The sequence below is a fragment of the Catellatospora sp. TT07R-123 genome, from assembly GCF_018327705.1.
GTDB lineage: Bacteria > Actinomycetota > Actinomycetes > Mycobacteriales > Micromonosporaceae > Catellatospora.
This window is the reverse complement of sequence record NZ_BNEM01000002.1, coordinates 1,089,777-1,551,149: the sequence shown is the minus strand read 5'-3', so window position 1 is coordinate 1,551,149 and position 461,373 is coordinate 1,089,777. Positions and strand designations below refer to the sequence as shown.

The 461,373-nt window shown below is 73.1% G+C and carries 383 protein-coding genes, 2 tRNA genes and 2 pseudogenes (2 of these 387 running past the window's edge); 222 read left to right on the top strand and 165 right to left on the bottom strand.

The genetic code is table 11. The features are described from left to right. A protein-coding gene (gene nhaA / locus Cs7R123_RS26910) for a Na+/H+ antiporter NhaA (RefSeq protein WP_212830491.1) crosses the window boundary here: on the top strand, positions 1-507 show its 3' end. 891 nt of this gene lie to the left of the window's left edge; only the last 507 of its 1,398 coding nucleotides appear in the window; its start codon lies off the left edge, out of view; its stop codon occupies positions 505-507. 136 nt (positions 508-643) lie between these two features. Here nhaA and Cs7R123_RS26905 read toward each other — a convergent pair whose 3' ends face one another. The 4 genes from Cs7R123_RS26905 to Cs7R123_RS26890 form a co-directional block, all read right to left on the bottom strand. Continuing rightward, a complete protein-coding gene (locus tag Cs7R123_RS26905) occupies positions 644-1,135 on the bottom strand; it encodes a thioredoxin domain-containing protein (RefSeq protein WP_212830490.1) in 492 nt (163 codons plus the stop codon). Positions 1,136-1,226: 91 nt separating this feature from the next. Further along, positions 1,227-2,447 carry a PP2C family protein-serine/threonine phosphatase gene (locus tag Cs7R123_RS26900; RefSeq protein WP_212830489.1) on the bottom strand — a complete coding sequence of 407 codons (1,221 nt, stop codon included), beginning with the start codon at positions 2,445-2,447 and terminating at the stop codon, positions 1,227-1,229. Positions 2,448-2,496: 49 nt separating this feature from the next. Further along, positions 2,497-3,372, bottom strand: coding sequence for a hypothetical protein (locus Cs7R123_RS26895; protein WP_212830488.1), 876 nt, complete (start codon positions 3,370-3,372; stop codon positions 2,497-2,499). Positions 3,373-3,608: 236 nt separating this feature from the next. Then, positions 3,609-4,601 carry a PHB depolymerase family esterase gene (locus Cs7R123_RS26890; protein WP_244872169.1) on the bottom strand — a complete coding sequence of 331 codons (993 nt, stop codon included), beginning with the start codon at positions 4,599-4,601 and terminating at the stop codon, positions 3,609-3,611. A gap of 293 nt (positions 4,602-4,894) precedes the next feature. On the opposite strand from Cs7R123_RS26890, the gene Cs7R123_RS26885 reads away from it, so the two are divergent. The 5 genes from Cs7R123_RS26885 to Cs7R123_RS26865 all read left to right on the top strand — a co-directional run bounded on the left by Cs7R123_RS26885 (position 4,895) and on the right by Cs7R123_RS26865 (position 7,680). Continuing rightward, positions 4,895-5,209 (top strand): hypothetical protein, encoded by a 315-nt coding sequence (locus Cs7R123_RS26885; protein WP_212830486.1) that lies wholly within the window; start codon positions 4,895-4,897, stop codon positions 5,207-5,209. After that, positions 5,203-5,487 (top strand): hypothetical protein, encoded by a 285-nt coding sequence (locus Cs7R123_RS26880; protein ID WP_212830485.1) that lies wholly within the window; start codon positions 5,203-5,205, stop codon positions 5,485-5,487. Before Cs7R123_RS26885 ends, Cs7R123_RS26880 begins: the two co-directional genes overlap by 7 nt. Before the next feature lie 219 nt (positions 5,488-5,706). After that, on the top strand, positions 5,707-6,117 hold the full coding sequence (locus Cs7R123_RS26875) for a hypothetical protein (protein WP_212830484.1): 411 nt from the start codon (positions 5,707-5,709) through the stop codon (positions 6,115-6,117). A gap of 14 nt (positions 6,118-6,131) precedes the next feature. Continuing rightward, a complete protein-coding gene (locus Cs7R123_RS26870) occupies positions 6,132-6,743 on the top strand; it encodes a cell wall protein (RefSeq protein WP_212830483.1) in 612 nt (203 codons plus the stop codon). 55 nt (positions 6,744-6,798) lie between these two features. Continuing rightward, positions 6,799-7,680, top strand: a complete 882-nt coding sequence (locus tag Cs7R123_RS26865) for a MauE/DoxX family redox-associated membrane protein (protein ID WP_212830482.1) — start codon at positions 6,799-6,801, stop codon at positions 7,678-7,680. A gap of 110 nt (positions 7,681-7,790) precedes the next feature. Here the strand turns inward: Cs7R123_RS26865 and Cs7R123_RS26860 are convergent, their stop codons facing one another. From Cs7R123_RS26860 to Cs7R123_RS26850, 3 genes are all read right to left on the bottom strand, one after another. Beyond that, positions 7,791-8,558 carry a metallophosphoesterase gene (locus tag Cs7R123_RS26860; protein ID WP_244872168.1) on the bottom strand — a complete coding sequence of 256 codons (768 nt, stop codon included), beginning with the start codon at positions 8,556-8,558 and terminating at the stop codon, positions 7,791-7,793. A gap of 254 nt (positions 8,559-8,812) precedes the next feature. Beyond that, positions 8,813-9,346: a hypothetical protein gene (locus tag Cs7R123_RS26855; RefSeq protein ID WP_212830481.1), complete on the bottom strand. Its 534-nt coding sequence runs from the start codon at positions 9,344-9,346 to the stop codon at positions 8,813-8,815. Positions 9,347-9,390: 44 nt separating this feature from the next. Next, the gene (locus Cs7R123_RS26850; RefSeq protein WP_212830480.1) at positions 9,391-9,816 is read right to left on the bottom strand and encodes a hypothetical protein; all 426 of its coding nucleotides are present in this window, start codon (positions 9,814-9,816) and stop codon (positions 9,391-9,393) included. Between the two features lie 129 nt (positions 9,817-9,945). Between Cs7R123_RS26850 and Cs7R123_RS26845 the strand changes: the two genes are divergently transcribed. Beyond that, positions 9,946-10,419: a molybdenum cofactor biosysynthesis protein gene (locus tag Cs7R123_RS26845; protein WP_212830479.1), complete on the top strand. Its 474-nt coding sequence runs from the start codon at positions 9,946-9,948 to the stop codon at positions 10,417-10,419. Positions 10,420-10,500: 81 nt separating this feature from the next. On the opposite strand, the pseudogene Cs7R123_RS26840 reads toward Cs7R123_RS26845, so the two are convergent. After that, positions 10,501-12,294 (bottom strand): annotated as a pseudogene (locus Cs7R123_RS26840) (family 43 glycosylhydrolase); the annotation flags it as partial. 346 nt (positions 12,295-12,640) lie between these two features. Between Cs7R123_RS26840 and Cs7R123_RS26835 the strand changes: the two are divergent. Continuing rightward, on the top strand, positions 12,641-15,889 hold the full coding sequence (locus tag Cs7R123_RS26835; protein WP_212830478.1) for a GH92 family glycosyl hydrolase: 3,249 nt from the start codon (positions 12,641-12,643) through the stop codon (positions 15,887-15,889). A gap of 114 nt (positions 15,890-16,003) precedes the next feature. Here Cs7R123_RS26835 and Cs7R123_RS26830 read toward each other — a convergent pair whose 3' ends face one another. Further along, complete coding sequence (locus tag Cs7R123_RS26830) at positions 16,004-17,188, bottom strand: ABC transporter substrate-binding protein (RefSeq protein WP_212830477.1); 1,185 nt, start codon at positions 17,186-17,188, stop codon at positions 16,004-16,006. Between the two features lie 158 nt (positions 17,189-17,346). On the opposite strand from Cs7R123_RS26830, the gene Cs7R123_RS26825 reads away from it, so the two are divergent. Next, entirely contained in the window at positions 17,347-17,952 is a 606-nt protein-coding gene (locus Cs7R123_RS26825) for a hypothetical protein (RefSeq protein WP_212830476.1), read from the top strand. A gap of 59 nt (positions 17,953-18,011) precedes the next feature. Further along, positions 18,012-18,467 carry a hypothetical protein gene (locus Cs7R123_RS26820; protein WP_212830475.1) on the top strand — a complete coding sequence of 152 codons (456 nt, stop codon included), beginning with the start codon at positions 18,012-18,014 and terminating at the stop codon, positions 18,465-18,467. 35 nt (positions 18,468-18,502) lie between these two features. Here the strand turns inward: Cs7R123_RS26820 and Cs7R123_RS26815 are convergent, their stop codons facing one another. The 4 genes from Cs7R123_RS26815 to Cs7R123_RS26800 form a co-directional block, all read right to left on the bottom strand. Continuing rightward, entirely contained in the window at positions 18,503-19,165 is a 663-nt protein-coding gene (locus Cs7R123_RS26815; protein WP_212830474.1) for a hypothetical protein, read from the bottom strand. A gap of 43 nt (positions 19,166-19,208) precedes the next feature. Then, positions 19,209-20,579, bottom strand: a complete 1,371-nt coding sequence (locus Cs7R123_RS26810; protein ID WP_212830473.1) for an FAD-binding oxidoreductase — start codon at positions 20,577-20,579, stop codon at positions 19,209-19,211. Positions 20,580-20,622: 43 nt separating this feature from the next. Beyond that, positions 20,623-20,991, bottom strand: a complete 369-nt coding sequence (locus Cs7R123_RS26805) for an iron chaperone (RefSeq protein WP_212830472.1) — start codon at positions 20,989-20,991, stop codon at positions 20,623-20,625. Positions 20,992-21,286: 295 nt separating this feature from the next. After that, the gene (locus tag Cs7R123_RS26800) at positions 21,287-21,637 is read right to left on the bottom strand and encodes a hypothetical protein (RefSeq protein WP_212830471.1); all 351 of its coding nucleotides are present in this window, start codon (positions 21,635-21,637) and stop codon (positions 21,287-21,289) included. 145 nt (positions 21,638-21,782) lie between these two features. Here Cs7R123_RS26800 and Cs7R123_RS26795 point away from each other — a divergent pair, with 145 nt between their 5' ends. After that, on the top strand, positions 21,783-23,576 hold the full coding sequence (locus tag Cs7R123_RS26795) for a hypothetical protein (protein ID WP_212830470.1): 1,794 nt from the start codon (positions 21,783-21,785) through the stop codon (positions 23,574-23,576). 18 nt (positions 23,577-23,594) lie between these two features. Next, complete coding sequence (locus Cs7R123_RS26790) at positions 23,595-24,092, top strand: hypothetical protein (protein WP_212830469.1); 498 nt, start codon at positions 23,595-23,597, stop codon at positions 24,090-24,092. 52 nt (positions 24,093-24,144) lie between these two features. Here the strand turns inward: Cs7R123_RS26790 and Cs7R123_RS26785 are convergent, their stop codons facing one another. After that, on the bottom strand, positions 24,145-25,104 hold the full coding sequence (locus Cs7R123_RS26785; protein WP_212830468.1) for a helix-turn-helix transcriptional regulator: 960 nt from the start codon (positions 25,102-25,104) through the stop codon (positions 24,145-24,147). A 63-nt stretch (positions 25,105-25,167) separates the two neighbouring features. Between Cs7R123_RS26785 and Cs7R123_RS26780 the strand changes: the two genes are divergently transcribed. Continuing rightward, positions 25,168-26,148 carry an aldo/keto reductase gene (locus Cs7R123_RS26780; RefSeq protein WP_212830467.1) on the top strand — a complete coding sequence of 327 codons (981 nt, stop codon included), beginning with the start codon at positions 25,168-25,170 and terminating at the stop codon, positions 26,146-26,148. 75 nt (positions 26,149-26,223) lie between these two features. After that, a complete protein-coding gene (locus tag Cs7R123_RS26775) occupies positions 26,224-27,147 on the top strand; it encodes a hypothetical protein (protein ID WP_212830466.1) in 924 nt (307 codons plus the stop codon). Positions 27,148-27,150: 3 nt separating this feature from the next. Here Cs7R123_RS26775 and thpR read toward each other — a convergent pair whose 3' ends face one another. Both thpR and Cs7R123_RS26765 read right to left on the bottom strand, forming a co-directional pair. Then, positions 27,151-27,726 carry an RNA 2',3'-cyclic phosphodiesterase gene (gene thpR, locus Cs7R123_RS26770; protein WP_212830465.1) on the bottom strand — a complete coding sequence of 192 codons (576 nt, stop codon included), beginning with the start codon at positions 27,724-27,726 and terminating at the stop codon, positions 27,151-27,153. Positions 27,727-27,737: 11 nt separating this feature from the next. Next, a complete protein-coding gene (locus Cs7R123_RS26765; protein WP_212830464.1) occupies positions 27,738-28,337 on the bottom strand; it encodes a TetR/AcrR family transcriptional regulator in 600 nt (199 codons plus the stop codon). 57 nt (positions 28,338-28,394) lie between these two features. On the opposite strand from Cs7R123_RS26765, the gene Cs7R123_RS26760 reads away from it, so the two are divergent. Then, on the top strand, positions 28,395-28,919 hold the full coding sequence (locus tag Cs7R123_RS26760; RefSeq protein WP_212830463.1) for a GNAT family N-acetyltransferase: 525 nt from the start codon (positions 28,395-28,397) through the stop codon (positions 28,917-28,919). A 25-nt stretch (positions 28,920-28,944) separates the two neighbouring features. Here Cs7R123_RS26760 and Cs7R123_RS26755 read toward each other — a convergent pair whose 3' ends face one another. Next, positions 28,945-30,432, bottom strand: a complete 1,488-nt coding sequence (locus tag Cs7R123_RS26755) for a hypothetical protein (RefSeq protein WP_212830462.1) — start codon at positions 30,430-30,432, stop codon at positions 28,945-28,947. Positions 30,433-30,541: 109 nt separating this feature from the next. On the opposite strand from Cs7R123_RS26755, the gene Cs7R123_RS26750 reads away from it, so the two are divergent. Beyond that, complete coding sequence (locus Cs7R123_RS26750) at positions 30,542-31,702, top strand: HAMP domain-containing sensor histidine kinase (protein WP_212830461.1); 1,161 nt, start codon at positions 30,542-30,544, stop codon at positions 31,700-31,702. After that, a complete protein-coding gene (locus Cs7R123_RS26745; protein WP_212830460.1) occupies positions 31,699-32,367 on the top strand; it encodes a response regulator transcription factor in 669 nt (222 codons plus the stop codon). Before Cs7R123_RS26750 ends, Cs7R123_RS26745 begins: the two co-directional genes overlap by 4 nt. Before the next feature lie 239 nt (positions 32,368-32,606). Here Cs7R123_RS26745 and Cs7R123_RS26740 read toward each other — a convergent pair whose 3' ends face one another. Further along, on the bottom strand, positions 32,607-33,263 hold the full coding sequence (locus Cs7R123_RS26740; RefSeq protein ID WP_212830459.1) for a response regulator transcription factor: 657 nt from the start codon (positions 33,261-33,263) through the stop codon (positions 32,607-32,609). Continuing rightward, entirely contained in the window at positions 33,254-34,516 is a 1,263-nt protein-coding gene (locus Cs7R123_RS26735) for a sensor histidine kinase (RefSeq protein ID WP_244872166.1), read from the bottom strand. The genes Cs7R123_RS26740 and Cs7R123_RS26735 overlap by 10 nt, the downstream gene beginning before the upstream one ends. A 241-nt stretch (positions 34,517-34,757) precedes the next feature. Between Cs7R123_RS26735 and Cs7R123_RS26730 the strand changes: the two genes are divergently transcribed. From Cs7R123_RS26730 to Cs7R123_RS26700, 7 genes are all read left to right on the top strand, one after another. Then, entirely contained in the window at positions 34,758-35,504 is a 747-nt protein-coding gene (locus tag Cs7R123_RS26730; protein ID WP_212830457.1) for a lytic polysaccharide monooxygenase, read from the top strand. 74 nt (positions 35,505-35,578) lie between these two features. Next, positions 35,579-36,190, top strand: coding sequence for a DUF305 domain-containing protein (locus Cs7R123_RS26725; RefSeq protein WP_212830456.1), 612 nt, complete (start codon positions 35,579-35,581; stop codon positions 36,188-36,190). Between the two features lie 277 nt (positions 36,191-36,467). Beyond that, positions 36,468-37,205 carry an SGNH/GDSL hydrolase family protein gene (locus tag Cs7R123_RS26720; RefSeq protein ID WP_212830455.1) on the top strand — a complete coding sequence of 246 codons (738 nt, stop codon included), beginning with the start codon at positions 36,468-36,470 and terminating at the stop codon, positions 37,203-37,205. A 146-nt stretch (positions 37,206-37,351) separates the two neighbouring features. Further along, positions 37,352-38,338: a DNA polymerase domain-containing protein gene (locus Cs7R123_RS26715; RefSeq protein WP_212830454.1), complete on the top strand. Its 987-nt coding sequence runs from the start codon at positions 37,352-37,354 to the stop codon at positions 38,336-38,338. A 40-nt stretch (positions 38,339-38,378) separates the two neighbouring features. Further along, the gene (locus Cs7R123_RS26710; protein WP_374707032.1) at positions 38,379-38,609 is read left to right on the top strand and encodes a hypothetical protein; all 231 of its coding nucleotides are present in this window, start codon (positions 38,379-38,381) and stop codon (positions 38,607-38,609) included. 53 nt (positions 38,610-38,662) lie between these two features. Continuing rightward, the gene (locus Cs7R123_RS26705) at positions 38,663-39,565 is read left to right on the top strand and encodes an ABC transporter ATP-binding protein (protein ID WP_212830452.1); all 903 of its coding nucleotides are present in this window, start codon (positions 38,663-38,665) and stop codon (positions 39,563-39,565) included. Beyond that, positions 39,562-40,629 carry an ABC transporter permease gene (locus tag Cs7R123_RS26700; RefSeq protein WP_212830451.1) on the top strand — a complete coding sequence of 356 codons (1,068 nt, stop codon included), beginning with the start codon at positions 39,562-39,564 and terminating at the stop codon, positions 40,627-40,629. Before Cs7R123_RS26705 ends, Cs7R123_RS26700 begins: the two co-directional genes overlap by 4 nt. Before the next feature lie 4 nt (positions 40,630-40,633). Here the strand turns inward: Cs7R123_RS26700 and Cs7R123_RS26695 are convergent, their stop codons facing one another. Further along, positions 40,634-40,966, bottom strand: coding sequence for a YkvA family protein (locus Cs7R123_RS26695; protein ID WP_212830450.1), 333 nt, complete (start codon positions 40,964-40,966; stop codon positions 40,634-40,636). 262 nt (positions 40,967-41,228) lie between these two features. Continuing rightward, positions 41,229-43,424 (bottom strand): MMPL family transporter, encoded by a 2,196-nt coding sequence (locus Cs7R123_RS26690; protein ID WP_212830449.1) that lies wholly within the window; start codon positions 43,422-43,424, stop codon positions 41,229-41,231. Positions 43,425-43,702: 278 nt separating this feature from the next. On the opposite strand from Cs7R123_RS26690, the gene Cs7R123_RS26685 reads away from it, so the two are divergent. Further along, the gene (locus Cs7R123_RS26685) at positions 43,703-44,284 is read left to right on the top strand and encodes a TetR/AcrR family transcriptional regulator (protein ID WP_212830448.1); all 582 of its coding nucleotides are present in this window, start codon (positions 43,703-43,705) and stop codon (positions 44,282-44,284) included. Positions 44,285-44,622: 338 nt separating this feature from the next. On the opposite strand, the gene Cs7R123_RS26680 is transcribed toward Cs7R123_RS26685, so the two are convergent. Both Cs7R123_RS26680 and Cs7R123_RS26675 read right to left on the bottom strand, forming a co-directional pair. Further along, entirely contained in the window at positions 44,623-45,873 is a 1,251-nt protein-coding gene (locus Cs7R123_RS26680) for a glycoside hydrolase family 16 protein (RefSeq protein ID WP_212830447.1), read from the bottom strand. A 420-nt stretch (positions 45,874-46,293) separates the two neighbouring features. Continuing rightward, positions 46,294-50,472 carry a S8 family serine peptidase gene (locus Cs7R123_RS26675; RefSeq protein ID WP_212830446.1) on the bottom strand — a complete coding sequence of 1,393 codons (4,179 nt, stop codon included), beginning with the start codon at positions 50,470-50,472 and terminating at the stop codon, positions 46,294-46,296. Between the two features lie 92 nt (positions 50,473-50,564). Here Cs7R123_RS26675 and Cs7R123_RS26670 point away from each other — a divergent pair, with 92 nt between their 5' ends. Together Cs7R123_RS26670 and Cs7R123_RS26665 are read left to right on the top strand one after the other, a co-directional pair. Next, positions 50,565-51,512 (top strand): helix-turn-helix domain-containing protein, encoded by a 948-nt coding sequence (locus Cs7R123_RS26670; RefSeq protein WP_212830445.1) that lies wholly within the window; start codon positions 50,565-50,567, stop codon positions 51,510-51,512. Between the two features lie 63 nt (positions 51,513-51,575). Then, positions 51,576-52,409, top strand: coding sequence for a PhzF family phenazine biosynthesis protein (locus tag Cs7R123_RS26665; protein WP_212830444.1), 834 nt, complete (start codon positions 51,576-51,578; stop codon positions 52,407-52,409). 66 nt (positions 52,410-52,475) lie between these two features. Here the strand turns inward: Cs7R123_RS26665 and Cs7R123_RS26660 are convergent, their stop codons facing one another. Then, complete coding sequence (locus tag Cs7R123_RS26660) at positions 52,476-53,900, bottom strand: glycerophosphodiester phosphodiesterase family protein (RefSeq protein ID WP_212830443.1); 1,425 nt, start codon at positions 53,898-53,900, stop codon at positions 52,476-52,478. 129 nt (positions 53,901-54,029) lie between these two features. Then, positions 54,030-54,905, bottom strand: a complete 876-nt coding sequence (locus Cs7R123_RS26655) for a hypothetical protein (protein WP_212835140.1) — start codon at positions 54,903-54,905, stop codon at positions 54,030-54,032. Positions 54,906-54,971: 66 nt separating this feature from the next. Here Cs7R123_RS26655 and Cs7R123_RS26650 point away from each other — a divergent pair, with 66 nt between their 5' ends. Then, a complete protein-coding gene (locus Cs7R123_RS26650) occupies positions 54,972-55,910 on the top strand; it encodes a MerR family transcriptional regulator (RefSeq protein WP_212830442.1) in 939 nt (312 codons plus the stop codon). Here the strand turns inward: Cs7R123_RS26650 and Cs7R123_RS26645 are convergent. Continuing rightward, positions 55,897-56,496: a hypothetical protein gene (locus Cs7R123_RS26645; RefSeq protein WP_212830441.1), complete on the bottom strand. Its 600-nt coding sequence runs from the start codon at positions 56,494-56,496 to the stop codon at positions 55,897-55,899. The two genes, Cs7R123_RS26650 and Cs7R123_RS26645, sit on opposite strands and share 14 nt — an antisense overlap. 72 nt (positions 56,497-56,568) lie before the next feature. On the opposite strand from Cs7R123_RS26645, the gene Cs7R123_RS26640 reads away from it, so the two are divergent. From Cs7R123_RS26640 to Cs7R123_RS26595, 10 genes are all read left to right on the top strand, one after another. After that, positions 56,569-57,660: a hypothetical protein gene (locus tag Cs7R123_RS26640; protein WP_212830440.1), complete on the top strand. Its 1,092-nt coding sequence runs from the start codon at positions 56,569-56,571 to the stop codon at positions 57,658-57,660. A gap of 219 nt (positions 57,661-57,879) precedes the next feature. Continuing rightward, on the top strand, positions 57,880-58,707 hold the full coding sequence (locus Cs7R123_RS26635) for an alpha/beta fold hydrolase (RefSeq protein ID WP_244872165.1): 828 nt from the start codon (positions 57,880-57,882) through the stop codon (positions 58,705-58,707). Between the two features lie 225 nt (positions 58,708-58,932). After that, positions 58,933-60,588 carry a hypothetical protein gene (locus Cs7R123_RS26630; protein WP_212830438.1) on the top strand — a complete coding sequence of 552 codons (1,656 nt, stop codon included), beginning with the start codon at positions 58,933-58,935 and terminating at the stop codon, positions 60,586-60,588. A 121-nt stretch (positions 60,589-60,709) separates the two neighbouring features. Further along, entirely contained in the window at positions 60,710-61,660 is a 951-nt protein-coding gene (locus tag Cs7R123_RS26625) for a WxL protein peptidoglycan domain-containing protein (RefSeq protein WP_212830437.1), read from the top strand. Continuing rightward, positions 61,657-62,730, top strand: a complete 1,074-nt coding sequence (locus tag Cs7R123_RS26620; RefSeq protein ID WP_212830436.1) for a neocarzinostatin apoprotein domain-containing protein — start codon at positions 61,657-61,659, stop codon at positions 62,728-62,730. The genes Cs7R123_RS26625 and Cs7R123_RS26620 overlap by 4 nt, the downstream gene beginning before the upstream one ends. Positions 62,731-62,733: 3 nt before the next feature. Next, positions 62,734-64,065: a hypothetical protein gene (locus Cs7R123_RS26615; protein ID WP_212830435.1), complete on the top strand. Its 1,332-nt coding sequence runs from the start codon at positions 62,734-62,736 to the stop codon at positions 64,063-64,065. Next, positions 64,058-64,774, top strand: a complete 717-nt coding sequence (locus Cs7R123_RS26610; RefSeq protein ID WP_212830434.1) for an ABC transporter ATP-binding protein — start codon at positions 64,058-64,060, stop codon at positions 64,772-64,774. Before Cs7R123_RS26615 ends, Cs7R123_RS26610 begins: the two co-directional genes overlap by 8 nt. Next, the gene (locus Cs7R123_RS26605; protein WP_212830433.1) at positions 64,771-67,545 is read left to right on the top strand and encodes a branched-chain amino acid ABC transporter permease/ATP-binding protein; all 2,775 of its coding nucleotides are present in this window, start codon (positions 64,771-64,773) and stop codon (positions 67,543-67,545) included. Before Cs7R123_RS26610 ends, Cs7R123_RS26605 begins: the two co-directional genes overlap by 4 nt. A gap of 9 nt (positions 67,546-67,554) precedes the next feature. Beyond that, positions 67,555-68,136 carry a neocarzinostatin apoprotein domain-containing protein gene (locus Cs7R123_RS26600; protein WP_212830432.1) on the top strand — a complete coding sequence of 194 codons (582 nt, stop codon included), beginning with the start codon at positions 67,555-67,557 and terminating at the stop codon, positions 68,134-68,136. 162 nt (positions 68,137-68,298) lie between these two features. Further along, a complete protein-coding gene (locus Cs7R123_RS26595) occupies positions 68,299-68,910 on the top strand; it encodes a tyrosine-protein phosphatase (protein WP_212830431.1) in 612 nt (203 codons plus the stop codon). A 7-nt stretch (positions 68,911-68,917) separates the two neighbouring features. Here the strand turns inward: Cs7R123_RS26595 and Cs7R123_RS26590 are convergent, their stop codons facing one another. After that, positions 68,918-69,106 (bottom strand): hypothetical protein, encoded by a 189-nt coding sequence (locus Cs7R123_RS26590; protein ID WP_212830430.1) that lies wholly within the window; start codon positions 69,104-69,106, stop codon positions 68,918-68,920. Between the two features lie 205 nt (positions 69,107-69,311). Between Cs7R123_RS26590 and Cs7R123_RS26585 the strand changes: the two genes are divergently transcribed. Both Cs7R123_RS26585 and Cs7R123_RS26580 read left to right on the top strand, forming a co-directional pair. Beyond that, a complete protein-coding gene (locus Cs7R123_RS26585; protein ID WP_212830429.1) occupies positions 69,312-70,244 on the top strand; it encodes an acetyltransferase in 933 nt (310 codons plus the stop codon). 353 nt (positions 70,245-70,597) lie between these two features. Continuing rightward, complete coding sequence (locus tag Cs7R123_RS26580) at positions 70,598-71,308, top strand: M23 family metallopeptidase (RefSeq protein WP_244872164.1); 711 nt, start codon at positions 70,598-70,600, stop codon at positions 71,306-71,308. A gap of 39 nt (positions 71,309-71,347) precedes the next feature. Here Cs7R123_RS26580 and Cs7R123_RS26575 read toward each other — a convergent pair whose 3' ends face one another. The 3 genes from Cs7R123_RS26575 to Cs7R123_RS26565 form a co-directional block, all read right to left on the bottom strand. Further along, positions 71,348-72,469: a CaiB/BaiF CoA-transferase family protein gene (locus tag Cs7R123_RS26575; RefSeq protein ID WP_212830428.1), complete on the bottom strand. Its 1,122-nt coding sequence runs from the start codon at positions 72,467-72,469 to the stop codon at positions 71,348-71,350. Further along, positions 72,466-74,166, bottom strand: coding sequence for a long-chain fatty acid--CoA ligase (locus Cs7R123_RS26570; RefSeq protein WP_212830427.1), 1,701 nt, complete (start codon positions 74,164-74,166; stop codon positions 72,466-72,468). Before Cs7R123_RS26570 ends, Cs7R123_RS26575 begins: the two co-directional genes overlap by 4 nt. Positions 74,167-74,227: 61 nt before the next feature. Then, positions 74,228-75,202: an alpha/beta hydrolase gene (locus Cs7R123_RS26565; RefSeq protein WP_212830426.1), complete on the bottom strand. Its 975-nt coding sequence runs from the start codon at positions 75,200-75,202 to the stop codon at positions 74,228-74,230. A 132-nt stretch (positions 75,203-75,334) separates the two neighbouring features. Here Cs7R123_RS26565 and Cs7R123_RS26560 point away from each other — a divergent pair, with 132 nt between their 5' ends. Next, positions 75,335-75,958, top strand: coding sequence for an acetoacetate decarboxylase family protein (locus Cs7R123_RS26560; protein ID WP_212830425.1), 624 nt, complete (start codon positions 75,335-75,337; stop codon positions 75,956-75,958). A gap of 736 nt (positions 75,959-76,694) precedes the next feature. On the opposite strand, the gene Cs7R123_RS26555 is transcribed toward Cs7R123_RS26560, so the two are convergent. From Cs7R123_RS26555 to Cs7R123_RS26545, 3 genes are read right to left on the bottom strand one after another with little or no spacing between them, the layout of a single operon-like run. Beyond that, positions 76,695-78,128 (bottom strand): NAD(P)/FAD-dependent oxidoreductase, encoded by a 1,434-nt coding sequence (locus tag Cs7R123_RS26555; RefSeq protein ID WP_212830424.1) that lies wholly within the window; start codon positions 78,126-78,128, stop codon positions 76,695-76,697. Between the two features lie 53 nt (positions 78,129-78,181). Beyond that, positions 78,182-78,802 (bottom strand): TetR/AcrR family transcriptional regulator, encoded by a 621-nt coding sequence (locus tag Cs7R123_RS26550; RefSeq protein ID WP_212830423.1) that lies wholly within the window; start codon positions 78,800-78,802, stop codon positions 78,182-78,184. 33 nt (positions 78,803-78,835) lie between these two features. Next, the gene (locus tag Cs7R123_RS26545) at positions 78,836-80,554 is read right to left on the bottom strand and encodes a GMC oxidoreductase (RefSeq protein WP_212830422.1); all 1,719 of its coding nucleotides are present in this window, start codon (positions 80,552-80,554) and stop codon (positions 78,836-78,838) included. 51 nt (positions 80,555-80,605) lie between these two features. Here Cs7R123_RS26545 and Cs7R123_RS26540 point away from each other — a divergent pair, with 51 nt between their 5' ends. Genes Cs7R123_RS26540 through Cs7R123_RS26525 form a run of 4 tightly spaced genes read left to right on the top strand, consistent with a single transcriptional unit; the run spans position 80,606 to position 85,874 of the window. After that, positions 80,606-81,394 (top strand): alpha/beta fold hydrolase, encoded by a 789-nt coding sequence (locus Cs7R123_RS26540; RefSeq protein ID WP_212830421.1) that lies wholly within the window; start codon positions 80,606-80,608, stop codon positions 81,392-81,394. 16 nt (positions 81,395-81,410) lie between these two features. After that, positions 81,411-82,580, top strand: a complete 1,170-nt coding sequence (locus Cs7R123_RS26535) for an acyl-CoA dehydrogenase family protein (RefSeq protein ID WP_212830420.1) — start codon at positions 81,411-81,413, stop codon at positions 82,578-82,580. Further along, entirely contained in the window at positions 82,570-83,784 is a 1,215-nt protein-coding gene (locus Cs7R123_RS26530) for an acetyl-CoA C-acetyltransferase (RefSeq protein ID WP_212830419.1), read from the top strand. The genes Cs7R123_RS26535 and Cs7R123_RS26530 overlap by 11 nt, the downstream gene beginning before the upstream one ends. Positions 83,785-83,795: 11 nt before the next feature. Beyond that, complete coding sequence (locus Cs7R123_RS26525) at positions 83,796-85,874, top strand: 3-hydroxyacyl-CoA dehydrogenase NAD-binding domain-containing protein (protein ID WP_212830418.1); 2,079 nt, start codon at positions 83,796-83,798, stop codon at positions 85,872-85,874. Between the two features lie 291 nt (positions 85,875-86,165). Here Cs7R123_RS26525 and Cs7R123_RS26520 read toward each other — a convergent pair whose 3' ends face one another. After that, positions 86,166-86,759, bottom strand: a complete 594-nt coding sequence (locus Cs7R123_RS26520; protein ID WP_212830417.1) for a TetR/AcrR family transcriptional regulator — start codon at positions 86,757-86,759, stop codon at positions 86,166-86,168. A 53-nt stretch (positions 86,760-86,812) separates the two neighbouring features. On the opposite strand from Cs7R123_RS26520, the gene Cs7R123_RS26515 reads away from it, so the two are divergent. Next, the gene (locus Cs7R123_RS26515) at positions 86,813-87,157 is read left to right on the top strand and encodes a cytoplasmic protein (protein ID WP_212830416.1); all 345 of its coding nucleotides are present in this window, start codon (positions 86,813-86,815) and stop codon (positions 87,155-87,157) included. A 295-nt stretch (positions 87,158-87,452) separates the two neighbouring features. Here Cs7R123_RS26515 and Cs7R123_RS26510 read toward each other — a convergent pair whose 3' ends face one another. Continuing rightward, complete coding sequence (locus tag Cs7R123_RS26510) at positions 87,453-88,505, bottom strand: hypothetical protein (RefSeq protein WP_212830415.1); 1,053 nt, start codon at positions 88,503-88,505, stop codon at positions 87,453-87,455. A gap of 122 nt (positions 88,506-88,627) precedes the next feature. On the opposite strand from Cs7R123_RS26510, the gene Cs7R123_RS26505 reads away from it, so the two are divergent. Together Cs7R123_RS26505 and Cs7R123_RS26500 are read left to right on the top strand one after the other, a co-directional pair. Then, the gene (locus Cs7R123_RS26505; RefSeq protein WP_212830414.1) at positions 88,628-88,975 is read left to right on the top strand and encodes a PadR family transcriptional regulator; all 348 of its coding nucleotides are present in this window, start codon (positions 88,628-88,630) and stop codon (positions 88,973-88,975) included. Then, complete coding sequence (locus tag Cs7R123_RS26500) at positions 88,972-90,078, top strand: hypothetical protein (RefSeq protein ID WP_212830413.1); 1,107 nt, start codon at positions 88,972-88,974, stop codon at positions 90,076-90,078. The genes Cs7R123_RS26505 and Cs7R123_RS26500 overlap by 4 nt, the downstream gene beginning before the upstream one ends. 9 nt (positions 90,079-90,087) lie before the next feature. On the opposite strand, the gene Cs7R123_RS26495 is transcribed toward Cs7R123_RS26500, so the two are convergent. Beyond that, positions 90,088-90,669, bottom strand: coding sequence for a sugar O-acetyltransferase (locus tag Cs7R123_RS26495; protein WP_308442899.1), 582 nt, complete (start codon positions 90,667-90,669; stop codon positions 90,088-90,090). Between the two features lie 138 nt (positions 90,670-90,807). On the opposite strand from Cs7R123_RS26495, the pseudogene Cs7R123_RS40370 reads away from it, so the two are divergent. Beyond that, positions 90,808-91,266 (top strand): annotated as a pseudogene (locus Cs7R123_RS40370) (SigE family RNA polymerase sigma factor); the annotation flags it as partial. Between the two features lie 1,180 nt (positions 91,267-92,446). Here Cs7R123_RS40370 and Cs7R123_RS26485 read toward each other — a convergent pair. After that, on the bottom strand, positions 92,447-94,093 hold the full coding sequence (locus Cs7R123_RS26485) for an ATP-dependent DNA helicase RecQ (RefSeq protein WP_212830411.1): 1,647 nt from the start codon (positions 94,091-94,093) through the stop codon (positions 92,447-92,449). 80 nt (positions 94,094-94,173) lie between these two features. Here Cs7R123_RS26485 and Cs7R123_RS26480 point away from each other — a divergent pair, with 80 nt between their 5' ends. The 5 genes from Cs7R123_RS26480 (at position 94,174) to Cs7R123_RS26460 (ending at position 98,748) form a co-directional block, all read left to right on the top strand. Continuing rightward, positions 94,174-94,608: an SRPBCC family protein gene (locus Cs7R123_RS26480; protein ID WP_212830410.1), complete on the top strand. Its 435-nt coding sequence runs from the start codon at positions 94,174-94,176 to the stop codon at positions 94,606-94,608. After that, positions 94,605-95,069 (top strand): MarR family winged helix-turn-helix transcriptional regulator, encoded by a 465-nt coding sequence (locus Cs7R123_RS26475; RefSeq protein WP_244872163.1) that lies wholly within the window; start codon positions 94,605-94,607, stop codon positions 95,067-95,069. Before Cs7R123_RS26480 ends, Cs7R123_RS26475 begins: the two co-directional genes overlap by 4 nt. A gap of 118 nt (positions 95,070-95,187) precedes the next feature. Continuing rightward, positions 95,188-96,018 carry a metallophosphoesterase gene (locus Cs7R123_RS26470; RefSeq protein WP_212834537.1) on the top strand — a complete coding sequence of 277 codons (831 nt, stop codon included), beginning with the start codon at positions 95,188-95,190 and terminating at the stop codon, positions 96,016-96,018. Further along, positions 96,015-96,677: a 4'-phosphopantetheinyl transferase gene (locus tag Cs7R123_RS26465; RefSeq protein WP_212830409.1), complete on the top strand. Its 663-nt coding sequence runs from the start codon at positions 96,015-96,017 to the stop codon at positions 96,675-96,677. The genes Cs7R123_RS26470 and Cs7R123_RS26465 overlap by 4 nt, the downstream gene beginning before the upstream one ends. An 85-nt stretch (positions 96,678-96,762) precedes the next feature. Then, positions 96,763-98,748, top strand: coding sequence for an amino acid transporter (locus Cs7R123_RS26460; protein ID WP_244872162.1), 1,986 nt, complete (start codon positions 96,763-96,765; stop codon positions 98,746-98,748). Positions 98,749-98,812: 64 nt separating this feature from the next. Here Cs7R123_RS26460 and Cs7R123_RS26455 read toward each other — a convergent pair whose 3' ends face one another. Continuing rightward, entirely contained in the window at positions 98,813-99,487 is a 675-nt protein-coding gene (locus Cs7R123_RS26455) for a triacylglycerol lipase (protein ID WP_244872161.1), read from the bottom strand. Between the two features lie 119 nt (positions 99,488-99,606). Next, the gene (locus Cs7R123_RS26450) at positions 99,607-100,587 is read right to left on the bottom strand and encodes a winged helix-turn-helix domain-containing protein (protein ID WP_212830408.1); all 981 of its coding nucleotides are present in this window, start codon (positions 100,585-100,587) and stop codon (positions 99,607-99,609) included. Positions 100,588-100,684: 97 nt separating this feature from the next. Between Cs7R123_RS26450 and Cs7R123_RS26445 the strand changes: the two genes are divergently transcribed. Next, entirely contained in the window at positions 100,685-101,182 is a 498-nt protein-coding gene (locus tag Cs7R123_RS26445) for a hypothetical protein (protein WP_212830407.1), read from the top strand. Positions 101,183-101,209: 27 nt separating this feature from the next. Here Cs7R123_RS26445 and Cs7R123_RS26440 read toward each other — a convergent pair whose 3' ends face one another. From Cs7R123_RS26440 to Cs7R123_RS26395, 10 genes are all read right to left on the bottom strand, one after another. Next, positions 101,210-101,875: a hypothetical protein gene (locus Cs7R123_RS26440; protein ID WP_212830406.1), complete on the bottom strand. Its 666-nt coding sequence runs from the start codon at positions 101,873-101,875 to the stop codon at positions 101,210-101,212. 137 nt (positions 101,876-102,012) lie between these two features. Beyond that, on the bottom strand, positions 102,013-102,756 hold the full coding sequence (locus tag Cs7R123_RS26435; protein ID WP_212830405.1) for an arylmalonate decarboxylase: 744 nt from the start codon (positions 102,754-102,756) through the stop codon (positions 102,013-102,015). Next, entirely contained in the window at positions 102,753-103,412 is a 660-nt protein-coding gene (locus Cs7R123_RS26430) for a hypothetical protein (RefSeq protein WP_212830404.1), read from the bottom strand. The genes Cs7R123_RS26435 and Cs7R123_RS26430 overlap by 4 nt, the downstream gene beginning before the upstream one ends. Beyond that, complete coding sequence (locus Cs7R123_RS26425) at positions 103,409-104,182, bottom strand: SDR family oxidoreductase (protein ID WP_212830403.1); 774 nt, start codon at positions 104,180-104,182, stop codon at positions 103,409-103,411. Before Cs7R123_RS26425 ends, Cs7R123_RS26430 begins: the two co-directional genes overlap by 4 nt. Then, the gene (locus Cs7R123_RS26420; protein ID WP_212830402.1) at positions 104,179-105,123 is read right to left on the bottom strand and encodes a hypothetical protein; all 945 of its coding nucleotides are present in this window, start codon (positions 105,121-105,123) and stop codon (positions 104,179-104,181) included. The genes Cs7R123_RS26425 and Cs7R123_RS26420 overlap by 4 nt, the downstream gene beginning before the upstream one ends. Continuing rightward, complete coding sequence (locus Cs7R123_RS26415; RefSeq protein ID WP_212830401.1) at positions 105,116-105,838, bottom strand: hypothetical protein; 723 nt, start codon at positions 105,836-105,838, stop codon at positions 105,116-105,118. The genes Cs7R123_RS26420 and Cs7R123_RS26415 overlap by 8 nt, the downstream gene beginning before the upstream one ends. After that, complete coding sequence (locus Cs7R123_RS26410) at positions 105,835-107,037, bottom strand: aromatic ring-hydroxylating dioxygenase subunit alpha (protein WP_212830400.1); 1,203 nt, start codon at positions 107,035-107,037, stop codon at positions 105,835-105,837. Before Cs7R123_RS26410 ends, Cs7R123_RS26415 begins: the two co-directional genes overlap by 4 nt. A 2-nt stretch (positions 107,038-107,039) precedes the next feature. Further along, complete coding sequence (locus tag Cs7R123_RS40855; RefSeq protein WP_212830399.1) at positions 107,040-108,002, bottom strand: dienelactone hydrolase family protein; 963 nt, start codon at positions 108,000-108,002, stop codon at positions 107,040-107,042. Continuing rightward, the gene (locus Cs7R123_RS26400) at positions 107,999-108,802 is read right to left on the bottom strand and encodes an oxidoreductase (RefSeq protein WP_212830398.1); all 804 of its coding nucleotides are present in this window, start codon (positions 108,800-108,802) and stop codon (positions 107,999-108,001) included. Before Cs7R123_RS26400 ends, Cs7R123_RS40855 begins: the two co-directional genes overlap by 4 nt. A 6-nt stretch (positions 108,803-108,808) precedes the next feature. Then, positions 108,809-110,389: a nitrilase-related carbon-nitrogen hydrolase gene (locus Cs7R123_RS26395; RefSeq protein WP_212830397.1), complete on the bottom strand. Its 1,581-nt coding sequence runs from the start codon at positions 110,387-110,389 to the stop codon at positions 108,809-108,811. Positions 110,390-110,477: 88 nt separating this feature from the next. On the opposite strand from Cs7R123_RS26395, the gene Cs7R123_RS26390 reads away from it, so the two are divergent. Further along, the gene (locus tag Cs7R123_RS26390; RefSeq protein ID WP_212830396.1) at positions 110,478-110,759 is read left to right on the top strand and encodes a Dabb family protein; all 282 of its coding nucleotides are present in this window, start codon (positions 110,478-110,480) and stop codon (positions 110,757-110,759) included. A 54-nt stretch (positions 110,760-110,813) separates the two neighbouring features. Here the strand turns inward: Cs7R123_RS26390 and Cs7R123_RS26385 are convergent, their stop codons facing one another. From Cs7R123_RS26385 to Cs7R123_RS26355, 7 genes are all read right to left on the bottom strand, one after another. Beyond that, complete coding sequence (locus tag Cs7R123_RS26385; protein WP_212830395.1) at positions 110,814-112,085, bottom strand: choice-of-anchor A family protein; 1,272 nt, start codon at positions 112,083-112,085, stop codon at positions 110,814-110,816. Positions 112,086-112,218: 133 nt separating this feature from the next. Continuing rightward, positions 112,219-113,661, bottom strand: a complete 1,443-nt coding sequence (locus Cs7R123_RS26380; protein WP_212830394.1) for an aldehyde dehydrogenase family protein — start codon at positions 113,659-113,661, stop codon at positions 112,219-112,221. A 150-nt stretch (positions 113,662-113,811) separates the two neighbouring features. Then, positions 113,812-114,966, bottom strand: coding sequence for an NAD(P)/FAD-dependent oxidoreductase (locus tag Cs7R123_RS26375; protein ID WP_212830393.1), 1,155 nt, complete (start codon positions 114,964-114,966; stop codon positions 113,812-113,814). Next, complete coding sequence (locus Cs7R123_RS26370) at positions 114,963-115,817, bottom strand: oxaloacetate decarboxylase (RefSeq protein WP_212830392.1); 855 nt, start codon at positions 115,815-115,817, stop codon at positions 114,963-114,965. The genes Cs7R123_RS26375 and Cs7R123_RS26370 overlap by 4 nt, the downstream gene beginning before the upstream one ends. After that, entirely contained in the window at positions 115,814-117,292 is a 1,479-nt protein-coding gene (locus tag Cs7R123_RS26365; protein ID WP_244872160.1) for an aldehyde dehydrogenase, read from the bottom strand. The genes Cs7R123_RS26370 and Cs7R123_RS26365 overlap by 4 nt, the downstream gene beginning before the upstream one ends. Further along, positions 117,289-118,575 (bottom strand): acyl-CoA dehydrogenase family protein, encoded by a 1,287-nt coding sequence (locus Cs7R123_RS26360; protein WP_212830391.1) that lies wholly within the window; start codon positions 118,573-118,575, stop codon positions 117,289-117,291. The genes Cs7R123_RS26365 and Cs7R123_RS26360 overlap by 4 nt, the downstream gene beginning before the upstream one ends. Positions 118,576-118,595: 20 nt before the next feature. After that, positions 118,596-119,558 carry a flavin reductase gene (locus tag Cs7R123_RS26355; RefSeq protein ID WP_212830390.1) on the bottom strand — a complete coding sequence of 321 codons (963 nt, stop codon included), beginning with the start codon at positions 119,556-119,558 and terminating at the stop codon, positions 118,596-118,598. A gap of 150 nt (positions 119,559-119,708) precedes the next feature. Between Cs7R123_RS26355 and Cs7R123_RS26350 the strand changes: the two genes are divergently transcribed. Then, complete coding sequence (locus tag Cs7R123_RS26350; protein ID WP_244872159.1) at positions 119,709-120,521, top strand: IclR family transcriptional regulator; 813 nt, start codon at positions 119,709-119,711, stop codon at positions 120,519-120,521. 15 nt (positions 120,522-120,536) lie between these two features. Here the strand turns inward: Cs7R123_RS26350 and Cs7R123_RS26345 are convergent, their stop codons facing one another. From Cs7R123_RS26345 to Cs7R123_RS26335, 3 genes are all read right to left on the bottom strand, one after another. Then, positions 120,537-121,256, bottom strand: coding sequence for a hypothetical protein (locus tag Cs7R123_RS26345; protein ID WP_212830389.1), 720 nt, complete (start codon positions 121,254-121,256; stop codon positions 120,537-120,539). A 143-nt stretch (positions 121,257-121,399) separates the two neighbouring features. After that, a complete protein-coding gene (locus Cs7R123_RS26340; protein WP_212830388.1) occupies positions 121,400-122,335 on the bottom strand; it encodes a hypothetical protein in 936 nt (311 codons plus the stop codon). A gap of 88 nt (positions 122,336-122,423) precedes the next feature. Beyond that, positions 122,424-123,131 carry a hypothetical protein gene (locus tag Cs7R123_RS26335; RefSeq protein ID WP_212830387.1) on the bottom strand — a complete coding sequence of 236 codons (708 nt, stop codon included), beginning with the start codon at positions 123,129-123,131 and terminating at the stop codon, positions 122,424-122,426. A 153-nt stretch (positions 123,132-123,284) separates the two neighbouring features. Between Cs7R123_RS26335 and Cs7R123_RS26330 the strand changes: the two genes are divergently transcribed. From Cs7R123_RS26330 to Cs7R123_RS26315, 4 genes are all read left to right on the top strand, one after another. Continuing rightward, a complete protein-coding gene (locus tag Cs7R123_RS26330; protein WP_212830386.1) occupies positions 123,285-124,391 on the top strand; it encodes a thiolase in 1,107 nt (368 codons plus the stop codon). Further along, positions 124,388-124,777: a Zn-ribbon domain-containing OB-fold protein gene (locus tag Cs7R123_RS26325; RefSeq protein ID WP_212830385.1), complete on the top strand. Its 390-nt coding sequence runs from the start codon at positions 124,388-124,390 to the stop codon at positions 124,775-124,777. The genes Cs7R123_RS26330 and Cs7R123_RS26325 overlap by 4 nt, the downstream gene beginning before the upstream one ends. 50 nt (positions 124,778-124,827) lie before the next feature. Beyond that, positions 124,828-125,676 carry a CoA ester lyase gene (locus tag Cs7R123_RS26320; RefSeq protein ID WP_212830384.1) on the top strand — a complete coding sequence of 283 codons (849 nt, stop codon included), beginning with the start codon at positions 124,828-124,830 and terminating at the stop codon, positions 125,674-125,676. Positions 125,677-125,772: 96 nt separating this feature from the next. Further along, positions 125,773-127,242 (top strand): RICIN domain-containing protein, encoded by a 1,470-nt coding sequence (locus Cs7R123_RS26315; RefSeq protein WP_212830383.1) that lies wholly within the window; start codon positions 125,773-125,775, stop codon positions 127,240-127,242. Between the two features lie 45 nt (positions 127,243-127,287). Here the strand turns inward: Cs7R123_RS26315 and Cs7R123_RS26310 are convergent, their stop codons facing one another. Then, the gene (locus tag Cs7R123_RS26310; RefSeq protein WP_212830382.1) at positions 127,288-128,181 is read right to left on the bottom strand and encodes a hypothetical protein; all 894 of its coding nucleotides are present in this window, start codon (positions 128,179-128,181) and stop codon (positions 127,288-127,290) included. 506 nt (positions 128,182-128,687) lie between these two features. On the opposite strand from Cs7R123_RS26310, the gene Cs7R123_RS26305 reads away from it, so the two are divergent. Then, entirely contained in the window at positions 128,688-128,999 is a 312-nt protein-coding gene (locus Cs7R123_RS26305; RefSeq protein WP_212834527.1) for a hypothetical protein, read from the top strand. Between the two features lie 603 nt (positions 129,000-129,602). On the opposite strand, the gene Cs7R123_RS26300 is transcribed toward Cs7R123_RS26305, so the two are convergent. Further along, entirely contained in the window at positions 129,603-130,826 is a 1,224-nt protein-coding gene (locus Cs7R123_RS26300; RefSeq protein ID WP_244872158.1) for an SLC13 family permease, read from the bottom strand. A 195-nt stretch (positions 130,827-131,021) separates the two neighbouring features. Between Cs7R123_RS26300 and Cs7R123_RS26295 the strand changes: the two genes are divergently transcribed. The 4 genes from Cs7R123_RS26295 (at position 131,022) to Cs7R123_RS26280 (ending at position 136,654) form a co-directional block, all read left to right on the top strand. Beyond that, positions 131,022-134,810 carry a P-loop NTPase fold protein gene (locus Cs7R123_RS26295; RefSeq protein ID WP_212830381.1) on the top strand — a complete coding sequence of 1,263 codons (3,789 nt, stop codon included), beginning with the start codon at positions 131,022-131,024 and terminating at the stop codon, positions 134,808-134,810. 94 nt (positions 134,811-134,904) lie between these two features. Then, complete coding sequence (locus Cs7R123_RS26290; RefSeq protein ID WP_212830380.1) at positions 134,905-135,249, top strand: antibiotic biosynthesis monooxygenase; 345 nt, start codon at positions 134,905-134,907, stop codon at positions 135,247-135,249. A gap of 59 nt (positions 135,250-135,308) precedes the next feature. Next, positions 135,309-135,695: an SgcJ/EcaC family oxidoreductase gene (locus Cs7R123_RS26285; RefSeq protein WP_212830379.1), complete on the top strand. Its 387-nt coding sequence runs from the start codon at positions 135,309-135,311 to the stop codon at positions 135,693-135,695. Between the two features lie 20 nt (positions 135,696-135,715). After that, positions 135,716-136,654, top strand: a complete 939-nt coding sequence (locus Cs7R123_RS26280; RefSeq protein WP_212830378.1) for a sigma-70 family RNA polymerase sigma factor — start codon at positions 135,716-135,718, stop codon at positions 136,652-136,654. Positions 136,655-136,682: 28 nt separating this feature from the next. On the opposite strand, the gene Cs7R123_RS26275 is transcribed toward Cs7R123_RS26280, so the two are convergent. Further along, entirely contained in the window at positions 136,683-136,943 is a 261-nt protein-coding gene (locus tag Cs7R123_RS26275; protein WP_212830377.1) for a hypothetical protein, read from the bottom strand. 78 nt (positions 136,944-137,021) lie between these two features. Between Cs7R123_RS26275 and Cs7R123_RS26270 the strand changes: the two genes are divergently transcribed. Beyond that, positions 137,022-137,642: a hypothetical protein gene (locus Cs7R123_RS26270; RefSeq protein WP_212830376.1), complete on the top strand. Its 621-nt coding sequence runs from the start codon at positions 137,022-137,024 to the stop codon at positions 137,640-137,642. A 1-nt stretch (position 137,643) separates the two neighbouring features. Here Cs7R123_RS26270 and Cs7R123_RS26265 read toward each other — a convergent pair whose 3' ends face one another. The 3 genes from Cs7R123_RS26265 to Cs7R123_RS26255 are packed head-to-tail and all read right to left on the bottom strand — an operon-like array spanning position 137,644 to position 141,070. Then, positions 137,644-139,026 (bottom strand): MmgE/PrpD family protein, encoded by a 1,383-nt coding sequence (locus tag Cs7R123_RS26265; RefSeq protein ID WP_212830375.1) that lies wholly within the window; start codon positions 139,024-139,026, stop codon positions 137,644-137,646. Beyond that, positions 139,023-139,871 (bottom strand): cyclase family protein, encoded by an 849-nt coding sequence (locus Cs7R123_RS26260; RefSeq protein WP_212830374.1) that lies wholly within the window; start codon positions 139,869-139,871, stop codon positions 139,023-139,025. Before Cs7R123_RS26260 ends, Cs7R123_RS26265 begins: the two co-directional genes overlap by 4 nt. Next, positions 139,871-141,070 carry a CaiB/BaiF CoA-transferase family protein gene (locus tag Cs7R123_RS26255; protein ID WP_212830373.1) on the bottom strand — a complete coding sequence of 400 codons (1,200 nt, stop codon included), beginning with the start codon at positions 141,068-141,070 and terminating at the stop codon, positions 139,871-139,873. The genes Cs7R123_RS26260 and Cs7R123_RS26255 overlap by 1 nt, the downstream gene beginning before the upstream one ends. An 81-nt stretch (positions 141,071-141,151) precedes the next feature. Here Cs7R123_RS26255 and Cs7R123_RS26250 point away from each other — a divergent pair, with 81 nt between their 5' ends. The 3 genes from Cs7R123_RS26250 to Cs7R123_RS26240 are packed head-to-tail and all read left to right on the top strand — an operon-like array spanning position 141,152 to position 144,004. Further along, complete coding sequence (locus tag Cs7R123_RS26250; RefSeq protein ID WP_212830372.1) at positions 141,152-142,579, top strand: dihydroorotase family protein; 1,428 nt, start codon at positions 141,152-141,154, stop codon at positions 142,577-142,579. A 37-nt stretch (positions 142,580-142,616) separates the two neighbouring features. Beyond that, entirely contained in the window at positions 142,617-143,228 is a 612-nt protein-coding gene (locus Cs7R123_RS26245; protein WP_212830371.1) for a hypothetical protein, read from the top strand. A gap of 47 nt (positions 143,229-143,275) precedes the next feature. Continuing rightward, complete coding sequence (locus tag Cs7R123_RS26240) at positions 143,276-144,004, top strand: DUF6193 family natural product biosynthesis protein (RefSeq protein WP_212830370.1); 729 nt, start codon at positions 143,276-143,278, stop codon at positions 144,002-144,004. Positions 144,005-144,011: 7 nt separating this feature from the next. On the opposite strand, the gene Cs7R123_RS26235 is transcribed toward Cs7R123_RS26240, so the two are convergent. Then, a complete protein-coding gene (locus Cs7R123_RS26235; RefSeq protein ID WP_212830369.1) occupies positions 144,012-144,746 on the bottom strand; it encodes a hypothetical protein in 735 nt (244 codons plus the stop codon). 288 nt (positions 144,747-145,034) lie between these two features. Further along, on the bottom strand, positions 145,035-145,772 hold the full coding sequence (locus Cs7R123_RS26230) for a peptidylprolyl isomerase (protein ID WP_212830368.1): 738 nt from the start codon (positions 145,770-145,772) through the stop codon (positions 145,035-145,037). A 69-nt stretch (positions 145,773-145,841) separates the two neighbouring features. Between Cs7R123_RS26230 and Cs7R123_RS26225 the strand changes: the two genes are divergently transcribed. Then, on the top strand, positions 145,842-146,087 hold the full coding sequence (locus tag Cs7R123_RS26225; protein ID WP_212830367.1) for a hypothetical protein: 246 nt from the start codon (positions 145,842-145,844) through the stop codon (positions 146,085-146,087). Positions 146,088-146,112: 25 nt separating this feature from the next. After that, entirely contained in the window at positions 146,113-146,475 is a 363-nt protein-coding gene (locus Cs7R123_RS26220; RefSeq protein WP_212830366.1) for a hypothetical protein, read from the top strand. 86 nt (positions 146,476-146,561) lie between these two features. Here the strand turns inward: Cs7R123_RS26220 and Cs7R123_RS26215 are convergent, their stop codons facing one another. The 3 genes from Cs7R123_RS26215 to Cs7R123_RS26205 form a co-directional block, all read right to left on the bottom strand. Then, positions 146,562-147,035, bottom strand: a complete 474-nt coding sequence (locus tag Cs7R123_RS26215) for an NUDIX hydrolase (RefSeq protein ID WP_212830365.1) — start codon at positions 147,033-147,035, stop codon at positions 146,562-146,564. Positions 147,036-147,065: 30 nt separating this feature from the next. Then, a complete protein-coding gene (locus Cs7R123_RS26210; protein WP_212830364.1) occupies positions 147,066-147,899 on the bottom strand; it encodes a DUF4253 domain-containing protein in 834 nt (277 codons plus the stop codon). Positions 147,900-148,149: 250 nt separating this feature from the next. After that, entirely contained in the window at positions 148,150-149,043 is an 894-nt protein-coding gene (locus Cs7R123_RS26205) for a hydroxymethylglutaryl-CoA lyase (RefSeq protein WP_244872157.1), read from the bottom strand. A 61-nt stretch (positions 149,044-149,104) separates the two neighbouring features. Between Cs7R123_RS26205 and Cs7R123_RS26200 the strand changes: the two genes are divergently transcribed. The 9 genes from Cs7R123_RS26200 (at position 149,105) to Cs7R123_RS26160 (ending at position 159,398) form a co-directional block, all read left to right on the top strand. Continuing rightward, entirely contained in the window at positions 149,105-150,298 is a 1,194-nt protein-coding gene (locus Cs7R123_RS26200; RefSeq protein ID WP_212830362.1) for a CaiB/BaiF CoA-transferase family protein, read from the top strand. Then, a complete protein-coding gene (locus Cs7R123_RS26195; protein ID WP_212830361.1) occupies positions 150,298-150,936 on the top strand; it encodes an isochorismatase family protein in 639 nt (212 codons plus the stop codon). Before Cs7R123_RS26200 ends, Cs7R123_RS26195 begins: the two co-directional genes overlap by 1 nt. An 81-nt stretch (positions 150,937-151,017) precedes the next feature. Then, positions 151,018-151,917 carry a dienelactone hydrolase family protein gene (locus Cs7R123_RS26190; protein WP_212830360.1) on the top strand — a complete coding sequence of 300 codons (900 nt, stop codon included), beginning with the start codon at positions 151,018-151,020 and terminating at the stop codon, positions 151,915-151,917. A gap of 311 nt (positions 151,918-152,228) precedes the next feature. After that, positions 152,229-153,503, top strand: coding sequence for a peptidase C39 family protein (locus Cs7R123_RS26185; RefSeq protein WP_212830359.1), 1,275 nt, complete (start codon positions 152,229-152,231; stop codon positions 153,501-153,503). Continuing rightward, on the top strand, positions 153,500-154,525 hold the full coding sequence (locus tag Cs7R123_RS26180) for an ABC transporter ATP-binding protein (protein WP_244872156.1): 1,026 nt from the start codon (positions 153,500-153,502) through the stop codon (positions 154,523-154,525). The genes Cs7R123_RS26185 and Cs7R123_RS26180 overlap by 4 nt, the downstream gene beginning before the upstream one ends. A 76-nt stretch (positions 154,526-154,601) precedes the next feature. Beyond that, positions 154,602-155,618, top strand: coding sequence for an ABC transporter ATP-binding protein (locus tag Cs7R123_RS26175; protein ID WP_212830358.1), 1,017 nt, complete (start codon positions 154,602-154,604; stop codon positions 155,616-155,618). After that, a complete protein-coding gene (locus Cs7R123_RS26170) occupies positions 155,602-156,603 on the top strand; it encodes an ABC transporter permease (RefSeq protein WP_212830357.1) in 1,002 nt (333 codons plus the stop codon). Before Cs7R123_RS26175 ends, Cs7R123_RS26170 begins: the two co-directional genes overlap by 17 nt. A gap of 5 nt (positions 156,604-156,608) precedes the next feature. Continuing rightward, positions 156,609-157,595 carry an ABC transporter permease gene (locus Cs7R123_RS26165; RefSeq protein ID WP_212830356.1) on the top strand — a complete coding sequence of 329 codons (987 nt, stop codon included), beginning with the start codon at positions 156,609-156,611 and terminating at the stop codon, positions 157,593-157,595. A gap of 69 nt (positions 157,596-157,664) precedes the next feature. Continuing rightward, positions 157,665-159,398 carry an ABC transporter substrate-binding protein gene (locus Cs7R123_RS26160; protein ID WP_212830355.1) on the top strand — a complete coding sequence of 578 codons (1,734 nt, stop codon included), beginning with the start codon at positions 157,665-157,667 and terminating at the stop codon, positions 159,396-159,398. A gap of 136 nt (positions 159,399-159,534) precedes the next feature. Here the strand turns inward: Cs7R123_RS26160 and murQ are convergent, their stop codons facing one another. After that, positions 159,535-160,446: an N-acetylmuramic acid 6-phosphate etherase gene (murQ, locus tag Cs7R123_RS26155; protein WP_212830354.1), complete on the bottom strand. Its 912-nt coding sequence runs from the start codon at positions 160,444-160,446 to the stop codon at positions 159,535-159,537. A 173-nt stretch (positions 160,447-160,619) separates the two neighbouring features. Continuing rightward, positions 160,620-161,507, bottom strand: a complete 888-nt coding sequence (locus tag Cs7R123_RS26150; protein ID WP_212830353.1) for a MurR/RpiR family transcriptional regulator — start codon at positions 161,505-161,507, stop codon at positions 160,620-160,622. 201 nt (positions 161,508-161,708) lie between these two features. Between Cs7R123_RS26150 and Cs7R123_RS26145 the strand changes: the two genes are divergently transcribed. The 6 genes from Cs7R123_RS26145 to Cs7R123_RS26120 all read left to right on the top strand — a co-directional run bounded on the left by Cs7R123_RS26145 (position 161,709) and on the right by Cs7R123_RS26120 (position 167,312). Beyond that, a complete protein-coding gene (locus tag Cs7R123_RS26145; RefSeq protein WP_212830352.1) occupies positions 161,709-162,992 on the top strand; it encodes an extracellular solute-binding protein in 1,284 nt (427 codons plus the stop codon). 60 nt (positions 162,993-163,052) lie between these two features. After that, entirely contained in the window at positions 163,053-164,000 is a 948-nt protein-coding gene (locus Cs7R123_RS26140) for a carbohydrate ABC transporter permease (protein ID WP_212830351.1), read from the top strand. Next, positions 163,997-164,821 (top strand): carbohydrate ABC transporter permease, encoded by an 825-nt coding sequence (locus tag Cs7R123_RS26135; RefSeq protein ID WP_244872155.1) that lies wholly within the window; start codon positions 163,997-163,999, stop codon positions 164,819-164,821. Before Cs7R123_RS26140 ends, Cs7R123_RS26135 begins: the two co-directional genes overlap by 4 nt. Before the next feature lie 262 nt (positions 164,822-165,083). After that, positions 165,084-165,674: a hypothetical protein gene (locus Cs7R123_RS26130; protein WP_244872154.1), complete on the top strand. Its 591-nt coding sequence runs from the start codon at positions 165,084-165,086 to the stop codon at positions 165,672-165,674. Between the two features lie 70 nt (positions 165,675-165,744). Then, positions 165,745-166,005: a hypothetical protein gene (locus Cs7R123_RS26125; RefSeq protein ID WP_212830349.1), complete on the top strand. Its 261-nt coding sequence runs from the start codon at positions 165,745-165,747 to the stop codon at positions 166,003-166,005. Positions 166,006-166,064: 59 nt separating this feature from the next. Continuing rightward, complete coding sequence (locus tag Cs7R123_RS26120; RefSeq protein WP_212830348.1) at positions 166,065-167,312, top strand: mannosyltransferase family protein; 1,248 nt, start codon at positions 166,065-166,067, stop codon at positions 167,310-167,312. Between the two features lie 15 nt (positions 167,313-167,327). Here the strand turns inward: Cs7R123_RS26120 and Cs7R123_RS26115 are convergent, their stop codons facing one another. Continuing rightward, the gene (locus tag Cs7R123_RS26115) at positions 167,328-168,200 is read right to left on the bottom strand and encodes an alpha/beta fold hydrolase (protein ID WP_244872465.1); all 873 of its coding nucleotides are present in this window, start codon (positions 168,198-168,200) and stop codon (positions 167,328-167,330) included. A gap of 50 nt (positions 168,201-168,250) precedes the next feature. Between Cs7R123_RS26115 and Cs7R123_RS26110 the strand changes: the two genes are divergently transcribed. Further along, complete coding sequence (locus Cs7R123_RS26110; RefSeq protein ID WP_212830346.1) at positions 168,251-168,811, top strand: TetR/AcrR family transcriptional regulator; 561 nt, start codon at positions 168,251-168,253, stop codon at positions 168,809-168,811. Positions 168,812-168,822: 11 nt separating this feature from the next. Here Cs7R123_RS26110 and fabI read toward each other — a convergent pair whose 3' ends face one another. From fabI to Cs7R123_RS26095, 3 genes are all read right to left on the bottom strand, one after another. After that, complete coding sequence (gene fabI / locus Cs7R123_RS26105) at positions 168,823-169,590, bottom strand: enoyl-ACP reductase FabI (RefSeq protein ID WP_212830345.1); 768 nt, start codon at positions 169,588-169,590, stop codon at positions 168,823-168,825. Between the two features lie 315 nt (positions 169,591-169,905). Further along, on the bottom strand, positions 169,906-170,649 hold the full coding sequence (locus Cs7R123_RS26100) for an arylmalonate decarboxylase (protein ID WP_212830344.1): 744 nt from the start codon (positions 170,647-170,649) through the stop codon (positions 169,906-169,908). After that, positions 170,646-171,206: a TetR/AcrR family transcriptional regulator gene (locus Cs7R123_RS26095; RefSeq protein ID WP_244872153.1), complete on the bottom strand. Its 561-nt coding sequence runs from the start codon at positions 171,204-171,206 to the stop codon at positions 170,646-170,648. The genes Cs7R123_RS26100 and Cs7R123_RS26095 overlap by 4 nt, the downstream gene beginning before the upstream one ends. Positions 171,207-171,289: 83 nt before the next feature. Here Cs7R123_RS26095 and Cs7R123_RS26090 point away from each other — a divergent pair, with 83 nt between their 5' ends. After that, a complete protein-coding gene (locus Cs7R123_RS26090; protein ID WP_212830342.1) occupies positions 171,290-172,183 on the top strand; it encodes a DUF4437 domain-containing protein in 894 nt (297 codons plus the stop codon). 149 nt (positions 172,184-172,332) lie between these two features. Here Cs7R123_RS26090 and Cs7R123_RS26085 read toward each other — a convergent pair whose 3' ends face one another. The 5 genes from Cs7R123_RS26085 to Cs7R123_RS26065 form a co-directional block, all read right to left on the bottom strand. Further along, positions 172,333-173,340: an N-acetylglucosamine kinase gene (locus Cs7R123_RS26085; RefSeq protein WP_212830341.1), complete on the bottom strand. Its 1,008-nt coding sequence runs from the start codon at positions 173,338-173,340 to the stop codon at positions 172,333-172,335. A 237-nt stretch (positions 173,341-173,577) separates the two neighbouring features. Then, positions 173,578-175,644: a DUF4185 domain-containing protein gene (locus Cs7R123_RS26080; RefSeq protein WP_212830340.1), complete on the bottom strand. Its 2,067-nt coding sequence runs from the start codon at positions 175,642-175,644 to the stop codon at positions 173,578-173,580. Then, positions 175,641-177,758 carry an N-acetylmuramoyl-L-alanine amidase gene (locus tag Cs7R123_RS26075; protein ID WP_212830339.1) on the bottom strand — a complete coding sequence of 706 codons (2,118 nt, stop codon included), beginning with the start codon at positions 177,756-177,758 and terminating at the stop codon, positions 175,641-175,643. Before Cs7R123_RS26075 ends, Cs7R123_RS26080 begins: the two co-directional genes overlap by 4 nt. Before the next feature lie 47 nt (positions 177,759-177,805). Continuing rightward, positions 177,806-179,245 carry a VCBS repeat-containing protein gene (locus tag Cs7R123_RS26070; RefSeq protein WP_212830338.1) on the bottom strand — a complete coding sequence of 480 codons (1,440 nt, stop codon included), beginning with the start codon at positions 179,243-179,245 and terminating at the stop codon, positions 177,806-177,808. A 266-nt stretch (positions 179,246-179,511) separates the two neighbouring features. Continuing rightward, positions 179,512-180,516 (bottom strand): LacI family DNA-binding transcriptional regulator, encoded by a 1,005-nt coding sequence (locus Cs7R123_RS26065; RefSeq protein WP_212830337.1) that lies wholly within the window; start codon positions 180,514-180,516, stop codon positions 179,512-179,514. A gap of 272 nt (positions 180,517-180,788) precedes the next feature. On the opposite strand from Cs7R123_RS26065, the gene Cs7R123_RS26060 reads away from it, so the two are divergent. The 8 genes from Cs7R123_RS26060 to Cs7R123_RS26025 all read left to right on the top strand — a co-directional run bounded on the left by Cs7R123_RS26060 (position 180,789) and on the right by Cs7R123_RS26025 (position 190,590). Further along, positions 180,789-183,380, top strand: a complete 2,592-nt coding sequence (locus Cs7R123_RS26060) for an FG-GAP-like repeat-containing protein (protein ID WP_244872152.1) — start codon at positions 180,789-180,791, stop codon at positions 183,378-183,380. Positions 183,381-183,669: 289 nt separating this feature from the next. Then, positions 183,670-184,350, top strand: coding sequence for an SIS domain-containing protein (locus tag Cs7R123_RS26055; protein ID WP_244872151.1), 681 nt, complete (start codon positions 183,670-183,672; stop codon positions 184,348-184,350). Continuing rightward, positions 184,347-185,378 (top strand): ribokinase, encoded by a 1,032-nt coding sequence (locus tag Cs7R123_RS26050; RefSeq protein ID WP_212830336.1) that lies wholly within the window; start codon positions 184,347-184,349, stop codon positions 185,376-185,378. Before Cs7R123_RS26055 ends, Cs7R123_RS26050 begins: the two co-directional genes overlap by 4 nt. A gap of 108 nt (positions 185,379-185,486) precedes the next feature. Further along, positions 185,487-186,851 (top strand): ABC transporter substrate-binding protein, encoded by a 1,365-nt coding sequence (locus Cs7R123_RS26045; protein WP_212830335.1) that lies wholly within the window; start codon positions 185,487-185,489, stop codon positions 186,849-186,851. A gap of 39 nt (positions 186,852-186,890) precedes the next feature. After that, entirely contained in the window at positions 186,891-187,880 is a 990-nt protein-coding gene (locus Cs7R123_RS26040) for a carbohydrate ABC transporter permease (protein ID WP_212830334.1), read from the top strand. Then, positions 187,870-188,703, top strand: coding sequence for a carbohydrate ABC transporter permease (locus Cs7R123_RS26035; protein ID WP_212830333.1), 834 nt, complete (start codon positions 187,870-187,872; stop codon positions 188,701-188,703). The genes Cs7R123_RS26040 and Cs7R123_RS26035 overlap by 11 nt, the downstream gene beginning before the upstream one ends. Before the next feature lie 22 nt (positions 188,704-188,725). After that, positions 188,726-189,817 carry a glycoside hydrolase family 172 protein gene (locus tag Cs7R123_RS26030; RefSeq protein ID WP_212830332.1) on the top strand — a complete coding sequence of 364 codons (1,092 nt, stop codon included), beginning with the start codon at positions 188,726-188,728 and terminating at the stop codon, positions 189,815-189,817. A 131-nt stretch (positions 189,818-189,948) separates the two neighbouring features. After that, positions 189,949-190,590: an HAD family phosphatase gene (locus Cs7R123_RS26025; protein ID WP_212830331.1), complete on the top strand. Its 642-nt coding sequence runs from the start codon at positions 189,949-189,951 to the stop codon at positions 190,588-190,590. A gap of 439 nt (positions 190,591-191,029) precedes the next feature. On the opposite strand, the gene Cs7R123_RS26020 is transcribed toward Cs7R123_RS26025, so the two are convergent. Further along, entirely contained in the window at positions 191,030-191,434 is a 405-nt protein-coding gene (locus Cs7R123_RS26020; RefSeq protein ID WP_212830330.1) for a nuclear transport factor 2 family protein, read from the bottom strand. A gap of 194 nt (positions 191,435-191,628) precedes the next feature. On the opposite strand from Cs7R123_RS26020, the gene Cs7R123_RS26015 reads away from it, so the two are divergent. After that, entirely contained in the window at positions 191,629-192,090 is a 462-nt protein-coding gene (locus Cs7R123_RS26015) for a hypothetical protein (protein ID WP_212830329.1), read from the top strand. Between the two features lie 410 nt (positions 192,091-192,500). Then, entirely contained in the window at positions 192,501-193,616 is a 1,116-nt protein-coding gene (locus tag Cs7R123_RS26010; protein ID WP_212825420.1) for an IS30 family transposase, read from the top strand. A 169-nt stretch (positions 193,617-193,785) separates the two neighbouring features. Here Cs7R123_RS26010 and Cs7R123_RS40360 read toward each other — a convergent pair whose 3' ends face one another. Beyond that, on the bottom strand, positions 193,786-197,046 hold the full coding sequence (locus Cs7R123_RS40360) for a DUF2961 domain-containing protein (protein ID WP_244872150.1): 3,261 nt from the start codon (positions 197,044-197,046) through the stop codon (positions 193,786-193,788). A 278-nt stretch (positions 197,047-197,324) separates the two neighbouring features. Here Cs7R123_RS40360 and Cs7R123_RS26000 point away from each other — a divergent pair, with 278 nt between their 5' ends. The 4 genes from Cs7R123_RS26000 (at position 197,325) to Cs7R123_RS25985 (ending at position 215,947) form a co-directional block, all read left to right on the top strand. After that, complete coding sequence (locus tag Cs7R123_RS26000) at positions 197,325-205,325, top strand: SpvB/TcaC N-terminal domain-containing protein (protein WP_212830328.1); 8,001 nt, start codon at positions 197,325-197,327, stop codon at positions 205,323-205,325. 24 nt (positions 205,326-205,349) lie between these two features. After that, a complete protein-coding gene (locus Cs7R123_RS25995) occupies positions 205,350-212,153 on the top strand; it encodes a neuraminidase-like domain-containing protein (RefSeq protein WP_212830327.1) in 6,804 nt (2,267 codons plus the stop codon). A 10-nt stretch (positions 212,154-212,163) separates the two neighbouring features. Continuing rightward, the gene (locus Cs7R123_RS25990; protein WP_212830326.1) at positions 212,164-215,439 is read left to right on the top strand and encodes a hypothetical protein; all 3,276 of its coding nucleotides are present in this window, start codon (positions 212,164-212,166) and stop codon (positions 215,437-215,439) included. Between the two features lie 148 nt (positions 215,440-215,587). After that, a complete protein-coding gene (locus tag Cs7R123_RS25985) occupies positions 215,588-215,947 on the top strand; it encodes a hypothetical protein (protein ID WP_212830325.1) in 360 nt (119 codons plus the stop codon). A gap of 2 nt (positions 215,948-215,949) precedes the next feature. Here Cs7R123_RS25985 and Cs7R123_RS25980 read toward each other — a convergent pair whose 3' ends face one another. From Cs7R123_RS25980 to Cs7R123_RS25970, 3 genes are all read right to left on the bottom strand, one after another. Further along, positions 215,950-217,482: an alkaline phosphatase gene (locus Cs7R123_RS25980; RefSeq protein WP_212830324.1), complete on the bottom strand. Its 1,533-nt coding sequence runs from the start codon at positions 217,480-217,482 to the stop codon at positions 215,950-215,952. Then, the gene (locus Cs7R123_RS25975; protein ID WP_244872149.1) at positions 217,482-218,597 is read right to left on the bottom strand and encodes a hypothetical protein; all 1,116 of its coding nucleotides are present in this window, start codon (positions 218,595-218,597) and stop codon (positions 217,482-217,484) included. The genes Cs7R123_RS25980 and Cs7R123_RS25975 overlap by 1 nt, the downstream gene beginning before the upstream one ends. A gap of 174 nt (positions 218,598-218,771) precedes the next feature. Next, positions 218,772-222,305 carry an ABC transporter ATP-binding protein/permease gene (locus Cs7R123_RS25970; RefSeq protein WP_212830323.1) on the bottom strand — a complete coding sequence of 1,178 codons (3,534 nt, stop codon included), beginning with the start codon at positions 222,303-222,305 and terminating at the stop codon, positions 218,772-218,774. 184 nt (positions 222,306-222,489) lie between these two features. On the opposite strand from Cs7R123_RS25970, the gene Cs7R123_RS25965 reads away from it, so the two are divergent. Together Cs7R123_RS25965 and Cs7R123_RS25960 are read left to right on the top strand one after the other, a co-directional pair. After that, positions 222,490-223,344 carry a hypothetical protein gene (locus Cs7R123_RS25965; RefSeq protein WP_212830322.1) on the top strand — a complete coding sequence of 285 codons (855 nt, stop codon included), beginning with the start codon at positions 222,490-222,492 and terminating at the stop codon, positions 223,342-223,344. A gap of 278 nt (positions 223,345-223,622) precedes the next feature. Next, on the top strand, positions 223,623-223,988 hold the full coding sequence (locus tag Cs7R123_RS25960) for a DUF6401 family natural product biosynthesis protein (protein WP_212830321.1): 366 nt from the start codon (positions 223,623-223,625) through the stop codon (positions 223,986-223,988). On the opposite strand, the gene Cs7R123_RS25955 is transcribed toward Cs7R123_RS25960, so the two are convergent. Both Cs7R123_RS25955 and Cs7R123_RS25950 read right to left on the bottom strand, forming a co-directional pair. Then, complete coding sequence (locus Cs7R123_RS25955) at positions 223,985-224,695, bottom strand: VOC family protein (RefSeq protein WP_212830320.1); 711 nt, start codon at positions 224,693-224,695, stop codon at positions 223,985-223,987. The two genes, Cs7R123_RS25960 and Cs7R123_RS25955, sit on opposite strands and share 4 nt — an antisense overlap. Positions 224,696-224,781: 86 nt before the next feature. Further along, positions 224,782-226,761, bottom strand: a complete 1,980-nt coding sequence (locus Cs7R123_RS25950; protein ID WP_212830319.1) for a hypothetical protein — start codon at positions 226,759-226,761, stop codon at positions 224,782-224,784. 163 nt (positions 226,762-226,924) lie between these two features. Between Cs7R123_RS25950 and Cs7R123_RS25945 the strand changes: the two genes are divergently transcribed. Further along, on the top strand, positions 226,925-227,716 hold the full coding sequence (locus Cs7R123_RS25945; protein WP_212830318.1) for a maleylpyruvate isomerase family mycothiol-dependent enzyme: 792 nt from the start codon (positions 226,925-226,927) through the stop codon (positions 227,714-227,716). A 167-nt stretch (positions 227,717-227,883) separates the two neighbouring features. Here the strand turns inward: Cs7R123_RS25945 and Cs7R123_RS25940 are convergent, their stop codons facing one another. The 4 genes from Cs7R123_RS25940 to Cs7R123_RS25925 all read right to left on the bottom strand — a co-directional run bounded on the left by Cs7R123_RS25940 (position 227,884) and on the right by Cs7R123_RS25925 (position 232,599). Then, positions 227,884-229,443 (bottom strand): hypothetical protein, encoded by a 1,560-nt coding sequence (locus Cs7R123_RS25940; protein WP_212830317.1) that lies wholly within the window; start codon positions 229,441-229,443, stop codon positions 227,884-227,886. A gap of 165 nt (positions 229,444-229,608) precedes the next feature. Beyond that, complete coding sequence (locus Cs7R123_RS25935; RefSeq protein ID WP_212830316.1) at positions 229,609-231,282, bottom strand: NAD-binding protein; 1,674 nt, start codon at positions 231,280-231,282, stop codon at positions 229,609-229,611. A 44-nt stretch (positions 231,283-231,326) separates the two neighbouring features. Further along, a complete protein-coding gene (locus Cs7R123_RS25930; RefSeq protein ID WP_212830315.1) occupies positions 231,327-231,857 on the bottom strand; it encodes a DUF4142 domain-containing protein in 531 nt (176 codons plus the stop codon). A gap of 79 nt (positions 231,858-231,936) precedes the next feature. Then, complete coding sequence (locus Cs7R123_RS25925) at positions 231,937-232,599, bottom strand: NAD(P)-dependent oxidoreductase (RefSeq protein WP_212830314.1); 663 nt, start codon at positions 232,597-232,599, stop codon at positions 231,937-231,939. A 93-nt stretch (positions 232,600-232,692) separates the two neighbouring features. Here Cs7R123_RS25925 and Cs7R123_RS25920 point away from each other — a divergent pair, with 93 nt between their 5' ends. From Cs7R123_RS25920 to Cs7R123_RS25910, 3 genes are all read left to right on the top strand, one after another. Then, positions 232,693-233,181, top strand: a complete 489-nt coding sequence (locus tag Cs7R123_RS25920) for a MarR family transcriptional regulator (protein ID WP_212830313.1) — start codon at positions 232,693-232,695, stop codon at positions 233,179-233,181. Between the two features lie 110 nt (positions 233,182-233,291). After that, on the top strand, positions 233,292-235,310 hold the full coding sequence (locus Cs7R123_RS25915) for a cellulose binding domain-containing protein (RefSeq protein WP_244872148.1): 2,019 nt from the start codon (positions 233,292-233,294) through the stop codon (positions 235,308-235,310). A gap of 162 nt (positions 235,311-235,472) precedes the next feature. Continuing rightward, positions 235,473-236,726, top strand: a complete 1,254-nt coding sequence (locus Cs7R123_RS25910) for a Gfo/Idh/MocA family protein (RefSeq protein ID WP_212830311.1) — start codon at positions 235,473-235,475, stop codon at positions 236,724-236,726. Positions 236,727-236,797: 71 nt separating this feature from the next. Here the strand turns inward: Cs7R123_RS25910 and Cs7R123_RS25905 are convergent, their stop codons facing one another. Further along, positions 236,798-237,982: a cation diffusion facilitator family transporter gene (locus tag Cs7R123_RS25905; RefSeq protein WP_244872147.1), complete on the bottom strand. Its 1,185-nt coding sequence runs from the start codon at positions 237,980-237,982 to the stop codon at positions 236,798-236,800. A gap of 213 nt (positions 237,983-238,195) precedes the next feature. Between Cs7R123_RS25905 and Cs7R123_RS25900 the strand changes: the two genes are divergently transcribed. Beyond that, entirely contained in the window at positions 238,196-239,578 is a 1,383-nt protein-coding gene (locus tag Cs7R123_RS25900) for a hypothetical protein (protein WP_212830310.1), read from the top strand. 75 nt (positions 239,579-239,653) lie between these two features. On the opposite strand, the gene Cs7R123_RS25895 is transcribed toward Cs7R123_RS25900, so the two are convergent. The 4 genes from Cs7R123_RS25895 to Cs7R123_RS25880 all read right to left on the bottom strand — a co-directional run bounded on the left by Cs7R123_RS25895 (position 239,654) and on the right by Cs7R123_RS25880 (position 245,908). Then, a complete protein-coding gene (locus Cs7R123_RS25895) occupies positions 239,654-241,135 on the bottom strand; it encodes a S1 family peptidase (RefSeq protein ID WP_212830309.1) in 1,482 nt (493 codons plus the stop codon). A gap of 57 nt (positions 241,136-241,192) precedes the next feature. Further along, the gene (locus Cs7R123_RS25890; RefSeq protein WP_212830308.1) at positions 241,193-242,164 is read right to left on the bottom strand and encodes a LysR family transcriptional regulator; all 972 of its coding nucleotides are present in this window, start codon (positions 242,162-242,164) and stop codon (positions 241,193-241,195) included. Positions 242,165-242,333: 169 nt separating this feature from the next. After that, positions 242,334-244,121: an ABC transporter ATP-binding protein gene (locus Cs7R123_RS25885; RefSeq protein WP_212830307.1), complete on the bottom strand. Its 1,788-nt coding sequence runs from the start codon at positions 244,119-244,121 to the stop codon at positions 242,334-242,336. Next, positions 244,118-245,908 (bottom strand): ABC transporter ATP-binding protein, encoded by a 1,791-nt coding sequence (locus tag Cs7R123_RS25880; protein WP_212830306.1) that lies wholly within the window; start codon positions 245,906-245,908, stop codon positions 244,118-244,120. The genes Cs7R123_RS25885 and Cs7R123_RS25880 overlap by 4 nt, the downstream gene beginning before the upstream one ends. Before the next feature lie 76 nt (positions 245,909-245,984). On the opposite strand from Cs7R123_RS25880, the gene Cs7R123_RS25875 reads away from it, so the two are divergent. From Cs7R123_RS25875 to fes, 8 genes are all read left to right on the top strand, one after another. After that, complete coding sequence (locus Cs7R123_RS25875; RefSeq protein WP_212830305.1) at positions 245,985-247,091, top strand: hypothetical protein; 1,107 nt, start codon at positions 245,985-245,987, stop codon at positions 247,089-247,091. Between the two features lie 156 nt (positions 247,092-247,247). After that, on the top strand, positions 247,248-248,378 hold the full coding sequence (locus Cs7R123_RS25870; protein WP_244872146.1) for a cytochrome P450: 1,131 nt from the start codon (positions 247,248-247,250) through the stop codon (positions 248,376-248,378). Beyond that, positions 248,378-249,685 (top strand): condensation domain-containing protein, encoded by a 1,308-nt coding sequence (locus Cs7R123_RS25865; RefSeq protein ID WP_212830303.1) that lies wholly within the window; start codon positions 248,378-248,380, stop codon positions 249,683-249,685. The genes Cs7R123_RS25870 and Cs7R123_RS25865 overlap by 1 nt, the downstream gene beginning before the upstream one ends. Continuing rightward, positions 249,682-250,893 carry a macrolide family glycosyltransferase gene (locus Cs7R123_RS25860; protein ID WP_212830302.1) on the top strand — a complete coding sequence of 404 codons (1,212 nt, stop codon included), beginning with the start codon at positions 249,682-249,684 and terminating at the stop codon, positions 250,891-250,893. The genes Cs7R123_RS25865 and Cs7R123_RS25860 overlap by 4 nt, the downstream gene beginning before the upstream one ends. Before the next feature lie 190 nt (positions 250,894-251,083). Next, positions 251,084-252,334, top strand: coding sequence for an SGNH/GDSL hydrolase family protein (locus tag Cs7R123_RS25855; protein ID WP_212830301.1), 1,251 nt, complete (start codon positions 251,084-251,086; stop codon positions 252,332-252,334). A gap of 6 nt (positions 252,335-252,340) precedes the next feature. Then, positions 252,341-255,319 carry an AMP-binding protein gene (locus Cs7R123_RS25850; protein WP_244872464.1) on the top strand — a complete coding sequence of 993 codons (2,979 nt, stop codon included), beginning with the start codon at positions 252,341-252,343 and terminating at the stop codon, positions 255,317-255,319. After that, the gene (locus tag Cs7R123_RS25845; protein ID WP_212830299.1) at positions 255,316-258,270 is read left to right on the top strand and encodes an amino acid adenylation domain-containing protein; all 2,955 of its coding nucleotides are present in this window, start codon (positions 255,316-255,318) and stop codon (positions 258,268-258,270) included. The genes Cs7R123_RS25850 and Cs7R123_RS25845 overlap by 4 nt, the downstream gene beginning before the upstream one ends. A gap of 49 nt (positions 258,271-258,319) precedes the next feature. Further along, positions 258,320-259,459 (top strand): enterochelin esterase, encoded by a 1,140-nt coding sequence (gene fes / locus Cs7R123_RS25840; RefSeq protein ID WP_212830298.1) that lies wholly within the window; start codon positions 258,320-258,322, stop codon positions 259,457-259,459. On the opposite strand, the gene Cs7R123_RS25835 is transcribed toward fes, so the two are convergent. The 4 genes from Cs7R123_RS25835 to Cs7R123_RS25820 all read right to left on the bottom strand — a co-directional run bounded on the left by Cs7R123_RS25835 (position 259,449) and on the right by Cs7R123_RS25820 (position 263,026). After that, complete coding sequence (locus tag Cs7R123_RS25835; protein WP_212830297.1) at positions 259,449-260,132, bottom strand: DUF2306 domain-containing protein; 684 nt, start codon at positions 260,130-260,132, stop codon at positions 259,449-259,451. The genes fes and Cs7R123_RS25835 overlap by 11 nt on opposite strands. Positions 260,133-260,228: 96 nt before the next feature. Continuing rightward, positions 260,229-260,906, bottom strand: coding sequence for a response regulator transcription factor (locus Cs7R123_RS25830; RefSeq protein ID WP_212830296.1), 678 nt, complete (start codon positions 260,904-260,906; stop codon positions 260,229-260,231). Beyond that, a complete protein-coding gene (locus tag Cs7R123_RS25825; RefSeq protein ID WP_244872145.1) occupies positions 260,903-262,036 on the bottom strand; it encodes a sensor histidine kinase in 1,134 nt (377 codons plus the stop codon). The genes Cs7R123_RS25830 and Cs7R123_RS25825 overlap by 4 nt, the downstream gene beginning before the upstream one ends. Positions 262,037-262,108: 72 nt before the next feature. Beyond that, positions 262,109-263,026, bottom strand: coding sequence for an aminoglycoside phosphotransferase family protein (locus tag Cs7R123_RS25820; protein ID WP_212830295.1), 918 nt, complete (start codon positions 263,024-263,026; stop codon positions 262,109-262,111). Positions 263,027-263,092: 66 nt separating this feature from the next. Here Cs7R123_RS25820 and Cs7R123_RS25815 point away from each other — a divergent pair, with 66 nt between their 5' ends. From Cs7R123_RS25815 to Cs7R123_RS25785, 7 genes are all read left to right on the top strand, one after another. Then, positions 263,093-264,052: a TIGR03557 family F420-dependent LLM class oxidoreductase gene (locus Cs7R123_RS25815; RefSeq protein WP_212830294.1), complete on the top strand. Its 960-nt coding sequence runs from the start codon at positions 263,093-263,095 to the stop codon at positions 264,050-264,052. 27 nt (positions 264,053-264,079) lie between these two features. Continuing rightward, the gene (locus Cs7R123_RS25810) at positions 264,080-264,487 is read left to right on the top strand and encodes an ASCH domain-containing protein (RefSeq protein WP_212830293.1); all 408 of its coding nucleotides are present in this window, start codon (positions 264,080-264,082) and stop codon (positions 264,485-264,487) included. A 317-nt stretch (positions 264,488-264,804) separates the two neighbouring features. Continuing rightward, positions 264,805-267,195: a discoidin domain-containing protein gene (locus Cs7R123_RS25805; RefSeq protein WP_212830292.1), complete on the top strand. Its 2,391-nt coding sequence runs from the start codon at positions 264,805-264,807 to the stop codon at positions 267,193-267,195. Positions 267,196-267,365: 170 nt separating this feature from the next. After that, a complete protein-coding gene (locus Cs7R123_RS25800; RefSeq protein ID WP_212830291.1) occupies positions 267,366-268,568 on the top strand; it encodes a hypothetical protein in 1,203 nt (400 codons plus the stop codon). Continuing rightward, positions 268,565-269,215, top strand: coding sequence for a hypothetical protein (locus tag Cs7R123_RS25795; RefSeq protein ID WP_212830290.1), 651 nt, complete (start codon positions 268,565-268,567; stop codon positions 269,213-269,215). The genes Cs7R123_RS25800 and Cs7R123_RS25795 overlap by 4 nt, the downstream gene beginning before the upstream one ends. Before the next feature lie 76 nt (positions 269,216-269,291). Beyond that, a complete protein-coding gene (locus tag Cs7R123_RS25790; RefSeq protein ID WP_244872144.1) occupies positions 269,292-270,161 on the top strand; it encodes an LLM class flavin-dependent oxidoreductase in 870 nt (289 codons plus the stop codon). 120 nt (positions 270,162-270,281) lie between these two features. Beyond that, positions 270,282-272,441, top strand: coding sequence for an FUSC family protein (locus Cs7R123_RS25785; RefSeq protein ID WP_212830288.1), 2,160 nt, complete (start codon positions 270,282-270,284; stop codon positions 272,439-272,441). Between the two features lie 19 nt (positions 272,442-272,460). Here the strand turns inward: Cs7R123_RS25785 and Cs7R123_RS25780 are convergent, their stop codons facing one another. Next, a complete protein-coding gene (locus Cs7R123_RS25780; RefSeq protein WP_212830287.1) occupies positions 272,461-273,474 on the bottom strand; it encodes a PD40 domain-containing protein in 1,014 nt (337 codons plus the stop codon). Next, complete coding sequence (locus tag Cs7R123_RS25775) at positions 273,471-274,775, bottom strand: MFS transporter (protein ID WP_244872143.1); 1,305 nt, start codon at positions 274,773-274,775, stop codon at positions 273,471-273,473. Before Cs7R123_RS25775 ends, Cs7R123_RS25780 begins: the two co-directional genes overlap by 4 nt. A 258-nt stretch (positions 274,776-275,033) precedes the next feature. Here Cs7R123_RS25775 and Cs7R123_RS25770 point away from each other — a divergent pair, with 258 nt between their 5' ends. Further along, positions 275,034-276,440: a DNRLRE domain-containing protein gene (locus Cs7R123_RS25770; RefSeq protein WP_212830285.1), complete on the top strand. Its 1,407-nt coding sequence runs from the start codon at positions 275,034-275,036 to the stop codon at positions 276,438-276,440. 109 nt (positions 276,441-276,549) lie between these two features. After that, a complete protein-coding gene (locus tag Cs7R123_RS25765) occupies positions 276,550-277,026 on the top strand; it encodes a hypothetical protein (RefSeq protein WP_212830284.1) in 477 nt (158 codons plus the stop codon). Positions 277,027-277,232: 206 nt separating this feature from the next. Here the strand turns inward: Cs7R123_RS25765 and Cs7R123_RS25760 are convergent, their stop codons facing one another. Beyond that, positions 277,233-277,985 carry a S9 family peptidase gene (locus Cs7R123_RS25760; protein ID WP_212830283.1) on the bottom strand — a complete coding sequence of 251 codons (753 nt, stop codon included), beginning with the start codon at positions 277,983-277,985 and terminating at the stop codon, positions 277,233-277,235. A gap of 281 nt (positions 277,986-278,266) precedes the next feature. On the opposite strand from Cs7R123_RS25760, the gene Cs7R123_RS25755 reads away from it, so the two are divergent. Together Cs7R123_RS25755 and Cs7R123_RS25750 are read left to right on the top strand one after the other, a co-directional pair. Beyond that, positions 278,267-279,064, top strand: a complete 798-nt coding sequence (locus Cs7R123_RS25755) for a TIGR02452 family protein (protein ID WP_212830282.1) — start codon at positions 278,267-278,269, stop codon at positions 279,062-279,064. Between the two features lie 60 nt (positions 279,065-279,124). Then, complete coding sequence (locus Cs7R123_RS25750) at positions 279,125-279,649, top strand: GNAT family N-acetyltransferase (protein ID WP_212830281.1); 525 nt, start codon at positions 279,125-279,127, stop codon at positions 279,647-279,649. A 213-nt stretch (positions 279,650-279,862) separates the two neighbouring features. On the opposite strand, the gene Cs7R123_RS25745 is transcribed toward Cs7R123_RS25750, so the two are convergent. The 4 genes from Cs7R123_RS25745 to Cs7R123_RS25730 all read right to left on the bottom strand — a co-directional run bounded on the left by Cs7R123_RS25745 (position 279,863) and on the right by Cs7R123_RS25730 (position 282,344). Beyond that, positions 279,863-280,519 carry a hypothetical protein gene (locus Cs7R123_RS25745; RefSeq protein WP_212830280.1) on the bottom strand — a complete coding sequence of 219 codons (657 nt, stop codon included), beginning with the start codon at positions 280,517-280,519 and terminating at the stop codon, positions 279,863-279,865. Between the two features lie 134 nt (positions 280,520-280,653). Beyond that, complete coding sequence (locus Cs7R123_RS25740; RefSeq protein WP_212830279.1) at positions 280,654-281,556, bottom strand: DUF6000 family protein; 903 nt, start codon at positions 281,554-281,556, stop codon at positions 280,654-280,656. Continuing rightward, a complete protein-coding gene (locus Cs7R123_RS25735) occupies positions 281,553-281,894 on the bottom strand; it encodes a DUF952 domain-containing protein (RefSeq protein WP_244872142.1) in 342 nt (113 codons plus the stop codon). The genes Cs7R123_RS25740 and Cs7R123_RS25735 overlap by 4 nt, the downstream gene beginning before the upstream one ends. Before the next feature lie 60 nt (positions 281,895-281,954). Next, positions 281,955-282,344: a DUF3224 domain-containing protein gene (locus Cs7R123_RS25730; RefSeq protein WP_212830278.1), complete on the bottom strand. Its 390-nt coding sequence runs from the start codon at positions 282,342-282,344 to the stop codon at positions 281,955-281,957. Between the two features lie 186 nt (positions 282,345-282,530). Here Cs7R123_RS25730 and Cs7R123_RS25725 point away from each other — a divergent pair, with 186 nt between their 5' ends. Beyond that, positions 282,531-284,444 carry a M4 family metallopeptidase gene (locus Cs7R123_RS25725; protein ID WP_212830277.1) on the top strand — a complete coding sequence of 638 codons (1,914 nt, stop codon included), beginning with the start codon at positions 282,531-282,533 and terminating at the stop codon, positions 284,442-284,444. Positions 284,445-284,578: 134 nt separating this feature from the next. After that, complete coding sequence (locus Cs7R123_RS25720; RefSeq protein WP_212830276.1) at positions 284,579-285,013, top strand: Calx-beta domain-containing protein; 435 nt, start codon at positions 284,579-284,581, stop codon at positions 285,011-285,013. 51 nt (positions 285,014-285,064) lie between these two features. Here Cs7R123_RS25720 and Cs7R123_RS25715 read toward each other — a convergent pair whose 3' ends face one another. Both Cs7R123_RS25715 and Cs7R123_RS25710 read right to left on the bottom strand, forming a co-directional pair. Further along, complete coding sequence (locus tag Cs7R123_RS25715) at positions 285,065-288,073, bottom strand: BTAD domain-containing putative transcriptional regulator (protein WP_212830275.1); 3,009 nt, start codon at positions 288,071-288,073, stop codon at positions 285,065-285,067. 88 nt (positions 288,074-288,161) lie between these two features. Next, a complete protein-coding gene (locus Cs7R123_RS25710; RefSeq protein ID WP_212830274.1) occupies positions 288,162-288,473 on the bottom strand; it encodes a hypothetical protein in 312 nt (103 codons plus the stop codon). Positions 288,474-288,576: 103 nt separating this feature from the next. On the opposite strand from Cs7R123_RS25710, the gene Cs7R123_RS25705 reads away from it, so the two are divergent. Then, complete coding sequence (locus tag Cs7R123_RS25705) at positions 288,577-291,387, top strand: LuxR family transcriptional regulator (RefSeq protein WP_244872463.1); 2,811 nt, start codon at positions 288,577-288,579, stop codon at positions 291,385-291,387. Positions 291,388-291,524: 137 nt separating this feature from the next. Here the strand turns inward: Cs7R123_RS25705 and Cs7R123_RS25700 are convergent, their stop codons facing one another. Together Cs7R123_RS25700 and Cs7R123_RS25695 are read right to left on the bottom strand one after the other, a co-directional pair. Continuing rightward, positions 291,525-291,839 (bottom strand): immunity 53 family protein, encoded by a 315-nt coding sequence (locus Cs7R123_RS25700; RefSeq protein ID WP_212830272.1) that lies wholly within the window; start codon positions 291,837-291,839, stop codon positions 291,525-291,527. Between the two features lie 38 nt (positions 291,840-291,877). Beyond that, positions 291,878-292,114: a flavin reductase gene (locus tag Cs7R123_RS25695; RefSeq protein ID WP_374707094.1), complete on the bottom strand. Its 237-nt coding sequence runs from the start codon at positions 292,112-292,114 to the stop codon at positions 291,878-291,880. A gap of 173 nt (positions 292,115-292,287) precedes the next feature. On the opposite strand from Cs7R123_RS25695, the gene Cs7R123_RS25690 reads away from it, so the two are divergent. From Cs7R123_RS25690 to Cs7R123_RS25680, 3 genes are all read left to right on the top strand, one after another. Then, entirely contained in the window at positions 292,288-293,436 is a 1,149-nt protein-coding gene (locus Cs7R123_RS25690; protein ID WP_212830270.1) for a helix-turn-helix transcriptional regulator, read from the top strand. 104 nt (positions 293,437-293,540) lie between these two features. Next, on the top strand, positions 293,541-294,179 hold the full coding sequence (locus Cs7R123_RS25685; protein WP_244872140.1) for a hypothetical protein: 639 nt from the start codon (positions 293,541-293,543) through the stop codon (positions 294,177-294,179). A 71-nt stretch (positions 294,180-294,250) separates the two neighbouring features. Continuing rightward, positions 294,251-295,000 carry a cellulose binding domain-containing protein gene (locus tag Cs7R123_RS25680; RefSeq protein WP_212830268.1) on the top strand — a complete coding sequence of 250 codons (750 nt, stop codon included), beginning with the start codon at positions 294,251-294,253 and terminating at the stop codon, positions 294,998-295,000. 64 nt (positions 295,001-295,064) lie between these two features. Here the strand turns inward: Cs7R123_RS25680 and Cs7R123_RS25675 are convergent, their stop codons facing one another. After that, positions 295,065-299,045, bottom strand: a complete 3,981-nt coding sequence (locus tag Cs7R123_RS25675) for a putative Ig domain-containing protein (protein ID WP_212830267.1) — start codon at positions 299,043-299,045, stop codon at positions 295,065-295,067. Between the two features lie 187 nt (positions 299,046-299,232). Between Cs7R123_RS25675 and Cs7R123_RS25670 the strand changes: the two genes are divergently transcribed. After that, positions 299,233-301,800 (top strand): tetratricopeptide repeat protein, encoded by a 2,568-nt coding sequence (locus Cs7R123_RS25670; RefSeq protein ID WP_212830266.1) that lies wholly within the window; start codon positions 299,233-299,235, stop codon positions 301,798-301,800. A 25-nt stretch (positions 301,801-301,825) separates the two neighbouring features. On the opposite strand, the gene Cs7R123_RS25665 is transcribed toward Cs7R123_RS25670, so the two are convergent. Further along, positions 301,826-302,200, bottom strand: a complete 375-nt coding sequence (locus tag Cs7R123_RS25665) for a cellulose binding domain-containing protein (protein ID WP_212830265.1) — start codon at positions 302,198-302,200, stop codon at positions 301,826-301,828. A gap of 201 nt (positions 302,201-302,401) precedes the next feature. On the opposite strand from Cs7R123_RS25665, the gene Cs7R123_RS25660 reads away from it, so the two are divergent. From Cs7R123_RS25660 to Cs7R123_RS25645, 4 genes are all read left to right on the top strand, one after another. After that, positions 302,402-303,394, top strand: a complete 993-nt coding sequence (locus tag Cs7R123_RS25660) for a phosphotransferase family protein (protein ID WP_212830264.1) — start codon at positions 302,402-302,404, stop codon at positions 303,392-303,394. An 84-nt stretch (positions 303,395-303,478) separates the two neighbouring features. Next, positions 303,479-304,291, top strand: a complete 813-nt coding sequence (locus tag Cs7R123_RS25655; RefSeq protein ID WP_212830263.1) for an endonuclease/exonuclease/phosphatase family protein — start codon at positions 303,479-303,481, stop codon at positions 304,289-304,291. Further along, positions 304,288-304,932, top strand: coding sequence for an HAD family phosphatase (locus tag Cs7R123_RS25650; protein ID WP_212830262.1), 645 nt, complete (start codon positions 304,288-304,290; stop codon positions 304,930-304,932). The genes Cs7R123_RS25655 and Cs7R123_RS25650 overlap by 4 nt, the downstream gene beginning before the upstream one ends. A 286-nt stretch (positions 304,933-305,218) precedes the next feature. Further along, entirely contained in the window at positions 305,219-306,265 is a 1,047-nt protein-coding gene (locus tag Cs7R123_RS25645) for a LacI family DNA-binding transcriptional regulator (protein WP_212830261.1), read from the top strand. 407 nt (positions 306,266-306,672) lie between these two features. Here the strand turns inward: Cs7R123_RS25645 and Cs7R123_RS25640 are convergent, their stop codons facing one another. Next, on the bottom strand, positions 306,673-308,847 hold the full coding sequence (locus tag Cs7R123_RS25640; RefSeq protein ID WP_212830260.1) for a discoidin domain-containing protein: 2,175 nt from the start codon (positions 308,845-308,847) through the stop codon (positions 306,673-306,675). 720 nt (positions 308,848-309,567) lie between these two features. Here Cs7R123_RS25640 and Cs7R123_RS25635 point away from each other — a divergent pair. The 4 genes from Cs7R123_RS25635 to Cs7R123_RS25620 all read left to right on the top strand — a co-directional run bounded on the left by Cs7R123_RS25635 (position 309,568) and on the right by Cs7R123_RS25620 (position 314,164). Continuing rightward, a complete protein-coding gene (locus Cs7R123_RS25635) occupies positions 309,568-310,854 on the top strand; it encodes an extracellular solute-binding protein (RefSeq protein ID WP_212830259.1) in 1,287 nt (428 codons plus the stop codon). 111 nt (positions 310,855-310,965) lie between these two features. After that, complete coding sequence (locus tag Cs7R123_RS25630) at positions 310,966-311,865, top strand: carbohydrate ABC transporter permease (RefSeq protein ID WP_212830258.1); 900 nt, start codon at positions 310,966-310,968, stop codon at positions 311,863-311,865. Continuing rightward, entirely contained in the window at positions 311,862-312,776 is a 915-nt protein-coding gene (locus Cs7R123_RS25625) for a carbohydrate ABC transporter permease (protein WP_212830257.1), read from the top strand. The genes Cs7R123_RS25630 and Cs7R123_RS25625 overlap by 4 nt, the downstream gene beginning before the upstream one ends. Then, positions 312,773-314,164: a GH1 family beta-glucosidase gene (locus Cs7R123_RS25620; RefSeq protein ID WP_244872139.1), complete on the top strand. Its 1,392-nt coding sequence runs from the start codon at positions 312,773-312,775 to the stop codon at positions 314,162-314,164. Before Cs7R123_RS25625 ends, Cs7R123_RS25620 begins: the two co-directional genes overlap by 4 nt. 119 nt (positions 314,165-314,283) lie before the next feature. Here Cs7R123_RS25620 and Cs7R123_RS25615 read toward each other — a convergent pair whose 3' ends face one another. From Cs7R123_RS25615 to Cs7R123_RS25605, 3 genes are read right to left on the bottom strand one after another with little or no spacing between them, the layout of a single operon-like run. Beyond that, a complete protein-coding gene (locus tag Cs7R123_RS25615; protein ID WP_212830256.1) occupies positions 314,284-315,120 on the bottom strand; it encodes an ABC transporter ATP-binding protein in 837 nt (278 codons plus the stop codon). Continuing rightward, positions 315,117-316,154 carry an iron chelate uptake ABC transporter family permease subunit gene (locus Cs7R123_RS25610; RefSeq protein ID WP_244872138.1) on the bottom strand — a complete coding sequence of 346 codons (1,038 nt, stop codon included), beginning with the start codon at positions 316,152-316,154 and terminating at the stop codon, positions 315,117-315,119. The genes Cs7R123_RS25615 and Cs7R123_RS25610 overlap by 4 nt, the downstream gene beginning before the upstream one ends. Beyond that, positions 316,151-317,188, bottom strand: a complete 1,038-nt coding sequence (locus Cs7R123_RS25605) for an iron ABC transporter permease (protein WP_212830255.1) — start codon at positions 317,186-317,188, stop codon at positions 316,151-316,153. Before Cs7R123_RS25605 ends, Cs7R123_RS25610 begins: the two co-directional genes overlap by 4 nt. 80 nt (positions 317,189-317,268) lie before the next feature. Between Cs7R123_RS25605 and Cs7R123_RS25600 the strand changes: the two genes are divergently transcribed. Next, positions 317,269-318,282 carry an ABC transporter substrate-binding protein gene (locus Cs7R123_RS25600; RefSeq protein WP_212830254.1) on the top strand — a complete coding sequence of 338 codons (1,014 nt, stop codon included), beginning with the start codon at positions 317,269-317,271 and terminating at the stop codon, positions 318,280-318,282. A gap of 29 nt (positions 318,283-318,311) precedes the next feature. On the opposite strand, the gene Cs7R123_RS25595 is transcribed toward Cs7R123_RS25600, so the two are convergent. The 5 genes from Cs7R123_RS25595 to uppS form a co-directional block, all read right to left on the bottom strand. Then, positions 318,312-319,145 (bottom strand): alpha/beta hydrolase, encoded by an 834-nt coding sequence (locus Cs7R123_RS25595; RefSeq protein ID WP_212830253.1) that lies wholly within the window; start codon positions 319,143-319,145, stop codon positions 318,312-318,314. Positions 319,146-319,241: 96 nt separating this feature from the next. Next, positions 319,242-321,593, bottom strand: coding sequence for an ATP-binding domain-containing protein (locus Cs7R123_RS25590; RefSeq protein WP_212830252.1), 2,352 nt, complete (start codon positions 321,591-321,593; stop codon positions 319,242-319,244). 178 nt (positions 321,594-321,771) lie between these two features. Beyond that, the gene (locus Cs7R123_RS25585) at positions 321,772-324,066 is read right to left on the bottom strand and encodes a choice-of-anchor P family protein (RefSeq protein WP_212830251.1); all 2,295 of its coding nucleotides are present in this window, start codon (positions 324,064-324,066) and stop codon (positions 321,772-321,774) included. A gap of 245 nt (positions 324,067-324,311) precedes the next feature. Continuing rightward, positions 324,312-325,106, bottom strand: coding sequence for a nucleotidyltransferase domain-containing protein (locus tag Cs7R123_RS25580; RefSeq protein WP_212830250.1), 795 nt, complete (start codon positions 325,104-325,106; stop codon positions 324,312-324,314). After that, positions 325,103-325,882, bottom strand: coding sequence for a polyprenyl diphosphate synthase (uppS, locus tag Cs7R123_RS25575; RefSeq protein ID WP_212830249.1), 780 nt, complete (start codon positions 325,880-325,882; stop codon positions 325,103-325,105). The genes Cs7R123_RS25580 and uppS overlap by 4 nt, the downstream gene beginning before the upstream one ends. 85 nt (positions 325,883-325,967) lie before the next feature. On the opposite strand from uppS, the gene Cs7R123_RS25570 reads away from it, so the two are divergent. Then, positions 325,968-326,948: an aldo/keto reductase gene (locus Cs7R123_RS25570; RefSeq protein WP_212830248.1), complete on the top strand. Its 981-nt coding sequence runs from the start codon at positions 325,968-325,970 to the stop codon at positions 326,946-326,948. A 216-nt stretch (positions 326,949-327,164) separates the two neighbouring features. Here the strand turns inward: Cs7R123_RS25570 and Cs7R123_RS25565 are convergent, their stop codons facing one another. Together Cs7R123_RS25565 and Cs7R123_RS25560 are read right to left on the bottom strand one after the other, a co-directional pair. After that, positions 327,165-328,037 carry a transporter substrate-binding domain-containing protein gene (locus tag Cs7R123_RS25565; protein ID WP_212830247.1) on the bottom strand — a complete coding sequence of 291 codons (873 nt, stop codon included), beginning with the start codon at positions 328,035-328,037 and terminating at the stop codon, positions 327,165-327,167. Positions 328,038-328,102: 65 nt separating this feature from the next. Next, a complete protein-coding gene (locus tag Cs7R123_RS25560) occupies positions 328,103-328,528 on the bottom strand; it encodes a hypothetical protein (RefSeq protein ID WP_212830246.1) in 426 nt (141 codons plus the stop codon). An 81-nt stretch (positions 328,529-328,609) separates the two neighbouring features. On the opposite strand from Cs7R123_RS25560, the gene Cs7R123_RS25555 reads away from it, so the two are divergent. After that, positions 328,610-328,885: a hypothetical protein gene (locus Cs7R123_RS25555; RefSeq protein WP_212830245.1), complete on the top strand. Its 276-nt coding sequence runs from the start codon at positions 328,610-328,612 to the stop codon at positions 328,883-328,885. Here the strand turns inward: Cs7R123_RS25555 and Cs7R123_RS25550 are convergent. From Cs7R123_RS25550 to Cs7R123_RS25530, 5 genes are all read right to left on the bottom strand, one after another. Beyond that, positions 328,872-329,774 carry a DMT family transporter gene (locus tag Cs7R123_RS25550; protein WP_212830244.1) on the bottom strand — a complete coding sequence of 301 codons (903 nt, stop codon included), beginning with the start codon at positions 329,772-329,774 and terminating at the stop codon, positions 328,872-328,874. The genes Cs7R123_RS25555 and Cs7R123_RS25550 overlap by 14 nt on opposite strands. A 91-nt stretch (positions 329,775-329,865) precedes the next feature. Further along, positions 329,866-330,843 (bottom strand): hypothetical protein, encoded by a 978-nt coding sequence (locus tag Cs7R123_RS25545; protein ID WP_244872137.1) that lies wholly within the window; start codon positions 330,841-330,843, stop codon positions 329,866-329,868. A gap of 106 nt (positions 330,844-330,949) precedes the next feature. After that, positions 330,950-334,522, bottom strand: coding sequence for a methionine synthase (gene metH / locus Cs7R123_RS25540; RefSeq protein WP_244872462.1), 3,573 nt, complete (start codon positions 334,520-334,522; stop codon positions 330,950-330,952). A gap of 178 nt (positions 334,523-334,700) precedes the next feature. Then, positions 334,701-335,972, bottom strand: a complete 1,272-nt coding sequence (locus tag Cs7R123_RS25535) for an NAD(P)/FAD-dependent oxidoreductase (RefSeq protein WP_212830243.1) — start codon at positions 335,970-335,972, stop codon at positions 334,701-334,703. 49 nt (positions 335,973-336,021) lie between these two features. Next, positions 336,022-337,485: a cryptochrome/photolyase family protein gene (locus Cs7R123_RS25530; RefSeq protein WP_212830242.1), complete on the bottom strand. Its 1,464-nt coding sequence runs from the start codon at positions 337,483-337,485 to the stop codon at positions 336,022-336,024. Positions 337,486-337,503: 18 nt separating this feature from the next. On the opposite strand from Cs7R123_RS25530, the gene Cs7R123_RS25525 reads away from it, so the two are divergent. The 3 genes from Cs7R123_RS25525 (at position 337,504) to Cs7R123_RS25515 (ending at position 341,611) form a co-directional block, all read left to right on the top strand. After that, positions 337,504-338,691 (top strand): geranylgeranyl reductase family protein, encoded by a 1,188-nt coding sequence (locus Cs7R123_RS25525; protein ID WP_374707028.1) that lies wholly within the window; start codon positions 337,504-337,506, stop codon positions 338,689-338,691. Positions 338,692-338,941: 250 nt separating this feature from the next. Beyond that, positions 338,942-340,126, top strand: coding sequence for an FIST signal transduction protein (locus Cs7R123_RS25520; RefSeq protein ID WP_212830240.1), 1,185 nt, complete (start codon positions 338,942-338,944; stop codon positions 340,124-340,126). An 18-nt stretch (positions 340,127-340,144) separates the two neighbouring features. Further along, positions 340,145-341,611 carry a sensor domain-containing diguanylate cyclase gene (locus tag Cs7R123_RS25515; RefSeq protein ID WP_212830239.1) on the top strand — a complete coding sequence of 489 codons (1,467 nt, stop codon included), beginning with the start codon at positions 340,145-340,147 and terminating at the stop codon, positions 341,609-341,611. Positions 341,612-341,663: 52 nt separating this feature from the next. On the opposite strand, the gene Cs7R123_RS25510 is transcribed toward Cs7R123_RS25515, so the two are convergent. Beyond that, positions 341,664-343,343: a DHA2 family efflux MFS transporter permease subunit gene (locus tag Cs7R123_RS25510; RefSeq protein ID WP_212830238.1), complete on the bottom strand. Its 1,680-nt coding sequence runs from the start codon at positions 343,341-343,343 to the stop codon at positions 341,664-341,666. 244 nt (positions 343,344-343,587) lie between these two features. On the opposite strand from Cs7R123_RS25510, the gene Cs7R123_RS25505 reads away from it, so the two are divergent. The 4 genes from Cs7R123_RS25505 (at position 343,588) to Cs7R123_RS25490 (ending at position 347,051) form a co-directional block, all read left to right on the top strand. Beyond that, positions 343,588-343,893: a putative quinol monooxygenase gene (locus tag Cs7R123_RS25505; protein WP_212830237.1), complete on the top strand. Its 306-nt coding sequence runs from the start codon at positions 343,588-343,590 to the stop codon at positions 343,891-343,893. A 184-nt stretch (positions 343,894-344,077) separates the two neighbouring features. After that, a complete protein-coding gene (locus tag Cs7R123_RS25500) occupies positions 344,078-344,500 on the top strand; it encodes a MarR family winged helix-turn-helix transcriptional regulator (protein WP_244872135.1) in 423 nt (140 codons plus the stop codon). Positions 344,501-344,561: 61 nt separating this feature from the next. Next, positions 344,562-346,340 (top strand): MFS transporter, encoded by a 1,779-nt coding sequence (locus Cs7R123_RS25495; protein WP_212830236.1) that lies wholly within the window; start codon positions 344,562-344,564, stop codon positions 346,338-346,340. Positions 346,341-346,430: 90 nt separating this feature from the next. Next, positions 346,431-347,051 (top strand): L-threonylcarbamoyladenylate synthase, encoded by a 621-nt coding sequence (locus Cs7R123_RS25490; RefSeq protein ID WP_212830235.1) that lies wholly within the window; start codon positions 346,431-346,433, stop codon positions 347,049-347,051. Positions 347,052-347,058: 7 nt separating this feature from the next. Here the strand turns inward: Cs7R123_RS25490 and Cs7R123_RS25485 are convergent, their stop codons facing one another. Next, positions 347,059-347,670 carry a TetR/AcrR family transcriptional regulator gene (locus Cs7R123_RS25485; protein ID WP_212830234.1) on the bottom strand — a complete coding sequence of 204 codons (612 nt, stop codon included), beginning with the start codon at positions 347,668-347,670 and terminating at the stop codon, positions 347,059-347,061. Between the two features lie 67 nt (positions 347,671-347,737). On the opposite strand from Cs7R123_RS25485, the gene Cs7R123_RS25480 reads away from it, so the two are divergent. The 5 genes from Cs7R123_RS25480 (at position 347,738) to Cs7R123_RS25460 (ending at position 351,702) form a co-directional block, all read left to right on the top strand. Continuing rightward, the gene (locus Cs7R123_RS25480; RefSeq protein WP_244872134.1) at positions 347,738-348,616 is read left to right on the top strand and encodes an alpha/beta fold hydrolase; all 879 of its coding nucleotides are present in this window, start codon (positions 347,738-347,740) and stop codon (positions 348,614-348,616) included. Then, a complete protein-coding gene (locus tag Cs7R123_RS25475; protein ID WP_212830233.1) occupies positions 348,613-349,206 on the top strand; it encodes an NAD(P)-dependent oxidoreductase in 594 nt (197 codons plus the stop codon). The genes Cs7R123_RS25480 and Cs7R123_RS25475 overlap by 4 nt, the downstream gene beginning before the upstream one ends. 133 nt (positions 349,207-349,339) lie before the next feature. After that, a complete protein-coding gene (locus tag Cs7R123_RS25470) occupies positions 349,340-350,182 on the top strand; it encodes a transglutaminase-like domain-containing protein (protein ID WP_212830232.1) in 843 nt (280 codons plus the stop codon). Positions 350,183-350,212: 30 nt separating this feature from the next. After that, on the top strand, positions 350,213-350,857 hold the full coding sequence (locus tag Cs7R123_RS25465; RefSeq protein ID WP_212830231.1) for a hypothetical protein: 645 nt from the start codon (positions 350,213-350,215) through the stop codon (positions 350,855-350,857). 77 nt (positions 350,858-350,934) lie between these two features. Continuing rightward, the gene (locus tag Cs7R123_RS25460; protein WP_212830230.1) at positions 350,935-351,702 is read left to right on the top strand and encodes a hypothetical protein; all 768 of its coding nucleotides are present in this window, start codon (positions 350,935-350,937) and stop codon (positions 351,700-351,702) included. 21 nt (positions 351,703-351,723) lie between these two features. Here Cs7R123_RS25460 and Cs7R123_RS25455 read toward each other — a convergent pair whose 3' ends face one another. Then, the gene (locus tag Cs7R123_RS25455; protein WP_212830229.1) at positions 351,724-352,173 is read right to left on the bottom strand and encodes a hypothetical protein; all 450 of its coding nucleotides are present in this window, start codon (positions 352,171-352,173) and stop codon (positions 351,724-351,726) included. Continuing rightward, positions 352,170-352,694, bottom strand: a complete 525-nt coding sequence (locus tag Cs7R123_RS25450; RefSeq protein ID WP_212830228.1) for an RNA polymerase sigma factor — start codon at positions 352,692-352,694, stop codon at positions 352,170-352,172. Before Cs7R123_RS25450 ends, Cs7R123_RS25455 begins: the two co-directional genes overlap by 4 nt. 134 nt (positions 352,695-352,828) lie before the next feature. On the opposite strand from Cs7R123_RS25450, the gene Cs7R123_RS25445 reads away from it, so the two are divergent. Further along, the gene (locus Cs7R123_RS25445; protein ID WP_212830227.1) at positions 352,829-353,908 is read left to right on the top strand and encodes an acyltransferase; all 1,080 of its coding nucleotides are present in this window, start codon (positions 352,829-352,831) and stop codon (positions 353,906-353,908) included. Between the two features lie 28 nt (positions 353,909-353,936). Here the strand turns inward: Cs7R123_RS25445 and Cs7R123_RS25440 are convergent, their stop codons facing one another. The 4 genes from Cs7R123_RS25440 to Cs7R123_RS25425 all read right to left on the bottom strand — a co-directional run bounded on the left by Cs7R123_RS25440 (position 353,937) and on the right by Cs7R123_RS25425 (position 358,023). Then, positions 353,937-354,665, bottom strand: a complete 729-nt coding sequence (locus tag Cs7R123_RS25440; protein WP_212830226.1) for a sulfite exporter TauE/SafE family protein — start codon at positions 354,663-354,665, stop codon at positions 353,937-353,939. 45 nt (positions 354,666-354,710) lie between these two features. Beyond that, positions 354,711-355,919: a pyridoxal phosphate-dependent aminotransferase gene (locus Cs7R123_RS25435; protein WP_212830225.1), complete on the bottom strand. Its 1,209-nt coding sequence runs from the start codon at positions 355,917-355,919 to the stop codon at positions 354,711-354,713. Between the two features lie 127 nt (positions 355,920-356,046). Continuing rightward, complete coding sequence (locus Cs7R123_RS25430; protein ID WP_212830224.1) at positions 356,047-356,496, bottom strand: hypothetical protein; 450 nt, start codon at positions 356,494-356,496, stop codon at positions 356,047-356,049. Between the two features lie 159 nt (positions 356,497-356,655). After that, a complete protein-coding gene (locus Cs7R123_RS25425; protein WP_212830223.1) occupies positions 356,656-358,023 on the bottom strand; it encodes an MFS transporter in 1,368 nt (455 codons plus the stop codon). Positions 358,024-358,052: 29 nt separating this feature from the next. On the opposite strand from Cs7R123_RS25425, the gene Cs7R123_RS25420 reads away from it, so the two are divergent. The 6 genes from Cs7R123_RS25420 to Cs7R123_RS25395 all read left to right on the top strand — a co-directional run bounded on the left by Cs7R123_RS25420 (position 358,053) and on the right by Cs7R123_RS25395 (position 362,959). Beyond that, positions 358,053-358,697 (top strand): TetR/AcrR family transcriptional regulator, encoded by a 645-nt coding sequence (locus Cs7R123_RS25420; RefSeq protein ID WP_212830222.1) that lies wholly within the window; start codon positions 358,053-358,055, stop codon positions 358,695-358,697. Positions 358,698-358,755: 58 nt separating this feature from the next. Further along, positions 358,756-360,090: an NAD(P)/FAD-dependent oxidoreductase gene (locus Cs7R123_RS25415; RefSeq protein ID WP_212830221.1), complete on the top strand. Its 1,335-nt coding sequence runs from the start codon at positions 358,756-358,758 to the stop codon at positions 360,088-360,090. Beyond that, complete coding sequence (locus tag Cs7R123_RS25410) at positions 360,087-360,929, top strand: SDR family oxidoreductase (protein ID WP_212830220.1); 843 nt, start codon at positions 360,087-360,089, stop codon at positions 360,927-360,929. Before Cs7R123_RS25415 ends, Cs7R123_RS25410 begins: the two co-directional genes overlap by 4 nt. An 18-nt stretch (positions 360,930-360,947) precedes the next feature. Next, positions 360,948-361,595 (top strand): LysE family translocator, encoded by a 648-nt coding sequence (locus tag Cs7R123_RS25405; RefSeq protein WP_212830219.1) that lies wholly within the window; start codon positions 360,948-360,950, stop codon positions 361,593-361,595. A 54-nt stretch (positions 361,596-361,649) separates the two neighbouring features. Next, the gene (locus tag Cs7R123_RS25400) at positions 361,650-362,336 is read left to right on the top strand and encodes a phosphotransferase (protein ID WP_244872133.1); all 687 of its coding nucleotides are present in this window, start codon (positions 361,650-361,652) and stop codon (positions 362,334-362,336) included. A gap of 95 nt (positions 362,337-362,431) precedes the next feature. Further along, positions 362,432-362,959 (top strand): hemerythrin domain-containing protein, encoded by a 528-nt coding sequence (locus tag Cs7R123_RS25395; RefSeq protein WP_212830218.1) that lies wholly within the window; start codon positions 362,432-362,434, stop codon positions 362,957-362,959. On the opposite strand, the gene Cs7R123_RS25390 is transcribed toward Cs7R123_RS25395, so the two are convergent. Further along, positions 362,862-364,190: an MFS transporter gene (locus tag Cs7R123_RS25390; RefSeq protein WP_212830217.1), complete on the bottom strand. Its 1,329-nt coding sequence runs from the start codon at positions 364,188-364,190 to the stop codon at positions 362,862-362,864. The two genes, Cs7R123_RS25395 and Cs7R123_RS25390, sit on opposite strands and share 98 nt — an antisense overlap. Before the next feature lie 47 nt (positions 364,191-364,237). Then, positions 364,238-364,666, bottom strand: a complete 429-nt coding sequence (locus Cs7R123_RS25385; protein WP_212830216.1) for a hypothetical protein — start codon at positions 364,664-364,666, stop codon at positions 364,238-364,240. A 161-nt stretch (positions 364,667-364,827) separates the two neighbouring features. Here Cs7R123_RS25385 and Cs7R123_RS25380 point away from each other — a divergent pair, with 161 nt between their 5' ends. Further along, a complete protein-coding gene (locus Cs7R123_RS25380; RefSeq protein ID WP_212830215.1) occupies positions 364,828-365,337 on the top strand; it encodes a hypothetical protein in 510 nt (169 codons plus the stop codon). 45 nt (positions 365,338-365,382) lie between these two features. Further along, a complete protein-coding gene (locus Cs7R123_RS25375) occupies positions 365,383-366,714 on the top strand; it encodes a hypothetical protein (protein ID WP_212830214.1) in 1,332 nt (443 codons plus the stop codon). Positions 366,715-366,789: 75 nt separating this feature from the next. On the opposite strand, the gene Cs7R123_RS25370 is transcribed toward Cs7R123_RS25375, so the two are convergent. From Cs7R123_RS25370 to Cs7R123_RS25360, 3 genes are all read right to left on the bottom strand, one after another. After that, complete coding sequence (locus Cs7R123_RS25370; protein ID WP_212830213.1) at positions 366,790-367,407, bottom strand: hypothetical protein; 618 nt, start codon at positions 367,405-367,407, stop codon at positions 366,790-366,792. A 221-nt stretch (positions 367,408-367,628) separates the two neighbouring features. Next, a complete protein-coding gene (locus Cs7R123_RS25365) occupies positions 367,629-368,513 on the bottom strand; it encodes an EAL domain-containing protein (RefSeq protein WP_212830212.1) in 885 nt (294 codons plus the stop codon). A gap of 93 nt (positions 368,514-368,606) precedes the next feature. Then, positions 368,607-370,412, bottom strand: coding sequence for a glycoside hydrolase family 15 protein (locus tag Cs7R123_RS25360; protein WP_212830211.1), 1,806 nt, complete (start codon positions 370,410-370,412; stop codon positions 368,607-368,609). Between the two features lie 157 nt (positions 370,413-370,569). On the opposite strand from Cs7R123_RS25360, the gene Cs7R123_RS25355 reads away from it, so the two are divergent. The 8 genes from Cs7R123_RS25355 to Cs7R123_RS25320 all read left to right on the top strand — a co-directional run bounded on the left by Cs7R123_RS25355 (position 370,570) and on the right by Cs7R123_RS25320 (position 382,045). Then, positions 370,570-372,411 (top strand): glycoside hydrolase family 3 N-terminal domain-containing protein, encoded by a 1,842-nt coding sequence (locus Cs7R123_RS25355; RefSeq protein WP_244872132.1) that lies wholly within the window; start codon positions 370,570-370,572, stop codon positions 372,409-372,411. A 207-nt stretch (positions 372,412-372,618) separates the two neighbouring features. Continuing rightward, the gene (locus Cs7R123_RS25350; protein ID WP_244872131.1) at positions 372,619-374,010 is read left to right on the top strand and encodes an alkaline phosphatase PhoX; all 1,392 of its coding nucleotides are present in this window, start codon (positions 372,619-372,621) and stop codon (positions 374,008-374,010) included. Positions 374,011-374,155: 145 nt separating this feature from the next. After that, positions 374,156-374,962 carry a TIGR03084 family metal-binding protein gene (locus Cs7R123_RS25345; RefSeq protein ID WP_212830209.1) on the top strand — a complete coding sequence of 269 codons (807 nt, stop codon included), beginning with the start codon at positions 374,156-374,158 and terminating at the stop codon, positions 374,960-374,962. Continuing rightward, positions 374,959-376,695 carry an acyclic terpene utilization AtuA family protein gene (locus Cs7R123_RS25340; protein WP_212830208.1) on the top strand — a complete coding sequence of 579 codons (1,737 nt, stop codon included), beginning with the start codon at positions 374,959-374,961 and terminating at the stop codon, positions 376,693-376,695. The genes Cs7R123_RS25345 and Cs7R123_RS25340 overlap by 4 nt, the downstream gene beginning before the upstream one ends. Then, on the top strand, positions 376,692-378,290 hold the full coding sequence (locus tag Cs7R123_RS25335) for an acyl-CoA carboxylase subunit beta (RefSeq protein ID WP_212830207.1): 1,599 nt from the start codon (positions 376,692-376,694) through the stop codon (positions 378,288-378,290). The genes Cs7R123_RS25340 and Cs7R123_RS25335 overlap by 4 nt, the downstream gene beginning before the upstream one ends. A gap of 5 nt (positions 378,291-378,295) precedes the next feature. Beyond that, positions 378,296-380,263, top strand: coding sequence for a biotin carboxylase N-terminal domain-containing protein (locus Cs7R123_RS25330; RefSeq protein WP_212830206.1), 1,968 nt, complete (start codon positions 378,296-378,298; stop codon positions 380,261-380,263). Next, the gene (locus tag Cs7R123_RS25325) at positions 380,260-381,417 is read left to right on the top strand and encodes an acyl-CoA dehydrogenase family protein (protein WP_212830205.1); all 1,158 of its coding nucleotides are present in this window, start codon (positions 380,260-380,262) and stop codon (positions 381,415-381,417) included. The genes Cs7R123_RS25330 and Cs7R123_RS25325 overlap by 4 nt, the downstream gene beginning before the upstream one ends. A 10-nt stretch (positions 381,418-381,427) precedes the next feature. Beyond that, complete coding sequence (locus tag Cs7R123_RS25320; protein ID WP_212834489.1) at positions 381,428-382,045, top strand: TetR/AcrR family transcriptional regulator; 618 nt, start codon at positions 381,428-381,430, stop codon at positions 382,043-382,045. A gap of 65 nt (positions 382,046-382,110) precedes the next feature. Here the strand turns inward: Cs7R123_RS25320 and Cs7R123_RS25315 are convergent, their stop codons facing one another. Further along, the gene (locus Cs7R123_RS25315) at positions 382,111-383,598 is read right to left on the bottom strand and encodes a GGDEF domain-containing protein (RefSeq protein ID WP_212830204.1); all 1,488 of its coding nucleotides are present in this window, start codon (positions 383,596-383,598) and stop codon (positions 382,111-382,113) included. A 160-nt stretch (positions 383,599-383,758) separates the two neighbouring features. Between Cs7R123_RS25315 and Cs7R123_RS25310 the strand changes: the two genes are divergently transcribed. Beyond that, positions 383,759-385,024, top strand: coding sequence for a hypothetical protein (locus tag Cs7R123_RS25310; protein WP_212830203.1), 1,266 nt, complete (start codon positions 383,759-383,761; stop codon positions 385,022-385,024). 79 nt (positions 385,025-385,103) lie between these two features. Here the strand turns inward: Cs7R123_RS25310 and Cs7R123_RS25305 are convergent, their stop codons facing one another. Further along, positions 385,104-386,114, bottom strand: a complete 1,011-nt coding sequence (locus Cs7R123_RS25305) for a hypothetical protein (protein WP_212830202.1) — start codon at positions 386,112-386,114, stop codon at positions 385,104-385,106. A gap of 82 nt (positions 386,115-386,196) precedes the next feature. Between Cs7R123_RS25305 and Cs7R123_RS25300 the strand changes: the two genes are divergently transcribed. The 4 genes from Cs7R123_RS25300 to htpG all read left to right on the top strand — a co-directional run bounded on the left by Cs7R123_RS25300 (position 386,197) and on the right by htpG (position 390,031). After that, a complete protein-coding gene (locus Cs7R123_RS25300) occupies positions 386,197-386,850 on the top strand; it encodes a copper resistance CopC family protein (protein WP_212830201.1) in 654 nt (217 codons plus the stop codon). 71 nt (positions 386,851-386,921) lie between these two features. Then, entirely contained in the window at positions 386,922-387,254 is a 333-nt protein-coding gene (locus Cs7R123_RS25295) for an STAS domain-containing protein (RefSeq protein WP_212830200.1), read from the top strand. A gap of 33 nt (positions 387,255-387,287) precedes the next feature. Beyond that, positions 387,288-388,052, top strand: coding sequence for an alpha/beta fold hydrolase (locus tag Cs7R123_RS25290; protein WP_212830199.1), 765 nt, complete (start codon positions 387,288-387,290; stop codon positions 388,050-388,052). Between the two features lie 53 nt (positions 388,053-388,105). Beyond that, on the top strand, positions 388,106-390,031 hold the full coding sequence (htpG, locus tag Cs7R123_RS25285) for a molecular chaperone HtpG (RefSeq protein ID WP_212830198.1): 1,926 nt from the start codon (positions 388,106-388,108) through the stop codon (positions 390,029-390,031). A gap of 27 nt (positions 390,032-390,058) precedes the next feature. Here htpG and Cs7R123_RS25280 read toward each other — a convergent pair whose 3' ends face one another. Then, positions 390,059-392,977, bottom strand: a complete 2,919-nt coding sequence (locus Cs7R123_RS25280) for a BTAD domain-containing putative transcriptional regulator (RefSeq protein ID WP_212830197.1) — start codon at positions 392,975-392,977, stop codon at positions 390,059-390,061. 161 nt (positions 392,978-393,138) lie between these two features. On the opposite strand from Cs7R123_RS25280, the gene Cs7R123_RS25275 reads away from it, so the two are divergent. Next, positions 393,139-394,170 (top strand): glycoside hydrolase family protein, encoded by a 1,032-nt coding sequence (locus Cs7R123_RS25275; protein WP_212830196.1) that lies wholly within the window; start codon positions 393,139-393,141, stop codon positions 394,168-394,170. Positions 394,171-394,201: 31 nt separating this feature from the next. Here Cs7R123_RS25275 and Cs7R123_RS25270 read toward each other — a convergent pair whose 3' ends face one another. Then, positions 394,202-395,143, bottom strand: coding sequence for an SDR family NAD(P)-dependent oxidoreductase (locus Cs7R123_RS25270; RefSeq protein WP_212830195.1), 942 nt, complete (start codon positions 395,141-395,143; stop codon positions 394,202-394,204). A gap of 170 nt (positions 395,144-395,313) precedes the next feature. On the opposite strand from Cs7R123_RS25270, the gene Cs7R123_RS25265 reads away from it, so the two are divergent. The 3 genes from Cs7R123_RS25265 (at position 395,314) to Cs7R123_RS25255 (ending at position 397,481) form a co-directional block, all read left to right on the top strand. Continuing rightward, positions 395,314-395,907: a TetR/AcrR family transcriptional regulator gene (locus tag Cs7R123_RS25265; protein ID WP_244872130.1), complete on the top strand. Its 594-nt coding sequence runs from the start codon at positions 395,314-395,316 to the stop codon at positions 395,905-395,907. Between the two features lie 63 nt (positions 395,908-395,970). Next, a complete protein-coding gene (locus tag Cs7R123_RS25260) occupies positions 395,971-396,513 on the top strand; it encodes an RNA polymerase sigma factor (protein ID WP_212830193.1) in 543 nt (180 codons plus the stop codon). Continuing rightward, positions 396,510-397,481 (top strand): CU044_5270 family protein, encoded by a 972-nt coding sequence (locus tag Cs7R123_RS25255; protein WP_212830192.1) that lies wholly within the window; start codon positions 396,510-396,512, stop codon positions 397,479-397,481. Before Cs7R123_RS25260 ends, Cs7R123_RS25255 begins: the two co-directional genes overlap by 4 nt. A gap of 46 nt (positions 397,482-397,527) precedes the next feature. Here Cs7R123_RS25255 and Cs7R123_RS25250 read toward each other — a convergent pair whose 3' ends face one another. Both Cs7R123_RS25250 and Cs7R123_RS25245 read right to left on the bottom strand, forming a co-directional pair. After that, on the bottom strand, positions 397,528-398,349 hold the full coding sequence (locus Cs7R123_RS25250) for an alpha/beta fold hydrolase (protein WP_212830191.1): 822 nt from the start codon (positions 398,347-398,349) through the stop codon (positions 397,528-397,530). A gap of 45 nt (positions 398,350-398,394) precedes the next feature. Beyond that, positions 398,395-398,784, bottom strand: coding sequence for a hypothetical protein (locus Cs7R123_RS25245; RefSeq protein WP_212830190.1), 390 nt, complete (start codon positions 398,782-398,784; stop codon positions 398,395-398,397). Between the two features lie 150 nt (positions 398,785-398,934). Here Cs7R123_RS25245 and Cs7R123_RS25240 point away from each other — a divergent pair, with 150 nt between their 5' ends. Then, on the top strand, positions 398,935-399,684 hold the full coding sequence (locus Cs7R123_RS25240; RefSeq protein WP_212830189.1) for an SDR family NAD(P)-dependent oxidoreductase: 750 nt from the start codon (positions 398,935-398,937) through the stop codon (positions 399,682-399,684). Positions 399,685-399,728: 44 nt separating this feature from the next. On the opposite strand, the gene Cs7R123_RS25235 is transcribed toward Cs7R123_RS25240, so the two are convergent. Both Cs7R123_RS25235 and Cs7R123_RS25230 read right to left on the bottom strand, forming a co-directional pair. Continuing rightward, positions 399,729-401,024, bottom strand: coding sequence for a hypothetical protein (locus tag Cs7R123_RS25235; protein WP_244872129.1), 1,296 nt, complete (start codon positions 401,022-401,024; stop codon positions 399,729-399,731). 13 nt (positions 401,025-401,037) lie between these two features. Beyond that, entirely contained in the window at positions 401,038-401,349 is a 312-nt protein-coding gene (locus Cs7R123_RS25230; RefSeq protein WP_212830188.1) for a hypothetical protein, read from the bottom strand. A gap of 114 nt (positions 401,350-401,463) precedes the next feature. Between Cs7R123_RS25230 and Cs7R123_RS25225 the strand changes: the two genes are divergently transcribed. From Cs7R123_RS25225 to Cs7R123_RS25215, 3 genes are all read left to right on the top strand, one after another. Next, complete coding sequence (locus Cs7R123_RS25225) at positions 401,464-402,222, top strand: SAVMC3_10250 family protein (protein WP_212830187.1); 759 nt, start codon at positions 401,464-401,466, stop codon at positions 402,220-402,222. Between the two features lie 216 nt (positions 402,223-402,438). After that, positions 402,439-403,614, top strand: a complete 1,176-nt coding sequence (locus tag Cs7R123_RS25220; RefSeq protein ID WP_212830186.1) for a metallophosphoesterase — start codon at positions 402,439-402,441, stop codon at positions 403,612-403,614. 41 nt (positions 403,615-403,655) lie between these two features. Then, positions 403,656-404,297 carry a hypothetical protein gene (locus Cs7R123_RS25215; RefSeq protein ID WP_212830185.1) on the top strand — a complete coding sequence of 214 codons (642 nt, stop codon included), beginning with the start codon at positions 403,656-403,658 and terminating at the stop codon, positions 404,295-404,297. 116 nt (positions 404,298-404,413) lie between these two features. Here the strand turns inward: Cs7R123_RS25215 and Cs7R123_RS25210 are convergent, their stop codons facing one another. Next, positions 404,414-405,823, bottom strand: a complete 1,410-nt coding sequence (locus Cs7R123_RS25210; protein ID WP_212830184.1) for a glycosyl hydrolase family 18 protein — start codon at positions 405,821-405,823, stop codon at positions 404,414-404,416. A 207-nt stretch (positions 405,824-406,030) separates the two neighbouring features. Here Cs7R123_RS25210 and Cs7R123_RS25205 point away from each other — a divergent pair, with 207 nt between their 5' ends. Both Cs7R123_RS25205 and Cs7R123_RS25200 read left to right on the top strand, forming a co-directional pair. Then, positions 406,031-407,401, top strand: a complete 1,371-nt coding sequence (locus tag Cs7R123_RS25205) for a hypothetical protein (RefSeq protein ID WP_244872128.1) — start codon at positions 406,031-406,033, stop codon at positions 407,399-407,401. A gap of 69 nt (positions 407,402-407,470) precedes the next feature. After that, positions 407,471-408,136, top strand: a complete 666-nt coding sequence (locus Cs7R123_RS25200; protein WP_212830183.1) for an NADPH-dependent F420 reductase — start codon at positions 407,471-407,473, stop codon at positions 408,134-408,136. 47 nt (positions 408,137-408,183) lie between these two features. Here the strand turns inward: Cs7R123_RS25200 and Cs7R123_RS25195 are convergent, their stop codons facing one another. After that, a complete protein-coding gene (locus tag Cs7R123_RS25195) occupies positions 408,184-410,778 on the bottom strand; it encodes a CBM35 domain-containing protein (RefSeq protein WP_212830182.1) in 2,595 nt (864 codons plus the stop codon). A 262-nt stretch (positions 410,779-411,040) separates the two neighbouring features. Here Cs7R123_RS25195 and Cs7R123_RS25190 point away from each other — a divergent pair, with 262 nt between their 5' ends. After that, positions 411,041-411,832, top strand: coding sequence for a methyltransferase domain-containing protein (locus Cs7R123_RS25190; RefSeq protein WP_212830181.1), 792 nt, complete (start codon positions 411,041-411,043; stop codon positions 411,830-411,832). 3 nt (positions 411,833-411,835) lie between these two features. Here the strand turns inward: Cs7R123_RS25190 and Cs7R123_RS25185 are convergent, their stop codons facing one another. Next, positions 411,836-412,954, bottom strand: coding sequence for a substrate-binding domain-containing protein (locus tag Cs7R123_RS25185; RefSeq protein WP_244872127.1), 1,119 nt, complete (start codon positions 412,952-412,954; stop codon positions 411,836-411,838). A gap of 150 nt (positions 412,955-413,104) precedes the next feature. Here Cs7R123_RS25185 and Cs7R123_RS25180 point away from each other — a divergent pair. The 8 genes from Cs7R123_RS25180 (at position 413,105) to Cs7R123_RS25145 (ending at position 421,058) form a co-directional block, all read left to right on the top strand. Further along, positions 413,105-413,178, top strand: a tRNA-Met gene (locus tag Cs7R123_RS25180). Positions 413,179-413,420: 242 nt separating this feature from the next. Further along, positions 413,421-414,659 (top strand): chitosanase, encoded by a 1,239-nt coding sequence (locus Cs7R123_RS25175; RefSeq protein WP_244872126.1) that lies wholly within the window; start codon positions 413,421-413,423, stop codon positions 414,657-414,659. A 113-nt stretch (positions 414,660-414,772) separates the two neighbouring features. Then, positions 414,773-415,513 (top strand): SAM-dependent methyltransferase, encoded by a 741-nt coding sequence (locus tag Cs7R123_RS25170; RefSeq protein WP_212830180.1) that lies wholly within the window; start codon positions 414,773-414,775, stop codon positions 415,511-415,513. Between the two features lie 231 nt (positions 415,514-415,744). Further along, positions 415,745-417,094, top strand: coding sequence for a condensation domain-containing protein (locus Cs7R123_RS25165; RefSeq protein ID WP_212830179.1), 1,350 nt, complete (start codon positions 415,745-415,747; stop codon positions 417,092-417,094). A 13-nt stretch (positions 417,095-417,107) separates the two neighbouring features. Further along, positions 417,108-418,016 (top strand): 4'-phosphopantetheinyl transferase superfamily protein, encoded by a 909-nt coding sequence (locus tag Cs7R123_RS25160; protein WP_212830178.1) that lies wholly within the window; start codon positions 417,108-417,110, stop codon positions 418,014-418,016. A 65-nt stretch (positions 418,017-418,081) separates the two neighbouring features. Beyond that, a complete protein-coding gene (locus tag Cs7R123_RS25155) occupies positions 418,082-419,053 on the top strand; it encodes a thiamine pyrophosphate-dependent dehydrogenase E1 component subunit alpha (protein WP_212830177.1) in 972 nt (323 codons plus the stop codon). After that, entirely contained in the window at positions 419,053-420,021 is a 969-nt protein-coding gene (locus Cs7R123_RS25150) for an alpha-ketoacid dehydrogenase subunit beta (protein WP_212830176.1), read from the top strand. The genes Cs7R123_RS25155 and Cs7R123_RS25150 overlap by 1 nt, the downstream gene beginning before the upstream one ends. Positions 420,022-420,677: 656 nt before the next feature. Then, positions 420,678-421,058 (top strand): hypothetical protein, encoded by a 381-nt coding sequence (locus tag Cs7R123_RS25145; protein ID WP_212830175.1) that lies wholly within the window; start codon positions 420,678-420,680, stop codon positions 421,056-421,058. Between the two features lie 53 nt (positions 421,059-421,111). Here Cs7R123_RS25145 and Cs7R123_RS25140 read toward each other — a convergent pair whose 3' ends face one another. Beyond that, on the bottom strand, positions 421,112-421,876 hold the full coding sequence (locus Cs7R123_RS25140) for a methyltransferase domain-containing protein (RefSeq protein ID WP_244872124.1): 765 nt from the start codon (positions 421,874-421,876) through the stop codon (positions 421,112-421,114). Next, positions 421,873-423,510 (bottom strand): class I adenylate-forming enzyme family protein, encoded by a 1,638-nt coding sequence (locus Cs7R123_RS25135; RefSeq protein ID WP_212830174.1) that lies wholly within the window; start codon positions 423,508-423,510, stop codon positions 421,873-421,875. Before Cs7R123_RS25135 ends, Cs7R123_RS25140 begins: the two co-directional genes overlap by 4 nt. Positions 423,511-423,730: 220 nt before the next feature. On the opposite strand from Cs7R123_RS25135, the gene Cs7R123_RS25130 reads away from it, so the two are divergent. The 7 genes from Cs7R123_RS25130 to Cs7R123_RS25100 are packed head-to-tail and all read left to right on the top strand — an operon-like array spanning position 423,731 to position 430,565. Then, entirely contained in the window at positions 423,731-424,594 is an 864-nt protein-coding gene (locus Cs7R123_RS25130; RefSeq protein ID WP_244872123.1) for a methyltransferase domain-containing protein, read from the top strand. Beyond that, positions 424,591-425,760 (top strand): glycosyltransferase, encoded by a 1,170-nt coding sequence (locus Cs7R123_RS25125; protein WP_212830173.1) that lies wholly within the window; start codon positions 424,591-424,593, stop codon positions 425,758-425,760. The genes Cs7R123_RS25130 and Cs7R123_RS25125 overlap by 4 nt, the downstream gene beginning before the upstream one ends. A 1-nt stretch (position 425,761) precedes the next feature. Then, positions 425,762-427,108 (top strand): condensation domain-containing protein, encoded by a 1,347-nt coding sequence (locus Cs7R123_RS25120; protein WP_212830172.1) that lies wholly within the window; start codon positions 425,762-425,764, stop codon positions 427,106-427,108. Between the two features lie 22 nt (positions 427,109-427,130). Next, positions 427,131-428,480, top strand: coding sequence for a condensation domain-containing protein (locus Cs7R123_RS25115; RefSeq protein WP_212830171.1), 1,350 nt, complete (start codon positions 427,131-427,133; stop codon positions 428,478-428,480). Continuing rightward, on the top strand, positions 428,477-429,397 hold the full coding sequence (locus Cs7R123_RS25110) for a 3-oxoacyl-[acyl-carrier-protein] synthase III C-terminal domain-containing protein (protein WP_212830170.1): 921 nt from the start codon (positions 428,477-428,479) through the stop codon (positions 429,395-429,397). Before Cs7R123_RS25115 ends, Cs7R123_RS25110 begins: the two co-directional genes overlap by 4 nt. 11 nt (positions 429,398-429,408) lie before the next feature. Then, a complete protein-coding gene (locus tag Cs7R123_RS25105) occupies positions 429,409-429,678 on the top strand; it encodes a phosphopantetheine-binding protein (RefSeq protein ID WP_212830169.1) in 270 nt (89 codons plus the stop codon). Further along, a complete protein-coding gene (locus tag Cs7R123_RS25100) occupies positions 429,678-430,565 on the top strand; it encodes a 2-hydroxy-acid oxidase (RefSeq protein ID WP_212830168.1) in 888 nt (295 codons plus the stop codon). The genes Cs7R123_RS25105 and Cs7R123_RS25100 overlap by 1 nt, the downstream gene beginning before the upstream one ends. On the opposite strand, the gene Cs7R123_RS25095 is transcribed toward Cs7R123_RS25100, so the two are convergent. Both Cs7R123_RS25095 and Cs7R123_RS25090 read right to left on the bottom strand, forming a co-directional pair. Continuing rightward, positions 430,503-431,267, bottom strand: coding sequence for an ABC transporter permease (locus Cs7R123_RS25095; protein WP_212830167.1), 765 nt, complete (start codon positions 431,265-431,267; stop codon positions 430,503-430,505). The two genes, Cs7R123_RS25100 and Cs7R123_RS25095, sit on opposite strands and share 63 nt — an antisense overlap. A 10-nt stretch (positions 431,268-431,277) precedes the next feature. Beyond that, on the bottom strand, positions 431,278-432,234 hold the full coding sequence (locus Cs7R123_RS25090; RefSeq protein WP_212830166.1) for an ATP-binding cassette domain-containing protein: 957 nt from the start codon (positions 432,232-432,234) through the stop codon (positions 431,278-431,280). 301 nt (positions 432,235-432,535) lie between these two features. On the opposite strand from Cs7R123_RS25090, the gene Cs7R123_RS25085 reads away from it, so the two are divergent. Then, positions 432,536-432,802 (top strand): acyl carrier protein, encoded by a 267-nt coding sequence (locus Cs7R123_RS25085; protein ID WP_212830165.1) that lies wholly within the window; start codon positions 432,536-432,538, stop codon positions 432,800-432,802. Positions 432,803-432,908: 106 nt separating this feature from the next. Here Cs7R123_RS25085 and Cs7R123_RS25080 read toward each other — a convergent pair whose 3' ends face one another. Further along, entirely contained in the window at positions 432,909-433,619 is a 711-nt protein-coding gene (locus tag Cs7R123_RS25080) for an NUDIX domain-containing protein (RefSeq protein WP_212830164.1), read from the bottom strand. 229 nt (positions 433,620-433,848) lie between these two features. Between Cs7R123_RS25080 and Cs7R123_RS25075 the strand changes: the two genes are divergently transcribed. The 4 genes from Cs7R123_RS25075 to Cs7R123_RS25060 all read left to right on the top strand — a co-directional run bounded on the left by Cs7R123_RS25075 (position 433,849) and on the right by Cs7R123_RS25060 (position 435,769). Beyond that, positions 433,849-434,478, top strand: coding sequence for a class I SAM-dependent methyltransferase (locus tag Cs7R123_RS25075; protein ID WP_244872122.1), 630 nt, complete (start codon positions 433,849-433,851; stop codon positions 434,476-434,478). A 21-nt stretch (positions 434,479-434,499) separates the two neighbouring features. After that, on the top strand, positions 434,500-434,865 hold the full coding sequence (locus Cs7R123_RS25070) for a hypothetical protein (RefSeq protein ID WP_212830163.1): 366 nt from the start codon (positions 434,500-434,502) through the stop codon (positions 434,863-434,865). A gap of 42 nt (positions 434,866-434,907) precedes the next feature. Next, a tRNA-Met gene (locus tag Cs7R123_RS25065) sits at positions 434,908-434,981 on the top strand. A gap of 116 nt (positions 434,982-435,097) precedes the next feature. Beyond that, on the top strand, positions 435,098-435,769 hold the full coding sequence (locus Cs7R123_RS25060; protein WP_212830162.1) for a pentapeptide repeat-containing protein: 672 nt from the start codon (positions 435,098-435,100) through the stop codon (positions 435,767-435,769). Positions 435,770-435,826: 57 nt separating this feature from the next. On the opposite strand, the gene Cs7R123_RS25055 is transcribed toward Cs7R123_RS25060, so the two are convergent. Both Cs7R123_RS25055 and Cs7R123_RS25050 read right to left on the bottom strand, forming a co-directional pair. Beyond that, positions 435,827-438,100: a DPP IV N-terminal domain-containing protein gene (locus tag Cs7R123_RS25055; protein WP_212830161.1), complete on the bottom strand. Its 2,274-nt coding sequence runs from the start codon at positions 438,098-438,100 to the stop codon at positions 435,827-435,829. A 34-nt stretch (positions 438,101-438,134) separates the two neighbouring features. Then, positions 438,135-438,803 carry a DUF4097 family beta strand repeat-containing protein gene (locus tag Cs7R123_RS25050; RefSeq protein WP_212830160.1) on the bottom strand — a complete coding sequence of 223 codons (669 nt, stop codon included), beginning with the start codon at positions 438,801-438,803 and terminating at the stop codon, positions 438,135-438,137. A 489-nt stretch (positions 438,804-439,292) separates the two neighbouring features. Here Cs7R123_RS25050 and Cs7R123_RS25045 point away from each other — a divergent pair, with 489 nt between their 5' ends. The 8 genes from Cs7R123_RS25045 to Cs7R123_RS25010 all read left to right on the top strand — a co-directional run bounded on the left by Cs7R123_RS25045 (position 439,293) and on the right by Cs7R123_RS25010 (position 457,606). Beyond that, positions 439,293-440,768, top strand: coding sequence for a glycoside hydrolase family 3 protein (locus tag Cs7R123_RS25045; protein ID WP_212830159.1), 1,476 nt, complete (start codon positions 439,293-439,295; stop codon positions 440,766-440,768). A 203-nt stretch (positions 440,769-440,971) separates the two neighbouring features. Next, on the top strand, positions 440,972-444,037 hold the full coding sequence (locus tag Cs7R123_RS25040; protein WP_212830158.1) for a non-ribosomal peptide synthetase: 3,066 nt from the start codon (positions 440,972-440,974) through the stop codon (positions 444,035-444,037). Continuing rightward, the gene (locus Cs7R123_RS25035; protein WP_244872121.1) at positions 444,034-449,580 is read left to right on the top strand and encodes a non-ribosomal peptide synthetase/MFS transporter; all 5,547 of its coding nucleotides are present in this window, start codon (positions 444,034-444,036) and stop codon (positions 449,578-449,580) included. Before Cs7R123_RS25040 ends, Cs7R123_RS25035 begins: the two co-directional genes overlap by 4 nt. Beyond that, complete coding sequence (locus Cs7R123_RS25030) at positions 449,577-451,109, top strand: class I adenylate-forming enzyme family protein (protein ID WP_244872120.1); 1,533 nt, start codon at positions 449,577-449,579, stop codon at positions 451,107-451,109. Before Cs7R123_RS25035 ends, Cs7R123_RS25030 begins: the two co-directional genes overlap by 4 nt. Next, on the top strand, positions 451,106-454,114 hold the full coding sequence (locus tag Cs7R123_RS25025; RefSeq protein ID WP_212830157.1) for a non-ribosomal peptide synthetase: 3,009 nt from the start codon (positions 451,106-451,108) through the stop codon (positions 454,112-454,114). Before Cs7R123_RS25030 ends, Cs7R123_RS25025 begins: the two co-directional genes overlap by 4 nt. Further along, positions 454,111-454,362 (top strand): phosphopantetheine-binding protein, encoded by a 252-nt coding sequence (locus tag Cs7R123_RS25020; RefSeq protein WP_212830156.1) that lies wholly within the window; start codon positions 454,111-454,113, stop codon positions 454,360-454,362. Before Cs7R123_RS25025 ends, Cs7R123_RS25020 begins: the two co-directional genes overlap by 4 nt. Further along, complete coding sequence (locus Cs7R123_RS25015; protein ID WP_212830155.1) at positions 454,362-455,762, top strand: condensation domain-containing protein; 1,401 nt, start codon at positions 454,362-454,364, stop codon at positions 455,760-455,762. Before Cs7R123_RS25020 ends, Cs7R123_RS25015 begins: the two co-directional genes overlap by 1 nt. Then, positions 455,759-457,606, top strand: a complete 1,848-nt coding sequence (locus Cs7R123_RS25010; RefSeq protein WP_212830154.1) for a N,N-dimethylformamidase beta subunit family domain-containing protein — start codon at positions 455,759-455,761, stop codon at positions 457,604-457,606. Before Cs7R123_RS25015 ends, Cs7R123_RS25010 begins: the two co-directional genes overlap by 4 nt. 15 nt (positions 457,607-457,621) lie before the next feature. On the opposite strand, the gene Cs7R123_RS25005 is transcribed toward Cs7R123_RS25010, so the two are convergent. Both Cs7R123_RS25005 and Cs7R123_RS25000 read right to left on the bottom strand, forming a co-directional pair. Continuing rightward, the gene (locus tag Cs7R123_RS25005) at positions 457,622-458,065 is read right to left on the bottom strand and encodes a VOC family protein (protein WP_212830153.1); all 444 of its coding nucleotides are present in this window, start codon (positions 458,063-458,065) and stop codon (positions 457,622-457,624) included. Positions 458,066-458,127: 62 nt separating this feature from the next. Next, positions 458,128-458,994 (bottom strand): alpha/beta fold hydrolase, encoded by an 867-nt coding sequence (locus tag Cs7R123_RS25000; RefSeq protein ID WP_212830152.1) that lies wholly within the window; start codon positions 458,992-458,994, stop codon positions 458,128-458,130. A 22-nt stretch (positions 458,995-459,016) separates the two neighbouring features. On the opposite strand from Cs7R123_RS25000, the gene Cs7R123_RS24995 reads away from it, so the two are divergent. Both Cs7R123_RS24995 and Cs7R123_RS24990 read left to right on the top strand, forming a co-directional pair. Then, entirely contained in the window at positions 459,017-459,625 is a 609-nt protein-coding gene (locus tag Cs7R123_RS24995) for a TetR/AcrR family transcriptional regulator (protein WP_212830151.1), read from the top strand. A gap of 29 nt (positions 459,626-459,654) precedes the next feature. Next, positions 459,655-460,119 carry a hypothetical protein gene (locus tag Cs7R123_RS24990; RefSeq protein WP_212830150.1) on the top strand — a complete coding sequence of 155 codons (465 nt, stop codon included), beginning with the start codon at positions 459,655-459,657 and terminating at the stop codon, positions 460,117-460,119. Between the two features lie 26 nt (positions 460,120-460,145). Here the strand turns inward: Cs7R123_RS24990 and Cs7R123_RS24985 are convergent, their stop codons facing one another. Together Cs7R123_RS24985 and Cs7R123_RS24980 are read right to left on the bottom strand one after the other, a co-directional pair. Continuing rightward, positions 460,146-460,868 carry a hypothetical protein gene (locus Cs7R123_RS24985; protein WP_212830149.1) on the bottom strand — a complete coding sequence of 241 codons (723 nt, stop codon included), beginning with the start codon at positions 460,866-460,868 and terminating at the stop codon, positions 460,146-460,148. Between the two features lie 127 nt (positions 460,869-460,995). Beyond that, positions 460,996-461,373, bottom strand: the 3' portion of a protein-coding gene (locus Cs7R123_RS24980; RefSeq protein WP_212830148.1) for a 5-formyltetrahydrofolate cyclo-ligase. 360 nt of this gene lie beyond the right edge of the window; 378 of the gene's 738 nt are visible here — the last part of the coding sequence; its start codon lies beyond the right edge, outside the window; the stop codon is at positions 460,996-460,998.

Sequence of the window (461,373 nt, the reverse complement as noted above, 5' to 3'; positions counted from 1 at the left end):
ACGGTGCCGCCCAACGACCGGCTCCAGGACGCGCTGCACCCGGTCAGCGCGTACCTGGTGATCCCGGTGTTCGGCCTGGCCAACGCCGGGGTGCGGCTGGACGGCGAGACGCTGCGCCGGGCGGCGACCTCGCCGGTGACCATCGGTATCGTGGCGGCTCTGGTGATCGGCAAGACCGTCGGCATCAGCGCCGGAGCGGCCGTGGCGCTGCGGACCGGGCTGGGCGAGCTGCCGGGCCGGGTCCGGTACGGGCACCTGATCGGCGGGGCGCTGCTGGCCGGGATCGGGTTCACCATCGCGCTGTTCATCACCGATCTGGCCTTCACCGACCCCGAGCTGCGCGAGCAGGCCAAGATCGGGGTGCTGGCCGGGTCGCTGCTGGCCGCGGTGCTGGGTTCGCTGGCGCTGCGCTGCCTCGGCGAGCGCCTGCCCCTGTGCACCTCGGACGACTCCGGCGCCATGCCCGCCCTCCCTACCGGCCCCTGGCGCGACCCCACCCTCCCCTGACCCGCGCCGCCGCGCCGTCCCGCTGGCGGTGGCAGCGTGCACTTTCGGGGAAAGCGCACGAATTCGAGCCAAGATTCCAGCACTTTCCCCGAAACTGCACCCGCGCCGCGCGGGCGGGCGGGTCGGTGGGCGGGTGTCAGGGGAGGCCGAGTGCGCGGTGCAGGGCGTTGAGCTCGACTTTTCCGCTGTACAGGCGTCCGTCGGCGAACAGTGTCGGGGTGCCGCGTACCCCCGCGTCGACGCCGCTGGTGTAGTCGGCCTCCACCTCGGGCCGGTGGGCCTGCGCGGCCGCACCGGTGACCTCGCCGGCACCGATCTGCCGCGCGTAGCCGGCCAGGTCGGCGTCGGTGAGCCGGTGTTGGTGGGCGAAGAGCAGGTCGTGCATCTGCCAGAACTTGTCCCCCGACGCCTCGGCGGCCAGGGCGGCGGTCAGCGCGAACGCGTGCGTGGTGAACAGCGGGAAGTGCCGGAACACCAGCCGCACCGCCCCGCCGGAGGTGTCGACGAGCCGCCGCAGCACCGGCGCGGCCGCCCCGCAGTACGGGCACTCGAAGTCGCCGTACTCCACCAGCGTGACCGGCGCGTCGTCGGCTCCGTACCAGTGCCGGTCGAGATCGACCTCAGCCACGCCCCCACTGTAGGCGTCCGGTCCCGCCGCGGGCTGTCGATCAGGAGGTTGTGCCCATGACACGCCGTCGAACCGTGCCACAAGTTCATGATCAACTGGGGAGGGAGCCGGCGGTGGGGGATGGGGGGACGGCGCGGCGGGGCGGGGTGGGGGTCCAGTCGAGGAGCAGGAGGGTGGCGTCGTCGCGGGTGGGGGCGGACTGGAAGGCCAGGAGGTGGCGGGACAGGACGCGGAGGGTCTCCGGGGCGGGGAGCTGGGCCTGGGCGGCCTGCTCGGCGTGGTCGATGAGGCGGGCGGTGCCGAACAGGTCGCCGTCGGGGTCGCGGGCCTCCACGACGCCGTCGGTGTACAGCAGCAGCCGGTCGCCGGGTTCGAGCTGCTCCCGGCCGAGCGCCGGGATGCCCTCGTCGAGCCCGAGCGGCAGCCGCCGCCCGTCGCCGAGTTCGCGGACCGCCTTGCCCGCGCGCAGCAGCAGCGGCGGCGGATGCCCCGCGTTGAGGTAGCGCAGCTGCCCCGTGTCGACGTCCAGGTCGGCCAGCACGGCGGTGGCGAACCCGGCCCGGCCGAACTGCTCGCGCAGCGCCTCGTCGGCGGCGCGGGCCATCGCGACCAGCCCGTGCCCGTCGCGGCGGGCCGACCGGATCGCGGCCAGCGCGGTCACCGCCATCACGGCGGCGCTCAGCCCCCGGCCCATCGCGTCGAGCACGTGGAATCGGGCGTACGGCCCGTCCAGCGCGTAGTCGAACCCGTCGCCGCCGACGTCGTAGCTGGGTTGCAGCAGGCAGCTGAGCACCAACCGGTCGTCGGTGAAGGTCAGCGGCGGCAGCATCCCCAGCAGCAGCTCCGCCGCGACGGTCATGGGCCGGGTGCGCCGGGTCTGGTGCAGCGTGTCGCCGTACGGCAGCTTGACCGCGACCAGGTGGCCGACCAGGTTGGTGAACGTCTGCGCCCAGTCGTCGAGGCCGTCGAGGTCGGCGGCGGGGCCGGGCACCAGCTCGACCACGCCGAGCCGCTCGGTGCCGTCCACCAGTGGCAGCCACCGGCGGTGCCCCTCGCCGGGCTGCGCCCGGACCAGCGCGTAGGCCCGTCCGGCGACCGTGCCGTCGACCGCCAGCGGCCGGGCGGCCACGGTGGTGCCGGGCACCGGCAGCGGGTGCAGCTGCTGCTGCTCCTGGTCGACCAGGTAGCAGGTGGCGGCCAGGTCCAGCGGTGCGAGCGCGGTGCTGACACACCCGGCCACGTCGTCGCCGCGGGCCAGGTGGGTCAGCTCCAGCAGCCGCAGCAGCGCGCGGTGGCGCGGGTCGTGCTCCACCTGCTCTGTCTACCGCCGCGCCGCCCCGGCCGTGCCCCGAATCGGCAGGTCAGCGCCGTGATGCTCCCCTGCGGACCTGTTTGATCACCTCGCGGGCCAGGTGGTCGGTGGGCAGGCTGTGGTAGTCGACGCGTACGCACAGTGCCCCGTCGCCGCGGCCGTTGACCAGCCACGGCTCCACGACCAGGTACTTCACCAGGTGGCCGAGGCGGTCGGCGGCGACGGCGTCGGGTGCCTCGTAGACCAGGACGGCGTGGGGATGCCGGTCGCCGGAGGCGGTGGTGCCCAGTGGCACGTACCCGTAGGCGCGCACCCCGGCCATGCGGCCGCCGGTGTGCTCGACCGCGAACGCGAACGGCTCGACCGGGCAGTCCAGCACGGCGGCGGCGTGCTCGGGCGAGACGGCCAGGTCGGCCAGGCCGTGCGGGAACTGCGCCGCGTGCCCGCCGGGGAAGGCGTTGACCGGCTCGGGCAGCCGCAGCGGCCGCACCTTGGCGACGTACCGGACGACCGGCGCGACCTTGAGCCGCACCTGCGCGCCCTCCATCACGGACCGGAACTGGCCGCGGTCGACCCGGTAACCGGAGATCTTCGTGGACCGGCCGTCGTGGTCGACGGCGATCCAGTACCGGTCGGGCCCGCCGTCGTCGCCGTTCCAGATCCGCCGGTGGACGACCTGCCCGACGACGGTGCGCTGCGCCGCGTACAGCGCCGCCACCCCGGCCGCCGCGCCGAGCCCTAGCAGCGCCACCAGGGCCAGCAGCACCGTGCCGGTGCTCTGGAGCGCGCCGGGCTCGGTCAGGTTGACCACCAGCAGCGCCAGGGCCGCCCCGCCCGCCCCGAGGTAGGCCGCGAGCGGGCCCGCCCGCCAGGGTGCCCGGCCGCTGCCGCCGCGGCGGTAGTGGATGCGGACCGTGCGGGGCACCCCGTACCCGGAGCGGACCTCGGCCCGGGCTGAGGGCGCGCTGCTCGCGGATGCTCAGGACCAGTCCTGCCGCGACGACCGCCACGAGGGCCGCGAGGCCGGCGGTCTCGACCAGAGTCATGGTTCGAAATGTGTCACGAGCTGCGGCCCGACCGCATCGGACGGTCGGCGTAGGGGGCGCCGAACATCTCGTGAACATCAGCGGTGCGCCCCGGTGCGCGCCGCCCAACGGCGGGTCATCCGTCGAGGCGGCGCACCATGTTCATGATCGTTTCCAGTTGCGGGCCGCCGTGGATCGGGTAGCTGGTGTAGCCGAGGTAGCCCCACCAGTCCCAGCAGCCGTACGGGTTCACCCCGGAGGCGGTGGCCTGCGGGTAGAGCACCACGAGGCGGTTGGTGTCGGCGTACTGGTTCAGGTTGGCGCGGTCGACGAAGGCGGTGCCGACGGCGTCGTACCCCTGGGCGCAGCCGTGCAGGGCGACCAGCAGCTTGCACGCCTGCCCGGCCGCGCACGCGCTCGGCACGTACGCGAAGCCGCTGTTGCCCATGCTCAGGCCCGGCGCCCACCCGTTGGTCGCGAACGTGCTCTGGTCGAACTTGATCAGGCTGCCGGTGAGCGGGCCGGTGTTGCGGGCGCCGACCGAGCCGAGCAGCTTGCCCAGCATCGCCTGCTGCGGGTCGATGCCGCAGTCGTTCAGGAACGGGCTCGCCGTGACCGTGCACGCGCCCGTGCCGTACGGCGTGACCCAGGCGTGCCCGGCCGAGGTGGCCGAGTCGTACTGCACGCTGGCGCCGAAGTGCTGGTAGAACTTGACCAGGTCGTCGTTGACCGACTTCTTCACGGTCGTGTCGCTGTTGCCGTGGAACACGTAGACCGGATCGCCGGACAGGTTGCCGATCGGGTCGACCCAGCCGTAGCCCGACCACAGTGACGCGTCGGCCTCCAGGGTGGGCAGCTGGTCGGACCAGATGTCGTCGCCGCAGGCGTTGAGGGCCTGGCTGGCGTTGTTCTGCGCGCAGTAGTAGGGCCCGGCGGCGAAGATCCCCGCACCCTTGATCCGTCCGGAGTAGGCGACGTGCAGCTGGGTGGCCAGGTAGCCGCCGGAGGAGACCCCGGCCACGTAGACGGCCGAGATGTTGTACGCCTTCAGCGTCCCGTTGACCGGCGTCACCGTGTACGGCGTTGCCGCGCTTGCAGCGCTCGGCAGTCCGAAAACGACGAAAAGCATGCTGATGAGGCAGATCGTCGCACGGGCACGTTGTAACATGACCGACTCCTTTCCGTAATGGGTGCGGTCACCGTACGCGTCCGGCTGTTCAGGTCACAGGCTGGCGCGACACACCGTGGGTGCCGCGAAAATGGGGCCCGCCACCATGGCATTTCATCGACATGTGCGAAACAACTGTTGAAAGAAACCGACCCATGGTGATGGAATGTCGGCAAGAATTTTCACCAACGCCCCCGTCGTTCCGCCTGCGGCCCGGACCCCCCGCCGGGCCGCCGCCCCCCGAAAGGCAACCCATGCGCAGACTGCTCAAGGCCGGGGCAGCGTGCCTGCTCGCGGTCGGGCTGGTCACCGCCTCCAGTGCCGCCGCACAGGCGGTCGTGGTGCCCACCCACGCGATCAACATCTGCCAGAGCGCCAGCTTCTACGACAACTACGACTCCGCCCACGGGCCGTACGGCCTCAAGCGGGTCCTCGGTTACGGCGACAAGATCGGGCACACGCCCGGTGCGCACCCGGTCTACAACGGCTGGGCCGCCACGTTCGACTTCGGCCCCAACGACTGGGGATACATGCGCATCGAGTGCATCGGAGGCTACAACTCATGGTGAGTCTGCGTCGCGCGGCCGTGGCCGCCGCACTCGCCGCGGCCGTGCTGACCTCGGTGCCCGCCCCCGCCCTGGCCGCCAACGGCCGCGTCGGCGTGCGCGAGACCGTCTGCGCCCAGTCGCTGTTCGTGCGCACCGAACCGCTCGGCGCCTGGATGGGCACCCTCTACCAGGGGGAGACCTTCACGGTGCAGGGGCCGCGCAGCGGCGGCTTCATCTACGGCTTCGCCTACGGCCACGTCAACCGCCACGGCTGGGTGCAGGACGGCTGGTTCTGCTGAGCCGCGTCCGCTGATCACCGGTCAGCACGCCCGGCGCCCGCAGGGCGCCGGGCCATTCGGCGTTTCCCAAATAAGACAGCAGGTCACGGTTCATATTTAATCGAGAAATTTCTTGGTATGGATTGACGACGTTCTCGCGCAGCCCGCAGGATGTCACCCATCGTCGATGGGCCCATCGCCGACCCGAAGAGGTAACCCACACCTTGAAGGAGGCGTTCAATGGCAGCTCTCACTGGGGAGATGTCCTGGTTCTGCTGCGGCAGTTCATGGGGGCCGTGCGGCACCGCCGGACACGGCGCCTGCGGCACCTGCAACTCCGGCAACCGCCAGCACGCGTGGCCGAACACCTCGGACGCGTGCTACGCCATCACCCGCCCCGACAGCTGCGGCATCAGCGGCATGGCCCGGCGCGGCTGCGGCTTCCAGCACACCACCACCAACCGGTGCAACGGCAAGTCCGTCACCACCTCGATCGCCGACTGCGGCCCGCAGACCGACCTGTTCTGCGGCGAGCGCGCCTGCTGCGGCGGCGTCTGCGGCACCAACCGGGTCATCGACCTGACCCCGGCCGCGTACAGCCTCATCGCGAGCCTCTCGGCCGGCCTGCAGCCCTGCACGATCACGGCCTGACGGGAGCCACTGACATGACCGACAACACCCTGGCCCGCCGCCGCCTGCTCACCTCCGCGGTCGTCGGCGGAGCCAGCCTCGTCGCCGCGACCGCGCTCGGCTCGCTCGCCCCCGAAGCGGCGTTCGCCGCCCCGCAGACCATCGACGCGGGCGCCCCCGACCCGAACTTCGCCGAGGGCCGCATCACCGGCATCGCCGCCGGGATGCTGTACGTCACCGGCTCCGACACGGCGCTGTACCGCATCCGGATCACCAACGCCACCAGCGTCTGGAAGCTGCACCCCACCGGCATCGACGCCGCCGCCGTCGGCGACGGCCTCTACGCCCGGGGCCTGCGCCTGGAGGACGGCACCCTGGCCGCCGACGCGGTCTGGATCAACATCGTCAACCTCCAGGCCCACATCGCGGCCATCGGCAAGAACCAGGTCCACCTGGACCACAAGGGCAAGCGCATCGTCGGGCACGTGGTGCCCGGCCGCTCCGCCGTCAGCTACAACGCCACCCCCGCCGTGGCCGACATGTCGATGCTCAAGGTGGGCCGGCACGTCCAGGTCATCGGCGCCTGGATCCCCGACACCAACGAGATCCACATCGCCACCGTGTACGCGAGCACGCACGGCCACTGACCGCCCGGGGCGGGTGCCCGTACGGCGCCCGCCCCCACCCCCCCGAGGAGGAGTCATGCTCTCGTGGATCTCCGCGGTGCAGCCGCTGCTGCTCGCGGCCGTGCTGCTGTGGTCGGCCCGGCTCAAGCTGGCCCACCCGCAGGCCGAGGCCACCGCCCGCCGCACCGCCCTGGCCAAGCTGCTCGGCGAGACCCGGGTCGTGCCCGCGTTCCGGGCCCTGGGCGCCGTCGAGGCCGCCGTCGCGGTGGCGCTGCTGGTCCCGGCCGCCCGCCCGCTGTCCGGGTACGCCGCCGTCGCCCTGACCGCCGGGTTCGCCGGCTACCTCGGCTACGCCAAGGTGGCCGCGCCGGAGTCGTCGTGCGGGTGCCTGTCGGCGGCCCGTACGCCCGTCAGGTGGCGCGCCTTCGCCCGCGCCGGGCTGCTCATCGCGGCCGGCGTGCTGGCGGCGACCGCCACCACCGGCTGGATCGGGGCACTCGCGGACAACCCGGGCCCGGCCGCCGCCGTCCTGGTCGCCGAGGCCGCCGCGGTGCTCGCGCTGTCGGCCGAACTCGACCGGCACTGGCTCGACCACCTGCGCCAGCTGCGGGTACGCCTCACCCACCCGCTGCCCACCGGCGGCTTCGACATCCCGCTCGCCTCGACCGTCGAGCAGCTGCACCGCAGCCCGGTATGGCGCGACACCGCCGCGCTGCTCACCTCGGACCTGCGCGAGCACTGGGACGAGGGGGACTGGCGGTTGCTGCTGTTCACCGGCCGGCACGGTGAGCGCGGCGTCTCGGCGGTGTTCGCGGTGCCCCGCCTGCGCTACGAACCCGCGTCGGTGCGCCTGGCCCTGGTCGACGAGGCCACCGGCGAGACCGTCGCCACCCACACCGCCGCCCCCGACACCCCGCTACCCGACTGGGTACACGGCCGCGAACCCGTCCCCGCCTGACCGGCGAAGGGGGCTTGTGATCGACGCTGGCCTATCTAGAGGACGGTTTTTCCCGATTCGTCCTCTAGATAGGCCAGCGTCGATGAAAAACGGGTGCTCCCGGGCCGCTGTCAGTCGGCGAAGACGCGGCTCTCGGCGTCGGCGATGATCTCGTCCGGGGTCGGGGGAGTGAGCAGGTGGGCGACGATCGTGTCGCCGCTCGGGTCGCCGGTCATCCGGCACCGGTCGACCGCCTCCTGCACGTCGTAGCGGGTCTCGCGCAGCTGCACGTCCGGCCCGAGCAGCGCCCAGTAGGCCGTGCCCGGCATGCCCAGGTGGTACGGCAGGCCGACGCTGCCGGGGTTCACGCTGCGGCGCCCGGCCACCTGCCGGTCGAACTGGAGGTGGGTGTGGCCGGTGACGATGACCTGCTCGTCCACGCCCGCCGACAGCTCGGTGAACCGCTCCTCGCTGGTCTGCGGGGTGACGCACTCGGTGTCGTCGCGCGGCGAGCCGTGGCAGAAGCGGACCGCGCCCAGGCCCTCGATCTCCACCACCACGTTCAGCGGCAGCGCGGCCAGGAACTCGACCGCCTCGGCGGAGTGCTGGGCGGGCATCCACGGGTCGCGCGGCTTCGTGTGCTCACGCTCGCCCCGGGCCAGCTCCACCACGGCGCGGTCGGCGTTGCCGCGTACGCACACCGCCCGGCGCCCCAGGTCCTGGATCAGGTCGAACGTGGTCTGCGGCTCCGGACCCCAGGTGAGGTCGCCGGGGAACACGATCAGGTCGGCGCCGGTGGCCCGCACGTCGTCGAGCACCGCCATCAGCGCGGGGACGTTTCCGTGTACGTCGGCCAGTACGGCGACGCGGCGGACCGGACCGAGGCGCGGTGTCGTCACGCGCTCGATGCTCTCACACCCGGCGGCCCTGCCGAGCCGGGTCCCGCGGGCTGACACCGAGCGGCGCGACACGCGTAGCCGCAGGTGGGAGTGGGTTGGGACGGTAGGTGGTGCGGGTGAAGATCGCTGTTTGCGGTCATCTTGCGCACTATCTGGCGACTATCTGACCGAAGACAGCGATCTTCACGAGAGATCGCGCCCTGCGGTCCGAAAGCGTGGGCCGGGGCGGCCCGGAAGGCGCGGGGAGGGTGGGGTCAGGGGAGGAGGCCCTGGGTGCGGGCGGTGGCGAGGACGGCGTCGAGGTGGGCGCGGGACTGGGTGCTGGACTCGTCGGCGATGCGCAGCGTCTCGGTGAGCGTCTGCTCGGGGACGCGGACGGCGTCGGCGTACTGGCGGAAGGTCTGGTAGCTGAGCAGCGCGTGGGCGGACTGGGCGGCGTCGGCGGCGCCCGCGATCGTGGACACCACCTGTCCCCCCGCCGTCGACGGCCGGCGCAGCTGGTCGGAGGCGACGCCCAGCCGCTGGGCGATGAGCTGGACCGCCGAGACCGGATGCCCGGCGGTCTGACGGTCGTAGGCCGCGGTGAACTGCTCAAGGTCGCGCACCTCGTTGAGGTGGTCGTGCACGGCGGCCTCCACCACGGCGGTCAGCACGCCGAGCAGGGCCGGGACGTCGCCGTCCGAGGGCTGTCCGGCCACCGGCACGCCGAGCGCCGCCAGGGCCTGTGCCAGCGTGTCGGCGGTGCGGGTGGTGCGGGCGGTGCCGTCCCCGGCGTCCGAGCTGTCCATGGAGATCACCATAGTCGCGCGCCACGGCCGGGCGTCTGGCGAGCTCAGGGCTGAGGCGGCGGGTCGGTCCGGATCACGGCGTACGCCAGGCCGCACAGCCCGAACCCGCCGAGCATCGCGAACAGGCCCATGACCCAGCTGATGGGCGCGTGGCCCGCCACGCAGTCCACGTCGCCGAGCAGCTGCGCCGCGGCGACCGCCTCGACCGCCACGGCCAGCAGCGCCAGCGGCGCGAACAGCCAGCGTGCGTGGCGTTGGGCCACCATCAGCACGATGCCGACCGGCAACGCCGCCACCGCGGCGGCGAATCCGGCGAACATCACCGCCATGGCCCAGGTGGGGCCGATCGCGGCGCACACGGCGTCGGGCGAGTCCAGCCACAGGAACGCCGGACAGGCCAGCAGCACCCCGGCGACCGTGCCGGAGTAGATCGGCAGATCGCGCCGCGCCGCCTCAGCGGATCTCGCCACCGCTCCTCCATGCCGCCGAAGTCCAGCAGGGACAGGAAGTCCAGCGACAATCTACTGACGTTGGTCACTTCGCACCACGGGCCGTCCGGGCGGGACGGGCCGGTCCACGTCCGGAATTAGAATCAAGGGGTGCCGGAGATCGTCGAACTGCTGGCCTCGCCGGTACGCCGCTACCAGGGCCGCCCGGCCGACGGGCCCGAACCGGCCCCGCCGGGCGAGCTGGTCCGCCAGATCCGGATCCGGGCGGGCCTCGGCATCGTCGGCGACCGCTATTTCGGCAGGCAGGCGCACCGCGACGCGAGCATCACCGTGATCGCGCAGGAGTCGTTGCCGCCCGGTGCAGGGCTGGCGCAGGTGCGCCGCAACATCCTGGTCGCGGGCATCGACGTGGACAGCCTGGTCGGTTCGGTGCTGTCGCTGGACTCCGGCGACGGCCCGGTGCGGCTGCGGGTGAACCGCGCCGCCAAGCCGTGCGCCTGGATGGACGCGGTCATCGGCCCCGGCGCCTGGCGGGCACTGCGCGGCCGCGGCGGCGTCCGCTGCACCCCCCTCGACGACGGCGTACTCCGCCTGGGCCCGGTCGTCGCCACGACCACCTCCTGACCCCTGCGGTCATCGTGCAGTTTCGGGGAAAGTGCACGAAAGCGCGTCAAGATTCCAGCACTTTCCCCGAAACTGCTGCGCTCACCCGAAAGCGCGGAACTCGTAGATGCGGGTGGCGGTGTCGGTGGTCTGGGTGGCGGTGCCGACGGTCAGGCGGAGGTAGCGGGCTGCGACGCCGGTGACGGGGTGGACCGTGGTCGCGGCGGTGTTGGCGGTGACGTTCACGACCTGGGTCCAGGTGGTGCCGTCGGTGGAGACCGAGATGGTGTACGCCTTCGTGTTCAGTGACGCCGACTCCCCGCCCGCCTGCGCGTGCGCGACCTCGAACCGGCTGATCGTCTGGTTGCTGCCCAGGTCGACGCGCAGCCACGCCCCGGCCGCGCTCGAGCAGAACTTGTCGGAGTTGCCGCCGTTCACGGTGCCGTTGACGGCCTTCTCCGGCCCCTCCGACGCCGCGCACGCGGCGGTGCCGGTGGCGGGGCGGTTGAGCGCGAGGTTGACCCCGGCGCCGACGGCCGGGCCGACCGAGACGTTGTCGAACGCGGCGGCGGCGTTGAAGACGCGTACGCCGTCACCGCCGGAGGCGTAGGTCGCGTCGGTGGTGCTGATCTTCGGGGTGGCCATGTCGTCGACGTACACCTTGATGGAGGTGCCCACGGCCGTGACCCGCAGGTGGTAGCTGGTGCCGACGGCGACGGTCAGCGCGGTGGTCGCGAGCTGGGTCCAGTTGTTGGCGGCGCGTCCGAGCACGACCCGGCCCGCCGGGCTGATGCCCGCGTAGTAGCCGTTGTAGCTGTCGGTGCCGACCGCCGCCCCGCTGGTCCGGAACAGCAGGCCCGCGTCGCCGCTGCCCGAGGTCACCGTCACGTCGGCGTCGTAGGTGAAATCGCCGAAGTTGGTGTCCAGCAGCGCCTTTCCGCCCAGCGAGCTGCCCGCGGCGTAGCGGCCGCCGCTGACCGACCAGGTGCCGCCGTAGGTCTTCCAGCCCAGGGCGTTGCCGTCGGCGAAGTTGTCCTTCACGCCCATCCTGATGCGCGGGATGGTGCCGTCGGCGTTGAAGTACATGCGGTCGTAGGCGAGCTGCCGGTGGTTGCCGTCGGTCTCGGCCAGCGGGCGGCGGTGGTAGAAGATGTACCAGATGTCGGTGCCGGGCACGTTGGCCACGGAGTTGTGCCCGGAGCCCTTGGCCACGGCCGCGTCCTGCGCCAGCACCTTGTCCAGTTTGGTGAACGGGCCGGTCGGCGAGGTCGACATGGCGTACGACACGGAGTAGTCCGGGCCGGTCCAGCCGCCCTCGGACCACATCAGGTAGTACTTGCCGTTGCGCTTGAACATCTGGGAGCCCTCGACGTAGCCCGACGGCGTGATCTCCTTGAACGTGCTGCCGTCGCTGAACGTGCCGAGGCTGGTCATGTCGGCGTTGAGCTTGGCCACGTTGGCGTGGCCCCAGCCGCCGTAGTAGATGTAGGCCTGGCCGTCGTCGTCGATGAAGACGTCCTGGTCGATGGGCTGCGCGCCGTTGTAGAACTGCCCGATCAGCGGCCGGCCGAGCGCGTCGCTGTACGGGCCCTGCGGCTGGCTGGCCACGGCCACGCCGATGCCGCCGAGGCTGGAGTTGTTCTGGATGTCGTTGGCGGCGAAGTACAGGTAGTACTTGCCGTTGCGGGCGACGGGCGCGGGCGCCCACATCGCGTACGACGCCCAGGACACGTTCGCCTTGGTCAGCACGTTCGGGTACTTCGTCCACGTGACCAGGTCGGTGGAGGCGAACGCGTCGAGGTAGGTCTGCTCGCTGTAGCCCTTCGACGTGGTCGGGAAGACCCAGTAGGTGTTGTTGTAGACGGCGATGTCCGGGTCGGCGTACCAGCCGTCGGCGAAGGGATTGCCGGCCTCGTTGGTGCTGAAGTCCGGCGCGGCCTGGGCCGCGGTGGCGGGGATCAGTGCGGTGGCGAGCAGGCAGGCGGCCAGGGCGGCGACGGCTCTGGCGGCGAGTGCTCTCGGGCGGGCGGTCATGTGGACTCCGGGTTCGGGGGACGGGCACGTAACACGCTGGTCATCGGCCCGTCACCCGATCTGATCGAGATCGGATCGAACGCCGGTCCGTTTTGGAGTTATTTCAGATGTTGACATCGATGTCAATAACGTTCAATCTCGATGCAGCATCACGCGGGTGCAAGATCACTCGCGTTCACGGACTTCTTCATGATCGGGCAGGTGAACCATGTCCGGATTCCGGCGCAAACAGGTGTGGCTCGGGATCGTCGCGCTGGCAGTGGGATTCGCGGTCGGCGTCCCCACCTCGGCCTCGGCCGCGGCGAGCGACTTCAGCTCCGGCTTCGAGGCCGGTGACGTCCAGCCGACCTGGACGAACACCAGCGAGGCCAGCGCGAACGTCGGCGGCTACTGCTGCGCGCTCACCGCGATGGAGAGCGGCACCCGCAGCGAACGGGGGCACACGGGCACGGCGTCGCTCATGTACTCGGGCAACGACCTGAGCACCACGTCGTCGTACTCGTACCAGCGGATCTTCGACGTCGACGTCGCGGTCTCGCCGACCACCACGCTGTCGTACTGGGTGTTCCCGCAGTCCGGCGGGCATCTGGACGTCGCGGTCGACCTGCTGTTCACCGACGGCACCCACCTGCGCGACTCCGGCGCCGTCGACCAGCACGGCGTGCGGGTGCACCCGACGTTCCAGGGCAGCGGCTCGGTGCTGAGCTTCGACGTCTGGAACTTCGTCACGTCCAACATCGGCGCCAACGTCGCGGGCAAGACCGTCGACCAGATCCTGATCGGCTACGACCAGCCGCTCAACACCGGCACCTTCCGGGGCTACTTCGACGACATCCAGATCGCGGCCAACGCCGCCGGCCGGCTGTCGGACTACGTCGAGACCCGGCGCGGCACCAACAACCAGGGCGCCTCGTACTCGCGCGGCAACACCTTCCCCGGCGCGACCGTGCCGCACGGGTTCAACTTCTGGACCCCGTTCACCAAGGGCAACAGCGACAACTGGCTGTACGAGTGGGCCGACAACACGGTGCAGGGCTTCGGCGTCAGCCACGAGCCCAGCCCCTGGATCGGCGACTACGCGCAGCTCCAGGTCATGCCGATGACCGGTGCGGTCAAGTCGACGCCCGCCGCGCGCCAGTCGACCTACAGCCACGCCAACGAGGTCGCGAAGGCGCACTACTACAAGACGCAGCTGGACACGTACGGCATCACCGCCGAGCTGGCGCCCACCGACCACGCGGGCGTCATGCGGTTCACGTTCCCGTCGGCCGCCGAGTCGATGATCCTGTTCGACACCATCGACAGCGGCACCGGCGCCCTGAACGTCGACACCGCCAACCGCGTGATCTCCGGTGACATCACCCACCGCGGCCAGAAGATGTACGTCTACGCCACGGTCGACAAGGCGATCGCGTCCTCCGGCGTCATCACCGGCCAGGGGGTGACGAGCTGGATCCGGTTCGCCACCGGCGCGGGCGAGAAGGTCACGCTGCGCATGGCGACCTCGTTCATGAGCGTCGCGCAGGCGCAGAGCAACCTGTCGCAGGAGGTCGGGACCAAGAGCTTCGACACGGTACGCGACGAGGCCGCCGCCCTGTGGGACAGCGCCCTCGGTGCCGTGAAGCTGGAGGGCGCCACCAACGACCAGCTGATCACGTTCTACTCGAACCTGTACCGGTCGTACATGTACCCGAACAACCGCTCGGAGCTGGTCGGCGGCGTACGGCGGCACTTCAGCCCGTACGACAACGTCGTCCACGACGGGCAGATGTACGTCAACAACGGCTTCTGGGACACCTCCCGGGCCGCGTGGCCGCTGTACACGCTGCTCACCCCGACGAAGTCGGGCGAGATGCTGGACGGGTTCGTCAACGCGTACAAGCAGAGCGGCTGGACGCCGCGCTGGTCCGGGCCGTGGAACGTCGGCGCGATGGTCGGCAGCAACCAGGACCTGGCCTTCGCCGACGCCTACATCAAGGGCATCCGCAACTTCGACTACAACGCCGCGTACGCCTCGGCGGTGAAGAACGCGACCGTCTACACCGACTACAACCCCAACGGCCGCAACGGCATCGAGGTCAGCACCTTCAAGGGGTACGTCCCGACCGACGTGCGCAGCGAAGCGGCCTCGTGGACCCTTGAGGACGCCGTCAACGACTTCGGCATCTCGCAGCTCGGCCAGGCCCTGGGCAAGACCGAGGACGCGGCCTACTTCCGCAACCGGGCGCTGGACTACGCCAACCTGTGGTCCCCGTCGGTCGGCTTCTTCCGGGGCAGGCAGACCAGTGGCGCGTGGCGCACCACCGACGCCAACTTCAAGCCCAACGAGTGGGGCTGCGACTTCACCGAGGGCGCACCCTGGCACTACGCCACCCCGGCCCCGCAGGACCCGCAGGGCATGGCCAACCTGTACGGCGGCCGCGCCCAGCTCTCCGCCAAGATCGACGCGGTCTTCGCGGCACCCCGCGACTACCTGGTCGGCTGCTACGGCGGCGTCATCCACGAGATGCGCGAGGCCTACGACGCCAACCTCGGCCAGTACGCCCACGCCAACGAGCCGATCCATCACATGATCTACATGTACAACTACGCCGGTACGCCGTCGAAGACCCAGAACCGGGTGCGCCAGGTGCTCACCCAGCTCTACGGCCCCGGCACCGCCACCGGCAACGGCTACCTCGGCGACGAGGACAACGGCCAGATGTCGGCCTGGTACGTCTTCAGCGCGCTGGGCTTCTACCCGGCCCGCATGGCCAGCACCGACTACACCATCGGCGCGCCGCTGCACCCCAAGGCCACCATCACGCTGGAGAACGGCAGCACCTTCACCGTGAACGCCCCCGGCGTCAGCGACACCAACCGCTACATCCAGAGCGCCACGCTCAACGGCGTCGCGTACACCAAGAACTACATCACCCACGCCGACCTGCTCGCGGGCGGCACGCTGTCCTTCGTGATGGGCCCGAACCCGTCGAGCTGGGGCACCGGCGCCGGCGACATCCCGGCCTCCATCACCACCGGTACCGGCGCGCCGGTCCGGATGCCCGACCGGGCCACCGGCGGCACCATCACCGTCAGCGGCGAGAACGGCACCGGCGAGGGCCGCAACCAGCTGGTCGACGACACGTCGCTGACCAAGTGGCTCACCTTCGCCAACACGGCCACCCTGACCTACCAGTTCTCCGGCTCGTCGTCGGTGGCCGTCAAGCAGTACACGCTGACCTCGGCCAACGACCTCCCCGGCCGGGACCCGAAGAACTGGACGCTGCAGGGCTCCAACGACGGCGTCACCTGGACCACCGTGGACACCCGCACGAACATCGACTTCGCGGACCGGCGCCAGACCCGGGCCTTCGTCGTCGCTAGCCCCACGGCGTACCAGCGCTACCGCATCCAGATCACCGCCAACCACGGCGCCGCCGAGACCCAGCTCGCCGAATGGGAGCTCATCGGCTGACAGACCGGGGCCGGTGGGAGAACGCCGACCTCCCACCGGCCCCTCTTCCCTCACCCAAGTTGCCGGGCAATCGGGCACTCGCGCACCTGCCGAGTGCCCGATTGCCCGGCAACTTCAGTGGTCTTGCGTGGGTTCAGCGGTCTGGGTCGGGGCGGGTGGGGTGGCCGCCGGTGGCGCCGCGGCCGTGGTCCAGCCGCCGTCGTGGGCGGTGACCGGGATCAGTGCCTCCGGGGCCAGGCCGACGTGGTCGTCGGCCATCATGTTGTAGATCCCCGTCACGCCGATGCAGCAGGTGGATTCGAGCTGCTCGCGAGCGGTCCGGCGGTCGCGGTGGCCGAGGAACGCCTGGTTGAGCAGCGTGACGGCGTCGGCGGCGTACCCGGCGAGCGGGTCGGCCGGACCCCCTGCTCCCGCCAGCCGCTCGGCGAACCGGCGTACCGCCGTCAGCTGGGGCAGCGCCTCGGGCGCCTCGGCGGCGACGGGCAGCCACGGGCTGACCGCGCGTACCCCCTCGGCTGCCGGGCCCGCGAGCTGCCCGAACGCGGGCTGCACCGCGTCGGGGGTGGTGAAGACCGGCCCGGTCCACGACGCCGCGCGGGCCGCGGTGACGGCCTGGGCCGCCAGCGCGGCGGGCAGGTCCAGCAGCAGCGCGTCGGGGGTCGCGGCCAGCAGCGCCGCGATCCGGTCGGCCAGCCCGGCCGCGTCGGCGGGCAGCAGCTCGGTGGCGGCCACCCAGGCTCCGCGCGCGGCGGCCTCGGCGGCGACGGTGTCGCGCAGCGCCGGGGTGTCGCGCGGGGCCAGGCGCAGCACGCCTGCCGCCCGCTGGCCCGCGCCGGTCATCGCGGTGAACAGGGCGCGGTGGATCTGCGCGTCGGTGGGCGCGCTGCGGAAGGCGTACGCCAGTTCGGGGGCCGCACCCGGCGCGGGCAGCACGATCGGGGTGCACGCGCGGTCGGCCTCGGCCGCCGCCGCCTCGCCGAGCCAGCCCGCCGCCGGGCCGACGATGCCGTGCACCCCCCGGTCGAGCAGCAGGGACACCGCCTCACGGGCCGAGGTCGCGGTCTGGCCGACGTCCTGGGTCAGCAACTCGATCGGGGTGGCCATGCCGTGCGCGCCGCCGCCGCCCAGTGCGGCGGCGCGCTGCTGCACCCCGAACAGCAGCTGGTTGTCGGCCGGGCTGGTGAGCAGGCCCAGGCGCAGCGGTGCGAGCGCGGCGGCGGCCCGGCCGGGCAGCAGCGGTGCGGCGGCCAGGCCCAGGGCGCTGATCAGGGCGGTCCGGCGGGTGAGTCGACGGGACATGGTGTACCTCCGCGCAACTCGGTCGTTGCCGCAGATGATCGACCTATGCAGACCCCCGGTACACCCCATTTGTCCGTATTGCGACATATGGCTATCGTCCGAGCTGGTCCTCGCAAGCGGGGCGGTGCCCGTGCTCGGTGCTGACTAGTGTTCGGCCCATGGCTTTGCGACCTGACGAGTTCCACGCGCACGCGCTCGCCGCCGCCGACGGCGACCGGCGGCTTCCCCTGGCCCGGATGACCGGATGGGACATCAGCCCGTTCGAGCAGGAGGGGCTGCGGGTCACGCCGCTGCGGCCGCCGGTCCTGCCCGAGCAGCCCCGCCACGGCGAGGACCCCGCCGACTGCAACTCGTGCCGCCGCCAGGACCAGGGGATCTGGTTCGACGACCACTGGCGGCTGACCCGGATTCCGGGCGTGGCCGTGCCGCTGGTCCTCATGCTGCACCCGCGGGCGCACCACGACCTGGAGGACCTGCCCGACGACCTGGCGGCCGAGCTGGGCCGGCTGAGCGCCCACGTCGCCCGCCACATGGGCGCCCTGCCCGGCGTGACGCGGGCCCACGTCCACCGCTTCGGCGACGGCGCCGCGCACCTGCACACCTGGTTCTTCGCCCGCCCGGAGGGGCAGGCCCAGTTCTTCGGGTCGTGGCTGATCGTCTGGGACGACCTGCTGCCCGAGTATCCGGCCGACGTCGCCGAAGCCGACGCGGAGACCGTCGTCGACGCCCTGATCGCCTCGTACGGGGGACGCCGCACGCCGTGATCCGCTCCATCGGCCGTGGCGGTGATGCGGATGTCGCAGCCGTATGGTGAAGTGAGGCAATGCTGTTCGACTATTTTCGCGCGGCCGACGACGCCGCCGCCGTCCGGCTCGTCGAGGATCTGGACGGCGGCCCCGTCGTCGTTCCGGACTCGCCCGCTGACGCCGTCGACTTGCAGATGATCGACCCGGTGCTGATCCTCGGCTACCTGGTGGGCTTCGCGCGGGGCGACAACGGCACCGTCGATTTCGAGCTCCTGTGGCGCGGCTCCGGCAGCCGCGGCCTGTCGGTGGTCGCGCTCGACGACGCCACCCGGGACACCCTCGCCGGGATCGCCCCGGACCAGATGACCGCGCTGTCGGCGCGGTGGGGGCAGGTCGAGGAACTGAACTGGGACGAGCCGCCCCGCGACGACGAGATGGTGACGACGATCGAGGCGCTGTCCGGGCTGGCCCGGCGCGCCCGCGCCGCCGACGAGCACCTCTACTGCTGGTCCAGCGCCGGTTCCGGCTGCTAGAGCCGGTTCCGGCCGGCACCCGACCCGGAGCGGACCTAGTCTGAGCCGACCGGGTCGGGGGCGCCGGTGCACCGGTCGACCGGGTTCACCGGCCGCAGCGTGCCGGGGTCGAACCGGACGTCCCAGACCGCGCCGTCCTGCGCCACGACCCGTACGGTGTCGGGCCCGGTCAGGCTCGCGTCCTGGAACAGCCACTCCGGATCGGCCCCGGACGACGGGGAGATGAAGCACGCGAGTTCGTAGCCGCTCTCGTAGCTGAGCAGGCCGTCGCGGCTGCGCAACCTGAAGACCAGGTCGTCGGAGTAGATGAACTTCGCCCGGTTGTACCGGACCAGTGCGAAATCGTCGGACTTGGCGACCGTCGTCGCGCCGGACTCGCCCGTCATGCCGCGCGCCGCCGCGAACATCATGCACAGGCTCAGGCTGGCCAGCAGCGCGAGGGCGGCGATGATGGACACGGTGACCCGCACCCAGTGGGTCCGGATGCCGACGGCGGCGGCCGCCGTCAGCAGCACCAGCACCAGGAACAGCATCCACTCCGGATACTCGCTGAACAGCAGCAGGTACACGTGACGGCCGTGGTTCACCACGGCACCGCCCAGCACGCCCGTGTCGGCGACGCCGAGGACGCCCAACGCGAACAGCGTCGTGGCGAGCGCGAGCGGGATGGCGACCGGTCTGCGGTGGGATTGCGGCACGCGGCGGATTCTCGCAGCCGATTCCGCCGCGCGCTGCCCCGTACTACGGCCGGATGTTCTGGTTGAGGTGGAACAGGTTGGCGGGGTCGTAGGCGCGCTTCACCTCCACCAGCCGCGCGTAGTTGCCCCCGTAGTTCGCCTTCACCCGGTCCTGGTCGTCGCCGGCCATGAAGTTGACGTAGCCGCCCTCCTCCGACAGCGGCGCCGTGGCGGCGTAGTAGTCGCGTACCCAGGCGGTGTTGGCGTCGTTGTCGGCCGGGTCGGGCCACATGCCCGCGATGACCGTGGCGAAGTTGGCCTGCCGGTAGGCGAACGCGGTCGCGTCCGGGGAGATCCGGTGGCAGGCCCCGTTGATCGGGTAGATGTGCACGGTCGAGTTGACCACCGGCACCTTCGGGCCGAAGCGCAGGTGCGCGTCGATGATGTCGTCGGTCAGCTCGTCGACGAAGTTGGCCTTCCAGTAGTGCTGGAGGCCGGGCGGCACCAGCGCGTCGAACGCGGAGTTCAGCGCCGCGTACGGCATCGGGCCGACCATTTGCGCCACCGGTTGCGCCACCGCCCGGATCCGGTCGACGACCCGCTCACCCTCGGCGTGGTCGCCGGTCCAGCAGCTGACCACGGCCAGGAACGGCTCCCCGTGCCGGTCCTCGGGGATGAACGGCAGCGGCGGCGCGATCTGGAACGCGGGGAAGCCGCCGTACTGCTCGGGTGCGTCGGCGATGAAGTCGCGGAAGAAGCGCAGCAGCTCGCGCGCGTCCGCCAGCTCGAAGAACATCGGCCCGCCGTAGATCTCGGCGACCGGGCCGAGCCGGAACTCGAACGCGGTCACCGCGCCGAAGTTGCCGCCGCCGCCGCGCAGCGCCCAGAACAGGTCCTCGTGCTGCTTCTCGTCGGCGGTGACGATCCTGCCGTCGGCCAGCACCACCTCGGCCGACACCAGGTTGTCGCAGGACAGGCCCATGCCCCGGGCCAGGTAGCCGATGCCGCCGCCCAGCGTCAGCCCGCCCACGCCCGTGGTCGAGATGATGCCGCCGGTCGTGGCCAGCCCGTGGGCGCCGGTTGCGGCGTTGAAGTCGCCCCAGGTGGCGCCGCCTTCGGCCCGCGCGGTGCCGCGGCCGGGATCGACGGTGACGGCCCGCATGCCGGACAGGTCGGCCACCACGCCGCCGTCCACCGTGCCGAACCCGGGCACGCTGTGGCTGCCGCCGCGTACGGCCAGGTCGAGCCCGTTCTCGCGGGCGTAGTCCACGGCTGCCCGCACGTCGTCCACCCCGGTGCAGCGCACCACGACGGCGGGGCGCCGGTCGATCATCGCGTTGTACACGGCGCGCGCCTGGTCGTACCCAGCGTCGTCTGGCGTGACGACCTGGCCCTTGACCTGGTCGCGCAGCGTCTGCACACTCGGCCCGCCCATGATCGGTCCCCCGTCCGTCGCAGAGTTAGGGCACCAGTCCACGCTAGCCGCGCGGATGCTCCCTGCGGCGCCGTTCGGCCAGGGCGGCGGCCACCCGCGCGATCAGCTCGTACGGGACCGGTCCGGCGAGCGGGAACTTCAGCGTCCCCTTGCCCGCCCGGTATGCCGCGACGTCCCGATCGAGGGCCTCGTCCCCGTTCGGGACCGGGTAGACGCTGACGTGGTTCTTCCAGCCCGAGTAGTGCAGGACGTTCCCGCCGTCCAGGGTGACGGTCGGGATGTTGTAACTGATCCGCTCCGCGCTGCCGGGTATCGCCGACAGGGCGGTCTGGCGGATGCGGAGCAGGACGTCGCGGACGTCGTCCGGCTGTGCGGCCAGGTAGTCGTCGACTGTCGCGTACTGGGTCGCCATGGGTTCATTGTCGGTCGTGGCGTGGCGTGGCGTGGCGTGGCGTGGCGTGGCGTGGCGTGGCGTGGCGTGGCGTGGCGTGGCGTGGCGTGGCGTGGCGTGGCGTGGCGTGGCAGGGCTGTCGGGCGGTCGGGCCGGGTGCGGTCGGGGTCGCCCGCTCCGCCCAGCATTGACGCTGGCCTATCTAGAGCACGGATCTTGGAAGATTGTCCTCTGGATAGGCCAGCGTCGATAAAAAACGGGGTGTGGCGCGGCGCCCCTTCGCGGCCGGCGCCCCCTGGTGGGGAGCGTTGCGGGGTCAGCCGCAGGCGGCGGTGACGCTGCGGTCCTTGACGGTGCCGCCGGTGCGGTAGGTCTTGGTCGCGGTGCCGACGCAGGAGTACGACGCCGAGCCGGTGCCGCTGGCCAGCGTGACCCAGTTGCCGGCGGCGTCCTGCCGCTGGATGGCGACCGGCCACGGGGTGCTCTGGCCGGTGGAGTAGCAGAACCAGTCGGCCTCGGCCAGGATCTGGCCGCTGTAGTACGAGATGTCCTTGATCACGATGCAGTCGGGGGCGGCGGCGGCCGGGGCGGCGGCCACCCCGACGATCGTGCCCGCGATGAGTGCGGCCAGGCCCAGGCCGCGGGCGACAGCGTGGCGTACGTGCATGGAATACCTCCGGGAAAGGTTGATCGGTGGTCGTGCCGCCACATCGGACCATCGGTGTCCATCGCGAGTCGACAGTCTCAGCCCAGTCTCAAACCGCAGGTCGGCGCCGGTTGACACCATCGATTGGCGTGGCGATAAAAGCGCGATGGAATTGAGGGACGGCCAGGTGGCCGCACGCGCGGCGGTGCTCGCCGCCCTGCGCGGGACCGACCGCCCATTGATCAACGTTTTCGGCCCGCTCGGCGTCGGCAAGACCCTGATGCTGACCGGCCTCGACACCGGCGACGCCGTGGTCGTCGACGGCGTGGACGACGCCGACGCCGTCATGCGCCTGGCGCGGACCGTGTCGGCCGCCCCGGCCGCGGACCGCTGGATCGCGTTGAGCCGCCGCCCGCTGCCGGCCTGGCCGGACTGGCCCGACGGCGAGCCGCCGGTCACCGTCCGGCTGGACCCGTGGCGCTCGGCGTCGATCGAGTCGCTGGCCCGGGAGGCCGGGCTGCGGCAGCCGGCCGAACTGCGGGCGGTGGCGTCCCTGTCCGGCGGGCTGCCGCTGGTCGCCGGGCAGCTGTCCCGGGCGCTGCTCAGCGGGGTCCCCGCCGACGCCCGGGGCGCGCTGGCCGCACCCGCGGCCCGCGAGGTGCTGCGCCGGCTGGCGACCGAGGGACCGGCCGCGGCGGACGAGGCGCTGACCGCTCTGGCCACGCTGGGCTGCGCCGACGAGGAGATGCTGGCCCGGCTCGTCGGCGCCACGGCCGCCGAGTTCGACCGGCTGGCCGAGCTCAGCGTCGTACGCCGCGACGAGATCGGGCTGGCGTTGCGGGAGCCGTACCGGACGCTGCTGGACCTCGGGGCGCGCTGGCGGCGCCCGCTGGCCCGGCAGTCGCTGCTGGCCGGTGGCGTGCAGCACCGGATGCGGCAGGCCGCCACCCGCCGCGACCGCCGCGAGCAGGTCGGCATCGTCGGCCCGTCGCTCGCGCTGGTCGACGACCCGGTGATCCGCGAGACGCTCTTCCCTGCCGCCGAACCCAGGGTCCGGATCCGGCCCGCCGAACCCGGCGACGAGGCCGACATCGTCCGGCTGACCCGGCACTGGGCGCGGCGCGGCCACCTGGACGCCAAGGCATGCGGCCGGATGCTGGAGACCTGGTGGGCCTGCCAGCCGACCGGGTTCTACCTCGCGGTCGGGCCCGAGGGCGAGGCACTGGGGCTGTCCAACGTGCTTCCCCTGCGGGAGTCCGCCACGCCCGCGCTGGAACTGCTGCTCCAGCAGCACACCGGCGCCCTGCGCGCCGACCCGGACGGCACCGGCGGGGTGCTGGTGGGGCTCGCGGTGAGCGGGGACGACGACCCGGCCGTGCACGCGGCGATCCTGCGGCACACCCTGGCCGTCGGGATGGCGGCCGAGCGGGTGCTGGTGTCCACGCCGTGGCTGCCGTACCAGCGGCTGTGCGAGCAGCTGGGCATGGTCCACCAGGGAGACACCCGGCACGACGTCTACCGGTGCGGCCGGATGAACCGGATCTACCTGCAGGACTTCGCGGTCGAGGCGCTGCCGTCGTGGCTGGGCCGGCTCGGCGCGGGCGGCCCGGGGACCAGCTTCGACTGGGAGCGGTACGTCCGCCAGGCGCTGGCCGACCTGCACCGGCCCGGCCGGCTGGCGACCAGCCCGCTGTCGGCGCTGCCGGTGACCGGGTCCGGCACGGCGCTGGCCGGGCTGCTGCGCGCGGCCGTGGAGCTGCTCGGCGGCTCCGGCGCGGCCCAGGACGTCGAGGCAGCACAGGCGCTGACCTGGCGGTACCTGCACAGCGGAGTCGGTGAGCCGGTACGGCTGGGGCGCAGCCGGGCCACATACTTCCGGCGGCTGCGGCACGGCGTGCGGCGGGTCACCGAGATCGTCCAGGCGCTGGCGGGCGAGGGCGTCGGCCCGCAGCCCAGGTGACGGCTATCCTCCCTGGTCATGAAGGTGCTTCGCGGGCTCGGCCACCTCGGGCGGTACACGGCGGGGGCGCTCGCGAGCTGGGCGGTCTTCGTCGCCGAGGGCCTGCTCGGCTACGCGGCCCTGCTGCTCGTGGCGCTGGTGCGCGGCGGCGACCTCGGCGGACCGCTCGCCGGGCCGCTGCTGGTGCTGCTGGCGGCCGTGCTGGGCGGCGTGGTGACGGCCATGGTGGCGCTGCCCGCGGTGCTCGTCGGCGAGTTCGTGGCGCGCCGGACCGGCTGGCTGGCGGCCCCGGTGCTCGCGGCGGCCGCCGCGTTCGCGCTGCTCGGCGCCGGAACGTGGACGGTCGGCCTGGCGGCGGACGTGCCCGCGCCGACGGTGGCCACGGCGTGGCTGATCGTCGGCCTGTTCACGGCGGCGCCGTTCGCGCTGCTCGTCGCAGTCGTGCACGGCTCGGGCGCGCTGCTGTCCAGGCTCACGCGGCGTCCGGCCCGGACGGCTGGGGTCGTCCGGGCGTGAGCGGTTGTACGCACAACCCCACACGTGTACCCCGCAGGAGCAAGCAGGCCGCTCAGGTGAGCTGTTCGCCGACGGGGGTGCGGCGGTAGGACAGCCGGCGGCCGGTGCGTTCGGCGGTGACCAGGCCCGCGTCGCGCAGCGTGGTCAGGTGGTGCGAGGCGGTCGCCGGGGCCAGGCCCAGCGTGGTGGCGATCTCGCCGGTGCTCGCGGGCACGGCCAGCGCGGACAGCACGGCGGCCCGGGTCGGCCCGAGCAGCGCGGCCAGTGCCTGCGACGGACCGGGCACCTCGGCGTCCCAGATGCTGCCGTAGCCGCGCGGGGCGTACCAGAGGGCGCGGCCGTGCACCGCCTCGGTCATGGTGTGCAGCGTCGGCCCGGCGAACCCGGTGGGCAGCAGTGCCAGCCGGTGCCCGTCCAGGGTCCACTGGCGTGACTTGGCGCTGGCCAGCAGCAGCGCCGAGCCGTCCCAGTCCAGCTGCGGGTGCAGCCCGGCGACCAGCGCGCGGGGGCCGTGGTCGGCGGCGAGCCGGGCCCGGTGGGCGAGCTCGGCCTCGACGGCGGCGCGCAGCCTCGGCCATACCGGTGCGATGGCCCGGTCGAAGTAGTGCCGCACCTGCGCGACGAGCGTGACCAGCGCGGCGGCCGGGTCGGTCAGGAACCGCGCGGCCTCCGGCGGCGGGGCGTGTCCCGCCCAGGCCGCCGCGACCTCGGCCGCGACCCGGTCCGGCGGGGTGGCGGCGACGGCGGCCAGCTCGTCGTCGAGGCCCGGCCGGGCGGCCGGCAGCACCGGGGTGAGGAAGTCGGGGATGTAGCAGGGCCCGGACACGACCGCGCGCAGGACGGCCAGCTCGGGACCGGTGAACAGCGGCAGCGTCCGCTCCCGCCAGGCCGCGTGCAGCCAGTGGCCGGTGCGCCGGGTCAGCGCCATCGTGCTGGTGACCACCTCGGCCATCGGCGAGTGCGCGAACCGCACGTCGACCAGGTCGGCGGCCCCGAACTCGATCTCGATCACGCTGGTATTCGAGCACAGTCGAACGGCTGCGGGCCAGCCGCGACCGGCTCCTACGGTCGCGGCATGGAATACACCCACCTGGGCCGCACCGGCCTGCGCGTCAGCCGCCTGTGCCTGGGCACCATGAACTTCGCCTGGCAGATCGACGAGGCGGCCAGCCACGCGATCCTCGACCGGGCGCTGGCCGACGGCGTGAACTTCGTCGACACCGCCAACATGTACGGCAGCGAGCGCGGCGACGGCATGAGCGAGCGCTTCATCGGCAATTGGTTCGCCCGCACCGGCCAGCGGGACAGGGTCGTGCTGGCCACGAAGGTGTACGCGCCGATGAGCGACTGGCCCAACGACGGCGGCCTGTCGGCCCGGCACATCATCGCCTCCTGCGAGGCGTCGCTGCGGCGGCTGCGCACCGACTGGATCGACCTGTTCCAGCTGCACCACGTGCAGCGCGACACGCCCTGGGAGGAGATCTGGCAGGCGATGCAGACCCTGGTCACCCAGGGCAAGGTCCGCTACGCCGGATCGTCGAACTTCGCCGGGTGGCACCTGGCGGCGGCACAGGCCGCGGCCGCGAAGTGGCACCTGCTCGGGCTGGTGTCGGAGCAGGCCAAGTACAACCTGCTCACGCGCCACGTGGAGCTGGAGGTGCTGCCGTCGGCGATCGCGCACGGCATCGGGGTGCTGCCGTACTCGCCGCTGCACTTCGGGGCGCTGTCGGGGGCGCTGCGCAAGCAGCGCGACGGCGAGAGCGGGCGCAGCGTCCTGCACGCGCCCGAACGGGTCGAGCCGCACCGGGCCGCGATCGAGCGGTACGAGCGCCTGTGCGCCGACCTCGGCCTGGCCCCGACCACGGTGGCGCTGGCCTGGCTGCTGTCCCGCCCCGGGGTGACCGCGCCCGTGGTCGGCCCGCGTACGCCCGAGCAGCTGGACCTGCCGCTGGCCGCGTTGACGACCGAGCTGGGCGCCGACGTGCTGGCCCGCCTGGACGAGATCTTCCCGCCGGTCGGCAACGGCGGCCCCGGACCGGAGGCCTGGGCCTGGTGACAGTCGGCTAGCGGACAGTCCGGCGGGACGATCAGCCGACCGTCCCGGCCGGACGGGGCCATTACCCTTCGGCGGGTGACGACACCCTCGCTGCCGGTCGACCCCTCCGAGGTCCCGCCGCCGCCCCGGCCGGTGCCGCCCCAGCCCGCGCCGGTCGCCGCACCGCGTCCGGCTCCGCCGGTGCCGGTGCCCCCGGTGCCGCCGCAGGCCCCGCCGCCGACCGGGCCGCGCAAATGGGTGCTGCGCGGGCTCGCGGTGCTCACCGCGTTCGGGGTGTTCGGCGCCGTCGGCTCGTACTACGTGCCGAAGCTGCTGGACCAGCTCGGCGAGGCGATCGACCCGCCGCCCGCCCCGGTCGCGGCGACCGTGGTGCACCAGTACGCGGAGTCGCCGAACTTCGTCCTTCCCGCGACCGCCGACCAGGGGTCGGTGCCCGACCGGGCGCTGGCCGCGATCGACAAGTCGGCGTTCGCCGACTGGGCCATCGCCCAGGGCGGCGTCATCGCCGACGAGGACCAGGTGCGCTTCGTGCTGCGCGGCCGCGACGCGACGCTGGTGCACCTGGAGTCGATCCGGGTCAAGGTGCTCAAGCGCTCGCGGCCGCAGCCCGGTTGGTTCAACGCCTGGGACGGCTGCGGCGCCGCGGTCGTGCCGGAGCACCTGCGGGTCAGCGCCGACGGCGGGGCGGTGCACGGCCAGTGGGTCAACGACGCAGGCCCGGCCGAGGCGCCCGCGTTCACGGTCAGCGCCTCCGACGAGGAGGTCATCGACGTGACGGTGGTCTCCACCGAGGACGCGATCGAATGGGTGCTGGAGGTGGACTACTCCTCGGCGGCGGGCGACGGGGTGCTCACCGTCGACGACGGCGGCAAACCGTTCGTGCTGACCACGGTCGGGTCGGCGCAGGCGTGGCTGTATCCCGAACCCGACGGCGGCAGCCTGGTGCGGCAGCCCGACCGCGATCCGGGCGCGGCCACCGCCGCGCGGCCGCCCTGCTGACCGTCAACCGGGCAGCGGCGCGGCGAACACTTCGGTGTAGTCGTTGCTGACCGGGTGGTCGCTGCGCATGAGCACGATGCGGTCGGCTGGCCAGGACGGTCCGGCGTACGCGTCGAGCCGGTCGAGCACCTCGCGCAGCTCGTCGGGTTCGAGCCGCTCGCCGGGCCGGGCCAGCGTCAGGTGCGGCTGGTAGGGCCGGGGGTCGAACGGGACGGCGGCGGCCGACAGCTCCCGGCGCAGCCGCTCGGTGAGCTCGTGCAGCGCGGCCAGGTCGCCGCGCACCCCGGCCCAGACCGCGCTGGCGCGGCCGTTGTCGAAGCGGCCCCCGCCGCCGAGCCGGAGCACCGGCGCGGGGCGGTCGGCGACCGCCGTCATCGCGGTGCACGCCGATCCAGCCTGCTCAGGCGTGATCTCGCCGAGGAAGGCCAGGGTGATGTGCCACTGCCAGGGCGGCACCGGGCGCAGGGACAGCCCGTCGGCGTGCGGCCGGTTGAACGCCAGTCGGGACGCCACGGCGGCCAGGTCGGCGACGGCGTCCGGCGGCGGGTATACCGCGATGAACAGGCGCTGCTTGAGCATGGGTGTGCACGCTACCGAGCGGCCGCGGCGCCCGGCGCCGGGGTGGGCCGGTGGGCGTCGAGCGTCGCCCGCAGGTGGGCCAGGACCTGGGCGGCGACGTCGTCGAGCGGCTTGGTGTCGCGCTGGGCGCGGGCCAGCAGCAGCCCGCCCTCGGCCCCGGCGACCACGAGGCTGGCCAGGGCGCGGGCCGTCGGCGCCGGGCAGCCCTCGGCGGTGAAGGCGTGCTCCAGCACCCGGCACCAGTCGGCGAAGGTCTCGGCGACCAGGGTGTACAGCGGCTCGCCGGGGGAGACGTCGAGGGCCACCCCGGCGAACGGACAGCCGCCCCGGAACTCGGTCTTGCGCAGCCAGGCGGCGGTGGCGGCGAAGTAGCCGGCGACGGCGGTCAGGGCCGGGTCGGCGCCGTCGGGGATCTGGAAGCGGGTGCGTTCGGCGTACCAGCGCAGGGCCTCGGCGGCCAGCTGCTCCTTGCCGCCGGGGAAGTGGTGGTAGATCGAGCCGCGCGGGGCGCCGGAGCGGGCGATCACGTCCTGGAACGACGTGGCGGCATAGCCGCGCTCGGACAGCAGGCGGGCCGCGGTCTTGACCATCTTCTCGCGGCTGCTGTCCATGTCCACTCCACGGGTACGCGCTTGACTATGACGGCCATCATAGCGCAGGATCCGATTATGATGCTCGACATAGGAGGCTGGGCGCCGCCCGCGGCACCGCTGCTGCGCACCGCCACCGAGCACGACCTCGACGGGATCGTCGACATGCACGGGCGCTGCTCGCCCGACAGCCTCTACCGCCGCTACCTCAGCGGTGCCGGGGCGCCGCCCCGCGCCCAGCTCGCCAAGCTGCTGGCCGCAGGCCACACCTCCGTCGCGATCGCCAGCGGCGGCGCCGCCGACGGGCAGCTCGTCGCCGCGGCCCAGCTCGTCGCGTACGGAGCGGACACCGCCGAGGTGGCGATCCTGGTCGAGGACGCCTGGCAGCGCCGCGGCCTGGGCACCGCGCTGGCCCGTCGCCTGGTCACCCGGGCGATCGGCGCGGGCCTGCCGACCGTCCTGCTGCACGTGCTGGCCGCCAACCAGCCCGCCCTGCGCACCTTCCGCCGCCTGCTCGCCGACGGCCTGCTCGCCGAGGCGAGGCTCGTCGACCGCGACGGCCCCCTGCTCACCTTCGCGCTGAGCGGCAGGGCACCTGCGTGACCAGGTGCCCTGCCTCTCGGCGCGGTCAGTGGGCGGTGCGCCGGGCGGCGAGCGCGTACGCGGCGCCCGCGAACGCGCCCAGCACCGCCAGGCCCGCCCAGCCCGGCAGCGGGAAGTAGCCCGCGTACGGCGCGTAGTGGGCGGTCACCTGCGGGAACTCGTCCACGGTCTGGAGCACCGCGAACCCGGCCGCGGGCGTGACCCGCAGCAGCCACGCCGACACCCCGTCCGGCAGGTACGGCACCACCCCGAACAGGTACGGCAGCACCACGATCCCCAGCCCGGCGGTGACCGCCTGCCACCGCCGCCGCAGCAGCACGCCCAGCGCGAGCGCGAACACCGCCACCAGCGCCGCGACCGCGGCCGCCCCGACGACCACCCGCGCCTGGGTGAACAGCCCCACCGGCAGCACGTTCACCCCGGCCCGGCGCAGCAGCCACACCCCCAGCGGCAGTGCGACCGCCGCGGTGGCCAGGCTGCCCGCGAACACGGCGCCGCCGAGCACCGCCGACCGGGCGGCCAGCTCGCGCCGCGTCCCCGCCGCGCCGAACCGCACCGCCACCACGATGACCACGATCAGCCCCGCGAACAGGCCGATCAGGGTGCCCTCGACGCGCTGGCCGCCCTCGGCGCCGACCGGCCCGATGTCGCCGGTGCCGCTGACCGTCAGCGTGCCGCCTGCCTCCACCAGCCCGGACGCCCGGTGGTACTTCTCCCAGTCGGTGTGGTTCATCTCGCCGACGCTGTCGCTGCCCCACGGGCCCGGCGCGGCGCGGCCGTCCACGGCGACGCTGTCGAACACGCCCACGGCCTGCGTGAAGCGGCTCTCGCCGACGTGCCCGCCGAGGCCGATCTCGCGCAGGGTCAGGTCGCCGGGCGAGGCGGCGAACAGGCCCACCTGGACCGTGGCGGGCAGGCCGGGCAGCCGCGCCGTGCCGACCTGCGTCCAGCGCTGCCCGTCGGCCGACTCGTACCCGGTGATGACGTCGCCCGACCGGGTCAGGCGCAGCCAGCGCGGCTGCGCCGCCGACACCCCGCCGGGCTGCCCGGCGACGTCCTCGACATAGCTGTGCTGCATCCGCACGCCGTGGGCGCCGGTCATCATGATCGCCGCGTACGCCGAGCCCCGCCGCAGCCCGTCCTTGATGATGAGCCCGGTCTTGGCCCACGGCACCAGGCCGGACACGATCTGGTCGTGGTGGGGCGGCGGGTACGTGATGGTGCCGGTCAGCTCGGTCAGCCGGGCGGTGATGGTGCCGTCGCCGTCCAGGCCGCGGTGCGCGAACCAGAACTCGTCGGCCACCGCCCGCCCGGCTTCGTCGCGCGGATCGACCGGGCACGGCACCTCCACCGGCCCCTGGCTGCACGAGGAGTGGACGGCCAGGCCGGGCAGCAGCGCGAACGCCAGCACCAGCAGCGCGGCGCCGGCCAGCGCCAGCACGCGGCCGCGCCGGGCCAGCTCGGCCCAGGCAGCACGCAGCGAGGCAGGAAAGGACTCTTCGGGGGTATGCATGACGACGGTTCTACGGACCGGCCCCTAACACGGCCCGAACCGCCGCTGTCATGCCCCTGTTATGCCGCACCGGGCATGCTGGAGGCGGCACCGACCGGGAAGAGGGCGCATGGGCAGGTCAAGGCTGGCACGCGGCACCGTCGGCCGGCGGTTCACGCTGCTGTACGCGGCGATCTTCCTGGCCAGCGGCGCTGCGCTGCTGCTGCTGGTCAACGTCTTCGCCGCCGTCAAGAACACCGAACCCGTCCCCGGGCAGGTGCCGTCCGCGCAGACCGACCTGGCCGCGGCCCAGCAGCAGATCCACCGGCTCCAGGAGCAGCTGGCCCAGGCAGAGTCCGCCCAGGCCCGGCGCCTGCTGGTGGGCTCGCTCGTCGCGCTGGCGGTGCTGGCGGCGGCGTCGCTGCTGGCCGGACGCCTGCTCGCGGTACGGGTGCTGCGCCCGCTGCGCACCATCACCGCCGCGACCAGGAACATCACCGCCGACGACCTCGACCGGCGGCTGGCCGTGACCGGCCCCGAGGACGAGGTGAAAGACCTCGCCGACACCATCGACGACCTGCTGGCCCGGCTGGAGGCGTCGTTCGCGGCGCAGCGGCGGTTCGCCGCCGACGCCTCGCACGAGCTGCGTACGCCCCTGGCGACCATGCGCGCCCGGCTCGACGTGGCACTGGCCAAGCCGCAGCCGCCGCCCCCGCAGACCGTCGCGCTGGCGCAGCGCCTGCGCACCGACCTCGACACCGTCGACCACCTGCTCGACGGGCTGCTGATCCTCGCCCGCGTGCAGCACGGCGCGTTCGGCGACGGCGCCACCGTCCGCCTCGACCAGGTCGCCGAGCAGGCCCTGGCGGCGCGGGGCCCGGACATCGCCGCCCGGGAGCTGGCCGTCGACACCACCGGCCTGCGCCCGGCCCCGGTCGAGGGCAGCCAGGCGCTGCTGTCGCGCCTGGTCGGCAACCTCGTCGACAACGCCGTGGCGCACAACCGCGACGGCGGCCGCATCCGCGTCGCCACGAGCGGCGGCGACCCGGCCGGACTGGTCGTCGAGTCCGACGGGCCGGTGCTGGAACAGGCGCAGGTGGAGCAGCTCGGCCGCCCCTTCCGGCGGCTCGGGGCCGCCCGGACCGGCTCGGGCGGCGGCTCCGGGCTGGGCCTGGCCATCGTCGCGGCCGTCGCGCAGGCGCACGGCGGCAGCCTGGAGCTGCGCGCCCGGCCCGAGGGCGGCCTGCTCGCCACCGTCACCTTCGCCGCCGACCGGGGCGGGGCGGCATGAGGGTGCTGGTGGTCGAGGACGCGCGGGAACTGGCCGAGGTCGTCGCCGAAGGGCTGCGCGACCAGGGCATGGCCGTCGACGTGGCGTACGACGGACTGGCGGCCGCAGCAAAACTCGACGTCAACACGTACGACGTGGTCGTGCTCGACCGCGACCTGCCCGGTCTGCACGGCGACACGCTCTGCCAGATGGTAGTCGACCGGCAGCCGCGCCCCATGGTGCTGATGCTGACCGCCGCCGGGGCGCCCGGCGACCGGGTCGGCGGCCTCACCCTCGGCGCCGACGACTACCTGGCCAAGCCGTTCCACTTCCCCGAACTGGTGCTGCGGGTGCGCTCGCTGGCCCGGCGCCGCCCGACCGCCCATCCGCGCACCCTGCGCGCCGCCGGGATCGAGCTGGACCCGATCCGGCGCACCGCCACCCGCGACGGCCGCCGCCTCGACCTGTCGGTCAAGGAGTTCTCGCTGCTGGAGGCGCTGCTGCGGGCGAGTCCGGCGTACCTGAGCACCGAGGCGCTGCTGGAGCAGGTGTGGGACGAGCACGCCGACCCGTTCACCAACACGGTCACCGTCACGGTGGGGCGGCTGCGCCGCAAGCTCGGCGATCCGCCGGTCATCCGCACCACCCCCGGCGTCGGCTACCGCATCGCCGATCCCGACGAATGATCACCGTTCACTGCGCCGATCGACGTCGGGATGCTCAGCCCGCGGTCTCCGCCTCACGTCGAGCCTGGTCGCGGAGCACGGCGGCGACGTCCGGCGGCCCGCCGGGGTTGCACTGGCGCCATGATCGGTGTCCGCGGTCGGAAACGCCGCTCCTACATCAGGTTTCGACCGCGGACAGCGATCACCCACCCCCGCGAGCGGGCCGCGAGCGGGCCGGGAGGTGGGGGAGCGGGCCGGGGTCAGGAGCGGAGGAAGGCCAGGACGGCCAGGACGCGGCGGTGGTCGTTGTCGTCGGGTGGCAGGCCCAGCTTGGTGAAGATGCTGGTCACGTGCTTCTCGACGGCGCCCTCGGTGACGACCAGGCGCCGGGCCACCGAGGTGTTGGAGCGACCCTCGGCCATCAGGCCCAGCACCTCCCGCTCGCGCGGGCTGAGCGAACCGAGCGGGTCGGCCGGGCGGCGGCGTACCAGCAGCTGCGCCACCACCTGCGGGTCGAGCACGGTGCCGCCCGCCGCGACCCGGCGCACCGCGTCGACGAAGTCGGCCACGTCGGCGACCCTGTCCTTGAGCAGGTAGCCGACGCCGCCCGGCCGCGGCCCGCTCATCAGCGCCAGCAGGTCGTCGGCGTAGGACACCTCGACATACTGTGACAGCACCAGGATCGGCGCCTGCGGGTACGTCCGCCGCACCGCCACCGCCGCGCGCAGCCCCTCGTCGGTGTGCGACGGCGGCATCCGTACGTCGACGACGCTGACGTCGGGCCGCAGCCGGTTCACCGCCTCGACGAGGGCCGGACCGTCGCCGACGGCGGCCGCGACGGTGCAGCCGTTCTCCTCCAGCAGCCGGATCAGGCCCTCGCGCAGCAGCACCGCGTCCTCGGCGAGGACTACGCGCACGGCAGCTCCCAGCGCAGCGCGGTCGGCCCGCCCGCCGGGCTCTCGACGGTCATGTGCCCGCCCAGCGCCTCGATGCGGTCGGCCAGCCCGGCCAGCCCGTGTCCCTTCGCCATGTGCGCGCCTCCCCGTCCGTCGTCGGTCACCGACGCGATCACGGTAGCGCCGTCGACGGCGACGGTGACGCTCGCGATGCCCGCGCCGCTGTGCTTGGCCACGTTGGTCAGCGCTTCGGCGACGGCGAAGTACACGCCCGCCTCGACGGCGTCGGGCAGCCGCCCGCCCGCGGCCAGGTCCTCGTCCAGGCGCAGCGCGACCGGGACCGGGCAGCGGCTGGCCACGGCGGTGAGCGCGCTGGCCAGGCCGCGGTCGGCCAGGATCGGCGGGGCGATGCCGCGCGAGAGCGTACGCAGCTCGTCGAGGGTCTCGCGGGTGAAGTCGATCGCCTCGTCGAGGGTCTCGCGGACCCGCTCCGGGTCGGTCTCCAGCTGCTGGCGGGCCCGGCCGAGGTCGAGCGCGAGCCGGACCAGGCGCTGCTGCGGCCCGTCGTGGATGTCGCGTTCGAGCCGCCGCAGCGCGGTCGCCTCGGCGGAGACCGCGGCCCGGGTCTGGGCGCGGGAGCGCAGCAGCTGGGCGCGGGTGTCGCCCAGGTCGCTGAGCAGGGTCGCGGCGGGGCGGGCGGTGAGCAGGGCGCAGCCGCGTACGACCCAGGGCAGGCTCAGCGCGAACACGGCCCCGATGGCGAACTGGAGCCAGCGCTCGGTGGCCGGGCTGTCGCTCAGCCCGATCAGCTCGGCCAGCCCGTGCTGGTCGGGGCTGTCGGGCAGCCAGCGGGACCAGAACCAGTAGGTCAGCCCACCCAGGGAGACGGCCCACCAGGTGACGGTCAGCACGAACCCGACGATCGCCAGCGGGTACTGCAGGACGGCCCAGAGCAGGTCCAGCCACGACTGGCCGTCGCGCAGGGGCGTCAGCAGCCGCCGGACGACCGAACCGCCGGGCTCGGCGGTGCGGTAGAGCGGGCGGGGCAGCGGCCGGTCCAGCACCCTGGCCGCGCGCAGCCGCTCCAGGTCGGCCAGCCCTCGGGCGATCATCAGGGTGGCGGACAGGATGAACAGGCCCGCGCCGAGCAGGATCGCGGTCCCGACGCCGGCGGCGAACCCGGCGATGGCCAGGACCAGGGTCGGCACGGCCAGCAGCATGCTGACGACGACGTACACGGTGTCGGCGCCCAGGCGGCGCACGGTGGGGGTCATGCCGTCACCGTATTGGCCGCGCTGCTCGCAGCCCATGCGGCCAGCAGGCGAACCGGGGTGGGGTTAACCCGAACCCGGACCCCCGGACTCGGACCCGCGTCACGGAACGTGCCAAATTGAATCGGCATGGTAAGGAGTATTTACTGTTAGGAATCTTGTCTTTACATTTCTATGAACCAGCGTCGATGGCTTCCCACCCCGGCGACCGGCGCGTCCCTCTCCAACCAAGCGAGGAGGAGCCATGCGGAAACGAATCGCCGTACCGGTGCTCTCGATCATCGCGGTAGCGGCGTCCCTGCTGGTCGGCGTACCGGCCAGTGCCCACGGGTACATCTCGTCGCCGGCCAGCCGGCAGGCGAACTGCGCCCAGCACAAGACGTCGTTCGACTGCGGCGACATCGTCTGGGAGCCGCAGAGCGTCGAGGCCCCCAAGGGCTCGATGCAGTGCAACGGCGGCGGCAGCCGGTTCGCGATCCTGAACGACAACTCCCGGCCGTGGCCGACCACGTCGGTGGGCAACAACGTCACCTTCAACTGGGTGCTCACCGCCCGCCACCGCACCAGCACGTGGGAGTACTTCGTCGGCAGCACCCGGATCGCCGTCGTCAACGACAACGGCGCCACCCCGGGCGCGACCGTCAGCCACGCCGTCAGCCTCGGCGGGCGCACCGGCCGGATCACCGTGCTGGCGCGCTGGAACGTCTACGACACCGCCAACGCCTTCTACTCCTGCGTGGACCTGCAGGTAGGCGGCGGTGGCGGCAACCCGACGCCCAGCCCGACCCCGTCCACCAACCCGCCGTCGCCGTCCCCGCAGCCGACGTCCAGCCCGACCCCGCCCGCGGGGACGACCTGGACCGCCGGCACGTACTACCCGGCCGGCTCGACGGTCACCTACGCCGGTGTGAGCTACCGGTGCCTGCAGTCGCACACGGCGCTCGCCGGCTGGGAGCCGCCGAACACCCCCGCGCTCTGGCAGCGCATCTAGCCACATCCGACAGACCGGGTCCGCCACCCCGCCCCCCGAGGTGGCGGACCCGCCCCGTACCCCCGAGGAGAACGATGAAGCGCATCGTGGCGCTGGCCGCCGCCGTACTCGTGCTGGCCGGATGCGGCAGCCCCGAAGGGGCGGCGCCCGCGCCGCAGCCGCTCGGGACGCAGGCCGGTGCGTCCCCGCTCGGCTCGCCGCCGCCGCCGGTCTCGCCCTCGGGGGCGTTCAACGACACCGACGTGATGTTCCTGCAGATGATGGCCGCCCAGTACGGCCCCGCCGCCGAGCTGCTCGAACTGGCCAGGAATCGCGGCACCACCCAGCAGGTGCGCGAGCTCGCCGCCGCGATCGCCGTGACCCAGGCCGACGAGGCCAGGACCATGCGGGACTGGCTCGCGGCCTGGAAGCAGCCGGCGTCGCCCGCCGCCGACCCGAACCTGCACGCCGGGCACGGCGGCATGAACGCCACCGGCCCGAAGGAGATCGCGGCCCTGCGCGACACGCCGGCGGCCGACTTCGACAAGACGTTCCTCAACCTGCTCATCGGCCACCAGCACCAGGCCGTCGAGTACGCCCGGATGGAACTGGGCGGCGGCATCCACTCCGGTGCCCTGGAACTGGCCACCCGGGTCGACCAGACCCGCACCTCCGAGATCACCATGATGCTCGGCATGGTCGCCTGAGCAGCTGTGAAGATCTGCGAATTTCTCGATTCCTTCAGCGCCACCATCCGGTTTCCAGCGCGTTGACCAGGGTGGTCCACTCGCGACCTCGATCAAATACGAGCGGTCACACCAAGGTCGCTGAAAGTTCTTGCACGCCTTGCGTTACAAGGTATTCACACGCGGCATAGAAGCTGGTATCTATACGTGATCGATCGACCCCCTAGCCCGGAGGACGACTTTGCGCCGATCGCGTCTCACGACCATCGCGGTGGGATTCGCCACCGCATTCGCTGCGATGGTCACCCTGGCAGCCACACCCGCACAGGCTGCCTCATCCGTCCGCTACGTCGCCCTCGGCGACTCCTACTCCTCGGGAGTGGGAGCCGGTTCCGAGAGCGGCACCTGCCAGCGCAGCCCCAACGCGTACTCCGCGCTGTGGGCCGCCGCCAACGCCCCCGCCTCGTACGTGTCGGTCGCCTGTTCCGGGGCGACGACCACGACCGTCATCAGCTCCCAGCTGTCGGCGCTCAGCAGCACCACGACGCTGGTCAGCGTCAGCGCCGGCGGCAACGACATGGGGTTCAGCAACATCATGTCGACCTGCGCGCTCAAGGGCACCACCGAGTGCGTCGCCGCGGTCCAGGCGGCCGAGGACAAGGCCCGCTCCAGCCTCACCGGTCTGCTGAACACGCTGTACAGCAACATCCGGTCCAAGGCCCCGAACGCCCGCGTCGTCGTCCTCGACTACCCGGTCTTCTACCAGCTCGGCACCACCTGCATCGGGCTGAGCGCCACCTCCCACGCGAAGATCGATGAGGGCATCAACCTCATCGACGACATGACCCGCTCCGCCGCCCAGGCGCACGGGTTCGTGTTCGCCGACGTCCGCTCGATCTTCGTCGGGCACCAGCTGTGCAGCGGCGACAAGTGGCTGCACGCGCTGAACTTCGCCAGCCTCAGCATCTCGTACCACCCGACCAGCAACGGCCAGTCCAAGGGCTACCTCCCGGTGTTCCGGGCCAACGCGGGCTGATCGCGGTTCCGGCGGCGGCGGGCATCCTCCCAGCCCGCCGCCCAGGCCATCGAAGGTCGCACATTGCCGCCCGGCCGGGGCTCTGGTGGTGGTATGGGATAAGTGCGGCATTGACGGCGGCGGCATCGACGGGAGAAGGTGATCAGGTGGCGACTGCGGGTGAGACACGCGACGGGGTGTCGCTGACCAACCTCGACCAGCTCCTGTTCGACGGTGCTGAGGCGACCAAGCGGGACCTGGTCGACTACCTGGACGCCGTACACCCGATGATGCTGGCGGCGGTGCGCGACCGGCCGCTGTCGGTGGTGCGGATGCTGCGCGACCAGCCGCCGTTCATGCAGAAGAACCTGCCCAAGTACACCCCGGACTGGGTGGAGTCGGTGTCGCTGTGGGCCGAGACGTCGCACCGCGAGGTGACGTACGCCCTCTGCAACGACCGCCGCACCCTGCTGTGGTTCGCCAACCAGCGGGCGATCGAGTATCACCCGACCCTGGTGCTCGCCGCGGACTTCGCCCACCCGACGCACCTGGTGCTGGACCTCGACCCGCCGGAGGCGCAGGACGCCGGACCCGGCGGATTCGCCGCCGCCGCGCAGGCGGCGCTGCTGGTGCGGCAGGTGCTGGTCGACATGGGCCTGGACGGGGCGGTCAAGACCAGCGGTGCCAAGGGCGTGCACGTGTTCGTGCCGCTCGACGGCGCGCTCGGCACCGAGGACGTCGCCGCCGCGACCCGGGCCGTGGCGGCCCGTGCCGAACGCCTCGACCCGCAGCTGGCCACGACCGCGTTCATCAAGGCCGACCGCGGCGACCGGGTCTTCCTCGACTCCACCCGCGCGGGCGGCGGCACGGTCGTGGCGGCGTACAGCCCCCGCCTGCGTCCGGGCGCCCCGGTGTCGTACCCGGTGGGCTGGGCCGACCTGACCTCGGTCGTGCCCGCCGACTTCACGATCCGCAACGTGCCGGGGCTGCTCGGCGGCGTCGACCGGTGGGCCGAGGCCATGCCCGCGCCGCAGGCGCTGCCCGCGGACCTGGTCGCGGAGGGCCACACCATCCCGATCGCCCGGGTGCAGGCGATGCACGAGGGCAAGCGCCGCGCCAAGGCCCGCCGGGAGCAGAGCGGCCAGCAGGATTGAGCATCTCCGCACCGGGTATGTGATCTTCATGGTGACGAACATGACGGCCCCGCCCGGCGGGGTCATGACCGACGAGGTCGGGACCATCACCGGGGACCTGTCCATGGAGCCGCGGGTAGGCCCGGACGGGCAGGTCACGCTGCGGGTGCAGTATCGCGGCGCCGACGAGTGGTACACGGTGACCGGGGCCGGGGTGAAGGTGCCCGACCCCGCCGACGACGAGGCGGTGGAGCGGGCGGAAAGGCAGCTTCTCGACCGTTTCGCCGGATAGGCACCGTCTAATCGGGATGATCGCGATGGCGTGAAGTCGGTATGGTGCAACGCATGTCACCGACGATCCAGGTCACCGACCTGCGCAAGGCCTACGGGGAACTCGTGGCCGTGGACGGGGTGTCGTTCGAGGTGCAGGCGGGGGAGTTCTTCGGCATCCTCGGCCCGAACGGCGCCGGCAAGACCACCACCCTGGAGATGATCGAAGGGCTGCGCCAGCCCGACGGCGGCCAGGTAACCCTGTTCGGCGAGAAGCCCTGGCCGCGCAACCCCAGGCTGCTGCCCCGCATCGGCGTGCAGTTGCAGGCCAGCGCGTTCTTCGAGCGGCTGACCGCCCGCGAGCAGATCCGCACCTTCGCCTCGCTGTACGGCGTCTCCGCCAAGAAGGCCGACGAGTGGCTCGACCGCGTCGGGCTGGCCGACATGGCCGGCAAGCGCAACGAGCAGCTGTCCGGCGGCCAGCAGCAGCGCCTGTCCATCGCGTGCGCGCTGGCGCACGAGCCCGACCTGGTCTTCCTCGACGAGCCGACCTCGGGCCTGGACCCGCAGGCGCGCCGCAACCTGTGGGACGTGCTGCGCGACATCAACTCCCAGGGCCGCACCGTGGTGCTGACCACGCACTACCTGGACGAGGCCGAGTCACTCTGCGACCGGGTCGCCATCATGGACCACGGCAAGATCCTGGAGTCGGGTCCGCCCGCCACGCTCGTACGCGACCTCGACGCGCCGACGCGCATCTCGGTGGAGAGCGGCGTACTGACGCTCGACGCGGCCCGGTCGCTGGTCGACGGCGTGGAGGTGGACGACGACGGGGTGTCGCTGACATTCGCCACGCGTACGCCCGCGCCCGTGCTGTCGGCCCTGGCCGAGCGGGACGCGCTGCGCGGCCTGTCGGTGCGCGGCGCCACGCTCGAGGACGTCTTCCTGCACCTGACCGGACGGGAGTACCGCGCATGAAAAGCCTGATCAGCCTCTCCGCGGCCATGGCGCGCGGCTTCTTCCGCGACCGCACCGCGCTGTTCTTCACCGTCCTGTTCCCGCTGATGTTCCTGATCATCTTCGGGGCGCTGTTCAAGTCGCCGGGCGCCTCCCGCACCGACGTCGTGCAGATCGGGTCGATCACGGCCCTGGACAACCTGCCCGCCGACGCCAAGCAGCAGCTGGCCGACGTGCTCTCGGTGACCCGCGAGGACGACCGCGCCGCGGCGCTGGAGAAGGTGCGCAAGGGCGACGTCGCCGCGGCGCTGGAGCAGCAGGGTGACCAGATCATCGTGCACTTCTCCGCCGCCGACCAGGTCAAGGCGGCCACGGTGCAGGGCATCATGCAGGCGTTCGTGCAGCAGTCCAATCTGGCGGCCGCGGGTGTGACCAAACCCGCGCTGACCCTCACCAGCAAGCCGGTCGAGGACGAGTCGCTCAAGGCGATCCAGTACATGACCCCGGGCCTGCTGGGCTGGGCGATCGCCAGCGGCGCGACGTTCGGCGCCGCGCTGACCCTGGTGTCGTGGCGGCAGAAGAAGATCCTGCGGCGGCTGCGGCTGTCCCCGGTGCCGCTGGCCTCGGTGATCGGCGCCCGGGTGTCGGTCAGCGTCCTGCTCGCGCTGGTGCAGTCGGCCGTGTTCATCGGGGTCGCGCTCTTGCCCACGTTCGGCCTGCAACTGTCGGATCAGTGGTACGCCTTCATCCCGCTCATGGTCGTCGGGACGCTGGCGTTCCTGTCGATCGGCCTGCTCGCCGGGGCGGCGGCCAAGACGTCCGAGGCCGCCAGCGCGATCGCGAACCTGATCGTGCTGCCGATGGCGTTCCTGTCGGGCGCGTTCTTCCCGCTCGACGGGGCGCCCGAGTGGCTGCAGCAGGTCTCCAACCTGCTGCCGCTCAAGCACCTGGTCAGCTCGATGCAGGACGTGATGGTGCGCGGCGAGGGCTTCTCCGCCACGCTGCCCACCGTCGGCATCCTGGCCGCGTTCTCGGTGGTGGTGTCGGCCATCGCCGCGCTGCTGTTCAAGTGGGACGACGCCTGATCGGCTAGCGCCGTACGCTGCCGCGCTCGCCGTCTGACTGGTGCGAGCGCGGCAGCGGCAGTTTCACCCCGCGCTTGCGCAGCAGGCTGGTGAGGTAGACCAGGGCGGCGGCGAGCACGCCCATGTCGTCGAGGTAGATGGGGTCGGGCAGCAGGTCGATCGGCAGGAACGTGTAGATCAGCGCGCCGTAGAAGGCCCACTTGCCGCCGGCGCCGACCTGGTCCAGCAGCCGCTTGGTCAGGAAGAGCCGCTTGCCCAGCTTGATCGCACCCCAGAGGGTGAGCAGGCAGAGGATACCGCCGATGACGGCGATGATGATCCAGGTCTGTCGGGACACGAACGCTTTCTACCCCACTCGGTGGCACTTAACCGCCACTGTGTCGCACGTCCGTCCCCACGCGACGCGACCGACCCGCGCGTGCCCCGCGCCCCGCGCCCCGCGTGGGTTCGGGCAGTTTCGGGGAAACTGCACGAATCTTGGCGCGTTTTCCAGCACTTTCCCCGAAACTGCACGAACCCGCCGGGCGCCCCGGAACGCGCGCACCGGACAGGCGCGTGCCCCGGACGCCTTCGGCGTCCGGGGCACGCGGGGTGGTCCGTCAGGCGACCGTGACCGGCTCGGCCGGGGCGGGTTCCGGCTTGTTCAGGCGCTGGCCCTCGACGTCCATGTCGGGCAGGATCCGGCCCAGCCAGCGCGGCAGCCACCAGGCGGCCTTGCCCAGCAGCGACATCACCGCGGGCACGATCGTCATGCGTACGACGAACGCGTCCACCAGCACGCCGAACGCCAGCGCGAAGCCGATCGACTGGATCAGCGTCTCGCCCGAGAACACGAACCCGCCGAACACGCTGATCATGATGATCGCCGCGGCCGTGACGACCCGTGCGCCGTGGCGGAACCCGGTGACGACCGCCTCGCGGGCCGGGGCGCCGTGCACGAAGTCCTCGCGCATCCGGGTCACCAGGAACACCTGGTAGTCCATGGCCAGGCCGAACAGGATGCCGATGAGCAGCACCGGCAGCATGCTCATGATCGGCCCGGTCACCTCGACGCCGAACACGTCGCCCAGCCAGCCCCACTGGAACACGGCCACCACCGCGCCGAACGTGGCGGCGACGCTGAGCAGGAACCCGAGCGTGGCCTTGAGCGGCACCAGCAGCGACCGGAACACGAGCAGCAGCAGCAGGAACGCCAGCCCGACCACGACGGCCAGGTACGGCACGAGCGCGTCGTCCAGGCGGGTGGAGACGTCGATGGCCAGCGCGGTGACGCCGGTGACCGCGAGCGTGGCGCCGGTTCCGGCGGCGATCTCGGCGCGGTGGTCGCGGATGCGGTGCACCAGCTCGGCGGTGGCCGGGTCGTTGGGGCCGGTCTTCGGGATGACGGCCACCAGCGCGGTGCGGGCGTCGGGGCTCAGGCCCTGCGGCGCGGCGTACGCCACGTTGGGCAGGGTCATCAGCTTTCCGGCGAGCGTCATGGTCGCCGCCTGCGGGTCTGTGCCCGCGGGCAGCTCGGCGACGATCACCAGCGAGCCGTTGAAGCCCGGCCCGAAACCGTTGCTGAGCAGGTCGTACGCCTTGCGCTGGGTGGTGGTCGAGGGCTGCATGCCGTCGTCGGGCAGGCCGAGGCGCAGGTCCTTGGCCGGGATCGCGATCACGGCGAGCGCGGCGATGGCCAGGATCAGCACCGGGATCCGGAAGCGGACCACGAACCGGGCCCAGCGCTCGCCCATCGGCACCGGCCCGCCGTCGGCCTCGGGATCGGGGGTGGCGTGGCCGAACAGGCGGCCCTTGACCAGGCGCTCGCCGGTGAAGCCGAGCAGCGCGGGCAGCAGGGTGATGGCGACCAGCACCGCGATGGCGACGACGCCGGCGGCGGTCAGGCCCATACCGCGCAGCAGGGGGATGCCGACCACCGACAGCGCCGCCAGCGCGATGATCACGGTGAGGCCGGCGAAGACGACCGCCGAACCGGCCGTGCCCACCGCGCGCCCGGCCGCCTCCGCGCCGTCCTTGCGCACCAGCAGTTCGTGCCGGAACCGGGACACGATGAACAGGGCGTAGTCGATGCCGACGGCCAGGCCCAGCATCAGCGCCAGGATCAGGCTGTTGGAGTTGATGTCGGCGACGCGGGTGGCGATGAGGATGCCCGCCATGCCGACGGCCACGCCCGCGAACGCGGTCAGCAGCGGCAGCCCGGCCGCGACCAGCGAGCCGAGCGTGATGATCAGCACGAGCGCGGCGATGGCCAGGCCGATGACCTCGACGATGCCGGTCTCCGGGTTGGCCCGCAGCGCGTCACCGCCGACCTCCACGGTCAGCCCGGCGTCGCGGCCGGTCTGCGCCGCGTCCATCAGCGCCTCGCGGTCGCCGTCGGTCAGCGCCATCCCCTGCACCGCGTAGGAGACCTGGGCGAAGGCGTAGCGGCCGTCCATGGAGATGGACTTCGCCGTGTACGGGTCGACGACCCGCGCCACCTGCGGCGCGTGCTGCAACTGCGCCACGACCTGGCCGATCGCGGCCTGCACGGCGGGGTCGGCGACGGTCTTGCCCTCGGGCATGGCGAACACGACGCGGGCGCTGGCACCGCCGGCGTGCGCCTCGGGGAAGCGCTCGCTCAGCTGGTCGATCGCCCGCTGCGCCTCGGTGCCCGGAATCTTGAAGTCGTTGGACATCGTGCCCGAAAGGGTGGCGGCACCGGCACCCGCGAGGGCGAGCAGCAGCACCCAGACGCCGAGCACCAGCCAGCGGCGACGGTACGAGAACCGGCCGAGACGGTAGAGGAACGTTGCCACGGTGGAGGACTCCGAACGGTGGAAGGGTGGCGGTAATCACGGCGAAACACGCTGTTCACACTGCGTGGAGGGGTACGCCGCATCCGGCCCGACACTAGCCGTTCGGCAAGGTGGGAGCAAGCCGATCGGCAAGGCGTGAACTTGACGTTCGGCAAGTTTTCAGCTTGCCGTTCGGTAAGTTCCCAGCTAGCCGAACGGCTGGGCGAGGGATTGCCGAACGGCTAGCCTTTACGAGCAGGGACTTTCCCTGAAGTGAGTGATCTGGTAAGGAGTACGCCGTGACAGCTGTGGCCCAGGCCGACTCGCGCGGCCCGGAACGCACCCGGCAGCGCCTGATCCACGAGGCCTGCCGGCTGTTCGCCATGCACAGCTTCGCGGGCACCTCGCTTCAGATGATCGCCGACAACCTCGGTGTGACGAAGGCCGCGATCTACCACCACTTCAAGACCCGCGACGACATCCTCACCGCGGTGATCGCCCCCGCCATCGAGGAGCTGCGCGGCATCATCACCACCGCCCAGGCCCAGCGCACCCCGGCCGCGCGGGCCGACGCGATGCTGTCGGGCCTGGTCGACCTGACCGTCAAGCACCGGGCTCTGATCGCCATGATCGGCACCGACCCGGGCGTGACCAGCGCGCTGGAGAGCCACCCGGACATCGTCGAGATGTTCCGGCGCCCGGCCGAGCTGATGACCCTCGACGACACCCCGGCCGCGGAGATCAACGCCGTCGCGGCGCTGGCGGGCATCGCGACCACCGCCTCCTCGCCGATCCTGGCGCACCACCCGGCCGACGTGCTGCGCGAGCAGCTGATCACCGTCGGCCGCCGCATCCTCGGCATCCGCGGCCGCCGCGCCTGAAGGCCGCCCACCACCACCCCCGCCCTCGCCCCGCCCCGCGCCGCGCGGTGCCCCTTCCCGTTGATCATGAACTTATGGCAGTGCTCGACGGCGTGTCGCGGGCACAGCTTCCTGATCGCCTGTCGCGCCGGGCGGTGGGGGCGATGATCGCAGTTTCCGGTCGAGAAATCGCCTGGTAGCTGACGTCGTGACCGGAGACAGCGATCATCGCGGGCTGCCGGGCTGCCGGGCTGCCGGGCTGCCGGGCTGCCGGGCTGCCGGGCTGCCGGGCTGTCGGGCCGCTGGTGGGTGGGGTGGGCCCGCCGTGCGGAGCGCGGCGGGCCCGGTCGGCGTGCGGGTTACCCCTTGCGCCACTTCTGGTTGCTGCCGCCGCCGCAGGTCCACAGCTGGAGCTTGGCGCCGTTGCCGGTGGCCGCGCCGGTGACGTCGACGCACTTGTTGGCCTGCGGGTTCACCAGGTCGCCCGCGGCGTTGAGGGTGAACTTCTGTGCTCCGGTGCCGTTGCAGGTGTAGAGCTGGACCGCCGCGCCGTCGGCCGTGGAGCCCGCCGCGACGTCCATGCACTTGCCCAGCGCCTGCACGCTGCCGTCGGCCGCGAAGGTCCACTTCTGGGCGTCCGTGCCGTTGCAGTCCCAGATCTGCAGACGCGCTCCGTCGACCGCGTTCGAGCTGGGGATGTCGATGCAGCGGTTGCTGCCGGTGCCGATGATCGACGACGCGCCGGGGGTGGTGCCGCCGTCGTTGGCGTACACGCGGACGTAGTCGACGACCATCGTCTGCGGGAACGACGTGCCGGCGTTGGGGGAGCCGGGCCAGTTGCCGCCCACGGCCACGTTCATGATCATGAAGAACGGGTGGTCGAAGACCCAGCGGTTGCCGCCCGCGTCGGCGCTGGTCTTGCGGGAGTACTGGACGCCGTCGAGGTACCAGGTCACCGACCCCGGCGCCCAGTCGACGGCGTACGTGTGGAAATCGTTGGACAGCGCGGCGCCGCCCGGCAGGGTGTACTGCCCGGTGAGCGGGTTGCCGCCGGAGTAGCCCGGACCGTGCAGGCTGCCGTGGACGGTGCCCGGCTCGGAGCCGATGTTCTCCATGATGTCGATCTCGCCGTTGTTGGGCCACGGGTTGGTGGCGATGTCGTTGCCCAGCATCCAGAACGCGGGCCACATGCCCTGCCCGCGCGGGATCTTGATGCGCGCCTCGAACCGCCCGTACGTCTGGGTGAACTTGCCCTGGGTGAGCAGGCGCGCGGAGGTGTACTGGCAGCTGCCGTACCAGCAGCTGTAGCCCGCCGGGTTCTCCTTGCGCGCGGTGATGACCAGGTGGCCCTGGCCGTCGTGCGCGACGTTGCTGGTGCTGTTGGTGTAGTACTGCAGCTCGTTGTTGCCGTAGCCGCCGCCGCCGATGTCGAACTTCCACTTGCTGCCGTCGACCGGCGTGCCCGCGGCGGCGTTGAACTCGTCGGCCCAGGTCTGCGGGCCGACCGCGGCGGCGGGTGCGGCGGTGACGAGGTTGACCGGCACGGCCAGGCCCATCGCGGCGAGCGCGGCGATCGACAGCCGCGCGACCAGCTGTGTTGCTCTGCGCATGTGACTACCTCCCCTGTTCGGGATCGGATGCCACCAAGCGGTGCCGAGCGGGACACATTGGAAGCAAACTTTATAGATGTGTGTCGCTGACGTTACAAATCCGACTCATTCCCGTCAAGAGAGCGCTCCCCGCCCGGCGTCTCCGGCCTTCCGAGTGCGGCCGCCGCGCCCCTGCGCCGTTTTCGCGCCCGGTGATCGCGACCTGCGGTCAAAAAGTGCCGCTACACGGCACGAACCGACCGCAAACTCCGATCAGGACCCGGCCCCAGCCCGCCCTCAGCCCAGCGCAAGTCGATCAGGAAGCTGTGCCCGCGACACGCCGTCGAGCACTGCCATAAGTTCATGATCAACGGGCCAGAGGGGGCCGCCCGCCGGGCGGTGGGGCGCGGCGGGCGGCGGTGGGAGGGGGTGGGGCAGGGGTTAGGGGGATAGGGGGAGGCGGTGGACGCCGCCGGTGCCGGTGCCGGCGAACAGCCAGCGGCCGTCGGGGCTGACGGCAAGGGTGGTGACGTCGGTGTTCTGGAGGCCCGTCGAGATGTTGTGCCAGGTCAGGCCGCCGTCGGTGCTGCGTAGGACGCCGCGCCCGCCCTTGGCCAGGCCGTCGGCGTTGAACGCCTGGGTGCCCGCGTACAGGGTGGCGCCGCCGGCGGCGAAGTCGGAGACCCACAGCAGCAGCGGCCCGGTGTCACCGGGGCGGAACGTGCGCCCGCCGTCGGTGCTGACCCGGATGGCCTGCCCGCCGACGACCAGGCGCCGGCCCGTCAGCAGGATCGCGGTGACCCGGCCGTCGTCGACCTTGACCGTGGTCACGCCGCCGTCGTCGGAGCGGTACAGCCCGCTGTCGGTGCCGATCCACAGCCGCTTCGGGTCGGCCGGGTCCCCGGCCAGGGCCCGCACCGGCTCGTCGAGGTACAGGTTCTTCCAGGTCTGGCCGCCGTCGGTGGTGGCGGTCAGACCGTGGCCGCCGAGGGAGTCGAAACCCGCGTACACCCGGCGCGGATCGGCGGGGTGGACCGCCAGCACGGTCGGGATCTCGCTGGAGGTGCCCTTGGCGGTCCAGGTGCGGCCGCTGTCGGTGCTGGTCGAGATCTCGAACCCGCCGAAGGCGAACTTGCGGGTCTTCCACAGGACGGCCGGGTCCGCCGGGGACGCGGCGATGTACTCCGCGCCCTCGCCGATCCAGCCCTCACCCGCGGCCGCGCCCCACTCGGGGCCGCTGCCGGGCGCCGCCGTGCGGTAGATGCCGTTCGGGGTGCCCGCCAGCAGGTCGCCTCCGGTCACGGTCAGGTCGGTGACCTTCACGCCCGGCACGCCGAGTCGTTGGAAGCCGCTGCCGGTCGCCGCGTACACGCCCGCGGTGGTCGTGGTGGTGGCGGTGCCGTCGGCCCAGCGGTCGTAGTCGTACACCGCCGCGTCCTGCGAGGGCAGGGCCGTGGCGGTCCAGGTGCGGCCGTGGTCGGCGCCGATCAGCGCCTCCCCGCCGAACGAGGCCGTGAACAGCTCGCCGCCGGAGGCGCGCAGGCCGGTCAGGCCGAACGAGCGGCTGTACAGGGTGGACCAGGACGTGCCGCCGTCGTACGAGCCGACGACGCCGACACCCCAGACCAGCGCCGCGACCACGTCGCCGTCGGCGGCCAGGCCGCCGACGAAGTTGCCGCTGTCGTAGACGCGCACCCCGGCGGCGGGCGACGCCGAGGTGATCCCGGCGACCTTCCACACCCCGTCATACGTGGCCAGGTACAGGTCGTCGCCGCCGATCGCCGCGTACGCCGGGGCGTCGGTGACACCCGTGGCCAGCGCGGTCCAGGTGTTCCCGCCGTCGGAGCTGGCGTAGGCGCCGTCGTTGACGACCGCGACCAGCACCCGGGTACGGGCGTCGGCGACCAGCGCCGACACGTAGCCGGGCGGGGTGGGCAGGGTGGTGAAGGTGCGGCCGCCGTCGGTGGTGCGCAGCACGTGCCCGCCGGTGCCGGGATCGTTGACGGCGTACCACCAGCGGTCGGCGTTCGCGACGTCGATCACGACCTTGCCCAGCCCGATGGCGCCAGCCACCGGCAGGCGGTTGAGCTGGGTCCAGCTCTTGCCGTGGTCCTTGGTCAGCCAGGGACCGGCGGTGTAGTCGGTGGTCATCACGCCGCGGCCGCCGTCGGCCGGGGTCAGCGCCAGGTCGCCGCCCGCGCCGTTGGGGCCGATCGGCTCCCAGCGGCTGCGGCGCGCGTCCTCGGGCGTCACCTCGAACCCGGAGTCGCCGACCAGGCGCTGCCCGGTGGCGGCGGTGGCGCCCACGGCCACCCGGTAGCCGCCCGCGCGGTCACCGGTCACCTCGGCGGTGTACACGTCGCCCCACTGGTGCACGGCCGTGACCTCGTACGGCCTGCCGCGCTGCGGCTCCACCCGGACGACCGGCGCGCCCGCCAGTGCAGTCGGCGCGCCGACCCAGACGGTGCTGTGCCCGTCGCTGGGGTCCGGGCTGGCCTGCACCAGCAGCGGCCGCACCACCAGCAGGTACGGCACCCGCACGGCCCGGCCGCGCCCCGCGTCGGCGGTGATCGCGCCGGACAGCTCGGTGTCGCCCTGCGGGCGCCTGGCCTTCAGCGTGACCGTCACGGTCGCCGTGGCTCCGGCCCGGACGGTCACCCGGTCCGGCTTGAGCCGCACCGTGTTCGAGCCGGCGCGCAGGTTCACGGTCAGCGTCGAGGTGCCGGAGTTGCGCAGCGTCACCGTGGCACGGCCGCCGACCGTCGGGCCGGACAGGTCGGCCAGTCCGAACGAGACGGTGGCCGGGCTCGCGGTCAGCACCGCGCTCGCGGCGGCCGCCACGTCCAGGCGGCCCGAACCGGCCGAGGTGGCCCCGTCCGGCAGCGGCTTGGCGGTGCCGACCAGCGCCGACATGACCTCGGCGGGGGACTGGCCGGGGTGCAGCTGGCGCAGCAGCGCCGCCGCGCCCGCCACGTGCGGGGCCGCCATCGACGTGCCGGACATGCGGTACTGGCCCGGCCCGAACAGGGCGGTCGGCACCGTCGAGCGGATCTCGACACCCGGCGCGACCAGGTCCGGCTTGAGGGTGAAGCGCGGCGACGGGCCGCGCGAGGAGAACGAGGCGATCTGGTCGGTGACGTCGGCGCCCTTGAGGGTCACCTGCACCGGCCCGGCCTCCATCGCCCGCGACAGCTCGTCGTACTGGGTGCTGTCCATGCCGAACACGACCAGGTGGTCCATCCGGAACAGGTCGCCGGAGGCGTGCAGCTTCGTCCGGGACAGGCCTGACGGCACGGCCGGGACGGTGCCGTCCTGCGCGGCCACGACCGGGCCGCCCGCGGCGGGTGAACCGGCGATCATCGCCAGGGCGCCGCGCCGCTCGACCTCCTTGGCCAGGTCCAGTTCGGACTGGAACAGGTAGTCCAGCGTCGGCGCGGTGAACCCGTTCACGCGGACGACCTTGCCGTGCAGGTCACCAGCCTGGTCGAGCTCCTCGGCGCTGCCGTAGCCGACGTCGGCCAGCGGCGCGGTCACCGGTGCCGCCGCCGGGTTGGCCGACAGCACGCCGCGGTACGTCTGGAGCTTCTCGCCCTTGACGTACGCGGTGGGCTCGACGCGGCCGCTGGTCGAGGCGCCGACCGCGATCACGCCGTCGGCGGCGGCGGGGCTGCCCACCGTGTCGCGCCCGGGGCCGCTGTTGCCCGCTGAGGCGACGACGACGACCCCGGCGCGAGTGGCGGCGGTGGCGGCCAGGCCCAGCGGGTCCAGGCCGTCACCGGGGCCGCCGAGGCTCATGTTGATGACGTCGGCGCGGTGCGGGTTGGCCGGGTCGATCGCGGCCTCGATCCCGGCGATGATGTCGGAGGTCTCACCCTCGCCCCACTCGTTCATCACCTTGTACGCCAGCAGGTCCGCCGCGGGCGCCACGCCCGTGATCCCGCCCGGCGCGGCCGCCCGGCCCGCGATGATGCCCGCGACGTGGGTGCCGTGGCCGTTGTCGTCCATCGGGTCGGCGTCGTCGTTGACGAAGTCGTACCCGCCGACGACCTTGAAGCCTTCGCCGAAGCCGCCGCCCAGGTCGGGGTGGGTGTAGTCGACGCCGCTGTCGATGACGGCGACAGTCACGCCGCTGCCCTCGGCGGCGGTGCCGGTGGCGTCCTGGCGCTGCCACACCTGGGGCGCGCCGATCAGCGGCACGCTGACCTCGGTGTGGGCCCGCACGGTGCGGTCCGGCACGACCGCGGTGACGCCCGGCAGCGCCGCCAGCGCGGCGACCTCGCTGTCCGGGAGCGTGGCGGCGACGGCGTTGACGAGCAGGTTCAGCGGGCGCTCCTGCGACAGGTGCAGGCCCCGGTGGCGCGCCCCGTCGACGAAGCCCTGCTGGCGGCCCCGCAGCGCCTTGCGCGCGTCGGTGACCTTGGCGGCGTCGGCGCCACGGGCGTCGCGCAGCCGGCCGCCCGGCGCGGACGTCGCGGCGGCGTCGCCGTCGAGCAGCACGATGACCCGGCGCTGCGCGGCCGGTTGCTGGGCCACACCGGCCGGGGACCAGGCCGAGAGCAGACCGGCGGCTACCGCCAGTGACAGCCCGGCTGTGAGGAACCGTGGAGGGGGGATCTTCATGTCTATGGGTGTCTAGTGGCACGAAAGCGTCACGGCAATGAGTCGCGCTGGCCCCTTGCTGCCGTTGGCACTCTTGGGCCAAGATCTCCCGCATGCCCTCGGAGCTCACCGCGGCCGGCGTCGACCCCTTCGACGAGGCCGTATACCGCGCCGTGCTGAGCCGCCGCTCGGCCGCACCCGCCGAACTCGTCGACGAGTTCGGCTGCTCGGTGGAGCGCATCGCCCGCGCGCTCGATCGGCTGCGCGAACACGGCCTGGTAGGACGGTTGGCGGGCAGCCGGCGCCGCTACGCCGCGATCGAGCCGCAGGCCGCCGTCGCCAACCTGGTGCGCTCGCGCGCGGCCGAGCTGGACCGGGTGCAGGCCGCCGCCGGGCAGCTCGCGCTGCTGTTCGCGGCCACCCACTCCGGCAGCAGCGAGGAGATCGAGATCGTCAGCGGCAGCGAGGCGCTGGGCCGCTGGTTCGTACGCCTCCAGCAGGAGGCCCAGTCCGAGGTCATCACCCTGGACCGGCCGCCGTACGCGCTGACCACGTCCAATCCGGTCGAGCAGACCGGCATCGCCCGGGGCGTGCGCTACCGCGCCGTCTACGCCCCCGAGGCCCTGGAGTGGCCCGGCGTCTTCGACGACATCCGCGAGCTGATCCGCCACGGTGAGCAGGCGCGGGTGCTGCCCGGCCTGCGCATCAAGCTCGCGATAGCCGACCGCCGCCTGGCCCTGATGCCGCTGTCACTGGACCTCACCGACGTGCGCGCCGCCGTCATCCGGCCGTCCACCCTGCTCGACGGCCTGATCGACTACTGGGAGATGTGCTGGCGGGCGGCGGTGCCCCTGGAGGCCCCGGCCGAGGACCCGCTCGGCGAGGAGGACCGGGCCCTGCTCGCGCTGCTGGTCAGCGGGCTGAAGGACGAGGCGGTGGCGCGCCAGCTCGACTGGTCGGTGCGCACCATGCGCCGCCGCATCAGCCGCCTCTACGAGCTGCTCGGCGCGGCCAACCGGTTCCAGGCCGGGGCGATCGCGGTGCGCAAGGGCTGGATCTGAGTCACATCCAGGAATACTGAATTGGCCGTCGTGCCGCATCCGCCCCACGGCTACGGTCGGGGCGTGGAGATCTTGCGATACACGGCGTTCAGTGCGGACCCGAGCGGCGGCAACCCGGCCGGGGTGGTGCTCGACGCGACCGGCGCCGACGACGCCTCGATGCAGCGCGTCGCGGCCGAGGTCGGCTACTCGGAGACCGCGTTCCTGCTGCCGCGCGGCGGCGGCGACTTCGACGTGCGGTACTTCAGCCCGCAGGCGGAGGTGGCGTTCTGCGGCCACGCCACCATCGCCACGGCGGTGGCGTACGCGCGGCGCCACGGCGCCGGACGGCTGCGCCTGCACACGAAGGCGGGCCTGGTGGAAGTCGGCACCGCCGTGGACGGGGACACGGTCACCGCGACCCTGACCAGCGTCGCGCCCCGGACCGCGCCGCTGGCCGACGCCGACCTAGCCGAGCTGCTGGCCGTGCTGGGCTGGTCGGCCGCCGACCTGGACCCGGCGCTGCCGCCCCGGGTCGCCTACGCCGGGGTGTGGCACCCGGTCGTCGCCGCCGCGAGCCGCGAGCGGCTGGCCGACCTGTCGTACGACCTGGACGCCCTGGCCGCGCTGATGGCCCGGCACGGCTGGACCACCGTCGACCTGGTGTGGCGCGAGTCGGCGACCGTTTTCCACGCCCGCAACCCGTTCCCGCCCGGCGGCGTCTACGACGATCCGGCCACCGGTGCGGCCGCCGCCGCGTTCGGCGGCTACCTGCGCGAGCTCGGCCTGGTCGCGGCACCGGCGACGGTCACCGTGCACCAGGGCCACGACATGGGCCGCCCCAGCCTGCTCACCGTCGCCATCCCGGCCGGGACCGGCGGCATCGACGTCACCGGCACCGGGGTGTCGCTGGCGTGACGAGTTGAGCGCGGGTCCGCTGGCACACGGACCCGCGCTCGGTACCGGCGGGAGGACTGCCGGCGGTCAGCGGGTGTAGGAGTTCCAGCCGGCCAGCTCGGCCGGGCGGTTGGTGATGATGCCGTCGACGCCGAGGGTGTCCAGCTGGTTCCACGTCGCGGCCGCGTCGACCGTCCACGCCATCACCGCGACCCCGGCCGCGTGCAGCGCCGCCACCACCGCCGGGCGGCCCAGCAGCGCAGAGGCGTCCGGGTTGTACGCGGTCAGGTGCAGCTGCGCCGCGATCGCGACCGGGTCGGCGTCCAGCGTGCTGCGCAGCAGCCCGAGCGGGATCTCGGGGGCCAGCTCGTAGGCGTACTGAAGGGCGGTGGTCTCGAAGCTCTGGATGAACACGCGGCCGGTCATCTGCTGGTCGCGGATGACCTGGACGATCGTGGCGACCTCGGCCCGGGTGTGCGATCCCTTGATCTCCAGCAGCAGGTTCCCGCCCCGGGTGCGCAGGTCCGCCAGCTGCTCGGCCAGCGTCGGCAGCCGCACGCCGGTGTAGACGGGGGCGAACCACGAGCCCGCGTCCAGCGCCTTGAGCTGCGCCGCCGTCAGGCTCCGGATCGCGCCGACGCCGTTGGTGGTCCGGTCCACGGTGCTGTCGTGCAGGATGAACGGCACCCCGTCGGACGAGGGCTGCACGTCGTCCTCGATCCAGTCCGCGCCCGCGCGGCGCGCGATCTCCTGCGACACCAGCGTGTTCTCCGGCGCCGCCGCCGAGGCGCCGCGGTGCGCGATCACGGCCACCCGGCTGCCCGGCGCCCGCAGGTACGGGTTGACCGGCGCCAGCTCCGTGACGCGTACGTCGTCGAAGGAGACCGTGGCACCGTTGACCAGCAGCGCCTGCCCGCTCGTGGTCGAGCGCTGGAGGCTCGTTGTGCGCAGCACCTCGGTGCCGTCGAACAGCCAGCGGGCCTGCGTCCCGTGCACCTCGACGGCGATCCGGACGTCGCGGCCGGTGCCCGCCGCGTACGGCGCGGCCGCCGTGCCGGTGACGTTCCACGCGTTGGCGGTGGTGCGCTGGGCGAACTCGACGCCGTTGCTCGCGGTGGTGCCGCTGCGCATGGTCGCGATCCACCACGGGACGGCGCCGTCGGCGGGGACGTCCAGGCCGAGCGCGGTCCAGCGGGTCGACGCGGTCACCGACTCGAACCGGGCCGTCGCCTCGAACCTGAAGTCGCGCAGGTTCCGCCCGAACGTGATCTTGTTGTTCGCCGCCGAGCCGGCCGAGGTGCCGTAGAGGCGTCCGTTCTGGACGGTCCAGGTGCCGTCGACCGCGCGCCAGCCCGACGGCAGCGTGCCTGCGGTGAAGTCCTCGGACACGACGACCGAGCCGGGCGCCGCGGCGGCGGGCGCGGCGGCGAGGCTGCCGCCGCACAGGGCGAGCGAGAGCAGGGCGGCTGCGGTGCGGGCCGGTCGGGACCGCCACCAGCTGAGGGTACGCATGCCGCGAACGGTAGGAACCGGACGGGAACACCCGCCCAATCCCGGGTAGCGGGCCCGCCTACACCGCCCCAACTCCGCGCCGGGGCGGCAGGCGTTCGTGCAGTTTCGGGGAAAGTGCACGAACGCGGGTCAAGATTCCTGCACCTTCCCCGAAACCGCACCCACAGGCCGCGCGGGCGCGGGCGCGGGTGCGGGGGCGGGGGCGGGGGCGGGGGCGGGGGTGGTCATCGCGTCCAGGTCGGTGAAGAGGGCGGTGGGGATCGGGCGGCCGGTGCGGGCGGCGAGCTGCTGCCAGCACCGGCGGCCGAGGGTCCAGGCGGCGGCGACGGCGCGGTCGATCGACTCGGGTGCGGCCGTGGCCGTCGCGGCGTGCAGGGCGGCGACCATACCGGCGTCGAGGTCGGACTCGGCCCGGCGCGACGGCGTCAGCCAGTGGGCGGTGCGGTCGTCGGCGAGCCGGGCCAGCCACAGCAGGTGCCGCTGGGCGTGCGCCAGCGCGTCGACGGCGCGCAGCAGCTCGCCGCGCTGCCGGACGTGGTGCGCCAGCACGAGCCAGTTGGCGAACCGGCCGCACAGCTGCTCGATTTCGTCGGCACCGTACGGGATGCGGGGCTCGGCGGGCAGCGCGGCCAGGGCGCGACGCAGCGCGCCGGTGCGGTCCACGACGACCATCCGGTCGACCGGGGCGCTGCGGGCGGGCCAGGTCGCCACGGCCTCGATCTCATCGGCGGCGGCGAAGTGGAACTCGCCCCGGATCAGGCCGGGCAGGAACGCCACGTGCGAGCCGAACTCGTTGCACACCACGTGGCGTACGCCGCCGACCTGCTCGATCCAGGTGCGGGGGTCGACGGCCGCCGGGTCGGGGAAGAACAGCCAGTATTCGATGTCGCTGTAGGCGTCCCCGGTGCCCTGGGCGAACGACCCGTACGTCAGGGCGGCCACGAGGCGGTCGTCGGACTGGCACAGCTCCCGTACCCGGGCCATCATGTGATCTTGCGGTAGCACCAGGCGACTGTAGCGCGGCGCTTTCGGGCTTGAGTCTCCAGCAGGGGGAGACGGCAGGGTGGTGGCATGAACGACGACACGCTCCTCACGATCGGGGCGCTGGCCCGGCGGACCGGGCTGACGGTCAAGACCATCCGGTTCTACTCCGACACCGGGATCGTGCCGTCGACCGACCGCAGCCCTGCGGGCTACCGGCTCTACGACATCGGCGCCCTCGCGCGGCTGGACCTGGTGCGGACACTGCGCGAACTGGGTCTGGACCTGGCCGCCATCCGGCAGGTCATGGCGCGCGAGGTCACGGTGGCGCAGCTCGCGGCAGCGCACGCCGACGCCCTGGAGGTGCAGATCCGCACCCTGCGGCTGCGGCGCGCGGTGCTGCGGGCGGTGGCGAAGCGGGGCTCCACCACCGAGGAGACGACCCTCATGCACAGACTCGCGAAACTCTCCGACGAGCAGCGCCGCCGGCTCATCGCGGACTTCATCGACGACACCTTCGGCGGCGTGGACGCCAACCCGGAGTTCGTGGAGCTGCTGCGTTCGGCGATGCCGGAGCTGCCCGACGACCCCGAGCCCGAGCAGGTGGAAGCCTGGGTGGAGTTGGCCGAACTCGTCCAGGACCCGGACTTCCGCGCCGCGGTGCGCCGGATGGCCCGCCACCAGGCCGACGACCGGGCGCAGGGCGACACCACCGGGCTGCACCACGAGCTGACCCAGCAGGTCTGCGACACGGTCGGACGGGCCGCCGAAGCCGGGATCGCCCCGGACTCCGCGACGGCGGTGCCGATCGTCGATGAGCTGGCCGCCCGCTACGCGCGGGCGTTCGGGCGGGCCGACGACGCGGCGCTGCGCGACTGGATGCTCGACCGGGTGGAGGCCGGGGCCGATCCCCGGGCCGAGCGCTACTGGCGGCTGCTGGCGGTCGTCAACGGATGGCCCGTGCAGCCGAGCATGGCGCCGGTGTTCGCCTGGTTCGTCGCGGCGCTGCGCGCGGTCACCCGGCGGTAGGCACCGCGTCCTGCGGCCAGGTGCCGGTCAGGTGCGCGGCGATCAGCGCGGCGTGCGACAGCGGCACCGACAGGTCGGTGACGTCGCCGTTGACGGTGTAGTCGAGCAGGACCACCGGGCCGGCCAGGGCGAGGTCGCGCAACCGCGCGACCTCGTCGGCGGCCCGGTGTTCGAGCTGGAACAGGTAGGTCGGCAGGTAGATCTCCCGGCGGGCCTGCTCGTACGCCAGCAGCTCGGTGCCGTGCAGGCCGCGCCGGTGCCCGCGGACCGTGCCGCCCCGGTGCGGGGCTCGCTTGATGCCCCGCATCGCGGCCACGGCGAGCTTCGCCGGGTCGACGTCGGCGTCGTCGAGGACCTTGAGCGCCTGCCAGACCCCCTCCACGGACATGCTGGTCACGCCCGGCGTGAACGGGACCGGGATGCCGCCGTGCGGGTAGAACGGGCTCAGCCGAACCCACGGCTGCTCCCCGCGCGAGGTGACGTTCACGATGGTCGCGTCGGGAAACCGGCGGGCCAGCGTCGCCGCCGCCAGGCGCGCGCTCGCGACGTGCACATTGCCCGGTGGTACGGCCTGCGATGCGGTCACGGGCCGATCCTGCCGTCCGGGTGTGACAACCGGGCTGGACAGTGCGCGGGGTGATCGTTACGTTCTCCGACTGTGCTGTCGCCGCTGAAATCCCGGATCGACGAGATCGAACGGGTCATGCGCGCCCACGACCTGGATGCTTTCGCCGACGGGTTGAGCGAGCTCGTTCGGCAGGCCCGTGAGCTGTCTCCGGGCGAGCTCACCCGCGTGATCGGCGAGCTCGCGGTGCTGCTGCCGGACATCGGCGGCGCCTACGCCAGGCTGGCGGTGCTGGCCGGGGCGTGCGTGGAGTGGGGTGGCTCGCCCCTGCCGCTGGTGGAGGCGCTGCCGCGCCGGGCGGCCGAGGCGCTGGAGACGGCCGAGGTGTTCCGCGGGGCGTGGGAGTCGGCCACGCGCGGCCGGGCGCTGCCCGATCGCGACAAAGACGATCAGGACAAGGTGCTGCGCCGTCTGGTACGCAAGTCGCGGCGGACGAACCTGTCCGACGAGGACGCCGTGATGGCGGTGTCGGCCTGGTTCGACGTGGTCGACTGGCTCAAATGCGCGATCACGGTGCTGGGCCGGGCCGACTTCCGCCGGGGGATGGCCGCGTCGGACCGGCGGCGGCTGAGCGCGGCCGCCGAGCCGCTGGCCGAGCACCTGTCGCGGGCGCACTGGGTGCACGGGCTCTGCCGGGTGCTCGACGACGAGCCGCTGATCGTGCTCGACCGGCTCACCGGGCGCGGGTTCCGGTTGACCATGAGCGGGGTCGGCGACAACTTCCAGCTGCACACGCTGCTGGCCGACCGGCTCGGCGGCCCGGACGGGCCCGCGCTGCCGCACGTCGGGCCGGTCGAGCCCGCCTGGCTGGCCGCGGCCACCACCGGCGAGCAGAAGGTGCCGTCCGCCGACGCCGTCGTGCGGCGCTTCCGCCTGTTCGACGGGACCGGGGAGTACGTCTACCCGGAGGGCGTTCCCGCCGACATCGAGCCGACCGAGGGCGTGCGGGTGCTCGTGCTGCATCCGCCCCGCGGGCGGTACCTCTGGCTGGCGGGCCGGGTGTACCGGCACATGGTCCCGGTGCTGACGCTCGACGGGGAGCTGTCGCCGGAGCAGGCGGCCGCCTGGTTCGGCCGCATCGGCGTGGCCCGCGAGACCGACCTGATGGCGGCGCAGCCGGCCTGACGGGAGCGGACGTGGCCCGCGCGCGAGCGTGACAGCAGGGTGTGATAACCCGAAAACAGGCGAAAGTGGCTGATTGAGGCGGTAAGCTGCCGACTCCGCAGAACCGGTAAGTGCGATATGCCCCTGATGCTAGCTTCGGGAAGGCGGCCCGATGCCGTGCCGCGACACCCCCGACGCCACCCCGCCCGCGCGCGGGCGTCGACAGCATGGGAGTCGCACATGAGCACCGGCATGGTCAGCACCAAGGACGGGACCCAGATCTTCTACAAGGACTGGGGCACCGGGCAGCCCGTCGTGTTCAGCCACGGCTGGCCGCTCACCGCCGACGCCTGGGACGACCAGATGTGGTACGTCGTCTCCAACGGCTTCCGCGCCATCGCCCACGACCGGCGCGGCCACGGCCGCTCCAGCCAGCCGTGGGAGGGCAACGACCTGAACACGTACGCCGACGACCTGGCCGCCGTCATCGAGAAGCTGGACCTGCGCGACATCGTCCTGGTCGGACATTCCACCGGCGGCGGCGAGATCACCCGCTACATGGGCCGCCACGGCACCGACCGGGTGGCCAAGGCCGTGCTGGTGGGCGCGATCCCGCCGCTGATGCTCCAGACCGACGCCAACCCCGAGGGCCTGCCCCGCAGCGTCTTCGACGGCCTGCGCGAGAGCGTCGAGCGGGACCGGTCGCAGTTCTGGCAGGACCTCAGCGCCCCGTTCTACGGTGCGAACCGCGACGGCGCGAAGGTCAGCAAGGGGGTACGGGACGCGTTCTGGCTGATGGGCATGACGGTCGGGTTCAAGGGCGCCTACGACTGCATCAAGGCGTTCTCCGAGACCGACCTCACCGAGGACTGCAAGAAGATCGACGTGCCGACGTTGATCATCCACGGCGACGACGACCAGATCGTCCCGATCGTGGCCTCGGCGAACAAGTCGTCGAAGCTCATCAAGGACTGCACCCTGCACGTGTACAAGGGCGCCCCGCACGGTCTGACGGCCACGCACCAGGACGAGTTCAACGCCGACCTGCTCGCCTTCCTGAAGGGCTGACCGAGGCCGCCCGAGGGCGATCCCGGTGTTCCGTTCAAGGGAACACTGTTTCTCGTAAGGAAATTTTGGCGGGCCGACCCCTGGTCACGGGGTCGGCCCGCCGCTTGCTGTTTGACAACCCCCGGTTCGACCGGTTGACAACCCCGGCTCCGCCCTGCCTTCATTGTCGTATCGCAGATGAGAACGACGTTTCATCTAGCGAAACACTCGAAGGAGGGAGGTTCCATGCGAAGGAAACCGGCGATCCTCACCAGCACTCTCGTGGTCGTCGCCGCGCTCGGCCTGGGCAGCACACCCGCACAGGCGTACGGCCCGACGGCGGCCTCGCTGGGCTGCCGCCTGTACTTCGGCGACACGGGCACGGGCAGCTCGCCCAGCACGTGGAGTGACACGTACGGGCTGACCCTGTCGCCGGCCACGCCGGCCCCGGGCCAGACCGTCACGGTCACCTTCACCGCTGCGGCAGGTGTCACCAACGGGCCCGCCCCGCTGAACCCGGGCGACGTGCCGGTGATCGTGAAGATCACGCTCGGCGGGTCGCAGTCGGGTTCGGTGAACCTGAACCTGGCCGGCTACCCGGCGGCGGCGAAGGACCCCTACGTCCCGCTCGGTCCGATCACGGCGACGGGCACCTTCGTCGCCGGAGCGGCCGGCGCCGCCACCGCCACGGTCAGCCAGATCAAGTTCGCCAACAGCACCGCGGCCACGTACTGCTCGGCCGCGGGCGACCGCGACCAGAAGGCCGCGCCGCTGGCGACCAGCATCGCCGAGCCGTTCACCGTCTTCGACGGGGCGGTGCACACCACGGCGGTGTCCGGGCAGACGGTCACCACCCACGCCCGGGCCGGCAACACCGTCAGCTACACGGTCTCGGGCCTCGCGCCCGGTGCCACGCTGTCCGCGTCGCTCAAGGACGCGGCCGGGGCGGGCACCGGCGAGGGCTCGGGCACGGGCAGCACGGACGCGACGGGAGCCGGCACCGGCACCCTGACCGTCCCGGCCGGTGCCACCACCGGTGCCCGCACCCTCGCGGTCACCGACGGTGTCAACACCGTGGTCACGCCGATCACCGTCCTGGGCACCCCGACCATCGCCATCACTCCCGGTGGCGGCGGCGCGGGCACCTCGGTCGCGGTGACCGGCACGAACTGGAACCCCGGCAGCGCCGTCGCGATCCGCGGCTACCAGGCGCTGACCGGACCGCCGCCGCCCAACCCGACCGCTGACGCCCCCGTGGGCGTGACCGCGTCGGCGACCGGCGGCATCAGCGCCACGTACACCGTCAACGCCGCCGCCACCGCGTACCTCGGGGCGTCGTCGGGGGTCGGTCCGGGCACCCTGTTCGCGGTCGCGTCGTGGGCGGCCTCGGCCGACTCCTGCGTCGCCAAGACCGGGAACGCGGCGACCGGGTCGTGCGCGCTGACCTACAACCTGTCGCAGACCGTCACCGCGGGCAACCTCGCGATGGCCCGCGCGGCGGGCAGCGGCAACATCGCGCTGTCGGGCGTCACGCTCGACGGCACCGTCCACACCGGCACCGGCGCCCTGGCGCCGATCACGGTGACGGACTACCGCGGCAGCACCTTCGGCTGGAGCCTGGTCGGTACGGTCACCGACTTCACCGGCACCCCCGGCGGCACCATCCCGAAGGCGAACCTGACCTGGACGCCTGCCTGCACCGGCACCGCCGGCGCGACCAACGCCGTGACCGCGGTCGCGGGTTCGGCAGGCCCCGTCGACGGCGCCACGCTGTGCTCGGCCCCGGCCGACGCGGCAGGCACCGGCGGCAGTTTCACCGCCTCCGCGGCGCTCGCTCTGACCGTGCCCGCCAACCAGCTGGCCGGTTCGTACTCCGCGACGCTCACGCTCACGCTGAGCTGACCGGGACCGGTGGGGGCGGGCGCTATCCGTCCCCACCGGCCGATCGCGGACGCGGGCGGGCCGCATCGGCCCCGGACCGCGTGTTGATTCCTGATCCATTCAAACATCGGGGAGCCGCTCGATGACCACGCTGGCCCGTACCACCGCCGTGCTGGCGGCTCTGCTGCTGGCCGCGGCCCTGACGGCCGTCGCCGCTGCGCCCGCCGCCGCCGCGGGCAACGGCCGCTGGGCGGTGGTGCCCACCCCGCCGAAGAATCCGGGGCCGGTCGCGCGGCAGTACTTCTTCCTGGAGTCGCCGCCCGGCCAGACCGTGCTGGACTCGGTGCGGGTCACCAACCTCACCGACGCCGCGCTCACCCTGCGCGTGTACGGCGCCGACGCGTACAACACCGCCGCCGACGGCGGCTTCGGCCTGCGCGAGCCCACCCAGCCGCAGCACGGCATCGGCGCCTGGACCAGCACCGGCGTCACCGACCTCGTCGTGCCCGCCCGGCGCCAGGCCGACATCCCGTTCACCGTCGCGGTGCCCGCCAACGCGGGCCCCGGCGACCACGTGGGCGGCATCGTCGTGGCCGAGGCCGCCCCGAGCGGGCAGCTCGGCAGCGGCGGAACGGCCGTCGCCGTACGGCAGGCCGTCGCCGCGCGCCTCTACCTGCGCGTCAGCGGCCCCGCCACCCCGGGGCTGACCGTCGGCGCCGCCGCCGCCGACCGGCACGAGATCTCCTACACCGTCACCAACAGCGGCAACCTGCACCTGGCCCCGACGATCACCGTCACCTCGTCCGGCCTGTTCGGACACGCCGTCACCGCAGGTGCCGTGCCCCGGCTGGACCTGGTCCCCGGCGCGCAGACCTCGCTGCGCACGGCGCTGCGCGGCGCCTGGCTCGTGGACGTGGTGTCCACCACCGTCACGGTCACCGCCGACGGCGGCGTACGCGCCACCACCGCCACCACCACCGTCACCGGCGTATGGCAGCTGCTCGCCGCCGCCGCGCTGCTCATCGCGGCCGCGACCGTCCTGGTCCGCCGCCGACGCCGGGCCCGCCAGCACCGCCCGCGGAGCCTGTCGTGACCCGCCCGCACCGCCGTGCCGCCGCCGCGACCGCCGCGCTGTGCTGCGTGTTCGCCGTCGCGGCCCCCGCCGCCGCCGAACCGGGCCGGGACGTGAGCCTGGCCGCCGCGCGAGCGCAGGCGGGCGACCGCGTCCGCGTCACCGGGACCGGCTGGCCGCAGGGCGCGCTCCTCCAGCTGGTGACCTGCGGCGAGCTGGCCCTGCCCGGCTCGTCGTCATGCGACATGCGCGCCGCGCTGGCGACCGTGGCCCGCGCCGACGGCACGTTCACGGTCGAGCTGACCATCGGCGACCCGCCCCGGCCGTGCCCGTGCGTCGTGCACGTGGCCGAGGTCGGGCCCGGCAGCGGCGGCGGCCACGTCGACGCGCCGATCGAGCTCACCGGGCACGCCAGCGGCCCGGCGCCGGTGCCCGGCCGGGTCCAGGCCCGGCTGGAGGTGGTCGAGGCGCGGCTGACCGGCGGCGGCACCGCCGCCGCGTGGTTCGGCGGCCCGCAGCGCCGCACGCTCGTCTACACCGTGCGCAACGCGGGCAGCCAGCCGCTGGACGGGGCGCCGCTGGTCGTCCGGGTCGGCCGCAGCGCCGAGGGGGTGCCCACCCCGCCGACCGGGCAGCTGCGCCCGGGGGAGACCCGTACCTTCGAGATCCCGGTGACCATCCCGTTCGCCGCGTTCGGGGCATACCCGGTCACCGCCGAGCTGGGGGGCCTCGGCCAGGCGCGCGCGGTGCACCAGGCGTACCCGTGGGGGCTGGTCGCGCTGAACGTCGCCGGCCTGGCGATGATCGCGTACGGCGTGCTCCGGCTGGTGCGCCGCCGCCGCTCCCGCGTGCTGCCCGCCCTGGCCGCCACCGGCGAGGTGCTGCTGCCCGCCGTGGTCCGGCTGCCCGCGCTGCGGGCGTACCTCGTCTTCGACGACGCTCCCGGCGCCGGGCGCCTGCGCCGCCTGGCCGCCGGGCAGCTCGACCCCGCCGACCTCGACCGCCTGCTGCACGCCGCCCCGGCGCAGCCGGACGCCGTCGTCGACCTCGCCGCGCTCGACGCGCACCTGGCCCGACCACGAAACGGGTGATCCGTGGACCGACCCCTGCTCCTGCGGCTCGGCGCGCTCGCCGCGGCCGCCGTCCTGGCCTTCACCGGCTGCTCGGCGGTCATGCCGGGCGCGCTCGACCAACCCGGCACCGCCACCGCCGACGGCACCGGCCCCGGCGTCACCGACGACACCGTCAAGGTCGTCTTCGTCGGCGTGGACCTGGGCAAGACCAGCGCCTTCACCGGCTTCCGCACCGCCGACGCCGGGAACCTGCCCGAGCAGGTCAAGGCGTTGCAGACCTGGATCAACGCCCACGGCGGCATCGCCGGGCGGCGGCTGGAGGCCGTCTACCGCAGCTACGAGGCCAGCGACGACTCCCCGGCGGCCGAGGAGAAGCTGTGCAACCAGATCACCCAGGACGACCGGGCGTTCGCCGTCGTCCTGACCGGACAGTTCCAGGCCAACGCCCGCCCCTGCTACGCCCAGCGGCGCACCCTGGTGCTCGACGCGACCCTGGTCGCCACCGACGACGCCACCTACGCCCGGCTCGCGCCGTACCTGTGGTCGGCCAGCTACCCCGGCTATGACGCGTTCGTGCGGGCGCTGCTGAAGACCCTGTCCGAACAGGGGTTCCTCACCGGCGGGAGCGCGGTCGGGGTGGTCGCCGCCGACACCCCCGCCAACCGGGCCGTCTACACCGCGCTGGCCGCCCCGGAACTGGCCCGGCTGGGCACCACGGCCACCGTGGCCTGGATCGACACCACCGACCTCGGCACCCTCAACGCCGGGCTCAACCAGGCCGCCGTCGACTTCCGCAGCAAGGGCGTGACCCGGGTGGTGTTCCTCGGCGGCGCCCGGCTGGCCTCGTTCTTCCTGACCACGGCCGCGGCGCAGGACTTCACCGCCCGCTACGCCGTGTCCAGCTTCGACAATCCGGCGTTCCTGGTGAACAACCCGGCGACGATCCCGCCCGCCGCGCTGCGGGACATGGTCGGCATCGGCTTCAACCCCAGCCAGGACGTGCCCGACAGCCAGGCCGCGTTCCCCGGCGGCGACGCCGAGAAGCAGTGCCTGGACCTGTTCGCCGCGGCCGGGCAGACCTTCAAGACCAGGGAGAACGCGCGCATCGCGCTGACCTACTGCGACGCAGCGCTGCTGCTGCACGCCGCCGCGAAGGACCTCGGGCCGAACCTGAACGCGACCGCGTTCGCCCAGGCGGCCGCGGCGCTGGGCGACGGGTTCACCCCGGCCGCCGGGATCAGCGGCGGACTGGGTGAGAGCCGCCGCGCCGCCGGGGGCGCCTACCGGGTGCTGGCCTACGACACCGGCTGCGGCTGCTTCACCTACCGGGGCGGGGAGGTGCGCTTTGACTGACGCGCTCACCGCCACCGGCATCTGCTGCGCGTACGGCCCGGTGCAGGCGCTGTTCGGCGTCGACCTGCGGGTCGGCCCCGGCGAACTGGTCGGCCTGTGCGGGCCCAACGGGGTCGGCAAGTCCACTCTGCTGCGGGTCCTGTCCGGCCTGCACCGGCCCAGCTCGGGCACGGTCGGGCTGCTCGGCGCCGACGTCACCGCCGTGCCCGCCGCGCGCCGGGTGCGGCTGGGGCTGAGCACGGTCGTCGGGCAGGCCGCGTACGGCTCGCTCACGGTGCTGGAGAACCTGCGCCTACAGGGATACGGCATGCCGGGGCGCGACGCCCGCGCCGGACTCGACGCGGCCCTGGCGGTCTTCCCGCGCCTGGCCCGCCGCGCCCACCAGCCCGCCGCGACCCTGTCCGGCGGCGAACGCCAGATGCTGGTGCTGGCCAAGGCCCTGGTGCAGCGGCCCCGGGTGCTGCTGGTCGACGAGCTCTCCCTCGGCCTGGCCCCGATCGTCGTCGGCGGCCTGCTGGAGATGCTGCGCCGCATCAACGCCACCGGCGTGGCGATGCTGATCGTCGAGCAGTCGGTCAACGTCGCCCTGTCGCTGGCCGACCGGCTGTACTTCCTGGAGAAGGGCGCGGTCGCCGCCGAGCACGGCGCCGCCGCGCTGGCCGGGCGGCCGGACCTGGTCCGCTCCCTGATGCTGGGCGGCCACTCGTGATCGACGCGGTGGTGCTGGGACTGTTCACCGGGCTGACCTACGGGCTGCTCGCGATCGGACTGGTGCTGGTGTACCGGTCGAGCCGGTTCGTCAACTTCGCGCACGGCTCGGTCGGCGTGTTCGGCGCGGCGGTGCTCGCCAAGGCGGTCAGCGCCGGGGCGGTGCCGTACTGGGTGGCGTTCGGGCTGGCCATGGCGGCCGCCGGGGCGGTCTCGGCCGCGATCGAGCTCGTCGTCGTACGCCGCCTGCGCGGCCGCCCCGCCGTCACCGGCATGATCGCGACGCTGGGCCTGTCGCAGTTCGTGCTGATCGCCGCGCTGCTGCTGGACAGCCAGGGGCTGAGCGGCCTGACCTTCCCGCGCCCGCCGGGCCTGCCGACGTTCACCGTCGGCCGCACCCCGGTCGGCCCGGCCTTCACCGCGATGGCGCTGCTGGCGCCGGTGCTGCTCGGGATGCTGGCGCTGCTGCTGCGGCGCAGCCGGGTCGGGCTGGCCCTGCGCGGCGCCGCCGACGACCCCGACGCCGCCCGGCTCGACGGCGTCCCGGCGGCCAGGATGACGACGCTGGCGTGGGCGGTGGCCGGGGCGGTGGCGGCGTTCTCGGCCGTGCTCGTGACACCGACGCAGGGGGCGCAGTCGATCGACACGCTCGGCCCGGAACTGCTGCTTCGGGGCCTGGCCGGTGCGGTGGCGGCGCGGATGTCCTCGCTGCCCCGGGCGTTCGCCGCCTGCCTGGGCATCGGCGTCGGCGAGCAGCTGCTGCTGTCGTGGGGCGCGGGCCGGGGCGGGGTCAGCCTGGCACTGGCGCTGCTGATCCTGGTGCTGCTGCTGGCGCAGCCCCGGCTGGGCCGCCGCGACGGCGTCGGGGCGGGCTGGCCCCGGGCCGTGCCGCTGCCGGGCACCCTCGCCGGGCGGGTCGCGGCCGGGCTCGGGCTGCTGGCGGCGGCCGCGCTGGCCTACCTGGTGAGCAACGAGACCGCCTCGGTGCTGACCACGGTGGCCGGGTTCGCGCTGGTCGGTCTGTCGGTGCTGGTGGTCACCGGCCTGGCGGGGGAGCTGTCGCTGGGCCAGTTCGCCTTCGCCGGTATCGGCGCGGCCGTGTCGCTGCACGTCGCCGCAGCCAGCGGCAACTTCTTCACCGCGGCGCTGGCCGGGTGCGCGGCCGCGGCCGCCGCGGCGGCCCTGGTCGGGCTGCCCGCGCTGCGGCTGCGCGGGCTGGCGCTGGCGGCGGTGAGCCTGGCGTTCGCGCTGGCCGCCGAGGGCTGGCTGCTGCGGCTGCCGGTGCTGCTCGGCGACGGGGTCGAGGCGGCCAAGCCGACCTGGCACGGGTATCCGCTGCTGCTGGCCAAGGACTACTACCTGTTCGCGCTGCTGATGCTCGGGCTCGGGCTGTGGCTGGCGCACCGGCTGCGCACCGGCGGGTTCGGGCTGGTGACGCTGGCCCTGCGCGACAACGAGGACGCGGCCAAGGCCCTGGCGGTGCCCGCCACGCTGCGCAGGCTCCAGGTGTACGCCGCCGCCGGTGTGCTGGCCGGCCTCGGTGGCGTCGTCATCGCCCACGGCCAGACCCAGGTCACCGTCAACAGCTTCCCCGCCTCGGCCGGGATCGACGCCGTGGCGCTGGCCGTCGTCGGCGGCCTCGGCGTGCTCGGCGGCCCGGTCCTGGGCGCGCTGCTGCTGGTCGGCCTGCCCGCCCTGGTCGGCCTCGGTATCGGCGGCCAGGCCGCGCTCACCGTCGGCTGGCTGCTCGTGGTCGTGCTGCTGCCCGGCGGCCTCGGCGAACCGCTGTCCCGGCTGCTGGGGCGCCTGCCGTCGTGGCGGCTGCTCCGGGCCCGTCCCGGGGCCGACGGCGTCCGCGCCCCGGCCGACGGTTCCGCCGGTCGTGATCCGGTGGCGGGCCCGCAGGCCGGGGCGCCCGACGGCGCGGTCGCCGCTGCCGGCGGGGTGCGGTTGCCGAGCTTCGCGGTGCCGGTGCCCGAGCAGGGGGCCGCGCTGCTGAGTGCGCGGGCCGTGGCGCGGGCCTTCGGCGGGGTGCGGGCGGTCGCCGGGGTGGACCTCGACGTCGCGGCCGGGGAGGTCGTCGGGATCATCGGCCCGAACGGCGCGGGCAAGACCACGCTGTTCGAGATCCTGGCCGGGTTCACCCGCCCCGACTCCGGCCGGGTGCTGCTGGCCGGGCAGGACGTGACCGACCTGGCCCCGCAGCGGCGGGCGCGGCGCGGCCTGGGGCGCTCGTTCCAGGACGCGCGGCTGTTCCCGACGCTGACCGTACGCGAATCGCTGCTGGTCGCGACCGAGCGCCGCCACCCGACCGGCCTGGCCGCGGCGGTGCTCGGCGGCACCGGGGCGCAGCGGCACCGCGCCGCGCGCACCGCCGAGCTGCTGGACCTGTTCGGGCTGGCCGAGGTCGCCGACCGGCCGGTCACCGCGCTGTCCACCGGCACCCGGCGGCTGGTGGAGCTGGCCTGCCTGCTCGCGCTGGAACCGGCGGTGCTGCTGCTGGACGAGCCGTCGTCGGGGGTCTCGCAGGCCGACGGGGTGGCGCTCGGCGAGTTGCTGCTGCGCGTCAACCGCGAACTGGGCGTGGCCCTGGTCGTGATCGAGCACGACCTGCCGTTGCTGGCCAGGCTGGCACCCCGCCTGGTCGCGATGGAGTCCGGCCGGGTGATCGCCGACGGGCCGACCGCGTACGTGCGGGCGCATCCGGCGGTGGTCGCGTCGTACCTCGGCACCGATCCGGTGGCCGAGAACCGCTCCGGGATACCTGTCTAGGAGGAACCTATGTGGAGAGCGCGAGTGCTGGCCGTGCTGGCCGCGGTCGCGGTGGCGGTCCCGCTGTACGCCGAGCCGGCCGCGGCCGCGCCCCGGCTGACGCTCAGCAAGTCCAGCGGGCTGTCCAACGGCAGCCAGATCACCGTCAACGGATCGGGGTTCACCGCGAACCTGAAGCAGATCGCGATCGGGCAGTGCATCGCCGATCCGGTCGGGCCGACCGACTGCAACCTGGCCGGGGGTGCCCAGTTCGTCAACGCCGACGGCAGCGGGAAGATCCCGGCGGTCACGCTGAAGCTGGCGGTGAAGTTCGGCTCGTACGACTGCACCAAGCGGCAGTGCGTGATCGCCGCGCAGATCCTGCCGTCGTCGGCCTCCGACGACGTCGTCAAGGCGAACAGGGCCAGCGTGAAGATCTCCTTCGGGGCGGCGGGCTCGCCCCGGCCGGGCACCAGCACCAGCCCGGACAGCCTGGCCAAGACCGGCCCCGGTGACGAGCACTGGGTGCTGGTGCTGGGCGGGTCCGCGCTGCTGCTGCCCGGGATCGGCCTGCTGCTGCTCCTGCCGCGCCGCCGCCGCGCCGCGGCCTGAGCCCGGTACACGCCGGACCGGTCCGCGCGGGTGAGCCCCCGCGCGGGCCGGTCCGGTGCCGTTTCGACGTGCCGGTGGCGGCGCCGCGCCCGGCACCGGACCCGGGCAGGCGGTGGCGCGCGGGCACTACGCTGCGGCCATGGCGGCCGGAGCAGGTGGCGCGTGATCCTCGACTGGCCCGACTGCGTCAACGCCCGCGACGTCGGCGGGCTGCCCACTGTGGACGGCGGCCGGGTGCGGGACGGGGCGCTGCTGCGCTCGGACCGGCACGACCGGATGACCGAGGCGACGGTCCGGGCCGTACGCGCGGCCGGGGTCAACCGGATCCTGGACCTGCGCTGGTCCTGGGAGTGCGCCGAGTTCCCGAGCCCGTTCGCGGGCGACGACCGCTACCGGCACACCCCGCTGCTCAACGACGTGCTGGACTACGTGCCCCCGCCGGACGGCTACGTGCCGATGCTCGACCACAACCAGGCCCGCATCGGGGCGGCGTTCCGCGCCGTAGCCGAGGCGCCGCCGGGCGCGGTCCTGATCCACTGCCACTCCGGGCGTGACCGCACCGGAGTGCTGGTGGCGTTGCTGCTGCGGGTCGCGGGGGTGGGCGAGGAGGACGTCGCCGCCGACTACGCGCTCACCGACCGGTGCGCGCCCGCGCCGATGCTGAAGACCCTGGCCCACCTCGAACAGCGCCATGGCGGCGCCGAGGCGTACCTGGCGGGGGCCGGGGTCACCGCGGCCGAGCTGGACGCGGTGCGCGCCCGCCTGCTCGCCTGACCGGCCGTCAGCTGTCGCGCTTGCGCAGCCCGACCCCGACCAGGACCAGCCCGACGACGGCGGTGATCGGCCCGATGACCGCCCACGTCCTGTCGCCGCTCATCACGCTGCCGCCCAGGACGTCCAGCCCTTGCAGGGTCCAGACCAGGCCGGACAGCACCAACAGGATCCCGATTCCCGCCCATACCCAACGCATGCCGTCACGGTACGCCGCCGCGCCCCGTCGGGGCCTCAGCCGATCGGTGCCGAGTTGATCGTGCCCGGGACCGTGGCATACGGTATGGCCACGCCACGCGAGCCGAAGGGAGGTCAGAACACCATGTCCACTGTTCTGCGCCCCTTCCGCGCTCCGGCGTATCCGCGGATCTGACCGGGGCGAGTGCCACCCGGAAGGACCACCCATGACTGATCTGGTCATCCGCCCGCTGGTCGCGGGCGAGGAACACGTCTTCGACGCGATGCCCGACCCGCTGCCCGGCCTGCCGCAGGTCGGCTACGCCGACGGCCTGGCCGGCGGCGGCTACCGCCCCGAGCACACCTGGGTCGCGCTGCGCGGCGGACGTACCGTCGCCCGCGCGGCCTGGCTGCTGCCGCCCGGCGCGGTCGGCCGGCCCTGGCTGGAGCGCTTCGACCTCGTCGCCGAGCCGCAGGTCGGCGCCGAACTGCTGCACGCCGCGCACGCGGCCCTCGGCGGCCCGGGGCAGTACTACGCCACCGGCCCGGCCCACTGGCGCGACGACCCGCAGGCGTACGCGGCGGTCGCGGCGGCCATGGCCGCAGCGCGCCTGGCGGGCCTGGCCGAACGCGGCGAGCGCCTGCGCTACGCCTGGACCGCCGACCCGGCCCAGGTGTCCGCAGGGGGGCTCCGCCCGGCCGGCACCGATGAGCCGGTGCCGGAACCCACGGGCCGCTTCCGGTTCCGCCCGGCCGCCGACGCGGCCGAGATCGGTGCCCTGGTCGCCCGGATCTCCGATCCCGACGTGCTGACCGGCGCCGAGGTCGCCCGACTGGTCTGCGGCGTGGACCTGGCGCGGGACCCGTTGGCCTGGCTGTCCGGGCCGCCGGAGAGCTGGCGCGTCGCCGAGGCCGACGGGGAACCGGTCGGCCTGGCCGGACCGGCGGGCGACGCCTGCTACCCGATGATCGCCTACCTGGGCGTGCTGGACGGGGCGGTGCGCGCGGAGCTGCTGGCCGACGCGGTCGCGGTGCTGGCCGCCGGGGGTGCGCTGTCGGTGGTCGCCGACGTCGACGCCGACCGGTCGGCCGCCCGCGCGGACCTCCTCCGGACCGCCTTCACCCCAGTCCGCTCCCGCACCCTGTTCACTCCCGCCTGACGTACCCCCTGAATTCCTGCATTTTGGGGGAAAGTGCACGAATCGTGCCCAAGATTCCAGCACTTTCCCCGAAAGTGCACCCGCCCCGCCGGGCGCACGGACGGCGGGGCGGGGCGTTATGTCCTTTTTGTGGGGTAGGACGGTCGTCTGGAGGTGTCGAAACGATCACATTCGTGCGTGCTGATTTTCGGCGCTCGCGGGCGCCGCACCAGGCTTGATGGTGCTCAGCCGGGAAGTCTGCGCAATCGCCGGGGTTGTCCCCTCGGTGACGGGCCGTTACGTTGGTGCAGGTCTTGAAAGAGCACGCAAAGGTGAACCTGCACATAGGATCACCGCGACGCTACGGAGAGTGTGTGTTGCAGTACCGGCCTGCGCTGTCGAAAGAGAGCGACCGATACCGGGGGCGCCGACGTGTCGACACCCCGCCCCGGACCCGGTACGTCGCCGTGCTGGCCACCGCCGTAGCCGGAGCGGGCGTCGTCGCCCTCGGCGCCGGAGCGACCGTCGACGACGGCAAGACCGACCCCTACGGCATCGAGGTCTCGGCGTACTCGACCGGGGCCGCGTCCGACCGTGCCGCCGTCGCCGACCGGGCCAGCCGGTCCGACACCCGCGAGGCGGTCACCACCGACGACCGCGACCCCGACGCGTGGGTGCTGCCGCTGCACGACTTCAAGCTGACCTCGCGGTTCAAGTCCGACTGGAACAAGTCCCACCAGGGCCTCGACCTGGTCGGCCCCGCCGAGGGCAGCGCGATCGGCGCGGTGCACCGCGGCACCGTCGTGCAGGCGGGCTGGAACGGCGCCTACGGCTACTCGGTCATCGTCGACCACGGCGAGGGCATCCGCGTCCTGTACGCCCACGCCAGCCACGTGCTCGTGCACGTCGGCCAGCGGGTGGAGGCGGGCCAGACCGTGGCGCTGGTCGGCAACACCGGCCTGTCCTACGGCACTCACCTGCGCCTGGAGGTCTACTCCAACGGCGTCGTGCAGAAGCCGCTGGAGTGGTTCAAGGAGCACCGCGTCGACTTCGAGCTGGAGATCGAAGCGGTCCTCGGCAACTGAGGACCGCCCCGCACAGCTCCGCCCGGCTCGGCGGTCGCGTCAGTCGCCGAGCCAGTCGGCCAGCACCTGCGCCGAGTGCTCACCCGGCTCCGCCGGGGGCAGGCCCAGCGCCGCCGGCGTACGCGAGAACCGCGGCGCGGGCGCGGGCTGCACCACCCCGTCGTGCTCCACGTACGTCGCCCGCGCGTGCAGCTGCGGATCGGCGGGCGCCTCGGTCCACGACAGCACCGGCGCCACGCACCCGTCGCCGTCGTCGAAGATCTCGGCCCACTCCGCGCGGGTGCGCCGGGCGAACCGCTCGGCGATCGCGGCCCGCAGCCGCGGCCACTCCCTCGGGTCGAACCGGGCCGCCGCCTCCGCCTCGTCCAAGCCCAGGCGCTGCGCGAACACCGCGAAGAACTGCGGCTCCAGCGCGGCCACGGCCATGTGGCCGCCGTCGGCGGTGGCGTACACGTCGTAGAACGGGGCGCCCGAGTCGAGCAGGTTGCCGCCGCGCCGGTCGCGCCAGGCACCGCCCGCGCGCAGCCCCGCCACGAGGGTGGCCAGGTGCGCCGTACCGTCGACGATGGCCGCGTCCACGACCTGGCCCCGACCGCCGGCCTGGACCTCCCACAGCGCCGCGAGAATGCCCGTCACCAGGTAGAGCGCGCCGCCGCCGAAGTCGCCGAGCAGGTTCAGCGGGATCTGCGGCGGCCCGTCCGCCCGGCCGATGGCGTCGAGCACCCCGGTCACGGCCAGGTAGGTGAGGTCGTGCCCGGCGGTGTGGGCGCGCGGGCCGTCCTGGCCCCAGCCGGTCATCCGGCCGTACACCAGGCGGGGCTGGCGGGCCAGGCACGCGTCCGGGCCGAGGCCGAGCCGCTCGGCGACCCCGGGCCGGTAGCCCTCGACGAGCACGTCGGCCCGCTCCACCAGCCGCAGCGCCGTCTCCAGCCCGGCCGGGTCCTTCAGGTCCAGCGCGATCGACCGCTTGCCCCGGTTGAGCAGGTCGAACCGGGGCGCCACGGGCACGATGCTGCCCTCGGGCCGGTCGACGCGCACCACGTCGGCGCCCAGGTCGGCCAGGTGCATGGCGCTGAACGGGGCGGGCCCGAGCCCGGCCAGTTCCAGCACCCGCAGCCCGCGCAGCGGTCCGGTCGGCTGGTGGGCGGTGCCGTCGGTCATGATGCTCCTGAGCTCGGGTACAGCTGCTCGATCTCGGCGGTGTACTTGGCGGACACGGCCGAGCGGCGCAGTTTCAGGGTCGGGGTGAGCTCGTCGCCGCCGGGCTCCCACGGTCCGGGCAGGATCACGAACTTCTTGATCTGCTCGACGCGGGACAGCGTACTGTTGGCCGCCGCCACGCCGTCGGCGACGAGCGCCCGCGGGTCGGCGGCCGGATCGCGGCGGCGCAGCGCGGCCAGGGCGTCGGCGTCGAGCACGACCAGCGCCACGTTGTACGGCCGCCCGTCGCCGACCACCGCCACCGTCCCGACCAGCGGGCACGCCGACAGCAGCGCGCTCTCGATCGCAACCGGCGACATGTTCTTGCCCGCCGCGTTGATGATCAGTTCCTTCTTGCGCCCGACGATGCTGACGTACCCGTCCGCGTCGACGGTGGCGACGTCACCGGTGCGCAGCCAGCCGTCCTCGAACAGCTCCGCCGTGCGCGCCGGGTCGCCCCGGTAGCCCCGGGTCGTGATCGCACCCCGCACCAGCAGCTCGCCGTCCTCGGCCAGCCGCAGCTCGACCCCTGGCAGGGCGCGCCCGACGGTCCGGGGCCGGATCGCCGACGGCGGGTTCAGCGTCGCCACCCCGCAGGTCTCGGTCATGCCCCACACGTCGCAGACCAGCACTCCCAGCTCCAGGAAGTACGCCAGCACCGCCGGGGGCAGCGGCGCCGCCCCGGACATCACCCAGCGGGCGCGGTCCAGACCGAGCTGCGCCCGCACCTTGGCCAGCACGGCCCGGTCCGCCAGCCGGTGCGCGAACCCGCGCCGCGGGCTCCTGGCCAGGCGCATCGCGGCGCGCAGCGCCCACCGGCGTGGCGCCGGGGCGGTGGCCAGCGCGTCCTCGACCCGGGCGCGCATCTTCTCCAGCACCCGGGGCACCGCGGCCCAGAACGTGGGCCGCACCTGCTGCAACGCCTCGCCGAGGCGGGCCAGGTCGGACAGGCACACGATCTGGAGGCCGTACACGATGGGGATGTAATGGCTGGCCAGCCGGTCGGCGATGTGCGCGGCGGGCAGGTAGGACAGGCCGACGTCGTCGGCGCGCAGGTCCACCACCCGCGTCAGCCCGTCGATCTCGGCCAGCAGGTTCGCGTGCGTCAGCTCGACGCCCTTGGGCAGCCCGGTCGTGCCCGAGGTGTAGATGACGGTCAGCAGGTCGTCGGGCCCGACGGCGGCCCACGCGGCGGCGAAGTCGAAACCGGCCGGGGCCATGGCCTTCAGCTCCGGCAGCCCGACCGCGCCCGGCGCGGCGCCGTCCACGCAGACCACCAGGTCCAGGGGCACGCCGCAGGCCAGGACGCGGGGCAGGTACTGCTGCTCGGTGACGGCCACGCGGGCGCCGCTGTCGCGCAGCACGTGGGCGAGCTGCTCGGGCGAGGAGGTGTTGTACACCGACACCGGTGTCGCGCCCAGGTGCACGGCGGCCAGGTCGGCCAGGTGGAACTCGGGGCGGTTGCCGAGCATCAGCGCGATCGTGCCGCCCCGGCGCAGCCCGGCCCCGGCCAGGCCCGCGGCCAGGGCGGCGACCTCGGCGGCATACTGCGACCAGGTCAGGACGGTGCCGCGGACGTGGTCGCGCAGGGCGACGGCGTCGGGCGTACGGGCCGCGGTCTGCTGGAACACGGCGCACAGGCTCGCCGGGTTGGTCATGGGTGTCTCCAGGGGACGGCCCGGCCGGGGGAGCCGGTGCGGCACCCCCGGCCGGGGCGGGTCACGAACCGCTGAGCGTCTGGGTGACGCCCGCGGCGACGAGCGAGTCGTAGTAGGCGCCGCCGGGGTAGTAGCCGCCGGTCACCGTGCCGGTGGCCGCGTCGGTGGCCCAGGCCACGGCCAGGGTCTGCAACGCCGCGATGTTCTGCTGCTGCGGCGTGCCGGCGGTCAGCGTGCACGCCCCGTCCGTGCTGGCGCCCTCGGCGTCGCAGTGGCAGCCCGTGCTCAGCCGTACGCCGAGGAACGGCCGGTGCAGGTCGCCGGTGAGCTCGACGGTGCCGTTGGCGTTGCTGTTCGCGGTGTACGGCGGGGACGAGATCGCGTAGACCGGGACGCCGGTCGGGGCGATCCCCTTGAGGCCGGTGGGCATGTTGGACCCGATGAACGACTTCACCGGGTCGAGCAGCTGCACGAGCGCGACCCGGGCGTACTGGCTCGGATACGTGCTGCGCAGCCGGTTGGCGACGTACGCGGCGACCTCGCCGCCGGCCGAGTGGCCCGCGATGACGTACGTGGTCGGCAGGCTGGTGCCCGACCGCCCGGCCTTCGCGGCGGCGTTGGCATAGCTGCGCGCCAGCGCGCCCGAGGCGTTGTTCGCGGTGCCCAGCAGCGCGGCGACGTTGTTCAGGAACGGCGCGTTGTTGCCGAGGTTGCTGACCGTGCAGCCGAAGATGTCGGCCGACGGCAGCGTCGGGGCGAACACGACGAACCCGGCCGCCGCGTAGTGCTCGGCGAGGTCGGCCATGTTGCCGTTGGACCGCGAGAAGCCGTGCTGGAGGTAGACCAGGCCCTTCGGGCTGGTCGTGGCGGGGAGGAACCAGTCCGCCGCCGGGTGGTAGGTGAACGCCGCGCAGGAGACGTCGACGGTGTTACTGACTTGCGTCCAGGTCGCCGCCGCGCCCGCCGACTGGGCGGGGACGGTGATGGCGACCGCTGCGAGCAGGGCGGACAGGCTGATCAGGCGTCGTAGGGACATCGTGCACGTACCGCCTTTCGTGTATCGCTGGATGGAACGCTGTTTCCTGTGCAGCCATTTACCGCTTCTTGTTGGCAGCCTGTCAAGAGGCGTAGAGTGCCGACGTCGGGTAGGTGCGAGCGGGGAGGTGCGATGGCGTATCCGCCGCAACCGTGGTCGCTGCACGGGCAGCTGCACGTGTCGGTGTGGCTGCTTCCCGCCGACCGGCTGCCGCCGATACCGGCCGAGGTCGCCGCCGCCGTCCGTCCCGTCCGCATCGGACGGTATGCCGTGGTCGGCACCGCGTGGGTCGACTACCAGCAGGGTGGGGACATGTCCTACCGCGAGCTGCTGAGCGCGGTCCTGATGCGGGCCGGGCTGCGGTCCCGCGTCACGATCACCCACATCTGGGTCGACAGCGCCGACTCGCGCGACGGAGGCCGGGAGCTGTGGGGGATTCCCAAGGACCTGGCCGAGTTCGAGCTGACCGGTACGGACGCCGCCGCGGTCACGGGCGGGCAGCCGATCGCGACGGCGGTGATCCGCCGGTCCCGGCTGGGCCTGCGGCTGCCCATCGGATTCCGGGTGGTCCAGGCGCTGCGCGGGCGCGCGCTGACGACGCCGGTACGCGCTGTCGCCCGCTGCGGCCCGAGCCGCCTGACCTGGCAGATCGCCCCCGACGGCCCGCTCGGCTTCCTCGCCGGCCGCCGCCCGCTGCTCTCCCTCACCGCCGCCGACTTCCGCATGCGCTTCGGCACCACCCCACCACCCCAGTAACCACAACCCATCACCCTCACTCGCGGCCCATCACCTGCGGCCCCTCACCCGTCACCCGCAGCCCCTCACCCGTGGCCCATTTACCCGCGGTTCAGGCCCTCACCCGTGGCTCAGGTCCTCACCCGCGGCCCCGTCACGCCCCGACCCGCTTTTCATAGACGATGGCCTATTACGTTGAAGATGATCAAGTTTCAGTCGATGTAATAGGCCGGCGTCTATGAAAAACGGGTCGGGGGCGCCCGATCTGTCGATCGGCATGCGCGTTCCTCTGCCGCAAACAGCGATCAAGGGCTCTGCTCGGTGCCGGTATCGCGATCGCGGCCGCTCGCGTCTCATCTGTTGGACCCCAGCGTGCGCATTCTGTCCAAAATCGGCGATCAAGGTCGCCCACATCCATCATGATCGCTGTTGGCGGTCTAAATGTGCTCTGAACAAGCACCTTCTGACCGACGACAGCGATCATGGAGCCGGAGCCGGAGCCGGAGCCGGAGCCGGAGCCGGAGCCGGAGCCGGAGCCGGGCTGGGCCGGGCCGGGAGAAGGGGCCGGGCTCGAGCAGGGAATGGGGCCAGGCCAGGACCGGGGCCAAGCCGGGACCAGGGCCGGGACCAGGACCGGGACCAGGACCAGGGCCGGGGTCGGGGTCGGGGTCGGGGTCGGGACCAGGGCTAGGACCAGGGCTGGGGCTGGGGTCAGGGCTGGGACCAGGACCGTGGGCGGGAGTGGGAGTGGGTGGGGTCAGGTGGGGGTGGGGGTGGTGTAGTCGGTGGGGTGGAAGTGGCGGGTGCGGGCGGCGTACTCGCTCGCCATGCCGGGCCAGTTGGTGACGATCCGGCCGGTGCCGCTGCGGTACCAGCTGTCGCAGCCGGTCCACACGCTGTCCGTCAGCCGCCGCTGCATCTCGGCGTCGAATTCCGCCGCTACCTCCCCCCGCACCTCCAGCGGCCCGTTCGCCGCCACTGCCGCCACCGCCTGGACGATGTACCGCGCCTGCGCCTCGTGGAAGTACACGACCGACGTGTTGCCCGTGTTCGTGTTGGGCCCGTACATCAGGAACATGTTGGGGAAGCCCGGCACGGCGATGCCCAGGTGCGCGTACGCCCCGTCGCGCCACTGCTCGGCCAGCACCCGCCCGTCGCGCCCCAGCACCCGCAGCGACGCCAGGAACTCCGCCGCGGCGAACCCGGTCCCGTAGACCAGCAGGTCGAGCGGGTGCTCGACGCCGTCGTCGGTGCGTACGCCGGCCGGGGTGAGCCGCTCGACGCCGGCGGTGACCAGGTGCACGTCGGGGCGGCGCAGCGTACGGAACCAGTCGCCGGTGAACAGCACCCGCTTGCAGCCCATCGCGTAGTCCGGGGTGACCCGCGCCCGCAGCCCGCGCGCCTGCACCAGCCGCTGCGCCCGTGACAGCGTGCCGACGGCGAACCGCGCGAGCGGGTTGCCGGTGACGGCCTTGCCGGTGACCACGGTCAGCAGCCAGGTGCCCGCCCGCGAGGCGCGCATCAGCACCGGCAGGCGCCGGTTCAGCGCCCGGCGGACGCGGCCGTAGCGGCGGTTGGGTTTGGGCAGCGTCCAGGGCGCCGTGCGCTGGAAGACGGTCACGCTCGCGGCGGCGTCGGCGATCGCCGGCACGAGCTGGATCGCGCTGGCGCCCGTGCCGACCACGCCGACCCGCCGCCCGGCGACGGTCACGGTCTCGTCCCAGCGGGCCGTGTGCACGGCCCGGCCGGTGAAGTCGGCCGCCCCGTCGAGTCTGGGCACGACCGGTTGCGACAGCTGGCCCAGGGCGGGGACGAGGACGTCGTACTCCTCGGTGGTGCCGTCGGCGGCGGTGAGGCGCCAGCGGGTGCCGGTCCAGCCTGCCTCGGCGATGCCGTGGCCGAGCCGCAGGTGCGGGGTCAGGCCGAGGTCGGCGACGCAGCGGCGCAGGTAGGCGAGGATCTCGGTGTGCGGCGGGAAGCGCTGCGTCCAGTCCGGATTGAGCGCGAACGAGTACGAGTACAGCGGCGCCGGGATGTCGCAGGCGCAGCCGGGGTAGGTGTTGTCGCGCCACACTCCGCCGACGTCGCCGGCCTGCTCGAAGACGGTCAGGTCGGTGAATCCGGCCTGGCGCAGCAGGTGCGCCGCGGCGATGCCGCCGAACCCGGCGCCGATGATGGCAACGCGTGTCACGGCCGGAACGTAGCAGCTTGTTGGCCGACTGCCAATAGGCCCGGAGGTCGGCGCTACCGCGGACCCAGGGTCGGGAACACCTGCTCCACCATCGTGATCAGGGTCGTGGCCAGCAGCCGGTGCGCCTGCTCGCGGTCGAGCGCGTCGCGTTCCAGCCACTCGCGCGCGGTCGCCTTGGCCAGCCCGCAGTACGCCCGGATCATCGCCCGCAGCTCGCCGCGGTGCTCCGGAGCCTGCGCCAGCCCGACCGCGACCAGGATGCTGTCGACGGCGATCTCGTCGGCCTCGGCGAGCACCCGCTCGACGTCGGGGTCGCGCCCCACGCCGCCCCCGTCGACCGCGGCCAGCCACGACCGGCTGTGCCGCGACACCACGTCCAGGAACCAGGAGACGCTGGCGTCGACCCGGGTGGCCAGGTCGCCCTGCGGGAGCTGCTCGACGGCGACCGCCGGGATCGTCACCAGCACCCGCACCGACTCCAGGAACAGGCCCTTCTTGGTGCCGAAGTAGTGGTTGATCAGCCCTCGGGCCACGCCCGCGGCGTTGGCGATGTCGGTGGTGCTGACCTCGGCGTACGGTCGCTCGCCGAACAGGCGCACCGCGCAGGCCAGGATCTGCTCGCGCCGCTCGTCGGGCTCCAGCCGCCGGCCGCGCGGCATCGCGTCACTGGTCATCGGGGGCGTTCCGGCGGGCACAGTGAGCCATTATCACCTGTCGGCGGCGTCGCCGGGCAGCCGCAGCCGACCGGGGGCGCCCTCGGGCACCACGGGCGCGACCGGCGCCACCGCCCGCACCGGCCGGTACGCCGTACCGAGTCCGGGCCGGGGGTCGGGTTCGCCCTGGTTGGGCCACATGGCCAGGGCCCGTTCGGCCAGGGCGCAGATGGTCAGCGACGGGTTCACCCCGAGGTTGGCCGCGACCACGGCGCCGTCGACGACGTGCAGGCCCGGGTGGCCGAAGACGCGGTGGTACGCGTCGACGACGCCCTGCCCGGCGTCCGCGCCGATCGGCGCCCCGCCGAGGAAGTGGCCGGTGACCGGCCGTCCCGCCAGCTCGGTGACGGAGCCGATCGGCACGCCGTCGATCTTCTCGGCGACGCGCCTGGTCACCTCGTGCGCGACGGGGATGTACAGCGGCGCGGGCTCGCCGATCCCCGGGCGGCTGGTCAGGCGCTGGCCACCGAGGGGACCGCGCCGCGCGCGTACCGTGATGGAATTGTCCTTGGGCTGCATCGCCAGCAGCACGATCGTCTGCTGCGACCAGCGTCGCGGCCACAGCAGCCGCGGCCAGTCCCGCCAGCTCGCCAAGGTCTTGCCCAGCCCGGCCAGCCAGCGCGGCACCCGGCCGGTGTCGTCGACCAGGACGGCGGCCATCAGGCCGAGCAGGTTGCTGCCGGGGCCGTAGCGGACCGGTTCGATGTGGGTGTCGGCGTCCGGGTGGAACGATGACGTGATCGCCACGCCCTGGCTGAAGTCGGCGTCGTCGCGGCGGGTGCGCGGGCCGAGGATCGACTCGGAGTTGGTGCGGCTCAGCTCGCCGAGCCGGTCGGACAGGTGCGGCAGCGTGCCGTCGCGCTTCATGTGGTGCAGCAGCCGCTGCGTGCCCAGCGCCCCGGCCGCCATGACGACCTGGTGGGCGGTGAACGTCCGCGACCGTCTGCGCAGCTTGCCGCCGGTCCGTGCGGTCCGCACCGTGTAGCCGCCGCCGGGCCGGGGCGCGACCGACACCGCCGTGGTCAGCGGGTGGACCACGGCTCCGGCGCGTTCGGCCAGGTACAGGTAGTTCTTGACGGTGGTGTTCTTGGCGCCGACCCGGCACCCGGTCATGCACGAGCCGCAGAACGTGCAGGTGGTCCGCTGCGGCCCGGCCCCGCCGAAGTACGGGTCGGGCACCGGCTGCCCCGGCTGCGCTCCGAACAGGACCCCGACCGGGGTCGGCCGGAACGTGTGCCCCACGCCCATGTCCTGCGCGACCGAGCGCAGCACCTCGTCCGACGGGGTGGTCCGCGGGTTGACCGCGACGCCGAGCATGCGGGTGGCCTGGTCGTAGTACGGCGCGAGTTCGCTCTTCCAGTCGGTGATGCCCGCCCACTGCGGGTCGGCGAAGAAGACGTCCGGCGGCTGGTAGAGCGTGTTGGCGTAGCCGAGCGAGCCGCCGCCCACGCCCGCGCCGGTCATCACCAGCACGTCGGGCAGCACCGTCATGCGCAGGATGCCGTAGCAGCCCAGGGCCGGGGCGAACAGGTAGTCGCGCAGCCGCCACGACGTCCTGGCGAAGTCGGCGTCGGCGAACCGGCGCCCGGTCTCCAGCACGCCGACGCGGTAGCCCTTCTCGGTCAGCCGCAGCGCGCTGACGCTGCCGCCGAAACCGGAGCCGATGACGAGCACGTCGTAGTCGAGGTCGGCGGCGTCGCCGTGAGGGGACATGCCGAAACCGTGCCCTGTCGTTGACGGCCTGTCAACAACTACGGTGGGCTGATGCTCTCGCATCATCGCGGCGGCTCGGGCGAGCTGCTGGTCCTGGTACACGGCCTCGGTGGCACCTGGCGCCTGTGGCGGCCCGTCCTGCCCGCACTGGAGTCGCGGTACGAGGTGCTCGCCGTCGACCTGCCCGGCTTCGGGGACTCGCCGGTCGCGCCGCGCGCCGACGTGGCCGCGTTCGCCGACGCGGTCGCCGCGCTGGCCGGGCGGCCGTTCCATGCGGTCGGCAGCTCGCTGGGCGGCGGGGTCGCCCTGGAGCTGGGACGGCGCGGCCTCGCCCGGTCGGTGACCGCGTTCGCCCCCATCGGATTCTGGGGGCCGCTGGGCCGCCGCTGGTGCCAGGCCTCGGTCACCGCCGGCCGGGTCGCGGCCCGCGGGCTCGGGCCGTCGCTGCCGCGCCTGGCGGCCACGGGTCTGGGCCGGTCCGTCCTGTTCGGCCTGTTCTACGGCCGTCCCGGGCAGGTCGATCCCGGCGAGGGGCTGGCCGACGCCCGCGCGCTGGCGGCCGCGCCCGGCTTCGCCGCCGCGCGGGCGGCGTTCGCCGGGCACCGGTTCGGCGATCCCGGTGCGCTGGACCGGATCCCGGTGACGGTGGCGTGGGGCGGCCGCGACCTGGTCCTGCCGGTACGCCAGGCCCGCCGCGCCGCCGCGGCGCTGCCGTCGGCACGCCACGTGCGCCTGCCCGGCTGCGGTCACCTGCCGTTCGGCGACGATCCCGGCACGTGCGCGCGGCTGATCGCGGAGACCGCTATTGACAGCCTGCCAACAACTCGTGAAGCTAGCTGAGACGTCAGGAGGTCCCATGCCCGCAATCCCTGGGCTCGACGGTTACCGGTCCGGCTGGCGTGGCGCCGACCACGACGCGCTCGCCGAGACGGTCGCCACGTTCTTCAGCCGGGAGGTGACGCCCCGGGCGGAGGAGTTCGCCGCGCAGGGGCACACCGACCGCGAGCTCTACCGCCGCGCCGGTGCCCTCGGCCTGCTCGGCCTGTCCGTGCCCGAGCAGTACGGCGGGGGCGGCGGCGACTTCAGCCACGAGACCGTCCTGTTCGAACAGCAGACGTACTCCGGGGACGTCAGCCTCGGGCTGGCCGTGCACAGCGGCATCGTCACCGGCTACCTGGCCGCGTACGGCACCGAGGAGCAGAAACGCGCCTACCTGCCCGGCCTGTGCGGCGGCGAGCTGGTCGGCGCGATCGCGATGACCGAGCCGTCCGGCGGGTCGGACCTCCAGTCGATGCGCACCTGGGCGCAGGCCGACGGCGACGACCTGGTCATCCACGGCGCCAAGACGTTCATCACCAACGGAGAGCTCGCCGACCTGCTGCTGCTGGCCGTCAAGACCGACCGCGAGCAGGGCGCCTCCGGCATCTCGCTGCTCGTCTGCGACCTGCGCGACGATCCGCCCGGCTTCCGGCGCGGCCGCACCCTGCACAAGATCGGGTTGCAGGCCAACGACACCGCTGAGCTGTTCTTCGACGGCATGCGCGTGCCGGGCAGCGCCGTCCTGGGCGGGCAGCCGGGGCTGGGCTTCGTCCAGATGATGCAGCAGCTCCCGCAGGAGCGGCTGGTCATCGCGGTGGGCGCGGTCGCGGCGATGGAGCGGGCGCTGGAGCTGACCGTGGCGTACACCAAGGAGCGCACCGCGTTCGGCAAGCCGCTGCTCGCCCAGCAGAACACCCGGTTCACGCTGGCCGAGTGCGCCGCCCTGGTCCGCACCGGGCGGACGTTCCTGGACGACTGCGTGCGGCGCCACCTCGACGGCAGCCTCGACCTGCCCACCGCGGCGATGGCCAAGTTCCACCTGACCGAGTCGCAGTGCACCGTCATCGACCGCTGCCTCCAGCTGTTCGGCGGATACGGCTACATGACCGAGTACCCGATCGCCCGCATGTACGCCGACGCCCGCGCGCAGAAGATCTACGGCGGCACGAACGAGATCATGAAGGAGCTGCTGGCCCGTGCCCTCTGAAGCTTTCGTCTACGACGCCGTACGCACCCCGCGCGGCCGCGGCCGCGCCACCGGCTCGCTGCACGGCGTCAAGCCGATCACCCTGGTCACCGGCCTGATCGACGCCCTGCGCGAGCGCAACCCCGCCCTCGACCCCGAGCGCATCGAGGACCTGCTGCTCGGCATCGTCACCCCGGTCGGCGAGCAGGGCGGGGTGCTGCCCAAGGCCGCCGCGCTCGCCGCCGGGCTGCCCGACCACGTCGGCGGCGTGCAGCTCGACCGGTTCTGCGCCTCGGGGCTGGAGGCGGTCAACATCGCCGCGCAGCGCGTCCGCTCCGGCTGGGAGCACCTGATCATCGCGGGCGGCGTCGAGTCGATGTCGCGGGTGCCGATGGGCTCCGACGGCGGCGCCTGGGCGATGGACCCCGAGACCGCGCTGACCACCTCGTTCATCCCGCAGGGCATCAGCGCCGACCTGATCGCGACCATCGAGGGCTTCAGCCGCGACGACGTCGACTCGTACGCCCTGAGCTCCCAGCAGCGGGCCGCGCACGCCCAGGCGGCAGGCTGGTTCGACCGGTCGGTCGTGCCGGTGCGCGACCGCAACGGCGTCCTGATCCTCGACCACGACGAGCACCTGCGCCCCGGCAGCACCATGGCGGGGCTGGGCGCCCTCCCGGCCTCGTTCGCGGCGGTCGGCGACGCGGGCGGCTTCGACGCCGTCGCGCTGCGGCAGTACCACTGGCTGGAGTCGATCGAGCACGTGCACACCGCCGGGAACTCCTCCGGCATCGTCGACGGCGCCGCGCTGGTGCTCGTCGGCTCCGAGCAGGTCGGCCGCGAACTGGGCCTGACCCCGCGCGCCCGGATCGCCTCGGTCGGCGTCAGCGGCGCCGACCCGACGCTGATGCTCACCGGCCCCGCCCCGGCCAGCCGCAAGGCCCTGGCCACCGCGGGCCTGACCGCCGACGACATCGACCTGTGGGAGATGAACGAGGCGTTCGCCGCCGCCGTGCTGCGCTACCGCAAGGACCTCGACCTCGACCCCGAGCGGGTCAACGTCAACGGCGGCGCCATCGCGCTGGGCCATCCACTGGGTGCCACCGGGGCCATGCTGGTCGGCACGGTGCTGGACGAGCTGGAGCGGCGCGACGCGCGCCGCGGACTGATCACCCTGTGCATCGGCGACGGCATGGGCGTCGCCACCATCATCGAGCGCTGCTGAGAGGCGGACCCGTGATCTCGTACGACCTGGACGCCGACGGCGTCGTCACGCTGACGATGGACGACCCGGCACAGTCCGCCAACACCATGAACGACCGGTACGTCACCGCGATGGGCGCCGCCGTCGACCGCCTCGAAGCCGAGCGCGACCGCATCACCGGCGTGATCGTGACCAGCGCCAAGTCCACCTTCTTCGCGGGCGGCGACCTGGACCTGATGGTCCGGGCCCGACCCGAGGACGCGCCCGCGCTGACCGAGATGGTCAACCGGATCAAGCACGACCTGCGCCGCCTGGAGAAGCTGGGCCGACCCGTCGTCGCCGCCGTCAACGGGTCGGCGCTCGGCGGCGGCCTGGAGATCGCCCTGGCCTGCCACCACCGCGTCGTCCTCGACGCCAAAGGCTGCCGCCTGGGCCTGCCCGAGGTCACCCTCGGGCTGCTGCCCAGCGCGGGCGGCGTCACCCGCACCGTACGCATGCTCGGCCTGGCCCCGGCCCTGCTGAACGTGCTGCTCAGCGGCCGCCAGTTCCGCCCCGCCGACGCCAAGGACGCCGGGCTCGCCGACGAGGTCGTGGCCACCGCCGACGAGATGCTCGCCGCGGCCCGCGCCTGGATCGCGGCCAACCCCGACGCCGTCCAGCCCTGGGACCGCAAGGGGTTCCGCATCCCCGGCGGCGGCCCGGCCGACCCCAAGGTCGCCGCGCAGCTCCCGGCGTACGCGGCGAACCTGCGCAAGCAGCTCAAGGGGGCGAGCCTGCCCGCGCCCGAGGCCATCCTCGCCGCCGCGGTGGAGGGCGCGCTCGTCGACGTCGACACCGCCACCGCCGTCGAGACCCGGTACCTGGTGAGCCTGCTGACCGGGCAGATCGCCAAGAACATGATCGGCGCGCTGTTCTTCGACCTGAAAACGGTCAACTCCGGTGCCAACCGGCCGCCGCTGCCGCCGACCGCCGCCGCGCGGGTGGCGGTGCTCGGCGCGGGCATGATGGGCGCCGCCATCGCGTACGTCTGCGCCAAGGCCGGGCTCGACGTGCTGCTCAAGGACATGACCCCGGAGGCGGCGGCCAAGGGGCGCGGCTACAGCGAGAAGCTCGTCGCCGGGCAGGTCGCGAAGGGACGGCTGAGCCCGGACCGGGCCGCCGCGCTGCTGGACCGGATCACGCCCACCGCCGATGTCGCCGACCTGGCCGGCTGCGACGTCGTCATCGAGGCCGTCTTCGAGGACCTAGCCCTCAAGCACCGGGTGCTGGCCGAGGTGAGCGCGGTCGTGGGGGAGGGGGCGCTGCTCGCCTCGAACACGTCCACCCTGCCCATCACCCAGATCGCGGCGCCGCTGGACCGGCCGGGCGACGTCGTCGGCATGCACTTCTTCTCGCCCGTCGACAAGATGCCGCTGCTGGAGATCGTGGTCGGGCAGCAGACGAGCGACGCGGCGATCGCGCGCGCGTTCGACCTCGGCCGCCTGATCGGCAAGACGCCGATCGTGGTCAACGACAGCCGCGGCTTCTTCACCAGCCGGGTCATCGGCACGTTCATCGAGGAGGCGATCACCATGGTCGCCGAGGGCGTGCCGCCCGCCTCGATCGAGCACGCGGCGCTCCAGGCGGGCTACCCGACCGGGCCGCTGGCTCTGGCCGACGAGGTGACCCTGACCCTGATGCAGCGCATCCGCCGCCAGGCCCAGGCGGCGGGGCAGGCGCGCACCGACGTGCCCGCGCACGCGCTGATCGACGCCCTCGTCGACGAGCACCAGCGCCCCGGCCGCGTCGGCGGCGCGGGCTTCTACGAGTACGCCGACGGGCGCCGGGCGCGGCTGTGGCCGGGGCTGGCCGCGTATGCGACCGACGCCGGGCGGGCCGCGCCGCTGGCCGACATCAAGGACCGGATGCTGTTCGTGGAGGCGATCGAGTCGCGCCGCTGCCTCGACGAGGGGGTGCTGCGGTCCGAGGCGGACGGCAACATCGGCTCCATCCTCGGTATCGGCTATCCGGCCTGGACCGGCGGCGTACTGCGCTTCGCCGCCCAGCACGCCGACTTCGCCGCCCGCGCGGCCGAACTGGCCGACCGCTACGGCACCCGCTTCCGCCCCTGACAAACCCCGCGTCGCCCTCGGGCCGCCTCGCGTCGCCCCAGGTCGCTCGGGTCGCCCCGGGTCGTGATTGCTGCACTTTCCCGGAAAGTGCAGCAATCACGACCCGGATTCGTGCAGTTTCCCCGAAAGTGCACGATGAGCCCCGCCCTGACCCGAGGGCGGGAGGAAAGTGCAGGGTGTGCCGCGCCCTGACCCGAGGGCGGGAGGAAAGTGCAGGGTGTGCCGCGCCCTGACCCGAGGACGGGAGAAAAATGGGGGTGCGCCCCGCTCTGCCCCGTGGGCGGGACCGGGTCAGCGGGGCTGGGACATCGCGGCGGACAGCAGGGCGCGGGCGGTCTGGTGGACGGTCCGGGTGGCCTGCGCGCGGTCGTATCCGGCGATGTCGGTCAGCCAGATCAGCGTCTCGATGCCGGTCGCGGACCGGATCGCCACCGCCAGCTCGTGGATGTCCACCTGCGGGTGGGTCCTGGCCAGCGGTTGCAGGGCGTCCTCGACCCAGGCGACGGCGCGGCCCTGGCGCAGGGTCGGCCGGGCCGCGCCGGGTTCCAGCGCCAGCCGCAGCGCCGCGCGCAGCTGGTGCTGCCAGGTGAAGTTGTAGTCGCAGAACGCCTCGACGAACGCGTCCAGCCGGGCGGGCAGCGCGGCCGGTGCGTCCGGGCCGAGCAGGGTCATCGGCGAGATGTCGGGGTGGGCGGCCTGCAACAGCGTGCGCTGGTTGGCGAAGTAGCGGTAGGCGGTGGTGCGGGAGATCCCCGCCGCCTCGGCCGCGTCCTCCACCTGCGGCGTATGCCCTTCGGCGAGCAGCCGCCGGGCCGCCTCCACCAGCGCCTGCCGGGTGCGGGCCTTCTGGTTGGCCCGCCCGGTCGCCTCATATGGAATCGACATCATCATCATGGTACCTTAGTTCCATCTACAGGCTTCGCAGAGCGGAAGCGCCCATGAGCGAGCACGACCCGGCCGTCACCGACCCGGAGTTCTACACCGTCATCTTCGAGAACGACCGGGTACGGGTGCTGGAGTACCGCGACCGACCCGGCGACCGGACCCATCCGCACCGTCACCCCGACAGCGTGATGTACACGCTCAGCGCGTTCCGACGCAGGGTCGCCTCCGGCGGCCGCGAGGTCGAGGTGGACCTGCCCGCGGGGCAGGCGCGCTGGGTGTCCGCCCAGGAGCACGTGGGCGAGAACATCGGCGCCACCGACACCCACACGATCTTCGTCGAGCTCAAGGAACCCGCCCCCGCCCCGGCCCTCACCGGCGCCCTCGGCCCCACCGCGTAACCCGCCCCCGCACCCACCCACCCACACCACCGCGCTCCACCCACCACCGCGCTCCACCCACCGCCGCGTCCCGCGCTCCGGCCGCGCGGCATGATCGCCGCCTGCGGTCATCCCGCGCGGTTCAGCGCAACCTGGTGACCGCAGGCGGCGATCATTTGCCCGCATGCCGGAGGGTGTGGTCGCGGCGCCTTCGCGCCTTCTGGCCGGGGGATGTGTTGCGTGGCTACACCTTCCACGATGTGGCCACACCGTATGTGGTGTGACGCCCGGCGCGAGGTCGTCGCGTGCGCCGGGATCAGGTCGGGGTACAGGCGAAGGACTGCTCGCCTGACGGCCTCGGGGTGGGGAGTGAGCCTTCGACGGTGCGGCGGGTGTTCTGGGAGGTCGAGTTCGCGAGGGCGCTGTCGGCGTCGAGCTGGATGGCGACGCTGATGAAGTCGCCTGTGTCCGGGGGCGGCAGGGAGACGTGTACCGAGCCGCGCCACTCGGGCGGCTGGACCGTCGCGGTCGCGGTGTCGCGGTAGGAGGAGCCGTTGAGCTCGGCGCGGATCGCCAGGCTCACGTCCGAGGTCAGCCGGGTGGCCCACAGCGGGATCCGGACGTCGACGCCGGGCCGGGCGTGCCCGGACAGGTCCACGAACAACCGCGGCACCCAGGTGCACCGTACGACGTCGAACGGGTCGAACACCAGGCCGCCGTCCGCCCTGCCGGACCGGTGCGTCGGCGACGCGCTGGTCCGGGCCTTCGGCGACGGCTTGGGGTGAGCGGCCGGCGAGGCCGGAGCGGACGGCGAACCTGCGGACGGCGGGGTCGAGCCGAAGGCTCCGGTCGTCGCGGCGATCTTCGCGAGCAGGACCAGGACGGCGCCCTGGGCCGCGCTCGGGTCGGACAGGCCCATGCCGTCGATGGTGACCCCGATGAGCCGGTCGCCCACCACCGTGGCGGCGGCCGTGCGCTGGGCGGACTCGTACGCCAGCCCGTGTCCGACCGGGACGGCGGTCGCGGTGGTGCCGGCTCGCCCGGCCTCGGCGGTGAGGTCGGCCAGCGCCCGCTCGGCGAACCGGGCGGGGGCGACCAGGAGGCTGACGTTGGCGCCCGGCCTGGCTCCCTGATCGTCGGCGAGGAACGTGCAGTTCACGGCGTCGGCGGTCTGTTTGACCGTGGCGGGTTCGACATGCACCGCGAACCCGACCGCGTCCCCGACGGTCCGCGCGTCCAGGCAGGACGCCGGCAGCCCGGTGGCGGGCGTGCCGGTGGCGGGCGGCTGAGGTGAGCCCGCTGCGGAGCACCCGCCCGCCAGCAGCAGCGCGGTCGCCACCAGGGGCAGCAGACGATGACGAGGCTTCATGGCACCACGGTACCATGAAGGAATTTCCATGCCATATAGAGACCCGTAATGGTCCAAGCGCGACGGTGCGGCCGCAGATTCCTTGCGGTTGAATATGTTTGGAAGACGTATATGCTTCGCGCATGGCTGACCTACCTCTGGGCGAGCCCGCGTTTCTGATCCTCACGGCCCTGGCGGCCGAGCCGAAACACGGGTACGCGGTGATCGAAGACGTACGCGAAATCTCCGGCGGGCAGGTGCGCCTGCACGCCGGCACGCTCTACTCGGTGCTGGACCGGCTGCGCTCCGGCGGCCTCATCGAGGTCGACCGGGAGGAGATCGTGCAGTCCCGGCTGCGCCGCTACTACCGGCTCACGGGGGCCGGGCAGCAGCGGCTCACCGGGGAGGCGCAGCGCCTGCGCCGCAACGCCGACGCGGCGGCCGGACGGCTGGCCGCGCTCTCGCTGCGCCCGCAGGCGGGTGCGGCATGAGCACCTCGCTGGAACGGCAGTACGAACGGCTGCTGGCCCTGTTCCCGGCCGCCCACCGGCACGAATACCAGGACGAGATGCTGGGCGTGCTGCTGGCCGGGGCCCGGCCGGGGCAGCGCCTCCCGCGGCTGAGCGAGGCGGCGAATCTCGTGCTGTGCGCCCTCTGGCTGCGGCTGGGCGGTCGCGGTGGCCCGGCCCCCGACCAGCGCTGGCACGCGGCCGCCGCGGCGTACGGTCTGCTGGCGTCGATGGTGCTGCTGACCGTGCAGCTGCGCGCCCTGGGCGACGGCCCGTTCCTCTGGTGGCACATCATCGACCAGCCGCTGAGGCTCACCCTGGGTCAGTGGGTGCTGACGGCGGGCTGGGCGCTGGTGGTCGCCGCCGCGTTCACCCGCGTCCGCCTGCTGGCACCCGTGCTCGCGCTCGGGGTCGCGGGCTGCCAGGCGGCCGCGGTGTTCGGGCGGTACCTCAGCGAGCCGGAGACGCTCGTCGAGCGGTGGCCGTCGCTGGTGTTCGCGGGCAGCGCGGCCCTGGCACTGGTGCTGGCCGCCCGGGGCGGCGTCCGCGGGCAGGACGTGCTCGGCCGGTCGCGCACCACGGCGGCCGTGCTGGCGCTGCTGGTGCTGGCTGTCCTGCCCGCCGTCGAGGTGCTCCTCGCCGAGGTGCACCGGCTGCCCGAGGGGGTCGTCGGCTACGGCGCCTGGGGCGGCCGCAACGTGTCCGGCATGTACGGCGACTTCGGCGTACGCGGCGTGATCTCGATGGTGTTCGAGCCGCTCGGCGGGCTCGCGCTGCTGCTGGTGACCCTGGTGGGCATCCCCGCGCCGCTGCGCCGCCGCCTGCTGGTGCTGGCGGCTCCGCTGCTGCTCATCCTGATCGCGGTGCCGCCCGTGTTCAACGGGTTCCTGGTCTCCACGGTGCGCTTCCACCCGCCCGTGCTGCTTGAGGCGGGCCAGTGGGTGTTCCTGCTCGGCGCCCCGCTGCTGGTGTTCATCGCCGGAGTGCTGCTGGTGGAGCGGGGCGAGCGGCGGGCATACCTGGTCGGGCTCGGCCTGGCCGCCGAGCGGGCGGCCCGCGTCGCCCACCCGGCGACAGCGGCCTGAGCGGCGGCGCTACGGCCGCAGCTCGCGTACGACCCGGGCCGGGTTGCCGACCGCGACCACGTTCGGCGGCACGTCCCGGGTCACCACCGCACCGGCGCCCACCACGCTGTTCTCGCCCACGGTCACGCCGGGCAGGATGATCGCGCCCCCGCCGAGCCAGACGTTGTCGCCGATGGTGATCGGCAGTGCCGCCTCCCACTTGTCGCGGCGCGGCCCCGGCTCCAGCGGGTGGGTCGGCGTCAGCAGCTGCACGTTCGGTCCGATCTGGACGTCGTCGCCGATGGTGATGGCGGCGACGTCCAGCGCGACCAGCCCGAAGTTGGCGAAGCAGCGGGCCCCGATCCGGATCTGCCAGCCGTAGTCGCAGTAGAACGGCGCCCGGATCTCCGACCCGTCGCCGTACGCGCCCAGCAGCTCGGACATGATCTCGTTGCGGTGCGGGTCGGCCGGGTCGCAGGCGTTGAACGCGGCGCACAGCCGCCGCGCCCGCTCGCTCTCGGCGGCCAGCACGGGATCGCTGCCCTGGTACAGCTCGCCGGCGAGCATGCGTTCGCGCTGGCTGCGGGCGTCGGCCGGGTCGTCGTGGCTCACTCCCGGCACCCTGCCACATCGGCGCCGCCGGGTGCGGCAACGCGGCGGCAGCGGCGTGGCCGGACGCAGGATTCGATCTTCTGTCCAGACCCCCAACCTGGTGGGCGGTGGCCGCGTGTCAGCTGGTGGAGGTGGCGGGTGGACAGGTTCGACGGGTTCCAGGAATTCGTGGTGGCCCGGGGCGGGGCGCTGTCGCGGACGGCGTTCCTGCTCACGGGGGAGCATCACGCGGCCGAGGATCTGGTGCAGGCGGCGCTGGCGAAGGCGGCGGCGCGGTGGCGGCGGATCTGCGAGGGCGGCGAGCCGGAGGCGTACGTACGCCGGATCATGGTCAACGAGCGGATCTCGTGGTGGCGCCGCCGCCCCGCGACCCCGGTCGCGCAGGTGCCCGACGCCGCGACCTCGGGCCACGAGCAGCGGATCGTCGACCGGATCGCGCTCGGGCACGCCCTCGGCCGGTTGTCGCCGCGCCAGCGGGCCGCCGTGGTGCTGCGGTTCTACGAGGACCTGTCCGAGGCCGAGACCGCGGCGGCGATCGGCTGCTCGGTCGGCGCGGTCAAACGCAACACCCACGACGCCCTGGTACGCCTGCGCGAGGCGCTGCCGCTCTACGCCGAGCAGGCCGGCCAGTACGCCGACGCGCCCACGGCCGTCGCCGCGGCCCGTCGCCGCAGGGTGGGCCGGATCGCGGGTGTGGCCGCGCTCATCCTGATCCCGCTGCTGGTCGCGGTGACCCTGCTATGGCCGGGGCTGGCCGGCAGGCACCCGCTGCCACCGGCGGAGTCGCCGTCGCCGTCACCCGCGCCCATCCTGCCGCCGCTACCCGCCGACGTCGGCGACCACCGGGCGGGTGCGCCGCTGCTGCCCCGCGATCGCGGCATCGGCCTGGTGACCATGCGGGTCCGGGATATGCCGGGCGCCGACTACCTCGTGGCGGTCGACGGCACGTGGTGGCGGCTGCCGGACCCGGCCTGGTCGCTGGCGCCGAACGGGCGCTGGCTGGCTGAAGCACAGTGGTCGCTCGGTCAGCTCGTGATCCGTGACCTGACCGGGACCCAGGAGCATGCCCTGTCGCTGCCGACGGGTGAGATCGAATGGTCGCCGTCCGGGGAGTGGCTGTTCCTGCGTACGGCACCGGAGCTGCACGGTCCCAGCTACCTGGTGTCGACCCGCGACTGGACCGTCGACGAGGTCGACCAGGAGCTGGCCGGGTCGGTCATGACCGTGCTGGACAGCGGCGAGCTGGTGCTCCCGCGTGACCATCCGCAGGTCCGGGCCACCCGAACCCAGGTGGGGCTGCGGATCGTCGACCATGTGACCCGCGCGTCGCGCGAACTGCTGATCGACGCCTCGGCGTACCTCGGGCCGACCGAGGATCTGATCCTCGTCCAGGCCGACGACGACACGCCGTTCATGAACATGCTGACCTGGCCGAGCCGAGGTGTGCTCCTCGGCGCGGGCGGCGTCGGCGCGGTGGCCTTCTTCCGGCGTGTCCCCGGGCAGTACCCGGAGACGTACAACGGCACCGTGCAGAGCGGGTTGCTGGAGTTCTCGCTGGCCGACGGGCACATCCTGCGCCGCGTCGACCTGGCCGGCACCAAGGGCCTGGTCGCCGACCCCGTGTGCTATCGCGGCGACGAGCTGTTCTGGAACGACGGCACCGTGCTGCGGCGGACCCCGGCCGGTGCGACCTACAGCACGGTGGCCGCACCGGCCGGATCGGATCTCGTCTACTACCCGGCGGGCTGCACCACCAGGTTGCGCGTCATCGGTTCGGTCAATCCCGCACGGCACTGAGCAGGTTGCGGGCGCGGACCGCCTTCAGGGCCAGGGTGCGGTAGCCGACCTCGTCGAACAGCACCGTGATCCGGTCGGACTCGGTGCGCATGACGAGGCCGGGGCCCCACTGGGCGTGCCGCACCCGCGACTGCACCGCGAACTCGCCGTCGCCGACCGCGTCCTGCTGGGCGGTCCCGGCGGCGCAGGTGTCGCAGTTGCCGCAGACACCGGGCAGCTGCTCGCCGAAGTAGCCGAGCAGGAACTGGCGGCGGCAGTCGCCGGTCTCGGCGTACCCCCGCATCATCTCGACGCGGGTCAGCTCGATGGTCCGCTGCTGCTCGGCCTCCCCGGCGGCGGCCGCGACCGCCTGGGCGGGCGTGCCGCCCGACCAGCGCAGGCCCTCGGGGCCGGAGGTGAGCGCCTCGGCCTGCTGGAGCAGGTTGGCGGCGCGGGTGATCCGGGCCCGGGTGACGTCCAGGTCGGCGACGAGGTCGTCGATGTCCACCGGGCCGTCCGCCGCCGACAGCGCGGTGGCGACCGAGGTGAGCAGCTGCTCGTCGACGGTGCCGGAGGAGAAGAAGCGGGGCAGGCGCAGGTCCTCGGGCCGGAAGTAGAGCACGGCCACGGCCGGGTCGCCGTCGCGGCCCGCGCGGCCGATCTGCTGGTAGTACGAGTCCAGCGACTCGGCGGGCGCGGCGTGGATGACGAACCGCACCCCGGGCTTGTCGATGCCCATGCCGAACGCGGAGGTCGCGACCACCACGACGCGGTCGGAGGCCAGGAAGGCGTCGTGCACCCGCGCGCGCTCGGCGGCCGACAGCCCGGCGTGGTACGCGTACGCCTCCTCGCCCGCCTCGACCAGCGCCTGCGCGTACTCCTCGGTCTCGGCACGGGTCTGCACGTACAGCAGGCCGGGCGGGTCGAGCGCGATCACCCGGTCGGTGATCTCGCGGCGCTTCTCCCGCTCGGTGATCTCGCGGGACACCTCCAGCCGGATGTTGGGCCGGTCGAACCCCTTCACCACCTCCGTCGCGTAGCGCATGCCGAGCCGCTCGACGATGTCGGCGCGCACCGGCGGCGACGCGGTGGCGGTCAGCGCCAGCACGACCGGGTGCCCCAGCCGGGCCACGACCTCGCCCAGCCGCAGGTAGTCGGGCCGGAAGTCGTGGCCCCACGACGAGACGCAGTGCGCCTCGTCCACCACGAACAGCGACGGCTTGGCCTCGGCCAGCTCGGCCACCACCTCGTCCTTGGCCAGCTGCTCCGGCGCCAGGAACAGGAACTCGGCCGTGCCGGCGCGCAGCGCCTCGAAGGCGGCCGCGTTGGCGCTGTCCGACCGGGCCGAGTTGACCACGTGGGCGTCGGCGGCGCCGCGCTCCAGCAGGCTCTGCACCTGGTCGCGCTGGAGGGCGATCAGCGGCGACACCACGATGGTCGGGCCGCCGACCAGCATCGCGGGCACCTGGTAGATCGCGGACTTGCCCGAGCCGGTGGGGGAGACCACGAGCGTGTCGCGACCGGCCATGACCTGCGCCATCGCCTCCTCCTGCGCGGGCCGCAGCGACGGCCAGCCGAACACGCGCCGGGCGGTCTCCCGCAGCCGGTCGAGGTCGTGAGTGGACGCGGTGCCGGTGTCGCTGCGCATGGCCAGCAGTCTCGCACGGGTCCGGGCGCGGGCCGGGCGGCGGGCTTGACGGCAAGATAATAAGCGCGCATACTAAATTTATGATCGCACTTGCTGATGCCGCCGTGACCTCGACCGCGACCCCCGCCGCCTTCTTCGCCCGCTGGGCCGACATGGCCACCTGGCCGCAGTGGAACGCCGACACCGAGTGGGTCCGGCTCGACGGCCCGTTCGTCCAGGGCGCGACCGGGGTGCTCAAGCCCAAGGGCGGCCCCAAGACCCCGTTCACCGTCACGGTCCTGATCCCGGGCCGCGAGTTCACCGACGTGTCGAAGCTGCTCGGCGCCCGGCTCACCTTCCGCCACCTGGTCACCGCCCAGGCCGGCGGCGCCCGGGTCGAGGTCGCGGTGACCCTGGCCGGCCCGCTGGCCCGGTTCTGGAACCTGATGCTGGGCAGGGGCATCGCCGCCACCCTGCAGCGCGACCTCGACCTGCTCGCCGCCACCGCCGAGGCCGACGAGAAGATTGCGGTGTGAGCGGAGACGACCGGCTGGCGACCGGGTTCGACAGTGGTGACGACAGTCCCGGCCTGCTGCTGTGGCAGGTCACCAACCGGTGGCAGGCCGCGCAGCGGGCCGCGCTCAAGCCGTACGGGCTGACGCATGTGCAGTTCGTGCTGCTGGCCTCGCTGACCTGGCTGGGCGCCGACGGGCCGGTCACCCAGCGGGCGCTGGCCGACCACGCCGAGACCGATCCGATGATGACCTCGCAGGTGCTGCGGGTGCTGGAGGGGCTCGGCCTGGTCGAGCGGCTGCCGCACCCGACCGACGGCCGCGCCCGCGCGCTGTCGGTCACGGCGGCCGGGCGCGAGCTGGCCAACCGGGCCGTCGTCGCGGTCGAGGCGTGCGACGCGGTGTTCTTCGCCGCGCTGGGCGACCAGGCCGCCGGGTTCTCGGCCGGGCTGCGGCTGCTGCGTACGGCCGGCCGCCCGGCCTGACGGCGCCGCCCCGGCCGCGGCCGCGCTGCGCACCGGTGCGGGCGGGAAACCGGGCCCGGACATGGCAGCATGGTCGTGACAGACCGATGCCGATGTGGACGGACGGGTGAGGCGGCCGATGGCGGGGCTCTACGCGATCAGCGACCTGCACGTGGGATACGCGCAGAACCGGGAGCACGCCCTCTCGCTGCGCCCGCGCGACGAGGGCGACTGGCTCATCGTCGCCGGGGACGTGGCCGAGAACGTCGCCGACATCGTCACCGTGCTGGAGACGCTGGCAACCCGCTTCGCCAAGGTGATCTGGTCACCGGGCAACCACGAGCTGTGGACCTCCCCGCACGACCCGGTGCAGGTACGCGGGGTGGACCGCTACGACCTGCTGGTCAAGGTCTGCCGCGAGCTCGACGTGGTCACGCCGGAGGACCCGTTCCCGGTGTGGTCCGGGCCCGGCGGCCCGGTCACGGTCGCCCCCCTGTTCCTGCTGTACGACTACACGTTCCGCCCCGCCGGTGCCACCACCAAGGAGGAGAGCCTGGCGATGGCGTACGCGGAGGGCATCGTGTGCACCGATGAGCACATGCTGCACCCGGACCCGTACCCGAGCCGGGAGGCGTGGTGCCGGGCCCGGGTCGAGCACACCGAGCGGCTGCTGGCCGAACGGGACGAGAGCCTGCCCACGGTGCTGATCAACCACTGGCCGCTGACCCGCACGCCCACGCTGGTGCTGCGCTACCCCGTGTTCGCGCAGTGGTGCGGCACCGAGCTGACCGCGGACTGGCACGTGCGCTACCGGGCCGCCGCCGTCGTCTACGGCCACCTGCACATCCCGCGCACCCATACCGAGGACGGGGTGCGGTTCGAGGAGGTGTCGGTCGGCTACCCGCGCGAGTGGGGGCACCGCTCGGCCACCCCGCCCCAGCCGCGGCTGATCCTGCCGGCGGCGCCGTGATCGAGCGGGTGCTGCCGCCCGGCGTGCGGATCGCCGAGGCGTTCGCCGACCCCGAGCACGGCCCGGACGCGCTGTTCGCGCAGGAGGCGGCGCACGTGGCCAAGGCGGTCGACAAGCGCCGCCGCGAGTTCACCACCGTGCGCGTGTGCGCCCGTACGGCCCTGGGGCAGCTCGGGGTGGACCCGGCGCCGCTGCTGCCCGGCGTACGCGGTGCCCCGGTCTGGCCCGCCGGGGTCGTCGGCAGCATGACCCACTGCGACGGCTACCGGGCAGCCGCCGTCTCCCGCATCACCGACCACGCCTCGGTCGGCATCGACGCCGAACCGCACGCGGTCCTGCCCGACGGCGTCCTCGGCCTGATCGCCTCGGAGTCCGAGCGGCGCCACCTCGACGAGCTGGCCCGCGCCGCGCCGCACGTGCACTGGGACCGGCTGATGTTCTGCGCCAAGGAGGCCGTCTACAAGGCGTGGTCGCCGCTGACCGGCCGCTGGCTGGACTTCCTCGAAGCCGACGTGGCCGTCGACCCCGGCGCGGGCACGTTCCGGGCCCGGCTGCTGGTGCCCGGCGACTGCGCCGGCGGCCGGGTGCTGACCGGCTTCGACGGCCGCTGGCACGTCGCGGACGGACTCGTGGTGGCGGGTATCACCGTGACCGCCTGACCACCGGGCGCGCGGCGCGTGACTGGCACGCCTATGGTGTTCCAGCACTGTCACGAGTCCGGTTCAGGTTGGGTAGCGGAAGGTCATGAGCGGCGAAACCAAGGAATACGCCATCCCTGCGGTGGTGGACAGCCCCGATCGGGCCACGGGTCCGGTCGGGAAGGTGAGCCGCTGGCTCCTCCAGCACCGGGTGCAGCCGGTCGGCCCCGAGGCCGACGAGAGCCACGCCCCGCCGCAGGCCTGGTGGAAGGTGATGTGCCTCACCGGCGTGGACTACTTCTCCACCCTGGCCTACCTGCCTGCCATCGCCGCCACCGCCGCCGGCGCCCTGTCACCGCTGGCCACCCTGCTGATCATCGCGTTGACGCTGCTCGGCATGCTGCCGATGTACCGCCGCGTGGCCAAGGAGAGCCCGCACGGGCAGGGCTCGGTGGCGATGCTGGAGGACCTGCTGCCGTTCTGGCGCGGCAAGCTGTTCGTGCTGGTGTTGCTGGGCTTCGTCGCCACCTCGTGGATCATCACGATCACGCTGTCGGCCGCCGACGCCTCGGTCCACCTGCTGGAGAACCCGCTCGCGCCGCACTTCCTGGAGGGCCACGCGGTCCTCATCACGGTGCTGCTGCTGGTCATCCTGGGCGGGGTGTTCATGCTCGGCTTCAGTGAGGCCGTCGGCGTGGCGATCCCGCTGGTCGCGGTGTTCCTCGGCCTCAACGCGGTGATCGTCGTCGCGGGCCTGGCCGAGGTGTTCACCACCCCCGGCGCCTGGTCGTCCTGGACCAGCCAGCTCACCTCCGGTGGCGGCGGCTGGACCGGGGTGGTCGGCCCGGCCGTGCTCGCGTTCCCGCTGCTGGTGCTGGGCCTGTCCGGGTTCGAGACCGGCGTCAGCATGATGCCGCTGATCGCCGCCGACGGCGAGAACGCGAAGCAGCGGATGGCCTCGCGCGTGCGCAACACCCGCAAGCTGCTCACCGTCGCGGCGCTGATCATGTCGGTGTACCTGCTGGCGACGAGCTTCGTCACCACCGTGCTGATCCCCGCCAAGGAGTTCCGGCAGGGCGGCGCCGCCCAGGGCCGCGCGCTGGCGTTCCTGGCACACGAGCACCTGGGTGGGGCGTTCGGCACGGTCTACGACGTCAGCACGATCCTGATCCTGTGGTTCGCCGGGGCCTCGGCCATGGCCGGCCTGATCAACATCGTGCCGCGCTACCTGCCGTCCTACGGCATGGCGCCGGAGTGGGGGCGCGCGGTGCGCCCGGTGGTGCTGGTCTACACCGCGGTCTGCATCGGCGTGACGCTGGCGTTCGGCGCCGACGTCGAGGCGCAGGCCGGGGCGTACGCCACCGGCATCCTGGCCATGATGGTCTCCGGCAGCGTCGCGGTCACCATCTCCGCCTGGCGCTACCGCCGCAAGGCCGCCGCGACCGGCTTCGGCGTGCTCACCCTCATCCTGGTGTACGCCCTGATCGAGAACATCCGGGAGAAGCCCGACGGCATCGCCATCTCGGCGGCGTTCATCGGCGCCATCGTGATCATCTCGCTGATCTCGCGGGCCAGCCGCACCACCGAGCTGCGCGTCGACCGGATCGAGTTCGACACCGCCGCCCGGGTCTTCGTCACCGACTCGCTGGCCCACGACGGCGCGCTCAACCTGATCGCCAACCGGCGCCAGGAGGGCGACCCCGCCGAGTACGCCGCCAAGGAGCGCGAGCAGCGCGGCATGAACCCGGTCCCGGGGCGCGCCGACGTGATCTTCCTGGAGATCGACGTGGTCGACCCGTCGGCGTTCAGCGACGTGCTGCGCGTCGAGGGCGTCCAGGTCGGCGGGCACCGGATCCTGCGCGCCAGCGCGCCCGCCGCGCCGAACGCGATCGCCGCGATCCTGCTCGCCCTGCGCGACACCACCGGCGTACGCCCGCACTGCTACTTCGAGTGGTCCGAGGGCGCCCCGGTGACGCACCTGCTGCGCTACCTGATCCTCGGCCGCGGCGACACCCCGCCGGTCGTCCGCGAGATCCTCCGCCAGGCCGAGCCCGACCCCACCCGCCGCCCCGGCATCCACGTCGGCGGCTGACCCGGCCGTACCCGCAGGGGCCGCACCGGTGATCCGGTGCGGCCCCTCCGTGCGTACGGCGCGGTCAGGCCGCGATGAAGGAGCGGATCTGCGTCAGCACGCTGGTGTCGGTGAGGAACCCGATGTGCGTCTGGCAGGCCACGTTGTGGTTCGACGCACCCGACAGCGGGGTGCTGGTGTACGGGATGATGATGCCGTCGCAGGCCGAGTACCAGGTGGCGTACTGCGCGCCGCCGGGCGTCTCGTCGCCGTCGGCGAGGTCGAGCAGGAACAGCGAGCCCGGGTACATCTCGACGCACGACACGTTGACCAGGCACGCTCCGGCGTAGGTCGTGCCGTGGTTGGCCCCGGCGATCGAGGCGACGTGGCTGACGTACGCCGAGCCGCCCAGCTCCTCCAGGTACCAGCGGGTGACCAGGCCGCCCATCGAGTGGTTGACGATCGCGACCTTCGCCGCACCCGTCTGGGCCCGCACCGAGTTCACGTAGTCGCGCAGCCCGGCCGCGCTGACCTGGTTCGACCCGGCCCAGTTGTAGTTGTACGTGTAGAGCTTGGTGAACCCGCCCGCGCGGAACACCGACTGCGCGGTGGTCCAGTTGGAGCCGTTGCCGGTGTAGCCGTGCACGAAGATCACGGGAGTGCTCGTCGCGGCGCTGGCCGCGGTCGCCGGTGCCAGGAACGTGGCGGTGGCGGCGACCAGGGTTGCGGCGAGTGCGGCGAGACGGTGACGCATACGCATGGGACCCCTCCGGGGACTGTCGGGTTGGGACGTGCTGGAAGCGTCCCAACCCGGCACATCCCGGGGCATCGGCAGAACCACCGGTCGCTTGCCAGTCGGTCCGGACCCCGGCGGCGGCGCTAGCCGGGCACCTCCAGTAGCGACCGGCCCAGGTCGGTCAGCTCGTGCAGCACGCGGTTGCCGAAGCGGTGACTGTCGATCAGGCGCGCGCCCCGCAGGATCGCGGCATGCTCGCTCACGGTCGGTGCGGAGATGCCCAGCCTGCCCGCCAGTTCGAGGGTCGTCCGCCCGGCGGCCAGCTCGTGCAGGATCTCGGTCCGGGTCCGGCCGATCAGCGGGTGGAGCGCCTGCCGGGCGCACGGGACGGCGGCGATGGAGTGCACGTCGCGGGGCACCGGGTAGTAGAGCACCGGGGGCAGCTCCGGGTCGAACAGGGTCAGCGGCTTGCGGAGGAGGAAGTAGCTGGGGATGAGCGTCAGCCCGCGGCCGCCGAGGTGGATCTCCTGGTCCCGGTGGCTCGGCACGCTGAGTTCACCGGACCGCCAGTACGCCATCGGCGCGAGGCTGCGCAGCAGGCCCTCCACCCCGCCGTCCAGCAGCGCCCGGACCCGCATGCTGCGGTCCCGCCGGATGGCCGCGCCGACGACGGCGCTGTGCGGGGCGACGGTCAGCTCGTGGAAGCCGCTGATGGTGTCCGCGAGCTCGCCCAGCGAGGCTGGTTCGGCCAGCGCCAATCCCTTGACCTGGCGCGGCAGCCGCTGCTCCCGGGCCAGCAGGCCCAACTGCCGGTGCAGATCGCCGATCGGGGTGCAGCGGACGGCCTCCAGCCCGTGCTCCATGCCGCGCAGGGAGGCGGCCGGGGTGAGGAAATCGGGAAAGTAGCCCTCGGCGGGCGACAGGGCGGCGAGCCGCCGGAACCGGTCGGGATCGGGCTGGGCGCGCAGCTCGCGCAGCGTCACGGCGCGCCATCTGCCGAACAGCAGGTCGCCGGGCTGGCGGCGCAGCATCTGCAGCGCCATCATCACTTCCCACAGCGGATCGGCGTCATCGGCGATCCTGGTGCGGGCAACGTCGTCGGAGGTGAAGTAGATGCGTAGCAACCGCGTTCCCCCATGTTCGTCGCGGCGTTGCGCAGGACTATTAGGCACCGGCCGAACGAACTGGGTCGGGTGCGGACGGTCGGCCAGGATCCACGGTATGACCCGTATCAAAGCCGTCCTCGCGGCGCTGGCGACCATCGCCGCCGTCCTCGTCGTCGCCCCCGCGTCCGCGCAGGCCAGCGGCGAGACCTGCTACTGGATCACGGCCAAGTCGAACTCCAACTGCGACAACATGACCTCCACGGACACCATGCTGCCCGAGTGCTGGCAGGGCCCGTACACGCAGCCCCGGTCCGCCACGGTCTACTCCGGCAGCGCCGGCACCATCACCGTGTACCTCGGCTACTTCCAGGGCCTGACCGGACAGTGCCGTTCGGTGATGGCCCGGATGCTGATCAGCGTGAACAACGGGACGACCCTCACCAACTGCTACGCCCGGCTCCAGCGGGCCTCCGACGGCAAGACGCTCTACTCGTGGGGCACCACGTCGATCCGGCAGACCGACCTGCTCTACGACGCCGGCACCACCTCGGCCGCGTGGGCGACCTGCACGGTCAACGGCACGTCGTACAGCAACGGCACCACCGGCTACTGAACCCCGCCGGGTGATCGCCGTCTGCGGTTAGAACCTGCTGCCAGGCGGGGGCGAGGCGGGGGTGCGGGCGGCGGTGGCGAGGGTGGCCACGACGGTGGCCTGGAGGGCGAGTTCGCCGAGGTTGCCGAGCCAGAAGTGCCGGAACCCGGCCGCGGCCGCCACGAACATCGCCACGGCGCCCAGCAGCAGCCACGCCGTTGCGGCCCGCCGCCACAGCAGCACTCCGACCGCGATCAGCGCCACGATCGTCGCGATCGCGGGCACCGGCGGCCCGGCCGTGGCGGTGTTGGTGTAGCGCAGCGTGTCGGCGTATGTCGCCGGTGCGAGGGCCAGCCGCACGATGTCGGTGGCGGCCCCGAGCGCGATCAGCGCCAGCGCGAGCACGACCGCGCCGATCCGGACCGCCTTGCGGGCGAGCACGGCCACGCCCAGCCGCGCGCCGATCAGCACTGCCGCCACCAGCAGCAGCGGCGTGAGCAGGGCGTGGATCCAGAACCGGCCCGCGTTGACGCCTTCCAGCGCCTGGCCGAACCCGAGCAGGCGGCCGATCGCGACCGCGGTGTTGTCGTACGCGAGACCGGCGCACAGCAGGGCCACGAGCGCGGCCGCCGGACCGGCGGCGCGCAGGCGCACCGCGTACGCCCCCAGCCCCAGCATGCACACCGCGACGGCAGCCAGCAGTAACGAGATCATCATCCCGCCTTCCGGAGAGGGGCCCTCCGGACCGGCGTGCAGCTTCGGGGAAAGTGCACGAATATGCGCCGAGACTCCGGCACTTTCCCCGAAACTGCACGACAGAACGAGGGGTGAGGGGGGTGGGGTGGAGCGGGTCAGTGGTCGCGGAGCAGGGAGCCCGCGCCGTACACCTTGTCGGTGATGCCGTTGTCGCGCAGTGCCATCCACCAGGTGGCGGCGTTGATGGCGATGACCGGCTTGCCCAGCCACCGCTCGGCCTCGTCGGCCAGGCGGACCATGGACAGGTTGGTGCCGCACTGGACGATCGCGTCCACGTCCGGGCCGTTGACGGACAGGATCGCCTCGCGCAGCCGGTCCTCGGTGACGTGCGCGATCGACACGGCCGTCGGGCACTTCAGCCCCTCGATCGCGGCGACCTCGAAGCCGATCTCGGAGAAGAACTTCACCACGTTCTGGTCGCCGACCGGCTGGTACGGCGTGACCACGCCGATGCGGCGCGCGCCGTACAGCTTCAGCGCCCGCTCGCACGCCTCGGCGCCGGTGGCCACCTCCAGCCCCGTGATCGACTTGATCTGCCGGACGAACTCCCGGTTGCCCTCGACGCCGCCCCAGAACGTCTCGGCCGACATGCCCATGACCATGTAGTCCGGTTCGCAGGTCAGCACCCGCTCGCAGGCGGCGCCGATCTCGTCGCGGATCTGGACCAGCAGGTTCTCGAAGTTCGCGTCGTCGGACAGGTCCTGGTTGCGGATGTGGATGCGGGAGAAGTGCGCGGTCACCCCGGGCACCGTCATGCCGTAGAAGTCGGGTTCGACGATCGTGTTGGTCGACGGGGCGATGACGCCGAACTTGCGCCGCCAGCCCAGCGCGTCGGTCATGCGGCCACCTCCGCCGGGACGGTGGCGCGGCGGGCCGCCCGCAGGGTGAGCAGCGCGGCGGTCAGGAAGAGCGCTTGCGAGAGCGTGTTGACGCTCTGCTCCAGCCACTGGAATCCCAGCGTGGGGTGCAGCGGGTGCGAGCGCAGCGGCACCATCGCGGTCACGCCGACCAGGCCCAGGACGAACAGGGCCAGGGCCAGGAAGGCCCGGCGGCGGCCGGCGAGCACCGCGCCCAGGATGCTGATCGTGGTGACGCCGACGGTGGCGGCGATGAAGGGGGGCTGGAGGCTGCGGGTGCCGATGGCGGCGCCGAGGATCGCGGCCCCGACCAGCGCGTACGGCCACCACGGCGCGGTCCGGCCGCGCAGGCTGGTGTGCAGCGACCACAGCACCAGCAGCGCCCCGGTCGCCATCAGCGGGAACAGCGCCTGCTGGAGCCAGGGGTAGTCCTGGTCGGCGGCGGACAGGATCAGTTTCCAGGTCGACTTGGCGACCCCGCCCAGTCCGATCAGGACGGCGCCGATGCGCCCGGCCGTCGCGACCCTGCGGTCGATCTCGCGGGAAGCCCCGCCGAGCAGCCAGAACCCGAGCATGGCCAGCAGTGTGGGGACGTAGTCCTCCAGTGCCATGATCACCGGGTAGTCGTGTTCGTTCATGCTTCTTCCTTGAAGACGTCGCGCTTGCGGAACGCGGTCAGGAACCTGAAGAACGCCTTGCGCTGGGTCAGCCAGGCCACCCGGGCGCCGTTCGGTGCTCCGGCCAGCACCTTGGCGGCCAGCCAGGGGGTGACCGTCTCGACCCGGTCGGCCAGGATGTTGAAGATCTTCTTGGCCTGGGCCAGTTCCTCGGGGGTGTAGTCGTGGGTGAGCAGGTCGGTGACGACCATGCCGGGGGACAGGTGGTGCACGGTCACGCCGGTGCCCGCGACCTCCTTGGCGAGGCTGTCGGTGCTGTACGTGACCGCGCGCTTGGTCGCGCCGTACACGGTGAGGCCGGGGCGGCGCATGCCGTTCGATCCAAAGCCTTCCATGTTCCACACCGCCCCGCCGCCCTGGGCGGTCATGGCGCCGAGCACGACGGCGTTGGCGTGCAGCAGGCCGCGCAGGTTCAGGTCCACCGTGGCGTCGAGCTCGGCCTCGGGCAGCTCCCACAGCCGCTTGCGGGCCGGGGACATGCCCGCGTTGTTGATCCAGATGTCGACCCGGCCGTGGCGTTCGACCGCGGCGTCCCACAGCCGCCGGACGGCCGCGCGGTCGGTGACGTCGGCGACCACGCCGTACGCCTGCGGCACCTGGTCCTGGGCCCGGGTGACGGAGTCGTGCGACCGGCCGCAGTAGACGACGCTCGCGCCCCGGGCGGTCAGCTCGCGGACCAGGCCGAGGCCGATGCCGCGGGTGCCGCCGGTGACGACCACGACCTTGGTCACGACGCCTCCCAGTGCAGCACTCCGTGCAGGACCGCGTCGAGGACGTTGCCCTGGAAGATCTCGTACACGACGGCCAGGCGCCCGTCGGCGCTCATGCCGGGCTCGGCGTCGATCGCGAACTCCCGGAACTTGACCTTCGTGACGTCGGTGAAGTGCAGCGACCCGAACAGGGCCCGGCCGAAGCCGATGGCGTTGCCCCAGGCCTGCGGGCCCTCGTAGAAGTGCCGGTTGCCGTCGCGGCGGGCACTGAACGAAGCGGTGCGCGACAGCGGCCCGGACCAGGTGAGGGTGCGGGTGGTGTGCAGCAGGTCGACCGGGTCGAGGGCCAGCCGCATGCCGACCGTGCCGCGCGGCTTCTGGTCGGCGCCGTACAGTTCCAGGTCGCCGGTGTACGCCCCGGCCTGCTTGGTCGGGGTGATGTAGGGGACGGGGCCGCGGCGGGTCTCCTCGGCCAGGAACCGCTCGACGCGGCCGGCCGACTCGGGGGAGTCGTCGAGGGTGCGGGTGTAGACGCCGTTGAAGCAGCCCACCACGGACCAGCCCTGGTACAGCACCGACGAGTAGACCTGCGTCTCGCCGTCGGGCAGCACCTGGTTCCAGGTGTTCAGGTCGACCTGCCAGCCGGGGCCGTAGTAGTGCGAGTCGACGAACCCGCCGTAGGGCTGGCCGGTGCCGTAGAAGTCCGGCCCGGTGTAGACGCGGTTGTCGTCGGCGTCCACCACCCCGAACGCGAACGGCGCCCCGAGCCGGAACTGCCCGGCCAGGGGCCCGCCGCCGATCAGGCCGCCGTCCATGTAGTACGTGGTCACGCCGTCCGCGAAGACCGACGAGCGGCGGATCTCCTCGAACCCGCACCAGGTGCCGGTGGCGTCGAACAGCGAGGGCCGGCCGTGCCACTGCCCGGCGATGCGCTGCTGCCAGACACTGGGCTGCTCAGCCATTGGCCACCAGCTCGGCCCGGATCGCGTCGGTGGTCTCGTCGCCGAGCAGGCGCGACACCTGCGCCCATACCGGGTCGACGTCGCGGCTGAAGATGTTGCCGCGCACCGCCGCGTCGCGGGCGGCCAGGTCCACCCCGGCCAGGCTCGCGGCCGCCTCGGCGGGCAGGCCGTCGGTGACCAGGCCCGACCAGTGGTCGGCGTAGGCGTCGACGTAGCCGTTGATGCCGGCGAACGCCTCCTCGGTGGCCCGGTTGACCAGCATCCACGGCGACATGATCGCCCGCTGGCGCGGCCCGATCGCGGCCGGGGACAGGCCCTCGGCCGCCGAGGCGGCGTCGAACGTCTCCGTCAGCGGCCGGAAGGCCGCGTCCAGGTACGGCAGGTGCGCGGCCAGGTCGGCGCGGGGGATGAGGTCCAGGTGGAAGGCGTGGTACGAGCCGCCGTACACCGAGTCGAGGGTGAAGTGCGGGACGGCCGAGTCCTCCGGCGTGAACGCGAAGATCATGTGGCTGTCCAGGTGGATCATCGGGACGACCAGGCCGACGTAGACGAGCTTGGCCACCGCCGTACCGCGGAAGATCCGCACGCTGCCCACCGGCGCGGGCGACATGGGGCTGCGCAGCTCGGCCAGCGGCGTCTCGACCGGTTTGAGGTCGGGGTGGCGGGCCAGGATGCGCTGCAGGGTGGCCTCGCACAGGTCGGCGGGCAGGCTCACGACGGCTCCTCGGGGGTGTGGGCGTCCGCGTCGGCGGCGTCCCAGGCGGCCTGGACGGTGGGGTGCTCACCGCGGGCCTTGTGCACCCAGGCACGGGCCAGCTCGGGGTTCTCGCGGCGGGCGGGGGAGGCGATGACGGTGGCGGTGCGCCGGGGCACGTCACCGGTGATGGTGTCCTCGTCGGACAGCAGCCAGCCCTTCTCGGCCAGCTCCTGGCGGCGGCGGCGGTAGTGCACCGCGATCAGGTCGCTCTTGATGTGCAGCTCTGCGCCCAGGTCGAACGGGAGCAGCTCGGGCCGCACCTTGTCGACGACCTCGGCGTCCTGGTAGAAGATCTTGAGAGTGCGCTGCACGGCGTTCTTGTCGGCCCACTTGCCCGTGAAGAAGGTGCGCAGCGCCACCCACTTGACCAGGGTCGTCGTCTCGTCGATCGGGATGTTCGTGTCGTAGATGATCAGTTCGCCGATCGGCAGCCGCACGTGCAGCTTGATCATGTTCGGCAGCATCCAGCCCGCCGAGGTGCGCACCGGCGGCCGGTTGCCCAGGTCGCCCTTGTTCCGGTTGAGCACCGACCAGATGCCCGTCGGGCGCGGCGGGTACAGGTCGACGGTGGCGAACGCCGACCACTCGTCGGGCACCTCCAGCTCGTACTCCTGCACCTCCGGGCGCTCCGGGTTGCCGAACGAGCCCGCGTGCACGAACGGGGCGTGCGCGATGTCGCAGCCGTTCTCCAGGATCCGCTCGTAGTTGGAGTGCCAGAGGAACTCGCCGGTCACCGCCCGGAAGCGGCCGCCGTTCTCCTTCAGGTCGTCGAACTCCGGCCACACCGGCAGCGGCGGGCGCTCGGACTCGGGCAGGTCGCCGAGGAACACCCAGACGAAGCCGTACTTCTCCTGCACCGGGTACGAGTCGACGCGCGCCTTCTTCGGGATGGCCCGCCCGGGCAGGTTCGCCGGGATCTTCGTGCACTGCCCGTCGGCGTCGTACTCCCAGCCGTGGTACGGGCAGACGATGCAGCCGTCCTTGGTCCAGCCGCCCGACAGCGCCGCACCCCGGTGCACGCACAGGTCGCTCAGCGCCACCGGCCGCCCCTTGGGCGTACGGTAGAGCGCCAGGTGCTGGCCGAGCGCCGTCACCCGCATCGGCTTGGTGGTCACCCGGTCGGCGAACTCGACCGCGTACCAGAAGTTCTTCAGCATTCCTACCTCCGCTGGATCGATGCGACGCCGTGGTGGGCGGCGAGCCTGTCCCACTCGGTGAACGACGCCGGGTCACCGGTCAGGTGCATCCGGCAGAAGGTGGCCAGCAGGTCGGCCAGCAGTGCGCGGTGCTCGGCCGGATCGCCGTCGGCGGCCTGGTCGAGGAAGGCGCGCGCGGCGGTGTGGTCGACCGGGTCCACGATCGCGAAGTGGTTCGCCCCGGCCAGCCGGATCAGCACGTTGGCGCCGTCGCGGTCGGGCAGCGCCTCGTCGAACGTGCGCGTGATCGGGTCGCGCCGGGCGGCCGCGTCCTCGCCGTAGCGGTCGGCGGAGCCGTTGATGACCCCGTCGTTGGTGCCGCCGACCAGCAGCACCGGGCAGTCGGCCTGCGCGGGCAGCACCGTCCCGGCGGGCCAGCCGAGCATCGTGGCGACCATGTTGTGCGCGCCGTAGGTCGCGACCGCCTTGACCTCCGGCACGAAGCCCGCCGACTGGAGCGCGACCGTGCCTCCCGCCGAGTGCCCGATCAGGGCCACCCGGTCCAGGTCCAGCAGCCCGGCGACCGGACCGGTCATGCTCGCCAGCGCGTCGAGCACCGGCCGCAGCGAGGGACAGGTCGGGCGCTTGCCGTAGCCGTCGGGCCGGGCCGCGTCCAGGTCCACGCCCGGCGTGATGCCGTGCAGTCCCCCGAACAGCGTGCCGACCCAGTCGTAGGTCACCGTGACGATGCCGCGTTCGGCCAGCCTCGTCGCCAGCCAGCGGTACGCCTCCTGGCCGACGTTCACCCCGGACACGATGACCGCCACCGGGAACGGCGCCCCGGTGGTGTCGGCGGCCATCACGCCCGACAGGCGCTCGCGGTCGCTGCCGTCCGGCGCGGCCGGGTAGTAGACGCGCAGATGCGCGGTGTCGAACGGGGCCTCGTGGCCGGGGATCGTCGCGGCCCACCACACCGAGCGGATCATCGCGGCCGCTCCAGTTCCCGGTCGCCGCCCCACAGGCCGCGCACCAGGCGGTCGGTGGTCTCCTGGCCGAAGAAGCGGACACCCATCACGTTGGCGGGGTCGCGGTCGGCGATGTTGCGCCGCATCCGCAGGTCCGTCTCGGCCAGCGCGGCCCGCTCGGACTCCGGCACCGGCGGTGCGCTGTCGACCCAGCCCAGCCAGCGGTCCACGTGCTCGTGCGTGAGCTTGCGGACGATGTCGATGTTGCGCTCGCTGCGCCCGAAGGAGTAGCAGTACGCCGTGGGGCTGAGGCTGGCGCGGATGAAGCCCGACCGCGAGACGAAGTACTCGAACTCGGGGTCGGCGCGGTGGGCCAGCCAGTCGGCGTCCAGCGGCGCGTAGTAGCGGTCGTAGTAGTCGCCGTCCTCGATCAGGTTCACCCGGGGGACGGAGTCGAGGTAGAACCAGCCTTCCGGCCATACCAGCAGGGCGATGCCCAGGTGCGGCACCTTGACCTGCGGGCCGAGCCATACGGTCAGGTGCAGGTTGGCGAAGCTCGCGCCGGGGTTGCCCAGCCAGGAGTGCACCATCCAGTCGACCTCGGGCCCGCTGTAGGCGGCCAGCGACCCGCCGGGACCGTCGGGATAGGTGCCGTACGACTCCAGGGCCAGCGTCGACGGGTCCCGCTTCAGCTCGAACCGGGCGTCGATCTTCGCTTTGAGTTCGGCGAGCAGCTGCTGCCACTGGTGGAACGTCTCGTGGACGTCGACGACGGGGGAGTTGTCGACCATGTCCTCGACGTGGCGGAGGGTCTCGGCCACCGTGGCCTACCTTTCTGTGAGGGCTTGGAGCAGCCGCCAGGGGCGGCCGTCGACGAGATCGGTGCCCCGCGAGACGAGCCGGTTGGCCGCCTGCGCGGGAGCCACCTCGGCCCGGACGGACGGCTGCCCGGCCGGGACCACGGTGACGACGGGGTGGCTGATGCGGCCGGTGAACGGCCCCTGCCAGGTGGTCCAGAGGGTGAAGTCGGGTGACATCGCGAAGACCGCGCCGTCCTGGTCCAGCGGTGCGGCGGCGATGAGGTTGAGCCGGTTCTCGGCGGCCCGCTCGGGCAGCCCGAGGCTGAGTTCCCAGCTCTCGGCGGCCGTGAACGGCAGCGCGACCACGTCGGCGTCGGCGAGCGCGGCCAGCCGGAACACCTCCGGGTAGATCGCGTCGGCGCCCGCGACCAGGGCCAGGCGGCCCCAGGGCAGGTCCACCAGGACCGGGGCGTCCCCGGTGGCGTCCTTGCCGTGCAGCGGCGGCGCGGTGGCGAGCGGGCCGGTGGCGTCGACCAGCACGGTCGAGCCGTCGGCGGTGCGGGCCACGGCGTGGGCGGACGTGCCGTCCAGCGCGGCGGCCAGCGACTGCGGGTCGGCGTCGGCGGCGACGATCAGCTGGGTGCCGGCGCCCGCGGCCAGGGCGGTCTCGCGGGCGACGGTGGCGGCGTCGCCGCGCACCACCGCGACCGACAGGGTGGCCGCGCCCGCGGGGCGGCGGCGGCCGTGCGGGGGCTCGGCGATGCGGGCGTACAACTCGGGGCGGCGGCTGGCCAGCAGGTCCGTCCCGTCCGGACGGCGCTTGTCGTCGGCCAGCTCCGGGTCGATGTCGGCGATCACGGCGGCCTCGCCGGTGCGGGGGCCGCGGGCCACGACGGTGCCGTCCGGGGCCACGATCTGGCTCTCCCCGGCGCCGTGCAGCCACTGCGCGGGCACGCCGAGCGCGGCCGACAGTCGGGGCAGGTGCTCCTCGGGCAGCAGCGGGCCGACCTTGTTCGCGGCGACGACCCACACCTTGTTCTCGGCGGCGCGCACCGGGATGTGCAGGCCGGCCTCGTCGGTGGCGAACGAGTTGAGGCTGTTGAGCAGCACCTGCGCCCCGCGCAGGGCCAGCCCGCGGGCCACCTCGTTGAGCACGCCCTCCATGCAGGCGTACATGCCCAGGCGTCCCAGCGGCGTGTCGATGATCGGCCCGACCTCGGTGGCCGGGTCGAGGTGGTCGTTCTCGGCGCCCATCAGGGTCTGCTTGTCGCACTGGCCGAGCACGGCGCCGTCCGGGCCGAACAGGAAGTTGGTGCCGCCGGTGCGGCCGTCCGGGTGGGCGTGCGTGACGTTGATCTTCACGTGTACGCCGTGGCGGCGGGCGCGGTCGGCGACCGCGGTCAGGAACTCGTCGCCGGGCCGGGTCGCGAGGCGGTGCGCCTGCGCCCGGTCGGCGTAGTAGGACAGGTGGTTGCAGAACTCGGGCAGGACGATCAGCTGGGCACCCTGTGCGGCCGCGTCGTCGATCAGGCGCAGGCAGGCGGCCAGGTTGGCGGCCACGTCCTGCGACGCCGCGAGTTGCACCGCGGCGACCCGTATTGGAGCCATGTGGTGCCTCCGGTTCCCCTAGCGAAACGCTGTTTCCCGAAACTACACTCGCGACGGCGTTTGCAACAGGGGTGAACCGGAGGTCGTGATGCTGACCCACGTGGTGCTGATGACGTTCACCGACGCAGCCGATGCTGCCAAGGCGAAGGATCTTTTGGAAGGGCTGGTCGGCGCGGTACCCGAGATTTCTTCACTGGTGGTGCACCTGGACGAGCTGCACACGCCCGTCTCGGCGCACCTGTGTCTGACCACGACGCACGCCGACGCCGCCGGTCTGGCCGGATACCAGGCGCACCCGGTGCACCTGGAGCTGGCGCAGTGGCTGCGGCCCCGCCTGGCCGCCCGCACGGTGGTCGACTACACGTCCTGACCTGGAAACCGCAGCCCGGCACGTGGCCGGGCTGCGGTCTCCCAGTTGCTCAGATCAGGGACGCGGCGGGTGCGGCGGCCGCGGGCGGCCGTACGGAGACTGCGTCGGACGCGCGGTCGGCGACGCCGACGGGCTGCGCGTGGGGGAAGCGCTCGGCGACGCCGACGGGCTGGTCGACGGCGAGACGCTCGGCGACGGGCTGGTGCTCGGCGAGGTCGACGGGCTGGCCGACGCGCTGGTCGACGGGCTCGGGGTCGGCGAGGTCGGCGCGCAGGTCAGGGATGCGGTGAACGGGGCGTAGTGGATCTCGCCGCCGTTGGCGATCGCGCTGCCGTGAGTGATGCTCTCGGTGATGACCTGGCCCTCGATGTTGCTCGCGGCGAAGTCGAACAGGTCGGCGTTGGGGGCGTAGAGCGTGCCCTCCAGGGTCGCCGCGGTCGACGGCAGCGTGATCGAGGAGGCGGTGGGGAAGTTCCACAGGATGAACGGCGCCTGCCCGATGCCGATGCCGGCCTGGTTGGGCACGTCGAAGATGTACGTGTTGTCCAGCACGGTGTTCACGTTGATCAGCAGGGGCCCGTTCGCCGTCGGGCTGTTGTTGTAGGTCAGCGAGTTGAGGTTGTCCAGCTCGGCGCCGGTCAGGTTGAGCACGTTGGTGACGCCTCCGGCCAGCGTCACGTGGGCGTCGGTGTTGGGCGGGATCGGCCGGGGGATCGTGTCGCCGTTGGCGTTGGTCAGCGTGATGTTGTTGACGCAGGCCGCCAGCGCGGTCGAGCTGTTGCGGAAGTCGGTGAACGCGGCGGGGAAGTCGATGACCGACTGGAGCACCGAGGCGACCGGCTGGATCAGCCGCAGCTCCACCCGGGGGGCGTCCTCGTAGGCGGCGGTGTCGGCCACGATGTGGGTGTTGGCGGGGTTGTTGCCGGAGTCGAAGTTGAGCACCTGCGCGCCGGTGACGTCACCGAGCTTGGCGTAGGAGTTGTTGCCGTTCACGGCCAGCACGCCGTTGGCGGCGCTGGTGCCGAACAGGATCCGCCCGCCGATGACCAGCGAGGTCGGATGGTTGTTGTCCCCGGACACGATGAAGGTGCCCGGATTGTTCCCGGCGACCTGGTACGGGCCGCCGATGCGCAGGTCGCCGCCCAGCGCCACCGGGCCGTCGGTCTCGTTGCTGGTCAGGTCGGCGTTCTCGTCGACGAACACGTTGAAGCCGAGGGCCGAGGCGGTCGGGTTGGTGGGGCTGGCCAGGGCCGCCCCACTGGGGCCCAGCACGACGGCCGCCGCCGCCATGGTGCTGACCCCGATCGAGACTGATGCGGCAATCATGCCGCGAAGTACGGATTTCTGCATGTAGCCGACCGTATAGCCATTTGACTGGCTGTTCGGGCGATTTGGAAATCATCCTATTGGACACATAAGGGCAGTTCAGGGCACGTATGCTGGCTCGGATACCGCGCGCTCACGCGGTCGGGTATGCCGTCGCGCTCGCGCCCGTCCCGCCGGGGCGGAACGCCGCCGGGGCGTGCACCGAGCACAGCTGGGCGTACTCGGCGATGCCCGCGTCGCCGTACTCGCGGCCGTGGCCGGAGCGCTTCACGCCGCCGAAGGGCGCGCGCAGGGCCATACCCGTGCGGTTGTGCGTGTTCACGAAGACGAACCCCGCCTCCAGCCGTTTCGCCACGCGGAACGCCCGCTGCTCGTCGACCGACCACACGGAGGCGCCCAGCCCCAGCTCGTCGGCGTTCGCACGGGCGACGACCTCGTCCTCGTCGTCGTAGACCAGCAGCGGAACGGTCGGCCCGAACTGCTCGTACGCCACGACCGGATCGTCGTCGGCCAGGCCGACCAGCAGCGTCGGCGCCACGAAGTGCCCGCCGGACAGGTCGGTCCCCGCGTCGGCGCGGCCCAGCGCCAGCGCCGAGCCGCCGCGCGCCACGGCCGCCGCGACCAGCGCGTGCACCCGCGCCGCCGCCTCGGCGGTGATCACCGGGCCCATGGTGACGCCGTCGGCCAGCGGATCGCCCAGGCAGAGCACCTCCTCGGCCGCACGCAGGTAGGCATCGGTGAACTCGTCGCGGCGCGCGCGCGGCACGTACAGCCGCTTGGCGGCCATGCAGACCTGGCCGCTGGTGGCGAACGAGGCCATCACCAGCCGCCGCATCGGCTCCGGCGACAGGTCCGCGTCGTCGAGCAGCAGCACCGGATCGTTGCCGCCCAGCTCCAGCACGGTCGGCGTGGTGCCCGCCGCCGCGGCGACGGCGCGGGCGGCCTGCTCGCCGCCGGTGAACGCCACCTTGCGGATCAGCGGATGCCCGACCAGGGCCGCACCGGTCGCCGCGTCGCCGTGCACCACGTGCAGCACGTCGGCGGGCAGGGCGCCGGCCAGCAGCCGGACGACCCGGTCGATCGCCAGCGGGGCCAGCGGCGACGGCTTCACCACGATCGTGTTGCCCGCCGCCAGCGCCGGGCCGATCTTGAGCAGCGACAGGATGACCGGGGCGTTCCAGGGGGTGATCGCGGCGACCACGCCGTACGGGCGGCGGGTCAGCAGCAGGCGGCCCGCGCCGTCGTCGGTCTCGGCGTCGGCGAGCACCACCGGCGCCCGGTCGGCGACCCAGCGCAGGAACGTCAGCGCGAACCCCAGCTCGCCCCGGCAGTCCGCCCGCGGCTTGCCCGACTCCCGCGCCAGCAGCTCCGCGAGCGTCTCCACCTGTGCCTCGACCGCGTCGGCCGCGGCCCGCAGCAGCGCGCCCCGCGCCACCGCCTCGATGCCCGCCCAGCCGCGCTGGGCCGCCGCAGCGGCGTGCACCACGGCGTCGACCTGCTCCGCCCCGGTCACCGGGACCGTCCCGACCAGCTCGCGCACCCGCGCCGGGTTGTACCGGCTGATCCGCTCACTCACCGCGCCCCCACCCGCCCCCGCCATCGTGCCCGCCGAACACCCCGGGACACCCCCCAAGATCAGCCGAGTTGCCGGGCAATCGGTCGAAAAAGGAGCCGCTGTACGCCCGATTGCCCGGCAACTTGCCCGATCTTGGGGCCGTCCCGGGGGTCATGGGGTCACCGGGCGGAGGGAGTCGATCATGCAGGCGCGCAGGAGGTGGGTGCGGGACAGGGCCGGGTCGGCGGCGGTGCGGCGGAGTTGGTCCAGGTGGGCGGCGCGGGCGGCCGGGTCGGCGGCGCTCATACGCTCGTAGTTGCGGTGGGACACGGCCTGGGTGAAGTCGAGCGCGATGCGTCGGCGCTGCTCGGCGGCGTGCGCCGTGGCCGCGTCGGGATCGGCGGCGGACAGCGCGGCGGCGTACGCGATCGCGTCGTGGATGCCGGAGTTCATGCCCAGCCCGCCGAGCGGGTTGTTGACGTGCGCGGCGTCCCCGGCCAGCAGCACCCGCCCGTGCCGGAACGTCGCCGCCACCCGCTGGTGCACCCGGTAGATGCTGGCGTGCGCCACCAGCCACGGGCGGCCCGGGTCGTGGATCTGCCGCAGCCGGTCGCCCAGCCGGGCGAGCTCGGTCTCGTCGGATGATCCGTCCGGCGTCGGCAGCAGCACCCGCCAGTGGTCCGGCGTACGCAGCAGCACCGACCAGTCCACCGGGTCGAACACGTAGTTGACCGCCGCCAGCCCGTCCAGCCACCCGGTCAGCTCCTCCGAGGTGGACGCGACCAGGAACCGCTCGGGGTAGGTGATGCCGTCGAACGCGACCCCGAGCGCCCGCCGCACCGCCGAGTGCGCGCCGTCGGCGGCGACCAGCCAGTCCCCGCGCACCGTCGACCCGTCGGCGACGTGCACGTCCACCCCGGTGGTGTCGCTGCTCGCACCCGTGACCGGGCTGCCGAACCGGATGGATACGCCGTGCCGGTCCAGGTGGTCGCGCAGGATCGGGGTCAGTTTCGACTGCTCCAGCTGCACCCGGTACGGGTACGGCGTGTCACCGGCCAGCACCGACAGGTCCAGGGTGGCCACGTGCCCGGCGGCGCGGTCGCGGTAGGCGAACGTCGGGGCGACCAGGCCACGCGACAGCACCTCGTCGACCACGCCCAGGTCGGCCAGCATCTCCAGGGTCGGCGGGTGGAACGTGGACGCCCGCGACTCGGCGGCCAGGTCCGGCCCGGCCTCCAGCACGGTCACGGACAGGCCGTGCCGCGCCAGCGCCAGCGCGGCGCTCAGCCCGACCGGCCCGGCCCCGGCGACGATCACCCGGCTCATGCGTACCTCGCGTCCAGTTCGAGGGCCTCGTCCTGCCCGACCAGGCCGGTGAAGTCGGCCCAGGGCAGGCGGGACACCGTTTCGGCACTGCCGCCCGCGGCGATCGCCGCGTACGCCCGCGCGGCCGCGTCCAGTGCTGCCAGCAGCGGCGCGACCGGGTGCAGCACCAGCCGCACGCCCAGCGCCGCGAGCTCGTCGTCGCCCGGCCAGTCCGTGGTGGACCCGGCCTCGGAGCGGTTGACCACCAGCGGCACGCCCGGCAGCGCGGCGTGGGCCCGCGCGAGCTCGCCCGGATCGGTGACGCCTTCGAGGAACACGGCGTCGGCCCCGGCGGCGGCGTAGCGGGCCGCGCGGTCGACCGCGTCGTCCAGGCCGGTCACCGTGTACGCGTCGGTCCGCGCCACCACCACGATGCCGCCGCCCTCGGCGGCCACGGCGCGCACCTTGCGGGCGGCGGTGCCGGGCGCGACCAGTTCCTTGCCCGCGAGGTGGCCGCAGCGCTTGGGCTGCACCTGGTCCTCCAGATGCAGGCCGCTGACCCCGGCGGCGGTGTAGGCGCGGGCGGTCCACACCGCCTGGAGCGCGTCGCCGTAGCCGGTGTCGGCGTCGGCGAGCAGCGGCGCCCCGGCCAGCGCCGGGACGAGGCGGGAGGCCCGTGCGGCCAGGTGGGTGCCGTGGACGTAGCCGAGGTCGGGCAGGCCCAGGTCCAGGGCGGCGCAGGCGGCCCCGGACAGGTGCGCCGCCCGGTGCCCGGCCCGCACCGCCAGGGCGGCGGTGGGGGCGTCGTACACGCCGGGCAGGTGGGTGACCCGGTCGGCGGCGAGCAGGGCGCGCAGCGCGGCGGCGGTCACGGGCGCCCGTGCAGCGCGAAGCCGCCCTCGACGCCGACGACGCGCGGGTTGGTGAAGAACCGCAGCGTCTCGGCGGTGCCCTCCTCGGAGTAGCCGGACAGGCCCCAGGCCGGGCGCGGGGTGAACAGGTGCAGGCTCATGATGCTGGAGCCGTTGACCTTCACCTCGCCCGCGCGCAGCCGCCGGGCCACGGCCAGGGCCGCGTCCTCGTCGGTGCCGCAGACGTACGCCTCCAGCCCGTACGGCGTGCCGTTGGCCAGTGCCACGGCCTCGTCCAGGGTGCGGTAGGTGTGCACCGCCGCGACGGGGCCGAAGATCTCGTGCACGGTGTGCTCCGGGTGGACCCCGGTGACCAGGGTCGGGCTGAGGAAGTTGCCCTCGTCCGGGACCGGCAGCGCGGTGTGCGCCCGGCCGCCGTGGGCGACGAGCACGTCGCGGGCGGCGGTGACCCGGGACCGGTGCCCGGAGTGGACCAGCGGGCCGTAGTCCGTGGCAGGGTCGAGCGGGTCGCCGACGCGCAGGTCACCGAGGCGGGCCAGGACCGCCGCGACGATCTCGTCGGCGCGGTCGGCGGGCACGATCAGGCGCCCCAGCGCCCGGCACCACTGGCCGTTGAGCGTGGTCAGCAGGTCGGCGGCGGCGCGGGCGGCGGACGCGGTGTCGGCATCGGGCAGCACGACGAGCGGGTTGTTGCCGCCCAGTTCGAGTTGCACCGGCTTGACGTCGTACGCGCAGGCCGCCGCGACGGCCCGGCCCCCGGCCAGCCCGCCGGTGAACGACACCGCCCGGATGCGCGGGTCGCCGACCAGCCGCGCCCCGGCGGCCGCGTCGCCGTGTACGAGCTGGAGCACCCCGCCCGGCACGTCGGCGGCGGCCAGCGCCCGCTCCACCGCGGCCACCAGCAGCTGCGTGCCGTAGGGGGCGTACTCGCTGGGCTTGACGATCACCGGGCAGCCCGCGGCCAGGGCGTTGGCGAGCTTGTGCGCCGCCATCGGGGCGGGCGCGTTCCACGGCACCAGGCACGCGGCCGGGCCCCAGGGCAGCCGCTCCACGTGCGCGGTCCGGCCGTCCTCGCGCGGCACGGCCCCGGTCAGCCAGCCCTCGCGCAGCTGCGCGGCGGCCAGCCGGAACGCCCCGGCCAGGATCACGGCCAGCATCGCGGTCTGCCGGATCGGCACGCCGGTGGCGTACGACTCGACCGCCGTGATCGCGTCGGCGTCGTGCTGCACCTGGTCGGCGGCCGACTCCAGCAGCACCGCCCGCGCCTGCGGCGACAGGCCCGACCACGCCCCGGACTCGTGCACCGCCGCGGCCGCCGCGATCGCCGCGTCGATGCGGTCGGCCGCGGTGCCGGTCGCGGTGCCCAGCACCCGCCCGGTCGCCGGCTCCTCCAGGGCGAAGCCGAGCGGCTCGGCGCAGGCCTGCCACGCGCCGTCGACCAGGTCGGACACCGGCTGCGGCGTCACCGCGCTCACTTGGCCACGCTCGCGAACAGCTCGTTGGACCGGTCGGCGGTGACCATCGAGGCCGCCTCCAGCCGCCCGCGCTCCGGCGGGAACGTCATGACCAGGCCCATCGCCAGGTCGCGCAGGGCCCGGCCCATGGTGCCGTGCAGGGTCGCCCCGGAGGTGCCGGACGCCTTGAACGCGCCGACCGCCACCGCGAACGCGGCCTCGCAGATCGACCCCTTGGCCAGCCGCCACTGCTGGTAGACCTTGTTCTTCGGCGCCAGCGGCGGCTCTGAGGTCTCCAGCAGCAGCTGGCGGCGCAGCCACAGGTACGCCGTCTCCAGGTTCTCGGTCATGTCACCGATGATCACCTGGTGCATCGGGGACTCGGCGATCGGGCGGCCGGTGTCGGCGAACGTCTTGGCGGTCAGCCGGGACAGGGTCTCGTCGTAGACGCCCTGGGCGCAGCCGACGTACACGGCGGTGATCGCGAGCTGGTTGCCGACGAAGCTGCCCCGGCTGCACTGGAGCATCTTCACGAACGCGCCCGGCACGGTCAGCGCCTCGGTCGCGGGCACCCACACGTCGGACAGCACGATGCCGTGGTTGGCCGAGCCGCGCATGCCCAGGCCGTCCCAGGCCGGGCGGGAGGACACGCCCTCGGCGGTGCGCGGCACCAGGAACAGGGCCAGCCCGGCGGCGGTGTCGGTGCCCTCCAGGCGCGCGGTGACCAGGTACGTGTCGGCGACGCCGGTGGCGCAGCCGAACGACTTCTCGCCGGTGACCAGCCAGCCGTCGACGCCGTCGCGCTGGGCGGGGCGGGCGGTGGTGGCGATGGCGATGTTGGCCCCGGCGCTCTTGACCGACTCGCTGGCGAAGTTGGCCAGCCAGGTGCCGCCGGCCATACGGCGCAGCACCAGCTCGGCGAAGGCGCGCACGGCCGGGACGTCGGCCTCGTCGAACAGCCCCGCCTCGACCGCCTCCAGCGGCAGCAGCCCGCGCGAGGCGCTGGTGTTGTGGAAGAAGAACGCCAGCGCCGTCGACGGGCAGGCGGTGCCCATCGCGAACGTGGCCGCGGCCAGGTCCCGCAGGCCGCCGCCCAGGCCGCCGTACTCCGTCGGCACGACCAGGCCCAGCAGCCCAGCCTCCCGCAGCAGGTCCACGTGCCCGGCCGGGAACACGCCGTCGGCGTCGGCCTGCGCGGCCGCGGCGCGCAGCGCGGGCAGCACGGCCTCCACCCGCTGGGCGCGGTCGCGTTCGGCCTCGGTCATGTCGTCGACGAGGCGCTCGCCGGTGAGCGGGTCAGCCATGCTCTTTCTCCCTTGTGGATTCAGGCCGGTTCGGCGCAGGCCACGCCGAGCTGGCGGGCCAGCAGCAGCAGGTCGTCGGCGGGCAGGCCGCCGGAAGCCGGATCGCGTACGGCGTCGAAGCGGCGCACGCCGCTCTTCATCGCCACCAGCGCGTTGACCAGTCCCAGGCCGTGGTGGGCGCGCAGCCGCACGTGCAGCGCGGCCGGGCGCACCCGCACCACCGCGTCCTGCAGCACCCGGCGCACCTGTAGCGGCGACGCGGCCGTGTCCTCGGCGCAGCCGAGCGCGACGTCGGGCAGCCCGGCCAGCGCGTCGAGGGTGGCCAGCACCAGGGCCTCGCGGTCGGGGGCGAACGCGTCGGCGACGTAGGCGCGCACGGGCAGCGCGGTGGCGAGGTCGCGCACGGCGGGCAGGTCGCCGGGGTCGCGTACGCTCACCTCGGCGCCGACCCGGGCGGCGCCGTCCACGACGGTGATGGTGATCTCGTCGGGCAGCGGGTCGGCGAGCTGGCCCCAGCTGCGCGAGTGGAACAGCAGCGGGGCGGTGACCCGGTCGACGGCGGCCTCGCGCACGCGGCCCACGAAGATGGTGTGGTCGCCGCCGGGGTAGGCGTGCTCGACGGTGCAGTCCAGGCGCCCGGTCGCGTCGGCGAGCATCGGGCAGCCGGTCGGGCCGGTGACCCAGTCGGCTCCGGCGAACCGGTCGGTGAGGCCGGGGACCTGGCCGGCGAAGCGGCGGCCGATCTCGGCCTGGTCCTTGCCGAGGAAGCTGAGCGCGAACACGCCCGAGGCGGCGACCATGGCCCGGGTGGGCAGGTGGTTGCCGAGGCAGACGGAGACCAGTGGCGGATCGAGGCTGACCGAGGAGAATGAGCTCGCGGTCATGCCGTGCGGACGGTGCGAGCCGTCGTCGGCCAGGGTGGTGACGATGGCGACGCCGCTGGGCCACTGGCTGAGCACCTGACGCAGCTGCGCGCTGTCCACCTCTGCACCTGCCCTTGTTTCGCATCAGGAAACGCCGTTGCCGTGAAGGTAACGAGTGGGCGGGTGTCGTGTCAACGGCCGAGGCGGTGTCTGTGTGGCGGCGGTGATCGGCTCTAGACTGGCGCACGTCCACGCCGAACAGGAGGGCCCGTGCCGATCAGTGCCGCAGCGAAGGCGAACCCCGCCACCGACGACGACAGCCAGTCACGCTCCATCGCCGCCGTCGAGCGCGCCATGGACGTGCTGCTGTACTTCGGGCGCAGCGGGCAGCCCGACCTCGGCGTCACCGAGATCGCGACCGCGCTCAACCTGACCAAGGCCGCGGTGCACCGCATCCTGACCGCGCTGCGCAGCCGCGATCTCATCACCGTCGACCCGGTCACCCGCCGCTATGCCCTCGGCCACGCCGCCGTCGCGCTGGGCCGGGCCTACCTGGCCCGCACAGACCTGCGCGCGATGGCCGCGCCGGAGCTGCGGCAGCTGGCCGAGCAGACCGGCGAGACGGCGACGCTGTCGCTGCGCCGCGGCGACACCCGCCTCTACGTCGACCAGGTCGTGCCGGACCAAGAGCTGCGGATGGAGGTCACCCTCGGCATCCCGTACCCGCTGCACGCGGGCGGGTCGTCCAAGGCGTTCCTGGCCTTCCTGCCGGAGACCGAGATCGACTCCTACCTGGACCGGCACCCGCTGAAGCCGCTGACGGACAAGACGCTCACCGACCCGGCGAAGCTGCGCAAGGAGCTGGCCGCGATCCGCAAGCGCGGCTACGCGACCTCGCTCGGGGAGCGCCAGGCCGGGGCGGCCTCGATCGCGGCGCCGATCTTCGACCACGACGGGCACGTGGTGGCGGTGCTGAGCGTCGCGGGCCCGTCGGCGCGGTTCAAGCCCGAGCACGGCGAGACCGCGCAGTCGCTGACCGAGGCCGCCGCGCGGATCTCGGCCCAGCTCGGCTACCCGGGCTGACCTGCCCGCATCGGGTCAGAGGCGGGAGCGGTGGCGGGCGGTGCGCTCCTCGGGCATGCCCCACGACGGCACGTCGCCGCGCTCGGCGGCCGGGAAGTCGCCGCCGCCGCGGCGCACCGCCCGGAACGTCAGTGCGCCGGCCACGCAGAAGATGAGCTGGGCCATCGTGTTGACGCCCTGCTGCACCCACTGGAACGCCAGCGCGTCGCTGGCCGGGTGGTTGCGCAGCGGCACCAGCGCGAGCACGGCCAGCACGCTGATCGGGAACAGGGCGGCGGCCAGCGCCTCCCCGTTGCGCCAGGCCCACACCGCCCCGACGATGCTGATCCAGATCACGAACGCGGTGGCCGCGATGAACGCGGGCTGCACCGACATCTGCTTCACGGCCAGCCCGGCGGCGACCAGGCCCGCGGCGGCCAGCGGCCACCACGACCAGCGCAGCCTGCGGTGCAGCGCGATGGCCAGCAGCACGCCGCCCGCTGCCAGCAAGGGGAACAGCAGGTCGTCCAGCCATGGCACGTCGATCGACCAGCCTGCGTGCAGCAGCTTCCAGGTGGACTTGGCCAGCCCGCCCAGGCCCATCAGCAGCGCGCCGACGCGCCCCAGCGCCGAGGGTGCCAGCAGCAGGTAACCGAGGAAGGCCAGCAGTGCGGGAGCGAAGTCCTGCACGGCCAGGCTCATGCTCAGGTCAGGCGTCTCCGCCGTCGGCAGGCTCGACCAGACATCCACGAACATGGACGGGAGCCTAGCCCGATCGGTCGACGGGGTTCCAGCCGGGGAAACGGACAACTACCTGCCGATCATCCACATAGGTTCGACCGGATGGTGGAGTGCCGATGAATTCCCGGCCCGATAGCGCCGGGCCGGGAACCGGCGCGTCAGTGCACGGACTCGGCCGTGGCGTTGGCGTCGAAGAAGTCGCCCACGCTGTAGACCCAGGCCTGACCGACAGGGTCGCCGAGCTGGGCGCGCAGCCACAGTGCGCTCCAGCGGGCGGCGGTCTCGACACTCAGGGCCTGGTCCAGCGTCTGCGCCGAGGTCTCGGGGCGGGCTCCGGCCGGGTTCTGGGTGTCGGTGATGCCGTAGTGGTTGGCGCCGAGCAGGCTCACGTACAGCTTCGGCGGGGTGGTGACGGCCTGGTAGGTGGCGTACCCGTTGACGGGGCTGCCGATGCCGTCGAGGCTGCCCTGCACCAGGGCGACCGGCACCGTGTTGGCGACCGGCGGGGTCTGCCCGGTCTGCGGCACGGTGCCGTTGGTGCCGTAGAACGCCGCCGCCTTGAGCTGCGGCGGCGCCGGGGCGGGCACGGTGCAGAACGGGGGCGTGCACAGCCCCGTGGTCAGGTTGAGCCCGGCCGCGCCGCCGAACGAGTGCCCGAGCAGCACCAGCGTCTGCGGGTCGATCGCGCCGTACAGCGGCGAGGCGGTGTTCGCGTTCTCGGCCTGGGCCCAGGCGACCGTCCAGCCCGCCTGCGCGCCGGTGGCGTACAGGCCGGGCTGGCCGAACAGGACCTGGAAGTGGTTCGGGACCACGACCGTGAACCCGTACGAGGCGACCTTGGCGGCGAAGCCGCGGTAGGCGGACTTGTCCACGTTGGCGCCCTGGAGCAGCAGCGCCACCGGCCACGGGCTGTGGGCGGACCCGGTGACGGGGTGGTACACGTCGGCGGCGTCGCCGTTGACGCTGGTGGTGTAGCTGCTCACGGTCGAGTACGCGGCCTGGGCCGGGGCGGGAGCCGCCGCGACCGCGATCGTCGCGACGGCCGCTGCCGCCACGACCCGCAGCAGCCCGCGGCGATGGAGACGAGGTGTCACAGAACCTCCTGTTTCTCAGAGCGAAACATCGTTTCGCATAGTGAAATAGTGAAGTCCCTCGACCGCTCCCGTCAATCACCGGCGTCAATCACAGCTGTGCGAACGGCTTGAGCACCCCCAGCGCGGCCGCCAGCAGCACGCTGCCCCAGATGCCCCACACGTACGGCAGGCAGCCGTCGATGCTGCGCTTGAGCGTCCGCTCCACCTCGGGCGTCGACCCGGTGGTCATCAGCGCCCCGAACGCGGGGCCGAACGGGCGCAGCGTCAGCCGGATGCCCAGCCCGCACGCGATCGAGGTGGTGTAGAGCAGCAGCTTGGCGCCCAGCCAGCGCGGGTTGGTGTCCACGCCGAACGGCCGGTCGGCGATCAGCGTGTAGAGCGCGATCACGGCCAGGGCGGCGATCAGCGTCAGCCGGATGGTCCAGTCGGCCCGGCGCACCCACGGGCGGCGCCCCGGGTGGTGGTGGTCGCTGATCGTGGCGGCCAGCCAGCCCGCCGCCAGCAGCCACACCGCCACGACGGCGGGCCAGGGGAACGGGTTCACCCCGAACGCGGTGGCGCCGTGCGGTTCCAATGCCATCAGCGTGACGCCGCTGGGCAGGAACAGCACCAGGCAGATCTTCGGGCCGAGGTCCAGTCCGCCCATGATCTTCAGGGCGGTGGCGCGGGCGGCCGGGGGCAGGTCGGGGCGGAGCACGAACCGGCTCGACCAGAAGACGCCCAGGTCTCCGCCGAGCCAGAAGACGAAAAGGACGAGGTGGAGCAGAATCCACCAGCCATGCGTATGCGGTCCCATCGCGATATGGAAACACTGGTTCGCTGTGAGAAACAAGCTCTTGACGGGCTGGTCGGCCCCTGGCTAGCGTCGCCCCATGGCCGGCCGCTCCCACGACGTCAGCCGGACCCGCCTGCCCGGCCTCCCGGGCCCGGCCGGGGCGGCGATGGCGCGATGACCGTCGCCGTCGTCGGCGCCGCCGAATGCGACCTCGGGCACACGGGCCGGTCCGCACAGCACCTGCTGGCCCAGGCCGTGCGGCGTGCCCTGGACGACGCGGGACTGCGGCTGCACGACGTGGACGGGCTGGCGGCCACCGGCCGGTCCCCGGCCGTCCAGCTGGCCGACCAGCTCGGGCTCTGCCCGTCGTGGACCGACTCCACCGCGGCCGCCGGCGCGGTGTTCGAGACGCACGTCGCCCGGGCGGTCCAGGCGATCGAGGCAGGCCTGTGCCAGGTGGCCGTCATAGCGTACGCCTGCGACCAGCGCAGCGCCCGCTCCCGCCGCCTCGGCGGCGTCTACGACCCCGGCACGCCGGAGGCGCAGTTCGAGCAGCCCTACCAGCCGCTGTCGCCGCTGTCCTACTACGCCATGACCGCCCAGCGCTACCTGCACACCTACCACCTGACCCGGGCCGACCTGGCCCGGGTCGCCGTCGCCGCCCGGCAGTACGCGCTGGCCAACCCGGCCGCGTTCCGCCGGGCGGCCGGGCCGCTGACCGTCGACGACGTGCTCGCCGCCCCGATGGTGTCCAGTCCGCTGGGCACGCTGGACTGCTGCCTGGTGACCGACGGAGGCGGCGCGGTCGTGCTCACCTCGCTGGACCGGGCCCGGCACCTGCGCCGCCCGCCGGTCACCGTGCTCGGCTGCGGCGAGGCGGTCACCCACGCGGCCATGGCCACCCCCGACGACCTGCTCAGCACCGGCGCCGCCGCGTCCGGGGCGCGCGCGTTCGCCCAGGCCGGGCGCCGCCCGGCCGACGTCGACGTGATCCAGCTCAACGACTCCTTCACCATCAGCGTGCCGCTGGGGCTGGAGCAGCTCGGCTTCTGCCCGCCGGGCACCGGCACCCACTGGGACGGCGTCCCGGTCAACACCACCGGCGGCGGGCTGTCCTACTGCCACCCCGGGCAGCTCGGCGTGCTGCTGCTGGTCGAGGCGGTGCGGCAGCTGCGCGGCGAGTGCGGGGCGCGGCAGGTCCCCGGGGCGCGTACCGCGCTGGTGCACGGGACCGGCGGCATCGCCTCCAGCCACGCGACCGTGCTGCTGGAGACGGCGTGAACGACGGCGACATCCCCACCGACGAGGTCACCGGGCCGTGGTGGGAGCAGACCCGGCAGCGGCGGCTCACCGTGCAGCACTGCGCGGTCTGCGGGCTGGCCCAGCTCCCGCCCCGGCTGCTGTGCACCGGTTGCGGCGGTGAGCGGTTGGCGCTGGTCGCGGCGGGCCGGCGCGGGATCGTCGACGCGTACACCGTGGTCCACCGCGCGCCGACGCCGGGCACGGCCGTGCCGTACACGATCGCCCGGGTGCGCCTGGTGGACGGGCCGATCCTGCTCACCCGCCTCGTTGGAGACTTCGAACCGCACTGCGACCAGCCGGTCGTGCTGACCTGGCTGCCACTGCCGGACGGGCGCGCGCTGCCCGCCTTCACCAGGGAGCTGTGACCCGTGCACCTCGACGCCGACCAGGAACCGTCCGGCAGGGAGCACCTGCGATGAGGTCCTACCTGTACGTCCCCGGCGACAACCCCGGCAAGCTGGCCAAGGCGCTCAGCACCGGCGCGGATGCGCTGATCGTGGACCTGGAGGACGCCGTACCCCCGGCGGGCAAGGACGCCGCCCGCGTCGCCGTCGCCGGCTTCCTCGCCGAACGCACCGGCGTCGGCGAACCCCGCCTCTGGGTACGGGTCAACCCCGGCGCCGCCGGGCACACCGACGCCGCCGCCGTGGTCGGGCCGCACCTGGCCGGGGTGTGCGTGGCCAAGGCCGCATCCGCCGACGAGCTGGCCGCCCTCGACCGGCTGCTCACGGCCCTGGAGGCTGAGCGGGGCCTGGCCCCGGGCGGGGTCCGGGTCGTACCGCTGCTGGAGTCGGCCGCCGCGGTGCTGGACGCACCCGCGCTCGCCCGCGCCCCACGGGTGGCCCGGCTCCAGCTCGGCGAGGCCGACCTCGCCGCCGACCTCGGCGTCACCCCGGGCCCGGACGGGCGCGAGCTGCTGTGGGTCCGCTCGCAGGCGGTGCTGGCCAGCGCCGCCGCAGGGATCGCCCCACCGGTGGCCCCGGTCAGCACCGACTTCCGCGACCTCGACGCGCTGCGCGAGTCCACCCTCGCCCTCAAGCGGCTCGGCTTCCGGGGCAGGGCCTGCATCCACCCGGCGCAGCTGCCGGTGGTGCACGAGGTGTTCACCCCGACCGAGGCGGAGCTCGACGCCGCCCGCGACGTGGTGGCCCGCCACGACCAGGCGCTGCGCGACGGCACCGGGGTGTGCCTGGACGCGCGCGGACGGCTGGTCGACGAGGCCGTGGTGCGGTCCGCGCGGCGCCTGCTCGACCCCGAGTCCTGACCACCCTCGGTATTTCGAGTATCGAAAACTGTCGACTGTGTCGGAAGTGGATGGATAGCTTGCGGGTTCCATCCACTCCCGAGAGGAGCCACGCCCATGGCTCTGCCGACACCCCTACGCGCCCGGTGGCTGCTGCCCGCTGCCGCCGCGGCGCTGCTGCTGTCCACCGCCCTGTCCGGTTCGGCCACGGCCCGTCCCGCCGCGCCCGAACCCGAGTTCCACGCCTTCGGCGCCGACGCCCGCCCGATCGCGATGCCGGTCGACGACGCCGCCCGCGGCCTCGTGCACAAGGGACTGGCCGCTGACACCAATGGCGTCTGCGTCGGCGGCTTCCGGGTCGTCTCGGTGCAGCCCGTCATGTGCAGCCACGGCCCCGACGCCCCGCCCGCCGAGCTGTCGGTCAAGCGCGGCATCGCCCCGATGAAGGCGCTGGCGGCGCCCCTGGCCGCGCTCGCCGTCTGCGAAGGCGACGGGGTCTCCGGCCGCCGGGTCGAGGTGCTGTACGTGCACGGCGACACCAACCGCTACAGCCAGTACCTGGAGACGTTCCGGACCCTGGCCGAGGGCATGGACGTCATCTACAACGAGAGCGCCCGGGAGACCGGCGGCGAGCGGCACATCCGCTTCGTCACCGAGAACGTCAACGGCGCCTGCCGTCCCGTCGTGCGCGACGTGCGGGTCGCGCAGTCGTCGCTGTCGGAGTTCGGCGCCAGCGTCAACGCCGTCAAGGCGCTGGGCTACAACCGCACCGACCGCAAGTACGTGATGCTGACCGAGGCCAACGTGTACTGCGGCATCGGCGGGTTCGCCGGGGACACCCGCAAGACCGACGACAACCGCTCCAACTTCGGCCCCGAGTTCGGCCGCTCCGACAACGGCTGCTGGACCTCGGCCGTGGCCAGCCACGAGCTCGGCCACAACCTGGGCGCGGTCAACAACAACGCGCCCAACGCCTCCGGCGGCGCGCACTGCACCGACGAGTACGACGTCATGTGCTACTCCGACGAGCCCAACCACCCGCAGATGCGCTACCTGTGCACCGCCCAGTCGCACGACCAGCGGCTGGACTGCAACCACGACGACTACTACAGCACCAACCCGCCCTCGGGGTCGTACCTGGCGAACAACTTCAACGTCGCCGACAACCTGTTCCTCATCCGCGGCGGCGGCAGCGGCGCGCGGTCGATCATCAACCCGGTCTCCGGCCGGTGCCTGGACGTCTCCGGCGGGCGTACCGCCGACGGCACCAAGACCCAGCTGTGGGACTGCCTGAACAACCCGGCGCAGCTGTGGCAGCGGGTCGGCAACACGCTGGTCAACCCGAACTCCGGCAAGTGCCTGGACGTCGCCGGGGCCAGCACCGCCGACGGGGCCGAGGTCCGGCTGTGGACCTGCCTGAACAACTCGGCCCAGCAGTGGATCTTCCAGGCCAACGGCAACCTGCTCAACCCGGCCTCGGGCAAGTGCCTCGACGCCGACGCGTGGGGTACGGCCAACGGCACCCCGACCATCCTGTGGGCCTGCGGCGGCGGCCCGCAGGCCAACCAGGTGTGGGTCTGGCGCTGACGCGCCATGCCACGGGGCGGGCCCTCGGGCCCGCCCCGTCCTCGGTCACAGACTGGGCCACACCAGGCCGAAGAACAGGATCAGCGCCATCGCCCAGATCAGCGAGCCGACCAGCGCCGTCACCCACGGCTGGCGGCTCTTGACCAGCAGGAACGGCGCGTGCACCAGGAACGCGAACACCTGCCCCACCAGGCCGGTCTCTTTGATGACGCTCAGCAGCTGGTCGGAGACGGTGTCCAGGTGGGTGTCCTGCAGCCGGGCCTCCATCCGCTGCGCGACCAGCCCGTAGTACCCGAACACCACCGGAAAGATCCAGTACGGTGAGATGTGTACGAGCTCGGTCTCGGACAGCCTGCCGAACAGCACCGTGTGGATCACCACGGCCGAGCCGAGGCCCAGCGTGATCAGCGCCGCGTAGAACATCCGCTGCGCCCGGCCGGCGGGCACCGGCGGTGCCCCTGCCACCACCCCTGCCGCCACCCCGGGCACCGGGGCCGTCACCGGTACGTTCGGGTGGCCGCACTGCGGGCAGGCGGTCGCCGCGACGGAGATCTTCCACTGGCAGGCCGCGCACGCGGTGAACGCCGGTGGCGGCGGCGCGCCCGCGCCCGCGGTCTCGGCGGCCGCGGCCCGGACCAGCTCGGCATCGCGCCGCCGACCGCCGGTGACCAGCACCACGATGCCGCCGAGCAGGCCCGCCCCAGCCCCGGCCAGCATCATGTCGCGGTTGTATTCGGCGTCCTCCAGCCGCCACAGCGTGTACTCGGCATAGCTGGCCCACCGGTCCCGCTCGGCGGGGTCGGTGGCGGCGGCGGTCTCCCGCAGCTGCCCGGCCCGCACCTCCGCCTCGCGGTCGGCTTCCTTCCAGGCCGAGATGCCCAGCATCAGCAGCGGAAAGCTCAGAACGAGCAGCACGAATCCCGGAGCACGGCGCGACATGTGTCTCCCCACATTGGACAACCTCCCCGAAATTGCACCACGCCCCCGCCACCCACCCCACCCCACCCAACCCCCTGACAGCGCGAAGCTCCGCACCGTGTGGGCGCGAGACTCCGCACCGCGTGGGCGTGGGGATCCGCACCGCGTGGGCGTGGGGATTCGTGCTGCGTGGGCGTGGGGACTCGCGCCGCATGATCGCTGTCTCCGGTCAGAACCCGCAGTTGGCGCCGACTTTCTGACCGATGACGGCGATCATCGAGTGGCCACCGGGCAAGATCGTTGTTTCCGGTCGGTTCTGGGGGTTCTGGACGCCGAAAGTGAGGTCTTGGCCGAGAGCGCGGATCCAGCGGATGCCGGGATTGCGAAGATCGGCGTCCCCGGCCGCTTCGTCGTCGGCCTGAGCGTTGTTCCATTGGGAGCGGCGCAGGTAGCGATCAAGCAGTGGGAGGGGCCTGGTTCACGGCCGATCGGAAGTGGGGCGCGGTGCGATACTGCGCGGCGTGACGATGGCACAAGGAGAGAACCCGGCCGAGGCGCTGTTCCTGGTCGCGGTGGTGGAGATGGCCCCGGGGCACGTCGACGCGGGCCGGGAGTACGAGGACGCGGTGCTGGCCGTACTGCACAGCTACGGCGGCACGGTCGAACGCCGCCTGTACAGCACCGACGGCGGCGCCACCGAGGTGCAGCTGATCCGCTTCACGTCCCGCGCTGGTTACGAGGCCGCCCTCGCCGACCCGGACCGCCTCGCCCTACGTGCCCAGCTAGGCGCCGCCGCCCCCACCACCCGCGTCATCGAGGTACACGACCCCCGCCCTTGACCCCACCCTCGCCGCTCGCCCGCCCGCTCGCCCGCCCGCCCGGCCGCGCGAAGTTGCCGGGCAATCGGGCGAAAGAGAGCCCAAGATACGCCCGATTGCCCGGCAACTTCGAACGTCTCTGAGCCGCGCCCACACCAGGTCCGTGCCCGGCCGCGCCCGCACCACGCCCCGCGCCGCACCACGCCCCGCGCCGCGCCCGCCCCGCGCCGCGCCCGCCCCGCGCCGCGCCCGCCCCGCGCCGTGCCCGCACCGCGGCCCCGTGCCCGTGCCCGCACCGCGGCCCCGTGCCCGTGCCCGCACCACGCCCCGCGCCTGTGCCGCACCGCGCCTGGGCCGCGCTCCGTGCCGCACCGGGCCGCTGCCTACACCGGGCCCGAGCCCAGTCTGCCGGGCTTGGCGCAGGTCCATGATTTGTGCAGTTTCGGGGAAAGTGTGCGAAACGCGGGACACATTCGTGCACTTTCCCCGAAACTGCACGGACGTTGCCGGAGCGAGCGCGAGCGCCGGAGCGAGCACGGGTACGAGCGCGAGCGAGCGTGGGTGTGGGCGCGAGGGATGGCGGAGGCCGGGTGGTGCGCCGTAGGTGGTGCGGGGCGGGTGGGGTCAGGGGGTGAGGAGGAGGGCGCCGGTGGTGGTGGCGAGGGTGAGGATCGCGGCGACCGTGCTGGCCAGGATGAACGGGCGCCACTGGATGCGCAGCCCGTTGGCGCGGCAGCGTTCGGCCCAGATCATGGTGGCCAGCGACGCCCACGGCACGATCAGCGGGCCGACGTTGGTGCCGATGAGCAGGCCGATGAGCTGGTCGTGGTTGGCGACCGGGATCACCGACTCGCCCGCGACGTAGCTGGGCAGGTTGTTCAGCAGGTTCGCCGAGCCCGCGCCGACCGACGCGGCCCGGATCACGCCCTCGGTGCCGGGGTCGGTCCCGATCAGCGCCGACATGACCGTGGACAGCCCGTGCCGGCTGATCGTGTCGACGACCAGGAACAGGCCGGTGACGAAGACCAGCAGCCGCCACGGCAGCATGCTCCAGGACAGTTCGGTGCGGCGCCAGATCAGGAACGCCACCAGCAGCAGCACCGCGCCCGCGATCGAGGCGATCTCGATGGTGACGCCGGTCAGGATGCAGACGATGAACCCGGCCACGCAGACCGCCGCGACCCGGAACAGGCGCGGGTCGGCGGGCCGGTGCGGCGGGGGGATCTCGTACCGGGGCGGGTTGGTGCGCCAGTAGAACAGCCAGAGGCACAGGCCGATCGGGATCAGGGCGGCCAGCTGCGGCAGCGCCATCTTGGCGGCGAAGTCCAGCGGCTCCAGGTCGATGCGGTCGGCGGCGAGCAGGTTGGTGAGGTTCGACACGGGCAGCAGCAGGCTGGCGGTGTTGGCCAGCCAGACCGTGGTCATGGCCAGGGGCAGCGCGGCCGTGTTCGCGCGCCGCGCGGTGGCCAGCAGCACCGGGGTGAGCAGGACCGCGGTGGTGTCGAGGTTGAGGAAGATCGTGTTGAGCGCGGCGAACGCGAAGCAGAGCAGGAACAGCGCGACGTTGCGGCCGCGGCCCAGAGCGGTGACCTTGACCGCGATCACGTCGAACAGCTCGGCGCGGGCGGCCAGCTCCGCGAGCACGATCACCGAGCCGAGGAAGACCAGCAGCGGCAGGATCCGCGAGACGGTGGCCTTCGCGTCGGCGTACGGCAGCAGCCCGGTCGCCACGGCGGCGCCGCCGCCGAGCAGCAGCCCGATCGCGATCCAGTCCATCGCCTCCAGGCGCGGGCGTGGCCGCGCGGTGACGAGTTCTGGCTGCTCCTGCTGCTGCCGAGTGGTCGTCACCGGGCCGGCTCCTGTCGCGTCCGTGATCTTCACTTTCATCCGCACCCGGTCGTCGTCGTTCGCTGGTGATCAGGGCCTACTGTACGTGTGGTCATCCACCTATGCTGATGTCGCCACGGTGATGGGGGACTAAACGTGACGCAGGCGATGGGTCATACGCTCAGTGGCCAGATCGACCATATGGTCTTCGTACGCGTGGATCAAGATCTGATCCTGGCGGCGGGGCGCAGCCAGGGTGTAGACCTGATCGAGGCGAAGTCGAAGCAGCTCATCCGCATCGTGGCGGCGGGCATGCCGGTGACGGCGCTGGCCGCGCTGCCGTCCGGGCAGCACGGCGACCACCTGCTGGTGGGCGGGCCCAACGGCGAGATCCGCGAGATCAACCCGGGCAACGGCCACGAGGTGCGCCAGCTGGTGCACGGGCGGGGCGAGATCCGGGACTTCGCGGTGGGCCGGGGCGTCGGCGGCACGGACGTCGTCGTGGTGGCGCGGGAGAGCGGCGTGTCGCTGTGGGACCCGCGCGCCGCCCGGGACCCGTTCACCGAGCTGGTCGCCGACGCCTCGAAGCTGAGCGCCCGGCCGTTCAAGGTGTGCCTGTACCAGCACGAGGGCCGGCCGTACGCGGCCTGCGCCCTGACCGACGGCACGATCCTGACCTGGGACCTGACCGAGCGCGGGGCGGAGCCGGTGACGACGCCGGGCCACAGCGGCCCGATCTGGACCGTGATCGCGCTGCCGCCCGGCCCCGACGGCGCCCAGCTCGTCGCCTCCGGCAGCTCGGACCAGGTGATGAAGGTCTGGCTGCCGACCGGCGGGGGCCTGCGCCTGCTGCGCGAGTACCACACGGGCGGCACCATCCGGCGCCTCGGCCACGTGGTCGACGCCGGGGTGGCGATGCTGGTCACGGCGTCGGCGCGGGGCCAGGTGTCGCTCTGGCGCTACGACGGCCCGACCGAGCGGCCCGCGGCGGAGGTGGCGCTGCACAGCGGCGAGGTGTACGCCGTGGCCTGCGAGACCCTGCCCGACGGCATCCTCGTCGCGTCCGGCGACTTCAACGGCGACATCAAGATCAATCGTCTGACCTCCAGCGTACTGCTGGACCAGCAGAAGAACGACGTCACCCGCATCCCGAACACGATCTGGGCCGTCACCGGCGGCACCGGCGAGTCGGGCGACTTCTACGCCTGCGCCGGGGTGAACCGGATCATCTACGTCGTCGACCCGGCCACCCGCCAGCACCGCCATACGCTGGAGGGGCACGACAGCACCGTACGCGCGCTGGCCTTCGGCGGGACCGCCGAGCGCCCGCACCTGATCAGCGGCGGCGCCGACCACCGCGTCTACGACTGGCATCCGGAGACGGGCTGGCGCGAAGAGCTGCGCATGGGCCACGAGGCCGAGGTGTGGGCGCTGGCCACCGCCGAGCTCGACGGCCGGTGGTATGCCGTCAGCGGCGGCCCCGACGGCACCGTCCGCACCTGCCCGCTCGACGACCCGAACGACATGAGGATCCTCGCCGACGAGGTGGGCGAGGTGTCCTCGCTGGCGGTCGGCTACGCCGCCGACGAGGTGCGCGTGATCATCGGCTCGACCCAGGGCCTGTTCCGCATCCCGCTGCTCGGCGGCGAGCTGCGCACCGTCGAGACGGACTCGATCGCCGACGTCGCCACCGTGCGCGGCGGGCCCCGCGCCGCCGGGCGCCCCGACACCACCAACCTGGTCGTCGTGGCCCGCACCGACGGCAACGTCGAGTTGTACGACGTCAAGCTCGGCGTCCTGGTCAAGCGGTTCGCCATGCCGGTGACGCCCGAGACCAGGGCCAACCGGCAGGTGCGCGCCGTGGCGATGCACCGCACCGCCCAGGACGACGTGCTGGTCTTCGGCGGCTGCGACAACGGCGAGATCCTCAAGTGGGACCTGGACGGCCAGCTCATCGGGCAGGCGTCCAAGCCCGCGGGCAGCGACATCTCGATCCGCGACCTGCACGTCATGCACCAGACCGCCACCGCCGGGGTGACCTCGGGCCTGCTCAGCGGCGGTCACGACGGCGTGTTGCGGCACTGGCCGATCTCCAGGGACAAGCCGCTGTCCTCCGGCGGCGTGCTGGAGTCCCCGGTCGAGGCCACGTCGATCCTGCTACAGGACCAGCCGGCCGACTCGGACCTGCTCGCCCGCGCCGCCCTGACCAAGACGCTGGTCAGCGCGCTGCGCTCGGCCGAGCCGATCGCGCCGGTGGTGGTGGGCGTGCACGCGCCCTGGGGCCAGGGCAAGTCCAGCATCCTGCGGCAGATCCGCGCGGCCGTCGACGAGCCCGGCAGCCGGGACAAGCCGTCCGCGCCGGAGTTGCAGACGCACCGCCTGGTCATGAACGACACCGGCAGACCGGTGACCACGAAGGTGACCCCGACCTGGGCCTGGCAGCGGCTTCAGGAGCGGGCGGCCGAGAACGAGCTGCCGTACCGGATGCGCCCGGTCGGCGGCACGCCCACCCCGATCACGGCCTGGTTCAACCCGTGGATGTACGAGGAGCGCAACCAGATCTGGGCCGGGCTGACCAACGAGATCCTGACCGCGATCACCCGGCGGCTGCCCCCGGAGCAGCGGCGGCGGCTGTTCATCGACCTCAACCTCAAGCGCACCAGCTCCGCGCAGGTGCGCAGGCAGATCCTGGAGAGCTACCGGCCGCACACCCTGCGCGGCGTCATCGGCCTGGCCGCTGCCGCGCTGGCGCTGGTCGCCGCCGTCGTCGCCACGATGGTGGCGGTCGTCAACACCGGCGAGCTCGACAAGATCCTCGGTAGCGCCGTCGTGATCTTCCTGGCCGCGCTCGGCATCGTGATCCGGCTGGTCGCCACCAGTGCCAAGGGCTTCAACGTCTGGTACGACCCACTGGCCGACAGCGGCCCGCGCATGGGCGGCGTCAGCGCCCCGGACTCGGTGTCCGACCCGCTGGAGACGCCCGACCGGGGCTACCTGTACCTGCTGCGCCACGACGTACGCGAGGTCATCGACCTGGTGGCCGACTCGCCGCTGTACATCTTCATCGACGACATGGACCGGTGCAGCCCCGGCATCGTGGCCGACACGATCGAGGCCATCAACCTGTTCCTCACCAAGGCGTTCGGCCCGTGCATCTTCGTGATGGGCCTGGACCCGGCCACGGTCGCCGCGCACCTGGAGTCGCATCTGCCCGCGATCGACAAGCGGGCCAAGGAGGACCCGGTCACCTACCGGCACCTGCGTCACACCGGCTGGCGGTTCATGGAGAAGATCGTCGACCTGCCGGTGCGGCTGCCCCGGGTCACCGACATCGCCATGCGCAGCTACCTCGACCAGCTCCTGCTGTCCAACCGGGTCCGCCCCCGGGTCGTGGTGCCGCAGGAGCAGGCCCCGCCCGGCGACCGCCGCCGCGGCTTCCGGCGGTCCAAGCCGTCCGTCACGGCCGCCGCACCGGAACCCGCGGCCGCGCCGGCGATCCCCACCCAGCGCACCGGCCCGCAGGCGACGGCCACCGCGGCCGCGGGCACCGACAGCGTGCTGGACCGGCTGGAGGACATCCCCGTCGTCCGCGACGCCCTGCACGAGGCCGTGCAGAACCTGCCCGGCCGCAACCCGCGCCAGATCAAGGCGTTCGTCAACCTGTGGCGCTTCTACATGGCGCTGGAGCACGAGCTCGGCGCCACCACGAGCAGCCTCAGCGGCACCCAGGTGCACAGCGCCGAGATGGCCCGCCTGGTCGAGGTCATGGTCCGCTGGCCGTGGCTGCTCGACCCGCTGGGCGTCCGCCGTACGGTGCGGGGCAAGTCGGTGATCCTGCTGGAGCTGCTGCTGCGGGTCGCCCCGGACGACGCCGGGTGGGACCGGGTGGTCAAGGAGGAGGGCATGGACGCCGACGACGAGGACATGCGCGGCCTGCGCGAGCTGCTGACCCGGCGCGGCGCCGACGGCCCGGAGCTGGTGGCCATCGCGCGCCGATACCTCTGATCCGGACTGTCTGCTCGGTCTCCTCGGAGAGCGGCGGTCGTGGCGCGACGATAACCGGTTGCGCGCGGCCGCTGCCGTGCCATTAGCATCGGGCATGATCACCCCTTACCGGGATCGGCCCGAGCCGCCCTACTACGCCGTCATCATCACCAGCACGCCCAGCGGAACCGACCCGGAGGGCTACGCCGCGATGGGCCGCCGGATGGGAGAGCTCGGCGCGGCGCAGCCCGGCTACCTGGGCCGCGAGTCGATGTACGCCCCGGACGGCAGCGACCTGACCGTCATCTACTACCGCGACCCCGAGTCGATCCGCGCCTGGCAGCAGCATCCCGAGCACCTGGAGGCGCAGCGCCTGGGCCGCGACCGCTGGTACGCCCGCTACCGGGTCGAGGTGGCCCGGGTGGAGCGCACCTACGACTTCACCGCGCCGCCGATGTGATCCGACGATGTGACCGGCGTCACCGATGAGTTCCGGCGGTGGCGCCGGTATACCTCGGCATGACTGACGAAACCGCTGTTCTGGCCGTATTCGACCGCCTCTACCAGGCCTGGCGCGACAACGACGCCGACGCGTTCGTCGAGGACTACCTCGACGACGCGACGGTGACCATGCCCGGCGTGTTCCACCAGGGCCGCAGGGCCGTGCGCGACTCCATGAAGGCCGCGTTCGCCGGGCCGCTGAAGGGCTCGCGGGCCGTCGACGAGCCGCAGGACATCCGCATCATCGACGGGTCGACCGCGATCGTGGTGAGCCGGGCCGGGGTCGTGCCCGCCGGACAGGCCGAGGTCGCCGCGGGCCAGGCCAAGCACGCGACCTGGGTACTGTGCAAGCGCGGCGGCGCCTGGCGGATCGCCGCCTACAGCAACACCCCCGCCCAGCTCTGACGCACTGAGGAAAGACGACGGTGAGCGACGCTTTCGCCCGACGCCTGGACCCGTACCGGCGCGAGATCCTGGTCCACTGCTACCGGATGGCGGGGTCGGCCGACGACGCCGAGGACCTGGTGCAGGAGACCATGCTGCGTGCCTGGCGGGCCCGGGACCGGTACGACGAGAGCGTCGCCTCACTGCGCACCTGGCTGTACAAGATCGCCACCAATGTGTGCCTCACCTGGGTGCAGGGCCGCCCCCGGCGTGAACTGCCGACGAGCCTCGTCGCCGCCGGCCACGACCCGCACGCCCCGCTGACCCCGGCGCTGGACGTCGCCTGGCTGCAACCGCTGCCCGACGAGACTGCCGACCCGGCCGACCACGCGGTGCGGCGCAGCAGCGTACGGCTGGCGCTGATCGCCGCCATGCAGCTGCTCCCACCCCGGCAGCGGGCCGTGTTCCTGCTGCGCGACGTCCTCGGCTACCCGGCCGCCGAGACCGCCGAGCTGCTCGGCACGTCGGTGGCCTCGGCCAACAGCGCCCTCCAGCGCGCCAGGGCGATCGTGGCGGCGGCCTGCCCGCAGGAGTCCGCCGTCGGCGAACCCGCCGACGCAGAGGTCGCGGCCGCGGTGCGGCGCTACGTCGACGCCTTCGAGGCGGCCGACGTCACCGCGCTGGTCGGGCTGCTGACCGGTGACATCGTGCTGGAGATGCCGCCGGTCGCGCTGTGGTACCGGGGCGCCGGCCTGTACGCCCGCTTCATGGAACGGGTCTTCGCGATGCGCGGCCGCAGCTGGCGGATGCTGCCGTCGTCGGCGAACGGCCAGCCCGCGCTGGCCGCGTACGTCGGCGACGGCACCACGTTCCGGCTGCACACGGTGCACGTGCTGACCGTCTCGGCGCAGGGGATCTCGCGCATCACCGTCTTCCAGGACCCGCAGGTGCTGCGCCGCTTCCCGGCCGCGCCCGCCTAGCCTGCTCAGCCGTCCCCGTCCGGTTCGGCTACGGCAGCTGGCCGAGCCGGTTGGCGATCCAGGTCCAGGTGTTCAGCTCGGTCGGGTCGTAGATCTGCGTGAACGGCGGGCACCAGAACAGGTTCGCCGTGTCGTCCTGGCACTGGGCCGCCGACTTGGGTAACGAGTCGGCGTTCTCAGCCCGCCCGCCGCCCGCCGCCCGCGGGCAGCACCCCTGGCCGAGTTGCCCGGCAATCGGGCGAAAGCGGGGCCTCGATACGCCCGATTGCCCGGCGACTTGGCTGATCAAGGGGTCGCCGAGGGGACTGGCCCATCCTCCTAGGATGGTGTAGGCGGTGTGGGGTTCGGGACGGGGTAGGGTCGGGGCGTGAGCGGGCGGTCGTACATGCTGGCGGCGCGGATTCCGATGCCGCGGTCCGGGTTCGAGGGCTGGCTGGACGCGCCGCTGCCGGCGGTGGAGGTCATCGCGAATCCCGATGCGATGTGGACCGGGTGGGCCGCCGACGGTGCGGCCGCCGACTGGGATCTCGCCGAGCTGGCGGAGTATCCGGGCGCCGTGCAGACCCTGCTGGAGGAGCGGCGCAGGACGGCGCGGGAGCTGCTGGCCCAGCGGGTGCCGAACGGCTGCGTGGCCCGCCACCGCGACGGGGCGCTGGAGATCTACCTGTACGACTACCACGCCGACAGCTACCGCACCCGCACCGAGCTGCTGATGCTGGCCGGGGCGGGCCGCTTCGCCGACGAGGGCCGGCACCCGGTGCTGCACTGGGGCGGCAACGTCTACCCCGACCTGCCGCTCGCCGGCGACCCGCCCCTGTCCGTGCTCATCGTCTCGCGTGACGGCGCCGCCTTCACCGACCGGTACCCGATCGAGGCGCTGATCGAGACCCTGCGCCCGGCCGAGGCGGCGTTCCTGGCCACGTTCGAAGGTGACGGCGATGCCGCGCCGGACCTGACAGGTGCCGTCGACCCGCTGCTACTGCCCTGATTCAGCTCTGGACGGTGCAGGTCTCCAGCAGGCGGGCCGCGGGCGACTGCCGGTAGGCGCGGTCGGTCAGCAGCGCCGCCTGCACCGGCGTCAGCACCCCGGCCGTGTTCACGGTGAACTTCAGGGCAAGCTCGGCTTCGGTCAGCGGGTGCTCGGCGCTGCCCCGCGACGAGTCGACGCGGTGCTCCAGCAGTTCGCCGGTGCGCGTGCGGACCCGCAGCACCGCCGCGAACGCCTCCGGGAACAGCCCGGTGGCCCGTTCGTCGGCCACGCAGGTGATCCGGGCGGCCAGCGCCAGGCAGTCCTCGCGCAGGTCGGTGAAGTCGCCCAGGCTCAGGCCGAGCCCGCCGCCGCCGAGCAGCGCCGCCGCCACCGTGTACGGCCCGGAGAACTTCCCGTGGTACGCGGTCTGCGGCCGGGCCTTCTCCGCGACCGGTTCGGCGATGGTCCGCAGCACCGGCGCGGCGACGCCCAGCTCGGCCGACACGACGTCGGCGGGGTCGAGCCCGGCGGCCCGCAGCGCCAGCGCGCAGTCGATGCCCGGGTGGGTGAAGTGGTTGGTGGGGTAGGGCTTGTACACGGTCCGCGACAGCTCCCATCGGGTGCCCAGGTCCCCGAGCAGCGCGTCGGCGTCGAATCGGCCCGAGGTGTACGCGGCGAAGAACCCGAACCGCCCCTCCAGCACCGTCGGCGGCCCGGTCAGCCCGTCGGCGGCGAACACCGCCGCGCCGACCCCGGCGTGCGCGGCCCAGCCGCAGTGGGTCTTCTTGACCGTGCCGCCGGTGCGGTTGGCCTCGATGAGCCCGGCGCCCATGCTGGCGGCGATGCCCATGGCGTGGGCGGTCCCGGCGGCGTCCAGGCCGTGCAGCAGCGCGGCGGCGGCCGCGGCGCCGATCGTGCCGCAGATCGAGGTGGCGTGCAGGCCGCGGTCGAAGAAGACCGAGTTGCGCAGCTCGCGGTCGTACGCGGCCATGCCGAGCCGGTTGCAGATCTCGATGCCGGCGGCGACGGCGCGGACCAGCGCGGGCCCGTCGGCGCCGGTCGCCTCGGCGGCGGCCAGGGCCGCGGGCACCACACCCGCGCTGGGGTGCAGCACGGACGGCAGGTGGGTGTCGTCGAAGTCGAGCGCGTGCGCCATCACACCGTTGACCAGGGCGGCGGCGGGCGCGGGCAGGCGGTCGCCGGTGCCGATGACGGTGGCTTCGGGCGTGCCGCCCCAGCGGCGTACGGAGGTGAGCACGGCGCGGACCGCGGGGTCGTCCTGCGCGGCCAGGGCCAGGCCGAGGATGTCGAGGACGCGGCCGGGCACGCCGTCGGGGACGGCGCCGTCGCGGCAGGACACGGCGAACTCGGCCAGGGTGTGTACGGCGCGGTCGGCGTTCACGCGAGCACCGCCAGCGGCCGGACCGGGGCGCCGGTGGCCCCGACGATGGGCAGCGGGTTGAGCACGAGCAGCAGCTCGCGGGCGCCGGTGCGCAGCAGCGGGTCGAGGTTCATGGTCTCGACGATGTGTACGCCGTGCTCGACGAGCAGCACCCGGTGGGCGGGCAGCACGGCGTGGCCGCGACCGGCGGGGATGTGCTCGAACGCGATGGTCTCGCCGCCGACGGCGACGGGCTGGTGCGCGGCGAGCCACCGGGCGGCGGCCTCGCCGGGGCCGGGGGTGCCGTCGCGGCCGCCGATGAACGCGTCGTGCTCGTGCCAGCGCCGGGACCAGCCGGTGCCGACGAGGATCGTCTCGCCGGGGGCGAGTTCGATCCCGTCGGCGGCGGCGGCCAGGTCGTCGGGGGTGATCTCGTAGCCGGCGGGCAGCACGTCGACGCCGTGGACCTGGGCCACGTCCAGCACCACCGCGCGCCCGAGGTAGGGCGGGAAGGTGTCGATGCCGAGGTCGCTGAAGCCCTGGTGGGACTGGAGTCCGGCGGCCTGGCGGCCGCCGTGCAGCCGCCCGTCCTGGGATACGTGGGCCAGGGCGTCGACGTGGGTGCCGACGTGGCCGCCGGTGACGATGAGCTCGTTGGCGGCCGAGCCGCCGTCGGGGCGCATCATGTCGCCGTGGCGGCGTTCCAGGGCCATCCGGAACGGCGGGTGGTTGGGCGACTGGGGCATGCCGCGGCGCATCGGCTGGGCAAGGTCGAGGACCTGGCGGCCGCGTACGGCGGCCCAGGGAGTGGCCGTGGGGCGGCCGCTGTGGGCGGGTTGCAGCGTGTGCGGGTCGAGGTCCTGCATCAGATCACTCCGCTCTCGCGCAGGGCGGCCAGCTCGGCGGGGTCGAGGCCGAGGCGGTCGCGGTAGACGGCGTCGTTGTCGGCGCCGCGCGGGCGGCCGGTCCAGCCGATGCGGCCGGGGGTCTGTGACATGCGGTAGAGCACGTTGGGCATGCGTACCGGTCCGAGCGCCGGGTCCTCGACGGTGGTGATGGAGTCGAGCGCCGCGTACTGCGGGTCGGCGAAGATGTCGGCGATGTCGTAGATCGGGGCGACGGCGGCCTGGGCCTGGTCGAACGCCTCGGTGACCTCGGCCAGGTCGCGGTCGGCGATCCAGGCGGCGACGTGGGCGTCGAGCAGGTCGGCGTGGGCGGCGCGCCCGGCGCCGCTGGCGAACCAGGGTTCGGCGATGACCTCGGGGTGGCCGACCAGGTGCATGACGCGTTCGGCGACGGCCTGGGCGCTGGTGGAGACGGCGACCCAGCGGCCGTCGCGGGTGGCGTACGTGTTGCGCGGGGCGTTGTTGACCGAGCGGTTGCCGGTGCGGGGCTGGACGAGCCCGAGCTGGTCGTACGCCATGGCCTGCATGCCGAGCACGGTCAGCATGGGTTCGATGATGGCCAGGTCGACGACCTGCCCCCGGCCGTCGCCGCCGTGGTCGCGGTGGTAGAGCGCGGTGAGCACGGCCTGCGCGCAGACCAGCGCGGACACGCCGTCGGCGAGCCCGAACGGGGGCAGCGTCGGCGGGCCGTCGGGCTGGCCGGTGATCGCGGCGAAGCCGCTCATCGCCTCGGCGAGGGTGCCGAACCCGGGCCGGTGGGCGTAGGGGCCGGACTGGCCGAACGCGGTGACGCGGGCGATGACCAGGCGGGGGTTGAGCTCGTGCAGGACGTCGGGGCCCAGGCCCCAGCGTTCGAGGGTGCCGGGCCGGAAGTTCTCGATGAGCACGTCCGCGTCGGACAGCAGCCGCTTGGCGAGCTCGGCGCCTTCGGCGCGGCCGAGGTCGAGGGTGACGGTGTGCTTGTTGCGGCCGAGCATGGTCCACCACAGCGGGACGCCGTCGCGGGACGGGCCGTGGCCGCGCGAGGGGTCGCCCTTGGCCGGGTGCTCGATCTTGATGACGTCCGCGCCGTAGTCGCCGAGGATCGTCGCGGCCAGGGGGCCGGCGAAGAGGGTCGCGGCGTCGACGACGGTGATCCCGGTCAGGGCTGCGGGCGGCATGGCGCAACGGTAACGGCTCTACCCGGAAAATGGAAACCTCGTTACAGTGTGCGAAACGCAGCTCTCCGGGAGGTACCCGCCGTGGTCCGTTACGACCTGCTGGTCAAGAACGCGACGCTGGTCATGCCGTATGTCGGCACCGTACGCGCCGACCTGGCCACCCGCGACGGCCGCATCGCGGCGATCGCCGACGAGATCCCGGCCGCGCAGGCCGACCAGGTCATCGACGCCACCGGGCGGCTGGTCTTCCCCGCCGCCGTCGACGCCCACTACCACCTCGGCATCTACCGCGACCTCGCGCTCGACGCCGCCGAGGAGACCCGCTCCTCGCTGGTCGGCGGCGTGGGCACGGTCCTGTCCTACTTCCGCACCGGCCAGCACTACCTCAACCGCACCGGGCCGTACGCGGAGATCTTCCCGCAGGTGCTCGACGCCGTCGCCGGGCACGCCTGGACCGACTACGGCTTCCACCTCGCGCCCATGGACACCGCGCAGGTCGGCGAGGTCCCGTCGCTGGTCGACGACCACGGCGTCAGCTCGTTCAAGTACTACATGTTCTACAAGGGCTTCAACCTGTCGGCCGACTCCCGCGACGCCAAGTCCTTCACCATGAGCGACGAATACGACCTCGGCCACCTGTACCAGCTGATGGAAGCCGTCGCCGCCACCCGGCGCGAGGGCCGCCGGGTCTCGCTGTCGCTGCACTGCGAGCAGGCCGAGCTCATGCGGCTGTTCATCGACCGGGTACGCGCCGCGGGCGACCCGCAGACGCTGAAGGCCTACTCCGACGCCCGCCCGCCGCTGACCGAGCAGGTCGCCATCGGCGAGGCGACCACCCTGGCCCGCGCCACCGGCTGCCCGGTCAACCTGCTGCACCTGTCCAGCGCCGCCGCGATCGCCGCGGCCGCCGCCGCCAAGGCCGACAAGTCGCTGGACCTGCGCTGCGAGGTCACCCTGCACCACCTGTGCCTGGACCACGAGAGCCTGGACCGCAAGGGCGGCCTGGGCGCGAAGGTGAACCCGCCGATCCGGGCCGTGTCCGACACCGAGGCACTGTGGGCGGGGGTGCTCGACGGCACCGTCGACTGGGTCGCCTCCGACCACGCCTGCTGCATGGAGGAGCACAAGGGCGACGCGCTGTGGCCCGCGCTGCCCGGCTTCGGCGGCACCGCGCTGCTGTACCCGATCCTGCTCAGCGAGGGCATGCACAAGCGCGGCCTGTCGCCGCAGCGCGTCGCCGAGCTCGCCTCGGCCAACCCCGCGCGGGCGTACGGGCTGGCCGGGCGCAAGGGCAGCCTGATGGTCGGCGCCGACGCCGACCTGGCGATCGTCGACCCGGAGCTGGAGCAGGAGGTGACCTCCGACCTGCTGCTGTCCGGCCAGGACCACTGCCCGTTCGAGGGGCACAAGGTCAAGGGCTGGCCGGTGGCCACCGTCGTACGCGGCCACGTCGCCTACGCCGACGGCGCGGTCCTCGGCGGCCCGACCGGCCGGTTCGTGTCCCGCTGACGAGGTCGCTTGCCGGTGCGCGCTACTCTGCCGGACCGTGAGTGATCATCGGGTTCGGCCGTCGCGCGTCGTCATCTCCACCGTGGCCATCGTGGCCAGCCTCGTCGCCACGGTGTGGCTGAGCAGCGAGGCGTACACGATCGGCTGGCTCGACGACGCCCAGCAGGGGCTGCGCGACGACGGCTTCGCGATCATCGCGTGCTACGCGGTGGGCCTGGTCCTCGGCACCGTGCTGCACAGCGTCCCGGCGCTGCTGCGCGGGCGCCCGCTGGCCCCGGCCTGGGGCGCGGCGGGGCTGCTGGCGGTGTACGGCGCGGCCGTGACCGGGTTCGCGTGGCTGCTGGCCGGGGTCGCCCCGGCGATGTCCAGCAGCCGCCACCGGCACGACCCGGGCGCCCTCTACACGACCTGGCTGGTCTGCGTACTGCTGCCGCTGGCGGCGGTAGTGTGCGCCGGCGGACTGTTCCCGCGTCGGACCGCGCCGGACCCCGTCGCCGTGCAGCCCGTGCGGCCGGACCGGTCCGAGCCGGGGCCGGTCGCCCTGCTGCGTCGCGGCCCGCTGCTCGTCACGGGCGTGTTCGGCTGGCTCATCGGCGGAGTCGTCCTGATCCTGCTGCTCATCGCCATCGTGATCAAGATCCTCGCCTAGCGCACGGACGGGTGGTCGCGGCTGCGCCGACCGGGCACCATGGACCGATGCCCGACCAGGAGAGCCCCTACCGCCTCGACGCCGCGCTGTACCCGGAGATCGCCGCGGTCGGCGGGCTCCTGCGCGCGCTGGACGCCGAGTTCGAACGGTTGGGCGTCGCGCCGCGGGCCCGGCCGAACCTGGAGCCAGCCCAGGCCGCGGAGCGGTCGGTCACCGTCGGGGACGGCGAGCGCCACACCAAAGTGCTGCTCGGGTGGCGCGAGCCCAGGATCTGGGTGAGCATCCGAACAGGACGGCTGGTGTGGGCGCAGGGGTTCGCGCCGGACCTGGCGGTCGCGGCCGACACGGCGGCGCGGTGGCTGGGCGGCGCGCGGGCCGTCGAGGTCGCGGCGGTGTGGCCGTACCTCGGGTCGGTCCGACTGGTCGAGGCCCGGGAACGCGGCGACGTCGTCGAGGCTGCGTGGCTGTCGCTGCACGACAACCACATGGACGACGTCGTACGCGCCCGCCTGCACCCTTTCCTCGCTCTGGCTTTCCAAGAGCCGCGGCTGCGGCGCCTGCGGCCGTTCACCAGCCACTGGACGCTGTGCTTCAGCCGGACCGTGACCTATCCGTGGTCGCGGGACTGTCCCTCGGTGGACCCGTTGCTCGAACCCGGCACCTACCGGGTCCTTGCCGCCGACGGCCGGGAACTCGGCGTCGCCGACGCCGCCGGATGCCTCGCCCTCGTCCTCGCGGAACTGGACGCGACCGCCGCCGGACCACCGGACGCCTAGCCTTGCCTCAGTCGGCTGCTGCGGGCGGGGTGGGGCGGCGCAGGGCGAGGGCGGTCGCCAGCGCGGCGACGAGGGCGGTGGCGACGAAGTGGGGCAGGACGGAAGTCCACTCGGTGCTGTGGCCGATGCTCCAGCCGAGGACGGACAGGGCGCTGACCCCCACGAGGACGCCCGCGGTGATCGCCGCGTCGCGGCGCAGCCAGCCTGTCGCGGCAACGGCGATGCCCCACGGCAGGCCGAAGATCAGCCCGTACGTACCGAGCATGGTGATCGGGGTCAGGCCGCGGAGCATGGTGACCGGCAGCAGGACCGCGACCGCCGCGCCGACCGCGAAAGCCGACTTGCGCTGGACGTCGGTGGTCTGCCCGGCCCAGGCGCCGCTGCGGCGCATCGCGAGCAGGCAGGCCGCCGTGGCTGCCGCGCCCGCGACGGCGAGGACGACTGCCAGCGACCTGAGCAGGGGCAGCATGTCCCAGCCGGTGCCGACCATGCCGGAGAACGGCTCCCAGTGCTTGATGGCCCAGATACCGGTGGCGCAGAGCTGACCGGCGGCGAACAGGCCCGCCGTCGCGGACACCCCGGCGGCGGCCGGCCGGCCGACCGCCAGCACGAGTCCGGCTGCGGCCAGGACCGCCAGCAGGGCCCAGCGGCCCGCGCCGTAGAGGGACGCGGTGCGGTCGAAGATGTGCGAGCCGGCGGGTATGGCCAGCGCCACCGCGCTCGGGACGATGGTGGCCAGCACAACCGCTCCCGTCCACCGGTTCGCCGATCGCCCGGTGTCCGCAGTTGATGACATGCTGATCGCCCCCGTCGACGGCCTGTGATGGACCGCCTCATGCTGTCCGGTCAGGACAGTGCACGCAAGGTAAGCCGATCGGTCAGGGGTCGGCGGTCATGAGGACACCTGCGGTGGTCCTGGAACTGTGCCTGCCTCGGTCCTGCCTCCTGCGGCACTCGAATGACCCGCTGAGCTCGAATCGAAATCCGGGCTCAGCGGGGCTCCTCTGGTGTGCGGAGGCTCAGCGTCCGGTCAGCAGAACGGGAGCGGGAACAGGTGTACGCAGGCCCGCTGGATGTCGGCGGTCAGCGCGGGCGCGCCGTCCACGGGGGCCGGGTCTTCGGGGGTCGGCTGGATCCCGCCCGCGGCGATGGCGTCCAGGGCGGCCATCCCGGCTTCGTCGATGGTGCCGAAGACGGTGTAGTTGGGCCGCAGGATCGAGTCGGCGTAGACCAGGAAGAACTGGCTGCCGTTGGTGTCCGGTCCGGCGTTGGCCATGGCCAGGGTGCCGCGCGGGTAGTAGACGCGGCCGGGCCGGTCGGGCACGGGCGGCAGGTCGGTGGGCAGTTCGTCCTTGTACTGGTAGCCGGGGCCGCCGCTGCCGGTGCCGGACGGGTCGCCGCACTGGAGCACCTTCAGCGTCGGGTACGCCGTCAGCCGGTGGCAGCTGGTGTCGTTGTAGAACCGGTGCAGGATCAGGTGCTCGAAGCTCTGCACGGTGCAGGGCGCCTTGGCGGCGTCCAGCGTGATCGTGATCTTGCCGTGGCTGGTGTTGAGCACGACGTGGGTGTTCCAGGTCTGCTGGTGCCGCGGATCGAAGGGCAGCCCGACCGGCCGGACCGGCGGGTCGTCGGGGGTCTCGGCATACTGGCAGGGGCCGTTGGTGGTCCGAGGAGCCGGGGCGGCCGCGGCGGGGGTGGTGGCGGCGGCGGCGGTCAGCAGCCCGGCGACGAGTCCGGCGACGGTGAGCCGGATCAGGTTGATTCGCATATGGAAAGATATACATCAAGGCACGGCTGTGGGTGAGAAACGGCTGGCCCGTGCCGATAGGGTTTAGGCGTGACAATAGAGCTCGCCTGGCAGATCTCGTACGAGGGCGAGCTCGACGAGCGTCCCACCCCGGACGACGGCTTCCCCTACGACGTGGACGAGCTCGCCGCCGGTATCGGGCCGCTGTCGCCGTACACCTGGTATCAGGTGCCGGTCGCGGCCGTGCGCCTGGCGGTCGGCTGGGAGCCCGGCATGGTCGGCTGTGCTGACGGCGAGCTGTTCGCCGAGCTGACCCAGCTGAGCCGGGCATATTGACATGTTTCGCGGTAAGGTGTCGGGTGTGCAGCATGACTCGCGCACCATCGCCCGTACGGCCCGCTGGCAGTGGATCATCGGATGCGCGGTCGGAGTCGCGCTCGACATCGCGCTGTGGATCTGGATGAGCGGAAGCCCGTTCATCACCCATACCAGGGCTGAGCGCCATTACGACGACAACATCCATGTCGGCGACATCGACCCGCACATCTACCGTGGCCTGGGCGCGGTCCTCGCTGTGGCGCTGGTCGGCGGCCTCCTCGGGAGAGCGGGCCGGACGCGAGCCGTGGGCGAGCCGATATTCGTCTTCGGTCTGCTCGGCAGCTTCGTCTTGGGCGGCCTCATCCTGCTCGCCGCTGGACTGGACATCCCCCTTTCCGAGATGTGAGGGCCGAACCAGGACGCCGCTTCGATCTCCTCCAGCCGGGCCAGGCCGGGCCGGCCGTCACAACTGCCGCGCCCGCGAGACCCCGGTCAGTGCGGCTCGACGGCGTGCTCGGCGTAGACGCAGCGATCCTCCTGCCTGGCGGCCAGCGCGAGCCGCAGCCGGTCGGCCAGGCGCTTGGGCACGTACTCTTCGAGGTCGGCGGCTTCGACGAACCGGGTTTCCTCGATCTCGCCGTCGGCGAAGACGAACGATCGGACGTCCTCGTCGCTCAGGGTCCCGCCGTCGAAGATGAACAGCAGTTTGTCGCCTTCGGGGGCGAGCGGCGCCCAGTCCACGACCAGTGGCTGCCCGTTCACCGGCAGGTCACGCCCCAGCTCCTCGACGAGCTCGCGGCGGCACGCGGCCAGCGGCGATTCGCCCGCGTCGACGTAGCCGCCGGGAATCTCCCAGCCGTGCTTGTAGCCGGGCTTCACCAGCAGTGGGCGACCGGCGGGATCGGTGAACAGCGCGCCCGCCGTCAGCCGCGCGGAGGCGTGCTGCTCATGTTCGTGTACGGCCATCGGCTCAGCCTAATGGCGCGGCCGCCGCCGTCAGTCCCACCAGAACGCCCAGACCGGCTGGTCGACCAGCATCCGGGCGTACTCGGCGAGGTCGGTGGCCGTGCCCTGCCAGACGTTGTCGGGGCAGAAGGCGAAGTGCTCGGCGGCGACGCCCAGCGCCTCGTCGGCGGTGGCGGGCGGGGCGGCGACGCTGACGTACAGCTCGGCGAAGCCGACGCCGATCACGTACGCGCCGAACCGGTCCTGCCAGGAGCGCAGCACGGCGGACAGCTCGGCGGTGTCGTTGGCGTAGTTGGCCGCGCCCTGCCAGCCGATGGCCGTGATCGCGTCGGCGGGGTGGTCGGCGGCGGCCAGGCCCAGGCGCAGGTGCCGCCGGGCCGACAGCAGCTCGGCGGCGCACAGGGCGGCGTGGCGGCGCGGATCGTGGCGCTGGGGCAGGGCGGGGGACAGGCCGGGCCAGCTCTGCCCGTACGGCGCGGTCACCGCGAGCCGCTCCCGCGGCGGCAGGTTGTCGTCCTCGTCGATCTCGGTGTGGTCGGTCCACCACCGGGCCAGCAGCGCTCCGGCGTCGAGGTCGGCGGGGTCGGACATGTCGGCCGGCCAGAGCTCGCCGTCGTCCCACGGCCGCCGGGCGTCTGCGCTCAGGTGGTCCAGCAGCAGCGGCCACAGGCCGGAGCGCTCGTGCTCGGCGAGCAGCGCCGTCCACAGCCCGGCCGGTGCGGGGCCGTCGCCGACCCAGAGCGCGGGCTGGTCGTCGCCGCCTTCGCCGCCGTACACCAGGCGGCCCTCGGGCAGCATCGCGGCCAGACCGTCGCCCGGTGCCTCGACCAGTGCCGCCAACCGCCGCGCAGATGATCTCGCCACGCGATGCAGCATAGAACGCCTGCGGCCAGGTCCGGCCGCTGGTGGCCTACGGCTGGCCGACGGTGGTATCGGGAGCCGCAGTCGGGGCCGGGCGGGCGTCGCGCCAGCGGATCGCCTGGTATCGCAGGGCCGCCGCCGCGCCGGCCTGCGGAATGATCGTGCAGTTTCGGGGAAAGTGCGCGAATACCGCCCAAGATTCCTGCACTTTCCCCGAAACTGCCGCCACTCCGCCCCGCCCCGCGGGTGCGGGTCAGTGGGCGGGGAACAGGCCGGCTCGGCCGAGCATCGCGGGCGCGGTGATGCCCAGCCGGTCGGCGATCCAGGTGCCGGTATCGGCCAGCGCGGCCGGGTCGGTGCCGGTGGCCACCCCGGAGCGCGCCAGCAGCCAGGCCAGGTCCTCGGTGGCGATGTTGCCGGTGGCGGCCGGGGCGAACGGGCAGCCGCCGATGCCGCCGGTGCTGGCGTCCAGCGCCCCGAACCCGTGCTCCAGCGCCGCCATCGCGTTGGCGTAGCCGGTGTTGCGGGTGTTGTGGAAGTGCGCCCGCAGCGCGACCTGCGGCGCGACCGACCGCACCGCCTCGGCCAGCGCCGCGACCTGCCGGGGCACCCCGGCGCCGATGGTGTCGGCCAGGCAGATCTCGTCGGGCTGCCCGTCCAGGCCCAGCTCGGCGATCTCCCGTACGCGCGCGGCGGCGACCTCGCCGGTGAACGGGCACCCGAACGCGGCCGCGATGGTCAGCGTGGTGCGCAGCCCGGCCTGCCGGGCGGCGGTGCCGACCTGCGCCCACTGGGCCAGGCTGGCGCGGGTGTCCATGCCCTGGTTGCGCTGGGAGAATTCGTCGGTGGCCACCACCACGTAGTTGACCTCGTCGACGCCCGCGCTGGCCAGGGCACGGTCCAGGCCCCGCCGGTTGAGGACCAGGCCGATGTAGGAGACCCCGGCCGGGCGGGGCAGCGCCGCCAGCACGGCTTCGGCGTCGGCCAGCTGCGGCACGCGGGCCGGGTGGGCGAACGCGACCGCCTCGATCCGGCGTACGCCCGCCGCGAGCGCACGGGTGACGTACTCGACCTTCACCTCCGTGGGCAGCAGCGTCTTCTCGTTCTGCAGCCCGTCGCGGGGCCCGACCTCGACGATCTCCGACACGGTGCTCCTTCCTGCATGGTTCCACTGGCGAAACGGTGTTTCCAAAGCATAGGATGCGGCCGTGACTGGGGCACTATCCGATATCAGGGTCATCGAGACCGGCACGCTACTGGCGGGCCCGTTCTGCGGCCAGCTGCTCGGCGACTTCGGCGCCGAAGTGATCAAACTGGAGGACCCGGGCAAGGGCGATCCGATGCGCCAGTGGGGCCGGGAGAAGCCGCACGGGCAGTCGCTGTGGTGGCCGGTGGTCGCCCGCAACAAGAAGTCGGTCACCTGCAACCTGCGTACGCAGGACGGGCAGGACCTGCTGCGCCGCCTGGTCGCGCAGTCCGACGTGCTGCTGGAGAACTTCCGCCCCGGCACCCTGGAACGCTGGGGCCTGGGCTACGAGCAGCTGGCGGAGATCAACCCGAGGCTGATCCTGGTGCGCGTCACCGGCTACGGGCAGACCGGGCCGTATTCGCCCCGGGCCGGGTTCGGCTCGATCGGCGAGGCCATGGGCGGCATCCGGTACGTCACCGGCGAGGCCGACCGGCCGCCGTCGCGGTCGGGGATCTCGCTGGGCGACTCGCTGGCGGCGACGTACGCCGCGTACGGCACGCTCGCCGCGCTGCACGCCCGCACCCGCACCGGCCGGGGCCAGGTCGTCGACTCGGCCATCTACGAAGCCGTGCTGGCGATGATGGAGTCGCTGGTCACCGAGTGGGCGGTGGCGGGCTACCAGCGTGAGCGCACCGGCGCGATCCTGCCCAACGTCGCCCCCAGCAACGCCTACCCGACCGCCGACGGCAGCGAGGTGCTGATCGCGGCCAACCAGGACACCGTGTTCGGGCGGCTGTGCGAGGTCATGGGCACGCCCGAGCTGGCGGCCGATCCGCGCTACGCCACCCACGGGTCGCGCGGGGCGCACCAGGCCGAGCTCGACGACCTGATCAGCGCGTGGACGCGGGCCCAGCAGTCGGACAAGCTGCTGGCCGCGCTGCACGAGGCGGGCGTGCCGGCCGGCGGGGTCTACACGGCCAAGGACATGCTGGCCGATCCGCACTTCGCCGCCCGCGAGGCGATCGTGCGCGTGCCGCACCCCGACTTCGGCGAGCTGCCGATGCAGAACGTCGCGCCCCGGCTGTCGGCCGACCCGGGCGCGGTCCGCTGGGCCGGACCGGCCCTGGGCAGCCACAACGACGAGGTCTACGGGCAGCTGCTGGGACTGTCTGAGGACGAGCGGGCGCGGCTGCGCGAGCAGGGGGTCATCTGATGGCCCTGGACGCCGACTACGCCGCCGCCGGGTTCGCGCGGCGGCTGGGCTGGGGGCGGCGGCCCGCGCTGCTGCTGGTCGACCCGGTGGTGGCGTACACGGCGGACGGGTCGCCGCTGCGCCTGGACACCGGGGACGCCGCGGTGGCCGCGATGGCGGGCCTGCTCGCGGCCGCGCGGGCGGCCGGGGCGCCGGTGGTGCTGACCGGCGTCCGGTACGCCGACGCCAGCTGTGCCGAGGCGCCGCTGTTCGCCGCGAAGGTGCCGGTGCTGTCGGTGTTCGCGGCGGGCGGGCCGCTGGGGGAGTTCCCGGCCGCGCTGGCCCCCGCCCCGGGCGAGCATGTGGTGCTCAAGCACTACGCCAGCGCGTTCGCGGGCACCGCGCTGGCGGCGTGGCTGACCGCCAACGGGGTGGACACCGTGGTGATCGGCGGGTTCTCGACCAGCGGGTGCGTCCGGGCGACCGCGGTGGACGCGCTCCAGCACGGGTTCCGGCCGATGGTGGTGCGCCAGGCGTGCGCCGACCGCGACCCCGGGCCGCACGAGGCGAACCTGTTCGACCTGGACGCCAAGTACGCCGACGTGGTGGACCAGGCCGAGGCCCTGGACCGGCTGGCGGCGGCGGGAGGTCCCGTCTGACGTTGGCACATCGACAGTCTTGTTTCTCTTGAGGAAACGATGTTCCACTGTGGGAACCAGTTCCCTAATAGAGGAGCATCTATGTTCAGGCGAGCGATCCTCGTCCTCACGCTGCTCACCGGCGCCCTGATCGGCACCGCCGCCCCGGCGGCCGCCGCCGACACGTCCGTGCCCGGCTCGTATGCCGTCGGCTACGTCGACGCCTCGGTCAGCGCGTCCGGCCGGTCCTTCAGCGCCCGCATCTACTACCCGGCCGCGGCCGCCGGGCAGAACGCCGCCGTCGCCGCGGGCCGGTTCCCGGCCATCGCGTTCGGCCACGGCTTCCTCCAGGCGGTCAGCAAGTACTACGGCACCATGTCCCACCTGGCCTCCTGGGGCTTCGTGGTGGCCGCGCCGACCTCGCAGGGCGGGCTGTTCCCCAGCCACGGCGCCTTCGCCGACGACCTCAACGCCCAGCTGACCTGGCTGGTCGCGCAGGACACCACCGCCGGCTCGCGGTTCAACGCCCACATCGTCACCAACCGGCTCGGGCTGTCCGGGCACTCGATGGGCGCCGGAGCCAGCGTGCTGGCCGCCTCGCGCAACCCGGCCGTCACCACCGTGGCCAACCTGGCCGCCGCCGAGACCAACCCGTCGGCCGCGACCGCCGCCGCGTCGGTGGCCGCGCCGATGCTGCTGGTCGCCGGCTCGTCGGACACCATCGCGCCGCCCGCCGACAACCAGCGCAAGATCTACAACGGCAAGGCCGCGCCCAAGCAGCTGCGCACCATCACCGGCGGGTTCCACTGCGGCTTCATGGACTCGACGTCGAGCTTCTGCGACAGCGGCTCGATCACCCGCGCCGTGCAGCTGTCGCTGACCCGGCGCCTGCTCACCGACTGGTTCCGCTACTACCTGGCCGGCGACACCGGCTCGTACGACGCCGTCTGGGGCACCGCGGCCCACAACGACCCGCAGGTGCAGTTCGAGGGCGCGGCCTGACCGGCCGCCCGTCCGGAGCCGCCGTCCCACCCGGGCGGCGGCTCCGCCGTGCCCGGCGGGGCTGCGCGGATTCGGCTGTTCGGGTACGGTCGGGCGGACGTGAACAGCCCCCGCACCGGATCGCTCACGCGGCTGTCCCGGACGCGGATCGGCACCCGCTGATGCATGTAGACGATCTACCCGACACCGGCGCCGACCTGTGACCGAGCCGTGTCCATACGGCGCCATCTGGCTCTTGTAAAGAATCTCCGCCTGTGCCAGGCTTCCTGACCATATTCCTTCATCAACCTGTCGGGGATGGAGCCGGGAGTATGGACCGACGCACCGTACTGCGCACCGCGGTCGCCGCGGGTGCCGCCGCGGGGCTGGCATTGGGGGAGGAAGCCATGGCCGCGGGCAAACCGCAGCCGGTCGTGCGCGACATCAGACTGCACCGCTGGTCCGGCACCGCCGGATTCGCGGCGGGCACCGGCACGGGCACCACCGTGTCCGGCGGTGCCCTCGTCGTCGACACGCCGGCCGGACAGCTGTCCTACCTGGACCCGCACACCGGCGTCAGCGCCGACTACGACTACGCGGCCTGGACCTCGCCGTGGGCCGCGCCCGGGTTCGCCGCGACCGAGGCGATCCCGTCCTGGAACGCGACCACCCCGGCCGGGACCTGGGTGCAGGTCGACCTGCGCGGCACCACCGAGGCGGGCACCACCACCAGGTGGTACGTGCTGGGCCGCTGGGCCGACGGCGACACCGGCGTCCGCCGCACCTCCGTGGGCGGGCAGGCCGACGCCGACGGCGCCGTCACCACCGACACGTTCACCGCGGCCGCGGGCCGGGGCTGGACCTCCTGGCAGCTGCGGATCACCCTGCTGCGCCCGATCGGCAGCACCCTCAGCCCCGCGGTGCGCTCGGTCGCGGCCGTGGCCTCCCGGCTCCCCGCACCCGGCAAGCTCACCGCCAGCACGCCCACCCAGGCGCAGGGCACCGTGCTCGCCGTCCCGCAGTACTCGCAGAACGTCCACGACGGGCACTACCCCGAGTACAACGGGGGCGGCGAGGCGTGGTGCAGCCCCACCTCCACCTCGATGGTCCTGGCCTGCTGGGGCGTGCTGCCCCCGGCGGCCGACTACGCGTGGGTCGACGGCGCCGACCCGGCCCCGTGGGTCGACCACGCCGCCCGGCAGACGTTCGACCAGGCCTACGACGGCACCGGCAACTGGCCCTTCAACACCGCGTACGCCGCGACCCGGGGGCTGGACGGGTTCGTGACCAGGCTGCGCGGCCTCACCGAGGCCGAGGCGTTCATCGCGGCGGGCATCCCGCTGGTGCTGTCGGTGTCGTACAAGAAGGGCGAGGTCCCGGGCCTGGACTACGCCACCAGCGGCCACCTGCTGGTGCTGGCCGGGTTCAGCGCCACCGGCGACCCGGTGCTCAACGACCCGCACGCCCCGACCGACGCCGGGGTCCGCAAGACCGCCGGGCGGGCCGCGTTCGAGGCGGCCTGGCTCAACAGCAGCCGGGGCGTCGTCTACGTGATGCGCCCGGCGACCGTCGCGCTCCCGCCGGCCCCGGTCCAGGCGAACTGGTGAGCACGCCGTACCTGCAGGTCGAGAACCTGACCGTGCGCCTGCGCAGCTCCGACGGAGTGGTGCGCGCGGTCAACGACCTGTCGTTCTCCGTGGCGCGCGGCCGGACCCTGGGCATCGTCGGCGAGTCCGGCTCCGGCAAGACCGTGACCGGGCTGGCCGTGCTCGGCCTGCACGACGCCCGCAAGGCCGAGATCGGCGGCCGCATCCTGGTCGACGGCACCGACCTCCAGGCGCTGCCCGAACGCGAGCGGCGCAGGCTGCGCGGCGGCGACCTGGCCATGATCTTCCAGGACCCGCTGTCGGCGCTGCACCCGTACTACACGGTGGGCCGCCAGATCATCGAGGCGCACCGCACGCACGACGCGGGCGTCGGCCGCGCCGCCGCACGACGGCACGCGATCGACCTGCTCGGCCGGGTCGGCATCCCGCAGCCGCAGCGGCGCATCGACCAGTACCCGCACGAGTTCTCGGGCGGCATGCGCCAGCGCGCGATGATCGCGATGGCGCTGGTCAACAACCCGAAGGTGCTCATCGCCGACGAGCCGACCACCGCCCTGGACGTGACCGTGCAGGCGCAGATCCTGGACCTGCTGGCCGATCTGCAGCGGGAGTTCCAGTCCGCGATCATCATGATCACCCATGACCTGGGCGTGGTGCGGCAGGTCGCCCACGACGTCCTCGTCATGTACGGCGGCCGCGCCGTCGAGCACGGCAGCGCCGCGCAGGTGCTCGGCGACCCGCAGCACCCGTACACGTGGGGGCTGCTGGCCAGCGTGCCGAGCCTGACCGGCCCGGTCACCGACGATCTGGTGCCGATCCCGGGCAACCCGCCCAGCCTGGTGCACCTGCCCGCGGGCTGCGCGTTCCACCCGCGCTGCCGGTTCGCCGGCCGCACCGGCGGTGCCAGCCGCGAGCGGGTGCCCGAGCTGCTGGTCTCCGGCGAGCCCGGTCACCTGGCCGCCTGCCACCTGCCCGCCGCCGACCGGCGCGCGGCCCGGACCGAGACGGGGGTGTCGGCATGAGCGAGCGAAGCGAGCGAATCATGGGGCACAGTGTCGAAGAGCCTCATGCCGAAAGCCCGCGAAGCGGGGTTTCGGCATGAGTACGCCTTTGTTGCAGGTCGAGGGGCTGACCAAGGAGTTCGCCGTGCGCGGCGGGGCGCCGGTGCAGGCCGTGTCGGGAGTGGACCTGGCCGTGGCGCCCGGCGAGGCGCTGGGCCTGGTGGGGGAGTCCGGCTGCGGCAAGACCACCACCGGCCGGATGCTGGTGCGGCTGCTGGAGCCGACCGCCGGGAAGATCACCTTCGACGGCCGGGACATCACCCATCTGCGTGGCCGGGCGCTGCGCCCGCTGCGCCGCGACATCCAGATCGTCTTCCAGGACCCGTACGGCTCGCTCAACCCCCGGCACACCGTGGGCCAGATCGTGGCGATGCCGCTGGAGGTCAACGGGATCAGGCCGCCCGGCGGCATCCGGCGTCAGGTGCAGGAGCTGCTGGAACTGGTCGGGCTCAACCCCGAGCACTACAACCGCTACCCGCACGAGTTCTCCGGCGGCCAGCGCCAGCGCATCGGCATCGCCCGCGCGCTGGCCCTCAAGCCGCGCCTGATCGTGGCAGACGAGCCGGTCAGCGCCCTGGACGTGTCGGTGCAGGCGCAGGTGGTCAACCTGCTGCGCGGCCTGCAGCGCGACCTGGGGCTGACGTTCGTGCTGATCGCGCACGACCTGGCCGTGGTGCGGCACTTCTGCCAGCGGGTCGCGGTGATGTACCTGGGCAAGGTCGTCGAGTCCGGCGACCGCGAGGACATCTACACCGCGCCGCGGCACCCGTACACCCGGGCGCTGCTGTCGGCCGTGCCGGAGCTGGGCGAGTCCGGCCAGGGCCGGATCCGGCTCACCGGCGAGGTGCCCGCGCCCAGTGACCCGCCGTCCGGGTGCCGGTTCCGGACCCGGTGCTGGAAGGCGCAGGACCTGTGCGCCACCGCGGAACCGGAGCTGATCCCGCGCGACGGCAGCCGCCAGGCGGTGGCCTGCCACTTTCCGGAGCCCGGTCCGGAGCCCGGTCCGGAGTCCGCGACTGCTGAAGGCGAGGCCGCCCATGGCGATGCCGACTGAGCTCGACCTGAACCCCGCCCCGGCGCCGGTCGAACCCGTCGCGGCCGCCGCGCCGGAGGTGGCCGGGCGTTCGCCGGGCCAGCTCGCCTGGGCGCGGCTGAAGAAGGACAAGGTCGCGGTGACCGGCGCGGTCGTGATCGTGCTGATGCTGGTCATCGCGCTGGCGGCGCCGCTGATCGAGTGGGCGTACGGCATCGGCCCCTACGACAGCTTCCAGGGCCGGCTCGACCGGTTCGGCATGCCCCTGGGCTACGCGGGCGGCGTCGACGGCGACCACTGGTTCGGCCTGGAGCCGGGCCTGGGCCGCGACATCTTCATCCGCATGGTCTACGGCATGCGCACGTCGCTGCTGATCGCGACCGCCGCCTCGGTGCTGACCAGCGCCATCGGTGTGCTCGTCGGCCTGGCCGCGGGCTTCCTGGGCCGGTGGGTCGACGCGGTGCTGGGCTGGGTGATGGACTTCGCGCTGGCGATGCCGTTCATGGTGTTCGCGCTGGCGGTGGTGCCGACGGTCGCGCTGCGCTTCTACGGGCCGCGCGACGAGATCCCGCCGCTGTTCCGGGGCGTGGTGCTGGTCGGGATCTTCGCCGTGTTCGGCTGGACGGGCACCGCCCGGCTGGTGCGCGGCCAGGTCATCTCCCTGCGGGAGCGGGAGTTCGTCGAGGCGGCCCGCGCCGCCGGGGCGGGCCTGGGGCACATGCTGTTCAAGCAGCTGCTGCCCAACCTGTGGGCGCCGATCCTGATCTCGTTCTCGCTGGCGCTGCCCAGCTACGTGACCGCCGAGGCGGCGCTGTCGTTCCTGGACGTCGGCATGGTCGAACCCATCCCCGACTTCGGCCGGATGATCAACCGCAGCATCAACTACCTGCAGACCGACCCGGCGTACGTCTTCTTCCCCGGCATCACCATCTTCGTGATGGTGCTGGCCTTCAACCTGTTCGGTGACGCGCTGCGCGATGCGCTCGACCCCCGATCGTCGAGGTAGGCATCATGTTCCGTTTCGTGGTCAAGCGGTTGCTGTCGGCGGTGCTGGTCCTGTTCGCGGTCAGCATGCTGAGCTTCCTGATGTTCTTCGCGCTGCCCGGCGACCCCGTCAGCGGCATGTGCCCGAAGAACTGCAACGCCGAGCGCCTGGAGCGGGTGCGGGTCGAGCTGGGCCTGCGCGATCCGAAGCCGGTGCAGTACTTCGGCTACGTGAAGGGCATCTTCGTCGGCCGGGACCTGGGCACCGCCCAGGGCGGCCACTGCGACGCGCCGTGCCTGGGCTTCTCCTACATCCGCAGCGAGGCGGTCACCGACACGTTCAAGCGGGTGCTGCCGGTGACGCTGAGCATCGTGATCCCGGCCGCGGTGCTGTGGCTGGTGCTCGGCGTCGGCCTGGGCATGGTCTCGGCTCTGCGCCGGGGGACGCTGCTGGACCGGCTGGCGGTCGGCTTCACGCTGACCGGGGCGTCGATGCAACTGTACTTCGTCGGCGCGGTGCTGCTGCTGCTGTTCACGTACACCCTGCACTGGGTGCCGGTGCCGCACTACACGCCGCTGCTGGAGGACCCGCTGGACTGGGCGTCCGGGCTGGTGCTGGCCTGGGTGGCTCTGGCCTTCCTGTTCTCGGCGATCTACGCCCGGCTGTCGCGGGCGCAGATGCTGGAGACGCTGTCGGAGGACTTCGTGCGCACGGCCCGCGCCAAGGGCCTGTCGTCCTGGCAGGTCAACGGCAGGCACGCGCTGCGGGCCGCGATCACCCCGCTGGTCACCATCGCGGGCCTGGACGTCGGCTCGGCGCTGGGCGGCACCTTCATCACCGAGACCACCTTCGGCCTGCAGGGCCTGGGCCGCACCACGGTCGACGCCGTGCACACCGGCGACCTGGCGACCGTGATGGGCACCGTGATCCTGGCCGCCGTGTTCGTGGTGGTCGCCAACATCGTCGTCGACCTGCTGTACGCGGTCATCGATCCGCGCGTACGGCTGCGTTGACGATCCGGGCGGCCCGGTCCGCTACACCGGGCCGCCCGTCACCTCTCATGCACACCGAAGGGAACTTAGATGAGGACACGAGCGGCAACCGCCGCGGGCGCAGCGCTGGCGCTGCTCCTGCTCGCGGCGTGCACTGAGAATAAGGGCGAGGGCCCGGCAGTCGACGTCAACCGGCAGAGCACCGGCGTCATCGCCACCGACCCGGCCCAGTCCAAGGGCCCGGCGGCCGAGGTGGCCGGCGCCGTCAAGGGCGGCACCTTCCACGTGCTGCGCCAGACGGCGATCTCGCACCTGGACCCGCAGCGCATCTACTCGTTCGTCGGCCTGATGACCTCGCCGCTGTACGCGCGCTTCCTGACCACCTGGAAGGACGACGGCAAGGGCCACCTGACCCTGGTCGGCGACCTGGCCGAGACGCCCGGCACGGACGTCAACAAGGACTGCAAGACCTGGGAATTCAAGATCAAGGACGGGGTGAAGTACGAGGACGGCAGCGCGATCAGCGCCAAGGACATCGCGTACGGCATCTCCCGCGCCTTCAGCCCCGACTACAGCGGCGGCCCGACCTACATCCAGGAGTGGCTGGCCGACTCGGCCCAGTTCGACAAGGTGTGGGACTTCAAGGCCAACAAGGGCTCGTTCCCGCCCGGCCTGACCGCCCCCGACGACAAGACGCTGCGGTTCAGCTTCGCCAAGGGCCACTGCGACCTGCCGTTCGCGGTGTCGCTGCCCTACACCGCGCCGGTGCCGCAGGCCAAGGACACCGGGCTCGGGCTGGACACGCAGCCGTTCTCGTCCGGGCCGTACAAGGTCACCAAGAATACGGTCGGTACCGAGATCGTGCTGGAGCGCAACACGAACTGGGACGCGGCCACCGACCCGGTGCGCCACCAGTACCCCGAGAAGTTCGTGTGGAGCTTCGGCGCCGACGGCGACGCGCAGGCCAACCGGATCATCGCCGACAGCGGCGACGACCAGGCCGCGCTGGGCTGGAACGGCGTGCCGGCGTCGCTGGTCGGCAAGACCATCTCCGACGCGTCGCTGAAGTCGCGCTCGATCCTGTCGCCGACCCCGTCGGCCAACCGCCTCACCATCAACACGCTGCGGGTCACCGACGTCAACGTCCGCCGCGCGCTGAACTACGCCATCGACCGCGAGGGCCTGATCAAGTCGCTGGGCGGTGACACCGTCGCCTCCCCGATGACCACGCTGATGCCTTCCTCGACGCTCGGTTTCGTCAACTACGACGCCTACCCGGCGGGCCCGAACGGCAACATCGAGAAGGCCAAGGAGCTGCTGGCGGGCAAGACGCCGGAGCTGGTGCTGGGTGTCCTGGACACCGATGCCGAGACCGGCGCGCAGCTGGAGGCCAACCTGGAGAAGGCGGGCTTCAAGGTCACGGTCAAGCTGATCCCGGCCGACGCCAAGCTCGACGAGACCAGCAAGAAGAACAACCCGTGGGACCTGTACATCGACGCCTGGGCCGCCGACTGGCCCAGCGGCGCCTCGATCCTGCCGGTGCTCTTCGACGGCCGTACGGTCAAGGACGAGGGCAACAACAACCGGTCGTTCCTCAACGACGACAAGATCAACGCTGAGTTCGACCGCGTGCTGGCGATGGACCCGGCCTCGCAGGCCCCCGAGTGGGCCAAGCTGGACAAGAAGCTGATGGAGGACGACGCCCCGGCGGTGCCGCTGTACGTCGACGTGGCGTACTACCTGCACGGCTCCAAGGCGGGCGGCATCTTCGTCTCCAGCATCTTCGGGTACCCGGCCTTCGTGGACGCGTACGTGAAGTCCTGACAGACGCAGGAGCGGGGGTGGCCGGCGGCGTCCCGCCGGCCACCCCCGCTCCTTTTCCACCCCGCCCCGTGGGGTGGTCCGGCCCCGCATGGCTCTGGCAACGCGGGGCCGGACGGCAATAAGCCTTCTCCGTGCCTCAGGCGGCCGTGCGCAGCGCGTCGCGCAGGCTGCCCCCGGCGGCCGCCAGGCGGGTGCGCGCGGTCGCCGCGTCGACGCCCAGCTGCAGCACCAGCACGGCCACCGGCACCGAGCCCTGGGCCGCCCGCAGCGCCGTGTCGACCTCCAGCTCGCCCCGGCCGGTGATCAGCTCCACCAGCCGGTGCGCCCGCGCGTAGAGCTTCTTGTTGGTCGCGTTCATGTGGACCATCAGGTTGCCGTACGTGCGGCCCAGCCGGATCATCACCAGCGTCGACAGCGTGTTGCAGACGAGCTTCTGCGCCGTGCCGGCCTTCAGCCGGGTCGACCCGGCCAGCAGCTCCGGCCCCACCACGACCTCGATGCCGATCTCGGCCGCGGCCGCCAGCGGGGTGCCGGAGTTGCAGGCCACTCCCACCGTCAGGGCCCCGAGCCCGCGCGCGTGCCGCACCCCGCCCACCGTGTACGGCGTGGTGCCGCTGGCCGAGAGCCCGACGACGCTGTCGAGCTCGGTGAGCGCGATCGCGGTCAGGTCGGCCACCGCCATCTCGGCGGAGTCCTCGGCCGCCTCCACCGCCGAGATCAGCGCCCCGGGCCCGCCCGCGATGAGCGCCCGGACCAGGTCCGGGCCCACGCCGAAGGTGGGCGGGATCTCGCTGGCGTCCAGGGTGCCGATCCGGCCGGCGCTGCCCGCGCCGAGGTAGATGAGCCGCCCCCCGCGGCGCATCCGGTCGGAGATGGCGTCCACGGCCGCGGCGATCTCGATGGCGACCTCCGCCATGGCGTCCGGCACGGTCCGGTCCTGAGCCGTCATCAGCCGGACCAGGTCGGGCGTGGACAGCAGGTCGAGCTCTTCCGTACCGGCGAGGCGTCGCTCGGTGACCGGCATCGTCATCGCTTGACCGTCGGTCATCAGTCCCCCCAAGTTCACATGCTGGTGGGCGCCGCTTCGCGGCGCCCGGGTTCCGACACGCATCGTCCCCCGAGGTGCTGGAGAAAAGCAATACAGATGTTTGTATGCATGAAGAATTCTTTCATTGCAAGGACATGGCAGACCGATGACGTGGAGGTTTCGTTTGTGAGCGCTCAGCTCCGCGGGCGGGGACGGTGTTCGGCCATGTAGTCGCTCACGGCCTCGCGGGTCAGCTTCAGCGCCTGCTCGGAGGTGGCGAACGTGCGCTGGGTGATCCCGACGAACACGCAGTCGACCAGCAGCAGCTGGCTGATGCGCGAGGCCATCGCCCCGGGCCGGAAGGACGTCTCCCGGCCCGCCGACACCAGGGTGTGGTCGGCGGTGCGGGCCAGGTTGGACCACGGGTTGTTGGTGATCGCGACCGTGGTCGCCCCGGCCCGCCCCGCCTGGCGCAGCGGCTCGATGATGTCGGGCGTCTCCCCCGAGGTGGAGACGCCGATCGCCAGGTCGCCCTTGCGCAGCAGGGCCGCGCTGGTCAGTGCGGAGTGCACGTCGGTGAAGGCGTGCCCGGACATGCCGATGCGCAGCAGCTTCTGCGCCATGTCCGCGGCGACCAGGCCGGAGGCGCTCACGCCGTAGATGTCGATGCGGCGGGCGGCGATCGCCGCGGTGATGACCGTGTCGAGCTGGTCGGGGTTGAGCTGCGCGGCGGTGTCGGACAGCGCCTCGATCTCGGAGCGGGTCACCTTGGCGATGACGTCCGACAGCGGGTCGCTCAGCCCGAGGTCACCGGGGACCAGGCGGTCCGGCTCGGCCCGCGCGGCGGCGGCGGCCAGGGCCAGGCGCAGCGGGGCGTACCCGGAGAAACCGAGCATGCGGGCGGTTCGTACGATCGTCGCCTCACTGACCCCGGAGTTGGCGCTCAGCTCGGTGATGGTGCTGCGTGCCACGGTTGCGGGGTCGTCGAGGATCAGCCGCGCGATGACCTGCGCCGACGGCGTCAGCGAGGGCAGCACCGCGCGGACGCTGGCGACGAGGTGGTCGGGCTGGGTCTCGGTCATACGGTCATCTCCTCGGCGAACTGCGGCCAGGCGCCCATCTTCGCTGACCGGAGCCCTCGCCACAATCAGGCGCCGAATAATTCCTTCATGGAGATTGACGGATAAGGAGATTCCTGCCATCGTGGCGCTGTCCGCATGCCGGATCCTACGCCTGTGGACTCGATTCTCTTTCGTCTATACACGCTGTTAGGAGTTGATGGAATGAAGGTACGTCTCCTCGCCGCCGCCGCGGCAGCCGCCCTGCTCCTGGGCGTAGCGGCCTGCGGCGACGACGCCGGATCCACAGACGACCCCAACGCCGCCGGCGAGCTGAACGTCTGGCTCCAGGTCGAGGCGCAGAACCTGTGGCCCAAGACCGTCGAGGCCGCCAACGCGAAGCTCAAGGAGAAGTACCCCAGCGTCAAGGTGAACGTGGCGTACCAGACGTGGCCGGAGCACCTGGCCAAGTTCGACGCCGCGGCGCAGGCCGGCTCGGCCCCCGACGTGATCGAGCTCGGCTCCACCGAGATGGGCCTGTACATGGCCGCGGGCGCGTTCAGCGACCTCACCTCGCACCGCGCCGAGTTCGACAACAACACCACCTGGGTCAAGGCGCTGGAGGACTCGGCGACCTACCAGGGCAAGCTGTACGGCGTCCCGTACTACGGCGGTGACCGCGCCGTCATCTACCGCAAGGACCTGCTGGCCGAGGTCGGCGTCACCACGCCGCCGACGACCTGGGCCGCGCTGATGGACCTGGTCAACAAGCTCAACGCCAAGCACGCCAAGGACCCGACGTTCAGCTCGTTCTTCCTGCCCGGCCAGCACCAGTACGCGGCGATGCCGTTCGTCTACGACGCGGGCGGCCAGGCCGCCAAGCTCGGCGCCGACGGCAAGTGGGACGCCACGTTCAGCAGCCCCGAGGGCATCGCGGGCCTGAAGAACTGGAAGTCGCTGATGGACGCCGGCTACAAGGGCGACCGCACCATCAACGACCTCACCGCGTTCAGCACCATGGTCGCGGGCAAGGCCGCCATGTTCTACGACTCGGCCGGCCAGATGAAGAAGGTCTTCGGCGCCGACGGCGACCCGAAGCTCAAGGAGCAGATCGGCACGTTCCGGCTGCCCAGCCCGACCAAGGCCGACGGCTTCACGCCGGCGTTCATGGGCGGCTCCGACGTCGCCGTGACGGCCAGGAGCAAGCACCAGGACTGGGCGCGGGCGTGGATCGCGGCGTTCCTGAGCAACTCCTCGCAGCAGGCGTTCGTCGACGGCGGCTTCCTCGCCAACACCAAGGGCATCGTCCCCACCGACCCGCAGCTCAAGGGTTACGCCGACAGCCTCGCCGACACGTGGACGCTGCCGCCGGCCAAGAACTGGGCCCAGGTGGAGAAGAACAAGATCGTGCTTAACATGCTGGTGGACATCGCCACGGGCAAGGCCACGGTCGAAGCCGCCACCGAGGCGGGCGACAAGGCCATCGAGGCGTTGCTGAACGCCGGCTGATCCCCGGTGCGGCGGGCGCGGACCTCTCGCGCCCGCCGCATCCCCCTACGAAAGGAAGCCGTGGCCGTCACCGTCGCCACCCACGCCGCCGCCGGTCCGGCGCCCGCGCCGAGCCGGCCGGGCCGGTCGAGCCGGCCGCGCCGTCCGAGGCTGCCGCTGCTGCTGATCGCCCCGGCCGCCCTGATCCTGCTGCTGGTGCAGGCATACCCGCTGGGCCGTGTGGCGGCCCTGTCGTTCCAGGGCTGGGGCCTGGCCCAGATCTTCTCCGACCAGCCTGCCCCGTTCGTGGGCCTGGACAACTTCGAGCGGATCCTCAGCGACCCGGTCTTCTGGGCCGCGCTGCGCCGCACGCTGGTGCTCGCCGCCGCCATGGTCACCCTGACCATGCTGTTCGGCGTCGGCATCGCGCTGCTGATGGAGCGGCTGCCCGCGTGGCTGCGGCGGGTCGTGATGTCGGTGCTGGTGCTCGCGTGGGCGGTGCCGACCTTCGTGTCGACGCAGGTGTTCGCCTGGATGACCCAGCAGAACTTCGGCGTCTTCAACTACCTGTTCGGCCTCGGCCAGCACAACTGGTACATCAACCCGGTCGAGGGCCTGGCCGTGGCCACCGCCGTGGTGGTGTGGGGCGCCGTGCCGTTCATCGCCGTCACCACGTACGCCGGGCTCACGCAGGTGCCCGCGGAGCTGGTCGAGTCGGCGCGGATGGACGGGGCGTCGGGGCTTCAGGTGCTGCGCCGGGTCACCCTGCCGCTGCTGCGCCCGGTGCTCGGCATCCAGATCGTGCTGTCGGTCATCTGGGACTTCCAGGTCTTCAACCAGATCTGGCTGCTGCGCAACGCCTCCCCCGAACCCGAGTACCAGACCCTGGGCATCTACGCCTACATGCAGGCCTACCAGGGCCACGACTACGGCTACGCGGGGGCGGTGGCGCTGGTGACGGTGCTGCTGCTGGCCGTGCTGCTGGTCGTCTACGTCCGCCAGCTCATCCGGATGGGAGACCTCACGTGAGGCGGGTGCTGCGGGGCGTGTACGCCCTCCTCGGGATCATGGTCGCCGTCGTGTGGGTGTTCCCGGTCTACTGGATGGCCACCACCGCCATCAAGCCCGGCCGCGACATGTACGCCGCCGAGCCCCAGCTCGTGCCGCTGCACCCCACCATGCAGCACATCAACCGGGTGCTCCACGATGCCGCGTTCTGGCAGGCGCTGCGCAACAGCGCCGGGGTCACCGCGGTCACGGTGGTGCTGGCGATGGCGGTGGCGTTCCTGTCCGCCGTCGCGGTGGCCCGGTTCGACTTCGGCGGCCGCCGGGCCTTCCTGGCCTCGGTGCTGGTCGTGCAGCTGGTGCCGCACGTGGCGCTGATCATCCCGCTGTTCCTGACGCTGAGCGACCTCGGCCTGGCCGACACGCTGACCGGCCTGGTCGTGGCGTATCTGGCGTTCGCGCTGCCGTTCGCGGTGTGGACCATGCGCGGCTTCGTCGCGGGCGTGCCCCGCGAGCTGGAGGAGGCCGCGATGATCGACGGCTGCACCCCGCTCCAGGCGTTCCGGCGGGTGACGTTGCCGCTGGTGCTGCCGGGCCTCATCGCCACCTCGATCTTCACGATGATCCTGTCGTGGAACGAGTACCTGGTCGCCTACTTCCTGACCAGCACCCCCGACCGGTACACCCTGCCGCTGTGGCTGACGCACTTCATCACCTCGGAGGGCGCCGAGTTCGGCCCGCTCATGGCCGGGTCGACCCTCATCGCGCTCCCGGTGGCGATCTGCTTCGCCCTAGCCCAGCGCAACCTCGCCCACGGCCTAACCGCCGGCGCGGTAAAGGGCTGACCGCGCCCCACCCTCCACCCCCCGACCGCAGGCGGCGCTTGATTGCTGTCTGCGGTCGGTTTGTGCGTTCAGGGAGCACCTGATGACCGTAGGCGGCGATCAAGCCCCAGATCGCCGGGAACCAGCGGTATCGATGGGGCGACTACCCGTGACAGGACGCCGACCAGCCGGTGACGATGTCACTGCGGACGGGGGTGTTATGAGCGTGTGGCAGTACGTCCTCCTTGCTGGGCTGGGCGCGTTTCACGGTCTCAACCCCGGTATGGGGTGGTTGCTGGCGGTCGCGGCCGGGCTGCGCGAACGCAGCCGGGGCGCGGCGCTGCGGGTGCTGCTGCCGGTCGCGGGCGGGCACGCGCTGTCGGTGTTCGCGGTGGCGACGCTGGTGGGCCTGGCGGTGTCGGTCGGCGGGGCGCAGCGGGTGGCGGTCGTCGGCGGGGCGCTGCTGGTCGGGTTCGGCCTGTGGCAGCTGCGGGCCGGGGGACACCTGCACTGGCGCGGGTTGCAGCCGTCCGGGCGGCAGCTGATGGGCTGGTCGTTCCTGATGTCGTCGCTGCACGGCGCCGGGCTGGCGCTGCTGCCGGTGCTGGTCGCGGTGCCGGTGGCGGCGGGCGGGGGACACCATCACGAGATGGCGGCCGGCGGCCAGGTGTCGGCGCTGACCGGGCTGGCCGCGACCGCGGTGCACACCGCCGCGATGACGGCGGTGGCGGCGGTGATCGCCCTGGTGGTGCTCCAGCTGCTGGCGGTGCGGGCGCTGCGGGTGTCGGCCTGGCTGGACCTGGACCGGGTATGGGCCGTGGCGCTGATCGCCTCGGGCGCGATCACGGTCGCGCTGGCCCTGCTGGGGCACTGACACCAGAATGCCATGATTTACAACCATTAGAAGGATTCCATGACCGTCTATGGCGGGTACGGTGGGGGACATGTGTGATCTGACCGAGCAGGAGACCGCCACCGTCGTCGACGCGCTCACCGGCATCCGCGCCCTGGCCGACCGGCTGGGCGAGCACGTCAACTCGATCACCGAGACCAACTACATGCAGCACGAGGAGCTGGCGGCGCTGCTGGCCGAGCTGCGCGACGCGGCCGAGTCCGCCCGGGTCTGGGTGGCCGCCAAGCCCCTCGCCCACGCCGGCCACGACCACGGCGCCCACGATCACGACCACCACGACCACCACCACTGACGAGATCGCGATCGTTCGGCGTCTGTCTAAACCGGATCGTGCCCGCTATCGTCGCGGGCATGCCCGAAGCGACAGAGGTCGATCCGAACCCGGTGCCGGCGGCCGAGCCGCAGGCCGGCCAGGACGGCACCGCGCCCGAGCGCGCGGTGCCGGACGGCTGGCGGGAGTCGGTCCGCGCCGGGCTCGTCACCTGGGTCGCCGGGCTGCTGATGTACGCCGCGGCCACCTACTTCGCGTGGCTGCCGGTGCAGGACCTCCCGGCCAAGGCGGGTGACGCGCCGACCGGGTTCGAGGGTGCGCTCGACGCCTGGAACCGGTGGGACGTCGCCTGGTACCTGCCCATCGCCGACACCGGCTACGCGCCCGATCCGCTGCGGGCGGCCTTCTTCCCGCTCTATCCGATGCTGGTGCGCGCCGTGCAGACCGTCACGACGCTGTCGACGTTCCACGCCGCCATGCTGGTGTCGGTGCTCGCCTGCCTGGCCGCGCTGATCCTGGTCCACCGGCTCGCCACCGAGCTGCTCGACGCCGAGCACGGCCGCCGGGCCGCGTTCTACCTGCTCGCGTTCCCGACCGGGCTGTACCTCGTCGCGGCGTACAACGAATCGCTGTTCGTCGCGCTGGCGGTGGGTGCGCTGTACTGCATGCGGTGCGGCCGGTGGTGGTGGGCGGGCCTGCTGTGCGGCCTGGCCGGGGCGACCCGGCTGACCGGCGTCCTGCTGGGGCTGGCGTTCGTCTACGAATACCTGCGCCAGCGCGACTGGTCGGTCCGGCGCGTGCGGTGGGACGCGCTGGCGGCCCTGCTGGTGCCCTTGGGCGTCGTCCTGTACGCGCTGCACCTCCAGCGGACCCTCGGCAGCGCGACGGCCTTCCTGGACGTGCAGTCGCACTGGTTCCGCAGCGGCTACCAGCCGCCGTGGACCACCTGGCGCGAGGTGATCCGGCTGATCTCCGAGGGCACGACGTACCAGCCGGACACCGTGCGCAACACCGTGAACCTGGTGACCTCGGTCGGCTCGCTGGCGCTGCTCGGCCTGGCCGTCGCCGGGCCGTGGCGGCTCGGCCGGGGCGCGCACTACCTGATCGCGTTCGCGCTGCCCGCGATGCTGCTGCCGGTGGTCAACCCGGTGCACAACTACTACCCGCTGGCGTCGGTCTGGCGATACTTCCTCGAATGCCTGCCGGCGTTCCTGGTGCTGGCGCGGATGGGCGCCGACCGCACCTTCGACCGGATCTACCCGGTCGTCGCGGTCGGCGTGCAGGGCGTCATGGTGGTGACGTTCGTGCAGAACAACTTCGTCGGCTGAGGGCGCCCGGTCAGGTCACGGCGCGGACAGGTGCCGCGCCATCTCGCCGACGAGGTCCGGCCACAGCGGTGCGGGCAGGTCGTGGCCCATCCCCGGGTATGCGATCAGCCGCGACCCGGGGATGGCTTGGGCCAGGGCCTTCGGCCCGCTCGGCCGTACGAGGGGATCGTCCTCGCCGTAGACGATGAGCGTCGGGGCCGTGAGCCGGCTCAGGTCGAGCGTCCCCTTGGTGCCCCGACCCGCCGCCAGTTGGCGCCGTTCGGCTCGCGGGTCGAACGGCCGCCGGTCGTAGCCGCGGCGGGCCACGTCCCGCGCCCACGCCTCGTCGAACGCGCCCCGGGGTGAGGCCAGCATCCGCAGCAGGTCGACGATCCGCTGCTCCTGGCCCGCCCGGTCGGCGCCGTGGCGCATGCGGCCCATCTTCAGCACCGAGCCGAGCCGGATGTGCCGCAGGGCGAGCAGGCTGCTGGAGGCGGGCATGCTCATCAGGGCCGTCAGGCTGCGCACGCGTCCGGGGTGGCGGACCGCGAGCATCTGGCCGATCGCGGAACCCATCGAGGCCCCCGCGACGTGGGCCGACTGCCAGCCCAGCGCGTCCATCACGGCGAGCGCGTCGTCGACGAAGGCGACCGAGGTGTACGGCGGCCGGCCCCCGCCGAGCAGCGCCTGCCACCACCGCTGGTCGGGGCTGTCGAAGTAGGTCGACAGCCCCGAGTCGCGGTTGTCGAAGCGTGCGACGTGGAAACCGGCCTCGGCCAGGGCCCGGCAGAAGCCGTCCGGCCAGAGCAGCATCTGGTGCCCGAGCCCGGTGATCAGCAGCAGCGGCTGCCCGGACGCGTCGCCGAACGTCTCGTAGGCGAGTTCGACCTCGCCGTTTCGCGCCGTCATGACCGTCACGCCGCACCTCCATTTTTTCGATACGACCGTATCATATAAGCATGCCGAAGATCGTGGACCAGCAAGCCCGCCGTGCGCTCATCGCGGACACCGCCGTACGGATCATCGGCACGCGCGGCATCGAGGCGGCGTCCGTGCGCACCATCGCCGCAGAGGCCGGGGTGTCCGCCGGGGCCGTGCAGCGGTGCTTCGCGACCAAGGAGGAGCTGCTGCGGTTCGTGCTCGGCCACCTGAACACGGCCTTCACCGCCCGGGTGCTCGCCCGCATGGCCCGCACCTCCGACCCGGCCGACGACGCGGTGGGGCTTCGCGTGATCATCGATGAGATGCTGCCGCTCGACGACGAGCGGCGGCTGACCTCGGCGGCCACAGCGGCCCTGCTCGCCTACAGCGCCACCGAACCGCACGCCGGCCAGATCATGCGCTCGGCGTACGAGGGGGCGTACGCGTTCCTCGCGCGGGCCTTCGACCGGGATACCGCGATCGGGCTGTACGCCGTCGTCAGCGGACTGCAGGGCCCGCTGCTGGTCGGCGCGATCACCCCGGACCAGGCCCAGACTGTCGTGACGGCGGCGCTCACCGCCGCCGGATTCCGCGGCTGAGGCGCCGCCGGTCAGGCGCCGACCGCGTGGAAGCCGCCGTCGACGTGGACCACCTCGCCGGTGGTGGCCGGGAACCAGTCGGACAGCAGCGCGCAGCACGCCCTGGCGGTCGATGCGGCGTCGTAGTGGTCCCAGCCCAGCGGCGCCCGCTGCGGCCATGCCTCCTCGAACCCCTCGGCGCCGGGGATGGACTTCGCGGCCAGGGTGCGCGTCGGTCCGGCGGAGACGAGGTTGCACCGGATCCCGTGCGGACCCAGATAGCGGGCGAGGTAGCGGTTGGCGGACTCCAGCCCGGCTTTGGCCACGCCCATCCAGTCGTACACCGGCCAGGCGCGGGTGGCGTCGAAGGTGAGGCCGACGATGGACCCGCCCGCACCCATCAGCGGCAGTGCCGCCGTGGCCAGGGCCTGGTAGGAGTAGGTCGAGACGTGGACCGCCCGGGACACGTCCTCCCAAGCCGTGTCGAGGAAGTTCCCGCCCAGCGCGGCGGCGGGCGCGTTCGCGACGGCGTGCAGCACGCCGTCGATGCCGTCGGCGTGCTCGCGCACGCGGTCGGCGAGGCTGGCCAGGTGGGCGCGGTCGGTCACGTCGAGTTCGAGGACGGGCGCGGGCTCGGGCAGGCGCCTGGCGATGCGCTCGACCAGCGACATGCGCCCGAATCCGGTGAGCACCAGGCGGGCGCCCTGCTCCTGGGCGATCCGGGCGACCGAGAACGCCAGCGACTGCTCGGTGATGATGCCGGTGATGAGTAGACGCTTGCCCGCCAGCAGCCCAGCCATGCCGAGATTCCTCTCCAGACGCCTTCGCCGGCGCGGACTCGCGTCGACACTGGCTATAGCCTCACCCCTACCGAGCGGTCACGAAGATGTCTCGATGCATGAATGTCCACTAGATTTGTTGTATGGAAGCTACAAGGGCGTCGTCCTGGCTGGGGCGGGTGGTGTCTCCGGGAGGATGATCCGGATCGGGTTGCGGCGCGATGGTTGTGGTGATGGCGGAGGGGCGGGGTGATCGTCGTTTCAGGTCGGAATGTGGTGCTGGGATGCACTGAATGACCGCCAATGCCGATCTTCGGAGCGGGGGGCGGGTCTTGGTCAGTGGTCGCGGAGTAGGCGTCCCATCTGGGGGAGGCGGTCGTCGAGGCCGTGTTCGCGCAGGGCGTGCCAGAGGGTGGCGGCGTTGATCGCGATCACCGGCTTGCCCAGTTCCTGTTCGAGCTGGTCGGCGAGGCGTACGAAGGACAGGTTGGTGCCGACCTGGACCACGGCGTCGACGTCGGGTCCGTCGAGGGCGGCGACGGTGTCGCGCAGCCGGTCGTCGGGCACGCGGGCGATGTCCATGGCGGTCGGGCAGCGCAGGCCGGTGATCGCCGCGACGTCGAACCCCGCCTCGGTGAAGAACCGGCCGACCTCGCGATCGGCGATCGGCTGGTACGGCGAGAAGACGGAGATGCGGTGGCAGCCCAGTTCCCGCAGCGCCGCCCGGCAGGAGCTCGCGCCCGTGGTGACCGGCAGCCCGGTGCGGTCGCGCAGCCGCTGCTCGAAGGCGGCGTTGCCCTCGACGCCGCCCCAGAACGTCTCGGCGGACATACCCATGACCATGCGGTCGGGTTCGGCGGTGAGCACGTCGCGCACGGCGGTGTCGATCGAGGCGCGGATCTGGCCGAGCAGCGCCTGGAAATCCTCGTCGTCGCCCATCACCGGGTTCGGGATGTGCATCGAGCCGGCCCGGTAGGCGACACCCGGCACCCGGGCGGTCCAGTAGTCGTGCTCGACGACGGTGTTGGTGCTGGGCACGATGACGCCGAAGACGGCGCGCGGCCCGACGGCGTTGGTCATGCGCGGGCCAGCCGCTGCACGACGTCGTCGACGATGCGGTGGGCGCGGGTACGGGCGGTGGGCCGGTCCAGCAGCAGCGCGTCCAGCAGCAGGGGTGAGGCGATCATCGCGACGGCGTCCTCGCGCTGGGTCGCGGGCACGCCCGCCGCGCGCAGCACGGCGTGGAACGGTTCGAGCAGGTCGCTCACGTACCGGTGGCGCAGTTCGGCGGCGCCGGGGTCGGCCGCCGCGGCGACGACGAGCGCCTGCAGGAAGGCGCCGACGGGCCGGTCGCGCAGCCGGTTGCACAGCAGGTCGACCTCGGCGTGCAGGTCGCGGGCCAGGTCGCCGGAGGGCTCGACGGGCGGCAGCGGGGCGACCTCGATCAGGGCCGCCAGCACCGCGGCCGGGGTGGGCCAGTGGCGGTAGATCGTGGAGCGGGACACGCCGGTGGACTGGTGCAGGCGCTGGGCGGTGAGCGCGGCGGCCCCCTCGGACAGCAGCAGTTCCAGCGCCGAGGTGAGCACCACGGTCGCGGTGTCGGAGGTGGGCCCGGTGGGGCGGCCAGGTCGGTTCACGGGGTTAACGCTACATCTTGTACTTGAAAAAGTTAACCGATACATTCCGCACTGGAAATTGTCACCGCTCGGAGGAGGCAGCCATGCGCCCGCACGTGGAGATCATCGATGAACGCGACCTCATCTGGCACGTCGCGGAGTTCCAGCACGCCAGCGGCAGCGCCGAACAGCGCAACCTCAGCTACGACGAGGAGGACGGCTCCGCCTCGCTGAAGGTCCGGTTCACCAGCGACTGGTCGCGGCCCGCCGGGGTGCACCACGCCGACACCGAGTGGTACGTCCTGTCCGGACAGATCACCATCGGCGACACCACCCTGGGCGAACACGGCTACTGGACCGCCCCGAAGGGTGTGTGGACCCCGGCGGTCACCGTCACCGCGGGCACCGAGATCCTGCTGTACCGCGAGTACGGCGACTGGCACTTCGACCTGGCCGACGCCGACCGCGAGTTCGTCCGCCCCGACCAGGTCCTGGTCGTGCTCGACAGCGCGCAGATGCCGTGGATCGACGTCAAGGACGGCAGTCCGATGCGCTTCGACCTCGGCGGCACGCCGGTGCCCGGCCTGTACATCAAGCTGCTGCACCGCGATGAGAAGACCGGCTTCTACACCCGGCTGATCAAGGCCAAGCCGGGCTGGCGCGAGGTGCCGCTGGCTCACCATCCCTGCTCGGAGGAGGCGTACTGCCTCGAGGGCGCGTTCGACTACAACTTCGGCAAGATGTGGCCGGGCACGTACTTCTGGCGGCCGCCGCTGGTGCGCCACGGCGACTTCACCGCCGGGGACGAGGTGGGCTGCACCTGGCTGGTGCGCTCCGACAGCGACCTGGTCGACTGGTACACCGACAACGCACGGGTGGTGGTGCAGGGCGACGCCACCAACTGGGGCCCCGCCAACCCGCACAGCGCCGCGCCCAGGCTGGTCGAGCCGGTCCGCTCCCGCAGCATCGGCCGCTGGAGCGACCCGACCTACCAGTGACAGAGCCCCCCGCCGGTTGGCGCGGGGCGGGGTGGGGCGGGTGATCGTCGTTTCCGGTCACGATGTCGCGCTGAAGCGCAGAAGATGACCGGAAACGCCGATCTTCGCGGGAGAGGCGGTCGCTGCCGGAGGTAGGGGACCGCTGGCGGTCACGCCGGGAGCAGGGCGGTGTGGACGCGGGTGAGGTCGGGTGCGGGCAGGCCGGTGCGGCGTAGCGCGAGCAGCGCGGCGCCGAGCTCGCCGGGCCCGGCCGTTGATACCGCTCGGGGCGGGTGCGATCCGGCGAACCGGGCCGTGACCAGCTCGGCGACCAGGGTGGGGCCGGTCAGGATGCCCCCGGCGAAGACGAGCGGTTCAGCGGGCTGGGGTGCCAGGGCCTCCACCGAGGCGACGAGATGGTCGGCGGCTTCGGCGGCGATCAGGCGGGCGGTGGCGTCACCGGCGCGGGCGGCGGCGTCGACGACCGGGCTCAGCCTGGCCAGGGTCGCGGGTGGGGCGCCGTAGACGGCCCGGATCAGCCGCTGGGCGAGGGCGTGGGCGTCGGCGCCGCCCGGCTCGAAAGCGGCCGGGAAGGGGCCGTCCAGCAACGCGGCGGGGACGGTGTGCGTGAGGACCGTGTCCGGGCCGCGGCCGTCGAGGGCGTCCAGCGCGGCGGTGACCGCCATCCGGCCCAGCCAGGTGCCCGAGCCGCGGTCGCCGACCAGCCAGCCGTACCCGTCGCAGCGGCGTACGACCGCGCCGTCGGCGATGCGCCCGGCGATCGCGCCGGTGCCGGCGACCAGGACCAGCCCTTCGGGTTCGGGCGTACCGGCGGCGAAGTTGACCACCAGGTCGCCGACCACCTCCGGGGTCCCGGCCAGCCCGGCCGCGTGCCAGGCGGCGGCGGCCCGCCGCAGCGCGTCGGCGTGCCCGGCGCCACCGGCTCCGGCCAGCCCGAACACCCCGGTCGCCACCCGCGCGGCGACTCCGGGCGTGGTCCCGGCGGCCTGGGCCACGGCGGTGCGGACCGCGTCGGTGAGGGCGCCGACCGGATCGGGGGAGCTGTGCGGGTTGGCACCGCCGGCCTCGGCCCGGCCCAGCACCCGGCCGTCCCCGTCGACCACCACGCACCTGGTGCGGGTGCCGCCGCCGTCGACCCCGACCACGACCGTGTCCATGGCTGGCTCCTCAACTCTGGTCGTACCGCCGCCGAATGCATGATGCCGCAGGCGGGCCTCGTCGCCGGCCTGCGGTCCTCGACCACCGGTCAGCAGGCTCGCGTCTTCCGTCCGCGAGCCCCGGGCCAGGGCCGTCTGAGTTGCCGGGCAATCGGGCGAATGCGGGTGCCGCAGGCGCCCGATTGCCCGGCAAGTTGGCTGGTCTTCACGTCGGCTGGTCTTCGCGTCGGCGGGGTGTCAGAACTCGCGCTCGCCGGTCAGGCCGAAGAAATCGTTCCATTTCACGCCTGCGGCGAACGAGGTGCCGTTGGACAGGCCGACGTAGACGTCGTTGGTGGCGGCCTGGGTGAACACCAGGATGTCGTCCTTGCCGTCGCCGTTGGCGTCGGCCAGGTACGGGAACTCTCCGGCGGTGCAGAAGAAGTCGTTCCACCTGGCCGTGGTGCCGGTGAAGCCGGTGCCGGTGGACAGGGCCACGAAGACGTCGGCGTTGGTGTCGCAGGTGAAGACCACGATGTCGTCCCGGCCGTCGCCGTTGACGTCGCCGACGCGCGGGGACTCGCCGGTCAGGCCGAAGAAGTCGTGCCACTTCTGGCCCGCGCCGAACGAGGTCCCGGTGGACAGGGCCACGAAGACGTCGTCGGTCGACCCCTGGGTGAACGTGATCAGGTCGTCCCTGCCGTCGCCGTTGACGTCGCCGAGGGCCGGGAACTCGCCCCACGGGGCGAAGAACTCGTGCCACTTGGCCGCGGTGCCCACGAACGAGGTGCCGTTGGACAGGGCCACGTACACGTCGCCCTCGCCGTCGTGGGTGAAGGTGACGATGTCGTCCCTGCCGTCGCCGTTCACGTCGCCGACCGCCGGGATCTCGTTGCCGCCCGCGAACCAGTCGTGCCATTTCGCCCCGGCGCCGAAGCCGGAGCCGGTGGACAGGGCCACGTAGACGTCGTTGAGCGGGGCGTGGGTGAAGGTCGCGATGTCGTCGCGGCCGTCGCCGTTAAAGTCGCCGGTCAGCGCGGTCTCGTTGAACGGGGCGAACCAGTCGTGCCACTTGCCGCCCCCGGCGAACGCGCCGCCGGTGGACGGGGCGACGTACACGTCACCGAGGTCGTTCTGGGTGAACGTGATGACGTCGGAGCGGTGGTCGCCGGTGAAGTCGGTCGACGAGCGGGCGAACATGCCGCCGCCGGTGAGCTTCGTCCGCATCAGCCACACGTTGTACGGATCCCACTGCGCCATCGTGAAATACAGGTACGGGCTGTCGGAGTCGGCCGACCAGGGATGGATGAACGCCCCGTACAGCCCCGGGTACTGGGCCGTGGTGGCCAGCACCTCCTCGGCGCTCCACGGGCCGGTCGGCGTCGGCGCCGTACGCAGCACCAGCGCCCCCCGGCTCTCGTTGAGGTACGTCATCACGAACCGGCCGAGGTAGCGGCTGTAGATCACCGACAGCTCGCCGACCGGCCCGGTGGCGACGGGGACGGTGGCCCACTGGTCGGTGACCCAGGCCGAACCGTTCCAGTACCGGTAGGCCGTCGGCTCCAGGACCGAGCCCTCGGGCACCCGGGCCAGCCAGGTGTTGCCGAAGCGGCCGTTCATGGTGCCGTACAGGTAGACGAAGCCGCCCTGGCGCAGCATGGCGCCCAGCTGGAACCGGTTGTCCCAGGCGGGGGTGTTCTGCCAGCGGGCGTCGGCGTCCTTGATCCAGGTCTGCCCGTTGTCGTCGGAGTACGCGATGCCGCTGTAGTTGGTGTACCAGCGGCCCGCGTCGCCCCAGTGGTTGACCGACATGTAGTGGATGAACTGTCGGCTGCCCACCGAGATCGCAGCGGTCGGGATGACTGTCATCTCGTTGTTGTCGATCTGCTTGCAGGGCAGGATCGTGCCGGCGTGCCCGGCCCGGTCCAGCACCGCGCTGTCGAAGGTCATGCCGTCGGCGAGGTTGCGGTCGGCGCTGCGGACCAGCGTGTTGCAGCGCCAGTCGATGGTGGCGCCGTTGCCGACGCCACCGCCGGGGCCGGTCCAGCCGTTGCCGAACGTGTCGCCGAAGACGGTGAGCACCTGGCCGTTGCCGTTGTCCCACATGATGCCCAGGTCGGTGGCCTTGAGCTGCCACCTGGTGTCGGTGGCGTTGATCGAGCCGGGGCCGGTGAGCTTGGCGACCTTCTCGGCCGGGCCGGTGACCGTCAGCGCGGCCGGGCTCGGGCCGGAAACCCCGGACGGGGCGGCCGAAGCCGCCCCGCCCAGCCCGGCCAGTACGAGCGCCGCGATGGTCGCGGCGATCGGGAGCCGGGTCGTTCTCACAGCGTGGTCTCCCCGTTCAGGCCGAAGAAGTCGTGCCACTTCGCGCCGCCGAGGAACCCGGTGCCGGTGGACAGGCCCACGAACACGTCGTTGGTCGACCCCTTCGTGAAGACGACGATGTCGTCCTTGCCGTCGCCGTTGTAGTCGCCCACGTACGGGAACTCCCCGGCGATGCAGAAGAAGTCGTTCCACTTCACCGTGGTGCCGACGAAGCTGCTGCCGTTGGACAGGGCCACGTACACGTCGGCGTCGGCGTTGCAGGTGAAGGTGGCGATGTCGGCCTTGCCGTCGCCGTTGAAGTCGCCGACGCGGGGCTTCTCCGCCCCGACGGCGAACAGGTCGTGCCACTTGACGCCCGCGCCGAACGACGAGCCGGTGGACAGCGCCACGTACACGTCGGCCGCGGTCGCCGGGCCCTGCGTGAACGTGATGATGTCGGCCTTGCCGTCGCCGTTGGCGTCGGCCACGGCGGGGAACTCCCCGGCGGGGGCGAAGAACTCGTGCCACTTGACGCCCGCGCCGAACGAGCTGCCGTTCGACAGGGCCACGAACACGTCGCCCTGGGCGTCGTGGGTGAACGTGATGATGTCGTCCTTGCCGTCGCCGTTCACGTCGCCGACCGCCGGGATCTCGGCCCCCGGCGAGAACCAGTCGTGCCACTTGGCGCCGCCCAGGAACCCGGTGCCGGTGGACAGGCCGACGTAGACGTCGCCGAGGGTGCCGCCGGTGAACGTGACGACGTCGTCCTTGCCGTCGCCGTTGAAGTCGCCGGTGAGCAGCTTCTCGCCGTTGAGGCCGAAGAAGTCGTTCCACTTCACCGAGGTGCCCGCGAAGGCGGCTCCGGTCGAGGTCGCCACGTAGACGTCGTTGAGGTTGCCCAGGTTGAACGTGACGATGTCGTCCTTGCCGTCACCGTTGAAGTCGGTCGGCGAGCCGCCCGGCGTCACGCCGCTGCCACCGGCGGTGACCAGCGACATGTAGTAGTTCCAGTTCCAGTTCGGGCCCGGGTCGGTGTGGTCGTTGCCCGGCATCTCGTTGTGGCCCTTGATATTGGTACGGGACTTCGGCAGCCCCCACTTCTCGCAGAGGTAGCGGGTCAGGTTCGCCGACGAGCGGTACATGGCGTCGGTGAACCACGACGGGTTGTCGATGAAGCCCTCGTGCTCGATGCCGACGGCGTACGAGTTGGCGGACCGCACGTGGTAGGCGGTGTCCTCCTCGCGCACCATCTGGGTGATGTCGCCGTCGCTGGAGCGCACCAGGTAATGTGCGCTGACCTGCGCCGACGGGTTCTGGAACCAGTTGATCGAGCTGCTGTACGACCCCTGCATCACGTGGATGACGACCGTGGTGATCGCCGCGGAGCGGCCGGCGGCGTAGTTGTTGCCGTTGGCGGCGATCCAGTGCGCCGCCGGGTACTGCGGGACGGCCGCGGCCAGCGCCGCCGCGCCCTGCGGGGCGCTCCTGGCGGCGCTCTGCGGGCGGGCGGTCGACTGCTCGCCCGCCATCGCGATCGCGGCGTAGCGGCCCTGCTCCGGGCGGACCTTGTTCGGCGCCGTGGTGACGGTGCCGCCGACGGTCTGCGCGCTCATGCCCTTCTGTACGAGCTGGTAGACGTAGTCGGCGTACAGCTTGGCGGTGGCGTCGTTCGTGGCGCCCGCGTAGGCGGCCACGGCCGGGAACCAGGCGCCGGTGCGGGCCCGGTCGGCGGCGGTCAGGCCCGCCCTGTCCGCGTACGAGCGCAGCACCGCGGCCGCGCCCTTGACGTTGGCCCTGGCGTCGCTCTTCAGCACGGCCTGGTCCAGCCCGGTGAGCTGCGAGGCCAGCTCCAGGCTGTGGTTGTACGGGTTGGTGGCCAGGTGCATGATGCCGAAGCCGTTGTCCTGGCTGGGCAGCCCGTCGTGGTCGATCAGGCGGGTCTCGCCGTAGCCGACGGCGACGAGCACGTCCCGGGGCACGCCGTAGGACGTGGCGGCCGCGGTGAACACGGCGCCGAGCCCGGTGGCCGGGGCCGGCTTGGCGACGGCGGGTGCCGCGGACAGCAGCAGCGCGCCGGCGAGGGCGGCACCGAGCAGCGACGCTGCGCGGGCCCGCCGGAAGGGCAGGGGTGTCACGGATTCCTCCAGTACGCGAGGGGTGGTCGCGGATCGGGTGGAGCGGTTCACAGCGTGGTCTCGCCGTTGAGGCCGAAGAAGTCGTGCCACTTGGCGCCGCCGAGGAACCCGGTGCCGGTGGACAGTCCGACGTAGACGTCGTTGGTGCCGCCCTTGGTGAAGACCACGGCGTCGTCCTTGCCGTCGCCGTTGACGTCGGCCAGGTACGGGAACTCGCCCGCGACGCAGAAGAAGTCGTTCCACTTGGCGGTGGTGCCCACGAAGGCGCTGCCGTTGGAGACGGCGGCGTAGACGTCGGCGTTGGCGTCGCAGGTGAAGGTGACGATGTCGGCCTTGCCGTCGCCGTTGACGTCGCCCACGCGCGGCAGCTCGCTGCCGACCGCGAACAGGTCGTGCCACTTCACGCCCGCGCCGAAGGACGAGCCGTTGGACAGCGCCACGTACACGTCGGCGGCGCTGGCCGGGCCCTGGGTGAAGGTGATCAGGTCGGCCTTGCCGTCGCCGTTGACGTCGGCCACGGCCGGGTACTCCCCGGCGGGGGCGAAGAACTCGTGCCACTTGGCCCCGGCGGTGAAGCTGCTGCCGGTGGACAGGCTCACGTACACGTCGCCGCGGGCGTCGTGGGTGAAGGTGACGATGTCGTCCTTGCCGTCGCCGTTGACGTCGCCGACGGCGGGGATCTCGGCGCCGGGGGCGAACCAGTCGTTCCACTTGGCGCCGCCGAGGAAGCCGGCGCCGTTGGAAAGGCCGACGTACACGTCTCCGGCGGTGCCGCTGCCGTGCGTGAACGTGACGACGTCGTCCTTGCCGTCGCCGTTGAAGTCACCGGTGAGCGGGGTCTCGCCGCCGACCGAGAAGAAGTCGTTCCACTTCACCGAGGTCCCGGTGAAACCGGTGCCCGTCGAGGTGGAGACGTACACGTCGGCCAGCGTGCCCTGGTTGAACGTGACGATGTCGTCCTTGCCGTCGCCGTTGAAGTCCGTGGGCGAGCCAGCGTGGATCTCGGCGGCCCGGCGGGCCGTGGCCAGCAGGCCGCCGGCGGTGCCCTGGACCTGGTCGTAGCGGTCGGGGAAGCCCGAGCGCTGCACGCACTGGGCGACCTGCCCGGTGGTGTGGCCCGGGTGGTCCCGGTCGCACACGATGGCGCGGACGAAGTACTGCGTGGCCGAGTAGACCGGGTCCATGATCTGCTCGGGGGTGCCCCAGCCGTAGTCGTAGCGCTGCTGGAACACGCCCAGCGAGGTCTTGTCGCCGCACGGCAGGTTGTTCATGTGCGACTCGACCCAGCCGGTCTCGAAGCCCGAGAGCATGACCTTGTCGTTGACGTTGTTGACCTTGCCGACGCGGTAGACGATCACCAGCACCGACGGGTCGGCGGTGGCCGGGATGGAGGTGCAGGCGGCCGACGCCGGGGAGGCGAGGCCGATCGCTGCGAGGATGGGGGCGATCAGTAGGGGGGTGAGGAGGATCGCGAGCTTTCGTCGCATGGCCGCTCCTGGTTGGGGGAAGCCCGCCACGGTGCGGGCAGGTTCGGCTGACCGTCCGCTCAGAACGGCCTGTGACCAGGTGATACGGGATGTGCCGTGCGCGCATACCGACGCGTTCGGTGCGGCGCGTGATGGATGGCGGTGAATTTCGTGCTCGCGAAATTATCAACCGCTCAGAAGCGCCGTCAAGTAAATCTTTTTCATTCAGGTGGTGATTGGATCACCCTATGTTTGGTTCCGGCAGCTCGGGGCCGGTACAGCCGTCCTCAAGAGATGGACGGCCGGGTGGAGCTGTTGCGAACCTTCAGTTCCGTACGCAGCGTGACCGTCGACGGTGGGCGCGACGGTTCGGCGATCCGCTCGGCCAGCAGCAGCGCGGCGGTGCGGCCCAGCTCGTAGGTCGGCTGCGCCACCGTGGTCAGCGACGGCCGCACCAGGTGCGCCCACGGGATGTCGTCGAAGCCCACCACGCCCATCTGCTCCGGCACGCTGATGCCGCGGTCGGCCAGGCACTCCAGCGCGCCGATCGTCATCAGGTTGTTCGCCGCGAAGATCGCGTCCGGCCGGGCGACCTCCTCCAGCAGCGCGGCCATCGCCTGGTAGCCGCCCTCCTGCCGGTAGTCGCCGTGGCGGACCAGGTCGTCCTCGGCCGGGCGCCGGTGCGCCCGCAGCGCGCGCTGGTAGCCGCGCAGGCGCTGCTGGGCGGTGGGCAGCTTGCGGGGGCCGCCGATGCAGGCGATGCGCTGGTATCCGGCGTCGATCAGGTGCTCTACGGCCAGCTCGGCGCCGTGCTCGTTGTCGACCAGAACCGTGTCGACGGCGGCGCCGCGCACCTCGCGGTCGATCGCGACCACCGGCGTCCCGGCCTCGATCAGCCGGTTGACGTTGGCCGCCTTGCCCGCCGACGAGATGATCACGCCGGCCATCTGCTCCTCCAGGGCCGCGTTGACGTAGCGGGCCTCCTTGGCCGGGTCCTCGTCGCTGTTGCAGAGCACCACCGAGTAGCCGGCCCCCTGGGCGACGTCCTCGATGCCGCGGACCATGGCGGTGAAGAACGGGTTGCCGATGTCGGAGATGATCACGGCCCAGATGCTGGTCTGGCGGCGGCGCAGGTTGCGGGCCAGGGCGTTGGGGCGGTAGTCCAGCTCGCGCATGGCCTGCTGCACCCGGGCGGCCAGTCCCGCGTCGACGCTGGCCCGGCCGTTGACGACCCGGGACACGGTCGCGGCCGAGACTCCGGCCTGCCTGGCCACGTCGTAGATGGTCGCCATCGTTCCTCGCTCTCGGCCGCGGACGCCCTGCACCGGTCGACATCATCCTCGGTGACGGTGTCGCTACGGCTGTCGGGCTGTGCGCAGCCTAGCAGGAGAAATCGATTCCCAGGTTTGCGAAGATTTCCACCGCGCTGAAGCGGTGTCTTGACGATGATATTTGGTCGATGTACGTTCCCGACAAGAAATCGATTGCTCATACCGCGTTTCCTGAACCGTCCTGAGCAGATCTTCGCCTCCGGACGCCGAACAACCGTCCCCGGGAGGGTGCGATGCGACTGAAACCCCAGCTCCTGCCGACCGTGCTCACGGTCGCCCTGGTGGCCGCGAGCGTCGCGGCCGCCTCCTTCTCCGCCACCCCGGCGCCGCTGCTGCGGCCCGTCGCCTACACCCCGCCGGCCAGCACGTTCTTCGCCACCACCAGCATCGCCAGCCATGCCACCACCCAGGCCAACGGCGACGGCGACCTGTGGGCGAACTGCTGGTCCGACGACGACAACGTCTACGCCGCCCACGGCGACGGCAAGGGCTTCGGCCCGAACTTCTCCGACATCGGCGTGAACCGGATCACCGGCATGCCCGGCTCCCTGGCCGGCACCACGCTGGCCATGGGCGACCAGGTCGGGCAGGTCTGGACCGCCAACCACACCCGCAAGCCCACCGGCATGGCCTGCGCCGACGGCTCGCTCTACCTGGCCGTGCAGGACCTGGCGCTGGACTTCGACGACGCGCCCGCGGCGACCGTCGCCCGCTCGACCGACCACGGCCGCACCTGGTCCTGGAACCGGTCGGCGCCGATGTTCGGCAACGGCGTGTTCACCACGATCATGTTCCTGGACTACGGCAAGAACTACGCCAACGCCGTCGACGGCTACGTGTACGCCTACGGCCTGGACGGCAACTGGCGCGACTCGTTCGCCGACCGGGTGCCCGACCCGGTCGACGTCTACCTGGCCCGGGTGCCCCGCGCGTCGGTGCAGACCCGGTCGGCCTGGCAGTTCGTCTCCGGCTTCGACGCCGGCGGCGCGCCGCAGTGGAACTCCGACATCAGCCGCCGCGTCGCGGTGCTGCACGACGACCGGCGCATCTACCCCGACGTGTACACGGCGGGCAAGGCGCGCAACCTCAGCGTGATCAGCCAGGGCGGCGTGGTCTACGACAAGCCGCTCAACCGCTACCTCTACACGTCGTGGACCGAGTACACGTTCGAGTTCTACGAGTCGCCCACGCCCTGGGGGCCGTGGAAACCGTTCGCGACCAAGGACTTCGGCGGCTATCCGTGGACCACGTCCAAGCACGGCGGCTACGCCACCACGATCCCGTCGAAGTACATCAGCGCCGACGGCCGGTCGGTGTGGCTCCAGTCCAACGTCTGCCCGTGCGGCGGCGGCGGGACGGCGGTCTACACGTACTCGCTGCGGCCGATGTCGCTGGTGCCGTACACGGCGACCGGCGCGGCCAACGCCTACGACCCGGCGCGCAACCTGGCCCGCGAGCCCGGCACGGTGCCGGTCGAGCGGGTCGCGCACTACGGCAACTACGGTTTCTACAACGACGGGAACCGCGGCGTCAGCGAGGACGACTGGAACGACGAGCGCAAGGGCGCGAGCTGGTGGGGCTACACGTGGCCGCGCCGGTACGCGATCAACAAGGTCGTCTTCACCAGCGGCGCGACGTTCGCCGACGGCGGCTGGTTCGGTGCCGACCTGCGGGTGCAGGTGCGCCGTGACCACGTGTGGAGCGACGTACGCGGGCTGAAGACCTCGCCGCTGTACCCGTACAACAACACCGCGGGCCCGTACAAGACGTACACCCTGGGCTTCGACCCGGTCGACGCCGACGGCGTACGGATCATCGGAGCGCCGGGCGGGACCCGGACGTTCACCTCGATCGCCGAGCTGGAGGTGTACTTCGGCACCTACGCCGGGATGCCGCTGGGCGGGTCGTCGACCGACCTGACCGGTGACGGCAGGGACGACGCCGTCGTGTTCACCCAGAACGCGCTGGCCGACCTGTACGTCGGCGCCTCCACCGGCAGCTCCTTCGCCGGCGGGGTGAAGTGGCACGACATGTTCTCGCTGCCGGGGGAGACGCCGCTGACCGGCGACTTCAACGGCGACGGCAAGGACGACGTCGTCACGTTCACCCGGGGCACCCTGGGCGACGTGTACGTGGCCCTGTCCAACGGGGGCGGCCTGGGTGCAAGCACCAAGTGGCACGACTGGTTCGCCCCGGCGGTCGAGACCCCGGCGGTCGGCGACTTCAACGGCGACGGCAAGGACGACATCATGACGTTCGTCCAGGACGGCAACGGTGACGTGTTCGTCGCGCTGTCCAACGGCTCCTCGTTCGGCGCCGGGGTCAAGTGGCACGAGTTCTTCGCCCCGCCCGGCGAGTTCCCGGCGGTGGCCGACTTCAACGGCGACGGCAAGGACGACATCGTCACCTTCACCCAGGGCACCAGCGGCGACGTGTACGTGGCGCTGTCGAACGGCACCTCGTTCGGGCCGGGCGTGCTGTGGCACGACACCTACGCCTGGGGTGGGCAGACCCCCCGCGTCGGCGACGTGAACGGCGACGGCAAGGCCGACGCGGTCGCGTTCGTGCAGGGCGGCGACGACGTGTACGTCGCGCTGTCGAACGGGTCGTCGTTCGGGGCGGCGCAGCTGTGGCACAGCGCGTTCGCGCCGCTGGGGCAGTTCCCGTACCTGAGCGACGTCAACGGCGACGGGAAGGCCGACGCCGTCTCGTTCTCCAGCGACGGCGACGCCGACGTGTGGGTGGCGCTGTCCACCGGCTCGGGCTTCGGCGCCGCGACCAAGTGGAACGACTTCTTCGGCCTGGCCGGGGAGACCGCGTTCTGAGCTGAACCGCCGTCGGTCCGGTCGCGACCGGACCGATGTGGCAAGGCAGCACCGTACGTACAGCACGCCGGCAGGGCGGATCCGCAGCAGCGGCCGCCCTGTCCGGCGTGCCGTGTTTCCGCAGATCACGGCGTGATTTCGATTTCTCGGAAGTCCGATCTGTCCCATTGACAGAGAGGTCCTCAGAGGCCTAACTTTCCGGAAATCGATTTCTCAGCTCCAGGGCAACTCAGCTCCAGGGCAACTCAGCTCCAGGGCAACTCAGCCGCACGACGACGGAAGGACCATCGTGACGACGCACTCCGCTGGTGAACATGGCCAGCACGCGCCGGAACCGGCGGAGATCCCGCCCCCGCGGCAGCACGACCCGGGCCTGGACGCCGCCCGCGAGACGCTCATCCGGGAGGCGGAGGCCATCTCCGCGCTGGTCGAGCGGCTCGGCGAGGAGTTCGGCGCGGTCGTGGACCTGATCCTGGCCTGCCAGGGTCGCGTGATCGTGTCCGGTCTCGGCAAGTCCGGCCTGATCGGACGCAAGATCGCCGCCACGCTGGCCAGCACCGGCACCCCCACCCACTTCGTGCACGCCGCCGAGGCGCTGCACGGCGACTCCGGCATGGTCGCCCCCGCCGACGTGCTCATCGCGCTGTCGGCCTCGGGCGAGACCGCCGAGGTCTGCGCCTTCGCCCGCATGGTCGCCGTACGGGGCTGCCAGGTGGTCGCGCTGACCGGCAGGCCCAAGTCCACCCTCGGCGCGATCGCCGGGTTCACCCTCGACGTCACCGTCGACCGCGAGGCCGACCCGCTCAACGTCGCCCCGACCGCGTCCACCACGGCCACCCTGGCCATGGGCGACGCGCTCGCCTCGGCGCTGATGGTGCGCCGGGGCTTCACCTCGGAGGAGTTCGCCGGATTCCACCCGGGCGGAACGCTCGGCCGGCTGCTGCTCGGCCCCACGGAGGAGAACCGATGACCGCGGCCGAAGACCGGGCGTACGACGTGTGCGTGCTCGGCAGCTTCATGAAGGACCTGATCGCCCAGGCTCCGCGCCGACCGGAGACCGGCGAGACCCTGCGCGGGCATGGTTTCTACGAGGCACTCGGCGGCAAGGGGCTGAACCAGGCCGTGGCCGCGGCCCGCGCCGGAGCGCGCGTCGCCATGGTCGGGCGCGTCGGCGCCGACCGCTACGGCGAGGAGTTCCTGCACCTGCTCGCCCAGGAGGGCATCGACGCCAGCCGGGTGCACCGCGACGAGAACCGGGGCACCGGCGTCGGCCTGCCCGTCGTCGAGCCGACCGGCGCGAACTCGATCATCATCGTGCCCCGTGCCAACGAGGCCGTCACCGCCGCCGATGTGGAGGCCGCCGCCGGGGTCATCCGCGGCAGCCGGATCCTGCTGGTCCAGCTGGAGCTGCCCGTCGAGGCGGTCGTGGCCGCGCTGCGGCTGGCCCGCTCGGCCGGGGTGTTCACCGTGCTCAACCCGGCGCCCTACGCCGACCTGCCCGGCGAGATCGCCGAGCTGGTCGACGTGATCGTGCCCAACGAGGTCGAGGCCGAGCAGCTCACCGGCCTGTCCTGCCGCGGCGACGCGGCACTGGGCGTCGCGCTGAAGCTGCGCCGCGACTTCGCCGGCACCGGCGCGGTGGTCACCCTGGGCGGTCGCGGAGTGGTCGTGGTCGACCGCGACAGCGACGAACCCGGTCCGGCCTGGCGTATCAACGCCCTCAACGCCTACGACGTCGACGTGGTCGACACGGTGGGTGCCGGCGACGCCTTCTGCGGCGCGCTGACCGCACGGCTGGCCGCGGGGGACAGCCTGCTCGCGGCAGCCGAGTTCGCCGCGGCGGCGGGCGCCCTGGCCGTCACCCGCCACGGCTCGGCCCCGGCGATGCCGGGGCTGTCCGAGATCACCGCCCTGCTCCACGGGCCGGGCGGCGCCTGGTCATCGCGGCAGCCCGCCGCGGTGGCGTCCGCATCCGATACCGCGGCGAGTGGTGCCTGACCACTCGTTCAGTTCCGGAGCGAACCAGCACAGCCAAGAACACTCGCGGCGAGGTACCGTCCCCTTCCCCCGCCGCGGGCTCACCCCTCATCCAGGAGGAACAGGAATATGGCATACGACAACCAGCCGAGCGCGCTCAGCCGGCGGTCCCTGCTGCGGGCGGGTCTGCTCGGTGCGACGATGCTGGGCTCCGGGGTGCCGCTGCTGTCGGCCTGCGGCAACGACGACAAGGGCAGCGGCGACGCCAAGGAGCTGGTGTTCTGGAACTTCTACGGCCCGAACCCGGACGGCAACGCCCAGAGCAAGTGGTTCGAGGACCTCGCCGCGAAGTGGAACGCCAACAACGACGTCAAGATCAAGCTGCACTACCTGCCGGTCTCGGAGTACCTCGGCGGCACCGCGCTCCAGACGGCGTTCTCCTCCGGCGCCGGGCCGGACATCTTCATCATCAGCCCCGGTGACTTCCTGCGCTACTACAACGGCGGCGTGCTGACCGACATCACCCCGCACCTGGGGTCGGGCGCGAAGGAGGACTTCGTCGACGGGGTGCTCAACACCCGTACCGTCGACGGCAAGGTCTTCGGCCTGCCGATGGAGATCGAGCCGCTGGCGATGTACTACAGCGTCGACGCCTTCGAGAAGGCTGGCCTGTCCGAGGGCGACATCCCGAAGACCTGGGACCAGCTGCTCGACGTGGGCCGGAAGCTGACCAACGACAAGCGGTTCGGCCTGCTGTTCGAGACCGCGCCCGGCTACTACCAGAACTTCACCTGGTACCCGTTCATGTGGCAGGGCGGGGCGGCCGCGGTCGGCCCCGACGGCAGGAGCGGCTTCAACACCGACGCCGTGCACAAGGCGCTGGGCCTGTGGGGCGACGCGGTGAAGAACGGCATCGCCCCGAAGAAGACCCAGGGCGACGGCGGCGGCAACGCCGTGGCCAACCTGGCCTCGGGCTTCTGCGCCATGCAGCAGACCGGCATCTGGTCGGTCTCGCAGCTGGAGACCGACGCCAAGGACTTCAAGTACGGAGTCTTCCCGCTGCCGACCCCGACCGGTGGCACCTACACCACCGACATGGGCGGCTGGGCGTTCTGCGCCAACGCCAAGGGTGGCAACCCGCAGGCTGCGGCGAAGTTCATCGCCTGGGCGCTGGGCTCCACCGACGCCGAGGGCGTCGAGCGGATGCGCCAGTGGAACACCGTCGTCAAGACCAACATGCCCTCGCGCAAGTCGGTCAAGGAGGCGGCGACCAAGGCCGGGGCGTTCGAGAAGCCGGCCCTGAAGACCTTCATGGAGCAGGTCGTGCCCGGTGGGCGCGCCGAGCCCCGGTACACCCCCGAGGTGTACAAGGCGATCTCCGACGCGATCCAGGCGGCCATGCTCGGCGGGGCGGTCCCCGCTCAGGCCGCGGCGGACGCCGCCGGGAAGATCGACGCCTTCCTGTCCGGGTACAAGGGTGCCGCACTCCTCTGACCTGGGCACGAACTCGCTACTGAAAGAAGCGGAGTCACGGTGACAGTCGTACAACGACCGCAACCGGGCCGCACGAGCCGGCCGGGGCGACCGCCCCGGCCGGCCTCGGCGCCTCGGGGGCGGATCAGCACGGGCCCGGCCGGTGTCCGCAGGCGCAAGGAGGCCCTGGCGGCGTACGCCTTCCTCGCGCCGGACCTGCTCGGCCTGCTCGTCTTCGTCGTCCTGCCGATGGTGCTCGCGCTGGGCGTCTCCCTGTTCGAGGTGGACGGCTTCGGCGGCTACACCTTCGTCGGCCTGGACAACTTCCGCCAGCTGGGCAGCGACGACCAGTTCTGGCAGAGCCTGAAGGTGACCGGCACCTACACGGTGGCGTTCGTGCCGCTGTGCTTCCTGGCCGGGCTCGGCCTGGCGCTGCTGGTGCGCGACCACTTCCCGGGCATCGGCGCGGTACGCACCGCACTGTTCGCCCCGCACGTCATCAGCCTCATCGTCGTCGGCGTGGTCTGGCAGTTCCTGCTGGTCGACAAGCAGGGCGCGGTGCCGGGCCTGCTGCGCCCGTTCGGCGGCGGCGACGTGTCGCTGCTCGGCGACCCGGAACCGGCCCGGTGGACCCTGGTCGGGGTCAGCGTCTGGTTCCTCATGGGCTACCAGATGCTGATCTTCCTGGGCGGGCTCAAGGACATCCCGTCGGAGTTCTCCGATGCGGCCATGATCGACGGGGCCGGGTCGTGGCAGCGGTTCCGCCACATCACCTGGCCGCTGCTCAAGCCGACCAGCTTCTTCGTGGCGGTCAACTCGACCATCGGCGCGGTGACCGGTCTCCAGGCCTACGACCTCGTGTTCGCCCTGACCAAGGGCGGCCCGGCCGGCCACACCACCACGGTCGTCTACTACATCTACCAGCAGGCGTTCACCTTCAACCACTACGGCTACGCCGCCGCGCTGACCACCGCCGTGGTCGCGTTCCTGGTGCTGGCCACGGGCTTGATGTTCGCCGCGACCCGGGGAGGCCGGTTCCATGTCGACTGAGGCGCTCGCGCGCACCGGCCCGCGCCGCCGCATCGGGCTGCGGGCGGTGGTGGCGTACCTGATCGCCGCACTGACCGTGGCGCCGCTGCTGTGGCTGGTCATCACGGTGTTCAAGCCGTCCGGCGAGGTGTTCGCCGGCGGCCTGCCGACGAGGTTCACGCTGGACAACATCTGGTACGTGCTGACCGAGGTGCCGTTCGGCCGCTACCTGTTCAACAGCGCGCTGGTGTCGCTGGTCGTCACCGGGGCCGCCCTGATGCTGCACTCGATGGCCGCTTACGCCCTGGCCCGGCTGCGCTTCCCCGGCCGGGGCATCATCTTCTACGGCATCGTGTCCACGCTGCTGGTGTCGCTGCCGGTGATCCTGGTGCCGCTGTTCCTGGTCGTACGCGAGCTCGGCCTGCTCGACACGTACGCCGGCCTGATCCTGCCCGCGATCTTCCACGCCTTCGGCATCTTCCTGCTCCGGCAGTACTACCTCAACCTGCCGCGCGAGCTGGAGGAGGCTGCCGACCTGGACGGCTGCGGCTACTTCCACCGCTGGTGGCGGATCGTGCTGCCGCTGAGCCGCCCGGCTCTGGCGTCGCTGAGCGTGCTGTTCTTCCTGGCCAACTGGAACGCGTTCCTGTGGCCGGTCACCGCCACCCGCGACCCGGACCTGCGCATGGTGCAGGTCGGCATCTCGACCCTGCAGGGCCAGTACGGCTCGGCGTGGAACTACCTGCTCGCCGCGACGGTCATCGCCGCGGTCCCCACCGTCGTGGCGTTCCTGGCGGGCCAGCGCTGGCTGGTCGAGGCCATCAAGACGTCCGGCCTGAAGTAGTAGAGACATGAGGAGAGACCACATGAGTTACGGCCGATTCGGCTCCAGCCTGCGTGACCTGCCGCGGCTGCGGCACAGCAAGCGGCGGCGGGAGTCGAGCTGGGACCGCACCGGCGGCAACGACGACCGGCTGACCATCGCGCCCGGCGCCACGGCGGTGCTCGCCGACATCGAGGGCCCGGGGTCGATCAACCACATCTGGTGTACGGTCGCCCTGCCCGGCCGGGACGTGCCCGACCAGACCGAGACCGACTACCTGCGGCGGCTGGTGCTGCGCATCACCTGGGACGACTCGGACGCCCCGAGCGTGCTGGTGCCGCTGGGCGACTTCTTCGGCATCGGCCACGGCAAGACCCGCAACTTCGTGTCGGCGCCGCTGCAGATGAGCCCGCAGGACGGCAAGTCGTTCAACAGCTGGTTCCACATGCCGTTCGCGAGCCGGGCCAAGGTGGAGCTGGTCAGCGACATGGCCGACCAGCCGGTCTTCTTCTACTACTACGTGGACTACGAGCTCTACGAGCCGGGCGCGGCCGACGACATCGTCGCCGAGCTGGGCTACTTCCACGCGCAGTGGCGCTGCGAGCGGCCGACCGACGGCATCCCGCAGGGCACGGCCGGCCACCGCGAGCACCAGGTCGAGGGCGCCAACCTGACCGGGGACGGCAACTACGTCATCCTCGACGCGGTGGGCCGGGGCCACTACGTGGGCTGCGTGCTCAACATCCGTAACCTGCGCCAGACCAGCGACTGGAACTGGTACGGCGAGGGCGACGACATGATCTTCATCGACGGGGAGCAGTGGCCGCCGAGCCTGCACGGGACCGGCACCGAGGACTACTTCGGCACCGCGTGGTGCCCCACCCAGGAGCACCACGCGCCCTACCACGGCATCACCCTGCCGGGCGGGGAGAACTGGAGCGGCGACATCTCGCTGTACCGCTTCCACATCGAGGACCCCGTGACGTTCACCGAGTCGATCCGGGTGACCATCGAGCACGGGCACGCCAACAAGCGCTCCGACGACTTCTCGTCCACGGCGTACTGGTACCAGACCCTGCCGCACCGCCCGTTCGACCTGCCGCCGGTCGCCCAGCGGGCCGCCGTCCTCGGCTGACGCACCACGCGGCGACCGTCGTGCCCGACCGGCGCGACGGTCGCCGCACCGTCTCCGGGGGCCGTTAGGATCTTGCCGAGTCGGGATCCGCATCGGCGCGATGCGTCCGGACCGCGGGGAGGGCCGAGACGGTGAAGAAGTACATACTCTTCGATCACGACGGTGTGCTGGTGGACACCGAGTTCTGGTACTACAGGGCCGGAGAGCGGGCCCTGGCGGACATCGGCGTGACCCTGGACAAGGAGCGATACCTCCGGGACATGGGCCAGGGTCTGGGCAGTTGGGCCCAGGCCAGGGCGGCGGGTGTCGATGAGCAGGCCATCGGCAGGCAGCGTGCGGTCCGTGATGACTACTACCAGGAGTATCTTCGGACGGAAGCCATCGAGATCGAAGGCGTCGTCGAAACTCTCGCCGAGCTGGCGAGGCACGTCCGCATGGCCATCGTGACGACTTCGAAGCGGGTGGACTTCGAGATCATCCATGAGAAGCGCCAGGTCAGGCAGTTCATGGATTTCGTTCTCGTCCGCGAGGACTACACGCTGGCCAAGCCGCACCCGGAGCCGTACCTGACCGGCTTGACGCGGTTCGGGGCCGCCAGGGAAGAGGCGCTGGTCGTGGAGGATTCGTCCAGAGGGCTGAACTCGGCCGTGGCGGCCGGCATCGACTGCGTCATCGTCCACAACGAGTTCGTGAAAGCGCAAGACTTCTCGCAGGCCAGCCATCGCATTGAGACTCTGGCCGAACTGAAGGACATCATCCTCAAGGTGACCTGAGGGAGCGCTGCACCGCCCCGCCTTTCGCGCCCTGGCCGGGGCAGGTGCGGCCGAGGTCCCGGCGGCCTTTCCTGACGGCTGTTTCCCGGCGACCGTTTCCCGAACCGCTGGCGGCGTTGCGCCGCAGGTCGGCGAGCAGCGCACCGGGTCTTCGCGCGGAGATAGCCGTTTCCGGTCATTTTCTGCGGTCAAGGCCCAGGTTCTGACCGATAACGGCGATCACGCCATTGTGATCGCCGTTTCGGGAACGCCTTCGCAGCCGACATCCGCTCTTCCGTCGCGAGCCTGTCGCGCCGGGCTCGTTTCCTGTCCCGTGGCTTGCCATCCGCCCAGGCCCAGCCGAGTCGATCACGGTGCCGGGGTGGCGACACACCGTCGAACCCTGCCATAAGTTCATGATCAACATGGCGGGGCGGGGCCGGTGGGTGAGTGGGTGGGGTTAGTCGTCGGTGCGGGTGGCTTGGGACCAGACGCAGCGCCAGCGGCCGGTGGGCTCGTCGTGCCGGTAGCAGTCGAGGTGCCAGGCGGTCAGGGAGACGTAGGGGCCGCCGTCGACGGCGATCTCGATCGCGGAGCGGTACCGGACGACCGCGACGCCGCCGTCGGCGAGCACCTGGATCGGTGTCACCGGCTCGAATCTCCGGTAGTCGATCGATCCGTCGGTGATGCCGCCGAGGTAGAACGCCTTGTCCCATACGCCGCCGCCTGGATTGACCAGGACGAAGTCATCGGCATGCAGCTCATCCAGCAGCGCCGCGTCCGCTGCCACCAGTGCGGCCAGCCGCCGCCGTTCCTGCGCCGCAAGCCGGCTGGCATCGATCGTGCTCCCCGTGGTGTCAACCATCCGGCCACCCTAGGGCATGAGCGTCCGGCACCGCGTCCATTGCCCACGCCGTTGCCCTCGCCCGTCGTCGGCCCGGGATGGACTGTCGGTGCCACGGTCGCCGGGCGTGGGTCGCCGCGTTTCGCGAGCGCCGCTAACATCTTGCCGAATTCGCGGATCTGGATCGGTTCGGACGCACCGGATAGGAAGAGGACATGGAACTCGGAGAGAGCGTCTCGGTCATCGCGGGCGCGGTCAGCGCCGTCGCCGGGGCGATCGGTGCCGTGATCGGCCTGGTCGAGATCTCCCGCAAGAACCGGGCCGCGGCGGCTGCCGGGGCCGGAGTGACGTTCGGCGGCGGCGCGGGTGCCTCGGCCGCCGTGACGCGGCCCGGTCTGTCGGCGGTGTCGCTGCTGCTGTCCGCGCTGGCCTGCGTCGTGTTCGCGCTGGGAGTGTTCTTCGCCCACGGGCTGGAGATCGACAGCGAATCGGCGGTGCTGGTGGTGTTGACGTACACCTACCTGGCACTCGGCGGTGTGGCCGTGCTGCTGGGCCTGATCGGTGCGATCACGCACATCGCGCACGGGCGCATCGGCTACTGCCTGCTCGGAGTGCTCGGCGTGGTGCTCGCACCGTTGCCGATGGTCCTCATGGTCGTGATCACCAACCTGTCCTGAACCGGCGCGGCGGGCGATGGCAGCTTGGCGCGGGAGCTGGAACGGGCGCCTTCCCTGCGTGGTCGCCGGCTTCCGGGGGTGTTTCTCAGGTGGTCCGGCGTTGATCGCCGTTTCGGGTCAGAGTGCAGCCTGAACCAGGCCGTTTTGACCGGAGATGGCGATCGACGTCGGCCGGGTCTTCGAAGATCGCGGCTGGCGGTCGTGCTCCGAGTGCCGTCCGAGGTCGATGCCAGGATTCGGACCGCCAGCGGCGATCATGCCGAGGGCTGGGTGCACAAGATCGCTGCCAGCGGTCATCCGCCGGGCGAGAGTGCGGACCAAGGATGCAGTTTCGGGGAAAGTGCAGGAATCCGGCCCGGCGGTTTCTGTTGGCTGTTGCAACGAGGTATGGATCTTGGAGGATCGGATTCATGCCCGGTAGACGTTTGACTTCGCAGGAGCGCGCCCAGATCGAGGTGTTGTTCGGTCAGGGGCTGCGTTATGCCCAGATCGCGGCGGTGATCGGCCGTGACCGTACGACGGTGTGGCGGGAGGTGACCCGTAACAACGCCTACCAGGGTGCGCACGCGCCTGGTGGTGCCTGGCATCCGCGCGGCCGGGCCGCCGGATGTCCGGCGACCGGGCGGTGGGGTGGGGGCTATCGATGGAAGTACTGCCACGAGTTCGCCCAGCGTCGGGCCGACAAGCGGGCCCGGCGCCCGCGTGATGGCAGGCTGCGCGCCCGGCGCAGCCGTACGATGGCACCGCTGTGGCACCTGGTGAAGCAGCGGCTGGCCCAGCGGTGGTCGCCGGTGCAGGTCGCCCGGTCGCTGCGCATCGACTACGCCGATCAGCCGGAGTGTTGGGTGTCGCACGAGACGATCTACCAGGCGATCTACTACCAGGCCCGGGGCGGGATGCGTGAGGAACTGGCCCGGCAGGTCGCGCTGCGTTCCGGCCGGGCGGCCCGCAAGCCGCAGTCGAGGGCGGCCACGGCCACACGCGCGGCCAGGCCGTGGGTCGCCGATCTGCACATCTCGGCCCGCCCGGCCGAGGCCGCCGACCGGGCCGTGCCCGGCCACTGGGAAGGCGACCTGATCATCGGCGCCCGCGGCACCAGCGCGATCATCACCCTGGTCGAACGCGCCACCCGCTACGTCATGCTCGGCGCCCTGCCCGAATCACGCATCAGCGACAACGTCACCGACGTCCTCATCACCCTGATGAACCGCCTACCCGACGAACTACGCAAGACCCTGACCTGGGACCAGGGCGCCGAGATGGCCCGCCACGCCCGGTTCACCCTGGCCACCGACTGCAAGGTCTACTTCTGCGACCCCCACTCGCCCTGGCAACGCGGCAGCAACGAGAACACCAACGGCCTGCTACGCCAGTACTTCCCCCGCTCCAGCACCGACTTCCGCAAATACAGCCAGGACGAACTCGACGCGGTCGCCCGAGAACTCAACGGACGACCGCGCCAAACCCTCGACTGGCAAAACCCCGCCGAACGACTCAACCAGTACCTCGTTGCAACAACCGCTTGAGCCGGCCCCCAAGATTCGTGCACTTTCCCCGAAACTGCACCATCGCCCGTCGCCCGTCGCCCGTCGCCCGTCGCCCGTCGCCCATCGCCTGGCGCCCGGCGCTCGGCGCCCGAACGGCATAGGGGGCGGCTCCCGCACGGGAGCCGCCCCCTATGCCGTATGCCCTGGGTCAGGGCAGGTAGAGGCTCGGGCGGGGTAGGTCGGTGTCGGGGGCGAACTGGTCGGCCCACTTCCAGCCCGACTGCACGTACTTCGTGCCGTCCGACAGGGACACGAACACGTCGGCCGCGGTGCCGCCGGTGTACGTGGCCACGTCCGACCGCCCGTCGCCGTTGAAGTCGGCCACCCCCGGCGTCTCGGTGCCGATCGCGAACCCGTCGTGCCACTTCACCGCGTTGGCGAAGGTGCCGCCGCCGGAGCGGTAGACGTACACGTCGGCGGTGCTGCCGCGGGTGAAGGTGATGACGTCGTCGCGGCCGTCACCGTCGGCGTCGCCGATGCCGGGCAGGTCGGTGCCGGGCGCGATGTTGTCGTGCCACTTCCACGCGTCCTGCACGAACCGCGACCCGTCCGACAGTGACACGTACACGTCCGCGCCGGTGCCCCGGGTGAACGTGAGGATGTCGTCGCGCCCGTCGCCGTCGACGTCGCCCACGGCGGGCAGCTCGGTGCCGTAGCCGAAGTTGTCGTGCCACTTCACGCCCGGCCCGAACGAGGTGCCGGTGGACAGGGCCACGTAGACGTCGCCGGTGGAGCCCAGGGTGAAGGTGATGATGTCGTCGCGGCCGTCGCCGTCGACGTCGCCGACGGCCGGGGTCTCCGTGCCCGCGGCGAACCAGTCGTGCCACTTCACGCCGCCGCCGAACGAGGTGCCCGTGGACAGGGCCACGTACACGTCGGCGGTGCTGCCGCGGGTGAAGGTGGCGATGTCGTCCTTGCCGTCGCCGTTGAAGTCGCCGGTCAGTGGGAGTTCGGCGTCGAGGGCGAAGAAGTCGTGCCACTTGTTCGGGTCGGCCGTGAACGCGCTGCCGGTGGACAGGCCCGTGTACACGTCGGCCAGGGTGCCCCGGGTGAAGTCGACGGCGTCGTCGCGGCCGTCGCCGTTGACGTCGCTGACGGTGCGGGCCCGGGTGGTGCCGCCCGCGACCGCCGAGGCCGGGCCGGCGTTGCCCGCCGCGTCCACGGCCACGACGCGGTAGTACCAGGTCTGCCCGGCCCGCAGCGGGCCGTGCCGCCACGAGGTGGCGGTGACCGTGGCGCGCAGGTTGCCCGAGGTCAGCGGGACGTCGGAGGTCTGCGCGGCGTACACCCGGTAGCCGGCGATGCCGGTGTTGTCGGCCGGCTCGTTCCAGCTCAGCGCGAGCGCGTGCACCCGCGAGCCGCCTACGGCCAGGCCGGTCACCGTGCCCGGGGTGCTGGTGTCGGTGAAGCCGGGCAGCAGGCTGAACGCGGTGTAGCGGCTCGCGGTCCAGGCCGGTGCCCCGGCGGCCGGGGTGAGCGTGACCGTGATGCTGCTCTTGCCCGCGGTCAGCGCCGGGGGCAGGGCGTACTCGTCGTCGAGCCAGCGCTGCCGGTCGTTGGCCAGCGGCTGCTGCCAGGTGCCCGCTGCGGCGCCGTCGACGCTGACGGCGGCCTGCTGGTAGCCCTGGAGCTGGTCGCCGCTGCGCCGCAGCCGTACGCCCTGGTTGTTCGGGTCGACGGCGACCCGGAACGAGATCGCGCCGCTGCCGGCGCGGACCGTGCCGGTGACCGAGGTGACGTCGTCGTCGCCCTCGTAGACCGAGGTCAGCGTGGACTGGGTGCCGCTGTCGGTGTAGGAGTGCGCCGAGCGGCTGGCCGCGTCGCCGGTGACCACGGTGTCGCTGCGGGCGCTGCCGTAGGTCGGCTGGGTGTAGAGGAACGCGGTCGAGCTGTACTCGGCGGGCATGTCGGCGAACGGGCCGTGCTCGATGCCGAAACGCAGCGCCGTGCTGTACGGCATCGCGTCGCCGATCATCAGCCGGTACGTCGCGTCGCACTCGTCGGCGCAGGTGCCGCTGTGCAGCAGGTGGCCCGGGTTGCCGGTGAACACGCCGCTGTAGGTGCCGCGGTTGAAGTACCAGCCGGACTCGTAGAAGTCCTCGGTGCCGGTGCCGTACCAGGCGGGACTGGCGGCGCCGTCGACGTGGGCCCGCTCGTCGCCCTCCAGGTAGTTGCGGGTGTTGCCGCTGGTGATGTGGCCGCGCATGGTGTGCGACAGGCCCACGAACCGGCCCCGGCCTGCCGCGTCGGCGAAGATCCAGTCCTTGCCGTTGACGGTCTCGGCGCGCCGCGACTGGGTGGTGAAGTAGCCCGCGGTGCCGGTCGAGGTGAGCAGGTCGGTCCAGGCGGCGTCGGGCGCCGAGACGACCTCGGCCTGCACGCCGGAGACCGCGCCGCCGGTGCTGGCCAGGCTGACCGTGGCCGAGCTGCGGAACGGCATCGGCCACCAGGCGCTGTACCAGCCGCCCGCCGCGGTGTCCATCGCCGACATCAGCGAGCGGACCTGCCGCTCGCCCAGGCCCGAGCCGAAGAACTCGCCGACCGGCGCGTCCACGGTCTGCCGCCCGTCGAAGGTGATCCGCACCCGCAGCGAGTTGAGGATCGCCTCGGTGGCGACCCCGTCGGGCACGCGCAGGCGCAGCGCGCTGACGGCGCGCGGCCCGGACAGCGTGGCCAGGGTGGCCGAGCCCAGCGCGGGGACGTTCACCGTGGTCGAGGCGGTGGTGGCGCCCGCCGCGGCGGGCTTGGGGTCGCGGGTGCCCGCCGCGCGCAGGATGGTCAGCACGTCCTGGGCCTGGTCGGCCGGGTTGAAGGTGCTGATGCCGCCCGCGTCGGCGAACGTGCGGTAGCCGACGTGGTAGAACAGCGGATTGTTCTGGGTGGTGATGCGCATCGACTGCCGGTAGGGCATCGGCACCTTGACGGTGACGCCGCCGGAGGTCTGGGCGGCGTTGGTGACCAGCGGGAACGTGAACGGTGCGCCGAGGCCGCCGTTGACGAGGTTCTGCAGGCCCGTGTCGACGACGGTGACGCCGTCGAGTTCGATGCGGATCCAGCCGGTGTTGGTGACGTCGCCGCTGTCGCGGGTGAACCAGATCGACTGGACCTCGCCGGGGCCGGTGTCCTCGGCGATGACGCAGCCGCCGGACTGGCGCAGGCAGGACCAGTTGCCGCCGAAGCCGTCGTTGTTGGAGCCGCCGCGGTCGAAGCTGGAGAACTGCCGGGTCTGGCTGCCGGCGGCCAGGTAGGGCAGCCGGTCGAGTCGGCGGTAGATCTCCCAGCCGACCGGACCCTTGTCGGCGGGTGCCGCGGCCGCGTCGGCCCGGCCGGGGGCCAACGGGCTCACGGTGATCGAGGCGGCGGCGACCAGGGTCGCGGCCAGTAGTAAGCGCAGGGTGGTGGCGCGCATGGCGTCCCCTCGGGGGGTATGGGTGGACCTTGCGCGCGACCGTACTGTGCGATCCCCATGAATGTCAATAAATTTCGATCATCAGATCTCCAATGGAGATTGTCTTCACGAGATCCACTTCGCGTCGCCTCACCGTCACCTAGCGTGTTTGACGGATCTCCGTCCCTCCCCCGTCCGCGCAGGTGAGCACGCCGCTGTCAGTTTGCCGACGTTGCCGCTGATCAGCGCCCGTGCTTCTAATGCAAGCGCTGGTCCGCAGGGGTGTCGGAGAGGGTCGCATGGAGTCGAAGCAGGTGGCCGCGAGCCAGGCCGCCCCCGCGCCGCGTGAGCATGCCGCCCCGGCCGGGCCGTCGCTGCCACCGCTGCCGACCGCGCCCGCGATCACCATGCCCAAGGGCGGCGGCGCCATCCGGGGCATGGGCGAGAAGTTCGCGGCCAACCCGGCCACCGGCACCGGCACGTTCACCGTCCCGCTGCCGCTCAGCCCCGGCCGCGACGGCTTCGGCCCCAGCCTGGCGCTGGCCTACGACAGCGGTCGCGGCAACGGCCCGTTCGGGTTCGGCTGGGGCGTGTCCGTCCCGTCGATCACCCGCAAGACGGACAAGGGCCTGCCGACCTATACCGACGCCGACGTGTTCCTCCTCTCCGACGCCGAGGACCTGGTTCCGGTGCACGACCCCGACGACGCCTGGGCCCGCGAGACGCGGACCCAGACGGGCTGGACGATCGACCGGTTCCGGCCCCGGATCGAGGGCCTGTTCGCCCGGATCGAGCGCTGGACCGCCGACTCCGGCGACGTGCACTGGCGCAGCACCACCCGCGACAACACCACCACCGTGTACGGCCTGGACAGCACCTCCCGCGTGCACGACCCCGCCGACCCGTCCCGCGTGTACTCCTGGCTGATCTGCCAGACCTGGGACGCCAAGGGCAACGCGGCGGTGTGGACGTACCTGCCGGAGGACGGCACCGGTGCGCCCCTCGGGCAGGTGCACGAGCGGCACCGCAGCGAGGGCGGGCGCGGCGCGCATCGCCACCTCAAGAGCGTCCGCTACGGCAACCGGGTGTCCACGCTGGTCCAGCCCGACCTGTCCACGCAGGACTGGCTGTTCGAGGTGGTGTTCGACTACGGCGAGCACGACCGCGACCGGCCCACCCCGGCCGCCACCGGCGACTGGACCTGCCGCCACGACCCGTTCTCCAGCTACCGGCCCGGCTTCGAGGTGCGCCAGTACCGGCTGTGCCGCCGGGTGCTGATGTTCCACCACTTCCCGGACGAGCCCGGCGTCGGCCGCGACTGCCTGGTCCGCTCGGTGGAGCTGACCTACCAGGGACCGGCCGGGACCGCCGCGCCCGCCGACGCGGCCACCCGGGGCGCCCCGCTGGGCACCTTCCTGGCGCGGGCCGTGCAGCACGGGCACCGCCGCGACGGCGCCGGGTACCTCACCCGGTCGCTGCCGCCGGTGACCTTCGGCTACAGCCAGGCCGTGCTCGACGGCACCATCCGCGAAGCCGACCCCGACAGCCTCGCCGGGGTTCCGGCCGCGCCGGACAAGGCCGGGCTGCGCTGGACCGACCTGGACGGCGAGGGCCTGTCCGGGCTGCTGGCCGAGACGCCGGGCGGCTGGTGGTACAAGCACAACCTCGGCGGCGGCCGCTTCGACCGGCCCGTACCCGTCGCGACCCTGCCCAGCCCGGCGGGGCTGCGCGGCCGGCGGCTGCTCGACCTGGCCGGGGACGGCACCCAGGACGTGGTCGAGTTCGGCGGCCCGACGCCCGGGTTCTTCGAGCGCGACGGGGACGGGTGGGCGGCCTGGCGGCCGTTCGCGCACCTGCCGCGGCTGGACTGGGACGACCCCGACCTGCGCTTCGTCGACCTCGACGGCGACGGCCGCGCCGACGTGCTGATCACCGATGCCGACGTGTACACCTGGCACCTGGCCGAGGGGGAGGACGGGTTCGGCCCGGCGCGGCGGGTGCACACGGCGATGGACGAGGACCGGGGCCCGCGGGTGGTGTTCGCCGACCGCACCCAGCAGGTGCTGCTGGCCGACATGTCCGGCGACGGCCTGACCGACCTGGTCCGGGTGCGCAACGGCGAGGTCAGCTACTGGCCCAACCTCGGCTACGGCCGCTTCGGCGCCCGCGTGGTCATGGACGGCTCGCCGCTGCTGGACCACCCCGAACTGTTCGACCACCGCCGGGTGCGCCTGGCCGACGTCGACGGCTCCGGCCTCACCGACCTGCTCTACCTGGGCCGCGACGGCGTGACCGTGCACCTCAACGAGTCCGGCAACGGCTTCGCCGCGGCCCGTACCCTCACCGCGCTGCCCGTCGCCGACGGCGCGCTCGCCGACGTCGCCGCGATGGACCTGCTCGGCACCGGCACCACCTGCCTGGTGTGGACCTCGGCGCTGCCCGCCGACGCGCGCCGCCCGCTGCGCTTCCTCGACCTGACCGGCGGCGTCAAGCCGCACCTGCTGGTCGAGATGGCCAACAGCACCGGCGCGGTCACCCGCGTGCACTACACCGCGTCGACCGCGTTCCACCTCGCCGACCGGCTCGCCGGGCGGCCGTGGGTCACCCGGCTGCCCTTCCCGGTTCAGGTCGTCGACCGGGTCGAGGTGCACGACCTCATCGGCAGGCAGGTCTTCGCCCACCGGTACGCCTACCACCACGGCCACTTCGACGGCGCCGAGCGCGAGTTCCGGGGCTTCGGGATGGTCGAGCAGTGGGACAGCGAGCAGTCGACCGCGACCGTGGTCGCCGCCGACGGGCTGCCGCTGGTGGCACCGCCGCCGGTGTACACGAAGACCTGGTACCACACCGGCGGCTGGGCTGAGGGCGACGCGGTGTCCGCCCAGTTCGCGCACGAGTACTGGCGCGAGGGCGACCCCGGCGAGCCGAACGCGCCCGGCCAGCCCGACGACCGGTTCGCCGCGCTGCTGCTGCCCGACACCGTGCTCGCGGGCGGGGTGCTGCACCCCGGCGGCGCCCGCACCGCCCGCACCTGGACCACCGACGAGACCCGGGAGGCGTGCCGGGCGCTGAAGGGCTCGCTGCTGCGGCAGGAGGTGTACGCCCTCGACGGCACCGCCGCGCAGGACCGGCCGTACACGGTGTCCGAGCGGGACTACGCCGTCGAGCTGCTGCAACCGCTGCTGCCCGGCACCCGGCACGCGGTGCTGCTGGCCCATGCGCGCGAGGCGGTCACCTTCCACTACGAGCGCGTGCTGTACCCGGTGGCGCAGGGCGCCGGGACCGTGCTGCGCGCCGATCCGCGCGTGGCGCACGAGCTGACGCTGGCCGTCGACGGGTGGGGCAACGTGCTGCGCAGCGCGGCCGTGGCCTACCCGCGCCGCTACCGCGCGCCGGAGTCCCTGGCGGGCGGCGTGGCGCTGCCCGAGCACGCCCGCACCGCGCTGCGCGACGAGCAGGCCCGGGTCCATGTGCACGCGGTCGAGCAGCAGCTCACCGACCCGGTGGACACCCCGGCCGCGTGGCGCGGCCCGGTCGGCTACCAGGTGCGCAGCTACGAGCTCGGCAACGCCGTTCCGGCCGCCGCGCTGCCGCACACGACGAACCTGTTCCGCTTCGACGAGCTGGCCGCGCTGCTGGGCACCGTCGCCGACGGCGCGCACGACCTGCCGCCGACCGACGTGGACGGCTCCGGGGCGGCCCCGGGCGTGCCGTGGCGGCGCCTGGTGGAGCACAGCCGCGTCCTGTACCGCACCGACGACCTGACCGCGCCCCTGCCGCTCGGCCGGGCGGGGGTGCTGGCGCTGCCGTACGAGGCGTACAAGCTCGCCCTCACCGACACCCTGATCGACGACGTGTACCGGCGCGAGCGCCCCGGCGGCGCCGTCGAACAGCTCGTCCCGACCGACCCGGCCGCGCGGGCCGCGCTGCTGTCGGCCGAGGCCGGCTACGTGCGCGGCGCCGACCGGGTCGCCGCCGGCCTGTTCCCGGCCACCGACCCGGCCGGGCGCTGGTGGTCGCCGTCGGGGCACATCGGCTACAGCCCCGCCGCCGCCGACACCCCGGCGCAGGAGCTGGCGTACGCGAAGGCGCACTTCTTCCGGCCGCCCCGGTTCACCGACCCGTTCGGCAACCCGCACCACGTCTCCTACGACGGCTACAGCCTGCTGCTGCGCCAGACCGAGGACGCGCTCGGCAACAAGGTCACCGCGGGCGTACGCGCCCCCGACGACACCCTGACCAGCTCCGGCCTGGACTACCGCACGCTGCTGCCGGTGCTGCTGATGGACGCCAACCGCAACCGCAGCGCCGCCCTGTACGACGCGCTCGGCCTGGTCACCGCCGTCGCCGCCATGGGCAAGCCGGAGGCGGCCGAGGGCGACAGCCTCACCGGGCTGGTCGCCGACCCGCCGCCCGCGCAGATCCTGGCGCACCTGACCGACCCGTTCGCCGACCCGCACGCGCTGCTCGGGTCCGCCACCAGCCGCTTCCTGTACGACACCGGCGCCTTCGCCCGCACCGCCGCCGACCCGCAGCCGCAGCCCTCGGTCTCCTGCGCGATCGTCCGCGAGACGCACACCGCCGAGCTGGCCCCGGGCGAGCAGAGCCCGGTGCGGCAGTCCATGGCCTACACCGACGGGATGGGCCGCGAGATCCAGTCCAAGGGCCAGGCCGAGGCCGGTCCGGTCGGCCCGGACGCGGTCTACTCGACCCGGCGCTGGACCGGCACCGGCTGGGCGATCCTGAACCAGAAGGGCCTGGCGGTCCGCGAGTACGAGCCGTTCTTCAGCACCCACCACCGGTTCGAGTTCGCCCCGGTCACCGGCGTCAGCCACGTGGTGTGCCACGACCCGCTCGGCCGGGTCACCGCGCGGCTGCACCCGCACGCGGCGTACGAGAAGGTGGTCTTCGACCCGTGGCGCAGCGCCACCTGGGACGGCAACGACACGGTGCTGCTCGACCCGCGCACCGATCCTGACACCGCCGGGGTGCTGGGGCCGTACCTGGCCGCCGTGCCCGGCTGGCAGACCTGGCACGCCCGCCGCGCCGCCGGTGCCCTGGGCACCCGCGCCCAGGCCGCCGCGACGCAGACCGAGCCGCACGCGGCCACCCCGGCCGTGGCGCACCTGGACCCGCTGGGCCGCACCTTCCTGTCGGTCACGCACAACCGGTACACCCGGCTGGACGCGTCCACCGCCGAGGAGCTGTACCCGGTGCGGACCGTCTTCGACGGCGACGGCAACCAGCGTGCCGTGATCGACCCGCTCGGCCGCACGGTCGTGCGCCGCCGGTTCGACCTGCACGCCAGCGTGCTGCGGGTGTCCAGCGCCGAGGCGGGCGAGACGCTGAGCGTGCTGGCCTGCGACGGCAAGGCGCTGCGCGGCTGGGACGACCGGGACCAGGCCGTCACCAAGACCTACGACGCGCTGCGCCGCCCGCTCGCGGTGTACACGGCCACCGGCGGCGGTCCGCGCACCCTGGCCGAGCTGACCGTCTACGGCGAGAGCCACCCGCAGGCCCGTGAGCGCAACCTGCGCACCCGCTGGCACCTGCACCTGGACCAGGCCGGGATGGTGGTGGGGGAGCGCAACGACTTCAGCGGCTCCGCGCTGCGGGCGACCCGGCGGCTGGTCGCCGACCACCGCGCCGAACCCGACTGGACGCCCGCGCTGGGGCTGGTCACGGCCGAGCAGGTCGAGGCGGTCGCCGCGCTGACCGCCGACCGGTTCACCACCGTCACCGCGTACGACGCGCTGACCCGGCCCACCGTGATCGCGTCGTTCACCGCGACCAGCACCGTGGACGTGCCCGCCACCGCCGACACGGTGCGGCTGCGCTACAACGAGGCGAACCTGCTGGACCGGGTCGACCTGCGGCTGCGCGGCGAGTCCGACGGCGGCGGCCCGGTGTGGACCCCGTTCGTCACCGACGTCGAGTACGACGCCAAGGGCCACCGCACCCGCATCGCCTACGGCAACGGCGTCCGCACCGACTACCGGTACGACCCCGACACGTTCCTGCTGTCCGAGCTGGTCACCACCCGCCCGGCGGGTGCCTACCCCGGGGACTGGCCGGCGCCGCCGACCCCGCCGGGCGGGGTGCAGAACCTCAGCTACACCCACGACCCGTCCGGCAACATCACCGACGTGCGCGACGACGCCCAGCAGCGCGTCTTCTTCAACAACACGGTCAGCGACCCGCACACCGCCTACGTCTTCGACGCGGCGTACCGGCTGGTCCGGGCGTCCGGCCGCGAGCACGTCGGCCAGGCGGCCCAGCCGTGGACGAGCCGCACCGACACCCCGCGCACCGGGCTGCCGCACCCGCACGACGGCCAGGCGATGCGGCCCTACACCGAGACCTACACCTACGACGAGGTCGGGAACCTGACCTCGCTGACGCACCGGGCCGCCGGCGGGGACTGGACCCGCACGTTCGAGCACGGCGCGGCGAGCCTGCTCGACCCGGCCGTCACCGGCAACCGGCTGTCGGCCACGGTGACCGGCGGGCAGCCGCCCGAGACGTACGCCTACGACCCGCACGGCAACCTGCTGGCGCTGCTCGGCCTGCCGACCCTGGGCTGGGACCACGCCGACCGGCTGCGCAAGGTGGTCCGCGACGGCGGCGACACCATCTGGTACGGCTACGACGCCAACGGCCAGCGCGTGCGCAAGGTCGTCGAGCGGCCCGACGGCAGCCGCGCCTCGGAACGGGTGTACGCGGGCGTGCTCGACGTCTACCGCGAGTACGCCGCCGCGACCGGCGCGGTCACCCTGGAACGGCAGACGTTGCAGGTCATGGACGACCGGCGCCGCATCGCGCTGGTCGAGACCCGCACCGCCGGCGCGGGCGCGGGCGAGCCGGAGCGGCTGCTGCGCTACCAGTTCGACAACCACCTCGGCAGCGGCTGCCTGGAGCTCGACGACCGCGCCCGCGTCATCTCGTACGAGGAGTTCCACCCGTACGGGTCGACGTCGTACCAGGGGGTGCGCAGCGGGCTGGAGGCGCCCAAGCGGTACCGCTACACGGGCAAGGAGCGCGACGAGGAGACCGGGTTCGCCTACCACGGCGCCCGCTACTACGCGCCCTGGCTGGGCCGGTGGCTGTCGGCGGACCCGGCCGGGCTGGCCGACGGCGTGAACGTCTACGCGTACGGCCGCGGCAACCCGATCGTGAACTCCGATCCGACCGGTCATCTGAGCTGGGGGCAGTGGGCGGGCATCGCCGCCGCCGTGGTGGTCGGCACGGTCGTCACCGTCGCCACCGCGGGCCTGGCCGGTCCGGTCGTCGGCACGGTCGCGGCGGGCATCATCGGCGGCATCGTCGGCGGTGCCGCGGGCGGCGCGGTCGGTGAGATCGTCGAGGCCAAGGTGGACAACCGGCCCGTCACGGCGGGCAACGTGCTCAAGGCCGCCGCGATCGGCGCGGTCGTCGGCGGCGTGTTCGCCGGCGCGGGCGCCGCCGCCGGGGCGATCGCCAAGACGGCCGTGGGCAAGGCCGTCGGCGGCGCCATCGCCAGCAAGGTCGGCTCCACCGCGGTCGGGCAGACCGTGGCCGCGATCGGCAAGCGCATCGCCTCGTCCGGGGCCGCCAAGGTGGCGCAGAAGGCGCACCAGGCGATCCGGGAACCGGCCGAGCGCCTCGGCCAGAAGATCTCCGAGAAGCTGGGCGTCGGCCCCGGCGTGAAGATGGCCCTGGAGGCGCAGGAGCGCGCCGCCGCGACCCAGCTGAACGTGCAGGCTGTCGAGGGCGTGACGCGGGAGAGCTCGTCGGCCGCGGCGGGCGACACGTTCAACCACGCCGTCAAGTGGCGCCCCGGCGGCGGCCACCCGCTGGGGCCGAACATCACCGGTGCCCAGGTGGAGGCGGGGGCGAACCTGCGCGTCACGCCGGGCGGCTTCAGCGGCCAGTGGGGCGAGGGCGCGTACGCGTTCGGCGGCGAGCTGCCCGCCGGGTCGACGGGCACGCAGTTCCAGTTCAAGGTGCCGCCGCAGACGGCCGTGGAGGTCATCACCGTGCCCGGCAGCACGAAGCCCATCATCCGGCTGGTGCCGCCGCCGGGGCAGTCGTCGGTGCCGATCAGCATCACCGGCAACAACTTCGCCGCGGGCGAGCTCCAGGCGGGCGGGAAGATCCTGCCGCCCAGCGCGTACGACCCGCGCAGCTTCTTCGGCTACCCCGGCGTCTCCGCCGACGTCACCGGCCTGGTCGGCGGCGTCTCGGGCTCGCTGGGCGTGGTCGCGCCCGACAGCGACGACAAGATCACCCCCACGCCGATGGTCACCGTCGGCACCTTCTGACCGAAACCGAGCACGGGAGCTTCGATGGACCACCAGCCGGGCAGCGGCCCCGACGACGCCGTGCGGGCGCGCGCCCACCGGATCCCCGAGCACGAACCGACCGTCGTGCTCGGGGAGGAGCCGACCCTGATGCTGCCCCTCCAGCCGGGACTGGTCCGCACCACGACGGTGCCGCCGGTGGGTGAGGTGCGGGTCCCGCCCGTGCGGGAGGGCGCGCAGATCCCGCCCAAGGTGCCCGCGCAGCCGGCCGGCCGCGGCGAGGAGTCCGGGTCGTTCCGGGTGTACGGCACGGTCACCACCGACGAGCAGCGCGGGCTGCCGGGCGTACGGGTCGTCGTGTACGGCGTCGCCGTGGGCCGCGACACCGTCCTGGCCGAGGCGGCCACCGACCGCCGCGGCGACTACACCGCCGGGTTCGAGCTGCCGCTGCGCTCCGGTGACGCCCCGGACGTGCTGGTCCGAGTGCTGCCCGCCAAGGGCGAGACGGTGCTGGGCGCCTCCGAGGTCCGCTACAACATCGCCGCGGAGTTGCGCGTCGACGTCACCGTCGCGGCCGCGGCCCTCGGCCGGGCCGACGAGCACGCCCGCCTCACCGGCGTCCTGCGGACGCACCTGGACGGGCTGGACCTGTCCGAGCTGCGCGAGGACGACGAGCGCACCGACCTGACCTACCTGGCGAACAAGACCGGGTGGGACGCGCGCCTGGTCGCGATGGCCTCGACGGCGCAGCGGCTCAGCCGCAGCACCGAGGTGCCCGCCCCGCTGTACTACGCGCTGTTCCGCGCCGGGGTGCCCACCACCGGATCGGCGGTCGGCCGCCTCTCGGAGCGGCAGCTGACCGGCGTATGGGAGCAGGCCGCCAAGACCGGCGTGATCGAACCGGAACTGGCCCGGATGATCCCCGACGCGGTCGGCCGGATCCGCGACCTGGGCGCCCGCGAACTGCTCGACGACACCTCGTATCCCGGCCCGTCCACGCTGGCCGAGCTGCTGCGCGTGTCCGGGCTGGAGGGTGAGGCGCAGCTGCGCTACGCCCGGTTGCTCCAGGAGCACCAGTCGTCGCCGAAGGCGTTCTGGAAGCAGACCGCCGAGCTGTTCGGCGAGGACACCGCCGCCCGGCTGCGGGTGGACAGCCAGCTCGCCGACCTGACCGTCAACAACGCCGCCCTGGTCGCGCGGGTCCGCGAGACGGTCGACCCGTCGTCCACCGCCGACCTGGTCCGCGCGGGCCTCTACCGGCGCGAGGGCTGGGCGAAGGTCGCCGGGAAAGAGCTGGTCGTGCCCGAGGGCATCCCGGGCGACGGTGCCGCCGCCAAGCGCGCCAACTACCTGGACCTGCTCGCCGACCAGGTGCGGCTGAGCCACCCCACCGCCGTCGTGGCCGACCTGGTCCGGCGCGAGGAGATCCCGGTCGCGGCCGAGGCGCGCGGGGGCGTGCAGGAGTTCCTGGCCGCCAACGCGGGCGCCTTCGAGATCGGCGTGCACCCGGTCGACGGCTGGCTGGCCCGCACCGGCACCCGGGTCGAGGAGCCGGTGCTGCACGGGCTGCGCACGCTCCAGCGCGTCTACCAGATCAGCCCGTCCGACACGGCCATGGCGCACCTGCTGCGCCACGACATCGACGCCGCCTACACGGTCACCCAGTACGACGAGGACGAGTTCGTCGACGCGTTCGCCGAGGGCGTCGGCGGCCCCGACGCGGCGAAGCTCGTCTACGCCAAGGCGCAGCAGGTCCGCCACGCGGTCCTGAACGTGACCACGCAGTACCTGTCCTGGCAGAGCAGTCCCGCGCTGACCGTCCTGCCGACCTCGTCCGAGCCGGACACCGCCGTCACCACGTTCGCGGCCGTGGCCGCCGCCGCGCCCGACCCGAACGCCGGGGACCTGATCGTGCACCCGACGCTGGAGCAGCTGTTCGGGGAGATGGACTTCTGCTCCTGCGACCACTGCCGCTCGGTGCTCAGCCCGGCGGCATACCTGGTGGACCTGCTGCAGTTCCTCGACCTGCGCCGCTACAACGCGGCCGGGACGGAGCTGCCGAAGAGCTACACCAAGGAGAACCCGCTCGACGTGCTGCTCTCGCGCCGCCCGGACCTGGCCGAGATCGACCTGACCTGCGAGAACACCAACACGGCGCTGCCGTACATCGATCTGGTGAACGAGGTGCTGGAGCACTACGCGGTCGCCGGTTCGCTGACCGGGTTCGCCGGGTTCAACATCGACGCCGACACCACCACCCCGCAGCTGCTGGCAGCCCCGCAGCACCTGAACGAGGCGGCCTACGCCCCGCTCAAGGACGCGGTGTTCCCGGTGACGATGCCGTTCCACCGGCCCCTGGCCGCGCTGCGGCGGCACCTGACCGCGTTCGGGACGCCGCTGCACCAGGCCATGGCGTCGCTGCGCCGCTCCGAGGCGCTGACCCCGCCCGGCGGCAGCCCCGCGGGCGCCTACGGGTGGCGCGACATCCTGATCGAGCGGCTGGGGCTGACCCGCAAGGCGTACCAGGTGCTCACCGACGGATCGCTGAGCCTGTCCGACCTGTACGGCTCGACCGCCACCGGCGCCGCGCTGATCGCCGAGCTCAGCAACGCCAAGGCGCTGTCGCGCCGCCTCGGCCTGACCTACCAGGAGCTCATCGACCTGCTGCGCACCGACGCGGTCAACCCGGCCGCCCGGCTGCTGCCGTACGTGGAGGCGCTGCACGTCGGATTCGGGGCGATCGAGGCCCTGCACGGCGGCACGCTCACCCCGGCGGCGTTCACGGCGCTGCTGCCCGAGGGCCTGGACACCGCGAGCTACGGCGGTGACGTGCCCGGCTGGGTGCAGGCCCACCACGGCGAGATCATGTCGCTGCTGGTGCTGGTCGACCCGGACGGCGGCACCGACTCGTGCGCGTTCGACGAGCTGGAGGTGCGTCACGCGCCCGCCGACATGACCGCCAACCGGATGACCGAGCTGGACCTGCACCGCCTGCACCGGTTCGTACGGTTGCAGCGGGCACTGGGCTGGACCATCGGGCAGACCGACAAGGCGTACGCGGCGCTGTACCCGGCCGCGCAGCTGCCGCTGCCCGCCGACACCGCCGCCGCCGCGCTGGCCAAGCTGGACCAGGGCTGGGTGACACTGCTCGAACGGCTCGCCCACGTGGTGGCGCTGTCGGCCGAGCTGCCCGCCGTGCCGAAGAAGGAGCTGACCAAGCTGCTGGCCTGCGTCGCGCCGATCGGCACCCGCGGCGCCGACTCGCTGTACCGGCAGCTGTTCCTCAGTCCCGGCATCCTCAACCTCGACCCGGCGTTCAAGCCCGGCCCGACCGGCGCGGTGCTCACCGACGCGACCGCGAAGCTGGCCGACCACGCCGTCGGCGTCACCGCCGCCGTCGGGGTCACCCCGGGGGAGTACGCCGCGATCACCGCCGCGCTCGGCTACGCCGCCGCGACCCCGCTGACCCTGGACACGGTGTCGGCCGTCTACCGGTACGCCTACCTGGCCCGCAAGCTCAAGCTCAGCATCGCCGAGCTGGTCACCCTGCGCGACCTGTCCGGCATCGACCCGTTCGGGCCGCTGACCGCCGTCGACCCGCCGCTGCCCCGCTTCGTCGCCCTGGCCCGGCAGGTCGCCGAGGCGGGCGTGAAGCTGCCCCGCCTGGCGTACTTCCTGCGCCACGAGGACCCGACGGGCAAGTCGTCGCCGACTCCCGCCGACGTGCTGGCCTTCGCCCGGCAGCTGCGGGCCGACCTGGGCCAGATCGAGCGGGACAACGCCGTCGGCGAGGACCCGGTGGGCGAGGTCGCCAAGTCCAGGTTCGCCCTGGTGTACGGCGCCCCGACCGCCGACACGTTCTTCGGGCTGCTCACCGGCGCGGCGGCCGTGTCGGTGAGCTACGACAACGGCGGCGACCTGCCCGCCGCCACGGCGGCCCTGGCGCCCGCGCTGTCCTACGACGACTTCGCCAAGACGCTGACCTACCGCGGCCTGATGACCGACGCGGCCCATACCGCGCTCCAGGCCGCGCCCGGCATGCCCGCCGGGTTCGACCCGGCCGTCACCGCCCTGCGCGACGCCACCCGGGCCGGCTATGCGGCGTTCTTCGCCCGCTACCCGGACCTGCGGCCGCTGTACGACACGTTCGCCGACGCCGCCGACCCGCTGCCCGACCGGTTCGCGGCCCTGACCGCGTCGTTCCTGCCGACGCTGCGCCGCGAGCTGAAGCTGCGCCTGGTCCGGCAGACGGTCGCCACGCTGGCCGAGACCACTCCGGTGGCCGCCCGTGCGCTGATCGAGGACCAGGTGCTGCTGCACGGCGCCACCGGCACCGGCCCGGCCGTCGACGACCTGCTCGGCATCGAGCAGCCCGGCACGGCCGCCGCGCTGCCGCCGGGCACCCACCGCTGGCACCTCGACCCGCCCGCGTCCGGCTTCTACCACCTGCTGGTGCAGACCGCGGCCACGGTCACGCTGACCGTCGGCGGGGCACCGGTCGCGGTCACCCAGACCGCCGGGGTGTGGCGCAACACCCAGCCGGTCGAGCTGACCGCGGGCCTGCTCACCGAGGTCGCGGTCACCGTCGCCTCGGCCGACCCGACGGCACGGGCCACCGTCCGCTGGGAGAGCCCCGGCCTGGCCCGCGACGTCATCCCCGGCGCGAACCTGTTCCCGGCGGCGCAGCTCGACCGGTTCTCCCGCACCTACCTGCGCCTGCTGAAGGTGTTCGGCCTGGCCGAGCAGCTGACGCTCAGCCCCGCCGAGCTGCGCCACTTCGCCCTGGCCGGCGGTGTGAGCTGGCTGCCCGACATCCCGGTGGCCGCCCAGCCGGGGCCGGCCGGGCTGACCGCCGCCCAGGCCCTGTTCACCGCCGTGCGGCGGGTGCTGGTGTTCGGGCGGCTGCGCACCGCGCTCAAGGTGCGCGACGACTCGCTGGCCGCCGTGCTCGCCGACCCGGGCGTGACCGCGGCGGACGGCACGCTGCTGCGCGGCCGGGTCACCCGCTGGGACGAGACGGCGCTGTCGGCGGTGCTCACGCACCTGGGCCTGACCACCGCGTCGCTGTCGGACGTGGCCGCGTTCGCGCGGGTGCAGGAGGTGTTCGCGACCGCCGCGGCGCTGCGGCTGCCGCCCCAGCCGCTGCTGGCGGCGATCACCAACGAGCCCACCGGCCAGAACGTACGCGACCTGCAGGGCGCGCTGCGCGCCCAGTACGACGACGCCGCCTGGTACGAGGTGCTGCGCCCCGTCAACGACGACCTGCGCGACCAGCAGCGCGACGCGCTCGTGGCGCTGATCCTGGACCGGATGCGCAGGTCGCCGCTGACCGCGCACATCGACACCCCGGACCGGCTGTTCGAGTTCTTCCTGCTCGACGTCGAGATGGAACCGTGCATGCAGACCTCGCGCATCCGGCTGGCGCTGTCGGCGGTGCAGCTGTTCGTGCAGCGCTGCCTGCTGAACCTGGAGGACCGGGTCGCCGTCTCCTCGGTCAAGGCCAAGCGCTGGGACTGGATGAAGCGCTACCGGGTCTGGGAGGCCAACCGCAAGGTCTACCTGTGGCCGGAGAACTGGCTCGACCCGGTGCTGCGCGACGACAAGTCGCCGTTCTTCAAGGAGCTGGAGAGCGAACTGCTCCAGTCGGACCTGACCGAGGAGACCGCCGCCGAGTCGCTGCACCACTACCTGGAGAAGCTCGGCGAGGTCGCCCGCCTGGAGATCGTCGGCATGTACGTCGAGGAGGCCGAGTCCGGCACCCGCGCCGACGACGTCGTGCACGTCATCGGCCGTACCGCCGGGACCCGGCGCAAGTACTTCTACCGCCGCCAGGCCAACCTCGCCTGGTCGGCGTGGGAGCGCATCAACCTCGACATCGAGGACGCCCCGGTGCTGCCGGTGATCTGGCGGGGACGCCTGCTGCTGTTCTGGACCGCGGTCGCCCAGCAGCAGGCGGCACAGCCGAAGCTGGCCTCCGCCGAGGGCACCACCACCCTGGCCAACCTGCCGATCAGCACGCTGGCCTCGGCTCCGGCCACGACCCCGGTCGGCGCGCAGCTCTACTGGAGCGAGTACTGGGGCGGCAAGTGGCAGGCGCCGCGCACCTCCAACCCGGAGGAGCCGCTGTCGCTGGGCACCCACACGGTCGGCACGTTCGACCGGGCCAAGCTGATCCTCAGCTCGTGGGAGAAGGGCGGCTCGCTGCTGGTGCGGGTGCACTACGCGGGCAACTGGGGCGGCTACTTCAAGCTCTACCAGCCGCGCAGCATGCCGGTCCGCAGCGACGAGGACCCCGAGCCGCTGACGACCACGGACTACCTGATGGAGTTCGTGCTGCGCCAGCGCGACATCCAGGTCGTGTCCGGCAAGCTCAAGGCGAGCTACTGGGACCCGACGCAGTTCTACAAGGGCGGCGGCACCGACGAGCACACCGTGCTGGACCGCTCGCCGCTGGCCGGGGTGGTGCAGCCGATGCAGCACGGCCTGGCCGAGCCGTTCCAGGCGCCGTTCTTCGTGCAGGACCGCCGCCACGTCTTCTACGTGACGCCGGACGAGTCGTGGGTGCCGATCGAGCAGAAGCCCCCGCACGGCCGGTTCGAGCGGCCCGACCGGGTCTACGAGATCCCGCACCTGAAGCTCAAGCCCGACCTGCGCTACGAGGTGATCCCCGAGTTCACCCTGCCCCGGCCGCCCGAGCCGCTGGAGGGGCCGCTGAAGTTGAAGACCGACGTGCTCCAGGAGCACACCATCCGCACCGGCCTGCTGGACAAGTCGACCGTCATGTTCAACGGCCGCGCCGTCGGCGCCGCCAACTCGATCGGCGCCGTGCAGGCGCCCGGACTGCGCTGAGGAGCGGGCGATGGCCAAGTACACCGATGTCGGCTTCCACGACCAGCAGGCGACCAAGCACGTCAAGGCGATCGAGGCGGTGCTGACGCAGGAGATGCGGATCTCCTACGACTTCGACAACCACTTCCACCCGTACGTCGACAAGCTGGTGGAGCTGCTGAACCAGGGCTCCACCGCCGGGATGCTGGACGTGAAGGCGCACGAGGCGATGCACGAGGCGTTCTTCGCCATGTACTCGCCGGTCGTGGCCGACAACACGGTGCGGGTGTCATACCACGACAAGAACCTCGACGTGGCCGAGAGCGGGTCCTACGCCAACTACAACTGGGAGCTGTTCTTCCACGTACCGACGCTGATCGCCTCGCACCTGTCCTCGGTCGGCCGCTACCCGGAGGCGCAGCGCTGGTTCCACTTCGTGTTCGACCCGACCACCGACGACGTGTCCAAGCCCGAGCCGGAGCGCTACTGGCGGTTCCTGCGGTTCCGGCAGGGCGTGGGCGGCAAGCAGATCGAGGAGCTGCTGAAGCTGCTCGGCAAGCCCGCCGACCAGTGCACGGCCGCGGAGAAGGCCGAGAAGGAGCTGATCCTCGCCGGGTACGAGGCCGTGCGCAAGAACCCGTTCCAGCCGCACGCGGTGGCCCGCACCCGCCCGATGGCCTACGAGTACTGGGTCGTCATGCGCTACCTGGACAACCTGATCGCCTGGGGCGACAGCCTGTTCCAGCAGGACACCATCGAGACGATCAACGAGGCGACGCAGCTCTACGTGCTGGCCGCCAACATCCTCGGCCCCCGGCCGCAGCGGGTGCCGCCGCGCGGGGTGGTCCGGCCGCGCAACTACCGGCAGCTCAAGGCCGCCAAGCTGGACCCGTTCAGCAACGCGCAGGTGACCCTGGAGGGCACCTTCCCGTTCAACCTGGTGCTGCCGTCGGGCACCGGCGGCGGCGAGTCGTCCGGGCCGCTGTTCGGGCTGGGCACCACGCCGTACTTCTGCGTGCCGCACAACGACAAGCTGATGACGTACTGGGACACCGTCGCCGACCGGCTGTTCAAGATCCGAAACTGCATGAACATCGCCGGGGTGGTCCGCCAGCTCGCCCTGTTCGACCCGCCGCTGGACCCGGGCATGCTGGTCAAGGCCGCCGCCGCGGGCATCGACATCGGCTCGCTGGTCGCCGGGCTGCACCAGCCGCTGTCGCCGGTGCGCGCATCGCTGCTGCTCCAGAAGTCGCTGGAGCTGGCGGGCGAGGTGCGGTCGCTGGGCGGCACGCTGCTGTCGGCGCTGGAGAAGAAGGACGCCGAGGCGCTGGCCCGGCTGCGCCAGACCCAGGACATCGCGGTGCAGGAGCGGCTGCGCGACGTCAAGTTCCTCCAGTGGAAGGACGCCGAGGAGCCCGCCGCCGGGCTGCTGCGCACCCGCGCGGCGGTCTTCGACCGGTACCGGCACTTCCAGCTGCTGCTCGGCGGCGACGCCCAGGCGCTGGAGCAGCTGCGCACCGTGACGCTGACCCGCGCCGAGCTGACCGAGGAGAACTTCGACGAGGTGTACGGCAACCTGGTCGAGACCTACGGCAGGGACGTGGCGCTGGAGGACGACAACCCGCCGCCGCTGTTCGGCAACGCCGACCCGAAGTCCGACACCGGCGCGACCGGGGCGGGGCGGCTGCGGCTGATCGCCAACGAGCACACCGAGCTCAACGTGCACCAGCCCGCGGCGCGGGCCAAGCAGAAGTCGGCCACCGACAAGGACGAGCTGTTCGGCGTCCTCGGCATGCTGCCCAACCTCGGCGTCGACTTCGCCTTCTGGGGCATGGGCGGGCACCTGGAGTTCGGCGGCCCGGCCCTGTCCGCGGTCGGCCGCATCCTCGCGGGCAAGGACCGCGCCGAGGGCGACGCCGAGACCTACCAGGGCACCCGGGTCGCCCGCATCGCCGGGTACGAGCGGCGCGTGGGCGACTGGATCCAGCAGAGCAACGCCGCCGCGCACGAGCTGATGCAGAACGGCCGCCAGATCGTCGGCGCGCTGCTACGCGAGCAGATCACCCGCCACGAGTACGAGACCCACAAGGCGCAGATCGACAACGCCAAGGCCGTCGACGCGTTCCTGGCCGACAAGTTCACCGGCACCGATCTGTACCACTGGATGCAGGGCGAGCTGTCGCGCCGCTACTTCGACGCGTACCGGATGGCCTCCGACCTGGCCCGCAAGGCCGAGCAGACGATGAAGCGCGAGCTGATGCGCCCCGAACTCGACGGGCAGTCGTTCGTGCGGTTCGACTACTGGGACGGCGGCCGCAAGGGCCTGCTCGCCGGCGAGGCGCTGTATCTCGACGTCAAGCGGATGGAGCTGGCGTTCCACGAGCACAACAAGCGCGAGTACGAGCTGACCAGGCACGTCTCGCTGGCACAGCTCGACCCGATCGCGCTGCTGCGCCTGCGCGCCACCGGCACCTGCGAGTTCTCCATCCCCGAGTGGCTGTACGACCTGGACACCCCGGGCCACTACCTGCGCCGGATCAAGAGCGTCGGCGTGACGATCCCGGCGGTGACCGGGCCGTACACCAGCGTGCACTGCACCGCGTCGCTGCTGCGCAGCTCGGTGCGCACCTCGGCGCTGCTCACCGACGGCGAGTACACCCGCCAGTCGGGCGAGGACGGCCGGTTCCTCGACTTCGAGGGCACCGTGCAGTCGGTGGTGACCAGCGGCGCGAGCTCTGACAGCGGCCTGTTCGAGACCAACCTGCGCGACGAGCGGTTCCTGCCGTTCGAGGGCTGCGGCGCGGTCGGCACCTGGCGCCTGGAGCTGCCCGGCTCGTACCGGCAGTTCGACTACGGCACCATCTCCGACGTGGTGCTGACGGTGCGCTACACCGCCCGCGAGGGCGGGGGGCAGCTGCGCGGCAAGGCCGTCGACCGGGTCGAGGAGCTGGTCACCGAGGCGTCGACGTCGGGCCTGGTGCGGCTGCTGAGCCTGCGGCAGGACTTCCCGGCGCAGTGGCACGCCTTCACCACCGGCGAGGCCGACTTCACCGCCGACCTGACCGGCGTGCACCTGCCGTACTTCGCCAAGGACGAGACCGTGCAGATCGACAAGGTCGAGCTGTACGCCGTCGACGGCACCGACCTGCTGGCCGCCCAAGGCCCCGCCGGTCTGGCCGCGACGCTCACCGCCGGTCTGGGCACCACGGCCGCCACCGCCACCATCACCCTGCCCGCCGACGACGACGTGGTCCGCCGCGACCCCACCGCCGACGTCTACGTCCTGCTCCGCTACTCCTTCGCCTGACCGGCGTGGCCGGGTGCGGGCTGCGGCCCGCACCCGGCCACGTGCGTCATCCACAAGCGACAAACGGCTCCTGCCTGGCCTTGCTACCCTCCGGCCATGGTGAGGGCTAGGAATCCGTCGCTGAACGGTGGCTGCTTCGGCGGCGTGAGTGTCACGGTCGACGCCGAGCCTGCGGCCGAGAGCAGCCTCGTGGTCGCCGACGGCTTCATCGACGCCAGCCCTGGCCGCCGAGCTGTCGCGGTGCGCCGCGACGCTCGACGGCCTCGGGCCGCACACCGACCGCCTCCAGCCGGTATACGACCTGGCCAAGGCGGCCTGTGCTCCGTACAAGAAGGCGGCCGACTGCTTCACGACCGCCGCGGGCTACGGCATCACCGTTTCCGGCTCGGCCGAAGACCGCAAGCAGCAGGCCGCGATCACGTGCGGCTTCACCGCGCCCGCCGACGGAAGCAGGGGCTTCGCCGAGGCCGAGGCGAAGGGCATAGAGATCAAGGCATCGGTCCGGTAGGGCTACGGGTTGCGGCGGTACTGGGCGGCGGAGCCCTTCGTGGCGGGGTCCTCGTAGGCTCCGGCCCGGCCGCGGTCGACGTACCAGCTGGTCAGGGTGCTGACGGCGGCGCTGGCGTCGGCGCGGTCGGCGACCACGCGCAGGCGGGTGGTCCACCGCTGCGGGGTGACCTCGTACAGGTCGTAGCCGTAGCGGTTGCCCTCGAAGTACTGCAGGTGCGGGTTGACCTGGCCCAGGCGCGGCCCGTTGGCCGTGTTCCAGCTCGACGAGTAGCCGCTGGACGTGGTCGAGTGCGCCACGAACTCGGTGCCGATCACGGGCGCGGACAGGTTGTCGAAGTCGGGCCGCACGTCCTGGATGAAGGCGCTGTGCCAGTCGCCGGTGATGGTGACGAAGTCGGCGATACCGGCCTGCTGGGCGTAGGTCAGCACCTCTTTGCGCTCGGCGAGGAAGCCGTCCCACTGGTCGGTGAACATGTATCCGCCGTCGGGGTTCTTCTGCTGGCTCAGGAAGATCGAGTTGACCCAGCAGTGCCAGCCGCCGCTGCGGCCGCTGACCCGGCTCTTGAGCCACTGCTTCTGCGCCGCGCCGAGGATGGTGCCCCCGGTGACGTTCTGCTCCGACCGGTACTGCCGCAGGTCCAGGATGACAAGCTCCAGCAGGTCGCCCCACTGGCGGTAGCGGTAGAGCTGCGGGTCGGGCAGGGCCGAGTCGGCGCCCTCGATGCGCAGCGGCAGGTGCTCGTACCAGCCCTGGTAGGCGGCGGCGCGGCGGGCGACGAAGGTGGCCGCCCCGCGCGAACCCGAGTAGTCGTTGACGACCTCGTGGTCGTCCCAGGTCAGGTAGAACGGGTGCGCGGCGTGCAGGTCGCGCAGCAGCGGGTCGCCCTTGTAGAGGGCGTGCAGCTTGCGGTAGTCGGCCAGGGTGTAGGCGGTGCCGAGTTCGGAGCCCTCGTACACGTAGTCGCCGAGGTGCACCACGAAGTCGAGATTGGCGTCGGCGGCCAGGTCGCGCATGCCCGGGTACTCGCCAGACTGGTAGTTCTGGCAGTTCAGCGATGCGAACCGCACGGAGGCGACCGAGCCGGTCGGGGCGGTCTTGGTCCGCCCGGTCCGGCTGTACTGCCCCAGCGCCCGGAACCGGTACCAGTAGCGCCGTCCCGGGGTGAGCCCGTCGACGACCACGTGCACGCTGTGGCCGAGCGTCGCCGACGCCGGGACCGAACCGGACGCGACTACCGCCGTCATCGCCGAGTCCGTGGCCACCTGCCAGTCCACCTGCACGATGTCGGGCAGCGGCTGCACGTCGGCCAGCGGGTCGGGTGCCAGCCGGGTCCACAGCACGACGCTGGTCGGCAGCGGGTCGCCGGACGCGACGCCGACGGTGAACGGGGCGGCGTCCCAGCTCGCCCCGAGCGCGGCCGCGGCGGCGTACGCGGCGGTCGGTCCGAGCTCGCGGAACAGGGGCCAGGCGGTGCCGAGCGCGCCCGCGCCGAGGGCGGCCCGCAGCAGGGTGCGGCGGTCGAGGGCGGGCATCAGGCACCTCCGGGGGTGACGGTAAGGGTCAGGGAGTCGGCGTAGCCGTCGTTGGAGGTGCCGCCGGAGCGGACGAACAGCAGCTCGACCTGCGCGGTGCGGCTGCCCGCCGGCACGGTGCCGGTGGCGGTGCGCTGGAGCAGCGCGGTGGCGTTGCCGCGCTGGGCGGCGGTGACCGGGCCGAGCACGACGGTCGACAGCGTGGTCCCGGCGGCGTTGCGGAACGCGACGGACAGCTGCGCGGTGTCGGCCTGGTCGGCGTACCCGCCGAGCCAGGCGCCGGCGTCGTAGCGGGCGGTGCCCGCGTCGATCGAGGCGGTGTCGGTCAGGGTCACGGTCTGGCCGATGCGGCTGCGGGCGGCGCTGCCGCCGCCGAAGAAGTTCGCGCCCCGGTCGCCCGGACCCGGGGTGCCGCTGGTCGGATAGCCGCCGCCGGTGCTGTACGCGATGACCGCCGTGCCGCCTTCGAGGTGGGTCCAGCCCGGGATGGTGGCGGTGGTCGAGCCGGTGCCGCCGGGACCGGCGTCGCCGCCCGGGTTGGCGAGCAGGTTCGGGCCGGGCTGTGCCACGGTGGCCAGGGTCAGCCAGAGGCTGTCGGCGTAGCCGTCGTTGGCGGTGCCGCCGTCGCGGGTGAACAGCAGCAGCATGCGGGCGGTGCGGCTGCCCGGCGGCACGGTGCCGGTCTGGCGGCGCTGGAGCAGGCCCGTGGCGCTGCCGCGCTCGGTCGCGGTGACCGGCCCGAGCACGGCCAGCGCGAGGGGCTGCCCGGCGGCGGACAGGAACTCCACCGACAGGCGTACGCCGTCGTCCTGCGCGGCGTAGCCGCCCAGCCAGCCGCCGGTGTCGAACTGCACGGTGCCCGCGTCGATCTGCGCCGTCAGCGGCAGCGTGATCGTCTGGCTGAGCCGGGTGCGGGCGGAGTTGCCGCCGGTGAGGAAGTTCGCGCCGCGGTCGGCCGGACCGGGGCTGGTCGAGGTCGGATACCCGCTGGTGCCGTACGCGACGACCGCCGCGGCACCCTCCACGGTGGTCCACCCGGTGACCGGGCCGGGTGTTCCGGTGCCGCCGCCCGTGGCGTCGGCACCGGCGTTGACGATGAGATTCGCTGTCTGCATCACGCCTCCTGGCAGGATCGACAGCAGCGTGGAGGCACTCGCTGTCCGGGTGGGGACAGCGGCATGACGCCGTGGTGAAGCATGGCGGATCAGTCGGCGTGGAACGCTGCTCGGTGCAGGCTATCGGCCGAAGATGCTGACGTCCATCGATGTCCTTTTCGAAACTCGCCGATGTCAGCCCGCCAGGTGGCCCCAGCGGTCCTCCAGTTCGGACCAGGTGCCCTGCGCCGCCGGGTGCCCGCCGATCAGCACCAGCACCCGGTCGGCCTGCGCCAGTGCGGCGCGTTTGGACGTCGAACCGACCACCGTCACGCCCGACCCGCGCAGCGCGTCCCACAGGGCCAGCTCGGTCGTCACGTCCAGCGCCGACGACACGTCGTCGGCCAGCAGCAGCTCGGTGCCGGGCGCCAGCGCGCGGGCCAGCGCGAGCCGCTGCAACTGGCCGCCGGACAGCCGGGTGCCCTTGTGCCCGATCAGCAGCTCCAGGCCGCTGCCCGCCGCCGCCAGGTCGTGTTCGAGCTGCGCGGTGGCCACCGCGGCGGCCGCGTCGACGTCGTGGCCAAGCTGGATGTTCTCGCTGACCGTGCCGGACAGCACCCGGGGCAGCTGCGCCACGTAGCCGACCTGGTTGGGGCGCAGGAACAGCTCCGGTTCGGTGACCCGGTCGCTGTTCCACGACAGCGAGCCCCGGTGGTGCACGATCCCGGCCAGCGCCCGCAGCAGCGACGACTTGCCCGACCCGACCGGGCCGACGACCAGCACCAGCTCGCCGCGGCGCACGGTCAGGTCGACGTCGCCGACCCCGACGGTGCCGTCCTCGTGTACGGCGGTGAAGCCGGCCAGGTCCAGGCGCCGCAGCGGGTTGCGCGGGGCGGCCTCGGGACCGGGGGCGGTGCCCGCCGAGATGTCCACGCCGGGCACCGAGGCCGAGTACGCGCCGGTCCCGGCCATCGCGACGGTCCGCCCGGTCCATACCCGGGCCGAGGGCAGCTGCGACAGCAGCGAAGCGGTGGTCCACGCGAACCAGCGGGCCGCGCCGAGCGTCGACACCACGATCAGGGTGGTGGCCGCCGGGAGCTGCCCGGCCATGAACAGCGCCCAGGCCCCGATCGGCAGCAGGCCGCTCAGGACGGCCGGGGTGGACCGCGACCACACCTGCGCGGCGATCTCGCGGCGCTGCATGTCGTTGCGCACCGCGTCGAGGTCGGCCAGGCGCGACAGCACCGGCCGGGTCGCCCCGGCGAGCTTGACCGTACGCGCCGACGACAGCGACGACACCAGGAACGTCGCGAACGCGGCCCGCGCCGCGACGGTGCGCGCCGCCGAGCGCTTGAGCAGCGGCCCGAACAGCGCCGCCGCCAGCCCCGAGACCAGCATGGTGCCCGCGAAGAACAGGCCGGGCACCACCGAGCCCGACACCAGCGTCATCGCGGTGATCGCGATGACGCAGATGAACTGGTCGATGAGGTTGTCGGCCAGGATCACCACGCGCTCGTTGTCGCCGCCCTGGGCCACGACCTCGGCCGGGGTGTGCCCGCTGACCCGGCGCGGCCCGGTCTGCCCGTGCACCAGCCGCAGGTTGATCCGCAGCATCTGGCGCACCCACCACTCGGGGAACCAGTTCGCGGTGAAGTACGTCGAGGGGACGGTGAGCACCAGTGCCGTGCCGATGCCCAGCGCGGGCAACCACGGGCTGCCGGTGCCGTCGACCAGGTCGGCCCACAGCCACGGCAGCACCGCGCCGTCGAGGCCGAGCAGCACCATGACCAGGAACAGCGCCACCGACCCGAGGCCGAAGCGCGGATCGTTGACCATCAGCCGGTAGATCTCGCGCAGCGTGCGCACGCGCGGGGCGGGCGGCAGCGGCGGCGGATCGGCCTTCGTCGGCGGCGCGAGGACGGCCTCGTCGGCCAGGGCGGCAGGGGAGTCGGGCACCGTCGCGTCGTCCAGCACCGCCGTCGCGGCGCGCGACCCGTCCAGGCCGTACTCGGCGGTCAGGACGACCCCGCCGCCGGCCTGCGCGGACACGGCGGCGGGCTCGGCTAGCCCGACGCGGCTGCTGGCCAGCAGCTGGGCGAAGCGGCGCGACTCGCGCAGCGGGCCGGACTCGACGACCTCGCCGTCGGCCAGCACCACGACCTCGTCGCAGGCGCGCACCGACGACAGCCGGTGCGCGATGACGATGCCGATGCGCCCGCGCATCACCCGCTCGGCGGCGCGCTGCACCTGGCCCTCGGTGACCGGGTCCAGCCGGGCCGTGGCCTCGTCGAGGATCAGCACGCGCGGGTCGCGGACCAGCACCCGGGCGAACGCGACGAGCTGCTCCTGCCCGGCCGACAGCACGTGGCCGCCCTCGCCGAGGCGGGTCTTCAGGCCGTCGGGCAGCGTCGCGACCCAGGCGGTCAGGCCCAGCTCCGCGACGGCGTGCTCGGCGGCGCCGGTCAGCGCCGGGTCGAACAGGGCGATGTTCTCGGCCAGGGTCCCGGCCAGGATCTCGGTGCGCTGCGGCACGACCGCGATCCAGCGGCGCAGCGCCTCCAGGTCCAGGTCGAGCAGGTCGACGCCGCCGAGGGCGACGGTGCCGCGCGGCACGTCCACGGCGCGGGTGAGCACCTTGGCCAGCGTGGACTTGCCCGATCCGGTCCGGCCCACCAGCGCGTACGACCGGCCCGGCGCGAAGGTCAGGTCGACGTCGCGCAGCGCGGGCCGGTGCGCGTCGGCGGCGTAGCGGAAGGTGAGCCCGCGTACGGTGATCTCACCGGCGCTGGGCGGGGCACCGCCCGCCGGTTCCTGGGGCACGTCGCGCAGCAGCTGCACCCGCGCCCAGGCGCCCAGCGCGTATTGCAGTTCCGGCAGCATGCGGCTGACCTGCTCGACGGTGCCGCCGAACGCCAGCGCGAGCAGCCAGACGCCGGTCAGCTGGGCGGTGTCGATCCGCCCGGTGGTCAGCGCCCAGACCCCGGCGAGCACCACGGCGGCGATGCCGAGCCGGGTGGTGCCGGAGGCGATGGTGGTGACCCGCGCCGACAGCCGCCACACCCGGCGGCCGCGCGTGAGCACCTCGGCGGCGCGCCTGGCGTACAGGCGCAGCACGTAGGGGCGGCCCAGGCTGGTGCGCACGTCGTCCTGCCCGTGGACGGACTCCTCCATCACGGCGGCCAGGTCCGACCACGCCTCCTCCTCGTCCATGCGGGCGGGGGCGATGCGCCGGGCCGGTTCGCGCAGCCCGTAGCCGAGGACGGCGGTCAGCACCAGCATCGCGACCCCGGCGGGCCACCACACGAACAGCGCGGTGACCATGGACAGCAGCCCGACCGAGGCGGCCTGCACGATGCGTACGCCGCTGCTGCGCAGCTGGGAGGCGACCTGGTACACATCGCCGTCGATCCGGTCGAGCAGCTCGCCGACGGGGGTGACCTCCAGCGTCGGCAGGCTCTGCCCGAAGGCGACGCGGCACAGGCGGCGGCGCACGTCGGCGGCCCAGTCGGCGGTGAGCCGGGCCATCAGCAGGCCGATCACCAGGTCGCCGAGCACCACCACGGTCAGGGAGACGGCCAGGGCGCCGAACGCCAGCGGGGAACGGTGCACCAGCACCGGCCCGGCCAGCGCCGACGCGACGGCCGCGCACGCGGCGCCGGCCGCGATCAGCAGCGCCACCAGGAGGGTGCGCCGGGGCGAGGTGGCCCAGAGGTCACGAAGAAGTCGCATGTAAAAGGGCCCCCAGCCGAGTCTGTGCTGGCCCCAGCATGCGGTGGCCCCCGCGTAGGTTTCAAATCAATTAACGCCGCTGGTACGGCCGCCCGGCCCGCTGGACGGCGGCGGCTACCGTGTGGGCCTGGTCGACCACCGGGGGAGCGGCGTGGAATCGGGGCACGGGCGGTACAGCTGGCGAGTGACACGGCTGCTGATCTGGGGCAGCGCCGCCGCCGTCGTCCTGACCTGCGTCCTGTGCGCCTGGGCCCGCTACGGCCCGTCGCTGCCCCTGGCCGGACCCGCCGAGCCGGCCGCAAGCTCCAGCCCCTGCCCGGAGCGGACGCCCGCACCCCGGCCGCAGGCGCCCACCGCACCCGACGGCGGTCGGGTCACCGTGCTGGAGAGCGGGTTCGCCACCGTCGGCGGCAACCGGGTCAGCATCGGCGCGGTGCTGGACAACAGCAGCGCCCAGGTCGCCTACCGCACCCGGGTCACCATCCGCGCCCTGGACGCCCGCGGCGGCTCCGCGGTGCACCCCCGCTCGGGCGAGCTGCTGGTGCAGGAGATCCCGATCATCCTGCCGGGCCAGCGGATCGGCGTCGGCGCCTGGGCCTACCTCGGCGACGGCCCGAGGTTCACCAAGCTCACGCCGGTGTCGGTCCGGATCGAGCTCGGCCCGTCGCAGTGGTGGCCCGTCGCCGACAGCCCGCAGGGCCTGCCGGTCGTGTCGGCGGCCTTCCGCGGGATCAGGCACTACGGCGGCTCGCCCCACGACGGTGTGGCGCAGTACACCGCGACGGTCGACTATTGCCGCCCGCTCGCCCCGCGCCTGGTGGCGGCCCTGTACCGGGACCGCGACGGGCGGCTGGCCGGCGGCAGCCTCAACGCCGCGGGCGCGCTCGGGCACACCGCGTGCGAGCCGGGCGCGGGCGGCGAAACGCTCAGCCTGTACGACAGCATGCCCGCCGGCACCGACGAGGCCCGCACCGAGATCTACCCGTACTGCGACTTCGCCCCGCGCGACCCGGCGGGGCTCCCGCCGCCGGTCAACTGAGGTCCGCGTCAACCGCCAGGTTGCGCAACGGGACCCCTTGCGTCCCAACGCCATCGGGGGCGTATAGTGAAAGCACGCTCGTCGGACAACTTCCCCCGTGGTTGCCCGACGAGCTCTTATTTTTTCCCCGTCATCATCCCGGCCCAGGTGGGGCCCACCGTCGCGTCTGGACAAGACAACCGGTCGGCTAAGTTGCCACCGGATGATCGGATGGTTGACCATTCTGTAACGCTCTACGGTGTTGGCACCGGTGCCTGGCTGCCCATAGCCTCGCCCGCATGGACCAGCCTCGCCGCATGGATCGCGACCTGCCCGACGCCGAGCTGGCACGCTTCGTGCTCGACCGCTACGCCCGCCGCCTCGGCGACGCGGGCCGGGCCGCCGCCGCCCGCGACGCCGGACTGCGCGCCCTGCTCGACCAGCTCACCGCCCGCGTGGGCGACCTGCTCGCCCCCGACGACCGCCAGCCGACCCTGGACGAACTCGCCAGCTACGCGGACGGGCTCGTCGACGCCGCCAGCGGGCTCGGCTGGACGATGCCCGACTGCGAGGACGTCCTCTGGCGCTACGCCGATGAGATCACCTGGCGCCTGGTCGCCGTGTGCGAGCTCGCCGCCTCCCGCGTCGAGGGCGCCGACGTCTAATCCCAGCAGAGGCAGAACGGCTTGCCAGCCGGGTCGGCGTAGACCCGCCAGTTCTCGCCGCGCGCGCCCAGCGAGACGGCGCCCAGCTTGAGCACGGCCGCCTCGGCCGCGTCGACGTCGCCGACCGTGACGTCGAGGTGGAACTGCTGCGGGTGCGCCGGGTCGGGCCAGCGCGGCGGGCGGTACGCGTCGACCTGCTGGAACAGCAGCGGCTGCGTCCCGTCCTCGCCGATCATCGCCGCGCCCTCACCCTCATACGTGACGGGCTTGCCGAGCAGTTCGGCGTAGAACCTGCTCAGCAGCCCGGCGTCGGGGCAGTCGAGCATCACGCCCATCAGCGTGGTCTCCTGCCTCGCCGGGAACAGGCACAGGTCGAACGGGTGCCCGGCCGGGTCGGCCAGCGTGTACCAGGTCTCGTTGCGGCGCAGCAGCTCCGCGCCCAGCTCGACCGCCCTGGCCGCGCCGGCGTCGAGGTCGGGCACGCGCAGGTCGAGGTGCGCCTGCTGCGGGTACGCCGGATCGGGCCAGCGCGGCGCGACGTGGTCGGGGCTGAGCTGGAACGCGACGCGCCACCCGTCGCCGGTCGTCATCGCGATCCAGTCGTCCTCGGTGTACAGCTCGCTCCACCCGCCGAGCGCGCCGTAGAACCCGGCGAGCCGCCGCACGTCAGGCGTGTCGAGCACCACCGCACGCAAGGTGCCGATCATCGCGTACCCCCTCTTGGGCCTTTGCTCATCATGCCTGCGACGCAGCCGTGCCGTGGCACTGCGGGTAGGTCCGGAACCCGGTCGGCTCAGCCGGCGCCGACGATCGCCGCCGCTGCCCGCAGTTGCTCGTCCTCGGCGAAGATGCGCCAGTCGCCGAAGTAGCCCAGCCGGTGCGGGCTGCTCAGGATCTCCCGGGCGATCGCGAGAGCGTGTTCGTCGGCTGCTCCGATCTCGGCGAGCTTGACCAGGGCGTCGGCCGTGACGGGCAGCCGCTCGCGGGTGTCGTACTTCCGCGCGAGGCGGTTGAGGATCGGCGCCGCCAGGTCGGACTCGCCATGGCGGCGCCACAGCGCGTACGCCGCCGCAGCGCGCACCGGCTCGTCCCCGGCTGTCGCGAACCGCCGCAGGGCCAGGTCGGCTTCGTCGCCGAGCTCGGCCAGGTCGCCGATGAGCCTGACCAGCTCCGGCCGTGGCGTCGCGGTCCCGGCGTGCCGCAGCAGGGCCTGGCGGGCCGGTTCGGGATCGACGCCGGTACGCCACCAAGCCCACGCAGCGACAGCGGCGTCCTCGCCAGAGCCTTGCGCGCGGCGGCGCAGCGCGTCCGCCGCCGGGGCGGCCGCCGCACCGATGCCGCCCAGCGCCTGTGCGGCGCGACCCCGGACATCCTCCTGCTCCAGCAGGTCAAGCAGCACAGGTACGGCAGCGTGGGCGGCCGGACCCCAGCCCGCGATCACTTCGCACAGATTCCCGCGCACCCACCGGTCGGCAGGGGGAAGCCGCAACCGCGCCGCGGTCGGCACCGCCAGCTCGGCCGCGTACGCCCCGAGCGTCGACAGCACCTCGTGGATCCCCGGCAGCCAGAACGTGAACCCGGAATCGGTGCCGATGTGCCCGGCATGGGTGGGAAAGCCCAGCCGGTCGCCGGTCAGCCGCTCGGCCAGGCCCGGCACGCAGCGCGGATCGCCCATCCGGGCCAGCGCCCACACGGCGGCGTCGCCCACGGTGCACCCGGCCCGGGAGTCCCGCATCGCCGGGTCCGCCGTCAGCGCCGCGAGCCGGTCCGCCGCCGCGGCGGCCTCCGTGCCGAGGCAGCCGAGCAGGTACGCCGCCCGGTACCGGATCTCCGGCTCGGGGTCGTCGAGCTGATCGGTGAAGAACGGCAGCAGCGCCGGGCCCACGCTCCGCCACTTGGCGGCGAGGTCGGCGGCCTGCCCCAGGTTCACGACCCGGTGCTCGGTGTCGGTGGCCCCGCCCATGGCCAGGGTGTACGCCGTCGCGGCCGCCGGGTCGTCCCGCAGCAGCCCCGCAGTGAGGTTCACGAGGCGTTTCCGGGAGCCGCCCAGCCAGGCCGACTCCAGCCAGTCGGCTGCGTCGGCGCGTTGCACCGTCTCGATCAGCGAAACCAGCCGCGCCACGGCGTACGACGGGTCCGCGTCGGCCAGTGCGTGCACGCAGGCCAGCCGCGTCTGCGGATCGGGGTCGTCGTCGACGTGCCGCACCAGCACCGCGTGCAGGGCGGCGGTGTCCGGGTGGCCGGGGTGCCCTGCGCACAGCACGCCGAACGCCTGGAGCAGGTCCCACCGGGTGACCCGGTCGGTCTCGTGCCGCCAGCGCCGCGCCAGGGCCCGTGCGGCGGGGACCAGGGGCAGACCGCCGCAGCTCACCAGCAGCGTCGCCTGGCGCCGTACCTCCGGGTCGGCGTCGTCGAGCAGGTCCAGCAGCTCGGGCTGCACCGCCGCGAAGGCGGCAGGCCAGCCCGGGTCGACATGCCGCGGTTCGGCTTCGACCGCGGTCTGGCCCAGCTGACGGATCAGGTCCACGGCGAACGCGCGGTCGTGCATACCCGGCATTTCGAGCAGCCGCAACAGGAATGGCAGCGCCGCAACCGCCGCCGAGCAGATCCATCCGCCCTGGTGATGGAGGTGGTTGAACAGGTCGAACTGCGCCTTGCCAGCCCGCTCGCGATCGGGATCCGTGCACTCGCGCATCAGCCGCGGCACGTCGGCGGCTGATCCGTAATTGTGTTCCAGTTCGGCCCAGGCGATCGCGTTCAACTCGTCCCACACGGGCGCCGACGATAGCCGGGGCTGCCGGGGCGCAGCACCGTGTTTTCCGGGGCTGCACCCGGTCGCTGGATCGGCCGGAAAATCGGGCCCGCCGCGTGGAATGTCCGGTGCGCCGGACGGGTTGACTGCGACCGTAGGCCTGACCCTATCGAGGAGAACCCTGATGACCAGCAACGCCGACGCGGCCATCGCCGCGCTGCGCGCCGGATACGACCACCTCGCGCCCATCGTGCGCGGGCTGAGCGAGGAGGACCTGGCCGGACCGTCCGGTGCCGCCGAGTGGGACGTGTCGCAGGTGCTCAGCCACCTCGGCAGCGGCGCCGAGATCCACCTCGCCACCCTGGAGGCGGCGCTGGCGGGCGAGCCCAACAAGGGGCTGGAGTTCAACAAGACCGTGTGGGCGCGGTGGGACGGCAGCACCCGCGCCGAGCGCGCCGCCGGGTTCCTGGAGATCAACGAGACGCTGCTGCGCCGGTACGAGGATCTCGACCCCGCCACCCGCAAGGAGCTGCGCGTCGACATGGGCTTCCTGCCCGCGCCGGTCGACGTCGCCACCGCCGCCAGCCTCCGGTTGAGCGAGTTCGCGTTCCACTCCTGGGACGTGCGGGTCGCCGCCGACCCGGCGGCCGAGCTGCACCCGGACGCGGTGCCGCTGCTGCTGGGCCTGACCGGCGGGATGTTCGCCTGGCTGACCAACCCCGCCGTGCTGGAGGGCCGCGAGGCCGGGCTGCGCGTGGAGCTCACCGGTCCCGACCGGGTCCTCGGGCTGAACCTGGCCGAGCCGGTGAAGCTCGGCGACGTGCCCGGCGAGCCGGACGGCGTGCTGCGCCTGCCGGCCGAGGCGTGGCTGCGCCTGGTCGTGGGACGCCTGGCTCCGCAGTACACCCCGGCCGAGGCGAGCACCGACGGCGCCGCCGACCTGGACCTGCTGCGCCGCGTCTTCAAGGGCTTCTGACCTCCGCCGGCCCCGGGGTCCGGGGCCACGATCGCGCAAGCGCCGGCCCGGGGTCCGGGGCCAAGATCGCGCAAGTTGCCGGGCAATCGGGCGTATCTTGACGCCACATACGGCCGATTGCCCGGCAACTTGGATGATCGAGGTGGTCGGTCGGCGGGCCGGGCGGATCAGCGCCGGGTGTGGGGGCCGGTGCGGGCGATGAACCGCAGCATGTCCGCGCGGGGCACGCCGATCATCGGTTCGGCCCGGTCGATCGCTTCGGCTATCGCACCGAGGGCCGTCTCGGTCGGCTGCCGCAGCCGCCCGTAATGCGGCCATTGCTGCACCTTCTGCCGGGCCAGTTCCCGGATCTCCTGGTCGGGGTCGTCCAGCCAGGCCAGCGCGGTGGTCAAATCCCACCACTGGTCGTGTCCGTCGAGCAGCCGGAAGGCGATGACCCTGCGCTGCGCGGGGTGGCCGGAGCCGGTCAGGTCCCGCAGCGGTCCGAGATCGGCGGCCGGTTGCTCCGCCAGGGTCCGCGCGGTCAGGCGCAGTACGGCCACCGACGGATCGTCGAGCAGGGGCAGCAGCGGCTCGACCGGCACGGCGCCGAGGCGGCGCAGCGCGCGCAGCGCCGTCAGGCGGCCCTTCACGGCCGGGTGCCGGAGGCCGGGCACGAGCAGGGCCGCGTCGGCCGCCGTGCCGGTCTCGCCGAGCCCGGCCAGGACGGGCAGGGACAGCGGCTGCGCGGCGGCCAGGCGGCGGTAGTGCTCGGCGGGGTCGCCGCCGCGGCGGCGTACGGCGGCCTGCGCCACCTCGCGGACCAGCGGGAACCGGTCGGCCAGCGCGGTGTCGGCGTCGAACTCGCCCGCCCTGGCCAGCAGCCGGACCGCCTCGGCGCGGACCAGGGCGCTGCGGCTGTCCCGCAGGGCGCGCAGGATCGGCAGGTTCGTCGCGGCCTGCGCCAGCACCGCCTGGGCGCAGATGCGGCGCACCACGGTGTCGGGGTCGCGCTGGGCCGCGGCGAGCAGCCAGCGCAGGTCGAGCCGGTCGTGGGCGATGGCGGTCTCGTACGCCAGGCGCCGCACCCGGTCGAGGCGGGCGGCCAGCAGCGGCGCCAGCCCGGGCTCGGTGTCGAACAGCTGCGGCAGCAGCGCCGTGACGTGCTGCCACAGCCAGCCGCCGTGCTGGCGGTCGCGCAGGGCGATCGCGTGGTCGGTGGCCGTCACCAGCACGGATCCGTCGTCGCGGGAGTCGGCGAGCACGTCGGCGAAGGACCGCCGGGCCGCCGTACGCACCTGGTGCGCCCAGTCGCAGGTGCGCAGGGCGAGGACGGCCGCGGTGGCCGGGCGGCGGTGCCCGGCCAGCAGGATCGTCGCCGCTTCGCGCAGTCGGCCGTCGCTGTGGCAGGCGCCCACGATGAGGTCGATCTCGTCGGCGGTGCCGTCGAGCAGGACCTGGCGCAGCCGCTGGCCCACCCCGAATCTGCGGCTGGCGTAGGTGGCGCGGCGCAGCGCCTCGTCGAGGCGTACCCAGCTCGCGGCGGTCCAGGTGTCCAGGTCGGCGAGGGCGGCGTCCCGAGGCTGGCCGGTACGGGGCAGGTCCAGCAGCGTGTCGGCGACCTCGTCCGGGCCCGGCGTCGGCCCAGGGTCGGCGGCGTGGTTGCCGGGTGCGGGCTCGCCGGGCAGCAGCGGGCTGAAGCCCCAGTCCTGTCCCAGCCGGCGTCTCAGCCGCTCGCCCAGTTCCATGCCGACCCCCGTGCCGCCTGCGCCCGCGCCGCCCGTCGGCGCGGTAGGCGGACCATTCTGCGGGCGGCGCGAGTGGGGCGCCAGCCGGTATCGGCGCCGAGACCACGCGGGACCCGGCGCCGGCAGGGCAGGCCGGTGCACCAGCGCCGGGCCGGTACGGCGGGTTCAGCCCCGCGCGGCCCGTGCCGTCAGCTCGGTCAGCCCGTCGCGGGAGGCGACCACGGTCAGCTTGTCGCGCTCCCGGACGCGCCGCAGCGGGCTGGGCTTCCACAGCGGCCGGGGCTCGCCGAACTCGGTCACCGCGATGACCCGCACCCGGCCGGGCTGGTCGATCCCCGCGGTGGTCTCGGCGGCCAGCGGCGAACCGGGTGACACGTACACGTCGGCGATGAGCAGCACCCGCCGGTCCACCGAGATGGTGCCGATGACCTCGCGGTCCATCAGCGCCTCGGCGAAGGCCGGCACGGCCAGGTTGGAGACGCTGCGCGACAGCGGCAGGTCGAACGTGGTGCGCACCCGCTCGGCCAGGTCGGGGTTGAACACGCGCAGCACGACGCGCAGGTTGGGCTGGAGCTTGCGGCCGTAGAGCGCCGTCTGGAGGTTGGCCACGTCGGAGCGGTCGACCGCCAGCAGCGCCTTGCACCGCTCGACCCCGGCCTGGCGCATGGTGGTCTCCCGCGCCGGGTCGCCGATGATCAGCGGGATGTTCAGTTCCCGGGCCAGGGCGACGCCGCGGTCGTCCTCGTTCTGGGCGATGGCGAGCATGGCGATGTTCCGGTCGTGCAGCAGCCGCAGCACCCGGGTGCCGACGCCGCCGAGCCCGACCACGACCACGTGCCCGGCGCGCGGCTGGCTGAGCCGCAGCTGCGCCACGGCCAGCCGGGCGCGTACGGTGCCCTCGACCACCAGCGCGGTCACCAGCGGGATGAACGCCAGCCCGGCCAGCCCGAGCAGCAGTTGCAGGGCCTGCTGGGAGTGGCGGTACTCGGGGGTGGGCTGGGGGCCGCCGAGCACGGCGGTCGCGGCGGCGTAGAAGCCGTCCCAGGCGGGCTGGCCGAGGCTGCGCCCGAGCGCGAACCCGGCGGCCAGGATGAGCCCGAGCACCAGCGTGACCGCGATCCGGGTCTTGCGTGAGACGAGCGCGCCCAGGAAGGCGGCGAGCTGGCCCAGTCGCGACGGCCGCTTCGGGGCCACCTTGCTCAGGCCCAGCGTGGTCTCCCACAGCGAGGCGGGGCCGCGCTGCTCGGCCAGCACCAGGTCGGCGGTGCGGTCGTCGGCGGGCAGCACGTCCGGGCCGTCGGCGGGGGCGAGATCGGCCAGCCCGCAGACGACGTCCTGCGGCGGGACGGCGTCGCGTGGCGCGACGACCAGGGTGCGCCGCCCGACCTGCACCGGCGTGGCCGCGACCTCGCCGAGCGCGGTGGCGACCAGTTCCGGTGCGGCGATCTCGGCGTCGGACAGCACCCGGGTGTTGCCGAGCAGCGCTTCGATGCCGTGGCCGAGCGAGGTGTGGTACATCCGCACCACCAGCCGCACCGACGGGGCCAGCTCCCGCGCCAGCAGGGCCAGGGAGAGGTTGCCGACGTCGTCCTGCACGGTCAGGGCCAGCCCGGACGCGGCGGCGAGCCCTGCCTGCTGGAGGGCGCGTTCGTCGACGACGTCGGTGACGATCAGGCGCACCCGGGGCAGGTCGCTGAAGTCGCGGCCCGGGGCCTGCTGCGCCGGGGTCATCAGCACGACGACCTCGGTGCGGTACCGGTCGGACAGCTGCTGGGCCAGGCGGTACGTCAGATCGTCGGATCCGTTGAGGACGAAGTGGTGCGACGGGGCGGACGGCATCCGCGGATGGTATCGACGTTCGTTGAACGCCAGGTTGACGCCGACTACCGGCTGGGCCACAGCCCCAGTTGCGCCCCGGCCGCGTCCACGGCGACATACTGGTCGCGGACGACGTCCAGGGCCTGGTCGGCGTGGGCCTTCACGGCCCGGTCGGTGCCGTAGTTGCGTTCCTGCTGGATGTCCTTCATGGTGTCGCCCGTCGCGGCACGCTGCGTGCGCAGCCACAACGCGTCGAACGGCGCCCCGGCGGTGGCCTGCTTCAGCTGGTCGGCGACCGCCTGCTGGTTCTGGCTCATCTCGCCGGGAAGCTTGACCCCCGACCGCTGCGCCACCGCCGTCAGGTCGGCGTCGAGCTTCGCGTACTCGTCGTGGAACCGGTTGCCCAGGTCCTTGACCTGCGACGCGGTGCCGCGCTGCGCGGCCAGGCCGGCCGCGGCCATCCCCGCCAGGTACGCCTGGTGCGCCGAGACCAGGAACGTCTTGTCGTTCGGGGAAGGCTGGGCGGCGGCAGGCGTGGCGACGGCCACCGCGACCGTCGCCACGACAACGATGAACAGCCATCTGATCGGCTTCATGGCGGTGCCCTTCGTCGGGGCCGGCAGGTGAACCGGCCACCTGGGGACGTACCCCCGACGGGCCCGCGCCATGCGCCCGTCAGCTCGCGATGCCCACGGTCTGCCCGACGGTCTCCGGCTGCCCGAGCGCGGCCAGCATGGCGTGGGCGACGTCGGCCCGGCTGGCGAAGGCGCCGGGCGCGTTGCGGCCGAGGGCGAGCCGGTACCGGCCGGACAGCGGTTTGTCGGTGAGCCGGGGCGGCCGGAACGAGGTCCAGTCCAGGCCGCCGGCGCGCAGCGCGTCCTCCATCAGGGCCAGGTCGGCGTAGTGCTCGCGCAGGATGGCCTTGATCAGCGGGCCGCCGACGTACTTGACGAAGAAGGCGTCGCCGGGGTCGTGGCGGGGCGGGTGCGGGTTGCCGGGGGAGGCGACCGTGCCCACGGGCGCGGCGCTGACCACGACGATCCGGCGTACGCCGGTGTCCTGCATCGCCGCGATGATGGCGCGCGTGCCCGGGGCGGTGACGCCGGAGTCGGCGCGGCGGCGCGGGCCGAGCCCGGACAGCACCGCGTCGGCACCGGCCACCGCCTCGCGCAGCGCCTGCGGGTCGGGTGCGGTGAGGTCGGCGCGCACCGCGCGCACGCCCGCGGGCAGCTTGCCCGGGTCGCGGACGACCGTGGTGACCTCGTGGCCCGCGGCGGTGGCCTGGTCGAGGATGTGGCGGCCGATGCCGCCGGTGGCGGCGAATAGGGTGAGGCGCATTCGGGCTTCCTCTCCGGCGCGGAGTACCGCGCCGTGACGATGTGGTCCGTACAATATGAGAATCGTATTATCTGAGTTCGAGGTTCATACAATATGACTTCCGTAACAGCTGGCGACAGCCGCGACCGCCGCCGGTTGACCGCGGGCATCAAGCAGACGCTGCGGGATCTGCGCAACCAGCTCTCCATCCTGAACCGGCAGGTCAGCGGGCGGCTGGAGCTGCGCGACATCGACCTGGACTGCCTCGACGTGATCAGCCGGCACGGCCCGATGAGCCCGAGCGCCCTGGCCCGCCAGGTGGGGCTGCACCCGGCCACGCTGACCGGCATCCTCGACCGGCTGGAGCGCGCGGGCTGGATCGCCCGCGACCGGCACCCGACCGACCGGCGGGCGGTCACGCTGCGGGCCGTGACCGCGCGCGGCACGGAGATCTTCGGCCTGTACGCGGGGATGAACGCCTCGCTCGACGAGATCTGCGCCGGTTACGACGAGGCGCAGCTGCGCACCATCGCCGACTTCCTCGACCGGGCCAACGCCGCCGGTCGCGACGCGACGGAGGAACTGTCCGAAGCCGATCAGTAGGGACGTCTTAGTAGGGACGTCATCGTTTCGAAACAGTGGTTGACAGGTCGATGTCTTCATATCACGCTTGGGAGCGCTTCCATTCATCGCTCCCGATAAGGACGCACCTGATGAATCCACGGACCCCGCTGCTGGCGTTCGCGCTGGTGGCCGCCACACTGGCCGTGCCGCCCGCCCAGGCGCAGGCCGACACCACCGTCACCGTCTCCGTCAACGCCCGCGCCGGGCTGGAGCGCGTCAGCGACGCCGCGATCGGCGTCAACCACGCCGTCTGGGACACCGAGCTCGGCACCAACGCCGTCGCGGACCTGATGAAGGACGCCGGGGTGCAGGCGATGCGCTACCCCGGCGGCTCCTACTCCGACATCTACCACTGGCGCGACAACACCGCCCCCGGCGGCTACGTCGCGCCCAACACCGACTTCGACCACTTCATGGCCGGGGTCCAGCGGGCCGGGGCGCAGCCGGTGGTGATCGCCAACTACGGCACCGGCACGCCGCAGGAGGCCGCCGACTGGGTGCGCTACGCCAACGTCGAGAAGCACTACGGCGTGAAGTACTGGGAGATCGGCAACGAGCTCTACGGCAACGGCCACTACGGCTCCGCCTGGGAGGCCGACGACCACGCCGACAAGAGCCCCGCGGCGTACGCGGAGAACGTCAAGCTGTTCGCCCAGGCCATGAAGGCCGTCGACCCGACGGTCAAGATCGGCGTGGTGCTGACCACACCCGGCAACTGGCCCGACGGCATCGTCGCGGGCGGGGACGCGGGCACCTGGAACCAGGTCGTGCTGTCGATCGCCGGCCCCGCCGTCGACTTCGCGATCCTGCACTGGTACCCGGGCGGCTCCGGCGCCGCCGACGCGCTGTCCAAGACCGCGCAGGTCACCGACGCGGTATGGCTGGTGCGCAACCAGATCGCGAAGTACGCGCACAAGGACCTCGGCATCGCCCTCACCGAGATCAACGCCGGCTACGGCCAGAACACCCAGCCCGGGGCCCTGTTCGCCGCCGACGCGTACGCCGCGCTGACCGCCGCGGGCGTGTTCAACGTCGACTGGTGGAACGTCCACAACGGCATCGGCACCGTCTCCACCGTCGAGGGCCGGACCGACTACGGCGACTTCGGCCTGCTGTCCAGCGCGAGCTGCAACGCCGACGGCACCGTCTGCGAGCCCGCGCTGAACACGCCGTTCGCGCCGTACTTCGGCCTGGCGATGGCGTCGCGGTTCGCCCGGCCCGGCGACCAGCTCATCAAGGCCGCCGCCTCCGACCCGCTGGTCAAGGTGCACGCCGCCCGGCGGGCCAACGGCGACCTGGCCGTGCTGCTGGTCAACGAGGACCCGGCCAACGCCAAGCCGGTGACCCTGGGCTACTCCGGCTACTCCCCGGCCGCGAGCGCGCAGGTGCTCACCTTCGGCAACGGCGCCACCGCCATCGCGACCGCGTCCGGCAGCGCCACCTCGGTCACGCTCGCGCCGTACTCGCTGACCACGCTGATCCTGCACCCGGTCGGCGCGACCGCCGGGCCGGCCCAGCCCGGCCGCCCCGCCGCGAGCGGCGTCACCGCCACCGACGCGACGCTCACCTGGCCCGCCTCGGCCGGCACCGGCCTGAAGTACGAGCTGCACCGGCAGAACGGCACCGTCACCGAGCAGTGGGGCGAGACCACCGGCACCACGTTCACGGTGCACAACCTCACCCCGGGCACCCGGTACACCGCGAACGTGATCGTGCGCGACAGCGCGGGCCGGGTCTCCTGGGCCTCGCCGCCGGTCACCTTCCAGACCGGCACCCCGGCCGCCTCGTCCTGCGCGGTGACGTTCGCCGACGTCAACGACTGGGGCAACGGGTACGTCGGCAGCGTCGACATCACCAACACCGGCACCAGCCCGATCGACTCGTGGAACCTGGCCTTCAGCTGGCCGACCGCCTGGCAGCAGTTCTCCGGCGGCTGGAACGGCACGTGGACCGCGACCGGCAGCTCGGTCCGCGCGTCCAACGCCGACTTCAACCGCACCATCGCCCCCGGCGCCACGGTGAACATCGGCTTCGTCGGCGCCTACTCGGGCCCGAACGTCCCGCCCGCCCTCTTCACCCTCAACGGCACCCTCTGCACCACCCGCTGAGGTGAGCAAGGGCGCCTTCTCATCGGAATCCGATGTGGAAGGCGCCCTTCCCCACCCGCCGGAGGCGGCCGCGACGGGGCGGTGCGGCGGAGGCCGGGGGCCTTGCCGGGGCCGCTGCCTGCTCATAGAGTGGCGGAGCAGCCGGATCTTGGAGGAGTGGCGATGGAACCCGTACGCCTGGTGCTGATCGGCGCCGGAGACCGCGGCACCGGCTACTCCCGCTGGGCGCTGGCTCACCCGGACCGGGCCCGGATCGTGGCCGTCGCCGAACCCGACCCCGCCCGCCGCGAGCGCCTCGCCGCCGCCCACGGCATCGCCGCGGCCGACACGTACGCCGACTGGCCCGAGCTGCTGGCCGCCGGGATCGCCGCCGACGCGGTCATCATCGCCACCCAGGACTCCGGCCACGTCGCCCCGGCCCTGGCCGCCGCCCGCGCCGGGCTGCACATCATGCTGGAGAAGCCGATCGCGCCGACGCCGGAGGACTGCGTGCGCGTCGTGGACGCGGTGCGCGAGGCGGGCGTCATGCTCGCCGTCTGCCACGTGCTGCGGTACGCGCCGTACACCCGGATGGTCAAGCAGCTGGTCGACTCCGGGGCGATCGGCGAGATCGTGTCCGTGCAGCACCACGAGCCGGTCGGCTTCTGGCACCAGGCCCACTCGTTCGTGCGGGGCCACTGGCGCCGCCAGGACCTCGCCAGCTTCATGCTGCTGGCCAAGTCCTGCCACGACATCGACTGGCTCCAGCACGTCGTCGGCCGCGACATCGCCCGCGTGTCCAGCTTCGGCGGCCTGCGCCACTTCCGGCCCGAGAACCGGCCCGAGGGCGCCGCCGACCGGTGCCTGGACTGCGCGGTCGAGCCGGACTGCCCGTACTCGGCGACCCGGCTCTACGGCGGGCAGCTCGCGCAGGGGCGCCACTCGTGGCCGCTGAGCGTGGTCACGCAGGTGTTCACCGAGGAGTCGCTGCTATCCGCGCTGCGCGAGGGCCCGTACGGCCGCTGCGTCTACGCCTGCGACAACGACGTGGTCGACCACCAGGTCGTGGCGATGGAGTTCGACGGCGGCGTCAGCGCCGTGTTCACCATGAACGCCTTCAACACCGGCGGCCACCGCCGCACCCGCCTGTTCGGCACCCGCGGCGAGCTGGTCTGCGAGGGCGACAGCATCACCGTGTACGACTTCGTCACCGGCGCCTGGACCCAGCACGACCCCAGCACCGTCGGCGGGGCCGACTCGGCGGGCGGTCACGGCGGCGGCGACGAGGGTCTGATGGAGGCCTTCGTCACCGCGGTGGCCACCGGCGACCCCGCCCCGATCCTGTCCGGACCGGCCCAGACGCTGAACTCGCACCTGGCGACGTTCGCGGCCGAGCAGGCCCGCCTCGACGGCACCGTCGTCACCGTCGCCAGATGAAACGAAGGGCACCTTCTCATCGCTTTGCGTAGCAGAAGGTGCCCTTTCCCACCAGCGCGGTGTGGTCGCTGTCAGCGGTGGTGGTCGAGGGGCTGGTGGGCGTCGGGGCTGCCGGGGTCGGCGTGCACGGTCGCCGCGGACAGGCGCGGGATCGCGTGGATGAGCCGGTGCTCGGCGTCGACGGCGATCGCGTGGCCGGTGCGTACCGGGGCGTCCGGGTCCACCACGATCTCGCACTCGGCCCGCAGCGTGTGGCCGATCCAGCGCATCCGCACCGCGCCGACGTCCAGCACCCCGGGGGTGTCGCGCAGCGCCTGCTCGGCGGTGCCGATGAGCGCGGGGTCGACGGCGTCCATCAGCCGCCGGTAGACCTCGCGGACGGCGTCCTTGAGCACCAGCACGATCGCCGCGGTGATCAGCAGGCCCACGATCGGGTCGGCCCGGGGCCAGCCCAGGGCCACCCCGCCCGCTCCCAGCAGCACGGCCAGCGAGGTGAACCCGTCGGTGCGCGCGTGCAGCCCGTCGGCGACCAGCGCCGCCGACCCGATCCGCCGCCCGACCGTGATCCGGTATCGCGCCACGAGCTCGTTGCCGAGGAACCCGATCACCGCGGCGGCGGCGACGTACGCCAGGTGCCGGACCTCCTGCGGGTGCAGCAGCCGCGACACCGCCTCCCAGCCGGCCCACACCGCCGACACGGCGATGGTCAGCACGATCGCGATGCCAGCCAGGTCCTCGGCCCGCCCGTAGCCGTACGTGTAGCGCCGGTTCGCCGGGCGCCGGCCGACCACGAACGCGATGCCCAGCGGCACCGCCGTCAGCGCGTCGGCCACGTTGTGCAGCGTGTCGCCGAGCAGCGCCACCGAGCCCGAGAACAGCACCACGACCGCCTGTAGCGCTGCGGTGACCCCCAGCACCAGCAGCGACACCCACAGCGCGCGGATGCCCTGCCGTGAGGTCTCCATCGCACTGTCGACCTTGTCGAGACTGTCGTGCGAATGCGGCGTCACCAGGTGCGTGATCCGGTGCCACCACCCGCCCGAACCGTGCCCGTGCTCGTGGTCATGCTCGTGGTCCGGGCCGTGGTCGTCGTCGTGATGGTGCGGCGCGTGACCGCTGTCGCCGCGATCGTGGTGCGCAGACTCCGCCCGGTGGGGGTGGTCGTGATCGTGGGGATGCGGATCGATGCGGCCGGTGCTCGTGCCGTCTGCGTCGTCGGGCTGCTCGGAGGGGGTCTGCGATGGCTGACGGCGCATATCCGGATCATAAGCCCGCAGGGAGCCGCCCCCGATGCTCTGCGCCGCGTGCTCGACCCGTCGCGGCTCACACCTGTGGGGTTGTGCGCACAACCCCACACGTGTGAGCGCTGCGGGCATGTTGTCGCCAACCCGACACCGCCGCCGTGCCGCCGTTCGTCACGATGACACCACGGAAGTGATGCACGTCTATCAATGTCAGGAGGATGCGCGATGACCTCACGAAGGCTCCGCGCGCTCTGCGGTGTCACGGCGGTGCTGCTCGCATTGGGGTTCGCGGTGGCGGCGACGACGCCCGCCGCGAACGCCGCGCCCGGCCCGCTCAAGGACCTCAACCTGCCCGGCGTCTGCAACGCCGCCTCGTTCGCGATGGCCGAGGCGATCGACGCCAAGCTGAAGGCGGACGGCAAGGCCGACCGCATGATCCGGGTCGACGAGCCGAAGAAGGGGGAGACCGGCTACAACGACGCCGCCGTCGCGTACGCCATGGTCGAGCTCGCGAAGCTGCTCAAGAAGAACGTCTCCGACCTCGTCCCGAAGGACCTCACCGACAACGCCAAGGCGGTCGCCGACGCGATCGACGCGGCGCTGAAGTGGCGGTCCGACAAGGGCGACACGATCCTGCACACGGCGGACCTCACCGGCAACGAGGTGTTCCTGTGGTGCCTCAAGAAGGGCAACGGCCACGGCGGCCCGGACCTCGCCCTGCTGTACGTGCCCAAGGGCAAGGCGGCCAAGGACGGTCTCTGGATCGCGGGCTGCGTGCTGGCCGGGGGCCTGAACCGCTACCTGGTCAGCTATGACGACCGGACGTTCGATTTCGCCAAGTTCGTCTGGTACAACGAGGGCCCCAATCCGGACAAGGAGAAGGAGGTCATCCGCTACACCTACGAGTACGACGTGGCCAAGAACGTCCTGACCATCACCAAGGAGGTCGGGCCGTACAAGGAGGGCAAGCTCGCCCCGCACACCACGGAGGTGGAGAAGAAGCCCGGCCCGCCGCCCGCCGAGTTCAAGGACCTCAAGCTCAACGGCACCCAGATCAGCCTGCTGGACGGCGGCTGCGGCTGCCCGGCGCAGTCCGTGGCGCTGGCCGCCGCGAACCCGGCGCTGCCCTGGCAGCTCGACCTGGTCAACGCGCCGATGACCGGCTCCGGGACCGAGACCGACCCTTACCTGGGCGTGTCGGTCCGCATCGTCCCCAACGAGCTGTTCCAGCTGGCGCTGCCGGCCGGGACCCGGTTCGCCGGTCCCGGCGCCGATCCGCGCTGGGAGGTGGTGATCGTGCAGGACACCCTGATCGGGCTGCGCTACCGCGGCTACGAGCCGCTGGACCTGGTCGTGGGTGCCAGGATTCCGGCGATCGCATGGCTCGCGCCAGCCCCGTCGCCGACCGCCGCGCCGCCCTCGGGCCCGCCGTCACCGTCGACAGCCCCGTCGGCCAGCCCGGCCCCGCCCAGCATCCCGCCCTCGCCCACCGCCGGTCCGTCGCTGCCGCCCAGCCCGCCCGCACCGCCGAGCCTGTCCGCGATGCCGAGCCCGCCCGCGATGCCCAGCCCGCCCGTGATGCCCACGGCCACGGCCGCGGTGCGCTGACCCGGCCTCGTCCGCACGGGACGCCCGGCAGGCCGCAGGGCCTGCCGGGCGGTTCCACGGGTGGGGAGAAGGGCCTTACGGGTTGGTGAAGCCGAGGGTGTAGCTGCCGGAGCCGCTGTAGGCGTGCACCCGGTAGCGGTAGGAGCCGGCGGTGCCGGAGTAGGTCAGCGACTCCGAGCTGGACGACGTCGCGCCTTGGGCCACGTTCACCCACGCCGAGCCGTTCCACTTCTGCAGGTACAGGTCGAAGTCGGTGGCCGCCGGGCCGACCAGGCAGCCGCGGTGGGTGCCGGAGGCGGTCGAGGTGTAGTAGCTGTTGTCGGGCTGGTACGCGCTGGCGCCGCTGGACAGCGAGCCGGTGCGGGTGAACTCGTACCCGGTGCAGCCGCCGCCGGGCGGCGGGGAGCTGGGCGGGGTGGTGCCGCTGGTCGTCAGCGTCAGGCTGTACGCCTGGAGGATCTCGTTGACCGGCTGGAAGTAGGTCGTGCCGCCGGAGGTGCAGTCGCCCGACCCGCCGGAGGTGACGCCCTGGGCCTGGCTGCCCGCGATGAGCGAGCCGCCGGAGTCGCCCGGCTCGGCGCAGACGTTGGTGCGGATCAGGCCGGTCACGGTGCCCTGCGAGTAGGTCACCGACGCGCCGCGGGCCTGGATGGTGCCGCAGTGCCAGCCGGTGGTCGAGCCGGAGCGGCACACCGACGCACCGACGGCGGCCTCGGTGGAGCCCGCGACGGTCACGTTGCCGCCCGCGTAGTTGTTGACGTACGGGCGCGGGGTGTTGCCCGAGGCCACCTGCACCCAGGCGTAGTCGTTGCCGGGGAAGCTGGAGCCGCGGAAGGTGCCGCTGGGCTGCGTGGTGGTCGAGCCGGTGGTGCCGCAGTGGCCCGCGGTGACGAACCCGCCGGTCACGGGGAAGCCGACCGAGCAGCGCGAGCCGCCGATGTAGTACGCGTTGCCGCCGATGACGTCGATGTAGGGCACCGGGTGCTCGGTGGACGTCTCGACCCGCACGGAGGCGGCGTCCACGGCGGCGGCCTTGAGGAATCCGGCGGCGTCGGCAGCGGCGTGGGCGAGCACGACGACGCTGTTGGTGGTGACGTCGACGTACCAGCCGGGCACCGACGCGGGCGCCTTGCCCGCGGCGGCGTCGAGCCGGTCCTTGACCGCGTCGAGCTGGGCCAGGCTGCGGGTGACCAGCTGCGGGGTGGCGCCCGCGGCCTTGACCTGCTCGGCCTGGGCGCTGCTGGTGACCGCGACGGTGAAGGTCTTGGCGTCGGCCGACAGCCAGGCCCCGGCGTAGCCGCCGCCGAGGGCCTTGCGCAGCTTGAGGTCGGCGCCGGCGGCCCTGGCCTCGTTGGCCAGGCGCAGCTGGACGCCCTTGGTGTCGAGCTTGAGGTCGCGCGACAGCGCCTGGAAGACCTGCGTCGACACCCCGGACGCGATGGCGGCCTCGGTGACGGCGTCGGGCCGCTGGCCCGCGGCTGCCGGGTAGGTCAGTGCCGCGGTGATGCCCAGGGTGAGGGCGGCCACCGCGGAGGTGTAGAGGATTCTCCGGTTCATGCCGGGTAGTCAACCGGTCAGGCATTCACCGGAGTAGATATTGGTTCGGTCATAGCGTCATGCGATGGAAGCCCGCGGCGCGAACCGCGGGTTGGCCTCGCGCCACTTCAGGTAGTGCGGGTTGCGGGCGGCCGACTCCTCGTACGCGGCGGCGGCGTGGGCGAGCATGGCGTCGGCGAACCCGGCGGCGGCGCCGCGCGGATGCCAGCCCAGCAGGTGCCGCCAGCGCAGCGGCCCACCGGCGATCGGCACGGTGGCGATCCCGTCGACGCGCCGGAACGTGGCCTTGCACAGCCCGACCGCGTGCCCGGCGTGCACCGCGTCCAGAGCGTTGCCGATGTCCATCTCGTACATGGTGCGCGGGGTGAACCCGGCCCGCGCGCAGGCGGCGTTGAAGCAGGCGCCGAAGCAGCCGTCGCCGGGCATGCTGGCCCACTGCGCCTCGGCCAGCTGCGCCAGGTCGATCTCCCAGCTGCCGGCCAGGGCGTGGTTCTCCGGCAGCATCACGAAGACGGCGTCGGTGGCGATCTCGCGCCAGACCAGGCCGTCGTCGGGCGTGCCGGGGACGGTGTCGCCGCAGACGCCCACGACGCAGAAGTCCAGTTTGCCCGCGGCCGCCATCTCCGCCAGGGTGTCGGCCCAGTGCGACGGATGTGTCAGCACCTGGAGGCTGTCGTTCTCGGCGGCCAGGCGCGACATCAGGCCGCCCAGGATGGGGCCGTTGACGGCGCCGATGCGCCACTGGTTCTGCGGCAGCCGGTGCCCGGCCAGCTGGGTCGCGTCCTCCCGCAGGCCCTTCATCGCCGGCAGCACCACCCGGGCGCGGGCCAGCACCAGCTCCCCGAGCGCCGTCGGGGTCGCGCCGTGGCGGCCGCGTTCGAACAGGGGGCCGCCCAGCGCCCGCTCGATGCGCTGCAACTGGGCGGTGACCGCGGGCTGGGCCAGCCCGAGCACGGACGACGCCTTCGTCACGCTGCCGGTGTCCGCGATGGCGCAGACCACCTTGAGGTGACGGATCTCCAGCTCCATGGCCCTCCCGCGGGGACGGTCGACCAGAAGGTGCGGACCGCCGAACGGCGATCGTCCGAACAATGTACGTATCGAAGACGGGCGCTGAGTATATGTCAGCGTTGCGTCGAAACCGACATTTAACAGAGCGCCGCCGTCCGCTGCCCGCCCGCGCTCCGGCGCGCGGCGGTCACGCGTAGGCGCGCGCCTGCATCGTGTACAGCTCGCGGTACAGCCCCGGTCGCGACATCAGCTCGTCGTGGCTGCCCTGGTCGGCCACGGTCCCGTCGCGCAGCACGATGATCAGGTCCGCCGACCGTACGGTCGAGAAGCGGTGCGAGGTGAACAGGGTGACCGCGCCCGCGCCCCGCGCCGCCCGCCGCGCCGACGCGGCGAACCGTCCGAACAGGGCGTCCTCGGCGTGCGCGTCCAGCGCGGCGGCGGGCTCGTCCAGGGCCAGCAGCAGCGGTGCCGGGCGCAGCAGCGAGCGGGCCAGCCCGACCGACTGCCACTGGCCGCCGGACAGCTCGGCGCCGTCGGCGTAGCCGCGCCCGAGCATGCCGGACAGGCCGCCCGCCTGGGCGACCACCGCGTCGGCGCGGGCGAGCCGGGCCGCGGCGTGCAGCGCGGTGTCGTCGGACGCCAGCGCCAGCTGTCCGATCCCGATGTTGGTACGCACCGACAGGTGCAGCTTCGCGAAGTCCTGGAACAGCATCGCGATCCGGCTGTGCCACTTGGCGGCCGGGATGTCGCGCAGGTCGACGCCGTCGACGGTGATCTTTCCGCTGGTCGGCTCGTACAGCCCGCACAGCAGTTTGACCAGGGTGCTCTTGCCCGCGCCGTTCTCGCCGACCAGCGCCACCGTCGCCCCGGCCGGGATGACCAGGTCGACGCCGTGCAGCACCGGCGCGGCCGCGCCGGGGTAGGCGAAGCCGACGCCGTGCAGCCGGATGCCGCGCCGCAGCCGCCGGGGCGCCTTCGACCGGGCCGGGCCGGGCGCGGGCACGGCCGCGGCCAGCTCGTCGTAGCGCTGCGCGGTGCGCGCCGCCGAGGCCATGGTCGCGTGCAGCCCGATCGCCCCGGCGACCTGGACGCTGATCTGCACCGCCAGCGTCACCACGAGGATCACCTCGCCGACGGTCGCGGTGCCGGTGACGGCCTGGTGCAGCACCGCCAGGATCGCCCCGCCGTACGCGGCGGCGAACAGCAGCTGCCCGGCGCCGCGCAGCGCCGCCGCCCGCCACTGCGCCGCCCACAGCGCGTCGGTGGTCTGCCGCCACGCCCGCCCGTGCCGGTCGATCAGGTGCGTGTCCGCACCGGACAGCCGGATCTCCTTGACGGCGTCGGCGTCGGCGGCCAGCGACAGCAGGTGGGAGGCCAGCCGCCCCGCCTCGGCGGTGCGCTCGCGGGCCTTGTTCGACAGCTCGGCCGCGCGCCGGGCGATCAGCACCGGCGGCACGGCGGCCAGCGGCAGCAGCGCCAGCCACGGGTTGACCGTGGCCAGCAGCACGACGGTCACCGCGGCCCGCAGCCCGAGCCCGGCCAGGTGCAGCACGCCCTCCAGCGCGGGCCGGGCCTGGGCGGCGTCCTGCGCGGCCAGCGCGAGCGCGTCGGCGAACTTCGGGTCGTCCAGGTGGGCGATGCCGCTGCCGCCGCCCGCGAGCCCGACCAGGCGCCGGTCGAGTTCGGTGCCCGCCTGCTCGCCGACCTCGAAGTAGTACAGGTGGGCGAAGTGGCCCATCATCAGCTCGAACACCAGCAGCGCGGCCACGCCCACGGCCATGGCGGTGGCGGCCGCGGTCTGCCCGCGCAGGGCGGCGTCGGTGAAGTCGCGCAGCAGGAACCCGACGAACGGGGTGCTCAGGTACCCGGTCAGCAGCAGCGCGGCCCCGATGAGCAGCTTGCGCCGGTCGGCGCGCCAGGCCAGCCCGAGCACGAACCGCACGGCCGTACGCAGCGAGGTGTCGGACGTCTTCACGCGGCCACCGCCTCGCGGTCGCGGAACCGGGACGCCTGGGCCTCGAACAGCTGCGCGTAGCGCCCGCCCGCCGCGACCAGCTCGTCGTGGCCGCCCTGCTCGGCGACCACGCCGTCGGCCAGCACCACGATCCGGTCGGCGTGGCGCACGGTGGAGAACCGGTGCGAGATGATGACGCTGGTGGTGCCCCGGGTCTGCGCCAGGAACCGGTCGAAGAACTCGACCTCGGCGCGGACGTCGAGGGCGGCCGTCGGCTCGTCGAGCACCAGCAGCGCGGCACCGCGCGACATGGCGTGCAGGGCGCGGGCCAGCGCGATCCGCTGCCACTGGCCGCCGGACAGGTCCTGGCCGCCGGTGTAGCGGGTGCTCAGCGGGGTGTCCAGGCCGTCGGCCAAAGCAGCGACGAGGTCGTCGGCCCCGGCGCGGACGGCCGCGTGGTGCCAGTCGGCGGGGGTGCCGGTGCCCAGGCCGATGTTCTCGCCGGCGGTCAGCTCGTACCGGTTGAAGTCCTGGAACACCACGGCCAGCCGCTGCTGCCAGTCGGCCGGGTCTATGCCGCGCAGGTCGTTCCCGTCGATGGTGATCGCCCCCGTATCGGGGTCGTAGCAACGCGTCAGCAGCTTCACCAGCGTCGTCTTGCCCGCCCCGTTGAGCCCGACGATCGCGGTGCACCGCCCGGCCGGGATGGTCAGGTCCAGGGCCGAGAAGACCCGGTGGCCGCCGGGGTAGGCGAAGCCGACGCCTTCGAAGCGGATCGCCTCGCGCGGCTGCGGCGCCGGCTCGGTGCCCGGCGGCGGGGCGGTGTCGGCGCAGGCCTGCTCGAAGCGGACCAGCGCGGCGTACGCGCGTCCGCCGAACTGCGTCTGCACGTCGGCCTCCGGGAAGTACACGCCGAACCGGACCGGGATCAGCACCGCCTGCACGGCCAGGCCGTAGCCGAGCAGCGAGAGCCGCCCGTGCGCGGTCGCCTGCGCGATCGCGGCCAGGCCCAGCGCCCCGCCCGTGAGCCCGACCGCCGCGAACCCGACGAACGGCCACAGCAGCAGGCGGCGGCGCATCGCCCACAGCGGGTCGAGGTAGCCGCGGTGCTCGCGGTGCAGCCGCCGGGTGACCCAGTCCAGCAGCCCGAGCACGCGCACCTCCTTGGCCGCCTCGGTGCCGGTGGCCAGGCCGCGGACGTAGGCCAGCCGCCGCCGCTGCGGCGACAGGGCGTCCCAGTGCGCGCCGAAGCGGCCCAGCGAGCCGCGCTGCCCGAACCGGATCACCAGCGCGGTGACCCCGACGATCACGGCGGTGACCGGCGACAGCACCACCGCGATCAGCACCACGGCCCCGGTGAGCTGCGTGTACCTGGCCAGCAGCGCGGGCAGCGCGGCGGCGGCGTCGCCGGGCGACGGGGTGGTCCGGTCCATCGCGGCGCGTACGTCGGCGAGCAGGTCGAGGGTGCCGGGCCGCTCCAGCGTCGCCACCGGCGCGCGCCGGTACGCCGCCTCCAGCGCCCGCCGGACGCAGTGGGCGTCGACGCGGCGGGAGATGAGCTCGGCCAGCGCGCTCTGGAACGGCCCGACGAGCTGCTGCACCGCGAGCGCGACCAGGGTGAGCGCGGCGGCGGTGCCCAGCGCTCCCTCACCCCGGGCCACGGCGGGCACCCGGGCCAGCAGCACGCTCATCGCCACCATGAAAGCGATGGGGGCCAGTCCGAATACGACGCTCACCGCCAGGGCCGCGGCGACAGGTGCCGCACCCGCCCGGGGCAGCAGTTTCGCGAGTTCGATCCACCGACGCACGACGCCTCCCACGGCACGGCCCGGCTCGGCCCAGGCGGCCGATTCCATCAGGGAACTTAACAGTTAAGATACTTAAATGCACGTCTCCCTGTCGGCGGCGGTGACCGCGCACCCGCGCCGCCGCGAGGCCGCCCGCGCGCTGGCCGCGAGCGTGCCGGGGCTCGCCTTCGACGTGGTCGAGGACCCCGATCCGGACGGTCCGCCCAGCGCCCTGCGCGCCGCGCGGCTGGCCTGGCGGCTGGCCGACCCCGGCGCCACGCACCGGGTCCTGGTGCAGGACGACATGCGCCTGGCCGACGGGTTCGCCGCGCTGGTGCGCCGGGCCGCCGCCGCCCAGCCGGAGAGCATCCTGTGCCTGTTCACCGAGTGGGGTTCGCGCACCTCACCGGCGGTGCGGCTGGCCGCGCTGGCCGGGGCGGGCTGGGCGCCGCTGCTGGATCCGTACGTGCCGACCACCGCTGTCGTGCTGCCCACCGCGGTCGCGCACGCCCTGGCCGAGTTCCCGGCCGAGCCGGGCGAGCCCGACGACGTGCTGCTGCTGCGCTTCACCCGCGTGCACGGCCTGACCCCGCTGGTGAGCTGCCCGAACCTGGTCGAGCACGAGGTGGGGGAGTCGCTGGTCGGCAACGACATCCTGCACGGCCCGCGTCACGCCGCGCTGCTCGCCGGACCGGGTGTCCCGTTCCCGGCGGACGTCGTGCTCGCCGTGCGGATGGTGCCGCACCTGCTGCTGTTCGAGGGGGTGGCCATGTGCCAGGTGCGCGAGGAGGCGGGCTGGCGCCTGGTGCGGGCGCACGACTTCCTCGCCCCGTCCGGCGTGACCGTGCCGGACCTGCTGGACCGGTATGCCGAGCAGGCCCGCCGCCACGACCCGGCCGGGCGGGCGCGCCGGGTGGTCGCCGACTCGCTGCTGTTCCAGCTCTGGCTGACCGCGTTCTGCTACGGTGTGGCCGCCTCCGATGTGGTCGGTGGAACGGCGGAGCTCACGCGGGCGCTCCGGTCTCCACTCGCGACGGTCGCTTTGCGCACGTTCGCGCCCGGCGCATTGCGGCGTTTCGTGCCGATGCATCGATTGCGCGATTTGCACCGCCTGCTCGCCCCGCTCCTAATAGAGACCATTAGCGATGGATTTACCCATGCTGAGCAGCACGGACATCTATTCTGGAAAGAACCTTTTCAGTAGCGGTAAAGCATGCTAATAGTTGTACAGGTACAGATGCCGCGCAGCCGTTGAGACGGGTGGTCGTCGATGGAGTTGCAAGCACTGCTCAGCCCGGAAGGCCGGTTGGATCCATTCCGGATATATGCACGATTGCACGACGCGGGTGACGCCAGTCCCATGAACCCGCGCCGTGACGGCTACGCGCTGGCCGTGCACGGCCACGACGCGGTGGCCCACGTGCTGCGCGACGGCGGCTTCCGGCAGATCGACATCGACTACCTCGACCGCAACCGGCCCCGCTGGCGCGAGCACGCGTGCCTGCGTACGCTGCGCGACTCCCTGTTCTTCAGCGACGGCCCCGAGCACACCCGGATGCGGCGCGTCATCGCCTCGTTCTTCACCGCCCGCCGCATCGCCACGCTCGAACCCGAGATGACCAAGCTCATCCACGACCGCGTCGAGCACCTGGCCCTGGCCGGGGCCGACGGCGCCGTGCTCGACTTCATGGCCGAGTTCGCCTACGACGTGCCCAGCCGCATCGTCGGCGACCTGCTCGGGGTGCCGGAGGCCGACCGCGACTGGTGCCGCCCCCGGGTGACCGCCATCGGTGCGATCTTCGAGCTCGACGGCAACACGTGGTCGAACCTGGCCCGTGCCGACGTCGCCGCCGCCGAGCTGACCGAGTACTTCACCGACCTGGTGCGCCGCCGCCGCGACGACCCGCGCGACGACCTGGCCAGCGAGCTGGTCCGGGTCCAGACCGAGTCGCCGGGGCGGCTGAGCTTCGACGAGCTGGTCGCGAACCTGATCACGACGTACAACGCCGGGTTCGTCACCACCACGCACATGTTCGGCAACGGGCTGCGGCTGCTGCTGGAGCACCCGCACCTGCGCGAGCGCGTCACCACCCGCCCCGAGCAGGTCCCGGCGATCGTGGAGGAGATCCTGCGCCTGGAGCCGCCGGTGCAGTTCACCATCCGCTACGCCGTGGCCGACACCGAGGTCGGCGGCCACCCGGTGCGCGCCGGGGACACGCTGCTGGTGCTGCTCGGCGCCGCCAACCGCGACCCGCGCCACTTCGCGAACCCGGACGCCTTCGACCCCGACCGCGTGGCGGGCGGGTCGAGCCTCAGCTTCAGCCTCGGCGGGCACTACTGCCTGGGCGCGACCATGACCCGGATGGAGGGCGCCATCGCCTTCCCGGCCCTGTTCGAGCGGCTGCCGGGGCTGCGCCTGGCCGGGCAGCCCGCGCCGCAGACGCAGTACATGTTCCGGGGCCACGACCACCTGCCGATCCGGGTGGACTGATGCAGGTCATCCCACGTCGCGCCGACGCCGTCACCACCGCGCCCCTGTCGCTGCTCCAGCGCCGGATGTGGCACCTGTGCACCGCGTACCCGGGCACGGCCTCGCCCATCGTGGCCGTCGCCAACCGCATCTCCGGGCCGCTGGACGTGCCCGCGTTCACCGCCGCGGTCGCGGCCGTGTGCGACCGCCATGACGCGCTGCGCACCACCTTCGCCCTCGGCGCCGACGGCCCGACGCAGGTCATCGCCCCGCCCGGCGGCACCGGGACGGAACTGGCCGACCTGTCCGGCGCGCCCGACGGGCAGGCGCGCGCCCAGGAACTGGTCGGGCAGCTCACCGGCGCGCTGCTCGACCTCGACGGCGGGCGGCTGGTCCGCTCCGTGCTGATCCGGCTGGCCGACGACGACCACGTGTGGTGCCTGGCCGTGCACCACCTGCTCGCCGACGGCGAGTCCGCGATGGTGATCGCCCGTGAGGTCGCCGCGCTCTACCGGGGCGCCGCCCTGCCCGACCCGCCCATCGGCTACGCCGACTTCGCCGCCTGGCAGTTGTCCGAGGCCGCCGGCGGCGACCTGGCGTACTGGGTGGAGCAGCTGTCCGGGGTGCCCGTGCTGGAGCTGCCGTGCGACTTCCCGCGGCCGCCGGTCAAGAGCACCCGCGCCGACCAGGTCGACCTGCGGTTGGACCCCGTGCACGCCGACGCCGTCGACCGCCTGGCCCGCGCGCAGCGCGCCACGCCGTACATGGTGCTGCTGACGGCGCTGCTGGTGGTGCTGGCCCGGCGGTCCGGGCAGGACGACCTCTGCGTCGGCACGCCCGTGTCCGGGCGGCTGCTGGTGGAGACCGAGGACGCGGTCGGCCTGTTCGGCAACATGATCGCGCTGCGCGCCGACCTGTCCGGCGCGCCGACCTTCGCGCAGCTGCTGGCCCGGGTCCGCGCGGTGACCATCGCCGGGCTGGGGCGCCAGTCGGTGCCGTTCGGGCAGGTCGTGGCCGCGGTGGACCCGCCCCGCGATCCGTCGCGCACCCAGGTCTTCCAGGTCATCTTCGCGCTGCACACCCAGACCGCGGGCCCGGCCGAGCCCGGCCTGGACTGGCGGCCGTTCGGCGCCGGGGCCCCGCAGATCCTGCACGACCTGGTGCTGGACACCTGGCGCGGTCCGTCCGGACTGGACATCACGCTGCGCTACGACACCGGACTGTTCCGGCCCGAGACGGCGGCGGCCATGGCGGAGCAGTTCGCCACGGTGCTGCGGGCGATGGCCGCCGACGCCGACCAACCCGTGTTCGGCGGGGGTGGCCGGTGACCGGACGGCGGCACATCGCCTTCTTCAACGTGCCCGCGCTGGGCCATCTGTTCCCGACGCTTGGGGTGGTCAGGGAACTGGTCCGGCGCGGGCACCTGGTCAGCTACACCGCGACCCCCGACCGCGAGGCGTACGTGCGCGCGGCGGGGGCGCGGGTGGTGCCGTACCGGTCGACCCGGCCCGGCGACACCGACCCGGACCTGCGCGCTCCGGCCCGCGAGGAGCACGTCGGGCGCAGCATGCTCAACTTCCTCACCGAGGCCGAGGCGACGCTGCCGCAACTGGAGCCCGCCTTCGCCGCCGACCCGCCGGACCTGGTGCTGTTCGACCGGATCGCGTTCGCGGGCCACCTGCTGGCGCTGGCGCACGGCGTCCCGTCGATCCAGCTGTGGCCGATGATGGTGTCGGCGCCGCAGTGGTCCATCGGCGAGGTCGTCCACATCGACGGCACCCATCCGACGCTGGCCGAGTTCGCCGTACGCGCCGACAAGTTCCTGGCCGAGCGGGGCCTGGGCGGGCACGGCCCGCAGCTGTTCCTCAGCCCTCAGGTCGCCCACCACCTGGCCTTCTTCCCCCGCGAGTTCCAGTTCGCCGGGGACAGTTTCGGCGACGCGTACAGCTTCGTCGGCCCGTGCACCGTCCCGCGCGCCGGGGACGGGCTGTGGCAGCCGCCCGCCGACGGATCGCCGGTGGCGCTGGTGTCGCTGGGCACCCTCAACAACCGCTGGCCCGACTTCTACCGGCTGGTGTTCGAGGCGTTCGCGGGCACGGACTGGCACGTGGTGCTGCCGATCGGAAAGCGGCTCGACCCGGCCGACCTCGGCCCCGCCCCGGCCAACGTGTCCGTGGTCGCCTCGGTGCCGCAGCTGGCGGTGCTGGAGCACGCCAAGGTGTTCGTCTCCCACGCGGGTATGGGAGGGCTGATGGAGGGCGTGCAGGCGGGCGTGCCACAGGTGGCCATCGCCCGCACCCTCGAACAGGACGTCAACGCCGCCCGCGTCGCCGACACCGGCATCGGGGCTGTGCTCGACGTGCACGCCCTGACCCCTGAGCTGCTGCGCGCCACCGTCGCCCGGGTCGCGGTGGATCCGCAGGTGGCGGCCGGGATCGCCGCGATGCGCGCACACCTGCTGACGGCCGGGGGCGCCGTGCGCGCCGCCGACGTCATCGAAGCCTGCCTACCGGTCGAAGGGGCCGGAGGCGGATAGGCCGGCGGGCCGCCCGGATGCCCCCCGGGCGGCCCGTTCGCCTGATTGATCGATGGGCCAATTTATATCCACCGAACCGGCATATTTCACCACAGATTTGTATGTAAGGAACTTTACTCATTGCTGGCATCGTGAGCGCGTCACGGCGGCAGATCGCCACCCCCTCATGGAATCTCTGGAGGTTCCACACGTGATCACTGTTTTCCGGCGGCGCGCCCTCATCGGCGCCGCCACCCTGGGTCTGCTGGCGTCCACTGTGGTGGGCGGGGCCGGACCAGCGTCGGGCGGCCTGCCCGCGCGCTGGGTGGGCACCTGGGGCACCGCGTTGACCGCTGCCAGCCTCGGCAACACCGGCAGCTCCCTGGCCGGTTTCAACGACCAGTCGATCCGCCAGGTCGTGCGGATCTCGCTGGGCGGCGAGAAGGTCCGGCTGCGTTTCACCAACGCGTACGGCACCCAGCCGCTGTCCATCGGCCACGTCACCGTCGGCCTGCCCGCCACCGCCGGGTCCGCCCAGCTGAAGCCGGGCAGCCTGCGTGAGGTCACCTTCGGCGGCAGCGCCTCGACGACCGTCTACAAGGGTGCCGACGTCCTCAGCGACCCGGTCGACCTGACCGTCGACGCGGTCTCCGAGCTCGCCGTCACCATGTACCTGCCCACCGCCACCGGCCCCGCCTCCTGGCACTGGACCGCCCGGCAGGCCTCGTACGTCTACGCCGGCGACCACGCCGCCGACGAGACCGGCGCCGCTCCCGCGGCGACGTACAACGACTTCTTCTACCTGGCCGGGGTCGAGGTGCAGACCAAGACCGGCCTGGGAACCGTGGTCGTGCTCGGCGACTCCGTCAGCGACGGCTCCGGCGCCACCTTCGGCGCCAACAGCCGCTGGACCGACCAGCTCGCCAACCGCATCACCAGCACGTTCCCCGCGCTGGGCGACCCCGGCGTGATCAACGTGAGCCTGGCGGGCAACGAGGTCACCCGGGACGGCATCACCCTCAACTCGCCCGCCCTGGGCGAGAGCGCACTGGCCCGTCTCGACTACGACGTGCTCGCCCAGCCGGGCGTGCGCACCGTCGTCGTGCAGCTCGGCGTCAACGACATCAGCTTCTTCAACGACCCGGCCGCCCGGATCACCGACGGCCTGCGTCAGCTCGCCGTGCAGGCCAAGGCGCGTGGCGTACGGGTGGTCGTGGCCACCGTCGGGCCGTTCGAGGGCTACTCGTCGTGGACCGCCGACAAGGAGGCCACCCGGCAGGCCGTCAACACGTGGCTGCGCGGCAGCGACGCCTTCGACGGGCTGATCGACTTCGACCAGCTCGTGCGCGACCCAGCCGCGCCGACCAAGCTGCTGCCCGCGTACGACAGCGGCGACCACATCCACCCGAACGACGCGGGCGCCGCCGCCATCGCCGCGGCCGTCCCGCTCTGGCTGCTGTAGGTGACCATGCTCCGCACCCTGCCCGGACTCCTGGCCGCCCGCGCGGCGGCCCGCCCCGACCACGCCGCCCTGCGGCTGGTGGACGGCACCGGGCAGGGGGCGGAGCTCACCGCGTCCCGGTGGCTGGCCCGGTCGCACTCGGTCGCGCACGGGCTGCTCGACCGGGGCGTACGGCCCGGCGACCGGGTCGCCCTGGTCTTCGACGGCTCCGGCTGGCTCGACTACGCGGTCGCGTACGCGGCCGTGACCGGCATCGGCGCGGTCGCCGTGCCCCTGTCGGCGACGCTGCCCGAGTCCCGCCTTCGTGAACTGCACGAGCACGCGGGCGTCACCGCGACCGTCGGCTCCGGCGGCTGGCCGCTGTCCGACCTGGACACCGGCCGCACCGATCCACCACCGGTGACCGTCGACGCCGGACACGTCGCGCAGATCATCTACACCTCCGGCACCACCGGCACGCCCAAGGGCGTCGCCGCGAGCCACGGCAACCTCACCTTCGGGCTCGACCCGGCCCGGCCGCCGCTGCGGCACTCCCGCCACGCCGTGCACGCGTTCCCGCTGGGCACCAACGCCGCGCAGACGATGCTGGTCATGGCACTGGTCGCGCATCCGACCATGGTCGTGCTGCCCGCCTTCGACGCCGGCGACTACGCCCGCGCCGCCACCGAACACCGCGCCGGTTCGCTGTTCCTGGTGCCCGCGATGGCCACCGGGCTGCTCGAAGCCGGGGTGTTGGACCGCGACGGCCTGGGCTTCGTGGAACTGGTCTCGTGCACTGCCGCCGCGCTGCCGCCCGCGATCGCCAAGGCGCTGGCCGCGGCGCTGCCCGAGGCCGTGATCGTGAACAACTACACCTCCACCGAGGCCGCGCCCGCGCACACCAGCATGGTGTTCGACGCCGACCGCCCCGCCTCCGTGGGCCGCCCGGCCGGCGGCGCCGACCTGCGCATCCTCACCGCCGAAGGGACTGCGGCCGCCCCGGGCGAGACCGGTGAGGTGTGGCTGCGCGCCGGGGACACCGCCCGCGCGTACCACGGTGACGCCGCCGCGACCGCCGCCACCTTCCGCGACGGCTGGGTGCGCATGGGCGACCTCGGCTACCTCGACCCCGACGGCTACCTGTACCTGGTCGACCGCGAATCCGACCTGATCAACGCCGGGGCGTGGCGGGTGTCCACGCTGCGCGTCGAGGCGGCGCTGCACGAGCACCCGCAGGTCGTCACCGCCGCCGCCCTCGGCCTGCCGCACCCGGTCCTGGGCGCCACCGTGGCCGCCGCCGTCGTCCTGCGCGACCCCGGCGCCACCGGTGACCTGCGCACCTTCCTCGCCGAGCGGCTGGCCGCGTACGAGCTGCCGACCCGCATCCTGACCGTGCCCGAGCTGCCCCGCAACGCCACCGGCAAGGTGCTCAAGGGCGCGCTGCGGGAACTGTTCGCCCAGCGCCCGGCCCGGGTCGCCCCGCGCACCGAAGCCGAGTCGGCGCTGGCCGGGCTGTGGCGCGACGTGCTCGGCGGCGGCGAGATCGGCGTCGGCGACGACTTCTTCGCCCTCGGCGGCGACTCGATGCGGGCCACCCGGCTGGCCGCCGCCGCCACCGCCCGCCTGGGCGTCGACGTGCCGGTCTCGCTGGTCTTCGACAGCCCGGTGCTCGCGGCGCAGGCGGCCCGGCTGGCCGAGCTGGCACCGTCGCGGCGCGACGCCGCGGCGCCGGGCGACGGCGTGCCGCTCAGCTCCACCCAGGAGAGCATGCTGGCCTGGATGTGGGCCACCGGCGAGCCCCGCGACGTCGGCCCGATCAGCATCGGCATCCGCGTACGCGACCAGCTCGACCCCGACCTGCTCGAACGCGCCCTGACCGAGGTGATCGGACGGCACGAGTCGCTGCGTACGGTGTTCGACCGGGACGTGGCGCGGGTGCTGGCGCACTGCCCGCCCGTGGTGACCCGGGCGCGGGCCCGCGACGTCGAGCACGCCGGGCAGCTGTGCCGCGAGGACCGGGAGGGCCGCTTCGACACCGGGCACGGGCCGCTGGTCCGGGCCATGGTCGCCAGCGTCGCCGACGACGACCACGTGCTCGGGCTCGCCGTGCACCACCTGGTCTTCGACGGGGCGTCGATGGGGGTGCTGCTGCACGAGCTCGGGCTGGCGTACTCCGCGCTGCGGACCGGGGCGGGGCTGCCGCCGGCGCCCGCGCTGACGGTGCGGGACTTCGTCGCGTACACCCGGGACCGCTGGCAGACCACGCTGCCGCACTGGCACCGGGTCCTCGACGGCGCGCCCGCCAACCTGGTGCCGTTCGCCGGGCGCCGGACCGCGACCCGGCTGCGCAGCGCCCAGCTCGAATGGACCCTCGACCCCGCCCTGGTCGACGGCCTGCACCGGGCCGCCGCCGCGCACGGCGCCACCCCGTTCATGCTGATCGCCTCGTGCTGGGCGGCGGCGCTGGCCGAACGCACCGGCACCGACGACATCGTGATGATGTCGCCCGTGCCCGGCCGCACCCTGCCCGGCAGCGAGGCGCTGATCGGCTGCCTGAGCCAGTCCCTGCTGCTGCGCGTGGACACCTCCGGCACACCCGGCCCCCGCGAGCTGCTGCGCCGCACCCGGGCCACGGCGCTGGCGGCCCTGGACCACCAGCACTACCCGTTCGTCGAGTTCTACCTCAGGCACCCCGGCGCGGCCTGGCTGCGGGTGGAGAGCTGGGCCGGGCAGGCGCACTTCCCCGGCCTGGAGTCGGAGGCGTTCGACCTGCCCCGGGCGCTGGACGCCGACTGGCCCACCCCCGGCGGCGAACCCGACCTCCAGGCACCCGAACTCGCGGTGGTGCAGCACCCGGACGGCAGGGTCGCGGCACACCTGCTGTGGAATCATCACACGTTCGAGCGATCCAATATGGACGAACTCGCCGACAGCGTGACCGCCCTGCTGGCGGCGGCGGTCGGCGAGCTCGATCCGCAGTCACCAACGCACGAGGAGCAGCGATGAGCACCCCCGCACAGCACGGTATGTGGCTGACCGAACGCCTGGGACTGGCCGGCACGGCCTACCACATGCCACTGCCGGTGCGGCTGGACGGCCCGCTCGACCCCGACCGGCTCGCGGCCGCCGTCGCCGCCGTGGTCGCCCGGCAGCCGGTGCTGGGCAGCGCGTTCGCCGAGGACGGCGGCCAGGTGCGGCTGGTGCCCGCCGCCTGCCCGCCGGAGCTGGCCGTCGTGCCGCGCCCGGCCGACGAGGCGGCGTTCGTGCGCGACGCCGTGCTCGCCCCGTTCGACCTGGCGGCCGGGCCGCTGGTGCGGTTCACCCTCGTCCCGCTCGCGCCCGAACGGCACCTGCTGCTGATCGTGGCGCACCACCTCGTCTTCGACGGGGAGTCCAAGGAGATCCTGCTCGCCGACCTGGCCGACGCGTACTCCGGCCGCGCGGCGGCACCGGTCGCGGCGTTCACCGAGTTCACCGCGGCCGCGCAGGTCGAGCAGCTCGTCGAGGCGGCGGCCGGGCACTGGGCGTCGGCGTACGCGCCGCCCGGCGAGCCGAGCCTGCCGGGCCTGCGCGGCCGCGGCGGCGCGGCGGCCACCCCCGGCACCACCGTGCAGTCCGAACTGGACGCCGTGGCGCTGCGCGCGCTGGCGCAGCGGCTCGGCGCGACCGTGTTCGAGGTGGTGCTGTCGGGCCTGCTCACCCTGCTCGACCGGTACGGCGACCCCGCCCCGGCGGTCAGCGTCGACCTCGGCACCCGCCCCCGCGACGCGCACGGCACCGTGGGCCTGTTCGTCAACGAGCTGCCGGTGGCCGTCCCCGCGACCGGCGCCGACGACCACGGCACCCCCGCCGACCAGGTCACCCGGGTGCGCGGGCTGCTGCGCGAGGCGTACCCCCTGCGCATCGTGCCCCTGTCCCGGGCCGTGCCCGGCCTCAGCCCCCGGGCCGCGCTGACCCCGGTCTCGATCAGCTACCGCCGCCGTACCCGGCCGGAACCCGACTTCGCCGGGCTCACCGCCCACGTCGACTGGACCGCACACCACCACGCCTCCCGCAACGCCCTGCACCTGCAACTGCTCGACGACCCGGCCGCGACCGCGCTGCCGCTGCGCCTGCACTACGACCCGGCCCGGCTGGACCGCCGCGACGCCGAGCGCGTCGCCGGGCACCTGCGCGCGCTGCTCGACGGCTTCGCCCGCACCCCCGGCGCGCCACGGCACGACCTCGACCTGCTCGCCCCCGACGAGCGCGCCCGGCTGCTGCACGACTGGAACGACACCGCCCGCGAGCTGGACCTGGCCGCGACCCTGACCGGCCTCGTCGCCGCGCAGGTCGCCGCCGCGCCGGACACCGTCGCCGTGGTGGCCGCCGACCGCACCCTCACCTACGCCCAGCTCGACACCGAGGCGGCGGCGGTCGCGGCGGAGCTGGCGTCGCGCGGCGTCGGCCCCGGCGACCTGGTCGCGGTCTGCCTGCCGCGCGCCTCGCACCTGCTGCCCGCACTGCTCGGGGTGCTGCGTACGGGCGCGGCGTACCTGCCGCTGGACCCCGAGCACCCGGCCGCGCGCCGCGCCGACCTGCTCGCCGACGCCCGCCCGGCCGCCCTGGTGTCCGCCCCGGACGGTCCGGTCGTGATCACCGGCCCGCAGGCGGAGCCCCGGCGGATCGACCCCGACCTGTGCTATGTCATCTACACCTCCGGCTCGACCGGGCGGCCCAAGGGCGTGCAGGTCACCCACGCCAACGTGGTGAACCTGATGCACGCCCTGCCCGAGGTCGCCCCGACCGGGCCTGGCGACGTGTGGCTGGCCGTGGCCCCGGCGGCGTTCGACATGTCGGTGCCGGAGCTGTGGCTGCCGCTGGTCACCGGCGGCACCACCGTGCTGGCCACCGCCGAGCAGTCCCGCGACGGCCAGCGCCTGCTGGCGCTGCTGCGCGAGCAGCGGGTCACCCACGCGCACCTGACGCCGTCGACGTGGCGGCGGCTGGTCGACGCGGGCTACGACGAGCCGCACGTCACCGCGTTCTCCGGCGCGGAGGCGCTGCCCGAGCCCGTCGCGGTCGAGGTGCGCAAACGATCGCTGCGGCTGGTCAACCTGTACGGCCCCACCGAGACCACGGTCTGGTCCACCGCCGCCGAGATCGTCGAGGGCGCCCCGGTCACCATCGGCCGCCCCCTGGCCAACACCACCGTGTACGTCCTGGACGCCGGGCTGCGCCCGGTGCCCGAGGGCGTCGTCGGCGAGCTGTGCCTCGGCGGCGCCGGAGTGGCCCGCGGGTATCTGGACCGGCCCGAGCTGACCGCGGCCCGGTTCGCCGAGACCGCCTGGGGCCGGCTCTACCGCACCGGCGACCGGGTCCGGCACCTGCCCGACGGCAGCCTGGAGTTCCACGGGCGGCTGGACGAGCAGGTGAAGGTGCGCGGCTACCGGATCGAGCCGGGCGAGGTCGAGGCGCACCTGCGGGCGCTGCCGTCGGTGGCCGACGCGGCCGTGGCCGTGGACGGCGACGGGCTGGTGGCGTACCTGGTGGGCGATCCGGCGCCGGGGCGGCTGCGGGAGCAGCTGGCCGAGCAGCTGCCCGCGCACCTGGTGCCCGCGTCGTTCGTCCGCGTCGACGAGCTGCCGCGCAACGCCAACGGCAAGCTGGACCGGGCCGCGCTGGCCGGCCTGGCCGGGACCGTGCTCACCCCGCAGGCCAGCCCGCGCGCCTTCACCGGCCTGTCCCTCCAGGTGTACGAGATCTGGCGCGAGGTGCTGGGCCACGGCGAGTTCGGCCCCGACGACGACCTGTTCGACCTCGGCGGCCACTCGCTGACCGTCACGAAGATCGCCGCCCGGCTACGCCAGCGCCTCGGCGTGGACCTGCCGCTGCACGTCTTCTTCGACACCCCGACCATCAACGGCGTCGTGGCGGCCGCTGGAGCGGACGCGGCGACCGGGACAGACAGAGGGTGACGTAAGTCGATACCCTGTGGGACCCGTCGCCGAACCCGGAGGCTGTGCCATGCAGGTCGAGGCCGACCCAGATCCCGCGTACCGCCAGGTCACGTTCAGCTGGGCCGGTGACGGCGCGGCGGACGTGTTCCTGCGCCTGAACACCGTCTCCTACCAGCACTACGTCAGCGGCGACCTGAGCCCGCTGCTGATGTCGCGGCACGACGACGGCGTGTGGCGGCTGACGCTGCGGCTGCGCTCGGACTACCGGAGCACGTACGTGTTCTGCCCGTCGCCGGTGCCGCTGGGCGGGCGCCGGCTGACCGCGCAGGAGTGGGCGGACCTCAACGCGGCGGCGCAGGGCGATCCGTCCCATCCGGACACGGTCGGCCCGGTGGCCTACGACCAGACGCTGCGCCCCGTCATCGCCCTGCCCGACGCCCCGCCCGAACCGTGGCTGGCACCCCGCGACGGCGTCGCGGCCGGGACGCTCACCGAGCAGCCGCACACCAGCGAGCTGCTCGGCACGACCCGCCGGATCTGGACCTACACCCCACCCGGCTACGCCGACCTGGACGACCTGCCCGTCGTGGTGCTGTTCGACGGCGACGACTGGTCGCACTGCGGGCTGCCGGCGATGCTGGACAACCTGCTCGCCGAGGGCGCGATCCCGCCCGTGGTGGCGGTGATGGTAGACGCGCTGGACACCGACACCCGCACCGCCGAGCTGACCGACCATCCGCGCTACCTGCGGTTCCTGCTCGACGAGCTGCTGCCCTGGGTGGGGGAGCGCTGGCGGGTCACCGCCGACCCGGCCCGCACGGTCGTGGCCGGGCAGAGCTTCGGCGGCCTGCTGGCCGCGTACGCGGGGCTGCACGCCCCGCACCGCTTCGGCCTGGTGCTGTCGCAGTCGGGCTCGTTCTGGTGGCCGGACGCCGGAGCCGACGGCATCCCCGGCTCCGGCGCCGGCGACTTCGCCGAGCGGCCCCTGATCACGCGGTTCGGCGCCGACGACCCGGTGCCGGTGCGGATCTACCAGGAGGTGGGCCTGACCGAGCAGCCCCGCATCCTCGGCTCCAACCGCGTGCTGCGCGACGTCCTGCGCGCCCGGGGCTACCGGCTGGAATACACCGAGTACCACGGCGGCCACGACCTGGCCTGCTGGCGCGCGGGCCTGCCCACCGGCCTGATCGCGCTGCTCAACCCCTGACCGGTGCCGGTTCGGCGGCGGGCACGAGCGGGCGCCGGGTCCGCCGCCGGTGCACGTACCACTCGACCACGGCCATGTTGACCAGCCACCCGGCGGCCATCAGCATGGCCCGGGTCCAGCCGGACGGCACGCCCACCAGCAGCAGCCACGGCACGTGGGTGAACACCTGCGTGCCCGCGCCCTGCCCGATCGCGTAGCCGCGCATCATCCACACGCCGTGGGCCCGGAAGTCGCGCCGCCGGGCGGCGGCGAACCCGAGCACGATCGCGGCGGCCATCAGCGTGCCGACCACCAGCCGCATCACGCGCAGCGGCAGGCCGTCGCCGGGGGCGTCGGGATACCACACCGTCATCCAGAGCCCGGACAGCGCCACGAGCAGCCCCAGCGGCGCCGCGATCCGCCCGGCGGCCCGGTGCCAGCCGGTGCGGCGCTGTCGCAGCCGGGGCACGAACTGGAACGCACCCAGCAGGCAGAACGCGGTCGCGGTGACGATGTGGACCAGCACGGGCACGGGCGCGTCGAAGAAGCGCGCGTTCTCCTGGGTCACCTCGGCGCCGCCGAGCAGTTGGGCGATCCGGGACGCGCCCCCGGCCGCCGGGACCAGGGTGAGCAGGACCAGCCCGGTCGGGACGGGCCACTGGCGCTTGCGGGGGCGGGGAGGGGAAGTCGTCATGCGACGATCGTGGCGATCCGGGCGGCGCGGTTCATCGTCCCGCGGGCCCGGACCGCGCGCCGCCGGTACGGCGCAATCGGGCGTACTTTCGGCCGGTCAGTCTCCCGGCCGCCCGTGCCTGATCCGGCCGGTCTCGTACGCCCAGATCGCGATCTCGACCCGGTTGCGGGACCCGAGCTTGGCCATCAGGCTGGCGATGTGGGTCTTGACGGTGCTCAGGCTGATGTACAGGTCCGCACCGATCTCCTGATTGGTCCGCCCCCGCGCCACCGCCGCGAGGACCTGCTCCTCGCGGTCGGTGAGCGGCTCGATCGGCTGCTGGGCCGGGGCCCCCGGCGCGGACTCGGCGAAGGCGCGCAGCAGCCGCACGGTGACGCTGGGGGCGATCAGCGCGTCGCCGCTCGCCGCCGCCCGGACCGCCTGCGCCAGCAGCGCGGGCCCGGCGTCCTTGAGCAGGAAACCACGCGCCCCCGCGCGCAGGGCCGCATAGACGTACTCGTCGAGGTCGAAGGTGGTGATGACCACGACGGCCGGTGGCGGGTGCAGCAGGGCGCCCATGCGGCGGGTGGCCTCGATGCCGTCCAGGCGCGGCATGCGGATGTCCAGCAGGCACACGTCGGGGCGCAGCCGCGCGGCCAGTTCCACCGCCGCCTGGCCGTCGGCGGCCTCGCCGACGACCTCGATGCCGGGCTGCGTGCCGAGGATCATGACCAGGCCGGTGCGGACGATCTCCTGGTCGTCGGCGACCAGGACGCGGATAGTCGGCTCGGTCATGCGGCCGGGGCGTTCCGGGGCAGGCTCGCCGTCACCAGCCAGCCCTGCACCGGGCCGGGACCGGCCGTGCAGGTGCCGCCCAGCAGGCGCGCGCGCTCGTACATACCCCGCAGGCCGTAGCCCGACCCGGCCGGGTCCGCCGCGGCCCGGCCGTCGTCGCTGACCGACAGCTGCACGGTGCTCCCGTCGGCGGTCACACTGACGGTCACCTGGGTCGCGTGCCGGGCGTGGCGCAGCGCGTTGGTCAGCGACTCCTGCGCCAGCCGGTAGACGGCGGTGTCCACCGCCGACGGCAGTCCGCCCAGCTCACCGGCCAGCCGCACGTCCACGACCGGTCCGGTGCCGGACCGCCCGGCGAGCCGGGCCAGGTCGCGGATCTGCGGCTGCGGGTCGAACCCGGCCGGCTCGTCGCGTCGCAGCACCCGCACCATCGAGCGCAGTTCCGTCAGCGCCCGGCCCGCCTCGGCCTCGATCACCCGCAGCGCGTCGACGGCCGCCTCCGGCCGCGTGCCCGCCATCGCCAGGCCCGCCTGAGCCCGGATCGCCATCGCCGAGACGTGATGCGCCACGGTGTCGTGCAGGTCGCGGGCCAGCTCCTCACGCTGCTTCAGCGCCACCTGCTCCAGCTCCCGCTGCCGGACCCGAGCCCGGAACCGCAGCGCCGTGCCGAGCGCGAACGCCGCCATCGCCACGGCCACGCAGCCGATCGTGTCGCCCAGGCTCATCTCACCCAGCGCGTACGAGATCCCGACCGCGGCCCCGATGACCGGTGTGCCCAGGACCACGTCGCGACCCGACCCCCACCGGAACAGGCAGTACGGCAGCGCCAGCAGGTAGACCGTGGTGACCAGTTCGGCCTTGGTCCCGTCGCCGAACAGCGGCGCGACCGTGGTCACCGTGAACGCGATCGCGACCATCAGCAGCGGGCGGCGGCGCCGCCACAGCAGCGTCGGCAGCAGCCCGATCGTCAGCAGCAGCGCGGGCAGCCGGTCCGGCAGGGTGGCGTGCAGCGCCGCCTCCAGCGCGATCGCGGCCAGCAGCGCGCCGATCAGGGCCCGGTCGCGTCCGGGACGGGGTGGGGGCAGGTCGGGGCTCGGCTCGTGCCACAGCGAGCGGATCAGATGGCGCACGGCCCCATGGTACGAACGGCGCCGTCCGACCAGATCGGCCCAAAGTACGACCGGATTCCCCGCACTGACAGATCAGGCTCCGGCGAGCGCCAGCCGTTCAGCGGCCTCGGCCGGGTCGAGCCAGGAGTGGCCGTCCAGGCTGGCCTTCTTGGTGTTGAACGCGTACACCCACAGCCCGGCGGCCCAGCTCACCTCGACCTCGGCCGCGCTGAACAGCCGCCCGGCCGCGTCCTGGTACGCGGTCAGGAACGCCCACGACTCGGCGACCGTCGCCGCCCGGGGCACCGCCCCGCACGGCCACACCGAGGCGGCCATGCCGACGAGCACCGCCTCGGGCGCGGCGGCGGCGCTGTCCCAGTCGTGCACCACCGGCTGCCCGTCGTGCCAGCGCAGGTTCTGCGCCTCCCAGTCGGCGTGCCCGACCACCACCGGGCCGGGCGCGTCGGCCAGGCGCCGCACGACCCGGGCGCCGACCTCGTCGAGCCAGGCCGGGCCGGGGTGGGCGTTCAGGTCGGCGTCGCGGTCGTCCGGGGTCGGCCACAGCCCTGCGCCGGGCTCGCGGTCCCACGCCGTCCACGGCGGGTTGGGCGACAGCGGGCGCACCGCGTCCGGGGCCGGGGCCAGGGCGATGAACCGGGCCAGCAGGCCCGCGTAGCGCTCGGCCGCGCCGTCGACCGGGCCGAGCAGGTCGCCGCCGGGCAGGTGCGCCTCGGCGCTGGCGGTGTACGCGCCGAGCGGGGCGGGGCCGACGAGCGGGCGCGGGCACGGCAGCCCGGCCGACCACAGTGCGGCCTGCACGTCGGCGCACCCGGCCAGGCGGGGCTGGTCGGCCCGGACCTTCACCACGACCTCCCGGCCGTCGGTCAGGCGCAGTCCGTACACGCGGGACAGGTGGCCGGAGGCGAACAGGGGTTCGGCCACGCCCGCCGACAGCCACCGGCGGCACCAGCGGTCGAGCTCGTCGGGGGCGACGTCGGGCACGGAGATCACCGGTTCATGATGCCCGAACCGGGCGGCCAGGTGTGCCCCGGCGGTCGCGGGGGTACTGACCAGGCCATGGCCAACATCGGATACACGCTCATGTGCGAGCAGCGCGGTCCGCGCGACCTCGTCGACGACGCGGTACGCGCCGAAGCGGCCGGTTTCGACTTCGCCGTCTGCTCCGACCACTACTATCCCTGGCTGCCCGAACAGGGCCACGCCCCGTACGCGTGGGCGGTGCTGGGCGCGGCCGCGTACGCCACCGACCGGATCGGGCTGATGTCGTTCGTGACCTGCCCGATCCAGCGGTACCACCCGGCCGTGGTGGCGCAGAAGGCGGCGACGGTCGGGGTCATGTCCGGTGGCCGGTTCTCGCTCGGGCTCGGGGCGGGGGAGAACCTCAACGAGCACGTCGTCGGCGGCTGGCCGCACACCACGCAGCGCCACCACATGCTCGACGAGGCGCTGGAGATCATCCGGCCGCTGCTGGAGGGCAAGACGGTCCACCACAGCGGCGAGTACTTCGACGTGCCCGAGGCCCGGCTGTGGGACCTGCCGGAGCAGCCGGTGCCGATCGGGGTCGCGGTGTCGGGCCGCTCGTCCTGCGAGCTGGCCGCGAGGCACGCCGACGCGCTGGTCGCGGTACAGCCCGACCCGAGACTGATCGAGCTGTACCGTGCCGCGGGCGGCCGCGGCCCCTGCTACGGGCAGGTGGCGCTGTGCTACGGACCCGACGAGCGCGAGTGCGCCCGGATCGCGCACGAGCAGTTCCGCTGGTTCAACCTGGGCTGGCACGTGATGGCCGAACTGCCGCACCCGCGCTCGTTCCACGCCGCCGCCCGGTCGACCAGTCCCGAAGACGTCGCCGCGCAGATCCCGTGCGGCCCGGACCTCGACCGGCACGTCGCGGCGGTGCGCAGGTTCGTCGACGCGGGCTTCACCGACGTGGCCGTCGTACAGATCGGCGGCGATACGCAGGCGGATTTCCTCCATGTTGCGGAGAAGGAACTGCTGCCCGAACTTAGGCGGCTGTGACCGGTCGTCCGCCCCTAGGCTGGAGGCATGTTTCCCAGGGTTGGTGAGCTGCGCGGCATGGAGCTGGGCACGCCGGGTGAGCTGCGCGAACGGCTCAGCGGCCTGGTGCTGGCCGGGACGAAGACCGCGACCGCGGGCCTGCTCGCGGAGTATCGCGCCGAGCAGGAGCAGCTGGACCACGTCGGCGAGCGCGAGGCGCTGCTCGGCGACGGCGGCCGGGTGCTGGCGATCGTCGAGATCACGCGGGTGGAGCTGGTCCCGTTCGCGGAGGTGACCTGGGAGTTCGCGCAGGCCGAGGGTGAGGGCTTCACCAGTGTGGAGCACTGGGCGCGGGCACATCGCGCGTACTGGGAGCGCGAGGGGTACCAGGTGGACGACGACACCGAGGTGGTGTGCCTGTGGCTGCGCGTCATCGGGAACGACGGCAGCAGGTAGCCGCAGACCGCAAACTTGCATGCCCGTTGCACGGAACTGGCGGGGTTACAAGTTGATTTAGGAAATGTTTCTGTCGATATCTTGCTGTGCCTCGTTCGTGGACATAGGGTCTAGCCAATCCCCGCCCGGGGACCGCGGTCCCGCTCGCCGCCCGTTCGGTGCCGGACACCCGTCCGGCGACGGAGGGTGACCCCTGGGCATCGAGGCGACCGCCCTGTCGCCCGTGCGCCTCCGTCCCGGTGCCACGGTCGACTCCGCCTCCATGCCCGCACCGCCCGCCCTCCGTCACACCGGCATGTGTGATGGAAGGGAATGGCATGGCAATCTCACGCCGGAGGCTGATCGCCTCCACGGCGGCAGGCTCCGCCCTCGCGGCCGCCGCGACGGGGGAGCTGCTCGCGGCCACCGCCGCCCCGGCCGCCGCCGCGAGCCCGGTCGGCGACGTCGTCGGCAAGATCACCGTCGGGTATCAGGGCTGGTTCGCCGCCATCGGCGACGGCTCGCCCCTCAACGGCTGGTGGCACTGGGCCAACAACTGGGGCCAGCCGCCGTCGCCGGGCAACAACTCGATCGTGTCCTGGCCGGACATGCGCGACTACCCGACGTCGTACCAGACGGCGTTCAACAACCTGAACAGCGGCCAGCCCGCCAAGCTGTTCTCGCACTTCGACCAGTCGACCGTCAACATCCACTTCCAGTGGATGCAGCAGTACGGCTGCGACACCGCCGCGCTCCAGCGGTTCAACCCGACCGGCGGCGAGGGCCCGATCCGCGACGCGATGACGGCCAAGGTCCGCACCGCCGCCGAGGCCTCCGGCCGCAAGTTCTACATCATGTACGACGTCACCAACTGGACCAACATGCAGTCGGAGATCAAGGCCGACTGGACGAACAAGATGTCGGCGTACACGTCGTCGACGGCGTACGCCCGCCAGAACGGCAAGCCTGTCGTCTGCATCTGGGGCTTCGGCTTCAACGACGCCGGCCGCCCGTTCGCCCCCGCACCCTGCCTGGACGTCATCAACTGGTTCAAGGCCCAGGGCTGCTACGTCATCGGCGGCGTGCCGACCTACTGGCGGCAGGGCATCAACGACTCCCGGGCCGGGTACTTCGACGTGTACACGGCGTTCCACATGATCTCGCCGTGGATGGTCGGCCGCACCGGCGACGTCGCGGGCCTGGACTGGTTCTACAACAACGTCAACCTCGCCGACCAGGCCGAGTGCAACAGCCGCGGCATCGACTACCAGCCGTGCGTCATGCCCGGCGACCTGTCGTCGCACGCCCGCGCGCACGGCGACTTCTACTGGCGGCACTTCTACAACATGATCCGCCTGGGCTGCCAGGGCATCTACATCTCGATGTTCGACGAGTACAACGAGGGCAACCAGATCGCCAAGACGGCCGAGAACGCCTCCATGATCCCGGCCGGGACCAGCTTCGTCACCCTCGACGAGGACGGCACGGTCTGCTCGTCGGACTACTACCTGCGCATCACCGCCGACGGCGGCAAGATGCTCAAGGGCCAGCTCGCGCTGACCGCGACCCGGCCGACGCAGCCGGTCGTGGGCGGGCAGCCGCCCGTCGACTCCGACCTCGCCCGGGGCAAGACCACCTCGGCCAGCAGCAGCAACGGCGGCTTCGGCACCGGCAACGCCGTCGACGGCAACCAGGCCACCTACTGGGAGAGCGCCAACGGCACGTTCCCGCAGTGGCTCCAGGTCGACCTGGGCGCGGCCTCGACCGTCAGCCGGGTCGTGCTCAAGCTCCCGACGGGCTGGGGCCAGCGCTACCAGACCCTGTCCGTGCAGGGCAGCACCGACGGCGGCACGTTCACCACCCTGGTGAACTCGGCGCAGTACTCGTTCGACCCCGGCCAGGCCAACACGGTGACCGTCGCCGTCCCGACGACCACCACCCGGTACGTGCGGATCAACATCACCGCCAACACCGGCTGGACGGCCGCGCAGGTGTCCACGCTGGAGGTGTACGGCACCGCCCCGCAGGGCGACACCCAGGCGCCCAGCGCCCCGGCCAACCTCCGCGTCACCGGCCAGACGTCCAACAGCGTCTCGCTGGCCTGGAACGCGGCCACCGACAACGTCGGCGTCACCGGATACCAGATCCGCCAGAACGGGGCCGTGGTCGCCTCGACGGCCGCGACGTCGTTAACGGTCACCGGCCTCAACCCGTCGACCACCTACAGCTACACCGTCGCCGCGCAGGACGCCGCGGGCAACGTGTCGGGGCAGTCCAACACGGTCAGCGCGACGACCAGCGCCGCGCCCAACACCAACCTGGCCAAGAGCAAGCCCACCACGGCCAGCAGCTACGTGCAGAACTACGTGCCGCAGAACGCCACCGACGGCGACCCCAACACGTACTGGGAGAGCGTCAACAACGCGTTCCCGCAGTGGATCCAGGTCGACCTGCAGGCGGCGACGTCGATCAGCCGGATCGTGCTGAAGGTGCCGCCGCCCGCGGCGTGGGGGCAGCGCACTCAGACGATCGCGATCCAGGCCAGCAACGACGGTACGACCTGGACGACGCTCGTGGCGCAGGCCGGGTTCGTGTTCAACCCGGCCACGGGCAACCAGGTGACCATGACGTTCACGGCCGGCGCCCGCCGGTACGTGCGCGCCTACTTCTACGGCAACACGGGCTGGCCCGCGGCCCAGCTGTCGGAGTACGAGATCTACGCCTCCTGACCCGCCCGTCCCCGCTCCATTTCGCCTAGCATTGACGCTGGCCTATCCAGAGGACGCCCTGGACGAATCCGTCCTCTGGATAGGCCAGCGTCAGTGGAAACACGGGGAGCGAGCCGCCGCTGTCAGCCGGTCGACAGCGCGGCTCGCGCACCCGTGCGACCCTGAGCGCGATGCGCACCCACGCCCTCCCCCGAGCTGCCGCGGCCCTGCTCGCGGCGCTGCTGACCGCGCTCGGCGGCGCAGCCCCGGCAGCCGCCGCGACCGCTGCCGCCCGCCTCGGCACCACGGTGCTGCACCAGCTGAACACCGAGTTCGGCCCCACCCGCGCACCTCGCCTGTTCACGGCGGCCTGCGGTCCGGGCGAGGAGCTCGTCAGCGGTGGCTGGGCCGGGTTCAGCCCGTTCGTCGAAGTGCTGGGCAGCTACCCCTCCGACGAGCAGGGCCAGCCGGTGCCCGCGGGCGCCCGGCCGACCGCCTGGACCGTCGCGGTGGCCAACCTCGGCAAAGAGGTGCAACGCCTCCAGGTCACCGCCGCGTGCCTGACCGGCGGCGAGGGGCGCGGCTCGGCCGCCGCCGCCACCGAGACCCGCGCCGACCAGGTGTTCGCGCTGGCAGTGGCCTGTCCGGACGGCACGGTACGCACCGGCGGCGGCTTCCGGTCGGAGTGGACGCCGCAGCTCGGCGGCGCGGCCGTACACGGCAGCTTCCCCTCCGGCGACACGGACTGGACCCTGGACGTGCGCCTCACCCCGGGCGACCCCGACGTGAAGGCGCGCGCCACCGTCACCGCGTACGCGGTGTGCCTGGCCGGTCCGAAGGCCAGAGCCGAGACGGTCCTCGTCGACCTGGGCCTGGACAAGGCCGCGCAGGTGTGCACCGGCGGCGACCTCATCTTCGCCCCGACCTGCGTGGTGCCCCGCTCCGGCACCGCCGGCGCGACGTGCCCCGCCGACCTGACCCTGACCGGCGGCGGTTACCAGCTGCTCGAAGGCGACCTGCCCGGCGACACGGCGGTGCAGGTCGCCACGCTGCTGGACCCGGTCGCCCGGCGCGGCTGGACCGTGGCCGTACGCGGCGACGCGCCGACCGACGCCCCGATCACGGTCCGGATCAGCGCCGTGTGCGTGTCCGCCGCCCCGGAACCGGTCCCGGCCACCGGCGACCCGGCCATCACCCTGCCGAACCGCACCGGCCTGGACCTGCCGCCGCTGATCGGGCTGGGCGTGCTGCTGCTGCTCCTGCTGGCGGCGCTGGCGCTGTGGCGGCTGCTGCGCCGCGACCGGACCAGACCGGCGGCGGGCGTCAGCGTCGAGGTCGTGGTGCGCTCGGGGCGTAGTGGATACCGCCTCGACGGATTTCGGGAGAGCCTGTGACGACCGTTCGGGAACTGCTGTTCGGCGACGTCGTCGGCGGTCGGGCGGGCGAGGCGGCCGGCAAGGTCGAGCAGGCCGCCGAGCAGCTCGTCGGCGTCGGCGCGCTGCCCGCCGCCGGGGAGCTCCCGGCGCTGACCGTGGCCCGCGCCGTGATGACCCGGGTGGCCGAGCTGCTCGACGTCGAGCTCAGCGACGTGCTGGTCGGCGCGTGGCGCACCCGCTCGGCGCTGCTCGCCGCCGCGCACCGCACCCACGCCGCCCCGGGCACCAGCGAGCAGGTCGTCGTCAAGACCTACGCGCTGCCGTGGGAGTACGAGACCGAGCTCGACGTCGTCGTCGACGGCAGGACGCTGACCACGCTGACCGTGGTGGCCGACGCGGAACTGGAGGTCACCGCGCTCACGGCGACCGTCGCGGCCGGACGGCTGACGCACCTGGGCGGCGGCGAGGGCAGGATCAGCGCCCGGCTCCGCGTCCGCAGCACCCGTCCGCAGGCAGACGTCCAGGTGGCCCACAGCGAGCGGCACTTCGCGCTGCCGTACGAGGTGAAGACCGGTGAGCGCGGCATCCCGCTGATCGAGCAGGCCCGCGACGTGCCCGCGCAGGCGCCGGCCGCACCGTCCGGGGTCGAGAGCGCCCCGGCCTGAGCGGCGAACCCGGCGGTCCGCCATCATGATCGGGTGGCGCCGCGATCCCGGTGCCCCGGGACGCGAGGAGGTCGCCGTGACCGCGCTGGGTGCCGTGTTCGTGCCGATGCTGCCGCCGGAACGGCTGCGCCCCATCGTCGCCGCCGCCGACGAGGCCGGTCTGGACGAGCTGTGGCTGTGGGAGGACTGCTTCTTCGAGAGCGGCATAGCCACTGCCGCGGCGGCGCTGGCCTACAGCGAGCGGCTGGTGGTCGGTGTCGGGCTGCTGCCGGTGCCGCTGCGCAACGTCGCCATCACCGCGATGGAGCTGGCCACGCTGCACCGGCTGTTCCCGGGGCGGGTGCGGGTCGGGGTGGGCCACGGCGTACAGGACTGGATGGGCCAGGTCGGGGCGCGGGTCTCCTCGCCGCTGACGCTGCTGCGCGAGCAGCTCGACGCGCTGCGGGCGCTGCTGCGCGGCGAGGAGGTCACCTGCCGGGGCCGCTACGTCCAGCTGGACCGGGTGAAGCTGCGCTGGGCGCCGGAGCAGCCGGTGCCGGTGCTGGCCGGGGCGACCGGGCCGCGCACGCTGCGCCTGTCCGGTGCGGCCGCCGACGGCACGATCCTCACCGGCGGCACCACGCCCGAGCAGGTGCGGGCCGCCCGTGAGCTGATCGACGCGGGCCGGGCCGAGGCCGGCCGCACCGACCCGCACCCGGTCACGGTGTACGTCCACAGCGCGACCGGCCCCACCGCGGCGGCGCGGATGGAGACCGAGCGGGTCGAGTGGCGCTACGACGCGTGGGACGGGCGCTGCGCCGTCGGCGACGCCGCCGAGGTCGCGGCCGCGGCCGGGCAGTGGGCGCGGGCGGGGGCCGACGCGGTGATCCTCCAGCCCACCCCCGACGACCCGGACCCGGAAGGCTTCATGCGCTTCACCGCCCAGCAGGTCAAACCGCTGCTGTAGCGGCAAGATCCGAAATCGTGGACGCCCGGTGTCGCCATAGCGGCACCCAGCGTCCACGATTTCGGATCAAGCCCCGGCACCCGGCCAGCGGAAGCGGTCAAAGCGGGCATATCATTCGAGGTGTCTTCACTGTGGTCCGTGCCCGCGGCCGTGCGCGCCATCCGCGCCGCCGTGCTGGTCCCCATCGTCTTCGCCGTGCCGCTGCTACTGCTGCACTCGACCCCGATGGCCACCTACGCGGCGTTCGGCGGCTTCGCCAGCCTGGTGCTGGCCCAGTTCGGCGGCACCCGCCGCGACCGGCTCGTCGCGCACCTGATGCTGACCGCGGCCGGGGCGGCACTGGTCGTGGTGGGCACCCTGGCCGGCACCTCCGTCGCGCTGGCGGCGCTCGCGACCCTGGTCGTGGCGTTCACGTCGTACTTCGCCGCCGTGATCGGGCCCAACGACGCCTCCGGCGCGGCCGCGGCGATGCTGCCGTTCATGCTCGCCGCCTCGGCGGCCGCCCCGCCGTCGGTGCTCGGCCCGCGCGTGTTCGGCTGGGTCGCCGCGACGCTGGCCGGCGGTCTCGCCGTGGTGCTCACCTCGCCGCGTACGGCCGGGGCGCCGCTGCGCGACTGCGCCGCCGAGCTGTCCGAGACGCTGGCCGACCAGCTCGACGCGGGCCTGCGCGGATCACTGCCGACGGAGCTGCGCGAGCGCGCTGTCACCGCCCTGCACCGGCTGATCGCCCTGTTCGTGTCCACGCCGTACCGGCCGAACGGCCTGGTCATCGCCGATCAGGCCATGGCGGGCGTGGTCGGGCAGCTCGAATGGGCCAAGGGGCTGGTCAGCGACGGGCTGGCCCGGTCCGGTGACCTGAGCGGCGCCGGCGCCCACGAGCGGGCCCTGCTCGGCAGCTGCGCCGCGGTGCTGCGCCAGGTCGCCGGCCTGCTGCGCGGCGGCCGTGCCGAACCCGACCTGGACCGGCTGGAACGCGACCGGACCGCGTGCCTGGCCCGGCTCGACGAGGCGTGCAGCGACACCGGCAGCGCCACGAACGCCGAGGTGGTGGTGCAGTTCTACGCGCTGACCACCGCGACGGCGGTGCGGGCCGTCGCCGTCGACGCGCTGATCGCCCAGCGCGGCGCCGACCCGCTGACCATCGGCGAGAGCCGCCGCGGCTGGGCCGTGCTGCCGCAGGCAGACGTGCCGCCGTCCTGGCGGCTGGTCACCCCGGCGGGCATCGCCGGGGTCGTGCTGCGCAACGCGAGCCTGCGCTCGGTGTGGTTCGTCAACGCGCTGCGCGGGGCGATCGCGCTGGCGGCGGCGGTGATCCTGGTGCAGGTCAGCGACGTGCGCAGCGGGTTCTGGGTGTTGCTGGGGGCGCTGTCGGTGCTGCGCACCAGCGCGGCGTCGACCGGCACGCAGGCGGTCAAGGCCATCGCCGGGACGGCGGCGGGGGTGGCCGTCGGCGCGGCGCTGCTGCTGGTGGTGGGCCGGTCGACGCCCGCGCTGTGGGTGGCGCTGCCGCTGGCGATCCTCGTCGTCGCGTACGCCCCCGGGATCCTGCCCGACGTCGTCGGCCAGGCCGGATTCACCGTCGTGATCCTGGTGCTCTACAACATCCTCGCCCCGACCGGCTGGACGCTGGGCCTGGTGCGCCTCCAGGACGTCGCGATCGGCTGCCTGGTCAGCCTGGTCGCGGGCGTGCTGGTGTGGCCGCGCGGGGCCGGGGACGTGGTGCGCGACAACCTCGCCGACGTGTACCGGCGCGGCGGCCAGCGGCTGACCGGCATGGTGGGCCGGGCCCTGGGCCTGCCCGCCGACGCGCCCCCGCCGGCCTGGCGGCCGGGCGCGTCGATGGTACGGCTGGAGGACGCGCTGCGCGGCTACCTGGCCGAGCCGGGCTCCAAGCGGATGTCCCGGCGCGACCTGTGGCAGCTGATCATGGCCGGGGTACGGCTGCGCCTGACCGCCGACTCGCTGTCCGGCCTCACCCCGCGCGCCGCCGTGCTCGACGCGCACGGCGACGCGCTGGTCGACCACGCCCACGCGCTGGCCTACTTCTACGACCAGATCGCCGCGCAGCTGGGCCGCCCCGACGGCCGCCCACCCACCCCGCAGGTGCCGCCCGCGCTGGCCGAAGCCGAGATCACGGGTGCCCGGCCGGGCACGCCGCAGCAGCGCCTGCGCCGCCGCTGGGTCGCCGAGCACCTGCGCCACCTGGAACTGCACCTGGCCGACCTGGTCGGCCCGGCCGAGGCGATGGCCGAGCGGCGCCGCCGGGGCTGGTGGCACTGACCTGGGCCGGTGGCACCGGCTACAGTGCGGCCGGCGACTCCGCGTCGGCCACCAGCAGCGACGGCTCGCCGGTGCCGTCGGCGGCGACGGTCCAGATCGACGGGGTGCCGTCGGCGGCGCGCAGCGTGTACGCCACCGTCCGGTCGTCGAGCCAGGCGGCCTGGTCGTCGACGCTGCGGGTCTCGGCCAGGTTGGTCACCCGCATCGTGTCCAGGTCCAGCCGCGACAGCCGCCAGCCGTTCGTCGGCTGGTCGTCGATCGCCTGCTTGAACGCGATGCGCGTGCCGTCGGGAGACAGTGACGGGCACTCCACGTTGCTCGCCAGCGTCCGCACCGTACGCGCGGCGAAGTCGCCCTGGATCAGGTAGCGGTGCCCGCCGCTGGACATCGTGGCGTAGAAGCGGTTGTCGTCGGCGGCGAAGGTGACGCCCCAGAAGTTGACGTCCTGGGCCCGGTGCGGCCTGCCCTCCAGCGTGACCGCGAACTCCTCCAGCGAGCCGACCAGCGTCCCGGACCGGGTGTCGTAGATGCCGGTGCGGGTGGAGAAACCGCCGCTGTTGTACGAGTCCCCGCCCACGAACGTCGTCCACGCCACCATCCGGCCGCTGGCCGACACCCGGGCCCGGTTGGGCAGGCCGGGCACGGTGAACTCCTTGGTGGTGCCCAGCTTCGCGTCGAGCACCATGAGCTGGTAGGTCCAGGCGTTCACCGGGTGGATGCACACGCCGGTGCCCGCCGCGGCGTAGGTGCGCACGCATTCCAGCCCGGCCAGCGAGCGCGCCCCGTCCGGGTCGGCCCGGTCCGAGACGGCCAGGTGCCGGGCGCTGACGAACAGCAGCCGCGGCCCCGGCTCCAGGGTCACCGGCGCCGTGGCGACCGGCGCGGGGTCCCCCCGCCGGGCGAGCACGATGTAGGCCCCGGCGGCCAGCAGCAGCGCCACGCTCGCGGCGACCGCGATCAGGATCCTGCCGCGACCAGGCGGACTGCCTGCGGATACGTCGGTGCTCGGCGCGTCGGTGGTGGGGGCGCTCATCGGGTCGGCTCCGCGGGCTGGGTGGGGACGGCGGGCTGGGTGGGGCGGGTGCGCAGCAGCAGGACCGTGACCCCGATCGCGACGACGACGGCCGCCGCCGCGACCCGGCTGGCGGCCTGCGCTCCCCACAGTGTCCAGGCCAGCCCGAACAATACCGAGGACACCAGGTAGGCCAGGGCCTGTCCGGTCTGGATCAGGGCGATGCCGGTGGTGCGCAGACGTTCGGGCAGGACCGGGCCGGCCAGCGCCATCAGGACGCCGTCGGTGGCGGCGTAGAAGACGCCGTACAGGCCGAGGGTCAGCACGAGCAGCGGCCAGCCGCCGAACGGCCCGAACACCAGCAGGTACGTCACCGCGAGTGCCGTGTAGCCGCCCAGCAGCACCGGCAGCCGCCCGATCCGGTCGGCGAGGATGCCCATCGGAGTGGCCACCAGCAGGTAGCCGAGGCTGGTGCCCGCCGCCAGCAGCGGGAACCAGACGGTGCTGACCTCCTCGCGGCGCTGGAGCATCAGGTAGAGGAAGCCGTCGCCGATGGTGGCCAGGCCCAGCAGGCAGGCGGCCAGCACCAGGCGGCGTACGGGTGCGTCGGCCAGCAGGGTCGCGGCGTCGCGCAGCCGCACCGGGGTCGCGCCGGGGCGGGCGGGCAGGGTGCCGCGGTGGTCGCGGACGAACAGGGCCAGCAGCAGCACGCCGATGGCGGCGACGCAGAAGCTGGTGACGAAGACCGCGTCGTACGACTGCGCCGCCGCGGCGAGCACGCCGAGCGCCACCAACGGCCCGAGGAACGCGCCAATGCTGTCCATGGTCCGGTGCACGCCGAACGCCCGGCCCAGCGCGTGCGGGGGAGTGGACAGCGTGATCAGGGCGTCGCGCGGCGCGGTGCGCAGCCCCTTGCCCGCCCGGTCGGCGGCGATGACCAGCCCGATCGCGCCCGCGGACCGGCCCGCGGCGAGCAGGCCTAGTTTGGCCAGTGCCGACATGCCGTAACCGAGTCCGGCGACCAGCTTGCGGCGGTGCATCCGGTCGGCGACGTAGCCCCCGACCAGCCGCAGCAGCGCGGTGGCGCCGGTGTAGACGCCGTCGATGGCGCCGTACGCCAGGGGGCTGAGCTGGAGGCCGAGGACCAGGTAGAGCGGCAGCACGGCGGTGACCATCTCCGACGAGACGTCGGTGACCAGGCTGACCGCGCCGAGGGCGAAGACGTTGGCGCTGACGGCGGCGAACCGGCCGCGCAGGCCCTTGCGCCCGTCGGTGGGCGGGGCGCTGGTCGCGGTCCCGGATTTGACGGTGGACAGGTACACCGGCGGCTTCTCCTCGCGTGCTGTGTTCGGGCCCATCCTCGTGCGGCCACGGCAACGCACGGTCGGCGCCAGGCACCGCGCGGACATGCATCCGGTGAACAACCGGTGTCCGTGGTGGACGGTGGGCGCCCGTGGGCTCTCTGGCCATCGGAGGCATACACGATGTTCACTTAATAGTGCCCCATCCTTACCGCTCAGTCCCTACATTCCACGCGCTGGCACCCGTTCCAGTGACACCCCCTCGACGAAGGGACCGACATGCGCAAGGGACACATCCGCGCTGCGAGCACGGCGGGCACGGCACTCGTGCTGACCGTCGCCGCAGTCACGGCTGTGCTGACGGCGTCGGCCGACGTGGCCGCCGCCGCTACCACCACCTTCACCCCTGTGGCCGACACCTATGTCCAGCAGGACACCGCTACGACGAACTACGGCACCACCACCCAGTTCGTCAACGACAACTCCCCGGTGCGCCGCAGTTTCCTGCGGTTCACCGTCACCGGCGTCACCAGCCCGATCACCAGCGTCAAGCTGCGGATCAAGACCACGTCGTCCAGTGACGCGGGCAGCGCCGCCGGCGGGGTGTTCAAGGCCATGTCGAACACCACCTGGTCGGAGACCGGCACCAACTGGAACAACCAGCCCTCGATCGACGGGGCGACCATCGTCACGCTCGGCTCGGTCAGCTCGAACACCTGGTACGAGATCAACGTGACCTCGGTCGTGACCGGCAACGGCACGTTCAGCTTCGGGTCGAGCTCGTCCAACACCGACGGCGCGTACTACGACTCGCGGGAGAGTGGCGCGGACTCGCCGCAGCTCGTGGTCACCACCGGCACCACGCCGTCGCCGAGCCCGTCCACCTCGCCACCGCCCTCGGGCGATCCGGTGTTCGTCGGCGCCGGTGACATCGCCAGCGACGGCACCGGCGACACCGCCACCGCCGCGCTGCTGGACGGCATCTCCGGCACGGTGTTCACGACCGGCGACAACGTCTACACCAACGGCACGGCGGCGGAGTTCAACTCCTACTACGCGCCGACCTGGGGCCGCCACAAGGCGCGCACCCGCCCGGCGCCGGGCAACCACGACTACAACACCTCCGGCGCGACCGGCTACTACGGCTACTTCGGCGCGCAGGCGGGCACCTCGGGCGTGGGCTACTACTCCTACGACCTGGGCAACTGGCACATCGTGTCGCTCAACTCCAACATCGCGATGACGGCCGGCTCGGCGCAGGAGACCTGGCTGCGCAACGACCTGGCCGCCAGCACGAGGCCGTGCACGCTGGCGTACTGGCACCACCCGCTGTTCACCTCGGGCGCCAACCACGCCCCGGAGACGGCGACCCGGCCGCTCTACCAGGCGCTGTACGACTACAACGCCGACGTCGTGGTCTGGGGCCACAACCACCAGTACGAGCGGTTCGCGCCGATGAACCCGACCGGCACGCTCGACAACACCCGCGGCCTGCGCTCGTTCGTGGCGGGCATGGGCGGCGCCGACTTCTACGGCTTCGGCACGATCCAGGCCAACAGCCAGGCCCGCAACAGCGACACGTTCGGGGTCCTGAAGTTCACCCTGCACGCCAACAGCTACGACTGGCAGTTCGTGCCGGAGGCGGGCAAGACCTACAGCGACAGCGGCACGGGCTCCTGCCACTGATCCGCACCAGTACGGCACCTGGAGACGGTGCCCGGACCGCCTGGTCCGGGCACCGTCTGCTTTCCGCGGCGCGCCTTATTGCAAACGAGTGGCAACAAGAGCAGACTCCGTGGCTGTGCCGCCCACCACCGTCGTCGAAGCCGTCCTGCTGTCCGAGCGCGACGGCCGCCTGTGCTACCGCGACGTGCGCGCACCGCTGGCTGACGGCGTACACCCCGACGACCTGGCCCGTCGCCTGGCCGGACTGACCCCGTGCGTGCCCGGCGCGCTGCTGCACTCGACCTCGTGGCGGCTGGACCGGGGCGCGGTGGTGCTGACCTATGCCGCGCTGCCCGACCTCGCCCCGGACGCCGGTGTACGGGCGGTGCAGGTCGACGCCGTCTCCGGCGGCGGGCATCCGCTGACGCCCAGTCCGCACACGGTCGACCTGGACGCCGTCGCGGCGCACGCGTGCCGCCACCTGGCGCTGCTGGCCGCGACCGACGAGGCGGTCGGCGGCGCGGCCCGGCTGCTGCCGCAGCTGTGGGAACTGCTGCGCAAGCTGCCGCCGAGCCCGGCCGGGGCACTGAGTCCCGCAGGTCTCTGACCCGCCCGCGACCACCGTCGCCGACCGACGGCGGACCCGCGCGCCGTCGGGCGTGCCTCCCGCCGCTCGGCAACGTCAGGCTGCTCACGCCGCTCGGGCAACGTCCGGCGGCGGACGACCTGCTCGCCGCCCGCGTGGCACGGGCGAGCGGCGAGCAGGTCTGAGGCCGGCCGCGTCCCTGAGCGGTGGGCGCGGCCGGTGGCCTGTCAGGCGGGCGCGTGTGCCGCCAGGAACTCGAAGAACGCCTTGCGGGCCAGCGCGTTGGTATCCGGGTTGATCAGCCGGGCGCCGTGGGCGTTGTCGGCGACCAGCACCAGCTTCCGGTCCACGCTGGCGGTGGTGACGTCGCTCATCTGCTGCGCCGCGTCGGCGAAGCGGGCGTCGCCGGTGCCGCACAGGTACAGCACCGGCATCGTCAGCTTGTCGGCCACGTTGAGGACGCTCTGTCCGACCGCGCCGAACGCGAACGGCGCGGACAGGCTGACCACGGCCACCGGCTTCGGGTCGAGCTGCGTGGCCGCGACCAGCACCGAGGTGCCGCCCATCGAGGCCCCGACGAGGGCGATGCCGGTCGCGCCCTCACTGCGCAGCAACTGCACCGCGTCGGCGACGTCCTCCTCGTACGGCCGCGCGGTCAGCTCGGCGGAGCCGTGGCCGTTGAAGTCGAACGCCAGCACGCGGTAGCCCTTGTCACGCAGCTCGAACGCCACCGCCGCCCAGTAGCACAGGTCGGCGTTGGCCTCATGGGCGAGCACCACTCCGGTCGTCCCGGAGCCGACGACGACGCCGTCGAGTCCGTGTCCGAACCGGACGACCTTTCCCGCCGCCCCGAACGCCGGGCACGCGGCGCTGGGTGCGGAGACCGTGCTGGCCGGCGTCGGTGCCGTGGTGGGTGTGCCGGTGGTGCAGCCGCTCAGCGCCAGCAGCAGCACCGCGCCGAGCAGTATCCGTCGGGACATGTCCGCCCTCTCGTCTCTGTCCAATACTTACGAACAGAACGCAAGAATGAAGCATAGCGTTGTCATAAATTGGAGAGTTGTTGCCCCCATTGGGTTTCCGCAGTTCGGGACGGTCGGTTCCGGCGCCGGTGTGTCCATTGAGCTCACACCACATCGGGTGTGACCACACCGCATGATGTGTGGCGGATGGAGAGCGGTCGCCCCGTCGGCCCTGCGGCAATACGGTTGAGCGAAGGCGCGTGCGTTGCCTAACCTGCGGTCATGCTTGACAGGATCAATCCGTGAGTGCCCGGCTGGCCGAGATCGCGCGGCAGACGGTGCAGATAGCGGAAGAGGGCCGCTACACCAACCCCTCCGGCGTGACGGTGGAGATCGGCGCCGAGGTGCGGGCCGCCGTCGCGGGGACCTGCCACTACGTGCCCGAGCAGGCCGTCGAGCCGGTCGGCGCGCGAGGCTCCGGCCAGATCGAGGTGACGCGCGAGTCCACGCTGGTCGCGGCCCGGGGGGCCGGACCGGGGGCGGCGACGCTGGTGTTCGCGTCGGCCAAGAACCCCGGCGGCGGGTTCCTCGGCGGCGCCAAGGCGCAGGAGGAGAGCGTCGCGCGCGCGTCGGCCCTCTACCCGGCGCTGCTGGCGGCACCGGACTTCTACGCGTACCACCGGGCCCAGCGTGACCTGCGCTACAGCGACCGGGTGGTCTACTCGCCGGGCGTGCCGGTGTTCCGCGACGACAAGGGCGGGCTGCTCGACGCGGCGTACCGTACGTCGTTTCTGACCGCGGCCGCGCCCAACCTCGGCGCGATCGTGCGCAACCAGCCCGAGCACGCCGCCGACGTGCCCGCCGTGCTTCGCCGCCGGGCCGAGCGCGTGCTGGCGGTCGCGGCCGCGCACGGGCACCGCACGCTGGTGCTCGGCGCCTGGGGCTGCGGGGTGTTCCGCAACGACCCGGCGGTCGTCGCGGGTGCCTTCGCCGACGCGCTCCAGGTCGTCGACCGCTTCGACAAGGTCGTCTTCGCGATCTACGACAACCTGCCGGGCACCCCGGTGCACGCCGCCTTCGCCCGGGTGTTCGGCACCTGACCAGCCAGGAGACGGCATGACCGTTTTCCCGGGCCCGGGCGGCGCGGGTAGTCTCGCCGGGTGATCGAGATTGTGACGGAACGCCTGATCCTGCGCGACTGGCGTGAAACGGACCTGCCCGCGTGGGCGGCCATCAACGCCGACCCCGAGGTGCGCGAACACCTCGGCCCGGTGTGGGACGAGGCCCAGTCGGCGGAGTCGATCGTGCGCTACCAGGAGGCGTACCGGAGCAACGGGTTCGGGTTCTGGGCCGTCGAGCACCGCGACAGCGCCGCACTGATCGGCCACGCGGGGCTCGACCCGGTCGAGCCGACGGTCCCGTTCGACGGAGTCGAGCTCGGGTGGCGGCTGGCCCGTTCCGCCTGGGGCCACGGGTACGCCTCCGAGGCCGCGCGGGCGCTGCTGGAGTTCGGGTTCACCACCGTCGGCCTCGACGAGATCCTGGCGATCACGCTGGCGGGCAATACGCGCTCGCGGGCGGTCATGCGGCGCATCGGCATGACCCACGCCCCCGACCTGGACTTCGACGACCGCCCGACCCCGGACGAGGTCTTCCACCACATCGTCTACCGCAAGCACCGCTGACCTCCCGCATCCTGCGCCCCGCGCCCTGCGCGCCGTGCGCGCCGCGGTCAGGTGCAGTTTCGGGGAAAGTGCACGAATGGCCAGCTCGATTCCTGCACTTTCCCCGAAACTGCACCGATCGTGCGCGGCATTGGGCGCGGCATCGGGTGGGCGGCGTGGACGGCGGGTGGGGGCGCGGCCAGGCCGCGCCCCCACCCGCCGTCGTCGGACCGATCAGGATTGCGCGCCCACCGTCTCGGCCGGGGTGCGCCAGTCGGCCGGGGTGCGCGGGTCGGTCGCGGCGCCCCACAGGGCGGCGGCCAGCCAGACGCAGCCGATGAGCATCAGGCCGCCGTGGGCGATCCGCAGCGCCTCGCCGGTGTAGAACTGCGGGATGAACAGCGCGAACCCGGCACCGAACGCGAGCGCGCTGTAGCGCGGCAGCGACCCGGACCGCCACACGGCCACCGCGGCCCACACCGCACCGACGCCGAGCAGCAGCAGCCCGATCAGGAACGTGGCGACCGCGGCGGGGTGGTAGCGGATGCTGTCGGACAGGTCGAGCAGGTCCAGCTGCTGCCCGCCCGAGATCTTCGTGGCGAGGGTGTTGAGCGCGAAGTCCTCCGCGCCGTAGTAGGGCAGGGTCAGCCCGGCGCCGATCCACATGATGACGGCGGCGACCGAGCTCACCCGCAGCAGCGCGAGCGGCACGAGGATGAACCCGGCCATGGCGAACAGGTGGGTCGCCACCCACCACGGCGACGACATCGCGTGCAGCGCTCCGGCGGCTGTGGACTCGTCGGCCCAGGGGCGCAACGCGGGGTAGAGCAGGAAGAGGATGCCGGCAACGGTGAGGGCGGCAGCGGCGAGGCGGTTACGGGACTGCGGCATCGAATGCTCCATGGCTGAGGGGTGGCCGTGGCACTGGGCGCTGCACCGGTCGGCCAGTGAAGCTATGTGCCATAGCTGAAAAGCTAATGCCAATAGCTTTGGTTGTCAACCGGAGGTGGCGCAGGGCGAGCCGCTCAGAGAAAGGCCGCTCCGGCCTCGGTCAGCGACACGGCGACGGCGTGGTCGGCCGGGGCGTCCGGTGACCAGCGGCTCGGGTCGGCCACGAGCGGTCCGATCTGGTCGGTGGGCACGGGGCCGTCGGCGTACACCTCGATCAGGCCGCGTCGGCCCAGGCTCGCCACGGCGTCAGCGAGCAGCGAGATCGCGTGCGGCAGGTCCGGCTCGCCGTCGCGGACCCATTCCGTCACCAGTCCGGCGAGGTGGGTGCCGCCGTCGGACCACTCCAGCACGAAGTGCTCCACCAGGGTCACGCCGGCCGTCCGAACCTGTTCGGCCTGGATCAGCTGCTCGGCGTGCCTGATCCGGTCGCACATCGCGCCCGGGTCGGCGTCGCCGTACCGGGACTTCCACGGGCCGCCCGGCACAAGGAACCGTGCGGCGGCGGTGGTGCCGCGGGTGTCGTCCAGGTGCAGCAGCGCGCTCATGACGTAGCCCTGGTCGTAGGGGCAGTCCAGTCGGGGCAGGTAGCGGTCCAGGTAGGCGGACAGGACCACGGCGTCCTCCGGCCGGCCGAAACGCAGCAGGGCGTACGCGTAACCCTTTCCCGCGAACGCGAGTTCGCTGGCCAGGAGCAGCTCGGCGAGGCGGTCGCGGAAACCGGTCCGGCGGTCGATGCCGATGAGCCATGCGGCGGTCAGCCGGGGCCGCCAGTTCGGCAGGCTCAGCATGTCCGTCAGGTCGGCGTCATCGACGGTGCGGGCGTCGCGGCACAGGTCGGCGACGAACCTCGAACGCTGCTCGCGTGGCAGGTCGGCGAATGTCCCGCCGCCGAGGAGCTTGAAGTAGCGACCTCGGGTGGATTCGGCGCCCATGACGTAGCGCCTCGTCCGTACGTAGGCGTCCGGGGACTCGGTCACTGTGGCGACCCGGCGAGCACCGCCTCGACGTGCGCCGCTCCGGGTACGCGGTGGACGGCGGTCACCGCGGTCAGCGGCAGCGGGCCGTACACGTGCGGGAACGGGCCGCCGTTGGGCGCGTCCTCCCAGTGGACCGTGTCGCCGAGCAGTGCGGAGTCGACGGCCGCCACGAACAGGTCGGGCTCTCCGGCGAACACCCGCAGCGCGGTCGCGGCGACCTGGTCCCGAGCCGAGCAGTGGACGAAGCCGCAGCTGAGGTCGAACGGCGACCCGTCGAACCGCTGCGCGGCACGGAATGCGGCCCACTCGGCCGGGAGCAGGATCTTGTAGATCAGCACGGGCACACTATGGCAGCTCGCGACCAGGCGCGCGTTCCTCTTTCCGCTGGGCCGGTCGGCTCAGGCCGGGTCGAGGTCGTAGTCGAAGGTGTACCGGTGCGCGCCGTCGACGTTGTCGATCGTGAACGTGCCGCGCAGCCCGGTCAGCTCGCCGGTGCCGGAGTCGGGGACCACGACGACGCTGAGGGTGCCGTCGCCGCGCGACATCAGCCCGTGGTGCTGGAGGGTGAAGGTGCCGGTGCGGCCGTGCAGGGCGCCGCTGATCTGGTCGATGGCGACGTACCCGGCGGAGTCGGGCAGGGTCGAGCCGACCGACAGCATCTGCGCGGTGCCGGTGGCCTCCAGGTCACCGGTGATCTGCTTGCTGACCCGCATCCGCCCGATGGCCGGGTCGCCGCTGTCCAGTTGCTCGAAACTGACCTTGAACGTGCCTGTGGCCCGGTGACCCATCTGTCCTGCCCCCTCAGTCGATGACCGCTCCATCCCATCAGACGCCGCCGGGCCGCCGTTAAGAAGGGGCCCTTCCTTTCCCGGGACGCGGCCTGCGGTACAACCCCGCCAGAACCTTCCGGCAGCCCCGCGGCAGCCGCCCGCCCGTGCACTGGGCTCATGGGGTACACGGAAGGGAGAATCGTCATGAGACGGTGGCGGATCAACGCCGCGCTGGCGGTCGCGCTGATCGGCGGCAGCGTGGTGGCGTTGCAGTCGGGGGTCGCGCAGGCGGCGACGACGCCGGAGGAGATCGCGATCGCCCGGGCGAACGAGGCGATCCGGTCCCACCCGGACCTGTTCCAGGTCTCGGACGGCGACACGTTCACGGTGTGGCGGGCCAACGTGACCCGCGGCGGGGCCGCGCACGTGCGGTTCACCCGCGAGTTTCGGGGGCTGCCCGTCCTGGGCGGCGACTTCGTGGTGCACCTGGCCGCCGACGGCGGCCTCGACGGCGCCTCGCTCACCCTGGCCAGGCCGGTCGGCGTGGATGTGGCGCCGAAGGTCGACGCGGCCGCGGCCGCCAAGGCCGCGCGGGAGGCGCTGCGGGCCAGGGAGGTCGGCACGCCGACGCTGGCGGTCGACGCGGTCGGCGGCACCGGGGTGCTGGCGTGGGACGTGCCGGTGACGCTGGAGGAGGGCACGGCCGAGGCGGTCGTGTCGGCCGTCGACGGCACCGTGCTGCGGTCGGCCCGGCTGGAGCAGGAGGTCGCCGGCACGGGCAACAGCGTCTACTCCGGCACGGTCACCATCCAGACGACCCTGCAGGGCGGCCAGTACAAGCTGATCGACCCGACCCGCGGCAACGCGACCACCTGCAACCTGAACCACGCGATGTCGGGCACCTGCACCACGTTCTCCGACGCCAACAACGTCTGGGGCGACGGCAATCCGGCCACCGACCAGTCGGCGGCGGTCGACGTGGCGTACGGCGCGGCCAGCGCGTTCGACTACTACAAGAACGTGCTGGGCCGCAACGGCGTCTTCGACAACGGCGTGGGCATCACCTCCCGGGTGCACCGGGGCGTCGACTGGGTCAACGCCCGCTGGAACAGCACCGCCAAGGTGATGGAGTACGGCGACGGCGCCGGCGGGATCCACCCGCTGGTGTCGCTGGACGTGGCCGGGCACGAGATGTCGCACGGCGTGACCCAGGGCGCGGTGCCGCCCGGCGGCCTGATCTACTCGGGCGAGTCCGGCGGCCTCAACGAGTCCACCAGCGACATCTTCGGCACCATGACCGAGTTCTACGCCAACAACCCGCAGGACACCCCGGACTACCTGCTCGGCGAGGAGATCGACATCTTCGGCACCGGGGAGCCGCTGCGCTACATGTACGACCCGGACGCCGACGGCATCTCGAAGAACTGCTACTACAACGGCGTGGGCAACCTCGACCCGCACTACTCCTCGGGCGTGGCCAACCACCTGTACTTCCTGCTGGCCGAGGGCAGCGGGCAGACCGCCTACGGCACCAGCCCGACCTGCGACGGCTCGTCGCTGGTCGGCATCGGCCGGGACAAGGCCGCCAAGATCTGGTACAACGCGCTGAACAACTACTTCACCTCCGGGGAGACGTTCGCGCAGGCCCGGCAGGACACCATCGCCGCGGCCACGGAGCTGTACGGCAAGTGCAGCTCGGCGACGTTCGCGGTGGCCAGGGCCTGGGCGGCGGTCAACGTCGGCCAGCCGCTGTCCTGGATCCCCTGCCTGAAGATCTTCCACCTGGTCTGGATCGAGTGGCCGCGCAACCCGATCCCGGACCCGGGCCCGCTGAAGTGGGTCACCACGGTGCAGGAGAAGGGCGTCCAGGAGGTCGTCGAGGTGGGCGTGCACATCAGCCACGCGCGGCGCGGTGACCTTCAGATCGACCTGGTGTCGCCGAGCGGCAGGTCCTACCGGCTCAAGAGCGCCGACCGCGAGGACCGGGGAGTGGATGTCGACGAGACGTACCCGGTGCGGCTCGGGCAGGCGCTGGAGCCCGGCGAGTGGACGCTGGTGGTCGAGGACACGGTCAAGGGCGGCAGCGGCCGGCTGCTCGGCTGGACGCTGCTCTACTGATCGATGAACGTCCGTGCCTGGTCGGCGGCCCTACGGCTGTCGGCCAGGCGCACAACCTTTCCACAACCGCACCGCCCTAGCGTCCTTCGCGTGGCCGTCCTCCCGGCCACGTGCCCGAGCTCTGGAGTGGACACATGAGACGTATCGTACGTCGGCTGGGCGCCGCGGCCCTGACCGTCCTGACGACGATCCTGCTGGTGCCGGCCCCCGCGCAGGCGGCCGCCGCCGGGGTGTGCGGCAACGACTGCCGCGTGATCACCAAGGACGCGATCTGCTGGGAGACCGAGCTGTGCCCGATCTCGCTGGTGATCAAGGGGAAGCTGCCCAAGGGCGGCGCGGAGATCCGCTTCTGGACCGAGGACCTGCGTGCCACCGCGCCCGACGACTACCGCCAGGTCAAGGACGGCGTGCTGCGGCTGGCTGACGGGGACACCGAGAGCCGCATCGTGATCGAGCTGGTCGCCGACGGCAAGGTCGAGACCGAGGAGGCGCTGCGGGTGTGGCTGTCCACCGGCGTCGGCGACCCGCTCGCGGTGACGGTGACGATCCTGGACAGCGACCAAGGCTGACCGGGGTGTGGGGTGGCGGTGGGTCCGGTTCCACCGGGCCCGCCGCCTTATTCAGTCCAGCCCGGCCAGGGCGTCGGCCTCGGCCAGCGCGTTGGCCTTGCGGTACAGGTCGACCGCCTGCTGCCGGTGGTCGCGGGCGGTCTCGGCGTCCCCGGCGCGCGCGGCGAGCACGGCGAGGTCGCGCAGGATGCTGGCGGTCTCGTACGGGTCGGGCGCGCGGCTGCGCAGGGCCAGCGCCAGGTGCAGGAACCCGCCCGCGGCCACCGGGTCGGGGCGGTCCAGGTGCACCCGCCCGATGTTGGCCAGCGCCACCGACTCCAGGTGCTGGTCGGCCAGTTCCTGGCTGAGCGCGAGCGCCTGCTCGAACTCGGCCAGCGCCGCGTCGTGGTCGCCGCCGCGCAGGTGCGCGGTGCCGATCGTGGTGCGGGTGTCGGCCTCGTAGCGGCGGTCACCGCTCAGGCGGCGTACCGCCAGGGCCTGGCGCAGCAGGTCCAGTGATCCGGTCAGGTCGCCCAGGGCCAGCCGGGACTGGCCCAGGCCGCTCAGCGCGGCCGCCTCCAGCCGGGCGTTGGGCAGCTCGCGGCTGCCGGCCAGGGCCCGGGTCAGGTACGGGCCGGACAGCTCGGGCCGCCCCATCCGGACGTACGCGTCGCCGATGTTGTTGAGCGCCAGCGCGATGCCGAGCCGGTTGTCGATCGCGGTGTGCAGCGCCAGCGCCTGCTGGTACGCCTCCACCGCCTCGTCGAAGCGGCGCAGCCCCGCGCACGCGACCGCGATGTTGTTGTGCACGTGCCCCTCGCCGCGCTGGTCGCCGCAGCGGCGCATCAGCGCCAGCGCCCCCTGGAGCACGTCGAGCGCCTCGTCGTGACGGTACGTCATGATCAGCGCGACGCCGAGGGCGCTGCGCATCAGGCCCTCGGCCCCCGGATCGCAGTCGGCCTGCGCGGCCTGCACCGCCAGGAGGCACAGCAGCACCCGGTCGCCCCAGTGCCCCCGCGAGTCGTAGAAGCCGGTCAGCAGGTACGTCAGCTGCCACGCGGCGGCGGCGTGGCCGTGCCGGGCGGCGTGGGCCGCCACCGGCAGCAGGTTGGGCCGCTCGCCGTCCAGGAACGCCAGCGCGGCGTGGTGGTCGGCGAACTCCACCGGGTGCTCGACCTGGGGCCGGACCCGGTCGCGGCCGGGGTCGACGATGCGGTTGGCCGCGTCGGCGACCCCGAGGTACCAGTGCACGATCCGGGCCGTCGCGTCGGTCAGATCGGCCGGGGTGTCCTCGGTGGCGGCGCGCTCGCGGGCGTACAGCCGCAGCAGGTCGTGCAGCCGGTGGCGCCCCGGCGCGTCCTCGGTGGCCAGGTGCGCGGCGAGCAGCTCGGCCAGCGCCCGGCGCGCGGGCCCAGGGCGCTCGCCCAGGGCGGCCTGCGCCACCCCCTCGCCGAACACCGGCCCGGGGTGCTGCCCCAGCAGCCGGAACAGCCGCGCGGCGGCGGGGGACAGGGCCCGGTAGGAACCGGCGAACACGGTGCGTACGCTGCGCGCGTCGCCGGGCACGGCCAGTTCGTCGAGCCGGTCCTCATCGGTCAGTTCGGTGTTCAGGTCGGCCAGCCGGCGGCCGGGGCGGGCGGCGAGCTTGGCGGCGGCGATGCGCAGCGCCAGCGGCATCCGGTCGCACAGGTCGGCCAGCTCGGCGGCGGCCTCTGGTTCGGCCTGCACCCGCTCGGCGCCCAGCACCCGCGCCAGCAGCGCCACCGCCTCGTGCCGGTCCAGCGCCCCCAGGTCGACGGCGCGTACGTCGTGGTGCGTGGCCAGCGCGGTCGGCTGGTGGCGGCCGGTCACCAGCAACAGGCTCGCCCCGCCGGCCGGGACCAGCGGCAGCACCTGCTCGGCGTCGGCCGCGTTGTCCAGCACCAGCAGCACCCGCCGGTCGTGCACGAGGTCGCGCAGCAGCGCGGCGCGCGCCGACAGGGCGGCGGGCAGCCGGTTCCCGGCGACGCCGAGGCTGGTCAGCACGTGTGCCAGGGCCTGTGCCGGGTCGAGCGCGCCGTCGGGGTCGTGCCCGCCGAGGTCGAGGAAGACCTGCCCGTCGGGGAAGTGCGGGGCGGCCCGGTGCGCCCACTGCACGGCCAGCGCAGACTTGCCCATCCCGGCCGGTCCGGCGACGTAGCCGATGCGAGGGCCGCCCGACAGCAGCGTGTCCAGGGCCGACAGTTGCGTGTCGCGACCGGTGAAGTGGCCCGCCGGTGCGGGCAGCTGCGCCGGGCGCGGCCCGGCGGGCGCCGCGGGCAGCTCGGGCGCCGTCGCCGGGGCGGTCAGGGCCGGGTCCTCGCGCAGGATCGCCGTGTGCAGCTGCTGCAGGGCCGGGCCGGGGTCGGCGCCCAGCTCCTCGGCCAGGTGCTCGCGTAGCCGCCGGTATGCCTCCAGCGCGTCGGCGGGCCGCCCGCACCGGTGCAGCGCCAGCATGTACAGCTCCACCAGCCGCTCCCGGTGCGGCTGCCCGACCAGCAGCTTCTCCAGCTCGCCGACGGCCCGCCGGTGCCCGCCGAGCCGCAGCTCGGCGTCCCACAGCAGCTCGACCGCGCACAGCCGCACCTCGTTGAGGCGCGCCGCCTCGGCGGCGGCCCAGCCGGTCGGCTCGCCGTCGGCCAGCGCGTCGCCGCGCCACAGCCGCAGCGCCTCGCGCAGCTCGGCGGCGGCGCGTTCGGGCTGGTCGGCGTCCAGTTGCGTGCGGGCGGCCGTCAGCGCCGCCTCGAACCGGTGCGCGTCCACGGCCTGCGCCGGGATGTCGAGCCGGTAGCCGGGGTGCTGGGTGCGCAGCGTCCCGTTGAGCCCGCACGCCTCCAGCGCCTGGCGCACCCGGGCGATGTGGCTGTGCAGCGTCTTGACCGCGGTGCGCGGCGGATCCCAGCCCCACAGCGCGTCGATCAGGCGCGGCTGGTGCACGACGGTGCCCGCGTTCATCGCCAGCACCGCCAGCAGCGCCCGCTGCCGTGCCCCGATCAGCGCGGCCGGGCCGTCACTGCCGGACGCCTCGATCGGGCCGAGAATGCGCACCTGCGACTGACTCACCGCGCACCCCTTTCCGCCGGTTCCCCACAAGACTGGCAAACCATCCGGAGGGTACGCCGCAGACTGTCGCGTTGCCGTCGCAGCCGGATCAGGCGGTCCAGCCCAGCCACGCCTCCCCGGCGGTGAGCAGGCCCAGCCAGAAGGCGAGGGCGGCCACCGGCACGGCCAGCACCCACCACGGGCGGGTGCGCCACCACCGGATGCTCGCGATGAACAGCGCCGCCCACACGACCATCAGGACGGCGACGGCCCAGCCGGGGGCGAGCAGGCCGCTGGCGGCGTACCAGACGGACAGCAGCAGGTGGCCGGCCAGGCCGACGACTCGGGCGATCCGCGCGCCCGTGCTCAGCGCGGGCGGAGCCTGTGGCGCGGGTGCCTGCGGTGCCGATGCCTCGGTCATGGGGCTCCTTCGCGAGAGGTTGTGAGCAGCGTGCCAGAGCGGACACCACCGGGCAATCGACGCTGGTCCGGGCGCCGGTCCGGGCCGGTACGCTGTGAACGTGATGGTCGATTCGCCCGTTTTGGTCGGCCGGGACGCCGAACTGGCCCGGCTCGCGGCGGCCGCCCGCGCCGCCGTGGCCGGGCAGGGCGGCGCCGTGCTCGTCGTCGGCGAGAGCGGCATCGGCAAGACAACGCTGCTCGACGCGGCCGCCGCCCACTGCCGCGACCTCGGCATGCGGGTGCACCGCGGCGCCGCCGAGGACCTGGAGCAGGAGATCCCGTTCTCCACCCTGGCCGCCTGCCTGGGCATCGGACCCGCCAGCCCCGACCCCGACCTGGCCCCGCTGTCCGCCCTGCTGCGCGGCGAGGACGTCTTCGCCCACGGCGTCGACGCCGCCAACCACGAGTACGCCATCGGCGAGGCCGTGCTCGGCCTGGCCGACACCTGGACCGCCGCCCGCCCGCTCGCCCTCATCGTCGACGACCTCCAGTGGGCCGACACCGCCACCGTACGGGTGCTCGACCGCCTCGCCGACGGCCTCGCCGCCATTCCGCTGCTGCTCGTCCTGGCCAAACGCGCCGTCGACCGCAGCGGCGAGGTAGCCGCCTTCTGGTACTGCCTGCTCGACCGGGGCGCCGCCCAGCTGCGCCTGGACCCGCTGCCCGCCGACGCCGTCGCCGACCAGGTCACCGCCCTGGTCGGCGCGCCGCCCGGCCCGAGACTGCGGCAGCTGCTCGACGGCGCCGCGGGCAACCCGCTCTACGTCCGCGAACTGGTCACCGCCCTGCGCGACGAGCACGCCGTCCACCTCACCGACGGCTGCGCCGAGCTCGGCGAACGCGCCTGGGGCGAACTGCCGGGCTCCCTGGTCGGCGTCATCGGCCGCCGCCTCGACGCCCTGCCCGGACCCATCCGCGACGCCCTGCGCACCGCCGCCGTGCTCGGCGGCAGCGTCAGCGAGGCCGAACTCGCCAAGGTGCTCGGCAGCCCGCCCGAGGAGATCTCCGCCGCGCTCGGCCTCGCCGCCCGCGGCGGCCTGGTCACCACCGGGCGCCGCCCCCGGTTCCGGCACGCGCTCATCTGCGAGGTGCTCGCCGCCCAGGTCCCGGCCACGGTACGGGCGGCGCTGCACGTGCGCGGGGCGCGGGTGCTGGCCGGGCGCAGCGCCTCGGTGACGCGGGTGGCCGAGCAGCTGGCGCAGGGCGGGACGGTCGAACCGGCGATGCGGGACTGGCTGGCCGGGCACGCCCGTACCCTCATCGCCCGTGCTCCCGGACTCGCGGTGCAGTTGCTGCGCCGCGCCCTGACCGCCGCCGACCCGGCCCGCACCGCCGAGCTGCGCCTGCACCTGGTCCGGGCCCTGCTGTGGCACGGCGAGCTCGACGCCGCCGAACGCGAGGCCCGCCAGGCCCTGACCGCCGCCCCGGCCGCCGACCGCGCCGCCCTGTACTGGCTGCTGGCCCAGTCCTGCTACCGGCAGGGGCGGATCACCGACGCGCTCGCGGTCGTCGACACCGCCGTGGCCGACCCCGAGGTCGCCGAGGACCGGCGCGGGCGGCTGCACGGGTTCGCCGCCGTGGCCAAGATGTTCCAGGTCCGCATCGAGGACGCGGCCGCCGACGCGCGGCAGGCCCTGGCTCTCGGCACCGCCACCGGCGACCAGCACACCCTGGGCCTGGGCGAACTCGCGATGTCGGCCGTGACGATGATGCGCGGCGACGTACCCGGCGGCCTGGAACTGGCCCGCCGGGCGCAGAGCCGCCTGGGCCACGGGGTGCTGCCCGACCTCCAGGTCGAACCGGACGCGACCGTCGCGTACTGCCTGATCGGGCTGGACCGCCTGGCCGAGGCCGACGAGGCGCTGGCCGTGGCCGCTGACCGCAACCGCCGCACCGGCAGCGTGTACCTGGCCTTCACCCACCGGCTGCGCGCCGCCGTCCGCTTCCTCGACGGCCGCTGGGACGACGCCCTCGTGGAGATCCAGACCGGACTGGAGTCCGCCGACCCGCTGCGCGAGGCGGGGCGCCTGCGCGGGCTCGCCGAGGTCATCAGCGTGCACCGGGGCGGCACGGCGGAGGTCGCGGCGGCGACCGTGGCCGAGCAGCCGGACGCGGTCTATGAGGGCGGCGACCAGAGCTTCACCCGCTGGGCGTACGCGCTGACCCAGGAGGCTTCGGTCGGCCCGGCCGAAGCCCTGCGCCTGCTGCTGCCCGTATGGGACCAGGCCGGCGGCATCTTCCCCCGGCGCGTCGTCTACCGCGTCTGCCCCGACCTGGCCCGGATGGCGGCGGCCTGCGGTGCGCACGCGCGGCTGGTCCAGCTGGTCGCCGAGGTCGAGCAGGTCGGCGGTGCCGAACCGTGCCACAGCCTGCGGGCGACCGCGCAGCTGTGCCGGGCCTTCGCCACCGACGACGCCGAGCTGATGCGGGCGGCGGCCGCGTCCTACGCGGAGGCCGGGTGGCGGCTGTGTGAGGGGTACGCGCATGAGAACGCCGGAGTGCTGCTGGCCCGCGCCGGGCAGCCCGGACCGGCCCGGGACGAGGTCGACCGGGCGCTGGCGATCTACGAGCTGCTCGACGCAGCCTGGGACGCCGGGCGGGCCGGGGCGCGGCTGCGGGAGGCGGGCGTACGGCGCGGCGTGAAGGGGCGGCGCGGGCGGCCCAAGCACGGCTGGGCGGCGCTGACCGACACCGAGCACCGGGTGGCGCTGCTGGTCGCCGAGGGCATGTCCAATCCGGAGATCGCGGCCAGGATGTTCCTGTCCCGGCGTACCGTCCAGTCGCACGTCTCCAGCATCCTGGCCAAGCTCCAGATCAGCTCCCGGGTGGAACTGGCCGTGGTCGCCGCCCGGCAGGACAGCGCACCGGGCTGACGAGCTGCTGCTGACCGTGGCACACGAGGACTTCCCATTCCCGGTTCGACACCGGGCCACACGTGTGGGGTTGTACGTACAACCCCACACGTGTGGCCCGGTTTCAGAGGTCCTCGCATAGACGGCCGAGCAGGCGGCTACGCGGGCGCGGACTGACCGGTCGCCCAGTCGCGGAACAGGGTGAGGGCCTCGGTGAGGTTGCCGGGTCCGCATGCGGCGTGGAATTTCTGCTTCGCCGTCCAGACCCATACCCAGTCGTTCTTGCTCCGGGTGACGTCTTGGCGGGGGTACGACAGGTCCTCCAGCTCTGTCTCGGCGAGGTCGATCTCCACGTGCCAACCGGGGTTGTCGAGGGTTTCGATCTTGACGCCCCAGCTGTGCTCCCAGTCCTCGTCGCACTGCCCGGCATACCAGCGCTGCAACCAGTCAAGGACGTGCTCGGACTCGTGCATGAGAGCCGATGGTAGGCGACTGCCGCTCGACGGCTCGGCTACCGGTCAGAGCCGACGGGCAGCTCGGAGCGCCAGCCGAGGAACCTGCGATGCAGGGCACCTGACGCTGTCATGGGCATGTCCTGGCATGCCTCGATCAGGTAGCCGGACAGGTGCAGCATCATCGACACATGGGCGCCGTCGTACTCGGCGACGAACTGCCGTTTACGGGTCAGGCAGGGCCACGGCAGGCCGCATGCCGCGCACGTCCAGTCTGGTCGGATCGGCAGATGTATCGACACGGCTCGCGTCCCCTGCTCTGGTCGGCTACGGTGGGAAAGACCAGGCCATGGGAGTGTCGGTGGATGCGAGCCCCGACCCCTGGTCTTCCCCGTGACGCCAGCCAGGTCCGGACTCTCAAAGCACGTTCCCGCTGGGCCGATACCAGCATCAGCGGAAGGGAACGCCCATGGAACAGGATGCCGGTCTTCCACCGTCTACAGACGACACCAGATCGCCGTCAAGGCTGCGTACGGCCCGTGAGGCGGCCGGATACAGCCTCGCCCGTATGGCAGCGTTGACCCATTTCAGCAAGCCCTACCTCGGGCTGGTCGAGACCGGCCGCCGTTCTGTCACTGCCGAACTGATCGAACGCTACGAGCAGGTCCTCGGCGTCGCGATAGGCACGGCGCTGGACCCGGTGCGCATCACCCACGAGTGGCTGCTCGGAGACACGCCTGCCTCGCTCCAGCTGCGCGCCGGGCGGCAGATCGGCGTCAGCCTGGTCGAGGCGCTGGAGACCCGGGTGGTGGAGCTGCGGCATCTCGACGACACGGTGAGCAGCAGCCACATGCTGCCCGTCATCACCAAGGAGCTCGGCGCGGCAAACGTGCTCGCACGCGACGCCGCATACAGCGATGCCGTAGGCCGCAGGCTGTTCACGGCAGTGGGGGAGCTGGCGCAACTGGCCGGCTGGGTCGCCAGCGACGCCGGGCAGTACGTGAAGGCCAAGCAGTTCTACCTGTCCGGAGTCAGCGCCACCGAGACGATCGGGGATCGGGTGCTGGGCGCGCAGTTGCTGTCCTGCCTCAGCTATCAGCTCGCCAACATCGGTCGCCGCGACGACGCCATGCTGATCGCCCGTTCCGCCGTCAGCGGCGCCACCGGTGCGACGCCGGTGGCGCGGGCGCTGCTGCTGGAACGCTACGCGTGGGCGGCCGCGCGCCTGCGCGACACCGCCGCCGCCCGGCGCGCGCTCGACGCCGCCGACGACGCCTACGAGCGGCGCTCCGACGGCATCCCCGAACCCGAGTGGGTGTACTGGCTCAACCGGGCCGAGATCGACGTCATGGCGGCGCGCTGCGCCATCGAAGTGGGCGCACCGGCCCGGGCCGAGCCCCTGCTCACCCGGGCGCTGGCCGGGTACGCCAGCGAGCACATCCGCGAGGTCGCCCTGTACCAGACCTGGCTGGCCGAGAGCTACGCCGAGACCGGCGACCTCGACGCCGCCCGGGCGACCCTCGGCCAGGCGCAGGCGGCCGCCGAGCGCGCCGACTCCGCCCGCTTGCAACGCCGGGTGACCGCCATCGCCAACCTCATCGACCGCCGCGCCACCTGACACCTGCTCAGGCAGTCAGGCCCTTCGCCGCGGCAGGAGCCAGGAACTCCACCCGATGCGACACCAGCAACGGGTGCGTGCAGGACCTCCGGTTGAATGGTGTGGTGATCACCCTTCAGGCCGTCGTCGAGGTCCCGAACGTACAGGGCACGCCGGTGCCGTGGCCGGTCGCGCCGCTGGCTCCGCTCTCGTGGCTCGTGCTGAACGGCGAGTGCGTCAGCGACCAGGTGGGGCTGTTCGTGGCCGCGCTGGTCGTACACGTCGAGAGACCTGCTGGGGCGGGGCCTGCGGAGACGGTGGACGCGCTGCTGGCTGAGGAGAGTCTCATCGTCTCCGGCGGCCTTCGGGTCATGGACACGGACACCGGGATGGCGGTCACGCCAGGTTGTTGCAGCGGGCTGGAGGACTGGCGCCACTGGAGTGAGCTGCTCTCCGGCGAGTCGCCCTGGATGGGGCACGATCCCGCGCCCAGGGTGGAGTTCCTCGACGACCGGCTGCGGGTCTGGCAGGACGACCATCTCACCGCAGTACGCCAGCAGGCGGAGGCCCACGTCGACCTCCCGCAGTCGATTGTGCCGACGCTGCTCGACGAGGTCCAGCGCGATCTCGTCGACTTCCTCGGCGCCCTGGACGCCTGGTCGCGGCGGATCGTGCCGGACTCTCGGGCGCAAGCGCTGGCGCGGGCGGTCGACCGCAGTCTCGCCGTCTCCGGGCCGCTGGCCCTGCCCGGCGGCCGCGGCTGACGGTCCGGCGCCGCGTCCAACGGCGTCCAGGAGTCGCGGTGCCGGGCCGCGCCCGGCGCGACGATCGCCGTATGAAACGCCCCCGCTTCCGCCGTACCCGCGCGGTCCTGCTGCTCGCCGCGCTCGCGACCAGCCTGGCCACCAGTGTGCCCGCGCCCGCCACCGCCGCCCCGACCTGCGCCGTCCAGGACAACGTCACCGTGTTCTGGGGCACCGGCTACCAGTCCCAGATCACGCTCACCCCGGCGACCGCGGTCACCGCCTGGCAGCTCGACTTCGACCTCGCCGACACCGCGACCGTCCAGTTCACCATGTACGGCAACTTCACCCAGTCCGGCCGCCACGTGACCATCACCAACGCCTCGTTCAACGGCAGCGTCGCCGCCGGAGCCTCGGTCAGCGTGCTGCTCGCGATCAACCCGAACACCAGCGGCAGCAACGTCCCGCCCGCCGGGTTCAGCCTGAACGGCCAGGCCTGCGCCTACACCCCGCAGCCGTACATCGTCGCGACGCCGCTGCGCGCCGACATCGCCGAGGGCGGCACCACGACCTTCACGGTACGGCTCAGCCGGGCCCCCGCCACCAACGTGATCGTCAACCTCGGCAACGCGGCCGGCCCGCCGACCAGCGCGACTCCGACCAGCTTCGTGTTCACGCCCGCCGACTGGAACACGCCCCGCACCGTCACGGCGGTGTCGGCCGAGGACGCCGACACCACGGACCGCGACACGCCCATGGGGCTGACCGTCCAGAACTACCTGCCGGTGACGTACATCCCGGCGTTCGTGGTCCTGCACCAGGTGGACAACGACCGTCCCTGACCCGCGCCCGGCCAGGCGCCGGGCGAGGGCGCCCACCTGCCGGCCAGGTGGGCGCCCTCGCCGCTCATACGATCGTGATGGTCCGGTCGTTGAGGATCGCGTACTGGTCCGGCCCGAACGAGTCCCTGAGGTGCACGGAGAAGCGCCAGGTGCCGGGGTGGGTCGGCTTCCCGTGGATCACGCCGGTGTCGGCGTCGATCTCCAGCCCCGGTGGCAGGGTGCCGGTGCACCACCAGGTGAACGGCTTGTTGAAGGCGCGCTCGCCGGTGCGCTCGACGGTCGCGGAGTACTTGTCGCGGGTCGAGCCGTTCGGGAAGGCCTGCTCGGGGATGTCGGGGGGCGAGCACCAGTTGGGCGCGGCGAGCATCATTCCGCCGGTCATGATCGTGGCGGCGTCCACCACCCCGACGAACGCCGCCCGCTTGAGCCCGCCCATTGTCGGCTGCACCCGCATACGGGTCAGCTGGAGGTACTCCGGGATCACCCCCATGGACAGCTGCGCCTTCGCGTAGCCGTTGGGCAGCCCGCCCTTGACCGCGCACACGGTCTGGCCGATGGCGAGACCGGCGACGCACACCGGACCGGTCGTCACCTTCCCGAGGTTCTTGAACGCCGGGACCGGGTACTTCGTCGAGTCGGCGCGATGCAGGCCCCAGGTGGTCCAGGCGGCGGTCATGCCGGCGCCTGCCAGCAGGAAGCTGCCGAGCGCCGGTGACCTCCAGGGCTTGCCGTTCAGCGGCGGGTAGGCGGCCAGGGTCGACATGGTGGAGCCGTAGAGCGCGTTCATGCCGGCCACGAGCCAGCCCGGGAAGCTGAACGTGAAGGTCTCCTTGCCGAGGGTGGGGGCGATGTCGGCGAGGAGGTTGGTGGGGCCGCTGAACGCGATGCTCAGGCCGCACATCGACTTGACCGACTTGACGACGTCGAGCTCGACGTCGCCGGCGCGGGCGCCCGCCACGTGGTCGGGATGCCCCGGCGGGGCGGGCAGTTTCGGGAACCCGTGCGGGAACGGGGCCGAGTCGACCCCGTGCACCAGCTTGTGCGCCACCGTGATGTGGAAGGCGCCGATCAGGCACATGAGGCCGCCGATCGTCATCTCCTCGATGTCGTCCTCGTGGATCCCGTTGTGGCGCTGGAGCCAGGTGTAGAGCCAGTTCACCGGCCCGAGCGGAGGGACGTACTTGAGGAGGTCGTGCATCGTGGCGGCGAGCACGCCCATGAGTTCCACCACGACCTGCACCACCAGGTCGCCCAGCTCCAGGAACGCCAGCAGCAGGTGCTCCACGAGGTCGAGCAGGGCTGTGACGGTGGTCTTGCCGGCCAGGTCGGGGTCGTTGGGGCTGACCAGGAGCCGGATGAGCGCGTCGAGGTCGCCGAGGACGGCGCGGGCCTCCTCGGTGATGCCGGAGTCGGCCACCAGGTGCTCGAACCGCTGCCACACCTCCGCCAGCGCCGAGGCGTCGAGGGCCGGCGGCGGCGCGGCGGCGAAGGCGGCCAGCGCGCTGCTGCTGACGGTCTGGTCCAGCATCCAGCTGCCCTGCGGGTTGTCGTGGATGTCCTGCGGGGCGACCACCTTGCCGGAGGGGTCGGTGGGCGACGGCATCTGGTTGGCCGCGTTGCCCGTCGGCTCGTCGAGGCTGTTGCGCTTGGCGTCCTTGAAGTTGCGGCGTACGTCGGCCTCCTGCGCGACGAACCAGCCGTGCATGTCCGCGGCGATGTCCTGAGCCGCGGTGGCGGTGTGGTCCAGGGTCTGCTTCAGGGCCGCTTGCAGCGCCTTCTTCGTCTCCCAGATGTCGATGAAGCGGAACAGCGCCCGCAGCCAGTTGACGACCTTCACCACCGTGTCGACGACCAACCGGATGATCGACTCGACGGCGCGGACCGCGGCCTCGACGGCCTCGATGACGAAGTCGACCAGCGCGATGATCGCTTCGCCGATCTTGATGAAGATCGTGGTGGCCACCTCCACGATGACGTGGACGACCTCGATGACGCCGTTCTTGATGCCCTCCCAGACGTCGCCGGCCCAGTGCACGAAGTCGCTCCACAGGCCGCCGTACTGGGCGGTCTCCATGATCGCCTTCTTGTGCGCCAGGACATGTTCGGGGGAGTGCAGCTCCGTGTAGACGATCCGGCCCGCGTCGGGGCCCTCGGTGGGGGACAGCGCCGAGCCGATCGAGAACCCGTGCAGGGGCGCCGCGCCGCCCCGGCCGCCGGTCAGACGGGAGAGCATCTCCTGGCCGTCGGCCTTGCGGAACACGTTCTTGATGCTGTCGGCCACCTCGCCGCACGACTCGTGATGCTCGGTCACGATGGGTACGCCGTCGACCTTGGCGTCCGCGAGCGCCGTCTCGTCGAACCGGCCGTTCTGCGAGGGCAGGGTGCCGGTGCCGGCGAGGTAGTCGTGCACTCCGGCGGCGGGCTGGATGACCGCACCCTGCTGGAGGCCGACCGCGTCCACGTGCAGGGTCGCGGGCAGCAGGCTGTCCGCGAGGGTGGCGATGGTGATCTTGCCGAACGAGTTCGTCGTCAGCCGGGTGCCCAGACCCGGACCGACCAGGTAGGAGGCGCCCTCGACCTGGACCTCCACCAGGGTCTCGGCGCTCACCGTGACGGGCTGGGCGGGCATCGGGTTGCCCCGGCCGTCCCGCACGGTCACGGTGCTGACGTAGTGGGTGACCATGTGCCGGCTCTTGTCGAGATGTGGGTCGAGCTCCTCGGAGGCTGGCAGGCGGATCTTGTCGCGGGACCACCGGCCCGAGACGAGGTCCTGGGTGTGGATCGCGAACCGGTCGGAGTCCTCCCGTCTCCCCGCCAGCCGCACGAACTGGCTGGGCACGGCGGACGGATACGAACCCACGGCGAAGGACGCGACGTCCGCGACCAGCCCGATGAGCGCGGGCACGGTCACGACGACCTCGTCGGTGTCCGGGGCCGTGCCGACCGCCTGCGACCAGACCGGCTCGCCGTGGGGGCCCCAGCTCGACTGGTGCAGCACCCGCAGGTGCGTGGTCACGTTGCCGTCCGCGTCCTTCTCGGGGACCAGGCCGTAGACGTGCGCGACGCCGTGGTCGTCCAGCCAGGACGTGGCGGTCCGCAGGCCCAGCCCCTCGGTCTGCTGCCGGTGCACGTGGGCGTCACCGGTGGTCAGGTTCCAGGTCCACAGATCGCCTGCCTTGTCGAGGTAGATGCAGCCGAGGTCGGGCCGCTGGTAGGACCGGAACACCCCGACGAGCTGGGCGGCGTCGGCGGCGACCCGGACCGGGGCACCCGACTCCGGGTTGTGGCGCGTGATGACGCCGTCCACCAGCGCGTACGCGACATACCCGACGGGGCCGCCGGAGAAGGTGTACGACTCCCGCACCCGCCCGGACGCGTAGCCGGAGACGGCCGCGCTCGACGACGCGACGGGATTGGTCGCGTCCACGGCCGAGAACCGCCGGGTTGCGACGCCGATCGAGGCGGTGAGGATGATGTTGTTGCCGTGGGCGTCGACGCCGCCGATGATCGGGATGTTCCGGTCGTAGTACACGTGCATGTGGCGCATGCCCAGAGTGCCGCCCATGTCGTAGTTGATGACGTCGCGGGCGGGCTTCTCCCAGGTGCAGACGGTGGCGGCGGGGTCGCTCGCGGCGACGAGCCGCAGGGCCCGCAGCGCGGTCGGGGTCACCGCATTGGGCGTGGTGAAGACCGCCCACACGCTGAAGTCCTCGGGGTGTACGACCACGACGACCTCGTCGGCGAGCCACTGGACGCCGCCGGGGTCGTCCAACGGCGACTGGGTCCAGCCGGTGTCGGAGTCCGAGCGCCGCAGGTAGCTCAGGTGCCCGGTCTCGTCGATGACCAGGGCCTCCTGCTTGCCGCCGAGGAACGGGTTGGCGAACAGGGCGACCTTGTTGTGTCCGGTGGCCGCGGAGACGAGGTCGGCGCTGACCACGTCCTCCATCAGCAGGCTGGCGGCGGTGATCGAGCCGACGCGGTCGAGCGGGTCGGGCTCGTCGGCGAGCCGCCGGGGTCGCGCGGTCGCGGAGAGGGCAGTGCGCACGGGATACCACCTCATCGGTTGCGGGGACGGCGAGGGCCGTCCACCGTGCACTGAAGAGCGCGCTGCGCCACGGGAAATAGCCAAAGAATCAGACAGAATCGGCAAGGCGACGCTTCGGCCCGGCGGCGTGCGCCAGCCCGGCACCAGGTGGACAACGAGCCGTTCCGAGCCGCATGCTGACCGCACCATGGCCATCGATGCACGGGTCGCGCGCGCGACCGGGACGGTGCCCGCCGGGCCCGCTCGCGCCACCGCCCCCGACCAGGTGCAGACCCTGGCGGACCTGGCCCGCCTGCTGCGTGAGCTGCGCCGCCGCCACGCCCGCCTGCGCGGCGGCCCACCGCTGTCCTACCGCGAGCTGGCGGCCGCCACCGGCTGGTCGCGCGGCATCATCGGCGAGTACCTGTCCGGCCGGGTGCTGCCCCCGACGGACCGCTTCGACGACCTGGTACGCCTGCTCGGCGCCACCCCCGCCGAGCAGGGTGCCCTGGCCACGGCCCGTGACCGGGTCGAGGAGCGGCGCCGCCGCGCGGTCCCCACACCGGTGCCGGTGGCCGATGGCGGTCCGCCGGTGCCCCGGCAGCTGCCCGCCGACGTGCCCGGCTTCACCGGCCGGGCCGCCCAGCTCGCGGCCCTGGACGGGCATCCGGCGACGGTGTCGGCGATCTGCGGCACGGCCGGGATCGGCAAGACCGCGCTGGCGGTGCACTGGGCGCATGCCGCCCGGGACCGGTTCCCCGACGGACAGCTCTACCTGGACCTGCGCGGCTACGACCCGGAGCGGCCGGTGCCGCCCGCCGACGCCCTGGCCACGCTGCTGCGCGGGCTCGGCGTCGACGCCGCGGGCATCCCGGTGGACCTGCCGGGCCGGGCCGCCCTCTACCGGACGCTGCTGGCCGGGCGCCGGATGCTGGTGCTGCTCGACAACGCGTACGAGGCCGAGCAGGTCCGCCCGCTGCTGCCCGGCACGGCATCGGCGGTGGTCGTGGTGACCAGCCGGGACGGCCTGGCCGGGCTGGTGGCCCGCGACGGCGCCCGCCGCGTCGACCTGGACGTGCTCACGCCCGCCGAGGCGGCCGCGCTGCTCGGCGCGCTGCTGGGCGCGCGGGCCGCCGCCGAGCCGGGCGCGGTCGCCGAGCTGGCCCGCCGCTGCGGCAGGCTGCCGCTGGCGCTGCGGGTCGCTGCCGAGGTCGCGGCCGCCCAGCCGGGGCGCAGCCTCGCGGGGCTGGTCGCGGAGCTGCCCGCCGGGGCGGGCGTGCCGGACCTGCTGGACGCGACCGGCGACCCGCGCACCGAGGTGCGGGCGGTGTTCTCGTGGTCGCTGCGGCAGCTGCCCGGCCCGGTGGCGCACGCGTTCACGCTGCTGGGGCTGTACCCGGGCACGCAGTTCGACCGGTATCCGCTGGCGGCGCTGGCCGCGGTCGACGCCGACACGGCGGGCACGCTGCTGCGCCGCCTGGCCCGCGCGCATCTGGTCGAGGCGGTCGGCCCGGGGCGTCACCGGATGCACGACCTGCTCCGGGCGTACGCCGCCGACCTCGCCGCGACCCTGGACCCCGCGCTGACCGAACTGGCGCTGGACCGGCTGCACGGGCACACGGTCGACGCCGCGACGGCTGCCCGCGACGCGCTCTTCCCGCACGACAGCGGGCCGCCCGCCGCCCCGGCCGGGCCGGCGCCGCCGCTGGCCGAGCCCCGGCAGGCGCAGCGCTGGCTCGACCGGCAGCGCCCCGACCTTGTGTCGCTGGCCCTGCACGCGGCCCGCACCGGGCGCGCGCCCACCGCCGCCGCCCTGTCCACGCTGCTGTGGCGGTACTTCGAGGTCGGCGGGCACCACCAGGACGCCCTGGCGGTGCACACCGCGGCGGTACGGTCGGCGGGCAGCCCGGCCGCGCTGGCCAACCTAGCCAACGTGCAGTGGTGGCTCGGCTCCTATGCCGACGCCCGCAGCCACTTCGAGGCCGCCGCCGACGGGTTCCAGGCCGCGGGCGACGCCCCGGGGCAGGGGCGGGCGCTGGCCCGGCTGGCGATGGTGCACGAGCGGCTCGGCGACTACGGACCCGCCCTGGACTGCCTGCACCGGGCGCTGACCGTGTACCGGCGCACCGGCGACCGGCACGGCGAGGCGTCCCAGCTGCTCAACCGCGGCTCGCTGTACCGGCGGCTCGGTCGGCCGGTCCGGGCGCTGGCACACCACCGCCGCGCGGCGGCGCTGTTCGGTTCGGTGGGCGACCGGCGGCTGGAAGGCTACGCGCTGGGCAACCTGGGGGCCACGCTGCTGCATCTCGGCCGGGCTGATCAGGCGTTGGCGCCGCTGCGGCGGGCGCTGGTGCGCTGCCGCGACGCGGGCGACCCGGCGGGAACCGGCAGCGCGCGGGCGACCCTGGGCGCGGCATACCGGGTGCTCGGTCGGCCCGCCCGCGCCCTGGACCAGCTCGAACAGGCTCTAGACCTGGCCCGGCGGACCGGTGATCGCGGCCTGGAGACCGAGACCCTGAACGCGCTCGGCGAGACGCTGCTCGACCTGGACCGCCCCGCCGAGGCGCTGGCACGGCACCGGGCCGCGCTCGCGGTCACGGCCCGCACCGGCGACCGCTGCGAGCACGCCCGTGCCCTGGACGGCCTGGCCGCGGCGCTGGTCGAGACCGACCCGGCCGGGGCACGCGACCACTGGACCCGGGCGCTGGCCGTTTACACCGATCTCGGGCTGCCCGACGCCGACCGGGTGCGGGCCCGGCTGGCGCAGCCGAGATAGGGGCAGCTCGACCGGGGTACGCCGGTCAGCAGCGGGTGCCGTTGACGGTGATGTCGGTCGGGGTGGTGGCGGTGGGGGCGACGGCCGTCCAGCCGAACGAGATCCGGCCGCCGCTGGCGACCGTGCCGTTCCACGGCTGGTTGACCGCCGTCAGCTCCAGCGGCGTGGGCTGGGTCATCCGGGCTGCCCAGGCGTTGCCGAGCTGGGTGCCGTCGGGCACGGTCCAGCGCAGCGACCAGCTATCGAGTCGCGGCCCCTGGTTGCGGATGTCGATCGTCGCGGTGAACCCGTTCGGGTACGCCGTGAACGTGTACACGCAGGTGACGGCCGGTTCGGCGGAGGCCGGCGCGGGCAGCGCGACCGCCAGCAGAGTCACGGCGGCGGCGATGGTCCGGCGCATGGGCACCCCCAGATCGGCGCGATGTCCCTGCGATTGTAGGCGGCGGGCGTCCACGGCGGACACTGCCGGGACGTACTCACCGCTGGAGGTACACCTCATGTGGTGTGGCCACACCGTAGGAGGTGTGCTCCCGGCGCAGAGGTATGCGCCGCCGCCGGGCAAATCGGTTGCGCCCGCCGGTGGGGTCATTAGCGTGGTGAAATGCTGACGCCGCCCGACGATCTGCCCGACGACCTGCTGCCGCAGGTGCTGGACCGGGACTGGGGGCTGGCGGTGGCGGCGGTCGACTACCGGCCGGTCGGCTGGGGCAGCCACCACTGGGAGGTACGCGACACCGGCGGCACCCGCTGGTTCGCCACCCTCGACGAGCTGGCCCACAAGCGGCTGACCGCCGACGAGCCGCTCGACGTGGGGTTCGGCCGGCTGCGCGCGGCGCTGGCCGCGACGCGGGCGCTGCACGACGGCGGTGCCGGGTTCGCGGTCGCGCCGGTGCCGACCTGGTCCGGGTCGCCGCTGGCCCGAGCGGGCGAGCAGTATGCCGTGACCCTGCACGCCTTCGTCGAGGGGCGCAGCTTCGGCTGGGGCGAGTGGGAGTCGCCGGACCATCGCCGGGCGGTACTCGACCTGGTGGCGCGGGTGCACGCCGCGCCGGAGCCGGTGCGGGCGCTGGCGCCGGTGGACGGGTTCGCGGTGCCGCACCGCGACCAACTGGCGGCGGCGCTGGCCGCGGGGGCGGTGCCGGACGCCGGACCGTACGCCCGGAGGTGCTCCGAGCTGGTGCGCGGCCACGCCGCACCGATCCGCGGCCTGCTGGACCGGTATGACGCGCTGGTGGCCGCGGCGCGGGCGCGGCCGGGCCGCCTGGCGCTCACGCACGGGGAGCCGCATCCGGGCAACACGATGCGCACCGGTGCCGGCTGGGTGCTGATCGACTGGGAGACCGCGCGCTGCGCCCCGCCCGAGCGCGACCTGTGGGGCCTGGACCCGGGCGACGGCTCGCTGCTGGCAGCGTACGAGCAGGCCACCGGGGTGGCGCCGGACCCGGCGATGCTGGCGCTCTACCGCATCCGCTGGGATCTGTCCGATCTGGCGGTGGACGTGGCCCGCTTCCGCCGCCCGCACTCCGGCAACGCCGACGACACCCAGTCCTGGCAGATCCTCACCCGCCTGGTCACCCACCTCGCCAACCCCTGACCGTGGCCTGGGGGAGTGGGTTGCGTCGCGTAACCGGTTACTGAATGATGCACTCGATCATTCGAGTCCCTGGTGGAGGACCCTGTGCGACTGCGTGTGCTGACGTGGAACCTGTGGTTGGCGGGTGACTGCGTCGACGACGCCCGCGCCAAGCAGCTGCGGTTCCTGCGCGAGCAGGCGCCCGACGTGGTGGGGCTCCAGGAGACCATGGGCACCGCCGCCCGCGAGCTGGCCGAGGAGCTGGGCTGGCACCACCGGCAGGGCGGCAGCTGCGGCATCATCTCGCCGCATCCGATCGTGGAAGGCTACGGCGACGACGAGATGTGGGGCGTCGGCGCCCGGCTGCGCCTGCCCGAGACCGACGTCGTGGTGTGGAGCGCCCACCTGAACTACACCCCGTACGGACCGTACGAGCTGCTGGCGGGGGCGTCGGCGGCGCAGGTGCTGGCAGCCGAGGAGGAGTCGGCGCGGCCGGAGCAGATCCGGCAGATCCTGGCGGAGATGGCGCCCGCGCTGGCCGAGCCGGGCCTGCCGGTGCTGCTGCTCGGTGACTTCAACACCCCGTCGCACCTGGACCGGCCGCAGGTGCCGTGGCCGGTGAGCACCGCGGTCACCGACGCGGGCCTCTACGACGCATACCGGATGGTGCATCCGGACCCGGTGGCGCAGCCCGGCCACACCTGGTCGCCGATCATCGCGTGGCACGAGGGCGATCCGGGCACGCCGGAGCCGCAGGACCGGATCGACTTCATCCACGCGGCGGGGCCGCTGCGGCCGCTGGAGGTCGGCACGGTGCTGGTGGGCGAGCCCGCCCCGGTGCCGGAGCACGTCGGCAACGAGTGGACCTCCGACCACTGGGCCGTGCTGGGCACGTTCGCGCTGGCGTCGGCGCGATGACCGGGCTGGACCTGCGCACGTACGACGCGGTGCTGCTGGACATGGACGGCACCCTGGTCGACACCGAGCGGCAGTGGGTGCTGGCCATCCACGACCTGGTGGCCGAGCTGGGCGGCATCCCGGTCGACGACCGTCGGATCGTCGGCGGCTCGGTGGCGACGATCGTCGCGGTGCTGGGCGAGTCGCTGGGGCACCGCCGTCCGGTGCCGGAGCTGGTGCTGCTGCTGGAGGCGGCGGTGGCCCGGCGGATCGAGCAGTCGGGCATCGAGCTGCGGCCCGGGGCGCGGCGGCTGCTGGAACTGCTGTCGGCGTACGGGGTGCCGACGGCGCTGGTGACCTCGTCGGGCCGGGGCGACACCGAGCGGGTGCTGGACGTGCTGGGGCGCGGCCACTTCGCGGTGACGGTCACCGCCGACGACGTGGTCCGGCACAAGCCGGACCCGCTGCCGTACCTGACGGCGGCCCGGCTGCTCGGGGTGGACCCGGGGCGGTGTGTAGCGGTGGAGGACTCGCTGGCGGGTCTGGCCGCGGCCGAGGCCGCCGGGTGTACGACCGTCGCCGTGCCCTGCCTGCAACCGATCCCGGCCGCGCCCGGACGGCACGTGCTGGCCAGCCTGGACGCCCTGTTCCTGACCGCCTGAACCTGCTCTGAGCTGCTGATGTCTCGTCCGGTCGTCCGACGTGGACCCGGCTGTCGCGGCGTCGTGCCCGCGATCATCGAGAAATCACTGTCAAAGCGGCGTTTCCCGGCTTTTCGCCTGCGGATCGACATTTACTACCCAACCGTCAGGGCCGTTCCGGATTGGATCAAGGTTAACTGGTTTGGTTGACGGGTGTTTGTTTCCGGCGACAACATTGTTGAGCTGCATGGATTTTCGAAACGACCATGGGAGAGCGCTCACCGAAAAGGCTGGTATAAATAACGTCATGACAAGCAAACGGGCCGACCAGCGCGCCCCGACGTTGGAGCAGGTCGCCGAGCAGGCGGGCGTCTCCCGTTCCACGGTCTCGCGCGTCATCAACGGCGTCGCCACCGTCGATCCTGAGCTGCGCCAGGTCGTGCAGCAGGCCATCGAGGCGACCGGCTACGTGCCGAACCTGGCCGCGCGCTCGCTGGTGACCCGCCGCACCGACTCGGTCGCGCTGGTCGTGTCCGAAGCGGACGACCGCGACACCGCCGACCCGTTCCTCAACCGGATCTTCACCGACCCGTTCCTGGGCCGGATCACGGCCGGGGCGCTGGAGGTGCTGCGGCCCGAGGGCATCCATCTCGTGATCATGCCCGCGGAGTGGACGGCCCAGAACCACGTCGTGCGCTACCTGCGCCAGGGCCACGTCGACGGGGTGCTGCTGATCTCCAGCCATACCGCCGATCCGCTGCCGCGGCAGCTGTGCGACCTCAACATCCCGGCGGTGCTGTCGGCCCGGCCGGGCCAGCCGCTGCCGATGAGCTACGTCGACGTCGAGCAGCAGGTCGGCGCGAAGCTGGCCGCCGAGCACCTGCTCGGCATCGGCCGCCACCGGCTGGGCACCGTCTCCGGGCCGCTGGACATGCCCTCGGCGCAGGACCGCCTCAACGGGTTCCGGGCCGCCCTGGCCGTGCACGGCTACCCGTACGTGCCGTCGGCGGTCGGCGACTTCACCCGCGGCAGCGGCGAGAACGCCACCCGCGAGCTGCTGGCCGCACACCCCGACATCGACGGCCTGTTCGTGGCCAACGACCTGATGGCCGAGGGCGCCCTGCAGGCGCTGCGCGACCTGGGGCGGCGCGTGCCCGAGGACGTGGCGGTGGTCGGCTTCGACGACAGCGTCGCGGCGCTGCAGTGCCGTCCGCAGCTCACCACGGTCCACCAGCCGCTGGAGGAGATGGCCGCCGAGATGGCGCGGCTGCTGCTGGCGCGTATCAGCCAGCCGGAGGCGCGGGCGCGTTCGGTGATCTTCCATCCTCGCCTGATCCGTCGCGGGTCTGCCTAGAACGAGGTGCACCGTCCGGGGCGGGAGAGGGGTTCCGCCCCGGACGGTGCCGTCTCGGTGGTGCCTGATCGGCCGACCGGTGGCCGCGCCGGACGGTGCCGACGCGGTAGGTTGCGAGCAACGGCCCCGGCCGAGGCGGCCGCCTCGGCTGCGGGCCGGGCCGGCGGCCGGGAACCGATGACAGGCGGTTCCGGGTCCGCCTCCTGCGGGATTGGGGACGAGCTCTCGCAGGGGGCAGGTGGGTCCTGCGGGGCAGCAGGGCCCACCTGCCGGCCGAACGTGGGGAGCCACTTGGTGCGCCGCTTGAGCGGCGGCGCACCGGGGCGAGCCATGTTCGGTCCGAACGTGGGGGTGTGCTCGGCGCGCCGTCCGCTCAACGACGCGCCGAGAGTCTCCGCGTTCGGGTGCTAGTTGTAGACGCGGACGTAGTCGATGAGCATCTGCGACGGGAACGGGGTGCTCGCGTCGGGGTTGCCCGGCCAGTCCCCGCCCACGGCGAGGTTGACGATCAGGTAGAACGGGTGGTCGTAGACCCACGGGCCGCGGGTCGACTCCACCGTCGCCTTGCTGGCGTAGAACACCTCGGTGCTGTCGACGAAGAACCGGATGCCGTTGCTGTCCCACTGCGCGGCGTACACGTGGTAGTCCGCGGACAGGTCGATGCCCCAGATCTTCTCGAACCCGTAGCCGCCGCCGCCGTTGTACGCGGGCGCGTGCAGGGTGGTGTAGCTGCGGGTGGTGTCCTTGCCCAGGATCTCCATGATGTCGATCTCGCCGTTGTACGGCCAGGGCCGCCCGGTGAGGAAGTCGGCGCCCATCATCCAGAACGCCGGCCAGAAGCCGTTGCCCTTGGGCACCTTCACCCGGGCCTCGACCCGGCCGTACTGGAACGTGAACTTGCCGCCGGTGTTCATGCGGTGGCTGGTGTACTGCATGCCGCCGACGGCTTCCTTACGCGCCTCGACCACGAGCGAGCCGGCGCCGTTCATGTTCGCGTTGTTGTTGTTCGTGTAGTACTGCTGCTCGGCGTTCTGGCCGGTGCCGGTGTCGATGGTCCACTTGGACGCGTCGGGCTTGGTGCCCGCGGCCCCGTTGAACTCGTCGGCGAAGATCAGGTGCGTGGCCGGGAACGTCGGGTTCGGCGGCTGGGCCGGGGGCGTGTTGGGCGCGCCGCCGGTGCCGTACACCTGGAACTCGTAGATCGAGTAGCCGTAGCCGTTCGAGCGCTGGGTGCCGTACATCCGCACGTAGCGGCCGGTGCCGTTGACGTTGATCGTCTGCTTGAACCCGGTGCTGGTGGTGGTGCTGTAGATCGTCGTCCAGTTGGCCGCGTCGTTGGAGGTCTGCAGCTGGTAGGCGACCGCGAAGGCCGGGTCCCACTGCAGCACGACCTTGTGGATCTGGGCGGTCGCGCTCAGGTCGACGTAGATCCAGCCCGGGTCGACCCAGCCCGTGGTGGCGCTGGTGGCCCAGCGCGAGGCCGGGTCGAGGTCGAACGCGCGGGCCGGGGTGCACTGGAAGCAGGCGCCGTCGTCCTGGGAGGTCGAGGCGAAGCCCGGCTTGTTGTACGACAGCAGCACGTCGCCGCCCGGGTTCGGGCTGGGCGAGGTGGACGGGGACGGGGACGGCTGCGGCGACGGCGAGGTCGGCGTGCCGCCGGTGTACACGGCGAACTCCCACAGCGAGTAGCCCCACTGGGTGGCCCGCGCGGTGCCGTTCATCCGCACGTAGCGGCCCGAGCCGCTGACGGTGAGGTTCTGCACGCCGCCGGTGCTGGTGGTGGTGCTGTAGACGTTGGTCCACGGGCCGGTCGCCGAGTTCGACACCTGGATCTGGAACGCCGACGCGTACGCCGGCTCCCAGTTCAGGGTCACGCCGCAGACCGACGCGGTGGCGCCCAGGTCGACCTGGATCCACTGCGGGTCGGCGAAGGCGCTGGACCAGCGGGTGCCGCCGTTGCCGTCGAACGCGTTGGCCGCGGCGAACGCGGCCTCCGCCGACGAGGCCGAGGCGGGCTTGCCCAGGGCGGCGTTGCTCGTGCCGCAGCCGGAGCTGCCGCCGATGATGCCGAACACCTGGAACTCGTAGAGCGAGTAGCCGTAGGCGGTGGCGCGGGCGGTGCCGTTCATCCGGACGTAGCGCCCGGAGCCGGACACGGCCAGCGTCTGCACGCCGCCGGTGCTGGTGGTGGTGCTGTAGACGTTGGTCCACGGGCCGGTCGCCGAGGCCGAGACCTGGATCTGGAAGGCGGTCGCGTACGCCGGCTCCCAGCGCAGGATGACCTGGCTGATGCTGGCGGTGGCGCCCAGGTCGATCTGCACCCACTGCGGGTCGCTGAACGCGCTGGACCAGCGGGTCACGGTGTCGCCGTCGACGACGTTGGACGCCGGGAACGCGATGTTCTCGGTCGACGACGCCGTGGCGGTCTTGCCCTGCGAGATGAGCGGGTCGGCGGCGTTGGCCGAGGTCGCCTGCACCGCGACGTACGAGGCGAGGACGGCCCCGACGATGCCGAGGGCCAGGGACCAGCGGCGGCGGCCGGCGGTCGATCGCGGCGGGGCCGCGGTCGGGACGGATGTCATGACATCTCCTGACGGGATGGCTGGAGAACCGCGGGGACCACGCCCCCGCGGGATCCGGTGTGCCGCCGTGGCCATGGGCTGATGGCCACGGCGGCCGGTCAGTTCGACATGCGGCGCCACCGGAGCCGAATGCTGGGGAGCGGTGGCTCCGGCTGTCGCCGGGTGGCGCTGCCGCCGGCGCGGCAGCGCCACATCTAGGCGACATGTCGCTGCATGCTCCGACTCCGTGCCAGAAAGAACACCAAGTCGGACAAATGAACTGAGGGAGCGCTCTCTGAGGAAGGATCGTCCTCGGCGGCGGATCTGTCAATGGCAGGTATAAATTGATCGCTCTACGCGACTGTCGGTAATCGCGGCGAAATCTGGCGTTCATACGCGCATGCTGCGCAGACGCGATCGCGGCGTCGAAATGGGCGGATACGCACGGTCACCGCAGTGCGGCCGAGAACGGATCTCCAAGATCGTTATAGTGCTCCGGAAGGCGGGGAGCGCTCCCGGGTTGCCGGTCTAAAGCATTCCGGCCAGCGGATCAGTCCCCTCGTGGCGCGGTATGCCATTTGTAACGAGACGGCAACGGCGACTTGACATAAGGGAGACGTGCGACGAGTGTCAGAGACCACACCGGTAGAGCGCTCTCACAGGGAGCGCTCTCTGGAAGATCAACGATTCTTGACCAGCAAATCTGTAAGACGTCCGTACCCCTGCCCTGGAGGACAGTCCATGCGTTCCGTGTTTTCGCGCCGGCGGGTCACCGCGGTCGCGGCGCCGCTGCTCGCGGCCGCGCTCGCGCTGACCACCGCCGCTTGCGGCGGTAGCGACGACCCGGCGAAGCCGGGTGGCAAGGTCAAGCTGACCATCGCCACGTTCGGCGAGTTCGGTTACAAGGATCTGTACAAGGAGTACATGCAGCTCAACCCGAACGTCGAGATCACTGAGCGGATCACGAAGGCTGAGGACCACCACAAGAACCTGGCGGCTCACCTGGCGACGAACACGGGTGCGGCTGACATCGAGGCGATCGAGGAGGGCTGGGCGGGCCAGTTCACCGCGAACCCCGGCAAGTTCTACAACTGGGCCGACTACGGCGCCAACGACATCAAGTCGCAGTGGCCGGCGTGGAAGTGGCAGCAGGGTTCGGCCGCCTCGGGTGAGGTCATCGGTCTGGGCACCGACGTCGGTGGTATGGCGATGTGCTACCGCCGTGACATCTTCGAGAAGGCGGGCCTGCCGACCGACCGTGAGGCCGTGACGAAGCTGTGGCCGACGTGGGAGGACTACATCGCCACGGGCGTGAAGTTCAAGGCCGCCAACGTCAAGGGCTCCTCCTGGATGGACGGCCCGACCGTCATGTACCGCTCCGTGCTCGGCCAGCAGCCGGTCGGCATCTACGACGGCGCCAACGTCGTCGTGGAGACGAACCCGGGTGTGAAGAAGGCCTGGGACCTGACGATCGACGCGATCAACAAGGGCCTGTCGGCGAAGATCGCCGCCTGGTCGGCGGACTGGAACGCGGGTATGGCCAACGGTTCGTTCGTCACGCTGGCGTGCCCGTCGTGGATGATGGCCTACATCCAGTCGCAGGCCAAGGACTCCTCGGGTAAGTGGGACATCGCCGGTATCCCCGGTGGTGGCGGTAACTGGGGTGGTTCGTTCCTGACGCTGCCCAAGCAGGGCAAGAACGTTGCTGAGGCGTCGAAGCTGGCCAAGTGGCTGGTGGCGCCGGAGCAGCAGGCGAAGGTGTTCCGGGCGCTGGGTAACTTCCCGTCGACGGTGTCGCTGTACGAGCAGCCGGTGATCAAGGACTTCAAGAACCCGTTCTTCAACAACGCTCCGGTCGGCCAGATCTTCTCGCAGTCGGTGAAGACGATGGTGCCGCAGTACATGGGCCCGAAGTCCGGTGACATCAACACCGCGATCCAGAACGGCCTGACCCGGGTCGAGCAGGGCAAGCAGAAGCCGGACGAGGCCTGGACGCAGTCCCTCAAGGACGTCAAGGCCCTCCTGTAAGTCCTACCGCATCATCCGCCGGTTCTCCGCCGGCCGCCCGTAGAGGCGGCCGGCGGGGGACCGGCTCCGTTGGACGCTCGCCCGAGAAGCCGCCTCGATGGAAAGCCGACCATGAAAAACGCTCTCTACCGCCTTGACCTGAAGGCCTCGCCGTACCTGTACGTCGTGCCGTTCTTCGTGCTCTTCGCCGCGTTCGGGGTGTTCCCCCTGGCGTACACCGCGTGGGTGTCGCTGCACGACTGGAGCCTGCTGTCGGACACCCACACGTTCGTGGGCATCCAGAACTACAAGGACCTGTTCGCCGACGAGTACTTCTGGAACGCGCTGCGCAACACCGCCCAGATCTGGGTGATGTCCACCGTTCCGCAGCTGATCATGGCCCTCGTGCTGGCGCACGTGCTCAACCAGCGCCTGCGCGCCCCCACGTTCTGGCGCATGACGGCCCTGCTGCCCAACATCACGTCGGTGGCCGCGGTGGCGATCATCTTCGGGCAGATCTTCGGCAAGGACTACGGCCTGATCAACTGGCTGCTGGACTCGCTCGGCCTCGGCCGCATCGACTGGCAGGCCGGCACGGCGTCGTCGCAGATCGCGATCTCGGTCATGATCATCTGGCGGTGGACGGGCTACAACGCCCTGATCTACCTGGCCGCCATGCAGGCGGTGTCGAAGGACCTCTACGACGCGGCGTCGCTGGACGGTGCGAGCAGCTTCCAGCAGCTCACCCGGATCACGGTCCCGGCGATCCGCCCGACGATCATCTTCACGGTCATCATCTCCACGATCGGCGGCATGCAGGTCCTCGCCGAACCGCTGCTGTTCGGCGGGGCGAGCGTCACCGGCGGTTCGGACCGGCAGTTCCAGACGCTGTCGCTGTACCTGTACGAGGTCGGCTTCTCCCGCTTCGACTTCGGCTACGCCTCGACCGCGGCCTGGGTGATGTTCTTCATCATCGTCATCGTCGCCGGCATCAACTACTTCCTGACCAGCCGTGTGCGGAGCTCGCGATGACCACCACGACCCCTGCCGCCAACTCGTACGCCGGCCGCGCCGCGGCCACCGTGGAGCCCGAGGCCCAGATCAAGCGCCGCCGCGGATTCCGCGCGGACCGCCGCCCCGGCAAGCTCGTCTACCTCGCCCTGGCCGGCGTGGCGCTGTTCTCGGCGTTCCCGCTGTACTGGTCGCTGGTCGTGGCCTCGCACGACAACGGCATCCTCGGCCAGGTCCCGCCGCCGCTCGGCCTCGGCGGCAACCTCTTCGCGAACCTGGACCGCGCGTTCGGCACCGTCCCGTTCTTCAAGGCGCTGCTGAACTCGGTCATCATCTCGGGAGCCATCACCTTCAGCGTGGTGCTGTTCTCGACGCTGGCCGGGTTCTCGTTCGCGAAGCTGCGGTTCAAGGGCCGCAACGCGCTGCTGGTGGTCATCATCGCCACGATGATGATCCCGAACCAGCTGGGCATCATCCCGCTCTACATGCTGATGGCGAAGATCGAGTGGACCGGCACGCTCTACGCGGTCGTCGCCCCTGGTCTGGTCAGCGCGTTCGGCGTGTTCTTCATGACCCAGTACCTGCGCGAGGCCGTCCCGGATGAGCTGCTCGAAGCGGCCCGGGTCGACGGCTGCACCACGATCCGCATCTTCTGGCACGTCATCCTTCCGGCCTCGAAGCCCGCCGCCGCGGTGCTGGGCATGCTGACGTTCATGACGGCGTGGAACGACTTCTTCTGGCCCCTGGTCGTGCTGACTCCCGAGGACCCGACGGTGCAGACCGCGCTGTCGACCCTGGCGTCGGGTTACATCCAGGACTACTCGCTGTCGCTGACCGGAACGGCGATCGCGACCGTGCCGCTGCTGGTCGTGTTCGGCCTGCTCGGCAAGTACATCATCGGAGGCATCATGCAAGGAGCGGTGAAGTCGTGACCGCCGTCGCACCAGAACAGCTCACCGGCACCGCCCTGCGGTTCCCGCAGGGCTTCCGGTGGGGCGCGGCCACGGCCTCCTACCAGATCGAAGGCGCCGCCAGCGAAGACGGACGCACCCCCAGCATCTGGGACACCTTCTCCCGTACCCCGGGCAAGGTGTTCCAGGGTCACACCGGTGACGTGGCCTGCGACCACTACCACCGGTTCCGTGACGACGTGGCGATCATGGCCGAGCTCGGGCTCGGCACCTACCGGTTCTCGGTCGCCTGGCCGCGGATCAAGCCGGACGGCTCCGGCCCGGTCAACTCCCGCGGCCTGGACTTCTACGACCGCCTCGTCGACGAGCTGCTGGCCAAGGGCATCTCGCCCATGGCCACCCTCTATCACTGGGACCTGCCGCAGGCCCTGGAGGACCGGGGCGGCTGGACCAACCGCGACACGGCCTACTACTTCGCCGACCTGGCCGCCGCCATGGTGGCCCGGCTCGGCGACCGGGTCGCGACCTGGACCACGCTGAACGAGCCGTGGTGCTCGTCGTTCCTCGGCTACGCCTCGGGCATCCACGCCCCGGGCCGCCAGGACGCCCGCGCGTCGTTCGAGGCGCTGCACCACCTGCTGCTCGCCCACGGCCTGGGCGTGCGCGCCCTGCGGGCCGGGGGCGCGCGGGAGGTGTCGCTGACGCTGAACATGACGTCGGTCCGGCCGCTGAACCCGGCCGACCCGCACGACCAGGCGGCGGCCCGGCACATCGACGGGCTGCAGAACCGGATCTTCCTCGACCCGGTGCTGCGCGGCTTCTACCCCGAGGACATGCGGGCGCTGTTCGAGCGGTTCGGCGCCGCGCATGTGATCAAGCCGGGCGACGATGCGGTCATCGCCTCGCCGATCGACCTGCTCGGGGTGAACTACTACCAGCCCGCGCTGGTGCGAGCCAAGATCGGTGCCACGGCCGGGCTGACCAACCCCGGCAGCGAGGGCATCGAAGAGGTGCGCCAGCCGCACCCGGTCACCGACATGGACTGGCCGGTCGACCCGTCCGGCCTGTACGAGCTGCTCATGAGGCTCGCGACGGACTACCCGAACACTCCGCTGATGATCACCGAGAACGGGGCTGCGTACGCGGACGTCGTGGAGGACGGCCGGGTGCACGACTCCGATCGGATCGGGTTCCTCGACGGCCACCTGCGCGCGGTGCACGCGGCTCTCGCCGAGGGCGCCGACCTGCGCGGCTACCTCGCGTGGTCGCTGATGGACAACTACGAGTGGGGCTACGGGTACGGCAAGCGCTTCGGCATCGTGCACGTCGACTACGACACCCAGCGGCGCATCCTGAAGGACAGCGCCCGCTGGTACGCCGAAGTGATCGGCCGTAACGGCCTCGAGTGAGGCAGGGGCCGGGCAGCCCAGCTTGGGGGAGCTGGCTGCCCGGTCTTGTTCGGGAAGCCCGATGCCGGGCACCCGTGCGGGACGCGCTGGACCAGAGCCCGGCGCGTCCCGTCAGCTGTCTACCGGTTCGCGCGCGGCACGACCAGCGGCGTGCCGGTCTCCGGGTCCTCGATGATCCGGCACGGCAGGCCGAACACCTGCTCGACCAGCTCGGGCGTGACCACGTCGGCGGGCGTGCCCTCGGCCACGATCGACCCGCCGCGCATCGCGATCAGGTGGGTGGCGTAGCGGGCGGCCTGGTTGAGGTCGTGCAGCACCGCGACCAGGGTGCGGCCCTGCTGCTGGAGCGTGCGGCACAGCTCCAGCACCTCGATCTGGTGCGCGATGTCCAGGAACGTGGTCGGCTCGTCCAGCAGCAGCAGCGGCGTCTGCTGGGCCAGCGCCATCGCGATCCACACCCGCTGCCGCTGGCCGCCGGACAGCTCGTCGACGGCCCGCTCGGCCAGGTCGGCGACGCCGGTCGCGGCCATCGACTCGGTGACGATCCGCTCGTCCTCGCGCGACCACTGCCGCAGCAGGCCCTGGTGCGGGTACCGGCCGCGGGCGACCAGGTCGGCCACGGTGATGCCGTCGGGCGCGATCGACGACTGCGGCAGCAGGCCCAGCCGCCGGGCCACCTCGCGGGTGGGCAGCGACGAGATCACCTGACCGTCCAGGTGCACCTGCCCCCGGGTCGGGCGCAGCAGCCGCGACAGGGCGCGCAGCAGCGTCGACTTGCCGCAGGCGTTGGGGCCCACGATGATCGTGAACGAGTCGTCGGGGATGGACACGCTGAGCCCGGCGGCCACCACCCGCCCGTCGTAGGCGAGGGTGAGATCGTCGGCGGCGAGCCTGGTCACGGTCTGCTCCTGAGGGGTGGAGGGGGTGGCGGCGGCTGGGGTGGCGGTGGTGGTCATACCCGGCCCGCCCGGCGCTGGCGGTAGAGCAGCCAGACGAGGTACACGCCGCCGAGCACGCCGGTGAGCACGCCGACGGGCAGCTGGGTGTCGCCGAACGCGTGCTGCGCCACACCGTCGGCGGCCAGCACGAGCACGGCCCCGACCCCGGCGGCGGGCAGCGTGTTCGGGCCGGGCGCGCCCGTGATGCGGCGGGCGAGCTGCGGCGCGGTCAGCGCCACGAACGAGATCGGGCCCGCCGCGGCGGTCGCGGCGGCCGTCAGCAGCACGGCCGCGCCGAGCTGCACCAGGCGGGTGTGGTCGGCGCGTACGCCGAGGGCCTGGGCGGCGTCGTCGCCGAGTTCGAGGGCGCGCAGGGCGCGGCCGCCGAGCAGGACGACCGGTGCCAGCACCAGCACCGCCGCCAGCAGCGGCCACACGTGGGCGGCGTCGCGGCCGTTGAGCGAGCCGGTGAGCCAGACCGTGGCGCGGGTGGCGTCGACGAACTCGGCCCGGGTGAGCAGGTAGTTGTTGACGGAGTTGAGGGCGGCGGCGATGCCGATGCCGACCAGCACGATGCGGTACCCGTGGCTGCCGCAGCGCCAGGCCAGCAGCCATACGGCCAGTCCGGCCAGGACGCCGCCGGCGGCCGCGCCGAGGCTGGTGCCCAGGGCGCCGGCGTCGGCGAGCACGATCGCGACCAGCGCGCCGGTGGCCGAGCCGTAGCCGAAGCCGACGACGTCGGGGCTGCCCAGCGGGTTGCGGGTGACGCTCTGGAACACGGCTCCGGCCAGCCCGAGGGCGATGCCGACCAGCACGGCCACGGCCACGCGGGGCAGGCGCAGCTCGGTCACGATGAACCGCTGGGCCGGGCTGCCGTCGCCGAGCAGCACCTTGACCACGTCGAGCGGCGTCATCGGGAAGTCGCCGTAGCCGAGCTGCCACACGGCCAGCGCGAGCGCGGCCAGGGCCACGGCCAGCCCGGCGACCAGCGCGCGGGTGGGCGTACGCAGGGACAGGGCGCCGCCGCGCAGCACGGTCCGCCCGGCGCTCACCGCTGCACCGTCCGGCGGCGGACCAGCGCGACGAACAGGGGCGCGCCGACCACGGCGACGGTGATCCCGGCCTGGAGCTCCGAGGGGCGCGCCGCGATCCGGCCGAGCACGTCGGCGGCCAGCAGCAGCGCGGGGGCCAGCAGCGCGGCGTACGGCAGCAGCCAGCGCAGGTCGGGGCCGCTCAGCGGGCGGACCAGGTGGGGGGCGAGCAGGCCGAGGAAGACGATCGGGCCGCAGGCGGCGGTGGCGGCTCCGCACAGCAGCGTGATCGCGATCAGGGCCGCGGCGCGGGTGCGGTCGGTGCGGGCGCCCAGGGCGCGGGCGGCGTCGTCGCCCAGGGCCAGGGCGTTGAGCGGCCCGGCCAGCAGCAGGGCGAGCACGATGCCCGCGATCAGCACCGGGGCGACCTGGCCGAGCACGGCGCGGTTGGCCGAGGCGAGCGAGCCGACCGTCCAGAAGCGCATGATGTCCAGCGCGGCGCTGTCCAGCAGGATCACGGCGCTGACGTAGCCGGTGAGCGCGGCGGTGAGCGCGGTCCCGGACAGGGCCAGGCGGACCGGGGTGGCGTGGCGGCCGCCGCCGAGGACGTACACGACGGCGCTGACCACGGCGGCCCCGAGCAGCGCGAACCACAGGTAGCCCGACAGCGAGCGCAGGCCGAGGAAGCTGGCGGCGCTGACGACGGCCGCGGCGGCGCCCGCGTTGACGCCGAGCAGGCCGGGGTCGGCCAGCGGGTTGCGGGTCAGCGCCTGCATCACGCTGCCGGCCAGGCCGAGCGCGGCGCCGACGAGCAGGCCGAGCAGGGTGCGGGGCAGGCGCAGGTCGTGCACGATCACGTGGTTCTCACGGCCGTCGGGGTGGACCAGTCCGGTCCAGACGTCGGACAGCGGGACCTGCTTAGTGCCCAGCGCGAGGCTGGCGGCGGCGACGGCGGTCAGCAGCAGCGCGGCGGCGACGAGACCGGCGGCGCGGGGGATGCGGCGGGTCTGCGCAGGTGGGACGGGGGTCGTCGGGGGTGGATCAGCCGGGGGCATGGCCTTAGGTTAGCCTACCCTCACCGCACTCCGCCCAGCGGGGAACGCGGGGCTCAGCCGTACCCCTGAAAGAAGGCACCATGCTCGCACGTCCCACGAACCTGACCCGTCGCGGCTTCCTCGGCGCTGCCGGCCTGGCCGGCCTCGGCACCGTACTCGCGGCCTGCGGGGGCACCGACACCCCGGTCGGTGCCGCGGCCTCGTCCGGCCCGTGGGCCTTCACCGACGACCGCGGTGTCAAGGTCGGCAAGGACAAGGCGCCGACCCGCATCGTCGCGTTCACCGGCACCGCGGCCGCGCTGTACGACTTCGGCGTCAAGGTCACCGGCGTGTTCGGCCCGACCACGCTCAAGGACGGCTCGGCCGACCCGCAGGCGGGCAACCTGCCGGTCACGGACGTCACCGTGCTGGGCAACACCTGGGGCGAGTTCAACGTCGAGAAGTACGCCGGGCTCAGCCCGGAGCTGCTGGTCACCAACACCTACGTCAAGGACGCCCTCTGGTACGTCCCGGACGAGGCCAAGGACAAGATCGCGCAGCTGGCGCCGAGCGTGGCGTTCAACATGATCGGTACCGACCTCCAGAAGATCATCGAGCGGTACGCCGCCTTCGCCGCCTCGCTGGGCGCCGACCTGGCCGCGCCACCCGTCGCCGACGCCAAGAAGCGCTTCGAGACCGCCGCCGAGGCGATCCGCACCGCGGCCAGGGCCAACGGCGGCCTCAAGGTCATGGCCTGCTCCGGCAGCGCCGACCTGTTCTACGTCTCCACGCCGAGCTCGGCCGCCGACCTGACGTTCTTCGAGTCGCTGGGCGTGACCTTCGTCCAGCCCGACAACGTCGAGGGCGGCTTCTTCGAGAGCCTGAGCTGGGAGAAGGCGGGCAAGTACGCCGCCGACGTGCTGCTGCTCGACTCCCGCTCCGGCACCCTCCAGCCGACCGACCTGGCCGCCAAGCCCACCTGGGCCGGGCTGCCCGCGGTCAAGGCCGGGCAGATCACGCCGTGGCTGAGCGAGCCGCGCTTCTCCTACGCCGGCGCCGCCCCGCTGCTGGAGACCCTCGCCACCGCGCTGCAGAACGCCAAGAAGGTCGCCTGACCGTCACCGCACGGGTGGGCGGGTGCCGGTCAGCGGGTGGCGCGGTCGACGCGGTCGGCCAGGCGGATCACCGCGGCGATGACCTGAGGTCCGTCGAACAGGTCGGCGTCGTTGTGGTTCGCCCCCTCCACCACGGTCACCTCGACCGGGCCGCCCGCCCGTGCGGCGACCTCCTGGCTCAGCCGGGTGGGCACGACCGTGTCCGCGCTGCCATAGACGACCGCGGTCGGCACGCTGATCCCCGCGAGCTGCTCGGCCACCGGGAACCGGTCGCGCAGCAGCAGCCGCACCGGCAGGAACGGGTAGTTGGCGGCACCGGCCGCGGCCAGGTCCGTGAACGGCGAGCGCAGCAGCAGCCCCGCGGGCGGCAGTTCCGCCGCCATCTCGGTCACGACGGCGCAGCCGAGGCTCTCCCCGAAGTAGATCAGCCGCTGCGGGTCGGCGCCCTCGACGGTGACCAGGTGCGCCCGCGCGGCCCGTACGTCGCGGGCCAGGCCCTCCTCGTCGGGGCTGCCCGGGTTGCCGCCGAAGCCGCGGTAGTCCAGCAGCAGCACCGTGAAGCCCCGCCCGGCCAGCGCCGCGGCCAGCGGCGCCCGCCCGGCCCGGTTGCCGCCGTTGCCCGGCGCGTACAGCACCGCGATGTCGCGGTCGGGGCCGGTCGGCGGCACCAGCCACGCCGCCAGCCGCAGACCGTCCGAAGTGGTGAGCTCCACGTCGCGGCTGCCCGGCAGGGCCCGCTGGGCGGGGCCGGGATCGGAGCGGTCGGGCAGGTAGATGAGGCGGCGCTGTAGCGCCCATACCGCTGTCAGCAGGAGGGCGACGACCAGCAGCACCGTCGCCACCACCCGCACCGCCGCCGCCATGCCCACATTCTGGCCTACCGCGCGCATTCCGGCCGACCGCCGGACCGCAGCCGCACCCCGCGCCGCCCGCGCTGGGGCGGGCGGCGCGGAGAACGGCTACCAGGGCAGGGGTGAGTCCTGCGGGTGCAGCACGGTCAGGCGCTGGGTCGCCCGGGTCAGCGCGACGTACAGGTCGCTGTGCCCGCGCGGGGACTCGGTGACGATCCGGTGCGGGTCGAGCACGACCACCGAGTCGAACTCCAGGCCCTTGGACTGGCGCACCGTCAGCACCACCACCTGGCTCTCCAGATCGGCGTCGGCGCCCAGGGCGGCCTTGGGCAGCGCCGCCAGCACGGCCGCGCCGACCTCGTCGAGCAGCCCGGCCGGGACGAGCACGCCCAGCCGCCCGTCGTCCAGCACCGCCGCCTCGGCCAGCGCGGCACGTGCCGCCGCACCGGCCAGGTCACCGTCCGGCACCGCGAGCACCTCCGGTTCGGAGCCGGTGCTGCGGACCGAGCGGGGCGCCAGCAGCGCCGGGTCGATCTCGGTCAGCACCTTGCCCGCCAGCTGCATGATCTCCGTCGGCGTACGGTAGTTGACGGTCAGCTCCTCGCGCCGCCACCGCTGCCCGACGTACGGCTCCAGCGCCTGGCTCCAGGCCGAGATCCCCGACAGGTCCCCGGTCTGCGCCACGTCGCCGACCACGGTCATCGACCGGCTCGGGCTGCGCCGCATCAGCAGCCGCCACGCCATCGGCGACAGCTCCTGCGCCTCGTCGACGATGATGTGCCCGAACGCCCAGTTGCGGTCGAGGGCGGCCCGCTCGGCGGCGGTCAGCCGGGTCGTCTCCTCGTGCCGCTCGCCCAGGAGCCCGGCGTCGAGCAGGTCGGCGGCGGTCAGGATCTCCGGATCGATCTCGTCCTCCAGGTCGATCGACCGGGACCCGTGCAGGATCTCCAGCGCGCCCTCGGCGTACGCCGACTGCTGCCGGCGGCGCCACCGGGCCAGCAGTTCGGCGTCCCGGTCGTCCTCGCCCAGCAGCTCGGCGGCCTCGTCGAGCAGCGGCGCGTCGGCCGCCGTCCACGCCGAGCCGCGCGGGCGCGCCAGCAGCGCACGCTCGGCCCCGGACAGCATCGGTGCGGCCGAGTCGAGGCGGTCGGTGCTGCGGTACAGGTCGGCCAGCAGCGTCTGCGGGGTCAGCACCGGCCACAGCCAGTCCAGCGCCGTCTGCACGCCGGGCTCCTCGGCCAGCTCGCGGCGGATCTCGGCCAGGTCGGCCTCCTCCAGCAGCTGCGGATCGCCGGGGGCGTCACCGCCGCCGAGCGGGTCGTCGGCGTACGGGTCGACGCCGATCAGGTCGGCGTACCGCAGCGACAGCGCGTGGATGATCTCGGTGTCGAACAGCGACCGCGCCAGGTTGTGCGGCTTGCCGGTCCGGCGGGCGTTGGCCCGCGCGTCCTCGCAGGCCGCCCGGTCCAGGATCAGGTGGTCGCCGTTGTCGAGCGAGATCTCCAGGTAGTCGTGCGGGGCCCGCTGCCGGTCGCGGACCGCCCCGGCCAGCACCTCGGCCATCACCGCGCGCCCCTTCACCTCGGCGGCCGCGTCGGACTCGGTCCCTTGCGCGCGCACCCCGGGGAACAGGTCGCCGACGGTGCGCAGCAGCACACCCGTCTCGGCCAGCGACGGCAGCACCTGCGAGATGTACCGCAGGAACGTCTCGTTCGGGCCCACCACCAGCACCGCCCGCCGCGACAGCTCCTGGCGGAACGTGTAGAGCAGGTACGCCGCCCGGTGCAGCGCCACCGCCGTCTTGCCGGTGCCGGGGCCGCCCTGCACCACCAGCACTCCGCCCGGGTCGGCGCGGATGATGCGGTCCTGCTCGGCCTGGATCGTCTGCACGATGTCGCGCATGCGGCCGGTGCGGCCCGCGCCCAGCGCCGCGAACAGCGCCGCCTCGCTGGTCAGCTCGTTGTGGTGCGAGGCCGCCGCGGCCGACTCCAGGTCGAGCACCTCGTCGTCGAGGCCGGTGACGGTGCGCCCGGCGGTGCGGATCTGGCGGCGGCGCCGTACCTCCTGCGGGGACGCGGCCGTGGCCAGGTAGAACGGCCGGGCGGACGGGGCGCGCCAGTCCAGCAGCAGCGGCTCGTAGTCGCCGTCCTCGTCGAAGATGCCGATGCGGCCGATGCGGTAGCGGTGGCCGTCGAGGAAGTCGAGGCGGCCGAAGCACAGGCCGTTCTCCACCGCCCCGTACGTGGCGACCTGGTCGCTGTACTGGCCTATCAGCGAGTCCCGCTGGGACCGCTCCTGCAGCGTGCCGCCGCTTTGCAGCAGCGTCTGCGCGAGCCGGTCGGCGGCGTTCTCGCGCAGACCATCGAGGCGGCCGTAGAGCATGGACACGTACTCCTGCTCGACGCTGAGCTCGCCATCCCGGTCGGCGGCAGGGAAGCTTGACAAGCCCCACTCCTTCATGCGTATACTAGGCCTCGAACGCACGCCACTGGCGGCGTTCTTTTTAGTTGGCGTAAACAGCCAACCGCCTAATCTAGCGCACGATCCCCCTCCCTCCACGTCGATCATGAACTTATGGTCGTGTTCGACGGCGTGTCATGCCCATAACTTCATGATCGACGCGGTGAGAAGCGGGCGGTCAGCGGCAGTTGTGGATGGCGGTGGTGGCGGAGGCGAGGAGCAGGTCCGCGCTGACGCCGAGGGTGGGCGGGACGATCAGGTGGACCGCGGTGACGGTCAGGCCGTCCGGGGTCGGGATCTGCTCGTTGACGATCAGCTTCGCGCCGGGCAGGCCCGGTAGCGGGACTGTCGTGTTCGGTGCCGTGGCGGCGTCCACCGCCACCCCGCCGACCAGGATGCGGCCCAGGGCGACCGTGGCCGACGAGCCGCCGCAGCTCGTGGCCGACACCGCGCGCAGGTCGCGCAGCGAGATCGCGGGCAGGCCGGGCAGGCCCAGGTCGACGCCGTCCACGGTCGCGGTCGCGGTGGCGGAACCGGGCGCGGTCGTGGTCACCACCCTGGCGCACAGCGCCGACGCCTGGAGCGCCACCAGCGACAGCGAGGCGGTGCACGGCGTGGCCGTGGCGGACGGCGTCGCGACCCGGACCGGGCCGGTGTCCGGCGTCGCCGCGACCCCGACGGCGCCGACCAGCAGCTTCAGCTTGCCCGACAGGCCGAGGGCGCGGCCGGTCAGGTGCTGCAGGCCCACGTCCGCCGCGGTCCGGCCCGGCTCATAGAAGACGCTTCCCGCGTACGAGGCCGACACCGGCAGCCGCCCCGAGGCGTCCAGCGGCTGCGCCACCTTCGCGATCACGCACGCCGCGACGCCGTCGGCACCGGTGTCGGCCGTGCACGACTGCCGGGCCGCGCCGTCGCCCAGCGTCAGCACCACCGGGGCACCCGCGACCGGCGTCCCGTCCCCGGGCACCGGCGGCACCGACCCCTCGGTCAGCCGGGCGGCGAGCCGCGCCGGCTCGTCGTCGGCCACGTTCAGATCGCCCTGGTACGACAGCTGCGTCTGCTCCCTCGTCACCGCGAAGCCCGCGCCGCCCGCCGACGGCAGGTGCACCGCGTCCCCGGCGTACGCCGCCGTGACCGGATACCCGCCCGGCTGCTCCTGCGGCACCACCTCACACGCGGCCACCCCGTCCGCGCCCGTCGCGGCGGTGCACGACTCGGCCCCGTTCAGCGCCAGCACCACCGGCATGTCCGGCAGGGGAGCACCCGTGCCCGACAGGGTCAGCTTCGCGGCCAGGCGCACGGGATCGTGGTAGTCGCCGGTGACCGCGCCGGTCCACACCAGCGTGGTCGGCTTGCGGCGGACCTCGAACACGCCCGCGTACGACGACGGCTCCCGGGTGGTGTCCCCGGCGTAGGTGACGGCCAGGTCGCGTACCCCCGCCGGAGCCTGCGGCGTCACCACGCAGCTCGCCTCACCCGAGCCGTTCGTGACCGCGCCGCAGCCGGCCGTCCCCGCCAGCGCGAACGCCAGCGGCGCACCGGCCACCGGGGCACCCGAGCCGGTGTAGGACAGCTTCGCGCGCAGCGTCGCCGGGGCGCCGATCGGGCCCGCCGTCGCGCCGAGGAAGGCCAGCGTCGTGCCGTACACCTGGTAGGTGATCGTCACCGACGCCTCGGCGTCGGTCGCCTCGACCACGACGGCGCCGGTCCCGGGCCCGGCGTAGCTGGAACCCGCGCCGCCGTCACCGCCGTCGAACCCGGCCAGCAGCGGCGCGGGCGGCGCCCCGCCCGACGATCCGCCACCCCCGCCGAACCAGCCGCCGCCTCCGCCGCCCCCGCCGCCGCCGGTCGACCCGGGCACCGCGAACGCCCCGGCCCCGCCCTGGCCCCGGCCGCCCGCGCTGCCCAGCAGGCCGCCGAGTCCGAACGGGACACCGCCGCCGCCGGGAGCCTCCGTCGAGGCGTCGCCGCCGTCGCCCGAAGGGCCGCAGCCGATCGCGAAGCAGCGCCCCGCGCCGCCCCCGCCGCCCCCGGCGACCAGCAGCCGCGACCCGGGGGAGTCGCACGGGCTGCCCAGCGAACAGGTACGCACGTCGGACGCGCCGCCGCCCGCACCGCCGTCGTACGGCGAACCGGTCCCGCCCGTGCCCCCGCCGCCGAAACCGGGCCGACCGCCGTCGCCGGGCTGGCCCACCTCGACCCACAGGCGGGTCACCCCGGCCGGGATGGCCAGGTCGGCCGAGACGCGCTGCCCGCGCCCACCCCCGTTGCCGCCGCGCGCGCCGACGAGTTCCACATGCACGCTGCTCACCCCGGCGGGCACGGTCCACGACTGCTCGCCGCCGGTCGCGGCGAACGCGGTCGAGACACCGTGATCGGCGTAGGCCGGTGCCTGCGCCGTGACCAGTCCGGCCAGCGTGGCCGCGATCCCGAGCACCATCGCCAGGCCTGCCCTGGCCACCCCGTTGCGCACCGGTCCTCCTCGACAGACGTCACTCGACCGGTTCAACGACGCCCACCCACCCACCACGCTGTCGTCCTCACGACAGCGCGTCACCACGCGTCGGCGCGACCGCGCCTCGGGGCGTCACGCGACGCGGCGCGGCGCGGCCGGAGTCCGTGCAGTTTCGGGGAAAGTGCACGAATGCGGCTCGGAATTCCGGCACTTTCCCCGAAACTGCAGGCTCCGATCGCGACGCGGCGTGCCGCGTCGTCAGGTCAGGTGGCGAAGCGGGACCAGGCGTCGGCGGTGACGGCGTCGGTCATGTCGGCGCCGGCGCGCAGGTCGGCGACGGTGAACGCCACGTCGGCCCCGGCCCGGTGCCGGGCGGCCCGGTCGGCCGGTTCGGCCCACTGCGGGAACAGCCCGCCCAGGTACGCCGCCGCCGCGGACTTGGCGACGATGCCGCCGTGCGCGAGCGTGTAGTGCAGCCGCGGCGGCCCGAGCATCATCCAGGCGACCTGCTCGGCGGGTGCGGGCGCGTCGTCGGGGGCGCCGTCGGTGACCATGCGGATCTGCGCCGCCAGCGGCTGCCAGTAGTCCCGCAGGTTGTCCAGGTTGTAGCGGCGCAGCCCGTCCGGGTCGGGCCGGATGCCGAGCCGGGACACCTCGGGGCCGCGCAGCGCGACGCCGTACCGGCTCAGGGTCAGCCACAGCACCGGGGTCAGCTCGCCGCAGGGGGTGTCGGTGCGCAACCGCCCGTCGACCACGAACGGCACCTGCTCCCGGTCGGCGGGCTGCGCGGCCAGCGCCGCCCGGTCCAGGTAGACCCCGTCGAGGTAGGGCCGGCCGGGGGTGCTCTCGTGGACGGCGGCCAGCTTCGCGAGGTCGTCGCCGGTCGCGGCTCTGCTGGTGACGATGAGCAGGTCGATGTCGCTGCGGTCGGGCTGCCAGGCGCCCAGCGCGGCCGAGCCGACCACGTACAGCCCGTCGACGAAGCCGGGCAGCCCGGCGTCGACCTCGGCGAGGTATGTCTCGACCCGGGCCGTGAGCAGGGCGGGCAGCGCGGTCATGCGCCGAACCTACGCGACCTCGCCGCGTACGACCGCAGCGCCCGCAGGAAGTCCACCTCGCGGAACCCCGGCCAGTACACGTCGCAGAAGTACAGCTCCGAGTACGCGGCCTGCCACAGCAGGAACCCCGACATGCGCCGCTCCCCGCTGGTGCGGATGACCAGGTCCGGATCGGGCTGCCCGTCGGTGTACAGGTGCGCGGCGATCGCCTCGGCGGTCAGCGTCTGCGCGACCTCGGCCAGGCTCGCCCCGGCGGCGGCCCGCTCGTCCAGCAGCGAGCGCACCGCGTCGACGATCTCCGCGCGGCCGTCGTAGCCGATCGCGACGGTCAGGTGGAACCGGGCCTCGCGGGCGCGGGTGTCCTCCTCGGCGAGCTTGAGCGCGTGGCGGGTGGAGTCGGGCAGCAGGTCCAGGCGCCCGGCCAGGTGCAGCCGCCACTGGCCGTCGGGCCGGGCGAGCCGGTGGGCGAGGACGTCCTCCATCATCGCCATCAGGTTGTCGATCTCGTCGCTGTCGCGCTTGCGCATGTTGTCGACGGAGGCGACGAACACGGTCACGTGCCGTACCCCGAGGTCGGCGCACCAGCCGAGGACCTCGTCGATGTGCTCGGCGCCGTGGCGGTGCCCGGTCTGCGCGGACAGGCCCCGTTCGCGGGCCCAGCGGCGGTTGCCGTCCATGACGATGGCGACGTGCCGGGGCAGGTCGGCGGCGGCCAGGCGGCGGCGCAGGCGGTGGGCGTACAGCCGGTAGGCGGCGGTGCGCAGCGGCGACAGCATGTACGGATCGAACCACCGGCGGCGGCTCCGGATGTGGTGATCAGGTGAAGACAGAGTGTCCGGACCGTGGGTACAGTGCAAGATCGTGGAATATGTGAAGCTGGGGCCGACCGGCCTCGACGTGTCCCGCCTCTGCCTGGGCTGCATGAGCTACGGCGAGCCCGACCGGGGCGCCCACACCTGGACGCTGCCGGAGGCCGAGAGCCGCCAGTTCGTCCGGCGCGCACTCGACCTGGGCGTCAACTTCTTCGACACCGCCAACGTGTACTCCGACGGCAGCAGCGAGGAGATCGTCGGCCGGGCGCTGCGCGACTTCGCCCGCCGCGACGAGGTCGTCATCGCCACGAAGGTGCACGGGCAGATGCGGCCCGGTCCGAACGGCTCGGGGCTGAGCCGCAAGGCGATCATGACCGAGATCGACCACAGCCTGCGCCGCCTGGGCACCGACTACGTCGACCTGTACCAGATCCACCGCTGGGATCCGCGTACGCCGATCGAGGAGACCCTGGAGGCGCTGCACGACGTCGTCAAGGCGGGCAAGGCCCGCTACATCGGGGCGTCCTCGATGTACGCCTGGCAGTTCGCCAAGGCCCTGTACACCGCCGACCTGCACGGCTGGACCCGGTTCGCCACCATGCAGAACCACTACAACCTCATCCACCGCGAGGAGGAGCGGGAGATGCTGCCGCTCTGCCTCGACCAGCGGATCGGGGTGCTGCCGTGGAGCCCGCTGGCGCGCGGCCGCCTCACCCGTGAGCCCGGGGCGACCAGCGACCGCCAGTCCACCGACGCCTACGGCAGCTCGCTGTACGACGCCACCGAGGCCGCCGACCGGCGGGTCATCGACGCGGTTGGCGCGATCGCGGCCGAGCGCGGGGTGCCCCGCGCGCAGGTCGCGCTGGCCTGGGTGGCACGCCACCCGGCGGTGACCGCCCCGATCGTCGGGGCGACCAGGCCCGAGCACCTCGACGACGCGGTGGCCGCGCTGGAGCTGGGGCTGACCGGCGACGAGGTCGCCCGCCTGGAGGAGCACTACGCACCGCACCCGGTGGTCGGCTTCCAGTAGCCGGTCGGCAGCGCGCCGGGCCGTGGTCGCGGCCCGGCGCCGGGCGGTCAGCGCGAGGGCTGGGCGCCGTCGGCGATCCGGCGCAGGATGTCCGCGATGAACGGCGCCTTCGCCGCGGCCTCCACGATCGAGGAGGGATTCCATCCGCCGAGCTCAGGCTGTGCGGGTGCTCCCGCCGGTCCGGCTGCCGGGCGACAGCCGAACGGGCCGAGCGCGCTAGCCCAGCCTCGGGGCGCCGGCGACCCCGCCCAGCCACTGCCGCTGGATGCTCTCCAGGACGCCGTCGGCGCGCAGGACGTCCACGGCCTGGCTCAGGCAGGACGTGAGCGCCGAGCCCTTGGGCAGGACCAGGCCGAACTGCTCGGGGGTGCCCGCGGGCTGCGGGAGCTGGCCGACGAGGACGCCGCCGTCGAGCTCGGCGGAGGTCATGTAGAAAGCGGTCGGCAGGTCCACCACGATGCCGTCGACGCTGCCGTTCTGCAGCTGCTTCTTGGCGTCGTCGTTGTCCTTGAACACGGCGGGCGCGGTCTCGGGCTTGACGATCTCGGTGATCGCCCGGTAGCTGGTGCTGTCGACCTGGGCGCCGAGTTTGGCCTGCTTGAGGTCGGCCAGCGACTCGGCCGAGGTGATCTTCGAACCCTTGACGGCGATGACCGTCTGCGTCACCTCGTAGTACGGCGTGGAGAAGTCGACCGCCTGGGCGCGGTCGGCGGTGATCGAGAACTCGTTGATGTCGAAGTCGAACTTCTTCGGCCCGGGGGTGAGGGCGTCGTTGAAGGGGACCCGGGTCCAGGTGATCTGGTCCCGGGCGTAGCCGAGCTTCTCCGCCACCGCGTACGCGATCGCGGACTCGAAGCCCTGGCCGCTGTCGGGCCTGTTGTCGGCGAACCACGGCGGGTATGCCGGGTCGTCGGTGGCGATGGTCAGTTTCCCGGCGGAGAGCGTCGTGAGGGTGCCCGGCGCGCACGAGGCCAGTGCGGCCGGTGTCGCCGGGGCCCGGTCTGGCTTCTCGACGGGTGCGCAGGCGGCCAACGCCAGCATCGCGATCGCGGTGCCGCCGGCCACAGTGGATCGGGGATGGAGCTTCATGGCCGCCAGGGTAGTCTACCGGTCCGATATGGAACCGGGCAGCGCCCGGGTCGGATCTGCGCTGGTCAGACCTGGTCGAGCAGGTGCCCGCTGGGGCCGTAGTCGATCTTCCAGTCCTCGTACACGCCCATGCTGTCGCAGTCGAGGCAGCGCAGGCCGAGGGTCAGCCAGCGGACGTCGCCGTCGTCGTGCAGCGAGAAGCCGACCGCCGCGGTGAACCGCTCGCCCCCGCACGGGCAGCCGAAGTATTCGGGCTCGGCCCCGGCGTCCCAGTGCTCGCCGCTGTCGGCGATGAAGGCGTCCTCGCCGCAGGCCAGGCAGGTGCGCCGGACGGCCTGCTCGTCGGACTGGACCGCCACCGCGAACTCCCGGGCGGCGCAGGCGCAGACGCACTCGCGCACCTCGTGCGTGGGGTAGCCGTCCGTGGTCCGGAGGAACGCGGCCAGGTCGGCGAAGGTCTTCCCGCGGGGGAGGGCGTCGGCGTGTTTCACCTCCGTACAATAACGACCTGCACCGACATGCCGGACAGGGGTGTCCCGGCGCAGGTGACAGCGGGTGCTACCGTCTCGGCCATGATCGAGCCAGAACCCGAAGCGCCGGAGAAGGTGCTGCTCAAACGCTTCCTGCTCGCCGTGGGGACGGTGGGCGGTTGGGTGCTCGGCGTCATGGTGCTGATCGACGTGCTCGGTCTGCGGAATGTCAGGCACATCACCTTCGGGCATCTGATCCTGGGAGCCTTCACCATCGGCTGGGGGTTCGCCGCCAACGGGCTGTGGTATCGGCTGCTGCCGCAGGACCGTAAGCCGCAGTACGTGACCACGAAGTGGCGCCAGGTCAGGAAGTGGTGACCGGAGCCGGTTCGTCGCGCGGCGGCCCGGCGGCGACGGTGAGCCGGGTCGCGGCGAGGATGAGCAGCGCGGCCGCGCCGTGCCACAGGGTCGGCCGCCGGTCGTAGAGGACGTAGGCGGCGATCGTGCCGAAGACCGGCTCGGCCAGCAGCACGGTCGAGGCCGTGACGGGGGACAGGCGCCGCATCGCGAGCCAGTACAGCCAGCAGGCCGGGGCGAACAGCAGCAGGCCGACCAGGACCAGCACGCCGAGGTCCCGCCCGTCCCCGGGCGCCAGCAGCGCCGGGCTGAGCAGCAGGCCCGAGGCCAGCATCTGCGCCCCGGCGGCCGCCGTCGGCGCGACCTCGTGCGCCGACGCGCGGACCATGGTGACGAACAGGGCCAGGCAGCCCGCGCTGACCAGGCTGAGCGCCAGGCCGAGGACCATCCGGGGGTACGCGGCACCGCCGTCCCCGCCCAGCGCGAGGCACCCCAGCGCCAGCAGCGTCAGCCCGATCGCGGCCGGGGTCCGGTGCCCGGCCGCGGTGCCGCGCAGCAGCCCGAGCCCGGCGAGCAGCACCGGGGCGAGCAGGTGCACGGCCATGGCCGGGCCGATGGGTGCCCATTGCAGCGCCAGGTAGTAGCAGGCGACGTTGACCGCCTCGATCGCGCCGAGCGCGGCGACGCGCCGTACCCCCAGGGTGGTGAAGGCGCGGGTCGGCCGCAGGCCGGCCGCGGCGCCCAGCCCCAGCAGGGCCAGGCCCGTGGTCGTCTCGACGACCGCCGCGGCCGCGACGCCGCCGGTGTCCAGCCCCGAGACCGCGCCGCCGACCACTCCCCACAGCGCGGCCGCGCCGAGCATCGGCAGGCACAGCAGGAACACGACCCGGCCGGACGGCGGTGCGGACATGCCCGGACTGTAGGCGAGGCGGCCAAGGTGCGCCCCGGCGGCCGCGACGGGTGCGACGTCGCGGCCGCCGGGGCGGCTCAGGGGTGGGCCGTCAGGCCCAGGGCGCGGTCGGGTACCAGGGGATGATGCCGCGCCGCTCCAGGGCGCGCACGTCCCAGTACAGGAACGTGAACGCGCCCGCCGCCAGGAAGGCTATCGCGACGATCACGGTCATGCGAGCGGGCCTGGCCGCCAGCCACCGCTGCACGCCGCCGCCGAACAGCAGCGAGATCAGAGCGAGCAGCACCGTCATGATGACGACGTTGCCCAGCGACTGGAGCACGAACGCGGCCGCGCCGTAGAGCGGGTTGCCGCTGTCGGCGGCGTCGCGGAACAGCATCCGGAACAGCCCGAACGGCCGTCCGATGAGGAATCCGCCGATCAGCACGCCCATGAACACCATCGGCGCGTTGGGGCGGCGCTGCGCGATCCGGGCGAACGGGTCGGGCACCAGCCGCAGCGCGGCCAGGCCCAGGTAGACCATGACCAGCCCGATCAGGCCGAAGACGACCAGCGACTGGATGCTGCGGGCCGAGAGCGCCCCCGGGGTGCTGGGCGCGGTCGAGAACTGCGGCATGTCGGTGCCGATGATCCCGACCAGCGCGCCGTACAGGGCGGACACGGTGATCATGCCGAGCGACAGCCAGCCCAGCGGCCGAAGCAGCTGGCGCACCCGGCTGCTGCGGCTGCCGTTGTCGCCGAGCATCGGGCTCATCGCCCCGACCACGGCGATGTTGCAGGCGGTGAAGGTGCCGGCGATGCCGCTGACGAAGGCGAACGCGATCCCGGCGGCGATGCCGGCGATCGGGGTGCCCTTGGCGTCGTGGCCGAGCAGGGTGTTGGCGACGTTGTCGCCGATGGTGGAGTCGACGAACTCGGCCGACCAGACGACGGTCAGCACGAAGCCGAGCAGCAGGCCGATGGTGACGACGAGCCCGCGCCGCCGGGGCACGTACCCGTTGACGAACAGCGACGTCGGGTGCGGGGCCTCGGCCGGCGCGGGCCGGGTGGTGGTGTCGGACAGGGCCATGGCGGTCTCCTTCTGCCGAAAAGGACGACCGCCACAGCCTGAGCCAAGCATTTTGCGAGAACCTTCTCCGAAACTGCTTTCTTCGAAAGTGCTCAATATGTCGGGACTAGGTGAGGTTCGGGCGCAGCCACTTCTCGGCCGTCTCGACCTCGACGCCCCGGCGGGCGGCGTAGTCGGCGAGCTGGTCCTGGCCGACGCGGCCGACGGTGAAGTAGCGCGAGTCCGGGTGGGCCAGCATCAGGCCGCTGACCGCGGCCGCCGGGGTCATCGCGAACGACTCGGTCAGCCCCAGCCCGACCTGCTCCGCGCCGAGCAGGTCGAACAGCTCCCGCTTGAGCGTGTGGTCGGGGGTGGCCGGGTAGCCGAACGCGGGCCGGATGCCCCGGAACCGCTCGGCGTGCAGGTCCTCGATCGCCGGGTCGGCGCCGGGCTCGTACCACTCCCGCCGCGCCCGCAGGTGCAGGTACTCGGCGAACGCCTCGGCCAGGCGGTCGGCCAGCGCCTTCACCATGATCGCCCGGTAGTCGTCGTGGGCCCGCTCATGCGTCGCGGCCAGCTCCTCCGCGCCCAGGATGGCCACGCCGAAGCCGCCGACGTGGTCGCCTTCGGGGGCGAGGTAGTCGGCCAGGCCGCGGTTGGGCCGGCCCTCGGGCTTGACCGTCTGCTGGCGCAGCATCGGTATCCGCAGCGGGCCGTCGGCCGCGTCGACGATGATGTCGTCGCCGTCGCTGTGTGCGGGCCAGAAGCCGTAGACGCCGTGGGCGCGCAGCGAGCCGTCGGCGATGATCTGGTCGAGCATCGTGTTGGCGTCGTCGTACAGCTCGCGGGCCTGCGGCCGGTCCAGGATCGCCGGGAACTTGCCCTTGAGCTCCCAGGCCAGGAAGAGGAACTGCCAGTCGATCATCTCGCGCAGCTCGGCCAGGCTCGGCTGCACCTGCCGCACCCCGGTGAACGCGGGCACGGGCAGGTCGCCGAAGTCGACCCGCTCGCGGTTGGCCCGCGCCTGGGCCAGCGTCAGCAGCGGCTGGCGGGTGCGGTTGGCGTGCTCCTCGCGCAGGCGCGCCTGCTCGGCCAGGTTGCGCACGTGCAGGTCCTCGGCCCGGTCGGCGTCGAGCAGGTCCGACACCACGCCGACGACGCGGGAGGCGTCGAGCACGTGCACGGTCGTCGACTCGTACGCGGGGGCGATGCGCACCGCCGTGTGCTGCCGGGACGTGGTCGCGCCGCCGATCAGCAGCGGCAGCTTCAGCCCGCGTCGCTGCATCTCCTGCGCCACGTTGACCATCTCGTCCAGCGACGGGGTAATCAGGCCGGACAGGCCGATGATGTCGGCGCCCTCGGCGACCGCCGTGTCCAGGATGGTCGCGGCGGGCACCATCACGCCGAGGTCGATCACCTCGTAGTTGTTGCAGCCCAGCACCACGCCGACGATGTTCTTGCCGATGTCGTGCACGTCGCCCTTGACCGTGGCCAGCACGACCTTGCCCTGCCCGCGCGTGGTCTCGGCGCGCCCGGCCAGCCGGGCCTGCTCCTTCTCGGCCTCCATGTACGGCTCCAGGTAGGCCACGGCGCGCTTCATCACCCGGGCGCTCTTGACCACCTGCGGCAGGAACATCTTGCCGGACCCGAACAGGTCGCCGACGACCTTCATGCCGTCCATCAGCGGGCCCTCGATCACCTCCAGGGGGCGGTCGGCCTGCTGCCGCGCCTCCTCGGTGTCGTCCTCGATGAAGTCGACGATGCCGTGCACCAGCGCGTGCGACAGCCGCTGCGCCACCGGCGCCTCGCGCCAGGACAGGTCGATCTCACGCTTGGTGCCGCTGCCGCTGACCGTGCTCGCGAACGCGACCAGCCGGTCGGTGGCGTCGGCCCGCCGGTCGAACAGCACGTCCTCGACCAGCTCCAGCAGGTCGGCCGGGATGTCCTGGTAGACGGCGAGCTGGCCGGCGTTGACGATGCCCATGTCCAGCCCGGCGCGCACCGCGTACAGCAGGAACGCCGAGTGCATCGCCTCGCGCACCACGTCGTTGCCGCGGAACGCGAACGACAGGTTGGAGATGCCGCCGCTGGTGCGCGCCCCGGGGCAGCGCTGCTTGATCAGCGGCAGCGCCTCGATGAACGCCTTGGCGTAGCCGTTGTGCTCGGCGATGCCGGTCGCCACCGCGAGCACGTTCGGGTCGAAGATGATGTCCTCGGGGACGAAGCCGAGGCGCTGGGTGAGCAGGTCGTACGCCCGCGCGCATATCTCGACCTTGCGCGCGGCGGTGTCGGCCTGGCCCTGCTCGTCGAAGGCCATCACCACCACGCCCGCGCCGTACGCCTGGACGCGGCGGGCCTGGTCGAGGAAGACCTCCTCGCCCTCCTTGAGGCTGATCGAGTTGACCACGCCCTTGCCCTGCACGCACTTGAGCCCGGCCTCCAGGACGCTCCACTTGGAGCTGTCCACCATGATCGGCACCCGGGCCACCTCGGGCTCGGTCGCGATCAGGTTCAGGAAGGTGGTCATCGCCTGCTCGCTGTCGAGCAGGTCGGCGTCCATGTTGACGTCGAGCAGGTTGGCCCCGCCGCGCACCTGGTCCACCGCCACGGCGACCGCGCCCTGGTGGTCGTCGGCCTCGATCAGGCGGCGGAACTTCGCCGAGCCGGTCACGTTGGTGCGCTCGCCGATCATCACGAACCCGGTGTCCGGGCCGATCGCGAACTGCTCCAGGCCGCTGAACCGGGTCGCGGGCTCGGGCGCTGGCACCTGCCGCGGCGCCATGCCCTTGACGGCCTCGGCCAGCTCGGCGATGTGCGGCGGCGTGGTGCCGCAGCAGCCGCCGATGATGTTGACCAGCCCCGACGCCGCGAACTCGCCGTGCAGGTCGGCGGTGTCCTGCGGGGTCTGGTCGTAGCCGCCGAAGGCGTTGGGCAGGCCCGCGTTGGGGTGGGCGGCGACGTGCGTGCCCGCGATGCGCGCCAGCTCCGCCACGTGCGGCCGCATCTCGGTCGCGCCCAGTGCGCAGTTCACGCCGACCACCAGCGGGCGGGCGTGCTCGATCGAGCGCCAGAACGCCTCGACCGTCTGTCCGGACAGCGTCCTGCCGCTGAGGTCGACGATCGTCACGGACAGCCACAGCGGCAGGTGCGGGGCGACCTCCTGCGCGGCGGCGATGGCGGCCTTGGAGTTGAGCGTGTCGAAGATGGTCTCGATGAGCAGCAGGTCGACGCCGCCCTCGTCGAGCGCGGCGATCTGCTCCGCGTAGGCCGCCTTGACCTGGTCGTAGGTCACCGCGCGGTACGAGGGGTCGTCGACCTTCGGCGACAGCGACAGGGTGACGTTGAGCGGGCCGACCGAACCGGCGACCCAGCGCTGGCCGAACTCGTCGGCGGCCTGCCGCGCCAGCCGCGCGGCCTGCACGTTCATCTCGCGCACGTGCCCCTCCAGCCCGTAGTCGGCCTGGCCGACGCTGGTGGCGGTGAACGTGTTGGTGGAGGTGATGTCGGCCCCGGCGGCCAGATACTGCCGGTGCACGTCCAGGATGACGTCGGGCCGGGTCAGGTTCAGCAGGTCCGGGTCGCCGTTGACATCGCGCGGGAAGTCCTTGAACAACTCGCCGCGGTAGTCGGCGTCGGTCAGCCCGACCCGCTGCAGCACGGTGCCCCAGGCGCCGTCGAGGACGACCACCCGCTTGCTCAGCTGCTCGCGCAGGGCCGCGATCCGGGCCGCGTGCTGCTCACGATTGCTCAAGACGACACCTCCGTATGATCGGAGGCGCCCTTGGTCTGAAGATCCTGGTCGAGCGTGGCGGGTATGGCCCCGTCGCAGCGCCTCTCGACCTGAGTGAAAAGTGTACCCGCCCGTCCCGCGTGCCCGATCAGCCCCGCCCGAACGCGCTCACTGGTTGGGACGCGGCGCCCGCCAGTTGGCCGTGCAGGTCCTTGAGCACGGCCTGGGCGGCGCGGCGCCCCGAGATCAGCGCACCCTGGATCGAGCTGGTGTCGCGATGGTCGCCGCAGACGTACCGCAGCCGGTCGTAGCGGATCAGGCGGCGCAGCGGGTGCGGGGCGGGCATCGCGGGCAGCGCCTGCGGGATCCGGTACGCCTCGACCAGCGGCCACGAGCTGGTGACCGTGTCGTAGAGCAGCTCCAGCCGGTCGCGGACCAGCCGGTCCAGCTCGGCCAGCGGGGTCGAGACGTCCAGCACCGACGTCGCGACCAGGTGGTGCCCGTCCGGGGCGTATCCGGCGGCGGCCGCCGACAGCACCACCGTGCTGCGCACCAGCCGCTCCTCCCCGTCCACCACCAGCAGCGGCTCGTCCAGCGGCGCCCGGTCGGCGTCGTGGTAGAAGGTCGTCACGCCGTGCCAGGCCGGCCTGCGCAGGCCGGGCAGCAGGTCGGCCGCGGTCGCCGCGTCGGTCGCCACCACCACCGCGCGGGCCGACACCTCGCCGATCCCGGCCACGACCAGGCCCTGCGGCGTGATCCGGGTGACCTTCGCGCCGACCCGGACATGGGGCACCCGCGCGGCCAGCTGCCGGGGCAGCGCCCGCATGCCCTGGGCGGGCACGCCGGCGCCGCCGCGCAGGAACGTGCGCCACATGAGGTGGAAGAACCGGCCCGAGGTGTCCAGCCCGTCCTCCAGGAACACCCCGGACAGGAACGGGCGGACCACCCGGTCGACCCCGGCCGGTGTCATCCCGGCGTCGATCAGCTCGTCCAGCGTCGGGCGGTCGGGGCGGTGCTTGAGCCGCCGGTCGGAGCCCAGCGTGTCGCGTACGGCCAGCCCGGCCAGGGCGATCGCGTCGCCGAGCGGCAGCAGGCCGCCCGGGACCGCGGCCGGGGCGGACAGGCCGGGCCGCAGCCGGTACAGGTGGTCGCGGAAGTACACGCCCAGCCCGCGCGTGAACGGGCGCAGGTGCAGCGCGGGCACGTCGAACTCGGCGGCCAGCGCCGGATACGAGGGGCACAGCACCTGGAAGCCCCGGTCCAGCAGGAATCCGTCGACCTCGTCGGTGCGCACCCGCCCGCCGACATCGTCGGCCGCCTCGTACACCGCCACGTCCAGGCCCGCGTCGTGCAGCCGCCGGGCCGCCACCAGCCCGGCCAGGCCCGCCCCGACCACCGCCACGTCGACCGTCTCGCCCACGCGTCCAGGCTAGCGGCGCGCCGGGCCCCGGCCGGTGCGTTCGGGCTGTTCAGGGCGCATGTGAACCGCGCCGGTGCTCCTGGTCGACGACGGCGTCGAGGTCGGCCAGCCGGTCGAGCTGCCGCAGCGGCTGGGCCAGCCGGTGGTTGCCGCGCAGCGCGTCGCGGTGCCGGTCCAGGAACGCCCAGTACCCGGCCGTGTACGGGCACGCGTGCTCGCCCAGCCGGGTGCCGGGGTCGTAGCGGCAGCCGCCGCAGTAGTCGCTCATCCGGTGCAGGTACGCCCCGCCCGCCGCGTACGGCTTGGTGGTGATGGCGCCCGCGTCGGCGTACTGGCTCATGCCGACGACGTTGGCGGTCATCACCCACTCGTAGCCGTCGACGAAGCAGCGGTGGAACCAGTCGGCCAGCTCCTGCGGCCGCCAGCCGCGTTGCAGACCGTAGTTGCCCAGCACCATCAGCCGGGGGATGTGGTGCACCCAGCCCCGGTCGCGCACCCCGGCCAGCACATCGGACAGGCAGCGGGCCTGCACCGCGTCGGCGTCGAGCCCGGCGAACCAGTCCGGCAGCGTGCGCCGGGCGTGCAGCCGGTTGGCCCGCGGGTAGCGCTCGCCGAGATACCAGTACAGGTGCCAGATGTAGTCGCGCCAGCCGATCAGCTGCCGGACGAAGCCTTCTGTGCTGGCCAGCGGCACCTTGCCCGCGCGGAAGGCGCGCTCGGCGGCGCGGGCCGCCTCCAGCGGGTCGAGCAGGCCCAGGTTCAGCGGCGCCGACAGCATGCTGTGCGCCAGCCAGGGGTCGCCGGACAGCATCGCGTCCTCGTACGGCCCGAACGCCGCGAGCCGGTGCGCGACGAAGTGCCGCAGCCGCGCCACGGCCTCGTCCCGCGTGGCCGGGAACAGCCGCGGCCCGTCGCGGCCCACGAACGCGACGCCCTCGCGCTCCCAGCGGTCCAGGTCGGCGCGGACCTCGGCGTCGACGTCGTCCTCGACCGGCAGCGGCGGGGGCGGCACGTCCAGGTGCCCGGACTTCGGCGGCGGCTGCCGGTTGTCGGCGTCGAGGTTCCACCGGCCGCCGACCGGCTCGCCACCGTCCATGAGCAGTCCGAACCGTCGCCTGGCGTCGTGGTAGAAGTCCTCCATCCGCAGCCGGGAGCGGCCGTTCGCCCAGGCCGTGAACTCGGCCGGGTCGGTGGCGAAGCCGCGCGGGCCGAGCATCGTCACTCCCGCCGCGCGGACCAGGCGGCGGGCGGCGCGGGAGGTCGGATGGCAGGCGTCCAGCGGCTCGCGTACCCGGGCCAGCGCCTCCCGGTAGGTCTCGGTGCGCAGGTAGCGGGCCTGGTCGCCGAGCTCGGCGGCGCGGTGGCGCATCGCGGACAGCACCAGGTGCGCCTTCTGCCGGTGGAACGCCCGCCGCCGGAACACCGCCTTCGACTCGATCAGCAGCACCGGCTGCGCCGGGTCGTCGAGGAAATGCGGTCCGAGCTGGTCGCCGAACAGCCACCGCCGCACCATCGGGCCTCCTGCCTGCGCATGTTCCCCTGTTCAACGACTGTTGCGCCGTCTCGGGTAGCGGCCCGGGTGCCGATGCCCGATGCTGGCGGGGTGTACGACGTCGCGATCGTGGGCGCGGGCCCGGCCGGATCGGCGGCCGCCGTGGCCGCGGCGACCGCCGGAGCCCGGGTGCTGCTGCTGGACCGTGACGACTTCCCCCGCGACAAGACCTGCGGCGACGGCATCGCCCAGCAGGGCCTGGACGTCCTGGCGGGGCTCGGCGTCACCGGGGTCACCGACGGCTACGCCCCGATCCGGTCGCTGCGGCTGACCGCGCCGGGCGGGGCCGAGGCGGCCCGGCCGCTGCCGGAGGCCGCGTACACCATCCCGCGCCAGGTGTTCGACGCCCGGCTGGTGGGAGCGGCCGTCGCGGCGGGCGCGCGGCTGGCCCGGCACACCGTCCGCGCGGTCACGGTGCGGCCCGACCGGGTCGATCTGGGCGACGGCGTCGCCGCCCGGGTGGTGATCGGGGCCGACGGCGCCAACTCGGTGGTGCGGCGGGCGCTGGGCCTGCCCCGCAACCCGCGCGGGCACCTGGCGGTGGCGCTGCGCGGCTACGCCCCGGCCGCCGGGATGGCCGCTGAGCAGCGCATCGTCATGACCGGGCGGCGCTGGCCCGCGTACGCGTGGTCGTTCCCGATCGGCGACGGCCGCCGCAACGTCGGCTACGGCGAGCTGACCGCCGGCAGCGGGCTCTCGCGCGAGCACCTGATCGGGCGGATGCACGAGCTGCTCGGCGACACCGACCCGGCGACGGTGACCGCGCTGCGCGCGCACCACCTGCCGCTGTCGACCTGGCGGCCCGCGCCGGGCCACGGCCGGGTGCTGCTGGCCGGGGACGCGCTGTCGCTGGTCAACCCGTTCACCGGGGAGGGGATCTTCTACGCGGTGCTGTCCGGGGCGCTGGCGGGGGCGGCGGCGCGGCACGGCGAGCACGCGGGGGCGGCGTACACCCGCGCACTGCGGGATCGGATGGCGCGCCACCTGCGGCACACCGGCGTGATCGCGCGGGCCACGGCGGCGCCGTGGGTGGTCGACGCGGGCATCCGGGCCGCCGCCGCCGACCAGCGCGTCTTCGACGGTTTCGTCGGCCTGGGGCTGGGCGACGGCCTGCTCACGGCGCGCCTGCTCGGCGCGGTGACCCGCGCGGTGCTGCGCCGGTCCTGAGGTGGCGGTGGCGGGTGGGCAAGATCGCGACCTCCGGTCAATCGGAGCGCCTCGGGTGCACCTCCAGACCGCAACCGCCGATCATCGGGGGAGCGCACGTCGCGGCGGGCCGCGTGGTAGCGGAGTTGCCTGAGACCTCGCTGTGAAAAGCGACATTCTTTCCGTAAGATGAAATAAGCCCACGTAGTAGCGTAGTTATGGAGGTATCTGCGCCCGACCGGGCGTGTCCTCGACGCCGGGAGGTGCCGCCGTGCCGGAAACCGAGACCGCCGAACCTGCCCGGCGCTGGATGGGTGTCGGCCGCAGCGACCTGACCGACTCCCGCGCCGCGGCGGTCGCCGCCGCCACCGCCGCGCAGACCGGGCCTGACGCGAAGCTGCTGGTCGTCTTCGCCGCCATCACCCATGATCCCGCGCAGGTGCTCGCCGGGCTGGCCGAAGCGGCCCCCGGCGTCACCGTGGTCGGCTGCACCACCCACGGCGAGATCGGGCCGGGCGGCCCTGCCGACGGCACCATCACCATCGCGGCACTCGGCGGCGCGGGCCTTCAGGTGGAGACCAGCGTGGCCACCCGGGTGGCCGGGCGGCAGGGCGACGCCGGTTACGAGGTCGCCGACTGCGTCAGCCGCGTCGACCTGCCGCACAAGGTGCTCATGCTGCTCACCGACGGCCTGGTCCGCGACCAGGAGAGCATCGTGCGGGGCTGCTACCGGGCGCTGGGCGCGGCGGTGCCGCTGTTCGGCGGCGCCGCGGCCGACGGCTGGCGCATGAGCGGGGCGTACCTGTTCCACAACGGCGAGGTGCTCACCGACGCCGTGGTCGGCGCGGCCATCGCGTCCGAGGCGCCGCTGGCCGTGGGGGTCCGCCACGGCTACGAGACCATCGGCCAGCCGATGATCGTCACCCGCAGCGAGAACGGCCGCGTGCTCACCCTCGACGACCGCCCCGCCCTCGACGTGTACCTGGAACGCCTGGACGCCCCGCCGGAGGTGTACCGCGATCCGGCCGCGTTCACCGCGTTCGCGCTGCCCCGGCCGCTGGGCGTGCAGCGCCGCTCCGGCGTCGAGGCCCGCAACCTGTCCACCGAGGTCGACCTCGAAGGCAGGTCCATCGGCGGCGGCGGCGCGATCGACCCCGGCGGCCTGACCTGGGTGATGACCGGCGACGAGCAGACGATCCTGGAGGCCACGGACGCGGCGTGCGACGACGCGCTGACCGCCCTCGGCGGGCGGGAACCGATCGGCATGCTCACCTTCAGCTGCGCCGCGCTGCGCGCCGTGCTCGGCGAGGAGGGCATCCGGCGCGAGGGGGAGCGGCTCCAGAAGTGGGCCGGTTCGCTGCCGTTCGCGGGCTTCTACACGTACGGCGAGATCGCCCGCAACCACGGCATCGACGGCTTTCACAACCAGACGCTCGTCGTACTGGCCCTCAGCTGACCGGCCTGGCGAGCTGACATGCCCCTGGCCGAGTCGCTCTACATCCAGCAGCTCGTGGAGCTGCTGGCCGTGGTGTCGGCCTCGCCGGACGAGCCGACCGCGGTGCAGAACGGCGTGGAGCGGTCGGCGCAGGCGCTGGAGGCCGAGGTGGCCGCCGTGGTGTTCGACGGCAAGGTGGCCGCGTCGATCGGGTTCCCGCCCGACGCGGTGCCGCAGGAGGACATCGTCGCGGTCGGCGCGCAGCAGCGCGCTGATCTCGACGTGCCGGGGCTGGGCCGCTGCCCGGCCGTGTCCGCGTCGTGGGCGGGCAGCCGTCCCGGGCAGCTCGTGCTGGCCCGCTGGGGCGAGGGGTTCGGCATCGAGGAGCGCAACCTGGTCCGGGGCATGGCCCGGGTGCTGGAACTGACCCTGACCATGCTGCGTACGCTCGCCGCCGAGCACTCGATCCGCGAGTCGCTGGAGGAGCAGCAGCGGCTGCTGACGCACCTGTTCGCGATCCAGCGCGCCATCTCCCGCCGCGAGGAGCTCCAGCGCATCCTCGACGCGGTCACCGCCGCCGCGAGCGACCTGCTCGGCGACGAGGTCGGCCTGCTGTGGCTGCGCGACGAGTCCCATCCGGACCGGGCCCGGCTGGTGTCGGCGGCCGGTCCGCTGGTGGACGTCGACGAGCAGGTGACGGTCGGACTGGACCAGGCCGGGACCGCCGGGGAGGCGATCCGGGCCGACCAGGTCGTGGTCCGCCACGGCGTGGCCGACCCCGATCCCGCGCTCAGCCGCCTGGGCGACGGCCCGGTGTACGCCTCGCTGGCCGCCCCGGTGCACGACAGCGGGACGGTCACCGGGGCGCTGCTGGTGGCCTCGTGCGACCCGTCCCGGGCGTACAGCCCCGCCGACGAGCAGACCCTCGGTGCGTTCGCCGAGAACGTCAGCCTGGCCCTGACCGACGCCAACATGGTGGTGCGCATCCAGCAGGCCCACCGCGACCCGCTCACCGGGCTGGCCAGCCGCCGCCTGTTCATGGAGCAGCTCGCGCGGCGGATGGCCGACGGGACCGGCAGCACGCTGGCGGTGCTCTTCCTGGACCTGGACCGCTTCAAGGAGATCAACGACACGCTGGGGCACGCGGCGGGCGACCAGCTGCTGACGGCGACCGCCGACCGGATCGCCGCGCAGCTGCGCAGCGGCGACGTCGCGTCCCGGTTCGGCGGCGACGAGTTCGCGGTGCTGCTGCACGAGGTGGACGGGCCGGGCGACGCGTCCGCGGTGGCCGGCCGGATCATCGCGGCGACGGGCAAGCCGGTCCGGGTGGCCCGGCGGCTGCTGCGGGTGGGGGTGAGCATCGGCATCGCGCTGAGCGATCCGGCCGTGCTGGCGCCCGACGAGCTCGTCGCCCGCGCCGACCTGGCCATGTACGAGGCCAAGCGCACCGGCGCCGGCGGCTGGGTCGTCTACCGCCCCGACATGTCGGACTTCGCGGCGGCCTGAGCGGACGCGACGGGCCGCCGACCCGGGAGTCGGCGGCCCGTCGGCAGACCGGTCAGACCTCGACGACGGCCGGGGTGTCGGTCGGCCGGGCCTGGCCGGGCACCGCCGCGCTCTGCACGCGGCGGCGCACCAGCAGCACCGACAGGGTGGCGACCGCGAGCACGATCAGGGGCAGCAGCATCGTCGACTTCATCGCGGCGACGTACGCCTCGTGGAAGGTCTTCAGGGCCAGGTCGATGACGTTCTGCGGGGTGCCGGGCGGCATCTTGGCGCCGCTCTGCCCCGCGCCGACCTCCAGGCCGCGCGAGCCCGCCTGGGCGAAGCCCTCCACGAACCGGCCCCGGAACGCCTCCGGCAGCGCGGCCGCGTTCGCGGTCGCCTTGGCCGTGAGCTGGTCGGAGAGCAGGCCCTGCAGCAGCGCGCCGACCGCCGCCGAGCCGATCACCGCGCCGAGCTGGCGGGTGGTGTTGATGAACCCGGAGGCGGCACCGGCCACCTGCGGGGCGACGTTGCGCATGGCGATGGTCTGTAGCGGCGCGAACGTGCAGCCCAGGCCGACACCGGCGATGAGCAGGCCGGGGAGTAGGTCGGCGCGGTGCGAGTCGACCTGCGCGGACCAGACGACCAGGCTCAGGCCGCCGACCCACAGGGTGAGCCCGCCGAACAGGATGAACTTGCCGCCCATCTTGTCGGCCAGCCGCCCGGCCACCGGGGCGATGAACATCGACACCAGCGACATCGGCGCGGTGGTCAGACCGGCCTGGAGCGCGGTCAGGCCGAGCACCGACTGGAGGTAGATGACCAGCGGCAGGAACAGGCCGAGCATGCCGAACGAGATCGCGGACACGACCCAGTTCATCAGCGAGAAGTTGCGGTCGGCGAAGATGCTGAACGGGATCAGCGGCTCGCCGTCGCGCTGCTTGTACTGCTGGAACATGAACAGCGCCAGCACGACCGCCGCGGCGATGAGGATCTGCGGGATGGTGACCGGGCCCCATGCCTTGCCCCACTTGTGCGGCTGGCCCTCGATCAGGCCGTAGCAGAGCAGGAACAGGCCGATGCTGACCAGCACGGTGCCGAGCACGTCGAGCTGGTGGCGCCGGTTGAGCCGCAGGTCGGGCATGACGATCCAGGCCAGGATCAGCGCGAAGACGCCGACCGGCAGGTTGACCAGGAAGATCCACTTCCAGCCGTAGTCGGTGACCAGCCAGCCGCCCAGGGTCGGGCCCGCGACGGTGGCCACGCCCGCGACCGCGCCCCAGATGCCGAACGCGGCACCGCGCTTGTCCGCCGGGAAGATCGTGGTGATCACCGACAGGGTCTGCGGGGTCAGCAGCGCGCCGCCGAAGCCCTGCACCACCCGGAAGACGATCAGCTGGGTCGGGTCCTGCGCGAACGCGCACGCCACCGAGGCGGCGGTGAAGATGACCAGACCGACCAGGAACAGCCGTTTGGGTCCGAACAGGTCGCCGAGGCGTCCGGCGGTGATCAGCAGGACCGCGTACACCAGGATGTAGGCGTTGAGGATCCACAGGATCTGGTCCAGCGACGCGCCGAGCCGGTCGATGATGTCGGGGATCGCGATGTTCACGATCGTGGTGTCGAGCAGGATCATGAAGAAGCCCAGGCACAGTGCGAACAGCACGATCCAGGGGCTGTGCTTGAGCGCGGGGGTGGGTGGGGGACCGCCGGCCGCGTTCGGGCCGCCGCCGGTAGAGGTTTCTGTGGCCATTGCCGACTCCTTCGGGGGTGTGGCCGAACCGGTGCAGCATACGGCGCGCACCTGGCCGCGATGCCGTCTGCGACTAGTACATATGTCCTGACTTTGGTGCGGCGTCTCGCTGGTTGCCATGACGGGACGCGGCGGGTGGCGGTGCGTGACGGCGAAGTCGACACGGCGTCCGACGCGTCCGGTCGGCCCGTTTCCCCTGCCCGCGCGGGCCGGCCGTGGGACGGTGGCAGCGGAGGTGGGTGACATGGTCCAGTACGGGTTCTACGTCCGCATGGAGGCCAGGCCGGAGAAGGCCGAGGAGGTGGCGCAGTTCCTGCGTGACGCCCTGGCGCTGGTGGAGGCCGAGCCGCGCACGATCACCTGGTTCGCCAACCGCGTCGGGCCGACCAGCTTCTTCATCTACGACACCTTCGACGACGAGGAGGGCCGACAGATCCACTTCGACGGCAAGGTCCGCCAGGCGCTGCTGGCCCGCGCCGACGAGCTGTTCGCCGAACCCCCGACGATCACGCCCGTGGACGTCCTCACCGCCAAACTCCACCTGCCCTGAGCCCGACCTTGGGCGTGTTGATCCGTGCAGTTTCGGGGAAACTGCACGAATCCGCCCTGGAATAGCAGCACTTTCCCCGAAACTGCCGCAACTCGCGCAAGGGAAGGCGGGCCGGGGCCGCACGATTGCATAAGTAACTTCTATAAGTACGTGATATAACTGGGAAGTGCAGGTTGCTTCTCAGGTGGCTGATGCTGCCCATGCCGATCTGGCGACGACGGTGCAGCGGCTGTTCACGGCGCTGCGGCGGCTCAGCCCGCCCGGCCTGAGCCTGACCGCCGCCTCGACGCTGGCCCGGCTGGACCGCGAGGGCGCGCACCGGCTCACCGAGCTGGCGGCCAAGGAGGGCGTGACCCAGCCCGCGATGACGCAGCTGGTCTCGCGCCTCGAACGCGACGGGCTGGCCGCGCGGGCGGCCGACCCCGAGGACGGCCGCGTCGTCCTCGTCGAGATCACCCCGGCCGGGCGCGAGCTGATGGCGCAGCGCCGCCAGATCCGCGCCGACCACATCAACGAGATCCTCGGCACCCTGTCCGAGGACGACCGGCGCGCCGTCGACGCCGCGCTGCCCGTGCTCAACCGCCTCGCGGACCTGATCCCGCAGTGACGCCCCGCTCCGGCGGGCCCAGTCCTGCCGCAGCACACCCCTCGAAAGAGAGAACCCGCGCATGAGCACCGCCGCAGACCGCTACAAGTGGGTCGCGCTGTCCAACACCACGCTCGGCATGCTGCTCGCCACGATCAACTCCTCGATCGTGCTGATCTCCCTACCGGCCATCTTCAACGGCATCGGGCTCAACCCGCTGCAGCCCGGCAACGTCGGCTACCTGCTGTGGATGCTGATGGGATACATGCTGGTCACCGCCGTGCTGGTGGTCACCCTGGGCCGCCTGGGCGACATCTTCGGCCGGGTCCGCATCTACAACCTCGGCTTCGCCATCTTCGCCGTCACCTCGGTGATCCTGGCGCTGGACCCGTTCACCGGCGGCGCGGGCGCGATGTGGCTGATCGGCTGGCGGGTGGTGCAGGCGATCGGCGGCTCGATGCTGATGGCCAACTCCGCCGCGATCATCACCGACGCGTTCCCGGCCCGCCAGCGCGGCACCGCGCTGGGCATCAACATCGTCGCGGGCATCGCGGGCTCGTTCATCGGCCTGGTCCTCGGCGGCGTGCTGGCCGAGTGGAACTGGCGCTCGATCTTCTGGGTGAACGTGCCGATCGCGCTGGTGGGCACGGTGTGGGCATACCGGTCGCTGCGTGACAACGGCGTGCGGCGCCCCGGGAAGATCGACTGGTGGGGCAACATCACCTTCGCGGCGGGCCTGACCGCCCTGCTGGCCGCCATCTCGTACGGCATCCAGCCCTACGGCGGCCACAGCATGGGCTGGACCAACCCGTGGATCATCGCGGGGCTGGTCGGCGGCGCGCTGCTGCTGGTCGTGTTCTGCGTGGTCGAGTCGCGCATCGCCGAGCCGATGTTCCCGCTGCACCTGTTCCGCAACCCGGCGTTCGCGGGCGGCAACGCCGCGAGCCTGCTCGGCGCGATCGCCCGGGGCGGCCTGCAGTTCATGCTGATCATCTGGCTCCAGGGCATCTGGCTGCCGCTGCACGGGTACGACTACGAGGCCACGCCCCTGTGGGCCGGCATCTACCTGCTCCCGCTGACCGTCGGCTTCCTGGCCGCCGGGCCGCTGTCGGGCTGGCTGTCCGACCGGTTCGGCGCGCGCATCTTCGCGGCGGGCGGCTTGCTGGTGATGGCGGCGTCGTTCGCGGGGCTGCTGCTCGTACCCACCAATTTCCACTACGGCGTCTTCGCCGCGCTGGTCTTCCTCAACGGCCTCGGCGGCGGCCTGTTCTCGGCCCCGAACACCGCCCAGGTCATGTCGGCGGTCCCCGCGCATCTGCGCGGCGTCGCCTCCGGCATGCGCGCCACCTTCATGAACGCGGGCATGGTGCTGTCCATCGGCGTCTTCTTCTCGCTGATGGTCGCGGGCCTGTCCAGCTCGCTGCCGGACACGCTGCGCGCCGGGCTCACCGCCCAGGGCGTGCCCGACGCGTCGGCGATCGCGATCGCGCAGCTGCCGCCGGTCGGCACGCTGTTCGCGGCGTTCCTCGGCTACAACCCGATCCAGGAGCTGCTCGGCCCGGACCTGCTGAGCAAGCTGCCCGCAGCCAACGCCGCGACCCTCACCGACCGGCAGTTCTTCCCCGACCTGATCGCCGGGCCCTTCCACGACGGGCTCGTGGTGGTGTTCTGGCTGGCCATCGCGATGGGCGTGATCGGCGCGGCGGTCAGCCTGATCGGCCCGCGCAAGGCCCGCACCCCCGACGACGAGGTCAGCCAGGAGACCGAGCTGGCCGACGAGCTCTACGGCGCCCAGCCGCTGACCCCGCACCCGGTCGCCGCCGAGCCGTCGGCGGCCCGACCTGCGGGTCAGCCGGTCTGAGACCGGCCGGGCGCCCGGCCGCGATCTTCGCACCAGATCGCGGCCGGGCGCCTCGCTCGTGCTCGGCCCGCCGAGGTCTAGGCTCTGGTCGTGGCGAAGTACTTCGACGTGCATCCGGACAACCCGCAGCCCCGCGCGATCAAGCAGGCGGTCGACATCGTCCGCGGCGGCGGGCTCATCGTGTATCCGACCGACTCGTGCTTCGCGTTCGGCTGCCAGCTGGGCAACAAGGACGGGCTGGATCGCATCCGCGAGATCCGCCACCTCGACGACCGGCACCACTTCACCCTGGTCTGCGCCGAGTTCGCGCAGCTGGGCCAGTTCGTGAAGATCGACAACTCGGTGTTCCGGCTGCTCAAGGCGAACACGCCCGGCGGTTACACGTTCATCCTCCCGGCCACGCGCGAGGTGCCCAAGCGGCTGCAGCACCCCAAGAAGCAGACCATCGGGGTGCGCATCCCGGCCCATGCGGTGGCCCAGGCGCTGCTGGCCGAACTCGCTGAGCCGCTGGTCTCCAGCACGCTGCTGCTGCCCGGCGAGGAGGAGCCGATGACGCAGGGCTGGGAGATCAAGGAGCGGCTCGACCACCAGGTCGACGCGGTCCTGGACTCCGGCGACTGCACCACCGGGCCGAGCACCGTGGTCGACCTGTCCGGCGACGAGCCGGAGATCCTGCGCCGGGGCGCCGGCGACCCGACCCCCTTCGAGTAACCGCCGGTCAGGTACGGCGCAGCCTCCCGGCCTGGACGGCGGCGACCACGGCGGCGGCGACCCGGTCGGGCAGGTCGTCGGTGATCGGTTCGCCGCTGATGTACATGCGGTAGTAGAACGGCGCCGCGAGCATCCGGATGACCTCCTCGGCGTCCGTGTCGGCGGGGATCTCGCCGCGTTCGGCGGCGCGCGCGACGACCGGGGCGGTGCCCTCGATGCGGCGCCGGATGGTGCGTGACAGCACCTGGCGCGCGGCCGGGTCGTGCACCGCGGCGGTGACGACGGCGTCCATCCACGGCCGGTGCACGGGGTGCCGGTTGAGGATGAGGATCACGCGGGCGATCTGCGCGAGGTCGTCGGCGAGCGGCCCGGCGTCGGTGAGCCGTACGTCCAGCGTGATCTCGTCGACCAGGTCTTGGAGCAGGCCGGTCAGGCTGCCCCAGCGGCGGTACACGGTCGAGGTGGCCACCCCGGCGCGGGCGGCGATCTTCTCCATCCCGGTTCCCGCGAAACCCTTCTCGGCCAGCTCGGCCATGGCAGCGTCGAAGACGGCGGCCCGGGTGCGCGAGGTGCGCCCGCCCGGCCGCACCGAGCCCGCTAAACGGGAACCGTCTTGCATTAAGGACTCCGGCTCTGTCACGATGCCCATGCTAACGCAAACTGCTTCTCGTTAAGAGGTGCTCATCGTGTATGAGGTCCCGCGCGTGTACCACCGGTTCGTGCAGGTGGGTGACGCCCGCGTCTTCTACCGGGAGACCGGGCCGCCGGACGCACCGGTGCTCCTGCTCCTGCACGGCTTCCCTTCGGGCTCGCACCAGTTCCGCCGCCTGTTCGACGCGCTCGGCACGCGCTACCGGCTGATCGCGCCGGACTACCCGGGATTCGGGCACACCGAGGTGCCCGCCGACTTCATCTACAGCTTCGAGAGCCTGACCGACGTGGTCGAGGGCTTCCTCGACGCCGTCGGCCTCGACCGGTTCGTCCTGTACGCCTTCGACTTCGGCGGCCCGGTCGGCATGCGGCTGGCCCAGCGCCGCCCGGAGGCCGTCGTGGGCCTCGTGGCGCAGAACGCCAACGCCTACGACGAGGGCCTGTCCGAGATGGCGCGCGGCATGGCCGCCGACCGGCCCGGCGTGGACGGGGCGCGGGAGCGGGCGCGCCAGATCCTCGTCCTGCCGGTCACCCGCGGCCAGTACGAGGGCGGCACCGCCGACCCCGAACTGGTCTCACCGGACGGCTGGACCCTGGACCAGCACTTCCTCGACCAGCCCGGCCGCAAGGACGCCCAGGTGGCGCTGGCGCTGGACTACCACACCAACCTGGCGCTGTACCCGGCCTGGCAGCGCTGGCTGGCCGAGCACCGGCCGCCGACGCTGGTGCTGTGGGGCCGCAACGACGCGTTCTTCCCCGAGCCCGGGGCGCACGCGTACCGGCGGGACCTGCCCGACGCCGAGATCCACCTCTTCGACACCGGGCACTTCGCGCTGGAGGAGTGCCTGCCCGAGATCGCACCGCTCATCGCCGACTTCGTCGGTCGTACCTGGGGAAAGAAGGAAGCAGCATGAAGATCGCCGTCATCGGCGCCGCGGGCAACCTCGGCAACGTCGTGGTCCGGGAGGCGCGCGAGCGCGGGCACGAGGTCACCACGCTCGGGCGCGCCGACGTCGACGCCACCGACGCGGCGTCGCTCAAGGACGCGGTGTACGGGCATGACGCCGTCGTCGTCGCGGTCAAGGGTCCGGACCGGACCGTGCCGCGTACCGCTGAGGCGCTGCTCGCGGCACTGCCCGCGGCCGGGGTGGCCCGCCTGGTGTTCCTCGGCGGCGGCGGCAGCCTGCTCGCGCCGTCCGGGCAGCGGTTCGTCGACTCGCCCGCGTTCCCGCCGCAATACCTGGAGACGGCGCTCGACCAGGGCGCCGCGTTGGAGATCCTGCGCGCCGCCCAGACCGACCTGCACTGGTCGTACGTCAGCCCGCCGCCGGTGCACCTGGTGCCGGGCGACAAGACCGGCGCCTACCGGGCCGAGGCGAGTGACACGCCGCTGACCGACGCGGCAGGGGAGTGCCGCATCTCGACCGGCGACTACGCCGCGGCGGTCGTCGACGCCGTCGAGCAGGGCACCTTCCCGCAGCAGCGGTTCACGGTCGCCTATTGAGCCGCGTCCGCAGCGGGTGCCCGGATTCCCGGCCGCCCGCTGCGGCCTGCCCAAATTCGTCCGCTCGGGCCGGTCGCGCTGTCGGTGCGACGCGGTACGGTCGCCCGCGACAGCAACCGGCACGGGAGGACGCATGGACGAGCTCGACTTCTACCGCCGGCACAGCCCGGTCACCGATCCGGGCGCGCACCGCGCCGCGTTCGCCGGGCTGCCCGCCGACGTCGCCGAGCTGGCCGAGGTCGTACGCGGGGTGGTGCTGCACCGCGACGAGGCGAAGTGGCGGTTCGGCCTGGACCTGACCGAGGCACGCCGCGACGAGGCGAACACGCGGCACACCGCGGCGATCCTGGACCGGCTCGGCGCGGACCTGGCGGCCCGCCCGGTGCCCGAGCGCTTCGCCGGGACCTGCCGCGACTTCTCGGTGCTGCTGTGCGCGGCACTGCGCGAGGCCGGGGTGCCCGCCAGGGTGCGGGTCGGCTTCGCGGGCTACTTCGCGCCGGACTTCTTCGACGACCACTGGGTGGTCGAATGGTGGCACGGTGACGGCTGGCGGCTGGTGGACGCCCAGCTCGCAGGCGGTGCGCGGGCCGCGTACGGGTCGGCGGTGGACCATCTGGACGTGCCGCGCGACGGGTTCCTGGTGGCGGGGCGCGCCTGGCAGGAGTGCCGGGCCGGTGACCGCGACCCGGGCACGTTCGGCGTCCACAGCGTGGGGCTGACCGGCATGTGGGAGGTCCAGGGCAACCTGCTGCGCGACCTGGCCGCGCTCAACGGGGTGGAGGTGCTGCCCTGGGACAACTGGGGGCTGATCCCCCGGCACTACGATGAGCTGACCGCCGCCGAGCTGGCCCTGCTGGACCGGGTCGCCGTGATCAGCGCCGCGGGCGGGCCGCTGGCCGAGGCGGTGGAGCTGTACCGGTCGGAGCCGTCGCTCCAGGTCCCGGGCGATCCGCTGACGGGCGCGTCGCTGGCGTAGCGGGCAGGGGCGGCGACCTACCTTTCCGGTATGCGACGATTCCTGCCGTTCCTGCCGGTCCTGCCGTTGGCCGCCCTGCTCCTGCTCCTGCCTGGCTGCGGCGGCTCCGGCGCCGCCCTGCCGCCTCCGCCGTCCGCCGCACCGGACTCGCCTGGTCCGCAGGCGTCGCCGGTGGCGGGACAGTGGCCGACCCCCGCCGACTGCGTGTTCTACGACCCCGCCCGGCTGCGGGTCGGCTACGAGGCCGGGGTGTACACGGTCGCCGACGGCGCGACCCCGGTGCTGCGCCTGCACGGCGGGCCGGGGGCGGCATCCGGCGGGCAGGGGCTCGCGCTGGCGCAGCGCTACCGCAGGCACTGCTATGTCGGGCGCGGCAACGCCCGCGAGGACGGCGACACGTTCGTCTTCGACTACTGGCTGGACCCCTCGGGGCGGGCCGCGGTGATCGAGGGCGAGCAGGACAACTGCTCGGCGTACGAGCCGGGACACCTGATCGTCGAGGACATGGGCCACGGTGACGGCTGGCGGGTCAAGGACCACGACCACATCCTGCACGTGTTCGACACCGAGGCCGACGCCCGCGCGGGCAGCCGGGTGCTGGCGAACTACCACCGGATCTGCTTCCTCGGCGGCTACGACGGGGAGGCGCAGGAGGTCGTCACCTACTTTCCGTGATCTAACAATTACAACGTGTTGCAACAGTGCCGGTGTGGCTGAGCGTGCGCGGCCGCACGGTGCGACATCATGCAGGCATGGATGCCGAGGTGCGGCTGCGTACGCGTGAGTCGGTCGGGTATGACGGGGAGCCGTCGTTCGACTGCGAGCTCGACTACTACCTGGTCTACGCCGAGCCCGACGACGTGTGGCGCGGGGTGGCCCCGTGCGGGATCGCCGTCGAGGAGTTCGTGCTGCACGAGGACTTCGCCGCGGCCGGGGTGGACAGCGCGGTGTGGTCGGCCGGCGAGGGCTGGTGGAGCTCGGCGGGCTTCAGCCGGTCGCTGCGGGCGGACGCGCGGGTGCGCACGGTGGTGCGCCCGACCGGCCGGTCAGCCGCCGAGGAGGCGTACCGGCGGCTGACCGACACCGACCTGCCGCACGCCGGTGAGCTGCGCAGGCAGTTCGCCGACCGCGACCTCCGGCCCGCCTCCGCCCCGCTGCGGCTGGGCCCGGCGCAGGTCCCGGCCGGATTCTTCGACCGGCGCGTGTACCGCATCCTGTTCGCGGGCGACCTCGGCGAGCACGGCATGGCCGATCTGTGGTGCCGCGAGTGGCTTCAGCCGGTCGACGACCCGGCCGAGCCCCGGGTCCTGGGCCGCGGCGCGCTCGCGGCGCAGGCACACGAGTTCAGCTGGGAACTGCGGCGTATCGGCTTCGGCGTGGCCTGGAGCATCGACCTGACCGCGCTGCTGGGCCCGGACTCGGAGCCGGAACCCGCGACGCTGGGCGCGCTGCTGCACCGGCTGCGCAGCCTGCTGCGCGATCGCGGCCTCATCCCGGTCACCGTCGAACGCTTCGCCTGAGCTCGGGTCAGCGGAGGCAGGTCAGCCGCCTAGTTCGTGCTTGCGGCGCAGCAGTGCCGAGCGGGCGGCGCGGGCGCGGACCAGGTTCACCACCGCCAGCGCGAGCAGGGCCAGCACCAGGGCCAGCAGCAGCGGCTGAGCCGGCCGGCGCGCGACGGTGACGGCCACGACCAGCCCGGTCAGCAGCACCGTCGCGCCCAGGGCGAGCCAGCCCGCGACGACGCGGTCGCGGGCGAACAGCGGCGTACGCCGGGTCAGCGCCCACACGCCGTACCCGGCCCAGGCCAGGCCGACCGCGACCAGTGCGGCGAACGCCACCTGGGTCCGGACCGGCAGGTCCGGCTCGGTGGCCCACAGGACCCCGATCGCGGCGGCGCCGGCGCACCCGCCGATCGCGGCGGCCGCGGTGGCCACCCGCCGCCACGGCGACAGCGGCCGCTCCAGCCGGGCCAGCATCTCCTCGGCGTTCATGGACGTCCTCCCTGTGATTCGATCGCCGCGCGCACCATCCGCCGGGCCCGCGACAGGCGTGACTTCACCGTGCCGACCGGCACGCCGCAGATCTCGGCGCACGTCTCCAGCGGCAGGTCTTCCAGGTGGAACAGGACCAGCACCTCGCGCTCGCGCACCGGCAGCGCCGCCAGGTGCCGTGTCACCTCGGCCCGCTCGGCGACCAGGTCGCCGTGGTCGGGCACGGCCAGGTCGGGGGTCTCGGCCGCGGCCTCGGGCCGGGCGTACTCCTCCCGCAGCCGGTTGATCACCACTCGGCGCGCGATGGTGAACAGCCACGGGGTGAACCGCTCCGGCCGGCGCAGCTTCGGCAGACCGCGCAACACCGCCACCCACACCTCCTGGGCCACGTCGTCGGCGAGCGCCGGGCCGAGCATGCGGCGCACGTACGCCAGCACCGGGTCGTGCCACTGGCGCACCAGCTGCGCCAGCGCGTCCCGTTCGCCGAGCCGGCAGCGGACCACCAGTAATTCGTCTGTCATGGTCACCTCCTCGGCCAATACAGTCGCGTCGGTCACAGGGAAGGTTCACGGACCGGTTTGTCGAGGTTCTCTTGAGGGAAGTCGGGTCTGGTTGAAGGCACGCCGCCCGTGACTGACCGGAGTGACTCCCGCTTATGTCGATCATCGAAAGAACGGCGCCGGCTGCTGCCATCACGCCCGCGCCGACGGCCCGTGCCCGCAGCCCGTACGTGGACACGCTGCGCGCGGCCGCGATCGTCCGGGTGTTCCTCAACCACGCGATCCCGATCGGGGCGCTGACCACCCTGTTCCCGTCGATGTGGCTCATGTTCGGGCTGGCCGGATATCTGACGGCCGTCTCGCTGGAGCGCGGTGGCGCGGCCCCGACCGTGCGGTCGCGGCTGCGCCGCCTGCTGCCGCCGCTGTGGGCGCTGGGCGCGATCGCGCTGCCGCTGATGCTGCTGCAGGGCTGGCTGCACGACCCGCAGCAGCCGATGCGCTGGTACGACCCGCTGCTGTGGGTGCTGCCGCTGGCCAACCCGCCCGCCTCGCCCGACGGCGGGATCTTCGTGGTCGCGCTGTGGTACCTGCGCGCCTACCTGTGGTTCGTGCTGCTGTCGCCGCTGCTGTGGTGGGCGGTGCGCCGCTGGCCGCTGCCGACGCTGCTCGCCCCGCTGGCCCTGGCCGTGGCGTGCGTGACCGTGATCACCATTCCGTCCGACCCCGTCGGCGACGTGATCTGGTCCACCGCCGCGTACGGCACCTGCTGGCTGCTCGGGTACGCCCGCCACCTGCGCCTGCTCGACCGGGTGCCGCTGGCGGCGGCCCTGGCGATCGGCGCCGCCCTGGGCATGATGGCACTGCGCTCCAACGGCTCGCCGCTGTCGGAGGTGCTCTGGGGCACGGCGGTGGTCCTCGTCGCCCTTCGCCTGCGCCCGTCCATGACCTGGTACGACCGCCTGCCTGAGCTGCCGCGCCGGGCCGTGGCGGTCCTCAACGCCCGCGCCGTCACCGTCTACGTCTGGCAGTTCCCGATGATCTTCGTCGGCCACTGGCTGATCAACCGCACCGGTGTCCCGGCACTCACCGACTCCGCGCCGGTCACCCTGCTCGTCACGATCCCGCTCACGGCACTGGCGGTGCTCTGCTTCGGCTGGGTGGAGGACGTCGCCGCCCGGCGGGCGCCCCGCCTGCTCCCCACGATCACCCTCACCCGCCGACCCGCCACCGCCTAAACCCGCGGCGCGGCGGGTCGGCGCGGGGTCAGCTGGCGCGGGTGGTGGCGTTGACGAGGGCCGCGACGGCGCTGCCGGCCAGGCAGGACAGGACGACGCGGCGGAAGGCGAGCGGGTCCATCCGGTGGAAGATGACGTTGCCCAGCCATGCGCCGAGCGCCGTCGCGGGCAGTCCGGCCGCCGCGAGCAGGGTCGCGTGCCAGGTCAGGGTCCCGGCGACACCGAAGCCGACCACCGCGACCGGCCCGACCACGCCGAAGATCAGCGCCACGGTGGCCCGGAACACGCGCGGCTCCAGCTTCATCGCCCGCAGCGTCGCCACCAGCGGCGGCCCGTTGGTGCCGGTGGTGGTGGTCAGCACCCCGGCCAGGATTCCGGCCGCGGCGGCGGTGCCCGCCCCGGGGGAGAGCTGCCAGCCGCGCCACACCACGAGCGTGCTGGTCAGGTTGACCACCGCGATCAGGATCAGCAGCGCGAGGTCGGGCAGCGAGACCAGCAGCAGCAGGCCCAGCGGCATGCCGACGGCGACCGCGATCAGCAGGCGCCGGGCCACGGGCAGCTCGGCGTGGGCGCGCTCGCGCCAGGCGGTCGCGGCGTTGAGGATCAGGCTCACGATGGTGGCCGACACCACGGCGGGCTGCGGCTGGTCGGCCATGGCCAGCAGGGGTACGGAAACCAGCGCGAAGCCGAAGCCGGTCACCGCCTGCGCGAAGGCGGCCAGTCCGAAGACGGCGGCGGCGACGAGGTACAGGGTCACGGCGGCATACCGTACCCCCTGGTGGGCGGCCCTGCCGACCGGAGGTCAGCGGGCTGGCTGGGCCTCGGCGAGCAGCTTGCCCAGCCGGGTCAGCCCCTCGACCAGGTCGGTGTCGCCGAGGGCGTACGACAGCCGGAAGTAGCCGGGCGTCCCGAACGCCTCGCCGGGCACCAGCGCGACCTCGGCCTCGTCGAGCACCAGCGCGGCCAGCTCGGCCGACGTCTGCGGCCGGCGTCCGCGCAGCTCCCGGCCGAGCAGCCCCTTGACCGACGGGTACGCGTAGAACGCGCCGAACGGTTCGGGGCAGACCACTCCCGGGATGTCGTTGAGCATCGCGACCATGGTCCGGCGGCGCCGGTCGAACGCCTGGCGCATGTGGTCGACGGCGGACAGGTCCCCGGCGACGGCGGCCAGCGCGGCGGCCTGGGCCACGTTGCAGACGTTGGAGCTCAGGTGCGACTGGAGGTTGGTCGCGGCGGCCACCACGTCCGGGGCGGCGATGAGCCAGCCGACGCGCCAGCCGGTCATGGCGTACGTCTTGGCGACGCCGTTGAGGATCACCACCTTGTCGCCCAGTTCCGGCACGGCGGCGGCGATGCTGGCGAACGACGCGTCACCGTAGGTGAGGTGCTCGTAGATCTCGTCGGTGATCACCCACAGCCCGTGTTCGGCGGCCCAGCGGCCGATCGCGGCGACCTGCTCGGGCGGGTACACCGCGCCGGTGGGGTTGGCGGGGGAGGCGAACAGCAGCGCCTTGGTGCGCGGGGTGCGGGCGGCCTCCAGCTGCTCGACCGTGGCCAGGTAGCCGGAGTGCTCGTCGGTGTGCACGTCGACCTGCACCGCCCCGGCCAGCTTGACCGCCTCCGGGTACGTGGTCCAGTACGGCGCGACCACGATGATCTCGTCGCCGGGGTCGAGCAGGGTCGCGAACGCGGTGTACACCGCCTGCTTGCCGCCGTTGGTGACCAGCACCTGGCCCGGCTGCACGGCGTAGCCGGAGTCGCGCAGGGTCTTGGCGGCGATCGCCTCGCGCAGCTCGGGCAGGCCGGGGGTGGGGGAGTACTTGTGCATGCGCGGGTCGGCGCAGGCGGCCTGGGCCGCCGCGACGATGTAGTCGGGGGTCGGGAAGTCGGGCTCGCCCGCGCCGAAGCCGATCACCGGGCGACCGGCCGCCTTGAGGGCCTTGGCCTTGCCGTCGACGGCGAGCGTGGCTGATTCGGCGATGGCCGCGATCCGGCCCGAAATCCGTTGCATGCGCCCACTCTTGCACATTCCGGACGTGGGCGCGGGGCACCGGGGCGGCCGTGTCCGGGTCCGCGCGGCCGCCCCGCCCCGGCGCGGGACGGGCCGGGACGGCCGCACGGGGTCGGCGACCCGGGGATCAGCAGCCCGGGTGCAGCTTCGCCTGGACGGCGTCGGGGACCTTGACCGCGCCGTCGCACACGCCGTCCGAACCGACCGCGACCGGGGTCCACTTGCCGGTGGCGGGGTCGTACCGGAACAGCACCACCAGCGGATCGGCGTTCTTCACGACCGTCATCGCGGTGGACCAGCCCTCGGCGCACTTCGGCTCGCCGATGCCGGTGACGCTCTTGTCGATCTCGTCGAAGACGGCCGGGGTGGCCTTGAGCGACTCGTACATCAGGTTGACGTCCGGCGGGCAGCCGTCGGCGGCGGCCGAGGGCGACGCCGACGGGACGGACGCCGACGCCACCGCGCTGGGCGTGGCACCGGTCGCCGTGTCGTCGGTCGAGGAGCAGGCCGTGGCGCCGGCGGCGACGGCGGCCACGAAGAGAAGCCCGAGCAGTCGGTGGTGCTTCGTGAAAGTCACGCCAGAACTAATACACCCGTGGCCGGTCGCCGACCTAATTGGACAGACGATTCTACAGTTTCGGGGAAAGTGCACGAATACCGGCGAGGATTGCTGCACTTTCCCCGAAACTGCACGAACCCACGGGCCGCGCGGGGGCGCGGCGGGGCGCGGCGGAGGTCAGCGGAGGGTGCGGTCCAGGGTGTATCGGCGCTGGAGCAGCATCGCGACGATCATCAGTACGGCCGGGACGAGGCCGAACCCGAGGCGGATCATGGTATGCGCCAGCCCCGGCTGCGCCACCTGGTCGCCCGCGCCGGAGGCGACGAACCCGCCCGCGGCCAGGCACGCCGAGTAGACGTACGGGCCGAGCGCCCCACCGGTGGCCTCGGCGGCCGTCCACACCCCGGTGTACGTCCCGGCCCGCTCGGTGCCCCCGGCCGCGCGGATGGCGTCGGGCATCATCGAGAACGGCAGCAGCTGCATCGCCGCGAACGCCACACCCAGCACCGCGACCGCGCCGATCAGCACCGGCAGCCCGGCGGCCGAGCCGAGCGCCAGCACCAGCGACCCGGCGACGAACGCGCCCTGGGCGATGAGCAGGCCGGGCTGCTTGCCGATGCGGCGGGCCACCGCGACCCAGACCGGCGTCGCCACCAGCGCGGGGGCGACGAACGCGGCGACCAGCACGGTGGTCAGCCCGGGGCGGCCGAGTTCGTACTTCGCGAAGTAGGGGACGGCGGCCAGCACCAGGTGGGTGGTGGTCGACATGGCCAGGTAGGCGCCGACCAGCCAGCGGAACTGCGGGTCGCGCAGCGCCCCGAGCAGCGTCCGGAATCCGGCGGCGGGGTGGGCCGCCGCCGGAGCCTGCCCGGGGGCGGCGGCGGCCAGGCGGCGCACGCCGCCGATGCCGACCAGCATCGTCGCCAGCATGGTCGCGCCGAGGACCGCGCCCATCAGGGCGTATCCGGCACGGGTGGGGTCCTGCCTGCCCGCGAGCATCGGGGCGACGACGCCGGACAGCAGGATGCCGACGGTCAGCACGACCATCCGGAAGCCCATCAGCCGGGTGCGCTCGTGGTAGCCGATGCCGAGGTCGGCGGGGGTGGACAGGTAGGGCACCTGGTACGCGGCGAACAGCAGGTTGCCCGCGACGAAGCCGACGGCGACCCAGGCCGCCGCCGGGGCGCCGGACAGCCCGCCCGGCACCGCGAACAGGCCCGCGAACGCCAGCGGCAGGCCGCAGCCCAGCACCATCAGGGCGCGGCGGTGGCCGCGGCGGCGCAGGTCGCGGTCGGACAGGTGGCCGACCCAGGGGTGCAGCAGCACGTCGGCGACCTTGGGCAGCAGCAGCACCACGCCCGCCAGCAGCGGCGTCACGGCGAGCACGTCGGTGAGGAAGTACAGCAGCAGCAGGCCGGGTACGGTCACCCAGGTCCCCATGCCGAGCGAGCCCGTCGCGTACGCCAGCATGCCGCCGCGCGGCAGCCGGGCGGCCTGCGCCGCGGCGGCCTCGGGCGCGGTCTCGCCGGGGCTGTAATCCAACATTCGCTGGATAGTAGGGCACGATGGGAGCCATGACCACACCCCGCCGCGGACCTGGCCGTCCGCGCAGCACCGACCGCCGGGCCACCCCGGACGCGATCGTCGTCGCGGCTACCGCGCTGTTCGCCCGGCGCGGCTTCGACGCGGTCGGCATGCGCGAGGTCGCCGCGGCCGCCGGGGTCGACGTCGCGACCGTGCACCACCACGTGGGCACGAAGGCGGCGCTCTACGACGCCTGCTTCGCCCACGTCTACGACGCGGAGCGCACGGTGCTCGCCCAGGCCACCGGTGCCGCCGGGGCGGCGCTGGGGTCCGGCCCGGCCGCGGCCATGACCGCCCTGCACGAGCTGCTGGACAGCTTCGTCGACTTCCTGGAGGACCGGCCGGAGACCACCGGCCTGTGGCTGCGCCGCTGGCTGGAGCCCGACCGCCACGCCGAGCTGGACGAGCGCTACTCCCACCCGCTCTACCGGGCGGTCGAGCAGGTGCTCGCCCAGGCGCACGCGGCCGGGGTGCTGGACGAGCCCGACCCGCACCTGGCCGTGCGCAGCCTGGTCTGGGCGGTGCACGCGCACGTCGTGGGCCTGCTGGCCGGGTCGGCCGGGGCGCGCCAGCGCCGGGAGTTCCGGGCGTACGCGCACCGCTGGCTGGACCGGATGTACGCCCCCCGCCCTTGACGTCGCCCGTCCCCTCCGGCAATATCCAGCAGGCGTTGGATTAATTGGGGAGGGTGCGATGAGCCCACGCGTCGCCGTCATCGGCGCCGGTCCGGCCGGACTTGCCACGCTCAAGGCGCTGGCCGACCGCGGTGTGCCCGCGGTGTGCTTCGACGCCGGGGCGCAGGTCGGCGGCTTGTGGGTGTACGGCGCCCCGCACTCCTCGGCGTACCGGACGCTGCACCTGAACACCAGCAGGACCCGCACCGAGTTCGCCGACGCGCCCATGCCCGCCGACTGGCCGGACTACCCCGACCACGGCCGCATCGCGGCCTACCTGCACGACTACGCGGTCCGGTTCGATCTGCTCAAGAGCGTGTGCCTGCACCACACCGTGACCGAGGTGGTCCGCGACGGCGACGGCTGGCGCGTCACCGCGTTCAACCCCGACGGCGCCGTCGCCGTGCACGTCGAGGCGGTCGTGGTCGCCAACGGCCACAACAGCCGCCCCCGGCTGCCCGAGCCCGCCTACCCGGGCACGCTGACCGCCGAGCAGCTGCACAGCCATGACTACCGGGGCCCCGACCAGCTCGCCGGGCGCCGGGTGCTGGTCGTCGGCGGCGGCAACTCCGCCATGGACATCGCCGTCGACGCCTCGTACGTCGCCCCGCGCACCCTGCTGTCGGTGCGCCGCGGCGTGTGGATCGTGCCCAAGCACCTGTTCGGCAAGCCGTCCGACACCCTCAACGGCGCGCTGGCCAAGCGGCTGCCGTGGCGGCTGCGCCAGCGCATCAGCCAGACCATGCTGCGCGCCGCCGTCGGCAGGCCGTCGCGCTACGGCCTGCCCGACCCCGAACACGGCTTCCTGCAGGACCACCCCACCCTGTCCGACGCGCTGCTGTCGCGGATCACCCACGGCGAGATCGGCGTACGCGATGGGATCAAGGGTTTCGACGGGCAGACCGTCACCTTCGCCGACGGGCGCACCGACGAGATCGACCTGGTCGTGTGGTGCACCGGCTACACCATCGACCTGCCGTTCCTCGACCAGGCGCTGCTCGCGCCCTCGGCCGAGCGGATGCCGCTGTTCCGGCACGTGTTCCACCAGGGCGAACCCGGGCTGATGTTCGTCGGGCTGATGCAGTCGACCGGGTCGGCGCTGCCGGTGGTCGAGGCGCAGGCCCGGCTGGCCGCCGCGTACGTCGCCGGGCGGTACGCGCTGCCCGACCCGGCCGCGCAGGCCGCCGACATCATCCGCGAGCACGCCGCCGCCGCCGACCGCTGGGGGCAGCGCCGCCCCGCGATGCGCATCGACTTCGACGCCTACCTCGACCTGGCCGCCGGGGAGCTGGCGCGGGGCACCGCCCGCGCCATCCGCGGCCAGGGCGTGAGCTGGAAGGGGAACAACCGATGAGGACGCTGCGCGGACAGCGGGCCGTGGTCACGGGGGCCAACGGCACGTTCGGGCGGATGCTGTGCGAGCGCCTGGCCTCGGCCGGGGCCCAGGTCGTCGGCCTGGACCTGGTCGGCGGGCGGATCGGCGACACCCCGGTGATCGCCTGCGACCTCACCGACGGCGCCCGCGCCCGCGAGGGGGTGGCGCAGGCGGTGGAGCTGCTGGGCGGCCTGGACCTGCTGGTCAACAACGCCGGGGTGGGTGGCCCGGCCCCGGCCGAGCTGCCGCCGGGCGAGGCGGCCCGCCGCCAGCTGGAGGTCAACCTGATGGCGGCCTGGCACACCACCGCCGCCGCGATCGCGCCGCTGGAGCGCAGCCGGGGCCGGATCGTGTTCGTGTCCAGCCGGATGGCGCTGCTGCCGCTGCCGCTGGCCGCCGCGTACGGCGTGAGCAAGCGCGCCCTGGTCGCCTACGCCGACGCGCTGCGCCTGGAGGTCGGCTCGCACATCGGCGTGTCCGTCGTGTACCCGAGCATGGTCGCCTCGCCCATCCACGACGCGTCGGCGCAGGCCGGCCTGTCGCTTCAGGGCGTCTCCCGGTTGGAGCCGGTCGAGGGCGTGATCGCCGCGATCCTGGGCGCCGCCGTCGCGCGCCGTCCCCGCCGCGACATCGCCACCACCGGCCGGGGCCGGGTCGAACTCTTCGTGGCCAGGCACTTCCCGGCCCTGGCCGCCCGCATGGTGCGCCGCACCATCACCGCGCGCATCGCCGCCGGTGACCTCGACGCCGCCCCGCTGGCCGGGGGCATGCTGCGCCGGGCGGGACGGCAGCCGCACGCCGAGCACGCGCCACGCTGAGATCGGTACGCTGCCCCGATGACGGTCGGCTCGGCTCTGCTCTCGTTCACGCTCGTCGCCGCCGTGGTGACGATCATCCCCGGGGTCGACACGGCCCTGGTCCTGCGTACCGCGGTCGTGCAGGGACGCCGGCTGGCGCTGGCGACCGCGCTGGGTATCTGCACCGGCGCGCTGATCTGGGGCACCGCCGCCGCAGCGGGCATCTCGGCCCTGGTCACCGCCTCGCACACGGCGTTCACGGTGATCCGGGTCGCCGGTGCGGGGTATCTGCTGTGGCTGGGCGCGGTCATGCTCCGCGACGCGTGGCGCCGCCGTGGGTCCGACCTGGACGGTCAGGCGGCGCAGCTGCCGCAGTCCGCCCGGCGCGCGTTCCTGCGCGGCCTGGGCACGAACCTGCTCAACCCGAAGGTCGGCGTCTTCTACGCCGCGATGCTGCCGCAGTTCCTGCCCGCCGGGGTGGCGGCACTGCCGATGGGTGTGCTCATGGCACTCATTCACGATCTGGAGGCCATGGTCTGGTTTGGACTGATCATCGGCGGGGTCGGCCTGGCCCGCCGCTGGCTGGTCGGGGGAGCGCCCGCCGCCGTACGGGTCCGCCGTGCCATCGACGCGGTCGCCGGAACGGTCCTCATCGGACTCGGTGTGAAGCTCGCCACGTCCAGCTGAGCGATCCCTACTGGACGTTCACGCTTAGTCGCGATGGAATACCGGTGAGCTACTGTGCGGAAGGGGATCGCTGAGGTGGTGCCGGAACTCGTGCTGGTGGGCCGGGGGCGCAGCGCCAATGTATACGCCGTCGACGACGGCAGGGTCCTACGTCGCTACCGCGACGGCGGCGACACCGCGGCCGAGGCCGCGATCATGGGGTACGCGGCCGCGCACGGCCTGCCCGTGCCGCATGTCTACCAGGCGCAGGGCCCAGACCTGATCATGGATCGGCTGGACGGGCCCAGCCTGCGCGACGCGATGCTCGACGGCAGCATCGACATCGACGCGGGTGCGCAGATCCTGGCCGGGCTGCACTCGCGGCTGCACGCCGCGCCGACCCGGCCCGGGGCCGCGCCCGGCAGCCGCCTGCTGCACCTGGACCTGCACCCGGACAACGTCATCCTGACCGACGAGTGCCCGGTGGTCATCGACTGGCGCAACGCCGCCGACGGGCCGCCCGACCTCGACGTGGCGATGTCCGCGCTGATCGTGGCCCAGGTCGCCGTCGGCGGGGAAGCCGCGCTGGCCGACGCGGCCCGCCGCTTCGTGTCTGCGCTGCTGCGCCACGCCGAGGGCGATCCGCTGCACCAGCTGCCGCGTGCCGTCGCGATCCGCGAACTGGACCCGAGCCTGACCAGGGTCGAGCTGGCCCAGCTGGGCCTGGCGGCGGAACTGGTCCGCAGCTCGCGCCGGAGCTGACCGCCCGCGACGCTGCGGTACTGTGGCCGCAGCGTCGCGGTGCGCCCGGCACGAAGGCCGCCGAGGGCATGGAGGCGCCGAACCCGAGGACGGGCATGTCCACCACCTCCGAGCCGTACGAGCGGATCATCGCGTACGGCGGCCACCTCATCGACATCCACGAGGGGCTGCGCGAGCAGCTCGCCCGCCTGCGCGCCGACGTCGACGCGCACCTGGCCGGCACCGCGCCCCCGCCGGGCGACCTGCCGCCGCGCGACCTGCCGACCCACTGCCTGGCGTTCTGCACCGCGCTGCACCGCCATCACACGGCCGAGGACGGCAACGCGTTCACCGCGCTGGCCCGGCAGCGCCCCGACCTGGTGCCCGTCCTCGACGAGCTGCGCCGCGACCATGTGCAGATCAACGCGGTGCTGCACCGCCTGCCGGAGATACTGGCCAAAGTGCCGGCGGCGGCGGGCGACCCGGCGCGCTCGGCCCGGCTGCGCGCCGAGCTCGGCGGCCTGGCCGCGCTGCTGGAGTCGCACTTCACCTACGAGGAGCGCAAACTGGTCGCGGCACTCGACCGCCTCGACGCCGGCGGTGCCACCACCGGTCACCTGCTCGGGGCCGACCCGCCGGACTGATCCGCGCCCGGTCGGCCCGCCGCAGGGGCGTGAGCAGGCCGATCAGCGCGGTCACCGCGCACAGCGCCCCGGCGGCCGACAGCGTCGCCGCCACCCCGAACCTGGCCGCGGCGGCCGTCAGCGCCGCCGCGCCCAGCGGGGCTAGCGCCGAGTGCAGCGTCCAGAACGCCGAGGTCACCCGGCCCAGCAGGTGGGCCGGGGTCACCTCCTGCCGCAGCGACATCGACGAGATGCCGCCCAGCGACGTGCACAGCATCACCAGCGCCAGCAGCACCGCCACCGGCACCACGCCGCCCGCCCAGCCGACCGCGGCGATGCCCGCGCCCGCGACCGCGTTGGCGGCCACCCAGGTCGGGCCGAAGCCCAGGCGGCCGCGCACCCGGGCCACCAGCAGCGACGCGGCCAGGCTGCCGACGATCCCGGTGGCCAGCACGTACCCGACGACGCTGTCGTCTCCGCCGAGGCCGTGCTTGACGTGGTACACGATCACGTCGTTGAGGCCGAGCAGCAGTCCGGACACGATCGTCAGCAGCACAGTCAGCCAGCGCAGCACCGGGTGGCCCGCGATGAACCGCACCCCGGCCGAGAACACGGCGAACAGGCTCTCCGGCTCGCGCGGCGCCGCCGCGACCGGCGTACGCACCCGGATCAGCGCGATGCACACCGCGGACACCGCGAACGTGGCCGCGTCGAACGCGATCGCGGGCGCCGGACCGAACCGCCCCGACACCAGGCCCGCCAGTGCCGGACCGACCAGGAACGCCGCCGAGTACGACGCGTACAGCCGCCCGTTGGCCCGGGTGATCTCCTCCGGCGGCACCAGCCCCGGCACCACGGTCACATACGTCACCTGGAACACGTTGCCGAACGCGGCGGCCAGCGGCATCACGACGTACAGCGGCCACACCACCGGATACGCGGTCCACAGCACCGGCACGGCCGCGTACAGCGCGAACCGAGCCACGTCGCAGGCGATCAGCAGCCGCCGCCGGTCGAACCGGTCGGCCAGCACCCCGGAGAAGACCCCGGTCACCAGCGCCGCCGCGCCGCCGAGCGCGGTCACCACGCCCATCTGCGCCACCGAGCCGGTGGCATGCAGCACCAGCAGCGGGATCGCCACGAACGAGAACGAGTCGCCCAGCGCCGACAGCGTCTGCCCGACCAGCAGCGCCGAGAAGCCCGGCCGCCGCCACAGCGATACCGCGGGCACCGCGGCCTCGGACACCGACATCCGTCACCCCCAGGGTCGTGGACGTCGGACCCTACCGGGCGCGGACCTCAGGCGCGGGACAGGGGCAGCACCACGTGCTGCGCGTCGTCGGCCTCGATGCCGTCGTAGCGCTGCCACACCCGCAGCAGCCGGTACGCCAGCGGCGCCCCGAGCGCCAGCGGCAGCAGGAACACGGCCCCGGCCAGCGTCGCGATCCATACCGCCAGACCGATCGCGACCGTGACCGTCGCCCACAGGAACCCGGCCCGCAGCAGCTTGCCGCGCCGGGCCTCGGCCATGCTCGCCGCCCACACCGGCACCGACCGGCCGCAACCCGGGGCCGCGCACCGGAAGTGCAGCGTGGTGCTCTCGTCCCGGGGCCGCTTCACCTCGATCATCGCGTGCTCGGCCTGGAAACGCGCCCCCTCGTACGACGCGGCGCTGTCGCGCATGTGCATCAGCCGCCTGCGGCTGAGCTCTTCAACCTTCAGGAACACGGTCGACCTCGACAACGGAGAGCGGATGGCGGCCTGGCTACTGTCAATATGGCCAAGTCCAGCCCATCGCGACCGCTGCGGCGACCGTCCGATCAGGTCGATCGCGGCGCCGTCCGGTGGACGGGCAGTGCGGCGCCGTCCGTCGTGTCACACTGCGAGACATGTCGATGGGGGTATGGTGGCGGGCTCTGCTCGTGACCGCTGGGGCGGCGAGCCTGCTGATGGTGGGGCTGGCCATGGTCAGTCATGGGCTGGACGGTTACTACACGGTGTTCGCGCTGGTGCTGGCGCTCGGCGGGGTCCTGCTGCTGTGGCTCGGTGCCACCGGCCGGGCACTGGGCTGGGCGTGGGCGGCCGTCGCGGTGCTGACCCTGGTGGGGCTCGGGGCCAGCCTGCTGGCGGAGCGCACCGGGATCTGCTGCATGTTCGGCTACCACCGGGGCCTGGGCTACCCGTGGCCGTGGCTCACCAGCCACGCCGAGGCCGACACGCTCGTCGCGATCGAGGCCGTCGCCGCCTCGCCGCAGGACCTGGCCAAACAGGTGGACCTGCTGTACCTGCTGGCCGACGCGGCGTTCTGGGGCGAGGCCGCGCTGCTGCTGGTCACCCCGCTCGCTCTGCTGCTGCGCCGGGCGCCGGAGCCCGTGCCTGGAAAGGCTCCGCTACCGTAGCGGCGCTCGTCCATTATCGACTGTCAACCAACGGGGGAGACAATCTTGCGTAGAAGTCGACGTTCCATCAGGGTCGCGCTGGCGGCCCTGTCCATGCTGGCCGGCGTCGGGGCGGTGGCGGTCGCCGCCGCCCCGGCCGCGGCGGGTCCCGGCGTCCCGACCGGGTCGAACGCCAGGCCGGGGACTCCCACGGCGCTGATGGTCGGCGACACCGCCTGCGGCACGCCGGGCGGCGTCCTGACCAGCAGCGACGAACCGGTGCTCAGCGCCGAACTCAGCCACCCCGACCGCGACGGGCGGTATGCGACGTTCGCGGTGTGGCCCGTGGACGCCCCCGCGCACCGGACCATGTTCCGCCACGTCGGCCCGGTCACCGCGGCCGACCCCCGCGCGCGGTTGCGGCTGCCCGCGGACCTGCTGGCCGACGGGCGCTACGCGTTCGCGGTGAAGGCCCGTGACGAGGACGCGGCCACTCCGTGGTCGGCGCCCTGCCGGTTCACCGTGGACACCACCGCCCCCGCCGGTGACCTGCGGATCACCTCGGCCGACTACCCGGACGACGGTGCCGAGCACGGTGGCGGCGGGGTTGCCGGCTCGTTCACGTTCACGATGGCGGGGGTGCCGGACCTGGCCGGGTTCCTCTGGGGTGTCGAGGGGCCGTACACGTTCGTGCCGGCCGGGCCGGGCGGGACGGCGACGGTCGGCTTCACTCCCGACCGGGCCGGGCCGACCTGGCTGTCGGCGGTCGCGGTCGACCGTGCGGGCAACCTCAGCGAGCAGTCGAACTTCCGGTTCCTGGTCGCCGACAACGCGCCGGTGGTCACCGACGCCGACGCGGACGCGTGGCCGGGGCAGCCGCACCACCTGACCTTCACTCCGGCGATGGCCGGGGTGGTGTCTTACGTCTACCAGGTCGACTATGGTCCGGAGCAGGTCCTGCCTGCGGCCGCCGACGGCAGCGCGCAGCTCGTGTTCACGCCGGTCAATCCGTACACCGATCTGCTGGTGCGCAGCGTGACAAGTGGCGGGGTGCGCTCCAGCGCGGCCTCGTTCGGTGTGGCGGTGCTCTCGCGACCGGTGGTGGCCTCGACGGACTGGCCGCGCAACGAGCCGGGCGCCCCGTACGGCAGCACCGGCACGTTCAGCTTCCAACCGCACGCGGCGGGCGTGGTCGAGTACGTCTACCGGTTCGACTTCGGGGCGGAGCAGATCGTCCCGGCGGGCCCGGACGGCACCGCGACCATCAGCCACACCCCGGCCAGGTCCGGCGATCACACCCTGATCGTGCAGTCGCGCAGCGCCGACGGCACCACGTCGGACGCGGCCTACTACTCGTTCCTGGTGCCCGGCGACGGCCCGACGGAACCCGCGCCGTAACTCCGCTCCGTTCGCGGAGCAGGCCGGTCGGCCCCGCAGCGGCCCGGTGCCGTTGCGGAGCCGACCGTCGTGGTCCTATTCCTGGGCTTCGAGCAGTCGGCACACCTGGTCGTAGCGGGTGACCACGCGCAGGAAGTCCTCGCTGTCGGCCGCGCCGATCTCCTTCAGCTGCTGGTACGTGTCGACCGCCGCGACGGCGAGCTGCCGGGCCTCGGCCGCGACGGCGGGCCCGCCCCACTTGGCGAGCATGAGCGCGAGCCGGCTCCTGGCGTCGGCCGTCATCGCCGCCGCGGCGGCCAGGTCCGGCACGGCGCTGCCCGCGCTGAACGCCCCGCGCGGGATGACACGGTCGAGGGCGGCCGCCTGCGGGTCGACCTCGCCACCGCTGAGCTCGAGGTATGACTCCAGCGCCCGGCGCGCCACGGCGACCGCCTCGGCGCCGCGCCCGGCGTGGTCGAGCATCGCGGCGTGGTTGTACAGCTTGCCCGCGAGCTGGGCCAGGTGCTCCTGGTTGTCCGGCTCCAGCTGGCGCAGGTGCAGGATCGTCTCGATCGCCTGCTGGCTGGGCCTGATCGCCTCCAGCGGGCGCCCGGCCCGCAGCAGCGCCATCGCCCTGGTGGCGTGGTCGTTGGCTTGATCCTGCAACCGCTGTAGCTTCCGTTCGTTGCGCCCCGCCGCATTGAAGAAGCTCACGGGCCCTCCCCAGGTCCTCGATCAAGTTCGGATCAATCCTATATGGACTCACCGGTGTGATCGCGGACACCACCCCGACACGCCGGACGCGCTCCATCGAGTGTGCAGTTTCGGGGAAAGTGCACGAAATCAGCCCCGCATTCGAGCACTTTCCCCGAAACTGCACGATCGCGACCGCGACGCGCGGCGGGGCGGGGCGGCGCGGGTGCGAGGTGGGCGGGTCAGGCGGTGTGGCGGGCGAGGGTCTCGTGGCAGCGGCACGGTGACGGCCAGTTCAGCAGCCGGGGCGGCTCAGGGCGGTACTGGACGCGGTCCAGGGCGCGCAGCGTCGCGGCGGGATCCGGGGCCGTCTCGGCGGGCCCGCCGTCGCTGAACCAGACCGGTAGCGGTCCGGGGTGCCCGAACAGCCAGCCCTGGCCGAGTGAGGCGCCCAGCCACAGTGCGGCGCGCAGATGATGGGTGTTCTCGATGCCCTCGGCGACCATGACCGCCCCGGTGCGCCGGGCCTGGGCGCGGACGGCGGCGATGACGTCGAGCGAGGTGGGTGTCTTGCAGTGCTGGACCACGCTGCGGTCCACCTTCAGCACCTCGGGGGCGATGGCCCGCATGGCCTGGAGGCTGGCCGGGTCGGCGCCGATGTCGTCCAGGGCGATGAGCATGCCCCGCGCCCGGATGTCGCGTACGGCCAGCAGCAGGCCGTCCGGGTCGCTGATCAGTTTGCGTTCGGTCAGTTCGACCACGATGCGCAGGCGCTGTGCCGCCGCGATCAGGTCGCGGCGCAACGCGGCCGGCGGCGGTGTCCGCACGGTGGCGGGTTCGGCGTTGACGAACAGCGGCAGGCGGCAGGTGAGCCCCGCGCCCAGCGCCGCCCGCAGGGCGGCGATCCGGCAGGTCCAGTCGAGTTCGGCGGTGCGGCCGGTGGCGGCGGCCAGGGCGAACAGGGCGTCGGGGGACTCCAGTGGCGTGCCGGCCGGTCCGCGGGCCAGTGCCTCGTACGCGACGGTGGTTCCGGTACGCAGCGACACGATCGGCTGGAAAACCGGACGAACGTCGCAGTTCTCTATGATGTCGTGCAGCAGCGTGTCGCAGTCTTCGGTGATGCGCATGGTGCCGCCCCCGCCCTGGTGCAGCCGGCCTGTGCGCAGGCCCTCTGTGCGCAGGCCCTCTGCCCAGAGTAGGCCCTGACCAGGGCGGTAGCGCTAGTGCCTGGGCGCCGGATGTCCGTCGGTGGGCGGCGGGGCGAGCAGGGGGCCGAGCACCCGCGCGGTGTCGATCAGCGGGACGTGGCTGAACGCCTGCGGGAAGTTGCCGACCTGGCGCCGGGCGAGCTGGTCGTACTCCTCGGCGAGCAGCCCGACGTCGTTGCGCAGGCTCAGCAGGTGCTCGAACAGCTCGACGGCCTCGTCGCGGCGCCCGGCCAGCGCGTAGTTCTGCGCCAGCCAGAACGTGCAGGCCAGGAACGCCCCCTCGCCCGCGGGCAGGCCGTCGACCCCGACCCCGGGCGGCTGGGTGTAGCGCTGCACCAGGCCGTCGGACATCAGTTCGCGCTCGATGGCGGCGACGGTGCCGCGCATCCGCTCGTCGGTGGCGGGCAGGAACCCGACCAGCGGCATCATCAGCAGGGACGCGTCGAGCTCGCGGGAGCCGTAGAACTGGGTGAAGGTGCCGCGGCGCGCGTCGTACCCCCGGGTGAGGATGTCGGCGGCGATGTCGTCGCGCAGCGCGCGCCAGCGGTGGGCCGGTCCGGCGGAGCCGAACTGGTCGACGGTCTTGACGGCGCGGTCGGCGGCCACCCAGGCCATCAGCTTGGAGTGGGTGAACTGCTGGGAGCCGCCGCGCACCTCCCAGATGCCGTCGTCGGGGCGGTCCCAGTTGTGGGCCACGAACTCCATCAGCGCCGTCTGCAGCGCCCACGCCTGCTGGTCCTCCTCCAGCCCGGCCTTGCGGGCCTGGTGCAGGGCGTCCATGACCTCGCCGTAGACGTCGAGCTGGAACTGCTCGGCGGCGGCGTTGCCCAGCCGCACCGGGCCGCCGCTGTAGCCGGGCAGCCAGTGCGCGATGCGTTCGGGCAGGTAGCGCTCGCCGGCGACGCCGTACATGATCTGGAGCTGGGAGGGGTCGCCCGCGATGGCGCGCAGCAGCCACGACCGCCAGGCGCGGGCCTCCTCGACGTAGCCGGAGTAGAGCAGCGACTGCAGGGTGATGGTGGCGTCGCGCAGCCAGCAGTACCGGTAGTCCCAGTTGCGCACCCCGCCGAGCTGCTCGGGCAGCGAGGTGGTGACGGCGGCGACGATCCCGCCGGTGGGGCCGTAGGTGAGCGTCTTGAGGGTCAGCAGCGAGCGGGTGACCGCGTCGCGCCACGGCCCCTCGTAGTGGCAGCCGGCGATCCATTCGCGCCAGTACGACTCGGTCTCGGCCAGCGCGGTCTCCGGTTCCACCGGCTGCGGCACGGGCAGGTGCGACTCGCGCCAGGTGAGCACGAACGGCACCCGCCGGCCCGCGTCGACGGTGAAGTCGGCGACGGTCGCGAGGTTCTCCCCGTGTACGTCCACGGGTGTGCGCAGGTACACCGCGTCGGGTCCGGCGACGCCGACGGTGTCGGGCCCGACGCGCCGCACCCACGGCACGACGTGGCCGTAGTCGAAGCGCACCCGCAGGTCCATCCGCATCGGGACGCTGCCGTGCACGCCCTCGACGATGCGCACGATGTCGGCGGCCTCGCCGCGCGGGGGCATGAAGTCGATGACGCGCACCGTGCCGGTGTCGGTGTCGAACTCGGTCTCCAGCACCATCGTGTCCCCGCGGTAGCCGCGGCGCACCGCCCGCACCTCGTGCGCGGGGGCAAGCTGCCAGCGGCCGTGGTCGGGGGTGCCCAGCAGGGCGGCGAAGATGGCGCCGGAGTCGAAGCGGGGCAGGCAGAGCCAGTCCACGGAGCCGTCCCGGCCGACCAGTGCGGCGGTCTGGGTGTCGCCGATGACGGCGTAGTCCTCGATGCGCAGTGGCATGTGAGCCTCCCGCCCCGACGCTACCCGGCGGACGCACCGCCAAACGTGCCTTCCGCATCGCGGGAGCGTTCCCACGGTCGGTCGGGAAGCGACATAATGTGGTGCTCCTTTACCATCCCACCCGTCCCGCCCCACCCCTCACGTTCCGGGAGAACCCGTGAAGAAGGCTGCGCGCCGCTGGTCGCTGCTGGCATTGGCCCTGGTCCTGCTCGCTGCGGGCCTCACCGGATACGTGCTGTGGTCCGGTGGCGACAGCGGGTCCAAGCCGTACCAGGACGCCACCCGCCCGGTCGCCGAGCGCGTCGCCGACCTGCTGGGGCGGATGACGCAGGCGGACAAGCTCGGCCAGATGACCCAGGCCGAACGCGCGTCCGCCTCGGCCTCCGACATCACCGACTTCCGGCTCGGGTCCATCCTGTCCGGCGGCGGCTCCACGCCCGAGCCGAACACCGCGCAGGCCTGGGCCGACATGAACGACGAGTTGCAGCGCGGCGCGCTGGCCACCCCGCTGGGCATCCCCATCCTGTACGGCTCCGACGCCGTCCACGGCCACAACAACGTGCGCGGCGCGACCGTCTTCCCGCACAACATCGGCCTCGGTGCGACCCGTGACCCGAAGCTGGTGCAGGACATCGGCCGGGCCGTGGCCGAGGAGGTCACCGGCACGGGGGTGGACTGGACGTTCGCGCCGTGCCTGTGCGTGGCACGCGACGACCGCTGGGGCCGCACCTACGAGTCGTTCGGCGAGACCCCGGACATCCCCGCCGCGATGACCGCGATCATCACCGGTTTCCAGGGCGACAAGCTCGGTGGCGGCCCCACCTCGATCCTGGCCACCGCCAAGCACTACGTCGGCGACGGCGGCACCACCGGCGGCGACGACCAGGGGAACGCCGAGCTGACCGAGGCGCAGCTGCGCGAGATCCACCTGCCGCCGTTCAAGGCGGCCGTCGACCGCGGCGTCGGCTCGGTGATGGTGTCGTTCAGCAGCTGGAACGGCCAGAAGCTGCACGGCCAGAAGTACCTGGTCACCGATGTGCTCAAGGGCGAGCTGGGCTTCACCGGGTTCGTGGTGTCGGACTGGAACGCCGTCGACCAGCTCGACGGCCAGGAGGGGTTCACGGCCGACGAGGTCGCCACCGCGATCAATGCCGGGATCGACATGGTGATGGTGCCGGAGAAGTGGCAGGAGTTCCTGACCACCCTGAAGGGCGAGGTCGACAACGGGCACGTCCCCATGGCCCGGATCGACGACGCGGTCAGGCGCATCCTGACCAAGAAGTTCGAGCTGGGCCTGTTCGAGCACCCGATGACGAACCGGGCCTACACCGACAGCGTCGGCAGCGCGGAGCACCGGGCACTGGCCCGGCAGGCGGTGCGCGCCTCGCAGGTGCTGCTCAAGAACGACAAGGGCGTGCTGCCGCTGGCCAGGGGCGGCAAGGTCTTCGTGGCCGGCAAGAACGCCGACGACCTGGGCAACCAGTCCGGCGGCTGGACCATCACGTGGCAGGGCGGGTCGGGCCCGACCACCGTGGGCACCACGATCCTGGACGGCATCCGCGAGGTCGCCGGGCCGGACACGACAGTCACCTACGCCCGTGACGGCAAGGGCGTCGACCGCAGCTACCGGGCCGCGATCGCCGTGGTGGGCGAGAAGCCCTACGCCGAGTACGAGGGCGACCGGCCCGACGGCCTGCGCCTGGACGACGAGGACCGGCAGACCATCGCCAACCTGCGCGCCGCGGGCATCCCGGTGATCGTGGTGCTGGTCTCCGGCCGACCGCTGGAGATCGCGTCCGAGGTGCCGGGGTGGAACGCGCTGCTGGCCGCCTGGCTGCCCGGCACCGAGGGCGCCGGGGTCGCCGACATCCTGTTCGGCGTCGGCGCTCCGACCGGCAAGACCCCGATGACCTGGCCCGGCGCGAAGGCGCACGAGCCTATCAATCCGGGGGACGGCCAGCCGGCCCTCTTCCCGCAGGGCTTCGGTCTGGGGTACTGACCAGGCGATCCAGGTTCGCCGCACCGCCGGAGGGATGCATTATCGCCGATGTCTTCCCGACGGCGGTGCGCTGTGACCGCAACCCAACATTTGGTTGTTGTTCGCCAGGATGCGGGATAAAACCTGAGGGCTGTTCCCGTACGCGGCATTGCATGTCTGCATCGCATGTCTGCATCCCTGGCGAAACTCCTGGAAGGCCCCGTCACCGTGAGCACCCCACTGTCCCGCCGCAACCTGCTGCGCGCCTCGACCCTCGGCGGTATCGGCATCGCGTTCGCCGGTAGCGCCGCCGCCATCGCCGGTCCCGCCTACGCCCACCCGAAGGTCGCCGGCTACGGCCCGCTGGTCACCGACCCGGCCGGGGTCCTGTCGCTGCCCGAGGGCTTCTCGTACCGCATCGTCGCCGAGGCGGGCGTGACCGTCCTGGAGTCCGGCGAGTTCACTCCCAGCGACGCCGACGGCACCGCGGTCTTCCGCACCCCGGGCGGCTACACGCTGGTCAACAACCACGAGATCGGCGGCGGCGAGCCCTTCGGCGTGCCGCCGCTGCCGGGCGTGACCTTCGACCCGGGCGCGGCGGGCGGCACCACCAACATCGACGTGGACCAGCACGGCAACCGCGTCCGCGAATACGTCAGCCTCGCGGGCACGCACAACAACTGCGCGGGCGGCATCACCCCCTGGGGAACCTGGCTGACCTGCGAGGAGACCGAGCAGCGCGCCGGTGGCGTGTTCCAGTTCGACCACGGCTGGGTGTTCGAGGTCGACCCGCACGACCGCGCCGCCAACCTCTCGCCGGTGCCGCTGAAGTTCCTGGGCCGCTACGCGCACGAGGCCGTGGCCGTGGACCCGAAGACCAACGAGATCTACCTGACCGAGGACGCCAGTGGCCCGCACGGGCTCTACTTCCGCTGGGTGCCGCCGAAGCACTTCAAGGGCCGCAAGGGCGAGCTGCGCCAGCTCGCGCTCGGTGCGGGCGGCGACACCGCGGGCACCCTCCAGGCGATGAGCGCGTCGCTGGACGGCATGCACATCAACGACCTGTCCCAGGCGCTGACCCCTGGCACGAAGTACAAGGTGACCTGGGTGGACGTGCCGGACCGGCTCGCGGTCACCACCTCGGTGCGCAAGCAGTTCACCGACGACCAGGTCACCCGTGCCCGCAAGCTCGAAGGCCAGTGGTACGGCGACAAGGGCGTCTACTTCGTCTCCAGCTACGCGCGCATCAGCGACGGCAGCGTCAACGAGCACGACGGCCAGGTGTGGTTCTACGACCCGAAGCGCGAGACCATCGAGCTGGTCACCATCTTCGGCGTGAACGCCGACCCGAAGGCCGAGGGTGCCTTCGACGGTCCGGACAACATCACCGTGTCGCCGTACGGCGGCCTGATCCTGGCCGAGGACGGCGAGGGCCTGTCGCACCTGGTCGGCGTCAGCGAGAAGGGCGAGACCTACCCGCTGGGCCGCAACGAGGCCAGCGAGAGCGAGTTCACCGGCCCGACGTTCACCGACGACGGCCGCATCCTGTTCGCCAACATCCAGTCGCCGGGCCAGGTGTTCGCGATCACCGGCCCGTGGGGCCGCAAGAAGGACTGCTGACCGCGGTCCCGCTCGTCATCCGCGCCCCGCTCCGGCCGCCTCCGGAGCGGGGCGCGGTTTCGTCTGCCGGTACCCGTGCTTAAAAATCAAGCGTGCTTGACTTTTTCTCACCCCGAGGCGAGGCTTGCCCCGAAGGGGGTGCCCCATGGCCGAACTGGCGGCGCTGCTGGACGACCTGGCCGCCGAGGGCCGCGTGGTGGACCGGCTGCTGCTCGACCTGCCCGAGTCAGGCTGGGCCGCGCCGACCCCGGCCCCGGGCTGGACCGTGGCGCACCAGATCGCGCATCTCGCCTGGACCGACCACCAGGCCCTGCTCGCCGTCACCGACCCGCCCGGCTTCGCCGCGCAGATGGCCGAGCTGCTGGCCGCCGACCCGCTCGGCTTCGTCGACACCGGTGCCCGGGACTGGGCCCGCACCCCGCCGGTGCCGCTGCGGGCCCGCTGGCGGCAGGGCCGCCACGACCTCGCCGAGGCGTTGCGGGCGCTGCCGCCCGGCGCCCGCGTCGCCTGGTACGGCCCGCCGATGAGCGCCGCGTCCATGGCCACCGCCCGGATCATGGAGACCTGGGCGCACGGGTACGACCTCGCCGACACCCTCGGCGTCGTCCCCGAACCCACCGGCAACCTGCGCCACATCGCCCACCTCGGCGTACGCACCCGGGACTTCGCCTTCCACCTGCACGGGCTCGACGCACCCGCCGAGGAGTTCGCGGTCGAGCTGACCGGGCCGGACGGGCAGCCGTGGCGCTGGGGACCGCCCGGTGCCGCCCAGCGCGTCACCGGGCCCGCACTGGACTTCTGCCTGCTGGTGACCCAGCGCCGCCACCGCGCCGACCTGGCCGTGACCGCCGACGGCCCCGACGCCGACCGGTGGCTGGACGTGGCGCAGGTGTTCGCCGGGCCGCCCGGCGCGGGCCGCGCGCCCGGCCGGGGTGCGGGCGGTGCCGCGTGAGCGCGCCGCTGCGGATCGCCAACGCGTCCGGCTTCTACGGCGACCGGTTCTCGGCCGTGCGCGAGATGCTCACCGGCGGCCCGGTCGACGTGCTCACCGGCGACTACCTGGCCGAGCTCACCATGCTCATCCTCGGCCGCGACCGGCTGAAAGACCCCTCCGGCGGATACGCCAGGACGTTCCTGCGCCAGATGGAGGACTGCCTCGGCCTGGCGCTGGACGCCGGGGTGAAGGTGGTGACCAACGCGGGCGGGCTCAACCCGGCCGGGCTGGCGCAGGCGCTGCGGGAACTGGGCGAGAAGCTGGGGCTGGCGCCCCGGATCGCGTACGTGACCGGCGACGACCTGACCGCGCGGGCCGCCGAGCTCGCCACCGGCGCCGGCACGCCGCTGACGGCCAACGCGTACCTCGGCGCGTTCGGGATCGCCGCCGCGCTGCGGGCCGGGGCCGACATCGTGGTCACCGGCCGGGTCACCGACGCGTCGCTGGTCGTCGGCCCGGCCGCCGCGCACTTCGGCTGGGCGCAGGACGACCTGGACGCCCTCGCCGGGGCGGTGGTGGCCGGGCACGTCATCGAGTGCGGCACGCAGGCCACCGGCGGCAACTACGCGTTCTTCACCGAGCACGACCTGACCCGGCCGGGCTTCCCGATCGCCGAGGTGTACGCCGACGGCTCCAGCGTGATCACCAAGCACCCCGGGACGGGCGGCGCGGTCACCGTCGGGACGGTCACGGCACAGCTGCTGTACGAGATCGACTCCCCGCGCTACCTCGGCCCCGACGTCACCGCCCGCCTGGACACGGTCGTGCTCGCCGACGACGGCCCCGACCGGGTGCGCATCAGCGGCGTACGCGGCGAGCCCGCGCCGTCCACGCTCAAGGTCGGGCTGAACACCCTCGGCGGGTTCCGCAACGACGTCACGTTCGTCCTGACCGGACTCGACGTCGAGGCCAAGGCGGCGCTGGTCCGGGCGCAGCTGGAGGCGGCGCTGCCCCGCCCGCCGCGCGTGCTGGCCTGGCGCCTGGCCCGCACCGACCACCCTGACGCGGACGGCCAGGAGGAGGCGAGCGCCCTGCTGCACGCCACCGTCAAGGACCCCGACCCGAAGCTGGCCGGCCGGGCCTTCTCCGGCGCCGCCGTCGAACTGGCCCTGGCGAGCTACCCGGGGTTCACCGTCACCGCCCCGCCGTCCGACGGCACCCCCTACGGCGTCTTCACCTCCGTGTCCGTCCCCGCCGCCGAGGTCCCGCACGTCGCGGTCCTGCCGGACGGCACCACCGTGCCCATCCCGCCCGCCCCCGTCGCCGCCGCCCCGCCCGCCTCCGCCGCGCCGGGAGCGCTCACGCCTTCGGCGTCAGGAAGGGGCCCTTCCGCATCAGCTGGCGAAAAGAAGGCCTCGGGGACGCGGCGGGGGGCGTTGGGGCTGGTGGCGGGGGCGCGCAGCGGCGACAAGGGCGGCAGCGCGAACATCGGCGTCTGGGTGCGCACCGACGCCGCCTACGCGTGGCTGGTGGCGGCCCTGACGGTGGCGCAGCTGCGGCGTCTGCTGCCGGAGGTCGGTGAGCTGCCGGTGACGCGGTACGAGCTGCCGAACCTGCGGGCGATGAACTTCGTCGTCGACGGGCTGCTCGGCGACGGGGTGTCGGCGGGCACCCGGTTCGATCCGCAGGGCAAGGGCCTGGGGGAGTGGCTGCGCTCCCGGTACGTCGACATCCCCGAGGAGCTGTTGTGACCGTGCTGCGTTCCACCCTGGACAGCGCGTCGGCCGACTACGCCGCGAACCGGGCCGCGATGCTGGACAAGCTCGCCGAGGTCGACGCCGAGCACGCCAAGGCGCTGGCCGGGGGCGGCCCGAAGTACACCGAGCGGCACCGGGCGCGGGGCAGGCTGCTGCCGCGCGAGCGGATCGAGCTGCTGGTCGACCGGGACTCGCCGCTGCTGGAGCTGTCGGCGCTGGCCGCGTACGGCACCGAGTTCCCGGTCGGGGCCAGCGTCGTCACCGCCGTCGGGGTGGTCGAGGGCACCGAGTGCGTCATCGTCGCCAACGACCCGACCGTACGCGGCGGCGCCTCCAACCCGTGGTCGCTGCGCAAGACGCTGCGCGCCATGGAGATCGCCCGGACCAACCGGCTGCCGCTGGTCAACCTGGTCGAGTCCGGCGGGGCCGACCTGCAGAACCAGAAGGAGATCTTCATCCCCGGCGGCCAGGTGTTCCGCGACCTGACCCGGCTGTCGGCCGCGGGCGTCCCGACGGTCAGCATCGTCTTCGGCAACTCGACCGCGGGAGGGGCGTACGTGCCCGGCATGAGCGACCACGTCGTCATGATCCGCGAACGGTCGAAGGTGTTCCTGGCCGGTCCGCCGCTGGTCAAGATGGCCACCGGCGAGGACGCCGACGACGAGTCGCTGGGCGGCGCGCAGATGCACGCCCGGGTCTCCGGCCTGGCCGACCACCTGGCCGGCGACGAGGTCGAGGCGATCGGCCTCGGGCGGCGGATCGTGGCGAACCTGCGCTGGCGCAAGCTCGGCAGCCCGCCGTCCCTGCCGCCCGACGAGCCGCGGTACGACCCGGAGGAGCTGCTCGGCATCGTGCCGCCGGACCTGCGCCGCCCGTTCGACCCGCGCGACGTGATCGCCCGGTTCGCCGACGGCTCGCGGTTCGACGAGGTCAAGCCCGACTACGGCCCGAGCCTGGTCACCGGCTGGGCCAGCGTGCACGGGCATCCGGTCGGGGTGCTGGCCAACGCGCGCGGGGTGCTGTTCAGCCAGGAGTCGCAGAAGGCGGCCCAGTTCATCCAGCTGGCCAATGTCGCGCGCATCCCGCTGCTGTTCCTGCACAACACGACCGGCTACATGGTCGGCACCGACTACGAGCAGGGCGGCATCATCAAGCACGGCGCCATGATGATCAACGCGGTGTCCAACAGCACCGTCCCGCACCTGTCGTTGCTGATCGGCGCGTCGTACGGCGCCGGGCACTACGGCATGTGCGGGCGGGCGTACGACCCGAGGTTCCTGTTCGCGTGGCCGTCGGCGAAATCGGCGGTGATGGGGGCGGCGCAGCTCGCGGGCACGATGTCGATCGTGGCCCGGCAGGCGGCCGCCGCGGCCGGTCGGCCCTACGACGAGGACGCCGACCGGGTGGTGCGGACGATGGTGGAGAACCAGATCGAGGCCGAGTCGCTGCCCATGGTGCTGTCCGGGCTGCTCTACGACGACGGGGTCATCGACCCGCGCGACACCCGTGCCGTGCTGGGGCTGTGCCTGTCGGCGGTGCAGAACGCGCCCGACCCCGGTCCCGGTCCCTACGGAATATTCCGGATGTGACGGCGATGATCACTCGACTGCTCGTGGCCAACCGGGGCGAGATCGCCCGCCGGGTCCTGCGCACCTGCCGCGACCGGGGCATCGCCACCGTCGCCGTCTACGCCGACCCCGACGCCCGCGCCATACACGCCCGCGAGGCCGACCTCGCGGTGCGGCTGCCCGGGGCGGCGGCGGCCGACACATACCTGCGCGGCGACCTGATCGTCGCGGCGGCGCTGGCCGCCGGGGCCGACGCGGTGCACCCCGGCTACGGGTTCCTGTCCGAGAACGCCGCGTTCGCGCAGGCGGTGCTCGACGCCGGGCTGACCTGGGTCGGGCCGTCCCCGGCCGCGATCGAGGCGATGGGTTCGAAGGTCGCCGCCAAGAAGCTGATGGCCGCCGCCGGGGTGCCGGTGCTGCCGGAACTCGACCCCGCCGCGATCACCGAAGCCGACCTGCCGGTGCTGGTCAAGGCGTCGGCGGGCGGCGGCGGCCGGGGCATGCGGGTGGTGCGCACCCTCGCCGAGCTGCCCGCGCAGGTCGAGGCGGCGCGCGCCGAGGCCGCCGCCGCGTTCGGCGACCCGACGGTGTTCTGCGAGCCGTACCTGCCCGCCGGGCGGCACATCGAGGTGCAGGTCCTGGCGGACGCGTACGGCACGGTGTGGACGCTGGGGGAGCGCGACTGCTCGATCCAGCGCCGCCACCAGAAGATCGTCGAGGAGGCGCCCGCGCCGGGCCTGGCCGACGCGGTCCGCGAGCGCCTGGCCGAGGCGGCGGCCGCCGCCGCCCGCGCGATCGGATACACCGGTGCGGGCACGGTCGAGTTCCTGGCCGGGCCCGACGGCTTCCACTTCCTGGAGATGAACACCCGGCTCCAGGTCGAGCACCCGGTCACCGAGGCCGTCACCGGCGTCGACCTGGTCGACCTGCAACTGTCGGTCGCCGAGGGCGCCGCGCTGGACCCGGTGCCGCCGCCGGTGCGCGGCCACGCGATCGAGGTCCGGCTCTACGCCGAGGACCCCGCCCGCGACTGGCGGCCGCAGACCGGCCTGCTGCGCGAGTTCGCCGTGCCGGGCACGGCGGCGCAGTTCGCGCCGGTACGCGGGCTGCGCCTGGACAGCGGCGTCACCGCCGGGGACACCGTCGGCGTGCACTACGACCCGATGCTGGCCAAGCTGATCGCCTGGGCGCCGAGCCGGGCCGCGGCGGCCCGTACCCTCGCCGGGGCGGTGGCGGCCGCGCGCATCCACGGCCTGGTCACCAACCGCGACCTGCTGGTCCGGCTGCTGCGCCACCCGGCGTTCCTGGCCGGGGACGTCGACACGTCGTTCCTGGCCACCCACGACCTGGCGGAGCTGTCCCGGCCGCTGGCCGACGAGCGCGCGGTGCGGCTGTCGGCGATCGCCGCCGCGCTGGCCGCCGCGCACACCGAACGCGACCGGGCCCGCGTGCTCGGCACGCTGCCGCTCGGCTGGCGCAACCTCGGCTCGGCCCCGCAGCGGCGCGCCTACGACGGCCCGTACGGCCGCGAGGAGGTCGCCTACCGCCCCGGCCGCGCCGGGACCACCGTCGACGGCGAACCCGGCCTCACCGTCGGTGAGGTCACCGCCGACCGGGTCGAACTGCTGGCCGGCCCGCTGCGGCACACCTTCGCCGTCACCGCGTACGACGCCCTGACCTGCGTCGACTCCCCGCTCGGCCCGGTCGCCCTCACCCCGGTCGACCGCTTCCCGCAGGCCGCCCCGGCCACCGAGCCCGGCTCGCTGGTCGCGCCGCTGCCGGGGTCCGTCATCCGGGTCGCCGCCGCCGAGGGCGACACCGTCGCCGCCGGGCAGCCGCTGCTGTGGCTGGAGGCGATGAAGATGCAGCACGAGATCACCGCCCCGGTCGACGGCGTGCTCACCAGCCTGCGGGTCGAGGTCGGCCGCCAGGTCGACGTCGGCGCCGTGCTCGCCGTGGTCACCCCCGCCCCCGCCCAGGAGGACCAGCCATGACCCTGCCCGAGACCGACGAGCGCCGCGCCCTGCGCGAGGCCGTCAGCGCCCTGGGCGCCAAGTACGGCCACGACTACTACGTGCGCAACGCCCGCACCGGCGGCAAGTCCACCGAGCTGTGGCGCGAGGCCGGGCAGCTCGGCTACCTCGGCGTGCACGTGCCCGTCGCGTACGGCGGCGGCGGGGGCGGCATCGGCGATCTGGCCGCCGTCTGCGAGGAACTCGGTGCGGCGGGCTGCCCGCTGCTGCTGATGGTCGTCTCCCCGGCGATCTGCGCCACCGTCATCGCCCGGTTCGGCACCGAGGAGCAGAAGCGGCGCTGGCTGCCGGGCCTGGCCGACGGCACGCGGGTGTTCGCGTTCGCGATCACCGAGCCGGACGCGGGTTCCAACGTCCACGAGCTGGCCACCACCGCGACCCGCGACGGGGACGGCTGGCGGCTGACCGGGCGCAAGACGTACATCTCCGGGGTCGACGAGGCCGAGGCGGTGCTGGTGGTGGCCCGTACCGCCGACGAGCGCACCGGGCGGCTCAAGCCGGTGCTGTTCGTCGTGCCCACCGACGCCGCCGGGTTCGGCGCCAGCCCGATCCCGACCGAGCTGGTCGCGCCGGAGAAGCAGTTCGACCTGTTCCTCGACGACGTCGCGCTGCCCGGCGACGCGCTGGTCGGCAGCCCCGACGCCGGGCTGATGCAGCTGTTCGCCGGGCTCAACCCCGAACGCATCCTGGCCTCGGCGTTCGCGCTCGGCATGGCCCGCCACGCGCTGGGCAAGGCCGTCGACTACGCCCGCACCCGGGCGGTATGGGGTGTGCCGATCGGCGCCCACCAGGCGATCAGCCACCCGCTGGCCGCCTGCCACATCGAGGTCGAGCTGGCCCGGCTGATGGCCTACCACGCCGCCAACCTCTACGACGCGGGCGAGGACCAGGCCGCCGGGGAGGCCGCCAACATGGCCAAGTACGCCGCGGGCGAGGCCGTGGTCAAGGCGGTCGACCAGGCCGTGCAGACCCACGGCGGCAACGGCCTGTCCACCGAGTACGGCCTGGCCACGCTGCTGGTCGCGTCCCGCCTCGGGCGCATCGCCCCGGTCAGCCGGGAGATGATCCTCAACTTCGTGGCCCAGCACAGCCTCGGCCTGCCGCGCTCGTACTGACCTGGGTAGCCTGACCGCCGTGCCGACCACCGCCCGCGAACCCCGCCAGGACCGCAGCCGCGCCACCCGGCAGCGGCTGCTCACGGCGGCCGTGCAGTGCATGGCCGAACTCGGCTGGTCCGGGGCGACCGTCGCGGTCGTCGCCGAGCGGGCCGGGGTGTCGCGCGGCGCCGCCCAGCACCACTTCCCGACCCGCGAGGACCTGGTCGCGGCGCTGATCGGGCACATGAGCGAGGTCCGCGCCGCCGAGATCGGCGACGCCGCCGACGCGCTGCGCACCGGGCCGCGGCGTACGGAGAAGGTGCTGGGGGTGCTGGTCGGGCTGTACCGGGGGCCGGTGTTCCGGGCGGCGCTGCACCTGTGGGTCGCGGCCGCCGCCGACGAGGGGCTGCGCGAGCGGATGCGCCCGCTGGAGGCCGAACTGGGCCGGGTGGCGCACCGGATGGCGGTGGAGCTGCTTCGCGTCGACGAGAAGCAGCCCGGCACCCGCGAGACCGTCCAGGCCACCCTGGACCTGGCGCGCGGCCTGGGGCTGGCGGAACTGCTGCACGACGACACCGCCCGCCGCCACCGGGTGCTGCGGCAGTGGGCGCGCACCCTCGACCTGGTCCTTCCGGCCGTGCGCTGAGCCGCTTGCGGCTGGAGCAGCGAACGCCGCCGGTCGAGCACCGGCGGAGCGAAGACTCGGTCCGATCACCGGTCGCGGGCCGGCGCGGGGTACTGGCCGTTCAGATCGGTCCTGGGCGACAGGGCGAGCACGGTCCGGTCACGTCCGGTCTGCTTGGCGGTGTACAGCGCGCTGTCTGCCCGCGCGACCAGCTCGTCCGAGGTCTCGCGGCCGTCCCAGGTCGCCACACCGGCGGAGAAGGTCTGGCCGAGGGGGGTGGAACTGCGCAGCCGGTCGACCACCTGCCCCGCTCGGACACCGTCGGCGTCGGGTAGCAGGACGAGGAACTCCTCGCCGCCGTACCGGGCCAGGTAGTCCACCTCACGCAGCCGCTGCTGCCAGGCGGCGCCGGCAGCGGTGAGCAACCTGTCCCCGGCCGGGTGTCCGTGGGTGTCGTTGAAGAGCTTGAAGTGGTCCATGTCGAGCATGGCCACCGAGAGGGGGACACCGTCACGGCGGGCCCGTTCGATGGCCCGGGGCAGCTCGATGACCCAGGCCCGCCGGTTGGGCAGGCCGGTCAGGTCGTCGGTGTGGGACATGGCCCGGATCGTCGTCGCCTGCTGCTCCAGGCGCCGTACCAGTTGTGACGACCGCGTCGCCACCAGCAGGACCATGACTATGGAGCCCACGGCGATGGCCAGCCCGTCGGTCACCCGGCCCTGGACGACCTCGAAGATCAACAGTGCCGGGGCGATCAGTGCCGCGCTGGTGAACAGGCAGATCATGATGATGTTCAGGCGGCCGGCCGGGGGCCGGTCCTGTTCCGCGATCTGACGGGCCGACGGGTGCAGTGCGGCGGCGCCGATCATGGTGTACGCGAGCATGGAGGTCACCTGGATGAGGCGGTGGGCGGTGTCTCCGGGTGACTGCCCGAGCACGTGGAGGACGGCCCAGGTGATGTCGGCGAGCAGGAACGCCGCCAGCGATCCGGTCATCAGCCACAGCGCGCGAGGACGAGGGTGGTGGGTGCCCAGGTACAGCCTGATCACCATCACGGCCAGCATCAGGTCGCCGACCGGATAGGCGATGCTCACCAGTTGCCCGGCAAGGCTCAGGGCCTGGTCCCCGACGGTCGGCGCGATGATGAATATCCATGCGGGCAGGCTGAGTCCCGCGACGATCATGGTCGCGTCGACCAGCGCTCCCCAGTCCCGCCGGGCCTCACGCTTGCGGATCAGCAGGGCGAGCCCGAGCGCGAAGGCGGGATAGAGGACCAGGTAGAACGCGTCTGCGGGTGACGGCACCGAGGGCAGGCCCGTCGAACCGGTCATCGAGGCGGTGATGGCCTCGACGAGGATTCCGGTGCTGTTGGCGAAGATCCCGACGGCGAAGCAGTACCAGGCTGCCCGCTCGCTGGTGTTGCGCCGGGCGCCGATCACGATCGCCGCGGTCGCCAGGTAACCGACGGCCACCTGCCACAACACGGCGACCCAGGCGTCGGGCCCGGTGAGGAAGAACCCTCCAAGTGCCGTGAGCATGACAGTCAGGTAGAGCAGCAGAGTCAGCTGCGGCATCAGGTTCCTCCCTACCGACCGCAACCAGAACTTTCCTTGCGCTTGAAGTCCCCCTTATGCCTGTCGCAACCTTAAATGATATGCCTGTTTTGTCCGGTGTCCGGTGGTGTCCGGCACCGGGCCGGCGCGCGTCGCCGTCCGGCGCCACTACAGTGTCGGCATGATCGGGGCACTGAGCCTTCTCGATATCGCGGCGTACCGGGCCCAGCGTGCCCTGGGCAGTGTGGTGCTCGCGCAGGTGACGTGGCTGGTCGACGGCCCGCCCGACCCGGACCGGCTCCGGGCGCTGGCCGACCACCTGGCCGCCGCGAACCAGACCGGGCGTGTGATCGTCCCCGCCTCGGTCCTGGGCGGCCGGGACCACTGGGGCCCGCTGCCCGCGGTGCCCGCGGTAGAGGTCGAGGATGACCCGATCGACCGCGTCGACGTGCTGGACTGGGTCGATGAACGCGCCCAGGTGCCGATCACCGCGACCGCGCGGCCGTGGCACCTGGCGGCGCGGCCGCTCACCGGCGGCGGGCACGCCGTGACCCTCGTGGTCTCGCACGCCCTGACCGACGGCATCGGGCTGGTCAACGCGCTCACCTCGTTAGGCTTACCCGGGCCGGGCCCGCGTACGGTCCGCCGCCCCGGCCCGCTCACCGGGCTCCAGGAGGCGGTCACGGGCCTGCCCTCGGCGGTCCGGGCGGCGGTCAAGGCCGCCCGCCTGGCCCGGGGCGGCGGTCCGGCTCCGACCGCGTCGCCGACGACCTCGCGGACGCGGCCGCACACCGCGCTCGCCCTGATCGACTCCGCCGCCTGGCACGCCGCCGCGGCAGCCCAGCTCGGCTCCTCGAACGCGCTGTTCGTCTCCGTGGCCGCGCAGGTCGCCGCCGCGATCGGTCGCGTCGCCACCGACGGGACCGCCTTGCTCGGCATCCCCGTCAACGAGCGCGCCGATGGCGACGACGTCACCGCCAACGCACTCGCCACGGTGCGGCTGAACCTTCCGGCCGACCGGATCCGCGACGTGGCGCATGTTCGCGCCGAGCTGAAGCGGATCCTGTCCAGCCGCGAGCCGGACGCCTCGTTCGCGGCGGCGCTGCCGCTGGTGCCGTACCTGCCGTCGGCGGCCCTGCGCCCGCTGGCCCAGGCGGCACTGGGCGGCGCCGAGCCGGTCACGAGCGCGTCGCACGTCGGCGTCGTCCCGCGCTCGCTCGCCGACGCGCCCGGCCCGGCCGGCGCGGTGTTCATGAACCTCGGCATGCAGCACCCCGGCGTGACCGAGACGGCCGAGCGGCTGAACTGCGTCGCCGTCGAGGCGTCCGGCATGGTGGCGCTGCACGTGGGCGCGGTCGCCGACCGGCTGACCGACCGCGCCGAGGTGCGCTCCGCCCTGCTGGCGGCACTGCGGGCGGTGGGCGCCGAACCCCGCGAGCTGCTCTGAGACGGTCCGCCGGGGCGCCGCAGGTGATCAGAAGTGGTCGACTGCGACGCACACCGTCGGTCGCGGGGTGGGCCGGCGGTCAGAACTCGTGCAGCGGGTCCCAGTGGGCGGCGTACCGCAGCAGTGAAACGGCCAGGTCAGTGTGGGTGGCCGCCCAGACGTCGTCGAACAGGAACCACTGCTGGTGCCCGAACGCCCTGCTCGCGTGCAGGGACAGCTGCGCCAGGTGCGGATCGGCGGCCAGCAGCGACAGCCCCGGTTCCCGTCCGGCGGTCGGCGGCCCCGCGTGTACGGCCAGGTCGAGGGCCATCAGGTGGGCCACCCGGTGGTCGTCGGGCAGGCGCGGCCACGGCCGCCGGTTGAGGTCGAAGCCGGGCCACTCGTTGCACCGGGCCAGCGCCGGGGCCAGGTCGGGCTCGTCCGGGGCCGACAGCGCGCGCAGCACCAGCAGCTCCGGCGGCCAGCCGGTCAGCGGCGGGGTGAGGTCGCGCAGGTGCGCGGCGAAGCCGGGCAGCCGTACGCCGGGGAAGGCCAGCGGCGGCGGGCACGCCAGCGACGCCCCCTGCTGGAAGGTGAGGAATACCGCGTACACGGTGCCGGGCCCGTCGCCGGGCTCGGCGGCGACCCGCACCGGGACGCCCGCCGGATCGAACCCGCCGGGGCCGGTCACGGCGGCGGGCAGCGGCCACGCGTCGCTCAGCACGTACGCGAACCGGTCCGGCGCAGCCGCCACGGCCGCCTCGTCGAGGAAGAAGTACGCCAGGTCGACCTCGTCGTCGTCGGTGCGCACCCGCAGCGCCCGGCCGTCGAACTGAAGGCTCTGCGGCATGTCGCCCTCGATGTAGAGGTACTTGTCCAGCAGCCCGTGCAGCTGCTGCCACGTCTCGGGGGCGGGCAGGGCGTGCACCCGCGCTGCTTCGAAGATCGAGGCCAGGCCGTACACGCCGCCGCCGAGCTCCTGCTCGACCAGTGCCTCGGGGGTGTCGGCGTCCCAGCACCGGCGGAACCAGTCGAGCACGCTCGCGTCGGGCAGGCGGCGCACCCGGCGGCTGAGCGGTCCCTCGTAGTGCGACCGGTACACGAAGTACATGAGCCGCATGGTAAATGCCGGGCTGCCAGGCATCGTTCATGGCCGATGGTACGAACGGCCATGATGGCATAACTTCATTGCCATGTTTCGTAAGATCGCTGTCGTGGCGCTGGCCACGGCGCTGGCTGTCGCGCTGCCGTCCCCTGCCCACGCGCACGGCCAACTCGCCTTCTCCGACCCGGCCGACCAGACCACGGTCACCGACGCCCGTGACCGGGTCACGCTGTACTTCACCGAGCGCCCGAACTCGGTCGCGTACTTCGCCGTCACCGCACCCGACGGGACCCGCGTCGACCACGGGTGGTCCGGCGGGGAGCCCAAGCCGCTCGACAAGCCGGTGCAGGAGCTGACCCTGCGGGACGGCAAGTGGGAGCCGCAGGAGTACCGCACCGGCTTCCCGGCCGTGGTGCCGGTGTCGCACTGGCCGCGCACCGGCGTCTACACGATCACCTACCTGAGCCTGGCCTCCGACGGCGACCGCGTGCACGGGGAGATCCGGTTCGACTACCAGGGGCCGGTCTCGGCGGCCCCGGCGGACTGGCAGCCGCCGACCAACCAGCCCGACCCGGCGCTGCTCGGCCAGGCGGCGACGAACGCGCCCGCGGCGGCGACCCAGGGCCCGTCGGCGGCGCCCGACAGCGGGGGCGCCTCCTGGCCGTACTGGCTGGTAGCCGGTCTGCTCGTGGTCGGCGCCGGGGGCTACCTGGTGCTGCGGCGGCCCCGGGCCCGGCGCTGACCGCCGACCGCCGGACAGATCACCACCCCCGGGGGTGGCTGGCCGGCGGTCGATGTGGTCGACTGTGCGGTATGGCCAGTGGATCCCGCCCCCGTGCGTCGCACACCGTCACGCCGCTGGAGGGCGGTGTCCGCGTCTCGATCTCCGGTGAGGTCGACCTCGCCAGCGCGGATCTGGTCCAGCAGTGGCTCACCGGCGCCGTCGACGACTGCGGCTCCGCCGGCGCCGTCGAGGTGGATCTGAGCGAGCTCGACTTCATCGACTCCACCGGCATCCGCGCCCTGGTCATGGCCCGCCGCCACGCGCTGGCCGCCGGGGTCGGCCTCTACCTGGAGGGCGCGCGCGGCATGGTCGAGCGGATCCTGCGGGTCGCGGGCGTGCTGGACGTGTTCGCCCGCCCCTGACCGGACGGCCGGGTCTGGCGGTAGGGTCGCCCGGTGCGCACCGCTCACCTCTCGTGGCGCCGGTTCGGCGCCCAGCCCGACACCGTCGCGCCCGGCATCGTCCTGCTGCACGGGTTCACCGACTCGGCCGACTGCTGGGAGCCGGTCGCGGCCGGGCTGACCGCCGAGGTCCCGGCGATCGCCCTGGACGCGCGCGGCCACGGCGCCTCCGGCCTGCCCGACGAGCCGGTCGGCCCGCACCGGCAGGCGGCCGACGTCGCACTGGTGCTCGACGCGCTGGGGCTGTCGGCCATGACCGTGATCGGGCACTCGATGGGCGCGGTCACCGCCTGCGCCCTGGCCGCCGACCGGCCCGACCTGGTACGCACCCTGGTGCTGGAGGACCCGCCCCCGGTCTGGGAGCCGACCGTGGTCGCCGAGCCGCCGCCGTGGATCGTGGAGCTGAAAGCCCTCGACCACGCCGGGCGGGTCGCCCGGGGCCGCGCCGAGAACCCGGCCTGGCCGCCGACCGAGTTCGACGCGTGGTCGCGCAGCAAGGACGAGTTCGACCTGCGCTTCTGCGCCCTGCCGTACGAGCCCGCCGTGCCGCTGGCGGACCTGCTGGCCCGGACGGCCTGCCCGGCGCTGCTGCTGCACGGCGACCCCGTGCGGGGCGGCCTGCTGACCGGCGACGACGTGGCCGCGTGCGTGGCGGCCGGCGGCGGCCGGGTGACGGCTCGCCACCTCGACGCCGGGCACTGCGTGCGCCGCGACGATCCGGCCGCGTTCCTCGCGGCGGTCGCGGAGCACCTGGGCTGACGCGCGGCGCGGGTGAGTGAGAGGGACCCCGGCTTGTCCCGGCGCCCCGGCTGATGCTAAATCTGCACTGGCACTCCAACAGGGTGAGTGCTAACGCAGAAGGGGGACGCCGGGTGAGCCAGGTCGAAACGTTCGAGTTCCAGGCGGAGGCGCAGCAACTGCTCCAGCTGATGATCCACTCGATCTACTCGAACAAGGACGTCTTCCTGCGCGAGCTGGTCTCCAACGCCTCCGACGCCCTGGACAAGCTGCGGCTGGAGTCGCTGATCGACAAGGACCTCGACGCCGACACGAGCGACCTGCACGTCGAGCTGGCGGTCGACCGCGAGCAGCGGACCCTGACGATCCGCGACAACGGCATCGGCATGACCCGCGAGCAGGTCGTCGAGCTGATCGGCACGATCGCCCGCTCCGGCACCGCCGAGTTCGTCAACCGGTGGCAGCAGGCCAAGCACGACGGCAACGCCGAGCTGATCGGCAAGTTCGGGATCGGGTTCTACTCCAGCTTCATGGTGGCCGACCGGGTCGTCATGGTGACCCGCCGCGCCGGGCAGGCCGAGGGCACCCGCTGGGAGTCGGCCGGGTCGGACACGTACGAGATCTCCACCGTCGCCGACGCCGCGCCCGGCACCGCCGTCACCCTGCACCTGAAGCCGGTCGACGAGGACAACCACCTGTTCGACTACGCCGACCCGGCCGTGCTGCGGCGCATCGTCAAGCGCTACTCCGACTTCATCGCCTGGCCGATCCGGATGCGGGCGCCCGAGGCCGAGTCCGACGAGACGCTGAACTCGATGAAGGCGCTGTGGTCGCGGTCGGCCGCCGAGATCACCCCGCAGGAGTACACCGAGTTCTACCGGCACGTCAGCCACGACTGGACCGACCCGCTGGAGACGGTCCACCTGCGGGCCGAGGGCACGCTGGAGTTCGACGCGCTGCTGTTCCTGCCCGCGCACGCGCCGCACGACTTGTTCATGCGCGGGGCCCGGCGCGGGGTGCAGCTGTACATCAAACGCGTGTTCATCATGGACGACTGCGAGGCGCTGCTGCCGGAGTACCTGCGGTTCGTCAAGGGCGTCGTCGACGCGGCCGACCTGTCGCTCAACGTCTCCCGCGAGATCCTGCAGCAGGACCGCCAGATCCAGACCATCCGGCGCCGCCTGGTCCGCAAGATCCTGGGCACGCTCAAGGACATGCTGGCCAAGGACCCGCAGCGGTACGCCGAGTTCTGGCGCGAGTTCGGCCAGGCCGTCAAGGAGGGCCTGGTCAACGACGCCGACAACCGCACGGCGATCCTGGACCTGGTGCAGCTCGCCTCCACCCACGACCCGGCCGCGCCGACCACGCTGCGCGCGTACACCGAGCGCATGAAGGCCGACCAGACCGAGATCTTCTACGTGGTCGGCGAGCAGCGCGCCACCCTGGAGAGCTCCCCGCACCTGGAGGCGTTCGCCGCCAACGGCATCGAGGTGCTGCTGCTGCACGACCCGGTCGACGCGATGTGGGTCGACATGGTCGGCGACTTCGACGGCAAGGCGTTCACCTCGGCCAGCCGAGGCGAGGTCGACCTCAAGGCCGACGCCGCCGAGCAGCCGGACGCCGAGGGCTTCGCCGAGCTGCTGGGCTGGCTGGGCGAGCGGCTCGGCGAGAAGGTCAAGCAGGTGCGGCTGAGCACCCGGCTCACCACGTCGGCGGCCTGCCTGGTCACGGACTCCTTCGACGCCTCCCCGGCGCTGGAGAAGCTCTACCGGGCGATGGGCCAGGACCTGCCGAAGGCCAAGCGCATCCTGGAACTGAACCCGCAGCACCCGTTGGTGGAGAAGCTGCGCGCGGCCCACGCCGAGCGCGGCGGCGACGACACGCTCGGCGAGACCGCCGAATTCCTGTACGCGATGGCGGTGCTGGCCGAGGGCGGCGAGCTCGACGACCCGGCCGGCTTCACCCGCCGCCTGGCCGACCGACTGTCCCGGACGCTGTAACCCCGCCCGCGCGCCGGACTCGCCCCGTCAGGCGAGTTCGGCGCGCAGCCGGGCCGCCTCGGGCGGGTTGACCTGGTCGAGGATGCGCAGCGCCGCGGCCAGGTGGTCGGCCGCCGCGCCCGGGTCGGTGCCGCGCAGCAGGCGGGCCAGCCCGGTGTGCGCGATCGCCTCGAAGTGCCGGGTGCCGATCTCCTGGGCCAGCGCCACGCTGCGCCGGAACTCGGCCACCGCCTGGCCGGTGTCGCCCGCCAGCGCGTACGAGCTGGCCAGGTCGTTGCGGACCTCGACCTCCTCGCCCCGCGACCCCGACGAGCTGATCTCGGCCAGCGCCTGCTCGATCAGCTCGACGGCCTCGCGGTGGCGGCCGGTGTCGCGCATGACGTTGCCCAGGATCCACGCCGCGGCCATCACCTGGTGCCGGTCGCCGGTGCGCTCGGCGATGTCGCGCGCCTCGCCCAGCAGCGGCAGCGCCAGCTCGGGCTCGCCCGCGCGGCAGTGCCCCTCGGCCAGGTTGTGCAGCGCGCGGGCCACATCGAGGTCCCCGCCGTGCGCGCGGATCTCCGGCAGATGCGCCAGCAGGATCTGCCGCGCCTGCTCGATCTGGCCGTTGTGCAGGTAGAGGGTGGGCAGGCTGCCACTGAGCATGGCCGCCCGGAACGCGCGGTCCCCGGCCCGCCCGGCGGCGTCCAGACCCGACCGGACCTGTTCGAGCGCCTCGCCGTAGCGGCCCTGGTGCTCGTAGGACAGGGCCAGGTTGGCGTACGACCGGGCCACCGCCGCGTGGTCGCCCAGCGCCGTGCGCACCCGTACGCAGCGCTCGTGGATCACGATCGCCTCGTCGTAGCGCCCCGCCTTGATGTACGCCCCGCCCAGCGCGTTGAGCACCGACGCCTGCAAGCCCTCGTCGATCCCGTCGCCGACGGACACGGCCCGTTCGAACATGGCGACCCAGTCGGTGGTGTGCCCGGCGAAGTGGAGGAACCGCCACAGCGGCACCGCCAGCCGCGCCGCCGCCTCGCCCCAGCCGAGCTCGGCCGCGCGGGCCACGCACTCGACCAGGTTGCGCCGTTCCTGCTCCAGCCACGCCAGCGCCTGCGCCTGCGCCTCGTCCTGCCCGGACAGCAGCTGCTCGTTGGCGGTCTCGGCGCGGCGGGTGTAGTCGGCCAGCAGCCGCCGCAGCGGCTCGCCGGTGTCCTCCGCCTGCTCGTCGAGCACGGTGCGGGCGTAGTCGCGGATCAGGTCGTGCCAGGTGAACCGGCCCGGGGCGTGCTCGTCCAGCAGGTGCCCGGCGGCCAGCCGCTCCAGCAGCCGGGCGGCGGCGCCGGGGTCGATCCCGGCCAGCGCCGCGACGCTGCCGGCGGTGACGTCGACGCCGGGGAACGCCCCGAGCAGCCGGAACCCGGCCTGGTCGGTGGGGGTCAGGGCCTGGCACGACTGATCCAGCACGGCACGCACGGCCAGGTCCTCGTCGTCGTCGAGGGCCAGCGCGGCCACCCGGCTGCGGGCGCGCAGCGCGGCGACGTACCCGGCGGTGTCCTGGTCGGGCCGGTCGGCCAGCTGCGCGGCGGCGATGCGCAGCGCCAGCGGCAGGTTCACGCACAGGCCGGCCAGCTCCCGCATGTGCGGCAGATCTGCGTCGACGCGCTCCTTGCCCAGCACGCGGCGCAGCAGCTCCACCGACTCCTCCGGGGCGAGCAGGCCCAGCGTGAGCCGCTGCGCGCCGTCGTGGGCGACCAGCCCGGTCAGCCGGTCGCGGCTGGTGACCACGACCAGGCAGCCGGGCTCGCCGGGCAGCAGCGGCCGCACCTGCTTGGCGGTGCTGGCGTTGTCCAGCACGATCAGCATCCGCTTGCCCGCGACCGTGTCGCGGAAGCGCGCCACCGCGTCGTCGAGCGCCACCGGGATCGCGTCGGCGGGCACGTCCAGGCACAGCAGCAGGTGCGTCACGGCGTCGATGGGCCGCAGCGGCCGGTCGCGGTCGTAGCCGCGCAGGTTGAGGTAGAGCTGCCCGTCGGGGAAGCGCCCGGCGGCGCCGTGCGCCCAGCGCACCGCCAGCGCCGTCTTGCCGACCCCGGCCGTGCCGGCGATCGCGGTGATCACCGCGGTGTTGCCGGGTTCCTGGGCGACGTCGTCGAGCCACTGGAGGTCGCGCTCGCGGCCGGTGAAGTCGGGGATGTTGCGCGGCAGGAACCGGAACCTCGGCGGGGCCGGGGCCGCGGGCGGGTCCAGCGCCGGGTCGGCGTGCAGGATCTGCTGCTGGAGCTGCTGCAACGCGGGCATCGGGGCGAGGCCCAGGTCGTCGGTGAAGCGGTCGTGGGTGTCGCGGTACACCGCCAGCGCCTCGGCCTGGCGGCCGCCGCGGTACAGCGCGAGCATGAGCTGCCCGCGCAGCCGCTCCCGGTACGGGTTGGCCGCGATCGCGGCGGCCAGTTCGGTGACGACGCCGGTGTGCCGCCCGGCGGCCAGCTCGCTGTCGATCAGGTCCTCGAACGCGGTGAGCCGCAGCTCCTCCAGCCGGTCGTGCTCGGCGCGGGTGCCGTCGGGGGCGTCGAAATAGGCCTCACCGTGCCACAGGGCCAGCGCCTGGCGCAGCAGCGCGGTGGCCCGCTGCGCGTCCCCGGCGGTGCGGGCGGCCCCGGCGTCGGCCACCAGCTGCTCGAACACCTGGGCGTCGAGCTCGCCGGGCAGCAGCGTGATGGTGTATCCGGCCGGGCCGAACTCGATCCGGTCGGTCTTGCCGAGCTGGGTGCGCAGGCGGGAGACGTACACCATCAGCGACTTGCGGGCGGTCTTGGGCGGGTTGGCGCCCCACAGGGTGTGCGCGAGCACGTCGGCGGCGACCGGTCGGCCCGCGGCGGCGAGCATCATCACCAGCAGCTGGCGCAGTTTCGGGGTCGCCAGGGTCACGGGCCGGCCATCGAGCTTGATGGTCAACGGTCCGAGCACGGCGAACTCGATCACTGATACCCCCGGGTAGGGCCGGTGAGCGATCACTGTAATCGGCGCGTGCGACGGACTGGAAATGGCTTCTCGCATTTGCGAGGGGCAATCCCGAGGGATGGCCGCGCCCGTGCGAGGTGCGACGGGCCCGGCTAGGGTGTCGGCTCGTGGAGCAGACCCCGCCGTCCCGCCCTGGTCGCCACGCCCGCCGCAGCCCGCTGCGCCGCTGGTGGCCCGCCCTGCTGCCGCTGCTGCTGGTCGTGCTCACCGCCGCCGCGTGGACGCTGACCCGCCCCGGCCCGGACCTGGCGGCCGAGGCGGCGGCACCGCCGTCGTCCTCGGCGTCCGCGAGCGCCGTCGCGCCCGGACCGTCGCCCGCCCCGTCGCCGTCGGCCGCGGTGTCGCCGTCGGCCTCGCGCAAGCCGAGCCCGTCGGCGTCGCCGGCGGGCGGCACGGGCCGCCGCTCGGCGAAGAAGGGCGTCAGCGTCTGGGAGTTCAGCGGTCTCGGCACGGCGCTGAAGGACGTGGGCGCGTCCTGGTACTACAACTGGGCCTCCGGCCCGACCCGGGGCGCCGGGAGCTCGGCGGCGTTCGTGCCGATGATCTGGGGCGCGAACTCGGTCAACGACGGCGAGCTGGCCCGCGCCAAGGCCAGCGGCAGGGAGCTGCTGGGCTTCAACGAGCCCGACTTCGCCAGCCAGTCCAACATGTCGGTGGAGCGGGCGCTGGAGCTGTGGCCCCGGTTGCAGGCGACCGGGCTGCGGCTGGGCAGCCCCGCGGTGGCGGTGGGCGCGGACAAGCCGGGCGGCTGGCTGGACCGGTTCCTCAGCGGGGCGCGCGATCGCGGCTACCGGGTCGACTTCATCACCCTGCACTGGTACGGCTCCGACTTCTCGCCCGCCGCCGTCGACCACCTGCGCGACTACGTGCAGGCGGTGTGGAACCGCTATCACAAGCCGATCTGGCTCACCGAGTACGCCCTGATCAAATGGGGTGGCAGCGGCGCGGTGTTCCCGACCGACGCCCAGCAGGCCTCGTTCGCGACCCGCTCGACGGCGATGCTGCAGAGCCTGTCCTACGTGGAGCGCTACGCCTGGTTCGCGCTGCCGACGCCGAAGGAGGGCAACCAGGGCACCGGCCTGTACCGGCCGGGCGCGGTGGCCACCGCGGCGGGACGGGCGTACCGCGCCGCGGGCTGATGCGCCCGCGGCGGGCCGCCGTCCGTATCGCTCAGGCAGCGGCCAGGGTGTCCACCGACACCTGCCACAGCCGCTGAGCCGCCTCAGGGTCCAGCGCGTACGCCGCGACCCCGTTGCGCATGCCCTCCTCGTGCGGCAGCGCCTGGTTGCAGTCCTCGAAGTAGTGGCCGCCGACGCCGCTCAGGTAGGGCGCGGTGGCGACCAGAACCGAGGTGGCCGCACCCTGCTCGGGCGTCTTCCACCGGATCTCGCTGCGGCCCATGGCGGCGCGCAGCCGCTCCAGTTCCTCGTCGCTGACGTGGCGCTGGAGGTTGGTGCGGATGCCGCCGGGCATCAGGGCGTTGACGGTGATGCCGTCGCCCGCCCAGCGCCGCTGCGCCTCGACCGCAAACAGCACGTTGGCCGTCTTGGACTGCCCGTACGCCGCCCACGGCTCGTACTCGCGCTCCCGGAAGTGGATGTCGTCGAACACCACGGGCGAGCGCAGGTGCGCGCTGGAGCTGACCGACACGACCCGGGCGTCGCCGGCGGCGGCCAGCGCCGGGTGCAGGCCGGTGGCCAGCGCGAAGTGGCCGAGGTGGTTGGTCGCGAACTGCAGCTCCCAGCCCTGCGGGGTGTAGGTCCGCGGGGCGGCCATCACGCCCGCGTTGTTGATCAGCAGGTGCAGCGGACCGTCCCAGGCGGCGACGAACGCGGCGACCGACGCCGGGTCGGTCAGCTCCAGCGCGGCGACGTGGACGTCCTTGTTGCCGGTGGTGGCGGTGATGTCCGCGGCGGTGCGCGCACCGGCGGCGGTGTCGCGTACGGCGAGGGTCACCTGCGCGCCCGCTCCGGCCAGCGCGCGGGCGGTCTCGATGCCGATGCCCGACGCGCCGCCGGTGACGACCGCCCGGCGCCCGGTCAGGTCGATGCCCGCGACGACCTCGGCCGCGGTCGAGTCCGCCGAGAACGGCGTGGTGATTCGCTCCGTCATGATCAGTCCGTCCCTGCTCGTACACGCCGCCCACCAGCTACGATGTTGAAAGCGGAGGCGGCTCCGATAACACCGACATTAACCGGAGGTTGCTCCGTTTTGCAACCGGGCCCGCCGCTTCGACAATGAACGCTCCGGCGCCGCGCCGGACCCGTACCGGAGGAGGGCCTGTGCCGGGCAGCGACCGCCCACTGCGCGCCGATGCGCAGCGCAACCGCCAGCTGCTGCTCGACGCCGCGGCCCGCGCCTTCGCGCAGGAGGGGCCGCAGGCCACCCTCGACGCCATCGCCAAGGAGGCCGGGGTCGGCATCGGCACCCTCTACCGGCACTTCCCGACCCGTGAGGCGCTGGTCGAGGCCGCCTACCGCAGCGAGCTCAACCGGCTCTGCGACGGCGTGGCCGACCTGCTGCGCGGCATGCCCGCCGACCGGGCGCTGCGGGTCTGGATGGACCGGTTCGTCGAGTACATGACGACCAAGCGCGGCATGGGAGACGTGCTCAAAGCCGTCATCGCCTCCGGCGGCAACCCGTTCGCGCACAGCCGCGACCGGCTGGTCGGCGCGGTCGGCACCCTGGTCGCCGCGGGTGCCGCCGCCGGGGTGCTGCGCGCCGACGTCGCCGCCGAGGACGTGCTCACCGGGCTGAGCGGCATCTCACTGGCCACCGGCGAACCCGCCCGCCGCGAGCAGGCCGCGCGCCTGCTCGACCTGCTGATGGACGGCCTGCGCCACCGCGCCGCGCAGAATCCCGGCGAGAGCCGGTAAGAACCGGCCCCCCGCGCGCACTACCTGGTGACCGAACACCTTCACCCGAAGGAGCAGGAACCAGTGACCGAGGACGGGGAACGTTTCACCGCCGTCTACGAACGACATCACCGCCAGGTGTACGCCTACGCCGTGAGCCGGGCCGGCCGCGCCCACGCCGACGACGTCGTCGCCGACACCTTCCTGGTGGCCTGGCGCAGGCTCGACGCGGTGCCCGCCGCGCCGCTGCCGTGGCTGCTCGGCGTGGCCCGCAACGTGGTCCGGGAACGGGTCCGCGACGACGTCCGCCAGCTGGACGTCACCGCCGAGCTGCGGGCCTGGGCCGCCGAGGCCGAACGCGACGTCGCCGACGGGGTCGCCGACCGCGCCGCGATGCTGGCGGCGCTGGCCGGGCTCGGCGAGGACGACCGGGAGGCGCTGACCCTCACCGCCTGGCAGGGCCTGTCCGCCGCCGACGCCGCCCGCGTCGTCGGCTGCTCGACCGCGACCTTCTTCGTCCGCCTGCACCGTGCCCGAAGACGCCTGGAGCAGGCCGTCTCCGTCGCCGCCGCGCCGGTGGACCGCCCCCGGGCCATCCGCCTCACCCAGCAGGAGTACAGCCGATGAGCCACCGCGACACCATGCGGGCGCTGGCCCAGGCCCGCCCGCACCACCTCGACCCGGCCACCCCGGGCGACCCGACCGCGATCACGTCGTACCCCCGGGAGACCGCCATGACCCCCGCCACCCGCCGCCCGGTCGGCCGCCTCGTGCTGGCCACCGCGCTGCCCGCCGCCGCCCTGGCGGTGGCCGCCGCCGTCCTGATCGGCGGCACCTCCGGTCCCGCGCAGCCGCGCACCGCCCAACCGACCGGCGCCCAGCCGCCCGCGTCGGCGTCGGCCGCCCCGGCTGAGCTGCCCGCCGAGGCCGGGGCGATCCTGCTGGTCGCCGCCGCGCGCACCGACGCGGTGCCCGCCGCCGCCGGGAGGTACTGGGTGACGCGGGTCGAGCACGGCGACCGGCGCCGGATCCAGGAGGAGCGGTGGCTCGCCGCCGTCGACGGCCTGCCCTCCAGCTCGTTCATGCGCGAGGACGGGCCGTGGCGGGCCCGGCCGATGCAGGGCCACCGCGCCGCCACCAACTTCCTGCTGGCCGGGCAGGCCCGGACGCTGCGGGAGCTGGCGGAGCTGCCGACCGACCCGGCCGCGCTGCGCCGCCAGGTCCTCGCCTACGACCGCGCCGTCGGCGGCACCGAGGACGGCGACCTGGTGGTGTACTACGCCGGGATCGGGCTGGTGCTCGACCTGCCGGTGTCGCCGCAGGTCCGCGCGGCGGCCTACCGGATGCTCGCCGCGCTGCCCGGGATGAGGTCGCTGGGCCCGGTGACCGACCAGCTCGGCCGGTCCGGCGTCGCCGTCGCGATCAGCCGGCGGGGCGACTTCGGCACCGCCCAGCAGCGCCTGATCGTCGACCGGGCCACCGGGCTGGCGCTGGGCGTGGAGACCTGGACCTCGGCCCGCCTCAGCAGCTACACCGCGCTGATCGGCGCCCGGTGGGACGACGGCCCGCTGCCGGACGCCGCGGCGCTGAGCTGACCCGGACGGGGCGGGTGCCGCCAGCGTGGCACCCGCCCCGTCGCGGTCAAGCGGCCGTACGGGCCAGGATCGCGTCGGCGACCGCGTCGGGCGCCTCGTCGGGGATCCAGTGGCTCACCCCGGGCACGGCGACGAACCGGTAGTCGCCGGTCACGTGTTCGGGGCAGTTCTCCGCGGCGACCCGGCCCACCGCCAGGTCGCCGTCACTCCACACGAACGTCGTCGGCACACTGACCGGGCCCAGCCGCCCCATGTCGTGGAAGTCGCCCGCGCGGTACCAGTTCAGCGCCGCCGTCAGCGCCCCCGGCTCGCGCATCGGCGCGACGTACGACTCGACCGACTCGGGCGGGCAGCCGGTGAACACCGCGCGCAGCCGCTGCGCGTCGTCGCCGAGCAGCACCTCCTCGGCCACCCCCGCCTGCTGGAACAGCTGGATGTACGCCGAGCGCCCCTGCTGGTCGGGGTCGGCCGCCAGCGCCGCGAGGTACGCCGCCGGATGCGGCACCGACACCGCGGTCAGCGTCCGCACCCGCCCCGGGTGCCGCGCCGCCAGATACCAGGCCACCACCGCGCCCCAGTCGTGGCCGACCACGTCGGCCCAGGCCACGCCGAGCTCGTCCAGCACGGCGAGCGCGTCGGCGACGAGCTCGTCCACCCGGTACGACTCGACCTCGGTGGGCCGGGCGCCGGGGCTGTAGCCGCGCTGGTCCAGCGCGTACGTGCGCATCCCGGCGGCGGCCAGGCGGGCCGCCACCGCGTCCCACTCGCCGGCGTGCTGCGGGAACCCGTGCAGCAGCAGCACCGGCCGCCCGTCGTCCGGGCCGGACACGGACACGTCGAACTCCAGACCCCGCGCGTGCACTCGCATGGGCTCACCCTATCGGCGGGACCGTCCGTCGTGGAGGCTTGACCGTCATTGCTCGGGCAGCAGCTGCTCGCGCGTCACCGACAGGCGCACCGTGTCGCCGTCCACCCCGGCGACGTCGCCGGCCGGGGCATAACAGGTGTGGCGGTGCAGCAGGCCGCCGTGATGGATCTTCACGTAGCCGGCGCGCAGCAGCCCCTGGGCGAGCTCCCACGGCACGTGCGGCTCGCCGGCGGCCGGGTCGAGCACCACCCCGAGCAGGCCGCGCGGCTCGCCGAGGAGCTGGCCCTCCTCGGTCACGGCCAGCGGGTCGCCCAGTTTCACGTCGACGACCTCGCCGAGGTCGGCACCGGCGCTGTCGTACACCCGCATGCCCTCCTGGACCTGCGCGATCGGGCCGTAGTCGGCCGCACCCTCCTCGGTCACCACCCGGGCCACCCCCTCTCACCTGCGAGTCTGCGCGACCGTGCGGCCCGGTGGCCCCCGATCCGCCCAAACCGGCCGACCCTGCGCGGGCCGCGGACCGGCGCAGGCATACGGTGATCAGGCGGGCGCCGCGGCGGCGCCGGGCGACCGAGAGGTGCGGCGATGCTGCTCAAGGGCAAGAACGCGATCGTGTACGGCGCCGGCGGCGCCATCGGCGGCGCGGTGTCGCGCGCGTTCGCGGCCCAGGGTGCCGTCGTGCACCTGGTCGGCCGCACCCCGGCCCGGCTGGACCACGTCGCCCGGCAGATCCGCGACAGCGGCGGCGCCGCCGAACCCGCCGCCGTCGACGCCCTCGACGAGGCGGCGGTGACCGCGCACGTCGACGCCGTGGCCGAGCAGTTCGGCAGCGTCGACGTCACCCTCAACGTGATCTCGCATGGTGCCGTGCTCGGCCGGCCGCTCACCGAGATCAGCCTCGACGACTTCGAGCAGCCGGTCCGCACCGCCCTCCGCACCAACTTCCTCACCGCCCGCGCCGCCGCCCGGCACATGGCCGCGCAGCGCTCCGGCGCCATCCTGCTCTTCGGCGGGTACGGCGACCCCATGCCGAACCTCGGCGGCATGCAGGTCGCCTTCGGCGGGCTGGAGTCGCTGCGCCGGGCCCTGGCCTGCGAGCTCGGCCCGCGCGGCGTACGCGTGATCACGCTCCAGACCGGCGGGGTGCCCGAGACGATCCCGGCGGGCATGCCCGGCCGCGCCGACGTCACCGCCGCGATCGAGGCCAAGACCATGCTCGGCCGGGCCGCGAGCCTCGCCGACGTCGGCAATGTCGCCGTCTTCGCCGCGTCCGACGCCGCCCGCAGCATCACCGCCACGTCGCTGAACATCACCTGCGGGGCGGTCCCCGCCTGACCGGGGTCACCGCCGCGGATCTGTCCCGGATCGCCTGAGCCGGGTCAGGACGGCTCGCCGGACTTGCGGTGCATCACGTACTCCAGCACCAGGAACGGGAACCCGAACAGCCAGAACGCGTGCTCGGCCCGCAGCCGGCCGCGGTCGAGGTGGACGTCGAGGCGCTCCCGGAACCCGTGCACCGCCGCGGTGGTGAGCCTGCCGGTCCGCTCGTCGACGACGGTCAGGTAGTGACCGGGCTGGTCGGTGTCGCCGACGCTCGCCAGCACCAGCCCGCCGCCCGGCCGGGCGCTCGGCGCGAGCGTCGCGGTGAAACTCGCCTGCGGCAGCGGGAACCCGACGCTGACGTAGCCCCGGTCCCCGTGCCGGTAGGTGGTGTAGATGCCCACGTAGATCGGTTCGTCGGTATCGGCGAACGACCTGATCCAGCCGCGCTGGCTGACCACGCCGTCCCGGCCGGTGCTGATGGTGTCGATGCGGCTGCGCACCCCGCGCTGGGACTCGCGCTGGTTCATGGGCACGTTGGCCTGGCCGAGCGGGCGGGCGACCAGGTTGCGGTACAGCAGGTAGCCGGGGCGCACCCAGGTCCGCCAGTGCGGCACCACGTCGAGGGCGAACCGGGTCGTGTGCTCGTAGAACTCGCGCACCAGCGGGTCGACGGCGGCCGGATCGAAGCCCGGCCCGGCCAGCTCGTCCAGGTCGGACACGATGCCGACGTCGGGCGCGTCCGGGGTGTAGTCGCCGCCGAGCCGGTCGGCCAGCTCGCGGACGTAGCCGGTGCCCACATACCGGGTGGCCGCCGTCAGCGGCACCACGAACGGCAGCTCCCACGCGGGCGCCTGCTCGGCGAGCAGGCTGATCTGCGGGTCCCGGAAGACCAGCGCCGACAGGCACCGGAACAGCAGGACCGTCGCCGCGGCGACGGCGGCGGCCGACACCTCGGGCCACACCGCCGCGAGCGCTGCGCCCACCACCAGACCCACGACCGGGCCGAGCAGCACCTTCTGCGGCCGCAGCCCGAGCAGGCCCGCGACCGCCCCGGCGATCACGCCGACCCACAGCGGGCGGTGGACCACGAGGCCGAGCACCCAGCCCAGCGCGGCCGCCAGGGCGGTGCTCGCCACGATCCGCGACCACAGGGCCGGGATCTCGCCCGGCCGCTGCCGCGCGCGGGCGATCCGGTCGGCGGCGGCCACGGCGACGGCACCGGCGACGGCCGCCACCGCGACCGCGACACCGCCGCGGCCCGCGGCGAGGGCGGCCCCGGCCGCGGCACCCATCAGCGCCGACAGCGTGGTCGAACCGGGATGGCGCGCGGGGGCGGTCTGGTCGTGTGTCACGCCGAGAATGTACTCACGCCGTGGCGACCACCGCCGCCAGCGTCCTGACGCGACGGCCTCCGGCCCGCTGCCGTGCCGGGTGGTCGATGATCGCGGTCTCCGGTCGAAACCTCGCCGATGGAGGAGCTTTTCGACCGCGGACACCGATCATGGGCGGCCCGTGCGTCGGGTCAGGAGCGGCCCGGCCGACCTGCGTGCCGGGGCGGCGACCGAGCGCGGCGCGTATCCGCGCGTCCCAGCGGCGGTGGTAGCGCAGCGACAGCCCCAGGTAGAGCCCCATCCAGACCGCGGCGACGGTGATCTGTGCGGCAACCGGCAGCGTCATGGCGCGAGAGCCTACGGCGTCGCCCCCGTACCGTCGATACGGTGGGTCGGAGCAGTGAGCTGTACCCAATCGACCGAGTCGGCAGTCCTGGCATCGATCGATATCCTCTGGGCCATGGTGGGATTTCCTTGGTGGAAGAGGCCAGCACCGCAAGAGCTGAAGCACTTCATCTACATCTCGCCGCCGAAGGTCGACGCGCTCTACTACCAGGTGGACACAGGTGCGTTGCGGCGCGCGGCAAAGGCACTGCATATCGATCTGAAGGTCATCTCGGTCGAGATCTCGTCTGTGGGAAGACCGGACACGACCTTTTCCCGCCTGAGGGTCGTGCTCGAGGCACTGGATCGCCTGGAGCAGCTGGGCACCTGCGACGCTCCGAAGTCGTACTTCCGGAGCCGGATGACGATGCGGTACGGCTCGCTCGGCGGCGGCGTGATGCTCTTCGCCGGTGAAGAAGGCGAAACGCGGGTTCGCCTGGGCTGTTCGCAAGGGCACTTCGACCTGCCGTCCGAACTGGGCCACCCTCGCGACCTGAACGATGCTCTGTCGAACCGGCAATTCGGCGGGGTCTCTGCGCAAGTGGGGTCACACCTGCTGGGCATCGATGCCGCCGTCCGGCGTGCGGGGCGAAAGTCGTATCTGATTCCGGGCCTGCACCGCGCCATAGGCCGGGCGTTGGAGTCCTACGTCGCAGATGACTTCGCCGGTGCCGACGAGGCATATCGATTGGGTCATTTCGAGAACGTTGTCTTTCCCCACGGCGCCGTCAGTCAGCCGGTGGAGTTCGTGGCCCGTCGGCTTCAGCACGGCCCCAGCCTGAGCGGGGGAACCGTACTGGTCGGCACACCTTTGTACGTCGCACTGACGAACTAGCCCGGGTGCCGTTCGATGGTCGGGCTGCGTCGGCCGGTGGGCCGCCGAAATCCGCCGCCCCGGCCTGGGCCCGCAGCGGGTCGCCCCGGTTCCGCCTCACCACCGACCGTACGAGGGCGACCGGACTCTGATGGCCAAACTGCGGGAAACCTTCAGCCGGCGTTCAGTGTTTCTGAGGCATGCTTGGCCGTAGGCCAACCGCACGCGAGGAGCACGATGTCCACCGAAACCGTCACGGTACGCCCGGCCCGCCGCGGCCGGAGTCCGCTGCTCTTCTTCTCCATCCTGACCGTGGTGCTGAGCCTGCTGGTCGGCGTGCCCTGGTGGACGCTGCTGCGCTCGGCCGCGCAGTGGCCGGCCCCGGTCGGCGTGGCCGGGTCGGTGCTGTTCGCGGTGGCGCTGGTGTCGTTCCCGCCGCTGATGATCTTCGGCCACGGCCGGCGCGTCGACTGGGCCGCCCGGATCGGCGACACCCTGCTCGGCGTGTTCTGGGTGCTGTTCGTCTGGTCGATTCTCGGCAACGTGCTGCGGCTCGCGCTGTCGGTGGCCGGGGTCGCCGACCCGGCCCGCTCCCGGATCGTGGTGGCGTTCACGCTGCTGGTCAGCGTGGTCCTGCTCGCCTGGGGGTACGTCGAGGCGATGCGGGTGCCCCGGGTGCGCCGCGTCGAGGTGGTGCTGCCGCGCCTGGGCCGCGAGCTGGACGGGCTGAAGGTGGCGCTGCTCACCGACACCCACTACGGCCCGATCGACCGCGAGCGCTGGTCCAAGGGCGTCACCGAGGTCGTGAACACCCTCGACGCCGACATCGTCTGCCACACCGGTGACATCGCCGACGGATCTGTGGGCCAGCGCCGGGCGCAGGCCGCGCCGCTGGCCGACATCCGCGCCCGCGACGCCCGGGTGTACGTCACCGGCAACCACGAGTACATGGGCGACGCGCAGGGGTGGCTGGACCACATGCAGGAGCTCGGCTGGCAGTCGCTGCACAACCGGCACCTGCTGGTGCGCCGGGGTGCGGACACGCTGGTGGTGGCGGGCGTCGACGACCGTACCGCGAAGTCGTCGGGCAGTCCGGGGCACCAGGCCGACCTGGCCGCGGCGCTCGCGGGCGCCGACGCGGACCTGCCGGTGCTGCTGCTGGCGCACCAGCCGCAGCAGATCGGGGCGGCCGTGGCGGGCGGGGTGGACCTGCAGATCTCCGGCCACACGCACGGCGGTCAGATCTGGCCGTTCCACTACCTGGTGCGGGTGGACCAGCCGGCCGTGCAGGGCCTGACCCGGCACGGGGAGCGGACGCAGATGTACACCAGCCGGGGCACCGGTTTCTGGGGTCCGCCGTTCCGGGTCTTCGCGCCCAGTGAGATCACCCTGCTCACGCTGCGTTCGGCCTAGCGGTCTGGCTCGGCCCGTCGTCTCATTGAGACGATGGGCCGATGAGTCAGTGGGCCCTGGCGGGCGTGGCGACGGCGGTCGCGGCGGCCGTGCTCCTGGTGCTGGGCACCGTAAGGCGGCTGCGCGACCGGACCGACCGCCGCGACGGCGCGGACATCGACGACACCGCGATCGACCCCTACCACGCCGTCGCCGTGGCCGGGCCCGCCGACGGCTTCTACGAGCCCGCGGCCGCCGCGCTCCTGCGTGCCGGGCTGATCAGCATCAGCCCGGAGGGGCTGGTCGCGCCGGTGGCGGGCGGAGGCGAGCCGGACCATCCGGTCGAGGCGGCGGCGCTGGACTTCTTCCGCGGCCACGACGGGCCGACCGGGCTGGTCGAGCTGACCTGGAGCCCCGAGCCGCGCCGGCGGCGCGAGGAGTTCCTGCGGGCGCAGGAGGCACGGTTGCTGGCCGCTGCGCCGGGATCCCTTCCGCGAGCACTGCGCGGGGCTGCTGCCGCATCCGGCGGTCGAGGCACTCGACCCGGACCAGCGAGCGCTGCTGCGGGCCGCCGTCGCCTACCGGCTCCCGTGGCAGGTGGACCAGGCCGAACGCGACCGCAACCGCTACTCCAGCGACGTCGACGGCGCCTTCTGACCGCTGCCCGCCCGCCTCACCGTGGCGGTGGTGCCGCGCCGCCCTGATCGGCGCGGCACCACCATTCCGTTGATCATGAAGTTATGGCGGCGACACGCCGTCGAGCCGTGCCATAAGTTCATGATCGACGGGGTTCAGGGGGTGGGGGTGTGGTGGGGCTGGGTTAGGGGAGGATCCATTTCTGGTTGGCCTGGGTGTTGCAGGACCAGATTTGGAGGCGGGTGCCGTCGGCTGAGGACTGGCCGGTGGCGTCTAGGCACTTGCCGGATACCGGGTTGGTCAGGCGCTGGGTGGAGGAGTTGTAGGTCCACTGCTGGTTGGCGTTGTTGGCCGTGCAGTCCCAGATCTGGATCTTTGTGCCGTCGGCGTTTACACCGCCGGTGACGTCCAGGCACTTGCCCAGGGCGCGGATGGTGCCGTCGGTGCCGACGGTCCAGGTCTGCGCGTTGGTGCCGTTGCAGGTGTAGAGCTGCACCGCGGTGCCGTTGGCCGAGCTGGCCGCGGCGATGTCGACGCACTTGCCGCCGAGGCCGGTGATGCGGCCGGTGCGGCCGCCGGGCGGCGGGCTGGACGGCGGCGTGCTGCCGCCCATGACGGTGTCGTAGATCGCGCTGACCAGCGAGGTCGAGCCCGTGGTGTCCTGCGACAGCTCCCAGTTCATCATGCCGCCCGCGTTGGCCATGGCCCACTGGGTCTTGGCCTTGATCGTCGGGATGCCGTTGTAGCACTCCTGCGTCCCGTTGACGGTGGTGCAGTCGCGGTTGGCGTTGGCCGGGTCGATGGCGACCAGCTGCGAGTAGGTGAGGTAGCCGGGGCGGCTGTAGAACGGCACGCCCAGGATCGCCTTGCTCGCGGGCAGGCCGCGGCCCTTCCAGAAGTTGACCGCGTTGATGGACCAGGTGTAGTTGGCGTGCGGGCTGCCGCCGTCGTACGCCATGATGTTCAGCCAGTCGACATAGCCGAAGACCGAGGTGGGCACGCCGTTGGCGGTGCCGCCCTCGGAGACGACGGCGGCGGTCAGCAGCTTGCCGCTGTTGTGCAGGGTGGTCGACAGCTGCTGCATCAGCAGCGCGTAGTTGCTGCCGGAGGTGCCCGGGTCCGGGTACTCCCAGTCGATGTCGGCGCCGTCGAGGCCGTACTGGTTGACGAGGCTCATGACGCTGTTGGTGAACGTGGTGCGGCCGCCGCTGCTGGCGGCCAGCGCCTCGAACGCCGAGTCGTTGCCGTCGTTCCAGCCGCCGATGGAGATCGAGACCTTGACGCCGTTGGCGTGGGCCGTGGAGACCAGCGACGACAGCTTGGACGCGTTGTCGACGGCACCGAGCGTGCCGTTGCTGTTGGGCAGCACGAACGCGTAGTTGATGTGGGTGAGCTTGCCGTACTGCACGCTGCCGACGCTGCCGGCCCAGGAGGGCATGTAGCCGATGCTCTTGAACCCGTTGGGCAGGGTGACGGCGTTGGCGCTGGTGGCGGGCAGCAGCGCGGCGGTCACGCCGGCCGCCGCGGTGAGCAGCGCGACAGCGGCGGCGGCCAGGCGGCCGCGGCGTACCCGCTGTTGGGACGATTCGGACATGTCTGTCCCCTTCGGAGATCCGGTGGGAAGGTGGTGTCCGGGAGGAGGAAGCGGCTCGCCCCGAGCGTGACCGCGAGTTTAGTAAACTTAACTATCTAAAGCAACCGAAGTGTTATCCGTTGTGGACCTAGCTGTTTCGCGAACCGTGCCGTCGATCGTGGCCGTGGCCATAGGCTTGGGTTCCATCCGAGGAGAGGGAACCTGACAATGGCGTTCGGTCCGTCACTCACCGAGCTCTACCTGCATCGCATCCGCACCGGTGGCTTCACCGCCGCCGAACTGCTGCCGCCGACGCGGGTCCCTCCGGTGATCGAGTCGTTCTACCGGCACCGGTGCCTGGCCCGGCCGCTCTTCCTCGACCACGACGAGCACTCCCGGCTGGTCGGCGACCTCGCCGGCGTGCACGAAGCCCTGGTCCGCCTGCCCGACCTGCTGTTCGGCGGGGACCTGGCCGCGTTCGCCCGCGCGGTCGACCTGTCCGAGGAGCAGACCGACCTGGTGGTGCGCACCCAGGCGGGCCGCCCCGTCACCCGCTACGGCCGCGCCGACCTGTACGCCGACGAGACCGGCCCGAAGCTGCTGGAGTACAACATCGGCTCCACCGTCGGCCTGGTCGAGGCCGGGCTGCTCAACGAGGCCCTGCTGGAGCACCCGGTGCTGGCGTCGTTCGCCGCCGAGCACGGCCTGGGCTTCCCGGACACGGTGGGGGAGTGCCTGGCCAGCCTGCGGCTGGAGGTCGGGCTGCCGCCCGACAGCACCCCGACCGTGGCGATGGTCTTCTGGCCCGACGACTTCCCGGACAACGAGGAGCCGCTACGCCGCTGTGCCCAGCTGCACCGCCGCTACGGCGTGGACACGATCCCGACCCACCTCGGGCTGCTGACCTACCGTGACGGGCGGGTGTGGGCCGACGGGCGCCCGGTCGACGTGATCTACCGCTGCTTCCTGCTCCAGGACGCGGCCACCCCGGCGGGCAGGGCGCTGGTCGAGCCGCTGCTGACCGCCGCCGAGCGCGGCGAGGTGCGCATGTTCACCCCGCTGGGCTGCCAGGTGTACAGTTCCAAGGCCGCGCTGGCGCTGCTGTCCCAGCACGCCGGGCTGTTCGAGCCGGAGCTGCGCGACCGCGTGCGGCGGTTCGTGCCGTGGACCCGGGTCTGCCGCCCCGGAGAGGTCGAGCTCGACTCGGGGGACCGCGCCGATCTGCGCGAGCACGCGATCGGGCAGCGCGAGGAGCTGACGCTCAAGCCCGCGTTCCGGCACGGCGGCAGCGGCGTGCTGCCCGGCTGGGAGACCCCGCCGGACGAGTGGGCCGCCCGGGTCGACGAGGCGCTTGCGGGCGGCTGGGTGCTCCAGCGCCGGGTCCACCCGCAGCCGCAGCTGGTGCCCGCGCCGGACGGCACGCTCACGCCGTACACGCTGAATCTCGGGGTGTTCTCGATGCCCGCGGCCCCGGCTGGCTATGGCGGCACGGCGCTGCGGGCGGCGCCGGTCGCGCGCAACGTGGCGGTGCTCGGCATCTACACCGACCCGTCGGTGCTGCTCGGCTGTGCCATGCACCAGCTCGCACCGGCCCAGTGACCTGCGCCGCCGCCCCGCGTTGACCATGACGGCGACCGGGGCGGCCCGGTGCGGGGCGAGAGGCGGAGCATGACCACGATCGGGTTCATCGGCAGCGGCAACATCGGCGGCACCCTGGCGGAACTGGCCGTCAAGGCGGGCTACGACGTGGTGCTCAGCAACTCGCGCGGCCCCGAGACGCTGGCCGACATCGCCTCCCTGCTCGGACCGCGGGCCCGCGCGGGCACGGTCGAGGAGGCGGCGACCGCGGGCGACCTGGTGCTGGTCAGCGTGCCGCTGCACGCGTACGCCAGCATCCCGGTCGCGCCGCTGGCGAACAAGGTCGTGATGGACACCGGCAACTACTACCCCGAGCGCGACGGGCAGATCGCCGTGCTCGACGACGGCACCCTGACCAGCAGCGAGCTGCTCCAGCAGCACCTGCCCACGTCGCGGGTGGTGAAGGTGTTCAACAACATCTACTACAAGCACCTGGGGGCGCTGGCGCGCCCGGTCGACGCCGTCGACCGCAGCGCGCTGGTGGTGTCCGGCGACGACGCGGCGGCGAAGCTGGCGGTGATCGCGTTCCTGGAGGCCATCGGCTACGACGGCGTCGACAACGGGCTGCTGGCCCAGGGTGGGCGGGCGCACCAGCCGGGCACGCCCGCGTACGGGGCGCCGTACGGCCCGTTCGAGGACGAGCAGGGGCGCCCCGCGACCAAGGCGGAGCTGCGCCAGGCCCTCGACGCGGCCTGACCGCCCGGGGCGGGCGGCCGGTGCCCCCGGCCGCCCGCCCGGCACGGTCAGCGGCAGCTGACCACCGGGTCGGCGTTGGCCGTGCCACGGGTGGCGATCAGGCCGACCGTGGTGCCGGCACCCGCGCCCAGGGCGCCGTTGTAGTCCAGGTTCGTCAGCGTCACCACGGCCCCGGACTGCCGGTAGGCGGCACTCCACACCTGGTTCACCACCTGGCCCTGCCCGTACGTCAGCGTCACCTGCCAGCCGCTGATCGGCGCCGCGCCCGCGGTGACCGTCACCTCGGCCTGGAAGGCCCCGTCCCACTGACCGGTCACCCGGTAGCCCGCCGTGCACACCCCGCCCGGGTTCGGGCTGGGGCTCGGCGACGGCTGGCGCGAAGGGCTCGGCGACGGCCTGGGGGACGGGTTCGGCCCCGGGCCCGCGATCACCGGCGGGACGACCGTGAGGTAGTCCAGCTCGGCGAAGCCGTCGCCCTTGGCCAGGCGCACCTGGTTGAGCCCGGCGGTCAGCCGGACCGTCACCTCGGCGCGCCGCAGCGGCCCGTCCTGGGCCGGGCCGGTCAGCCACGCGCCCGTGCCCGGGTACGAGACCACGCCCTGCTGCACCCCGCCGACCAGCACCCGGTGCGTCGCCGTCCCGGCCTGCCCGTTGCCGTAGCCGACCGTCAGCCGGTAATCCCCGGCCAGCGGCGCGTCCACGGTGAACTCGACCGCGCTGTCGGCCTGGTCGATCCCGCCGACCAGGTCCGGGAACTCGTCGTAGCCGTAGTGCGAGATCCGCGCCGAGGTGACCGCGGCGTACTCGGCCTCGTAGCGGTGGGTGTCGGGGCGTACGTCGACGAAGTCCAGCTCGGCGAAGCCGGTGCCGCGCCCGAGCCGGATCTCGTTGTGCCCGGCCGCGAGCACGATCCGCTTGCTCGCGGTGCCCAGCGACGAGTTGGCCCAGCCGTCGGTGGCCGGATACGCCACCGAGCCCTGCGCGGTGCCGTTGACCGACACGGTGTGGCCGGCCGCCGCGCCGGTGCCGTTGGCGTAGCGCACCCGCATCAGGTACATCCCGGCCGAAGGCACGTCCACCCCGAACGTCACCGCCGAGTCGGCGGCGTCGATTCCGCCGACGTAGCCGTCGCCGGAGGCCAGGACCCGGCCGTCGGCGCCGGTGTGCACGACCGCGTGGGTGACCGCGGCGGTCTCGGCCTCGTACTTGCCCGGGTACGCCGCGGGCGCGGCGGCGGGGGAGATCAGGATGCGGTAGCCGTGGTAGCGCTGCATGGCGTGCACCGGCACGGTGAGCTTCCCGGACGCGTCGACGGTCATCGCCTTGTCGAACAGGTTGTACGCCCCGGAGATCGGGTCGCCGCCCCGCTCGGTGCGCTGGTCGGTGTCGGTGGGCTCCTTGTCCCAGTACGCGACGTCCAGGCGCACCCGGACCGTGCCCGACAGGCCGCGGGCGTTCAGGCCGAGCACGGTGACGTCGACGTCGCCGTCCTCGCCGCCGGCCAGCACGGTCAGCGTCCGGGCGGCCGCGTCCCAGCTCGCGACGCCGTCGCTGGCCTGGTAGTGCCGGGTGTCCCAGCGGCTCACGTCGACCCGGTTGCCGCGCATCGACCTGTACCAGTTCATCAGGTACCAGCCCGCGTTGGGCTTGAGCCCGGTCGCGGTGCGCCGCAGCGTGTTGCCGAGCAGGCCGGGGTTGGTGTAGATGCCCATCGAGGCGTAGTCGACGCCGTAGCGCTCGAACTCGGCCCAGTGCTTGACCATGGTGCCGGGCACGCCCTCGAAGTCGCCGGTGCCGGGGCCGTACTCCTCGATCACGACCGGCAGCGGGCGGCCGGGCAGCGCCAGCTCGTTCTCCAGCGGCCGGTAGTAGCGGGTCAGGCTCTCGGGCACGTCACCGGGGCTCGGGCCGAGGCTGTGCCAGCCGATGAGGTTCGGCACGGTGCCGGTGGCCTTGGCGTTGACCAGGAACGCGCGCATCCTGGCCTGTAACGGCGCCTCCCAGCCGCGGTAGTGCTCGTAGTTCGGCCCCATGATCGGGATGGTGGGGTCGATGGCCCGGATGCGCCGGAACGTCTGCGTCCACAGCCACTCGAACTTCTCGTCGTAGGTGGCCCCGGGCACGCTCGTGTCCTGCGCGAAGCCGCCCTGCAGCTTGTTGTCCGGCTCGTTGAACGGCGCCACGGCGTAGAGCACGTCGCGGTAGGACTGGATGCCGCGGGTGGCGGCGTCCACCTTGGCGTACCAGTCCGCGGTGCCCTTCCAGTCGTAGGGCCAGCCGCCCATCAGGTCGTTGTACCGGCCGACCATCTTCATCCCGGCGGCGCGCATCTTGGCCACCACCGACTCGGTCGAGGTGGGGTAGGAGGTGTCGCCGGGCGCGGCCTGGTGCTGGCTGAGGTACAGCTGCGATCCGGCGGCCAGGTCGGCTGGGGTGTCCGGGGTGGACGCCACCCCGAACAGCGTGCCCAGCCCGGCCTTCTTCAGCGGCCCGCCCTGCCGGTCGGTGTCGACGGTGATCACCGATTCGACCGTCGCGGCATAGGCGGGGCTGCCGGAGTGACCGGGCACCAGCCCGGCGGCCACGGCGGCTGCGGCGACCAGCGCCGCCACACCCCCGACGGCGAACCGGCGGGCCCGCATGCCATTCACGTGTATGCGTGGAAGCGCTTCCATGGCTGACAGGATTTACCCACCCGAAACATATGCACAGACGTTTCGAAAATCCTTGATCCCCAGGTTAAGCCATCAACCCAGAGTCCTAGGACGGGGTAGGGACAGTGTCCCGGAACGGCGCCTCACTCGGGACGGCCACCCGGGACAACCGCGACGCGCCACGATCGGCTGACGGCTTAACGCGCGTTCCGGCGTGCCCCAACCGGTTTGCCGGGTTACGGTCGCAGGCATGAGTGACGTGACCCGCGACGTGTTCGACGACAAGGTGACCGCCTGGCGCCAGTGGCAGGACGCGCCGTGGGGCCGCCTGCGGTACACGCTGGCCGAGCACAACATCGGCCGCCACCTCGACGGCCGCAGGCTGCGCATCCTCGACGTGGCCGGCGGCAACGGGGTGGAGGCCGTGCGCTACGCCGCCGCCGGGCACCAGGTCACCCTCGTCGACTACTCGCCGCAGATGCTCGCCTCGGCCCGCTCGCTGGCCGAGGCGACCGGGGTCGGCAACCGGGTCAGCGTCATCGAGTCCGATGTGGCCAAGCTCGGCGACGTCGTCGAGGCGGGCGCCTACGACCTCGTGCTGTGCCACAACCTGCTGCCGTACGTCTCCGACGTGGAGTCGACGCTGGCGTGCGTGCTCGCGCCGCTGCGCCCCGGCGGCCTGGCCAGCATCATCGCGGCCAACGCCTACTCCGAGCCGCTGCGGGTGGCCATCCGGGAGATGGACCTCACCGCCGCGTACGAGGCCCTCGACGCCACCGAGCGCTACACCCAGACCTTCAGCACGCCCGTCTACCCGCGCACCGCCGACGAGGTGTCGGCCGCGCTGCGGCGCCTGGGCTCAGGCGTGCTCGGCCACTACGGCATCCGCTCGGTCTGCGACTTCATCCCCGACGACCAGCGCAAGTACGACGCCTCGTTCTTCGCGGAGCTGGAGCGCCTCGAACTGGCCCTCACCGACCGGGTGCCGTTCCTGCTCACCGCGCGCCTGTTCCACCTGATCGCCAGCGCCCCGGCGGAGTGACCCTCACAGCTGGGTCAGGACGTTGAACTCCAGCCGGTCGGCCTCGGCCAGGTAGATGCGCTGGCGGGCGTGGCGGCGGCTCATCGTGATCTGCCCGCGCGGGCCGTCGTAGCGGACCGTGTCGGCGCCCGCGCCGATCGCCCGCACGTCCAGCGACCGCGCGCCGTTGATCAGGGCCGCCAGCAGCAGCACGCCCTCGTAGCAGGACTCGCCGAGGCTGCCCGGCTGCGGGGCCTCGATGCCGAAGCGGCGCGCGTACTGCCCGTGGAAGTCCAGGTTCTCCGGGGTGACCAGCCCGGCGAAGAACCCGGCCGCGCTGAACAGGCCCCGGGTGGCGCCCGCGCCGCTGGCCATCAGCATGTTCTCGTCCATCAGCGTGCTCAGCCGCAGGCAGCGCTGGTCCAGCCCGGCCGCGGCGAACGCCCGGTTGAACCGGACCGCGTCGTTGCCGACCAGCAGCATCAGCACCGCGTCCGCCCCGCTGTGCTCCACCCGCCGCAGCACCGGGCCGAAGTCGTGTACGCCCAGCGGCAGGAACGCCTGCCCGGCGACCTCGGTCGCGGTCTGGGCGGCGTAGCGCAGGGCCGCCGCGGCGGTGCGGCGGGGCCAGACGTAGTCGTTGCCGACGACGAACCATCGGCGCACCCGTTTCTCGCCTGCCAGCAGCCGCATCGCGGGCAGCAACTGCTCGGCCGGGGTCTCGCTGGTCAGGAAGACGCCCTCGGTGCGCTCGCCGCCCTCGTACAGGGCGGTGTAGACGTACGGCACGCGGTGGGCGATCCGTGGGGCCAGGGCCTGGCGGACCGAGGAGATGTGCCAGCCGGTGACGCCGTGCACCGCCCCGAGCGACACCAGCGACTCGACCTCCCGGGCCACCTGCTCGGGCGGGGCGCCGCCGTCGACCGGGACCAGCGACAGCTCGCGACCGAGCACGCCGCCGGCCTGGTTGACCTCCTCGACCGCGAGCTGGGCGCAGAACTCGCAGGTCGGGCCGAAGATCCCGGCGGGGCCGCGCATGGGGAAGACCAGGGCGACGTGCACGGTGTCGCCGAGGACGGCCGGGCCGCGGCCGGGCCGTCCGGGGACGATCAGGCCGGGGAGCTGCGGGGGCGGCTCGGGCATAGGGGCCATACTTCCGTGGCCGGTGCGTGAACTCCAGCCGTACGGCGAAGCTGCGGCCATACCTTGACGGTGTCTGCGGGGGCGTTTCGCGACTCGCCGGGTAACCGATTGGACGTCGTTGACCTCGATGACGTAGTCTAGTGAAGCCGACGCGGGGTGGAGCAGCTCGGTAGCTCGCTGGGCTCATAACCCAGAGGTCGCAGGTTCAAATCCTGTCCCCGCTACAAAGAACGTGCAGTTCAAAGCCCGGCCCCAGAATTGGGGCCGGGCTTTTTGATGCCCACCGGGGCTGGCGGCACTACCGGGGCAAGCACTGGGCCGGCCCATGCCGCCGTGAACCTGACGATCGAGCGGATTGATTGACTTGGAACCTCAGTGGGTGTCATATAGGTTAGTCAATCTGACTAACCTTCGAGATCGGAGATCTGACGTGAAGATTTCTCCACGGAAGGCCGCCCTCGCTGCTGTGGCAGGGGTGCTCGCGGTCATCACGCCGCTGATCACCATGAACCCCGCCGCCGCCGCCGAGACGCTGCTCTCCCAGGGAAAACCGGCGACCGCCTCGTCGGTCGAGGCTTCCACGTTCGGCGCGGCCAAGGCCGTCGACGGCAGCTCCACCACCCGCTGGGCCTCGGCCGAGGGTCACGATCCGGAATGGATCCGGCTGGACCTCGGGGCGTCGTACTCCATCACCCGGGTTCTCCTGAACTGGGAGGCCGCCTACGGCAAGACCTACCAGATCCAGACCTCGCCGGACGCCGCCAGCTGGACGACCATCTATTCGACCAGCACCGGCAACGGCGCCGCCGACGACCTCACGGGCCTGTCCGGCACCGGCCGCTACGTGCGCATGTACGGCACCGCCCGGGGCACGTCGTACGGCTACTCGCTGTTCGAGTTCCAGGTCTACGGTTCGGGAGGCCCGGCGCCGTCACCGAGCAGCACATCCTCGCCGACCGGCGCTCCGTCGCCGTCGCCGTCACCGACCGGGCGCGTCGACCTGACCGACCCGCACAAGAAGGACATCGCGATGCAGCTCGTGTCCAGCGCGGAGAACTCCTCGCTGAACTGGCGGGCACAGTACGCATACATCGAGGACATCGGGGATGGGCGCGGCTACACCGCCGGGATCATCGGATTCTGCTCGGGTACCGGTGACATGCTCGACCTCGTCGAGCTGTACACCAGCCGGGTGCCGAACAACGTGCTCGCCAAGTATCTGCCGGCACTGCGCGCCGTGGACGGCACGTCCTCGCACTCGGGCCTGGACCCGAACTTCCCGGCGGACTGGGCGCGCGCGGCACAGGACGCGGCATTCAAGAAGGCCCAGGACGACGAGCGCGACCGGGTGTACTTCAACCCGGCCGTCTCGCGGGCCAAGTCCGACGGTCTGCGCGCGCTGGGGCAGTTCATCTACTACGACGCGATCGTCATGCATGGCGACGGCGGCGACCCCGAGAGCTTCAGCAGCATCCGCGCCAACGCGCTGAAGAAGGCCAAGCCGCCGTCGCAGGGCGGGAACGAGACGACCTACCTCAACGCGTTCCTCGACGCGCGCCGGGTGGCCATGCTCGCCGAGGAGGCGCACAGTGACACCAGCCGGGTCGACACCGAGCAGCGGGTCTTCCTGCAGCAGGGCAACCTCGACCTCGACCCGCCGCTGAGCTGGCACGTCTACGGCGACCCCTACTACATCGCCAGCTAGTGCCCTGACCGGTGGAAAGACTAGGTGGGGCCTTCGCGACGGCGGCTTCGGCAGGTACCGCCGTACCTGAAGGCCCCACCTACGCAGACATCGATGCCTTAACATCGACGTCCATGGACATCCCGAACGTGGCCAGGATGTACGACTACTACCTCGGCGGCACCGAGGCCACTCCGGTCGATCAGGCCGCCGCCGAACAGGTGCTCGCGGCCGTGCCGCAGGTGCGGATCGCCGTGCGGGAGAACCGGCAGTTCCTGGACCGGGTCGTCACCCGGCTCGCTGAGGCGGGCATCCGCCAGTTCCTGGACATCGGCAGCGGCCTGCCGACGCGGCGCAACGTGCACGAGATCGCGCCGCCCGGCACACGGGTGGTCTACGTCGATTACGACCCCTACGTGGTGGAACGCAGCCAGACGCTGCTGGCCGCGGTCGACGGCGCGACGTGCCTGCTCGGCGACGTGCGGGAGCCGGTCGACATCCTCGACCGCTGCGGGCTCGACCTCTCGCAGCCCGTGGGGGTGCTCATGCTGGCCGTGCTGAACTTCGTCGGCGACGAGGACGATCCGGCCGGCCTGCTCACGTCGTTGCGCAAACGGCTCGCCGAGGGCAGCTGCCTGGCTGTTTCACACGGCGCCCGCGAGACTGCGAACCCCGTCGAACAGATCGAGGCGGGTTACCGGCGGACCAGCGGCCAGGCTGTGCTGCGTACCCGGGGAGAGCTTCTGGATCTGCTGGCGGGCTGGCAGGTACAGCCGCCCGGTGTGGTCTACGGCGCCCAGTGGCCGGACGCGGCCGCCGATCCGGGCACGCGGCTCACCTTCGCGGTCCTGTGCCAGATTCCGGTTCCCGGCTGACCGCTGGTGCCGCCGATGTCGCGCGCCGTGTTCAGTCCGTCGGCGGGCAACCTCTGCCGGCCGATGAAGAAGGAAGGCGACGTCCTCGCCGACCGAGACACGCAGCCCCGACGGAGGCAGGAGGGCGGGCGCCCCTGAGGCGCTCCCGTCCGGTCGCGGACCGATCCGACCGAGTATGGTGTGGCAGCATTCGCGCACGCCGATCGATCGGTCGGGGGAAGGTGTCGGGGTATGACCGCCGTGACCCGGATCATGGTGTCCTTCCAGGGCGAGGGGTCCGGCGCGGGCGAGCTGTCCTGGGGCCAGCGCGAGATCTGGGCGGCTATGCGGAGCCAGCAGTCGGCGCTGCCGGTCGGCGGCTGCCTGCCGCTGCCGCAGGGCACGACGCTCGACGACATGGCGGCCGAGCTGCGATTCAACATGGGCCGCCACCAGTCGATGCGGACCCGGCTGTGCTTCGACGCCGACGGCCGGCCGACGCAGGTGATCGCGGCGTCGGGGGAGACCGCCCTGGAGGTGGTCGAGGCCGGTGCGGACGACCCGGCCGAGGTCGGCGAGCGGGTGCGGCGGCGCTTCTGCGACACGGCCTACGACTACGCCGCCGAGTGGCCGCTGCGGATGGCCGTGGTCACCAGCGCCGGGGTGCCGACGCACGTGGTCGCGGTGTTCCATCACCTCGTCACGGACGGTTTCGGCAGCCGGGTGATCATGTCGGACCTGGCCGGACGTGATCCGGTGACGGGTGCGGCCGGGTCGCCGCCGCCCCTGCTGCAACCGCTGGAGCAGGCGCGATGGCAGGCGTCCCCGGCGGGGCTGCGGCAGCACGAGATGTCGATGCGGCACTGGGAGGGGCTGCTGTGGGCGATACCGGCGCGGCGGTTTCCGGGTTCGGCCGACCACCGGGAGCCGCGCTACTGGGAGGGTGAGCTGACCTCGCCCGCGATGGGGCTGGCGGTCCGGCTGATCGCCGCGCGGACCGGGGCGGACACCGGGGCGGTGCTGCTGGCCGCGTTCGGGGTGGCGCTGGCCCGGACGACGGGGATCAGCCCGGCGGTGGTCCGGGCGGTGGTGAGCAACCGGTTCCGGCCGGGCCTGGCCGATGTCGTCAGCCCGGTCAACCAGACCAGCCTGTGCGTGCTGGACGTCGCCGGCGCCGGGTTCGACGAGGTGGTACGGCGGACCCGCCAGCGGGCGACGGCGGCGTACAAGTACGCCTACTACGACCCGGACGGGCTGGCGGAGCTGCTGGCGCGGGTGGAGCGGGAGCGGGGCGAGCCGCTGGACGTCGGCTGCTTCTTCAACGACCGCCGGGTGCGTTTCCGGGACGGCTCGGGGCCGGTGCCGACGGCCGAGCAGGTGCGGGAGCTGGCCGCCGACTCCGGCTTCCGCTGGCTGCGGCAGCAGAAGGAGCCGTTCGAGCGGTTGTTCGTGCACGTGGAGGATGTGCCGGACAGCCTGGTGCTGACGGTGTGCGGTGACACCTGGCACGTGTCGCCCGCGGACCTGCGGTCGTGCCTGCTCGCGATGGAGTCGGTGACGGTCGGGGCGGCGCTGGACCCGGCCGCCTGCACCGGCGTGTGATCGCGTGCCGGTGGTGCCCGATCACCCGGTGGAGGTGTGGCTGGTGTGCGCCGACCTGGCCGCGCCGGTGCTGTCCCACCTGGAGTCGGTGCTGGACGACGCCGAGCGCGCCCGGGCGGCCGCGCTGACTCTGCCCGCCGACCGGCGCCGGTTCGTCGCCGCGCACGCGGCGATGCGGTGCATCGTGGCGGCACGGCTCGGAGTCGCTCCGGGAAGCGTCCGGTGGCGCCGGGGCGAGCACGGCAAGCCCGAGGTGGTCGGCGGTCCGCCGGTGAACATGTCCCGTTCGGGCGGGCTGGCGGCGGTGGCGGTCGGGACCGACCGCCCGGTGGGTGTGGACGTGCAGGAGTCGGTGGCGGGGTGGGATCCGGTCCGGACGGCCGCCCGCTATTTCGCGGCGGACGAGGCGGCGTATGTCGCGCGGGCCGACAGCCGGGACCGGTTCCTGCGGCTGTGGGTGCGCAAGGAGGCGTACGTCAAGGCGCTGGGCGGGCGGCTGTGGCCGTCGCTGGCCGTGCCGGTGGGCGGCGACGTGGCGCCGGGGCCGGTGCGGATCACGGATCTGCCTGCTCCGGCCGGGTTCCGGGCGGCGGTGGCGGTGGTGGGCGACCGTCCGTACCGGACGGTGGTCCGCCGGTGGGCCGGTGCTACGATCCCGGCCGTGGATCGCGTCGCCGTTGAGCTCGCCGGGATGCTCGCCGCCGTGACGGGCGAGCAGGCGCCGATCACGGCGGACACCCGGCTGGAGCAGGACCTGCGCCTGGAGAGCATCGAGGTTGCCGAGCTGGCCGGCCGGGTGCGGCAGCGCTGGGGTGCCGACGTCGACCTGGCGGCCTTCTACGCGGACCTGGAGATCGACCAGATCATCGGCCTGACCGTCGGTGACCTGGCCTTCTATGTCGCTTCCCGGGTCGGGGACTGAGCCCGCTCCGGTCCGGGCGGATGGCCCGTTCGGCCGTTGATCGGCACATGGAAGCATCTAAACTCATGGGCGTGCTTCGTGAGCGCCTTTATCGTACGGTGAGGCTCATCCGGCGCTTCGAGGAGCAGGCGATCGAGCTTGTCCGCGCGGGCGTCGTGGTGGGCGGGATCCATCCCTGCATCGGGCAGGAGGCCGTCGCGGCGGGGGTGTGCGCGACGCTGAGCGAGGACGACGTGGTCCTGAGCAACCACCGCAACCACGGCCACGCGCTGGCCAAGGGGTGCCGGCCGGACCGGGTGATGGCCGAGCTGGCCGGGCGGGTCACCGGCACCGCGGGCGGCCGGGCCGGTTCGCTGCACGTGTCGGACTACGCCGCCGGGCTGTACGGCGCGACGATCACGGTCGGGCACGGTGCCGCGATCGCCACCGGGGTGGCCTGGGCGGCGGCGCGTGAGGGGTCGGGCCGGGTGGTGGTCAGCTTCGTCGGCGACGGGGCGATGAACCAGGGTGCGCTGCTGGAGTCGCTGAACCTGGCCGCGCTGTGGCAGGTGCCGCACGTGTTCGTGTGCGAGAACAACGGGTACGCCACCACGCAGGCCGTCGGCACGTTCATGGCGGGTTCGGTCACCGGCCGCGCGGCCGCGTTCGGCATCCCGGCCGAGACCGTGGACGGCATGGACCCCGAGGCGGTGCACGAGGCGGCCGCGCGGGCCGTGGACCGGGCCCGCTCGGGCGGCGGCCCGACGCTGCTGGAGCTGGTGACGTACCGGTTCGACGCCCACCACACGTTCGAGCACCGGGTGCGGCTGCGCTACCGGGCCGAGGAGGAGGTCGCCCGCTGGCGCGAGCGCGACCCGGTGGCGTTGCAGGGCTCCCGGATTCCGCCGGACGTGCGCGACCGGATCGATCGGGAGGTCGAGGACGTGCTCGCCGAGGCGGTGCGGTTCGCGCAGGACAGTCCCCGGCCTGATCCGGCCGACGCGCTGGATCACCTGTACGCGACCGGGATGCGCCCGCGCGCCGGGGTGGTGGGCTGATGCCGAAGCTGTCGTACCTGAAGGCGCTGAACCGGGCGCTGGGTGACGAGATGGAGCGCGACCCGTCGGTGTTCGTGCTGGGTGAGGACGTGCACGAGGCGGTCACGTTCGTGACGGCGGGGCTGCTGGCCCGGTTCGGTCCGCACCGGATCGTCGAGACGCCGCTGTCGGAGCAGGGGGTGGCCAACGTCGCCACCGGTGCGGCGCTGGCCGGGCGGCGCCCGGTGGTGGAGTTCGCGATCCCGTTCCTGCTCCAGCTGGTGCTGGAGCAGGTCGCCAACCAGGCGCACAAGTTCTCGGCGATGAGCGGCGGGCAGGCGCGGGTGCCGGTGACGTACCTGGTGCCGAGCGCGGGCTGGCGGCCGGGCTGGGGCGGGCAGCACTCCGACCAGCCGCACGGCCTGTTCGTGCACTCCGGGGTGAAGACGGTGATGCCGACGACCCCGACCGACGCGTACGGGCTGCTGATCTCGGCGATCCGCGACGACGACCCGGTGGTGTTCATCGCGCCCCGGCAGGCGCTGGAGCTGCGCGAGGACGTCGACTACGCCGATCTGGTGCCGGTGCCGCTGGGTTCGGCGCGCATCCACCGGCCGGGCACCGACGTGACCGTGGTGGCGATCGGGCACCACGTGCACGATGCGCTGGCGGTGGCGGAGTCGCTGGCGGGCGAGGTGTCGGTGGAGGTGTTCGACCCGCGGACGCTGTACCCGTTCGACTGGGCGGCGCTGGGGGAGTCGCTGGCGCGTACCGGGCGGCTGGTGGTGATCGAGGACGCGAGCCGTTCGTGCGGGGTGGCGGCGGAGGTCCTGGCGACGGTGGCGGAGGAGATGCCGCTGGCGGTGCCGCCGAAGCGGATCACGCGCCCGGACGGTGCCGTGGTCGGCTGCAACCCCGACCTGGACGCGGCCCTGCAACCCACCCGCGACCAGCTCCTGGCCGCCATCCGCCAGGTGACCAAGCCCTGACCCCGCCCTGAGCCTCCTGTCCCACGACCCGGCCGACCGCAGGCTGGGTAGGCGGGGTGGGCGCTTTCAAGACCATCCAAGTTGCCGGGCAATCGGGCGTATCTTGAGCGTTCGAACGCCCGATTGCCCGGCAACTTCGGAGCGCGGCGCGCGCCCCGCATGCGCGGCGCGCGGCTGCCGCCCGGGGTGCGCGGCGCGCGGCTGCCGCCCGGTCTGACCGCAGAGCGTGATCTGGACGGTCGCGAACTCCATGATCCGAAATCGTGGACGCCAGGTGCCGCCAGAGCCGCACCTGGCGTCCACGATTTCGGATCATCATCCTGACAGCACCGAATCCAGGCCCACGCTCGGCGCTTCCGGCGCGCTCGCCGGGTCGCCGCCCTCAGCCGCGCGCTCCGCAGACAGCCGGGCGATCCAAGAGTCGCCGGCCTCAGCCGCGCTCCGCAGGCGGCCGGGCGATCCAAGATCAGCCGAGTTGCCGGGCAGGTGGGCGAATCTTGAGCGTTCGAACGCCCCATTGCCCGGCAACTCGGCCAGGCTGCGGGCGGCGCGGCGCGGCGCGGTGTGGTGCGGTGCGGTGGCCGTGTCGGCTAGCGGACGGGGCGTATCAGCGGGTCGGGGCGTGGCATCTGTGCTGCGACCCCCAGGAGGACACGATGCCCAAAGAGGCCGACGCGCAGAACATCTTCGACGCGTGGCACCGCGACAAGCCGCTCTACCCGGAGCTGGTCCACTACTACGACTCCCAGCCGCGCCCGGGCGGCACGGACGGGACGTTCAACGTGACGTTCGAGTACAGGTACAACGGCTGGCGCTACATCATCCAGGCGCACGTCCACATCGAGTGGGGCGGCAAGACCGTCGTCGGCAACACCTACATCCCCAGCTACGACGACTGGTCGCACCAGACGCCCGACTGGGTGGTCCTCCGCACGCCGCAGTACGACGCCGACACCCACAAGAAGGAGTGGTACAGCAACACGAAGTACCGCGACAAGCTGTACGCCGGGAACTACCGCGACCCGGTCCAGGTCTGACCGCCGAGCCGCCGGCGGGCGGCCACGCCACCGCCCACCGGCCCGGTCGGCACCTAACGGTCGATCTCGATGTAGATCGTCTCGTCGTTGCGGATCATCTGGTCGAGGTCGGCGACGTCGGGCCGCCTGCCGGTCCGGAAGCCGCAGACCCGGACCGCGTCAGGGTCGAACCCGGCCTGGGCCAGAGCGTGGGTCAGCTCGTCGAGGTCGTAGATCCAGCGGTGGCCGTACAGGTAGAAGAGCTGGTTGAACATGAACGCGCCCCGCTGTGGCATCGGCGGGGCGACCGTCCCCAGCGCCTTGCGCATCCGCCCCCGGTGCTTGGCGAAGAACCCGTCGCCGTGCAGGTACCCCTCGACATACCGGCGCAGGTCGGGGGTGGTCAGCCGGAGCAGGCCGCCGGGGGCCAGGACGCGGCGCACCTCGGCCAGCCAGGCGACGGCCTCGGTCATGGTGACGTGCTCGATCAGGTGCTCGGCGTACACCCAGTCGACGCAGGCGTCCTCGAACGGCAGCGGCTCGCGGATGTCGAGTTCGGTGAACCAGCTCCGGCCGTCGACCCGGTACAGGCCGGGGCGGCGGGTGGCGGTGCCGCCGCAGCTCAGCCCGGTCAGGTCGGTGCCCAGCCCGGCGGGGTGCGCGGTCTTCAGCGCGGCGAACTCGATGCCGGTGATGCCGAGCCCGGCGAGCTGGTCGCGGCCCAGCAGCGGGGTGTCGGCGACCAGTTCGAGGGTGTCGACGGCGGTGCGGTCCTGCATGAACTCGTCGGTGCGGGCCTGCAGGGCGGCGGGGTCCTCCCAGTCCCAGGCGGCGGTCACGCGGCGGCTCCGGCGGAGGCCGCGGCCAGGTGCCGCTGGCGCATCAGGAATTTGCGCACCTTGCCGGTCGGCCCGAAGATGATCTCGTCGTCGGTGACGACGACGACCTTGCGCAGGGTCCGGGCCACGGGTACGGGCAGCGCGGCGCGTACCTGCGCGGTCCGGTCGGCGGCCGGGTCGGCGTCGGCGCGCAGTTGCAGCAGCACGTCGGTGGCGACGCCCCCGGCGGTGGCCGCCGCGACCACGGTGGCGTCGCGGATGTCGGGGCAGCGGGCCAGGATGGCCTCCTCGCACATGGCGGTGTAGAGCCAGTCGCCGCCGCCGAGGTCGACGGCGTCGACGGCGCGGTCCACGTGGTAGTAGTAGCCGTCCTCGTCGCGGTACATCAGGTCGCCGGTGAGGTAGCGCGACGCGCTCCAGTGGCGGTACCACTCGGCGTGGTTGTTCCAGTAGCCGACGGCGACGGTGGGGGACCGCAGGCCCAGGTGGCCGACCTGGCCGACGGGCACTTCGGCGCCGGTGGCCGGGTCGAGCAGCGCGACGTCGGCGAAGACGTGGGGTTTGCCGACGCAGCGGCCGTAGCGTTCGGTGTCGCTGCGGTGGGTGATGTAGAACGCGGAGTGGCCCATCTCGGTGGAGCCGAGGCCGTCGATGAAGCTCGACCCGGGCACGCGGGTGACGCCGTCGCGGGTGACGACCTCGCGGCTGCCGACGGCGACCAGGCGGCGGATGTGGGGTTCGTGGGCGCAGTCGCCGGTGTTGAACCACAGCGCGACCGAGTCCAGGTCGTAGCGGGACAGGTCGAACCGGGCCAGTTCGGCCCAGGTGACGGCGAAGCCGAAGACGCCGTTGGGCCGCCAGCGCTCGATGGCGTCGAGCACGACGGCGCCCTGGTCCTGGCGCGACAGCCACAGCAGTTCGGCCCGGTTGCACAGGGCCTGGTTCATGGCGCCGATGCCGGCGGCGTGCGCGGCGGGCAGCGCCGACAGGACCCGCTGGGTGCCCTGGGCGACGGGGACCGACAGCCGGATGCGCCGGGTGGCGGCGAACAGGGTGCCGTGCGAGTGGACGACGGCGGTCGGCATCCGGGTGGTGCCGGAGGAGTGGGTGACCGCGATCGGGTCGCCGGGGTGGTGCCGGTGCGGGCGCGGGGCCCCGGCCGGGTCGGCGCCGCCGAGTTCGGCGACGTCGCCGAGGATCGGCATGCCCAGGTCGTGGCCGGTGAGCTGCTCGCGGTGGGGGGTGTCGGTGAGCAGGCCGGTGCCGCGCAGGCGGCGCAGGTATTCGGCGGCGACGTCGGGCGGCAGGTGCGGGTTCATGAACGCGGGAACCGCGCCGAGCCAGCTCAGCGCGAGGAAGCTGAGGAACAGGTCGGCCGACGACGTGACGTGGACGGCGACGAGGTCGCGCGGCCGTACGCCGCGGCGGTGCAGCCAGGCCGCGCGGGCCAGCACCCGCTCGTGCAGCCCGCCGAGGGTGAGGTCCTGCCAGGCCGGATGCCCGTCGACGTCAACGTCGAACGTCAGGCCGGGGCCGTCGGGGTCGGCGCCGTGCTCGATCAGCCTGGGCAGGACGTTGCCCGCGCCCAGGCCGGTGTCGGCCACGAGCGCGGCACGGATGTTCTTGGTAGCCACGAGCCCGTTCTCCTAGGTTTCGCCCTCGGGGTCGGCCGGACACTAGCAGCGTGGGATCGCTCCCACAATGACGGATCGAAGTATTTATTGAGACCGCTCGGCTGTCGTACCCTCGGTTAGTTTGTTGATTGCCCAGCCGAACCGCGGTGCCGTACCGTGGCGCGGACATCACGGTTGGCCAATGTGGATGGTCGGGAGCTGCTGCGTGAACGCAGGTCGAGTGGCTGAGGACGTGAACAAGGCGGTCGAGCAGTACTACGACAGTACGATCGACCTGTACGAGGGCCTGTGGGGCGAGCACGTCCACCACGGGTACTGGGACCTGGGCAGCAGCCCCGCCGACGACGGGCCCGACCGGCACGCCGCCTCCGACCGCACCGTACGCGAGCTGCTCGCCTTCGCCGGGATCCCGGCCGGGGCGCACCTGCTCGACGCCGGCTGCGGCATCGGCGGCCCGGCGCTGCACCTGGCCCGCGAGCACGGCTGCCGGGTCGAGGGGATCACCCTCAGCTCCCAGCAGGTGGTCCGGGCCACCGAGCGCGCGCACGCGGCGGGCCTGGCCGACCGGGTCGGGTTCCGGCAGCTCGACGCGGTGCGCACCGACTATCCGGACGCGACCTTCGACGCGGTGTGGGCGCTGGAGAGCCTGGAGCACATGCCGGACCGGACCGCGTTCCTGGCCGAGGCGCTGCGCGTGCTGAAGCCGGGCGGCGTGCTGGCGGTCAGCACCTGGTGCGTACGCGACGGGGAGCTCGACGAGGCCGCCGACGCGCTGCTGGCCGAGATCTACGAGCGCCAGGCGATCCCGAGCCTGCCGCCGATCGGCGCCTATGACCGGTGGTGCCGCGAGGCCGGGTTCGCGCAGGTGCGGGTGGCGGACTGGGCGCCGTACGTGGCCGGCACCTGGGACACCGACTTCGCCGGGGTCGAGCGCCTGGACCTGCACGACCACTCGTTCCTGCGTGAGCTCGCCCGGCGCAAGGGCGTGGCCGCGCTGCGGTTCTTCTACGCCATCCCGCTGATGAAGCAGGCGTACGCCGACGGGGTCATGCGCTACGCGGCCGTGGCGGCAGTGAAGCCGTGAGCCGGTTCCTGTTCCACTCGCTGCCGCTGACCGGGCACGTGTACCCGATCGCGGCCGTGGCGCAGGAGCTGGCGCGGCGCGGGCACGAGGTGGCCTGGGTCGGGGTGGAGTCGGTGCTGCGGCCCCTGCTCGGCCCGCAGGCCCAGGTCTACCCGACTGGCCTGCCGCTCTACCGCGGCGAGCTGCGCGACCGGGGCATGACCGCCACGAGGTCGCGGTGGAAGGGGTACATCGTCCCGCACACCCGGTTCACGCTGCCCGCGGTGCAGCGCGCGGTGGCGGACTTCGGGCCCGACGCCGTGGCGGTCGACCAGCACGCGATCGCCGGGGCGCTGGCCGCGCACCGGGCCGGGGTGCCGTGGGCGACCCTGGCCCCGACGTCGATGGAGATCGCCCGCCCGTTCGCCGGGCTGCCGAAGGTCGAGGCCTGGATCGAGGGGGTGCTCGCGTCGCTGTGGACGGGCGCGGGCCTGCCCGGCGAGCCGCCGTACGACCTGCGCTTCTCACCGTATCTCGTGCTCGCGTTCACGGGCGAGGCGCTTGCGGGAACGGCTGTCGCCGGGCGGGCGGTCCTGGTCGGACCGGCGCTGTCGGCCCGGCCGGGCCAGGCGGACTTCCCGTGGGACCGGCTGGCCGCCGACCGGGCCCGGGTGCTGGTCACCGCGGGCACGCTGGCGCTGGACACCGCCGACGGCTTCCACGCCCGCGTGGTGGACGCGCTCGCGCCGCTGGGCGACCGGCTCCAGGCCGTGGTGGTGGCGCCGGAGGAGCCCGCGCCCGGCGCGTACCCGCCGCACGTGCTCGTACGCCGGCAGGTGCCGATGCTGGAGCTGATGCCGCACCTGTCGGCCGTGGTCACCCACGGGGGCCTGAACACCGTCTGCGAGGCGCTGGCCCACGGGGTGCCGCTGGTGGTCGCCCCGATCACGTCCGACCAGCCGGTCAACGCCGCGCAGGTCGTCGCGGCGGGGGCCGGGGTGCGGGTGCGGTTCGGCCGGTCGACCGCGCCGCAGCTGCGCGAGGCCGTCCTGACCGTCCTCGACCAGCCCGGGTACCGGCAGGCGGCGCAGCGCGTCGCCGCGTCGTTCCGGCAGGCCGGCGGTGCGGTGGCGGCGGCCGACCGGTTGGCGCGGCTGCCCGGTACGGCTGCGGGCGCGGCGGCCTGAGATGACGATCGCGGCGACGGAGCGGGTGCGCGTCCCGTTCGAGGGCGAGGGCGGCGGGGTCGGTCCGCTGACCTGGACGCAGCAGACCATGTGGCAGCAGATGGTCCGGGCCGGGACCTCGCTGGCGCTGGTCGCGGTCCGTGAGCTGGCGCCCGGGGCGGCCGTGGCCGAGTTCGCGGCCGAGCTCGGCTTCTACCTCAGCCGCTACCAGGCGATGCGGACCACGCTGCGCCTGGCCGGTGACGGCGGCGTGCGGCAGGTGGTGCACCGGTCGGGAACCGCCGAGCTGGAGATCCACGACACCGGCGGCCAGGACCCGGCGCTGCTCGCCGCGCGCCTGGAACAGCAGGGCATCTTCGCCCGGTTCGACTACGAGCACGAGTGGCCGATCCGGATGGCGCTGGTGCGCCACGAGGGGGTGCTCACCCACGCCGTGCTGGCCATCGCGCACCACGCCGCCGACGGCGACGCCGCGCTGGCCATGTTCGAGGACCTGCGCGACCGCGACCCGGTCACCGGCCGGGTGCCGCGGCCGCCGGGGATGGCGCCGCTGGAGCAGGCCCGGTTGCAGGCGGGCGCGGCCGGCCGGCGGCAGCACGAGGCCTCGCTGCGCTACTGGGAGCAGCAGCTGCGGCTCATCCCGCCGACCGTGTTCGCCCCGGCCGGGACCGCGGAGCAGGATCGCTACTGGTACGCGGACTTCACCGCGCCCGCGATGGGCCCGGCGCTGCGGGCCACCGCCGCCAGGCTCGGCACCGGCACGGGGCCGGTGCTGTTCGCGGCGTTCGCGGCCGCGCTGGCGCACGTCACGGGGGTCAGCCCGGTCGCGGTCATGATCACGGTCAACAACCGGTTCCGGCCCGGGTTCGCCCAGGCGGCCGGGCACCTGATCCAGCACGGGCTGTGCGTCCTGGACCCGGCCGGGCCGGAGTCCGCCGGGCCGGGGTTCGACGAGCTGGTGCGGCTGGCCCGGCGCCGGCTGCGCGCGGCCCAGAAGTACGGCTACTACGTGCAGGACGAGGTCGACGCGCTGGTGGAGCGGGTCGGCCGGGAGCGCGGCGTCGGGTTCGACCTGCGCTGCCTGTACAACGACCGGCGCGGCGACGACAGCCCTCACCCGGCCGGGACCGTTGCGGCCGGGGCCGCCCCGGCGGCACCCACCGTGACCTGGCGCCGGGTCGACGACCTGCACCACCGGTTGATCTTCCACGCCGACGACCGCGACGGCGCGCTGGCCGGGCAGGTGCAGGTCGACACGGCCTACCTCGGCCGCGAGGCGGTCGCGGAACTGCTGGCGCGGGCGCAGGCGCTGGTGTGCGCCGCCGCGGCGCGCGGCGGCGACAGCTGACCAGTCCGAAGGAGACGCGCAGATGGACATCGTGGCAAGCGAGCGCATCCCCGTCCCGTTCGCGGGCGACGGGGCCGGGACCGGCCCGCTGAGCTGGGGCCAGCAGTCGGTCTGGCAGGGCATGGTCGACTCCGGGGTGTCGCTGACCATGACCGCGGTGCGGCCGCTGCCGCCCGGTGCCGACCCGGCCGAGTTCGTCGACGAGTACGGCTTCTACCTGAGCCGCTACGAGGTCATGCGGACCCTGCTGGAGTTCACCCCGGACGGGCGCACCCTCCAGGTCGTGCACGGGTCCGGGACGGCCGGGATCGAGGTGTACGACACCGGCGGCCGCCACCCCGACGAGGTCGCCGAGCAGGTCGCGCTGCGCTACACCGCCGACGTCTTCGACTACGAGCACGAGTGGCCGATGCGCTGGGCCCTGGTCCGCCACGAGGGGGTGCTCACCCACGCCGTGGTCGCCATGGCGCACCACGTCGCGGACCCGACCAGCGCCATGGCCATGTTCGAGGACCTGCGCGACCGCGACGCCGTCACCGGGCAGCCGCCCCGCCCGCCCGGCCTGCAACCGCTGGCCCAGGCCCGGCTCCAGCAGACCCCGGCCGGGCAGCGGCAGAACGAGGCCGCGCTGCGGTACTGGGAGACCCGGCTGCGGGTCATGCCCCCGACGATGTTCCCGGCCGCGACCCCGCGCGACAGCGGCGACCGCTACCCGGGCCGGTTCTGGGAGGTGAACTACTCCTCCGAGGCGCTGCACCTGGCGCTGCGGTCGGTGGCCGCCCGGCTCGGCGCGCAGACCGGCGCCGTGCTGTACGCGGCGTTCGCCGACGCCCTGGCCTCGGTGACCGGCGTCGACCACGTCGCGACGACGATCACCGTCAACAACCGGTTCCGCCCCGGGCTGGCCGGTGCGGCGGGCCCGATGGCGCAGCTCGGGCTGTGCACCCTGGAGATCACCGGCGGCTTCGACGACCTGGTCCGGGCGGCCCGGCGCCGCCTGCTCACCGCGCAGAAGCACGCCTACTACGCCCCGGGCGACGGCGACGCGCAGGTGGCGCGGATCGGGCAGGAGCGCGGGGTCGCCTTCGACCTGCGCTGCATGTTCAACGACCGGCGCGGCGAGGACACCGCGGTCGGCCCGCCGCCCTCGCGCGGCGCGGTCCGCGGCGCGCTGGCCGCCACCCGCGCGGACTGGAAGGAGGTCGAGGGCCTGCACCAGCTGCTGATGATCCATGTGGACCCGCATCCGGCCGCGCTGACCGCCCTGGTCCAGATCGACACCGCTTACCTGGGCCGGGCCGCCGCGGCGGAGCTGCTGCGCCGGATGGAGGCGACGGCCGTGGACGCCGCGCTGGACGCGGTGGCGTCGTGACGGCGCTGGCGGCGGTGGCGACGTACCTGCCGCGGCGGCGGGTGCCGGTCGAGGAGCTGGGTGAGCAGCTGGGACTGTCCGCGATGGACGTGAAGATCTTCAAGCGGTACCACGGGCTGGCCGAGATCCGCCGCGACGACGGGAGCCTGCTCGACCTGCTGCTGGCCGCCGCGACCCGGCTCGACGCGCTGCGCGGGCAGGAGCACCGCGTGCGGTACGTGGTCTACGCCCGCGCGATCCCGGTCGGCGCGCCGTATCCGGCCAACCCGCTGCACGAGCTGTGCGCGAAGCTGGGCCTGGACCGGGCGGTCGCGTTCACGGTGACCCAGCAGGCGTGCGCGTCGGGGTTGCAGGCGATCGACGCGGCCGGACGCCTGCTGGCGGGCGACCCCGACCCGGACGCGCTGGCGCTGGTGGTGGCGGGGGAGAAGACGTTCACGGCCGAGTCGCGGCTGCTGCCGGAGACGTCGGTGTTCGGCGAGGGCAGCGCGGCCTGCCTGGTCGCGGCCACGGGACCGCGCGACCGGCTGCTGTCGTACGCGAGCAGCATGCACGGCGAGTTCGACGGCGAGCACGCCGACGTGGCGGCGGTGTTCCAGCGGCAGTACCCGAACAGCCTCGCCGAGGCGGTCGCGGCGGCGGTGGAGCGGGCCGGGATCGGCCTGGACGACGTCGCGCTGATCCTGCCGCACAACGTGAACCTCATCTCGTGGCAGAAGGTGTGCCGGCGCCTCGGTGTGCCGACCGCCCGGGTCGTGCTGGACAACATCGCCCGCTACGGGCACGTGTTCTGCGCGGACGCCTTCATCAACTACGAGACGGCGCGGGACCGGCTGCGCCCGGGGGACCGGTACGTCGTCGCCGCGGCCGGCGCGGGCCGGGGCGCGACCTTCTCAGCCATGGTGTTCGAACACTGACAGGAGACACGTTGACCACACAGATCGACGGCGAGCTGCGCCGGCGGGTCGCCGAGAGCATCTGCGGCCTGCTGCCCCGGATCGTCAAGCACGAGCTGCCCGGGGTGTCGGAGCAGACCGACCTGATGGAGCTGGACCTCGGTTCGGCCTCGACGCTGGAGCTGCTGCTGGCCCTGGAGGACGAGCTGGAGATCCAGATCGACGTCGAGGAGTTCGACGAGGAGCACGTGCAGACGGTCGCGACGCTGGCCGACTACGTGGCCGGCCACGCGGTCGCCTGATGTTCACCGCCGGCACCCCGTCCCCGTCCGGTGGCGGCCTGGCCCTGAGCCGGGTGCGGCGGCAGGCGTTCGGCGCCGCGCCGCCCCTGCCGCCGGAGCACCTGGCCGCCCTGGCCGTGTTCACCGCCGACCTGGTCGCTCCGTACGGGCTGGCGGCGACCGACGCCGGTCCCGGGCACACGTACGGCGAGATGGCCGCGGAGCTGATCGCGGCCGCGGTCGGCGGGCACGAGCCGGTGAACCTGCTCGTGCTCGCGTTCGCCGTGCCGGATCTGCGGCCGGGCCGGGCCACCGCCACATACCTGAGCCATGTCTGCCCCGGCGGACCGCTGGCGTTCGCGGTGTGCGACCAGGGCACGGCGGCGGCCTTCACCGGCCTGCGGCTGGCCCGGGACTACCTGGGCGGCGGGGGCTGCGACCGGGCGCTGGTGCTGGTCGTGGAGCAGGCCGCGGTGCCGTATCCGGTCGGGCCGTCGGCGGCCGTGCCGGACGGGCCCGCGGCCGTGGCGCTGCTGTGCGAGCGCACCGGCCCGACCCGGCTGCGGTCGCTCGCCCAGCATCCGGACGTCGGGCCGGGGCAGGCCGCCGAGCTGCTCGCCGAGCAGGTGGCGGCGGCCGGGGACGGGGTGCGGGTGGTGCTCGGGGCGGGGCTGGCCGCCGCGGCCGGCGGACTGACCCCGCTGCCGGTGCGGGCGGCCGGGCCGGGCCGCCCGCACACGGGCGCGTGGTGGGAGCTGGCGGCCGAACCGGACGCGGGCCAGGTCCTGGTCGCCGACTACGACCCGCTGCTGCGCTACCTGTCGGTGGCCGCGTTCACGGGCTGGTCAGCGGATGTTGCGGGAGTACAGGCGCGTCGAGAGGACCACCGTCAGCACCGCGAGGACTGACACGATGGCGGCGCCCTGCCAGATGACCGGGTCGCTCAGCTGCCCCCAGAACAGGGCCCGGACGCTGTTGGTGGCCCAGGAGAACGGGTTGAGCAGCGCGAGCTGCTGGATCCACGTCGGGGCGATCGCCAGCGGCAGCAGCACCCCGGCCAGCAGCGCGATCGGCTGGCCGATGGTGTTGAGCAGCGAGCCGAGGGCGCCCTCGTTCTTGATGGTCAGCGCGATGTCGTAGGAGATCGCGGTGGCCATCAGGCCGATGACGGTGAGCAGCACGTACGCCACGAGCAGGTTGGGCAGCGGCACCGTGAGCCCGAACGGGAACGAGATCGCGGTGATGAGCGCGCACTGGACCAGCATCGAGGCGACGTCGCGGGCGGCCCGGCCGAGCAGCAGCGCCGACCGGCTCACCGGGGTGACCCGGGCGCGTTCGAGGATGCCCATGCGCACCTCGGCCAGCAGCCCGAACCCCGCGAACAGGCCGGTGTAGAAGCACATCACCACCAGCAGGCCGGGCACGTAGATGTTGTAGACGTCGGAGATCGACTGCGCGCCCATCGGCGCCAGCGCCTTCTGCAGGAACGGGGTGAACAGGAACAGGTAGGTCACCGGCTGGGCGATGGCGAAGAACAACCACATGGGGGTACGCCACATCAGCAGCAGCTGCCGCTGGAACAGCAGCCAGGTGTCACGGAGCAGTCGCACAGGTGTCTCCTCAGGACTCGCGCAGCGAGCGGCCGGTCTTGGTCAGGAATACGTCGTCGAGGCTGGGCCGGTGCAGCGCGATGGTGTCCAGCGCGATGCCGTGGTCGGTCAGCTCCCGCATGACCTGCGGGATCGCGGTGTCGCCGGCATCGACGTACAGGCGCAGGCCGGTCTGGCCGTCGGTTTCGAGTTCGAGCACGTACGGCTTGCCCTTCAGCAGCGCCTCGGCCTGCTCGGCGGGGCCGCCCAGGCCCACCATCACGACGTCGCCGGAGATCTGCTGCTTGAGCTGCGCCGGGGTGCCCTCGGCGACGATCCGGCCGTGGTCGATGATCGCGATGCGGTCGCAGAGGTTGTCGGCCTCGTCGAGGTAGTGGGTGGTGAGGAAGACCGTCATGCCCTCGTCGCGCAGGCGGCGGACCTCGTCCCACATGTGGGCGCGGCTCTGGGGGTCGAGTCCGGCGGTCGGCTCGTCCAGGAACAGCACCTTCGGGCGGTGGACCACGCCGAGGGCGACGTCGAGGCGGCGGCGCTGGCCGCCGGAGTAGGTCTTGCACCAGCGGTCGCCGTACTCGTCGAGCTGGAAGGCGGTCAGCGCGGCGGCGGCGCGCTGCTGGGCCTCGGCCTTGCCCAGGCCGTGCATGCGGCCCTGCAGCACCAGTTCCTCGCGGGCGCTGACCTCGTCCCAGGTGCCGCCGCCCTGCGCGACGTAGCCGATGTGGCGGCGCACCCCGGCGGGGTCGGTCAGCAGGTCGACCCCGGCGATGCGGGCCTCGCCCCCGTCGGGGGTGAGCAGGGTCGCCAGCATGCGCAGCGTGGTGGTCTTGCCGGCGCCGTTGGGGCCGAGGAAGCCGAAGATCTCGCCCTCGGCGACCGACAGGTCCACCCCGGCGACGGCGTCGACGGTGGTGGTCGCGCCGCGGCCCTTGCTGCGGTACGACTTGCGCAGCTGCCTGGTCTCGATCATGGTGGGCTCCTGTAGCCGCCGGGGTCCGAGCGGAGGTCAGCGTAGGGCCGTCCGGCAGCCCACGCAACGGTGAATGCCCATATGGAAACGTATGCACGAGCCGACTTCGTATGAACGATCGAAAAACTAACCATCGTCATGGTAGCGCTCCCAGCGACGGCCGTGTACGTTCTCTGTCCAATAGAGACGTAGCTCGATCTGGACAAACCGCTCTGACCGACGGCCGCGGTCAAGGAGGACCGGGCCGGCATGCGGCTCCGACACGCCGCGGTCATGTCACATCAGTTAGGGAGCAGGTCCCATGACCAACGAGATCCGCCAGTTCGTCCTCGACTCGCTCGTCGAGATGAAGTACGACGTCACGGGCATCGACGATGACACGACCCTCGGGCCGGCCGGCGCGGACCTGGAGTCGCTGGCCCTGGCCGAGCTCACGGTGCGAGTGGAGGAGCGCTACGGGGTGCGCTTCGACGACGACGAGGCTGAGGCGCTGGCCGTCTCGACCGTCGGCGAGCTCTGCGCCGCCGTCGCCGCGCGCCTGGAGACCGCGGCCGCCGCGGCCGACTGACCACTCACCCGGGAGCCCCGGCCCGAGTGCTCGGCGTCCAGGGCTCCCGGCACGGCCTGCCGCCTGATTCGCCAGTGGCGCCGCGCGCCGGCGGTGCCCCGCGGCGCTACGGCGTGGGCAGGCTCGACCGGTCCGTGCCGTGCCGCAGGATCGGGGGATTGAGGCGGGCGGCGGGGCCGCGCCGGTACAGGGCGGCAGGCCGGCCCGTGTCCTGGGCCCGGCGTCCGCCGCTGGGTTCCACGAAACCCTCGGTGTTGAGGACCTTGCGGCTGAAGTTGCGCGGGTCCACCGGTTCACCCCAGACGACCTGGTAGACCTCGCGCAGGTCGCCCATGGTGAATTCCTTGTCGCAGAACGCCGTGGCCAGCGTCGTGAACTCCAGCCGCGAACGTGCGCGTTCGAGCGCGACCGCCAGGATCTCGTCGTGGTCGAAGGCCAGGCACCCGGTCACGTCGGCCACGGGGCGCCACTGGGCCGCGCTGGCGTCGGAGCCGGCGGTGGGCACGGGCAGGTTCGGTGCCAGCGCGAGGTAGGCGACGCTGACGACCCGGCCGCGCGGGTCGCGGTCCGGGGCGCCGAAGATGCCCAACTGCTCCAGGTGCAGAGTCTCGCCGTCCAGTGCGGTCTCCTCGCGAAGTTCGCGCCAGGCGGCCTGGACCAGGTCCTCTCCTTCGCGCAGGAAGCCGCCGGGCAGGGCGGCCTGGTCTTGGAACGGCGGTTTGGCCCGCTCGATCGCGAGCACGTTCAGCACGCCGTCCCGCACGGTGAGGATGGCCAGGTCTACGGCGAGTCGCAGGTAGAGATGGTCTCGGTTCATGCGCGCCAGCCTAATGTTCCTGTCCTATTGACACAAACACAAGTCGCCTTATGTATGTTTCAATAGGACAAATAAGTTCAAGATCACCTGCCGACGCCCTGTACCGGGTGGCGGAGCCCACCGCAAGTTGCCGGGCAATCGGTCGTATCGCGCCCCGCTTTCGCCCGACTGCCCGGCAACTCGGCTGGTCTGGGGCCGCCTCGCACACTGTCGGGTACGGTGTTCGACCGTGGATGGTTGGCTGGCGGACACCCGCACCTCGTACGACACGGTCGCGCAGAGCTACGCCGACTTCGTGAGCGGGGCGCTGGCGCGGGAGCCGTACCTGCGGTCGATGCTGGCGCTGTTCGCCGAACTAGTGCAGACCGCCGGGGGCGGGACGGTGGCCGACGTCGGCTGCGGGCCGGGGCACGTCACCGCGTACCTGCACGGGCTCGGGCTCGACCCGGTCGGCATCGACCTGTCGCCCGGGATGATCGAGATCGCCCGGCGCGAGCACCCCGGGCTGAGGTTCGAGGTCGGCTCGATGACGGACCTCGTGCTGGCGGACGGGTCGGTGGGCGGGCTGCTCGCGTCCTGGTCGCTGATCCACGTACCCGACGAGGCGGTGCCGGGGGTGTTCACGCAGTTCCGGCGGGTGCTGCGGCCCGGGGCGCCGCTGCTGCTGGGCTTCCACGCCGGTGACACGTCGCGGCTGAAGACCGAGGGCTACGGCGGACATCCGATGCACGTGCACGTGTACCGCCGCCAGCCGGAGCGGGTGGCGGAACTGCTGCGCGAGGCGGGGTTCACCGTGCAGGCGCAGCTGCGGTTCGGCCCCACCGACACCCCGAGCGCGATCGTGATCGCCCACCGCTGATCCACGTGCGACGATACACCGATGGAGTTCAGCCTTTCCGTGTCGGCGCTGCCCGGCAGCGATCCGTTCGCACTGTGGATCGAGCCGGAGGGGATGTACTACGAGTTCCCGGCGGCGGCCAAGGTCGTGCTGACCTTCCGCGGCGCTGACGCGATGACGGCCGAGCTGTCGCACCGGCCGGACGCGATCGTGGTCTGGCGCCCGGCCGACACCGAGGTGTGGGCGACCGGAGACGACGGCGACTGCTACCAGATCGCGGGATGGGCGGACAACCCGGCGCCGGGGCTCGACACCGCTGGTGCGCCGACGTCCCTCCCCGCGCGCGAGCTGATCGAGTCGATCTTCCACCCGCGGCCGCCCGAGTCCGGACAGGACGCCGGTAAATGATTCGACACGGTCGGCGGCGGTGGCATAGGCTGGGCAAGCCGACGCGGGGTGGAGCAGCTCGGCAGCTCGCTGGGCTCATAACCCAGAGGTCGTAGGTTCAAATCCTGCCCCCGCTACGAGAGAACAGCTGAGAGCCCGGTTCCTGAGAGATCAGGAGCCGGGCTCGATCTCTTGACGGGCTGTGCACGTGCCAGGTGACGGCCTGTTCAGGCTGCGCAATAGCATGATGACCATGGCTGGTGCATCGGAATGGCGAAACCCCACACCCCCGCGGCTCCCGCGCACCGTCGAGCCCGCTGAGCTGCCCGCGCACGCGCTGGCCGCGAACACGGCCCGCGAGGGCCTGGCGTACGTGGCGATGGACATGTTCGACGGTCCCGCCGCCGAGTATGCGGAGCTGTCCGGTTGCACCGTCGCGCGGTGCTCGTGGAGCGCGATGCGGCTGGATCATCTGACGGTCGCCGACTGCGCGCTGGACACCTGCGACCTGTCGAACGCGCAGTTGATGGACTCGTCGCTGTCGCGGGTCGAGCTGGCGGGCTGCCGGATCACGGGGATGACTGTGGCCAACAGCGCCGTCCGCGACGTCACGGTGTCGGAGTGCCGGGGGCGGCAGAGCTCGTTCCGTTTCTCCCGGCTGCGCAATGTACGTTTCGTCAACTGCGTCCTGAGCGGCGCGGACTTCACACAGTGCCGGTTCGACGACGTGGTGTTCGAGGACTGCGAGCTCGACGGTGCCCAGTTCTCCGGAGCCAAGGTGGTGCGGGCGCGGTTTCGCCACTGCGTGCTGACCGGGGTCGGCGGGGTCGCCAGCCTGGCCGGGGCGACCGTCTCGGAAACCGACCTGGCCAGCCTGTCCGGGACGCTCGCCGCAGCGCTCGGCATCGCCGTGGAGAAAGGCTGAGCAGAGCTCAGGGGCACCCGTCCGGGTGCCCCTGAGCTCTGCCGCAGTGCCGGCCGGTCAGGCGAACAGCTCGCCGACCAGCTCGTAGAGGGGGATCGGGGCGGGGCGGTAGGCCGGCGGCCGGGTGCCCGCCAGCTCGCGGACCAGGAAGTCCCAGGCCTGCTTGCGGACGTAGGCCAGGCAGTCGATGAACATGTGCTCGGCGCCGGGCACGATGAGCAGCTCGAAGTCCTTGTCGGCGGCGATGAGCCGGTCGGCCAGGCGCAGCGTGTGGTACGGATGGACCCGGTCGTCCAGCTCGCCGTGCACGAGCAGCAGCCTGCCTTGCAGCCGGTCCGCCAGTTCCACGTTGGAGCTGCGCCGCCAGGCCTCGGGGTTGTCGGCGCCGTCGTACGCCTCGACGAACTCCAGGTTGAACGTGGGGGCGTCGTGCGAACCGGCGAGCGCGACGCCGACCCGGTAGACCTCGGGGAAGTCCAGCATCGCCCGTGCGGCGGCGAACCCGCCGCCGGAGTGGCCGAACACGCCCACCCGGTCCAGGTCCAGCCACGGCCGGGTCTCGGCCAGCTGCCGCAGCGCGGCGACGTGGTCGGCCAGGCCGCCCGCGTCGGCCAGGCGGCCGTACGAGGCGTCGTGGAAGTCCTTGCTGCGGCCGGGCGTGCCGCGCCCGTCCACCGCGACCACGACGAAGCCCAGCGCCGCGAGCGGTTCGGCGTCGAAGCCCATGCCGCCCGGGTCGAAGCACGGGGCGACCCGGTTGACCTGCGGGCCGGGGTAGACGTGGTCCACCACCGGGTACCGCCGGGACGGGTCGAACCCGTGCGGCCGGTACAGCACCCCGTAGATGTCGGTGACGCCGTCGGCGGCCTTGACGCAGAACCGCTCCGGCGCGCTCCAGCCGGTGGCGAGCAGCTTGGTGACGTCGGCGCGCTCCAGCTCGACCAGCACCTGCCCGGACCAGTCACGGACCGTCGTCACCGGCGGGGTGTCGACGGTGGACGCGGAGTCGACGAAGTAGCCCAGGCTGTCCGGGACCGTGACGACGTGGTCGAGGTCGTCGTCGGTGACCTTGGCGAAACCGGTGCCGTCCAGGCCGACCCGGCACACCGTGCGCCGGTACGGGTCGGCGCCGACCAGCCCCGAGGCGGTGAAGTAGACGACCCGCTCGGTCTCGTCGACGTGCAGGATCTGCCGCACCGCCCACTGCCCGGCGGTGACCTGTCCGAGCAGCTCGCCGGTGGTCAGGTCGTAGCGGTAGAGGTGGCCCCAGCCGTCGCGCTGGGAGTACCAGAGCACCTCGCCGGCCAGCACCCGCACGATCGGCGGGTCGTAGTTCCACTGGTTGGGCTCCACGCGGGTGGGGCCGGTCTCGCTGAGGACCGTGGTGACCTCGCCGGTCGCCGGGTCCAGCCGGTGCAGCGCGAGGGTGTGCCGGTCGCGGGTCTGGCTGAGGTGGTACACCGCCGAGCCGTCCGGGCCCCACCACGCCCACCTGCCCATGACCGGCGACAGCATCGGCGTGAGCAGCGGCTCGGCCTGCGCCCGGACCATGGTCGCGGCGGTGACGTCGAGCACGACCAGCTCGGACCGGGGCATGGTCTCGTCGCCGGCGTAGGGGTACAGCTGGGTGTGCAGGCGGGGTGCGCCGCCGTCGGCGGGGCGGGCCTCCAGCAGGTGGGTCTGCCGGACGCCGCGCTCGTCGGTGCGGTGGGTCAGCACCTTCGTCGAGTCGGGCGACCAGGCCACGGCGGGCGGCAGGTGCGGCAGCCCGAACTTGCGCAGCAGGGTGCCGTTGCCGACGCCCTGCGGGCTGGTGCCGTATTGGTAGTCGGGGGCGCCGTCGTCGGTCAGGGCCCATTCGCGGCCGTCGGCCGACGAGCGGGCCCACAGGTCGTGCCCGCGCTGGGACACCGCGGTCTTCCCGTCGGGTGACGGGACCGCCAGCGGGTCGCCCGGCGGGGTGAACTCGGCCCGCTCGCAGACATAGGTGTCCAGGTGGCAGCGCCAGTACTCGCCGAACGCGGCGAACTCGACGGCGTCGCCTGCCGGCACGATGGCCGGGAACGGCAGCGCCTGCGGGTCGACCGGCTGCCCGCAGGCTCCGGCGAGCGCGGCGGCGAGCCGGGCGTGGTCGAAGGCGGGCTCACGGGTGCCCGAGGCCGGGTCGACCAGGACGAATCGGCGGTCGGTGCCGTCGCTGACGGTGTACCAGAACCGGGTGCCGCCGTCGATCCACTGCGGCCTGACCTTCTCGCCGACGACGAGCTCGCCGGGGCGGACCGGTCGGCGCAGGAGCAGCTCGGCGGCCTGGTACTGCTGGGTGGTGCTCATGATGGGTGTCCTTCTCTCGTCGTGGGTGTCGGTGTCAGAGGCTGTGGGTGACGATGTCGCCGTACGCGGTGGTCGCGTGGATGGCGAGCTGGGCGGCGTCGCCGTCGGTGTTCATGAGGGCGTTGTGGATCCGGCCGTAGGGGGTGCCGGCGTTCAGGCGGGCCGAGACTCCGGCGGCGGCGCCGACGGACACGTTCCCGGCTTCGGTACGCAGCACGACGGTGCCGCGTACGGCCTCGGTGACGCGGATGTCGCCCTTGCCGGTGCTGATCTCGGCGGGGCCGTCGAGGCGGCCGACGGAGACGTCGCCGGCGAGGGCGGTGAGGCGGACGCTCGCGGCCTCGTCGAGCTGGATCGAGCCGTACGCGCCCGTGACGGCGACGTCGCCGAACCGTCCGGTGGCGTGGAACCCGGCAGCGGAGGCCGTCGCGTCGATCCGTGATCCGGCGGGCAGGTGGACGGTCACCTCGACGGCGCCGCTGGGGCCGAGGAGCTGGTTGCCCGCCGGGCTTTCGATCCGCAGGACGCCGTCGCGGTATGCCACGCGGGTCTGCTCGGCCAGCTTCACGTCGCGGCTCTTCGCGGCGTCGGCGGGCCGGATCTCGACGGTGGTGTCGGCACGGGCGGCGGCGATGAACCGCAGGCGGCCGGCGGGGATGTCGAGGACGGCGGAGATCGGGGCCGGGGTGTCGAACTTCTGCATGATGCTCTCCTGCGACTAGCTGTGCTCGTTGTTTCTGACATTGGAAACGCTACGTTGCATTTCCAAACATGGCAACATTGTTGTTGCGACGATGGAGAGTAATCGCAGGTAGAAACGGAGATTTCGTTGCAACGAACGCTCGATCAATGCAACGGGATTGAGCTGGGTGCGTTGCAATGATGTGAGGGTGAACGCTATGGGGGTGGTGTGGGTCGGTGGTCGGGTTGGGTGATCGCTGTCTTGGGTCAGAAGGTGCGTTCTGAGCTCGCGTTCTGACCGCAGACAGCGATCACCACCCGCCGCCCGGCGGGGGCGTCCTGTCCCGGCGGCAATGCGGTGGGGGGGAGGGTGGGCGGGGTCGGGGTGTTGGGGATTCGTGGGTGTGGCCGGTACGCTCCCGCGCATTCGTGCGCACAGTTGGCTCCCGCTCGCTCCTATCGCGCGGGATCGCGCACGCAGACTGCGCGCCGTGAGCGAAGGGGAAGCGACATGACGCAGCTCGACACCGATCTCGCCCTGCTGGCCGATACCGTGCTCCAACCCGGATTCGTCGGCACCGCGGCCCCGGACTGGGTGCGCCGCCGCCTCGGCCGCGGCCTGGGCGGGGTGGCGCTGTTCTCGCGCAACATCACCGACCGGGAGCAGGTCGCCGAGCTGACCGTGCAGCTGCGGGCCGAGAACCCCGACGTCGTGATCGCGGTCGACGAGGAGGCGGGCGACGTCACCCGGCTGGACGCCCGCACCGGCAGCGACCGGCCCGGCAACCTGGCCCTCGGGGTGGTCGACGACCCGGAGCTGACCGAGGCCGTGGCCCGCGACATCGGCGCCGACCTGGCCGCCGTCGGCATCACGCTGAACTACGCGCCGACCGTCGACGTGAACTCGCGGCCGGAGAACGTCGTCATCGGAGTGCGGTCCTTCGGCGCCGACCCGCAGCTGGTGGCCCGGCACAGCGCGGCCTGGGTGCGCGGGCTCCAGGCGGCCGGGGTGGCCGCGTGCGCCAAGCACTTCCCGGGGCACGGCGACACGGTCGAGGACTCGCATTTCGACGCGGCCCGGGTCGGCGCGTCACGGCAGGAGCTGGCCGAGGTGGCGCTGCCGCCGTTCACCGCCGCGATCGGGGCCGGGGTGCGGGCGGTGATGACCGGGCACCTGCTGGTGGCGGCGTACGACGCGGAGCTGCCCGCCACGCTCAGCCCGGTGCTGCTGGCGGGCCTGCTTCGCGAGCAGCTCGGCTTCGATGGGCTGATCGTCACCGACGGCATCGAGATGGCGGCCGTGGCCCGGCAGTGGGGTGTCGGCGGGGCCGCGGTGAAGGCGCTGGCCGCGGGAGCGGACGCGATCTGCGTCGGGGGCGAGTACAAGAACGAGGGCATCGTCGGGCTGCTGCGCAACTCGATCGTCACGGCGGTGCGCGAGGGCGCGCTGACCGAGGAGCGGCTGGCCGAGGCGGCGGCGCGGGTGCGGGCGCTGGCGGCGTGGCAGCGGCAGGCGGCGGCGCCGCTCGGGCGGGCGCCGGAGGCCGGGCTGGCGGCGGCGCGGCGGGCCGTGCGGGTGACCGGGACCGGGCTGCCCCTGACCGGCCCGGCGCACGTCGTCGAGCTGGCCACCCCGACCGGGATCGCGGTCGACCAGAGCATGCCGTGGGGCGTGGCCGAGCCGCTGACCGAGCTGGTGGCGGGCACGACGTCGCAACGGGTCGACGCCGACGCGCAGCCGCCGTGGCTGCCGGAGGCGCTGGCCGCCGCCGACGGCCGACCGCTGGTCGTGGTGGGCCGCGACGCGACCCGGCACCCCTGGGCGCGGCAGGCCAGGGCCGCCCTGGTCGCGGCGCGGCCCGACGCGGTGGTGGTGGAACTGGGCATGCCGGAGCCGGTCGCGACCGGGGCGGTGTACGTGGTCACCCACGGCGGCACCAGGGCTTGCGGGCGCGCTGCGGCCGAGGTCCTCATCGGACTGGCCTGACGCGGCCGTCCGCGCGGATTTTTCCTGAACTCGGCACACTCTTCCGGGTGCGGCTGCATGGCTGGCCGCACCCGCAAAAGGGTCGAGAGACATCTATTGACAGGCCAAAACGCTCGATGTCTCACAGTTAAGAGTCTTGTCAGATACAGGAATGCACTTTACGTTTGCCCCCGACCAAGTCGCATCGGAAGCGGGGGGAGCGCATGTCCGAACTCGAACTCGGTCCGCTCACGGCGGCGCAGCAGCGCCTGTGGTTCCTGGACCGGCTCGACCCGGGTGACGCCGCGTACCACATCTCGACCACCAGCCGCCTGCGCGGCCGGCTCGACCGGGACCTGCTGGTGCGCGCGTACGACGACGCCACCCGCCGCCACGAGTCCCTGCGCACCCGCTTCGGCGACCGCGACGGCGTGCCGTTCCAGCAGGTCCAGCCGCCCCGGCCCACCCCGGTCGAGTACGCCGACCTGTCGGCCGGACCCGACCCGCAGGCCGCCGCGCGCGCCCGGGTCGAGGAGCTGATCGCGCGGCCGTTCGACCTGGCCCAGGGCCACCTGATCCGGGTCGGGCTGCTGCGGCTGGCCGACGACGAGCACGTGCTGTGCACGGTCGTGCACCACATCGTCGGCGACGGCTGGTCGATGAACCTGCTCTACCGGCAGATCACCGAGTCGTACCGGGGAGTGGAGCCCGCCGCCCCGGCGGTGCGCTACCTCGACCACGCCGCCGCCCGCGCGGCAGGCGGCAGCGGGCTCGACTTCTGGGCCGGGGTGCTGGCCGACCCGCCGACCCTGGACCTGCCGCTGGACCGGCCCCGGCCGCCGGTGCGCACCTCGTCGGGCGGCGTGGTGCTGCGCGAGTTCCCCGGCGACACGCTGCGCGCGGTGCAGGCCGCCACCCGGCAGCTGCGGTGCACGCCGTACATGCTGCTGGTGACCCTGTTCGAGCTCGCGCTGTCGCAGCTGTCCGGGCAGGACGACCTGACCGTCGGCACGCCCGTCGCCGGGCGCGACGACACCGCGCTGGAGGCGGTGTTCGGCTACTTCAGCGGCATGCTGGTGCTGCGCGCCGACCTGTCCGGCGACGTCACGTTCCGCGACCTCGTGCTGCGGACCCGCAAGTCGTTCATGGAGGCGTTCGCGCACCAGGACATCCCGTTCGAGGACCTGACCGCGCTGCTGCACCTGCCGCGCGACCTGAGCCGCAACGCCCTGTTCCAGGCCACGTTCACCCTGCACACCACCATGAACGTGTCCGCGACCGCGACCGACGGGTTCGGCGGGCTGGCCGCCGAGGCGTTCGACTCCGGCACCCCGCACGTCAAGACCGACGTGGCCATGGACGTGCAGACCGGCGCGGACGCGATGGACGTGGTGCTGACGTACAACAGCGACCTGTTCGACCCGGCGACCGCGCACGCGCTGGCCGACCGGTTCACCGCGCTGCTGGAGGCGGTGCTCGCCGACCCCGACGCCCGGGTGCGCGAGCTGCCGCTGGTCGACGACGCCACCCGCGCCGAGCTGCTGCGCCTGGGCGCCGGCCCCGAGCTCGGGCCGGACGTGCCGCTGCTCGACCGGATCGCGGCGGCCGCCACGGCGACACCCGGCGCGGTCGCGCTGGACAGCGGCGGCGAGCTGGTGAGCTACCGGCAGCTGTGGGACCGCGCGGGCGAACTGGCCGACGCGCTGGCCGCGGCCGGGGTGGCGGCCGGGTCGCTGGTCGGGGTGAGCGTGCCGCGCGGGCCGGAGCTGGTCGCGTCACTGCTGGCGGTGTGGCGGGCCGGGTGCGGGTACGTGCCGATCGACCCGCAGCTGCCGGTCGCGCGCCGCGACGCGATGGCCGCGCAGGCCGCCGTCGCGGCGGTGCTCACCGCCGACGGGATCGCCCCGGGCGCGGCCGAGCACGCGTCGGCACCCGATGCCGCGTACGTGCTGTTCACCTCCGGTTCGACGGGCACGCCCAAGGCGGTGCTCGTGGGGCGGCAGGCGCTGGCCGACCGGACGGCGTGGATGGCGGCCGACTACGGCCTGACCGCCGCCGACCGGGTCGTGCAGTTCGCGGGCATCGGGTTCGACACCCACGCCGAGGAGATCTGGCCGACCCTGGCCACCGGCGGCACGCTGGTGCTGCTGCCCGACGGGCCGCAGTCGCTGCCGGAGCTGCTGGCCGCCGACCCGGCGCTGACGGTGCTGGACCTGCCGACCGCGTACTGGCAGGCGCTGCTGGACGTGGTGCCCGCCTGGCCCGCCGCGCTGCGGCTGGTCATCCTCGGCGGCGAGCAGGTCGACGCGGCCGCCGTCGCGGCGTGGCGCGACCGGCACGGCGACCGGATCCGGCTGGTCAACACGTACGGCCCGACCGAGGCGACGATCATCGCGACCGCCGCCGACCTGGGCGGGGACGACACCCTGCGCCGCCCGCCGATCGGCCGCCCGCTGGCCGGGGTGCGCGCCCACGTCCTCGACCCGCACGGCCGGCTCGTGCCGCCCGGCGCGGCGGGGGAGCTGTGCCTGGCCGGGGCGGGGCTGGCCGACGGCTACCTGGGCCGCCCCGACCTGACCGCCGAACGGTTCGTCCCCGACCCGTACGGGCCGGGTCTGATGTACCGCACCGGTGACCGGGTCCGGCGACGGCGCGACGGGATGCTGGAGTTCCTGGGCCGCATCGACCGGCAGCTCAAGGTGCGCGGCGTACGGATCGAGCCGGGCGAGGTCGAGGCGGTCCTCACCGGACACCCCGGCGTCGGCCAGGCCGCCGTCACCGCGGTCGGCGACACCCTCGTCGGGTACGTCACCGGCACCGCGAGCAGCGAGGACGTGCGCGGGTACGCGGCCGAGCGGCTGCCCGCGCTGATGGTGCCGAGCGTGGTCGTGGTCCTCGACGCGCTGCCGCTGACCCGCAACGGCAAGGTGGACCTGCGGGCCCTGCCGCCGGTGACCGTCGGCGACGACGTGCGGGCCGACTACGTCGCGCCGCGCACCGACGCCGAGGCGCTGGTCGCCGGGATCTTCACCGAGCTGCTGCCCGTCGACCGGGTCGGGGCGCACGACGACTTCTTCGCCCTGGGCGGGCACTCGCTGCTGGCCACCCGGGTCATCGCCCGGCTGCGCGCCACCGTCGAGCTCGACCTGCCCATCCGGGCGCTGTTCGACCGGCACACCGTGGCCGGGTTCGCCGACGCCGTCGAGCAGGCGCTGGTCGCCGAGATCGACCGGCTCACCGAGGAGGAGGCCGCGGCGCAGCTCGCCGCGGCGGGACAGGGAGCACCGTGACCGACGTCGCCGAGAATCCGCAGGCCGCCACGCTGTCGGCGACGAAGCGTTCGCTGCTGGCGGCCCGGCTGCGGCAGACCGCCGCCGCCCCGGCCGCCACGATCACGCCCCGGGCCGCGGACGCGGTGGTGCCGCTGTCGCACGCGCAGGAGCGGCTGTGGTTCATGGAGCAGTTCGCGCCCGGCACGGCGGCGTACACGATCCCGGTGGTGCTGCGCGTGCGCGGCGGCCTGGACCCGGCGGTGCTCGGCGCGGCGCTGGACGCGGTCGCGGCCCGGCACGAGAGCCTGCGGATGCGGTTCGGCGCCACCGCCGACGGCGAACCGGTGCTGCACCTGGACGACACCGTCCACATCGACCTGGCGGTGCTCGACGCGGACGGGGCCGACCGGGCCGCCCGTGAGGAGCACGTCCACGAGGCGGTCCGGGCCCGGCTGGCCGAGCCGTTCGACCTGGCCACCGGGCCGCTGGTCCGCGCCGCGCTGTACCGGCTCGGCGACGGCGAGCACGTGCTGATGCTCGCCGTGCACCACATCGTCTGCGACGGCTGGTCGGTCGACGTCCTCGTCGGCGAACTCGTCGCCCTGTACGACGCCCTGGTCGCGGGCACCGCCGACCCGCTGCCGCCGCTGAAGGCGCAGTACGGCGACTTCGCCTGCTGGCAGCGGTCGCGGGTGGCCGACGGGGCGCACGCCCGCGACGTGGCGTTCTGGCGCGAGCGGCTGACCGGGGTGCCGCCGCTGGACCTGCCGACGGACTTCCCGCGCCCGGTCGAGCAGACGTTCGCGGGGGCCGCGCACGGCATCACCCTCGACGGGGAGCTGGTCGGGGCGTTGCAGCGGCTGGCCCGCGAGCACGGGGCGACGCTGTACATGACGCTGCTGGCCGCGTACGCCGCCGTGCTGGCCCGCCACGCCCGGCAGGACGACTTCGCGGTCGGGTCGCCGCAGGCCGGGCGCACCCATCCGGAGCTGGAACCGCTGATCGGCATGTTCGTCAACATGCTGGCCACCCGCGTCGACGCCGCCGGAGACCCGACGTTCGCGCAGCTGCTGGCCCGGGTCCGCGAGGCGACCCTCGACGGGTACGCCCACCAGGACCTGTCGTTCGAGCAGGTGATCACCGAGCTGAACACGGTCCGCGACGTGGGCCGCTCGGCGGTGTTCCAGGTCGTGTTCGCGCTCCAGAACTACACCGCGCCCGGCCGGGCCTCGGCCAGCGGGCTGAGCGTGTCCCCGTTCGGGTCGCGGGCGGTGGCGACCCGGTTCGACCTGGAGCTGTCGCTGCTGGAGGGCGCCGACGGGCTGTGGGGGTCGTTCACGTACAACACGGACCTGTTCACCACCGACACCGTCGCGCGGATCGCGGGCGGGTTCGAGCAGCTGCTCGCGGCGGTCGTGGCCGACCCGCACCGGCCGCTCAGCCGCCTGCTGACCGTGTCCGGGGCCGACCGGGAGCAGGTGCTCACCGGCTGGAACAGCACGGACGCCCCGTTCCCGGACACCGCGACGCTGCACGGGCTGATCCAGCGGCAGGCCGCCGCGACCCCGGACGCGCCCGCGCTGACGTTCGAGGGTGACACCATCACCTACGCCGAGCTGCTGGGCCGGGCGCACCGGATCGCGCACCGGCTGCGCGGGCACGGCGCCGGACCCGGCCGGCTGGTCGCCGTCTGCGCCGAGCGCAGCCACGAACTGGTCGCCGCCCTGCTCGGCACCATGATCTCGGGTGCGGCGTACCTGCCGCTGGACCCGGAGTATCCGGCCGACCGGCTGGCGTTCATGCTCGACGACGCCGACGTGGCCGCGGTGCTGACCGCCGGGCCCGCCCGCGACGTGCTGCCGCCGACGCGGCGGCCCGTGCTGGCCCTGGACGACCCGGCGACCTGGGCCGACGCGCCGAGCACGGCACCCGAGCCGTTGGCCGGGCCCGACGACGTGGCGTACGCGATCTACACCTCCGGCTCCACCGGCCGCCCGAAGGGCGTGCTCAACGGGCACCGGGGCATCGTCAACCGGCTGCACTGGATGCAGCGCCGCTACGGCCTGACCGGCGCGGACACGGTGCTGCAGAAGACCCCGGCCGGGTTCGACGTGTCGGTGTGGGAGTTCTTCTGGCCGCTGCTGGCCGGGGCGCGGCTGGTGCTGGCCCGGCCCGGCGGGCACAAGGACGCGGCGTACCTGCGGGACCTGATCGCCGCCGAGGGCGTGACGACGCTGCACTTCGTGCCGTCGATGCTGGGCATGTTCCTGGCCGAGTCCGGCATCGGGGCGTGCGACAGCGTGCGGACGGTCGTGTGCAGCGGCGAGGAGCTGCCCGTCGACCTGGCCCTGCGCACCCTGGCCGCACTGCCCGGCGCCGAGCTGCACAACCTGTACGGGCCCACCGAGGCCGCGATCGACGTCACCGCGTACCACTGCACCGTCGACGGCCTGGCGGGTCAGGCCCGGGTGCCGATCGGCGGCCCGATCGACAACCTCCGGGTGTACGTCCTGGACGGGCACGGCGAGCCGCTGCCCGTCGGCGTGCCGGGTGAGCTGCATCTGGCCGGGGTCGGGCTGGCCCACGGCTACCTGAACCGGCCCGAGCTGACCGCCGAGAAGTTCGTCACGGGGCTGGCCGGGCAGCGGCTCTACCGCACCGGCGACCTGGCCCGGTGGCGCCCGGACGGCACGATCGACTTCCTCGGCCGCATCGACGGCCAGGTGAAGCTGCGCGGCCTGCGCATCGAGCTGGGCGAGATCGAGGCGGCGCTGCGCGACCAGCCGGGGGTACGCGAAGCCGCCGTCATCGTGCGCGAGGACTCCCCGGGCGACAAGCGGCTGGCGGCCTACCTGGTCGCCGACGCCGAACCCGACACCGCCGAGCTGCGCGCCGCCCTCAAACGGCGGTTGCCCGACTACATGGTCCCGACCGCGTACGTGCTGCTGGACAGGTTGCCGCTGACCCCCAGCGGCAAGCTCGACCGGCGCAGCCTGCCCGCCCCGCAGCGCGGCCGCGACGCCAACGCCGCGTTCGAGGCCCCGGCGACCCCGACCGAGGTCACCGTCGCCGGGATCTGGGCCGAGGTGCTGGAGCTGGAGCAGATCGGCCGCGACGACGACTTCTTCGACCTCGGCGGGCACTCGCTGCTGGCGACCCAGGTCGTGGCGAAGCTGCGCCGGGCCGTGGGCGCGGGCGTGTCCGTGATGGACCTGTTCAAGAACCGGACCGTACGCGAGCTCGCCGCCCTGGTGGACGTGCCCGCCGACCAGCGCGGCCCCCGCGCCCTGGTGCACGAGCTGACCCGGCCCGTGCCGACCGCGCGGCTGGTGCGCAGCCTCGTCTGCGTCCCGTACGGCGGCGGCAGCGCCGTGGTCTACCAGCCGCTCGCGGACGCGCTGCCCGCCGGGCACCGGCTGTTCTCGGTCGCCATCCCCGGCCACGACATCGGCCTCGACGAGGCCGCGCTGCCCTTCGACGAGCTCGCCGAACGCTGCACCGCCGAGATCATGGAAAAGGTCGCCGGCCCGATCGCCCTGTACGGCCACTGCGGTGTCGGCTCCGCGCTGACCGTCGAGATCGCCCGGCGGCTGGAGCAGCGCGGCCGCGACCTCGACGCCGTCTACATCGGCGCGATCTTCCCTTTCGCACGGCCGCAGAGCAGGGTGTGGATGGCGCTGTCGCGCATCACCCGGATGGAGTCGCTGCGCTCGGACAAGGCGTACGCCAACTGGCTGACCTCGATGGGCGTCGACATGAGCGACATCGAGCCCGGCCAGGCCCGCCAGATCATCCGCAACATGCGCCGCGACTCCGACAGCGCCGAGGCGTACTTCACCGAGCTGATGCACACCGGCGGCGAGCGGCTGCGCGCCCCGATCATCAGCGTCGCCGGGGAACGCGACCCGGCCACCGAGTTCTACCCCGAGCGCTTCACCGAGTGGCACTTCCTCACCGACAGCGCCGCGGTCGTGGTGCTCGACGAGGCCGGGCACTTCTTCCTCAAGTGGCGGGCCGAGGAACTGGCCGAGATCGTCACCGCGATCGACCCGGCGGTGAAGGCCGAGCAGGCTGAGCCGTACACCCGGCAGAGCCGCGGCGAGCGGGCCAGCTGGTGGCTGCACGGCACGTCGCGGGCCGGCGGCCGGATCGCGACCACCGGGCCGCAGCCGAGCATGAGCCGGTTCCTGGTCGTCGCGTTCGCGCAGCTCATCTCGATCCTCGGGTCGACGCTGACCGACGTCGCGCTGCCGCTGTGGGTGCTCAAGGAGACCGGGTCGCTGCTGGACTTCTCGCTGCTGGCCGTCGCCGGGCTGATCCCGGGCCTGCTGGTGCTGCCGCTGGCGGGGGCGATCGTCGACCGGTACGACCGGCGGCGGGTGATGCTGTGCGGCGACGTCGGCGCGGGCGGCACCCAGCTGATCCTGGGCGTGCTGCTGTGGACCGGGTCGCTGCACGTGTGGCACATCTACCCGCTGATCGCGCTGCTGTCGGTGTCGCTGACGTTCCAGCGCCTGGCGTACGGGTCGGCGATCCCGCAGCTGGTGCCCAAGCAGTACCTCGGCCACGCCAACGGCGTCGTGCAGATGATCGGCGGCGTCGCCACCATCATGATGCCGATGCTGTCGGTGGCGCTGCTGGCCGTGGTCGACCTCGGCGGCATCCTGGTCATCGACGTGCTCAGCTACGCCGCCGCGATCGCGATCGTGCTGCTGGTGCGGTTCCCGCGCACCCTGGCCTGGAAGCGGCGGGAGAGCCTGTCCGCCGAGATCCGCGAAGGGTTCCGGTTCTCCTGGGGCAACCGTGGGTTCCGGTCCATGCTGACGTTCTTCATGGCGCTCAACGTGTTCCTGTCGCCGCTGTTCATGATGATGACGCCGCTGGTGCTCGCGTTCGCGGGGATGGACCAGGTGGCGCAGGTGTCGGTCGCGGGCGGCGTCGGGGCGTTCCTGGGAGGCCTGACGATGAGCTTCTGGGGCGGGCCGCGGCACCGCAGGCTGTTCACCGTACTGTGCTGCACCCTGGTGCTGGCCGTGTTCTGCGCGGTCATCGGGTTGCGGCCGACGCTGTGGGTGATCGCGATCGGCTCGTTCGGGATCTCGATGTGGCTGGTGCTGCTCAACGGCGTCTACACCACGATCGTGCAGGTCAAGGTGCCGCAGCGGTTCCACGGCCGGGTGTTCGCCATCAACACCGTCATCGCCTGGTCGACGCTGCCGCTGGGCTGGACGCTGGTCGGGCCGGTCGGGTCGAAGCTGCTGGCGCCGCTGCTGGCCGACGGCGGCCCGCTGGCGGGCACGCTCGGCCGGGTCATCGGCACCGGCCCGGGGCGCGGCATCGGGCTGCTGTACCTGATCCTCGCGGTCTGCATCGCGGCCGTGGTGCTGGTGTCGATGCGGATCCCGGCCATCAGGCGGTTCGACGACGAGGTGCCCGACGCCCGCGCCGACGACCAGTACGGCCTGGAGGAGATCCGCCGCCGCGAGGCCGGAGCCGAGCTTGCTGCCGGACCCGCAGCCGCGGAGATCGCCGTTCGCGAAGCCGACCGGGTCGCCGCGTGAGCGCCGTCGCCGCGGCCAGGGCCGCCGCGCGTGCCGCCGGACGGGCACCGCTGACCGTGCCGCAGCTGCTCGCGGCACGGGCCCGCACCCAGCCCGAGCACGTCGCGATCACCCAGGGGTCGGCGACGCTCGACCTCGCCACCTGGCAGCGGCAGACCCAGGCGATCGCGGCCGGGCTGCGCGCGAGCGGCGTCGGGCCGGGGGACCGGGTCGCGCTGCTCTACGGCGCCCGTGACTGGATCGCCTACGCCACCGCGTACACCGGCGTGCTCGCGGCCGGGGCGGTCGCGGTGCCGCTGTCCACCCGCAACGCCGCCGCCGAACTGGACTACATGCTGCGCCACAGCGGCGCGGTCGCGGTGCTGCACGGCCCCGGTGCGGCCCTGCCCGACACCCCCGTTCCGCTGGTATGGGACCCCGCCGCGCTCGCCGCCCTGCCCGACGCCGATCCGCTGCCCGGCCCCGACCCGGCCGCCCCCGCGCAGATCCTCTACACCTCCGGCACCACCGGCCGTCCCAAGGGCGTCACCGCCGTGCACGCCAACCTCACCCACGGCTGCCGCGTCGACCCGCCGCTGCGGCGCCTGGCCCACTCCCAGCAGTTCCTGCACGCGTTCCCGATCGGCACCAACGCCGGGCAGACCATGCTGCTCAACGCCCTGGACGCCCACGCCGGGATGCTGGCCGCCGCCCGGTTCGCCGCCCCGCACTTCGCCCGGCTCATCGCCGAACGCCGCGTCGGCAGCGTGTTCGTGGTGCCCGCGATGGCCATCGAACTGCTGCACTCCGGCGCCCTGGCCGAGCACGACCTGTCCAGCGTGGTGCTGCTCGGCTCCACCGCCGCCGCGCTGCCGCCGTCGATCGCGGCCGGGCTGGCCGCCGCGCTGCCCAAGGCGACGATCGTCAACTACTACACCTCCACCGAGGCCGCGCCGACGCAGACCAGCATGGTGTTCCACCCCGACCGGCCCGCCGCCCTCGGCAAGGCCACCGGCGGCGGCGAGCTGCGCATCCTCGCCCCCGACGGCACCGCGTGCCCGCCCGGCACCGTCGGGGAGGTGTGGCTGCGCGCCGCCGGGACCACCCGGTCCTACCACGACGATCCCGACGCGACCCGGCACGTGTTCCGCGACGGCTGGACCCGCATGGGCGACACCGGCCACCTCGACCCCGACGGCTACCTGTACCTGGCCGACCGGGAGAGCGACGTCATCAAGAGCGGCGCCGACAAGGTGTCCACCGTCGCCGTCGAGGCCGCCCTGCACGAGCACCCGGAGATCGTCGACGCGGCCGTGGTCGGGCTGCCCGACCCGGTGCTCGGGAAGGTGCCCGCCGCGGTGCTGGTCGCGACCCGGCTGCTGACCCTGGCCGAGGTACGCGCGTTCCTGGCCACCCGGCTGGCCGCCCACGAGCAGCCCAGCCGCCTCGCCCACGTCACCGAACTGCCCCGCAACGCCGGGGGCAAGGTCGTCAAGCACCAGCTCCGGGCCCTGTTCACCGAGCGGCCCGACCAGGAGGGAACATCATGACCCAGGCACTGGACGGCATCCCCGTCACCCTCGCCCAGCAGGGCGTCTGGTTCACCGAACGGGTCGGCGGCGCCGACACGGCATACCGGCTGGCGGTCGCGGTGACGCTGCCCGGCCCGGCCGACCCGGACCGGCTCGACCAGGCCTGGGCGCAGCTGGTGGACCGGCATCCGGCGCTGGCCGTCGCGGTGGCCGACCACGGCGGCGAACCGCTGCTGCGGCCCGTGGCGCCCGCCCCGGTCGAGTACCACACCGGCGGCCAGGTCCTGGTCGACTCGGTGGTCACCGCCGGGTTGCAGCGCCCGTTCGACCTGGCGCAGGGGCCGCTGGCCCGGTGCAGTGCCGTGCACACCGAGCTCGGCACGACCGTGGTCGTCGTCGCGCACCACCTCGTGTTCGACGGGGCGTCCAAGGACGTGCTCGTCGCGGACCTGCTCGCCGCGTACGACGGGCGGCCGCTGCCGTCGGGGTCGCTGGACGGGCTCGGTGAGGCCGCCCGCGCGCAGGCCCAGCGGATCGCCGCCGCCACCCCGGCCGCCCGGGAGTTCTGGGCGGCCCGCCCGGCCCCGGCCGACGAGGTGGTCCTGCCCTACGCGACCGGCCCGGTGACCGGTGCCGAGGCCGCGTTCAAGGTGCCGTTCGCGCTGGGCGCGGACCTGGACGCGGTGCTGTCGGACGGCGCGGCCGCGCTCGGGCTGACCCGGTTCGAGCTGCTGCTGGCGGCGGTGCACGCGGTGCTGGCCCGCTACGGCAACCCCGTCACCTCGGTCGCGGTCGACCTGAGCACCCGCACCCCGGACCTGGCCGGCGAGATCGGCATGTGGGTCAACGAGCTGCCCGTCACCGTCACCGCCGACCTCGGCATGCCGTGGGCCGAGTTCGCCCGCGCGGTGCGCGCCGAGGCCCGCGCCGTCTACGGCCACCGCGAGGTGCCTCTCGGCCGGGCCCTGCCGGGCCTGCCGCCCCGGCTCACCCTCGCGCCGGTGTCGATCAGCTACCGCCGCCGCGCCGACCAGGCCGCCGACGTGCTCTGGAACCTCACCCCGCCGGTGGTGCGCAGCGCGCTGCACGTGCAGGTCGTCGACACCGGGGCCCTGGTCGACGGATCGGTGCTCGCGCCCGCGCGCGACGCGGCCGCCGCCAGAAGGTTCGTCCCGCACCTGGTCAACCTGCTGCGGTCGGCGCTGGCAGACTCGCAGCGCCCGGTCGGCGAGCTGGACCTGCTCACCGCCGAGGAGCGGTCGGCGGTCGTGGTCGGTGCCGTCGACCGGCCGCGCCGGGCCGCGACCGTGCTGGACCTGGTACGCGAGCAGGCCCAGCGCACCCCCGACGCGCCCGCCGTGTCCGGCACCGACGGCGAGCTGACCTACCGGGAGCTGGTCGAGGCCGCGCACCGGGTCGGCAACGGGCTGCACGCCCGTGGCGTCGCCGCCGGCGACCTGGTCGGGCTGTGCGCGAAACGCAACACCGAGCTGGTCGCCGGGGTGCTGGGCATCCTCGCGGCCGGGGCGGCGTACCTGCCGCTGGACCCGTCGTATCCGCAGGCGCGGCTGGAGTTCATCGCCGCCGACGCCGGGGCGAAGGTGATCCTCGGCCACACCGGCGGCCCGCTGGACGTGCTGCCGCTGGACGGGCTGGCCGCGTTCGCCGCCGAGCCGGTGACCGCGCCGCCGGTGGAGTCCGATCCGGACGGGCTGGCGTACGCGATCTACACGTCGGGTTCGACCGGCCGCCCGAAGGGGGTCGAGATCGGGCACGCGGCGCTGGCCAACCTGATCGCGGCCATGGGCGAGCTGCTGGGCACCGACCCGGCGCACCGCTGGCTCAACCTGACGTCGCTGTCGTTCGACATCAGCGGCCTGGAGCTGTTCCTGCCCCTGACGACCGGCGCGCGGGTGATCGTCGCGCCGGACGCGGCCACCCGCGAGGGCGCCGCGCTGGACCGGCTCATCCGCGACGGCGGCGCCACCCACGTGCAGGCCACGCCGTCGACGTGGCGGATGCTGCTGGACGCCGACTTCGCCGGGGCGCCGCTCACCGCACTGTGCGGCGGCGAGCCGCTGCCGCCGCGCCTGGCCCAGCGCCTGCGCGAGCGCACCGGCCGGCTGGTCAACGTGTACGGCCCGACCGAGACCACGATCTGGTCCACCGCCGCCGAGATCCCGGCCGACCCGCAGCGGGTCACCATCGGCGGCCCGCTGGCCAACACGACCCTGCACGTGCTCGGCGAGGACCTGCGGCCGCTGCCGCCCGGCGTGCCCGGGGAGCTGTGCATCGGCGGCGCCGGGCTGGCCCGCGGCTACCGGGGGCGGGCGGAGCTGACCGGGCAGAAGTTCGTCCGTGTCGGCGGGCAGCGCCTCTACCGCACCGGGGACCTGGTGCGGCTGGGCACCGACGGGCAGGTCGAGTTCCTGGGCCGGGTCGACGACCAGATCAAGTTGCGCGGGCACCGTATCGAGCTGGGCGAGATCGAGCAGACGCTGCTCGGTGCGCCCGGGGTCGGCCAGGCGGCCGTGGCGGTGCGCGGCTGCACGCTGGTGGCGTACCTGGTCGGTGCCGGTGACGTGCCGGAGATCCGGCGGCACCTGTCGGGGACCCTGCCCCGGTACATGATGCCCGGCCAGTACCTGTGGCTGGACCGACTGCCGCTGACCCCGAACGGCAAGCTCGACCGCAAGGCGCTGCCCGAGCCGCCCGCCCTGGCCGACGAGCCCGACGACCTCGACGGCGCCTGCGCGGCCGCCCCCGAGACCGCCCCGGCGGCGGGCGCGGGCGACCTGGTCGCCGAGGTCACCGCGATCTGGTGCGAGGTGCTGCGCATCGAGGACATCGCCCCGGACGACACCCTGTTCGACCTGGGCGGGCACTCGCTGACGATCACCCAGATCACCGCCCGGGTCCGCGACGCGTACGGCGTCGAGGTGCCCTTCGACGTCTTCTTCGACACCCCGACCGTCGAGGGCGTCGTCGACTCGATCGAGGAACTGCTGAGGGAGCAGGCATGAGCGCGACCACCCTGGAGACCGAGCTCGCCGAACTGGTCGCCCAGGCCGGCGAGGGCGCCGTCACCGCCGCGCAGGCGCTGGCCGAACCCACCTCGCTGGGGCTGCTGGGCCTGACCTCGCTGGGGTTCCTGCGGCTGATCCACGCCGTCGAGCGCCGCTACGGGGTGGCGCTCGACCTCGACGACGACGTGTCGTACCTGGACACCGTCGGCAGCCTCGCCGCGCACCTGCGCGAGCGGGGCGTCTGATGACGGCGGTGGCGGTGCGCGGCGCACCGGTCGCGGCCGGTCCGCTGACCTGGGGGCAGTACGCCATCTGGGCCGCGATCGGGCGCACCGCCCCCCACGACCACTACTTCAACCTGACCCGGGTGCTCACCCCGCCCGACCGGTGCCGCCCCCTGGGCGTCGACGACGCGCTGGCCCGGATCGGCGCGGCGCTGAGCCGTCATCCGACGCTGCGCACCAGGATCGTGCCCCAGGACCCGGCCGCCCAGGTGCACCCCGGCGGGCCGGTCCGGCAGGAGATCATCGCTGAGCTGGCGGTCGACGTGCGTACCGTCGAGGCGGCCGACGACGACGCGGCCGCGCAGACGGCCGCCGACCTCGCGGAGCAGCTCGCCGCGACCGCCTTCGGCTACGGCACCGAAGCGCCGGTCCGGCTCGGGCTGGTGCTGGTCGGCGGGGCCGTGGCCCGCGTCGCGCTGGCCCTGTGCCACCTGGCGACCGACGGGCACGGCGCCGACATCCTGGTCCGCGACCTGCGGCTGGGGCTGCTCGGGCGCACCGGCCCGGCTCCCGGCGACCCGGCCGTCGTCGTCGCCGAGGAGGCCTCGGCGGCGGGGCGGGACCGCAGCGACGGCGTCGTGGCCGCCTGGCACGACGCCTACCTGGCCCTGCCGCCGAGCATGTTCCCGACCGTACGGGCGCAGCCGCAGCCGGTGCGCTGGTGGGTCGGGCGGCTCACCTCACCGGCACTCGGGCTGGCCGCCGCCGCGCTGGCCGCCCGGCACCGCACCAGCGTGTCCTCGGTGCTGCTGGCCGCGACGGCGGCCCTGGTCGGCGCCGACGGCGCCGGGGACCGGGCGGCGGTGCTGACCATCGTCGGCAACCGGTTCGACCCGGCCCGCCGCGACCTGGTCGCGACCCTGTCCCAGGAGGGCCTGTTCACCCTGGACACGACCGCCGACGACTTCGCCGACCTGCTGCGGCCCGCGTGGCGGGAGAGCCTGCGCGCCTACCGGTCCGGCTACTACGACCAGGCCGCGCTGGACGCGGCGCTGGCCCGGGTCGGGCAGCGGCGCGGCGAGACGATCCATCCGATGTGCTGCTTCAACGACATGCGGCTGGTCGACCTGCCGCCCGGCCCGGCACCGACCGCCGAGCAGGTGCACGCGGCCCGGTCCGCGACCGTGTTCGCGTGGGCACCGCCGCAGCCGCAGGTCGGCTGCCGCTTCTGCGCGCACGTGACCGCCGCCGGGCCCGCGCTGACGTACCAGGTCACCGGCGACACCCGCTACCTGCCGCCGAAGCGGATCGAGGCGTTCGCGCTGGCGCTGGAGGACCTGGTGGTGTCGGCCGTGGACGGACCGGCGCCGCTGTCGGCGCTGCCCGCCCGCCTGGACGCCGTCGCGGCCGGTGCCGCGTGAGGCTCACCGCGTACGCCGGGGCGTGCGCCGTCGACCCGGGCGAGACGCTGGCGTTCACGGTCGCGGCCGACGGGGGTGGCCGCCCGCTCGGACACGTCACCGTCGTGGACGTGCCGACCGGGCGGGTGATGCTCGTCGGCACCGTCGATGGCCCGCGCTGGACCCTGGACGTGCCCGGGGACTGGCCGAGTTCGCTGTACCGGGCGGCGTTCCGCGGCGACGCGGCGTCGGCCGATGCCGACAGCCCCGACGCCGACGTCCACTTCGTCGTACGCGGCCGGGGCGAAGCCGAGATCCTGGTGTCGGTGCCGTTCACGACCTGGCAGGCGTACAACCGGTCGGGCGAGCCGGGCCAGGGCCTCTACTACGCCGAGGAGCCGACCCGGGCCGCGCGGGTGAGCTTCGACCGCCCCGGCGGCGGCCCGCCGCCGCAGGAGTGGGAGCACGGGCTGCTGCGCTGGCTGCCCGGCAGCGGCCTGCGCGCCGAGTACTGCGCGAACCTGGACCTGCACGACCGGCCCGGACTGCCGGCCCGGCACCGGGTGCTGGTCGTCAACGGCCACGACGAGTACTGGACGTGGGAGATGCGCGACCACGTCGAGGCGTACGTGCGCGGCGGCGGCAACCTCGCCGTGTTCGGCGCCAACACCTGCTGGTGGCAGATCCGCCTTGAGGACGGCGGCCGCACCATGGTCTGCCACCGCGACGCCGTCGCCGACCCGGTGGCGCGCACCGACCCGTCGCGGACCACCGTCGAGTGGTCCAGCGCCCCCGTCGACCGGCCGGAGAACGCGCTGACCGGCGTCAGCTACCGGCGCGGGGCGGGCACCTGGGGCGAGCACATGGTGAAGATGCGCGAGGAGTCCTATCAGGTCCGGTTCGCCGACCACTGGGTGTTCGCGGGCACCGGGCTGCGCGACGGCGACGGCTTCGGCCGGGGCGCCCTCGGGTACGAGACCGACGCCGCCGACTTCACCGAGGTCGACGGGGTGCCCCGGGTGACGGGCCGGGACGGGACGCCGCCCGGGTTCGTCATCCTGGCCACCGCCGACCTGCGGCACTGGCGCCACTACGGCCAGGGCGGGCACGCGACCATGGGCGTGCACCGGCTCGGGCAGGGCACCGTGTTCACCGCCGCGACCGTGAACTGGGGCGCGGCCCTGGGCGACCCGGTCGTGGACCGGATCACCCGCAACGTCCTGGACCGGTTCGCACAGGCCCGTGCGCCGCAGTTCGAGCTGATCGGACCGGTGGTGCCCGGCGCGGTGCTGGCCGCATGCGAGGGGCAGCTGTTCGCGGCCGCGGACGGCGTGCTGCGGGTACGGGAGCTGTGCGGGCAGAACCTGTCGTGGCGGGCGGTGGACGGTGCGCCGGAGCTGGCCGCGCTGGGGGCGCCGCGGGAGGCGTACCGGGGCATGCCGTTGGGGTTGCTCGGGGTGACCACCGACGACCGGATCGTGTACCGCGACCCGGTGCCCGAGGTCGCGCCGTGGCGCGACCTCGGCGGCGCCGTCGCCGGGACGACCGCACTGGCCTGCGTGAACGCGACCTACTTCGCGCTCGCGCAGGGCGGGCTGTGGTCGCGGACGGCGGCGTCCCTGGCCGACGGCACCGGGACCTGGCAGCGGATCGACGACGCGGCCGGGGTCGTCGCGCTGACGGGGCTGAGCAGCCTGCTGTTCGCCGCGACCGAAGAACGCCTGCTGGCGAGGCTGCCGGTCGACGGCTCGGCACCGTGGACCGACCTCGGCCCGGCCGACGACGTGTCCGCACTGACCGGCGCCGCCGGAATGCTGGTGGCGGGCGGCCGGTCGCTGCGTTGGCGGCAGGCGACCGGCGCGTAGCCGGTCACACAGGTGTCAGGCGACGCAGAACTCGTTGCCCTCGGGGTCGGCCAGCGTGATGCCGTACTGGCCGTTCGCGTCGTCGTCGTTGCGGTGCAGCTCCGTGGCGCCGAGCCGCATCAGCTCCGCCACCTTGGCGTCCACCCGCTCGCGGCGCACCGCGACCGGCACCGAGCGGCCACCGCCGACCATCACGTCGAGATGCAGCCGGTTCTTGAGGGTCTTGCGTTCTGGCACGATCTGGAACCAGATCGCGGGCCCGGCACCGGTCGGATCGACCAGTCGGTCGACGCAGTCACTGTCGCCGAGTTCCTCGGCGGGCACGCCCACGCTCAGGTAGAAGTCCCGCCAGGAGGCGTGCCCCGCGGGCGGGTCCTGTGCGCGGTAGCCCAGCGCCGCGGCCCAGAACGGCACCAGCCGGTCGGGTTCGGCACAGTCGATGGTGAGCTGAAATCCCATGCCGGAGATCCTGCCTCAGGAGTCCGACAGTCCGGGTCAGGCTCGGGGCGTCCGGTGCGTGCTCAGCTGGTCCGGTCCAGGAAGGCGCCGGTCCGGTCGAGGATCTGATCCGGGCAGCTCATCGGCAGGTCGTGGCCCGCCCCCGAGACGAGGTCCACCTCGGCCCGGGTCAGGGTCCGGATCCGCTGCGCGACGGCTGCCGCGTCGTAGAGCTGGCTGTGCTCGCCGAGCAGCACCAGCGCCGGGGTGGTGAGCTGTCGCAGTTCCTCGTCGGTCAGCGGGGGCGGGACCGGCAGCCGCCGCCGGAAGCCCATCGTGACAGCGGCCAGGCCCATCACGTCGTCGTCGCGCAGCGTCGCGTTGCGGACCCAGCCGGCCGCCCGGTGGCGCATCGGCCGGGGGCTGAGCCCGGCGAGACCGCCGACGATCACCCACGCGATGAACCGGCCCGTGATCTTGCCGAAGCCCGCCGGGTCCAGCAGGGTCAGCGAGGCTGCGGCGGCGGGGTTGCGGATCGCGTACTGCAGCGCGGTCCAGCCGCCGTACGAGCAGCCGACGAAGTGTGCGCGCGGGACGTCCAGGCGCGTGAGCAGCTCGCCGAGCCACCGGGTGATGTCCTCGGCGCCCTCGATCGGCCGGTCCTGGACGGACCCGCCCGGGTCGCCCACCGGGTCCACGGCGATGACGCGCCGGTGCCGTCCCAGCTCGGCGACGTAGCGGTGCCACATGAGGGCGTTGCCGCCCGCTCCGGGCAGCAGCACGACAGGGGTGCCGTCGTCGGGGCCGCAGGTGTAGACGCGGGTGGTGCCGTAGGCGGTCGGCACGTCCGTCGTGGCGCGGCCGGGCCAGCGGCGGTCGAGCGCGTGGCCGTAGGCGGCGAGGAACTTGGTACGGGCGTTTTCGCTGGTGAAGGCTCCCACCGTTTTCATGGTACGACTGTATCATCAAAGCGTGCCGAGACGAGTCGACCATGACGTGCGCCGCCGCGAGATCGGCGAGGCGCTGCTGCGGATCGCCCACACGAAGGGCCTCCAGGCGGCCAGCATGCGGGAGGTCGCGGCCGAGGCCGGGGTGTCCCTGCGGCTGGTGCAGTACTACTTCCAGAACAAGAACGGGCTGCTGCTCGCCGCGCTCGGATACCTGGGGGAGCAGCTGTCCGCGCGCGTGGAGCAGCACATCCGTGCACTCGGTATGCCGCCCACCCCGGCCGGGATGGTCTACGGGACGCTGACGGCGATCCTGCCGACAGACGAGGAGAGCCGCCGGATCACTCGCACCTACGCGGCGTATTACACGCTCGTGCTGGCGGAGCCGGAACTCGCCGCCGAACACGGGGCGACCTATCCCGACCTGCTGGAACGCTTTCTGGCCAAGCAGTTGGAGGCGGCTGGGGCGTCCTCGGCGGAGGACTCGCGGACGATCGCGGCGGGTCTGCTCGCCATGACGAACGGGCTGGGCTCCAGCGTGCTCGGCGGCCAGCGCGACGGCGACGCGGCACTGGCCGTCCTGCGATACCACCTCGACCGGCTGTTCGCCGGGGCCACCTCAAGCGATCGATAGCCATCACATCGGCGGACTATGCTGTCGGTATGGCTGAGCCCTCGGGGAAGTCACACGCCATGCCGCGACACGCGGCTCACCTGGTCGCGGCATGGCTGTGCGCGGCGGGAACTGTGGCCACGACGGCGTTCCTCGTCGTCGCGCTGGCTTCGGGCAGCCTGCTCGGCCGGGACGACGCGACCGTGGGCGGCGTGGCCCTGGCCGGCGTCGTCTTGCTCCTGGTCGTGACGGCGGCCGTCGCTGTCCTGCTCGCCTATGCCGGCCACGCCGTCTGGAGGCGCGGCCGTCGGCTGCCGGCCGGGCTCCTCGGCGGCGTGTCGCTGGTGATCGGGATAGGCGCGCTGCTCGCGGAGTTCGCCGAGTCCGGCGGCGGCGAGCAGAGCGCGCTGGTCGGCTGGGGCGTCATGACCGCCTGGGCGCTGGCCGTGCTGGTGTCGGTCTCTGTTCCGGCCCGTGCGCTGGTGCAGCCGGACGAACCAGCCGACCGCAGTTAGGCGTGCCAAGCGCCGCTGCCGGACCGCTACTCAGTCAGAGCTCGCTCGCCGTCATGCTCAGGTGGTGCACCGGCGATCGACTTGAGGCGTTGCGACTCGGCCGCGGTGCCGATGGCGGCGCGGTGTTCGGGGTGGTCGAGGTAGTGCCGGATGGCTGCGGTCAGGAACATGTAGTCCACGGCGAAGCCTCGGGGGATGGTTTCCGCCCGCTCCCTGCGGTTCGGCCCGACCAGCGTCAGTCGCACACCCCGGGCCGCCCGAGGGCCGGTCTTGACGAACTCGGCACTGGTGATGCCGTCCCAGGAGGTGCGGATAAAGCCGAGGCCAGGGCACTCCAGCCCGGCGGGTGTCAGGACGAGCCGAGGCTGAAGGAAGGGAATGATCAACATGAAGACGCTCATCACGGGGATGTCGGCAAGGGTGCCAACTGCATCCGCCATGCTGGAGCTGGACGATAACGCGGCGAGATGGGGCGCGGCCAGGTATCCGCCGACAGTGAACATGCCGCCGTTCGGCCACCGCTGAGTCGCGGTGAACGAGCCCGCCAGCACCTGGAACCCCGTGGGTCGCCACGGCCAGCGCCATACGGCCAAGCTCCACGCCGCCAGGACCGCCAGCGGTATCAGCAGGTAGGCGGCGATTCCGCCGGACTGCCGCCACGGCTCGGCCACCAGACCCAGGACAATGCCCAGCGGCCAGCAGAGAACTGCTGTGGCGACGGTAGGCAAGGACCTGCGACGACGGAACATGGCGCACACCATAGCGACCGTCATCCAGGGGCACGGCACTAGTCAGCGGCCGAATTCGCCTTCAAGGCGTCCCCGACGGGATCTCGTCCGCCCATGGGAAATCCCGCGCCACAGCATTCCAACGTTCTCAGCGCGAAAATCTCGCAAGTGCTGGTATGGCGCGAATCTTCTCCTGGGAAAGATGGTCCAGCATTATGCCGGGCGGCCGTCGGGGCGGACCGCATCGGATGACCTCGTCGGGTGTGACGATGACATCGACACTGAAGTCGTGCTCGGTCTCGGGCAGGTCGTCTTCGACCAACTGGAGCTGATGAACGGTGGTGACGACGACGGTCTCCGGACCGATGAGACCGGCTTCGGTCAGGAGGGCCACCTCGATGTCGCTGTATCCGGCACCTTTGCCCACCCGGACTCCTCGCCGGTCGACCGCGACGCTGCCTGCGACGACGAGGTCCACATGGCGCATCTGCCCCACATCCACCCTGGGCGCGTGCTCGCGGGCGCC

Excerpts from the sequence above, each read along its gene's own strand:
- Cs7R123_RS26045 (WP_212830335.1), top strand. The coding sequence starts at position 185,487 with ATGGCATACGACAACCAGCCGAGCGCGCTCAGCCGGCGGTCCCTGCTG.
- Cs7R123_RS26100 (WP_212830344.1), bottom strand. The coding sequence starts at position 170,649 with ATGACCAACGCCGTCGGGCCGCGCGCCGTCTTCGGCGTCATCGTGCCC.
- Cs7R123_RS26310 (WP_212830382.1), bottom strand. The coding sequence starts at position 128,181 with ATGTCGCGCCGTGCTCCGGGATTCGTGCTGCTCGTTCTGAGCTTTCCG.
- Cs7R123_RS26285 (WP_212830379.1), top strand. The coding sequence starts at position 135,309 with ATGACTGACGAAACCGCTGTTCTGGCCGTATTCGACCGCCTCTACCAG.
- Cs7R123_RS26260 (WP_212830374.1), bottom strand. The coding sequence starts at position 139,871 with ATGCAGGACCTCGACCCGCACACGCTGCAACCCGCCCACAGCGGCCGC.
- Cs7R123_RS26395 (WP_212830397.1), bottom strand. The coding sequence starts at position 110,389 with ATGGCTCCAATACGGGTCGCCGCGGTGCAACTCGCGGCGTCGCAGGAC.
- Cs7R123_RS25555 (WP_212830245.1), top strand. The coding sequence starts at position 328,610 with ATGATCGAGCCAGAACCCGAAGCGCCGGAGAAGGTGCTGCTCAAACGC.
- Cs7R123_RS25170 (WP_212830180.1), top strand. The coding sequence starts at position 414,773 with ATGGACATCCCGAACGTGGCCAGGATGTACGACTACTACCTCGGCGGC.
- Cs7R123_RS25015 (WP_212830155.1), top strand. The coding sequence starts at position 454,362 with ATGACGGCGGTGGCGGTGCGCGGCGCACCGGTCGCGGCCGGTCCGCTG.
- Cs7R123_RS40855 (WP_212830399.1), bottom strand. The coding sequence starts at position 108,002 with ATGATCCGCTCGGTGTGGTGGGCCGCGACGATCCCCGGCCACGAGGCC.
- Cs7R123_RS26545 (WP_212830422.1), bottom strand. The coding sequence starts at position 80,554 with ATGTCCCCTCACGGCGACGCCGCCGACCTCGACTACGACGTGCTCGTC.
- Cs7R123_RS26870 (WP_212830483.1), top strand. The coding sequence starts at position 6,132 with ATGACCGACAACACCCTGGCCCGCCGCCGCCTGCTCACCTCCGCGGTC.
- Cs7R123_RS26805 (WP_212830472.1), bottom strand. The coding sequence starts at position 20,991 with ATGGCGACCCAGTACGCGACAGTCGACGACTACCTGGCCGCACAGCCG.
- Cs7R123_RS25890 (WP_212830308.1), bottom strand. The coding sequence starts at position 242,164 with ATGGAGCTGGAGATCCGTCACCTCAAGGTGGTCTGCGCCATCGCGGAC.
- Cs7R123_RS26120 (WP_212830348.1), top strand. The coding sequence starts at position 166,065 with ATGCCCGAAGCGACAGAGGTCGATCCGAACCCGGTGCCGGCGGCCGAG.
- Cs7R123_RS25055 (WP_212830161.1), bottom strand. The coding sequence starts at position 438,100 with ATGAGCACCACCCAGCAGTACCAGGCCGCCGAGCTGCTCCTGCGCCGA.
- Cs7R123_RS25190 (WP_212830181.1), top strand. The coding sequence starts at position 411,041 with ATGAGTGACGTGACCCGCGACGTGTTCGACGACAAGGTGACCGCCTGG.
- Cs7R123_RS25315 (WP_212830204.1), bottom strand. The coding sequence starts at position 383,598 with ATGCCGCAGCTGACTCTGCTGCTCTACCTGACTGTCATGCTCACGGCA.
- Cs7R123_RS26345 (WP_212830389.1), bottom strand. The coding sequence starts at position 121,256 with ATGTTCGTGGATGTCTGGTCGAGCCTGCCGACGGCGGAGACGCCTGAC.
- Cs7R123_RS26795 (WP_212830470.1), top strand. The coding sequence starts at position 21,783 with ATGGAATTGAGGGACGGCCAGGTGGCCGCACGCGCGGCGGTGCTCGCC.
- Cs7R123_RS25475 (WP_212830233.1), top strand. The coding sequence starts at position 348,613 with ATGAAGATCGCCGTCATCGGCGCCGCGGGCAACCTCGGCAACGTCGTG.
- Cs7R123_RS26760 (WP_212830463.1), top strand. The coding sequence starts at position 28,395 with ATGATGCTCGACATAGGAGGCTGGGCGCCGCCCGCGGCACCGCTGCTG.
- Cs7R123_RS25215 (WP_212830185.1), top strand. The coding sequence starts at position 403,656 with ATGAGTCAGTGGGCCCTGGCGGGCGTGGCGACGGCGGTCGCGGCGGCC.
- Cs7R123_RS25980 (WP_212830324.1), bottom strand. The coding sequence starts at position 217,482 with ATGCCCGCCCTCGACCGCCGCACCCTGCTGCGGGCCGCCCTCGGCGCG.
- Cs7R123_RS26240 (WP_212830370.1), top strand. The coding sequence starts at position 143,276 with ATGCCCGACCAGGAGAGCCCCTACCGCCTCGACGCCGCGCTGTACCCG.
- Cs7R123_RS25845 (WP_212830299.1), top strand. The coding sequence starts at position 255,316 with ATGAGCACCCCCGCACAGCACGGTATGTGGCTGACCGAACGCCTGGGA.
- Cs7R123_RS26780 (WP_212830467.1), top strand. The coding sequence starts at position 25,168 with ATGGAATACACCCACCTGGGCCGCACCGGCCTGCGCGTCAGCCGCCTG.
- Cs7R123_RS26515 (WP_212830416.1), top strand. The coding sequence starts at position 86,813 with ATGAGCGAGCACGACCCGGCCGTCACCGACCCGGAGTTCTACACCGTC.
- Cs7R123_RS25390 (WP_212830217.1), bottom strand. The coding sequence starts at position 364,190 with ATGTCGGTGTCCGAGGCCGCGGTGCCCGCGGTATCGCTGTGGCGGCGG.
- Cs7R123_RS26125 (WP_212830349.1), top strand. The coding sequence starts at position 165,745 with ATGTGTGATCTGACCGAGCAGGAGACCGCCACCGTCGTCGACGCGCTC.
- Cs7R123_RS26375 (WP_212830393.1), bottom strand. The coding sequence starts at position 114,966 with ATGAGCCGGGTGATCGTCGCCGGGGCCGGGCCGGTCGGGCTGAGCGCC.
- Cs7R123_RS26230 (WP_212830368.1), bottom strand. The coding sequence starts at position 145,772 with ATGCGAATCAACCTGATCCGGCTCACCGTCGCCGGACTCGTCGCCGGG.
- Cs7R123_RS25895 (WP_212830309.1), bottom strand. The coding sequence starts at position 241,135 with ATGAACCGGAGAATCCTCTACACCTCCGCGGTGGCCGCCCTCACCCTG.
- Cs7R123_RS26065 (WP_212830337.1), bottom strand. The coding sequence starts at position 180,516 with ATGGCGACCATCTACGACGTGGCCAGGCAGGCCGGAGTCTCGGCCGCG.
- Cs7R123_RS25625 (WP_212830257.1), top strand. The coding sequence starts at position 311,862 with ATGACCACCACGACCCCTGCCGCCAACTCGTACGCCGGCCGCGCCGCG.
- Cs7R123_RS25310 (WP_212830203.1), top strand. The coding sequence starts at position 383,759 with ATGATCGGGGCACTGAGCCTTCTCGATATCGCGGCGTACCGGGCCCAG.
- Cs7R123_RS25040 (WP_212830158.1), top strand. The coding sequence starts at position 440,972 with ATGTCCGAACTCGAACTCGGTCCGCTCACGGCGGCGCAGCAGCGCCTG.
- Cs7R123_RS25510 (WP_212830238.1), bottom strand. The coding sequence starts at position 343,343 with ATGGCCACAGAAACCTCTACCGGCGGCGGCCCGAACGCGGCCGGCGGT.
- Cs7R123_RS26575 (WP_212830428.1), bottom strand. The coding sequence starts at position 72,469 with ATGACCGACGGCACCGCCCACCAGCCGACCGGACCGCTGCGCGGGCTG.
- Cs7R123_RS26000 (WP_212830328.1), top strand. The coding sequence starts at position 197,325 with ATGGAGTCGAAGCAGGTGGCCGCGAGCCAGGCCGCCCCCGCGCCGCGT.
- Cs7R123_RS26410 (WP_212830400.1), bottom strand. The coding sequence starts at position 107,037 with ATGCTGAAGAACTTCTGGTACGCGGTCGAGTTCGCCGACCGGGTGACC.
- Cs7R123_RS25720 (WP_212830276.1), top strand. The coding sequence starts at position 284,579 with ATGAGACGTATCGTACGTCGGCTGGGCGCCGCGGCCCTGACCGTCCTG.
- Cs7R123_RS25630 (WP_212830258.1), top strand. The coding sequence starts at position 310,966 with ATGAAAAACGCTCTCTACCGCCTTGACCTGAAGGCCTCGCCGTACCTG.
- Cs7R123_RS25415 (WP_212830221.1), top strand. The coding sequence starts at position 358,756 with ATGAGCCCACGCGTCGCCGTCATCGGCGCCGGTCCGGCCGGACTTGCC.
- Cs7R123_RS25270 (WP_212830195.1), bottom strand. The coding sequence starts at position 395,143 with ATGACGGAGCGAATCACCACGCCGTTCTCGGCGGACTCGACCGCGGCC.
- Cs7R123_RS25330 (WP_212830206.1), top strand. The coding sequence starts at position 378,296 with ATGATCACTCGACTGCTCGTGGCCAACCGGGGCGAGATCGCCCGCCGG.
- Cs7R123_RS25960 (WP_212830321.1), top strand. The coding sequence starts at position 223,623 with ATGGACCAGCCTCGCCGCATGGATCGCGACCTGCCCGACGCCGAGCTG.
- Cs7R123_RS25770 (WP_212830285.1), top strand. The coding sequence starts at position 275,034 with ATGCGCAAGGGACACATCCGCGCTGCGAGCACGGCGGGCACGGCACTC.
- Cs7R123_RS26590 (WP_212830430.1), bottom strand. The coding sequence starts at position 69,106 with ATGCGTTGGGTATGGGCGGGAATCGGGATCCTGTTGGTGCTGTCCGGC.
- murQ (WP_212830354.1), bottom strand. The coding sequence starts at position 160,446 with ATGACCGACGGTCAAGCGATGACGATGCCGGTCACCGAGCGACGCCTC.
- Cs7R123_RS25780 (WP_212830287.1), bottom strand. The coding sequence starts at position 273,474 with ATGAGCGCCCCCACCACCGACGCGCCGAGCACCGACGTATCCGCAGGC.
- Cs7R123_RS25365 (WP_212830212.1), bottom strand. The coding sequence starts at position 368,513 with ATGCGCATCACCGAAGACTGCGACACGCTGCTGCACGACATCATAGAG.
- Cs7R123_RS26150 (WP_212830353.1), bottom strand. The coding sequence starts at position 161,507 with ATGACCGAGACCCAGCCCGACCACCTCGTCGCCAGCGTCCGCGCGGTG.
- Cs7R123_RS25250 (WP_212830191.1), bottom strand. The coding sequence starts at position 398,349 with ATGCGAGTGCACGCGCGGGGTCTGGAGTTCGACGTGTCCGTGTCCGGC.
- Cs7R123_RS25850 (WP_244872464.1), top strand. The coding sequence starts at position 252,341 with ATGCTCCGCACCCTGCCCGGACTCCTGGCCGCCCGCGCGGCGGCCCGC.
- Cs7R123_RS25745 (WP_212830280.1), bottom strand. The coding sequence starts at position 280,519 with ATGCCGCAGTCCCGTAACCGCCTCGCCGCTGCCGCCCTCACCGTTGCC.
- Cs7R123_RS25405 (WP_212830219.1), top strand. The coding sequence starts at position 360,948 with ATGACGGTCGGCTCGGCTCTGCTCTCGTTCACGCTCGTCGCCGCCGTG.
- Cs7R123_RS25060 (WP_212830162.1), top strand. The coding sequence starts at position 435,098 with ATGGCTGGTGCATCGGAATGGCGAAACCCCACACCCCCGCGGCTCCCG.
- Cs7R123_RS25975 (WP_244872149.1), bottom strand. The coding sequence starts at position 218,597 with ATGCAGACAGCGAATCTCATCGTCAACGCCGGTGCCGACGCCACGGGC.
- Cs7R123_RS25485 (WP_212830234.1), bottom strand. The coding sequence starts at position 347,670 with ATGCAAGACGGTTCCCGTTTAGCGGGCTCGGTGCGGCCGGGCGGGCGC.
- Cs7R123_RS26170 (WP_212830357.1), top strand. The coding sequence starts at position 155,602 with ATGGCGATGCCGACTGAGCTCGACCTGAACCCCGCCCCGGCGCCGGTC.
- Cs7R123_RS26195 (WP_212830361.1), top strand. The coding sequence starts at position 150,298 with ATGGCCCTGGACGCCGACTACGCCGCCGCCGGGTTCGCGCGGCGGCTG.
- Cs7R123_RS26675 (WP_212830446.1), bottom strand. The coding sequence starts at position 50,472 with ATGAAGATCCCCCCTCCACGGTTCCTCACAGCCGGGCTGTCACTGGCG.
- Cs7R123_RS25085 (WP_212830165.1), top strand. The coding sequence starts at position 432,536 with ATGACCAACGAGATCCGCCAGTTCGTCCTCGACTCGCTCGTCGAGATG.
- Cs7R123_RS26735 (WP_244872166.1), bottom strand. The coding sequence starts at position 34,516 with ATGACCCCCACCGTGCGCCGCCTGGGCGCCGACACCGTGTACGTCGTC.
- Cs7R123_RS26560 (WP_212830425.1), top strand. The coding sequence starts at position 75,335 with ATGGCGTATCCGCCGCAACCGTGGTCGCTGCACGGGCAGCTGCACGTG.
- Cs7R123_RS25425 (WP_212830223.1), bottom strand. The coding sequence starts at position 358,023 with ATGTTGGATTACAGCCCCGGCGAGACCGCGCCCGAGGCCGCCGCGGCG.
- Cs7R123_RS25915 (WP_244872148.1), top strand. The coding sequence starts at position 233,292 with ATGAATCCACGGACCCCGCTGCTGGCGTTCGCGCTGGTGGCCGCCACA.
- Cs7R123_RS26585 (WP_212830429.1), top strand. The coding sequence starts at position 69,312 with ATGACTGATCTGGTCATCCGCCCGCTGGTCGCGGGCGAGGAACACGTC.
- Cs7R123_RS25565 (WP_212830247.1), bottom strand. The coding sequence starts at position 328,037 with ATGAAGCTCCATCCCCGATCCACTGTGGCCGGCGGCACCGCGATCGCG.
- Cs7R123_RS25700 (WP_212830272.1), bottom strand. The coding sequence starts at position 291,839 with ATGCACGAGTCCGAGCACGTCCTTGACTGGTTGCAGCGCTGGTATGCC.
- Cs7R123_RS26710 (WP_374707032.1), top strand. The coding sequence starts at position 38,379 with ATGACGGCCCCGCCCGGCGGGGTCATGACCGACGAGGTCGGGACCATC.
- Cs7R123_RS26825 (WP_212830476.1), top strand. The coding sequence starts at position 17,347 with ATGGCTTTGCGACCTGACGAGTTCCACGCGCACGCGCTCGCCGCCGCC.
- Cs7R123_RS25165 (WP_212830179.1), top strand. The coding sequence starts at position 415,745 with ATGACCGCCGTGACCCGGATCATGGTGTCCTTCCAGGGCGAGGGGTCC.
- Cs7R123_RS25875 (WP_212830305.1), top strand. The coding sequence starts at position 245,985 with ATGCACGTCTCCCTGTCGGCGGCGGTGACCGCGCACCCGCGCCGCCGC.
- Cs7R123_RS26630 (WP_212830438.1), top strand. The coding sequence starts at position 58,933 with ATGCGAAGGAAACCGGCGATCCTCACCAGCACTCTCGTGGTCGTCGCC.
- Cs7R123_RS25600 (WP_212830254.1), top strand. The coding sequence starts at position 317,269 with ATGCTCGCACGTCCCACGAACCTGACCCGTCGCGGCTTCCTCGGCGCT.
- Cs7R123_RS25495 (WP_212830236.1), top strand. The coding sequence starts at position 344,562 with ATGAGCACCGCCGCAGACCGCTACAAGTGGGTCGCGCTGTCCAACACC.
- Cs7R123_RS25910 (WP_212830311.1), top strand. The coding sequence starts at position 235,473 with ATGGAACCCGTACGCCTGGTGCTGATCGGCGCCGGAGACCGCGGCACC.
- Cs7R123_RS26755 (WP_212830462.1), bottom strand. The coding sequence starts at position 30,432 with ATGCATACCCCCGAAGAGTCCTTTCCTGCCTCGCTGCGTGCTGCCTGG.
- Cs7R123_RS25090 (WP_212830166.1), bottom strand. The coding sequence starts at position 432,234 with ATGATCGAGACCAGGCAGCTGCGCAAGTCGTACCGCAGCAAGGGCCGC.
- Cs7R123_RS26855 (WP_212830481.1), bottom strand. The coding sequence starts at position 9,346 with ATGGACAGCTCGGACGCCGGGGACGGCACCGCCCGCACCACCCGCACC.
- Cs7R123_RS26385 (WP_212830395.1), bottom strand. The coding sequence starts at position 112,085 with ATGATTGCCGCATCAGTCTCGATCGGGGTCAGCACCATGGCGGCGGCG.
- Cs7R123_RS25725 (WP_212830277.1), top strand. The coding sequence starts at position 282,531 with ATGAGACGGTGGCGGATCAACGCCGCGCTGGCGGTCGCGCTGATCGGC.
- Cs7R123_RS26750 (WP_212830461.1), top strand. The coding sequence starts at position 30,542 with ATGGGCAGGTCAAGGCTGGCACGCGGCACCGTCGGCCGGCGGTTCACG.
- Cs7R123_RS26810 (WP_212830473.1), bottom strand. The coding sequence starts at position 20,579 with ATGGGCGGGCCGAGTGTGCAGACGCTGCGCGACCAGGTCAAGGGCCAG.
- htpG (WP_212830198.1), top strand. The coding sequence starts at position 388,106 with ATGCTAAATCTGCACTGGCACTCCAACAGGGTGAGTGCTAACGCAGAA.
- Cs7R123_RS25230 (WP_212830188.1), bottom strand. The coding sequence starts at position 401,349 with ATGACGCTGCCGGTTGCCGCACAGATCACCGTCGCCGCGGTCTGGATG.
- Cs7R123_RS25605 (WP_212830255.1), bottom strand. The coding sequence starts at position 317,188 with ATGCCCCCGGCTGATCCACCCCCGACGACCCCCGTCCCACCTGCGCAG.
- fes (WP_212830298.1), top strand. The coding sequence starts at position 258,320 with ATGCAGGTCGAGGCCGACCCAGATCCCGCGTACCGCCAGGTCACGTTC.
- Cs7R123_RS25080 (WP_212830164.1), bottom strand. The coding sequence starts at position 433,619 with ATGAACCGAGACCATCTCTACCTGCGACTCGCCGTAGACCTGGCCATC.
- Cs7R123_RS26060 (WP_244872152.1), top strand. The coding sequence starts at position 180,789 with ATGCGACTGAAACCCCAGCTCCTGCCGACCGTGCTCACGGTCGCCCTG.
- Cs7R123_RS25530 (WP_212830242.1), bottom strand. The coding sequence starts at position 337,485 with ATGGTGCGGCGGTGGCTGTTCGGCGACCAGCTCGGACCGCATTTCCTC.
- Cs7R123_RS25550 (WP_212830244.1), bottom strand. The coding sequence starts at position 329,774 with ATGTCCGCACCGCCGTCCGGCCGGGTCGTGTTCCTGCTGTGCCTGCCG.
- Cs7R123_RS26570 (WP_212830427.1), bottom strand. The coding sequence starts at position 74,166 with ATGACCAACCCGGCGAGCCTGTGCGCCGTGTTCCAGCAGACCGCGGCC.
- Cs7R123_RS25445 (WP_212830227.1), top strand. The coding sequence starts at position 352,829 with ATGTCGATCATCGAAAGAACGGCGCCGGCTGCTGCCATCACGCCCGCG.
- Cs7R123_RS25185 (WP_244872127.1), bottom strand. The coding sequence starts at position 412,954 with ATGCCCGAGCCGCCCCCGCAGCTCCCCGGCCTGATCGTCCCCGGACGG.
- Cs7R123_RS26175 (WP_212830358.1), top strand. The coding sequence starts at position 154,602 with ATGAGTACGCCTTTGTTGCAGGTCGAGGGGCTGACCAAGGAGTTCGCC.
- Cs7R123_RS26130 (WP_244872154.1), top strand. The coding sequence starts at position 165,084 with ATGGGGTGGTTGCTGGCGGTCGCGGCCGGGCTGCGCGAACGCAGCCGG.
- Cs7R123_RS26160 (WP_212830355.1), top strand. The coding sequence starts at position 157,665 with ATGAGGACACGAGCGGCAACCGCCGCGGGCGCAGCGCTGGCGCTGCTC.
- Cs7R123_RS26635 (WP_244872165.1), top strand. The coding sequence starts at position 57,880 with ATGAGCACCGGCATGGTCAGCACCAAGGACGGGACCCAGATCTTCTAC.
- Cs7R123_RS26455 (WP_244872161.1), bottom strand. The coding sequence starts at position 99,487 with ATGCGTATGCGTCACCGTCTCGCCGCACTCGCCGCAACCCTGGTCGCC.
- Cs7R123_RS26745 (WP_212830460.1), top strand. The coding sequence starts at position 31,699 with ATGAGGGTGCTGGTGGTCGAGGACGCGCGGGAACTGGCCGAGGTCGTC.
- Cs7R123_RS26875 (WP_212830484.1), top strand. The coding sequence starts at position 5,707 with ATGGCAGCTCTCACTGGGGAGATGTCCTGGTTCTGCTGCGGCAGTTCA.
- Cs7R123_RS26790 (WP_212830469.1), top strand. The coding sequence starts at position 23,595 with ATGAAGGTGCTTCGCGGGCTCGGCCACCTCGGGCGGTACACGGCGGGG.
- Cs7R123_RS25205 (WP_244872128.1), top strand. The coding sequence starts at position 406,031 with ATGGCGTTCGGTCCGTCACTCACCGAGCTCTACCTGCATCGCATCCGC.
- Cs7R123_RS26050 (WP_212830336.1), top strand. The coding sequence starts at position 184,347 with ATGACCGCGGCCGAAGACCGGGCGTACGACGTGTGCGTGCTCGGCAGC.
- Cs7R123_RS25225 (WP_212830187.1), top strand. The coding sequence starts at position 401,464 with ATGGTGGGATTTCCTTGGTGGAAGAGGCCAGCACCGCAAGAGCTGAAG.
- Cs7R123_RS25810 (WP_212830293.1), top strand. The coding sequence starts at position 264,080 with ATGTTTCCCAGGGTTGGTGAGCTGCGCGGCATGGAGCTGGGCACGCCG.
- Cs7R123_RS25435 (WP_212830225.1), bottom strand. The coding sequence starts at position 355,919 with ATGCAACGGATTTCGGGCCGGATCGCGGCCATCGCCGAATCAGCCACG.
- Cs7R123_RS25640 (WP_212830260.1), bottom strand. The coding sequence starts at position 308,847 with ATGACATCCGTCCCGACCGCGGCCCCGCCGCGATCGACCGCCGGCCGC.
- Cs7R123_RS25945 (WP_212830318.1), top strand. The coding sequence starts at position 226,925 with ATGACCAGCAACGCCGACGCGGCCATCGCCGCGCTGCGCGCCGGATAC.
- Cs7R123_RS26535 (WP_212830420.1), top strand. The coding sequence starts at position 81,411 with ATGCCCGCAATCCCTGGGCTCGACGGTTACCGGTCCGGCTGGCGTGGC.
- Cs7R123_RS25955 (WP_212830320.1), bottom strand. The coding sequence starts at position 224,695 with ATGATCGGCACCTTGCGTGCGGTGGTGCTCGACACGCCTGACGTGCGG.
- Cs7R123_RS25635 (WP_212830259.1), top strand. The coding sequence starts at position 309,568 with ATGCGTTCCGTGTTTTCGCGCCGGCGGGTCACCGCGGTCGCGGCGCCG.
- Cs7R123_RS25120 (WP_212830172.1), top strand. The coding sequence starts at position 425,762 with ATGACGATCGCGGCGACGGAGCGGGTGCGCGTCCCGTTCGAGGGCGAG.
- Cs7R123_RS25925 (WP_212830314.1), bottom strand. The coding sequence starts at position 232,599 with ATGCGCCTCACCCTATTCGCCGCCACCGGCGGCATCGGCCGCCACATC.
- Cs7R123_RS25240 (WP_212830189.1), top strand. The coding sequence starts at position 398,935 with ATGCTGCTCAAGGGCAAGAACGCGATCGTGTACGGCGCCGGCGGCGCC.
- Cs7R123_RS25295 (WP_212830200.1), top strand. The coding sequence starts at position 386,922 with ATGGCCAGTGGATCCCGCCCCCGTGCGTCGCACACCGTCACGCCGCTG.
- Cs7R123_RS24990 (WP_212830150.1), top strand. The coding sequence starts at position 459,655 with ATGGCTGAGCCCTCGGGGAAGTCACACGCCATGCCGCGACACGCGGCT.
- Cs7R123_RS25360 (WP_212830211.1), bottom strand. The coding sequence starts at position 370,412 with ATGCCACTGCGCATCGAGGACTACGCCGTCATCGGCGACACCCAGACC.
- Cs7R123_RS26550 (WP_212830423.1), bottom strand. The coding sequence starts at position 78,802 with ATGACCAGTGACGCGATGCCGCGCGGCCGGCGGCTGGAGCCCGACGAG.
- Cs7R123_RS25905 (WP_244872147.1), bottom strand. The coding sequence starts at position 237,982 with ATGCGCCGTCAGCCATCGCAGACCCCCTCCGAGCAGCCCGACGACGCA.
- Cs7R123_RS25760 (WP_212830283.1), bottom strand. The coding sequence starts at position 277,985 with ATGTCCCGACGGATACTGCTCGGCGCGGTGCTGCTGCTGGCGCTGAGC.
- Cs7R123_RS25345 (WP_212830209.1), top strand. The coding sequence starts at position 374,156 with ATGGCCGAACTGGCGGCGCTGCTGGACGACCTGGCCGCCGAGGGCCGC.
- Cs7R123_RS26830 (WP_212830477.1), bottom strand. The coding sequence starts at position 17,188 with ATGTCCCGTCGACTCACCCGCCGGACCGCCCTGATCAGCGCCCTGGGC.
- Cs7R123_RS26800 (WP_212830471.1), bottom strand. The coding sequence starts at position 21,637 with ATGCACGTACGCCACGCTGTCGCCCGCGGCCTGGGCCTGGCCGCACTC.
- Cs7R123_RS24985 (WP_212830149.1), bottom strand. The coding sequence starts at position 460,868 with ATGTTCCGTCGTCGCAGGTCCTTGCCTACCGTCGCCACAGCAGTTCTC.
- Cs7R123_RS26070 (WP_212830338.1), bottom strand. The coding sequence starts at position 179,245 with ATGCGACGAAAGCTCGCGATCCTCCTCACCCCCCTACTGATCGCCCCC.
- Cs7R123_RS26885 (WP_212830486.1), top strand. The coding sequence starts at position 4,895 with ATGCGCAGACTGCTCAAGGCCGGGGCAGCGTGCCTGCTCGCGGTCGGG.
- Cs7R123_RS26315 (WP_212830383.1), top strand. The coding sequence starts at position 125,773 with ATGGCTCTGCCGACACCCCTACGCGCCCGGTGGCTGCTGCCCGCTGCC.
- Cs7R123_RS26540 (WP_212830421.1), top strand. The coding sequence starts at position 80,606 with ATGCTCTCGCATCATCGCGGCGGCTCGGGCGAGCTGCTGGTCCTGGTA.
- Cs7R123_RS26460 (WP_244872162.1), top strand. The coding sequence starts at position 96,763 with ATGAGCGGCGAAACCAAGGAATACGCCATCCCTGCGGTGGTGGACAGC.
- Cs7R123_RS25220 (WP_212830186.1), top strand. The coding sequence starts at position 402,439 with ATGTCCACCGAAACCGTCACGGTACGCCCGGCCCGCCGCGGCCGGAGT.
- Cs7R123_RS25420 (WP_212830222.1), top strand. The coding sequence starts at position 358,053 with ATGACCACACCCCGCCGCGGACCTGGCCGTCCGCGCAGCACCGACCGC.
- Cs7R123_RS25920 (WP_212830313.1), top strand. The coding sequence starts at position 232,693 with ATGACTTCCGTAACAGCTGGCGACAGCCGCGACCGCCGCCGGTTGACC.
- Cs7R123_RS26030 (WP_212830332.1), top strand. The coding sequence starts at position 188,726 with ATGAGTTACGGCCGATTCGGCTCCAGCCTGCGTGACCTGCCGCGGCTG.
- Cs7R123_RS25455 (WP_212830229.1), bottom strand. The coding sequence starts at position 352,173 with ATGAACGCCGAGGAGATGCTGGCCCGGCTGGAGCGGCCGCTGTCGCCG.
- Cs7R123_RS25710 (WP_212830274.1), bottom strand. The coding sequence starts at position 288,473 with ATGACCGAGGCATCGGCACCGCAGGCACCCGCGCCACAGGCTCCGCCC.
- Cs7R123_RS26320 (WP_212830384.1), top strand. The coding sequence starts at position 124,828 with ATGAGGTCCTACCTGTACGTCCCCGGCGACAACCCCGGCAAGCTGGCC.
- Cs7R123_RS25800 (WP_212830291.1), top strand. The coding sequence starts at position 267,366 with ATGCGCACCCACGCCCTCCCCCGAGCTGCCGCGGCCCTGCTCGCGGCG.
- Cs7R123_RS25665 (WP_212830265.1), bottom strand. The coding sequence starts at position 302,200 with ATGCGCCGGACCATCGCCGCCGCCGTGACTCTGCTGGCGGTCGCGCTG.
- Cs7R123_RS25690 (WP_212830270.1), top strand. The coding sequence starts at position 292,288 with ATGGAACAGGATGCCGGTCTTCCACCGTCTACAGACGACACCAGATCG.
- Cs7R123_RS25380 (WP_212830215.1), top strand. The coding sequence starts at position 364,828 with ATGTCGATGGGGGTATGGTGGCGGGCTCTGCTCGTGACCGCTGGGGCG.
- Cs7R123_RS26670 (WP_212830445.1), top strand. The coding sequence starts at position 50,565 with ATGCCCTCGGAGCTCACCGCGGCCGGCGTCGACCCCTTCGACGAGGCC.
- fabI (WP_212830345.1), bottom strand. The coding sequence starts at position 169,590 with ATGGCTGGGCTGCTGGCGGGCAAGCGTCTACTCATCACCGGCATCATC.
- Cs7R123_RS26625 (WP_212830437.1), top strand. The coding sequence starts at position 60,710 with ATGACCACGCTGGCCCGTACCACCGCCGTGCTGGCGGCTCTGCTGCTG.
- Cs7R123_RS26390 (WP_212830396.1), top strand. The coding sequence starts at position 110,478 with ATGCTGACCCACGTGGTGCTGATGACGTTCACCGACGCAGCCGATGCT.
- uppS (WP_212830249.1), bottom strand. The coding sequence starts at position 325,882 with ATGCTGTCGCCGCTGCGCACCGCCGCCTACCGGCTGTACGCCCACCGC.
- Cs7R123_RS26520 (WP_212830417.1), bottom strand. The coding sequence starts at position 86,759 with ATGTCGATTCCATATGAGGCGACCGGGCGGGCCAACCAGAAGGCCCGC.
- Cs7R123_RS25325 (WP_212830205.1), top strand. The coding sequence starts at position 380,260 with ATGACCCTGCCCGAGACCGACGAGCGCCGCGCCCTGCGCGAGGCCGTC.
- Cs7R123_RS25615 (WP_212830256.1), bottom strand. The coding sequence starts at position 315,120 with ATGACCACCACCGCCACCCCAGCCGCCGCCACCCCCTCCACCCCTCAG.
- Cs7R123_RS26445 (WP_212830407.1), top strand. The coding sequence starts at position 100,685 with ATGACCCGTATCAAAGCCGTCCTCGCGGCGCTGGCGACCATCGCCGCC.
- Cs7R123_RS25150 (WP_212830176.1), top strand. The coding sequence starts at position 419,053 with ATGCCGAAGCTGTCGTACCTGAAGGCGCTGAACCGGGCGCTGGGTGAC.
- Cs7R123_RS26500 (WP_212830413.1), top strand. The coding sequence starts at position 88,972 with ATGAGCACCTCGCTGGAACGGCAGTACGAACGGCTGCTGGCCCTGTTC.
- Cs7R123_RS25395 (WP_212830218.1), top strand. The coding sequence starts at position 362,432 with ATGTCCACCACCTCCGAGCCGTACGAGCGGATCATCGCGTACGGCGGC.
- Cs7R123_RS25210 (WP_212830184.1), bottom strand. The coding sequence starts at position 405,823 with ATGTCCGAATCGTCCCAACAGCGGGTACGCCGCGGCCGCCTGGCCGCC.
- Cs7R123_RS26145 (WP_212830352.1), top strand. The coding sequence starts at position 161,709 with ATGAAGGTACGTCTCCTCGCCGCCGCCGCGGCAGCCGCCCTGCTCCTG.
- Cs7R123_RS26190 (WP_212830360.1), top strand. The coding sequence starts at position 151,018 with ATGTTCAGGCGAGCGATCCTCGTCCTCACGCTGCTCACCGGCGCCCTG.
- Cs7R123_RS25990 (WP_212830326.1), top strand. The coding sequence starts at position 212,164 with ATGGCCAAGTACACCGATGTCGGCTTCCACGACCAGCAGGCGACCAAG.
- thpR (WP_212830465.1), bottom strand. The coding sequence starts at position 27,726 with ATGCTCAAGCAGCGCCTGTTCATCGCGGTATACCCGCCGCCGGACGCC.
- Cs7R123_RS26705 (WP_212830452.1), top strand. The coding sequence starts at position 38,663 with ATGTCACCGACGATCCAGGTCACCGACCTGCGCAAGGCCTACGGGGAA.
- Cs7R123_RS25025 (WP_212830157.1), top strand. The coding sequence starts at position 451,106 with ATGACCCAGGCACTGGACGGCATCCCCGTCACCCTCGCCCAGCAGGGC.
- Cs7R123_RS26880 (WP_212830485.1), top strand. The coding sequence starts at position 5,203 with ATGGTGAGTCTGCGTCGCGCGGCCGTGGCCGCCGCACTCGCCGCGGCC.
- Cs7R123_RS26305 (WP_212834527.1), top strand. The coding sequence starts at position 128,688 with ATGGCACAAGGAGAGAACCCGGCCGAGGCGCTGTTCCTGGTCGCGGTG.
- Cs7R123_RS26110 (WP_212830346.1), top strand. The coding sequence starts at position 168,251 with ATGCCGAAGATCGTGGACCAGCAAGCCCGCCGTGCGCTCATCGCGGAC.
- Cs7R123_RS25670 (WP_212830266.1), top strand. The coding sequence starts at position 299,233 with ATGGCCATCGATGCACGGGTCGCGCGCGCGACCGGGACGGTGCCCGCC.
- Cs7R123_RS26430 (WP_212830404.1), bottom strand. The coding sequence starts at position 103,412 with ATGAACGAACACGACTACCCGGTGATCATGGCACTGGAGGACTACGTC.
- Cs7R123_RS26215 (WP_212830365.1), bottom strand. The coding sequence starts at position 147,035 with ATGGCCGTACACGAACATGAGCAGCACGCCTCCGCGCGGCTGACGGCG.
- Cs7R123_RS25645 (WP_212830261.1), top strand. The coding sequence starts at position 305,219 with ATGACAAGCAAACGGGCCGACCAGCGCGCCCCGACGTTGGAGCAGGTC.
- Cs7R123_RS26600 (WP_212830432.1), top strand. The coding sequence starts at position 67,555 with ATGTGGAGAGCGCGAGTGCTGGCCGTGCTGGCCGCGGTCGCGGTGGCG.
- Cs7R123_RS25970 (WP_212830323.1), bottom strand. The coding sequence starts at position 222,305 with ATGCGACTTCTTCGTGACCTCTGGGCCACCTCGCCCCGGCGCACCCTC.
- Cs7R123_RS25830 (WP_212830296.1), bottom strand. The coding sequence starts at position 260,906 with ATGACCGAGCCGACTATCCGCGTCCTGGTCGCCGACGACCAGGAGATC.
- Cs7R123_RS26470 (WP_212834537.1), top strand. The coding sequence starts at position 95,188 with ATGGCGGGGCTCTACGCGATCAGCGACCTGCACGTGGGATACGCGCAG.
- Cs7R123_RS25465 (WP_212830231.1), top strand. The coding sequence starts at position 350,213 with ATGCGACGATTCCTGCCGTTCCTGCCGGTCCTGCCGTTGGCCGCCCTG.
- Cs7R123_RS26505 (WP_212830414.1), top strand. The coding sequence starts at position 88,628 with ATGGCTGACCTACCTCTGGGCGAGCCCGCGTTTCTGATCCTCACGGCC.
- Cs7R123_RS26330 (WP_212830386.1), top strand. The coding sequence starts at position 123,285 with ATGACCGTCGCCGTCGTCGGCGCCGCCGAATGCGACCTCGGGCACACG.
- Cs7R123_RS26435 (WP_212830405.1), bottom strand. The coding sequence starts at position 102,756 with ATGACCGACGCGCTGGGCTGGCGGCGCAAGTTCGGCGTCATCGCCCCG.
- Cs7R123_RS25100 (WP_212830168.1), top strand. The coding sequence starts at position 429,678 with ATGTTCACCGCCGGCACCCCGTCCCCGTCCGGTGGCGGCCTGGCCCTG.
- Cs7R123_RS26165 (WP_212830356.1), top strand. The coding sequence starts at position 156,609 with ATGTTCCGTTTCGTGGTCAAGCGGTTGCTGTCGGCGGTGCTGGTCCTG.
- Cs7R123_RS25450 (WP_212830228.1), bottom strand. The coding sequence starts at position 352,694 with ATGACAGACGAATTACTGGTGGTCCGCTGCCGGCTCGGCGAACGGGAC.
- Cs7R123_RS26865 (WP_212830482.1), top strand. The coding sequence starts at position 6,799 with ATGCTCTCGTGGATCTCCGCGGTGCAGCCGCTGCTGCTCGCGGCCGTG.
- Cs7R123_RS26835 (WP_212830478.1), top strand. The coding sequence starts at position 12,641 with ATGTCCGGATTCCGGCGCAAACAGGTGTGGCTCGGGATCGTCGCGCTG.
- Cs7R123_RS25805 (WP_212830292.1), top strand. The coding sequence starts at position 264,805 with ATGGCAATCTCACGCCGGAGGCTGATCGCCTCCACGGCGGCAGGCTCC.
- Cs7R123_RS25730 (WP_212830278.1), bottom strand. The coding sequence starts at position 282,344 with ATGGGTCACCGGGCCACAGGCACGTTCAAGGTCAGTTTCGAGCAACTG.
- Cs7R123_RS25935 (WP_212830316.1), bottom strand. The coding sequence starts at position 231,282 with ATGCCGTCCGCCCCGTCGCACCACTTCGTCCTCAACGGATCCGACGAT.
- Cs7R123_RS25705 (WP_244872463.1), top strand. The coding sequence starts at position 288,577 with ATGGTCGATTCGCCCGTTTTGGTCGGCCGGGACGCCGAACTGGCCCGG.
- Cs7R123_RS26090 (WP_212830342.1), top strand. The coding sequence starts at position 171,290 with ATGCGCCCGCACGTGGAGATCATCGATGAACGCGACCTCATCTGGCAC.
- Cs7R123_RS25255 (WP_212830192.1), top strand. The coding sequence starts at position 396,510 with ATGAGCCACCGCGACACCATGCGGGCGCTGGCCCAGGCCCGCCCGCAC.
- Cs7R123_RS26730 (WP_212830457.1), top strand. The coding sequence starts at position 34,758 with ATGCGGAAACGAATCGCCGTACCGGTGCTCTCGATCATCGCGGTAGCG.
- Cs7R123_RS25930 (WP_212830315.1), bottom strand. The coding sequence starts at position 231,857 with ATGAAGCCGATCAGATGGCTGTTCATCGTTGTCGTGGCGACGGTCGCG.
- Cs7R123_RS25650 (WP_212830262.1), top strand. The coding sequence starts at position 304,288 with ATGACCGGGCTGGACCTGCGCACGTACGACGCGGTGCTGCTGGACATG.
- Cs7R123_RS25195 (WP_212830182.1), bottom strand. The coding sequence starts at position 410,778 with ATGCGGGCCCGCCGGTTCGCCGTCGGGGGTGTGGCGGCGCTGGTCGCC.
- Cs7R123_RS25545 (WP_244872137.1), bottom strand. The coding sequence starts at position 330,843 with ATGGCCCTGTCCGACACCACCACCCGGCCCGCGCCGGCCGAGGCCCCG.
- Cs7R123_RS25505 (WP_212830237.1), top strand. The coding sequence starts at position 343,588 with ATGGTCCAGTACGGGTTCTACGTCCGCATGGAGGCCAGGCCGGAGAAG.
- Cs7R123_RS25460 (WP_212830230.1), top strand. The coding sequence starts at position 350,935 with ATGGATGCCGAGGTGCGGCTGCGTACGCGTGAGTCGGTCGGGTATGAC.
- Cs7R123_RS26255 (WP_212830373.1), bottom strand. The coding sequence starts at position 141,070 with ATGCCGCCCGCAGCCCTGACCGGGATCACCGTCGTCGACGCCGCGACC.
- Cs7R123_RS26485 (WP_212830411.1), bottom strand. The coding sequence starts at position 94,093 with ATGCGCAGCGACACCGGCACCGCGTCCACTCACGACCTCGACCGGCTG.
- Cs7R123_RS26020 (WP_212830330.1), bottom strand. The coding sequence starts at position 191,434 with ATGGTTGACACCACGGGGAGCACGATCGATGCCAGCCGGCTTGCGGCG.
- Cs7R123_RS25115 (WP_212830171.1), top strand. The coding sequence starts at position 427,131 with ATGGACATCGTGGCAAGCGAGCGCATCCCCGTCCCGTTCGCGGGCGAC.
- Cs7R123_RS25305 (WP_212830202.1), bottom strand. The coding sequence starts at position 386,114 with ATGTACTTCGTGTACCGGTCGCACTACGAGGGACCGCTCAGCCGCCGG.
- Cs7R123_RS25000 (WP_212830152.1), bottom strand. The coding sequence starts at position 458,994 with ATGAAAACGGTGGGAGCCTTCACCAGCGAAAACGCCCGTACCAAGTTC.
- Cs7R123_RS26565 (WP_212830426.1), bottom strand. The coding sequence starts at position 75,202 with ATGTCCCTACGACGCCTGATCAGCCTGTCCGCCCTGCTCGCAGCGGTC.
- Cs7R123_RS25200 (WP_212830183.1), top strand. The coding sequence starts at position 407,471 with ATGACCACGATCGGGTTCATCGGCAGCGGCAACATCGGCGGCACCCTG.
- Cs7R123_RS26660 (WP_212830443.1), bottom strand. The coding sequence starts at position 53,900 with ATGCGTACCCTCAGCTGGTGGCGGTCCCGACCGGCCCGCACCGCAGCC.
- Cs7R123_RS26820 (WP_212830475.1), top strand. The coding sequence starts at position 18,012 with ATGCTGTTCGACTATTTTCGCGCGGCCGACGACGCCGCCGCCGTCCGG.
- Cs7R123_RS26700 (WP_212830451.1), top strand. The coding sequence starts at position 39,562 with ATGAAAAGCCTGATCAGCCTCTCCGCGGCCATGGCGCGCGGCTTCTTC.
- Cs7R123_RS25595 (WP_212830253.1), bottom strand. The coding sequence starts at position 319,145 with ATGGCGGCGGCGGTGCGGGTGGTGGCGACGGTGCTGCTGGTCGTCGCC.
- Cs7R123_RS25525 (WP_374707028.1), top strand. The coding sequence starts at position 337,504 with ATGTTCCCCTGTTCAACGACTGTTGCGCCGTCTCGGGTAGCGGCCCGG.
- Cs7R123_RS25900 (WP_212830310.1), top strand. The coding sequence starts at position 238,196 with ATGACCTCACGAAGGCTCCGCGCGCTCTGCGGTGTCACGGCGGTGCTG.
- Cs7R123_RS25940 (WP_212830317.1), bottom strand. The coding sequence starts at position 229,443 with ATGGAACTGGGCGAGCGGCTGAGACGCCGGCTGGGACAGGACTGGGGC.
- Cs7R123_RS25680 (WP_212830268.1), top strand. The coding sequence starts at position 294,251 with ATGAAACGCCCCCGCTTCCGCCGTACCCGCGCGGTCCTGCTGCTCGCC.
- Cs7R123_RS25580 (WP_212830250.1), bottom strand. The coding sequence starts at position 325,106 with ATGACCGCGCTGCCCGCCCTGCTCACGGCCCGGGTCGAGACATACCTC.
- Cs7R123_RS26420 (WP_212830402.1), bottom strand. The coding sequence starts at position 105,123 with ATGGCTGAGCAGCCCAGTGTCTGGCAGCAGCGCATCGCCGGGCAGTGG.
- Cs7R123_RS26015 (WP_212830329.1), top strand. The coding sequence starts at position 191,629 with ATGGAACTCGGAGAGAGCGTCTCGGTCATCGCGGGCGCGGTCAGCGCC.
- Cs7R123_RS25870 (WP_244872146.1), top strand. The coding sequence starts at position 247,248 with ATGAACCCGCGCCGTGACGGCTACGCGCTGGCCGTGCACGGCCACGAC.
- Cs7R123_RS26650 (WP_212830442.1), top strand. The coding sequence starts at position 54,972 with ATGAACGACGACACGCTCCTCACGATCGGGGCGCTGGCCCGGCGGACC.
- Cs7R123_RS26115 (WP_244872465.1), bottom strand. The coding sequence starts at position 168,200 with ATGACGGCGCGAAACGGCGAGGTCGAACTCGCCTACGAGACGTTCGGC.
- Cs7R123_RS26185 (WP_212830359.1), top strand. The coding sequence starts at position 152,229 with ATGGACCGACGCACCGTACTGCGCACCGCGGTCGCCGCGGGTGCCGCC.
- Cs7R123_RS25995 (WP_212830327.1), top strand. The coding sequence starts at position 205,350 with ATGGACCACCAGCCGGGCAGCGGCCCCGACGACGCCGTGCGGGCGCGC.
- Cs7R123_RS26010 (WP_212825420.1), top strand. The coding sequence starts at position 192,501 with ATGCCCGGTAGACGTTTGACTTCGCAGGAGCGCGCCCAGATCGAGGTG.
- Cs7R123_RS25045 (WP_212830159.1), top strand. The coding sequence starts at position 439,293 with ATGACGCAGCTCGACACCGATCTCGCCCTGCTGGCCGATACCGTGCTC.
- Cs7R123_RS25005 (WP_212830153.1), bottom strand. The coding sequence starts at position 458,065 with ATGGGATTTCAGCTCACCATCGACTGTGCCGAACCCGACCGGCTGGTG.
- Cs7R123_RS26440 (WP_212830406.1), bottom strand. The coding sequence starts at position 101,875 with ATGATCTCGTTACTGCTGGCTGCCGTCGCGGTGTGCATGCTGGGGCTG.
- Cs7R123_RS26290 (WP_212830380.1), top strand. The coding sequence starts at position 134,905 with ATGATCACCCCTTACCGGGATCGGCCCGAGCCGCCCTACTACGCCGTC.
- Cs7R123_RS25050 (WP_212830160.1), bottom strand. The coding sequence starts at position 438,803 with ATGCAGAAGTTCGACACCCCGGCCCCGATCTCCGCCGTCCTCGACATC.
- Cs7R123_RS25815 (WP_212830294.1), top strand. The coding sequence starts at position 263,093 with ATGGCCAACATCGGATACACGCTCATGTGCGAGCAGCGCGGTCCGCGC.
- Cs7R123_RS26335 (WP_212830387.1), bottom strand. The coding sequence starts at position 123,131 with ATGGGACCGCATACGCATGGCTGGTGGATTCTGCTCCACCTCGTCCTT.
- Cs7R123_RS25590 (WP_212830252.1), bottom strand. The coding sequence starts at position 321,593 with ATGAAGGAGTGGGGCTTGTCAAGCTTCCCTGCCGCCGACCGGGATGGC.
- Cs7R123_RS25835 (WP_212830297.1), bottom strand. The coding sequence starts at position 260,132 with ATGACGACTTCCCCTCCCCGCCCCCGCAAGCGCCAGTGGCCCGTCCCG.
- Cs7R123_RS25020 (WP_212830156.1), top strand. The coding sequence starts at position 454,111 with ATGAGCGCGACCACCCTGGAGACCGAGCTCGCCGAACTGGTCGCCCAG.
- Cs7R123_RS26035 (WP_212830333.1), top strand. The coding sequence starts at position 187,870 with ATGTCGACTGAGGCGCTCGCGCGCACCGGCCCGCGCCGCCGCATCGGG.
- Cs7R123_RS25145 (WP_212830175.1), top strand. The coding sequence starts at position 420,678 with ATGCCCAAAGAGGCCGACGCGCAGAACATCTTCGACGCGTGGCACCGC.
- Cs7R123_RS25155 (WP_212830177.1), top strand. The coding sequence starts at position 418,082 with ATGGGCGTGCTTCGTGAGCGCCTTTATCGTACGGTGAGGCTCATCCGG.
- Cs7R123_RS25865 (WP_212830303.1), top strand. The coding sequence starts at position 248,378 with ATGCAGGTCATCCCACGTCGCGCCGACGCCGTCACCACCGCGCCCCTG.
- Cs7R123_RS26510 (WP_212830415.1), bottom strand. The coding sequence starts at position 88,505 with ATGAAGCCTCGTCATCGTCTGCTGCCCCTGGTGGCGACCGCGCTGCTG.
- Cs7R123_RS26765 (WP_212830464.1), bottom strand. The coding sequence starts at position 28,337 with ATGGACAGCAGCCGCGAGAAGATGGTCAAGACCGCGGCCCGCCTGCTG.
- Cs7R123_RS26360 (WP_212830391.1), bottom strand. The coding sequence starts at position 118,575 with ATGGCTGACCCGCTCACCGGCGAGCGCCTCGTCGACGACATGACCGAG.
- Cs7R123_RS25515 (WP_212830239.1), top strand. The coding sequence starts at position 340,145 with ATGCCCCTGGCCGAGTCGCTCTACATCCAGCAGCTCGTGGAGCTGCTG.
- Cs7R123_RS26725 (WP_212830456.1), top strand. The coding sequence starts at position 35,579 with ATGAAGCGCATCGTGGCGCTGGCCGCCGCCGTACTCGTGCTGGCCGGA.
- Cs7R123_RS26890 (WP_244872169.1), bottom strand. The coding sequence starts at position 4,601 with ATGCTTTTCGTCGTTTTCGGACTGCCGAGCGCTGCAAGCGCGGCAACG.
- Cs7R123_RS25070 (WP_212830163.1), top strand. The coding sequence starts at position 434,500 with ATGGAGTTCAGCCTTTCCGTGTCGGCGCTGCCCGGCAGCGATCCGTTC.
- Cs7R123_RS25300 (WP_212830201.1), top strand. The coding sequence starts at position 386,197 with ATGTTTCGTAAGATCGCTGTCGTGGCGCTGGCCACGGCGCTGGCTGTC.
- Cs7R123_RS25660 (WP_212830264.1), top strand. The coding sequence starts at position 302,402 with ATGCTGACGCCGCCCGACGATCTGCCCGACGACCTGCTGCCGCAGGTG.
- Cs7R123_RS26085 (WP_212830341.1), bottom strand. The coding sequence starts at position 173,340 with ATGGACACGGTCGTGGTCGGGGTCGACGGCGGCGGCACCCGCACCAGG.
- Cs7R123_RS26680 (WP_212830447.1), bottom strand. The coding sequence starts at position 45,873 with ATGCGCAGAGCAACACAGCTGGTCGCGCGGCTGTCGATCGCCGCGCTC.
- Cs7R123_RS26720 (WP_212830455.1), top strand. The coding sequence starts at position 36,468 with ATGGTCACCCTGGCAGCCACACCCGCACAGGCTGCCTCATCCGTCCGC.
- Cs7R123_RS40360 (WP_244872150.1), bottom strand. The coding sequence starts at position 197,046 with ATGCGCGCCACCACCCTGCGCTTACTACTGGCCGCGACCCTGGTCGCC.
- Cs7R123_RS25410 (WP_212830220.1), top strand. The coding sequence starts at position 360,087 with ATGAGGACGCTGCGCGGACAGCGGGCCGTGGTCACGGGGGCCAACGGC.
- Cs7R123_RS25470 (WP_212830232.1), top strand. The coding sequence starts at position 349,340 with ATGGACGAGCTCGACTTCTACCGCCGGCACAGCCCGGTCACCGATCCG.
- Cs7R123_RS26480 (WP_212830410.1), top strand. The coding sequence starts at position 94,174 with ATGATCGCACTTGCTGATGCCGCCGTGACCTCGACCGCGACCCCCGCC.